At 60.3% G+C, this 461,373-nt stretch carries 420 protein-coding genes, 3 tRNA genes, 1 other RNA gene and 6 pseudogenes (2 of these 430 cut by a window edge); 193 read left to right on the top strand and 237 right to left on the bottom strand.

Annotation, left to right across the window (positions count from 1 at the left end):
- Positions 1-173: the 3' end of a VOC family protein gene (locus NF78_RS10660; protein WP_035986180.1), read on the top strand. 217 nt of this gene lie to the left of the window's left edge; only the last 173 of its 390 coding nucleotides appear in the window; its start codon lies off the left edge, out of view; the stop codon is at positions 171-173.
- An 89-nt stretch (positions 174-262) separates the two neighbouring features.
- Here the strand turns inward: NF78_RS10660 and NF78_RS10655 are convergent, their stop codons facing one another.
- Together NF78_RS10655 and NF78_RS31085 are read right to left on the bottom strand one after the other, a co-directional pair.
- Positions 263-580 carry a DUF3067 family protein gene (locus NF78_RS10655; protein ID WP_035986178.1) on the bottom strand — a complete coding sequence of 106 codons (318 nt, stop codon included), beginning with the start codon at positions 578-580 and terminating at the stop codon, positions 263-265.
- A gap of 38 nt (positions 581-618) precedes the next feature.
- The gene (locus NF78_RS31085) at positions 619-897 is read right to left on the bottom strand and encodes a hypothetical protein (RefSeq protein ID WP_156119725.1); all 279 of its coding nucleotides are present in this window, start codon (positions 895-897) and stop codon (positions 619-621) included.
- A gap of 141 nt (positions 898-1,038) precedes the next feature.
- Between NF78_RS31085 and petC the strand changes: the two genes are divergently transcribed.
- From petC to NF78_RS10635, 4 genes are all read left to right on the top strand, one after another.
- On the top strand, positions 1,039-1,581 hold the full coding sequence (petC, locus tag NF78_RS10650; protein ID WP_035986176.1) for a cytochrome b6-f complex iron-sulfur subunit: 543 nt from the start codon (positions 1,039-1,041) through the stop codon (positions 1,579-1,581).
- Positions 1,582-1,769: 188 nt separating this feature from the next.
- Positions 1,770-2,735 (top strand): cytochrome f, encoded by a 966-nt coding sequence (gene petA / locus NF78_RS10645; protein ID WP_035989369.1) that lies wholly within the window; start codon positions 1,770-1,772, stop codon positions 2,733-2,735.
- 267 nt (positions 2,736-3,002) lie between these two features.
- Positions 3,003-4,793 carry a translational GTPase TypA gene (gene typA / locus NF78_RS10640; protein ID WP_035986174.1) on the top strand — a complete coding sequence of 597 codons (1,791 nt, stop codon included), beginning with the start codon at positions 3,003-3,005 and terminating at the stop codon, positions 4,791-4,793.
- Between the two features lie 67 nt (positions 4,794-4,860).
- Positions 4,861-6,018, top strand: a complete 1,158-nt coding sequence (locus tag NF78_RS10635) for a DUF58 domain-containing protein (protein WP_035986172.1) — start codon at positions 4,861-4,863, stop codon at positions 6,016-6,018.
- A gap of 569 nt (positions 6,019-6,587) precedes the next feature.
- On the opposite strand, the gene gatB is transcribed toward NF78_RS10635, so the two are convergent.
- From gatB to NF78_RS10620, 3 genes are all read right to left on the bottom strand, one after another.
- A complete protein-coding gene (gene gatB / locus NF78_RS10630) occupies positions 6,588-8,090 on the bottom strand; it encodes an Asp-tRNA(Asn)/Glu-tRNA(Gln) amidotransferase subunit GatB (RefSeq protein WP_035986170.1) in 1,503 nt (500 codons plus the stop codon).
- 123 nt (positions 8,091-8,213) lie between these two features.
- Positions 8,214-9,098 carry a 4-hydroxybenzoate solanesyltransferase gene (locus tag NF78_RS10625; protein WP_035986168.1) on the bottom strand — a complete coding sequence of 295 codons (885 nt, stop codon included), beginning with the start codon at positions 9,096-9,098 and terminating at the stop codon, positions 8,214-8,216.
- Between the two features lie 87 nt (positions 9,099-9,185).
- A complete protein-coding gene (locus NF78_RS10620; RefSeq protein ID WP_035986166.1) occupies positions 9,186-10,166 on the bottom strand; it encodes an RsmB/NOP family class I SAM-dependent RNA methyltransferase in 981 nt (326 codons plus the stop codon).
- Positions 10,167-11,127: 961 nt separating this feature from the next.
- Here NF78_RS10620 and NF78_RS10615 point away from each other — a divergent pair.
- Entirely contained in the window at positions 11,128-12,108 is a 981-nt protein-coding gene (locus NF78_RS10615; protein WP_197064813.1) for a putative 2-dehydropantoate 2-reductase, read from the top strand.
- Positions 12,109-12,157: 49 nt separating this feature from the next.
- Here NF78_RS10615 and psb29 read toward each other — a convergent pair whose 3' ends face one another.
- From psb29 to NF78_RS10590, 5 genes are all read right to left on the bottom strand, one after another.
- Positions 12,158-12,922, bottom strand: a complete 765-nt coding sequence (psb29, locus tag NF78_RS10610) for a photosystem II biogenesis protein Psp29 (protein WP_035986160.1) — start codon at positions 12,920-12,922, stop codon at positions 12,158-12,160.
- A gap of 118 nt (positions 12,923-13,040) precedes the next feature.
- Positions 13,041-14,036 carry a glycosyltransferase gene (locus NF78_RS10605; protein ID WP_035986158.1) on the bottom strand — a complete coding sequence of 332 codons (996 nt, stop codon included), beginning with the start codon at positions 14,034-14,036 and terminating at the stop codon, positions 13,041-13,043.
- Between the two features lie 34 nt (positions 14,037-14,070).
- Positions 14,071-14,325 (bottom strand): DUF2442 domain-containing protein, encoded by a 255-nt coding sequence (locus tag NF78_RS10600; protein ID WP_035989367.1) that lies wholly within the window; start codon positions 14,323-14,325, stop codon positions 14,071-14,073.
- A gap of 12 nt (positions 14,326-14,337) precedes the next feature.
- On the bottom strand, positions 14,338-14,595 hold the full coding sequence (locus tag NF78_RS10595; protein WP_035986155.1) for a DUF4160 domain-containing protein: 258 nt from the start codon (positions 14,593-14,595) through the stop codon (positions 14,338-14,340).
- Positions 14,596-14,630: 35 nt separating this feature from the next.
- Positions 14,631-15,536 carry a LysR family transcriptional regulator gene (locus NF78_RS10590; RefSeq protein WP_035986153.1) on the bottom strand — a complete coding sequence of 302 codons (906 nt, stop codon included), beginning with the start codon at positions 15,534-15,536 and terminating at the stop codon, positions 14,631-14,633.
- A 398-nt stretch (positions 15,537-15,934) separates the two neighbouring features.
- Here NF78_RS10590 and NF78_RS10585 point away from each other — a divergent pair, with 398 nt between their 5' ends.
- Positions 15,935-16,243, top strand: coding sequence for a hypothetical protein (locus NF78_RS10585; protein WP_035986151.1), 309 nt, complete (start codon positions 15,935-15,937; stop codon positions 16,241-16,243).
- A gap of 392 nt (positions 16,244-16,635) precedes the next feature.
- Here NF78_RS10585 and NF78_RS10580 read toward each other — a convergent pair whose 3' ends face one another.
- Together NF78_RS10580 and NF78_RS10575 are read right to left on the bottom strand one after the other, a co-directional pair.
- Positions 16,636-18,129: a glycosyl hydrolase family 57 gene (locus NF78_RS10580; RefSeq protein WP_035986149.1), complete on the bottom strand. Its 1,494-nt coding sequence runs from the start codon at positions 18,127-18,129 to the stop codon at positions 16,636-16,638.
- A 274-nt stretch (positions 18,130-18,403) separates the two neighbouring features.
- Positions 18,404-19,435 (bottom strand): aldo/keto reductase, encoded by a 1,032-nt coding sequence (locus tag NF78_RS10575; RefSeq protein ID WP_035986147.1) that lies wholly within the window; start codon positions 19,433-19,435, stop codon positions 18,404-18,406.
- A gap of 149 nt (positions 19,436-19,584) precedes the next feature.
- On the opposite strand from NF78_RS10575, the gene NF78_RS10570 reads away from it, so the two are divergent.
- The 5 genes from NF78_RS10570 to NF78_RS10550 all read left to right on the top strand — a co-directional run bounded on the left by NF78_RS10570 (position 19,585) and on the right by NF78_RS10550 (position 25,136).
- Positions 19,585-20,391: a tryptophan-rich sensory protein gene (locus tag NF78_RS10570; protein ID WP_052050120.1), complete on the top strand. Its 807-nt coding sequence runs from the start codon at positions 19,585-19,587 to the stop codon at positions 20,389-20,391.
- Positions 20,392-20,487: 96 nt separating this feature from the next.
- Positions 20,488-22,077 carry a CPBP family intramembrane glutamic endopeptidase gene (locus NF78_RS10565; protein WP_035986145.1) on the top strand — a complete coding sequence of 530 codons (1,590 nt, stop codon included), beginning with the start codon at positions 20,488-20,490 and terminating at the stop codon, positions 22,075-22,077.
- Between the two features lie 69 nt (positions 22,078-22,146).
- Positions 22,147-22,743, top strand: coding sequence for a hypothetical protein (locus tag NF78_RS10560; RefSeq protein ID WP_035986143.1), 597 nt, complete (start codon positions 22,147-22,149; stop codon positions 22,741-22,743).
- Positions 22,744-22,782: 39 nt separating this feature from the next.
- Complete coding sequence (gene sbcD / locus NF78_RS10555) at positions 22,783-24,093, top strand: exonuclease subunit SbcD (protein WP_052050118.1); 1,311 nt, start codon at positions 22,783-22,785, stop codon at positions 24,091-24,093.
- 80 nt (positions 24,094-24,173) lie between these two features.
- Positions 24,174-25,136 carry a cation diffusion facilitator family transporter gene (locus tag NF78_RS10550; protein ID WP_035986140.1) on the top strand — a complete coding sequence of 321 codons (963 nt, stop codon included), beginning with the start codon at positions 24,174-24,176 and terminating at the stop codon, positions 25,134-25,136.
- A 77-nt stretch (positions 25,137-25,213) separates the two neighbouring features.
- Here the strand turns inward: NF78_RS10550 and NF78_RS10545 are convergent, their stop codons facing one another.
- The gene (locus tag NF78_RS10545) at positions 25,214-25,840 is read right to left on the bottom strand and encodes a chorismate lyase (protein ID WP_052050116.1); all 627 of its coding nucleotides are present in this window, start codon (positions 25,838-25,840) and stop codon (positions 25,214-25,216) included.
- Between the two features lie 193 nt (positions 25,841-26,033).
- Between NF78_RS10545 and NF78_RS10540 the strand changes: the two genes are divergently transcribed.
- Positions 26,034-26,432 carry a gamma-glutamylcyclotransferase gene (locus tag NF78_RS10540; RefSeq protein ID WP_035986138.1) on the top strand — a complete coding sequence of 133 codons (399 nt, stop codon included), beginning with the start codon at positions 26,034-26,036 and terminating at the stop codon, positions 26,430-26,432.
- A gap of 153 nt (positions 26,433-26,585) precedes the next feature.
- Here NF78_RS10540 and NF78_RS10535 read toward each other — a convergent pair whose 3' ends face one another.
- From NF78_RS10535 to NF78_RS10520, 4 genes are all read right to left on the bottom strand, one after another.
- Positions 26,586-28,004: a trypsin-like peptidase domain-containing protein gene (locus tag NF78_RS10535; RefSeq protein ID WP_052050114.1), complete on the bottom strand. Its 1,419-nt coding sequence runs from the start codon at positions 28,002-28,004 to the stop codon at positions 26,586-26,588.
- 104 nt (positions 28,005-28,108) lie between these two features.
- Positions 28,109-31,612 (bottom strand): PAS domain S-box protein, encoded by a 3,504-nt coding sequence (locus NF78_RS28155; protein ID WP_052050112.1) that lies wholly within the window; start codon positions 31,610-31,612, stop codon positions 28,109-28,111.
- Between the two features lie 259 nt (positions 31,613-31,871).
- Positions 31,872-33,458, bottom strand: a complete 1,587-nt coding sequence (locus tag NF78_RS10525) for an NAD(P)H-quinone oxidoreductase subunit 4 (protein WP_035986133.1) — start codon at positions 33,456-33,458, stop codon at positions 31,872-31,874.
- Positions 33,459-33,744: 286 nt separating this feature from the next.
- Positions 33,745-35,832: an NAD(P)H-quinone oxidoreductase subunit 5 gene (locus tag NF78_RS10520; protein ID WP_035986132.1), complete on the bottom strand. Its 2,088-nt coding sequence runs from the start codon at positions 35,830-35,832 to the stop codon at positions 33,745-33,747.
- 393 nt (positions 35,833-36,225) lie between these two features.
- On the opposite strand from NF78_RS10520, the gene NF78_RS10515 reads away from it, so the two are divergent.
- Positions 36,226-36,528 (top strand): hypothetical protein, encoded by a 303-nt coding sequence (locus tag NF78_RS10515; protein ID WP_035986130.1) that lies wholly within the window; start codon positions 36,226-36,228, stop codon positions 36,526-36,528.
- 113 nt (positions 36,529-36,641) lie between these two features.
- On the opposite strand, the gene NF78_RS10510 is transcribed toward NF78_RS10515, so the two are convergent.
- Positions 36,642-37,214, bottom strand: a complete 573-nt coding sequence (locus NF78_RS10510; protein ID WP_035986128.1) for a TIGR04376 family protein — start codon at positions 37,212-37,214, stop codon at positions 36,642-36,644.
- A gap of 522 nt (positions 37,215-37,736) precedes the next feature.
- Between NF78_RS10510 and NF78_RS32390 the strand changes: the two genes are divergently transcribed.
- Positions 37,737-38,336: a rhodanese-like domain-containing protein gene (locus NF78_RS32390; RefSeq protein ID WP_225885277.1), complete on the top strand. Its 600-nt coding sequence runs from the start codon at positions 37,737-37,739 to the stop codon at positions 38,334-38,336.
- Between the two features lie 323 nt (positions 38,337-38,659).
- Here the strand turns inward: NF78_RS32390 and psb35 are convergent, their stop codons facing one another.
- The 5 genes from psb35 to NF78_RS10480 form a co-directional block, all read right to left on the bottom strand.
- A complete protein-coding gene (gene psb35 / locus NF78_RS10500) occupies positions 38,660-38,857 on the bottom strand; it encodes a photosystem II assembly protein Psb35 (protein WP_035986125.1) in 198 nt (65 codons plus the stop codon).
- 123 nt (positions 38,858-38,980) lie between these two features.
- Positions 38,981-41,461, bottom strand: a complete 2,481-nt coding sequence (locus NF78_RS10495; protein ID WP_225885276.1) for a transglycosylase domain-containing protein — start codon at positions 41,459-41,461, stop codon at positions 38,981-38,983.
- Positions 41,462-41,546: 85 nt separating this feature from the next.
- Complete coding sequence (gene chlG, locus NF78_RS10490; protein ID WP_035986122.1) at positions 41,547-42,596, bottom strand: chlorophyll synthase ChlG; 1,050 nt, start codon at positions 42,594-42,596, stop codon at positions 41,547-41,549.
- A 243-nt stretch (positions 42,597-42,839) separates the two neighbouring features.
- Entirely contained in the window at positions 42,840-43,940 is a 1,101-nt protein-coding gene (locus tag NF78_RS10485; protein WP_035986120.1) for an ArsA family ATPase, read from the bottom strand.
- A gap of 356 nt (positions 43,941-44,296) precedes the next feature.
- Entirely contained in the window at positions 44,297-44,515 is a 219-nt protein-coding gene (locus NF78_RS10480) for a DUF2862 domain-containing protein (RefSeq protein ID WP_318655461.1), read from the bottom strand.
- A gap of 328 nt (positions 44,516-44,843) precedes the next feature.
- On the opposite strand from NF78_RS10480, the gene hisF reads away from it, so the two are divergent.
- From hisF to NF78_RS10470, 3 genes are all read left to right on the top strand, one after another.
- Positions 44,844-45,620 (top strand): imidazole glycerol phosphate synthase subunit HisF, encoded by a 777-nt coding sequence (hisF, locus tag NF78_RS10475; RefSeq protein WP_035986118.1) that lies wholly within the window; start codon positions 44,844-44,846, stop codon positions 45,618-45,620.
- 122 nt (positions 45,621-45,742) lie between these two features.
- Positions 45,743-45,886 carry a hypothetical protein gene (locus tag NF78_RS31080; protein WP_156119724.1) on the top strand — a complete coding sequence of 48 codons (144 nt, stop codon included), beginning with the start codon at positions 45,743-45,745 and terminating at the stop codon, positions 45,884-45,886.
- 74 nt (positions 45,887-45,960) lie between these two features.
- A complete protein-coding gene (locus NF78_RS10470) occupies positions 45,961-46,260 on the top strand; it encodes a hypothetical protein (protein WP_035986116.1) in 300 nt (99 codons plus the stop codon).
- A 141-nt stretch (positions 46,261-46,401) separates the two neighbouring features.
- On the opposite strand, the gene NF78_RS10465 is transcribed toward NF78_RS10470, so the two are convergent.
- Complete coding sequence (locus NF78_RS10465) at positions 46,402-47,145, bottom strand: peptidoglycan-binding domain-containing protein (RefSeq protein WP_197064812.1); 744 nt, start codon at positions 47,143-47,145, stop codon at positions 46,402-46,404.
- 147 nt (positions 47,146-47,292) lie between these two features.
- Here NF78_RS10465 and NF78_RS10460 point away from each other — a divergent pair, with 147 nt between their 5' ends.
- The 12 genes from NF78_RS10460 to NF78_RS10400 all read left to right on the top strand — a co-directional run bounded on the left by NF78_RS10460 (position 47,293) and on the right by NF78_RS10400 (position 59,797).
- Positions 47,293-48,126 carry a hypothetical protein gene (locus NF78_RS10460; RefSeq protein WP_156119723.1) on the top strand — a complete coding sequence of 278 codons (834 nt, stop codon included), beginning with the start codon at positions 47,293-47,295 and terminating at the stop codon, positions 48,124-48,126.
- A 189-nt stretch (positions 48,127-48,315) separates the two neighbouring features.
- Complete coding sequence (locus NF78_RS10455) at positions 48,316-50,841, top strand: HD family phosphohydrolase (protein WP_035986112.1); 2,526 nt, start codon at positions 48,316-48,318, stop codon at positions 50,839-50,841.
- 152 nt (positions 50,842-50,993) lie between these two features.
- Positions 50,994-51,923: a transposase gene (locus NF78_RS10450; protein WP_072016043.1), complete on the top strand. Its 930-nt coding sequence runs from the start codon at positions 50,994-50,996 to the stop codon at positions 51,921-51,923.
- A gap of 124 nt (positions 51,924-52,047) precedes the next feature.
- Positions 52,048-52,680, top strand: a complete 633-nt coding sequence (locus NF78_RS10445; protein WP_225885275.1) for a hypothetical protein — start codon at positions 52,048-52,050, stop codon at positions 52,678-52,680.
- 162 nt (positions 52,681-52,842) lie between these two features.
- On the top strand, positions 52,843-53,073 hold the full coding sequence (locus NF78_RS10440) for a hypothetical protein (RefSeq protein WP_035986110.1): 231 nt from the start codon (positions 52,843-52,845) through the stop codon (positions 53,071-53,073).
- A 568-nt stretch (positions 53,074-53,641) separates the two neighbouring features.
- Entirely contained in the window at positions 53,642-53,854 is a 213-nt protein-coding gene (locus tag NF78_RS10435) for a high light inducible protein (RefSeq protein ID WP_035986109.1), read from the top strand.
- A gap of 73 nt (positions 53,855-53,927) precedes the next feature.
- Positions 53,928-54,167 carry a hypothetical protein gene (locus tag NF78_RS10430; protein WP_035986107.1) on the top strand — a complete coding sequence of 80 codons (240 nt, stop codon included), beginning with the start codon at positions 53,928-53,930 and terminating at the stop codon, positions 54,165-54,167.
- A 307-nt stretch (positions 54,168-54,474) separates the two neighbouring features.
- Positions 54,475-56,106 carry an ABC transporter substrate-binding protein gene (locus NF78_RS10425; protein ID WP_035986105.1) on the top strand — a complete coding sequence of 544 codons (1,632 nt, stop codon included), beginning with the start codon at positions 54,475-54,477 and terminating at the stop codon, positions 56,104-56,106.
- Positions 56,097-57,092 carry an ABC transporter permease gene (locus tag NF78_RS10420; RefSeq protein ID WP_263970578.1) on the top strand — a complete coding sequence of 332 codons (996 nt, stop codon included), beginning with the start codon at positions 56,097-56,099 and terminating at the stop codon, positions 57,090-57,092. The genes NF78_RS10425 and NF78_RS10420 overlap by 10 nt, the downstream gene beginning before the upstream one ends.
- Positions 57,089-57,958: an ABC transporter permease gene (locus NF78_RS10415; RefSeq protein ID WP_035986103.1), complete on the top strand. Its 870-nt coding sequence runs from the start codon at positions 57,089-57,091 to the stop codon at positions 57,956-57,958. Before NF78_RS10420 ends, NF78_RS10415 begins: the two co-directional genes overlap by 4 nt.
- Before the next feature lie 230 nt (positions 57,959-58,188).
- Entirely contained in the window at positions 58,189-59,118 is a 930-nt protein-coding gene (locus tag NF78_RS10405; protein WP_035986099.1) for an ABC transporter ATP-binding protein, read from the top strand.
- The gene (locus NF78_RS10400; protein WP_081972576.1) at positions 59,105-59,797 is read left to right on the top strand and encodes an ABC transporter ATP-binding protein; all 693 of its coding nucleotides are present in this window, start codon (positions 59,105-59,107) and stop codon (positions 59,795-59,797) included. The genes NF78_RS10405 and NF78_RS10400 overlap by 14 nt, the downstream gene beginning before the upstream one ends.
- Positions 59,798-59,842: 45 nt before the next feature.
- Here the strand turns inward: NF78_RS10400 and NF78_RS10395 are convergent, their stop codons facing one another.
- Positions 59,843-60,628 (bottom strand): class II glutamine amidotransferase, encoded by a 786-nt coding sequence (locus NF78_RS10395; RefSeq protein WP_035986097.1) that lies wholly within the window; start codon positions 60,626-60,628, stop codon positions 59,843-59,845.
- Between the two features lie 332 nt (positions 60,629-60,960).
- On the opposite strand from NF78_RS10395, the gene NF78_RS10390 reads away from it, so the two are divergent.
- From NF78_RS10390 to NF78_RS10365, 5 genes are all read left to right on the top strand, one after another.
- Complete coding sequence (locus NF78_RS10390) at positions 60,961-61,467, top strand: hypothetical protein (protein WP_225885274.1); 507 nt, start codon at positions 60,961-60,963, stop codon at positions 61,465-61,467.
- 111 nt (positions 61,468-61,578) lie between these two features.
- Positions 61,579-62,838: a chromate efflux transporter gene (gene chrA / locus NF78_RS10385; RefSeq protein ID WP_081972575.1), complete on the top strand. Its 1,260-nt coding sequence runs from the start codon at positions 61,579-61,581 to the stop codon at positions 62,836-62,838.
- Positions 62,839-63,678: 840 nt separating this feature from the next.
- Positions 63,679-64,935, top strand: a complete 1,257-nt coding sequence (locus NF78_RS10375; protein WP_035986095.1) for an efflux RND transporter periplasmic adaptor subunit — start codon at positions 63,679-63,681, stop codon at positions 64,933-64,935.
- Positions 64,936-65,115: 180 nt separating this feature from the next.
- Entirely contained in the window at positions 65,116-68,382 is a 3,267-nt protein-coding gene (locus NF78_RS10370; protein ID WP_035986093.1) for an efflux RND transporter permease subunit, read from the top strand.
- Positions 68,383-68,592: 210 nt separating this feature from the next.
- Positions 68,593-69,186, top strand: a complete 594-nt coding sequence (locus tag NF78_RS10365) for a GUN4 domain-containing protein (RefSeq protein ID WP_035986090.1) — start codon at positions 68,593-68,595, stop codon at positions 69,184-69,186.
- Positions 69,187-69,350: 164 nt separating this feature from the next.
- Here NF78_RS10365 and NF78_RS10360 read toward each other — a convergent pair whose 3' ends face one another.
- From NF78_RS10360 to NF78_RS10340, 5 genes are all read right to left on the bottom strand, one after another.
- Positions 69,351-69,728, bottom strand: a complete 378-nt coding sequence (locus NF78_RS10360; protein WP_035986087.1) for a hypothetical protein — start codon at positions 69,726-69,728, stop codon at positions 69,351-69,353.
- A 171-nt stretch (positions 69,729-69,899) separates the two neighbouring features.
- Positions 69,900-70,817, bottom strand: coding sequence for an ABC transporter permease (locus tag NF78_RS10355; RefSeq protein ID WP_072016041.1), 918 nt, complete (start codon positions 70,815-70,817; stop codon positions 69,900-69,902).
- Between the two features lie 9 nt (positions 70,818-70,826).
- Positions 70,827-71,852, bottom strand: a complete 1,026-nt coding sequence (locus NF78_RS10350) for an ATP-binding cassette domain-containing protein (protein ID WP_035986085.1) — start codon at positions 71,850-71,852, stop codon at positions 70,827-70,829.
- Between the two features lie 130 nt (positions 71,853-71,982).
- Positions 71,983-72,963: a heme o synthase gene (locus NF78_RS10345; protein ID WP_035986082.1), complete on the bottom strand. Its 981-nt coding sequence runs from the start codon at positions 72,961-72,963 to the stop codon at positions 71,983-71,985.
- A 95-nt stretch (positions 72,964-73,058) separates the two neighbouring features.
- On the bottom strand, positions 73,059-74,081 hold the full coding sequence (locus NF78_RS10340; protein ID WP_072016040.1) for a COX15/CtaA family protein: 1,023 nt from the start codon (positions 74,079-74,081) through the stop codon (positions 73,059-73,061).
- A 564-nt stretch (positions 74,082-74,645) separates the two neighbouring features.
- Here NF78_RS10340 and NF78_RS10335 point away from each other — a divergent pair.
- From NF78_RS10335 to NF78_RS10325, 3 genes are all read left to right on the top strand, one after another.
- Positions 74,646-74,990, top strand: coding sequence for a hypothetical protein (locus NF78_RS10335; protein WP_035986079.1), 345 nt, complete (start codon positions 74,646-74,648; stop codon positions 74,988-74,990).
- Between the two features lie 223 nt (positions 74,991-75,213).
- Positions 75,214-75,597 (top strand): hypothetical protein, encoded by a 384-nt coding sequence (locus tag NF78_RS10330; RefSeq protein ID WP_035986076.1) that lies wholly within the window; start codon positions 75,214-75,216, stop codon positions 75,595-75,597.
- 74 nt (positions 75,598-75,671) lie between these two features.
- Complete coding sequence (locus tag NF78_RS10325; RefSeq protein ID WP_052050102.1) at positions 75,672-76,502, top strand: alpha/beta hydrolase; 831 nt, start codon at positions 75,672-75,674, stop codon at positions 76,500-76,502.
- A 124-nt stretch (positions 76,503-76,626) separates the two neighbouring features.
- On the opposite strand, the gene NF78_RS10320 is transcribed toward NF78_RS10325, so the two are convergent.
- The 16 genes and pseudogenes from NF78_RS10320 to NF78_RS10245 all read right to left on the bottom strand — a co-directional run bounded on the left by NF78_RS10320 (position 76,627) and on the right by NF78_RS10245 (position 89,328).
- Entirely contained in the window at positions 76,627-77,523 is an 897-nt protein-coding gene (locus NF78_RS10320) for an alpha/beta fold hydrolase (RefSeq protein ID WP_197064811.1), read from the bottom strand.
- A gap of 81 nt (positions 77,524-77,604) precedes the next feature.
- On the bottom strand, positions 77,605-78,060 hold the full coding sequence (locus NF78_RS10315) for an NUDIX hydrolase (protein ID WP_035986074.1): 456 nt from the start codon (positions 78,058-78,060) through the stop codon (positions 77,605-77,607).
- A 3-nt stretch (positions 78,061-78,063) separates the two neighbouring features.
- Positions 78,064-78,528 carry a thioredoxin-dependent thiol peroxidase gene (gene bcp, locus NF78_RS10310; RefSeq protein ID WP_035986072.1) on the bottom strand — a complete coding sequence of 155 codons (465 nt, stop codon included), beginning with the start codon at positions 78,526-78,528 and terminating at the stop codon, positions 78,064-78,066.
- Positions 78,529-78,630: 102 nt separating this feature from the next.
- Positions 78,631-79,410, bottom strand: coding sequence for an SDR family oxidoreductase (locus tag NF78_RS10305; protein ID WP_035986070.1), 780 nt, complete (start codon positions 79,408-79,410; stop codon positions 78,631-78,633).
- A 107-nt stretch (positions 79,411-79,517) separates the two neighbouring features.
- Positions 79,518-79,934, bottom strand: a complete 417-nt coding sequence (locus tag NF78_RS10300) for a hypothetical protein (RefSeq protein WP_035986068.1) — start codon at positions 79,932-79,934, stop codon at positions 79,518-79,520.
- A gap of 239 nt (positions 79,935-80,173) precedes the next feature.
- A pseudogene (locus NF78_RS10295) lies at positions 80,174-80,452 on the bottom strand (HisA/HisF-related TIM barrel protein); the annotation flags it as partial.
- A gap of 271 nt (positions 80,453-80,723) precedes the next feature.
- Positions 80,724-81,515 (bottom strand): hypothetical protein, encoded by a 792-nt coding sequence (locus tag NF78_RS10290; RefSeq protein WP_052050097.1) that lies wholly within the window; start codon positions 81,513-81,515, stop codon positions 80,724-80,726.
- A 303-nt stretch (positions 81,516-81,818) separates the two neighbouring features.
- Complete coding sequence (gene folP / locus NF78_RS10285) at positions 81,819-82,700, bottom strand: dihydropteroate synthase (RefSeq protein WP_035986066.1); 882 nt, start codon at positions 82,698-82,700, stop codon at positions 81,819-81,821.
- A 98-nt stretch (positions 82,701-82,798) separates the two neighbouring features.
- Positions 82,799-83,521, bottom strand: a complete 723-nt coding sequence (locus tag NF78_RS10280) for an amino acid ABC transporter ATP-binding protein (RefSeq protein WP_035986064.1) — start codon at positions 83,519-83,521, stop codon at positions 82,799-82,801.
- A complete protein-coding gene (locus tag NF78_RS10275) occupies positions 83,514-84,173 on the bottom strand; it encodes an amino acid ABC transporter permease (RefSeq protein ID WP_035986062.1) in 660 nt (219 codons plus the stop codon). Before NF78_RS10275 ends, NF78_RS10280 begins: the two co-directional genes overlap by 8 nt.
- Positions 84,174-84,182: 9 nt before the next feature.
- The gene (locus tag NF78_RS10270; protein WP_035986060.1) at positions 84,183-84,977 is read right to left on the bottom strand and encodes a transporter substrate-binding domain-containing protein; all 795 of its coding nucleotides are present in this window, start codon (positions 84,975-84,977) and stop codon (positions 84,183-84,185) included.
- Positions 84,978-85,303: 326 nt separating this feature from the next.
- On the bottom strand, positions 85,304-85,585 hold the full coding sequence (locus NF78_RS10265) for a DUF5340 domain-containing protein (protein WP_035986058.1): 282 nt from the start codon (positions 85,583-85,585) through the stop codon (positions 85,304-85,306).
- 58 nt (positions 85,586-85,643) lie between these two features.
- Positions 85,644-86,537 (bottom strand): indole-3-glycerol phosphate synthase TrpC, encoded by an 894-nt coding sequence (gene trpC / locus NF78_RS10260; protein WP_035986057.1) that lies wholly within the window; start codon positions 86,535-86,537, stop codon positions 85,644-85,646.
- Between the two features lie 120 nt (positions 86,538-86,657).
- The gene (lpdA, locus tag NF78_RS10255; protein ID WP_035989322.1) at positions 86,658-88,094 is read right to left on the bottom strand and encodes a dihydrolipoyl dehydrogenase; all 1,437 of its coding nucleotides are present in this window, start codon (positions 88,092-88,094) and stop codon (positions 86,658-86,660) included.
- Positions 88,095-88,428: 334 nt separating this feature from the next.
- On the bottom strand, positions 88,429-89,205 hold the full coding sequence (locus NF78_RS10250; RefSeq protein WP_035986055.1) for a TrmH family RNA methyltransferase: 777 nt from the start codon (positions 89,203-89,205) through the stop codon (positions 88,429-88,431).
- Between the two features lie 39 nt (positions 89,206-89,244).
- A tRNA-Leu gene (locus tag NF78_RS10245) sits at positions 89,245-89,328 on the bottom strand.
- A 192-nt stretch (positions 89,329-89,520) separates the two neighbouring features.
- On the opposite strand from NF78_RS10245, the gene murA reads away from it, so the two are divergent.
- Positions 89,521-90,888, top strand: a complete 1,368-nt coding sequence (murA, locus tag NF78_RS10240; protein WP_052050095.1) for a UDP-N-acetylglucosamine 1-carboxyvinyltransferase — start codon at positions 89,521-89,523, stop codon at positions 90,886-90,888.
- Positions 90,889-91,005: 117 nt separating this feature from the next.
- Here murA and NF78_RS10235 read toward each other — a convergent pair whose 3' ends face one another.
- The 4 genes from NF78_RS10235 to NF78_RS10220 form a co-directional block, all read right to left on the bottom strand.
- Entirely contained in the window at positions 91,006-92,103 is a 1,098-nt protein-coding gene (locus tag NF78_RS10235) for an NAD(P)H-dependent flavin oxidoreductase (protein ID WP_035986051.1), read from the bottom strand.
- A 132-nt stretch (positions 92,104-92,235) separates the two neighbouring features.
- Entirely contained in the window at positions 92,236-92,826 is a 591-nt protein-coding gene (locus NF78_RS10230; protein ID WP_035986048.1) for a 4Fe-4S single cluster domain-containing protein, read from the bottom strand.
- A gap of 64 nt (positions 92,827-92,890) precedes the next feature.
- Positions 92,891-94,288 carry an oxygen-independent coproporphyrinogen III oxidase gene (gene hemN, locus NF78_RS10225; RefSeq protein WP_035986044.1) on the bottom strand — a complete coding sequence of 466 codons (1,398 nt, stop codon included), beginning with the start codon at positions 94,286-94,288 and terminating at the stop codon, positions 92,891-92,893.
- Between the two features lie 159 nt (positions 94,289-94,447).
- On the bottom strand, positions 94,448-95,197 hold the full coding sequence (locus tag NF78_RS10220; RefSeq protein WP_035986042.1) for a heme oxygenase (biliverdin-producing): 750 nt from the start codon (positions 95,195-95,197) through the stop codon (positions 94,448-94,450).
- A 348-nt stretch (positions 95,198-95,545) separates the two neighbouring features.
- Here NF78_RS10220 and acsF point away from each other — a divergent pair, with 348 nt between their 5' ends.
- Positions 95,546-96,622 carry a magnesium-protoporphyrin IX monomethyl ester (oxidative) cyclase gene (gene acsF / locus NF78_RS10215; protein ID WP_035986040.1) on the top strand — a complete coding sequence of 359 codons (1,077 nt, stop codon included), beginning with the start codon at positions 95,546-95,548 and terminating at the stop codon, positions 96,620-96,622.
- A 296-nt stretch (positions 96,623-96,918) separates the two neighbouring features.
- On the opposite strand, the gene NF78_RS33240 is transcribed toward acsF, so the two are convergent.
- Positions 96,919-97,611, bottom strand: coding sequence for an acyltransferase (locus NF78_RS33240; RefSeq protein WP_035986038.1), 693 nt, complete (start codon positions 97,609-97,611; stop codon positions 96,919-96,921).
- A gap of 769 nt (positions 97,612-98,380) precedes the next feature.
- Complete coding sequence (locus NF78_RS10205) at positions 98,381-100,003, bottom strand: diguanylate cyclase domain-containing protein (RefSeq protein ID WP_052050093.1); 1,623 nt, start codon at positions 100,001-100,003, stop codon at positions 98,381-98,383.
- Between the two features lie 427 nt (positions 100,004-100,430).
- On the opposite strand from NF78_RS10205, the gene NF78_RS10200 reads away from it, so the two are divergent.
- From NF78_RS10200 to NF78_RS10170, 7 genes are all read left to right on the top strand, one after another.
- Complete coding sequence (locus NF78_RS10200) at positions 100,431-101,108, top strand: hypothetical protein (protein WP_052050088.1); 678 nt, start codon at positions 100,431-100,433, stop codon at positions 101,106-101,108.
- Between the two features lie 140 nt (positions 101,109-101,248).
- On the top strand, positions 101,249-101,968 hold the full coding sequence (locus NF78_RS10195) for a general stress protein (RefSeq protein ID WP_225885273.1): 720 nt from the start codon (positions 101,249-101,251) through the stop codon (positions 101,966-101,968).
- A 134-nt stretch (positions 101,969-102,102) separates the two neighbouring features.
- A complete protein-coding gene (locus tag NF78_RS10190; RefSeq protein WP_035986036.1) occupies positions 102,103-102,525 on the top strand; it encodes a hypothetical protein in 423 nt (140 codons plus the stop codon).
- 76 nt (positions 102,526-102,601) lie between these two features.
- Positions 102,602-103,117 (top strand): hypothetical protein, encoded by a 516-nt coding sequence (locus NF78_RS10185; protein ID WP_035986034.1) that lies wholly within the window; start codon positions 102,602-102,604, stop codon positions 103,115-103,117.
- A 325-nt stretch (positions 103,118-103,442) separates the two neighbouring features.
- Positions 103,443-103,937 (top strand): DUF411 domain-containing protein, encoded by a 495-nt coding sequence (locus NF78_RS10180; RefSeq protein WP_035986032.1) that lies wholly within the window; start codon positions 103,443-103,445, stop codon positions 103,935-103,937.
- An 11-nt stretch (positions 103,938-103,948) separates the two neighbouring features.
- Positions 103,949-104,557, top strand: coding sequence for an iron-regulated protein (locus NF78_RS10175; protein ID WP_035986029.1), 609 nt, complete (start codon positions 103,949-103,951; stop codon positions 104,555-104,557).
- A 285-nt stretch (positions 104,558-104,842) separates the two neighbouring features.
- Positions 104,843-105,088, top strand: a complete 246-nt coding sequence (locus tag NF78_RS10170; RefSeq protein WP_035986028.1) for a hypothetical protein — start codon at positions 104,843-104,845, stop codon at positions 105,086-105,088.
- 8 nt (positions 105,089-105,096) lie between these two features.
- Here NF78_RS10170 and NF78_RS10165 read toward each other — a convergent pair whose 3' ends face one another.
- A complete protein-coding gene (locus NF78_RS10165) occupies positions 105,097-106,704 on the bottom strand; it encodes an NAD(P)/FAD-dependent oxidoreductase (RefSeq protein WP_035986026.1) in 1,608 nt (535 codons plus the stop codon).
- A gap of 217 nt (positions 106,705-106,921) precedes the next feature.
- Here NF78_RS10165 and NF78_RS10160 point away from each other — a divergent pair, with 217 nt between their 5' ends.
- The 3 genes from NF78_RS10160 to NF78_RS31075 all read left to right on the top strand — a co-directional run bounded on the left by NF78_RS10160 (position 106,922) and on the right by NF78_RS31075 (position 109,978).
- A complete protein-coding gene (locus tag NF78_RS10160; RefSeq protein ID WP_052050086.1) occupies positions 106,922-107,425 on the top strand; it encodes a hypothetical protein in 504 nt (167 codons plus the stop codon).
- 100 nt (positions 107,426-107,525) lie between these two features.
- A complete protein-coding gene (locus NF78_RS10155) occupies positions 107,526-108,779 on the top strand; it encodes a cation:proton antiporter (RefSeq protein ID WP_035986024.1) in 1,254 nt (417 codons plus the stop codon).
- Between the two features lie 473 nt (positions 108,780-109,252).
- A complete protein-coding gene (locus NF78_RS31075) occupies positions 109,253-109,978 on the top strand; it encodes a hypothetical protein (RefSeq protein WP_156119722.1) in 726 nt (241 codons plus the stop codon).
- A 235-nt stretch (positions 109,979-110,213) separates the two neighbouring features.
- On the opposite strand, the gene NF78_RS10145 is transcribed toward NF78_RS31075, so the two are convergent.
- Positions 110,214-110,816: an ISAs1 family transposase gene (locus NF78_RS10145; RefSeq protein WP_052049833.1), complete on the bottom strand. Its 603-nt coding sequence runs from the start codon at positions 110,814-110,816 to the stop codon at positions 110,214-110,216.
- Between NF78_RS10145 and NF78_RS32950 the strand changes: the two genes are divergently transcribed.
- On the top strand, positions 110,805-111,488 hold the full coding sequence (locus NF78_RS32950) for a hypothetical protein (protein WP_035985201.1): 684 nt from the start codon (positions 110,805-110,807) through the stop codon (positions 111,486-111,488). The two genes, NF78_RS10145 and NF78_RS32950, sit on opposite strands and share 12 nt — an antisense overlap.
- Positions 111,489-111,657: 169 nt before the next feature.
- Here the strand turns inward: NF78_RS32950 and cobS are convergent, their stop codons facing one another.
- Positions 111,658-112,452: an adenosylcobinamide-GDP ribazoletransferase gene (cobS, locus tag NF78_RS10135; RefSeq protein WP_263970577.1), complete on the bottom strand. Its 795-nt coding sequence runs from the start codon at positions 112,450-112,452 to the stop codon at positions 111,658-111,660.
- 231 nt (positions 112,453-112,683) lie between these two features.
- On the opposite strand from cobS, the gene NF78_RS10130 reads away from it, so the two are divergent.
- The gene (locus NF78_RS10130) at positions 112,684-113,139 is read left to right on the top strand and encodes a hypothetical protein (protein WP_035986018.1); all 456 of its coding nucleotides are present in this window, start codon (positions 112,684-112,686) and stop codon (positions 113,137-113,139) included.
- A gap of 78 nt (positions 113,140-113,217) precedes the next feature.
- On the opposite strand, the gene NF78_RS10125 is transcribed toward NF78_RS10130, so the two are convergent.
- A complete protein-coding gene (locus NF78_RS10125; protein WP_081972572.1) occupies positions 113,218-114,969 on the bottom strand; it encodes an alpha-amylase family glycosyl hydrolase in 1,752 nt (583 codons plus the stop codon).
- Between the two features lie 658 nt (positions 114,970-115,627).
- On the opposite strand from NF78_RS10125, the gene hetL reads away from it, so the two are divergent.
- A complete protein-coding gene (gene hetL / locus NF78_RS10120) occupies positions 115,628-116,332 on the top strand; it encodes a heterocyst differentiation pentapeptide repeat protein HetL (RefSeq protein WP_035986017.1) in 705 nt (234 codons plus the stop codon).
- Positions 116,333-116,529: 197 nt separating this feature from the next.
- Positions 116,530-118,083: a mercuric reductase gene (locus tag NF78_RS10115; RefSeq protein ID WP_035986016.1), complete on the top strand. Its 1,554-nt coding sequence runs from the start codon at positions 116,530-116,532 to the stop codon at positions 118,081-118,083.
- Positions 118,084-118,096: 13 nt separating this feature from the next.
- On the opposite strand, the gene hpsE is transcribed toward NF78_RS10115, so the two are convergent.
- From hpsE to leuB, 3 genes are all read right to left on the bottom strand, one after another.
- On the bottom strand, positions 118,097-119,275 hold the full coding sequence (hpsE, locus tag NF78_RS10110; RefSeq protein ID WP_081972571.1) for a hormogonium polysaccharide biosynthesis glycosyltransferase HpsE: 1,179 nt from the start codon (positions 119,273-119,275) through the stop codon (positions 118,097-118,099).
- A gap of 228 nt (positions 119,276-119,503) precedes the next feature.
- Complete coding sequence (locus NF78_RS10105) at positions 119,504-119,779, bottom strand: hypothetical protein (protein ID WP_035986015.1); 276 nt, start codon at positions 119,777-119,779, stop codon at positions 119,504-119,506.
- Positions 119,780-119,860: 81 nt separating this feature from the next.
- Positions 119,861-120,943 (bottom strand): 3-isopropylmalate dehydrogenase, encoded by a 1,083-nt coding sequence (gene leuB, locus NF78_RS10100; RefSeq protein WP_035989307.1) that lies wholly within the window; start codon positions 120,941-120,943, stop codon positions 119,861-119,863.
- A gap of 150 nt (positions 120,944-121,093) precedes the next feature.
- Between leuB and NF78_RS10095 the strand changes: the two genes are divergently transcribed.
- On the top strand, positions 121,094-121,843 hold the full coding sequence (locus NF78_RS10095; RefSeq protein ID WP_318655460.1) for a YqiA/YcfP family alpha/beta fold hydrolase: 750 nt from the start codon (positions 121,094-121,096) through the stop codon (positions 121,841-121,843).
- 36 nt (positions 121,844-121,879) lie between these two features.
- Positions 121,880-122,860 carry an NAD-dependent epimerase/dehydratase family protein gene (locus tag NF78_RS10090; protein ID WP_035986013.1) on the top strand — a complete coding sequence of 327 codons (981 nt, stop codon included), beginning with the start codon at positions 121,880-121,882 and terminating at the stop codon, positions 122,858-122,860.
- A 95-nt stretch (positions 122,861-122,955) separates the two neighbouring features.
- Here the strand turns inward: NF78_RS10090 and NF78_RS10085 are convergent, their stop codons facing one another.
- Positions 122,956-123,204 (bottom strand): Txe/YoeB family addiction module toxin, encoded by a 249-nt coding sequence (locus tag NF78_RS10085; protein ID WP_263970576.1) that lies wholly within the window; start codon positions 123,202-123,204, stop codon positions 122,956-122,958.
- 11 nt (positions 123,205-123,215) lie between these two features.
- A pseudogene (locus NF78_RS10080) lies at positions 123,216-123,440 on the bottom strand (type II toxin-antitoxin system Phd/YefM family antitoxin); the annotation flags it as partial.
- A 274-nt stretch (positions 123,441-123,714) separates the two neighbouring features.
- Between NF78_RS10080 and NF78_RS10075 the strand changes: the two are divergent.
- Both NF78_RS10075 and NF78_RS10070 read left to right on the top strand, forming a co-directional pair.
- Positions 123,715-124,281 (top strand): DUF3038 domain-containing protein, encoded by a 567-nt coding sequence (locus NF78_RS10075; RefSeq protein ID WP_035986011.1) that lies wholly within the window; start codon positions 123,715-123,717, stop codon positions 124,279-124,281.
- 170 nt (positions 124,282-124,451) lie between these two features.
- On the top strand, positions 124,452-125,789 hold the full coding sequence (locus NF78_RS10070) for a DUF4335 domain-containing protein (RefSeq protein ID WP_035986010.1): 1,338 nt from the start codon (positions 124,452-124,454) through the stop codon (positions 125,787-125,789).
- A 186-nt stretch (positions 125,790-125,975) separates the two neighbouring features.
- Here NF78_RS10070 and NF78_RS10065 read toward each other — a convergent pair whose 3' ends face one another.
- The 3 genes from NF78_RS10065 to NF78_RS10055 form a co-directional block, all read right to left on the bottom strand.
- Positions 125,976-126,419: a ferredoxin gene (locus NF78_RS10065; protein WP_035986009.1), complete on the bottom strand. Its 444-nt coding sequence runs from the start codon at positions 126,417-126,419 to the stop codon at positions 125,976-125,978.
- Between the two features lie 95 nt (positions 126,420-126,514).
- Complete coding sequence (locus tag NF78_RS10060; protein ID WP_035986008.1) at positions 126,515-126,907, bottom strand: DUF1257 domain-containing protein; 393 nt, start codon at positions 126,905-126,907, stop codon at positions 126,515-126,517.
- A 44-nt stretch (positions 126,908-126,951) separates the two neighbouring features.
- Positions 126,952-127,167, bottom strand: coding sequence for a DUF2997 domain-containing protein (locus NF78_RS10055; RefSeq protein WP_035986007.1), 216 nt, complete (start codon positions 127,165-127,167; stop codon positions 126,952-126,954).
- A gap of 917 nt (positions 127,168-128,084) precedes the next feature.
- Between NF78_RS10055 and NF78_RS10050 the strand changes: the two genes are divergently transcribed.
- On the top strand, positions 128,085-128,570 hold the full coding sequence (locus tag NF78_RS10050) for a VOC family protein (RefSeq protein ID WP_035986006.1): 486 nt from the start codon (positions 128,085-128,087) through the stop codon (positions 128,568-128,570).
- 303 nt (positions 128,571-128,873) lie between these two features.
- Here the strand turns inward: NF78_RS10050 and NF78_RS33450 are convergent.
- Positions 128,874-128,984 (bottom strand): annotated as a pseudogene (locus NF78_RS33450) (photosystem II q(b) protein); the annotation flags it as partial.
- A gap of 87 nt (positions 128,985-129,071) precedes the next feature.
- Positions 129,072-129,638 carry a VOC family protein gene (locus NF78_RS10045; protein WP_072016038.1) on the bottom strand — a complete coding sequence of 189 codons (567 nt, stop codon included), beginning with the start codon at positions 129,636-129,638 and terminating at the stop codon, positions 129,072-129,074.
- Between NF78_RS10045 and NF78_RS10040 the strand changes: the two are divergent.
- Positions 129,576-129,980 (top strand): annotated as a pseudogene (locus tag NF78_RS10040) (AAA-like domain-containing protein); the annotation flags it as partial. The gene NF78_RS10045 and the pseudogene NF78_RS10040 overlap by 63 nt on opposite strands.
- A gap of 590 nt (positions 129,981-130,570) precedes the next feature.
- Here NF78_RS10040 and NF78_RS10035 read toward each other — a convergent pair.
- A complete protein-coding gene (locus tag NF78_RS10035) occupies positions 130,571-130,960 on the bottom strand; it encodes a c-type cytochrome (RefSeq protein ID WP_035986005.1) in 390 nt (129 codons plus the stop codon).
- A 258-nt stretch (positions 130,961-131,218) separates the two neighbouring features.
- On the opposite strand from NF78_RS10035, the gene NF78_RS10030 reads away from it, so the two are divergent.
- Together NF78_RS10030 and NF78_RS10025 are read left to right on the top strand one after the other, a co-directional pair.
- Positions 131,219-131,938: a hypothetical protein gene (locus NF78_RS10030; protein ID WP_035986004.1), complete on the top strand. Its 720-nt coding sequence runs from the start codon at positions 131,219-131,221 to the stop codon at positions 131,936-131,938.
- Positions 131,939-132,161: 223 nt separating this feature from the next.
- Positions 132,162-133,049 (top strand): bile acid:sodium symporter family protein, encoded by an 888-nt coding sequence (locus NF78_RS10025; RefSeq protein WP_035986003.1) that lies wholly within the window; start codon positions 132,162-132,164, stop codon positions 133,047-133,049.
- Positions 133,050-133,239: 190 nt separating this feature from the next.
- Here the strand turns inward: NF78_RS10025 and NF78_RS10020 are convergent, their stop codons facing one another.
- The gene (locus tag NF78_RS10020) at positions 133,240-133,608 is read right to left on the bottom strand and encodes a phage holin family protein (protein WP_197064809.1); all 369 of its coding nucleotides are present in this window, start codon (positions 133,606-133,608) and stop codon (positions 133,240-133,242) included.
- A gap of 248 nt (positions 133,609-133,856) precedes the next feature.
- A complete protein-coding gene (locus tag NF78_RS10015; protein ID WP_035986001.1) occupies positions 133,857-134,381 on the bottom strand; it encodes a hypothetical protein in 525 nt (174 codons plus the stop codon).
- A gap of 182 nt (positions 134,382-134,563) precedes the next feature.
- Here NF78_RS10015 and NF78_RS10010 point away from each other — a divergent pair, with 182 nt between their 5' ends.
- Positions 134,564-135,433, top strand: coding sequence for a DMT family transporter (locus NF78_RS10010; protein ID WP_035985999.1), 870 nt, complete (start codon positions 134,564-134,566; stop codon positions 135,431-135,433).
- On the opposite strand, the gene NF78_RS32945 is transcribed toward NF78_RS10010, so the two are convergent.
- Entirely contained in the window at positions 135,430-135,564 is a 135-nt protein-coding gene (locus NF78_RS32945; RefSeq protein WP_263970540.1) for a hypothetical protein, read from the bottom strand. The two genes, NF78_RS10010 and NF78_RS32945, sit on opposite strands and share 4 nt — an antisense overlap.
- A gap of 120 nt (positions 135,565-135,684) precedes the next feature.
- On the opposite strand from NF78_RS32945, the gene arsB reads away from it, so the two are divergent.
- On the top strand, positions 135,685-136,830 hold the full coding sequence (gene arsB / locus NF78_RS10005; RefSeq protein ID WP_035985998.1) for an ACR3 family arsenite efflux transporter: 1,146 nt from the start codon (positions 135,685-135,687) through the stop codon (positions 136,828-136,830).
- Here arsB and speA read toward each other — a convergent pair.
- The 3 genes from speA to NF78_RS09990 form a co-directional block, all read right to left on the bottom strand.
- Positions 136,827-138,824: a biosynthetic arginine decarboxylase gene (gene speA / locus NF78_RS10000; protein WP_035985996.1), complete on the bottom strand. Its 1,998-nt coding sequence runs from the start codon at positions 138,822-138,824 to the stop codon at positions 136,827-136,829. The genes arsB and speA overlap by 4 nt on opposite strands.
- A 241-nt stretch (positions 138,825-139,065) precedes the next feature.
- A complete protein-coding gene (locus tag NF78_RS09995; RefSeq protein ID WP_081972569.1) occupies positions 139,066-139,395 on the bottom strand; it encodes a type II toxin-antitoxin system PemK/MazF family toxin in 330 nt (109 codons plus the stop codon).
- Positions 139,395-139,637, bottom strand: a complete 243-nt coding sequence (locus NF78_RS09990) for an AbrB/MazE/SpoVT family DNA-binding domain-containing protein (protein WP_035985992.1) — start codon at positions 139,635-139,637, stop codon at positions 139,395-139,397. The genes NF78_RS09995 and NF78_RS09990 overlap by 1 nt, the downstream gene beginning before the upstream one ends.
- 253 nt (positions 139,638-139,890) lie before the next feature.
- Between NF78_RS09990 and NF78_RS09985 the strand changes: the two genes are divergently transcribed.
- Positions 139,891-140,772, top strand: a complete 882-nt coding sequence (locus NF78_RS09985; protein WP_035985990.1) for a hypothetical protein — start codon at positions 139,891-139,893, stop codon at positions 140,770-140,772.
- On the opposite strand, the gene NF78_RS32375 is transcribed toward NF78_RS09985, so the two are convergent.
- Positions 140,745-141,155 (bottom strand): ISAs1 family transposase, encoded by a 411-nt coding sequence (locus tag NF78_RS32375; RefSeq protein WP_263970628.1) that lies wholly within the window; start codon positions 141,153-141,155, stop codon positions 140,745-140,747. The genes NF78_RS09985 and NF78_RS32375 overlap by 28 nt on opposite strands.
- Before the next feature lie 17 nt (positions 141,156-141,172).
- Between NF78_RS32375 and NF78_RS09975 the strand changes: the two genes are divergently transcribed.
- Entirely contained in the window at positions 141,173-141,514 is a 342-nt protein-coding gene (locus tag NF78_RS09975) for a DMT family transporter (RefSeq protein ID WP_052049740.1), read from the top strand.
- Here the strand turns inward: NF78_RS09975 and NF78_RS32940 are convergent.
- A complete protein-coding gene (locus NF78_RS32940) occupies positions 141,511-141,645 on the bottom strand; it encodes a hypothetical protein (RefSeq protein ID WP_263970540.1) in 135 nt (44 codons plus the stop codon). The two genes, NF78_RS09975 and NF78_RS32940, sit on opposite strands and share 4 nt — an antisense overlap.
- 120 nt (positions 141,646-141,765) lie before the next feature.
- Here NF78_RS32940 and NF78_RS09970 point away from each other — a divergent pair, with 120 nt between their 5' ends.
- A complete protein-coding gene (locus tag NF78_RS09970; protein WP_035985989.1) occupies positions 141,766-142,086 on the top strand; it encodes an arsenic resistance protein in 321 nt (106 codons plus the stop codon).
- Between the two features lie 104 nt (positions 142,087-142,190).
- Positions 142,191-143,612 carry a GUN4 domain-containing protein gene (locus NF78_RS09965; RefSeq protein ID WP_052050071.1) on the top strand — a complete coding sequence of 474 codons (1,422 nt, stop codon included), beginning with the start codon at positions 142,191-142,193 and terminating at the stop codon, positions 143,610-143,612.
- A 186-nt stretch (positions 143,613-143,798) separates the two neighbouring features.
- Here NF78_RS09965 and NF78_RS09960 read toward each other — a convergent pair whose 3' ends face one another.
- Both NF78_RS09960 and NF78_RS09955 read right to left on the bottom strand, forming a co-directional pair.
- Positions 143,799-144,563, bottom strand: coding sequence for a transposase (locus NF78_RS09960; protein ID WP_035985987.1), 765 nt, complete (start codon positions 144,561-144,563; stop codon positions 143,799-143,801).
- A 413-nt stretch (positions 144,564-144,976) separates the two neighbouring features.
- The gene (locus NF78_RS09955; protein WP_225885272.1) at positions 144,977-145,363 is read right to left on the bottom strand and encodes an endonuclease domain-containing protein; all 387 of its coding nucleotides are present in this window, start codon (positions 145,361-145,363) and stop codon (positions 144,977-144,979) included.
- 205 nt (positions 145,364-145,568) lie between these two features.
- Here NF78_RS09955 and secA point away from each other — a divergent pair, with 205 nt between their 5' ends.
- From secA to NF78_RS09940, 5 genes are all read left to right on the top strand, one after another.
- On the top strand, positions 145,569-148,358 hold the full coding sequence (gene secA, locus NF78_RS09950) for a preprotein translocase subunit SecA (RefSeq protein ID WP_035985984.1): 2,790 nt from the start codon (positions 145,569-145,571) through the stop codon (positions 148,356-148,358).
- A 1,305-nt stretch (positions 148,359-149,663) separates the two neighbouring features.
- Positions 149,664-150,194 (top strand): hypothetical protein, encoded by a 531-nt coding sequence (locus NF78_RS31060; protein ID WP_156119720.1) that lies wholly within the window; start codon positions 149,664-149,666, stop codon positions 150,192-150,194.
- A gap of 107 nt (positions 150,195-150,301) precedes the next feature.
- Positions 150,302-150,766 carry a hypothetical protein gene (locus NF78_RS31055; protein ID WP_156119719.1) on the top strand — a complete coding sequence of 155 codons (465 nt, stop codon included), beginning with the start codon at positions 150,302-150,304 and terminating at the stop codon, positions 150,764-150,766.
- Positions 150,767-150,908: 142 nt separating this feature from the next.
- Complete coding sequence (locus NF78_RS09945) at positions 150,909-151,673, top strand: molecular chaperone (RefSeq protein WP_197064808.1); 765 nt, start codon at positions 150,909-150,911, stop codon at positions 151,671-151,673.
- Positions 151,674-151,961: 288 nt separating this feature from the next.
- Positions 151,962-154,514, top strand: coding sequence for a fimbria/pilus outer membrane usher protein (locus NF78_RS09940; protein WP_156119718.1), 2,553 nt, complete (start codon positions 151,962-151,964; stop codon positions 154,512-154,514).
- A gap of 179 nt (positions 154,515-154,693) precedes the next feature.
- Here the strand turns inward: NF78_RS09940 and NF78_RS09935 are convergent, their stop codons facing one another.
- A complete protein-coding gene (locus NF78_RS09935; RefSeq protein WP_035985983.1) occupies positions 154,694-155,548 on the bottom strand; it encodes a manganese catalase family protein in 855 nt (284 codons plus the stop codon).
- 160 nt (positions 155,549-155,708) lie between these two features.
- Here NF78_RS09935 and NF78_RS09930 point away from each other — a divergent pair, with 160 nt between their 5' ends.
- Positions 155,709-156,248 carry a DNA gyrase C-terminal beta-propeller domain-containing protein gene (locus NF78_RS09930; protein ID WP_035985982.1) on the top strand — a complete coding sequence of 180 codons (540 nt, stop codon included), beginning with the start codon at positions 155,709-155,711 and terminating at the stop codon, positions 156,246-156,248.
- Here the strand turns inward: NF78_RS09930 and NF78_RS33235 are convergent.
- Entirely contained in the window at positions 156,140-156,496 is a 357-nt protein-coding gene (locus NF78_RS33235) for a hypothetical protein (protein ID WP_035987242.1), read from the bottom strand. The two genes, NF78_RS09930 and NF78_RS33235, sit on opposite strands and share 109 nt — an antisense overlap.
- Before the next feature lie 97 nt (positions 156,497-156,593).
- On the opposite strand from NF78_RS33235, the gene NF78_RS09925 reads away from it, so the two are divergent.
- The 3 genes from NF78_RS09925 to rpe all read left to right on the top strand — a co-directional run bounded on the left by NF78_RS09925 (position 156,594) and on the right by rpe (position 159,876).
- Positions 156,594-157,568, top strand: coding sequence for an IS1634 family transposase (locus tag NF78_RS09925; RefSeq protein WP_052049762.1), 975 nt, complete (start codon positions 156,594-156,596; stop codon positions 157,566-157,568).
- Between the two features lie 298 nt (positions 157,569-157,866).
- Positions 157,867-159,048: an aldo/keto reductase gene (locus tag NF78_RS09920; RefSeq protein ID WP_035985981.1), complete on the top strand. Its 1,182-nt coding sequence runs from the start codon at positions 157,867-157,869 to the stop codon at positions 159,046-159,048.
- A gap of 117 nt (positions 159,049-159,165) precedes the next feature.
- Positions 159,166-159,876: a ribulose-phosphate 3-epimerase gene (gene rpe, locus NF78_RS09915; RefSeq protein WP_035985980.1), complete on the top strand. Its 711-nt coding sequence runs from the start codon at positions 159,166-159,168 to the stop codon at positions 159,874-159,876.
- A 132-nt stretch (positions 159,877-160,008) separates the two neighbouring features.
- Here rpe and guaA read toward each other — a convergent pair whose 3' ends face one another.
- The 3 genes from guaA to NF78_RS09900 form a co-directional block, all read right to left on the bottom strand.
- Positions 160,009-161,556, bottom strand: a complete 1,548-nt coding sequence (gene guaA, locus NF78_RS09910) for a glutamine-hydrolyzing GMP synthase (RefSeq protein WP_081972711.1) — start codon at positions 161,554-161,556, stop codon at positions 160,009-160,011.
- Positions 161,557-161,903: 347 nt separating this feature from the next.
- On the bottom strand, positions 161,904-163,031 hold the full coding sequence (gene cbiD / locus NF78_RS09905) for a cobalt-precorrin-5B (C(1))-methyltransferase CbiD (RefSeq protein ID WP_035985976.1): 1,128 nt from the start codon (positions 163,029-163,031) through the stop codon (positions 161,904-161,906).
- A gap of 19 nt (positions 163,032-163,050) precedes the next feature.
- A complete protein-coding gene (locus NF78_RS09900) occupies positions 163,051-164,043 on the bottom strand; it encodes a hypothetical protein (protein ID WP_035985975.1) in 993 nt (330 codons plus the stop codon).
- A 50-nt stretch (positions 164,044-164,093) separates the two neighbouring features.
- Between NF78_RS09900 and NF78_RS09895 the strand changes: the two genes are divergently transcribed.
- Both NF78_RS09895 and NF78_RS31050 read left to right on the top strand, forming a co-directional pair.
- Positions 164,094-164,657 carry a hypothetical protein gene (locus NF78_RS09895; protein ID WP_035985974.1) on the top strand — a complete coding sequence of 188 codons (564 nt, stop codon included), beginning with the start codon at positions 164,094-164,096 and terminating at the stop codon, positions 164,655-164,657.
- Between the two features lie 491 nt (positions 164,658-165,148).
- A complete protein-coding gene (locus tag NF78_RS31050; protein ID WP_156119717.1) occupies positions 165,149-167,110 on the top strand; it encodes an inverse autotransporter beta domain-containing protein in 1,962 nt (653 codons plus the stop codon).
- A 42-nt stretch (positions 167,111-167,152) separates the two neighbouring features.
- Here the strand turns inward: NF78_RS31050 and NF78_RS09890 are convergent, their stop codons facing one another.
- From NF78_RS09890 to NF78_RS09875, 4 genes are all read right to left on the bottom strand, one after another.
- On the bottom strand, positions 167,153-168,496 hold the full coding sequence (locus tag NF78_RS09890) for a TldD/PmbA family protein (RefSeq protein WP_035985973.1): 1,344 nt from the start codon (positions 168,494-168,496) through the stop codon (positions 167,153-167,155).
- A gap of 186 nt (positions 168,497-168,682) precedes the next feature.
- The gene (locus NF78_RS09885; protein ID WP_035985972.1) at positions 168,683-168,979 is read right to left on the bottom strand and encodes a BrnA antitoxin family protein; all 297 of its coding nucleotides are present in this window, start codon (positions 168,977-168,979) and stop codon (positions 168,683-168,685) included.
- A gap of 1 nt (position 168,980) precedes the next feature.
- Positions 168,981-169,220, bottom strand: a complete 240-nt coding sequence (locus NF78_RS09880) for a BrnT family toxin (protein ID WP_052050067.1) — start codon at positions 169,218-169,220, stop codon at positions 168,981-168,983.
- 28 nt (positions 169,221-169,248) lie between these two features.
- Positions 169,249-170,733, bottom strand: a complete 1,485-nt coding sequence (locus NF78_RS09875; RefSeq protein WP_035985971.1) for a TldD/PmbA family protein — start codon at positions 170,731-170,733, stop codon at positions 169,249-169,251.
- 567 nt (positions 170,734-171,300) lie between these two features.
- Here NF78_RS09875 and NF78_RS09870 point away from each other — a divergent pair.
- Positions 171,301-171,675: a response regulator gene (locus tag NF78_RS09870; protein WP_072016036.1), complete on the top strand. Its 375-nt coding sequence runs from the start codon at positions 171,301-171,303 to the stop codon at positions 171,673-171,675.
- Positions 171,676-171,748: 73 nt separating this feature from the next.
- On the opposite strand, the gene NF78_RS09865 is transcribed toward NF78_RS09870, so the two are convergent.
- Both NF78_RS09865 and NF78_RS09860 read right to left on the bottom strand, forming a co-directional pair.
- Positions 171,749-172,144, bottom strand: coding sequence for a DUF2294 domain-containing protein (locus tag NF78_RS09865; RefSeq protein WP_035985970.1), 396 nt, complete (start codon positions 172,142-172,144; stop codon positions 171,749-171,751).
- A gap of 242 nt (positions 172,145-172,386) precedes the next feature.
- Positions 172,387-173,103 (bottom strand): response regulator, encoded by a 717-nt coding sequence (locus tag NF78_RS09860; RefSeq protein WP_035985969.1) that lies wholly within the window; start codon positions 173,101-173,103, stop codon positions 172,387-172,389.
- A gap of 250 nt (positions 173,104-173,353) precedes the next feature.
- Between NF78_RS09860 and NF78_RS28150 the strand changes: the two genes are divergently transcribed.
- The 4 genes from NF78_RS28150 (at position 173,354) to NF78_RS09840 (ending at position 178,664) form a co-directional block, all read left to right on the top strand.
- A complete protein-coding gene (locus tag NF78_RS28150) occupies positions 173,354-175,501 on the top strand; it encodes a PAS domain-containing sensor histidine kinase (RefSeq protein ID WP_052050065.1) in 2,148 nt (715 codons plus the stop codon).
- A gap of 133 nt (positions 175,502-175,634) precedes the next feature.
- Entirely contained in the window at positions 175,635-176,231 is a 597-nt protein-coding gene (locus NF78_RS09850; RefSeq protein ID WP_035985968.1) for a CPBP family intramembrane glutamic endopeptidase, read from the top strand.
- A 286-nt stretch (positions 176,232-176,517) separates the two neighbouring features.
- Complete coding sequence (locus NF78_RS09845; RefSeq protein WP_035985967.1) at positions 176,518-178,212, top strand: SulP family inorganic anion transporter; 1,695 nt, start codon at positions 176,518-176,520, stop codon at positions 178,210-178,212.
- Between the two features lie 167 nt (positions 178,213-178,379).
- Positions 178,380-178,664: a hypothetical protein gene (locus NF78_RS09840; RefSeq protein ID WP_035985966.1), complete on the top strand. Its 285-nt coding sequence runs from the start codon at positions 178,380-178,382 to the stop codon at positions 178,662-178,664.
- A 14-nt stretch (positions 178,665-178,678) separates the two neighbouring features.
- Here NF78_RS09840 and NF78_RS09835 read toward each other — a convergent pair whose 3' ends face one another.
- Positions 178,679-179,626, bottom strand: a complete 948-nt coding sequence (locus tag NF78_RS09835) for a histone deacetylase (protein ID WP_081972568.1) — start codon at positions 179,624-179,626, stop codon at positions 178,679-178,681.
- A 247-nt stretch (positions 179,627-179,873) separates the two neighbouring features.
- Between NF78_RS09835 and gyrA the strand changes: the two genes are divergently transcribed.
- On the top strand, positions 179,874-182,489 hold the full coding sequence (gyrA, locus tag NF78_RS09830; protein ID WP_052050063.1) for a DNA gyrase subunit A: 2,616 nt from the start codon (positions 179,874-179,876) through the stop codon (positions 182,487-182,489).
- Positions 182,490-182,897: 408 nt separating this feature from the next.
- Here gyrA and NF78_RS09825 read toward each other — a convergent pair whose 3' ends face one another.
- Complete coding sequence (locus tag NF78_RS09825; RefSeq protein ID WP_052050061.1) at positions 182,898-183,788, bottom strand: hypothetical protein; 891 nt, start codon at positions 183,786-183,788, stop codon at positions 182,898-182,900.
- A gap of 79 nt (positions 183,789-183,867) precedes the next feature.
- Positions 183,868-184,953 (bottom strand): sirohydrochlorin chelatase, encoded by a 1,086-nt coding sequence (locus NF78_RS09820; RefSeq protein ID WP_035985965.1) that lies wholly within the window; start codon positions 184,951-184,953, stop codon positions 183,868-183,870.
- 282 nt (positions 184,954-185,235) lie between these two features.
- Here NF78_RS09820 and NF78_RS09815 point away from each other — a divergent pair, with 282 nt between their 5' ends.
- The 3 genes from NF78_RS09815 (at position 185,236) to hemL (ending at position 188,999) form a co-directional block, all read left to right on the top strand.
- Positions 185,236-186,069 (top strand): ion transporter, encoded by an 834-nt coding sequence (locus NF78_RS09815; protein ID WP_081972709.1) that lies wholly within the window; start codon positions 185,236-185,238, stop codon positions 186,067-186,069.
- A 225-nt stretch (positions 186,070-186,294) separates the two neighbouring features.
- Complete coding sequence (gene ftsE, locus NF78_RS31825) at positions 186,295-187,449, top strand: cell division ATP-binding protein FtsE (RefSeq protein ID WP_225885271.1); 1,155 nt, start codon at positions 186,295-186,297, stop codon at positions 187,447-187,449.
- 248 nt (positions 187,450-187,697) lie between these two features.
- A complete protein-coding gene (gene hemL / locus NF78_RS09800; protein WP_035985964.1) occupies positions 187,698-188,999 on the top strand; it encodes a glutamate-1-semialdehyde 2,1-aminomutase in 1,302 nt (433 codons plus the stop codon).
- A 324-nt stretch (positions 189,000-189,323) separates the two neighbouring features.
- Here hemL and NF78_RS09795 read toward each other — a convergent pair whose 3' ends face one another.
- The 11 genes and pseudogenes from NF78_RS09795 to NF78_RS09745 form a co-directional block, all read right to left on the bottom strand.
- Positions 189,324-189,869: a Uma2 family endonuclease gene (locus NF78_RS09795; protein WP_035985963.1), complete on the bottom strand. Its 546-nt coding sequence runs from the start codon at positions 189,867-189,869 to the stop codon at positions 189,324-189,326.
- A 157-nt stretch (positions 189,870-190,026) separates the two neighbouring features.
- Positions 190,027-190,512, bottom strand: coding sequence for an allophycocyanin subunit alpha-B (locus NF78_RS09790; RefSeq protein ID WP_035985962.1), 486 nt, complete (start codon positions 190,510-190,512; stop codon positions 190,027-190,029).
- A gap of 227 nt (positions 190,513-190,739) precedes the next feature.
- Entirely contained in the window at positions 190,740-191,705 is a 966-nt protein-coding gene (locus NF78_RS09785; RefSeq protein ID WP_035985961.1) for a DnaJ C-terminal domain-containing protein, read from the bottom strand.
- A 1,012-nt stretch (positions 191,706-192,717) separates the two neighbouring features.
- Positions 192,718-194,619 (bottom strand): annotated as a pseudogene (gene dnaK, locus NF78_RS09780) (molecular chaperone DnaK); the annotation flags it as partial.
- Positions 194,620-194,821: 202 nt separating this feature from the next.
- Complete coding sequence (locus NF78_RS09775) at positions 194,822-195,520, bottom strand: response regulator transcription factor (protein WP_035985955.1); 699 nt, start codon at positions 195,518-195,520, stop codon at positions 194,822-194,824.
- Positions 195,517-196,992, bottom strand: a complete 1,476-nt coding sequence (locus tag NF78_RS09770; protein ID WP_225885270.1) for an ATP-binding protein — start codon at positions 196,990-196,992, stop codon at positions 195,517-195,519. Before NF78_RS09770 ends, NF78_RS09775 begins: the two co-directional genes overlap by 4 nt.
- Before the next feature lie 244 nt (positions 196,993-197,236).
- Positions 197,237-198,328: a phosphotransferase family protein gene (locus tag NF78_RS09765; RefSeq protein WP_197064807.1), complete on the bottom strand. Its 1,092-nt coding sequence runs from the start codon at positions 198,326-198,328 to the stop codon at positions 197,237-197,239.
- Positions 198,329-198,338: 10 nt separating this feature from the next.
- Positions 198,339-200,174, bottom strand: a complete 1,836-nt coding sequence (locus tag NF78_RS09760; RefSeq protein ID WP_035985952.1) for an ABC transporter ATP-binding protein — start codon at positions 200,172-200,174, stop codon at positions 198,339-198,341.
- Positions 200,175-200,415: 241 nt separating this feature from the next.
- The gene (locus tag NF78_RS09755; RefSeq protein ID WP_035985951.1) at positions 200,416-201,609 is read right to left on the bottom strand and encodes a glycosyltransferase family 4 protein; all 1,194 of its coding nucleotides are present in this window, start codon (positions 201,607-201,609) and stop codon (positions 200,416-200,418) included.
- 3 nt (positions 201,610-201,612) lie between these two features.
- Positions 201,613-202,854, bottom strand: a complete 1,242-nt coding sequence (locus NF78_RS09750; RefSeq protein WP_035985950.1) for a glycosyltransferase — start codon at positions 202,852-202,854, stop codon at positions 201,613-201,615.
- 376 nt (positions 202,855-203,230) lie between these two features.
- On the bottom strand, positions 203,231-204,541 hold the full coding sequence (locus NF78_RS09745) for a glycosyltransferase family protein (RefSeq protein ID WP_156119716.1): 1,311 nt from the start codon (positions 204,539-204,541) through the stop codon (positions 203,231-203,233).
- A 382-nt stretch (positions 204,542-204,923) separates the two neighbouring features.
- Here NF78_RS09745 and NF78_RS09740 point away from each other — a divergent pair, with 382 nt between their 5' ends.
- Entirely contained in the window at positions 204,924-205,661 is a 738-nt protein-coding gene (locus tag NF78_RS09740; RefSeq protein ID WP_197064806.1) for an HAD family hydrolase, read from the top strand.
- A 63-nt stretch (positions 205,662-205,724) separates the two neighbouring features.
- Here the strand turns inward: NF78_RS09740 and mreD are convergent, their stop codons facing one another.
- From mreD to NF78_RS09725, 3 genes are read right to left on the bottom strand one after another with little or no spacing between them, the layout of a single operon-like run.
- Complete coding sequence (mreD, locus tag NF78_RS09735; RefSeq protein ID WP_072016035.1) at positions 205,725-206,297, bottom strand: rod shape-determining protein MreD; 573 nt, start codon at positions 206,295-206,297, stop codon at positions 205,725-205,727.
- On the bottom strand, positions 206,294-207,118 hold the full coding sequence (mreC, locus tag NF78_RS09730; RefSeq protein WP_052050054.1) for a rod shape-determining protein MreC: 825 nt from the start codon (positions 207,116-207,118) through the stop codon (positions 206,294-206,296). The genes mreD and mreC overlap by 4 nt, the downstream gene beginning before the upstream one ends.
- A 33-nt stretch (positions 207,119-207,151) precedes the next feature.
- Complete coding sequence (locus NF78_RS09725) at positions 207,152-208,186, bottom strand: rod shape-determining protein (RefSeq protein ID WP_072016034.1); 1,035 nt, start codon at positions 208,184-208,186, stop codon at positions 207,152-207,154.
- Between the two features lie 346 nt (positions 208,187-208,532).
- On the opposite strand from NF78_RS09725, the gene NF78_RS09720 reads away from it, so the two are divergent.
- Positions 208,533-208,892 (top strand): single-stranded DNA-binding protein, encoded by a 360-nt coding sequence (locus tag NF78_RS09720; protein ID WP_035985947.1) that lies wholly within the window; start codon positions 208,533-208,535, stop codon positions 208,890-208,892.
- Positions 208,893-208,948: 56 nt separating this feature from the next.
- On the opposite strand, the gene NF78_RS09715 is transcribed toward NF78_RS09720, so the two are convergent.
- Complete coding sequence (locus tag NF78_RS09715; RefSeq protein ID WP_035985946.1) at positions 208,949-209,800, bottom strand: LysR family transcriptional regulator; 852 nt, start codon at positions 209,798-209,800, stop codon at positions 208,949-208,951.
- Positions 209,801-209,999: 199 nt separating this feature from the next.
- Between NF78_RS09715 and NF78_RS09710 the strand changes: the two genes are divergently transcribed.
- The 4 genes from NF78_RS09710 (at position 210,000) to NF78_RS09695 (ending at position 216,377) form a co-directional block, all read left to right on the top strand.
- The gene (locus NF78_RS09710; protein WP_035985945.1) at positions 210,000-210,671 is read left to right on the top strand and encodes a DUF2461 domain-containing protein; all 672 of its coding nucleotides are present in this window, start codon (positions 210,000-210,002) and stop codon (positions 210,669-210,671) included.
- 169 nt (positions 210,672-210,840) lie between these two features.
- Positions 210,841-211,419 (top strand): YdeI/OmpD-associated family protein, encoded by a 579-nt coding sequence (locus tag NF78_RS09705; protein WP_035985944.1) that lies wholly within the window; start codon positions 210,841-210,843, stop codon positions 211,417-211,419.
- 191 nt (positions 211,420-211,610) lie between these two features.
- A complete protein-coding gene (locus tag NF78_RS09700; RefSeq protein ID WP_052050052.1) occupies positions 211,611-212,954 on the top strand; it encodes an efflux RND transporter periplasmic adaptor subunit in 1,344 nt (447 codons plus the stop codon).
- 291 nt (positions 212,955-213,245) lie between these two features.
- Positions 213,246-216,377, top strand: a complete 3,132-nt coding sequence (locus tag NF78_RS09695) for an efflux RND transporter permease subunit (RefSeq protein WP_052050051.1) — start codon at positions 213,246-213,248, stop codon at positions 216,375-216,377.
- Positions 216,378-216,454: 77 nt separating this feature from the next.
- Here NF78_RS09695 and NF78_RS09690 read toward each other — a convergent pair whose 3' ends face one another.
- Positions 216,455-216,769 (bottom strand): DUF4926 domain-containing protein, encoded by a 315-nt coding sequence (locus NF78_RS09690; protein ID WP_035985940.1) that lies wholly within the window; start codon positions 216,767-216,769, stop codon positions 216,455-216,457.
- Positions 216,766-217,114 (bottom strand): annotated as a pseudogene (locus NF78_RS33445) (DUF6883 domain-containing protein). The gene NF78_RS09690 and the pseudogene NF78_RS33445 overlap by 4 nt, the downstream one beginning before the upstream one ends.
- Before the next feature lie 11 nt (positions 217,115-217,125).
- On the opposite strand from NF78_RS33445, the gene NF78_RS32935 reads away from it, so the two are divergent.
- The gene (locus NF78_RS32935; protein ID WP_263970574.1) at positions 217,126-217,260 is read left to right on the top strand and encodes a hypothetical protein; all 135 of its coding nucleotides are present in this window, start codon (positions 217,126-217,128) and stop codon (positions 217,258-217,260) included.
- 97 nt (positions 217,261-217,357) lie between these two features.
- Here the strand turns inward: NF78_RS32935 and NF78_RS09685 are convergent, their stop codons facing one another.
- Together NF78_RS09685 and NF78_RS09680 are read right to left on the bottom strand one after the other, a co-directional pair.
- Positions 217,358-218,545, bottom strand: coding sequence for an FAD-dependent oxidoreductase (locus tag NF78_RS09685; RefSeq protein ID WP_035985938.1), 1,188 nt, complete (start codon positions 218,543-218,545; stop codon positions 217,358-217,360).
- A 237-nt stretch (positions 218,546-218,782) separates the two neighbouring features.
- Positions 218,783-220,243 (bottom strand): PLP-dependent aminotransferase family protein, encoded by a 1,461-nt coding sequence (locus NF78_RS09680; protein ID WP_035985937.1) that lies wholly within the window; start codon positions 220,241-220,243, stop codon positions 218,783-218,785.
- Between the two features lie 232 nt (positions 220,244-220,475).
- On the opposite strand from NF78_RS09680, the gene NF78_RS09675 reads away from it, so the two are divergent.
- The 3 genes from NF78_RS09675 to NF78_RS09665 all read left to right on the top strand — a co-directional run bounded on the left by NF78_RS09675 (position 220,476) and on the right by NF78_RS09665 (position 222,389).
- Entirely contained in the window at positions 220,476-220,970 is a 495-nt protein-coding gene (locus NF78_RS09675) for a GNAT family N-acetyltransferase (protein WP_035985935.1), read from the top strand.
- Positions 220,971-221,068: 98 nt separating this feature from the next.
- Complete coding sequence (locus tag NF78_RS09670; RefSeq protein WP_035985933.1) at positions 221,069-221,680, top strand: transglutaminase-like domain-containing protein; 612 nt, start codon at positions 221,069-221,071, stop codon at positions 221,678-221,680.
- A 55-nt stretch (positions 221,681-221,735) separates the two neighbouring features.
- Positions 221,736-222,389 (top strand): pyridoxamine 5'-phosphate oxidase family protein, encoded by a 654-nt coding sequence (locus NF78_RS09665; RefSeq protein WP_035985932.1) that lies wholly within the window; start codon positions 221,736-221,738, stop codon positions 222,387-222,389.
- A gap of 37 nt (positions 222,390-222,426) precedes the next feature.
- Here NF78_RS09665 and NF78_RS28145 read toward each other — a convergent pair whose 3' ends face one another.
- From NF78_RS28145 to psaA, 5 genes are all read right to left on the bottom strand, one after another.
- The gene (locus NF78_RS28145) at positions 222,427-222,903 is read right to left on the bottom strand and encodes a GNAT family N-acetyltransferase (protein WP_052050049.1); all 477 of its coding nucleotides are present in this window, start codon (positions 222,901-222,903) and stop codon (positions 222,427-222,429) included.
- A gap of 423 nt (positions 222,904-223,326) precedes the next feature.
- Positions 223,327-223,614, bottom strand: coding sequence for a membrane protein insertion efficiency factor YidD (gene yidD, locus NF78_RS33440; protein ID WP_225885346.1), 288 nt, complete (start codon positions 223,612-223,614; stop codon positions 223,327-223,329).
- A gap of 23 nt (positions 223,615-223,637) precedes the next feature.
- The gene (locus NF78_RS31045) at positions 223,638-224,375 is read right to left on the bottom strand and encodes a hypothetical protein (RefSeq protein ID WP_156119715.1); all 738 of its coding nucleotides are present in this window, start codon (positions 224,373-224,375) and stop codon (positions 223,638-223,640) included.
- Between the two features lie 485 nt (positions 224,376-224,860).
- A complete protein-coding gene (gene psaB / locus NF78_RS09655; RefSeq protein ID WP_035985931.1) occupies positions 224,861-227,062 on the bottom strand; it encodes a photosystem I core protein PsaB in 2,202 nt (733 codons plus the stop codon).
- A 161-nt stretch (positions 227,063-227,223) separates the two neighbouring features.
- Positions 227,224-229,488, bottom strand: coding sequence for a photosystem I core protein PsaA (psaA, locus tag NF78_RS09650; protein ID WP_035985929.1), 2,265 nt, complete (start codon positions 229,486-229,488; stop codon positions 227,224-227,226).
- A 574-nt stretch (positions 229,489-230,062) separates the two neighbouring features.
- Between psaA and NF78_RS09645 the strand changes: the two genes are divergently transcribed.
- From NF78_RS09645 to NF78_RS09635, 3 genes are all read left to right on the top strand, one after another.
- Entirely contained in the window at positions 230,063-230,506 is a 444-nt protein-coding gene (locus tag NF78_RS09645; RefSeq protein ID WP_035985928.1) for an NUDIX hydrolase, read from the top strand.
- 26 nt (positions 230,507-230,532) lie between these two features.
- Positions 230,533-231,291 (top strand): M48 family metallopeptidase, encoded by a 759-nt coding sequence (locus NF78_RS09640; RefSeq protein ID WP_035985927.1) that lies wholly within the window; start codon positions 230,533-230,535, stop codon positions 231,289-231,291.
- Between the two features lie 191 nt (positions 231,292-231,482).
- A complete protein-coding gene (locus NF78_RS09635) occupies positions 231,483-232,592 on the top strand; it encodes a tocopherol cyclase family protein (protein WP_035985926.1) in 1,110 nt (369 codons plus the stop codon).
- A gap of 11 nt (positions 232,593-232,603) precedes the next feature.
- Here NF78_RS09635 and NF78_RS09630 read toward each other — a convergent pair whose 3' ends face one another.
- The 3 genes from NF78_RS09630 to NF78_RS09620 form a co-directional block, all read right to left on the bottom strand.
- Complete coding sequence (locus NF78_RS09630; protein WP_035985925.1) at positions 232,604-233,269, bottom strand: SDR family oxidoreductase; 666 nt, start codon at positions 233,267-233,269, stop codon at positions 232,604-232,606.
- A gap of 72 nt (positions 233,270-233,341) precedes the next feature.
- Complete coding sequence (locus tag NF78_RS09625) at positions 233,342-233,869, bottom strand: hypothetical protein (protein ID WP_035985924.1); 528 nt, start codon at positions 233,867-233,869, stop codon at positions 233,342-233,344.
- 253 nt (positions 233,870-234,122) lie between these two features.
- The gene (locus NF78_RS09620; protein WP_052050047.1) at positions 234,123-235,607 is read right to left on the bottom strand and encodes a hypothetical protein; all 1,485 of its coding nucleotides are present in this window, start codon (positions 235,605-235,607) and stop codon (positions 234,123-234,125) included.
- A gap of 134 nt (positions 235,608-235,741) precedes the next feature.
- Between NF78_RS09620 and NF78_RS09615 the strand changes: the two genes are divergently transcribed.
- Positions 235,742-236,644, top strand: coding sequence for an alpha/beta fold hydrolase (locus NF78_RS09615; RefSeq protein WP_035985923.1), 903 nt, complete (start codon positions 235,742-235,744; stop codon positions 236,642-236,644).
- Between the two features lie 82 nt (positions 236,645-236,726).
- Here the strand turns inward: NF78_RS09615 and NF78_RS09610 are convergent, their stop codons facing one another.
- The 4 genes from NF78_RS09610 to petJ form a co-directional block, all read right to left on the bottom strand.
- Complete coding sequence (locus NF78_RS09610; RefSeq protein WP_052050045.1) at positions 236,727-237,152, bottom strand: hypothetical protein; 426 nt, start codon at positions 237,150-237,152, stop codon at positions 236,727-236,729.
- A gap of 123 nt (positions 237,153-237,275) precedes the next feature.
- A complete protein-coding gene (locus NF78_RS31810) occupies positions 237,276-237,815 on the bottom strand; it encodes a hypothetical protein (RefSeq protein ID WP_035985922.1) in 540 nt (179 codons plus the stop codon).
- A gap of 81 nt (positions 237,816-237,896) precedes the next feature.
- Entirely contained in the window at positions 237,897-238,682 is a 786-nt protein-coding gene (locus NF78_RS09600; RefSeq protein WP_052050043.1) for a tetratricopeptide repeat protein, read from the bottom strand.
- A gap of 99 nt (positions 238,683-238,781) precedes the next feature.
- The gene (gene petJ, locus NF78_RS09595; protein ID WP_035985921.1) at positions 238,782-239,114 is read right to left on the bottom strand and encodes a cytochrome c6 PetJ; all 333 of its coding nucleotides are present in this window, start codon (positions 239,112-239,114) and stop codon (positions 238,782-238,784) included.
- A 140-nt stretch (positions 239,115-239,254) separates the two neighbouring features.
- On the opposite strand from petJ, the gene NF78_RS09590 reads away from it, so the two are divergent.
- Together NF78_RS09590 and NF78_RS09585 are read left to right on the top strand one after the other, a co-directional pair.
- A complete protein-coding gene (locus NF78_RS09590) occupies positions 239,255-239,725 on the top strand; it encodes a BlaI/MecI/CopY family transcriptional regulator (RefSeq protein WP_318655459.1) in 471 nt (156 codons plus the stop codon).
- The gene (locus NF78_RS09585) at positions 239,725-240,615 is read left to right on the top strand and encodes a M56 family metallopeptidase (protein WP_035985919.1); all 891 of its coding nucleotides are present in this window, start codon (positions 239,725-239,727) and stop codon (positions 240,613-240,615) included. Before NF78_RS09590 ends, NF78_RS09585 begins: the two co-directional genes overlap by 1 nt.
- Before the next feature lie 24 nt (positions 240,616-240,639).
- On the opposite strand, the gene NF78_RS09580 is transcribed toward NF78_RS09585, so the two are convergent.
- The 7 genes from NF78_RS09580 to NF78_RS09550 all read right to left on the bottom strand — a co-directional run bounded on the left by NF78_RS09580 (position 240,640) and on the right by NF78_RS09550 (position 248,280).
- On the bottom strand, positions 240,640-241,209 hold the full coding sequence (locus tag NF78_RS09580; RefSeq protein WP_035985918.1) for a hypothetical protein: 570 nt from the start codon (positions 241,207-241,209) through the stop codon (positions 240,640-240,642).
- Between the two features lie 199 nt (positions 241,210-241,408).
- The gene (locus NF78_RS29300) at positions 241,409-241,693 is read right to left on the bottom strand and encodes a hypothetical protein (RefSeq protein ID WP_035985917.1); all 285 of its coding nucleotides are present in this window, start codon (positions 241,691-241,693) and stop codon (positions 241,409-241,411) included.
- A gap of 346 nt (positions 241,694-242,039) precedes the next feature.
- Positions 242,040-243,212: a molybdopterin-synthase adenylyltransferase MoeB gene (gene moeB / locus NF78_RS09570; RefSeq protein WP_035989251.1), complete on the bottom strand. Its 1,173-nt coding sequence runs from the start codon at positions 243,210-243,212 to the stop codon at positions 242,040-242,042.
- Positions 243,213-243,288: 76 nt separating this feature from the next.
- Positions 243,289-243,810, bottom strand: a complete 522-nt coding sequence (locus NF78_RS09565; protein WP_035985916.1) for a M67 family metallopeptidase — start codon at positions 243,808-243,810, stop codon at positions 243,289-243,291.
- A 29-nt stretch (positions 243,811-243,839) separates the two neighbouring features.
- Entirely contained in the window at positions 243,840-245,513 is a 1,674-nt protein-coding gene (locus tag NF78_RS09560; protein WP_081972566.1) for a TolC family protein, read from the bottom strand.
- A gap of 203 nt (positions 245,514-245,716) precedes the next feature.
- On the bottom strand, positions 245,717-247,126 hold the full coding sequence (locus NF78_RS09555) for a TIGR03279 family radical SAM protein (RefSeq protein ID WP_035985915.1): 1,410 nt from the start codon (positions 247,124-247,126) through the stop codon (positions 245,717-245,719).
- A 239-nt stretch (positions 247,127-247,365) separates the two neighbouring features.
- The gene (locus NF78_RS09550) at positions 247,366-248,280 is read right to left on the bottom strand and encodes an undecaprenyl-diphosphate phosphatase (protein ID WP_318655458.1); all 915 of its coding nucleotides are present in this window, start codon (positions 248,278-248,280) and stop codon (positions 247,366-247,368) included.
- Between the two features lie 383 nt (positions 248,281-248,663).
- Between NF78_RS09550 and NF78_RS09545 the strand changes: the two genes are divergently transcribed.
- The 7 genes from NF78_RS09545 to purF all read left to right on the top strand — a co-directional run bounded on the left by NF78_RS09545 (position 248,664) and on the right by purF (position 257,413).
- Positions 248,664-249,371 (top strand): DUF3120 domain-containing protein, encoded by a 708-nt coding sequence (locus tag NF78_RS09545; protein WP_225885269.1) that lies wholly within the window; start codon positions 248,664-248,666, stop codon positions 249,369-249,371.
- Positions 249,372-249,521: 150 nt separating this feature from the next.
- Positions 249,522-250,532: an adenylate/guanylate cyclase domain-containing protein gene (locus NF78_RS09540; protein WP_035985913.1), complete on the top strand. Its 1,011-nt coding sequence runs from the start codon at positions 249,522-249,524 to the stop codon at positions 250,530-250,532.
- A 178-nt stretch (positions 250,533-250,710) separates the two neighbouring features.
- Positions 250,711-251,049 carry a YciI family protein gene (locus NF78_RS09535; RefSeq protein ID WP_035985912.1) on the top strand — a complete coding sequence of 113 codons (339 nt, stop codon included), beginning with the start codon at positions 250,711-250,713 and terminating at the stop codon, positions 251,047-251,049.
- A gap of 11 nt (positions 251,050-251,060) precedes the next feature.
- Positions 251,061-251,678: a glutathione S-transferase family protein gene (locus NF78_RS09530; protein WP_035985911.1), complete on the top strand. Its 618-nt coding sequence runs from the start codon at positions 251,061-251,063 to the stop codon at positions 251,676-251,678.
- A 6-nt stretch (positions 251,679-251,684) separates the two neighbouring features.
- Positions 251,685-252,917 carry an RNA polymerase sigma factor gene (locus NF78_RS09525; RefSeq protein ID WP_035985910.1) on the top strand — a complete coding sequence of 411 codons (1,233 nt, stop codon included), beginning with the start codon at positions 251,685-251,687 and terminating at the stop codon, positions 252,915-252,917.
- Between the two features lie 150 nt (positions 252,918-253,067).
- Positions 253,068-255,464, top strand: a complete 2,397-nt coding sequence (gene purL / locus NF78_RS09520; RefSeq protein WP_035985909.1) for a phosphoribosylformylglycinamidine synthase subunit PurL — start codon at positions 253,068-253,070, stop codon at positions 255,462-255,464.
- A gap of 425 nt (positions 255,465-255,889) precedes the next feature.
- Positions 255,890-257,413 (top strand): amidophosphoribosyltransferase, encoded by a 1,524-nt coding sequence (gene purF, locus NF78_RS09515; RefSeq protein ID WP_035985908.1) that lies wholly within the window; start codon positions 255,890-255,892, stop codon positions 257,411-257,413.
- Positions 257,414-257,545: 132 nt separating this feature from the next.
- On the opposite strand, the gene NF78_RS09510 is transcribed toward purF, so the two are convergent.
- The 4 genes from NF78_RS09510 to NF78_RS09495 all read right to left on the bottom strand — a co-directional run bounded on the left by NF78_RS09510 (position 257,546) and on the right by NF78_RS09495 (position 261,024).
- Positions 257,546-257,980, bottom strand: coding sequence for a VOC family protein (locus NF78_RS09510; RefSeq protein ID WP_035985907.1), 435 nt, complete (start codon positions 257,978-257,980; stop codon positions 257,546-257,548).
- Positions 257,981-258,086: 106 nt separating this feature from the next.
- Positions 258,087-258,743 carry a hypothetical protein gene (locus tag NF78_RS09505; protein ID WP_225885268.1) on the bottom strand — a complete coding sequence of 219 codons (657 nt, stop codon included), beginning with the start codon at positions 258,741-258,743 and terminating at the stop codon, positions 258,087-258,089.
- 247 nt (positions 258,744-258,990) lie between these two features.
- Positions 258,991-259,437 (bottom strand): SRPBCC domain-containing protein, encoded by a 447-nt coding sequence (locus tag NF78_RS09500; protein WP_035985905.1) that lies wholly within the window; start codon positions 259,435-259,437, stop codon positions 258,991-258,993.
- A 360-nt stretch (positions 259,438-259,797) separates the two neighbouring features.
- Positions 259,798-261,024, bottom strand: a complete 1,227-nt coding sequence (locus NF78_RS09495) for an NAD(P)/FAD-dependent oxidoreductase (RefSeq protein WP_052050040.1) — start codon at positions 261,022-261,024, stop codon at positions 259,798-259,800.
- Positions 261,025-261,117: 93 nt separating this feature from the next.
- Here NF78_RS09495 and NF78_RS09490 point away from each other — a divergent pair, with 93 nt between their 5' ends.
- A complete protein-coding gene (locus NF78_RS09490; RefSeq protein ID WP_035985904.1) occupies positions 261,118-261,924 on the top strand; it encodes a 4'-phosphopantetheinyl transferase family protein in 807 nt (268 codons plus the stop codon).
- Here NF78_RS09490 and NF78_RS09485 read toward each other — a convergent pair.
- From NF78_RS09485 to NF78_RS09475, 3 genes are all read right to left on the bottom strand, one after another.
- A complete protein-coding gene (locus NF78_RS09485) occupies positions 261,921-262,697 on the bottom strand; it encodes a proteasome-type protease (RefSeq protein WP_035985903.1) in 777 nt (258 codons plus the stop codon). The two genes, NF78_RS09490 and NF78_RS09485, sit on opposite strands and share 4 nt — an antisense overlap.
- 161 nt (positions 262,698-262,858) lie before the next feature.
- Entirely contained in the window at positions 262,859-262,969 is a 111-nt protein-coding gene (psbM, locus tag NF78_RS09480; protein WP_017300174.1) for a photosystem II reaction center protein PsbM, read from the bottom strand.
- 322 nt (positions 262,970-263,291) lie between these two features.
- Entirely contained in the window at positions 263,292-263,630 is a 339-nt protein-coding gene (locus NF78_RS09475) for a 2Fe-2S iron-sulfur cluster-binding protein (protein WP_035985902.1), read from the bottom strand.
- 356 nt (positions 263,631-263,986) lie between these two features.
- Between NF78_RS09475 and psbB the strand changes: the two genes are divergently transcribed.
- From psbB to NF78_RS09455, 4 genes are all read left to right on the top strand, one after another.
- A complete protein-coding gene (psbB, locus tag NF78_RS09470) occupies positions 263,987-265,519 on the top strand; it encodes a photosystem II chlorophyll-binding protein CP47 (protein ID WP_035985900.1) in 1,533 nt (510 codons plus the stop codon).
- Between the two features lie 113 nt (positions 265,520-265,632).
- The gene (locus NF78_RS09465) at positions 265,633-265,731 is read left to right on the top strand and encodes a photosystem II reaction center protein T (protein WP_017300177.1); all 99 of its coding nucleotides are present in this window, start codon (positions 265,633-265,635) and stop codon (positions 265,729-265,731) included.
- Positions 265,732-265,939: 208 nt separating this feature from the next.
- A complete protein-coding gene (nrdR, locus tag NF78_RS09460) occupies positions 265,940-266,461 on the top strand; it encodes a transcriptional regulator NrdR (protein WP_035985898.1) in 522 nt (173 codons plus the stop codon).
- Positions 266,462-266,710: 249 nt separating this feature from the next.
- Positions 266,711-267,688, top strand: a complete 978-nt coding sequence (locus tag NF78_RS09455) for a 30S ribosomal protein S1 (RefSeq protein ID WP_035985897.1) — start codon at positions 266,711-266,713, stop codon at positions 267,686-267,688.
- 18 nt (positions 267,689-267,706) lie between these two features.
- Here NF78_RS09455 and NF78_RS09450 read toward each other — a convergent pair whose 3' ends face one another.
- Both NF78_RS09450 and glgX read right to left on the bottom strand, forming a co-directional pair.
- Positions 267,707-268,087, bottom strand: a complete 381-nt coding sequence (locus NF78_RS09450) for an MGMT family protein (protein ID WP_052050038.1) — start codon at positions 268,085-268,087, stop codon at positions 267,707-267,709.
- Positions 268,084-270,249, bottom strand: coding sequence for a glycogen debranching protein GlgX (gene glgX, locus NF78_RS09445; protein WP_052050035.1), 2,166 nt, complete (start codon positions 270,247-270,249; stop codon positions 268,084-268,086). Before glgX ends, NF78_RS09450 begins: the two co-directional genes overlap by 4 nt.
- 252 nt (positions 270,250-270,501) lie before the next feature.
- On the opposite strand from glgX, the gene aqpZ reads away from it, so the two are divergent.
- Positions 270,502-271,269, top strand: a complete 768-nt coding sequence (gene aqpZ / locus NF78_RS09440; RefSeq protein WP_035985896.1) for an aquaporin Z — start codon at positions 270,502-270,504, stop codon at positions 271,267-271,269.
- Positions 271,270-271,998: 729 nt separating this feature from the next.
- Here aqpZ and NF78_RS09435 read toward each other — a convergent pair.
- The gene (locus NF78_RS09435) at positions 271,999-272,394 is read right to left on the bottom strand and encodes a zinc-ribbon domain-containing protein (protein ID WP_225885267.1); all 396 of its coding nucleotides are present in this window, start codon (positions 272,392-272,394) and stop codon (positions 271,999-272,001) included.
- Between the two features lie 546 nt (positions 272,395-272,940).
- Here NF78_RS09435 and NF78_RS09430 point away from each other — a divergent pair.
- Positions 272,941-273,441 (top strand): NUDIX domain-containing protein, encoded by a 501-nt coding sequence (locus NF78_RS09430; RefSeq protein WP_052050033.1) that lies wholly within the window; start codon positions 272,941-272,943, stop codon positions 273,439-273,441.
- Between the two features lie 3 nt (positions 273,442-273,444).
- On the opposite strand, the gene NF78_RS09425 is transcribed toward NF78_RS09430, so the two are convergent.
- Positions 273,445-273,831 (bottom strand): hypothetical protein, encoded by a 387-nt coding sequence (locus NF78_RS09425; RefSeq protein ID WP_035985894.1) that lies wholly within the window; start codon positions 273,829-273,831, stop codon positions 273,445-273,447.
- A 179-nt stretch (positions 273,832-274,010) separates the two neighbouring features.
- Here NF78_RS09425 and hslO point away from each other — a divergent pair, with 179 nt between their 5' ends.
- Complete coding sequence (gene hslO, locus NF78_RS09420; RefSeq protein ID WP_035985893.1) at positions 274,011-274,922, top strand: Hsp33 family molecular chaperone HslO; 912 nt, start codon at positions 274,011-274,013, stop codon at positions 274,920-274,922.
- An 11-nt stretch (positions 274,923-274,933) separates the two neighbouring features.
- Here the strand turns inward: hslO and NF78_RS09415 are convergent, their stop codons facing one another.
- The 5 genes from NF78_RS09415 to rsfS form a co-directional block, all read right to left on the bottom strand.
- A complete protein-coding gene (locus tag NF78_RS09415; RefSeq protein ID WP_035985892.1) occupies positions 274,934-276,250 on the bottom strand; it encodes a four-carbon acid sugar kinase family protein in 1,317 nt (438 codons plus the stop codon).
- Positions 276,251-276,397: 147 nt separating this feature from the next.
- Positions 276,398-276,474, bottom strand: a tRNA-Met gene (locus NF78_RS09410).
- A gap of 115 nt (positions 276,475-276,589) precedes the next feature.
- Positions 276,590-277,579: an asparaginase gene (locus NF78_RS09405; RefSeq protein ID WP_318655457.1), complete on the bottom strand. Its 990-nt coding sequence runs from the start codon at positions 277,577-277,579 to the stop codon at positions 276,590-276,592.
- Positions 277,580-277,617: 38 nt separating this feature from the next.
- The gene (locus NF78_RS09400) at positions 277,618-278,109 is read right to left on the bottom strand and encodes a CGLD27 family protein (RefSeq protein ID WP_035985891.1); all 492 of its coding nucleotides are present in this window, start codon (positions 278,107-278,109) and stop codon (positions 277,618-277,620) included.
- Between the two features lie 153 nt (positions 278,110-278,262).
- On the bottom strand, positions 278,263-278,730 hold the full coding sequence (gene rsfS, locus NF78_RS09395) for a ribosome silencing factor (RefSeq protein ID WP_035985890.1): 468 nt from the start codon (positions 278,728-278,730) through the stop codon (positions 278,263-278,265).
- Between the two features lie 411 nt (positions 278,731-279,141).
- Between rsfS and NF78_RS09390 the strand changes: the two genes are divergently transcribed.
- Entirely contained in the window at positions 279,142-280,647 is a 1,506-nt protein-coding gene (locus NF78_RS09390) for a hypothetical protein (RefSeq protein ID WP_156119712.1), read from the top strand.
- A 420-nt stretch (positions 280,648-281,067) separates the two neighbouring features.
- On the opposite strand, the gene nrdJ is transcribed toward NF78_RS09390, so the two are convergent.
- Entirely contained in the window at positions 281,068-283,251 is a 2,184-nt protein-coding gene (nrdJ, locus tag NF78_RS09385; RefSeq protein WP_035985888.1) for a ribonucleoside-triphosphate reductase, adenosylcobalamin-dependent, read from the bottom strand.
- 394 nt (positions 283,252-283,645) lie between these two features.
- Here nrdJ and NF78_RS31030 point away from each other — a divergent pair, with 394 nt between their 5' ends.
- Entirely contained in the window at positions 283,646-283,798 is a 153-nt protein-coding gene (locus NF78_RS31030; protein WP_156119711.1) for a hypothetical protein, read from the top strand.
- A gap of 198 nt (positions 283,799-283,996) precedes the next feature.
- Here the strand turns inward: NF78_RS31030 and NF78_RS09380 are convergent, their stop codons facing one another.
- From NF78_RS09380 to NF78_RS09365, 4 genes are all read right to left on the bottom strand, one after another.
- A complete protein-coding gene (locus tag NF78_RS09380) occupies positions 283,997-285,607 on the bottom strand; it encodes a B12-binding domain-containing radical SAM protein (RefSeq protein WP_035985887.1) in 1,611 nt (536 codons plus the stop codon).
- Positions 285,608-285,830: 223 nt separating this feature from the next.
- The gene (locus NF78_RS09375; protein WP_035985886.1) at positions 285,831-287,294 is read right to left on the bottom strand and encodes a RecQ family ATP-dependent DNA helicase; all 1,464 of its coding nucleotides are present in this window, start codon (positions 287,292-287,294) and stop codon (positions 285,831-285,833) included.
- 154 nt (positions 287,295-287,448) lie between these two features.
- Positions 287,449-288,267: a hypothetical protein gene (locus tag NF78_RS28140; protein ID WP_156119710.1), complete on the bottom strand. Its 819-nt coding sequence runs from the start codon at positions 288,265-288,267 to the stop codon at positions 287,449-287,451.
- 448 nt (positions 288,268-288,715) lie between these two features.
- Complete coding sequence (locus tag NF78_RS09365; protein ID WP_035985885.1) at positions 288,716-289,663, bottom strand: serine hydrolase; 948 nt, start codon at positions 289,661-289,663, stop codon at positions 288,716-288,718.
- Positions 289,664-289,895: 232 nt separating this feature from the next.
- On the opposite strand from NF78_RS09365, the gene NF78_RS09360 reads away from it, so the two are divergent.
- The 8 genes from NF78_RS09360 (at position 289,896) to NF78_RS29295 (ending at position 298,955) form a co-directional block, all read left to right on the top strand.
- Positions 289,896-290,660, top strand: a complete 765-nt coding sequence (locus NF78_RS09360; protein ID WP_035985884.1) for a dienelactone hydrolase family protein — start codon at positions 289,896-289,898, stop codon at positions 290,658-290,660.
- A 295-nt stretch (positions 290,661-290,955) separates the two neighbouring features.
- A complete protein-coding gene (locus NF78_RS09355) occupies positions 290,956-293,496 on the top strand; it encodes a GAF domain-containing protein (protein ID WP_035985883.1) in 2,541 nt (846 codons plus the stop codon).
- A 186-nt stretch (positions 293,497-293,682) separates the two neighbouring features.
- Positions 293,683-294,627 (top strand): acetyl-CoA carboxylase, carboxyltransferase subunit beta, encoded by a 945-nt coding sequence (accD, locus tag NF78_RS09350; protein WP_035985882.1) that lies wholly within the window; start codon positions 293,683-293,685, stop codon positions 294,625-294,627.
- Between the two features lie 126 nt (positions 294,628-294,753).
- Positions 294,754-295,260 carry a photosystem II cytochrome c-550 gene (gene psbV / locus NF78_RS09345; protein ID WP_035985881.1) on the top strand — a complete coding sequence of 169 codons (507 nt, stop codon included), beginning with the start codon at positions 294,754-294,756 and terminating at the stop codon, positions 295,258-295,260.
- Between the two features lie 203 nt (positions 295,261-295,463).
- Positions 295,464-295,880: a plastocyanin gene (petE, locus tag NF78_RS09340; RefSeq protein WP_035985880.1), complete on the top strand. Its 417-nt coding sequence runs from the start codon at positions 295,464-295,466 to the stop codon at positions 295,878-295,880.
- A gap of 159 nt (positions 295,881-296,039) precedes the next feature.
- Entirely contained in the window at positions 296,040-296,816 is a 777-nt protein-coding gene (locus NF78_RS09335; RefSeq protein WP_035985879.1) for a class I SAM-dependent methyltransferase, read from the top strand.
- Between the two features lie 202 nt (positions 296,817-297,018).
- Positions 297,019-297,747 carry an aldo/keto reductase gene (locus NF78_RS09330; protein WP_263970633.1) on the top strand — a complete coding sequence of 243 codons (729 nt, stop codon included), beginning with the start codon at positions 297,019-297,021 and terminating at the stop codon, positions 297,745-297,747.
- A gap of 644 nt (positions 297,748-298,391) precedes the next feature.
- Positions 298,392-298,955, top strand: coding sequence for a Uma2 family endonuclease (locus NF78_RS29295; RefSeq protein WP_072016030.1), 564 nt, complete (start codon positions 298,392-298,394; stop codon positions 298,953-298,955).
- A gap of 157 nt (positions 298,956-299,112) precedes the next feature.
- Here NF78_RS29295 and arr read toward each other — a convergent pair whose 3' ends face one another.
- Complete coding sequence (gene arr, locus NF78_RS33230; protein WP_052050030.1) at positions 299,113-299,526, bottom strand: NAD(+)--rifampin ADP-ribosyltransferase; 414 nt, start codon at positions 299,524-299,526, stop codon at positions 299,113-299,115.
- Positions 299,527-299,661: 135 nt separating this feature from the next.
- Here arr and NF78_RS09320 point away from each other — a divergent pair, with 135 nt between their 5' ends.
- Together NF78_RS09320 and NF78_RS09315 are read left to right on the top strand one after the other, a co-directional pair.
- Positions 299,662-301,044: a hypothetical protein gene (locus NF78_RS09320; RefSeq protein ID WP_225885266.1), complete on the top strand. Its 1,383-nt coding sequence runs from the start codon at positions 299,662-299,664 to the stop codon at positions 301,042-301,044.
- Between the two features lie 234 nt (positions 301,045-301,278).
- Entirely contained in the window at positions 301,279-301,758 is a 480-nt protein-coding gene (locus tag NF78_RS09315; protein ID WP_035985877.1) for an OsmC family protein, read from the top strand.
- A gap of 12 nt (positions 301,759-301,770) precedes the next feature.
- On the opposite strand, the gene NF78_RS09310 is transcribed toward NF78_RS09315, so the two are convergent.
- Together NF78_RS09310 and NF78_RS09305 are read right to left on the bottom strand one after the other, a co-directional pair.
- Complete coding sequence (locus tag NF78_RS09310) at positions 301,771-302,778, bottom strand: alpha/beta fold hydrolase (RefSeq protein WP_035985876.1); 1,008 nt, start codon at positions 302,776-302,778, stop codon at positions 301,771-301,773.
- Positions 302,779-302,781: 3 nt separating this feature from the next.
- Positions 302,782-303,723: a fatty acid desaturase gene (locus NF78_RS09305; RefSeq protein WP_035985875.1), complete on the bottom strand. Its 942-nt coding sequence runs from the start codon at positions 303,721-303,723 to the stop codon at positions 302,782-302,784.
- 238 nt (positions 303,724-303,961) lie between these two features.
- Here NF78_RS09305 and NF78_RS09300 point away from each other — a divergent pair, with 238 nt between their 5' ends.
- Positions 303,962-304,681 carry a GntR family transcriptional regulator gene (locus tag NF78_RS09300; protein WP_035985874.1) on the top strand — a complete coding sequence of 240 codons (720 nt, stop codon included), beginning with the start codon at positions 303,962-303,964 and terminating at the stop codon, positions 304,679-304,681.
- Between the two features lie 40 nt (positions 304,682-304,721).
- Here the strand turns inward: NF78_RS09300 and NF78_RS09295 are convergent, their stop codons facing one another.
- The 4 genes from NF78_RS09295 to NF78_RS09280 form a co-directional block, all read right to left on the bottom strand.
- Entirely contained in the window at positions 304,722-305,513 is a 792-nt protein-coding gene (locus NF78_RS09295; RefSeq protein ID WP_035985873.1) for an ABC transporter permease, read from the bottom strand.
- A gap of 24 nt (positions 305,514-305,537) precedes the next feature.
- Positions 305,538-306,440 (bottom strand): ABC transporter permease, encoded by a 903-nt coding sequence (locus NF78_RS09290; RefSeq protein WP_035985872.1) that lies wholly within the window; start codon positions 306,438-306,440, stop codon positions 305,538-305,540.
- A 127-nt stretch (positions 306,441-306,567) separates the two neighbouring features.
- Positions 306,568-307,698, bottom strand: coding sequence for an extracellular solute-binding protein (locus tag NF78_RS09285; RefSeq protein WP_225885265.1), 1,131 nt, complete (start codon positions 307,696-307,698; stop codon positions 306,568-306,570).
- A 164-nt stretch (positions 307,699-307,862) separates the two neighbouring features.
- A complete protein-coding gene (locus NF78_RS09280; protein ID WP_035985871.1) occupies positions 307,863-308,990 on the bottom strand; it encodes an ABC transporter ATP-binding protein in 1,128 nt (375 codons plus the stop codon).
- Between NF78_RS09280 and NF78_RS31025 the strand changes: the two genes are divergently transcribed.
- Positions 308,989-309,834, top strand: a complete 846-nt coding sequence (locus tag NF78_RS31025; RefSeq protein ID WP_156119708.1) for a hypothetical protein — start codon at positions 308,989-308,991, stop codon at positions 309,832-309,834. The genes NF78_RS09280 and NF78_RS31025 overlap by 2 nt on opposite strands.
- A 140-nt stretch (positions 309,835-309,974) precedes the next feature.
- Here the strand turns inward: NF78_RS31025 and NF78_RS32930 are convergent, their stop codons facing one another.
- The 5 genes from NF78_RS32930 to pilM all read right to left on the bottom strand — a co-directional run bounded on the left by NF78_RS32930 (position 309,975) and on the right by pilM (position 315,063).
- Complete coding sequence (locus NF78_RS32930) at positions 309,975-310,475, bottom strand: type II secretion system protein GspD (protein WP_263970573.1); 501 nt, start codon at positions 310,473-310,475, stop codon at positions 309,975-309,977.
- A complete protein-coding gene (locus tag NF78_RS09270; protein ID WP_263970572.1) occupies positions 310,399-312,165 on the bottom strand; it encodes a type IV pilus secretin family protein in 1,767 nt (588 codons plus the stop codon). The genes NF78_RS32930 and NF78_RS09270 overlap by 77 nt, the downstream gene beginning before the upstream one ends.
- A 119-nt stretch (positions 312,166-312,284) precedes the next feature.
- Positions 312,285-313,184, bottom strand: coding sequence for a hypothetical protein (locus NF78_RS28135; RefSeq protein ID WP_052050026.1), 900 nt, complete (start codon positions 313,182-313,184; stop codon positions 312,285-312,287).
- Entirely contained in the window at positions 313,181-313,960 is a 780-nt protein-coding gene (locus NF78_RS09255) for a PilN domain-containing protein (protein ID WP_035985867.1), read from the bottom strand. Before NF78_RS09255 ends, NF78_RS28135 begins: the two co-directional genes overlap by 4 nt.
- A gap of 2 nt (positions 313,961-313,962) precedes the next feature.
- A complete protein-coding gene (pilM, locus tag NF78_RS09250; RefSeq protein ID WP_035985866.1) occupies positions 313,963-315,063 on the bottom strand; it encodes a type IV pilus assembly protein PilM in 1,101 nt (366 codons plus the stop codon).
- A 415-nt stretch (positions 315,064-315,478) separates the two neighbouring features.
- Between pilM and purT the strand changes: the two genes are divergently transcribed.
- A complete protein-coding gene (gene purT / locus NF78_RS09245) occupies positions 315,479-316,687 on the top strand; it encodes a formate-dependent phosphoribosylglycinamide formyltransferase (protein WP_052050024.1) in 1,209 nt (402 codons plus the stop codon).
- A 266-nt stretch (positions 316,688-316,953) separates the two neighbouring features.
- A complete protein-coding gene (locus tag NF78_RS09240) occupies positions 316,954-318,234 on the top strand; it encodes an ABC transporter substrate-binding protein (RefSeq protein ID WP_035985865.1) in 1,281 nt (426 codons plus the stop codon).
- Positions 318,235-318,447: 213 nt separating this feature from the next.
- On the opposite strand, the gene NF78_RS09235 is transcribed toward NF78_RS09240, so the two are convergent.
- The 3 genes from NF78_RS09235 to NF78_RS09225 form a co-directional block, all read right to left on the bottom strand.
- Positions 318,448-318,828 carry a hypothetical protein gene (locus NF78_RS09235; protein WP_035985864.1) on the bottom strand — a complete coding sequence of 127 codons (381 nt, stop codon included), beginning with the start codon at positions 318,826-318,828 and terminating at the stop codon, positions 318,448-318,450.
- A gap of 93 nt (positions 318,829-318,921) precedes the next feature.
- Entirely contained in the window at positions 318,922-320,625 is a 1,704-nt protein-coding gene (gene hpsL / locus NF78_RS09230) for a hormogonium polysaccharide biosynthesis protein HpsL (protein WP_225885264.1), read from the bottom strand.
- A gap of 267 nt (positions 320,626-320,892) precedes the next feature.
- Positions 320,893-321,939 (bottom strand): MBL fold metallo-hydrolase, encoded by a 1,047-nt coding sequence (locus NF78_RS09225; RefSeq protein WP_225885263.1) that lies wholly within the window; start codon positions 321,937-321,939, stop codon positions 320,893-320,895.
- Positions 321,940-322,087: 148 nt separating this feature from the next.
- Between NF78_RS09225 and NF78_RS09220 the strand changes: the two genes are divergently transcribed.
- The 4 genes from NF78_RS09220 to NF78_RS09205 all read left to right on the top strand — a co-directional run bounded on the left by NF78_RS09220 (position 322,088) and on the right by NF78_RS09205 (position 327,292).
- Complete coding sequence (locus NF78_RS09220) at positions 322,088-322,411, top strand: nucleotidyltransferase domain-containing protein (protein WP_035985861.1); 324 nt, start codon at positions 322,088-322,090, stop codon at positions 322,409-322,411.
- Positions 322,401-322,808: a HEPN domain-containing protein gene (locus tag NF78_RS09215; protein WP_052050022.1), complete on the top strand. Its 408-nt coding sequence runs from the start codon at positions 322,401-322,403 to the stop codon at positions 322,806-322,808. The genes NF78_RS09220 and NF78_RS09215 overlap by 11 nt, the downstream gene beginning before the upstream one ends.
- Before the next feature lie 7 nt (positions 322,809-322,815).
- Complete coding sequence (locus NF78_RS09210; RefSeq protein ID WP_035985860.1) at positions 322,816-324,189, top strand: sensor histidine kinase; 1,374 nt, start codon at positions 322,816-322,818, stop codon at positions 324,187-324,189.
- A gap of 439 nt (positions 324,190-324,628) precedes the next feature.
- A complete protein-coding gene (locus tag NF78_RS09205; RefSeq protein ID WP_035989212.1) occupies positions 324,629-327,292 on the top strand; it encodes a DUF3536 domain-containing protein in 2,664 nt (887 codons plus the stop codon).
- 301 nt (positions 327,293-327,593) lie between these two features.
- On the opposite strand, the gene gap is transcribed toward NF78_RS09205, so the two are convergent.
- Positions 327,594-328,646: a type I glyceraldehyde-3-phosphate dehydrogenase gene (gene gap, locus NF78_RS09195; protein ID WP_035985858.1), complete on the bottom strand. Its 1,053-nt coding sequence runs from the start codon at positions 328,644-328,646 to the stop codon at positions 327,594-327,596.
- Positions 328,647-329,239: 593 nt separating this feature from the next.
- Positions 329,240-329,773, bottom strand: a complete 534-nt coding sequence (locus NF78_RS09190; RefSeq protein ID WP_035985857.1) for an alpha/beta hydrolase — start codon at positions 329,771-329,773, stop codon at positions 329,240-329,242.
- Positions 329,774-330,686: 913 nt separating this feature from the next.
- On the opposite strand from NF78_RS09190, the gene NF78_RS09185 reads away from it, so the two are divergent.
- On the top strand, positions 330,687-330,881 hold the full coding sequence (locus tag NF78_RS09185) for a hypothetical protein (RefSeq protein ID WP_035985856.1): 195 nt from the start codon (positions 330,687-330,689) through the stop codon (positions 330,879-330,881).
- A gap of 389 nt (positions 330,882-331,270) precedes the next feature.
- On the top strand, positions 331,271-332,497 hold the full coding sequence (locus NF78_RS09180; protein ID WP_081972565.1) for a glycoside hydrolase family 10 protein: 1,227 nt from the start codon (positions 331,271-331,273) through the stop codon (positions 332,495-332,497).
- 285 nt (positions 332,498-332,782) lie between these two features.
- Here NF78_RS09180 and NF78_RS09175 read toward each other — a convergent pair whose 3' ends face one another.
- The 8 genes from NF78_RS09175 to NF78_RS09140 all read right to left on the bottom strand — a co-directional run bounded on the left by NF78_RS09175 (position 332,783) and on the right by NF78_RS09140 (position 340,863).
- Positions 332,783-333,730 carry an ABC transporter permease gene (locus NF78_RS09175; RefSeq protein WP_035985855.1) on the bottom strand — a complete coding sequence of 316 codons (948 nt, stop codon included), beginning with the start codon at positions 333,728-333,730 and terminating at the stop codon, positions 332,783-332,785.
- 120 nt (positions 333,731-333,850) lie between these two features.
- Positions 333,851-334,960: an ABC transporter permease gene (locus tag NF78_RS09170; protein ID WP_052050020.1), complete on the bottom strand. Its 1,110-nt coding sequence runs from the start codon at positions 334,958-334,960 to the stop codon at positions 333,851-333,853.
- A 9-nt stretch (positions 334,961-334,969) separates the two neighbouring features.
- Positions 334,970-336,157 carry a BMP family ABC transporter substrate-binding protein gene (locus NF78_RS09165; protein ID WP_035985854.1) on the bottom strand — a complete coding sequence of 396 codons (1,188 nt, stop codon included), beginning with the start codon at positions 336,155-336,157 and terminating at the stop codon, positions 334,970-334,972.
- A 268-nt stretch (positions 336,158-336,425) separates the two neighbouring features.
- Complete coding sequence (locus NF78_RS09160; RefSeq protein WP_035985853.1) at positions 336,426-337,592, bottom strand: sugar phosphate nucleotidyltransferase; 1,167 nt, start codon at positions 337,590-337,592, stop codon at positions 336,426-336,428.
- Between the two features lie 401 nt (positions 337,593-337,993).
- On the bottom strand, positions 337,994-338,860 hold the full coding sequence (locus tag NF78_RS09155) for a segregation/condensation protein A (RefSeq protein WP_035985852.1): 867 nt from the start codon (positions 338,858-338,860) through the stop codon (positions 337,994-337,996).
- 86 nt (positions 338,861-338,946) lie between these two features.
- Positions 338,947-339,201, bottom strand: coding sequence for a hypothetical protein (locus NF78_RS09150; RefSeq protein ID WP_035985851.1), 255 nt, complete (start codon positions 339,199-339,201; stop codon positions 338,947-338,949).
- Between the two features lie 308 nt (positions 339,202-339,509).
- Positions 339,510-339,857 (bottom strand): lipopolysaccharide assembly protein LapA domain-containing protein, encoded by a 348-nt coding sequence (locus NF78_RS09145; protein WP_035985850.1) that lies wholly within the window; start codon positions 339,855-339,857, stop codon positions 339,510-339,512.
- 178 nt (positions 339,858-340,035) lie between these two features.
- Complete coding sequence (locus NF78_RS09140) at positions 340,036-340,863, bottom strand: DUF3153 domain-containing protein (protein WP_035985849.1); 828 nt, start codon at positions 340,861-340,863, stop codon at positions 340,036-340,038.
- 93 nt (positions 340,864-340,956) lie between these two features.
- Here NF78_RS09140 and NF78_RS09135 point away from each other — a divergent pair, with 93 nt between their 5' ends.
- Positions 340,957-343,752, top strand: a complete 2,796-nt coding sequence (locus tag NF78_RS09135) for a cation-translocating P-type ATPase (protein WP_035985848.1) — start codon at positions 340,957-340,959, stop codon at positions 343,750-343,752.
- Between the two features lie 169 nt (positions 343,753-343,921).
- Positions 343,922-344,812: a nucleoside monophosphate kinase gene (locus NF78_RS29290; RefSeq protein ID WP_072016028.1), complete on the top strand. Its 891-nt coding sequence runs from the start codon at positions 343,922-343,924 to the stop codon at positions 344,810-344,812.
- A gap of 61 nt (positions 344,813-344,873) precedes the next feature.
- Here NF78_RS29290 and NF78_RS09120 read toward each other — a convergent pair whose 3' ends face one another.
- From NF78_RS09120 to NF78_RS09100, 5 genes are all read right to left on the bottom strand, one after another.
- Positions 344,874-346,262 carry an alkaline phosphatase family protein gene (locus NF78_RS09120; protein ID WP_035985847.1) on the bottom strand — a complete coding sequence of 463 codons (1,389 nt, stop codon included), beginning with the start codon at positions 346,260-346,262 and terminating at the stop codon, positions 344,874-344,876.
- A gap of 26 nt (positions 346,263-346,288) precedes the next feature.
- The gene (locus NF78_RS09115; protein ID WP_035985846.1) at positions 346,289-346,495 is read right to left on the bottom strand and encodes a hypothetical protein; all 207 of its coding nucleotides are present in this window, start codon (positions 346,493-346,495) and stop codon (positions 346,289-346,291) included.
- A 149-nt stretch (positions 346,496-346,644) separates the two neighbouring features.
- The gene (locus NF78_RS09110) at positions 346,645-346,950 is read right to left on the bottom strand and encodes an urease subunit beta (RefSeq protein ID WP_035985845.1); all 306 of its coding nucleotides are present in this window, start codon (positions 346,948-346,950) and stop codon (positions 346,645-346,647) included.
- Positions 346,947-348,005, bottom strand: coding sequence for a S41 family peptidase (locus tag NF78_RS09105; protein ID WP_035985844.1), 1,059 nt, complete (start codon positions 348,003-348,005; stop codon positions 346,947-346,949). The genes NF78_RS09110 and NF78_RS09105 overlap by 4 nt, the downstream gene beginning before the upstream one ends.
- A 9-nt stretch (positions 348,006-348,014) precedes the next feature.
- Positions 348,015-348,317 (bottom strand): urease subunit gamma, encoded by a 303-nt coding sequence (locus NF78_RS09100; protein ID WP_035985843.1) that lies wholly within the window; start codon positions 348,315-348,317, stop codon positions 348,015-348,017.
- Positions 348,318-348,549: 232 nt separating this feature from the next.
- On the opposite strand from NF78_RS09100, the gene pgl reads away from it, so the two are divergent.
- Together pgl and NF78_RS09090 are read left to right on the top strand one after the other, a co-directional pair.
- Positions 348,550-349,305, top strand: coding sequence for a 6-phosphogluconolactonase (pgl, locus tag NF78_RS09095; RefSeq protein ID WP_035985842.1), 756 nt, complete (start codon positions 348,550-348,552; stop codon positions 349,303-349,305).
- A gap of 184 nt (positions 349,306-349,489) precedes the next feature.
- The gene (locus tag NF78_RS09090; protein ID WP_035985841.1) at positions 349,490-349,936 is read left to right on the top strand and encodes an FHA domain-containing protein; all 447 of its coding nucleotides are present in this window, start codon (positions 349,490-349,492) and stop codon (positions 349,934-349,936) included.
- A 230-nt stretch (positions 349,937-350,166) separates the two neighbouring features.
- On the opposite strand, the gene metK is transcribed toward NF78_RS09090, so the two are convergent.
- The 4 genes from metK to remA form a co-directional block, all read right to left on the bottom strand.
- Complete coding sequence (gene metK / locus NF78_RS09085) at positions 350,167-351,321, bottom strand: methionine adenosyltransferase (protein ID WP_035985840.1); 1,155 nt, start codon at positions 351,319-351,321, stop codon at positions 350,167-350,169.
- 144 nt (positions 351,322-351,465) lie between these two features.
- Positions 351,466-351,912 carry a SufE family protein gene (locus NF78_RS09080; RefSeq protein ID WP_035985839.1) on the bottom strand — a complete coding sequence of 149 codons (447 nt, stop codon included), beginning with the start codon at positions 351,910-351,912 and terminating at the stop codon, positions 351,466-351,468.
- Positions 351,913-352,075: 163 nt separating this feature from the next.
- Complete coding sequence (locus NF78_RS09075) at positions 352,076-352,693, bottom strand: Uma2 family endonuclease (RefSeq protein WP_035985838.1); 618 nt, start codon at positions 352,691-352,693, stop codon at positions 352,076-352,078.
- 175 nt (positions 352,694-352,868) lie between these two features.
- On the bottom strand, positions 352,869-353,132 hold the full coding sequence (remA, locus tag NF78_RS09070; protein WP_017298145.1) for an extracellular matrix/biofilm regulator RemA: 264 nt from the start codon (positions 353,130-353,132) through the stop codon (positions 352,869-352,871).
- A gap of 334 nt (positions 353,133-353,466) precedes the next feature.
- On the opposite strand from remA, the gene NF78_RS09065 reads away from it, so the two are divergent.
- Positions 353,467-355,224 (top strand): NFACT family protein, encoded by a 1,758-nt coding sequence (locus NF78_RS09065; protein ID WP_035989196.1) that lies wholly within the window; start codon positions 353,467-353,469, stop codon positions 355,222-355,224.
- Between the two features lie 363 nt (positions 355,225-355,587).
- Here NF78_RS09065 and NF78_RS09060 read toward each other — a convergent pair whose 3' ends face one another.
- Positions 355,588-357,351 (bottom strand): CocE/NonD family hydrolase, encoded by a 1,764-nt coding sequence (locus NF78_RS09060; RefSeq protein ID WP_081972564.1) that lies wholly within the window; start codon positions 357,349-357,351, stop codon positions 355,588-355,590.
- 63 nt (positions 357,352-357,414) lie between these two features.
- Positions 357,415-357,924 carry a cupin domain-containing protein gene (locus tag NF78_RS09055; RefSeq protein ID WP_318655456.1) on the bottom strand — a complete coding sequence of 170 codons (510 nt, stop codon included), beginning with the start codon at positions 357,922-357,924 and terminating at the stop codon, positions 357,415-357,417.
- Between the two features lie 347 nt (positions 357,925-358,271).
- Here NF78_RS09055 and NF78_RS09050 point away from each other — a divergent pair, with 347 nt between their 5' ends.
- Positions 358,272-359,405, top strand: coding sequence for a SpoIIE family protein phosphatase (locus NF78_RS09050; protein ID WP_035985836.1), 1,134 nt, complete (start codon positions 358,272-358,274; stop codon positions 359,403-359,405).
- A 2-nt stretch (positions 359,406-359,407) separates the two neighbouring features.
- Here the strand turns inward: NF78_RS09050 and NF78_RS09045 are convergent, their stop codons facing one another.
- From NF78_RS09045 to NF78_RS09015, 7 genes are all read right to left on the bottom strand, one after another.
- Positions 359,408-359,734 carry an STAS domain-containing protein gene (locus tag NF78_RS09045; RefSeq protein WP_035985835.1) on the bottom strand — a complete coding sequence of 109 codons (327 nt, stop codon included), beginning with the start codon at positions 359,732-359,734 and terminating at the stop codon, positions 359,408-359,410.
- Between the two features lie 72 nt (positions 359,735-359,806).
- Positions 359,807-360,913 carry a glycerate kinase gene (locus NF78_RS09040; protein WP_225885262.1) on the bottom strand — a complete coding sequence of 369 codons (1,107 nt, stop codon included), beginning with the start codon at positions 360,911-360,913 and terminating at the stop codon, positions 359,807-359,809.
- Positions 360,914-360,918: 5 nt separating this feature from the next.
- A complete protein-coding gene (locus NF78_RS09035) occupies positions 360,919-362,625 on the bottom strand; it encodes a DUF3352 domain-containing protein (protein WP_035985834.1) in 1,707 nt (568 codons plus the stop codon).
- 260 nt (positions 362,626-362,885) lie between these two features.
- Complete coding sequence (locus NF78_RS09030; protein ID WP_197064804.1) at positions 362,886-363,275, bottom strand: hypothetical protein; 390 nt, start codon at positions 363,273-363,275, stop codon at positions 362,886-362,888.
- A 40-nt stretch (positions 363,276-363,315) separates the two neighbouring features.
- On the bottom strand, positions 363,316-363,981 hold the full coding sequence (gene arsH, locus NF78_RS09025; protein WP_035985833.1) for an arsenical resistance protein ArsH: 666 nt from the start codon (positions 363,979-363,981) through the stop codon (positions 363,316-363,318).
- A 49-nt stretch (positions 363,982-364,030) separates the two neighbouring features.
- On the bottom strand, positions 364,031-364,678 hold the full coding sequence (locus tag NF78_RS09020; RefSeq protein ID WP_035985832.1) for a pentapeptide repeat-containing protein: 648 nt from the start codon (positions 364,676-364,678) through the stop codon (positions 364,031-364,033).
- A gap of 50 nt (positions 364,679-364,728) precedes the next feature.
- Positions 364,729-366,117: a DICT sensory domain-containing protein gene (locus NF78_RS09015; protein ID WP_035985831.1), complete on the bottom strand. Its 1,389-nt coding sequence runs from the start codon at positions 366,115-366,117 to the stop codon at positions 364,729-364,731.
- 344 nt (positions 366,118-366,461) lie between these two features.
- On the opposite strand from NF78_RS09015, the gene NF78_RS09010 reads away from it, so the two are divergent.
- From NF78_RS09010 to NF78_RS08980, 7 genes are all read left to right on the top strand, one after another.
- The gene (locus NF78_RS09010) at positions 366,462-366,677 is read left to right on the top strand and encodes a hypothetical protein (protein WP_035985830.1); all 216 of its coding nucleotides are present in this window, start codon (positions 366,462-366,464) and stop codon (positions 366,675-366,677) included.
- An 18-nt stretch (positions 366,678-366,695) separates the two neighbouring features.
- A complete protein-coding gene (locus NF78_RS09005; protein WP_035985829.1) occupies positions 366,696-367,037 on the top strand; it encodes a cupin domain-containing protein in 342 nt (113 codons plus the stop codon).
- 592 nt (positions 367,038-367,629) lie between these two features.
- Positions 367,630-368,556, top strand: coding sequence for an ATP adenylyltransferase family protein (locus NF78_RS09000; RefSeq protein ID WP_035985828.1), 927 nt, complete (start codon positions 367,630-367,632; stop codon positions 368,554-368,556).
- A gap of 73 nt (positions 368,557-368,629) precedes the next feature.
- Positions 368,630-369,487: an SPFH domain-containing protein gene (locus NF78_RS08995; protein ID WP_035985827.1), complete on the top strand. Its 858-nt coding sequence runs from the start codon at positions 368,630-368,632 to the stop codon at positions 369,485-369,487.
- 95 nt (positions 369,488-369,582) lie between these two features.
- Positions 369,583-370,665, top strand: coding sequence for a 23S rRNA (adenine(2503)-C(2))-methyltransferase RlmN (gene rlmN / locus NF78_RS08990; protein WP_197064803.1), 1,083 nt, complete (start codon positions 369,583-369,585; stop codon positions 370,663-370,665).
- Positions 370,666-370,880: 215 nt separating this feature from the next.
- Entirely contained in the window at positions 370,881-371,633 is a 753-nt protein-coding gene (locus NF78_RS08985) for a lysophospholipid acyltransferase family protein (protein WP_052050017.1), read from the top strand.
- Positions 371,634-371,749: 116 nt separating this feature from the next.
- Entirely contained in the window at positions 371,750-372,598 is an 849-nt protein-coding gene (locus NF78_RS08980) for an alpha/beta fold hydrolase (RefSeq protein WP_035985825.1), read from the top strand.
- Here NF78_RS08980 and NF78_RS08975 read toward each other — a convergent pair.
- From NF78_RS08975 to ssrS, 4 genes are all read right to left on the bottom strand, one after another.
- The gene (locus NF78_RS08975; protein ID WP_035985824.1) at positions 372,581-373,417 is read right to left on the bottom strand and encodes a metallophosphoesterase; all 837 of its coding nucleotides are present in this window, start codon (positions 373,415-373,417) and stop codon (positions 372,581-372,583) included. The two genes, NF78_RS08980 and NF78_RS08975, sit on opposite strands and share 18 nt — an antisense overlap.
- Before the next feature lie 165 nt (positions 373,418-373,582).
- Complete coding sequence (locus NF78_RS08970) at positions 373,583-374,866, bottom strand: M16 family metallopeptidase (protein ID WP_035985823.1); 1,284 nt, start codon at positions 374,864-374,866, stop codon at positions 373,583-373,585.
- A 103-nt stretch (positions 374,867-374,969) separates the two neighbouring features.
- A complete protein-coding gene (locus tag NF78_RS08965; protein ID WP_035985822.1) occupies positions 374,970-376,223 on the bottom strand; it encodes a M16 family metallopeptidase in 1,254 nt (417 codons plus the stop codon).
- A 174-nt stretch (positions 376,224-376,397) separates the two neighbouring features.
- Positions 376,398-376,581, bottom strand: a non-coding RNA gene (ssrS, locus tag NF78_RS29285) — 6S RNA.
- A 149-nt stretch (positions 376,582-376,730) separates the two neighbouring features.
- Here ssrS and minC point away from each other — a divergent pair.
- The 4 genes from minC to NF78_RS08945 all read left to right on the top strand — a co-directional run bounded on the left by minC (position 376,731) and on the right by NF78_RS08945 (position 379,452).
- A complete protein-coding gene (minC, locus tag NF78_RS08960; RefSeq protein WP_035985821.1) occupies positions 376,731-377,666 on the top strand; it encodes a septum site-determining protein MinC in 936 nt (311 codons plus the stop codon).
- A gap of 86 nt (positions 377,667-377,752) precedes the next feature.
- A complete protein-coding gene (gene minD, locus NF78_RS08955) occupies positions 377,753-378,550 on the top strand; it encodes a septum site-determining protein MinD (protein WP_035985820.1) in 798 nt (265 codons plus the stop codon).
- Positions 378,551-378,605: 55 nt separating this feature from the next.
- Positions 378,606-379,067 (top strand): cell division topological specificity factor MinE, encoded by a 462-nt coding sequence (minE, locus tag NF78_RS08950; protein ID WP_035985819.1) that lies wholly within the window; start codon positions 378,606-378,608, stop codon positions 379,065-379,067.
- Positions 379,060-379,452, top strand: coding sequence for a (2Fe-2S) ferredoxin domain-containing protein (locus NF78_RS08945; protein ID WP_035985818.1), 393 nt, complete (start codon positions 379,060-379,062; stop codon positions 379,450-379,452). The genes minE and NF78_RS08945 overlap by 8 nt, the downstream gene beginning before the upstream one ends.
- Positions 379,453-379,465: 13 nt before the next feature.
- On the opposite strand, the gene NF78_RS08940 is transcribed toward NF78_RS08945, so the two are convergent.
- Both NF78_RS08940 and NF78_RS29280 read right to left on the bottom strand, forming a co-directional pair.
- The gene (locus NF78_RS08940; RefSeq protein WP_035985817.1) at positions 379,466-380,701 is read right to left on the bottom strand and encodes an ISAs1 family transposase; all 1,236 of its coding nucleotides are present in this window, start codon (positions 380,699-380,701) and stop codon (positions 379,466-379,468) included.
- 127 nt (positions 380,702-380,828) lie between these two features.
- Positions 380,829-382,886 carry an acyltransferase family protein gene (locus NF78_RS29280; RefSeq protein WP_081972563.1) on the bottom strand — a complete coding sequence of 686 codons (2,058 nt, stop codon included), beginning with the start codon at positions 382,884-382,886 and terminating at the stop codon, positions 380,829-380,831.
- A 358-nt stretch (positions 382,887-383,244) separates the two neighbouring features.
- Here NF78_RS29280 and argJ point away from each other — a divergent pair, with 358 nt between their 5' ends.
- Positions 383,245-384,486, top strand: a complete 1,242-nt coding sequence (argJ, locus tag NF78_RS08930) for a bifunctional ornithine acetyltransferase/N-acetylglutamate synthase (RefSeq protein ID WP_035985815.1) — start codon at positions 383,245-383,247, stop codon at positions 384,484-384,486.
- Between the two features lie 134 nt (positions 384,487-384,620).
- Positions 384,621-384,692, top strand: a tRNA-Gln gene (locus tag NF78_RS08925).
- Positions 384,693-384,718: 26 nt separating this feature from the next.
- Here NF78_RS08925 and NF78_RS08920 read toward each other — a convergent pair.
- Together NF78_RS08920 and NF78_RS08915 are read right to left on the bottom strand one after the other, a co-directional pair.
- Positions 384,719-384,958: a gas vesicle protein GvpG gene (locus NF78_RS08920; RefSeq protein ID WP_035985814.1), complete on the bottom strand. Its 240-nt coding sequence runs from the start codon at positions 384,956-384,958 to the stop codon at positions 384,719-384,721.
- A 10-nt stretch (positions 384,959-384,968) separates the two neighbouring features.
- Positions 384,969-385,703, bottom strand: coding sequence for a GvpL/GvpF family gas vesicle protein (locus tag NF78_RS08915; RefSeq protein WP_035985813.1), 735 nt, complete (start codon positions 385,701-385,703; stop codon positions 384,969-384,971).
- A gap of 269 nt (positions 385,704-385,972) precedes the next feature.
- On the opposite strand from NF78_RS08915, the gene NF78_RS08910 reads away from it, so the two are divergent.
- Positions 385,973-387,778: an ABC transporter substrate-binding protein gene (locus NF78_RS08910; protein WP_035985812.1), complete on the top strand. Its 1,806-nt coding sequence runs from the start codon at positions 385,973-385,975 to the stop codon at positions 387,776-387,778.
- A 36-nt stretch (positions 387,779-387,814) separates the two neighbouring features.
- Here NF78_RS08910 and NF78_RS08905 read toward each other — a convergent pair whose 3' ends face one another.
- On the bottom strand, positions 387,815-388,285 hold the full coding sequence (locus NF78_RS08905; RefSeq protein ID WP_035985811.1) for a tetratricopeptide repeat protein: 471 nt from the start codon (positions 388,283-388,285) through the stop codon (positions 387,815-387,817).
- 302 nt (positions 388,286-388,587) lie between these two features.
- Between NF78_RS08905 and gvpA the strand changes: the two genes are divergently transcribed.
- From gvpA to NF78_RS08875, 6 genes are all read left to right on the top strand, one after another.
- On the top strand, positions 388,588-388,806 hold the full coding sequence (gvpA, locus tag NF78_RS08900) for a gas vesicle structural protein GvpA (protein ID WP_017300094.1): 219 nt from the start codon (positions 388,588-388,590) through the stop codon (positions 388,804-388,806).
- 297 nt (positions 388,807-389,103) lie between these two features.
- On the top strand, positions 389,104-390,318 hold the full coding sequence (locus tag NF78_RS08895; RefSeq protein WP_156119707.1) for a hypothetical protein: 1,215 nt from the start codon (positions 389,104-389,106) through the stop codon (positions 390,316-390,318).
- Complete coding sequence (gene gvpN, locus NF78_RS08890; RefSeq protein WP_035985809.1) at positions 390,315-391,694, top strand: gas vesicle protein GvpN; 1,380 nt, start codon at positions 390,315-390,317, stop codon at positions 391,692-391,694. Before NF78_RS08895 ends, gvpN begins: the two co-directional genes overlap by 4 nt.
- Before the next feature lie 12 nt (positions 391,695-391,706).
- The gene (locus NF78_RS08885) at positions 391,707-392,060 is read left to right on the top strand and encodes a gas vesicle protein (RefSeq protein WP_035985808.1); all 354 of its coding nucleotides are present in this window, start codon (positions 391,707-391,709) and stop codon (positions 392,058-392,060) included.
- 116 nt (positions 392,061-392,176) lie between these two features.
- Positions 392,177-392,371: a hypothetical protein gene (locus NF78_RS08880; RefSeq protein ID WP_035985807.1), complete on the top strand. Its 195-nt coding sequence runs from the start codon at positions 392,177-392,179 to the stop codon at positions 392,369-392,371.
- An 88-nt stretch (positions 392,372-392,459) separates the two neighbouring features.
- Complete coding sequence (locus NF78_RS08875) at positions 392,460-392,930, top strand: gas vesicle protein K (protein ID WP_081972562.1); 471 nt, start codon at positions 392,460-392,462, stop codon at positions 392,928-392,930.
- A 49-nt stretch (positions 392,931-392,979) separates the two neighbouring features.
- Here the strand turns inward: NF78_RS08875 and NF78_RS08870 are convergent, their stop codons facing one another.
- Complete coding sequence (locus NF78_RS08870) at positions 392,980-395,124, bottom strand: serine/threonine-protein kinase (protein WP_035985806.1); 2,145 nt, start codon at positions 395,122-395,124, stop codon at positions 392,980-392,982.
- Positions 395,125-395,403: 279 nt separating this feature from the next.
- Here NF78_RS08870 and NF78_RS08865 point away from each other — a divergent pair, with 279 nt between their 5' ends.
- The gene (locus NF78_RS08865; protein WP_035985805.1) at positions 395,404-396,600 is read left to right on the top strand and encodes a Coenzyme F420 hydrogenase/dehydrogenase, beta subunit C-terminal domain; all 1,197 of its coding nucleotides are present in this window, start codon (positions 395,404-395,406) and stop codon (positions 396,598-396,600) included.
- Positions 396,601-396,720: 120 nt separating this feature from the next.
- Here NF78_RS08865 and ftsH read toward each other — a convergent pair whose 3' ends face one another.
- A complete protein-coding gene (gene ftsH / locus NF78_RS08860; RefSeq protein WP_052050012.1) occupies positions 396,721-398,487 on the bottom strand; it encodes an ATP-dependent zinc metalloprotease FtsH in 1,767 nt (588 codons plus the stop codon).
- A gap of 876 nt (positions 398,488-399,363) precedes the next feature.
- Here ftsH and hpsA point away from each other — a divergent pair.
- The 5 genes from hpsA to fabG all read left to right on the top strand — a co-directional run bounded on the left by hpsA (position 399,364) and on the right by fabG (position 407,495).
- Positions 399,364-404,232: a hormogonium polysaccharide biosynthesis protein HpsA gene (hpsA, locus tag NF78_RS08855; protein ID WP_225885261.1), complete on the top strand. Its 4,869-nt coding sequence runs from the start codon at positions 399,364-399,366 to the stop codon at positions 404,230-404,232.
- Between the two features lie 43 nt (positions 404,233-404,275).
- Positions 404,276-404,962 (top strand): prepilin-type N-terminal cleavage/methylation domain-containing protein, encoded by a 687-nt coding sequence (locus tag NF78_RS08850; RefSeq protein ID WP_035985803.1) that lies wholly within the window; start codon positions 404,276-404,278, stop codon positions 404,960-404,962.
- Between the two features lie 95 nt (positions 404,963-405,057).
- Entirely contained in the window at positions 405,058-405,972 is a 915-nt protein-coding gene (locus tag NF78_RS08845) for a PilW family protein (protein WP_035985802.1), read from the top strand.
- A gap of 53 nt (positions 405,973-406,025) precedes the next feature.
- A complete protein-coding gene (locus NF78_RS28130; RefSeq protein ID WP_052050011.1) occupies positions 406,026-406,604 on the top strand; it encodes a prepilin-type N-terminal cleavage/methylation domain-containing protein in 579 nt (192 codons plus the stop codon).
- A gap of 132 nt (positions 406,605-406,736) precedes the next feature.
- Complete coding sequence (fabG, locus tag NF78_RS08835; RefSeq protein WP_035985801.1) at positions 406,737-407,495, top strand: 3-oxoacyl-[acyl-carrier-protein] reductase; 759 nt, start codon at positions 406,737-406,739, stop codon at positions 407,493-407,495.
- 101 nt (positions 407,496-407,596) lie between these two features.
- Here fabG and NF78_RS08830 read toward each other — a convergent pair whose 3' ends face one another.
- On the bottom strand, positions 407,597-408,181 hold the full coding sequence (locus tag NF78_RS08830; protein WP_035985800.1) for a DUF3611 family protein: 585 nt from the start codon (positions 408,179-408,181) through the stop codon (positions 407,597-407,599).
- An 83-nt stretch (positions 408,182-408,264) separates the two neighbouring features.
- On the opposite strand from NF78_RS08830, the gene NF78_RS08825 reads away from it, so the two are divergent.
- Positions 408,265-409,689: a TldD/PmbA family protein gene (locus tag NF78_RS08825; protein WP_052050009.1), complete on the top strand. Its 1,425-nt coding sequence runs from the start codon at positions 408,265-408,267 to the stop codon at positions 409,687-409,689.
- Positions 409,682-410,185 (top strand): Uma2 family endonuclease, encoded by a 504-nt coding sequence (locus NF78_RS08820; RefSeq protein ID WP_035985799.1) that lies wholly within the window; start codon positions 409,682-409,684, stop codon positions 410,183-410,185. Before NF78_RS08825 ends, NF78_RS08820 begins: the two co-directional genes overlap by 8 nt.
- A gap of 10 nt (positions 410,186-410,195) precedes the next feature.
- Here NF78_RS08820 and pdxH read toward each other — a convergent pair whose 3' ends face one another.
- From pdxH to NF78_RS08790, 6 genes are all read right to left on the bottom strand, one after another.
- Positions 410,196-410,831 carry a pyridoxamine 5'-phosphate oxidase gene (gene pdxH / locus NF78_RS08815; protein WP_035985798.1) on the bottom strand — a complete coding sequence of 212 codons (636 nt, stop codon included), beginning with the start codon at positions 410,829-410,831 and terminating at the stop codon, positions 410,196-410,198.
- 84 nt (positions 410,832-410,915) lie between these two features.
- The gene (locus NF78_RS08810) at positions 410,916-411,836 is read right to left on the bottom strand and encodes a TIGR01777 family oxidoreductase (RefSeq protein WP_035989170.1); all 921 of its coding nucleotides are present in this window, start codon (positions 411,834-411,836) and stop codon (positions 410,916-410,918) included.
- A gap of 49 nt (positions 411,837-411,885) precedes the next feature.
- On the bottom strand, positions 411,886-412,275 hold the full coding sequence (gene psb28, locus NF78_RS08805; protein ID WP_035985797.1) for a photosystem II reaction center protein Psb28: 390 nt from the start codon (positions 412,273-412,275) through the stop codon (positions 411,886-411,888).
- Between the two features lie 13 nt (positions 412,276-412,288).
- A complete protein-coding gene (locus tag NF78_RS08800) occupies positions 412,289-412,972 on the bottom strand; it encodes a zinc metallopeptidase (RefSeq protein ID WP_035985796.1) in 684 nt (227 codons plus the stop codon).
- Between the two features lie 264 nt (positions 412,973-413,236).
- Entirely contained in the window at positions 413,237-414,016 is a 780-nt protein-coding gene (locus NF78_RS08795; RefSeq protein ID WP_035985795.1) for an RDD family protein, read from the bottom strand.
- Positions 414,017-414,329: 313 nt separating this feature from the next.
- A complete protein-coding gene (locus NF78_RS08790) occupies positions 414,330-415,307 on the bottom strand; it encodes a hypothetical protein (protein WP_035985794.1) in 978 nt (325 codons plus the stop codon).
- A gap of 106 nt (positions 415,308-415,413) precedes the next feature.
- On the opposite strand from NF78_RS08790, the gene NF78_RS08785 reads away from it, so the two are divergent.
- From NF78_RS08785 to NF78_RS08775, 3 genes are all read left to right on the top strand, one after another.
- Complete coding sequence (locus NF78_RS08785; RefSeq protein ID WP_035985793.1) at positions 415,414-416,430, top strand: stage II sporulation protein M; 1,017 nt, start codon at positions 415,414-415,416, stop codon at positions 416,428-416,430.
- A gap of 160 nt (positions 416,431-416,590) precedes the next feature.
- The gene (locus tag NF78_RS08780) at positions 416,591-418,849 is read left to right on the top strand and encodes a transglycosylase domain-containing protein (protein WP_035985792.1); all 2,259 of its coding nucleotides are present in this window, start codon (positions 416,591-416,593) and stop codon (positions 418,847-418,849) included.
- Between the two features lie 305 nt (positions 418,850-419,154).
- A complete protein-coding gene (locus tag NF78_RS08775) occupies positions 419,155-419,940 on the top strand; it encodes a DUF4058 family protein (protein WP_035985791.1) in 786 nt (261 codons plus the stop codon).
- 63 nt (positions 419,941-420,003) lie between these two features.
- Here the strand turns inward: NF78_RS08775 and NF78_RS08770 are convergent, their stop codons facing one another.
- From NF78_RS08770 to NF78_RS08755, 4 genes are all read right to left on the bottom strand, one after another.
- On the bottom strand, positions 420,004-420,348 hold the full coding sequence (locus NF78_RS08770; RefSeq protein ID WP_035985790.1) for a type II toxin-antitoxin system PemK/MazF family toxin: 345 nt from the start codon (positions 420,346-420,348) through the stop codon (positions 420,004-420,006).
- Positions 420,345-420,569 (bottom strand): DUF2281 domain-containing protein, encoded by a 225-nt coding sequence (locus tag NF78_RS08765; protein ID WP_035985789.1) that lies wholly within the window; start codon positions 420,567-420,569, stop codon positions 420,345-420,347. The genes NF78_RS08770 and NF78_RS08765 overlap by 4 nt, the downstream gene beginning before the upstream one ends.
- Before the next feature lie 55 nt (positions 420,570-420,624).
- Positions 420,625-423,549, bottom strand: a complete 2,925-nt coding sequence (gene polA, locus NF78_RS08760; RefSeq protein ID WP_052050634.1) for a DNA polymerase I — start codon at positions 423,547-423,549, stop codon at positions 420,625-420,627.
- 93 nt (positions 423,550-423,642) lie between these two features.
- Positions 423,643-424,269 carry a hypothetical protein gene (locus NF78_RS08755; RefSeq protein WP_035985787.1) on the bottom strand — a complete coding sequence of 209 codons (627 nt, stop codon included), beginning with the start codon at positions 424,267-424,269 and terminating at the stop codon, positions 423,643-423,645.
- A 150-nt stretch (positions 424,270-424,419) separates the two neighbouring features.
- Between NF78_RS08755 and NF78_RS31015 the strand changes: the two genes are divergently transcribed.
- Complete coding sequence (locus tag NF78_RS31015) at positions 424,420-424,590, top strand: chlorophyll a/b-binding protein (protein WP_035985786.1); 171 nt, start codon at positions 424,420-424,422, stop codon at positions 424,588-424,590.
- A gap of 381 nt (positions 424,591-424,971) precedes the next feature.
- Here NF78_RS31015 and NF78_RS08745 read toward each other — a convergent pair whose 3' ends face one another.
- From NF78_RS08745 to NF78_RS08735, 3 genes are all read right to left on the bottom strand, one after another.
- A complete protein-coding gene (locus tag NF78_RS08745; RefSeq protein WP_035985785.1) occupies positions 424,972-425,883 on the bottom strand; it encodes a hypothetical protein in 912 nt (303 codons plus the stop codon).
- 406 nt (positions 425,884-426,289) lie between these two features.
- On the bottom strand, positions 426,290-426,889 hold the full coding sequence (locus NF78_RS08740; protein ID WP_035985784.1) for a hypothetical protein: 600 nt from the start codon (positions 426,887-426,889) through the stop codon (positions 426,290-426,292).
- Between the two features lie 104 nt (positions 426,890-426,993).
- Positions 426,994-427,308: a YkvA family protein gene (locus NF78_RS08735; protein WP_035985783.1), complete on the bottom strand. Its 315-nt coding sequence runs from the start codon at positions 427,306-427,308 to the stop codon at positions 426,994-426,996.
- A gap of 213 nt (positions 427,309-427,521) precedes the next feature.
- Between NF78_RS08735 and upp the strand changes: the two genes are divergently transcribed.
- The 4 genes from upp (at position 427,522) to lysS (ending at position 430,812) form a co-directional block, all read left to right on the top strand.
- Complete coding sequence (gene upp, locus NF78_RS08730; RefSeq protein ID WP_035985782.1) at positions 427,522-428,175, top strand: uracil phosphoribosyltransferase; 654 nt, start codon at positions 427,522-427,524, stop codon at positions 428,173-428,175.
- 191 nt (positions 428,176-428,366) lie between these two features.
- Positions 428,367-428,693 carry a hypothetical protein gene (locus NF78_RS08725; RefSeq protein WP_035989167.1) on the top strand — a complete coding sequence of 109 codons (327 nt, stop codon included), beginning with the start codon at positions 428,367-428,369 and terminating at the stop codon, positions 428,691-428,693.
- Positions 428,694-428,812: 119 nt separating this feature from the next.
- Positions 428,813-429,097, top strand: coding sequence for a YggT family protein (locus NF78_RS08720; RefSeq protein WP_035985781.1), 285 nt, complete (start codon positions 428,813-428,815; stop codon positions 429,095-429,097).
- A 173-nt stretch (positions 429,098-429,270) separates the two neighbouring features.
- Positions 429,271-430,812 (top strand): lysine--tRNA ligase, encoded by a 1,542-nt coding sequence (gene lysS / locus NF78_RS08715; RefSeq protein ID WP_052050007.1) that lies wholly within the window; start codon positions 429,271-429,273, stop codon positions 430,810-430,812.
- 259 nt (positions 430,813-431,071) lie between these two features.
- On the opposite strand, the gene NF78_RS08710 is transcribed toward lysS, so the two are convergent.
- Both NF78_RS08710 and NF78_RS08705 read right to left on the bottom strand, forming a co-directional pair.
- Complete coding sequence (locus tag NF78_RS08710; RefSeq protein WP_035985780.1) at positions 431,072-431,737, bottom strand: helix-turn-helix domain-containing protein; 666 nt, start codon at positions 431,735-431,737, stop codon at positions 431,072-431,074.
- 23 nt (positions 431,738-431,760) lie between these two features.
- Positions 431,761-433,248 carry a hypothetical protein gene (locus tag NF78_RS08705; RefSeq protein WP_035985779.1) on the bottom strand — a complete coding sequence of 496 codons (1,488 nt, stop codon included), beginning with the start codon at positions 433,246-433,248 and terminating at the stop codon, positions 431,761-431,763.
- A gap of 216 nt (positions 433,249-433,464) precedes the next feature.
- On the opposite strand from NF78_RS08705, the gene NF78_RS08700 reads away from it, so the two are divergent.
- Together NF78_RS08700 and NF78_RS08695 are read left to right on the top strand one after the other, a co-directional pair.
- Positions 433,465-433,803, top strand: a complete 339-nt coding sequence (locus NF78_RS08700; RefSeq protein ID WP_035985778.1) for an NfeD family protein — start codon at positions 433,465-433,467, stop codon at positions 433,801-433,803.
- A gap of 185 nt (positions 433,804-433,988) precedes the next feature.
- Positions 433,989-434,237 carry a hypothetical protein gene (locus NF78_RS08695; RefSeq protein WP_035985777.1) on the top strand — a complete coding sequence of 83 codons (249 nt, stop codon included), beginning with the start codon at positions 433,989-433,991 and terminating at the stop codon, positions 434,235-434,237.
- Here NF78_RS08695 and NF78_RS08690 read toward each other — a convergent pair.
- Complete coding sequence (locus NF78_RS08690; protein WP_035985776.1) at positions 434,230-434,748, bottom strand: phycobiliprotein lyase; 519 nt, start codon at positions 434,746-434,748, stop codon at positions 434,230-434,232. The genes NF78_RS08695 and NF78_RS08690 overlap by 8 nt on opposite strands.
- 304 nt (positions 434,749-435,052) lie before the next feature.
- On the opposite strand from NF78_RS08690, the gene NF78_RS29275 reads away from it, so the two are divergent.
- From NF78_RS29275 to NF78_RS08670, 5 genes are all read left to right on the top strand, one after another.
- On the top strand, positions 435,053-435,343 hold the full coding sequence (locus NF78_RS29275) for a DUF433 domain-containing protein (protein WP_072016027.1): 291 nt from the start codon (positions 435,053-435,055) through the stop codon (positions 435,341-435,343).
- A complete protein-coding gene (locus NF78_RS08685) occupies positions 435,340-435,684 on the top strand; it encodes a DUF5615 family PIN-like protein (RefSeq protein ID WP_035985775.1) in 345 nt (114 codons plus the stop codon). Before NF78_RS29275 ends, NF78_RS08685 begins: the two co-directional genes overlap by 4 nt.
- A 261-nt stretch (positions 435,685-435,945) precedes the next feature.
- The gene (gene hemE, locus NF78_RS08680) at positions 435,946-437,007 is read left to right on the top strand and encodes a uroporphyrinogen decarboxylase (RefSeq protein ID WP_035985774.1); all 1,062 of its coding nucleotides are present in this window, start codon (positions 435,946-435,948) and stop codon (positions 437,005-437,007) included.
- Positions 437,008-437,115: 108 nt separating this feature from the next.
- On the top strand, positions 437,116-437,898 hold the full coding sequence (locus NF78_RS08675; protein WP_035985773.1) for a PD-(D/E)XK nuclease family protein: 783 nt from the start codon (positions 437,116-437,118) through the stop codon (positions 437,896-437,898).
- A 307-nt stretch (positions 437,899-438,205) separates the two neighbouring features.
- Positions 438,206-440,236, top strand: coding sequence for an elongation factor G (locus tag NF78_RS08670; protein ID WP_035989160.1), 2,031 nt, complete (start codon positions 438,206-438,208; stop codon positions 440,234-440,236).
- Between the two features lie 73 nt (positions 440,237-440,309).
- Here the strand turns inward: NF78_RS08670 and NF78_RS08665 are convergent, their stop codons facing one another.
- Complete coding sequence (locus NF78_RS08665; RefSeq protein ID WP_263970571.1) at positions 440,310-440,687, bottom strand: GFA family protein; 378 nt, start codon at positions 440,685-440,687, stop codon at positions 440,310-440,312.
- A gap of 525 nt (positions 440,688-441,212) precedes the next feature.
- Positions 441,213-441,974, bottom strand: a complete 762-nt coding sequence (locus NF78_RS08660) for a metallophosphoesterase (protein WP_035985771.1) — start codon at positions 441,972-441,974, stop codon at positions 441,213-441,215.
- 218 nt (positions 441,975-442,192) lie between these two features.
- Between NF78_RS08660 and NF78_RS31010 the strand changes: the two genes are divergently transcribed.
- Entirely contained in the window at positions 442,193-442,570 is a 378-nt protein-coding gene (locus NF78_RS31010; protein WP_156119705.1) for a hypothetical protein, read from the top strand.
- 195 nt (positions 442,571-442,765) lie between these two features.
- Here NF78_RS31010 and argC read toward each other — a convergent pair whose 3' ends face one another.
- Positions 442,766-443,830 carry an N-acetyl-gamma-glutamyl-phosphate reductase gene (gene argC, locus NF78_RS08650; protein ID WP_035985769.1) on the bottom strand — a complete coding sequence of 355 codons (1,065 nt, stop codon included), beginning with the start codon at positions 443,828-443,830 and terminating at the stop codon, positions 442,766-442,768.
- 341 nt (positions 443,831-444,171) lie between these two features.
- On the opposite strand from argC, the gene ribBA reads away from it, so the two are divergent.
- On the top strand, positions 444,172-445,920 hold the full coding sequence (gene ribBA / locus NF78_RS08645) for a bifunctional 3,4-dihydroxy-2-butanone-4-phosphate synthase/GTP cyclohydrolase II (protein ID WP_318655455.1): 1,749 nt from the start codon (positions 444,172-444,174) through the stop codon (positions 445,918-445,920).
- On the opposite strand, the gene NF78_RS08640 is transcribed toward ribBA, so the two are convergent.
- The 13 genes from NF78_RS08640 to purC form a co-directional block, all read right to left on the bottom strand.
- Positions 445,921-446,589, bottom strand: coding sequence for an ABC transporter permease (locus tag NF78_RS08640; protein ID WP_035985767.1), 669 nt, complete (start codon positions 446,587-446,589; stop codon positions 445,921-445,923).
- 69 nt (positions 446,590-446,658) lie between these two features.
- Positions 446,659-447,726 (bottom strand): ABC transporter ATP-binding protein, encoded by a 1,068-nt coding sequence (locus tag NF78_RS08635; protein ID WP_035985766.1) that lies wholly within the window; start codon positions 447,724-447,726, stop codon positions 446,659-446,661.
- Positions 447,727-447,943: 217 nt separating this feature from the next.
- Positions 447,944-448,837, bottom strand: coding sequence for a carbohydrate ABC transporter permease (locus NF78_RS08630; protein ID WP_035985765.1), 894 nt, complete (start codon positions 448,835-448,837; stop codon positions 447,944-447,946).
- 60 nt (positions 448,838-448,897) lie between these two features.
- Positions 448,898-449,803: a carbohydrate ABC transporter permease gene (locus NF78_RS08625; RefSeq protein ID WP_035985764.1), complete on the bottom strand. Its 906-nt coding sequence runs from the start codon at positions 449,801-449,803 to the stop codon at positions 448,898-448,900.
- A 57-nt stretch (positions 449,804-449,860) separates the two neighbouring features.
- Entirely contained in the window at positions 449,861-451,117 is a 1,257-nt protein-coding gene (locus NF78_RS08620) for an ABC transporter substrate-binding protein (RefSeq protein ID WP_156119704.1), read from the bottom strand.
- Between the two features lie 600 nt (positions 451,118-451,717).
- The gene (locus NF78_RS08615) at positions 451,718-452,398 is read right to left on the bottom strand and encodes an ExbD/TolR family protein (protein WP_035985762.1); all 681 of its coding nucleotides are present in this window, start codon (positions 452,396-452,398) and stop codon (positions 451,718-451,720) included.
- Positions 452,395-453,135, bottom strand: a complete 741-nt coding sequence (locus NF78_RS08610) for a MotA/TolQ/ExbB proton channel family protein (protein ID WP_081972557.1) — start codon at positions 453,133-453,135, stop codon at positions 452,395-452,397. The genes NF78_RS08615 and NF78_RS08610 overlap by 4 nt, the downstream gene beginning before the upstream one ends.
- A gap of 130 nt (positions 453,136-453,265) precedes the next feature.
- Positions 453,266-454,495, bottom strand: a complete 1,230-nt coding sequence (gene lpxB, locus NF78_RS08605) for a lipid-A-disaccharide synthase (RefSeq protein WP_225885260.1) — start codon at positions 454,493-454,495, stop codon at positions 453,266-453,268.
- Complete coding sequence (lpxA, locus tag NF78_RS08600; RefSeq protein WP_072016026.1) at positions 454,485-455,342, bottom strand: acyl-ACP--UDP-N-acetylglucosamine O-acyltransferase; 858 nt, start codon at positions 455,340-455,342, stop codon at positions 454,485-454,487. Before lpxA ends, lpxB begins: the two co-directional genes overlap by 11 nt.
- 18 nt (positions 455,343-455,360) lie before the next feature.
- Entirely contained in the window at positions 455,361-455,843 is a 483-nt protein-coding gene (gene fabZ / locus NF78_RS08595) for a 3-hydroxyacyl-ACP dehydratase FabZ (RefSeq protein ID WP_225885345.1), read from the bottom strand.
- A 105-nt stretch (positions 455,844-455,948) separates the two neighbouring features.
- Entirely contained in the window at positions 455,949-456,875 is a 927-nt protein-coding gene (gene lpxC / locus NF78_RS08590) for a UDP-3-O-acyl-N-acetylglucosamine deacetylase (RefSeq protein ID WP_081972556.1), read from the bottom strand.
- Positions 456,875-459,220, bottom strand: a complete 2,346-nt coding sequence (locus NF78_RS08585) for a BamA/TamA family outer membrane protein (RefSeq protein ID WP_035985759.1) — start codon at positions 459,218-459,220, stop codon at positions 456,875-456,877. The genes lpxC and NF78_RS08585 overlap by 1 nt, the downstream gene beginning before the upstream one ends.
- A 130-nt stretch (positions 459,221-459,350) precedes the next feature.
- Entirely contained in the window at positions 459,351-460,109 is a 759-nt protein-coding gene (gene purC / locus NF78_RS08580; protein ID WP_035985758.1) for a phosphoribosylaminoimidazolesuccinocarboxamide synthase, read from the bottom strand.
- A gap of 246 nt (positions 460,110-460,355) precedes the next feature.
- On the opposite strand from purC, the gene NF78_RS08575 reads away from it, so the two are divergent.
- Positions 460,356-461,373: the 5' portion of an LL-diaminopimelate aminotransferase gene (locus NF78_RS08575; RefSeq protein ID WP_035985757.1), read on the top strand. Its footprint extends 218 nt past the window's final position; the window shows 1,018 of its 1,236 coding nt (coding positions 1-1,018); its start codon is at positions 460,356-460,358; the stop codon falls past the right edge of the window.

Raw genomic sequence — 461,373 nt, 5'->3', positions numbered from 1 at the left:
CCCAGGGCCTACGACATCTGGCCCTGGAGGTCACGAATCTCGAAGCAGCGATTCAGCATCTCCACGGGCAGGGGGTAGCAACCGAAGCCATTCGGCTGGATCCTTTTACCGGACGGCGGTTTGTATTTTTCCAAGACCCTGACCAGCTTCCCATCGAGCTATACGAGCGCTGACCCCCAGTTTGCTAGCAGCAGTTTGACTGGGCTGTCCAACCCGAAACAACTTGACTGTGTACAGGGAGTTTTCCCACGGGGGCAATGGGCTAAAACTCGTCCGTCAGCCACTCCAGCGCCCGTTCCCCCAGGGGCAGGGGAATGCTGACGGCTTTGCCCAGACGGGGGCGATCGCGGGTTTGAGCAATCCACTGCTGCACATAGTCCACCTGCCCCCACTCGTGCAGGTACAGCAGCACCTGATTCAAGTGGGCCAGATACTCCTCCTCGCTGAGTGGAAACGACACCTGCTCCAGGTAGCGCCACATCACCTGGAGAAAAATCTTGCCCTGGGTACGCCGAAACTGAATATCAAAAGAGTAGCCCCACTTCTCGATCAGCAGCCCCTGCAACTCTTCCCCTGTCATCGCCTTACCCCTTCCCTGGCTACGCCTGATACATTTCTTTACGATACGTCCTGAAGGGCAAGCCCGGTTGATCCGTCCTCCCACTGGTCAAAATTAGGCAAAAAAACCGACATTTGGCCAAAAAAATGATTGAGTTGTCGCCACAATGGTTCATTGACGGTTTTGTGCCCTGAAATCCCCCTTTGATCCCGCTCTTTCTGGGGTTTGCGATCGGAAAAGCGCGATCGCAGTGGCCAATTTATCCCCTGCCAAGATTTTCTGAGAACAGCAAGGTGCAATAATACGATTGGTAAAGCTAAAGGCGTGGTCAGCGACATCGGGACTGCTCCAAATTGGTGCCCCGCTAAGGGTTTGTCTAGCGATGGCAGGGGTCAGTTTAGTCCGCTGCCGTTGATCTAGGCTCAGCTACCGCCGTTGATAGCTGTCATTCATTTGAAACAGGTATACCAGTCTGGATTATGACTCAAGTTTCTGGAACCTCCGATGTCCCTGATTTGGGGCGACGCCAATTTATGAACCTGCTGCTGCTGGGTGCTGCCTCTGGGGCCGTTGGCGGCATGCTCTATCCCGTGATCAAGTACTTTGTTCCCCCCTCCAGCGGTACCGGTGGAGGGGGGGTAACCGCCAAGAACGAACTGGGCAATGATGTGATTGCCAGCGAGTTTGTGGCGACTCACAAGCCCGGCGATCGCGTTCTGGTGCAGGGGCTCAAGGGCGACCCCACCTACCTGGTGGTGCAGGAAAGTGGCTCTTTGGAAAGCTATGGTATCAACTCCATTTGCACTCACCTGGGCTGCGTGGTGCCCTGGAATGCCAGCGAAAACAAGTTTATGTGCCCCTGCCACGGTTCCCAGTATGACGCCGCTGGCAAAGTGGTGCGCGGTCCAGCGCCGCTATCCCTGGCTCTGGCCCACGCCGACGTCACCGAAGACGACAAAGTAGCCCTGAGCAATTGGACTGAAACCGACTTCCGCACCGGCGAAAATCCCTGGTGGGCCTAGGGCGTGTTTTCAGTTGTGGCCAAAAGTCCGGTGTATCAAGCTTTGCCACGCCCGACCCAAATCACAGGCTAGGGGCTGTAACCCTTGACTTTTGAGCGTTTAGCAGCAAGCTGATGACAGCCCCTGGTTTTGGCCTGAGCTTCAGCAACCTGCAACCCCAAACTCCAGTTGACCTAAGTTCTGAACGCATGAATAAATTGACGTCATTGATCAACGGCTTGCGCCCCTTCGTCATCACCTGCACAGCCATTCTGACGGTGTTTGCAGGCTGGCTGGCGGTACCTCAAACCGCCGAGGCTTACCCCTTCTGGGCCCAAGAGAACTACGCCACCCCTCGGGAAGCCACCGGGCGCATTGTCTGTGCCAACTGTCACCTGGCCGCCAAGCCCACCAAGGTGGAAGTACCCCAGGCTGTACTGCCTGACTCTGTCTTTAAGCTCAAAGTCGAAATTCCCTACGACCTCGACACCCAGCAAGTTCTGGGCGACGGTAGCCGTGGCGGTCTGAACGTCGGTGCCGTGGTGGTGCTGCCCGAGGGCTTCAAAATTGCTCCCCCGGATCGCATTTCCGAGGAGCTTCAGGAGGAAGTCGGCAGTACCTACTTCATGCCCTACAGCGATACCCAGGAAAACATCGTGCTGGTCGGCCCGCTGCCCGGTGAGCAGTACCAGGAGATCGTTTTCCCGGTGCTGTCCCCCGACCCCAACCAGAACAAATCGGTCTCCTTCGGCAAATATCAGATTCACGTGGGTGGCAACCGGGGCCGGGGCCAGGTCTATCCCACCGGCCAGGCCAGCAACAACACCGTCTACAACGCCAGCGTGAACGGCACCGTCACCGATGTTGAGCCCCAGGCGGCCGGTGGCTATCTGGTCACCATCCAGTCTGAGGCTGGCGATGCCGTGACCGAAACCATCCCTGCTGGGCCCGAACTGCTGGTGGCCGCAGGGGATGTCGTCGAAGCCGGTAAGCCCCTGACCAGCAACCCCAACGTGGGCGGTTTTGGCCAGATGGATACCGAGATTGTCCTGCAAAGCCCCAACCGGATCAAAGGTTTAGTCGCTTTCCTGGCGGCGGTGATGCTGACCCAGATCATGCTGGTGCTGAAGAAGAAGCAGGTGGAGAAGGTGCAGGCCGCTGGTCTCACGATGTAACCTCTGCCTATGCCCCCAAGCAGCGTTTTGGGGGCACAATATTGCACAATATTCAGGTAAGGACGCCTACGGGCGTCCTTTTTTTGGGCCCCAAGCTGAGATTTCAGGGAAGGGATATTTACCTGCCCCAGTTTCGTCAAGGCCCTGTCTAGTGAGCTACAATTGTTAAGTCTTTTTGCATATTCGGAACTTGTCTTGAGCTTCCTAACGTTTGGCGCTCGGGGGTAGTTTCGTCGCCCGCTTACTGTCGCCTAGGTTTACCCAGTTATGACGCTTCCCATTCGCAACGTTGCAATTATTGCCCACGTTGACCACGGCAAAACTACTCTGGTCGATGCCCTGCTAAAGCAGTCTGGCATTTTTCGCGAAGGGGAAGATGTACCCGACTGCGTCATGGACTCCAACGACCTAGAGCGAGAGCGTGGCATTACCATTCTGTCGAAAAATACCGCCGTTCGCTACGGCGACACCCTGATCAACATCATTGACACCCCCGGCCACGCTGACTTTGGCGGTGAGGTGGAGCGGGTGTTGGGCATGGTGGACGGCTGCATTTTGATCGTCGACGCCAACGAAGGGCCCATGCCCCAGACCCGCTTTGTGCTGAAAAAGGCCCTGGAGAAGGGGCTGCGCCCGATTGTGGTGGTGAACAAAATCGATCGCCCCCAGGCTGAACCCCACGGGGCCGTAGACAAAGTGCTGGATCTCTTTATTGAGCTCGGGGCGGACGACGATCAGTGCGACTTCCCCTACCTATTTGCCTCGGGTCTGGCGGGCTACGCGAAAACCAAGCTCGAAGACGACGGCGTCGATATGAAGCCGATGTTTGAGTCCATTCTGGACCACGTACCGCCCCCGGTGGGCGATCCTGAAAAGCCTCTGCAAATTCAGGTGACCACCCTCGACTATTCGGAGTACCTGGGCCGCATTGTGATTGGCAAAATTCACAACGGCACCATCAATGCGGGCCAGCAGGCTGCCCTGATCAAGGAAGACGGCAGCATGGTGAAGTCCAAAATCTCCAAGCTGCTGGGCTTTGAGGGCCTGCGCCGGATCGAGATTGAGCAGGCCTCGGCGGGCAATATTGTGGCGGTAGCGGGATTTGCTGACGCCAACATCGGCGAGACCATCACCTGCCCCACCAATCCCCAGGCGCTGCCCCTGATCAAGGTGGACGAGCCCACCCTGCAGATGACCTTTGTGGTCAACGATTCGCCCTTTGCGGGCCAGGAGGGCAGTTTTGTCACCTCGCGGCAGCTGCGCGATCGCCTCATGCGCGAACTGGAGACTAACGTGGCGCTGCGGGTGGAGCCCACCGACTCCCCCGATCGCTTTTCAGTGTCGGGCCGGGGCGAGCTGCACCTGGGCATTTTGATTGAGACCATGCGTCGGGAAGGCTATGAGTTTCAGGTGTCCCAGCCCCAGGTGATCTACCGCGAAGTCAACGGCCAGCCCTGCGAGCCCTACGAGCTGCTGGTGCTCGACGTGCCCGAAGACGGTGTGGGTGGCTGCATGGAGCGCATCGGCCAGCGCCGTGGCGAACTACAGGACATGCGGGTGCTGGGGGACGGTCGTGCCACCCTGGAGTTTGTGATTCCGGCGCGGGGGCTGATCGGCTTCCGGGGCGAGTTCATGCGCCTGACCCGCGGGGAGGGGATCATGAACCACAGCTTCCTGGACTACCGGCCCCTGGGTGGCGATATTGAGGCCCGTCGCAACGGTGTCCTGATTGCCTTTGAGGAAGGGGTGGCCACCTTCTACGCCCTCAAGAACGCCGAGGATCGCGGCGTGTTTTTCATCAGCCCCGGCACCAAAGTGTACAAGGGCATGATTGTGGGTGAGCACAACCGCAACCAGGATCTCGACCTCAACATCTGCAAGACTAAGCAGCTGACCAACCACCGGGCCGCCAGTGGCGACGAACTGGTGCAGCTCCAAACTCCGGTGGATATGAGCCTGGAGCGCGCCCTGGAGTACATCGGCCCTGACGAACTGGTGGAAATTACCCCCGAGTCGATTCGTCTGCGCAAGATGTCTAAGAAGCTGGTCAAGCGCTAATCAGAGTAAGTTCTAGACCTCAGGGTGGCTGACGATCTGCCACCCTGTTTTTTTAGCAGGCAATTAGATGAAATTTGCGGCACGCTTCACCGACTGGCTTGAGCATCGCTGGGTTAACCCCGCCTACGTTGGCTGGATCCTGCTGGGACTGGCGCTATTCTTTTTTGCGGCGGCGACTAATACCCTGGCCGGCTGGCTCTACGTGATTAGCGGCGTGATGCTGGCCCTGCTGGTGATAGCAGCTCTGCTGCCCCCCCGCAACCTGAACGGGCTGGTGGTAACGCGATCGCCCATCCAGCCCGTTACCGCTGAGGTGCCCCTGGCCGTTGAACTTCAGGTTCGCAATCCCCAGCGCCAGACCAAAGGACTGTTTCAACTAATCGATCCTCTGCCTAAGGGGCTGGGGGCGGTTCAGGTGCAGGCGGTCAGCAGTCTCCTGCCCGGCCAAACCTACATCTGGCGCTATCAACTTCCCACCCGGCGGCGGGGCATTTACCAGTGGTCCAGGGCCGATCTGCGGACGGCGGCACCCCTGGGCCTGTTCTGGTGCCGGCGATCGATGGCAGCGCCTGCCACGGCGGTGGTTTACCCCCAGGTGTTGCCCCTGAAACGTTGTCCTTTGCTTGATACCGTTGGCCCCCGCCAGGGCCAGCACTGGCGCTACAACCCCCTCGCCCAGGCCGATACTCAGGGGGTGACGCGATCGCTGCGCCCCTACCGCTGGGGCGATCCCACCCGCCTGATTCACTGGCGCACCAGCGCTCGCTACGGCGAACTCCGAGTACGCGAACTGGAAACTATGACCGCCAGCCGCGAGGTGGTGATTGCCCTCGACACCACGGCCCGCTGGGACGAGCCCAGCTTTGAGCAGGCGGTAATTGCGGCGGCTTCGCTCTACAGCTATGCCCTCAAGCAGGGGTTTGCCGCCGCCCTGTGGCTCCCCCAGCCTGATTCATCGGGGCAGGATGCCCTACTCAGAGAGCAGCCTCGGGTCATGTATGCCCTGGCTGGGGTAGCGCTCAGACCCGCCCAGGGCGCGATCGCTCTACCGCAGAAATCCACGATCTGGCTGACCTCAGCTGGCACCGAGACCATTGCTCTGCCGCCGGGTAGCCGCCGAGTGGTGTGGGGCAACGGTCGAGGGGCGACCTCGGGAAGCGGGTCGGGTACCACAGTGATCGATCCCAGCGAACCGCTAGAACCGCAGCTCCAGGTCAACGTATAGCCCCTGGCTAAACTGCAAACTCGATACCGCCAGAATTGAAAGCGGCTCCAGAGCGGCGAAACCGTTCTCTAGAGCACTGGTTCAGTATGGTTGCGATCTCGTAGCTGCCAGTGCGGGGTCTATAGATCCCTACCGATTCCTTGGCAGCACAGAGGTTTAAACCGATGATCAATCGCTCCTTCCCGTCGGGGCCTGGGGCCAGTGACATGGCCCCAGTAGCACCTTGGGCTGATTAGCGCCGTTGTGGCTCGCATGCCCCGAGCCTCGCTGCAAACCAAATACTGTACCGACGCTCTAGTCACTGCTGCATCGCCAGATATGCTGAACAGGCTGGTGGGCCGTGCTTACCCTACGGTGCTTTGGGGACCCTTTGAGGAATCGAGGCTGTAGATTCAGAATCAATCTGGGTCGGCATTGATTTGAGTCGGCGGCCGACAAAAAGGCAAAAAAAAGGAGAGCCCAAAAAATAGCTCTCCCTACCATCAGGGTGCATCTAGTACCATATTAGCCTAGAAATTGCATGGGGGGTAAGACCCCTTATTGATTTTTTTCAATGACTTCAGGCATTGTCACGAGTTTAGCTTTTGACTGAGGAGCTGATTGCTCAACTTCGGATCCACTCGCCCGCCGCTACGCTTCATCAGCTGGCCTACAAAGAACCCCTGGAGCTTTTTCTTGCCGCCCCGGTAGGCCTCTAGCTCCTCTGGATGCGCCGCCAGCACCTCATCGATCATGGCCTCTATCTGAGCCGGATCAGAAATTTGGCTCAGCCCCCGGGCCTCGACCAGGGCCTTGGGAGAGCCGCCCTGGGTGAGCAGCTCGGGCAGCAGGTCTTTGCCGATTTTGTTGCTGATGGTGCCGGCCTCAATCAGCTGTACCAGCTCGGCCAAGCTGGCGGGCGTCAGGGGCAGTGCGTCAATGGAGAGTTTCTCGTTGTTGAGGTAGGCGGCGATGTCCTGGGTGATCCAGTTGGAGGTGAGCTTGGGGTCGGCCCCGGCGGACACTGTGGCCTCAAAGTACTCGGTGATGGCGCGCTCGTCGCTGAGCACGCGGGCATCGTACGGAGAGAGGCCAAACTCTGACTCGTAGCGGGTGCGCTTTTGGGCCGGTAGCTCAGGCAACTCCGCCAGCCAGCCCTCTTTTTGCTCCACCGACACCACAATTGGGGGCAGATCGGGTTCTGGGAAGTAGCGGTAGTCGCTGGAGCCTTCCTTAGAGCGCATGCTCTTGGTGCGCTGGCTACTCTCGTCCCACAGGCGGGTTTCTTGAGCGATTCTTTCACCGGCTTCGTTGGCTTTGATCTGTCGCTCAATTTCGTACTCGATCGCCTTTTGGATGGCGCTAAAGGAGTTCATGTTTTTGATCTCCACCTTGGTGCCGAACTCGGCCTGGCCCACGGGGCGCACGGAAATGTTCACGTCGCAGCGCAGAGAGCCCTCCTGCATGTTGCCGTCGCTAATGCCGAGGTAGCGCACAATGCGGCGCAGCTCCTGGGCATACTCGGCGGCCTCCTGTCCGCTGCGGATGTCGGGCTCGGAGACAATCTCGATCAGCGGCACCCCAGCCCGGTTGTAGTCGACCAGGGAATAGGTGGACCCGGCCAGGCGATCGCTGCCCGCATGCACCAGCTTGCCGGCGTCTTCTTCCATGTGCAGGCGAGTGATACCAATGCGCTTGCGGGTCGCTTCCTTGGTTTTCTTGTCGATCAGCTCAATCTCTAGCCAGCCGTGCTCGGCAATGGGCAGGTCGTACTGGGAAATTTGGTAGTTCTTGGGCAGATCAGGGTAGAAGTACTGCTTGCGATCGAACTTCGAGTAGGGAGCAATCTGGCAGTTGAGAGCCAGCCCCGCCTTGACGGCATACTCCAGCACCCGCTGATTGAGCACCGGCAACACCCCGGGCATGCCCACCACAATCGGGTCGATGTAGGTATTGGGGTCAGCCCCAAAGGCGGTAGAAGCCGGGGAGAAAATTTTGGTTTCGGTGCACAGCTGACAGTGCGTTTCCAGACCAATGATGGCTTCGTACTGGGTCTTGGTGGACTCTGTCTTGGCGGGGGCCGCAGTGGTCATAAACCGCTCCAACGGGGAATTGCATCAGTTCCCATTGTAGCGTTGCGGGGGAGTGGGGAGTGGGGAGTGGGGAGTGAGTGGGTGGGTAGGGGGTAGGAGGGTGGATGGGTGGATGGGTGGGGGTTACAGGAGGGAGCCGAGGATCATGCCGAGGATGAGCAGAAAGCCGAGCTGAACATTTTGCCGAAAGATTTGTCCGTAGAGCTGGAGGGGGGGCTTGTAGCGGCTGAGCAGGTAGGACTGGCGTGACCAGACCATCAGCGCGGCGGCTAGCCCCAGCCAGTAGGGGAAGGCCAGAAACAGCAGCAGGCCCAGCCAAATCATCAGCAGCCAGGTGCCCAGAAAGCAAAAGCCGATGAACTGAGGCGTGTAGTCGCCAAAGAAGAGAGCGGCTGAGTTGACGCCTAGGCGGCGATCGTCGTCGCGATCGGGGATGGCGTAGACGGTGTCAAATCCCAGGGTCCACAGCACGACGGCAAGCCACAAAATCCATACTGGCAAATCTAAATTGCTCGTTACGGTGGCCCAGGGGATCAGCACCGCAAATCCCCAGGCTAGCGAGAGCACCAGCTGCGGTACGGGAAACACCCGTTTGGCCAGGGGATAGAGCAGAATAAACGGCACCGCCAGCACACACAGCCAGAAGCCGAGGGAGTTGAGGTAGAGCGAGAGCCCGTAGGCACACAGCAGGGATACTAGCAGCACCCCAATCCCTACGGACACGGAGAGATCGCGGGCTGCCAGGGGGCGGGTGCGGGTACGGGCCACGTGGGGATCGATGTTGCGATCCCACAGGTCGTTGACGACGCAGCCAGCGGCGCTGGTGGCCAGGGTTCCCAGGACGATGACACCCACCAGCGGTAGCGGGGGGCGTCCCTGGGCCGCCAGCACCACTGACCAGAGGGCCGGCACCATCAGAATCAGCCGTCCCGTCGGTTTGTCCCAGCGCAGCAGGCGAATAATGGCGTTTAGGGGGGATGGGTGGGGACGGGTAGACGGATTGGCCATGGTCGCCGGGATCGCTTACGGGTGTACAGTCTTCAGCATAGCCGTCCCACGGCCAGACCCCCAAGCCGGCTCCCCCGCCGGGACTGATTAAGCGGGTGGCACAGGAGCGTGGATTTTCATACCCCTGGCAGTGAGAAACTCCAGATTGATGGGGTCTGAACGGGTGGATTCCGAGCCCTCTCCGCAGTTGCGCAGCAGAGCGGTAAATCCCCCTGCTCCCAGGCCCGACTGGGGCCACAGCCGATAGCAGGGAAATGGGGCTAACGACGACGCATGATCCCCAAGGGCCGGGACCGGTACAGCCTCAAACTGGGGAAATGTCCTCAGCAGCCAGGCGACTACCCGCTCATTTTCTTCTGGGGAAAAGGTGCAGGTCATGTAGGCCAGGTACCCTCCTGGCGCGACGGTTTGGGTAGCGTGGGCCAGAATGCGCCTTTGGCGACGGGCATTTTTTTTGATGCTGACGGGGTGAAAGCAGCCGGGGGCTGAGTCGCCTTTGGCCAAAAGCGATTGCCCACTACAGGGCGCATCGACCAGCACCACTGAGGCCGCCTGGGGAAGCTGCTCGGCAAAGATCTGGGGGTCGAGGTTAAAGACCAAAGCTTCGGTGGCCCCGCAGCGCTTGAGGTTAGCGATGAGGATTTTGACCCGCTTGCGGATCACCTCGTTGCACCAGAGATGCTTGGGGCCCAGGGCCTGTCGGGCTAGCAGACTTTTGCCCCCGGGGGCCGCACAGAGATCCAGCACGGCCTCCCCTGGGGTGGGGATGGCGCTAAAAACGGCAGCGGAGAACACGGACGCCATATCCAGGCAGTAGTATGCTCCAGATTGATGAAGGGGGTGCTGTCCGGGGCGCTGATTGGTTCTGAGACGGTCGACCCAGGCGGGCTGCCAGGGCAGGGCAGAGGCGATCGCAAAGGGAACCTGCTTCGGGCGCGGCTGCATCCAGACAATGGCCGTGGAAAAGAGCTGGGGGTGAACCAGCGCCTCTAGAAAAGCAGCGCGATCGCAGTCCTCAGCAAACAGCTGACGACTCAGTTTTAGCAGGAGATTAGACGGTTGGCCCATAGGGCAGGATTATGCCATAGCCCACGGGCGACAGGATCGCAGGGAGATTGGGGTCAACGGTGGAGTAGAGAAGCTTGAGCTGACAACCTTGGGCCAAACCCCGCTTACTCATCAAGCCATTCGAGTTCAAGCTATACCTAAAGGAAGATGTGAAATCAAAAAATTAATCAACCTATTTTATTCAACCATTTCAAGTATTCAAGAGCGGAGATTCTTTGACCTATTGCCAGGTAGAGAATGACAATATCCGATGGATTTCGAATCAGGCAAGGGGGATATTACCCGTGTTTTGCCTGATCCCCGCCGAGTTTACGTATGTTCAAATTTTACGACGGCCTCCTTTACAGAAATGTGTATCGGTCTAAAGTAAACATAAAGAAATCTTGAAGGTAATCTGTTTGCTGTATTCGCTGTAGTCGTTTGAAACCCAGCTATTCGAGCATTAATTTGAATGATCCCCATTTTTTCCAAGAGTGAAAATGTAGGGGTTATGTGCCGCTTTAGGACGCCACTATGAATTTAGCGCAGTGCCGGGTATCGTCTTGCAGCCGCTGCCGTTTTTATGCTCCTGAGGGCCGGCGAGGAGGCCAGTGTAGCCAGCTTGGCGTGCCGGTAGAAAGTCGCTGGTCTGCATGTTCTCTGGCTGTGCCTGTATTTTCAGCGTCGATGGTTGAGATGCAACCGCTCGATTTCTTGTCCCAACCCGTAGAGCTCACGTTCTCTGAGGTGCTCCGAGAGCCAGCCTGGCTAGAGGAGACGCTGGATGCTCCCTCCGTACTTGAGCCCGCCAAAACGTCTGCTTACCCGACCTCAGCCCCTGCCCCTGTGCATCGCTGAAAGCTATTATAGAAGTCTATAGAAGTCACAGGCGGGGTAGGACGGCTACGGCTAGGGTTTAGTGCTGGTCAGATCCTTCTAAATACCTCGGCTAGCAGGGTGAACAATTACCTGGTGTGCTGTTTTGAGCGGGCGGCGCTACGCCATTGTCGGCACAGGAGCCGTTGGCGGCTACTATGGGGCGTGTTTGCAGCGCGGTGGGGCTGAGGTCCATTTCCTATTGCGCGGCGACTGCGATTACGTCAATGAACACGGTCTGGTGATCGAGTCAGTGGCTGGAAATTTCGCCCTGCCCCAGGTGAATGCCCACCGCAGTACGGCCACAATGCCGCCGGTTGATGTGGTGATCGTCGCCCTTAAGACCACTCAAAACGCCCTGCTGCCAACCCTGCTGAAGCCCATTCTGGGGCCAGAAACGGCCATTTTAACCCTCCAAAACGGGTTTGGAATTGAAGATGACATCGCCGCCTGGGCAACGGCCTCGGCGCCTCACCCGATCCTGGGCGGGCTCTGCATTATTTGTGCCAATAAAGTAGGCCCTGGCACCGTTCGCCACCTTGACTACGGCAACCTGCTGCTGGGGCAATACTGCGCTGACCGTCAGCCCGCCGGCCATTCGCCCCTGCTGGAAGCCATTGAGCAGGACTTCCGGGCCGGACAGGTGGGGGTGGAGGTGGTGAGCGACCTGCGCCTGGCTCGGTGGCGCAAGCTGGTATGGAATATTCCGTTTAATGGCCTTTCGGTGGTGATGAATGCCACAACGGTAGAAATGATGGCCGACCCCAACATTCGCCGGCTGGCCGAACAGCTGATGGGTGAAGTGCTGGAGGCGGCGCGGCGGGATGGCGAGTCGCTTTCCCCTGGCCAGAGTCGGCACCTGCCCCCAGAACTGGTCGCTCATATGCTGACCCACACCGAGCGGATGGCTCCCTACCGCACCAGCATGAAAATTGACTTTGACGAAGGGCGACCCCTGGAGGTAGACGCCATCTATGGCAATACTGTGCGCGCCGCCCAGGCCGCCGGAGCGACAGTACCTAAAATTGAGATGCTTTACCACCAGCTCAAGGCGATCGATCGCCGTCGGAACCAGGAATGTGGCTAAGGTAGCCTACTCCGGCAGCCATGCCCTGTCGAGCCCATTGTACAAGCTGCTATTCGGCGGCCTCACCTGACTCAGCGCCTGATTCTGCGGCTTCGGGGGCGGTGGCCACCGACTCGTTAATGGTTTCGGCAGCGGCTTCGGCGGCTTTCTGGCGTTCTTCGCGCTTTTTGCGATCGGCTGCCAGCATATCTTTCATCACCTCCTGAGCCTGGGCAAACTTCTCCAAGTTGCTGCGGTAGAGTTCGACATCTTTTTGCAGCTTGTCGGTAGCAATATTGAGTTTGCTGGCCAGGTCTTTGAACAGAGCCTCAACGGTGTCTTTCTCCTTGAGGGCATCCTCGGCGGCGGCGGTTTCTACCAGGGTGTAGAGCCCGACGCCAAAGGGACGACTGTACTTAAACTTGTCTTTGGTGGCTACAGCTGCCAGGGTGCCGCGCAAACCGTCGCCGCCTTCAGAGAGGTGCTCAAACTGCCCCTTCAGGTCGTCAAGGGACATACCGCTGACCGCAGCTTTGAGGGCTTCGGCGTCGCCGCGATAGTGGTCAGGGGTGCTGTGGATGGAGCGGCACAGGGCGTTAAAGATGGAATCTTTGTCGCTCTCCGGCTGGTACCCCTGCATGAAGCGATCGAAGGTGGTGACAATGCCCAGAGCGTAGATGGGGTCGTAGGCAAAGTCGACATTGACCGAGAGCAAATGCATTTCTACCATCAGCTCGTCTACCACGCGCCGGTAGATGGAGTTAATGGGGCGGGTATGGTGGGTATAAAAGTCGCGCTTGGCGTCAGATACCGTGCGTACAGGAGCGTTATTCACAGCCTAAGGTTCAAATATTACAGTTCTTATATTGTCTCGCGTGACTGTGCCTTTGCCAACCTACCGGCCTAAAGGTGGGGATCGCAGCGCAGGGTGTGGGACGTGGGGTACTCCCCTTTTACCTGCCCAGCTTCTTGCGCACTTTATCGGCGGTGCGCTGCAACCAAAGGCGGGTCAGGCGAGGTTTGGTGAGATCGGGGATGTCGGCGCGGTGCTTGGCCCGGTAGTCGAAGAAGTGGTTGATCTCAGCCAGAATTCTTTCCAGCCGGGGCAGCAGGGCATCGGCGCGGTAGGGGGCGAGATCGGCGGTGGTCATGGCCAGGGGGGTAGGGGTTTGCAGGGCGGCGAGGATGCGATCGCAGTCGTACCCCACTGAGTGCACCCCAATTTTGTAGCAGTTAAAGCCTGGGTCCAGGTAGTCGGCCAGCGCTCCGTTGACGCTGGTAAACACCTGGCCGCCACAGGCCATGGCCTCCATGGGCGGCAGGCCAAATCCCTCGCTGACCCGACTCAGTGCCCAGTACTCCGCTGAGTCGTAGAGAAAAACTTTGCTGCGGTTAAACAAAATCGATAGATCGTCCACGAACCCCTCCAGCTTGACCAGATTGCAGTGGGGTTCTAAGGCCGGAACCAGCTGATTGAGCAGGTAATTCGACGACTTGCGCGTCTGCACCAGCACGTCGATGTCTCTGGGCTGTTGGCGGTTGGTGAATTCGGGCGAAATGTGGTTTGGTAGGTGAAAAATTAGCCCGTTGGGCCGCTTTTGGCCCCAGTAACCCATGGAGTTGCGGCTGACGGTAACAATCGGGATATCCCCCGGCAGGGTGAAGCCGTAGCCGCTGCTGTGGGCGTGGTACACCACCTGCTGCCCCCGCAGCCGCCTCACCAGGCGCGGGATGTGAAAACCCCAGCTGATCACAAAAATGCTGTTTCCTAAACCGGGTCGCTGGAGCAGATCGTCGAGAAAGAGGGTGCCAGGTTCTCGCTGGTCGTAGGTGACCACCTCGGCAGGGCAAATCTGCTGGGCCAGCTTCAGGGTCTTGAGTTCGGCAAATAGCCCGCCGCAGTGGAAACGCTTGCCAGTGCCAGGGACAAGAAAATAGAGGTGACGCATGGAGTTAGCGATAGAGTGGCTCATCTCACCAAAATCATGCTGCCTGAGGGATGTTTTGACCGAGATCGTACAAGAATTCTGGGGCAAAGTTTGCGCTGTTTGGCCATTGGATGGTGTTAGTTTCGGGGTTGAGAAAGACTTGCCTGAAGAAGTTAACGTCCTTAAGAGGTTCGAAGATCTCGCCGTATAGCTCTTGGGCAAGGTCAACCTCTTGAACAGTCTGATTGTTGAACACAAGCCTCAGCTTATAGGCCCCCAAATAATCAATACTCACAATATGAAGAAACATAGCAAAGCCCACCTACTGTAAAGGTTGAATTTCATTTAGAGCTTTTCTCTGTCTGGCAAGCTCCCAATTAGCCATAAGTTCTTCTTGGTGAAGATCGAGCCACTCCAGTACCATTCTCAAAGCACGTTTTGCCATTCTCCCCTCAACTGTACCAGTCTCAATTTCAACGATTATCTCCTGATCCTGGTAGCGGGATGTGAAAGTGTGGGGTTGGTGATCGTTATAGTTTATGAAAACAACGATCCCATAAAACCGACTGATTGTTGGCATTATGCCCAATCTTCAACAGTAGATGCTGACAATCTTTAAACAGCTCTGATGCGGCTAAACTCCCCGGTTTCGCGTAGGGCATCGAGGAAGGCGTAGAGGGCGGGGGTGTGCAGGGCATCTTTGAGAATGGTGGCTCCGATTGGGCGCGAGATCGGGAACGGCAGCGAGCAGATCTGCACCTCGGGGGGCACCGGCTGGGCAGCCAGGCGGGGCAGAATGGCGATGCCCAATCCCTGCTGCACCATCGCTACCATCGATGAATCGTGGCGAATGCAGTAGGCAATCTCGAGTGGCTGCGCCTGTGCCCCCAGCACGGTGCGAATGCGGAGGCCGCAGCTGCTGTGGCTGGAGCCGATGATGGGCTGCTGGCGCAGTTCTTCCAGGGTCAGGGTGCTGCTTTGGGGGCGATAGCCGGGGGGCAGCAGGGCCACATAGTCGTCGTCAAAGATGACCAGGCTTTCCACATCGTCGCCGTCGATGGTTTCGGCAACGCAGAGGTCTACTTCGCCTTTGACCAGGGCCTGCTTGAGCTGGTGCAGCTCGTCCATTTCGTGGACGCTGATGGCGATCGCGGGGTACCTGCGGTGCAACCGCGCGATCGCCCCCGGCAGCACATGGGTGGCCACGCTGCGAAAGGAGGCAATCCGCAGGGTGCCGCCCTGTACTCCCCGCGCCTGGTTGGCCTCGCTGCCGATGGTGTCGAGCAGGCCCAGCATGGCGCGGGCGTGGGTGGTAACGCGATCGCCCACCGGGGTCAGGCGCGCCCCGTGGCGACCGCGCTGCAAAAGGGTGATGCCCAGCTCCTCTTCCAGGGTGGCGATGGCGTGGCTCACGGTGGACTGGGTGACATCGAGCTGTAGGGCGGCTTCGCTGAAGTTGCCGCAGTCGGCGATCGCAACTAGGGCCCGCAGTTGAGAGAGCTTGACTTTGCTGAGGTTCATAGCGGCTGGAAACCCCTAAATGCTGATTCTAAGGCTAAGGGCTCAGGTAAAAGCCAGCCTATCGATTTTTTGCATAGAACCTATTCACGTTATGCTTTGTTACATTTTTGTCCCTTGCTTAGATTGGGTATATCGACGACGGCAGCGCAGCTACCGCTGCGCTCACAGCCTGGTTACCTACCCCCTGATTAGTGGAGGGCAAACAACCGTTTGCTCCTACGGGATTCCTGCTTTGATCTGGGGTGTTTGAACTCGGACCTGGTATAAGCCCCAGTTCTCAGTCCCAGCCCTGTAACGGTTACAGCTCGGTTTGGCCCCCAGCGGGTCACGGAGCCTGCTGCCTGAGCGTCGTCTGCTCCAGCTTTGGAGCCCCATTCTAATCCTAGGGAGGCAAAACCATGGACACTACCCGCAACCCCAACCGTGACCTGCAGCAACAGCGTCAGCGCCTAGAAGCCCTGGTGCAACCTACTTTAGGCTCCCGTCCCATTCATCGTCCCATTGCTCACGGCCTAGGGCAGGCCCTCAAACAGTTAGGAGATCGCGCTATGAGATTCTTTACCGGCCAAAACGAACTGCGCATTTGGCAGCGCACCCGCAATGGTCAGCCGCTCTGGTTTGCCCACGACCCGGTGACCAACCGCACCCGCTCGTTCTACTCCGAGCAGGATGTACGCACCTGGCTGGATCAGCGCTACTACGAGTAGCCATCGTTAAGCCAGTGCGCCTGGGCAATTGACCCAGCCTTAGAAAACGCATTATCACCTCACTCAAGGGCAGCAAGTCAGGCTTGTTGCCCTTTTTTTGTTGGTGTTACTTAATCCCAGGCGCGACCTGGGATTAGAGACTCGGTACGAGTCCTCTGCCGTAGAGGGGTTAAGGGCGCGCGAGCTTAGAATAGCGGCGGTAAGCCCAACGTGCTGCTGGGGCCATGTCGCTGGCCCCAGACCCCCGTCGACCAGGGACGTTCCGCCGCCCTGGACCCGACGGAAAGGAGTGATCGATCATCGGTTTAAACCACTGTTCTGCCAGGGAATGGGTAGGGCTCTGTAGACCCTGCGGTGGCAGAGGGAGATCCTAACCAAACTGCACCGATGTTCTAAGCAAAGTCGTGAGAAAGAATGGCCTGGCCGCGGCGGTAGAGTTCTTTGGCGTAGTCTGTCCAGGTGCCCTGGCCCCAGTAGCGAAAACAGCTGGTTTGCAGCAGCAGGTTGTGGATCAGGGCGTTGCGGTAGCGGTACTGGCGCTCCAGGGAGTCTCCCCGCTCGCTCTGGCGCTGCATGGTTTGGTGAAACTGAGCGGAGAGGCGCTCCATGGGGTCGAGCACGTTGTCGTAACCCACTACCCAGCTGCGATCGCCCGTCCAGGAGCCCCCCTCCATTGAGAAGCCCTGGTCCTCGGCGTGGATAGCGGCGATCGCCGCTGTCACCGCCTCGGGCCCGGTCGCGTCACCCATCGCCTGCCACAGGCGGCTCTGCCCCACCGCCTGGCAGGGGGGAAACGTCTCTGGGCCGCACCCCGCCGCCCCTAGCAGCTCCAGGTATTCGGTGCCGTTAAGGCCCACCACCCCCCGGCGACCGCCGCCGTTGTCGCGCATTTCGTACCACGATCGCATGAAGGCGCTGGGAAATTCGTTCATCATCACGCCGCCGTTTTCGCCGTCGCTGATCTGGCTGACCAAGGGCGGCACCGTGGTATGGCCCAGGTCAACGTGGCCCAGGGTCTTGGCCTCCCAGTAGGGCTGCATTTGACCCACCAGCTTGGTGTCAGAGCCCTGGGTTTTGACCAGCACCACGATCTCGACCACCTCGCCCTGGCTGTTGCGGGCCACCAGGCGGTGGGGCAGGTGGGGTTGCGAGAGGCCGTGCCCCTCCAGGCTTTCCACCGTGTGCTCCTGCACCAGCAGCCAGCGATAGCCGCAGTCTTTGAGTGTCTTTACAAAAGCGTAGAGCACGTCGGGGTGGTTGGGCAGGTGCATCTCCGGCGGCGAAAAGCCCCGCACTCGGGCCAGAGCCTCGGGGCCAAACAGGGCGGCAAAGTGGTGCTGCCAGGCGCGAATATGCAGCCTCAGGTCGGGCACCGGGGTGGAGGGTATCACGGCGTGACCCCAGCAGGTGCCCAGCCACTCCACGTAGGGCTGGTAGGCGGAGTCGCAGGCCAGACGGCGCAGCTTGGCCAGAATGTCCTGGCGGTCCATCTGCTGCAGCCCCCACAGCAGCGTGCCCGAGTAGTCGAGCATGACGCGGGGGTTGCAGCCCTGGCTGACCAGCTCGGGAATGAAGTCTCCCAGGCGGGCGTAGCAGTAGGCAAAGGTGCCAGCGTTGTGGTTGTCCCCGTCGTAGGGGTGCTCAAACATGTACTGAAGGTGGTTGATCAGCTCCCCGGTGGCCCCAGCCGGAATGGTGGGCTGGTGCATGTGCAGGGCGATCGCAAAGCCCGCCGAAATATCCGCCAAATTCAGATTGGTGTGGGGTAAAAATACCGGCTCACCGCCGGCCATCACGGCAGCAATATCGGCTTCGCGACCCGAGAGCGGCGGTAGCCCCTCTTCCAAGGCAGGCCAATCTACGGGGGAGAGCACAGCACCAGACATAAACAATCTCCAGGGATCGGCCTCGCCCGATTGCCGCCGGGGTTGCCTATGGTCATTATTTAGTTTGCACTGGCCAGAGCACTTCTACCACGGCAAGTAACATTTTGTGGCCTGCTTAACAGACCACTAGTGCTTAGTCAAAAAAATAATGACGAGAGGTGTGCCTTAGGGTTCACGGTTCACGGTAAGCGGTTTAAGGCGAGCCGTGAACCGTACACCGTGCACCCTGCACCGTTAGACCGTTGGAGCCTGTCACAATCAAGTTGGTCAAGTACTAGGCCCAGCGACGAAAGAAACTGGCCTCTTCCCAGTGGGCGGCGGTGCGCTGCTCCATATCGGCCAGGGCGGCGGCGGCCAGGGGCTGAAAGGACCTGGCCGCCGCCAGGTTTTCTTCCAGCTGGAGGAGGGTATCGGCGGCAACAATGCAGCTGTGTACCTGGGGCTGGGTGAGGGCGTAGCCCAGGGCTTCGGCCATACCCGTCAGGACCCCCGGCTTGAACAGACGACCGTAGGCGGGTACCTTCATGGCGATGATGCCGGTGTTGTGCTGCTGGGCGGCGGGCAGCACCTGGCGAATAAACGACGACGGGGTGTGAACATCGGCGGCGTTGATGGGGATGAGGGCGGTGTCGAAAGGGTAGCGGCCCAGGGCGTTGACAAAAATTTCGGGGTTGTTGTGGCCGGTGATGCCAATGGCGCCAATCAGACCCTGGGCTTTGGCTTCTTCGGCGGCCAGAATGGCACCCCGGCTTCGATCGAGTAGGGTATCGACATCCCAGGCGTGGGTAATGGCGTGAAACTGCCAGAGGTCGATATAGTCGGTGCGGAGCCGCTGGAGCGATTGTTCGAGCTGACGCCAGGCCTGGTCGCGATCGCGGTGACTGGTTTTGGTGGCAATCACCACCTCAGAGCGCACCGCTGGCAGCACCTGGCCCAGTCGCGCTTCGCTGGGGCCGTAGTTGGCGGCGGTATCAAAATAGCGAATGCCTCCGGCGTAGGCCGCCTCAATGATGGCCAGGGCTTCGGCTTCGGCCCCTGGCCGCGACAGAGGAGAGGCTGAGCCGCCCAACCCCAGCACCGGGAGGGTAAGCTCGGTGCGCCCCAGCACCCGCGTGGGCATGGCCAGGGCCGGGGTGGACTGCCAATCGGGACTGGCCACCAGGGCAGGGGCGGCCTGAAGCAGGGGTTGTGGCTGCGACGGCAGGATTGGGGACGATCGCACCCGTCGATAGATCAGGCTGCCCACCAGGCCCCCGACCATGGCGGTTGTAGTGAGTAAAAAGCGGCGGCGAGGCAGGCGCGGCATAGGTTGCGATCCCAAATAGAGAAATCTGCAAAATCCTGACCAGCGGTTCAATCTAACCACAGGTAGTCACCATTTGCCTCGGCTCAAGGGAGGATAAGATACGGTCTTCAGTTCAATTCCCTGTTTTTCCTGACATTGGTTTAGCGGCTATGGATACGCCTCAGCACCACTCGCCATCGGGCAAAGGGCTGGCCATCGCTACTGCGGTGGCGATTGTAGCGACTCTGGCTATCAACACCCTCTCCAACGCCTTTCCGCCTGGGGGGCAAAATATTGGCGAAATTGCCAACACTCAGCTGGTGGACGTGCTGATCATCCCCGCCAGCTATGCCTTCTCCATTTGGGGACTGATCTACCTGGGGCTGCTGGCCTACGGTCTGTACCAGTTCAACCGGGAACGGCGTAGCCAGCCCGACATTCAGCGGGTCAACCAGCTGCTGATTGTGGCCTGCATCGCTCAAGTCATCTGGATTTTTCTCTTTACCCTGGAGCAGTTCGGCTGGTCCATTCTGGCGATGCTGGGGATTTTGCTCCCCCTGATCGGCGCCTACCGAACGTTCAATATCGGTCGCGATCGCCCCTCTCGCCAGCGCCGCTGGATGGCGCACATTCCCTTCAGTATCTATCTGGCCTGGATTTCGGTAGCCACCATTGTCAACGTGGCGGCGGCCCTCTACGCGTCGCCCTGGGACGGCTGGGGCCTTACAGCGGTGACCTGGACGGTGGCGATGGTGGTGGTGGTAACCCTGCTGGGGGCGGTCGTTATCTACCGCCGCCAGGATGTGGCCTTTACCCTGGTGTTTGTCTGGGCCCTGGTGGCGATCGCGGTGCGCCAGAGCGAGACTCCCGCCGTGCTGTGGGCGGCGCTGATTGCCGCCGGGGTGCTGCTGATTGGGCTGGCCGTAGCCCGTTTTGCCCTGCCCCACCCACCCCGGCCAAAGCCCGATCCCAATTAATGGCAGCGGCGCTACCCCCTGCGTTCCCCCACGGGTAGACCCAGTGGAATAATGGGGAGGTAGCATTTTTCGCTGCTGACCTTTATTTGCCTTCCCATGACCCCTGAACCCGACACGACTGGCTCCTGGCTCTCGGTCAGACGCTTGATTTTAGTTATCCTGACCGCCCTGGTGGGGCTGGTGGTGGTGCAATCGCTGCTGAGCAGCTGGAGTGAGCCCCAGGTGGCCAACCAGCTCCAGCTCTACCAGACCGACCTGCTGCTGGAGGGCAGCGTCTGGCAGGGGGAGGGGTTGCCTGCCGACCAGTGGCCGATGCTGCGGGAGGGGCTGCTGGGCCAAGACCCGATCGCCAGTGCCCAGCAGCAGTACGAAGAGGTGCGGGCCCAGGCGGCGACGGGGCTGGCCGAGGGGCGATCGCTCAGGGCAGAAGCGGTGGACCAGAGCAGTAATTCCCTCGCCGAGGAAACCAACGCGGGCAAACCCCTGGCTCGCCGGCTGCAAACCGCCATCACCCAGCAGGAACAGCTGATCCAGCAGCTGGATATTCGCCTGGGCCTGATGGATGCCTACCAGGGGCAGCCGCAGGCCGCAGGCGATCGCTGGGCTCAGGTGCGCGACAGCGACACCGCCCCGGCCCTGGCGATGCGTACCGCCGACACGCTGATTCGCCTGTGGCAGGACAACGCGGTGGCCCCCGAGGACGAAGCTTTGCTACAGGACGCCCTGGACGGTTGGTTTGAGTACCGCGCCCTGGACCGGGTGTACGAGCTACAGGCCCAGACGGGGGACCCCGCTGGCGCAGACCGCCGCGCCCAGCTACTGGCCCGTGAGCAGCTGGCGGCCCGGAACCAGCTGCTCAGGCTGGCCCTGATTGGCACCATCCCCGCCCTGGGCACGGTAATTGGCGTTGGTCTGCTGATCTGGCTGGTGGCCCAGCGGGTGCTGCGGGGCCGTCAGTCGGTGCTGAGCCAAAATGGCGATCGCGGCTGGGAGATTCCCTGGACCGGGGAGACCATCTGGCAGGTGCTGATCGCCGGGTTTTTCTTTGTGGGCCAAATTTTGCTGCCGCTGGTGCTGGGGAGCCTGGGCCTGGGCGGTGCGGGACTCAGCAGCCGGGGCCGGGCCATTTTTTCGCTGGTGTACTACCTGCTGATGGCGGCGGGGTCGCTGGGGGTGCTGTGGTGGTCTATCCGCTCCTTCAAGCCCATGCCCAAGGACCTGTTTCGCCTCCGGCTCTCGGGGCCGGGGCTGCTGTGGGGCCTGGGCGGCTACTTTGTGGCCCTGCCGCTGATGTTTGGCGTCGCCCTGCTCAACCAAAAAATCTGGCAGGGGCAGGGGGGCAGCAACCCGCTGCTGCAAACCGTGCTGGAGGAACAGGACGGCGTGGCGCTGCTGGTGTTCTTTCTGACGGCGGCGATCGCCGCGCCCCTGTTTGAAGAAGTGTTGTTTCGCGGCTTTTTGCTGCCCTCGCTGACCCGCTACCTGTCGGCGGGCTGGGCGATCGCCCTGAGCGCCTTTATTTTTGCCGCCGCCCACCTGAGTCTCTCGGAGGTGCTGCCCCTGACGCTGCTGGGGGCCGTTTTGGGGTTTGTGTATACGCGATCGCGCAACCTGCTCTCCCCGATGGTGCTCCACAGCGCCTGGAACAGCGCCACCATGCTGGGTCTGTTTATTCTGGGCGGCTAGAGTCTGGACTGGCGGCGGTTGCCGTTGTAGAGAGGGATAGAACCTGTCCCCCTTACGGGAGTGTCTGCTATGCCCCGCCTCAGCAAAGCCAGCCCAAGGAATTGCCTGTACACTGCCAAAGCCCTGGCCCTGGGGCTAATGGCCACCGCTCTGCTGGGGTGTAGCCCCAGCCCCGCCCCCGAGTCGCCCGCTGAGGGGGCGGCTGGAGATGCGCCAGTGAGCGCCTCCGCACCGCTGGCCCAGCAGGGGCACCTGCGGGCCGACCAGGTGAGCCTGGGCCCCATCGCCATCACCATGGACGAAGCCGGGATTCGCCAAGCCCTGGGCGACCCCACCGCTGTAGTGGACGAAGAATCGGGCTGCTGCGGGCTGCTGCGCCGGCTGGAGTACCCCACCCTGACCGTCAGCCTGATCAAGGGCGACGGCACCTATGCCGACTCCATCTATGCCCTGCGCACCACCAGCCCCGATGTTTCCGCCGCTGGGGTAAGTGTGGGCGACTCGAGTCAGGCGGTGCTCAGCAGCTTTGGGCCGCCCGCTGAGGATGTCGCCGACGGGGAGCGGCGATCGCTGATCTACGTCGTCGAAATCGAGGCCGATCGCCTGGTGTTTGAGCTGGCTGGCGATACCGTCACCGCGATCGGCTACCACTCGCTGCTCAATTAAGCGATCGCGCCCCTGTCGGCTCGGCGCTATCATAGCCCCATGATTACCCTCCTCCACCTGTCCGACATCCACATGGGCAGCGGCTTTGCCCACGGTCGCCTCAACCCCGAAACCGGCCTCAACACCCGCCTGGAAGACTTCACCTGCGCCCTCACCCGCTGCATCGACCGGGCCCTGGCCGAGCCAGTGGATCTGGTGCTGTTTGGCGGTGACGCCTTTCCCGACGCCACGCCGCCGCCCCTAGTGCAGCAGGCCCTGGCGGGCCAGTTCTGTCGGCTGTCGGCGGCGGGCATTCCTGCGGTGCTGCTGGTGGGCAACCACGACCAGCACGCCCAGGGGCTGGGGGGAGCCAGTCTCTCCATTTACCGTACCCTGGGGGTGCCGGAGATGGTGGTGGGCGATCGCCTCGAAACCCACGCGATCGACACCCGCGGCGGCCCAGTGCAGGTGGTCACCCTGCCCTGGCTGACCAAATCGACCCTGCTCACCCGGCCCGAAACCGAGGGGCTATCCATGAGTCAGGTGAATGAGCTGCTGCTCGATCGCCTGCGGGTGGCCCTGGAGGGCGAAATTCGCCGCCTCGATCCAGAGATTCCCGCGATTTTGCTGGCCCACGCCATGGTTGACACCGCTAGCTACGGGGCCGAGCGCTTCCTGGCCACCGGGCGGGGGTTCACCATTCCCATGGCGATGCTGGCCCGCCCCTGCTTCGACTACATTGCCCTGGGCCACGTCCACCGCCACCAGGTGCTCTGCGAACAGCCCCTGATGATCTACCCCGGCAGCATTGAGCGGGTCGACTTTAGCGAAGAGAGCGAAGACAAGGGCTACCTGCTGGTGCGGGTGACTAAGGGCCAGGCCCAGGCGGAGTTCTGCCCTCTGCCCGTGCGCCCCTTTAAAACCATTGCGGTGGATCTGATCGGGACCGATCGGCCCCAGGCCCGCCTGGAGCAGGCCATTGCCAAAACCGATATTGCCGATGCGGTCGTCCGCTGCCTCTATACCCTGCAGGCCGATCAGGTAGAGCAAATCGACCAGACCGCCCTCGAAGCGGCCCTGGCTGAGGCCCACAGCTACAGTCTCCAGCCCGAAATTCAGTCCCGCGTCAGCCGCAGCCGCCTGCCCGAACTGGGCACCGACAGCAGCCTCGACCCCCTGGCTGCCCTGGAGGCCTACCTGGCCAACCGCCACGACCTCGGCGACCTGGCCGAGGGCATGCTGGCCGCCGCCGCTGCCCTGGTGGCCGACGACAGCGAGGTCGAGCTGCCCCTGGAGGCGGTTGACCTCTCGCCGGAGGACATCAACAGCCTGGCCCTGGAAGAGACCGCGCAACAATTGCGGCTGCTGTAACTGGCTGCAACTGATTGCGGTATCGTCCCTTGCAGTACCATTGAGCCCAGACCTTGAGCCCAGTGGAACCCTGACTGCCCATGAACGAGGGCGAGTACCAACGCCGGATTAGCTATCGCCTGCTGCTGACCACCCTCTGGGCCACCCTGCTGCTGCTGGCGGTGGAGGCGATTGGCGGCTGGGCCAACCAGTCGCTGACCCTGCTGGCCGAGTCGCTGCACACCCTGGTCGACGGCTTTAGCACCGTGCTCAGCCTGGTGGCGGTGACCTCGCCCCAGCGGCAGATGGGCCGCGAGGTGTGGGGGCACGGGCGGGCCGAAGTGGCCGGCACCCTCGTGCTGTGCGCCTTCCTGGGGTTTACCGGCGTCAGCCTGCTGCTGATTGCCCTGGGCCAGATCGGCCGCGCCCTGACCGGGGCCGCTGCCCCCTTCCCGGTGGCGATTGACCCCCATGTGCTGCGGTTTACGGCGGCTATGGTGATTCTCAACGTGGCCCTGGGTATCTACGCCAGCTACCAGGCCCGGGGCCTCAGCAGTCAGGCCCTCAAGCTCAACACCAAGCACTTTCTGGCCGATGCCTGGTTGAGCATTGTCATGGTGGGGGTGCTGCTGGGGATCTGGCAGAATCAGCGCTGGCTCGACCCGGCCTTTGCCCTGGTGCTGCTGCCCCTGGTGGCCCGCAGCCTGTGGCGCGTGCTGAACGAGCAACTGCCCATGCTGCTGCGCCCCACGGCGATCGCCCCCGAGGCCATTGCCCACCTGGCCACCCAGGTGGAAGGCGTCACCCGCTGCACCCGGATTCGATCGCGCGGGATGGTGGGTCGCCAGGTGTGGATCGAGATTCACCTGGTGCTGCACCCGGAGTTTGTGGAGGCGGCCGAGGCGATCGGTGAACAGATCGACGCCCTGCTGCGCCAGCGCTACGGCCCCCTGCGCACCCAGGTCTGGGTCGAACCCGCCCGCACTTACCAGGACGCATTTTCGGAGCCAGGGATGCCGAATTATTCACCTCCCCCGCTGGGGAATAGCGAGGATTGGTCCTAAGGGCACCGGTTCATTATGGGTGGGATCTCGAAGTTGCCAGCGCAGGGTCTACAGAACCCCATCGCTCACCTACCCACCTACCCTCCCACAATCGGCCCACTCTGCATCGGCCCCAGGTAGCGAGTCAGATAGGGGGAGAAAACCTCGTAAATCAGGGTCAGGGGCTTGCCCCGGTGCCAGAACAGGTAGTGACGGCCCCAAAACGGCCCCTCCTGTCCAAAGGCCTCTTCCAGAGCCTCGGAATCGCCGTAGTAGAGGCCTTGAATATCGCGGTATAGCTCCGTGCGGAGGCGGGCCAGACTGGCCCAGATTGGCAGCGACTTGTTTTGCAGGTACTCGTCCACATGGCTGGCCTCCCACCAGGAGGTGGCGTAGGCCAGGCGCTGACCCGAGGCGGTGCGCAGCCACACCTGCCGCCGCAGGCGGGGACCGGGCACCACCCGAATGATGTCCGGGGCACCGTCGAGGTCCATGCCCACGGGCGACATGTCGATCACATCCACTTCGGTGCGATCGCGGGTTAATAACTGCAGGTGGCGGGTGGGAGAGCCGTCGCCCAGCAGCAAAATTTGCCAGGCGGGGGCCAGCTGATCGTGGGGGAGCCCTTTCTGCACGGTGGGCTGCCCGGCCTGCCAGCGGGGACGGAGGGCGTGCCAGCCGCAGGGCACCGCTGGATCAATAAAGGGCTGTAGGGCAGAGGCCAAGGGTGTTACAAAAATTCACGTCATGTTTCTATGCTATCGCGACAGCATGACCCTTTCCAGCTGAATCTAAAAGATTGGCCTGGGCTACATTAGAACCTATCCGCAAACGCCCTGTAACCTTTGGACTGTGGCCTCAGAAACTTGGTTTTCGGATAAGTTCTTAATCAGGTCATCACCCAGAGGAGTGCGCCCTATGGCGGAGGGGATTAAGCTAGCGGTCAACGGCACCCTGATGCGGGGGCTAGAACTCAACGCCAACCTGCTGACGGTTGGGGCGGAGTTTCTCTACGAAGCCGCCACCACCCCCCACTACCGGCTGTGGTCAATTAATGACGTGCATCCGGCCATGGTGCGGGTGAGCCAGGGCGGGGTGGCGGTGGCCCTGGAGGTGTGGCAGGTGCCCCCGGCGGGGCTGGTGCAGGTGCTGCTGCAGGAACCGCCGGGGCTGAGCATTGGTAAGGTGACGTTGGCCACGGGGGAAACGGTGCTGGGGGTGCTGGGGGAACCCGTTTTGTGCGAGGGCCAGCGGGAGATTTCGGCGTTCGGCGGCTGGCGATCGTACTGCGGTGCCCTGGTTACCCCCGAACTGTAGGGCCTCATACTGAATCCTGGTTGAATACATCCGCTTTGTAGGGCACGCTACGTCCCTACGGGGTTCCTGGTTATGAATCGGGGTTGACTAAATCGGATTTCGGATCAGAGATCGGTTGGGATATTGCGGTTCTCATGCACGCAAAGTGCATCGCTAATCTACCGTCAGCAAGTAGCGGCCACGTCCGCCCCGGCGATAGCTGTTGACCAGCACCCGGTAGGTGCCATCGCGGGGGAGCCGGACGGCCAGTTCAGAGTTGGTGGTGTTGGGGTTGGCGTCGTCGTTTTCGCCAATGCGGTTGCGGGCGTCGTCAAACAAAATCAGGTAGGTGTCGAAGTCGGGGCTCTCCAGCCGAATCAGCACGCTCTGTCCGGCTCGGCCCTGGAAGGTGAACTCCTGGTAGTAGGAGCCGTCCTGCAGGGTGCGATCGCCTGGCCCGAGCACCCCCTGCTGCCGCAGCCCCACCCGGCTGGTGGTCGGCTGGCCCCCGCCCCCCTGGCTGAGGCGCAGCTGATAGCGCCCCGATTCCCCCTGGGAAACGGTGTTGGCCAAAATTAGGTACGACCCGGTGTAGGGCAGCTGCACCGAAATGCGGGCGTTGAGGTTGCCGCCGCTGTCGTCGTCCTGGATGGAAAAGTCGTCGCGATCGGGGGCCAGCAGGATCAGGTAGGAGTCGACCTCCTGGCTGCTCATGTCGATGGTGACGGTTTGGCCGGCCCGGCCCTCAAAGCGGTAGGGGTTGTAGAAGCTGCCGTCGGGCAGCACGTTGCTGCTGTCGTTGAGTTGGCCCTGCACCACCGCGCCTAGGGCGAGCGGGGCGGGCTCTCGGTTGGTGCGGTTGGTGGGCGGAGCGGCACTGGCCGTTCCCGAGCGCACCGAAGCTAGAAACGTCTGCACCGCATCGGTGGGAATGGCAAAGCCAATGCCCACGTTGCCGCCGCTGTTGCCGGTGGTAAAGATCGAGGTGTTGACGCCGATCAGCTGGCCACTGCTGTTGAGCAGCGGCCCACCGGAGTTGCCGGGGTTGATGGCGGCATCGGTCTGAATCACGTTGCGATCGCGGTCGATGCGGCTGACAATACCCACCGTGAGGGTGCCCTGGAGCCCAAAGGGGCTGCCAATGGCAAAGGCGCTCTGGCCTACCCGCACCGAGTTAACCGGCGCAATGGACACCGTGGGCAGCCCGGTGGGGTTGCCCCGCAGCCGCACCGCCGCCAGGTCGAGGCGATCCTGGCCGTAGCCGACCACATCGCCCTCAAAGCTGCGACCGTCGGACAGCCGCACGGTGACCACCCGATCGCGACCCACCACGTGGGCGTTGGTGAGAATCAGACCGCTGGCATCGACAATGCTGCCGCTGCCGCCGCCGCTGCGGGTGTTGATGGCTACCACCGCCGGGCTGACCTGCTCGTACACGCGAATGGTGGTGGCCTCATCGACTACTGACTGGGCCTGGGCTGGGGACAGTCCCAGATTGAATCCGCTGGGGGGAGCGATCGCGGCCATCCCCGCCAGCAGCGCCCCCACCATGGCCGAACCCGCCGTCAACCGCCCCAATACCGTTTGTGCCATATTGCTTCTCAATGCCCTATTTTTAATGCCCAGTTAACACGCACTAACCGAGTTGGCCTGGGTAGCGCCGGATACCTACTATTTACCCAGCTTGCCCCTAATCGTCAGGATATCTCCCCCACCTGTGCCCAGGCTGGGCCATTGGCCACTTTTGACGCAGGCACTGTTGCCACCACCACCCGGTCGCGGCCCCTGGCTTTGGCCTGGTAAAGCGCGGCGTCGGCAGATCGGACCACATCGGCCCCCTGGTTGCCGTGGGTAGGGAAACTGGCCACCCCAAAGGAGGCCGATAGCCCACTGAGGGCCATGCCCTCGTAACGGACCTGGAGGCCAGCGATCGCCTGACGAATTGCGTCGGCGCGCTCCACCGTGACCTCCAGGGAGGACTCGGGCAGCACCAGCGTCAGTTCTTCGCCGCCGTAGCGACAGGCAACGTCTGAGCCCCGCACGCTGTCGAGCAGAAGCCGACCCACCGCCTGCAGCACGCGATCGCCCGCCTCGTGGCCGTAGGTGTCGTTGACCCGCTTAAAGTTGTCAATATCGATCATGATCACTCCAATGCTGTGGTGGTGGCGCTGGGCGCGCTGAATTCCCTGGGTTAGCGCTGCTTCCAGGTAGCGGCGATTAAATAGCCCGGTCAGCGGGTCACGAATACTCTGCTGTTTCAGGGTTTCGCGCAGATGCAGATTGGCCAAAGCCAGGGCCAACTGCTCGGCCATAGTGCGGGCCAGCTGTCGGGCCGAGCCGGAAATCTCAGTGGCGCTGAGGTAAAACAGCCCCAGACTGTTGTCCTGGACCCGCAGGGGAATGCAAAGGGTGGTGTGGCGGGCAGTCTCGGCATGGCGGCAGCGCACCCCCAGGCAGTCAGAGCCCACCTGGTGGAGGCGGCCCCGCCGCAGCGCCCAGCAATCCTGGAGGTTAAAGTTGAGGGCCGAATCCATGGCCTCGCCCCAGGTGGCCACGCTCTCCAGGCGATCGCTCGTTTCATTCACCATAAACACCCCCCCGCTGCTGTCGGGGAACATCGGCAGCAGCAGCGTGCCCAGGGCGCTGTAGGCTTCGTCGGGGGTGGCGCAGGCCTGCAAAAATTCGCTCATTTCTCCCAGGCGGGCCATATCGCGGTTGCGCTGCTGCAACTCGGCTAGGTTAGTCTCTAGCTGCTGGTTTAGCCGTTGCAGCGCCTGCTCCGACTGCTTGACGGGGGTAATGTTGCGAAACGTGACTGCAAAGCCATCCCCCAGCCTGACGGCTACCGTTTCAAACCAGGTGTCGATGTCGTCGTGGCGGTAGTGAAACTGCTGCTGCCAGGGGTTGCCACTGGTGACCACCTCCACGTAGGCTTCAAACAGGCCATCGGTTTTATTGCCGGGCATTTCCGTCATGAGCCGCCGACCCACCAGATAGTCGGCGGTGCGGCCCACCAGCTCGCAGGCAGCGGGGTTGCTCAGCAACCACTCAAAATCCACAATGCTCCCCGCTGGATCGCGCACCGCCCGAAAGGCCATGATGCCGTCAAGGGAGCTATTCAACACGCTGCTAAGCTGCATCTCTGACGTTTGTAGCGCGGACTGCATCGTCACCATATTGGTGATATCCAGGTGACTGCCCACCATCCGGACCACTTTGCCAGCGGCATTTTTTTGGTAAATGGCCCGGGAGAGAACGTGGACAGTAGAGCCATTTTTGTGGTGAAACCGCTGCGTAACCGAGAACTCCATCACTCTGTCGCTGTTGTACTCGTCAACCAGGCGCAGGGCAGCGACGCGGTCCTCCGGAAAAATAACCGTTTCCCACATTGCAAAACTGTTTTCAAGCTCGTGGTCGGCGTAGCCCAGCATCGACTTCCAGCGGGGGGAGAAGTAGATATCCCCCGTTTCTAAGTTCCAGTCCCAGTAGCCTTCTGAGGAGGCCTGCAGCACCAGATCGAGCTGCTCTTTGGTGGTTTGTAGCTCCAGTTCGGCCTGTTTGCGATGGGTAATATCCCGGGCGGCACCGTAGATCAGGTGGCCCACAGGCATCGATCGCCACTCAATCCAGCGGTAGGATCCATCGCGGCAGCGGTAGCGATTGACGAAGTTCAGCACCTCCTGCTGATTGGCCAGCGTAGCCAGCACCCCCAGCGTAGCCTCGACATCCTCGGGGTGAACGTAGTCGATATAGCGGGTTCCCTCCAGCTCAGAGAGGGCATAGCCCAGGGTTTTTTCCCACTGACTGTTGAGGCGGAGAAAAAAGCCGCTGGTATTGCCAATGCAGAGCAAATCCAGGGAAACCGAGAAGAAACGGTCCAACTCCTGAACTTTGGCCTCTAGCTCTAGCTCCATCTGCTTGCGATCGCTGATGTCCCGCACAATCACCAGGCATTCCTGGTCACCGCAGGGAGCCAGCCGCACTTCCTCGTAGCAGAGCTGACCGCGCTTCTCAAACTGGTGCTCCCACACCTGCAGTTCCCCGGTGGTCAGGGCGCACCCAATGCGCTGGAGCTGGTGCTGAAGCAGATCGGGGGGCAAAACCTCTGACAGGTGGCGCTGCACTGGCAAAAAGGTTCCCACCACCGCATCGCTGGGCATCAAACAGCTCAGGCAGGTGCCGTCGCGCCCCACCCGCAGCAGCAGGTCAGGAATCGCCTTGAGAATAGCCCGGTTGGTCGCCTCACTCTGGCGCAGAATGATCTGCATCTGCTGCTGATAGATTTCAGCCTGCTGGCGTTCGGCTTCCAGCCGAGCCGCTTCGCTCACGTCCCGGTGGGTGCCAATCATCCGCAGGGGCTTGCCCTCGGTATCGCGCTCCACCACTTTGCCGCGAGCGAGAATCCACCTGTAGGTGCCGTCCTTGCAGCGCACCCGGTGCTCGTTCTGGTAAATCGGAGCCTCACCGCTAAAGTGCCGCTCCAGGTCGGTGTAGCACTGGGCCTTGTCGTCGGGGTGCACGCGGCTGTCCCACTCCTCCATCCTGGTGCCAATTTCGTGCTCCTCGTAGCCCAGCATGGCTTTCCACTGAAGCGAGAAAAATACCTCGTTGGTCTGGGCATTCCAGTCCCAAAGACCATCCCCCGACCCTTCGATGGCAAACTGCCAGCGGGCCTCGCTGTCCCGCAGGGCCGCTTCGGCCTGCTTGAGCTGGCTAATATCAATGCCAATGCCCCCTACCCAGGCCGTAGTGGCCCCGGTTGTATAGATGGGAAACTTGCGCACCAGGAGAGTGTGAACTCTACCGTCGGGCGTCAGCGCCTGCTCGGTGGTTTCTAGCACCGTCTGGTGATCAATCACCCACTGATTGTTTTGGCGGTAGGTCTGGGCCAGCGGCGGCGAAAAGAGGGTCTCCAGGGGCTGACCGATCACCTCCTGGGCCGAAAGCCCTAAACCGTTCAGCCAGGCATGATTGACATACTCAATGACGCCCTCGGCGCTGGTCATCCAGGCCACCATCGGCGCATGGGCCAAAAAGGCTTCGAATTGGCTGGCGGCCTCGGGCCAGGGGAAGGAAGCGGGCGGCTGCGATCGCCCCTTCTCAGCCTGCAACGTCGCAACCTCTCGGCGGAGATCAGCGTTTTCTGTCTCCAGTTGCTGAATTCGCTGCTGTAATGCCTCCAGTTTGGCCGCGCTGTCCATTGCCCTCGCTGTCTACTAAGCTCTATTCTCCCCACTGGGGGCTGCGACTTAAAGGATCCAATAAATCTTGATGTCTCTAAACAAAATCACATTCTTACTAAAGCAATTACTAAAGCAAGTGATGCTTCTGTGGTCAGCAGGCAGGCCGCATGGTGGCAAAGGGCGGTGCGCCATGTTCCCAACCCTCGATCTAGAAGCGCACAGAGCATGGCTGACTCTGTGCGCTCAGAAATAGGCATCGGCCGGGGCTAGCGGGGGGTTACTGGCCCACCGAGGGAGCTTTGAGCACGGGCAGGGCCGCGATCGGCACGGCTCCTTCGGTACTGGCGCTGCTGACAAATACCTGGCCCAGGCGCGCCGTCAGCTTCTGGGTGGTGCTGTCGTAGATCTGGGTCAGCATTTTGGGGTAGAAGCCAAAGCCAATGATCGGCACCAGCAGACAGGCGATGATAAACACCTCCCGAGGTTCGGCATCGACCAGCACCTCGTGCTCCACCAGCTCCTTGTTTTCGGGGCCGTAGAAGATTTCCCGCAGCATGGAGAGCAGGTAGATGGGGGTGAGGATGACCCCGATCGCCATGAAGATCACGGTAATCAGCCGGAAGGTGAAGCTGTAGGCATCGCTGGTGGCAAAGCCCACAAACACCATCAGCTCAGCCACAAAGCCGCTCATGCCCGGCAGCGCCAGCGATGCCAGGGAACAGGTGGTGAACATGGCGAAGATCTTGGGCATCTTTTTGCCCACGCCGCCCATCTCGTCGAGGATTAGGGTGTGGGTGCGATCGTAGGTGGCCCCCACCAGGAAAAACAGGCTGGCCCCAATCAAACCGTGGGAGACCATTTGCAGCACCGCACCGCTGAGGCCCAGGTTGGTAAACGAGGCAATGCCGATCAGCACAAAGCCCATGTGGGAGATGGACGAGTAAGCGATCTTGCGCTTCAGGTTGCGCTGGGCAAAGGAGGTCAGCGCCGCATAAATAATATTCACGCAGCCCAGAATCACCAGGATGGGGGCAAAGTAGGTGTGGGCGTCGGGCAGCATACCCAGGTTCATGCGAATCAGGGCATAGCCGCCCATCTTCAGCAGAATGCCCGCCAGCAGCATGTGCACCGGGGCCGTGGCCTCACCGTGGGCATCGGGCAGCCAGGTGTGCAGCGGAATAATCGGCAGCTTGACCGCGTAGGCTACCAGAAACGCCCCGTAGAGCAACAGCTGTAGCCGCAGCGGGTACACCTTCTCGGCCAGCAGCTGCATATCAAAGGTGATGGTGTCGCCGTAGAAGGCCATCGCCAGCGCCGCCACCAGAATGAACAGCGAGCCGCCCGCCGTGTAAAGAATGAACTTGGTCGCCGCGTAGAGCCGCTTTTTGCCGCCCCAAATCGACAGCAGCAGGTATACCGGAATCAGCTCCAGCTCCCAAAACAGGAAGAACAGCAGCATATCCTGCACGGCAAACACGCCGATCTGGCCGCTGTACATGGCCAGCAGCAAAAAGTAAAAGAACTTGGGTTTGAGGGTAACCGGCCAGGCGGCCAGGGTGGCCAGGGTGGTAATAAAGCCGGTTAGCAGTACCAGGGGCATCGACAGGCCATCGACAGCCAGGGACCACTTCAGGTCGAGCTGGGGCACCCAGGTGTAGCTTTCCACCAGTTGCAGACCCGGCTGGCTGAAGTCGTAGTTGAGGTAAAAGGCGGTGACAATCAGCACAAAGTCGATCAGGCCAACGGTCAGGGCGTACCAGCGCACCGTTTTACCGTTGTCGTCGGGCAAAAAGGGAATCGCCGCGCAGGCCACCAGCGGCAGCAGCGTAACGGTGGTTAACCAGGGAAAAGTCGCGAGGTCCATAGCGTCGTTATCTCGTCGCGTTCTGTTAAAGGGCTGGGTTAGCTTTCAAAAGGTCTTATGGGTATGACTCTAAAGGGGAGCAACTCAGAGCAAGGGAGAATGAAATAGTTTTTTATACGAAAGAAAGAAAAGCTTAAGTAAATTAAAGCCCCTTGGGTGGGGAGTGGATGGGTAGGAGGGTGGGCGGGAAGGAGGGTGGGCAGGTAGGAGGGTGAGGAGTGGATGGGTAGGAGGTTAGACAATCGTCAGGACCCATCCACCCATCCACCCATCCACCCATCCACCCCTAAGTGACTCCCGACAGCAGCACCAGTCCCAGCACCGCACCGAACACGATCAGCGCATAGAACTGGGCTCGGCCATTCTCCAGGTATTTCAGCCCTTCACCCGTCACCAGGGTGACAAAGCCCGCCAGGTTGACGATGCCATCGACGATGCGGATGTCGACTTCGAGCACCTGCTTGGCCAGCTTACGGCTGCCCTGGACAAACACCACTTCGTAGATGTCGTCGATGTACCACTTGTTCAGCGACAGGTTGTAGAGGAGGGGGATTCTGGCCGCGATCGCTTTCGGGTCAAGCGCCTTCGTGCGGTACATCAGCACCGAGATGATGATGCCGACGACGGCGATCGCCACCGAACTGCCCGCCATCAGCACAAACTCGCTCCAGTCGAAGGCCTCGGCGGCCTCCGCCACCTCCAGCACCTCCCCAGGGGGGTGGATAAAGGCCTCGAAGTAGTTGGCGAAGGGAGTGCCCACCAGGCCCACCAGCACCGAGGGCACTGCCAGGGCCATCAGCGGAAAGGTCATCGACAGGGGCGACTCGTGGGGTTCGTGGGCGTGGTGCCCATGATCGCCATCACCGTGATCATCAGAGTCCGCATCCAGGGTGAGTTCCTGGGGGTTCATCGCCCCCGGGCCCAGGGACATGCCCATTTTCTGGAATTGCGCCCGTTTCAGGTCGTGGCGAATGCCCTCGTCGTTGCCCCGGAAGCTGCCCTCAAAGGTGGAGAAGTACATGCGGAACATGTAGAAGGCGGTGATCCCCGCCGTCAGCCAGCCCACGGCCCACAGGGCGGGGTTGACCGCAAAGGTGGCCCCCAGGATCTCATCCTTGGACCAGAACCCGGCGAAAGGGGGGATGCCGCAAATGGCGAGGGTGCCAATCAGGAAGGTAATGGCGGTGACGGGCATGTACTTGCGCAGGCCGCCCATCAGGCGCATGTCCTGGGCCAGCACGGGGTCGTGGCCCACCACCGCCTCCATGCCGTGGATGACGGAGCCCGAGCCCAAAAACAGCATGGCCTTGAAGTAGGCGTGGGTCATCAGGTGGAACAGACCGGCGGAGTAAGCGCCAACCCCCATAGCCATAACCATGTAGCCCAATTGGGACATGGTGGAAAACGCCAGCCCCTTCTTGATGTCGTTTTGGGTGATGGCGATGGTGGCTCCCATGAAGGCGGTAAACGCCCCGGTGTAGGCAATTACCGTCATCACCGTGGGGATGTGCTCAAACACGGGGTACATGCGGGCCACCAGGAACACCCCCGCCGCCACCATCGTCGCAGCGTGAATCAGCGCGGAGATGGGGGTAGGGCCTTCCATGGCGTCGGGCAGCCACACGTGGAGCGGAAACTGGGCCGACTTGGCCACCGGGCCGAGGAATACCAGCACGGCAAACACGGCGGCAATACTGGGGGCCAGGCTACCGCCGTTGACCAGCTCGGTCAGGCGATCGCCCATAATGCCAAAGTCGAAGCTGCCGGTGGCCCAAAACAGACCCAGCATGCCCAGCAGCAGGCCAAAGTCGCCCACCCGGTTGGTCACAAACGCCTTCTGACAGGCATCGGCGGCGGGCTTGCGGTTGTACCAAAAGCCGATCAGCAGGTAGGAACACATTCCCACCAGCTCCCAAAACACGTAGACCTGGAGCAGGTTGGGGCTGATCACCAGGCCCAGCATGGAGGAGCTAAACAAACTGAGGTAGGCGTAGAAGCGTACATAGCCCGGATCGTGGGCCATGTAGCCGTCGGTGTAAATCATCACCAGAAAAGCGACGGTGGTCACCACCACCAGCATCAGCGCCGCCAGGTGGTCGATGGTGTAGCCCATCTCAAGGCGAAAGTCGCCCGCCGAAGCCCACTCAAACATGGCCTGGTAGGGGGCGTGCCCCTGCCACTGGCTCCAAAAAATTAAAAATGACAATACCATCGCCGCCCCAGTGAGGGAGACGATCAGCGCCGCCGACGGCTGCCTGAGCTTGGTGGTGGCATCGCCGTAGGAAATTAACCCCACACCGACGATGGTCGCCCCAATCAGCGGCAGCACTGGTATTAGCCAGGCGTATTGATAAAGCGTGTCTACAGAATCCATTTCGACTGCCTACTCCAAGAGCTTGAGTGAGTTGGCAAAAAACCGCTTACATTCTGACATATCGTTTACCAAGGAAAAGTCGGCTTGATAGCAAAGTTCGGCCGGAGCCAGGGCGATCGCCCCTTACTCATCCCTCTTTAGAACCAGCCAGGGCGGCAGGCCAAAACCTGTAAAGGCCTACCCTACGGTTATTTCAGCAGCCCTAACGACGCGCGGGTATTTTCTTAAGAAAGATGTCCGATTCTGGCGGCAAACCTTTGTGGATAGCAAAAGTCTGCCCTTAGGCCATAATTAACCTGCCCTTGGATCTACCGCAATCTGTATATATAGTCCACTAGCGGGTCGCGTCATGCTTGACTCGACCTACCCCAAAAGGACACCCGGTTGGCTGCTATGAAGCTCTGGCTAGTTTGCTTTTTAATTCTATTTTTTGGCGCCGAAACGGCCCAATGGCTGGGGCATTTGCCCTGGGTAGGCGGCCTCCAGCTCTCGCTGCCGCTGACGGTAATTGGTGGCGTTGGCCTGGCGATCGCCTCCAACTACCGCCGCTGGCCCAGCCTGGGCACCCTACCAGCCAAGCCAGAGCCCCCGCCAGCCCCCAACCCTCCAGTGCCACCTGCGAGCCCACGCCCCACGCCCCGTCGCAAGGCAGACACCATCTCCTTTGAGATCAAAAAGCCCCAGCCGAAGGGTTAGAAGTCCAGGGGTAGCCGTAAAAGGTATCAGGCGTCGAGAAATTGGCAACCACCCTTCACCCTTCACCCTTCACCCTTCACCCTCCACCCTTCACCCCTCCACCCATCCACTCCCTACCTCCCCATACTCCGCTTCATCGCCTCCAGTTCCTGCTCCATTTCCCACCGCTGAAACGACTCTTCTAATGGATCCATTGGATCGCGGCCAAACCCGTCAACGGTAGTCCTGGCCCAGCCAGTATCCCAACTGGTGCGCTGGGCGGTCCGCTGAGCCTGGGTTTCAGCAATTTTAGCCTTGAGTTCGCGGCGGCGATCGTGAATATCCTTCTGCAGACTGCGGGTCTGCTCAATCTGCTCTTTAACCCCCCTGAGTTGGCCCCAGTACTGGTTGCCCTGACGCAGCAAAGCCGCCTCCCGCTCCTGGGCCGCCTTCACCAGATCGACGCGGTTGGCGGCCTGGGCCTTGCCGATGCGATCGTGCCAGCGCTGAATCTCCTGGGCCGTGGCGAGGATACTGTCCTCAAGCTGCTTCTCGCGCCGTTTCAGGTCCCCCAGCAGGTGAATCGCGTCCTGTTCCTGGCCCCGCAGCTGGTCTTCCAAGCCCCACAGCTCCAGGTGGGGGTTAGCCTTGAGAAATTCGTCGAGCCGGGTTTCAAGAAATCGACTCAAATCTTCGAAGAGGCCCATGGTTCACTCCTGCGGCAACGCCTTTCTTTACAGAATAACGACCCTCCGACGGCCGGTCCATCGCCCTGGCTTACACTCCCGTTCTCAGCCTGTCGTTCTCTGGGTGAAGAGCCGATGTCGCAAGCCACCGTTAACCGCCAGGTGAGACTGTGCGATTAATACTTGAGTTAAGTTGCCAACTGTCTGGGTTGGCTGGGCGGTTAAGTCGTTCCGAGCCTGAGCGGGATCGTGATTCTGCCTCTATGCTGATCAACTTTGTAACCAACTTTGGTGCCAGACCAAACGTATTGTGAAATGCGCCTTGAGTAACCCTTTAGTACTTTAGATATAGGGCCAATGTCTCATTATGCCTGTCTTTGAATTCGGGAAAACCCTGTTTTTCATGGTTTTGCGATCGCCCGTTTCTCTCGCACAGCACAATCCTTACCTTTCTATCGATTCGAATTCTGTCTGCTGATGGATAGGGCTACTGGACAGCTTTGTTACGGTGATGCTGTTGATGCCCAAAGTAGAGGTATTTTGATGACTAACTTCCGTGATCAAAACGAAAGCATTTCTAACTACCCTGACCAGGGCGGTCAGGAAGGCTCCCCTCAAGACGTAAGGGCCGACAATCAAACTGAAGATTCCCAACGGGCTGCCAATGAGGCCGCTGGTATTGTGTCTGACTCAGTGGCGAACCAGGCTGAGCGAGCTTCTGACCAGATTTCTGACCAGGTAGAGTCCGCCAAATCTGCTGCAACCAAGCCGTTGCCCAAACCCCCGATGATGTCGGGCAGTGAGGCTACAGCTGAGGAGTTGCTCAAGCGACTGAACTGGGGCGAACCTGCCCTGACAATTATTGACGCCCGCAGCCGTCAGGCCTTTAACGCCGAGCGAATCACCGGCGCGATGTCTCGGGACCAGCTGCCTGAAGCCACGGATTCCAGCCTGGAATTTCAGCGCGACCTCTATGTCTACGGCGAAGGGGCTAACGAAGCTTCGGACGTCATTAGTCAGCTGCGGCAGGCCGGATACCAGAAAGTTGCCCACCTGCAGGGTGGCTTGGAGGCCTGGAAGGCGATTGGTGGACCGACCGAAGGGGTAGAGGCCTTTTCGTCCCCCGCTGGCGCTAAGGTTTGATTAGGCCTTGAGCGCGATCGCTCGGGCCGCAGGCGGCTTTAGAGATTGGGGGGCTCTTGGCTAGGCAAACGAGCCCCCAACCACTGCATAGGCCCTGGATTGTGAATACGACCACCCGGTTTTTCGGCCAAGGGGGCAATTCTGCCCTGATATTGACGGCACAAAAACCGGGTTTTTAGTTCGAGGCTACAAACTGTCATTGGCGCACTAGCGCTTCTAACAACCAATTTGGGTTAATCTTTTTCTACTAAATAACCCCCTTTAACTAACGGCTGTTGAAGGGGGTTTTTTGAGATTTCAAGAGCGTGTTTTGGAGAGGTTGTTTAGCCCTCTTTGCCTTCTTCTGGCTTCACGGTAGGAAGAAAGTCGGGCTTTTCTTTATCTTCCCAGCCGGCAGGGCGCTTGGAATTGTACCAGGCGATCGAGCCCAGGGTTACCGCGGCCAGAAAGCCAACCACGTAAACCAGCACAAGGGATGAAGAGGTGACCGCTTCACCGGATACCGCAAAATAAAGTGCCATAACTCAAGCATTCTCCAAAATCAGTTGTCTACAATCCTACGACGATAGACCAGTGCGGGGATCATCCCCAGGTCTGACCTCGGTTTTTTACATGCTATCAAGCTTGCGTCCCTATTCTCAATATCACTCTCCACCAGCGGCGGGGGGCGGCGCTTCTAGCGGCGGGGGCGGGGACACAATCGGTGGCGGCGCGGGGGCGGGGGCCGCCGGAGGCGGGGCCGGAGCAGGAGCCACAGGTGCCGGATTCGCAGGCCGTGGGGCCGGGGCTGGAGCAGGGGCTGGCTCGTTGGCTGGGGCCGGAGCTGGCTCCGATGGGGCGGCGCTATCCCTTGCACCGCTGCTACCGCTGCCGCTACTGCCGCTACCGCTACTGCCACTGCCGCTGCCACTACTGCCGCTGCCACTACTGCCGCTGCCGCTAGCCCCGGCAGAGTCCTGACTACGGCTAGACTCACTGCTGCTCTCAGAGCGAGCAGTCTGCCGACTTTCTCCGCCGGAGCCGGAAGCCGACTGCGAGGGTTGGGACGGAGCCGAGTCAGCGATCACTCGACCGGGCTTGACCGGACTGAGGGTGATGGTTCCCTCACGACCGCCCAGGCGCGGCAAACTGGGAAAATCTTCGGAGGGAATATCGTCGGTGAGCTTGGCCATAAAATTGCGCCACACCGCGGCCGCCATGCTGCTGGCCCCTCGGGTGGGTGTATTGTCATCGTTGCCCATCCAAACCCCAGTGGCCAGCTGCGGAATATAGCCGACAAACCAGAGATCGCGATACTCCTCGGAGGTACCCGTTTTGCCCGCCACGGGCCGACCCAGGTAGGCATTGCTGCCCGTGCCGCCTTCCACAACCCCGCGCAGCATCCAGGTCACAATCGCCGCTGAGTCGGCATCAATCGCCTGCACCGACTCGTTGGGGCGCTCATAGATTACCTCGCCATTGCTGTCTAGCACTCGCCGAATGCCGTGGGTGGGGCGGTATATCCCTTTGTTGGCCAGGGTGCCGTAGGCGCTGGTGAGCTCTAGCAGGTTAACCTCTGAGGTGCCCAGGGCCAGGGAGTAGGCCGGCAACAGCGGCGACCGAATGCCCATGCGTTCCGCCAGCTGGACGACGGGGTCAAAGCCGACATCGACCAGCAGCTTAACCGCCACGATGTTCACGGAGTTGCGCAGAGCTCGCAGCAGATCCATGCTGCCGCTGTAGGTTTCGCCGTAGTTCTTGGGCTCGTAGCCATCGACCACGTAGCGGGCGTCGACATAGTCTTTGTAGGGCGACATGCCTCCGGCGATCGCCGCCGCGTAGACAAAGGTTTTAAATGTTGAGCCGGGCTGTCTCTGGGCCTGAGTCACCCGGTTGAACTGGTTATCACGGTTAAAATCAGTTCCCCCTACCATGGCTTTGATTTCCCCATTGCGGGGGTCTACGGCGGTCAGGGCAATCTGCCCCACCCGCTGCCAATTGTTGTAGCGCTCAGCCGCCTCCGCCACGGTTTCTTCGGCCCGGCGCTGCCAGACGACATTGAGGGTGGTTTCAACCGTCAACCCCCCCGCCTCTAGCTGCTCGGAGGTGAGGAGCGTCTCAAGCTGTTTTTGAATGTAAATGGTGAAGTAGGGAAACTCGCTGTAGAGAAACTTGGGCTGGTTGGGCGTCACCTCTACGCTGGCCGCAAGCGCCTCTTCGGCCTCGGCCGGGGAGATAGCCTGAGTCGCTAGCATGCGGCGAATTACCCGATTTCGCTGGTTGCGGGCGGCTTCTGCGTTCACCGCCGGAGAGAACAGGCTGGGGGCAGGGGCCATACCGGCAATCATGGCCGACTCGGCCACGGTGAGCTGGTCGATGGTTTTGCCAAAGTAGATCCAGGCGGCATCGGCTACCCCGTAGGCCCCAGAACCCAGGTACACCAGGTTGAGGTAGCGCTCCATGATCTGCTGCTTGGCCAGATTGTTTTCCAGCCGCAGGGCCATCAGGGCCTCTTTGATCTTGCGCTGGTAGCTGCGCTCCTGATCCAAAAAGACGATGCGGGCGAGCTGCTGGGTAATGGTGCTGGCCCCCTCAACTGTGCCCCGACGCTGCAGGTTGGTTATGGCAGCCCGAGCAATGCCCCGATAGTCAATCCCGCTGTGCTCGTAGAAGCGCTGATCTTCAGACGCGATGAACGCGTCTACAAGATGGTCGGGAATGTCGCCGTAGGTAATGGTCTCTCGGGTGGCGGGGCCAAGCTTTTGGAGAATGACACCATCCGCTGAAATCATGGTGACGGTGCCGTCACGCTGGTAGGTCAGCGCAGTGGCGGAGTCAGGCAAATTGGCGTTGGTCGTCTCGATGATGCGATAGGCACGGGTGCCGCCCCCAGCAATACCGGCTCCGGCCAGCAGCACCAGCCAAAATACAGGCCGTAAAAAGAGCGGTCGGTAGCGACGGGGCGACGGCGGGGCTGGCTGGTCTGCCGCGATCGCCTCAGATTCAAGCGATCGCCGCGAAGCTGTCGTTTTAGAAAAATCTGTTGTGCTGCCTCCGCCGGTTTTGCGCCTCCCCGACGGGCGCCGAGCAGACCGGGATGACTTGCTTGCAGGAAACGACAGCCAGGTTAACCAAGATCGAGCCATAGCACCGTTGCCCTCACGTCCTCTGTGAACTGTATGGGGTTTCGTCCATTTCTTCAAGGGGATAGCCCTGATTTTGTGGATCCCCTTAGACTCCCGCATGCCCCAAAGCCAGCCCCGTCACCAGCATACCCAGCACCAAAAAAGGCTGGGCGCTGGCCTGGTACTTGACGTCGTTGCCCAGGGGGTCGCGCAAAAAGTACATGTCCTGAAAGGTGATCTGCGGAATGATCAGCAGGATCAGCAGCACGGCGTAGAGATTTTGGTGAATAGCCATCAGGTAGGCCGCGACACCCCCCTGAAAGATGTCGATCGCCAGTACGCAGATCCAGGCGGCTGTGGTGACGCCAAACATGACCGGCAGCGACTTGAGGCCCATCTGGCGATCGCCCTCGACGCTCTTAAAGTCGTTGACGACGGCAATGCCCAGGCCCGCCAGGCTGTAGAACAGGGTAAGTAGGACAATCTGCCAGCTCAGGTCGCCAAACAGGGCATGGCCAGCCCACCAGGGTAGCGCAATGTAGCTGGCCCCCAGGGCGTAGTTGCCCAGCCAGCCGTTTTGCTTGAGCTTGAGCGGTGGCGCCGAGTAGATGTAGGACACCAGTGACCCGCCCAGGGCCAGAGCAGTAATGGTGGGAAAGCTGTGCCCGGCCCAGCGATCGAGGGCGTAGGCAACCGCCACCCCGCCCCCCAGCAGCAGCAGAATTTGGGTCACCACCTGAGGAATGGAGATCGCTCCTGAGGGAATCGGGCGGTAGGGCTCGTTGATAGCGTCGATGTCGCGATCGTAGAAGTCGTTGAGCGTTTGGGTGTAGCCCGTCAGCAGTGGTCCCGAGAGCAGCATGCAGGCAGCGGCTATCAGCACGTGTTCCAGGCTCCAGCGGTAGTTGCCGGAGGAGGCCGCGCCACACACCACCCCCCAAATTAAGGGGATCCAGGTGATCGGTTTCATCAGCTGGAGGCGAATCTTCCAGATCGAGGTTTCGCCCGCCTTAGCCCCCTTCATGCCCAGCAGCTGGCGCGCCGCATTGCCCTGGGCTGCTGAAGCGGTTTCTGGCGTGATCTCTGGGGCCGTCTCCGCTCCAGGGGTGGGGTCTAAGGCGTCGTTGACCGGGGTAGAAGACGATGGGTCAGCCATGGTGGTGAAAAACTGCTACAGGTTGATAACAACTGAGGGCGATGGCGTAGCTTCCCCAAGGGGAATCGCAATCTCTCCCACGGTGCCATATTTTTTGACTCAGGATCAAACCCTGGACCAGGGTGAGAACCGTTTTGCTGGCAACCGATGACATGGTGGCCGTACGATGCTGGCTCGCACCGCACTGGGCTGAGGCTAGACAGACAGTCCAGGGCCTACCCAGGTTCCCAAACTACAGGTTCCCTAACTAAAGGAAATCACCAGGTGCTGCTCTTGAAACTTGGCCCCGGCCACGGCCTTGCCCTGGAGCGCCGCTGGCAGCAGCAGGTTGCGGCGCTGATCTCCGGCTTCAATGGTGACTTCCGGTCCGTACTGGGTGAGCTTGACCTGGGATTTGTCGAAGCTGGGCAGAAACAGCCGCACGGTTTTGGCTGCCACATCGACACTGACCGGTCGGGGGGCTGCCGCCGCCCACTGGGCCGGGTCTGGCAGGGCCGCGATCGCCCCCTCCCACCCCTGCTCGACCACCGAAGGCAGAGCCACCTGGGGCAGGGGCGCAAAGGCCGTCGCCCTATCGCCCTCCAGGCTGCCGCCATTGACCAGCACGCCGCCCACCGTCAGGCCAATTTGCTGAGCGCTGCCCCACAGGTAGCGGGCGGTCGCGATCGCCCCTGGGTCCGGTGTGGTGACCAAAAAGGCGGCGACCCGGCTGGGGTCGGTGACCGCCTGGCGGCCCGCTTCGAGCTGCGATCGCACCTGACCGGTGGGCTGGTCAAGCACATCCCCCGACCAGTCCACCGCCAGCACCGCCGCCGCCATCGGCTGGAGAAAGGGCGACAGCACCCGTCCCACGTCCGACTGCTGAAATACGCCCCGAAAGCGTCGCAGGTACCAGTCCAGGATTTCGGGCATACCCAGCATCCGCAGGGTAGCGGTGGCGTCGCGGCCGTCGTAGATGATCACGTCGTAGCGATCGCTGGCGTCGTACTGCCGCAGGGCGTTCAGGGCGAGGGCGCTGTCCATACCGGGCATCACGCCCAGTTCCTGGCCGTAGACCGCCTTCAGAAACGGGGTGCGCAGGTACTGGGCTTCCAGGGTTTTCACTTCGTCCCAGCTGTTCTCGAGCTGCGTTGCCGCCTGAAACTGCATGGCCCACAGGTTGGTCTCCAGCTCCGCTGGCTCCGCCCCAAGGCCTTGGCCCAGCAGCAGCGCCGGAGCCGGGGTTACGTCATGAATGATCAGCAGCACGCGCTGCCCGGCTCGCGCCCGCTGTTTGGCCGCTGCGATCGCAACGGTCGTGCTGCCGCTACCGCCCTTGCCTAGGTAGGTGAGAATGAGTGCCATAATATAGTCTGTGGGCCTACGTGTTCAGTTCAGTTGTATCTATCGTATCGACTCGACGGATTTCTCCAGGGCATTGACCAGCAAAATGCCGCCAAAAAGTGGCCCTGTCTTTAGCCTGAGCAACAGGGGAAAGCTCCCGTAGATAGCAACTTCAGACACGTTGAGTGATTCTGATCAAGGCATTTGGTGCCGGTGCGACACGCGCAGAGTCCTGCTTCAGGGGTATCCGCAGGCAGGACTCCATTAGATTCTAATAATCCAAAAACCGTTGACCATCCCCCCAGGGACAAAGGGGAACGCGAAGCCAGCCGCCCCAAAGAAATCTAGCGCTGGCTTCGCGTTCCCCCGGTTCCCGTTTATTGAACAGGCGATAACTCGTCCTCAAAGAACCAGGTGGTGTAGCGGTTGTCAAACTCCACCACGACACCCACGCCGCTGCCATCTACCATTTTGAACTGGCTGATAACCCCTTGCTTGCCTAGGTAACCCGCCACATCCTTCGAAACCCGATCGCGGAGACGGGATACCTTCACCTTCTGGCCAATCTCTAAACCCATGTCTACTAAGGGCTCCAACTGCATGTCCAACAATTAAACCAAAACACAGTGTATCAGCGTCTTGGTCCCTGTTGATCGACAAACTAACCTTCAAAATCCTCTATTCTTAAACCTGGGCCGAGGCCATTGACCGCTGAATGACATCAGTGCATGGGTAATGAATGATCTCCGCCGAGACGAGTGGTTTGAGGGAGGTTGCCGCTGGGGCCGACGGGAGTAGCAGGGGCACAGAACCGCTACCGAACGAGGAACCCAGTGCAGCTCCATCGCCAGCCTGGTCGATGACGGCGAGGCCAGGAGGGGTGGAGGTCCGATCGGTGGATACACAAAGCTAAGGAGAAGGTCAATGCTGGCAAAGCGAATTGTGCCCTGCCTGGATGTCAAAGCTGGGCGGGTGGTCAAGGGGGTCAACTTTGTCGATCTAAAAGACGCTGGCGATCCGGTGGAGTTGGCCCAGGCCTACAACCAGGCTGGAGCTGATGAGCTAGTGTTTCTCGACATCACCGCCACCCATGAGGACCGCGACATTATTTACGATGTCGTCTATCGCACCGCCGAGCAGGTGTTCATTCCGCTGACAGTGGGCGGCGGGGTAGGATCCTTAGAGACGATTAAAAAATTGTTACGGGCCGGAGCCGACAAGGTCAGCATCAACTCGGCGGCGGTAAAGCGACCCGAGCTGATTCGCGAGGCCAGCGATCGCTTTGGAGCCCAGTGCATTGTGGTCGCTATCGATGCCCGCCGCCGCGAAGATCCCACGCGTCCCGGCTGGGATGTCTATGTCCGGGGCGGACGCGAAAACACTGGCCTGGATGCCCTGACCTGGGCCGAAACCGTTGTCCACCAGGGGGCGGGCGAACTGCTGGTGACCAGTATGGATGCCGACGGCACCCAGGCGGGGTACGACCTGGATCTCACTCGTGCCATCGCTGAACGGGTGCCGGTGCCGGTGATTGCCTCCGGCGGGGCGGGCACCTGCGACCACATTCATCAGGCTCTGACCGAGGGCAAAGCGGAGGCGGCCCTGCTGGCCTCGCTACTGCACTACGGCCAGCTGACAGTCCAGCAGGTGAAGGAACATTTGCGCGATCGCCAGCTGCTGGTACGCATGCCCCAGGCCTAGGGGCTGTCATCAATTAGCTGCTAAACGTTTAAAAACCAAAAACTAAGGGTTACAGCCCCTGGCCTGCCTTTTGGGGCGGGCATTGAGAAGTTGCCCGACAACCTATTTCCTCCAGCAGACTTTTGCCCGACTCCAAAGGCCAGTGGCAGGGCCATGGCTTTTTAGGACAGGTGATGAATGGGGTACCGCTCCGGCCCTTCCGCAGCAAAACCGAAAACATTCTGAGGAACGATGCCGATTTTATGAATGCCTGTTACGATGTGTAACATATGGCTGACTGGGCGTTACGTCCCAAACTTTATTAATCCGCTGTTAACATCCTCACCTTAATCCTGATTTCATGCTGCTGCTGATCCTGACTATTGTTATTGCTCTGGTGGCCTGGGCACTCCGGTTGATGGAGCAGGCTGTCAAAGGTCAGGAATTCTCCTTGATGCTGGCGGGCTTTTTAGTGGCGTCTTCCGCCGCCGCTCTCATGGGGGTTTACTTTTTGATGGGCAACTACCTCCTCTACATGAACAATGCGGCTCAGCAGATTTCCGCTATAGAGCCGCTCGATATGCCCTACTCCATCTACGCCAGTGCCTCGGTACCCGATTCATCTAACCCCCTGGCTGACTGGCTGAGCCAGACTGACTGACAAAACGGCAACGAATGGCTGAAGATACTTCCATCAGCCCATATGACCTGCAAAACCAACGCTCCCACTTTTCCAGTGGGAGCGTTGGTCTCATAAAGGTTTACGGCAGGGCAAAAACAACAATGGTTTGACCACCACCCGTCAGTTCAGCACTCGCCAGGTGGCAGGACCTACAATGCCGTCGACCGTGAGATTGTTGGCTGACTGCACGCGCCGTACCGAGGCTTCGGTTTGACTGCCAAAAATGCCGTCGATCGCGCCATTGTAGAACCCTTTGCTCTGCAGTCGCTGCTGTAGCTGACGCACGGCATCCCCCTCCATGCCGGGCCGTAAAATAGGCAACGCCGTCGTACTGCCGCTAGCTGGGGGCGTGGTCGCTGCGGGGGGAGTCGTCGCAGGGGGAGTTGCCGCAGAGGGAGTCGCTGCCGCCGGAGTCGTACTGCTGCCATTGGTGGTGGCGGAGGTGGTGGGCGGGTTCGCTTCACTGGGGGGGGTAGGGAAGAGGCGGCTCCAGGTGGCGGGGCCGACAATGCCATCGGCGGTAATGCCCGCTGCCGTTTGGAAGCGACGGGTGGCGGCGACGGTATCTTCCTGATACACGCCACTCACCGGGCCTGGGTAGTAGCCCAGCAGCATCAGCATGGACTGCAGCTCCCGCACCGACTCACCTTGACTGCCCAGCTGGAGGGTAGGGCGCACAATCCGTCCCCCGCTGACCGTTGGAACGGCAGGTTGGCTGACCGGGGCTGCCTCGTTGGCGGGACCCTGGGCCTGGGCCGACAGGCCGACACTGCCAATTACCGCAATCGCCGCTGCCATTCCCCAAGCACCGGGAATCATCCGGCCTGGGGTAATCCATTTCGTGCAGGGGAAGGCGCAAAACATAGACTTGGCTCCAGAACTCCAGACCAGGGTAGCGCTAGGCAGTAGGCCCTTGACAGCAAGCATTATAGAATTGCTGCCCAGAAATCAACTACCGCCCCCCTGAAAATTTATGATGGGACACGAAATTCATGATGGGGCACGCCAACGGTGACCACAGGGACCGGACGGGAAACCACGGGGGATTGGGATATATGGCCGCGCCTGGGGGCTGGGTCCCTGCCAGATTGTCTGGAAGCGGGGCTGGAGGCCATCGTGATCAGCGATCGCTGGCTGGTCCAGCGACGGGGCCGATGCACCGGGGAAATCGGAGGTTGGCAGTCGGGGTTGCTCCAGGTTGCCCGTGCCTGCATCGAGGGCGATCCGCTTTTGCCCCAGGGGTGGAGCAATCATTTTCAAGCCCTGCCCGACACAGCCGCGGTGTTGATTAACGCCCTGCCCTACCTCTGGCTCCAGGCCGATACCCACGGCCACCACCGCAGCACTGTGGCGACCTGGGCCACCGACCTGGGGCGATCGCCAGCGACGGCCGCGGCCTGTGAGGCGCTGTTTGACCTGATCTGTCAGGCAATGCAGCGCGGTGGAGGCGGGGCTAGGGTGGGCCAATTCCCCGCTCTACCCCAGGTGGGGGCCTGCCTCGGAAACACCGGTCCTCTGGTCTCGGCTCTGGGGCTGGTGGCCCAGAGCCAGGGCGAGTTGGCGGTGGTGCTGCACCTGGCTCACCACCGCCGCTGGGCCGCTACTGAGGTGGCCCTGGCCGGGCTGCTGGTGGGGCTAAGCTGGGGCCGGGCTGGGGTGGGAGCATCTCTGCGGCAGCGCTGGCTGCTGGAACCCGCTGGGCCTGAAACCGAGCGGGCGGTGGGGCAGGGCTGGGATGCCGAGGGGGTGAGGGCAATCGCAGCGGCCCTGCACCGCCGATGGGCTGGCGGCGGCGATCGCAATTGTCTGGAGTCATTTTCCTTCCCTTTGGGGATTAGAGTTTAGAGCGGAGGGTACAGTCGTTGCGCAGAGTCGCCGCCTATAATAGCGTTTGAGAGGCTCCGGTTGGGCTGGCAGCCCCAGGCGCGGGGCGGGGGTTGGAAGCAGCTTAACGCTGCTCATTTCTGACCATTCTGGCGGTCAACCACGTTGGAGTTCCCTGGCCTCTGCCCACCCCTTTAGCTGTCTTAACCTATGAAGGCAATTCAGGAATTTGTGGCTGCGGTGGAGCGCTGGTGGACTGTCGAACAGCAGGCTACTAAGCTGGATGCCCCCCCATCCGAGGCGTTGCCATCGGCCCTCAAGCCCGTGTCCGCTCGAAATCGAGCGATCGCAGCTACTCCAGCCCAGCCCCGTCGGTTGATCACAGGTAAAGGAAGTCCTCAGCCCTGCCGACCCCTTCGACGGCGCAAGAATATTCGCCATCCTCGGCTGGCTTTTGTGGTGACCACCCTGAGCCTGACCGCCGTTTTGGGGCAGCGTTTTTACAATCAGCCCAGCCTCCAGGTGGGCAGCGTGGCTCCCAACACGATTGTTGCCCCGGAAAATGCGCGGGTTGAAGATAAAGAAACAACTGAAGAACGCCGTCGCGATGCCCGCAACGGTGCCCTGCGGGTTCTGCGCATAGAACCTGCCACCGACGAAGAAGTAATGCGATCGCTGGGCAATCTGATGGCCCAGGTGGGCGACATTAGGCGGCAGGCGGGCAGCGTACCGTTTGTCTCCACCGGCACGCTCTCCACCCAAGTACAGCTATTCCTGAGGCGATCCGACGATGCCACCTGGCTCAAACTGCGCAGCTTGATCGACCCTCTGGCCACCGACAATGGCCGCAACGAGCGCATCACCCTGGACGCCCTATTGCGTAACCAGACCATCACGCCCGATCAGCAGACTGCCCTGGGTGAGCTGTGGGCCTACGGACAGCGATCGAGCCAGCCCGAGCTGGCTAACCTCTTGAATTCAGTAGAGGAGTCCCGTCAGGGCTATCAGCAGGCCATGGCCAACTTCAACCTGCTCAAATCCCAGGCCGAAGGCGTTTTTGACTCGCCCCAGATTCTAGATCTGCCCCTGCAGGACTGGGCCAATGCCCAGGTCGAAATTCGCAAGGCGGCGGAGCGCATGCTGGCCCAGGGCATTTCTGCCGGGTTGCCCCCCGATGCCCTCGATCGTGCTGTCTATCTGCAGTTGAGGGATTCGCTGCCTCGCTCTATAGAGCCGTTCTCTCGGCAGCTGTTGCTGGCCACCCTGCGTCCCAACCTGGTCGAAGACAGCGATCGCACTCGCCTTCAGGCCGATATGGCTGCCGAAGCCGTCAAGCCCGTCTTTGTCGAAGTTCAGCAGGGGGAACTGATCGTTGCCGCTGGCGACACCATCACCCAGAGCCGCTTTGTGCTGCTAGACAGCTTTAACCTCAGTCAGCGCCGCTTCAACTACTGGGGTCTGGCCATGTTCGGTGGGCTGGTGGCAGGGGGCGTTGGCCTATTCCTGTTGGTTGAGCGCTGGGTGCCCCAGCGGCTGCGTCAGCAGGACTACCTGCTGCTAACGGCCATGGTCGTCGGAGCTGGAGTGATGAAAATGGTCGGGGTGGTCGCCTACGGGCTACCCGCCATCGGTCTGCTAGCCGGCAGCTTCTACGGTCCTGTGCTGGGCGGTAGCCTGGTGCTTTTGGTGGCCATTCTGCTGCCGGTCGGGGCCACGGTGAGCGGCATTTCGTTTGTGGCCGGGGCCTCAGGGGCGCTGGTGTGCAGCCTACTGGCCAGCCGCACGCGATCGCGCGAAGAACTAGCCCTGCTGGGCGGCGGCGTGGGCCTCACCCAGGGGGTCGTCTACCTGCTGCTCACCCTGGTTGTCAGCCCGGTCTCGCTGATTTCGGCCTGGTCAGGCATGCTGACCGGGGCCGCGCTCCAGGGTGTCTATGGCGTTATCTCCAGTATTGCAGCCCTAGGCCTGAGCCCTTACCTGGAGCACCTATTTGACCTGGTTACCCCGGTGCGGCTGGCCGAACTCTCCAACCCCAACCGCCCCATGCTAAAGCGGCTGGCCTCAGAGGCACCGGGCACCTTTCAGCACACTGTATTTGTCTCCAGTCTGGCGGAAGCCGCCGCCCGCGCCCTGGGCTGTAATGTTGAGTTGGTGCGGGCCGGTACGCTCTATCACGACATTGGCAAAATGCACGACCCCCAAGGGTTTATCGAAAATCAGATGGGCGGCCCCAACAAGCACGACACCCTGAACGACCCCTGGCTGAGCGCCACCATCATCAAAAAGCACGTCACTGAGGGCATTGTGATGGCCCGCAAGTGTCGTCTGCCCAGGGCCGTGCAGGCTTTCATCCCGGAGCACCAGGGCACCATGCTGATCAGCTACTTCTATCACCAGGCCCAGGAAGTAACCAAAGACGAACCCGCCATCGTCGTCAAGGAACAGGACTTTCGCTACGACGGCCCCATTCCTCAGTCACCGGAAACCGGCATTGTTATGCTGGCGGACTCCTGCGAGGCCGCCCTGCGATCGCTGACCGATGCCACCCCCGAGGAAGCCCTAGCTATGGTCAACCGAATTTTGCGCGCCCGCTGGAAAGATAACCAACTGGTGGAGTCGGGGCTGACCCGCGACCACATGACTTTAATTGCTGAGATCTTTGTCCAGGTATGGCAACAGTACAACCACAAGCGCATTGCTTATCCAAAGGCCGCCCTGGCCCCTCAAGCGAGCTAAAGGTTTTGGGCGTTGCTGAATTAGGGGATGAACCCTTAGTGGTGCAGAGAAGTCCTAAAAGGGTTGCTGTGTAAGGAGTCTCAAATGAGACGGGATGGATGGAGCGGGGCATTTCATGAGAGGCTTGAATTCCCCAACTCAAAGCCAACCTCATGGAAACACCCCTCTTGTATCGTCAACTGCAAGACCAATTGAGTCAATGGGTGCAGCCCAAAGACCAACGGCATCTGCAAGGGTTTGCTGAAATTGTGGCGGCGGTGTTACAGTCCGGCGAGGCCTGTCTGGGGCGATGGATCCCCTACTTATCGCATCGCGACTGTGGTGCCCGTGCCCACATGGAACGGCTGAGTTACTTTCTCCATAATCAGCAGATCACATCGGAACGGTACTACGAGCCGATACTTCGACAAGCACTGTCGGCTTTTGCCGGAGCGACCATTCTACTGACCCTGGACACCAGTATGCTGTGGGATCGCTTTTGTCTGATTGAGGTGTGCTTTGTCTGGGGTGGCCGCTCCTTTACCCTGGCTCAGGTAGTGCTGGAGCACGGCAGTGCCATGGTGGGCTTTGAGCAGTATAAGCCCGTGCTAGAGCGCGCTCAAACCGTCCTACCACCGGAGGTGCAGGTGACATTGCTGGCCGACCGAGGCTTTGTTCGCGAAGCGTCTCCGCAGGAGAAACATGGTGAGTTGATGCGCTGGTTGAACAAGCAGACGTGGGACTGGGCCATTCGGGTGAAGTCAGACCTGTTGGTCACTACTCCCGATGGCCGAACGCAAGCGGTAGAGGACTTCTTTCCACCCTCAGAACAGGCCTATCTGGTGGGGCTAGTGCACGTGTTAGGCGATATTGAGGCTCATCTAGCGACGGCCAATGTACCCGGTGCGCAAGGCACCTGGGCGGTGTTATCCAGCCAATCTGCCTCGTTGCAAACCTTTGCACTCTATGGCCAGCGCTTCGGGGGAATTGAGCATCACTTTAAGGACTACAAGTCAGCGGCCTTGGACATCCTTGCCTCTGGTTTGCGCGATGCTGACAGTCTGACCCAAAACACAGTGTATCAGCGTCTTGGTCCCTGTTGATCGACAAACTAACCTTCAAAATCCTCTATTCTTAAACCTGGGCCGAGGCCATTGACCGCTGAATGACCGAGGCTTTGTTCGCGAAGCGTCTCCGCAGGAGAAACATGGTGAGTTGATGCGCTGGTTGAACAAGCAGACGTGGGACTGGGCCATTCGGGTGAAGTCAGACCTGTTGGTCACTACTCCCGATGGCCGAACGCAAGCGGTAGAGGACTTCTTTCCACCCTCAGAACAGGCCTATCTGGTGGGGCTAGTGCACGTGTTAGGCGATATTGAGGCTCATCTAGCGACGGCCAATGTACCCGGTGCGCAAGGCACCTGGGCGGTGTTATCCAGCCAATCTGCCTCGTTGCAAACCTTTGCACTCTATGGCCAGCGCTTCGGGGGAATTGAGCATCACTTTAAGGACTACAAGTCAGCGGCCTTGGACATCCTTGCCTCTGGTTTGCGCGATGCTGACAGTCTGACCCGCCTGTTTATGCTGCTCGATTGTGCCTACCTGATTGCCCTGGTGGTGGGCATGATGCTGGTTAAGGCGGGCCAACGGACTCGGTTGGATTGGCATGGCGACCGAGGTTTGAGTTTTCTGCAACTGGGTCTGCGGGAACTGGCTCGGCTCTGCTACGAGCGACTGCCTTTGCCTATTCTCCAAGCATTGCCCAAGTGCAATCCACCGCCCGCCTGTGCCTCCCAGCGCAAACGAGACGCCTTGGACTGCCGCATTGAGTTCTCTAGGGTCGTTACGTTCTCATGCTGAGACTGCCATGAGTTTTCTGCACCACTAAGCCACAGCCCTTAGGGAATCACCTGTGGAAGAGCCATTACAGTGAGATAATTGGCGCAGTGACCAGTGCCACCCGCCTTGATTCTCAATGCAATCTACGCACACACCCTTGACCTCAACTCGGACACCTCCCCTATGACCATTGCTGAGCAGCTCATTCGCATGGCAGAAGACGAGCTGACGGAGTACAGCACCGATGCCCGCAAAATTGAAAAGCTGCGCCGCAAGTTTAGCTTTGCGGTGCCCTACCCCCAGCAAAAAGCGGTGCCTCCCAGCGCAAACGAGACGCCTTGGACTGCCGCATTGAGTTCTCTAGGGTCGTTACGTTCTCATGCTGAGACTGCCATGAGTTTTCTGCACCACTAAGAGCTCGGTATATCAAGCTTTGCCACGCCCGACCCAAAAGACAGGCTAGGGGCTGTAACCCTTAACTTTTAGGTGTTTGGCAGCTAATTGATGACAGCCCTTTAGTGTGACCGAACTGGTTGAGCGTGCTCAGAAGCGTTGGCTTTAAAGTCGAGGCTTTAAGCACCTCGTCACCACGTATGAAGGCTTCCTCTTGCTAAATGAATACTGGGCTAAGAGCAACCCCGACGTGACCCAGATGCAGGACTCCGCCTGGTTCCTAGCCTTACACCAGTTTGTAGGTTGGGTGGCGCGCTAGCAGAACCCAACCAGGCTGACTGCCGTTGGGTTACGCTCGCTTCACCCAATCTACGGGGCCCTAATTTTTAGCTTTGACGCTGCCCTAGACCTACACCAGATTTGACGCTATCTCTGGCGATCGCCAGCTAGCCTCTGCAAACCACCTCTCCCGGGGGTGTTCCGCTGTGCCCAGCGATAGGAAGCTGCAGGACTTTGGTCAAGTATTTGCAATATTTATTTATATTGAGTTACAATCAGTTACATAAAGCAGGGTAAGGAGGTTGGCCCTATGACATCTCGCGGATACACGATTGAAGAAGGCGGTCGCCTGAACGTCTATGCCCTAGAACCCAGGGTCTACGTGGACGACACCCAGCGGTTTGGTTTCAACACCTATGCCGAAAAGCTCAACGATCGTCTGGCCATGATCGGCTTTGTCTCCGCCCTGGCTTTTGAAGCGCTTACCGGCCAAGGCATCGTCACCTGGCTGACCCACCTCTAGGCGGTGTCATTTCACCCCTCGTGCCTACATTTTTTCAATTCCCCATTAGATAAGTACTTAAGGAGAGCAATCCATGACTACCGATTTCGACTTTTCTAGCAAAGAGCTGTTTGGCCCCGTGGTCTTTCGTCCCAGCTTCAACCAGGCCGAAGCCATCAACGCCAACCAGGCCTGGTCGCTGTTTTTCACCGCTGGTCAGGAAGACAAGAGGCTCGGCTTCAACGCCGAGGCGGGTCGCCTGTTCACCAACCTGCTGGTGGCCACGGCTGTCTCTGGCGTCATTGGTGCCGCCATTTTCACCAGCGTCGGCTAAACCGGCACCCCGCCTGGGCGTTAAGACTCAAGGCCCCGGCCTACCACTCAAGTTCCCTATTCACGAAAGCCTTGGCCGCCGCCAGGGCTTTTTTGCTATCCCGCACCCCCCTCGGCATGGTGTCCAGGATAGGTAATTTATCCCTCACCCCCGGATTGTTCTGGTCAAAGCGGTAGTGGTACTGTCCTACCCTGAAGTGCTGAAAAGGTGCTTACCTCCCAAGTCCACTCCAGGGTCTGTAGTTTCCTGTGGGCAACGCTCTACCGCTGAGCTGGGCTGGGAATTACTTGCTGAATGGTGGGCAATGATGAAACGAAGACTGAGGCTTTCTACCCTATCGCTCGGGGTCATCTTACTGGGGCAGGTTCTGACCGGGTGTGGTGGTGAAACCGAATCGGCCAATGGCTCTGGGGCGAGCCCCGCTCAGACTGGCTCCGCCGAGCAGATTGTGCTGACCATCGGCGGCGAAAGCGATGACGGCTACGACCCCACCCTGGGCTGGGGCCGTTATGGGTCGCCTCTCTTTCAAAGCACCCTGCTGCGGCGCGACGAAAACCTCAATATCGTCAACGACCTGGCTACCGACTACAGCGTCAGCGAGGATGGCCTGACCTGGACGGTGACGATTCGCGATGATGTGGTCTTTTCCGACGGGGAGCCGCTGACTGCGGCAGACGTGGCCTACACCTTTAATAGGGCCGCCGAGAGCGGTGGCCTGACCGATGTCACCGTGCTAGACGAGGCCGTTGCCATCGACGACACCACCGTTGAGCTGCGGCTCAGGCAGCCCCAGAGCACCTTTGTGAATCGGCTGATTACCCTGGGCATTGTGCCCGAGCATGCCCACGGCACCGACTACGCCCGCAACCCCATCGGCTCTGGCCCCTACCAGCTGGTGCAGTGGGATGAGGGACAGCAGCTGATTGTCGAGGCCAACCCCAACTACTACGGGGAAGCACCGGGCATTCGGCGACTGGTGTTTTTGTTTGTGGAAGAAGACGGGGCCTTTGCCGCCGCGCGTTCGGGCCAGTCCCAGGTGGCGAGCGTGCCCCAGTCGCTGGCGGTGCAGACCATCGAAGGCATGACCCTCTACGACGTCGCCAGCGTCGACAACCGGGGGCTGATGTTTCCCTACCAACCGGCCACGGGCCGCACCACCCCCAACGGCGACCCAATTGGTAATGACGTGACGGCCGATTTGGCGATTCGCCAGGCGGTAAACTTTGCCATCGATCGGCAGGCGCTGGTGGATGGCGTTTTGGAGGGTTACGGATCGCCCGCCTTCGGCCCGGTCAGCGGGCTGGCCTGGGAAGAGCCCGAGGCCGTGATTGAGGATGCCGACCCGGAACGCGCTGAGGAAATCTTGGCGGCGGGGGGCTGGGCCGACACCAACGGCGATGGGATTTTGGAGAAAGATGGGCTCAAGGCTGAGTTCACCGTGCTCTACCCCGCTGCCGACAGCACCCGGCAGGCCCTGGCCCTGTCGGTGGCGGAAATGCTCAGACCCATCGGCATTCAGGCCAATGTGGAGGGCAAGAGCTGGGATGAAATCACCCCGGCGATGCACAGCAATGTGGTGGTGTTTGGCTGGGGCAGCCACGACCAGACGGAAATGTACAACCTTTACCACAGCCAGGCGGCCCAGGGGGATTTCTACAACGCTGGCTACTACGCCAACTCGGCCATTGACACGGTCTTGGATCTGGCGATGGGGGCACCGTCGGAGGCGGAGGCGATCGCCTTCTGGCAGGCGGCCCAGTGGGACGGCGAGACGGGCTTTACCGCCCAGGGCGATGCCGCCTGGGCCTGGCTGGTCAACCTCGACCACACCTACTTTGTCAGCGATTGTTTGGATATTGGTCAACCCCAGGTCGAACCCCACGGCCACGGCTGGCCGATTACCGCCAACATTGCGGAGTGGAGGTGGACGTGCAACTGAGGCCCCTGCTCACCTTCGCGCTGCGCAAGTTGCTGCGGCTGGGGCTGCTGCTGTTGGCGGTGGCGGTGTTTACCTTTGTGCTGCTCAGCCTCTCGCCCATTGACCCGGTGCAGGCCTACATCGGTGCCGACATGATGCAGATCAGCCCCGAGCAGCGGCAGCTAATTGCCGAGCGCTGGGGGCTCGATCAGCCGATGATTGTGCGGTTTTGGGACTGGCTGGGGCAGCTGATGCAGGGCAACTGGGGCACCTCCCTGGTGTTTAACCAGCCGGTGGCTACTGTGATTGCCACGCGGTTTCAGGCGTCGCTGCAGATGCTGGCGATCGCCTGGCTGCTCTCAGGCCTGCTGGGTCTGGGTCTGGGGGTTTTAGCCGGGGCGCTGGCGGGCAGCTGGTGCGATCGGATCATTCGCCTCTATGCCTACACCCTGGCCTCAGCCCCCACCTTTTGGGTAGCGCTGCTGCTGCTGATCACCTTCTCGGTATCGCTGCGGGTGACGCCGATCTGCTGTGCCGCGCCCCCCGGCGTGCTGGCAGCAGACATAACCCTCTGGCAGCACCTGCACCACCTGCTGCTGCCCGCCATCACCCTCAGCATCATCGGCATCGCCAACATTGCCCTGCACACCCGGCAAAAGCTGATCGATGTTTTGAATAGCGACTACGTGCTGTTTGCCCGGGCCCAGGGGGAAAGTTTGGGGGGCGTGGTGCGTTACCACGGCCTGCGCAACATTATTCTGCCAGCGCTGACGCTGCAATTTGCCTCCCTCAGCGAGCTGTTTGGCGGCTCGGTGCTGGTGGAGCAGGTGTTTGCCTACCCAGGGCTGGGGGCGGCTACGGTGCAGGCGGCGCTGCGCAGCGATGTGCCGCTGCTGGTGGGGATTGTGTTTTTTAGCGCCCTGTTTGTCTACACCGGCAACACCCTGGCCGATCTGGCCTATCCCATCGTCGATCCCCGCATTCGGCTAGGAGGGTGGCAATCATGACTACTACGGCTCCGGCTTCAGCCCCGGTTCTCACCCCGATTCAGGGCCGAGGCAATCGGCGGCAGCAAACCCTCTGGGGCATTGCCCTCTGCGCCCTGTTTCTGCTGGCCGTGATTGTCAGCCCCTGGGCAATGGGCGACAGCGGCCTCAACCCAGTGCTGATTCAGCGCAACCAGCCCCCCTCCTTGGCTCACCCCTTCGGCACCGACTGGCTGGGGCGAGATATGCTCAGCCGATCGCTCCACGGCATGTCGCTGAGCCTGCGGGTGGGTCTGCTGGCGGCGGCGATCAGCTCTTTGATTGGCACCGGCCTGGGCCTGGCTGCGGGCACCCTGGGCGGCTGGGTCGATGCCGTGATCACCTGGATTGTCGATGTGTTCTTTAGCCTGCCCCACCTGGTGCTGCTGATTTTGATCGCCTTTGCGGTGGGCGGCGGCACCCAGGGCGTGATCATTGCCGTGGCCCTGACTCACTGGACCAGCCTGGCCCGGGTCATTCGCGCCGAGGTGTTGCAGGTGACCAGCTCCGACTATGTGCACCTGTCCCGCCGCTTCGGTCAATCCTCGCTGTGGATTGCCCGCCACCACATGGTGCCCCACGTAATTCCGCAGCTGCTGGTGGGGCTGATCTTGCTGTTTCCCCACGCGATTTTGCACGAGGCGGCGCTGTCGTTCATTGGCATTGGCCTCTCGCCCCACCTGCCCGCGATCGGCATTATCTTGGCCGAGTCGATGCGCCACCTCTCGACGGGGTACTGGTGGCTGGGGGTAATGCCGGGGCTGCTGCTGCTGCTCTCGGTGAAGGCCTTCGACTGGCTGGGAGAGAATGTGCGATCGCTGCTCGATCCGAAGACGAGTCAGGGGTAGAGGGGTGGATGGGTTGGCGGGTTGGCGGGTTGGTGGGCGAGATGTTTATACTTCAGCACTCTCCCACCCATCCACTCCCCACCCCCCCCACTCTCCCACCCATCCACTCCCCACTCCCCCACTCTCCCACCCATCCACTCCCCCACTCCCCCACCCCCCCACTCTCCCACCCATCCACTCTCCCACCCATCCACTCATCCACCCTCCCACTTCCCACCTCCCACTCCCCCATGCTCTCCATCGCCAACCTCGGCATCACCTTTACCCAGTACGACCAGGGGCTGCGCCGCAAGCAGCTGACGGTGATTAGTGACCTGGATTTGACCGTGCAGGCGGGGGAACTGGTGGCAGTGGTGGGATCGAGCGGGTCGGGCAAGAGCCTCTTGGCCCACGCTCTGCTGGGGATCTTGCCGGAAAATGCCCACCTGACGGGGACGATGCAGTTCCAGGGTGCGCCCCTGACCCCGGAGCGGTGTCGGGCGCTGCGGGGCCGGGCGATCGCGCTGATTCCCCAGTCGGTGGGCTACCTCGACCCGCTGATGACGGTGGGGCAGCAGGTGCAGCGGGTGGGTCGGCTGAGTGGGCTCTCGCCAGGGATGGCGCGGGCGGCGGTCGATCGCACCTTTGCCCGCTACGAGTTGCCCGCCACCACCCGGCAGCGCTACCCCTTTCAGCTGTCGGGGGGGATGGCGCGGCGGGTGCTGGTATCTACAGCCGTGGTCACCCAGGCCGACCTGGTGATTGCCGATGAACCCACGCCGGGGCTGCACCCCGACGTGGTGACCGAAACCCTCAACCACCTGCGGGAGCTGGCCCAGGGCGGGCGCGGGGTGATTTTGATTACCCACGATATTGAGGCGGCGCTCCAGGTGGCCGATCGGGTGGCGGTGTTCTACGCCGGCACCACCGCTGAAATTGCGGCGGCCAGGGACTTTGCCACCGGCAACCTGCGCCACCCCTACACCCAGGCGCTGTGGCGATCGCTGCCCCAGAACGAGTTTGTGCCGGTACCGGGGAACCAACCCAGCCCCGAGCGTTTGCCGCCGGGGTGTCTGTTTAGCGATCGCTGCCCCTGGGCCACCGCCGAGTGCGAGGCAGGGCGACCGGAGCTGCGGCGAGTGCGAGAAGGTTGGGTGAGGTGTATTCATGCTGAAGGGTGACGGGCTGTGGTTTCGCTACGGGGCGCAGCTGCCCTGGGTGGTGCAGGAGCGATCGCTGACGGTGGCCCCAGGCCAGGTGGTGGGGCTAATGGCGCCTTCGGGCTACGGCAAAACCACCCTGGGCAAGCTGCTGGCCGGGTATTTGACCCCCACCCGCGGCCAGATCAGCCTGGACGCGCAACCGTTGCCAGCTCAGGGCTACTGCCCGGTGCAGCTCGTGTTTCAAAACCCGGAGCTGGCGGTGAACCCCCGCTGGCGCATCGATCGCATTTTGCGCGAGGGGCACCCGCCCCAGCTGCACTACCTCGATGCCCTGGGCATTCACCCCGGCTGGCTGACCCGTTACCCCCACGAGCTGAGCGGGGGCGAGTTGCAGCGGGTGGCGATCGCCCGGGTGCTCAACCGCCAGACCCGCTACCTGATTGCCGACGAAATGACCGCCATGCTAGACGCCAACACCCAGGCCCTGATCTGGCAGGTGGTGCTGGAGTTTGCCCGCCAAAATCAGGTGGGGGTGATCGCCATCAGCCATGATCGCCCGCTGTTGGAGCGACTGTGCCAGGGGGCCCAGGGAGCACCGATGGAGGGCTCTGCCAGGTCCGGCTTCAGCCATCGCGTTCTGGACCTGGCTAGCGACCCCGACCGCCCCGCCAGTATCGGTATGGAAAGGGTGCTTTAACCGCTGACAGCGACGGGGTTCTGCCCGAGGTGGGGCTACCTCCGCTCAGTTACCCGTAGCATCAAACTTCATCGGTGCGCCGTCCTGAAACACCAGCAGTTCGCCAGGCTGGATGGGGGTCCAGGCTTCATTGTCGGTGAGTGAGGTGGTGGCGATCACCGCGACGCGATCGCTGGGGGTAGTCAGCTCCTGAAAATCCACGGTCAGGTCTTCGTCGATCAGGTGGGCGGCGGCAAAGGGAGCCTGCCGCACCACGTAGCACAGCTTGGTGGAGCAGTGGGCAAAAAAGTGCTCGCCGTCGGAGAGCAGGTAGTTAAAGATGCCGTGCTGGGCAATGTCGGCGGTGACCGCTTGCAGCACAGTGTAGAGGTCGGCAATGGGGGGCTTGCGATCGGGAAACCGCTGGCGAATGGTGTTGAGGATGAGGCAAAAGGCCCGCTCGCTGTCGGTTTGCCCCACCGGGCGATAGATGCCCTCAGGGTCGGCCTCCAGGGTGGGCACATCGCCGTTGTGGGCAAACACCCAGTAGCGGCCCCACAATTCGCGCTTGAAGGGGTGACAGTTTTCCAGGCCCACTGGCCCCACCGTGGCCTTGCGAATGTGGGCGATCACGTTCATGGATTTGATCGGGTACTGGCGCACCAGGGCTGCCACCGGGGAGGTGCTGGAGGGGCTGTCATCGAGAAAGACCCGGCAGCCCAGTCCTTCAAAAAACGCGATGCCCCAACCGTCCTTGTGGTCGTCGGTTTTGCCGCCCCGGGCGCAAAAGCCCTCAAAGGAAAAGCAAATATCCGTCGGCACATTGCAGTTCATCCCCAGGAGTTGACACATGGCAAGCTGACTCTCAACGGTATTGATAGGAGATGAAAGAGCTATCTAAGCCCTCAAAACCAGTCATAGCGAAGACCTGGTTCATCGAGTCGAGCACCCCGCCCGGTCTAACCATGGATTCTGATCAACCGATGGGTGCTCAGGTAGCCTAAATATTATTCTCTAATCATCTCCACGCAGGGCGACGGGTAAGGCGAAAGTTCATCGCCGCGATTACCGTTGCTATGCTAGCCCTAGGGTGTGTCATCAATTAGCTGCTGATGGCCTCAGAGCCAATGCGATAGTCCCTAAGACTTTTGCTGTCCCCCAAACTTGAAAGGCGATTGATTCCCGTGCCAGGTACTGACCTAAACGCCAAACCCCCCCGCCCTGAAGAGACCTCCGCTTTGTCAGCGGCACCGCCTAACCCTGGTCGCTCCTGGCTGCGTCGCCTGTGGGGTGGTGCTCTGGTCGTGGTCGGCTACCTGCTTTCCCCCCTCTGCTGGTGGAACGACCTGGTGATCAACCTGCCCCTGGCCCTGGGCTTTGGCTACTGCGTCAGCCGCCCCTTTCCTGATGCCCTGGTGCCCCTGACCGGGCTGGGCTACTGGCTCACCAACGTGGCCGGCTTTGTGTTGATGCAGCAGGGGGCCGTCACCGCGCTGCGAAACAAGGGAGAGAGGTCCCCGAGCCATTCCCTCCGCAACGGGTTGATCACCTCGACGGTCTACACAGTGGCCATCGTGGTGCTGGTGCAGTTCCACATCATTGAGATGCCTGACTTTCTCCAGGGCGACCTGCTGACCCACCTGGATTCGGTGCTGCCTACTCAAATCGCCCCCGACCCCCGCGAACCCTAATGCTGGGGATGGGGGCAGGGATTGGGGGGTGAGGAGTTTCTGAATGAAACGTTAACCTCCATAACCAACAATAAAACCTACCCCGTACCGTCCACCCCTTACCCCCCGTCCATGAGTCAGCCATCCCATCCAAAACCTGCCCCGACTTTAGATCCGTCCCCCAGCTATCCAACTCGCCTGCGGGAGCTGACGCAACTCTTTTTGAAGCTGGGCTTCATCGGCTTTGGCGGCCCCCAGGCTCACATCGCCATGATCCACGATGAAACAGTGACGCGGCGAGGCTGGTTCACCGAAGAGCAGTATCTAGAGGGGGTGGCGATCTGCGAAATGCTGCCGGGGCCAGCCTCCACCCAGACCGGGATCTACACGGGCTATCTGCGGGCGGGGCAGGTGGGGGCGCTGGTGGCGGGGCTGAGCTTCATTGCCCCAGCGTTTTTGATTATGCTGGGGCTGTCCTGGGCCTACTTTCGCTTTCAGGGGGTGCCCCAGGTGGAGGCGCTTTTCCTGGGGGTTTCACCCGTGGTAATTGCGATCATTGTGGGCTTTTGCTGGAAGCTGAGCAGGAAGGCGATTAAAGACTGGCCGGGGGTGGCGATCGCCCTAGTCACCCTGCTGCTCTCCTGGCTGGGGGGCATCAATGTGCTGCTGCTGTTTGTGGTGGCGGGCCTGGCGGGGCTGGTAATCTATCGCCCCAAAGCGCCGCCGGCCAGTGGCAACGGGGTTGTCCCTGGGCTGGCGCTGTTGGGAACATGGTTGCAGAGTGTGGCCACCCTGCCGACGGAACCGCTGGCGGTGTCGAGCTTTTGGGGCCTGGATCGGATTCAGGAATACTTCCTGCCCCTCACCACCTTCTTTCTGCAAACCGGGGCGTTTATCTTTGGCGGCGGTCTGGTGATCATTCCCCTGTTGGAAACCGCCGTGGTGGACGACTTTGGCTGGATGACCCGGAGCCAGTTCATCGACGGGGTGGCCCTGGGCGAACTCACCCCCGGCCCGGTGGTGATTACGGCGGCCTTCGTGGGCTACAAGGTGGCCGGGGCCCTGGGGGCGCTGGTGGCGACGGTGGCAATGTTTCTGCCGTCCTTTGGGTTCATTATGTTTGCCTCGCCCTGGCTGCGGCGGCTGCGGCAAAACCCTGGGGTGAAGCGCTTTTTGAAGGGGGTGCTGCCCGCTGTGCTGGGGGCGATCGCCGCTGCCGTCATCCCCCTGGCCCAGGCGGCCATTGGGCAGCCCACCCTGCCCCGGACGCTGTTTGCCGCTGCGATGGCGATCGCCGCCCTGGTGGCCCTGGTGCACTTTCGCCGCCCCACTTGGCAGTTGGTGCCGGTGGGGGCTCTGTTGGGCCTGTTGGCCGGCATGGTTTTGGCTTAGCGCGTGGCCGGGGCTGCGGGTAGGGGGAGGAGGGACTTCAACGTTTAAAGTTCGGCGTTGCTGAATTGAGTCATGAATCTGTAAACTTGACATCCTTGTCATCGCCCCCTAAATCTCCCAATTTTGGGGGATTTTGAGATTTCGACTCCCCCCAGAATTGGGGGGCGGGGGGCATATCATACCTGCATTCAGCAATGCCTAAAATTCAAACTCGGTTGGGGCTGAAGGCCAAATCCAAACGGTCCAGAAGTAGGGTTGTTGAGCAGGGTTGGGCGTTGATCTGGGGCTTGTTTGAAGCCCTAAGTCATGAGGTTTACAGGAAAAGACAAAGGGACTATTGTTTTTATATCGATCGTCCAACATAAAATTTTTTGGTGTCTGGGGTGTCGTTGCAAAGCTGCTCGGAGGTTAGGCCGCAGCGCCTGAGTGCCTATGCCCAAGATTGTCGATGTTGGGCATAGGCACACCCAGCACCGTATTTCACGAGCTTTGGAAAGAGAGTGAACAGCAGGTCGCCGGTTTGCTGGGGCTAGACGCCTCTGGACTGATTGGTTTCTTGAGCTGTGCCGTGGATGGAATTTTGCTACACCGCATCTACGAACCACAGAACTGCTCGTTTCGCGACCATGCCAGTTTGCATGCCAGTTTGCTGGTCGATAAGGTGAGGCTGTACCTGACCCATCGCAGTTCACTACGTTCCCTTAACCGTTAAGAGCTAAGATCGATCGCCCGGTGGGATAGGCTCTAGCACCCCCCTCGGGTCATAACGTTAAGATGCTCTGCATTACCATTAGGCCATGGCATCCAATGTCTAACCCCCTTTCAACTCTTAGCAATCCTATGCCGCCAGTCCCTGTTGGTCGAATGAGTCGGGTGTTGGGGGTTGCGCTGACCCTGTCGTTGGCGGTTGCCGCCTGTAGCCGTTCTCAGCCCTCTGGGGAGATGGGGCCCCAGGCGGTACCGGTACAGGTGCAGGAACTTCAGCCCGGTACCTTTGAGGAAAGCTCCGACTTCGTTGGCGCCCTCGAAGCCGAGCAGCGCGTTGAGCTCAAGCCCGAGGTGGCAGGCCGAGTGATCCAGGTGCTGGTGAGCTCGGGTGGTGCCGTGGCCCAGGGCCAGCCGGTGGTGCAGCTGAGCCCTGACCAGGCGCAGGCCGAGGTGTCGGCGGCCCAGGCCGGGGCCCAGGCCGCTCGGTTTGGCCGCGATGCCGCCCAGGCCCAGGTCGATGCCGCCCAGGCCCAGCTTGCCCGTGCCCAGGCCGATGTCGAGCTGGCAGCGGTAGAGTTTCGGCGTACCGAACAGTTGGTCGGGGCGGGAGCGCTGAGCCGCCGCGACCTGGACAATGCCCAGAACCAGCTCGATGTAGCCCAGGCCGCTCAGCGCCAGGCCCAGGACAATGTGCGGGCGGCCCAGGCCCAGCTGCAGCAGTCGCTGTCTACCTTTGACCAGGCCCAGGCCCAGGTCAACGTCAGCCGGGGAGACCTGGGGTTTAAGCAGGTGGTGGCGCCAGTTTCGGGGCGGCTGGGGGATGTGTCGCTCAGAGTGGGCGATTTTGTCGATGTGGGGCAAACCCTGGCCACCATTACCCAGAACAGCGAGCTATTTTTGCGCATTCAGGTGCCGACCACCCGGTCCGGCCAGCTGCGGCCCGGTATTCCCGTGGAGCTACTCAGCCCTGATACGGGCGAGCCCCTGGCCACGGGCAGCGTTAATTTTATTTCGCCGGAGGTGGATGGAGAGGGCCAGTCGATTCTGGTCAAGGCTCGCTTTCCCAATGAAGCGGGTAACTTGCGCGACGGGCAGTTTGTGCGGGCCAGGTTAATTTGGAGCGCTACCACAACGCTCTTGGTGCCCACGGTGGCGGTCACGCGCATTGCTGGGCAGAGCTTTGTCTTTGTCGCCACCGACCAACCCCAGGAGAATGGTCAAACCCTGCGGGTGGCCTCCCAGCGCCCGGTGCAGCTGGGGCAAATTCAGGGGAACAACTACCAGGTGATCGACGGCCTGGAGGCCGGAGACCAAGTCATTGTGACCAACATTCTCCAGCTCCAAGACGGTCGCCCGATCGCCCCGGCAGCCCAGGCGGCGGCCCCTTAGATTCCTCCTGGTTCAATCCTGAAGCGGCGTTGCTATGGTCAAATCGGCCATGAGTCAATACATTAATACTGGTTTGCATCTGCACGGTGGGATGGTCCGCCACTGAAAGGCAAGTTCAAACATTGCTGCTCGCGACGATCGCACCTCCCCTAAACCCTAAGCCCTCCGTTGGCCTCTGCTATGGCGCTGTTTTCTATTGCCGACACCTTCATTCGTCGCCCGGTGCTTACCACCGTGTGTACCCTGCTGATTGTGCTGGCGGGGGCGGTGGCCATTCCGCTGCTGCCGATTGAGCAACTGCCTGAAATTGCCCCCCTCCAGATTCAGGTGGTCTCCAACTACACCGGGGCCGATGCCGAAACCGTGGAGAGCAACGTCACCACGGTGCTGGAGCGGGAGATCAACGGCGTGGAGGGGATGGAATTTATCACCTCTAGCAGCACGAACACGGGCCAGAGCAGCATCAACGTGGTGTTTCAGCCGGGGCGCAGCAAGGATATTGCCCAGGTGGATGTGCAAAATCGGGTGGCTCGGGCCGAGCCTCAGCTGCCGCCGGAGGTGACCCAGCTGGGGGTGACAGTAAACGCCCAGTCGCCCAGCATTCTGCTGGTGTACCGCTTCTTTACCGATGACGATCGCTACGATGCCCTATTCCTGAGCAACTACGCTGACCTGTTCATTCTCGACGAGATGAAGCAGATCAACGGCGTCGGCAACGCCGAGGTGTTTGGGGCGGGGCGCTACGCCATGCGGCTCTGGCTGGACCCCTCCGCCCTGGCCATGCAGGCGCTGACACCCCAGGATGTGGTCGCGGCCCTGCAGGAGCAAAACATTCAGGTGGGGGGAGGCGCTGTGGGTGCTCCCCCCGTCAGCAGTAACCAGGCGTTTCAGTACACCGTGCGGCTGCCCGGTCGGCTGCAGGAGGTCGAGGAATTTGAAAATCTGGTCGTCAAGGTGGGCCAAAACGGCGACCTGGTGCGGCTGCGGGAGATTGGCCGGGCGGAGCTGGGGGCGCAGGACTACAGCTTTGATGCCAGGACTGGCGGCAGACTGGCGGCGGGGCTGCTGGTGTACCAGCTGCCGGGCAGCAATGCCCTGGAGGTGGCCCAGGCGGTGCGCGATCGCATGGCCGAGCTCCAGGGCAGTTTTCCACCGGGCTACCGGGCCGAGCTGGTGTTCGACACCACCGACTTTGTGCGGGTCTCGCTGCGGGAGGTGCTGACCACCCTGGCGATGGCGATCGTCCTGGTGCTGCTGATTTTGTTCCTGTTTTTGCAGGACTGGCGATCGACGGTGGTGCCCGCGATCGCGATTCCGGTGGCGCTGATTGGCGCGATGGCCTTTCTGCTGGCCTTTGGCTTTTCGATCAATACGCTGACGCTGTTTGGCTGCATTTTGGCCTCGGGCCTGGTGGTGGATGATGCGATTGTGATTGTCGAAGCCATTGCCGCCAAAATTGATCAGGGGATGCGGCCTCGCCTGGCCGCCCTCGATGCCATGCAGGAGCTATCGGGGGCGGTGGTCTCGACCTCGCTGGTGCTGATGGCGGTGTTTATTCCGGTGGCGTTTTTCCCCGGCAGCACCGGCAGAATTTACCAGCAGTTTGCCCTCACCATCGCCTTCACGGTGCTGGTTTCCACCTTCAATGCCCTCAGCTTTTCCCCCGCCATGTCGGCCCTGCTGCTGCGGCCCACGGTGCCAGGACAGCGGGGTGGCCCCCTGGCCGGTTTTTTTACCTGGTTTAACCGTCAGCTGGTGCGAATTGTTGAGCGCTACCGGGAGCTGGTGCGCATTCTCATTCGGCTGCGCTACGCCGTGCTGGCCTTGTTTGCGGTCGGGGTTTTGCTGATGGTGGGGATGCTGCGCATGGTGCCTACGGGCTTTGTACCCGAGGAGGACCAGGGCTATTTCCTGGGCATTGTCCAAGCTCCCGACGGGGTGTCGCTGGAGTACACCAAAGGGGTGATGGCCCAGGCGGACGCCCTTATTTCTCAGTTTCCTGAGGTGACCAGCACCTTCATGCTGTCGGGGTTTGGCTTTGACGGGCCGTCGCCGAACCGGGGGGTGTTTTTTGCCACCCTGGCCCCCTGGGAGGAGCGCCGCGCCCCGGAATCTACGGTGATGGGGCTGTTGCCCCAGGTGAATGGCGCCCTCGCCGGCATTCAAGAGGCCCTGGTGATCGCCTTCAACGCTCCACCGGTGCCGGGTTTTAGCCCCACTGGCGCCCTGGAAATGCAGCTCCAGGACCGCAGCGGCAACCGGATGAGCATTGACGAATTTTTGGCCAACGCCTACGAAATCATGGGGCTGGCCAACGAGTCCCCCGCGTCGATGGGGGTGTTTACGCAGTTCACCGCCAGTTCGCCCCAGGTACAGGTGGAGGTCAACCGCGATCGCCTCAAAGCCCTGGATGTGAATATCGACGATGCGCTCAGCACCGTGGGCACCTACCTGGGCTCGCGCTACGTCAACGACTTCACCAGCGGCGGGCGCAACTACCGGGTCTACGTGCAGGCCGAGGCCGACTTCCGCAACGAGCCGTCGGATATCAACGGCATTTACGTGCGATCGCGCCAGGGCACCATGATTCCCCTGGGGGAGGTGGTGACCCTCAGCGAAGTGGTGGGGCCCTCGACCATCAACCACTTCAACCTGCTGCGATCGATCAAGCTGGAGGGGATGCCTGCCCCTGGGGCCAGTTCGGGGCAGCTAATTGCGGCTATGAGCGACGCCCACGCCCAGGCGGCGCTGCCGGTGGTGGGGCAGGCCTGGCAGGGCACCGCCAGGGAGGAAATCGCCTCCGGGGGCCTGGCCACCATCATCTTTGGCCTGGGGGTGCTGGTGGTGTTTCTGGTGCTGGCCGCCCAGTACGAAAATTACGTCGATCCGATCATCATTCTGCTGACGGTGCCGCTGGCGGTGCTGGGGGCGCTGGTCTTTTTGTCCCTGCGAGGGCTGGACCTCAATATCTACGCCCAGGTGGGGCTGGTGATGCTGATTGGCCTGGCCAGCAAAAACGCCATTTTGATCGTGGAGTTTGCCAACCAGGCTCGCACCCAGGGTCTGGGCCTGGTACCCGCCGCGATCGCCGCCGCCGAGCAGCGCTTTCGACCGATTATCATGACGGCGATTTCGTCGCTGGTGGGCTTCTTCCCCCTGCTGGTGGCCACGGGGGCCGGTAGCGCCAGCCGCTGGTCGGTGGGCTATACGGTGTTTGGCGGGCTGCTGGTGGCCACGGTGCTGAGCCTGCTGGTGGTGCCGGTGCTCTACGTGGTGCTGAAGGGGCTAACCGAGCGGGTGCTGCCGGGAGCCCCGCCGGGACCGATGACGGCGGAGCGCAGCCTGGGGAACGGAAATCGCGCCGCACCTGATGCGGATGAGGCGATCGCGCCGCTGCGGTTCTCAGATCGAGCCGGGCCAGAGACCCAGGGGGAAACCCCGGCCTAGGCAGGCAGACAGGAAAACCGGGCCAGGTCTAGGCGCGGTCATCAATGAGCTGCTAAAGGCTACAAACCAAAGGTTACAGCCCCCAGGCTGTCCTATGGGGCGGGGGTGGCAAGGCTTGTTACACTGGGCTTGTGGCCACAATTGATCACACGCCCTAGAATTTTCAAGACTACAATTTGCGGTTCGCCGCACGACCAGTAAGGAGTCACCATGGACGGGGAAGGGGCGCAGGCCGAACTAATTGCCCGAATTGAGGCCCTCGAGGGCAGACTGGAAGGCTTTATTCAGCAGGGGCTGACCGAGCGGATTGCCCGCCTGGAGGATGCCCTCACCCTGGTCACCGATGTGGAGCGGTACCAGCCGCTGCAGCGGCTGCTCAAAACCGGCAAGCTGCGGGAGGCCGACGAAGAAACCGTGCGGGTGATTTTGCAGGAGGCGGGCACGCCCGATCGCGAAGATCTGCCCCCAGACGCCATTCGCCAGTTTCCGTGCAGCGTGCTGCGGGTTATTGATCGGCTGTGGACCACTTACACTGGCGGTCGGTTTGGGTTTAGCGTGCAGCTACAGCTCTACCAGGCGGTGGGCGGCACCCTGGAGAGCGCCCTGGCTCAGGATGCCGCCACCCTCAACCGCCTGGGAGAACGGGTGGGCTGGCGACAAAACGACCAGTGGAAGACCCTTGAGCAGGCCCGCCACGACCTGGACGACCCGGTAGGCTGCTACCCTGTCGTCTGGTGGGATTCTCCCTACGGGGCGAAAATGGTCAACTATTTTTTAATTCGGCTGTTCACCTGCGACCTCTAGGGCGTGTCATTCCGGCTAAAACCCTTGATGGTCAGAGCCTTGCCACGCCCGGCCCAAAAAATAAAATACTAGTATTCTGCGGCAGAAGTCAGCCAACTGCTCCTGACACCTGACACCCCCAATAAGGGGTGCTCTATTTCTGCTAGCTAATACCAGGCAGAGGTCTACTCCCCGGCTGCTGGGGCAACCATATCAGCAGGCTGGGTTTGGAGCTGCTGGCGCTGGATGGCCTCCTGCTGCAGGGTGCGGAAGTTGTCGGCTTCGGTGCCGATGCGGCCCCGGTGCTGACGACGGAAGTCGCTGACGCTGCGCTCGTTCATTAAGACGGCCCTGTGAATCAGGTCGAAGGGGCTGCCGCTTTCGCCAAAGAGACCGCCGCTGGCATCGGAGGAGCCAAAGCCCTCAGCTGCGTTGACGCGGGGGGCCTGGGTGGGGTCGGTTCCGGTCGTGGACTGGGCCAGAGCTGCCGGAGCCAGCGATAGCAGACCCAGGGCCGCGATCGCAGCGGCTACCGACTGAGATAAATACTTGGGGTAAGCCATAGGATTACTCCTCAACACCTTAACGACTTGACACGATAACGCAGGGAGGGTGAGCACAGCGAGTGATCTGCCCCACGACTGACATTGTAGCGACTAACCCGGCCGCTGCCGACCCCGCTGGCCCAGCTCACAAACTGGCTCTCAACTCAGGGCGATATGCTACCACCCTGCTCAGGCAATCCGGCGGCGCAGTAGCGGCTGAATGAGCGCCAGCGACAGACCACAGAATCCTACCAGCACCGCCAGGCAGGCCCCCAGGGATACCGCTGCAAAGGGGGTCTGAAGAACCGTGCTGCCCAACCCCCAGCTGGGGTGCAGGTACACGTAGCGAATTGGTTCGATCGCGTAGGTCAGCGGGTTGAGGCTGGCCACCACCTGAAGCCAGCCGGGCATAAACTCCAGGGGCACCAGCGCCGTGCTGGAAAACAGCAGCGGCAGGTTGGTGACAAAAATGACTCCAATCAGTTCAATGTGGCCGGGCAGGGCGAAGGTAAGGCCCAGGCTCAGGGCAGTAACGCCCAGCACCAGCGTCATCACAATAAACAGCACCAGCAGCAGCCCCGGCAGACTGGGCAACCCCGCCCCCAGCACCGCGCTGAGGCCTAAAATCGCCGCCGTCTGCACCAGGCTGAGGACGGCAATAAACAGCGCCGACGCCACCACAATGGAGTAGCGGGAGGCCAGCGGAGCGACCAGGAAGCGGTTCAAGAAGCCAAACTCGCGATCGAACATGACCGGAAGCCCGGCGTTGAGGGCACCGCCAAAGGCCGTAAACACAATGATGCCGGCCCCCAAAAACTGGCCGTAGTTGCGGCTTTCGCCAAACAGCCCGGCGGGCACATTCTGAAACAATGCCCCAAACAGAACCAGCCAGATCAGCGGCTGAATGACGCCCGCCACCAGGGTAGTGGGTCGCCGCTGCAGCTGAATAAACAGTCGGCGCGTCATCGCCAGGGTCTCCTGCCAGAAAGCTCCCGAGATCAGCCCCTGGGACTTGATCAACTCGGCTTTCCAGGCCTGGATCTCGGCATTGTCCAGGCTGGGGACAGCCTCTTGGGAGGCCGATGCGGTGGAAATCGTGGTGCTCATGGTGATGTGCTAGCCTCCCTTCATGGCCTGTTTCTTTTCTTTTTTGAGATCGCGCTGGCCGACAGCGGCCAGTTCGGCATCCATTAGCGTGCGGCCGGTGGCGGCCAGGTAGACATCGTCCAGGCTGGGGCGCGACTGGGCAATGCCAAAGACAGGCAGGCCAGCGGCCTTGAGCGCCTGCTGCACGCTCAGCAGCACATCCGGCTGGCGATCGACCACCAGGTTGAGCGAGTTGCCCTGGGCGGCGTTGACAATCACCTCGCGCACAAAGGGAAGCTCGGCCAGCATGGTGCTGGCGGCGTCGGCTTCCTCGTCAGAGGTAAATTCGCGAATGCGCAGGGTGATGCGATCGCCGCCAATCTTGTCCTTCAGGTCGCTGGGGGTACCGGCGGCAATTACCTGACCCCGGTCGATGATCGCCACGCGATCGGCCAGGGCGTCCACCTCTTCTAAGTAGTGACTGGTGATTAAAATCGTGGTGCCCGCCGCCCGCAGCTGCCGCAGAAACAACCACACCGCCGAGCGCGTCTCAATGTCCAGCCCCACGGTGGGCTCGTCGAGCACGAGCACGTCGGGCTGGTGCAGGAGGCCCAGGGCCAGATCGAGCCGCTTTCGCAGCCCGCCCGAGTAGGTGCCCGTTTTTTGGTCCGCCCAGTCCCCCAGTTCCAGCAGGGCGATCATCTGGTCGATGCGGCGGCCCGCGATCGCCTTGGGCATGTGACAGATATCGGCCTGGAGCTGCAGCAGCTCGCGCCCGGTCAGCACCTTGTCAAGGGCCACCTCCTGAGCAATGTAGCCCAGGTACTGACGCACCAGCCGAGGCTGCTCGACAACGGAAACCCCCATCACTTCCAGGCTGCCGCTGTCGGGGGTAGACAGGGTGCAGAGACAGCGGATGGTGGTGGTTTTGCCCGCGCCGTTTGGTCCCAGCAGACCAAAAATTTCCCCCGGCTCGATCGCCAGGGACACGTCGCGCACCGCCGCCACCGCCCCGTAGGACTTCTTCAGATTTTGAATCTTTACCGCCGCGGCCATAGTGTAGACCTGATCCCCAATTGGTTCCTACTCTGGTTATTCTACAGAACTCTTTTGGCCGGCGACAGAAATGGAGCGGCGACCAAGCGGGGGGGGAGGGGCCGCCGCTTGGCAGAGGGAAACGGATGGCCTAGAAGGGCAGCAGGCCAACCAGAGGTTCTAGCTGACTGGAGAGATGGGAAACCAGGGTGTGGGTCACCGGCCAGCTATCGACCACCATGCCTGCCGACAGCAGCATCATGTACAGGATGGAGTATTTGAAGAGCCCTTTGGCCAGTCCCCGATCGCTCGGTGCTTTCAGCAATGCCCAGGCCTTTTGGATGAACAGAAAGCCTAAACCAAGGGCGATCGCAGCGTACACCGCCCCTGTAGCTCCCAGGGGATAGGTCATCATCAGGGTCAGGGGCACCAGCACCAGGGTGTAGTACCAGATCTGCTGGGCCGTGGCCTCATCGCCTACCACAACGGGCATCATCGGCACATTGACCTTGGCGTAGTCGTCTTGAATTAGCATGGCCAGGCCCCAGAAGTGGGGCGGCGTCCAGATAAAGACAATAAAGAAGAACAGCCAGGCGGCCAGGGGCAGATCCCCCGTCACCGCCGCCCAGCCCACCAGCGGCGGAATCGCCCCCGCTGCGCCGCCGATGACAATATTTTGCGGCGAGGAGCGCTTCAGCCAGTGGGTATAGACCCCCACGTAGATAGCCAGCCCCGCCATGGCCAAAACGGCGCTGAGCAGGTTGGCAACCAGAGCCTGGAGCCCAAAGGCCAGGACGGCCAGGACGCCAGCAAACACCAGCGCATCGCGAATTTGGATGCGGCCCGAGGGCAGGGGGCGGTGGCGGGTGCGCTCCATGTCGTAGTCGATATCGCGATCGTAGACGCAGTTAATCGTCTGGGCCGAGGCCGCCGCCAGGGTACCGCTCAGCAGCGTGACCATCAGCAGCACCGGGTCTACCTCGCCCTGACCGGCCACCCACATAGCCGCCGCCGTTTCGATCAGCAGGAGGGGAATGATACGCGGCTTGGTCAGTTGTATGTAGCTCTGCACGACGGCCTTAAACGATTCGTGGTGTCGGCCGGGGGCATTCCATGTGGTGGTCTGATTCATGCAAAAAATCCTAAATGGTTCTTGAAAGACCGCGAATCCTAGGGGGCAAAAACAGTGGTCCGGTCCCAGGCAGGGGTGGGATGAGGGTTAGGGGACTAGACCTCCGCTGCGCCAGCGACCTCTGGGGTGGCCGTCACTGCGGCAGCGGGGCGATCGCTGGGGTCTGCTCCCAGGTGATGGGGGGACAAATTGCTGTGCGAATCGCGCCAGGCCAGGGCCGTAAAGCACACCAGCGTGCCCACCAGAGCCGCGCCGAGGGTGTGGTGAGCCACGGTCAGCGGCTCTACCTGCAGCCGCAGCCGAAAGGTGGCGATGCCCAGCACCAGTTGAAACACCAGCAGCATGCTGGCCAGGCTGCCCAGCCGTCGCAGCGGGTAGGTCAGCGCTGGTGTGCGCCACACCGTCCAGGTCAGGGTCACCACCGCAGCGGTGGCGGGCAATATTCCCAGCAGGTGGCTGTTCATCACCTGGCACAGTTCCCTCAGGCCCAGGCACTGGTGGGCGGCCCAGCGCGACCCCACCAGCCCTCCCAGCAGGCACTGGACGTAGACAATGGCGGTAGCGCCCAGCCCCAGCCAGGGCAGACGACCAACGGTACCGGTGCTGCGGTAGGGCAGCAGACAGGTGGCGATCACCAGCATGGCGCTAAAAAACAGAAGCGCGGTGCCCAGGTGGGCCGTCACAATGTCGAAGCGCAGCAGCTGGGTGACCGTGAGTCCGCCCAGCGCTCCCTGGAGGCCAATCAGGAGGAGAGCCCCCACCGCAGCCCAGGGCAGCCACCCCGGCACCTGTCGCCGGTACCAGGCGCACAGACCCACCAGCCAGAGAGTACTGAGACCAATCAGGGCTGCGTCGAGCCGATGAAACCACTCCAGAAAAACCTGGAGATTCATCTGCTGTTGGGGCACTAGCTGACCGTAGCACAGGGGCCAGTCGGGGCAGGCCAGCCCCGCGTTCATGACTCGGGTGGCGCTGCCCACCGCCATCAGGGCCAGAGTGGCAAAGGCGATCTTCCAGACCAGACGGCGAATGCGATCGACGGGGGTGGAAGCGGCGGCGGGCCAAAGCGATTCACGACCTGTAGCCTGGGAGGAAAAGAAGGGGAAGTTTGCGGCCATGCCATCTCCAGCATTCAGAAGGGTAGTTTGCGAGAGTGCCGTTTCAAGGCGTTGAGGGGTGGGAGTAGACCATCGAGGCTGGGTAGAGAACCGGATCTGCAACCAAAGCCGGACCTGTGCAGCCTGAACGGTTTTGCCACCAGTGTTGAGCCAGTGTTAAGACTGCGGCGGCCTCGGGGGAGTAAGTGCTCCCCTGGTGGATAACAGGGTAATCGGGACGTTCAGCGCCGACAATTGAACTCACTGACTATTACTGTAGGAAGGGAAAACCTTGAACTGGCAAAGCTTTAGGGTTTTCTTTGGGATTCAAACCTGGCGACCTGACGCTATACAAAAACGACGGGAGTGCCGTAGCCAGACACACAACTTAACCGATCGTTACGTTTGGCCACGCCGGGTTGCGAAAATGGCGGTTGGCCGGTGCGATCGCCCCCATACTGGCCCAGGGTCGCCCCAATGGCGTAGGCTGGCTAGCAGATGCAGTCGCCAGACCCAGCGATCGCTGCCCCCATTCTGCTTGTCCCTTAACTCAATCGCGCCCGATCGCGATCGGCCCGCCGACCTATGAGCAACCCCCTTACCCTCAACCTGCCCCAGGGATCCCTACAGTTTACCTTTTCTGCCGAGGCGGCCCTGGCGCTGAAAGCCGCCCTGGGCGAGCTGATGACCACCCTAAAAGCGGCCGCCGCCCAGGGTGGCGAACCGACCCGCCGTGTGCCCCAACCACCGATGGAGTACCGCCACACCGGGGAGGTCTTTCTAGAAGTTTTCTGCAATCCCAATATCTGGCCCAGCCCCTTTGCGGCCAAGGCGCTGGTCACCCTGCGCGACGATCGGATTCGAGTGACGACCGAGGCCGAGCTGTCGCAAATCTACGACGATGTTATGGCCTACCTGGAGACGGTGTAGGACTGCGATGGGGGCCGTAAACGAGCCGACGGCGGCAAGGGTTTCCCCTCTACCCGAGGGAGGATAGTAGCCTGAGATGCTGCCTTGCCCAGGGGGAAGACGATAGAATAGGAGCGCAAACCATGGCTGGCGCAGGGCAGCATGGTGCCTGAGGCTAGGGATTGCCATGTCCCAGGGTCGCCTGTCACTGCCTGGCTGTTGGAGTTTTTAAGGCTTATAAGCTATGTATCCTGACGATCTCTCTCAGACGTTGCAGAAAGGGTTTCGCGTTACCCTCGGAGCCACCGCATCCCTGATTGAAGCCATTCAAGACCCTGAAAGCTCCAATCAACGGTTTTCGACCCTGGGCGGCGATGTCAACCGCCTGACTGAGGAACTGGAGATCAAGGGTGAAACCACCGAGCGGGAGGCCCGGCTGTTTGTCGATTCGCTGTTGAGCCAGATGCCAAATCCCTTCACCAGCGCCGGCCCCGAGACATCAGGCCCGACCATCACCACGGTGGCCAGTCCTGTGGTCGATGCCTCGGTGCAGAGTGAGCTGGAGGCCCTCACCCAGGAATTAGCCCTCATTCGTCAGGAAATTGAGGCGCTCAAGGCCCACAGCTAGTGGGTACCAGAGCTGGTTTACCTGGAGGGTTTACCTGGAGGGTTAACCCGGAGGACGTGAAGTAGGACCGTAGCGTGGTAGACGCCGGAGCACAGCCAGAGTCCGCCATCGTTGACAGGGTAGCGCTGACGGTTGCAGCGCTGCCTGTCGAGGCTGCGCCAAAGGAGGCACCGGAAGGGATCCCCAAGGGGGCGATCGCCGAGGGGCTAGACCCCTTCGGCGGCATTGACGAGGACGCTGCCGAGGCGGAGCGCGAGATTTACTTCCTCAGCGGTTTGGGGGCCGACTGGCGGGTCTTTCACCGCCTACAGCTGCAGGGCTACCGTCCGGTGCACATTCGCTGGGAGCCGCCCCACCGGGGAGAGGCCATCGAGCACTACGCCCAGCGCCTGCTGGCCCAGGTCACCACAGAACACCCGATTCTGGTTGGCCTTTCCTTTGGCGGGCTGATGGCGGTGGAGATGGCTAAGCTGTGCAATCCGGCCCAGGTAATTTTGATCTCCAGTGCCGCCAATGGTGCCCAGGTGCCTACCTACTACAAGCTGTTTCGCTGGCTGCCGCTACAGCTGGTGGTGCCGTTTAAGCAATTGCTGTGGGCGGTCTACGGGGTGATGACCTGGCTGTTTGGTCTGGATGACCCAGAGGATCGCTCCCTGTTCAGGCAGGTCCTGGTGGATACCGACCCCTGCTTTCTTCGCTGGGCCATGCACCGGGTGGTGGGCTGGCGCAACCAGGTGGTGCCCCCCAACCTGGTCCAGATTCACGGCGATCGCGATCGCGTGTTTCCCCACGGTGCCCGCAATGCCGATGTTGTGGTGCCTGGCGGCGGCCACCTGATGGTGCTAAATCGGGCCGAAGAGCTGTCTCAGCTGCTGATGACCACCCTGGCAACGGACCCAGTGTAGCCCTAGGGTGGGTCCTCGGGTTCTGGGCCTGTGCTTTGCCGATGCAAGCTCATGGGCCTCCATGGGCCTTTGCAGCTTAGCAACTCAATGGATGACAGTCCCCGGCAGACTGGCCCAGACCAGCCTAAAACGCTGGCGGACGGGCCTGCCCTGGGGTGACGGAGCCGTTGTGGTTGACGGCGGCGTACATGGCTGTGCCCGCTGGCTTCAATGGCTGCGATCGCAACCACGGCTCCAGGGCCTCCGCGCAGGGGGCAACCTCCACTCCCAGGGGCGACTCAGCCGCGGGGAGCTGTCGGTGTTGAGCACTGGGCACCTGGTGCAGCCAAATCTGCCCCAGTCGCCGGGCTGTAGGGTCGGCGGTGACCGATTCCAGCACCAGGGTTGGCGGCTTCAGGTAGCCAAGCTCCTGGTTTAGCAGTTCTCCCCTAAGGGCGGCGGGGCGACGCTGAAAGAGCATCTGGCAGGCTGCCGGTGTCTGTCGCAGGCACTGGCGGCGCTGGCGCAGGGCTTTCACCCAGGCCGCCTGGCCCAGCCAGGGCAGCACCAGGGGCAGGGGTGACCAGGGGGCCACCAGCCAGCGATCGCGCCGCCAGCGGTGTTGCAAGTCGCGATCGCTGACCCCCTCGGGAGCCAGCACGGTCAGACTCTGCACCTGGTCCGGGTAGGTGAGGGCATAGCGGCCCGCCACCCAGGCCCCCAGGGAATGGGCCACCAGTCGGCAGCGCTGAACGCGCAGGGCGCTCAGTAGGCTGTGCAAACACTCAACCTGGGTGGCTACGGAATACGGAGTTTTGCCCTCCCGCCGCGATTCCCCGAAGCCCAGCAGGTCGGGGGCCAGGCAGTGGTAGCCAGGGGACAAGTGCCGCATCAGCGGTAGCCACTGGCTACTGTCCTGCCAGGAGCCGTGCAGAAAGACCACCGTTTCGGCCTGGGAGGTGCCGTCCTCGAGCCAAAAGACAATCCCCAGCGGCAGTTTCATGCGGCCAGTGCGGAGGGGTATTTCAGCGGGTAGCGGCATAGCAGTGGATCGGGTAGACAGCACCAGACTAGTCGGGAAGCCGGGCTTTAGCATTCCCAATGAGCGAGCTTTCCCCAAAGCTTAGGCTAAAACCGTTTCTCCCTTAAAGAAATCTTGCAAATGCTGGCGATGGTCGTGGGAGAGACGGTCCCACGGCAGGGTGTCGGCGGTAAAGCCCTGCACGTCTAAAATTTCGCGGGGGTCGGCGGGGGTCGGTCTGCCCGTCACCCGCACCGCCACCGTGATGCAGACCGAGTGAAAGCGAGGGTCGCGCCCCAGCTGGGAGTAGACCCCCACCAGCCGCTCCAGCCCCACGGTCTCCAGTCCGGCTTCTTCCCTCAGCTCGCGGGCGGCGGCGGTGATCACGTCTTCGCCCCAGTCGACAATGCCGCCGGGCAGGCTCCAGAGGCCGTTGTCGCGGCGGCGCACAAGCACAATGGTGCCATCGGCCATCAGCGGAATGACGCAGGTACCCAGGATGGGGCGACGCAAAATCAGCCCTATCAGGGTCCGCAAAACGTGGGCGAAGTAGGCCATAGGCTAGAGGGTTTCCAGGTCGGCCAGCACCGTATCGGCATGGGTTTCGGCTTTGACCTTGAGGTAGATTTTCTCCAGGTTGCCGTCCGGGCCGATGATGAAGGTGCTGCGGGTGATACCCATATATTCTTTGCCCATGAACTTTTTCAGGCCATAAACGCCGTAGCGACTGGCTACTTCGCCACCCTCGTCCACCAGCAGCGGAAATGGCAGACTAAATTTGTCGATAAATTTGCTGTGGGACTTGGCATCGTCGGTGCTCACCCCCAGCACCACAGCGTCTTTGCCCTGGTAGTCGGCGTAGCGATCGCGGAACCCGCAGGCCTCTTTTGTACAGCCGGGGGTGTTGTCGCGGGGGTAAAAGTAGAGCACTACACGCTGACCTTTGAGGTCGGCCAGGCTATAGGTCTTGCCCGTGGCATCGGGCAGGCTAAAGTCGGGGGCGGGATCGCCTACAGAAAGGGTCATAGTGGATGTTGCCAGTGGTGTTGTGAAATATGGTGTTGCGAAACATAAATTGTGCCACGGCCCGTTGTATAGCGCCAGTTCCGATGGGGCGCCACCGGAGTCCTACTCGGCCCGCCGATGCACGTGAAACACCGAGGACTGGTCAGTCGGCAGCAGCAGCAGGTCGCTGATGTTGACGTGGGCAGGCCGGGTGATGGCAAAGACAATTGCATCGGCCACATCGTCGCCGCTCAGCGGGGTCATGCCCTGGTAGACGCCCTGGGCGCGATCGCTGTCGCCGCCAAAGCGCACCAGGCTAAACTCGGTTTCCACCAGGCCGGGGTCAATGTTGGTGACCCGCACCGCTGTGCCCAGCAGGTCGAGCTTGAGCCCCTCGGAGAGCGCCCGGACCGCCGCCTTGGTGGCACAGTAGACGCTGCCACCGGGGTAGGTTTGCCGACCGGCGATCGATCCCACATTCACCACATGGCCTCGCCCCCGCGCCACCATCCCCGGCACCACCGCCCGGGTCACGTAGAGCAGGCCCTTGACGTTGGTATCGATCATGGTTCCCCAGTCGTCCAGGGGCGCTTCGTACTGCTTGTCCAGCCCCCGGCTGAGGCCCGCATTGTTGATCAAAATATCGATCGCGCCCCAGGCTTCCGGCAGGGTGGCGATCGCCTCGCGGACCGCCTCCGGCTGGCGCACGTCCAGCCCTATCGTGAGCACATCGGTACCGTGCTGCTGCTGAAGTTCGGTGGCCAGCATCTGTAGTGGCTCCAGCCGACGGGCCGCCAAAATCAGCCGCGCCCCAATGGCCGCCGTCTGCCGGGCGCAGGCGGCTCCAATACCACTGCTGGCACCTGTAATCAGCACAGTCTGGTTGGCAAGCGACGCGGGCATAGGGGGTACCCCTGTGAAAGGACAAGAAACCGGGTTTTTAGGCAATTGTCAGGTGCTTCAGGCATGGTCGAGCAGAAACCCGGCTTCTAGCCGCCCCTGCCCACCGACTAAAGCGTTTTCTCCGGCTCAGGATTTTTCACGCTTGCCTCTATTGCGTCGAGGGTTTGTAGTACCAGTCGTTTGGCCTGTAGCTCCCAGCCCCACTTCTGCACCTGAAAGGCCACGTAAAAGCCAATCCCTGTGGCGATCAGATCCAGCGGCTGCCGTCCCGAAATCCCCAGCAGCAGCCCCAGCCCACCGATGCCCCAAAAGGGCAGCGCTACCGTCTGGCGGTTGTCTTCGACCAGCTTCGCCAAAAAGTTATTGGGCATGCTCGCCGCCACGTCCTCCCGCACCGCTTTTTGCTGGGGGTAGGGCACCGCAAAGCTAAACTTGCGGCGCAGCTTTTCAATTTTGCGGGCATCGGTGCTGTACTCCGTCAGCTCGTCTTCTGCCATGCGAATGAGCTGCTCAGCAATGGTCATAGGGGAGGTGTCCGAGTTGAGGTCAAGGGTGTGTGCGTAGATTGCATTGAGAATCAAGGCGGGTGGCACTGGTCACTGCGCCAATTATCTCACTGTAATGGCTCTTCCACAGGTGATTCCCTAAGGGCTGTGGCTTAGTGGTGCAGAAAACTCATGGCAGTCTCAGCATGAGAACGTAACGACCCTAGAGAACTCAATGCGGCAGTCCAAGGCGTCTCGTTTGCGCTGGGAGGCACCCGTAACAATTTTTTAATCGTCTCTAAGGATCCTACCCCGCCGCCCACTGTCAGCGGAATGAACACCTGCTCGGCGGTGCGATAGACGACATCGTAAATAATGTCGCGGTCCTCATGGGTGGCGGTGATGTCGAGAAACACTAGCTCATCAGCTCCAGCCTGGTTGTAGGCCTGGGCCAACTCCACCGGATCGCCAGCGTCTTTTAGATCGACAAAGTTGACCCCCTTGACCACCCGCCCAGCTTTGACATCCAGGCAGGGCACAATTCGCTTTGCCAGCATTGACCTTCTCCTTAGCTTTGTGTATCCACCGATCGGACCTCCACCCCTCCTGGCCTCGCCGTCATCGACCAGGCTGGCGATGGAGCTGCACTGGGTTCCTCGTTCGGTAGCGGTTCTGTGCCCCTGCTACTCCCGTCGGCCCCAGCGGCAACCTCCCTCAAACCACTCGTCTCGGCGGAGATCATTCATTACCCATGCACTGATGTCATTCAGCGGTCAATGGCCTCGGCCCAGGTTTAAGAATAGAGGATTTTGAAGGTTAGTTTGTCGATCAACAGGGACCAAGACGCTGATACACTGTGTTTTGGGTCAGACTGTCAGCATCGCGCAAACCAGAGGCAAGGATGTCCAAGGCCGCTGACTTGTAGTCCTTAAAGTGATGCTCAATTCCCCCGAAGCGCTGGCCATAGAGTGCAAAGGTTTGCAACGAGGCAGATTGGCTGGATAACACCGCCCAGGTGCCTTGCGCACCGGGTACATTGGCCGTCGCTAGATGAGCCTCAATATCGCCTAACACGTGCACTAGCCCCACCAGATAGGCCTGTTCTGAGGGTGGAAAGAAGTCCTCTACCGCTTGCGTTCGGCCATCGGGAGTAGTGACCAACAGGTCTGACTTCACCCGAATGGCCCAGTCCCACGTCTGCTTGTTCAACCAGCGCATCAACTCACCATGTTTCTCCTGCGGAGACGCTTCGCGAACAAAGCCTCGGTCGACCAGCAATGTCACCTGCACCTCCGGTGGTAGGACGGTTTGAGCGCGCTCTAGCACGGGCTTATACTGCTCAAAGCCCACCATGGCACGGCCGTGCTCCAGCACTACCTGAGCCAGGGTAAAGGAGCGGCCACCCCAGACAAAGCACACCTCAATCAGACAAAAGCGATCCCACAGCATACTGGTGTCTAGGGTCAGGAGAATGGTCGCTCCGGCAAAAGCCGACAGTGCTTGTCGAAGTATCGGCTCGTAGTACCGTTCCGATGTGATCTGCTGATTATGGAGAAAGTAACTCAGCCGTTCCATGTGGGCACGGGCACCACAGTCGCGATGCGATAAGTAGGGATCCATCGCCCCAGACAGGCCTCGCCGGACTGTAACACCGCCGCCACAATTTCAGCAAACCCTTGCAGATGACGTTGGTCTTTGGGCTGCACCCATTGACTCAATTGGTCTTGCAGTTGACGATACAAGAGGGGTGTTTCCATGAGGTTGGCTTTGAGTTGGGGAATTCAAGCCTCTCATGAAATGCCCCGCTCCATCCATCCCGTCTCATTTGAGACTCCTTACACAGCAACCCTTTTAGGACTTCTCTGTACCACTAAGATACCGAGCTTTTAGCCACAATTGATGACATGCCCTAGCGTTTTTGAGCTACGCTTCTAGCCCTCGCCACACCGCATCGGCCACCCGGCACACGTCGTGCATCGCCGCTCCGTCGTGGACGCGCAGAATGTCGGCTCCACCCGCGATCGCCGCGCAGCAGGCGGCAGCCGTGCCCCACACTCGCTGCTGGGGGTCGGGCTGGTCTAAAATCCAGCCGATAAAGCTTTTGCGGGAGGGGCCGACCAGCAGCGGGGAGCCCAGGTCACGAAACCGATTCAGATTACGCAGCAGTTCCAGGTTTTGGGAATAGGTTTTGGCAAAGCCCAGGCCGGGGTCCACGGCGATTTTGCTGGGCTTAACCCCCACGGCGATCGCGTCTTCGATCTGGTGGTGCAAAAACTCGTAGACCTCAGCGATCAAGTCTTGATAGTCGGTGTGCTGCTGCATGGTAGCAGGGGTACCGCGCAGGTGCATGATCACGATCGGCACCCCCAGATCGGCCACGGTCGAGAGCATGGCTCTGTCGTAGGTCCCGGCAGAGATGTCGTTAATAATGTCGGCCCCAGCTTTGACCGCCGCCCGCGCTACCGCCGAGCGGGTGGTATCGACCGAAATAACGGCCTGGGCCAAAACCTCATCGTCGTCGGCCCGAATGGCGTTGATTACCGGAATCACCCGGCTGAGCTCTTCCTCGCGGGAGATCGACCCCGCCCCCGGTCGGGTGGACTGACCGCCAATATCGAGAATGTCGGTGCCGTGGTGCACCAGGTGGCGCGCCTGGGCCACCGCCTGCTCTACCGTGTCAAACTGGCCGCCGTCGCTAAAGCTGTCGGGGGTCACATTCAGCACCCCCATCAGGTAGGTACGACTGCCCCAGTTAAAGGCGCGATCGCGGATTTTCCAGGGCGCAGGGCCAGTCAGCACAGACATGGGATTACTCAGGTAGAACCTTTGCCTAGCTTAGACGAATTGGGGAAGTCTCAGGTTTTGGGTGTCGGGTTTCCGCCTGCCACCCGCCACCCAAAACCCTACAGCACCTTCTCCAAAAACTGCTGGGCGCGATCGCTCTTGGGGGTGCTAAAGAAGATATCCGGCGGTGCGTCTTCCACCAGATAGCCGCCGTCGAGAAACAGCACGCGATCGGCCACCTCGCGGGCAAAGCCCATTTCGTGGGTGACAATGCACATGGTAATGCCGGTGTCGGCCAGGCCCTTCATCACGTCCAGCACCTCTTTGACCATTTCGGGGTCGAGGGCGCTGGTGGGTTCATCAAACAGCATGATGTCGGGCTCCATGGCCAGGGCGCGGGCGATCGCCACCCGCTGCTTTTGTCCCCCCGACAGCCGCGAGGGGTACTGGTCGGCCTTTTCCGATAGCCCCACCTTAGTCAGCAAGTCCAGGGCAATTTTGCTGGCGTCCGCCTTGGAGAGGCCCCGCACCTTCATCGGCGCGTAGGTGAGGTTGCCCATCACCGTCTTGTGGGGAAACAGGTTGAAGTGCTGAAACACCATGCCCACGTTCTGGCGCACCTTGAGGATGTCGCACTTGGGCGAGGTGATGTCGATGTCGTCGATGAAAATATGCCCGGCGGTGGGCACCTCCAGCAGGTTGATGCAGCGCAGCAGCGTCGATTTCCCCGATCCCGAAGGGCCGATGATCGCCACCACTTCGCCCGTATCGACCTGGGTAGAAATGTCCTTCAGCACCTCCAGCGGCCCAAAGGATTTGACCAAATGCTCGATTCTAATCACTGCGGCGCATCCTCCGCTCAAGAACCTGGGCCGCCTGGGTCAGCCCCATAACCATGATGTAGTAGATCACCCCCACCACGAGCAGCGGCTCAAAGTACAGAAAGGTCTGCCCCGCCACCACCTGAGCCCGCCGCATCAGATCGAGGACGCCAATGGTAGACACCAGCGCCGAATCCTTCAGCAGCGCGATCGTCTCATTCACCAGGGCGGGCAGGATGTTTTTGAACGCCTGGGGCAGAATGATGTCGAGCATCATGGGCCGGTAGGCCACCCCCAGGGACATTGACGCCTCCCGCTGCCCCTTGTCCACCGCCATAATCCCCGCCCGAATGGTCTCGGAACTGTAGGCCGCCGAGTTGAGCGAGAAGGTGAGCACCCCCGCCTCAATCGGCGAGATGCGGTAGCCAATGATTTGCGGGGTGGCGAAGTACACCAGCGCCAGCTGCAAAATCAGCGGCGTGCCCCGAAAGATTGAGGTGTAGAACTCCGCAAACCACCGCAGCGGCTTGACATTGGAGATCTTGAGCAGGGACAGCAGGGTGCCCAGGGTAAACCCGAACAGTGCCGACAGGACAGTAAACCTGAGGGTGACGAGAATACCCTGCAAAATAAACGGCAGCGACGGCAGAATTTGGCCAAAGTCTAGGTTCATAGCCGGTGACTACTGAGCCCCGTCGCCAAACCACCTTACAATCAGCTCTTCCATCAGGCCGCTCGACTCCATTTCGGCCAGCACCCGGTTGAAGTCCTCCACCAGTTCGGAGCCTCTGGGAAAGGCGATCGCCGAACCCGCTGGCCCCTCTTCGGGAATCTCCACCGCTTCCAGGTTGGGGTTGTTGGCCAAAAAGCCCTCCGCCACCGTGTCCTCAATGATGGCGGCATCGATACGGCCCGAATTCAGCTCCTGAATGATCTCGTTGATCCGGTTTAGGGATTGCAGGGTCATGCCCGGAACGGTTTCGGCCAGATCCTGACCCAGACCCTCCTGAATCGAACCCAGCTGCACCCCGACGGTTTTGCCCTCCAGGTCTGCGGGCGAGGTAATGCCGCCGCCAGTCGGAAACACAATGGTCTGCCTGGCTTCGTAGTACACCTCCGAAAAATCGACGTTCTGCCGCCGCTCCTCGGTGGGGGTCATCCCCGCCATCACAAAGTCGGCCCGACCCGCCTGAAGCGCCGGAATCAGTCCGTTGAAGTCCATGTTGGTGATTTCCAACTCGTAGCCCAGTTCGGTGGCGATGTGGCGGGCAATATCGATGTCAAACCCAACGATTTCTTCGGTGCCGCCAGCGGTTTCAATAAATTCGTAGGGAGGGTAGTCGGCGGAGGTGGCCATGGTCAAGGTACCGCCCGCATCGCCACCGCCCGCCGTCTGATCGCCGCCACAGGCCGTGGTCAACCCTACCGTTGCCAGCGCCACTGCCACTGTGGAAGCTATAAACCAGCGTCGTTTCATGGACTTTCCTCAAGCAATAATTCGCGTCTACAGGGGAAGGGAATTTTCCCAAGAGACATACTCTAGAACATGGCGCTGACGTTTGACCAGCGCCACTCCTACCCCTGAATAGCTTGCAGAGAAAATTTTGCCTTAGGAGTAATCTGGGCTACCGTTTGCTAGGGGCTGTCATCAATTAGCTGCTAACCGCTCAAAAATCAGGGGCTACAGCCCCTAGCCTGTCGTTTGGGTCGGGCATGGCATGGCTTGATACACCGAACTTTGGGCCACAACTGATGACCCACCCTCAGGTTGTAGGGTCGCCCGCCCCCGGAGCGATACCCCGATCAGGAGGCGATGTCGGGGGTAATGTCTTCGGGTCGCAGGCGATCGCCCATCTGGTTGGTGGACCACTGGTACTCGATGTCAATCTGGACCTGCTTGCAGGTTTCCTCAAGCTGGCGCTGCTGCGACAGAGCCTTGCGCAGGGCAATGATCAGCTCCTGCACCTGCAGTCGAATCTGGGGATGTTGGTAGGCCACCGACATGGTCTGCTGCTCCAGCAGCCGCAGCAACAGCTCGTAATGAATGTGGGAGGGTAACGGGAGCGGTTTGCCTAAATTTGCCATGGGGTGCTTCGGGGTGCGCTCTGTCGATTAAATCAGAAGTGTGTAAAGACTTCAGTATCTAGGCGATGTTTTTTTCATAAAGGCGATCGATGGCCAGTCCAGGGTCGGGCTGCCGAATCAGCGACTCGCCAATCAGCACCGCCGTTGCCCCGGCCGCCGTCACCGCCTGCAGATCGCTCGGGGTGTGAATGCCGGATTCGCTGACGACTACGGCCCCGCTGGCGGTCAGCTTCTCCCGCCGCGCCGCGACTAGCTCGGCGGTGGTCTCCAACCGGGTAGTAAACGTTTCTAAATCGCGGTTGTTGATACCGATCAGCGCCAGCCCCGGCACCGCCAGCACCCGATCCAGCTCTTCGAGGGTGTGCACTTCGACCAGCACCGCCATGCCCAGGGCTTTGGCAATCTGTACAAAGTAGGTCAGATCCTGGTCGGTCAGAATGGCGGCGATCAGCAGCACCGCGTCGGCCCCTTTTAGCCGGGCCAGGTACATCTGGTAGGGGTAGATGATGAACTCTTTACACAGCAGGGGCAGGTCTACCGCCTGACGAATCTGGGCCAGGTACTCAAAATCGCCATGGAAAAAGGCTTTGTCGGTGAGCACCGAAAGGCAGCTAGCCCCATGGGCGGCATAGGTCTGCGCGATCGCCACCGGGTCAAAATCTTCGCGCATTACCCCCTGGCTGGGGGACGCTTTTTTGACCTCGGCAATCAGGGCTGGGGTGGTGCGGCCGTCGCGCAGGGCGGCTACAAAGTCGCGGGGCGGGGGCGCATCCAGCACCTGGCGCTGCAGGTCGGCCAGGGGCAGGCGTTCCCGCAGGGCGGCCACCTCGGACTCCTTGTGCCAGACGATTTTTTCCAAAATGTGCCTGGGCTCGGCGTCATCGGCTTTGATCTGGTATTGCAAATTTTTGACCGCGACAGCGGGGTTGGGAGGGCGGCGGCGAATCTTCATTATTTTGGAATTTGGATTGGCGGTTTTGGACCGTAGGGCGATGGGAAAAACCGATGGGTCACAGCGGCATTCCTCGCTTCTTGCCCTGGTGGAAGGTGGGCGTTGCCCACCCTACGAGAATCAGGCGGGAACGACCACGGCCCGTTTGAAGGCCTCGTCGAGCACCTCCGAGAGGGTGGGGTGGGTGTGGACGCAGAAGGACAGGTCGGTGACGGTCTGGCCACTGGCGATCGCGTTGGCCGCCTCCTGGATCAGGTCCGCCGCGTGCATGCCGATGATGTGGGCCCCGAGGATTTCGCCCGTGTCCTTGCGGTAGATCACCTTGGCCAGTCCGTCCGACTCGCCCTCGGCCAGGGCCTTGGAGTTGCCCTTAAAGTAGGTGCGCACGGTGTCGATGGCAAACCCCTCAGCCTCGGCCAGGGTCTTGGCGGCGGGTTCGGTCAGCCCCACAAAGCTGACCTCGGGGTGGGTAAAGGCCGCCGCCGGAATGCTCAGGTAGTTCACCTGGCGCGGCTCGCCGCAGATGGTTTCCACGGTGAGAATACCCTGGGCGGAGGCGGCGTGGGCCAGCATCATTTTGCCGGTGGCGTCGCCGATCGCCCACAGGTGGGGCACCGGCTCGCCGCCCCGCAGCACCTGCAGGTGGTCATCGACGGGAATAAAGCCCCGGCGATCGGTTTCTACGCCGACCTTCTCCAGGCCCAAGTCCTTAGTGGCGGGGATTCGTCCAGTGGCAACCAGGCAGGCATCCACCTCCAGGGTTTCGACCACCTCGCGGGTTTCGCGATCGGCCAGCTCGATCACCACCGGGCTGCCGGGGGTCACCTTCTGGGCGATCACTCCGGCGCGGGTTTCGATGTCGCGGGGGGCAATCAGCACCCGCTGGGCGATCTTGGCGATGTCGGGGTCGAAGGTGGGCATCAGCTGGTCCAGCGCTTCGATAATCGTGACCTCGCAGCCCAGGGCGGTGTACACATCCGAAAATTCCAGGCCGATGTAGCCGCTGCCGATGATGGCGATCCAGTCGGGCAGCCAGTCAAGCTTGAGCGCTTCGTCGCTGGTAAATACCGTTTTGCCGTCAGTCTCAATGCCGGGGGGCACAAACGGAACCGACCCCGGCGACAGAATGATGTCCTGGGCAGTGACCATCTTTTCGCCGTCGGGGGTGGCGATCGCCACTTTTTGCTCCCCCGCCAGCCTGGCCCAGCCCTTGATGATGTCCACCCCCAGCCGGGTGAGGCTGTTGGTCATGTCGCCCTGAATTTTGCTGACCAGGGTCTTGGCGTGGTCGGCGATCGCCTCGCGGTCGTAGGTGACACTGCCCACCGAAATGCCCAGGGACTTGAGGTGGTGCTCGTTACGCAGCTCTCGCACCCGGCCCGAGGCCGCCAGCAGCGCCTTAGAGGGAATACAGCCCCGGTTGACGCAGGTGCCTCCCATCACATCGGCCTCCACAATGGCCGTCTTCAGCCCCCGCTTGACGGCGTGGAGGGCGGCTCCGTGGCCCCCTACCCCAGCACCAATAATCAGCAAATCGTAATCAAATGCGTCGCTCACAGCAGGCTCCTGAACAGGTAATCCAAACGGGTGAATCAATTCGAGGCGGCGAAGGGGCAGCCAGCCCACACTCCTCCTACCGTAACCAGCCGACCCCACCTTTGAGCCGAACCTTGGTACCCTACGGCAGCTAGAGTTTCTTTTCATTTTTGACCACCGGGAGCAATCAGACAACTCCCAATCCCCAATCCACCCTCCCCTCCCAGGCACCAAACACCACAAATCAGCCCCTTCCCAACCCAATTCCCCCCTTCACCCATCTCCATCTACCCACCCACCCACCTACCCATCCACCCATCTACCCACCCACCCACCTACCCATCCACCCATCCACTCACCCCCGCCGCTGCCTCAGAGCCTCATAAAGCAACAGTGCCGCCGAAATGCCCACATTCAGCGACTCCACCTCCTCTGCCATGGGAATGCGTACCTGTACGGTCGCCCGGCGCTGCAGCGACTCCGACAGCCCGGCCCCCTCGTTGCCCAGCACAATCACGGTCGGTTGAGTAAAATCCACTGACCAGTAGTCCACCGCGGCGTGGGAACTGGTGGCCACGATCTGTATCCCGGCCTGGCTCCAGCCCTCCAGGGGGGTGTCCAGATCGTCCACCACCGCCAGGGGCAACCGAAACCACTGCCCCGCCGAGGCCCGCAGCACCCTGGGGTGGTCGGGGGCAACGCTGTCGGCGCTGAGCCACAGGCCACAGACTCCGGTGGCCACTGCCGTGCGAATGATGGTGCCCAGGTTGCCGGGGTCTTGGAGCGTTTCGATCGCCAACCCAATCCCCTGAATAGCGGGTTGTGGGGACCGGAGTACCTGAGGGGCGATCGCCACGACGCCGTCGGGGTGCTGGGTGGTCGCCATTGCCTCCAGCACCGCTTCAGATACCTGTTCGACCCGCTCGACCGACTGTAGAGCCAGGGCCAGATCGGGATGGGCCACCTCCCAGGCGGGGGTATAGCAGGCCACCTGCAGGGGATAGTTAGCCGCCAGGGCTTCCTGAATTAAGTGGGTGCCTTCGAGCAAAAACTGGGCCTGCGATCGCCGCGCCTTGGCCTGGTGCAGCTTGCGAACGGATTTCACCAGGGGATTTTGCAGGCTCGTGAGCATGGCTACATCCCCCGATGAACCGTTTGGCTTTAGATTAGATGCGGAACCCGGGACTTGAACCCGGATGTTATTGCTAACACTAGGACCTGAACCTAGCGCGTCTACCAATTCCGCCAGTTCCGCTGGCCGGGCGTTATGAGCGCCGCGATTTGTAATCATGCACTGATATGCGTCACGAGTCAAGAGTTTGAAAAAAGATTTCGTGATTCTGAATGAATCAGCTATCCTGATGTGGCCAAGTTTGGCAAATGGATCTGGATTGCTATGGCGGAATCGATGGTTTCGGGTAGAATCTAGACGAAAATTCGGGGAAAAGTGGAGTTATCAGTTGTGGAGGACACCGCCATCGTTACATCCATCGGTTTGCCCAACCCTGTGACCGCTGCCGAAGCGGATGGTGCTGTACTCAAAATCACTGGCGGTGCTTCCCTAGCGGGCCAGGTCACCATTAGCGGTGCCAAAAACTCGGCCCTGGTGGTGATGGCAGGTACGTTGCTCTGCTCGCAGCCCTGCCGCATTCGCAATATCCCCAACCTGATGGACATCGAGCGGATGGGCGAAGTGCTGACCGCCCTGGGGGTGACGCTCAAGCGCGAAGGCGATGCTCTCACCGTCGATGCCAGCACCATTGCCCACACTAAAGCGCCCTACGATGTGGTCAGTCGGCTGCGAGCCAGCTTTTTTGTGATTGGTCCCCTGCTTGCCCGCATGGGGGTGGCGCGGATTCCCCTGCCCGGCGGCTGCGCCATTGGCGCTCGCCCGGTGGAGCTGCACGTGCGCGGTCTGCAGGCGATGGGGGCCGATGTCCACATCGAGCACGGCACGGTGCACGCCTACGTTCCCGGCAGCGGCGGACGGCTGAGGGGAGCCAAAATTTACCTCGACTACCCCAGTGTGGGGGCCACTGAAACCCTGATGATGGCGGCCACCCTGGCCGATGGCGAAACCATTATCGAAAATGCCGCCCAGGAGCCGGAGGTCACCGACCTGGCCAACTTCTGCCGGGCTATGGGGGCGCGCATTCGCGGCGCAGGCACCAATACCATTACGATCAGCGGGGTGCCCAGCCTGCACAGCACCGACTACGGCATTATTCCAGACCGAATTGAGGCGGGCACGTTTCTGGTGGCCGGGGCGATTACCCGTTCCGAAATCAGCCTGTCGCCAGTTATTCCTGAACACCTGACCGCTGTGATTGCCAAGCTCCACGAAATGGGGGGCCAAGTTGTGATCGACGGGCCCAGTCGGGTGCGCTACGTGCCCTCCCACACCATTGTGCCGACCGATATTCAAACCGGGCCGTTTCCCGGCTTTCCCACCGACATGCAGGCTCAGTTTATGGCGCTGATGGCGGTGTGCGAAGGCAGCAGCCTGATTACCGAAACGGTGTTTGAAAACCGTCTGCGCCACGTGGCCGAACTCAACCGGATGGGGGCCGACATTCGCCTCAACGGCAACTGCGCCATTATTAAAGGGGTGCACCAGCTCTCCGGCGCACCGGTCCTGGCCACGGACCTGCGGGCCTCGGCGGCCCTGGTGCTGGCGGGCCTGGCGGCCAAGGGTGGCACTACGATTCAGGGCCTGCACCACCTCGATCGCGGCTACGACGACCTGGAGGGCAAGCTGCGCCTGCTGGGGGCCAACCTGTGCCGCTACACCGACGGCGCGGCGGTCACCGCTTAAAATACCGGCAAGCGTTGAATTCCTGGTTCATGCCTGTGTTCAGCAATGCCGCTTAAACAATGCCGGGCGGGGTCTTGTGTTCAAGACCCCGCCCGGCATTGTGTTGTGGCGCCAACCCTAGCCCGCGACCAACTCAGCCATCACCTCGGCCACGGGCTGGATTCGCGGGCTGCCCCCCACGCAGCTGCCCGCGAACACCAGGCCATTGTCCACATCACCCCGGCAGGCGCGATCGAGGGCACGCAGAATACAGTAGGTCTCGCGGCGATCGCGAAACTTGCACACCTGGAGGCAGTTGGCAAAGCACTGATCCTTGAGGCCAGGAGTGTCGCCCCTGTTAACGCGATCGACGAAGGCATTGCGCAGGGCGCGACCGGGTAAGCCAACCGGGCTAGGCACCAGCACAATGTCCTCGGGCCGGGCCTGGAGGTGAAACTCCTTGTAGCGCGGGTCGGCGTCGCACTCCTCGGTGGGGATGAACCGGGTGCCAATCTGCGTGCCGCTGGCCCCCAGGCTGAGGGCATGGGTCAGGGAGGCGCGATCGCAGATGCCGCCCGCCGCCACCACGGGGATGGGGCGTTCGAACCCGCTCAGGTATTGCACCAGGGCGGGAAGGACGGTCTCAGGGGCGATCGCCGGGTCGCCCAGGTCTTCGGCCTTGGCTCCCAGGTGCCCGCCCGCTGCCTGGGGGTTTTCGACCACAAAGGCGTCGGGCAGGCGATCGTACAGGCGCTGCCACTTTTTGCAGATCACCTGGGCGGCGCGAACGCTGGAGATAATGGGCACCAGCGCCACCTCGGGCCGATGGGCGGTGATTTCCGGCAGGTTCAGGGGCAGTCCCGCCCCCGAAAAGATCAGGTCGATGCCGTGATCGACGGCGGTGCGCACCAGCGATTCATAGTCCCGCGCGGCCACCATAATATTGACACCGAGCACGCCCTTCGGGCTGAGGGCACGGGCCTTTTGCAGTTCGTCGATCAGGGCCAACTGGTTGGCCCGAAAAAACTCAGTCTGGCGTTTTTTGGGATTTTTTTCGTCAATGTTGAAATGGGGAGACTGCATCCCCAGGCCAACCGCCGAGATGATGCCGATGCCGCCCGCGTTGGCTACCGCCGCCGCCAGGTTGGCACCGGATACGCGAATACCCATGCCGCCTTGAACAATCGGGTAGGGGACAGTGTACTGGCCAATGGTCAGAGAAGGGAGAGTTTGCATGGATAAATTTGGAAGAAGGGTTGACGTGTTGGGGCCCGTCATCATTTGTGGCTAAAAGCCCGGTATAGCCATCGCCAGAACCGTTAGGACATGACCCATGCCCCTGAAACGATGGCTAATTGATGACAGCCCCTAGGGCGTTAGGCCCAGCTGCCCGTAGTAGCCGGTGACAAGGCGGCTGCCATCCTTGAGAATGTGCACTTCCATTTGGTCGCTGGCCCAGTGAATGCGATCGCTCAGGGCCGGGTTAAAGACGCGCACCCGCTGGTTGCGGGAGGAGACGGGGGAACTGGGGTCGTGGACGGCCAGGGTTTCGACGTAGGGACCATCCACTAAAATGTCGAGCTGATCGAGCAGGTCCTGAGCTCCAGGCGGGGCCGCCGCCGACTGTAACTCCGCCAGGGTAAACCCTGAAAACGACATGGTGTTGAGTCCGGCGGCCCTGACCTGTTTGGCGACCCGCGCCAGGGCGGGGGCCTGCCAGAAAGGTTCGCCCCCCGAAAACGTCACGCCCTCGTTTTGGGGATCGGCCAAAATCTGCTCGACCACCTCTTCCACCGGCACGATTTGGTTGGGCGCAAAGGACCAGGAGGCCGGGTTAAAGCAGCCGGGACAGCCCCGCCGACAGCCCTGAACCCAGACCACAGCCCGGCAGCCGGGACCGTTGACCTCGGAGCGGTTGACGTAGCCCATTAGATTGAGGGGGGCGAGGATGGTGGCCATGGTGGTGGGGAGGTGAAGGAGTGAAGACGTGAGGCGGTGAAGAGGGGGGGGTTGAAGGACTGGCCTATACCGATTGGGAGAACTGATGGAGGGTGCGGTTTCGCAGGTAGGTGTCGAATACGGCGGCGATGTTGCGAATCAGCAGTCGCCCGGCGGGAAGTACCTCGATGTGGTTGGGGGTGAGCCGCACCAAGCCATCGGCTTCAAGGGTCTTGAGGTCTTCTCGCTCGCGAGCGAAGTAGTCGTCGAAGGTCTGATCAAAGCTGAGGTGATACTTTTCTTCGATCGCCGCCTTGGAGAGCTCAAACTGGCACATCAGCTCCATGATCACCGCCCGGCGCAGAATGTCGTCCTGGCTGAGCACCACAGCCCGCTCCAGGGGTAGGGTATCAGTGTCTACGGCTTTGTAGAAGTCGCGCAGGCCCTTGTGGTTTTGGGCGTAGACATCGTGCAGCATGGTGATCGAGGTCATGCCAAAGCCCAGCAGATCGGACTCGGGCTGGGTGGTGTAGCCCTGAAAGTTGCGGTGCAGCTGGCCCTGGGCCTGGGCGATCGCCAGTTCATCCCCCGCCTTGGCAAAGTGATCCATACCGATGAACTGGTAGCCACCGGCGGTGAGGCGATCGATCGCCATATGGAAGATCTCCAGCTTTTCGGCGGGGCCGGGCAGGGTAGTCGGGTTGATGTGCTTTTTCTGAACCGGCTTGAGCCAGGGCACGTAGGCAAAGTTGAAGACGGCAATGCGATCGGGATCGAGGCGCAGGGTTTTGGCGATCGTGTCGCGGAAGGTGGCCAGGGTTTGGTAGGGCAGCCCATAGATCAAATCCACATTCACGCTCTCAAAGCCCGCCTCCCGCAGCCAGCCCATCGCCTCAAACAGCATCGCCTCGGGCTGAATCCGGTTGACCGCCGCCTGCACCGTGAGGTCAAAGTCCTGCAGGCCAAAACTCACCCGCTTGAAGCCCAAATTCTTCAAGAAGAAAACATACTCGCGAGTCAGGTCGCGGGGGTTCACCTCGATGGAGATCTCAGCCCCGGGCTCAAACTCAAAGTGCTGGTGCAGCACGGTCCACAACCGCTCCACCTGGGCCTGGCTCAGGTAACTGGGGGTACCGCCGCCCCAGTGCAGCTGGTTCACCCGGCGGTTGGCCACCCGCTGTGCCACCTGGGCAATATTACGCTCCAGAGAGTCCAGGTAAGGATCGGCTACTTTTTTTTGCCGGGTGATCACCGTATTGCAGCCGCAAAAGTAGCAGGCCGACTCGCAGAAGGGAATGTGGCAGTACAGCGATAGGGGCGTTTGTTTGTAGTTACCCACGGCGATCGCCGCCTCAAAATCCCTGGGGCTAAAGGCCTCCTTCATCTCGGTGGCCGGAGGATAGCTGGTGTAGCGGGGCAGCGGCTGGTTGTACTTATGCAGCAGCGCTGGGTCAAACACGACGGGGTTGACAAGGGAGAGCATAGTGATAGGTGTTTGCAAAAGGTGGATGAATGTGGCTTTGTAGGGTGCATTAGCGGCTCTTTCTCTCTGGCAAACCACCCTGGGTCCAGGCTTTTGAGCCGCAATGCACCCCTGGGATGCTGGGAGGTGCATTGCTTCGCTAATGCACCCTACGAGGGCTTATTCCGTTGCCATCAGGGCCACCATGCCGTGGTGGTGGTGGGGTTCAGTGCTGCCGGGGCGATCCTGGCGGGTAATCAGGTCAAACACGTGGTCGCCCACCGCCGCCCGCACATCGGGTTCCAGCTCGTGAAACACGTCACGGTTGAGGGCAAAGGCCAAATTCGCCTCCTCCACCAGCTGCTGGATCAGCGCCTCATCCACCGGTAGGGCATTCAGCGCATCGCGGTACCTGAACTTGAAGTTGCGCTTGGCCTCCACCGTGGGCAGATCGTCAAACTCGTGCAGCCCGGTCCCCTGGTCGGGGGGCAAATTTAGCGCCGATCGCACGATGTGCCGCAGCCCCTGCCCGCCGGAAAGATCGCCCATGTAGCGCACATAGGCGTGGGCCACCAGCAGGGCCGGGTTGCTGGCCGACACTTCTAAAATGCGGTTGACGTAGCGCAGCCCCGCCGGAGTGGCTACGATGTCGTGCTGCCAGCGATCGCCGTAGTAGTAGGCCAGATCTGCCTCCAGCTTTGGAGTCCGCAGCAGTTCAGCAAAGATCATCGGCCCCACCACAGGGTGCTGCCCATGGCGGGCCATTTCGATCTCCAGCGCGTTGTAGAGAAAATAGAGGTCGGCGGTGAGCTTGCGGAACGGCTCCAGCTCCACCACCCCCTTAAGAAAGCACTTCATAAAGGCCGTGTTTTCAGACAGGGTGTGGGAAACCTGGGTGCCTTCGCGCAGCCGTTGAGCTAGGTCAGTCATAGGAAATTCTCACAGCGACAGGTAAAAATCTTTTGATCACTATACAGCTATTAAGCTTTTGTTTAATCGTGCTGGTTTAAGTTTTGTGTCTCTGCAATCTACTTGCCGAACGCTGGAGCGGAGACAGTGACCCAGGAAAGGCGACGAGGGCGATTTGGCGATCGCCCTCAGTAATAGCCTCATCCGTTAAGAAAAGTGTTTTTTGCCTGGGGCAAGCGATCCGCAGCATCCCCTCCAGTACTCAACCACTGCTCCCAGACCTTCTTTTGGGAGTCCCTTTAACGGGGCTTGACTATTGATAGCTACTTAGTGATAAAGTGCTTTTCAATCGTTTAACCCAAGAATGCTATGGTGACTGCTCCCCCTAGACCAGCCCCTCAGCCCGGTGACAGCTCGGTAAAAACCGCTATTGAAGAAAACCTGCTGTCGCCCCGGTTCTACACCACCGACTTTGACAAAGCCGCAGCGATGGATCTGTCCCTATCCGAAGAGGGGCTCCAGACCATGCTGGACGAAATGCGGGCCGACTACAACCGCCACCACTTCATCCGCGACGACTCCTTTAAGCAAAGCTGGGAACACATTCAGGGCGAGGAGCGCAAGGCGTTCATCGACTACCTGGAGCGATCCTGTGTTTCAGAGTTCTCCGGTTTCTTGCTGTTTAAAGAACTGTCGCGGCGGCTGAAGGGGCGGAGCCCAGTGTTGGCCGAAATCTTTAGCCTGATGGCCCGCGATGAAGCCCGTCACGCGGGTTTCCTGAACAAGTGCATGCAGGATTTCCACATTTCCCTCGACCTGGCCAAGCTGACCAAAAACCGCACCTACACCTTCTTCCCGATTGAGTGGATTGTCTACGCCGTCTACCTCTCCGAAAAAATCGGCTACTGGCGCTATATCCTCATTTACCGGCACCTGGAGCAGCATCCCGAGCACAGCTTTTATCCGCTGTTTAACTACTTCGAGAGCTGGTGCCAGGACGAAAACCGCCACGGCGATATTTTCAAGGCGCTGGTCAGGTCGCAGCCCGCCATGTGGCAAACCTGGCAGGGCCGCCTCTGGAGCCGCTTCTTTCTGCTTTCGGTGTTTGCTACCCACAGCCTCACCGTCCACGAACGGGCCAAATTTTACGAAATGCTGGGCCTCGATGCCACGGCCTTCGACATTGAAGTCGTGCGCAAAACCAACGATACCGCCGCCCGCGCCTTCCCAATCTATCTCAACGTTGACCACCCCGAATTCTTTCCTCGCCTGGAGCGCGCCGCCGATCGCAACCTCAAAATCAATCAGCTGATGGCCACCTCAGCACCTGCCTGGCTGAAGCAGCTGCGAAAAATTCCCCTGGTGCTGGGCATCGTCGGCGACCTGGTTCGTCTCTATTTCATTAAGCCCCTCGATGCCGAAGCGCTCCGCCATGCCATTCGGTAGGCTGACCAAATATAGCGATGGCCAACCCCAGCGCTGGTGAGAGTTCTCAATCATCGCATTGAGTTTGCTTATTCCTGATTTCTCCTGGCATCCCCATGTTTGCCCCCGATCCTCTTCCTCGGAAGAGAGTTGGGGGCTTTTTTTGGCATCTAGCCGTAGCCAGTTCGATAAAAACAGGCATACAGTCTTGGCCCCAGCTTGAGATGGCCATAAACCATCTCAAAAGATTCCCTATGAATCTTTGGCTTCTCCAGAACCTTTTCAGCACCGGATCACACCCAGGGCAACGTCCCCCACTAGCTGTCAGGAGTCGTTCTACGATTTTCTAGAACTTTGGCAGGAACGCCTACGGCGACCGAATACGGGGGAATATCTTTAGTGACGACCGCCCCAGCCCCAACCACGCTGCCGTAGCCGATCCTGACACCGTCTAAGACCTTAGCGCCAGACCCGATCCAACATTTGTCTTCGATCTCAATTCCCTGCGTGCTGTAACCCACGTGACCATGCTGATTGGCGTAAATACCGACCATAGAGGCGATCATACAGCCTTGGCCGATGGTGACATGGCCTGGCCCAGATATACAGCTATGGGGGCCAATATAGGTATCATCGCCAATAGTGATGGTGCAGTTGTCGCCCAGACGAATGCTGACGTCACGATCCAAAGAGACGTTTTTACCCAACATCAATCGACAGTTGGCAAAATCGCAGTTCAAAATTGAATACCTCAGTATTCTCACACCGTCACCAATCAGCATCCTGTGAATGCCAAGAATTTCGACCCAGGCCTGAATATAAATATTCTTTCCCCAAGTTTGCGAGAGAAGAGGATAGCCCAAACGCCGAATTACAGTTCCCAAAGGACGAGGTAGGGGTTCAAACAATGAGATGATTAACTTGCTCAAAGCATGATGCTTTTGAGGCGATGGGTCTAGTGGCTGCTGAGTTGCGGCGTCTAAAGCCTCGATCTTTTGGTTAGTGGTCATTGCAGAAACTCCTGAAAATTGCAGGCTACCCTGCTACAGACAGGGCAGTAACTCTTCTGATGTAGCGGTTCGATAGCGTTTTTGAAAGTCAAGCTGGGTTCACAGGCGTTACTGCCGGAGGTGAAACCTTGTCCAAAGTTGTCTGCTGCCGATGGCTATAGGCCCGATCGATGTCCCAAATTTCGGCTGCTCACAAAACCTTTCTACGCGGCCTGACTAAAGCTATTTCTCTGGTATCAGCTCTCTTGCAGTCTTTGTCTCTATCTGCTCTAATTCTCTCTAAGTAGGTCGTAGCAGAGGCGCTCAAAGGAGCCTGCAGGATCTGCTTAGATCACTCCGCAGCCAGGTGCTCAATGAGTACTTTTATGCTTGGCGAATAAAGAGAAAACGACTGGTGTCTCAGGATAGGGTATTTTACCTGTACTACCTTAAGAGCGAGGCAGAAACTCAACCAGAAAAGACAGGCTTTGTAAAGTTTGTAGCGTGAGGCATCAACTAGGGGGGAGTTACTCCACCCGGAATTCTAAAGGCCTTGGCAGCTAAGCAAAGTCGGCTTCGCTGAGCCAACTTAAAGTCTTTCTGCAAAAGTTGGTAAACAGCAGCGTAGAAGTATGATTGATTGGGCTTTAAAGGGAGCATACGCCAACTTCATACACGCTTCATGTTCTTAGCGAAACCTTGATTTTGTCAGCACAAAAGTAATAGAAAAAGGCTCGGTTTCGATGGCTACCAGTCTACTACTAAAGTCTTTTGGCGACAACCTAAGTGTTTAGCCCTCCCAGCACACGACGCGATCGCGGCCCTCCTGCTTGGCGCGGTAGAGAGCCTGGTCGGCGGCGGCAACCAGGGTTTGAATTGACAGATCGCGGCTGGGAACTTGGCAGGCGACCCCCAGACTCACGGTGACATAGACAGTTTCGGTGGCGGACTGGAAATTGACAATGTTGAGCGCGCGAATGCGGGCGCGAATGGCTTCGGCCAGGGTGGCGGCCCCGGTCAGGGTAGTGTGCGGCAAAACCACCGCAAATTCCTCGCCGCCGTAGCGGGCAACGATGTCAGATGGGCGATTGACCACGGCTTGACTGGTCTTGGCCACGGTGATGAGACAGTCATCACCGGAGGGGTGCCCGTGGCAATCGTTAAACTGCTTGAAGTGATCGACATCGAACATGATCAGCGCCAGGGGCGAATGACTGCGGCTCAGGCGTTTCCATTCGCGCTGAAGTACGGTATCGAAGTAGCGGCGGTTGGCAATTTGGGTCAACTGATCGCGGTGGCTCAGGTCGTTCAAACGTTGGTTGGCCCGCGCCAGAGCCTGATTAGTTTCGGCCAGTCGCTGGGCCTGATACTGTAACTGAGCCAGCAGATCAGCCTGCTGCACCGCGATCGCCAGCTGGTCGGCCACCTGTTCGAGGAGTTCGGCTTCGCCGGACTCCCACTGTCGGGGGCTGGCGCAGGTCTGCACAATTAAAAATCCCCACAAATTGCTGCCGCCCTGGGGCTGAGGTTGCAAAATGGGAGCCACGATCGCCGATTTAGCCTCCGTCAGCTCAATCCAGGGGCTGAGGCACAGTTCATTTAGATCGGCGGTCAGGCCAGCGATCGCTTTGGCCTGGCCCTGGCTGTAGTAGTGGTAACAGCGCTGCCGCAGCCCATCGGCCTGCCACTCCTGGGCGGTGGGGGTAACCGGGCAACTGGCCTGGGCCGTGGTCTGAATGATGGCCCCACTGTGGTCTGAGGTGAACTGGAAAATCAGGGTGCGATCGACCTGGAGGTAGCTCTGCACCTCAGCGGTAGCGGTGGCCAGAATGCTGGGCAGGTCCAGGGTTTGGCGAATTTTTTGGGTGATCTGCCAGAGGGTTTGCTCGCGCTCCGCCTTGCGCTGAAGGGCCAGTTCGGCGGCCTTGCGCTCGCTGAGATCCTGGATCAGCGCAAAGTATCCCTGCACCTGGCCGTCCACGTTGTGGTCGGGGACCAGGGTGCCCTGCACGTAGCGCTGACCCGCCACCGCGTAGGGAATCACCGCTTCGTAGACCACGGCTTCGCCCGCCAGGACGCGATCGATATAGGCCTTCACCTTCTGGTAAGCTTCAGGCCCAATCACCACCTCCAGGGGCTGACCATAGATCTCCTCAGGCTTGAGGCCAAACCAGTTTTGATAGGTGGTGTTGGCGTACTGGTAGCAGCGGTTGCGATCGACGTAGGAGACGCAGACGGGCAGCGAATCCATCAGCTGCTCCAGCAGATGCAGCTGAGCGTAAACCTGAATTTGTTTGTTGATGGTAGCCTCGTGCCGCCATGCCGTCGGAGGCAGGTTCAACTCGGCGGATTCTGGCGTAATCTCATTCCAAAACCGAGGGGGAGTGCGCTTACGTTTGGATGCCTCAGCCATTGGGTAATTGCATCTAAAACTAGAGGGTCAAGCCAACTTATCGACACGTTTGGATTCTTTCTGCTGGTTTGCTCCCTAGGAAAAGTCGGCAAGCTCTCGTTCTTCAGACAATTCCGAACCATCGAAAAATGAATTGAATATCTATCCTCACAAAAGCGACTCAAAATAATATCTGCCCCAAGGCCGAAAAGTATTGCGGCAAGTATTGCGGCCCTGGAAAACTCAGGCGGCCCAGTAGATCTTCGCCCTGCTGCACCGCGCCCAATCCAGGGCTAAACAACGGACTCCCCTTGGGTATGCCACCTTCGATAGCCGTTTTGGCCCACCGACCGGACGGGTTCCGGCCGCCGAGTGCCCCTCGACAGAGTGCAAAATTCCCTTTTTTCTTCACTATTAAAGCGATCGCACGGGAGCAGGAGCAGGGTGAATGGTTAGACGATCGCTTTTGGCAGTCATTTGGGTTGGCTTTTTGGGCTACGTGCTCTGGCTAGCGCCCCTCGATCGCCCATTTACCTGGACGTTTGCCCGCCACCTGGTGACGCTGCACTGGGGGGAGATCAATGCCTATCTGCTGGCTATTTTCTGGCTGATGGGGGTTTGGCCCATGATCTACGCCTGCCTGATGTTTGCCGATGGCCACATGCAGCCCGTTCCGGCCTGGCCTTTTTGGCTGGGCTCAAATTTTACCGGGGTGCTTTGCCTGCTGCCCTACCTGCTGGTGCGACCGCGCAACTGGGCTTTCGATGGCCAACAGGACAGGTGGCTGAGTTGGCTGGATCGGCGATCTACCGGCCTGGGGCTTTTAGGGACGGCGATCGCGCTGATAGCCTATGCTCTGGTGGCCGGGGATTGGCCCGACTTCTGGACGCAGTTTCACAACTACGCCTTTGTACATCTGATCACCCTCGACTTTTGCCTGATGGGGGTGGTCTTTCCCCTCACCTCACTGTTCGACGATGATATGCAGCGCCGGGGAATTGACCCCTCCCGTGGGGTTTGGGCGATCGCGCTGATCCCGCTGTTTGGCCCGCTGCTGTACCTGTGCTGGCGGCCCAGACTGCCCGGCCACACTCCTCCTTTCAATTGGGCTAGCTCCATCCAATGAGCGATGAAGCTACCTGCCATAGCTCGCTAGAACAACAGATAACGCAATGGTTGTCCTGCCTCAGGGCTACAGGGTTGAAATCTGTCTCTGCGGTTTTGCAACGGTTGCTGGCTTTGCACAAAAGGAGGAAGCAATCGAACATGGCTTCGAAACGCAGACGCGCAGTGGGAATTTTCCCCGATCGCCCCAGAACAGCCTCTGCTTTACAGGCACTCAGCGACTCAGGCTTTGACCTGGGTCATGTGTCGGTGATTGCCAAAGACTCGCAGCGGCAAACCGCGATCGCTGGGGTTAAGGTCAAAGATGAAGAGAGCAACCAGGCCGATACAGGCGGTGCCATGGGTGCCCTGACCGGCGGTGTGCTGGGCGGTGTGACTGGGCTGCTGGTTGGCCTGGGCACGCTGGTGATTCCGGGAATTGGCCCGGCGCTGCTGGCGGGAGAAGCCGCTACGGTCATGGCGACACTGGTGGGCGGCGCGGCCGGGGCCGCCGCTGGGGGTCTGGTGGGTGCCCTGATTGGCATGGGCATTCCTGAGCACCGGGCCAAGCGGTACCGCGATCGCGTGGCCCAGGGCGACTACCTGGTCATGCTCACCGATACCGAACCCGAAATTGCCCGTGCCGAGCGCACTCTCAAAGCGGCTGGTATCGAGGACTGGGGCGTGTATCAACCGCCCGAGGAAACCTCCGGAGCCAGGGCTGGCTCCCCCAATGCCACCTTCAATGGTGACCCCCTCAGCCCGCCCGCCCCCTACGCTGCTGATCCTGGCCTGGACCAGGGTGTGGCACCAGGCCGTGCCAACCCCTACAACCGGGTGGATCACCCCATGGATCAGGGCTACCCCCATCGCGAATCCTAGGGCGTGTCATCCGGTTGGGCTAAAGGCCTCTCAGATCAGAGGTGCCAAGCCCGCCCCACGCCTGCCCAATCAAACCGAAGAACAACTCCGGTCTGTTTACCCCTGAATGTTTGCCCCCGTTGAGGAATAATCCTGTGAATATTTTGAAATCTATTCGCCTTGGCGTCATTGCGCTGTGCCTGGGCGTGGTCTTGTTTACCACCAGCGCCTGCGGCACCGCCACCCAAACCCGAACCGGCCCCGGCCTCGCCCCCAGCGCCTACAGCCAGCTTGAGCGCGGCGATACCGCCAGCGGCGAGAACTATGGCCGCTGGGTGATGCAGACCGCCCGAGGGCTGATCAGCGATGCCTATGTGCGCGACAACGACAAGCTGGGCGTGGTGATTTCGCCGGAAGTAGCGCCCCGGGAAGTGAAGCCCCTGGCCCAGTCGCTGGTGCAGGGCTTTCACAAGAACTTCCCCAACCGCGACCTGAGTGTGCTGGTCTACGCCCCCGACAAGGAGCTGATTTTGACCGCCAACTACAACGACACAACCCGTCAGGTCCAGTACCAGTAGATGACACCCGATCCAACCATCGGCCCCTTTCAAAACCCCAACAAATTAGCAAAAAATAGCAAGAGTAGGACACGATATGAGCAGCAGTAAAGACTACAAACGCCAGATCATGAATGACCTGGCCGGTGGCAACACCGAGAGCATCGACAGCCGGTCGACCCAACCGGAGCGCGAGTACTCCAACTTCGACGATTTTGCCAAGCGCTCCTCCCGGGAGGAGCGGCGGGAACTGGGCCGTGGGTTCCACCCCGATCGCATTCCCCCCAGCCAAATGGAGCCCGAGCTCCGCAAGGCGATCGCCCAAATCAAGCCCCAGGAGCGCGACGACGTTGCCCGTGACCTGTTTAAGCATCTCAAGGGGCGCGGCCTGAGCGATCGCGATCTGGAGCGTCAGCTGGGCCTTTCGACCCACCACGCCAGCCGCATGAACGAAGACGACGTCACCAAACTGGCCTCCTTCACCTACCACAGCCACCCCGACATTTTCCAGGATGTGCTGGCCGACCAGCCCGGCATTCTGAAGTTCTTCAGCAACCCGCTGGTGGGGGCCGCCGTGGGCGCGATCGCCGCCAAGTGGCTGGGCAAGCGCTAGGGGCTAAAGCCGAGAGGGCTATCCGATAGGGGTGTAAATCATCCCGCGCCATAGAATCGCCCACCGGGCTGCTGGGATCGTACCTGGCGGCCCGGTTGGTGTCTCAGCGTCAGCAACGGCAACAAAGCATGAACCTGGTTTGGGGCATACGGCGTTGGCCCTGGCAAGCAACATTGAGTTTCTAATTCATACCTTTGTTCCTTGTCTCAGCAGGCGGGTTGCTCAATATGTGTAATCTCGATCGCTTGAGTCAGTCGCCCCCGGGCCAGAGGTATTCTGAAGAGAGGAACAGGGCATGTTGATGTCCTAAGGAGACAGGTGTTTCATGAACCGTCGAGGATTGCTCAATCAACTGCTGGGAGGCCTGCTGGTGGGGGCGATCGCACTGCTGGTGGCGTTCACCGCTCCAGCCACCGCCGCTGCTACCGATTCTCTTCACCCTGCTCTGCCTGCGCTAACCGTGTACCTCAGCCCCACCTGTCGCTGCTGCGGCCACTGGGTTGACCACATGAAAGCGGCCGGGTTTGAGGTACAGGATGTGGTCACCGAAGACATGGCTGCCCTCAAGACCCAGTACGGCGTGCCAGAGGCCGTAGCCTCCTGCCATACGGCAACTGTGGGGAATTATGTGATCGAGGGCCACGTGCCCGCCGCCGACGTGCAGCGCTTGCTCAGCGAGCAGCCCACCGTGCTCGGCATCGCCGCCCCAGGTATGCCCGTAGGCTCTCCGGGTATGGAAATGGGCGATCGCGTCGCCCCCTACACCGTGGTCGCGTTTACCCAGGCGGGCGAAACAGCGACCTTTGCCGAGCACCCCTAACCGCCCCTCCAATGGCCTACTACCGCTCTCAGCCCCAGGCATTTGCCGATGCCTACCTCCACAACCTGCGGGGGGCAATTCAGTCGTGCCGCTACTTTGCTACCAACAACCTCAACCGCGATTTTGTTGGCACCAAAGGGTTTTCGGTGGTGTTTACCCAGGCGGGCCGGGCCGAGGTCGATCGCCAGTTTCCCTACTTCAAGCCCTACCTCGATCGGGCGCTGCGGCCCGACTGCAACGCCTTTTACCTCAACCCGCTGCTGCTGAAGCAGGGTTCTCGGGTAGACCCCCACATCGATCGCTCCCTCAGGTCCTACTGCAAGACCATCGACCCGCCCGACCAGGTGAGCGTGCTCTACGTGCAGGTGCCCCCCGACCTGGCCAGCGGTGAGCTGGTGCTCCAGCGGGGGCGACAGCGGGTAGCGCAAATCCGGCCCCAGGCCGGGATGCTGCTGCACTTCCAGGGCGACCTGACCCACTCGGTAAACGCGATGGACAGCCCCGGCAGTCGCCTCAGCCTGGTGTGCGAACAGTACGCCCTCGATGCCGATGCCCTGTGGGATATTCCCGAATTTTTGATCGAGTCCCGAACCCTGTCGGCGGCTAAATCAAAAGTCTAATACCCGGCGGCATAAGTCAGCCAACTGTTCCTGAAACCTAAAACCCAGCACCTGAAAACCCTCAGCAATGGTTGCCCTATTTCTGACAACCCGCCCTGGGGCAGTGGATCGATTTCAGCAGCCATAGCGACGGTTAGCGCCAAAATCAGTAAGCTATACCAAATCCGAATCACACAACCCCGATGCGAAATCGATACCTCGTGAGGGCATTGCAGTGCAATGCCCCTACAAATCGGGGGGATACGGATAGGATTTGGTATAAGTCCATAGTGTTGAGCGGCGATTATGAGCTTGATTCAAGAAATATTTCTCGAAAGCGACTGGGATGAGGTGGAACAGGCCCAGGCCGCCTGCGACGAACGGGCTACCCGCCTGCGGGCGGAGGGGCACACCTGTACCTGCACCACTCTCTACCGCATCACCGATGGGCGGCGCGTCTTTTTGCTTGAGGCCCAGCACCCCGACATGGTAGAGCCAGATCGGCCCTCCCGGCGCAAGCCGCCCTCTCGACGGCCCACCCAGCGCAGCTAACCCGGACGCTATCGGTCCCCAACCAGGCTGAGGGCGACGGCCTCGGCCACCCGAATGCCGTCGATCCCGGCGGACAAAATGCCCCCGGCATAGCCCGCCCCTTCCCCTGCGGGGTACAGTCCGGCGGTGTTGAGGCTCTGAAACTGCTCGTTGCGCTTGATCCGAATGGGCGACGAGGTGCGGGTTTCGACCCCGGTGAGCACGGCGTCGGCCATGGCAAAGCCGTGGATCTGGCGATCGAAGGCGGGAATGGCTTCGCGGATGGCGGCGATCGCGTAGTCCGGCAAACTCTCGCCCAGGTCGCCCAGCCTCACCCCCGGTTTGTAGGAAGGCAGCACCTCCCCAAAGTGGGTTGAGGGACGCCCCGCCAGAAAATCCCCCACTAGCTGCCCTGGTGCCTCGTAGGTGCCGCCGCCCAGGGCAAAGGCCCCCTCCTCCAGCCTGCGCTGAAGCGCAATCCCAGCCAGCGGACCCTCCGGATAGTCGGCCTCTGGGGTAATGCCGACCACAATGGCACTGTTGGCGTTCGACTCGTCGCGGGCGTACTCGCTCATGCCGTTGGTGACCAGACGACCCGGTTCTGATGCCGCCGCCACCACTTTGCCGCCGGGGCACATGCAAAAACTGTAGACCGTGCGGCCGTTTTCGCAGTGGTGAACCAGCTTGTAGTCGGCGGACCCCAGCCGGGGGTGCCCAGCCCGATCGCCCAACCGGCAGCGATCGATCAGCGCCTGGGGATGCTCAATTCGAAACCCAATCGAAAAGGGCTTGGCCTCGATATACACCCTCCGGTGGTACAACATCTCAAAGGTGTCGCGGGCGCTGTGGCCCACCGCCAGCACCACATGGTCGCTGGCGATCCGATCGCCGTTTTCCAGCCGCACTCCGCACACCCGGCCCTGGTCGATCTCGAGATCGACCACGCGGGTTTGGAAGTGGATTTCGCCGCCCAGGGCTTCGATATGGGCCCGCATATTCTGCACAATTTTGACCAGGCGGTAGGTACCGATGTGGGGCTTGTTGATATAGAGAATTTCCGGGTTGGCTCCGGCGTTGACCAGCTCGGTCAGCACCTTGCGCCCGTAGTGGTGGGGGTCGCTGACCTGGCTGTAGAGCTTGCCGTCGGAGAAGGTGCCCGCCCCGCCTTCGCCAAACTGGGCATTGGATTCGGGGTTGAGGGTTTTCTTCAGCCAAAAGCCAAAGGTATCGACGCTGCGATCGCGCACCGCCTTGCCCCGCTCCAGAATAATTGGCCGAAACCCCATCTGCGCCAGCATCAGCCCCGCGAACATGCCGCACGGCCCCATGCCAATCACAACTGGGCGGTTCGTGAAGCCCGCCGGGGCTTCGGCCACCGGGTGGTAGGTCATATCCGGCGCAGGCACCACGTGGGGGTCTTTCCTAAACCGCTTCAGCAGCGCCTTTTCCTTGGGCGTCTCCACATCCACGATGTAAACCAGGGTGATGGTGTCCTTTTTGCGCGCGTCGTAGCTGCGCTTGACGATGGAAAAGCGGCTCAGGTCTGCCGCTTCCAGGTGCAGCTTTTTGAGCACAGCGGCCTCCAGGGCGTCGTCGGGATGGTCGAGGGGCAGTTTGATCTGGCTGAGGCGTAGCATACGGAATCGCTGAAAAAATCCCAGGGGCACAGAGATCGATCATGCCACATGGGCTCTGGTCCGGACTGCGCTTGTCGTCAGGAATGCTCCGTCAGTTCGCTGTAGAGGTGCATAGAGAACCCATTCAAGTCCAGCCCTGGGAGCCTGCCGAAAGTACCTTCCAGCCCTGGGCTGGGCTGATACTGTTTTGAGCTGTGCGTACAAAGGATAAATCACGATGAGATTAGCATTGGGCTGGGCGTTACTGGGCAGCTTGCCCCTGGGTCTTTGGGGCAGTTTGGGGTCAGCGGCCCTGGCCAATACCATTCAACTGAGCGTGCTGCCCCTGCTGGATGCACCGACAGCCAACTGCCCCACTCGGCTGATTGCCCACGAGACCGCGCTGCCCTATACCGAGGGCGGCTATGCCACCAACGGCATGATCAAACTGCGCGACATTGCCACCAATATTCAACTCTCCCAAACCGATCGCTTCAGCGCCACCTGGGTAGGCACGCTCAGGCCCGAGTACCGCAACTGTCAGGCCTCAGGGGCCATGCTCACGATAGACGGCGAAGATTTTGAAGGACATTCCTACATCCGAGTGCAGCTGGCCAATGGTCAGGTCAGAGCCATTTTGGATATGACCGGCATGGGCGACCCGAATGGATTCACCACGGTGATTACCTTTAGGGGGCTGCGCGAGGGCAATCCCCGCTGGACCTGGGGCGGCACCGACTAGCGCCATAACCAGGCCGGCAAAGATCTATCCCAGGTTGCACTAAGGCTTCAAACCCAGCTTCTAGAGTGGAGGGACAATTCATTTTCCGGCCTGGACGTCTGTGGATATTTACATTCTCGATCTGCTGGTCATTGGCCTGCTGCTGCTGGCCGTCACGTTCGGATCTGGATGGATTGAGCGATTGCCGCTCTCCTATGCGTTGATTTACCTGGTCGTGGGGCTAATTCTTAGCCCCTACGGCGTCAATCTGATTCGGGCCAGGCCGGATACAGAGCTGTTAGAGCGACTAACCGAAATGGTCGTTCTAATTTCCCTGTTTAGCTGTGGGCTGAAAATGAATCGCCCGGTGCAGGCCTGGGCCTGGAACTCTACCATTCGGCTGATTGGCTTTTTGATGCCGATCTCTATTTTTGCGATCGCGGCGATCGCCCACGTTTTCCTCCGGCTGGAGTGGGGAGAAGGCATTTTGCTGGGGGCTATTTTGGCTCCTACCGACCCAGTTCTGGCTTCGGAAGTGCAGCTCTACGACCCCCAGGACCGGGATGAACTGCGCTTTGGCCTCACCTCAGAAGGCGGCCTCAACGATGCCCTGGCCTTTCCCTTTGTCTACTTTGGGCTGCACTGGCTGGAGGATAGCCGCTGGCAGAACTGGTTTAGTCAGTGGGTCCTGGTCGATCTGATCTGGTCGATCGCGGCGGGGCTGCTGGTCGGTCTCGCGATCGCCAAGGGGGTTTGCCGGATTGAGCACTGGCTTGAAAGGGGCGAAGCCGTTGACGATTTGATGGAAGATTTTGTTGGGCTCAGCACCATTCTGCTGAGCTATTCGGTGGCTGAGCTGGTGCATGGCTACGGCTTTTTGGCCGTTTTTGTGGCAGGAGTCACCATGCACCAGCGCTGCGAGAGCGCCGAGCGATCCGCCTCCCGGCTGCGGTTTATGGAGCGGCTCGAAAAACTGGCAGAGGTGGGCACCATTTTGCTGCTGGGGTCGCTGCTGCGCCACGAGCCCATGCTGCGGTTTGCCCTCCCTACCCTGATCATCGCCGGGGCGCTGCTGTTTGTGATTCGTCCCCTGGGAGCGTGGGTCAGCACCATAGGCTCGCCTGTGCACCCCGCCACCCGCTGGCTTTTTGGCTGGTTTGGCATTCGCGGCGTGGGCTCGCTTTACTACTTGACCTACGCCCTGGGCCAGGGCCTGGAGGGGGAAACCGGCGAACTGATCGCCTGGTTAACGCTGACTACTGTGACCATTTCGGTGACGCTACACGGCATTAGCTCCACCCCCCTGATGGGATGGTACGAGAGCCACGTCGAGGGCCACAATCGACTGGAAAAAAGACTGCCCAACCCCGATTGATCCATTTCCTCTCCATTGGATACACCCCACAGCTGTCGTCCCGATCGCAGCGCGGCATTGCAGACCGTGGAGTGGACTGTGGCGAAAAATCAGGGCGCACCCCACTTTTGCAAGTGTCTACGTCATGCCCATGAAAGTGGGAATAGAAAAGTGAGATACGCCCTCGGTTTTTTTGTTGCAGAGGCAAAACATCGGTATTCAAATCGACGCTAAAAAGGTTCTTTTTTCGGCAAAAAAGGTCTGTTGATGGACTTGCTTTGCTTCTACTGCTACTGCTCTAAAAGCCGGTTTTTGTGGAGAAACTCTCTCAATCGTTCGATGTTGCCCCTGCCTTTGGTTCCCAGAATGAAAGGCACAAGCTACTCGTTAAACGCGATCGCTCTAACCGAAGTCAACTCTCAAGGAGAACGCTATGAAACGCTATTTTTTGTCAGGGATAGCCATTACAGCAGCTACCCTAGCGCTAGCCCCTGTTGCCCGGGCCCAAGAACCCGCCGCACCGGGACAAACCCCGGGACAAACTAATTTTCCTGGTCAAGTTCCAGGACAGATTGCCCCAGGGCAACTTCCCGGCCAAACTATACCGGGTCAACTTCCAGAACAGACCATACCGGGCCAGCTTCCCGGCCAGACTACGCCTGGTCAAAGTCAAACTACCCCTGGTCAAACTACACCGGGCCAGCTTCCTGGCCAGACTACACCGGGCCAGCTTCCCGGCCAGACCGCGCCAGGCCAACTTCCCGGTCAAACCACCCCCGGTCAGCGGCCGGGTCAGATCACACCGGGTCAAACCGCACCGGGTCAAACTCAGCCTGGTCAACTTCCCGGTCAAACTCAGCCTGGTCAAATCCCTGGTCAAACCACCCCCGGTCAGCGTCCGGGTCAGATCACGCCGGGGCAAACCGCACCCGGTCAACTTCCGGGTCAAACTCAGCCTGGGCAGCTTCCCGGTCAGACCACGCCGGGCCAAATCCCTAGCCAAACCACCCCAGGCCAAACCCCTGGTCAGACCACGCCCGGCCAAATCACCCCGGGTCAGCGTCCTGGTCAGCCCACACCGCCTGGTCAGGTTCCTGGACAGTTTCAGGGGCAGCCCGGCATGTCTCAGCCCCTCTCAGGCCAGCGTAGGGCTGCTGACATCCCTCAACCCATGCTTGGGCCTTTGCCCAGAACCGGCCAGGTTAGCTTGCAAAACATGAACGCCGATATTAGCGGCACTGGGGAAGTCAGCCTGATCGATCTGATTCTGTACAATCGCGCTCAACGGCAGTCCTAAACCGCTTGTTCACGCTGCCGCCTATCGCTACCGTCATTGCCGTGCTAGCACGGCAATGACGGCTAACTGGTATTCGCCGGCATCCTGCAGGCTGAGGACAGAACAGTAAGGCTCGTTTTTTCTAACAACCGGGTATAGCTCGTAGGGCAAACGCATACTCAGGAGGAGAGTAGCCGAATTAGGTAGTCATTATCCCATCCTGCTTGCAAGCGTTTAGCCTTGATACCCCCTTTGGCAAAAGCGTCCTGACGCAGCAGATTGAGGGCGATGTGACGGACGACGGCCAGATTAGCGGGGGCGTGGTCTTTACGAATTCGAGAGGCATCTTCGTGGAAGGCGACATCGAGCACCCAGTGGAGCTGGTTTTCAATACCCCAGTGGCTGCGCACCCCTTGGGCAAAGCGTTGGACATCGCCGTCAAAACTAACGAGATAGTAGCGCTGCTCAATGGTCGGGGGTTGACCGAGGATACGGCGTTCAGCCTCCACGAGGCCAACGCGTTTTAAGCCAACCCAGCGCTCAGCGTTGATGAGGTGCTCGACCCCATCGAGCAACCAGTGGCGGCGGATGTCGATGCGCCCGTGCCCAGGGGTGATGGTCTGATGAAACTCGTGGGAGATGTCCTTAAAGTCCTGCTGCCGCGCCCAGGTAAACACCTGCTCGACATCCTCGTGAATGTTGCCCTGATTGCCTTTAAGGCTCAAGATGTAGTCGCCACCGCCTTCGATAATCTGGTGAGCAATGGCGGTTTGAGTGCCCATGGCATCAATGGCCCCATTGTCCAGGCCATCCAGCCGGGGATAGAGCGAGAGCTAGCCTTTCAGCAGATGGCGATCGCCCAGGCCGAGGCCGGGGATCTAGCCGCTGCGGTAGCCCTGGCGCAGGCCAGCGGCAGCCGCCGCAATACCGCCCTGGTGGAAATTACCCGGTACCACCTGGCCAACCAGCAGCCCGACCAGGCCTGGGCGCTGGTGCAGGCTGAGCAGGTGCAGGGCATTTTTGCCGAGGTGGCCCTGGGCTATCTGGAGGCGGGGCAGCCCGACCAGGCCTGGCAGATTGTGCAGGCGAATGGTTTAGAGGGCTTTGATTCTGAGCTGGCTATCGCCCAAGCCAGGGCAGGGCAGGCCGACCAGGCGATCGCGGCCCAGCCCGTTGAGTGGCTGCGGCCCGCGATCGCGCGTGAATTTGCCCAGCAGCGGCAGCTCGACCTGGCCTTGCAGGTGGCCGAGTCCATCGGCGACCAAACCTACCGGGCCCAGGCCTTCATTGCGATCGCCCAGAGCTATGGCCCCCCAGCCGCTGCCCGGCGAGGGGGGGTGCGGGGGGCGATCGCTACCCTGACCGACGCGGCCCGAGGCTGGTTTGGCGACTCAAACCGCGAGACAGCCACCGCCGCCCTCGACCAGGCCCTGGAGCTGACCCAATCCCTCTAACCCGTTCTCCCATCCAAGACAAAAGCGAAAATGCTCGATTAACGGCGATAGGGGCTGGGCAGAACACATAACTCACTTCCTAGAAATGAGTCTTAATATTCTCATCTCGAGTATGCGTTTGCCCTAGTATAGCTCGGCGGTAGAGAGATACTCCCAAAAATCGGCGGAGCTAGAGCAGGGTAGCCAGGCAGAGGAAGAGGGTTTCGGTCCATTCCACCGTAGCGCCGTAGGTGTCGCCGGTATGGCCGCCCAGGCGGCGGTGCAGCCAGGCCCCTGTCCCCAGGGCCAGACCCAGACCACCGAGCAGGCTGATACCTACGGCCCCAAGCTGGTCAGGCTGACTCCAGCCCCAGCCAGCGTGCAGTACCAAGGCCAGGGCCAACCCCAACAGCCAATCCTGGGGCGATCGCAGGTGTTCCCGGTGCAGCGCCCCCTTGCCCTCGGCCCGCAGGTAAGGGTAGCGGGCGATCGCCACCACCTGTCCCCAACGGCCCCACACCAGCGCCGCCACCAGCACCCAGCCGCGTCCCGTCGTCAATTCGGCCAGGGCCAGGGTTTTAAGACCCAGAATGGCGATCGCTGCCATCACCCCAAAGGCTCCGCTGCGGCTATCCGCCATCACCGCCAGCCGTCGCTCGGGCGCCATCACCGCCAGACCATCGGCAGTATCCATCGCGCCATCCAGGTGCAGCCCGCCGGTCAGCCACACCCCCAGCCCAATCACCAGAGCGCTGCGGATGAGCGGCGGCATCCCCAGCTGCCCTAGGGTAAAATCTACGCCGACTAAACCCAGCCCCAGCCCCAGCCCCACCACCGGTGCCAGGGGCGCAATGCCCTCAAAGCGCGGCTGCCAGCCGGAGGGCAGCGGTAGTCGGGTGTAGAACAAAATAGCTCCGCCCAGGCGGGGAAACCAGCCGGGCCGAGGGGTAATCTCACCGGGACGCGCTGGGGGCAAGGGAGTCACGGATCCACCTCTGCGCTAGAAAAACATTCCGGCAAAATTACGGAGAAATCAGCATTCTGGCGGAATGCTTAATTTCTGGGCTTTTGGCAGTATTAAGACAGGACTTTTCCCCAGGCCCCCCTATCGCAGGGCAGATCATTCCCGGCGATATCGAGTATCGTGGATATAGACCTAGAGGAGCGATCGCCCCAGGCTTTGCTCCAACCGCCAACGTAGCGTGGTTAAACACCCATGAATCGCGAGCGTGCCAGCAATTTGAGCATTCCCGCTCCCTGTTTAATCGATAGCGGAGTCGTTGTCAACAAAACCGACATGCTCAGGCTACTGCAAGACCTGGGTCAGGTGCAGTACCGCCACCTGCAAGACGGCATACCGCTCTCCGAAGGCCAGGGGCTGGTCATGGAGGTGTTTGCTGACGGGCAGCAGGCCACACTCGTGGCTAATCATACACTCTATATCAACGTTTTCAGCTTTGATTGCCTGGAACTGGGCCAAACCGATGCCGACGGCAACTACTTTGACCTGGTGCAGGACAATCGGCGGCTGCGGCTGATACCGATGTCCGATCCCCTGCACGACCATATCACGCGATCGGTCAATACCGCTGCCCTTGAGGCCATGGTCGCCGACGCCCTCTCCGCCAGCTGGGACGCCTGCCTCGACGACGATCGCAATTTTCTAGACTAAGTCATTCACCGCAATCCGATTCCATATGAGTCAAGAGAGAGGAACGGCCTGAGCTAGCTCAGGCCGTTCCTTTTGGTGTTACAGCAGCGTGGGCATGCTCTCGTCGTGGGCGGCATTTGGTTTGTTGGTGATCCACACCGACTGATAGGGCTTCAGCATGTAGGCCATATCCAGGTCGGGGAACTTGTCGCCGCTGATCAAGTCGTACCAGTCGTCCGTGCTAACCAGGTTGAGATCGCTCAGGCGTAGCTCCTGGGGCTGATCGCTCAGGTTGTGCACCGAGAAGATACTCTGGTCGCGGGTCAGGCTTTGCCGCCAGAAGGCAAACAGGGCCTGGTTAAGCGGGTGCAGGGTGTACTGGGTGGCGTTGGGGTGAAAGGCAGTTTGCTGGCGGCGAATTTTGATCAGCCGCTTGAGTTCATTGAGTACCCTGGCATGGGGGGTAGTGGGGTCCGCCAGATTCTGCTCCAGGGTTTTGAGGTCCCACTTGTAGCGGTTGATGGTGCGGTTGTGGCCCGTCTCTTCTACCCCTTCGGTGTAGTTGTGGGTGGCCAGCAGGCTGTGAATGTAGAAGGCCGGGATCCCCTCCAGCGCCAGCATGATGGTCTGGGAGCAGAGAAAGCGCTCCACCTGCCACTGGTCTTCGCCCTTGGCGGTGCCCTTGAGGGCATCAAACAGGGAAATATTGATCTCGTAGGGCGACTCGGTGCCGTCCGGGCGGCTGCGCATGCTGATTCTGCCGCCGAAGTTGCGCATGGCAGTCAAGAGCTGCTCGTACTCATCCGCCGCCAGCAGCCCTTCGGCGGGGCGCATGCCAATGCCGTCGTGGGAGGCGGTGAAGTTGAAGTAGGCGCAGCCAATAGGGGCGGGCGGCATGCTCATCATCCAGGTCTTGAGGTGGTCGGAGCGTCCCTGCATGAGCGCATTCAGCAGCAGCGGCGGCAGGCTGAAGTTGTAGATCATGTGGGCTTCGTTGCGGTTGCCGAAGTAGCTGAGGTTTTCGCGGTTGGGCACGTTGGTTTCGGTAATCAGCGAAATGCCCGGATCGACCAGCTGCAGGATTTCGCGAAACAGGCGCACCATGGCGTGGGTTTCGGGCAGATGCATGCAGTTGGTGCCCTGCTTCTTCCACAAGAAGCCCACCGCGTCGAGGCGAATGTAGCGTGCCCCCGCCTCCACGTAGGCCAGAATAATCTTGACGTACTCGATCAGCACGTCGGGGTTCTCAAAGTTGACATCCACCTGGTCGGCGCTGAAGGTCGTCCAGACGTGCTTTTCGCCGTCGGCCGTCTCCACGGGGGTCAGCAGCGGCGAGCTGCGGGGCCGCACCACCTGGGACAGGTCTTCGCTGGGGTCGGCGGTGATGAAGTAGTTGCGGCCAGGTAGCTGGTTCTGCTTGAACTGCTCAAACCACTCGTGCTGGCTGGAGATATGGTTAATCACCAGGTCCGCCATCAGGTTGAAGTGGGTGGCAATGCGCTTGATATCGGCCCAGCTGCCCAGCTCGGGGTTGACCTGGAGGTAGTCGATGATGGCAAAGCCATCGTCGGAGCTGTAGGGAAAGAAGGGCAGAATGTGAACGCCCGTGATGGTGTCGTACAGGTGAGTTTCGAGAAATTTGGCCAGTACCGACAGGGGCGGGCGCTCGCCATCGCAGATGCTGTCGCCGTAGGTAATCAGCAGAACGTTGTTGTGGTTCCACTTCTTCAGGTCTTCGCGGCCCGAGGGACAGAGAGTATCTTTGATCAGGGCAAAGATTTCTGTGGTCAGCCGTTCGGCGGTTTCTGGAGGGTACACCCTCTCTAGCAAAGGCTTAATGTTATTGGTCACGCGACACAGGGGTGGGCTATCTACAGGACTGGCTGGTTTATTTATAGAGTAATTTTGAATAGGCGGCTGGGCCGGAACCTGCTGATGCAGACCCGACACCGATGGCTTAGTCCGTTTTTTAGCAACAGTCATATCAACCTACAGGTTTCAATAGGGGTTTACAGTAGTCTTGGCGTCAAAACGTAGCCGTCGCTAGAAGGCGCTAGCAGCGGAGGTTTTTGTTTGCCTCGGGTTGTGGGGACGATGGCAACCCAGCCCTCGAGCCGGGTTGATTCAGGATTTTTGTAGCCCGAGCCTTCAGCTGTCCAGCCGTTTTCTGGTTCACCCCGAGCCGTTGGTCAGCGAAGGTATCAGCTGAGCGATTCAGGGGTATGACTGGCCTGTGAGAGGCGTGGTTTGAGGAAGCGCAGGAATGGAGTGGTAGGCGCTGTGACCATAGCGAAAGCCGACGTAGTTGGCACCGGTAGACAGTGGCTGCGTCAGCGTTCCCTGCGATAGTTCTGATGGTGGCACAGGCCCGCGGCGAACATCAGCGCCAGCCCGGGAAGTTCATCGCTTTTTAGGTATTTCTGCAGTGTCTTCACAAAGGCTTAAGCACTGAGCTTCGTCGCCCTTTCCGTGCAGTACACTGCTGGGGTGTCTGTGCTGCGAGTAACCTATGGATGCGGCGGAATTGTTGGATCGCTACCGACGGGGCGATCGCGCCTTTGACCACCTGAAGCTGATCGAAATTGAGCTGCTGCAAGCCCACCTTAGCGGCGCTGACTTCAGCCACAGCGACCTGCGCCAAGCCCGCCTCGGTCGTACCCACTTCAGCCAGGGTCGCTTTGCTGCGGCCGACCTCAGCGAGGCGCTGCTGTGGGGAGCCGACTTTACCGAAACCCAGTGCAGCCAGGCCCAGCTGCGCGATGCGGACCTCAGCGGCGCAGTGTTTGTGCGCGCCGATCTGAGCCAGGCCAATTTGATCAAAGCCATTCTCTGCGGCGTCAACCTGCAGGGGGCCAATCTGTCTGGGGCGCTGCTGATCGAGGCCGATCTGCGCCCCAGCTCTGACCAGCAAACCAATGCGATCGCGGCCAACCTGGCCGGTGCCAACCTCAGCTACGCAGCCCTGGGCGGCATTCAGCTGGCCAAAGCCAATTTGACCGGGGCCAAACTCTGTCGCGCCCAGCTGGGTCAGGGCTATCGCCCCGATGCCCCCAAAACCGATCTGAGTGGGGCTGACCTTGGGGGGGCCGACCTCAGCTACGCCGACCTGACTGGGGCCATCCTTTGCGGGGCCAACCTGCGGGGGGCCGACCTGACCGGCGCCACCCTGGCCCAGGCCGACCTGACCGACGCCCTGCTGCCAGATGACCCATGACCACCGGCCGGGGTACCGTCGTACCCCTGGGGGTGCTGGTGAAGAGGACATGCCCTCTGTCTCAGGGCTCAGCCTGTACTCAGGTGGGGGCTTTAGAGTGAGGGGAAGGTGCGGGACTGCTGACCACCGCGGCTAGCCCGCCTGGCCGGGGGCAGCCTACCACCCACCGTTGTCGCCACTGTTACTTCCTCCCAGCCATGACCTCCCATTCCTTTGATCTCGAACCGGCGCTGCGCCCCCTCAACCGCCCCAATCAAACCCTGCAATCCCACGTGCATCCCCCCGACTGGGTCAATCCCACCCCGGCCCAGCGTTACGATCTGGTGGTGATTGGCGCTGGCACCGCTGGCCTGGTGGTAGCGGCGGGGGCGGCCGGGTTGGGTGTGGGTCTGCGAGTAGCCCTGGTGGAGAAAAGCTTGATGGGGGGCGACTGTTTGAACGTGGGCTGTGTCCCCTCCAAGTGCGTGATCCGCTCGTCGCGGGTGGTGGCCGATATGCGGGGAGCGGCGGCCTTTGGCATTCAGCCGCCGGAGTCCATTGCGATCGATTTTGCGGCGGTGATGGACCGCATGCGGCAAATTCGCGCCGACATCAGCCCCCATGACTCGGTAGAGCGCTTTAGCCAGCTCGGCATCGATGTATTCTTGGGCAAGGCCCGGTTTGTCGATGGCAATACCGTGGCGGTGGGCGACCATCGCCTGCCGTTTAAAAAAGCCGTGATCGCCACCGGTGCCCGTGCCCACCGCCCCTCGGTGCCCGGCCTGGCCGAGGCCGGTTTTTTAACCAACGAAACAGTGTTTTCGCTCACCGAGCGACCGCGCCGCCTGGCCGTCCTGGGCGGTGGCCCGATCGGCTGTGAGCTGGCCCAGGCCTTTCACCGTTTGGGTAGCGAAGTCACGCTGCTGCACCACCACGGCCACTTGCTCAATCGCGAAGATGCCGATGCCGCCGAAATTGTGCAGCAGCAGTTTCTCAAAGAGCAGATCAACCTGGTTCTGGATGCCCAGCTGGAGCGGGTAGAGGTGACCCCGGCGGGTAAGGTGCTGCACTATCGGCAGCAGGAGGCGGATTCCCAAACCGTGGTGGTCGACGAGATTTTGGTGGGGGCTGGCCGGGTGCCCAACGTCGAGGGCCTCAACCTGGAGGCGGTGGGGGTGGCCTGCGATCGCCGCCGGGGGGTGGTCGTCAACGACTACTTGCAAACCACCAACCCCCGCATCTTTGCTGCGGGCGACATCTGTATGGACTGGAAATTTACCCACGCCGCCGATGCCGCCGCCCGCATTGTAATTAAAAACGCCCTGTTTGCTCCCCTGGGCCTGGGCCGCAGCAAGCTCAGCAGTCTGGTCATGCCCTGGGTCACCTACACCGACCCCGAAGTTGCCCACGTGGGGCTCTACGCCCACGAAGCCCGACAGCAGGGCATCGAGACCGACACAATTGAAATTCCATTTTCAGACGTCGATCGCGCCCTGGTGGATGGAGAAAGCGAAGGCTTCCTGAAAATTCTCCACAAAAAAGGCTCCGACAAAATCCTGGGGGCCACCATCGTCGCCCGCCACGCGGGGGAAATGATTAGCGAGATTACGCTGGCCATGGTCACAGGCCAGGGGTTGAGCGCCATCAGCGGCGTAATTCACCCCTACCCCACCCAGGCTGAGGCGATCAAGAAAGCCGCCGACGCCTACCGCCGCAAGCTGCTGACCCCCCGCACCCAAACGTTGCTGAAGCTGCTGACCCGGCTGAATTGATCGATGAGGGTTGTCAGCCCGGCCCCTCCCCCACGACCAAAACGCCGGGCTGCGGTCGCTGCCGCCACAGGCGCTGGGCCATATATACCGGGCTAATCAGGCTGTAGGCATACAGGGTCAGCTCACAGGCGGTCACGGTGTCGGCGATCGCCCCGGCCCGGTACTGGATCAGGTGCCGCAAAATTTTGCGCAGGTCGTTCGCCATATAGACCAGGGTCATCAGCGGCCACAGCCAACGGGCCACGCTCAGCATGCGGGTGCGGTGACGGCTGAGGCCAATGCCGCGAAACAGCCGCAGCAGGTAGTCGCGCTCAAACCGACTGGCTGGAATCTCGTGCTGCACCCGCATGGCCGGGTTGTACCAGATCTCCCAGCCCTGGCGCTGCATGTAGAGCACCACTTCGAGGTCTTCCCCCGCCGCCCGAAAGCCAATGCTGTCGGCCAGCGATAGCTGCTTGGGCACGCAGGCCAGCCAGGCCTGCCGCCGCACCACCAGCCCCGCCCCTGGGGGCAGCACCTTCTGCTTCGGATTGTAGATCAGCGGTTCCGACCCACGCTCGGTGAGGGCCAGTATGGCCCCAATGCGATCGAAGTTGGGCGGCGGGGTAGTTTCAAACTGACCTCGAATGCGGCTGCCAAAGGCCCCCGCCTGGGGATGGGTTTGGCCAAACCGATGGGCGGCCACCACCCAGCCCAGGGCCGGGTGGTTGTCATCGTCTAGGAACCCGACCAGGGGGCTACGGGCGATATTGATGGCGTGCTGGCGGGCATAGGCGGCCCCCTGGCGCGGCTCAAAGGCGTAGCGCAGGGGAATGTCCTGGGGCCAGTGCTGCTGGTAGGCGCTGACCACCTGAGCCGTGCCGTCGGTACTGTTGTTGTCGACAACAATAATTTCCCAGGCTAGGTGCTCGGTGCCCAGCTGGGCCAGCAGACAGTCGAGCACCTTGGGCAACCGCTGCTCCCCGTTGTAGGTGCAGATGACCACCGTCAGATCGAGCACTTCCCGGGCTGGGGCAGCGGTCGAGAGCTTCAGCCGCAGCTGTCGCAGGAGTTTTTGGGTATAGCTGGGCAGCGGACGCTTAACCCCAGGTAGCCCCACCGGCGGTGCGACGACGGTCAGCGGTTCGGCAGCCGAAGGGGTTGTACTGGGGGAAGGAAACGCCGCCACTGGCGATGGAGAAGCCTCAGTCATGGGTGGTCCCATCCCTCGCACTACTGGGTTACGTTCCCTATTGTGCCCGCAGAATCTGGCCCGCTATCCTCCGGAAACGGAGGCGGTCGGCGGCTGAGTTGCCCCAGGGCGTGTCGTCAATTCTGGCCAAAAACCCTTAACTACCAGCGGTACCACGCCCAACTCAAAGAATAGGCTAGGGGCGGCAACCGCAGATTTTGGGGCATTGGAGGCTATTGATGACAGCCCCTAATGCAGCCCTGGCTCGATCTGGTTGATGGGGACAAAGCACTCGTTGGGCAACAGCACCGGGCGATCGCCAAAGATCAGCTTGCCCCGGTGGGTCTTGGTGCTGATGGCAATGCCGATGGGGCGCTGCACATCTTCAGGGTGCACTTCGTAATAGGTGCGGTAAATTTGCCGGGCCGACTTCAGCAGGGCCGGATTGAGCGCCGTGGGCAGGGCACCGGCATCGGGTAGCTGGGTTGACTGGCTGGGGGAAAGGGGTTGCTGTAGACCGTACACGGCTCACCTGTGCGCTTATAGACAGACTCTAATCGATCTTTCCAGGGGCGGCAAATTCTAGAAGGGCTTCTAGAAGGAACTTTACGCGAGGGCACGCAGCAGGGCTTCGCCCATGGCCTTGCAACCCACCTGGGTCATGTTTTCAGCCATGATATCGCCAGTTCGATAACCCTGATCTAAGACTTTTGTCACGGCTTGCTCAATGCGATCGGCGGCGGCGGGCAGATCGAGGCCGTAGCGCAGCATCATGGCAGCGCTCAGCACCTGGGCCAGGGGGTTGGCCTTGTCCTGTCCGGCGATGTCGGGGGCCGACCCGTGGACGGGTTCGTAGACCCCCGGCCCGCTGGCCCCCAGACTGGCCGAGGGCAGCATACCAATGCTGCCGGTCAGCATCGCCGCCGCATCGGAAAGAATGTCGCCAAACAGGTTGCCGGTGACGATAGTGTCAAACTGCTTGGGCCAGCGGATCAGCTGCATGGCGGCGTTGTCCACATACATGTGGGTGAGGGTGACGTCGGGGTAGTCGGCGGAGAGGGCGGTGATGCGATCGCGCCACAGCTGCGACACCTCCAGCACGTTGGCCTTATCCACCGAGCACAGCTGGCCCTTGCGCTTCTGGGCGGTTTCAAAGGCGACCCTGCCAATGCGATCGATCTCGCCGTCGGTGTAGGCCATGGTGTTGACCCCCCGCTTTTGCCCCGTCTCGGTTTCAAACACCCCCTTGGGGCTGCCGAAGTAGATGCCTCCGGTGAGCTCCCGCACCACCATAATATCTACGCCCTCCACCACCTCGCGCTTCAGCGACGAGGCATCGATCAGCTGGGGCAGAATGGTGGCCGGACGCAGGTTGGCAAATAGCTCCAGCCCGGCCCGCAGGCCCAGCAGACCGGTTTCAGGTCGCTGGTGGCGGGGCAGAGTATCCCACTTGTAGCCCCCGATCGCAGCCAGCAGCACCGCATCGCTGCCCTTGCATGTCTTCAGTGTATCCTCCGGCAGCGGCTCTCCGGTTTCATCGATCGCCGCCCCACCAATCAGCGCCTGCTCAAACTCAAAGGCCAGATCCATCCGGCTGCCCACAGTTTTGAGCACATCCACCGCCACCGCCATAATCTCAGGGCCAATACCGTCACCGGGCAGCAGCGTAATGCGATAGGTCGAAGTCATAGCGTCGGAAGAAATGTGATTTACCGTAGGGTGGGCACCGCCCACCAGTCCCTTGGCGTCAGGAATCCCTAGCACGCCGATTCAATATCATACCCCCAGGGGCCAACCCCTCCCCAACCATTTCCCAGGTAGCCCCATCCATACAATTCGTTGATTCCCATCCCCCCATTCCCCATCCACCCGCCTACCCGCCACCTGCCCACCCATTCACCCACCACCCATCCACCCGCCTACCCGCCAACCCGCCACCCGCCCATGCCCCACTACCTCTACCTCCACGGCTTCGCCTCCAGCCCCCGCTCCGCCAAAGCCCAGGCCATGAAAACCCGGTTTGCCGCCCTGGGAATTCCTCTGGTCATCCCCGACCTCAACCAGGGCGACTTTGCCCACCTCACCCTCAGCCGCCAGATTCAGCAGATCAGCGCCCTAATTTTGTCCCAACCCGAACCCACGGTGCTAATTGGCTCCAGCCTCGGGGGCCTCACCGCCGCCTGGGTGGCCCAGCAGGTCACGATTACCGAACGGATCGAAAAACTGGTGCTGCTGGCCCCTGCCTTTAACTTTCTGCAGCAGTGGCTGCCCCGCCTCGGCCCTGAAGCCCTTGAAGCCTGGCGCACCACAGGCACTCTCTCGGTCTACCACTACACCGAGCAGCGACAGATCCCGCTCCACTACCGCTTCATCACCGATGCCCAGGGCTACCGCGACGAGGACCTGCGAGCCAGCATCCCCACCCTGATTCTCCACGGCACCCGCGATGAAACCATATCCATAGAAGCCAGCCGCACCTATGCGGCCAAGCGCCCCTGGGCCAAACTGATCGAACTCCCCAGCGACCACGCCCTAACGGACGTGGAGCCAGAGATTTGGCAATATACTCAAGCGTTTCTAAACCTTTGAGCTTCACCAAATAATGGATTTTTTGAGAGGTGAGCGATGAACATCTTAATCCTAGGTGGCACGTCATTTACTGGGCCACACACAGTGCAGCACTTGGTTGAGGCCGGTCACCAAGTCACTGTTTTCCACAGAAGCCTTTCTAGTCGGCTTGCAGACGCTATTAACCAAATTCAAGGCGATAAGGCCGATCTGGCTGATTTTGCAGATCAGTTCCGCGCGGCCAAACCCGATGTCGTCATCAACATGATTTGTTTCACAGAAAGCGACGCGCACCTTTTTGTGAATACCTTTAGTGGCCTGGTTCCCCGTGCAGTGATTATTAGCAGCGCTGATGTGTATCGCGCCTACGGGCGGCTGCATCGCACTGAGCCTGGCTTCCCGGATCCCGTACCACTTACCGAAGACTCTCCCCTACGGGAAAAAATCTCTATCGATGGCGAAGGCTACAACAAAACTGCCGTCGAACGAATTGTGGCAAATACCTCTGATTTGGCCACGACGGTATTGCGTTACCCGGCTGTCTACGGCCCCAATGATGCCAAAAACCGCTTATACCCATTCCTCCGCCGTATGGATGATGGTCGTCCCACTATTTTGATCGAAGACGTGATGGCGAACTGGCGCTTTACCCACGGCTATGTCGAAGACGTCGCCTATGCAACGTTTCTAGCGGCAACCCAAGAGCAAGCTATAGGGCGTATTTACAACGTTGGGCAACAGGACATGCCGCCCTGGGGAGAGTGGATACGGCAAATTGGAGCAGCAGCGGGATGGACAGGTGAGGTGGTGCCGCTACCACGCCAAAAACTGCCTGCGTTTTTAAGGTGGGACGAAGATTTTGCCCAGGACTGGCTGATGGACACCACGCGCATTCGCCAGGAGCTGGGGTACTCAGAACGAGTGACATCCAGTGAAGCACTGCGACGTACGATTGATTGGGAGCGAGCTAATCCGCCTGGGAATATTGACCCCGCAGAGTTTGACTATGCCGCAGAGGACAGGGCACAGCCTGCGTGATCCCAACTTTGGCAGCAGGTCAAACCCTAGCCCCATGGCACGAGATTTGGCAGCATACTCAGGAATTTTTAGGCCTTTGAAGAGGCGATCGCAATTTACTCATAATGAGTCCACATCCGCAGAATTTTGACTGTGTGCTCGTCCTCAACCACTTCGTAAACTAGCCGATGCTGAATATTGTTGCGCCGCGAATAAGCTCCGGCCAAGTCTCCCACCAGTTTTTCGTAGGGCGGCGGGTTTTGAAACGGATCAGCTTGAAGCACATTGAGGAGGCCCTGGGCCTTTTGTTTAAGATTGCTAGCAGCCAGCTTTTTGACATCTTTTTGAGCTTGTTTTGTGAACACTAGCCGCCAACTCACCAGTCAAGCTCTCCATCGCAGGCGTCGGTAGGAGTAGCCAGCCCTGTTTTAATTGATTCCCGCATGCCGGGCACAGACAGTAAATGGAGCGTTTCTTGAATACTGGCCCAGTCTTCTTCAGACAGCAGCACAGCATTGCTGTCGGCCCCAGCGATCACAATTGGCTGGTGAGACTGGGTCACTTGATCGATGAGGTGCTGTAAGTTGCGGCTCTTCCGGGTTCAGGGTGATAAGCTCGGCTAATATTCAGGCGCAGCAAGGCTTTCAGCGAATGCAGGGAAAGTAAAATGTATCAGCCAGCACACTTTTAACCACAGATCCGGAAGAGCCTAAGTTGCTTTGCGCCTCTGTCAACGGCCACTGTGCCATCGGGTTTCTGCCTCACTGGGTTTCTTCTAGTTTAGCGATCGCAGCGTATCGGTAAACCCGTTTCAAGAACTGCAACCCCCGTGCCACAATTAGCCCAATCCCTTAGGTTAGTAACAGGGCAGCCCGGTGGAACCGTCTTCCCTCAGCGAGCACAATTCGGCCTATCCCGCGCCGACTCCGCGCCAGTTGCACAGCATCAAAGCCCAGCTCGACCTGGTGCTGCTGGCGCTAGAAGCCCTTACGGGCCTGGGGTCCGATGCCATGCTGGCGGCGGCTGAAACCCTGGGGGTATCGGACTTGCTGAGCGATCGCGTCAACCTGTGGCGCTTGCGGCAGGCCAGCCCCCTGCGCAAGGGCCAGGGCCGCAAAAAGCTCGACGTCGACGAAGCCCGCGCCCTGGTGCTGGTCAGTTGCCATCTGGCGATCGCCCACCGCGACACCATTCGCCAGGCCGTGGCGCGGTTAGAAAAGGCCCTCGCCCAGGGGCTGCCCCCCCACCGCACCGCCCAGCTCGGCGACTACCTCGACGCCTTCAGCAATGCCTACCAGGACCGCATGGAGGGCGACCAGACCGCCACCACCGACGAGATCAACAACCTGGGCCTAAAGCTGCTGGTGGATTTGCTGTTCTACAGTGGCTCCGGCGGCAGCCGCAAACTCTGGGTGGCACTGCTAGAGCGAGCGGGGACTTGACGAAAATTTTGGCTTTTGGCCTGGCGATTTAAAATTTGAGCCGCTGTAGGTGGGCACCGCCCACCATTTGAGAGCACCAGTCTACGAGGACATTCTCCAACCACCAACCCAGCAACGTTTAACCCCTGCTCTTTGCCTTGTGAACGGATACCCTCACCCGCCTGAAGTCCATGGCCCCAATCGCCACCGTCACCTCCTACGAATACGCCACGGGCAGCTGCACCCTACGGCTGGTGGGCGAGCTTTCGCCCCTGAGCCAGGTCACGGGTCGCCCGGTGCTGGGGCGATCGCGCTTTGCTCTGCAAATGTATGGTGAAGACGCCACCATTGCGCCTGAGGCCACGACTAACCAGGCCATCATCTTCGAGGTCAGCGGCCGGGAGCCGCAGTTTTCGGCTCTGACGGAGCTGGTGCAGACCTACGTGCAGCGCTATCTCAATGCTGATGCCCTGACTAGCGGAGGGGCTGTATCTCAGGGCAGCAACGCACTGCAATCGGTGGGCCTGACTCGACACCGACTCACGCTGGCCTCACCCCCAGAGCCGCCCCAAACGGTAGAACTCTCAACCCTACAGCTGGCCGACCTAGCCGATGCCCTGGAGCAGGCCGAGGGCAATCTGCAACTTATGCCTGACGTTCCCACTGTGGCCCGCCGCAGGCGGCCCAGGCTGCCGCTCTGGATCGGCTCTGTGGCGGCGGTGGGAATTGCGGCCCTGCTGGGCAACCAGTTTTTGACTACGGCCCCCGGCCCAGTGGTGCTGTCGCCCAGCGAATCGCAAATCTCGCGCGAATCGGTAGATCAACTGCCCAGCGCCCCTGAGCTGTCCCTGGAGGAGGCAAGTCCCGCCCCGGACACCCCTATGGCCGATACCGCCGAATCGGCTCCGACGACGGGCGAAGCGCTGCCGGCCCCCGTTACGACGGCCCCCACGGTGGCGGCTCCGCTGGAGAGCCCCGCTGATGCCACGCCTCCCCAGGTTTCGCCCCAGCCTTCCGCCACCCCAGCACCCGCTGGCGGCCAGTCGTCCACCCTTCCGGCTGCACCCGCCCCACCCCGGACGGCCAGAGCCGGGGCACCCCAGCCTCAACCTTCTGCGGCTGGCCCAGACACAGACACCGCCGCCGAGTCAGCCCCAATGCTGGCCAGCCCAGCACGGGAGGCGCCTCCCGGCGGCCCAGAAACCTTCGACGCCGAGCCGGGGATTGCCGCGGCCACAGCCCCCGACACCGCCCTAGACTGGATCACGGCGCTAACCGCGGCCCTTCAGCAGCAGTGGCGACCGCCCGCCAATCTGGCGGCCCCCCTGCGCTACCGCCTCACTCTGGCGGCAGACGGCACCATCGAGGCACTAGAACCCCTGAACAGCTTCTCTTCGGCCTACCAGGGCAACCCCACGCTACCCCAACCAGGTGATCTTATCGCCGGGGTTGCCCGCCGTGCCCCCACAACGGTAGAAGTGCAGTTTTTGCCGACGGGTGAAGTGGTAGTCGTGCCCCCAGGACGCTAGTATTGCCTGGCAGAAATATGGCCACCGTTGTGGGGGTGGCAGGTTTCGGGTGTCAGGTGCCAAGAATGGTGGGCTGACTTGTGCCTCAGGGTACTAGCCGATTGGTGAGCTCAGGCGTGGCAACGCTAATGGTCAGAAGGTTTTGACCAAATGTTTTGGCCAGAATTGATGATGGGTCCTGGCCTTCTAGGACGACTGCGATCGCTCGTTCTTGCGTCTGGCCTTACGCATATGGGACACCGCCATAGCCTTGTCTACAGGGAAGCCAGCCACCGGAATAACCTGATGCTTGCGATCGCGCTCTAGCTGCTTCAGCTCGGTGTAGTCCACCCAGTGAATGCAGTCGACCGGGCAGGTGTCAATCGCCTCCTGGATGATGTCCTCAGAATCGCCATCCTGACGGTAGACCCGGGACCTACCGTAGTCAGGCTCAATGTAAAAGGTATTGCGGGCCACGTGGGCGCAGTGCTTGCAGCCTATGCAGGTGATTTCATCTACATAGACGCCCTTCTGGCGCAGCTGGCCACCCAGTTCTGGCTCCAGTCCGGTGCGATCGCTGGCCTGACGCAAAGTTCCGCCCAGCTCTGGCTCAAAGCCGGTTGCATTGGGCTGCCCGTCAAAATGTGTCATTGTGCTATGCCATGGGTGCTTCAAGACGCCCGTACCACGGGCAAAAACGAAGAAAGGGGCCAAGCAGCCCCTCTCCAAGCCAAACGGTCAGCGCTTTAGCCGTTCCAGCGCTGAACCACCAGCCGCACAGAACCATCCTCACGCACCTGCTCCTCCGATACCTGGAAGCCCTGACGGGAGGTCTCGGACAGCACGGTGTTGTAGGCGTAGCGCTGGGTCACCTGGCGCAAAAAGCCCTCCACCGTCAACGGCTGCTGCCAATACTGGAGGTCAGCCACTAGCTCATAGTCACTGGTTTCGGGGTTGCGGCGAAAACCGATGTCATAGCCGTTTGACTGAGCAATCACCACATCAGCGGACTGAGTCTGGCCCTGGTAGCCCCGCACCTCGCAGGGGCCAGCCTTCCAATCGGCTCCCAGATCATCTAGAGCCAGCTTTAGAGAGTCCAGGTTGCGGATTTTAGTTTTGATTTGGCTAAAGTGTGACATTTTCTGCGCGTGGTATGAGGACTATAGAAATTGAAATTGAAAATCTACCATTGGCTGTAGGCTGTCTTGGCCGAAACAGTCTCGGCGGCCGATTGTTCATTCTGTTGGGCGAAGTACTCAGAGGTGGTTTGCTGGGTCAGAACAACACCCAGCTGAGATTCAATCGCCGCCGTAACCTCGGCGCAGGAAGCACCCACAATGCCGGTCACCGTTTCCTTAACTCGCCCATCGGGGTAAATAATGAACTCTAGCGTTTCCATAGGAGTGTGGGTCTCAACACCATTGATGCTGGCTTCAGGCGTGGCGGCTACAGGAGTCCCAGCACCCATAAGCTCAGGCTGGCAAAAGCCAAGTTAATTAACCTGATCCTAATTGAGCGAAGGGTCCGTAGTCTGCTACCTTTCATTACGAAAGTCAATGTGCTGCATTGATTCGGTGAGCGGTCGCATCTATTAGATGTAGTTTCGCGTAACTTTTAAGAAGCGTCAAGACAACTTTAGTTACAGATTGCATCACTTTTGGCCTTCTAAAAGCCATTGCAGCCCCTCTCTCAGGGATGGGATATTAAGAAAAATAAAGCCTAGTACAGTTGGCCTCGGGCGGCATACCCAATTGATACAATCTCAGCCCCCTTGCGACTCTTCCAGCCCCCTACCCTTGCCGCCCTATCGTTCTTCTAAGCCCTCAAGCAGCATTACGCCCTCAGGCAGCGTTACAGTCGGGTAATTGGATTTGAGCAACTAAACTTTTGCCTCCCATCCAAAGCCCCGCTCGCGTCGCTTTTGAGACTGCAACTCTTTGCATCATAGGTGAGCCTTGTCCACCCTCAACAGTCATATAAGTAAGCTTGGTTGCGCCAGCGAAACCCTTAATACCTCCATCTCTTAGGGTAGGTTGCTTGAAACAAGTGGGACCCATCCCTAGGGCAGAACCTGAGCCCTGTTGGTGTCTGCTACCGCCCCATTCCACCTGTAGGGTATTGGATTCTCGACGTTGTGCCAGTCAACCAGGTAAACTCCAGCACCTGTGAGCGGTTTCCTGCGCCAACCCAATTCAAGGCAGGTCTGCGATCGCCCCGCAAATATAAGTACCCATGATCTACTCACCGCATTACAGGTACAATTAAACCACTCAGCAGGGTGAGACAGCGCCTGCCCCATCTCCTGGGAGACATCACATGGTGAAGCCAGCCAAGACCACTATTTGCCTTTGGTACGATGGTGACGCCGAGGAGGCGGCGCAGTTTTACGCCCAAACCTTTCCTGACTCCTCCGTTGATGCGGTACATCGTGCCCCGGGAGACTATCCCTCCGGCCAGCAAGGAGATGTATTGACCGTCCAGTTTACCGTGCTGGGCATCCCGTGCCTTGGGCTCAACGGCGGGCCTACCTTCAAACACAGCGAAGCCTTCTCGTTTCAGGTCGCAACCGCTGACCAAGCCGAAACCGATCGCTACTGGAACGCGATCGTAGACAACGGCGGCCAAGAGAGCGCCTGCGGCTGGTGCAAAGACAAATGGGGACTGTCCTGGCAAATTACGCCCACAGTCCTAACCGACGCGATCGCCAACCCCGATCCCGCCTTAGCCAAGCGCGCCTTCGATGCCATGATGCAGATGCGAAAGATCGACATTGCTGCGATCGAGACGGCCTGTCGGGGTTAGGAAACCTGTTACCAACATGGAGACGCACCAGCTTTTATAGCGATGGCCATTGCGCTTAGGGCATTGGCCTCTTCCAAAGGCAAAAACTGGGGCGGCGCAATGGCGTATAGCCATCGATTTAGGGGCATTGGTCATGTCCTAACGGTTCTGTCGATGGCTATAACAGCCTTTTGGCGGGCAATGGTAGCTTCAAGTGCCACCGCTTTTAGGCAGGACTTGATGTAGCGATCGCAGATCATCCCGAATCCCAAAAAAGCGCCCCCGGTCGGGAGCGCTTTTTCTCAATCAATGGACTAGCAGAGACTAGCCGATGATTTCAGGAGCCTCAGCAGCGGCCAGGTCCAGCGGGAAGTTGTGAGCATTGCGCTCGTGCATCACTTCCATACCCAGGTTGGCGCGGTTGATCACGTCCGCCCTCGCTTGCGGGTTGGCTCAGACATGGCAGCGCTGACAGTAAACGGTTTTTAGCCAGACTTGACCACCCGCCCTGGCCCTTCGCGGCTAGACCAGGCTGCCCCGTTTTAGTTGTTCGCGCTCGATCGCCTCAAACAGGGCCTGAAAGTTGCGTTCGCCAAACCCCTGGGCCTGCACGGCTTCCTCCTGCACCTGCACCACCTGCCGCTGGATCAGCTCGAAGAACACCGTTGGAATGTTCAGCAGCGGCTGAGTAAAGGTTTGCAGCAGCCGCGCCTGGGGCCGATGCGGTTCCCAGTCAACCAGAATTTCCAGCTGGGCGATCGCCGCCTCGCGCTGACGCAGCCAGTCCCCCTCCATGTCGTCCTGGGTCGAATACCCCGGTCGCCGCCGCAGCGTTTCGTAGTAGCTGGGGGGCACCGCCAGAAACCGCACGCCCCCGGCCCGCAGCTGCCCCACCGTCTGCACAATGTCGGTGGTGTGCAGGGCCACATGCTGCACCCCGCCCCCCCGGTTGTGGTCCAAAAACTCCTGTACCTGGGAGTTGGCGGTGGCGGGCTCGTTGATGGGCAGCTGGGCCTTGCCCTGGGGGTGGGCCAGCACCTGGCTGCGCAGCCCGGAGTGGGGGGTGTCGACCTGCTGCGCTTCTGGCACGAGCGCTCCAAAGACAGCAGCCCCTGGCAGCGGCTGCGGCTGGTGCTGGTCTACGACACCGACAGCTACGTCGCCCTAAATCTCGACGTTTCCCCCTTCAACGTGGGCCACTCCGTCCGGCTGCCGCCCTTTACCCTGGCCCAGTTTCTAGAGCTGGGTCGCCGCTACGGGCTGCCCACCATCGACGCCCCCCGCCAGCGCTTCACCCTGGAGGCCCTCTACCGGCTGATCGCGGGCCACCCCTACCTGGCCAATCTGAGCTTCTACAGCCTGGCCCAGGGGGAACAAGCTGCCCCCGACCTGCTGAACAGCGCCACCACCCCGGCCAGCATTTTCCACAGCCACCTGCAGGAACTCTGGGCTCAACTGCGGAAAAATCCAGCGGTGTTGGCCGCCTGGCAACCAGCCCACGTACAGGCGGTTCTCGGTGCTGGTGACCCACTGGCAAAACTGCTCCCACAGGGAGGCGCTTTCGCGCCGCTGTAGAGTCGTGGTCATGATGTATTAGTCCTTGGTATTTATAGTTTCAAGGCCATGGGGCAAACCGTGTAGATTTGTGACCCATGTGAGTACACTATACCGTAGTTATGGAGTTTTGTAAACAAAAATTCCCGCAGGGGTTAATAATTCTCGCCTGCTGACGCTGGCTATCCTGGGTGCAACTAGGGCTAAACCCCTGGCCGTGCGGTCAATTCAGGGAAACTGAGAAATTGGGGTCGTGGGGCTGAAGCCTCGCGTTTGTGAGAGGCGATCGCCAGCGAAAGGCCTTAGGAGACCTGCAAATCTCATAAACTTTGTAACAATCGGTGGGTTTAAGGTCAGGTCAGGGGGCGATCGCCAGGGACTGTAATTGATTGCTATGAACGGCTTTAGGACCAATGCCCAGGCCCCTAGTCCCAGTCCAGGGTTGCAAAGCGTGCTCAGCTCGATTCTTAAAGGCGTTCCAGGTAATTCAGCAGATCGGCCATATCCTGCGGCTCCGGCTGAAACTGGGGCATGGGCGGGGTCTGACCACTGATCACCTGCCGGATCAGGGCCACCTTGGTTTTGTGGTCGGAGACGCCGACCAGCTTGGGTCCTACTTCTCCGGTCGCCTCAATACCGTGGCAGACGGCGCAGTTCATTTTAAAGATGGCCTCCCCCCGGTTGCCGTTGCCATCCAGCGACAACACCGTGTGGATATAGGGATCGGCTGCCTGGGAGTAGCGGACGGCAACGACGCTCAGGACGACCGCCACCACGAGCGCTACCGCAATCAGTGCAGCCTTCTTTAGCAGGCTGCTGAGGTCTTCAGTCTGCTCGTCTAAGGTCTCTGGTGCCAAGGTGATGAAATGTATCTTCAACTTAATGTTACGTACTTTGAAGAAGCTCCGCTCAGTTTGCCACAGAATCTTAAGGATTTGGTGGGGGCGAGCGATGGTTTGGTTCAGGAATTGTTCGGGCGAAATCGGTGCTTGAGACCTTGGGTCTGGGGTAGTACCGTTAGGGAGGTGTGACCCAGTGCAGATGTTGCTCTTTGGGTGCTGCTGCTGGGGGGATTTTTCGCCGTCCGGGCCTGCTTTTCTCACTACTAAATTGCCATGGCTTCTTCCTTTGAAAGTGCCCCGGAGTCTCCCGGCTCTCAGGATTCCCAAACTGACCATTTTTACTCCACCTTTGTGGTGGAGTACATCGTGCCCGAGGGGCGGGCGGCGGAAGCGGTTTTTCGGCGGTGGTATGGCCAACTGGTGAAGGCGGCCAGCCAGTTTGACGGCTACACCCGCAACGATCTCTGCCCCCCTCTAGACTGCGGCGACGGGGTGGTGAAGTGGTACTCCATTGTCCATTTCAGAACACCCGCCGAGTTGAATGCCTGGCTGAAGTCAAGCGATCGCGCTCAGCTTCTCCAGCAGGGGCAGGATGCCTTTTTGGCCTACCGCTACAAGTCGTTTACCACTGGCCTGGAGGGGTGGTTTTCCAACCATACCGGCGGGGCTGAGCAGCACAGCCTCGGCCCACCCCCCTGGAAACAGGTGCTGGCGGTGGTGCTGGGGCTCTACCCCACCATCATGCTCCAGGGCATGGTTTTCAGCGCCCTGGGCATTATGCAGTCGTGGCCCATGGCCACCTCTCTGGTAATCAACAACTTGATTACCTCGTCAATTTTGACCTGGGTAGTGATGCCCCGCATCAGCCAACTGCTCAGCTTTTGGCTGCATCCAGCCTACCGACTGACGGCTCTACAAACCAACCTGATCGGGGCGGGGCTGGTGGTTGCCGCCCTGGGCTTCATGGCCAGCCTGTTTACCTATTTGACCTAATGCTTAGTCAAAAAAATAATGACGGGAGGTGTGCCTTAGGGTTCACGGTTCACGGTAAGCGGTTTAAGGCGAGCCGTGTACCGTGAACCGTAGACCGACAACCCCGTTAACCCGTCCCATTTAACTTGACTGACTACTAGCCCAGCCACCGCCCTCTAGGAGCCGATTGATTTAAAGCGAGTTGCCCCAATACACTACTTGCAGCAAACCAGCGGGTACAGCAATGGAATCGAGCTTTTTGACGGCGGTATTTTTGCCCCTGGCCCTGTTTGCGGTCATGCTGGGCATGGGGCTGGGGCTGAAGGTTGAGGACTTTACGCGGGTGCTAGTGTATCCAAAGGCCGTAATCGTGGGGCTACTGGCACAGCTGGTGATGCTGCCTCTGTTGGGCTTTGGGCTGGCGTCAATGTTTCCGCTGAGCCCAGAGCTGGCGGTGGGGGTGATGATTTTGGCGGCCTGTCCCGGAGGGCCAACCTCAAACCTGATCACCTACCTGGCCCGGGGCAACGTTGCGCTTTCGATTACGCTGACCGCCCTCAGCAGTCTGATCACGGTCTTCACCATTCCCCTGGTGGTCAACCTGGCGATGGGAGCGTTTATGGGAGAGGCGGCGGGCCTGCGGCTGCCGTTCCTGGCCACGGTTATTCAAATTGCCGTGATCACAGTCATTCCGGTGGCCCTGGGCATGGCCCTGCACCACTATCGTCCCCTGCTTGCCGCTCGGGTGGAGCGCGGTGTGAAGTGGCTGTCTCTGGCACTGCTGGGGCTGATTATTGCAGGCCTGCTGGTGCAGCAGCGCGCGGTCGTCCTCGGCTTTTTTGCCCAGGTGGGCCTGGTGGGCCTGACGCTCAACCTGGCGGCAATGGCCCTGGGCTACGCTGTGGCCCTGGCCGCTCAGCTAGACCAGTCCAGCGCTACGGCGGTCACCGTGGAGGTGGGCATGCAAAACGGCACCCTGGCGATCGCGATCGCCAGCGCCCCCACCCTGCTCAACCAGCCAGACCTGGCCATTCCGGCGGCCATCTACAGCCTGATAATGTTTGCCACCGGGGGGGCGTTTGCCGCCTGGGCGATGCGGCGCGGCGATCGCGAGAAAACCCTAATCGGTTAGGGGTGCCAGGTTTGAGGTGTACGGTTTACGGCGATCGCAAACTGTACCTCTTAAACCCTGCACCCCAGCCGGTTCAATCAAGTCCTACCTCAGTTTGTAGGTTAAGTGGGGCGATACCAGCAATCAATAGGGCTTGCAATTCCTGGGGTAAACTCCACTGCACCAAACTATTTTTGGCTCTGATGCTGCCCTAGACCGCCATCAGGCCCACCGACTGCAGAATAAAGTTGAGAATAGAGCTGATAATCGCCAGGGCGATCGCGCCCAGAATGGCGCTCCAGATCCCGTAGCGGAGGCGGAAACCCTCGATCAGCCAGGCGGCCAGGCCAAACACGATGATGGCCCCAATCAGCGGAATCAGGCCCAGGCTGATGATGGCAAAGAAGCCGCGCACCGCACCGGGGAAGAAGCCCCAAAAGCCGTTGAATGCGCCAATGATGGCACCGCCCAGTAGCGCTTTGATCGGGCTGTCGATCTCAACTCCGATGGGGGGAATTTTGGAAATGATCAGCAGGCTGATAGCCAGAATAACAACGCTAATTAAAAATCCGATCAGCATGGTCGTTTCTCCTCACACAAATAGACGATGGGGTTAGAAAGCATCACAGATTGGGGAATTTACCCCACAATTCTGAGATTATCGGCCATAAGGTAGCATTAGCTACGGTTTTTTCTACTTTCTCAAGAAACTAGATTGGGGCCCTAAGCCAGGTTGGGCTGGCTTTCGCCGGGGCATCGGGGCAGGGTCAAAAGGGCGGAGGGCCAAGATCAGGTGGGCGTAGAGGGTAGCCCAGGACCTGAGCGGCACTACAGCCCCAGGGCTTCGTCCATTTTTCTGAGCATGTCGTTCTCTTTGTCGCTAATCCGGCTTGACCCAATTCCCATGATGCCGCCCTCGCGGTGGGCTTCAGCGACTTTGGTAGCCACCGACAGGAGCCACTGCTTGAATTCAGCGGCCTGCAACCCGGTTACCTTGGTGTCCAGAAGGGCGGCAACCTTTTGCAGGTGGGCGATCGCATAGTCCCGCCCCTCCTTGGAGGTTTTGAAGGTTTGAATCAGGCCCAGCAGCTCAAACTGCTTTTTGAGCATCAGTTGCTCACCGGCCAGGGGGTCGGCGGCATCCAGCTCGGCGATGCCAGCCAGCAGAGCGGGAGCCAAATCGCCGCCCACGTCGGTACGCTGGGCTTCCTCCGCCACAATCGCTATCCCCGACTTGACCTCCTGCAAGAACGAAACCGGATCTACGCGATCGGCCAGGCAGATGCCCATCACCGCCTGCATGGGGGCCTGAATCAGCGCTGACCACTCTTCGGCGGTAAAGTTTTCTCGCATACCGTTACTTACCCTAATCCCGCAGATATGCCTAAACCATATCGGCAAAATATATGAAAATGCTAAGGTTAACCAAGGCTGATGAACCGGCAGCGCCAGGGGCAAAGCCCGGCTATAACCCTGGTTTTTGGGCAACGGCGATCGCCCGGCTAGACTAGTTCAGAGTTTTAGGCTACTGGTCCATGGCTCGCCCTAGCACCGCCCTGTGGCAGGTTCACGCATCGGTTTTTTTGTTTGGGCTGTCGGGGCTGTTTGGCAAGTTTTTGGCCCTGCCCGCCACGGCGATCGTGCTGGGGCGCACCGGGTTTGCCACCCTGGCCCTGGGGTTGGTGCTGGCGGTGGGGCGGCAGGCGGTGAAGCTGCGATCGCTCCGAGACGGGCTGGGCATGGTGCTGCTGGGGGGGCTGCTGGCCTTCCACTGGGTCAGCTTTTTCCACAGCATTCAGCTGGCAACGGTGGCGATCGGGCTGCTCACCTTCTCCAGCTTTCCGGTGTTTGTCACGGTGCTGGAGCCGCTGCTGTTTAAAACCCCCTGGCGCTGGCGGGATGGGGCGATCGCGGCGCTGGTCGTCCTCGGCGTGGCCCTGGTGATTCCCGAATACCGGCTGGGGTCAGATACCACCCTGGGAGCGATCTGGGGACTGCTGTCGGGGCTGTCCTTTGCGCTGCTGCAGCTGCTCAACAAAGGCTACCGAAAGCGGTATGGGGCAGTGGCGATCGCCTTTTACCAGGACCTGTTTGCCTTCCTCTGCCTGCTGCTGGTCACCCCCCTGGCCAGCCTGGCCCTGACACCCCAGGACCTGGGCCTGCTGCTGGTGCTGGGGGTGCTGTGTACCGCCGTCGCCCACACATTATTTATTGAGAGTTTGGCGGTGCTGCGAGCCCAGACCGCTAGCGTGATCAGCGGCCTGGAGCCGGTCTACGGCATTGCCCTGGCGGCCCTGCTGCTGGGGGAAGTGCCCGTCCCCCGCACCCTGGTCGGCGGCGCGATTATTTTGGGCACCACCCTCTGGGCCAGCCTGCCCGACAAGAGCCTGGAGGCCCCGCCCTAGGTCTGGGCCGCAAAGTCGTGGATAAAGGTCCGCTGGGCGACTACGCCAAGGGCCCCGGCGTGGACGCTCTGCACCGTGGCGATCGCCGCCTCAGCGCTGTAGCCCAGCCGCACCAGACAGGCCGCCACCACCGTCCCCGTACAGTCGACTGACTTCTGCTGCAGAGTAATAACCGTTAGGACAGGATACTGCTCAATATATCAATTTTTATTGATGTATACTGGCCCTAGAATCATTAGCTTCAAACCTCTATGTCCACCAGACAGCCTGCCGCTGCCCCAGTCGCCGGGGGACAGCTCAACATTTTCGAGCGCTACCTCACCCTGTGGGTGCTGCTGTGCATTGCGGCTGGCATTGCCCTGGGGCGGCTGCTGCCCGGGGTGGCGATCGCCCTGGATGCCATGAGCATCTACCAGGTGTCGGTACCGATCGCCATCTGTCTCTTTTTCATGATGTACCCGATCATGGTGAAGATCGACTTTGCCCAGGCCAAGCGGGCGGCCCAAACCCCCCGGCCCGTGCTACTCACCCTGGCGGTGAACTGGCTGATCAAACCCTTCACTATGGTGCTGTTTGCCCAGGTCTTTCTGGGCGGGCTGTTTCGGCCCCTGCTGGCGGGCACCGAGATTCTGCGCGGCGGCGAGATTGCCCTGGCCGATTCGTACATTGCCGGGACCATTCTGCTGGGCATTGCCCCCTGCACCGCCATGGTGCTGATGTGGGGCTACCTGTCCTTCAGCAACCAGGGGCTGACCCTGGTGATGGTGGCAATCAACTCCCTGGCCATGCTATTTCTGTACGCCCCCCTGGGTCGGTGGCTGCTGGCGGCCAACAATCTGGTGGTGCCCTGGCAAACCATTGTGCTGTCGGTGCTGGTCTACGTAGGTCTGCCCCTGCTGGCGGGGGCGATCTCCCGCAGCTGGATCTTGCGCCACAGGGGCAGGGCCTGGTTTGATCAGGTGTTTCTCAAGTACCTCAGCCCGGTGGCGGTGGTGGCCCTACTGACCACCCTGGTGCTGCTGTTTGCCCTCAAGGGCGACCTGATCGTGCGCAATCCGCTGCACATCCTGCTGATTGCGGTGCCCCTGTTCCTGCAGACCAACTTTATTTTCTTGATCTCCTACCTGGCGGCGCAAAAGCTAGGGCTGGACTACGAAGATGCCGCCCCCGCCGCCCTGATTGGGGCCAGCAACCACTTTGAAGTGGCGATCGCCACCGCAGTCACCCTGTTTGGCCTCAACTCCGGGGCCGCCCTGGCCACCGTCGTCGGCGTGCTGATCGAGGTGCCGGTGATGCTGATGCTGGTGAAAGTTTGCCAGCGCACCGCCTTCTGGTTTCCCCGCCACCCCGAAAAAGCCACCCTGCCCGACCCCCGCTGCATTAAGCCCCTGGGCTAGGCCAGGTAGGTGTACTGGCTGAGGCTGCGCTCGTAGTGCTGAATCAGCAGCTGCGACTCCTGGAGGGTAATGCGGTTGTCCTGCAGGGCCCGCTCCGATCGCCTGCGAATGTTCTCGATCATGTCTTCGGCGTCGTACTGCACATAGCCCAGCACCTCGGTCATGGTGTCGCCCTTCACCACCTGTTCCACCTGGTAGCCCTTGGGGGTCATGTGGATGTGGACGGCGTTGGTGTCGCCAAACAGGTTGTGCAGGTTGCCCATGATTTCCTGGTAGGCCCCACCCAAAAACATGCCCAGGTAGTAGGGCTGCTCAGGCTTCAGGGCGTGGAGTTCCAGCACGTGCTTGACGTCCCGCAGGTCGATGAAGGTGGTGATTTTGCCGTCGCTGTCGCAGGTCAGGTCCGCCAGGGTGCCCCGACAGTTGGGCTCCTCGTTGAGCCGGTGGATGGGCAAAATCGGGAACAACTGCTCGATCGCCCAGGTGTCGGGCATGGACTGGAACACCGACAGGTTGATGTAGTAGATCGAGGCCATGCTCAGGTTTAGCTCCTCAATGTCCTCGGGCACGTAGTCAGCATCGCTGACCACCAACAGCGCCTTGCGGCAGCAGGCCCAGAACAGCCGCTCCGCCCGCGCCCGCGCCGACAGGCTGAGGTAGCCAAAGTTGAACAGGCTGATCGCCTCTTCTTTAAATTGCACTGCGTCGTTGTACAGCTCCTGCACGGTGTGGGCGGTGAGGTTCTGGTGGATCTCGTACAGCTCGCGCAAAATCACGTGGTCGTCGTCGCCGGGCACCTCCACTTCCTCGTGGGAGGGGGCATCGCTGCTGCCCAGCACATCGAACACCAGCACCGACTGGTGGGACACCAGCGCCCGCCCGCTCTCGCTGACCAGGGTGGGCACCGGGATGCCCTTGATCCGGCAGGCCTCCTGGACTTCGGCCACCACGTCGTTGGCGTAGTTCTGGGTGCTGTAGTTCTTCGAGGCGTAGAAGGTGGTTTTGGAGCCGTCGTAGTCCACCGCCAGACCGCCGCCCACATCCAGGTAGCGCATGCCCGCCCCCAGCTCCGCCAGTTCCACGTAGATGCGGCTGGCCTCCCGCAGGGCCTCTTTGACCACGCTGATGGCGGAGATCTGGGAGCCGATGTGGAAGTGGAGTAACTGGAGGCAGTCGAGCATGTCGGCCTCCCGCAGCCGGTCCACCACGGCTAGAATTTCGGGTACCGTCAGGCCAAACTTGGCCCGATCGCCCGCCGAAATCCCCCAGCGACCGCTACCCTTGGTGCTGAGCTTGGCCCGCACCCCGAGCACCGGGCGAATGCCCAGGCGCTGGCTGGCCTCGATCGCGATCGCCAGTTCGTTCATCTGCTCGATGACGATAATCGGCTGCTGGCCCAGCCGCTGCCCCAGCATGGCGGTCTCGATGTAGTCCCTGTCCTTGTAGCCGTTGCAGATCAGCAGGGCACCGGGGGTATCGAGGGTGGCCAGGGCAATCAGCAGCTCGGGCTTAGAGCCCGCCTCCAGGCCAAACTGGTAGGGGCGGCCAAAGCGCACCACATCTTCCAGCAGCTGCCGCTGCTGGTTGCACTTGACCGGAAACACCCCCCGGTAGACGCCGGAGTACTTGTAGCGGGCGATCGCCTTGGCAAAGCTGGCGTTGATGCGCTCGATACGGTCTTCGAGAATGTCGGAAAAGCGGATCAGCAGGGGCAGGTTAAGGTTGCGCTGCTTGATCGCCTCCACCAGGTCAAACAGGTCCAAAGAGCCGCCGCGATCGCCCCGGGGCGACACCGTAATATGGCCATCGGCATTGATGGAAAAGTAGGGCTCGCCCCAGCTGTGGATGCGGTAGAGTTCTTCGCTGTCTTCGATCGTCCAGGGCGCGGCCACGGTTTCGGCGGATTGCAGCATGGTCTCTAGGGTTGCCCGGCGCAGGCGGTGGGAGGACGGCGGAGAACTCTGGGACAGAGGCGGTTGCTGGGCCATATTCATAGGGGGGAAGGACTCCGCTGGGTAGATAGCGAGGGGCAACCGCTGGAGGGTCTACCGAGCGGTCTGGGGCAATGGGCGCGACCCAAATTGTAACAAAAGGGTCATCCTGAATACCGCCTCCGGTGGGCAAAGATAGCGCTGCCGAAGGGGCGATCGCCTGCCCTGAGCGAACTGAGGCTTGGGGCAGCAGGAGGCATCCGCAGCACAGTATCCTCAGGGATAAGTGATTCCCGCTCTCTGGTTAAAACAAGATGGGCTTGATTCGCCTCAGCACATCCTGGAGCAACAGGTTGGGGCAGTGGGCGATGAACTGAGCCTGTCTAGCTTTGAAGTCGAGCGATCGCAGTTGGTCAGCCATAATCACCCCGGTCACAGGGTTGCCCGTTGGGATGGGGATATAAAAGGGGTTCTGACGCTGGGTATTGCTGATGGGGCAAACAACGGCGAAGCCCAATTTGGCATTAAAGCGATCGTGGCTCACCACCAGCGCTGGGCGATTGCCTATTTGCTCATGCCCGGCTTGGGGATCAAACCTGAGCCAGATAAAGTCGCCACGCTGGGGAACGTACACTACCAAACCTCATGGCCCATGGGGCTACCCCAGTCCACCTCGGGTTCAGAGGGTTCAGTGACTTCGGCCAGAAGCTCGTCCAGACTTAATTCCGGCAAGGCTTGCAGGGGAGTGATAACCAGCTTGCCGTCTTCGACAGAGCACTCCACCGCATCGTTGAGCTTGAGATGCAGCGCTTCGTGAATGTATTTGGGAATTCGCAACGCCAGCGAATTGCCCCATTGACCAATCTGAGCTTTCATCGCCTGATCCCATAATGGGAGCCTTTGGATATCCAAAGTATATCATTGCCTGGGTTCGCCAGGAGTTCTGCCAACCCAGGCCCTACCCAGCCACCGCTGCGGCCTGGTATCGATGTTAAGTTTCGGCGATCGCGGGTACGTAGGCATCTTCGTAGCTCTCAATCATGATGTTTTTCTAGCATGGCCCTGCTCTTAAGTACCAAGGTTTTACGAGGGTGGGCACAATAGGAGGCAACCTGCCCTAGATATCCCAATGACGTCCCAATCCTCCCCCGATCCCAGCCCGGAGCGCCGCTATGTGCAAAAGGCTGTGGATGCTCTGATTCAGTGGCTTCCGCTGGGAGGCAGTGGCGGGGCCTTTATCCATTTCTTTCTCCAGCAAGAGTGGGTTATGACCGTACTCACTCTTCCAGTCATGGTAGTCACAGTGATTTGGGCCAGGTACACGGGCAACTTTACGGCCCGGTTAGGCGAAATCGCGGGCGATCGCGGTACCCAAGATGCCGATGCCCTGGCGGCCCTGCTAGACCGGCTCGATCGCACCATCCGCTGGCGTTTTTCTGGGGTAGAAGGCCAGTACCTCAAGGCCCAGGCCAGCGCCTGCCGCGCCTACGTCAGCCACAGCGAAGTGCCCCTACCCTCCGGCATTTTGAACCCCGACCTGGATGAAGTCTACGTACCGCTCAAGCTCAGCAGCGAATTTCTGCGCAACTTTGAGGGCCAAGCCCTGCCCACCCTGCCCGGCTTTGGCGACAAACCCGAAGACATCCTCCAGCAGATGCAGGAGCGCCCCACCCAGCAAATTTGGGACATCCTTGCCCTCAGCCCCAAAACACCCCAGTTTCGCCACTTGGTGATCAAAGCCTACGGCGGCTTTGGCAAAACCACCCTGCTGCGCCACCTCACCTATCTCTACGCCACCCGCCCCCGATTAGTGCGCCGTCGCTACAAAGCACCCGCCCTAATTCCAGTGCTGCTGTACCTGCGCACCTGGCGCGACATCATTGCTCAACCCGATGCCCCCACTCTGCCAGAGCTCATTACCCAGCACCACGCCAAAGCTCTGCTCAAGGGCAAAGCTCTGGATATGCTAGGGCAAACGCATACTCAGGAGGAGAGTAGCCGAATTAGGTAGTCATTATCCCATCCTGCTTGCAAGCGTTTAGCCTTGATACCCCCTTTGGCAAAAGCGTCCTGACGCAGCAGATTGAGGGCGATGTGACGGACGACGGCCAGATTAGCGGGGGCGTGGTCTTTACGAATTCGAGAGGCATCTTCGTGGAAGGCGACATCGAGCACCCAGTGGAGCTGGTTTTCAATACCCCAGTGGCTGCGCACCCCTTGGGCAAAGCGTTGGACATCGCCGTCAAAACTAACGAGATAGTAGCGCTGCTCAATGGTCGGGGGTTGACCGAGGATACGGCGTTCAGCCTCCACGAGGCCAACGCGTTTTAAGCCAACCCAGCGCTCAGCGTTGATGAGGTGCTCGACCCCATCGAGCAACCAGTGGCGGCGGATGAAAGCGGTATGGGGCAGTGGCGATCGCCTTTTACCAGGACCTGTTTGCCTTCCTCTGCCTGCTGCTGGTCACCCCCCTGGCCAGCCTGGCCCTGACACCCCAGGACCTGGGCCTGCTGCTGGTGCTGGGGGTGCTGTGTACCGCCGTCGCCCACACATTATTTATTGAGAGTTTGGCGGTGCTGCGAGCCCAGACCGCTAGCGTGATCAGCGGCCTGGAGCCGGTCTACGGCATTGCCCTGGCGGCCCTGCTGCTGGGGGAAGTGCCCGTCCCCCGCACCCTGGTCGGCGGCGCGATTATTTTGGGCACCACCCTCTGGGCCAGCCTGCCCGACAAGAGCCTGGAGGCCCCGCCCTAGGTCTGGGCCGCAAAGTCGTGGATAAAGGTCCGCTGGGCGACTACGCCAAGGGCCCCGGCGTGGACGCTCTGCACCGTGGCGATCGCCGCCTCAGCGCTGTAGCCCAGCCGCACCAGACAGGCCGCCACCACCGTCCCCGTACAGTCGACTGACTTCTGCTGCAGAGTAATAACCGTTAGGACAGGATACTGCTCAATATATCAATTTTTATTGATGTATACTGGCCCTAGAATCATTAGCTTCAAACCTCTATGTCCACCAGACAGCCTGCCGCTGCCCCAGTCGCCGGGGGACAGCTCAACATTTTCGAGCGCTACCTCACCCTGTGGGTGCTGCTGTGCATTGCGGCTGGCATTGCCCTGGGGCGGCTGCTGCCCGGGGTGGCGATCGCCCTGGATGCCATGAGCATCTACCAGGTGTCGGTACCGATCGCCATCTGTCTCTTTTTCATGATGTACCCGATCATGGTGAAGATCGACTTTGCCCAGGCCAAGCGGGCGGCCCAAACCCCCCGGCCCGTGCTACTCACCCTGGCGGTGAACTGGCTGATCAAACCCTTCACTAATGACTGAAAATGCTCGATTAACGGCGATAGGGGCTGGGCAGAACACATAACTCACTTCCTAGAAATGAGTCTTAATATTCTCATCTCGAGTATGCGTTTGCCCTACTGGATATGCCGATTTCCTGGGCCGAAAACCTGCTGCAAGCCGGACGCCTGCTGGTGATGCTCGACGGCTTTGACGAAGTGGCCGAAGCCCAGCGCCCTGCGGTCAGCCAGTGGATCACCGTTCAAATGCAAACCTATCCCCAGGCGGTGTTTTTGCTCACCTCGCGCCCCACCGCCTACGACACCGACTACCCCGCCGAAAAGGTGCAGACCCCCCTGGCCGTACAACCCTTTGACGACGACCAGCGCCGCCGTTTTGTGGAGCAGTGGTACCTGTGCCAGGAGCGGTTTCACCGGGGCAATCGCCTCACCCCCGACGTAAAAGAAGCGGCTAAGCAGCGGGCCGACAACCTGCTCAGCCAAATCGAGAATCGCAAAGAACTGGAGAGCATGGCCGAAAACCCGCTCATGCTCAACATGATCGCCATGTTTCACCGCAGCTACCCCAACGAGCAACTGCCCCAGCGCCAGGCCGAGCTATATCGCGGCATTTGCAAGCTGCAACTGGGCGATCGCCCCATGGCCAAACGAGTAGACCTGCCCCTGCCCGCCGAGGCCAGCCAGGCGGTGCTGCAAACGGTGGCCCTGGCCATGGTGCAGGCCGAACAGCAGGTGATCCCTGTGGATGATTTGCTCGATCTGATCCAGCAGGGTTTGGCCGAGCAGGACGAAACCGTCGCCCCCTGCCCGTTTCTTCAAACCATTGAGCGGGTAAGCGAACTGCTGGTGAAAAAAGACGACGGTTACGAATTTGCCCACCGCAGCTTTCAAGAATACCTGGCCGCCACCGCAATCAAAGACCAGGGCCAAGAAGCCCTGCTCTTGCAGCACTTTGAGGAAGAATATTGGAAAGGCACCATTTTGCTCTACGTGGCCCAGGTCAACCCCGCCAACTTGCTCAAGGCCGTCTATCGCCGCAGCCACACCGCCGCATCCCTGGCCTACGACTGCCTGCGCGTTACCCGCCGCCGCCTGGATGATGATCTGGTGGCGGATATTAAAATCCGCCGCTTTGGCCAGCTAGAGGAGTATTTGCAGCAGGGGCAGTGGAAAGGGGCTGACCTCGAAACCTGGAGCTTGATGCTGCAAACCTACGGCAAAGAGTGGGGGCAGCTTCTTTACCCCAGTGAGCTACTGAATTTTCCCTGTCCAGATTTGCTCCAGATAGATGGGCTGTGGGTGAAGTATAGCCAGGGGAAATGGGGCTTTAGTGTACAGAAGCGTATCTATGTAGAGTGCGGCGGCAAGCCGGACGGGCAGTATCCAGGTGATAAGATTTGGAAAGAATTTGGCGATCGCGTCGGCTGGCGCGCAGAAGGCAAGTGGATATACGACTATGACTCTCTCAACCTCGACCTTACTTTATCTCCCGAGGGAGAATTGGAGTTCCCTTGGGAGTTCCCTTACCGACCTTGTAGGGTTTTTTGATTTGCGGGTTCTCTTCTCTCGCATCGAGACTTGTGAACTGTAGCACGAGCCAGTTCTAGCGGGTTTTTAAAGTTTGTAAAGCACTGCTTTTTACACGATTTACCTACCTTTCAGCGATTCGTTACCTGGCACCACCGGGGGGGTTGCCCAGATCCCAGGGTTTTTCAAAAACCCTGGGATCTTTGTCTAAGGCGGCTCAAACCGCAAACGCACCACATCTGGATTCAAACAATTCGCCAGCACAAACTTCTCTGCCACTTTGCGAATTTCCGCCGCTGGGGCATTCCACTCATCCCACAGGCTTTTTTGCCCCGGCGTCTTTTTCTTCAGCTTGCTCCGCGCCTTAATTTGGGCCAAAAGCTTGCTACCCCAGTGGTTGCGCTTCTCTGGTTTCGGCTTCGGCTTGTAGCGCTTACAAAACCTTCGATACGCCGCCGCACACAGCTCCAGCGTTGCCCCCAGCGCCAAAAACGCCGGGTGCCACTGCGTCAGCCCATCGGAGGTCAAGCGGTCGTAGCTGCCGTAGTTGCTGTAGTCGTAGAAAAACCCCTGCTGCATCGCCGCCGCCTTGGGGTTGGCGTGGATGTAGCGCAGCGTATTCAGCGCCCGCCGATGGTCGGTGTTGGGGAACCCGGTGCTGTGGTACCGTTTTTCCCAAAAGTGCCCCGTCCGGTTCAACATACGATTGAAACACATGGCCGTATACCAGTTCAGCCAGTGCATGATCTTGGGCAAATCCTCCGGCTGCTGCGGCTCCAGCAAGTAATGCACATGATTGCTCATAATGCACAGGGCATAGAGCTTAAAGCCATATCTCCCCTTACATCGCTCAATGGCGTAAAGCAAGATTTCGCGGCATTCGTCACGAATCAGCTTAAACTCGCGATTGTTGCAGCGAATGGTGATGTGGTAGCAGTAACCTGGGCAGAGCTGACGCGGCAGGCGCGGCATGGAGATAACTTACCCTCCCCTTCCATGACCGAGGAAGGCAATCGGGTGGTTGGTGCTATGAGTATTGGTCTTTTTGGGGCCTCATCAAAAAGGTTTACCGGGTGCAGCGAGGGTTCGCCCCCTTTCCCAAGGGGGGCTTTATAAGCATGTTTACTGAGAGTAATTGGGGGGATCATAGTCCTTGCATCGATCCCCCAACCCCCTTGAAAAGGGGGGCCGTTGATTGACCTGTGGAGCGCAAGAATCTGCCCCCTTTCCCAAGGGGGCTTTATAAGCATGTTTACTGAGAGTAATTGGGGGGATCATAGTCCTTGCATCGATCCCCCCAACCCCCCTTGAAAAGGGGGGCCGTTGATTGACCTGTGGAGCGCAAGAATCTGCCCCCTTTCCCAAGGGGGGCTTTATAAGCATGTTTACCGAGAATAATCGGGGGGATCCTCCACCAACGCCATCAACACAGTACAAACCCCCTCAAACTCTTGCAAAACCTGCTCATTGGTAAAGCGAATTACCTGCAACCCATAGCCTTCTAAAATTCTCGTGCGCTCCGCATCTCGTACCTGCGCTTCTGACGAGGCATGGTACTCGCCATCGACCTCAATCACCAGGCGCAGGGACGCGCAGTAAAAATCCACGATAAAATTGTCGATGGGGCGCTGCCGCAGCACCCGGTAGGGAAAATGGCGCAGGCATTGCTTCCACAGCGTTTGCTCTGCTGGGGTCATATTGCGGCGCAGCGATCGCGCCCTTTCTTTCAAAACCGGGTTGTAGGGCAGATAGAGCACAGGGCAATAAACCACAGGATTGCAGTCTTAAACTGCCCGGTTCTATCACCCAGCAAACCCGCTCAGCAAGCCAAGTGATAGGATAGAAAAGCACTTTTTGGCGCTATTCAAGCTCACCTTTGAGCCGGCCCAGGTGTGGAGATCGCCCCTTGCCGAGCGATCGCCCGTTACGATTGACTTGAAGTGCAACCCCCTACGCTGACCTAGGCTGTCTGAATTCATGCTGAAGAACCTCCTCGGTGATCCCAACGCGCGCAAGCTCAAGAAGTACCGTCCCGACGTGGTCGAGATCAACCTGCTGGAGGACGAGATTCAGCAGCTTTCCGACGAAGCTCTGGCGGCCAAAACGGGCGAGTTTAAGCAGCGGATTGAAAAGGGCGAGTCCCTAGACGACCTGCTGCCCGAAGCCTTTGCGGTGGTGCGCGAGGCCTCGAAGCGGGTGCTGGGCATGCGCCACTTCGACGTCCAGCTGATCGGCGGCATGGTGCTCCACGACGGCCAGATCGCCGAGATGAAAACCGGGGAGGGCAAAACCCTGGTGGCCACCCTGCCCTCCTACCTGAATGCCCTGTCGGGCAAAGGTGCCCACGTGGTCACCGTCAACGACTACCTGGCTCGCCGCGACGCCGAGTGGATGGGGCAGATTCACCGCTTTCTGGGCCTCAGCGTGGGGCTGATTCAGCAGGGCATGTCGCCCACCGAGCGCCGCCACAACTACGGCTGCGATATCACCTACGGCACCAACAGCGAGTTTGGCTTCGACTACCTGCGCGACAACATGGCCACCGCGATCGAAGACGTGGTGCAGCGCCCCTTCAACTACTGCGTCATCGATGAAGTCGATTCCATTCTCATCGATGAGGCCCGCACGCCGCTGATTATTTCGGGGCAGGTGGAGCGCCCCAGCGAGAAGTACAACCGCGCCGACGAAGTCGCCCGGGAGCTAAACGCCGAAGAACACTACGAGGTGGATGAAAAGGCCCACAACGTCCTGCTCACTGACGAAGGCTTCATTCGGGCTGAAGAACTGCTGGGGGTGCAGGACCTGTTCGACCCCAAGGATCCCTGGGCCCACTACATCTTCAACGCGATCAAGGCCAAGGAGCTGTTTACCAAAGACGTCAAATACATCGTCCGCAACGACGAGATCATCATTGTGGACGAGTTCACCGGGCGGGTGATGCCCGGTCGCCGCTGGAGCGATGGTCTGCACCAGGCGATCGAGGCCAAAGAGCATGTGGAAATCCAGCCCGAAACCCAGACCCTGGCCAGCATTACCTACCAGAACTTCTTCCTGCTTTACCCCAAGCTGTCGGGCATGACCGGCACCGCTAAGACCGAAGAAGCCGAGTTCGAGCGCATCTACAAGCTCGAAGTTACCATCATTCCCACCAACCGCCCCGCCGCCCGCCGCGACCTGTCGGATGTGGTCTACAAAAACGAAGAGGCCAAGTGGAAGGCCGTGGCCGCAGAGTGCGCCGAGATGCACGAGGTCGGTCGCCCGGTTCTCGTAGGTACCACCAGCGTTGAAAAGTCGGAGGTGCTGTCGGCACTGCTGAGCGATCGCGGCGTGCCCCACAACCTGCTCAACGCCAAACCCGAGAATGTGGAGCGGGAGTCTGAGATTGTCGCCCAGGCCGGTCGCAGTGGCTCGGTTACCATCGCCACCAACATGGCGGGGCGTGGTACCGATATCATCCTCGGCGGTAACGCCGACTATATGGCTCGCCTCAAGGTGCGCGAGTACCTCATGCCCCGCATCGTCAAGCCCGAGGACGAAGACGAGTTTTCGGTCACCGCCGTACCGGGCACCAAGGGGCGCGCCCCGGCCCAGGGCTTTGGCGGCACCAAAAAGGTCAAAACCTGGAAGGCCTCGCCGGATATTTTTCCCATCGAGCTATCGGCGTCCACCCTAGACGAACTCAAGGCCACCGTTGACTTTGCGGTGACCACCTACGGCGAGCGCAGCCTGCCCGAACTCCAGGCCGAAGACAAGCTGGCCGTGGCCGCCGAAAAAGCCCCCACCGACGATCCGGTGATCCAGAAGCTGCGCGACGTGTACAACCACATTCGCCAGGAGTACGAGGCCTTCACCAGCGCCGAGCACGACAAGGTGATCGAGCGCGGGGGGCTGCACGTCATCGGCACCGAGCGCCACGAGTCGCGCCGCATTGACAACCAGCTGCGGGGCCGGGCCGGTCGCCAGGGCGACCCCGGCTCCACCAAGTTTTTCCTCAGCCTGCAGGACAACCTGCTGCGGATTTTTGGCGGCGATCGCGTCGCTGGGCTGATGAACGCCTTCCGCGTCGAAGAGGACATGCCGATCGAGTCGGGGATGCTGACGCGATCGCTGGAAGGAGCCCAAAAGAAAGTTGAAACCTACTACTACGATATCCGGAAACAGGTATTTGAGTACGACGAGGTGATGAACAACCAGCGTCGGGCCATCTACGCCGAGCGGCGCCGGGTGCTCGAAGGGGACCAGCTCAAGGAAATGGTGATCGGCTACGCCGAGCAGACCATGAACGACATCGTCGAAGCCTACGTCAACCCTGAGCTGCCCCCCGAAGAGTGGAAGCTGCCGGAAATGGTGGGCAAGGTGAAGGAGTTTGTCTACCTGCTGGCCGACCTCACCCCCGAGCAGCTCGAAGACCTCTCCGTGGGCGAAATCAAGACCTTCCTCCACGAACAGGCCCGCATTGCCTACGACATCAAAGAGGCCCAGGTCGATCAGATCAAGCCGGGGCTGATGCGTGAGGCCGAGCGCTTCTTCATCCTCCAGCAGATCGACAGCCTGTGGCGCGATCACCTGCAGCAGATGGACGCCCTGCGGGAAACCGTGGGCCTGCGCGGCTACGGCCAGAAAGACCCGCTGATCGAGTACAAGAGCGAGGGCTACGAGGTCTTCCTCGACATGATGACGGGCATTCGCCGCAACGTGGTTTACACCCTGTTCCAGTTCCAGCCCCAGCCCCAGCCCCAGGTGCGGACGTCCCAGGAAGTGGGCTAGGGCTGCCTTGCCTCCCAACGGTAAGGGAGTTATGGACTGCTAATCAGTGTAGCCTCGCTCAAAAATGTGGGCAGTATGTTGCCTTGACTGGGCATTCTTTCGTTGCTGAGAGCGGCTAACGTGGTGCGATCGCACCACGTTAGCCGCAGTCACATTGGGTAGGACACCCACAACGTTAAAACTTTTGGACGCGGCGTCGCTGAGCACAGGTACAGCGATGGCCATTTCGCTTAGGACATTCGCCCCTGCCACAGTTGAATACTGGGTGGAACAACGGCGTGTAGCCATTGCTTCGAGCGCATCGGTCATGTCCTAACGGTGTGCTCTACATGCTGGGCTGAGCCTATTATTCTTGCTGCCCAAGACTATCAAGATGTGATCTAGATGCCTCTGCAAACGGTGTAGGTGGTCACAACAGGGGCTATCGCGATCCTACATGAGTTGTGGAAACGCGTAGGGCAGGCGTCTCGCCTGCACGGGCAAGATGCCCGTCCTACCTCCATGAATCAATTCGGATTGCTATAGAGAGTTTACAGCTTGTGTTGGGCATTATGAATGCTGAACAGCCAGAGAACCCATTAACGCTCATCGGCAGCCTGGGTTTGAGCGTGGATTTGTTGTCACCTGACTAGAGGTTCGCGCAGCATAGACTCACTGTAGTTTGGCTCACCTACTGTTGTGGGTCAACATTTTGGGCGCTGAAACGAGCCCTGCAAAATTTTGGCAGAGAACTGAACTCTAACAGTTATTCCTGAGGTTAATTCCTGAGGATTTTTGCATTTATTTTTTTGTCTTTTGATTGGGCCAGGCTCTTGAGTTTTGGCCATTTTTTGGGGGTTTAAACTATTTGGTGAAATTGCGTAAACGTTATTTATTTTGCCGCTATTTCAGGAAGCGCGTAGGTGGAATCATCATGGATTTGTCTCGAATCAAGGCAAAACCTGGGTAAAACAAGCATAAATTAGCTTTTTTCAAAACAAAAAAATAGGTGTAAATAACGTAGGTTAAACAGGCTCAATCGCCTAAAGTAATGGACATGAGGGCAAGGCAGGCAAACCTGCGCGAAGGTGGGGAACACCCATCGACCACTCGAACTTAATGCGACTGGCACCTTCGCGATAAGTTTGCTGGCTCTCTTCTCTACTCCAACAAAAACCTGCCTTGCTACTGGCAAAAGGCAAGACATACTCCTTAATTACAAATAAGGATTGCTGTCTAGCTTAGCCCAGTAAGTAGGTGCAAGGGCATTACCCATGCCCAAAAAACAAACCACATCAGGCAAAGTGCCACTTCAGGAGACTCATCATGGTTGTTAAAACTTTTCGTAATACCCTAATCGCCTCCAGCGTTCTTTTCGGCGCATCTCTAATCGCTGGCTCCGCCGCCATGGCTGCTCCTGCTACCGATGACGGTACTGTAACAGCGACTGTCGCAGAAATTAACGCAATTAGTTTTGAGGGTGCGACGACCGCATTTGTAAGTGGGTCAGCGGTACCAGCTTTCGCTATGGGAACTTTGGATGTTCGTAACAATGCATCTGCAGGCTGGACTTTAGGTATGAGTTCTGCAAACGGCGGCAGATTGATTAATACCGCCACTCCTGCTCATGTTATTACCTATACGGCTCTTACCACAGGTGATATTGGTGCTTCAACAGCTACCGCAGTAACCCCTACTGTGGCAACCCCCTCGGGCCAACTGCACAATTCTGCCTTTGATGCTGCTGTATCAGCAGGAGTTACTGGTGTTAATGTCACGGCTAGCATCGCGGCTGGTCAATTCGTACCCGTTGGTTCCTATACCGATACCTTGACCTTCACCTTGACGTCTAAATAATTCTCTTTTGAGAATTCAGGTCAACCTGACGGTCAGATCAAATCACTAAGTTATGTGGAGATGCCCGAGGTCATCTCCACATAGCGAGCGTGTATGGAGGTCCAAAAATGCAAAATTACTCACTCTTCAGAGGCTTAATCTCTACCGCTTTAGGGTTGAGTGTGTTATGTCCGTCGGCGGCTTTGGCCTTGAGCAAGGTCACCTACACCGCCAGCGCCACCTTTACCCTCAACCCTAGTGCCGGCAACCCCAATCAAGACTTTGGTACTGTTCATATCCAGCCAGTTAGTGCTACAGGATGGGTGTTGCGGGTACGCTCTACTCAAGGTGGGGCACTTCGCCACAGCAGTCATCCATCTACAGTTTCCTACACCCTGTTTGTAAATGGCACCCAGGTAGGTAGCTTGGCTAGTGGTAGCGATACTGCAGTGTTGACCGGCTCAGTGCTTTCTTGTCCACCCCTTATCGGTTGTACCCTGGCTGTACGGGCAACCATATCAACAGACAACATTGCCCGAGTACCAGCGGGATCTTACTCGGATACGTTAGTTTTTACGCTTGCTGAGCAATAATTTTATCTTTTCAAAAGACTGATGGATTGCAAAGAAAGGGGGAACTATTACCCTAGCGGCTCACTACAAAGCCAGAGCAATTCATCGCATTGCTGCAATCCTTCAACACGTAATCTCCCTATAATCTTTCCAAAGAATAGTTATGAAAATTCTGGCCCGCGTCGGCTGTCTAGCCTCACTTCTGGTTGGGGCGGCGGCATTGGTGGCACCGCCCAGCTGGGCTGATGCTACCTATCAGCTTTCCCCCTCTACCCTCACCCTCGAACCCAGTGGCTCTCGCTCTACCGGCTCGTTTCAGGTCCGCAGCACAGGCAGCAAGCCCGTAGCGGTCGAAATTCGCGTCACCGAACGCCAGATGGATTTGCACGGCGCAGAAACTCGCCCCGACGCAGACGATGATTTTGTCATCTACCCGCCCCAAATTTTGCTGCAACCGGGCCAGGTTCAAACCGTGCGTGTTACCTGGCTAGGCGAGCCCAACCCAGAGCACGAGCTGCCCTACCGGCTAATTGCCGAGCAGCTCCCGATTGCTATTGACGAGCCCGAAGCTGCGGGCACAACCGCCGTGGTTAGCATTAACGCCCTCTATAACTTTGTGGCCTCTCTCTACGTTTCGCCCCGAGGGAGCAGCCCCAACATTGTGCTCGAAAGCGCCAGCCACCAAACCATCAACGGGCAAGACGCCCTGGTCCTGCGGTTTAGCAACCAGGGTACGGCCCATAAAGTAATGACTGGCTTGCACCTCACCCTCACCTCGCCAGGCGGGCAAACGATCACCCTCAACCCAGAACAACTGCGAGGGGTAAGCGACGAAAACATGCTGGCCCAACATCAGCGGCAGTTTACTCTGCCCTGGCCCGATGGATTTCCCGTGGGGCCAGTGAGCGCCGCGTTTGACCTGCAATAACCTCTCGTGCGCTGGTTGCAGCGTGCCCCCCTGGATGGCCCTGTGTTCAAGCCCTACCTTCTAGCCACCACGACGATCCTGCTAGTTAACTCATTACCGTTGCTACAGGCATCTGCACTGGCCACTACCGCTCTCACCTCACCCCAAATCAACCCAGCCCCCAGCCCCGCCGTGGCTGAAGATGAGCCCTCGGTAGCGGTATTAGCGCCAATAGCTTCAAGGCCAGTAGATGCAAGGCCAGAGTCTACCGCACCAGATTTAGCACTGGCTTTGGGCTTAGATGTCGCAGTGCCGAGTCTAGGTTCTGCCACCCCTGGGCCAGGGCCTCAACTCCTAGCTTTAGAGCCTGACTCAGCCTCCCAGCCCGAGCCTTCAGACTCCGAACCAGGTGCCGTTCCGCCCCCCGCTGCCGACGTTGCTCCCCCGGCAGCGGGTGGGTCTACCGAAGCATCGGCTGAAACCGAGGCTGAACTATTCGAGCGCATATTTGGTCGTCCCTCGGCCCAGAACCAGTCGCTCTCTGTGCCCTTTTTTATTAATGATCAATCCCAGGGGCAGGCTGTTGTCGTGATTGCCGAGGGACGTGCTAGCCAAGTACAGGCTGGCCCTATCCTCAACAAAACAGCGTCTACTTTACAGCCAGATTTGCAAAGCCAGTTAGCTGCGATCGTCGATAGCGAGGGCTACTTACCCTTAGATCAGCTGCAACAGTTGGGCATTGCGGTTGTTTTTGATCAAAGTCGGCTAGAGCTTTATTTGCAAATTCCGGCGGCGTTGCGGCGTACTAATGTGGTGGGGTCCTATGGTCTGCCCGCTGAGGCAGCCGATGCCCTGCCCGTTAGTCGCCTCAGCGGCTATCTCAACATTTTGGGTGGCGAAGATATTGTTTGGTCTGGCTCAAATGCTGGGCGACAGCCCCTGCGTCTGTCTTTAGACGGGGCGATCAATCTATCCGGCTGGGTGCTAGAGGGTCGAGCCGACCTACTCGAAGGGGGCGCACCTGGGTTTAGGCGAGGCGATGTGCGGCTGGTGCACGACGACCCGGCCAATGCCCTGCGCTATATGGCAGGAGACTTATCCATTCCGGTGAGCGATGCGTTTCAGACGCTGGTGCCCTTAGGCGGCATCTCGGTGTCTCGCAACTACAGCTTGCAGCCCTACCGCGTCACCCGCCCCACCGGAGAATTTACCTTCTTTTTAGAGCGCCCTTCGGGGGTAGAGATTTATATTAATGGCGTGCGGGTACAGCAGTTGCAGCTAGAGGCCGGGCCTCAAGATATTCGCAATCTGTCTCTCACCACCGGTACCAACGACATTCAGCTGATCATTACCGATGATCTGGGGCAGGTGCAGCGCCTCGACTTTTCCGCCGCCCTGGCCGGTAATTTGCTAGCCCCAGGATTGCAGCAGTTTTCTTACAATCTGGGGTTCCCTACCCGATCGCAGAGTGGGCAACGCCAGTACGATTGGGCCGAGCCTCAGCTGGCCCTCGCCCACCGCTTGGGCGTAAGCCCCACGGTGACCCTGGGGGCCTACGCCCAGATTACGCCCTCCTATCAAATGGTAGAAACTGATGGGATCTGGGCCTCGGAAATTGGCAACTGGGGTTGGGGTATTGCGGCCAGCCACAGGGGCGACTTTGGCACCGGCCTGGCCATGCGATTGCAGTATGAGCTACCCCCCATCCCCCAAGATTTGACCAATCGATCGCTGCGCCTTGCCGCAGAATACCGGAGCGATCGCTTCACTACCCTGGGTTCGCTCAGCCCCAGCCCTGACTGGCTGACCCTGTCAGGCTCCTACAGCCAACGCATTTTTGACGGCACTAGCTTAAATTTAGGCGGCAGCTACCGCTTGGGGCGAGATGTACCCGATAGCTACGCCGCTAACGTGGGGTTGTCTCGCTCGTTGGGCAACGGTCTGAGCGGCAGCCTCAATATTAACCACAGCCGGAATCAGCAGGGACAGACCGAAACCCGTGCGTTTTTGGGCTGGTCTTGGCTGATGACTCAGCCGCGCCAGTCGGTTTCGCTCAACACCACGGCTAGCAGTACCAACACAATGGGCAACCGTCTGTCATGGAGCCGCTCCGCCGATCGCCGCCTGCAAAGCCCAGGGCTATCGCTGGATGTGAACCGAAGCAGTGGTGGCTACGATCTCTCGGGACGGATCGCTTACACGGACTACCGCTTTGATTTGGGGCTCACCCAAGACATTTCCTGGGGCAACGGGGCAGGAGCCGTTAACAGAAACACCACCCGCTTAACCTTTGGTACCGCCCTGGTGTTTGCCGACGGCCACGTTGGCTGGTCGCGACCCATTACAAATAGTTTTGTGCTGGTGGTCCCCCGCGATCGCTGGCGAGGGCAGACCATTGGCGTAAATCCTAGCCAAGATGGCTACCGGGCTGTAGCCGATCGCCTAGGCCCAGCGGTACTACCAGACTTGCAGCCCTACTACATCTCGCGGGTGCGGCTCGATGCCCCAGAGGCCCCCATTGGGTATGACCTAGGAACCGATGATTATGTCGTCATGCCCAGCTACCGCAGCGGCACCGTGATCATGGCCGGTACCGAAGCCTCAGCCTTTGTCCGGGGCGTACTGGTCGATGAGGCCGGTGTTCCCCTGGGGTTGCAGGCGGGCGAGGTAGTCTCGCTGTCAAACGCTGACTGGGCGGCTCAACCCCTGTTTACCAACCGAACTGGTCGATTTGCCTTACTGGGGTTTACCCCAGGGGTCTATGAAATCAGAATTCGCGATCGCGCTCCGCTGCAATTTGAAATCGCCCCCGATCAAGACGGTCTGATTGATCTAGGTACATTGCAGATCGGTCTTCCGTAAACCCCATAACGCTAAACGCCCCAGGGTTTTGATACCCTGGGGCGCTTCTGGCGATCGGCTTATACCAAATCCTATCTGTCTATCCCAGTGCAGCCGGGCGCATGCTATGCGCCCCTACAGGTTGGCCGTTTGGGAATCGGGGTTATGTAACTCGGACTTGGCATCGCTCAGCTGGCTCACTACTGCTTGGGCGTAGAGTAGAGCTTGGGATTGGGGACCGGAGCTTCGCCCATCGGGCTCTGGGGTTCTGGATTTTCCAGATACTTAAATTCGCCCTTGCCGTCGGGGGTAGGCCCTTTAGCCCAGCGCCCCTCTTTGCTTTCGGTACCTTCCGACAGGTTCCAGAAGGTGTAGGAGGCGTCCTGCTTCTCCTGGGACTGAGGGAAGCGGCTAGGCACCGGCAGGCTTTCGAGCCCATCGGCCTTGAGCTCTTCAATCGCGGCCAGCCACTGGTTCTGGTGCATAGTATCGCGGGCAATCATGTAGCTCAGGGTGTCTTTGACGCCGGGGTCGGTGGCCATTTCGTACAGGCGCACGGCCTGCAGACGGCCCTGGGCTTCGGCCTGCACATTGGAGAAGAAGTCGGCCATCAGGTTGCCCGAGGCAACAATGTAGTTGCCGTTCCAGGGATAGCCCACGCTATCGGCGGGCAGGGCACCGCCGCCTGACATCACCGCGTGTTTGGGATTCATCGCGCCCATGATGATGTCTTCTGTTTTCATGCTCCCCATTACCCCTTCGACGATGGGGTCTTTAACCGCATCTTCTTGAACATCCGGGGGAGCTTTGTCGACCAGGTGAGCAATCAAGTTGGCCAGCATTTCAATGTGGCCAATTTCCTCAGTGCCAATGTCGAGCATCATGTCTTTGTATTTTGCCGGACCTCGGCAATTCCAGCCTTGAAATAGGTACTGCATCATCACAGACATTTCGCCAAAAGGCCCGCCAATCAGCTCTTGTAGCTGTTTGGCATAAACCGGATCGGGCTTTTCTGGTTTGGTGAAATATTGCAGGCGTTTCTTATGGTAAAACATGAAATTTTCCTAGTGATCAGGATGGCGAAGGACAGCCAAAACTCTGTCCTTTTGATCCGACATTCCGCAGGTTGACAAAAAGAATATTTGGCGGGGCTGAGGTAAGCTCAGGGCAAGCCATGGGATCGCGTCTTGGAGATAGAGAATCTAGATCACTCAAATGCAGCTGCGCCGCCTCACCGCCCTGGAGGCCGACAAGATCCAGAGAGAGCATGAGGAGCTGGTGGCCCAGATCGCCGACCTGCAAGACATCTTGGCCCGACGCGAGCGCATTCTCGACATCATCACCACCGAGCTGGGCGAGCTCAAGGCCCGGCACGACGACCCCCGTCGCACCGTGATCGAAATGGACGATGCGGAGCTCACCGACATTTCGCTGATCGCCAACGAGCAGGTGGTGATTCTGGTCACCGACCAGGGCTATATCAAACGCATGCCCGTGGCCACCTTTGAGGCCCAGAGCCGCGCCACTCGGGGCAAGGCCGGGGCCAAAATGAAGGAAGACGATGGCGTGCAGCACTTCATCACCTGCTACACCCACGACTACCTGCTGTTCTTCAGCGATCGCGGCGTCACCTACGCCCTGCGGGCCTACCAGATCGCCGAGGGCTCCCGCGCCTCGCGGGGGATGCCCAGCAGGTGGCCGCAGGCTTCGTGGAAAATCACGCCGCCAAACTTGTTGGCCATGATCACGGGGTAGGTGCCCGACTCCACGTAGTCGGCATAGAGCATTTTGCCCGCCGACTCGGCCACATCCGCCGAGGCCGAGCGAAAGTCCCAATTGCGCAGAAAGGCCGGGTCACTGGTGTCCCCTGCCCGCTGGCCAATGGATGAGTGGGGGCGATCGCCTGGGTTGAGCAGGTGCCGCAGGGCGGCGATCGCCCCGGCACAGGCAAACACCGGCAGGGTGTAGCCGGGACGCGGTGGTATGGATACGCCTTCTACCATCTATTTATCTAGCCCGATGCTATCTAAACTGATCCCAAACCGGCAGAGCTTTGACTGTTTCTACGGTCAGATCTAGCAGTGGCAGACGCCCGCTTTGATGGTGGCCGATGCGGCGTTCTACAGTGAACCCAACCTCCAGCAGGTGGGGAGTTTGCCCTGGTTGAGCCGAGTGCCACAAACCCTCAAAGCGGCTCAAACCCTGGTGGATAGCGCCCCCGATTCGCTGAGCGAGAGGCCCTGTGACCTCGACGGCTATCGGCTGTGGGAACAACGGCAGCGCTACGCTGGGGTGGAACAGCGCTGGATTCTGGTGGAAAGCCCGCACCGACGCGAGTCAGAGGATTGGCTCAAACCCCTCGAAAAGCAGGAAAAGGGGCTGCAACGGTCGTTGCGCCAACTCTGTAGCCAGGTGTTTGCCTGTAAGCCCGATGCCATGGATGCACTCCTGCGCTTTCAAGACTCCCTCACCGGCTACACCCTGACTCAGGTGGCGCTGGTCTCGGTCGCTGCTAAGCGTCCCCCCGGTCGGCCCAAGCGCTCTCAACCCTCAGACTCACCGACGTTAGGCTATCAATGGCAGGCGACCCTGGAACGCACCGCTGAGTATGAGGCCCAGTGCCAACAGCGCTATCGTCGCTTCATTCTGGCTACCAACGTCCTGGATGACGACACCTACCCGGCCCAGCGCCTGCTGCAAGAGTACAAAGCTCAGCAGCACGTTGAGCGCGGCTTTCGCTTTCTCAAAGACCCCCTCTTCTTCACCAGCAGTGTCTTTGTCAAAAAACCGCAGCGGGTTGAGGCCCTCGCCCTCGTCATGGCCTTGACGCTGCTGGTCTACAGTCTTGGCCAGCGCAAACTCAGAGCGCAGCTCGCCCAAGCCGATGACACGGTGCTCGACCAAAAGCAGCGCCCCACTCGCAATCCGACCTTTCGCTGGATTTTGCAGAAGTTTCAGGCCATTCACTTGGTCTCTATCGGCTCTTCTCAGCAGGTCAGCAACCTCTCAGAAGAACGCAACAAAATCGTTCGCCTTATGGGCTTCCCGGCCTGCCGGTACTATCTCCTAAATTAACTCCTGTCAACCTGCGGAATGTCGGTTTGATCGTCATGGTTGCGGGATAATACTTGTTTCCCCTCTCTCAAAGGGGGCATCAAAATGTAGGGCAAGTAAATCTGTCCCCATAGCTGTAGATCCCCTCCTGCTAAAGAGCCATTCGGCTCTCTTGCTTTAGCAGGGCCAGGGTTGACAGGGGGTTGCCTTGTCGCCGGGGTTGATATTTCTGAAACCCGCTCCCATTGCTCCGACAACCTTTACAACCGGCCACTCCTTGCTTACCTTGAGGGATAATCCTTCGACCGTTCAACCCCCAATGCAATATCGACGTTTTGGCCGCACCGAGCTGCAAATGCCCGTGTTTTCCTGCGGCGGTATGCGGTACCAGCACTCGTGGAAAGACGTGCCGCTGGCAGACATTCCTCAGAAAAACCAGGAAAACCTGGCGGCCACGATTCACCGCGCGTTAGATGTGGGCATCAACCACATCGAGACGGCGCGGGGCTACGGCACCTCGGAGATTCAGCTGGGGCAGATTTTGCCAGGGCTCGATCGCAGCCGCCTGATCGTACAAACCAAGGTTTCCCCAACCGCAGACCCCGCCGAGTTTCGCCAGCACCTCGCTCAATCCCTGGACAACCTCAGGCTGGAAACGGTAGACCTGCTCGGCATTCACGGCATCAACACGGCAGAACTGCTGGACTGGACCCTGCGCCCCGGCGGCTGTATGGCGGTGGCGCGGGAGTTTCAGCGCCAGGGAAGGGTGCGGTTCATTGGCTTTTCGACCCACGCGCCGACGGCGGTGATTCAGCAGGCGATCGCCTCCGATGCGTTCGACTACGTCAACCTGCACTGGTACTACATCAACCAAGACAACTGGCCTGCGATCGACCTGGCCCAGCGCCACGACCTGGGCGTATTTATCATCAGCCCGTCGGACAAAGGGGGGCACCTGTACAACCCGCCCGCCAAGCTGATGGAACTGTGCGACCCACTCAGCCCGCTGGTGTTTAACGACCTATTTTGCCTCAGCCACCCCCAGGTGCACACCCTCAGCGTTGGGGCGGCACGGCCCAGCGATTTTGACGAGCACCTCAACACCCTGCCCCTGCTGGACGAGGCTGAGCTGCATTTGAAGCCGGTGCGCGATCGCCTGCACCGCCACGCCCAGGCTGTACTGGGCGAAGACTGGCTGCGCACCTGGGCGATCGGCCTGCCCAGCCCTGAGCAAACCCCCGGCAACATCAACATTCCCGCCATTCTGCGGCTGCGGAACCTGCTGCTCGCCTTCGATATGGAAGACTACGGCAAGGCCCGCTACAACATGCTGGGCAACGCCGGCCACTGGTTCCCCGGCGAAAAGGCTGAGAACTTAGATCAAGTGGATCTCTCAGAATGCCTGCGTCGCAGCCCCCACGCCGACAAAATTCCGCACCTGCTGGCGGAGGCCCACAAAGCGCTGGCGGGGCAGGCGATGGCGCGGCTGTCGAATGCGTAGCGATCCCAGGGCTTCACCATATATTGATGGGGAATTGCTGCAATTCCTCAAGTTTTGTGAGAAGTAATTTTAAGACTTTGTTACGATGGTCACAAACGCACAGGAGAACCATCCACCATGCCGCATACTTCTTCCAACAAAAATTCTGTCGTGATCTCCCCGTCCATTTTGTCGGCAGACTTCAGCCGCCTGGGCGAAGAAATCAAGGCGGTCGATGAAGCTGGCGCTGACTGGATTCATGTGGACGTGATGGATGGCCGCTTTGTGCCCAACATTACCATCGGCCCCCTGATTGTCGATGCCGTTCGCCCCGTCACCCAAAAGCCCCTCGATGTACACCTGATGATTGTCGAGCCGGAGAAGTACGTGGCTGATTTTGCCAAAGCCGGCGCTGACATTATCACTGTGCACTGCGAGCACAATGCCTCGCCCCACCTGCACCGCACCCTGGGCCAGATCAAAGAGCTGGGCAAAGAGGCGGGCGTGGTGCTCAACCCCGGTACTCCGCTGTCGCTAATTGAGAACGTACTTGACCTCTGCGACCTGGTGCTGATCATGAGCGTCAACCCCGGCTTCGGCGGTCAGAGCTTCATTCCGACCATGGTGGATAAGGTGCGTGCCCTGCGCAACATGTGCGACGAGCGCGGCCTCAACCCCTGGATCGAGGTAGACGGCGGCCTCAAGGTCAACAACACCTGGCAGGTGCTGGAGGCTGGGGCCAACGCGATCGTGGCCGGTTCGGCGGTGTTTAATGCGCCTGACTATGCGGCGGCGATCGAGGGCATTCGCAACAGCAAGCGCCCTGCGCCTGAGCTGGCTGCTGTTTAGCCTCTGTGAGGCGAACAGCCTGAACAAAGAACAGCCTGAACAAAAAGGGGGAGGTGATTTGCGAATCACCTCCCCCTTTTATTTTATTTTGAGGACGGCTTGTGTCTTGAGCCAGCGTTCCGCAGCTAAGCTCTATTCCCACTCAATGGTGCCAGGTGGCTTGGAGGTAATGTCGTAGACCACCCTGTTGACGCCATCGACTTCGTTGACGATGCGGTTTGAGATCGTCTCTAGCAGGTCGTAGGGCACCCGCGACCAGTCGGCGGTCATGCCGTCTTCGCTGCTGACCAGGCGCAGCACGATGGGGTAGGCGTAGGTGCGCTGATCGCCCATCACGCCCACGCTGCGCACGGGCAGCAGCACCGCAAAGGCCTGCCAGAAGTCGTGGTACATACCCTGTTTGGCAATTTCGTCCCGCACTACAAAATCCGCATTGCGCAGAATTTCTAGCCGCTCCTCGGTGATTTCACCAATGATGCGAATGGCCAGGCCGGGGCCGGGGAAGGGCTGACGGCGGACAATCTCCTCGGGCAGGCCGATGGAGCGGCCCACCTTGCGCACTTCGTCTTTGAACAACTTGCGCAGGGGCTCCACCAGCTTGAACTGGAGGTCTTTGGGTAGGCCGCCGACGTTGTGGTGGCTCTTGATCTTCACCGCTACCCGCTCCCCAGTCTTGGGATCGACATTGGTGTCGGCGGACTCGATCACGTCGGGGTAGAGGGTGCCCTGGGCCAGGTAGTCGAAGGGGCCGAGGCGCTTGGACTCTTCCTCAAAGACGCGAATGAACTCGTGGCCGATGCGCTTGCGCTTTTCTTCGGGATCGGTGATGCCCTCGACCTTGGCCAGGAAGCGATCGCGGGCCTTGATATGAATCACCGGAATATGGAACTGCTCGGCAAACAGCTTCACCAGCCGCTCGGGCTCGTCCTTGCGCATAAAGCCCTGGTCGATGAACATACAGGTGAGCTGATCGCCGATCGCCTGGTGTAGCAAAAAGGCCAGGGTCGAGGAGTCTACGCCGCCGGAGAGGGCCAGCAGCACCCGCTTGTCGCCCACCCGCGCCCGCACCTCGCGAATGGCGTCTTCTACAAAGGCTTCGGTGGTCCAGGTGGGCTGGCACTCGCAGATGTGGTAGACAAAGTTGCGAATTAGGGCAATGCCTCCCTTGGAATGCACCACCTCAGGGTGAAACTGCACGCCGTAGAGCTTGCGCACGTGGTCAGCGACGGCGGCGCAGGGGGTGTTGTGGGTGTGGGCCAGCACCTCAAAGCCCTCGGGTAGGCGAGTCACCGAGTCGCCGTGGCTCATCCACATGGTGGTGGCCTCTTCCACGTTGGTGAGCAGGTCAGTGGGGTCGTCGATGAAGAGGTCGGCCTTGCCGTACTCGCCCCGCTCGGCCCGCTCCACCTGGCCGCCCAGCTGCTGAACCATCAGCTGCATGCCATAGCATACCCCCAGGACCGGAATCCCCAGCTCCCAGATGGCCGGGTCGCAGTGGGGGGCACCGTTGTCGTAGACCGAGTTGGGGCCGCCCGAAAGAATAATGCCCTTGGGGTTGAGCTGCTTGAGCTGCTCGGCGGTGGTGCGGTAAGAGAGCACCTCGGAGTACACCTCGGTCTCGCGGATGCGGCGGGCGATCAGCTCAGAGTACTGAGAGCCAAAGTCGAGGATGACGAGCATTTGGCGGTTGACCTCTGGCAGGGAATCTTCGCCAAGGTGGGCGGTGGGTTCGGTTTGAAGGGTCACGGGTTAAATCCTGAAGGTGATGGGCTCGGGGCATTAAACGCTAAACGAAAGAGCCTCAGCCTGGGGCCGAGGAGAGCAGGAAGAAGCCAGCGGTTCAGGGCGTTGGGATGGCCTTGATTGGTCGTTTGGCGGTCCTGGAGGAGGCTGATCAACGTCCAAATTCAGCCGTTCTGCAAGCGAGTAGCAATCGGTCGATGGAAAAACAGGGGTGTGGCCCTGGGGCAGCAGACGGAGGAGGTTGTATGCGGATGTTATGGACGTTTGATAAAAAGATATTCCTTCTAGTCTACCAAAACTTGATGGAACAGTACTTCAGCTAGTTGACTGCGGGCTACCACCTGGCGCTTGCGATCGAATACTATCGTCCCCACCGTCAGGGGCTGGGCCATGTGGGCGTGGACATAGGCGGCGGCCCGCTCGTCAATGCGATCGACCATATGCTGATAGACCCGATGGCTGAGGGATTCATCCGTTTGACGCAGAATCCCTAGCCCTGCCTCAACGGTTTTGGCCGCCAGAACGGACTGAATGACGGGCAACTCCGCCCCTACCGCCGCACAGCAGGCCGCCAGAATTTCCTGCCGTCCATCGGCGACGTGGTGGTGGGTGTGAAAAATGCCCCCGGCCAGCTTGACCAGCTTGCCGTGGTACCCCAGCAGGAGAACGCCAGCTAAGCCTAGCTGCCCCGCCTCGACCAGCATGGGCCCCAGCCAGTTGGCGGTTTTGACCCGGCGATCGCGATCGATCCCCAGCTTCACCGCCAGGTCCAGCCCGTTTTCGCCCAGGCAAAACACCAGGTGGCGGTACCGGCTGGCCTTGTCCCGCAAGATTTCGCGGGACTCGTCGAGCTGACCGGGGGCACTGAGGGGGGCCGAAATGCCCGAGGTGCCCAGCAGGGACAGCCCATCGACGACCCCAAAGGCCGCGTTGGAGGTGCGATCGCCCAGCGCGCGGCCCTGCGGCAAAATAATCGTCACCCGCAGGGTTTGGCCCTGGGGGACCAGCGGCCTCAGGTTGTGGACCATGACCTCCCTGGCGTAGCGGTAGATCGCTGGCGCACCCTCCTGGTCGATCTGGCGGCCAATGCCCTCGCCGCCGTCAATGTGGATAGGCTCTGGCTGGTCACCGCTGCCCCAGGCCACCACTGACCAGATCGGGGTGTGGCGGGTGAGGTCGAGGTTGTCGCCAGGGTCGCTGTGGGTGATCGCCAGCACGGAGCCATCGGGCAGCGGGGCCAGCTGAGCAATGGGAATGTCGGCGGGTTGGGGTGGGTTGAGCAGATCCAGGGTGACAGATTGGGGGCGATCGCCTGGGTTGAGCAGGTGCCGCAGGGCGGCGATCGCCCCGGCACAGGCAAACACCGGCAGGGTGTAGCCGGGACGCGGTGGTATGGATACGCCTTCTACCATCTATTTATCTAGCCCGATGCTATCTAAACTGATCCCAAACCGGCAGAGCTTTGACTGTTTCTACGGTCAGATCTACGTAGGTGACGGTTTCCGCCTCGCCCTCCACCGGATCTTCGCCAAAGTAGCCGCGATCGCCGTCGTGTTCGTGGGGGCCGCTGGCGATCGGCAGGTATCGCCCCGATCGCCGCGCTCGGTTAAAGGGCGACCCCCAGGCCCACCGCCAGCGCGACGGAAACAGCGCCGAGCCCACATTGTCGACCCAGTCCCCCTCGCCGTGGAGGTGGTAGACCTGCCCGGCCGCATCAAATCCCTCCTGCCCATCAAATACTCCGCCCACGGAGATCACCGTAATCGCCACCGGTAGCCACTGCTTCAGGTAGGGGGCTGCCCCCAGGGCCACCTGGGCACCGCCGCTGGTGCCCACCATTACGAGCTGAATGGGTGGATCGGCCTCCAGGTTGATGGCGGCGGCGGCGGTCATCCGCTCTGCGATCGCCGCCGCTGTGCCCCGGTTGTAGGCCTGGCCATAGCGGTTGTCGGCGGACAGCGCTATGCGCCACAGGTTGCGCGCCTGCAAGACCATGCGGGCGGGGTTGTCGCTAGTGCCAATGTCTTCGCTGACCTGCCAGAGCCAGCGAAAGAAGGGCTGCCCTCCTACATCGTCACTGGCGGCGGAGTAGGGAAACACATCCCGCACCACCACACAGTTTGGTACGGCGGCCTCCATCTCGTCTAAAAAGACCGCTTCGCCGTCGGCCAGGGCTGCGTCTGAGACATCGCCAACGCCGGTCAAAAAGACCAGGTAGCAGGGGGGGCCTGGGTCGCTGGTCACGGCGTCGTCGGCCAGGTCGGGTCGCTCGTCGGCCAGGCCGTTGCCATCCTGCAGCCACCAGGACAGGGTGCTAATCGGGGCGATCGTACCCCAGGCCAGAAAAAACAACCCCAGGGCCGTGAGCAGCTTGCTGGTGTCGCCTACCGCCCGCGCCGCCAGGTTAGACAAGAGAGTTTTCATGGTGGACCACCCCGGGGGTAGACTGGGCCAGGTAATCTAGATTACATCCCATGGCTCAGCGGCATTCTATCAGGTGGCTGCGGCAGGTTTTGCTCGACGCCCTCACCCTCAACCGAAATTTCTATGAGCACAGCCATCGCTACCCCGCCGCCAAACGCTATGCCCAGGGGATTGTGGCCCTGGCGGCAGTCTCCCACGGGCTGGGCAGCGGCCTGATCCTGCTGCTCTACCAGCCCTCGCTTCTGCAGCTTGGCCTTGGGGTACTGATCAACATTGCCAGCGTGGTCGCCGGGTATTACCTGTGGACCTACGCCATTTGGAAGCTCGACACCTACGTCAACCCGCCAGTGCCGCCCTACCGGGAACTGTTGATCCCAGTCGGGTTTGCCTACACGCCCCAAATTCTCAACCTGCTAACGGTGATCCCCCTGTTCGGCCGACCGATCACCCTGGCTCTGGCCGGGTGGACGCTGCTGGGGGCGATCGCCGCCGTGCGGGCCGGGCTCAATATCGACCTGTTTAGGGCGACCCTGCTGGCCGGGGTGGGCTTTACCCTGGTGCAGGTCGGCGTTGGACTGGTGCAGGAGGGCGTCCAGAACTGGGTTGTATCTTAACCAAGTTTAAGACGTTGTTGATTCCAGGTGTGAGGTCGTCCCTTGAACCTGAAGCTTTACCCTGCAATTTGCTTTTTACTCCTTTCTCTAAATCGACAGCCCGCTAAGCTAAACAGGGATGCCAGGGAAATCAATTTATTGTAAACATCTCTGTATCCATTAGAACGTTTTGAAACAGGATTTTCGGACAGCTAGTTGTACCAGTTTTTTCGATCTGATCTATTTAGTCAAATGTCTCATAAGTCAACACTCCGGACAGTTTTTGAGAGTCAACGGTAGCATACGGGTTTCAGCCCGCTTCCACAGTGGCTTAGTCAACGAGAAATCAAGGGTCTCAGAGATCGCTTGAAAAAGTGTCCGGACTATTGGTAAACGAGCAAGCACCGCGTTCGGCAAAAATGCCCAACACATTCCCGACCTTGTGATTCTGTAATCCTTTCTGGGAATTTTCATAACTAGTGCCATGTTTGCTTATCACAAAGGCCCCAGCCATGAAGATTTATCAAGTATTTGCCCTGGCTCTGTCAGTAAATCTAACGGTACCCCAGCTAGCCAAAGCGTTAGAAAGTCAATTGCCCGCTAGTGTTCCAGGCGTTGGACAAAAATTATCTCAAGTTGTAGATAGGGATTTAGAGAGTATTGCCGACGCTGAGCAGACTCTTACACCCAGCGTAGGACAAGCCCCCACGTCAGCTCTCGAAGCTCAAACCGTGGACACTCCCTCCATTGAGACCTTAGCCTCTCCCCCCACAATAAGGGGACGCTTTAACCTCGGGCATAATAGCTCAAGCGCTGGTGCCGATGGACTAACGCAATTTGGCGGGTTTGTACCCCTTTGGCAAGTTCCTGGTCACAATGTTGTTTTTCTAGAAGGCAGTCTCTTGCTGCAAAATAGCGGCAACCTGGGAGGCAATGCCGTGCTGGGCTATCGGCAACAACTGCCTGAGCAAAACCGCACGGTGGGAGGCTATGTTGCATTTGATAACCGCAACACCGGGCAAGCCTCCTTCAACCAACTGGGATTCGGGGTGGAAACGTTGGGCGAAACTTGGGATTTACGTCTTAATGCTTATCTACCGGTTGGCACCGCTCGTCAACTTATAGAGAGTCAAACTAGTACCTTAGGAGCGATGAGCGGGACGGCTAGATTTCAGGGTAATTCTCTATTTTTTGACACTGCTTTACAAAATCAGGTGACTAATACCTATCAGGCTGCCCTTGGAGGGATGGATATAGAAGTCGGGGGACGACTGCTACAGTTTGCCAATGGTGGTGATTTACGGGGATATATCAGTCCTTACTATCTCAGTGGCCCTGGAGTAAGCGGCACCTTTGGTATTAGAGGTCGACTCTCGGCGCAGCCAAGTCCAGGCCTAGAGCTAGGAATGGGCGTCCAGCACGACGAAGTCTTTGGTACTAACTTGCTAGGAAGCGTACGATTAAGTCTGCCGGGCGGGCCGGGCCGTAGCGCAGCATCTCCAGAAGAACAACAGGTTGCCCGTCTTGGTGCTCCCTTAGAAAGGTCATCCACCATCAAAGTGGACGTGCAAAATGAAGTGCTGGATAGTCAACTTATACAAGGAGAACCAATTCTGGCCCTCAACCCCGCTACAGGGCAACCATGGTTCTTCATTCATGTGGTCGGCGATGGCAATGGAGACGGCAGCATTGAAAGCCCCTTAGGTAACCTTTCTAATGCGGTTGCCGTCGCTCAGCCAGACGGTAATCACATTATTTATGTACGTGTAGGGAATGTGGCTTATCAGGGCAACTTGACTGTTCCTGACAATGTACGGCTGTGGTCAACTGGGCCTCAGCAACAGCTTGACATCGCAGGTTTGGGTTCAGTGAACTTACCAGAGTCTGGTGCTGGGGCGCTACCTGTGGTACTGGGGGAGTTAATCCCAGGCAATAGCTCTCAGGTCTTTGGATTTGTGGAGTTGATACCACTGGGTAATGTCACATTAAACGGGGCTATCCCAGCTTCTGATGCAAACTTAAGTAACCTGCAAGCACAACTCTCCAACAACGGTCAGCCTGTAAGTGCGTTAGAAACCTTTCTAGAGCTAGCGCCCGGCGAATTGAATGGCTTAGGGTTAGGCACAGTCACCCAAGGGTCAGCTCTAAAAATTCGCATAACGGCCCCTGTAGAAAGTACGGCAGCCTTTGGGTGGAACTTCTTAACGAGTGAAAGTACGCCTGAAGGATTTTACAACGACTTTTCCTTTGTTTCTGTTAGTGGCAATGCTCTGCAATCTCTAGCAGACACCAATTTTGGCACATTTACGCCTACCTCGGTTCCAGGCTTCAACGAAGAAACAGGGTCACAAACATTTTCCTTTGGAAGTAACTACCCCAATGGATTGACATTTAGCATTGGCGTTGTAGATGTTGGTGACACTAGTGTTCGGTCAGGGTTACTCCTTAATCAGACAAGCCCTGGATCTCCCTAAGTCGTCACCTATTTTACTGTCTTCCTAAGCAGAATCGAGTCGCTAACCCTCTCCCGTAATCGATAGGGCATCGACCCAGACGCGCGGGCACAAGCCGCCGGGGGTCACCTCCACCTCCGGTTCCACATGCACGATCGCCTTGAGCAGGTCGCAGAAGTCGCCCGCTACCGTAGCCGACTCCACGCTGGTGCGGGTTCCCCCATTCACCAGCCAGCCATCGAAGGGCAGCGAGAAGGAGCCTTGCAGCGCGTTCACCCCGGCGTGGAGCGCCTGCAGGTCGTCGATAAAAATCACGTTCTCGGCGTTCTCCAGGCTGAACTCGGCGCTGGCCTCGGCCCCCGGCAGTACGTGGTAGTAGCTGGGGCTGACCGACACCTTCGCGCCAATGCTGGCGTGGCCTGTAGGGCTGGTGCCCATGCGCTTGGCGGTACCGGCACTGTGCAAAAACTGGGTCAGCACGCCCTGCTCAATAATCGGCACCCGACGGGTGGGCGTGCCCTCGCCGTCAAAGGTTTCGGCGCTGACGTTTTCGGGGTGTAGCGCATCGTCGTACACCGACAGCAGGGGCGAGGCCACCACCTTGCCCAGGGAATCCGCCGTGGACAGGCTGCGGTTGTCCAGCACGCTCTGGGCGTTGTACATATTCGAGAACGCCCCCAGCAAGCTTAAAAACGCCTCGCCTGAGAACACGACCCGGTACTTGCCCGAGGCCACCTTGTTGTAGTCGAGGTGGCTGATGGTTTTCTCGGCGGCTTCTTTCAGGCAGCCCTCAATGTCGAGCAGAGGCAGGCCCCGATTCACCCGCATCGCCCCAGCAGAGCGGGGTTTGCGGCCCTCCTGCTCGGTTTTACTGTACAGGTACAGCGAGGCGTAGGAGCGGGCCTCGTGGCGCAGGGCTCCAGCGCTGTTGAGGTAAAAGCGATCGATGCTGCGCTGTGCCAGACCGTTGTAGGGCACGCTGGCGATTGCCGGATGCGCCCCCAGCAGCTGCTTCTCTACATCTACCAGGGTCGAAATCAAGTCGCCCACTGGGGCCGGGGGCACTGTCTCCACCTGCACGTCGGCAGTGGGGGCCACCGACTCAGGGCTAAAGTCGGGGATGTGGTCACTGACACCAAAGGCGCTGGCTTCCTGGGCGGTTTGCAGGGCCAGATCCATACCCAGGGGGTCGACATCGCTGGTGGAGGTCACCCCCACCTTGCCGTCCGGGTTCCACACCCGCACGATCACGCTGGAGCGATTCGAGGCCTTGACCTGCTTCGGGTCGCCCTTGTCAACCTGCACGCTGGTTTCGTCTACGGAAGACCCGTAGACGTCGTATTTGGAAATACCGAGTTTCTTGGCGCTAGATTCCGCGTAGGCGGCAATGTCTTGAATTGTAGGCATGGGGATGGATGATTAGGAGTGGAAGGGTGGAAGGGTGGATGGGCGAAGAAGTAAAAGGGTTAGGTGGTGGGTTGCTACAGGCGGCGAATCAACTTGTCGTACTCAGCATGGGTTGCCATCCAATTGTTCAAGATCGATGTCAACACCTGGACTGTCCTGGGCTGTCAATACTGAAACAAACGAGGTTTAAAGGGGACTAGTATTGGGACTGCTCCCGTCATGGTTTCTGCCTTCAATGTAATGGCGCAAGACGGAGTTAATTAGGGCTTTGTATTCACCGCCTTGAGCCTGAAACCACGACAACACCTCAGGCTCAATTTTGACGAGCTGACGCGCCTGGGCAGCAGGAACTCTCAGAGTAGCCTTCTCAAAAAACTCCTCTGTCAGGGGCGGAATATCGGAGTAATCAATTCCTTCATCATCTAGTGCCTCCAACGCTGCCCAGTTAGTACGCGAGATATTGCTCAAGTCTTTGCCGCTCATATCAATTTGCCCTTCGTGCTGAGATAATTCGAATCACGTCATTTTGCCGTTCTGTCCAAACCACAACAACTACACCGTTGCCAAGAAAGCCAATGCCGAACCAGCGATCTTCGCCATAATCAAACCGATCGTCTGGTTCAACTAGCATTGGCCCTTCAAACACGTCAGGGATGTCGGCAAAATCAATCTCGTGCTTGCGAATATTGTCTAAGTTCTTCGCCTCATCCCACTCGAACTGCATGAGAACCGATTGCCTACTCCTAACCTCCCTAACGACCGCCGACGGTGATTGAGTCCACCTTCAGGTGGGGCTGGCCGACAGTAACGTAGATGCTGCCGCTGATCGAGCCGCAGAAGCCCGCCGCCAGATCCAGGTCATTGGAGCACATGGAGATTTTGTCCATGATTTCGGTGGCTTCGCCAATTAGGGTGGCGCCCTTGAGCGGTTTGGTCACCTGGCCGTTTTCAATCAGGTAGGCTTCGGAGACGGCAAAGTTGAACTGACCGGTGGGACCAACGCTGCCGCCGCCCATCTGCTTGCAGTAGATGCCTTTTTCCACTGAGGCAAACAGCTCGTCCAGCGAGTAGTCGCCGGGGGCGATGTAGGTATTGCGCATGCGGCTGGCGGCGGCGTAGGTAAAGCTCTGGCGGCGCCCACTGCCCGTGCGGGGGTGGCCCGTGCGCATGGAACCAGCGCGATCGCTCAAAAAGTTTTTCAGCACGCCGTTCTCGATCAGCAGGGTGCGCTGGGCGGGCATCCCCTCGTCGTCCATATCGATAGTGCCGAAGGCGTCGGGGGAAATCCCCTCATCCCAGGCGGTGAGGTTTTCGTGGGCGATCTTCTGGCCCTTCTTGTCGATAAAGGGGGTGGTGCCCCGCTCGATCTGGGTGGTCTCCAGCAGGTGGCCGCAGGCTTCGTGGAAAATCACGCCGCCAAACTTGTTGGCCATGATCACGGGGTAGGTGCCCGACTCCACGTAGTCGGCATAGAGCATTTTGCCCGCCGACTCGGCCACATCCGCCGAGGCCGAGCGAAAGTCCCAATTGCGCAGAAAGGCCGGGTCACTGGTGTCCCCTGCCCGCTGGCCAATGGATGAGCGGTGCTCGCCGTCGGCGCACAGCAGGTTGTAGCCCACCGACTGGGTGAGGCGAATATCGCGGGCAAAGGTGCCGTCGCTGGCGGCCACCAGCACCTCCTGCCAGTCGCGGAAGTAGACGGCGCGGCGCGACTGCACGTGGCTGGCATCTTGGGCCAGGGCGGCATTGGCGGCCAGCAGCACGTCGCCCATTTCCTGCATCGAACTGCACTGGGCCAGCCAGTCGTCTTTGCCCTTGGCGGTGGCGTAGTCGCGCAACAGCTCCAGGTTGATTTCGGCCAGGTTGGCGTGGGGGCCGGGCAGGGACAGCCCCATGATCGCCAGCGCCTTGTCGAGGGCGGCCTTAAGCCCATTGAAAGTGAGGTCGTTGGTGCTGACGTAGCAGTCGGCCTTGCCCACAAACACCCGCACCCCGGCCCCGGTCACCAGGCGCGGCGAGAGGCTAGTGATGGCATCGTCTTCGGCCTGGCAGCTGATGTAGTTGTTGCGCTCTAGAAAAAACTCGACAAAGTCGGCCCCGGCAGAGCGGCCCAGGCCCAGCAGGCTAGATAGGGTGGCCTCCCAGGCGGCATCGAAGCGATCGCGGGGGGTAGAATAGTCGCGCTGGAGCAGGTCGTTGGTTTTGATCAAAGGAGTCGGTAAGGGTGCAACCGTCATGCCAAAGAATCCTTGTGGGGTGAGGGGAAATGCCAGTAGGACTTCCCCAGTCTAACAAACCCGGCCCAGGAAACCCGGCCCAGCAAACCGATGGGCATACGGTAAAACCCAACACAGCCACAATCGACCCTTGCCCCTGATACTTGTGGACAGATGAGCCAGGCTGGGTCAAAGGTGAATTTGTACGCCGCTGACTTACCTTTGGTTCTCTAACGGTATCTCTATCCCCCTAGAGAAATTAAAGAACGTTACTGTAATTCAGCCTCCACGGTCTATCTGAGAGGAGGCTGTGTTAGGATGTGTAAAACAAAAGATTAAGCAAAAATAAAGAAACCTTGCTTTTTCTTAGCTCTGCTCAACGTTGCTTGCCCCTTCCAGGCCACGGTCACAGTAGACCTGAACTTCGAAGCCAATCCTTTCACGTGCTCTTTAGACCACGGGCGGAGTGCCTACCAGCGGGCCACATATAGCGGTGGCTTGTACCCCGTGATCTCAACATGGAGGACTCTTCCTGTGGTTGTGCAAAATTCAGCCTCCTTTCCCTTAGCTGTTCGCCCCCAGGCTCCGATGGTGCTCGTAGTTGATGATGATGAGGACAGTCTCACGCTCATGGCCTACATTCTTGAGCAACTGTCCTGTGAAACCTGCTTCGTGGCCGATGGTCTTGCCGCTCTAATGGCCGCTCGCCAGCATCGCCCAAACTTGATTTTGTCGGATATTCACTTGCCCCAGGTGGATGGTTACGGCCTGATTCAACAACTCCGGGCCGATGCCCAGACCCAGGCCATTCCGGTGGTAGCGGTGACGGCCCTGGCCGGGCAGGAAAATCGCGATCGCATTCTCAGCGCTGGGTTCGATGGCTACATCAGTAAACCCTTTCTGATCCAACCCCTGGAGCATTTGATCAACCAGTTTATTGGTGTCCCCCAGGTAGCTGTTTAGCCCCGTCCCTTCTCACCTCGCCTGTACCTATAAAAAAGGCCGATCGTCACCAGGTGACGATCGGCCTTTCTCGTTACGCCTCCTTAGCCGCAGCGCGGACCTCCGGCGGTTCGGACAGAATAATTACTATACTGGTGCGCCCGGTGGTCAGGGTCGCATCGGTCAAAATATCGATCACCTGGCGATCGAGAATGGACTCCACCATTTCGATAATCTGGGGCCGGAGGGCCGTTGCCAGGTCACTCCTTACCTGTTCCGCCAGGTCCGTCTGTCCCTCGTCTAACAAGAGTTGCTCAGGTTTGGTGACCGAATCTTCGATGACAAATAGCAGCTTTTCTTCCAGAAGTTGGCAGGTAATTTTACCCGGGGTGTGATTGAGGTTTTCGCGGTACAACCGCTGGAACCGCTGAGTCAGCCTACGCTGAAGCTGACCCAGTGTCGGTAACAGAGCAGAGGGGGTGGTATCCATAGGGGTGCTTCGGAATTTGACAACCGAGCCTAAGTCTTCAAATCTTGAGAGTTATGAACGGTTGTGAAATTATTTAACCACGACTCCAGGGAACGCAGCGAACTAAAATTTGAGCAGCCCTAGGAGATGTTATCCATAGCCTTTAATTGCCCCCTCAGGTATTGCAGCCCCTAGCCTGCCTGTTGGGTCGGGCGTGGCAAGGCTGGATATACCGGGCTTTTGGCCAGAACTGACGACACACCCTAGGTCACCAGGCCCGAACGCAGCGCCCGCACGGCGGCCTTGGTGCGATCGTCCACCCCCAGCTTGTTGAGAATGCTGCGTACGTGGGTTTTGACCGTGCCCACGGTGATGTAGGAGCGCTCCGCAATCTCGGCGTTGCTGCACCCGCCGACAATCAGCTCGAGAATTTCTAGCTCGCGCTCCGTCAGCGGATACGATTCTAAGATTTGCTCAAACTCAGGCTCTACAGCCTCAATGGAGACGGTGCGGTTGGCGGCGGCCAGCGTCCCAGCGGGGGTTTTGCGCACCTGGCGCAGCACGACGCTGGCCACAGCGGGGTCAATCCAGGAGTTGCCCTCATTGGTCTCCCGCACGGCCACAATCAGGTCGTCGAGTTCGGTCTGCTTCATGCAGTAGGAGTCAGCCCCGGCCGCAAAGGCGGCCATTACGGCGGCTTCGCTGTCGTGCATGGTCAGCATCAGGACACGGGTGGGAGACTCGTCGAGGTCGCCCTGGGACTGGCGCAACCGCTCCACCAGTTCAATGCCGTCAATGTCGGGCAGGCCGATGTCGACAATGGCAATGTCTGGGTGCTCGGTTTCAAGCAAGCTGAGGCCGCGAGCCCCGTTGGCGGCTTCGCCGACTACGGTCATCCCAGGTACCCGCTGTAGAGCGGCCTTGAGGCCTAGGCGCGTGAGGTCGTGATCTTCAATGAGTACAATGCGAATATCTGTCATAGGTAGCCCCCTATGTGAGGCATTAAGAAAAGAGGCATTAAAAAAACCGGCGGGCCATCTATCGCCCGAAGTGAATTGATTATGCGTCAACCTACAGGGTCTAGCACGTATCCTCAGGCTGACCTAGCGTGCCTCCAGCCTCTATCTGAGGATAGACTCTACGCTACTTATGGTCATGATATGCCAAGAGGGTGGACAACGCGCTGACTCTCTTAGCGGTCAAATCCCTCCCTTTAGATAAGGTGGTGCCATGGTTGAATACTGGCAGTCTCTGCTGTCGGGGCCGTTTATTCCCCACGGGCACTGCTACCTGTGGCGGCCTGGTCTGGTGTGGCTCCATCTTTTGTCAGACGCCCTGGTGGCGCTGTCCTACTGGATGATTGCCGGGGCGCTGGTGTACTTCGTCCAGCGACGGCCCGACGTACCCTTCAAGCCCCTGTTCTGGCTATTTGCCATCTTCATTGGTGCCTGCGGCACCACTCACCTCTTTGAGGTGTGGACGCTGTGGTTCCCGACCTACTGGATATCTGGTGGGATGAAGGCGGTGACAGCGCTGGTGTCGCTCTACACGGCCCTGGAGCTTGTCCCCCGGGTGCCGATGGCCCTGGCGCTACCCAACCTGACCCAGCTGATGGACATGAACCAGGCGCTGCAGAGCGAGATTAGCGATCGCACGCAGGCCGAAACCAGCCTGCGGGCCGCCGAACAGGAGGTCAGGCAGCTCAACCAGACCCTGGAGGACCGGGTGCAGCGCCGCACCGCTCAGCTGGAGGAGGCCAAGCAGCAGATTGAGGCGTTGCTGGAGCAGGAACGGCGCGATCGCACCACCCTGCAGCAGGCCAAAGACGACCTGCAGGATACCGCCGAGCGCCTCAATCTGGCCCTCAGCGCCGCCCAGATGGGCACCTGGGACTGGCAGCTCGACAGCGGCACCCAGATCTGGTCGCCCCAGACCGAGCGGATTCTGGGGCTTGAACCGGGCACCATGCCTCATAGGGCTGAGGTCTGGGCGGAGCGGGTGCACTCCGATGACCTGCCCACCATAGAGGCGATACTCCAGGAGGCGATCGCCACCCAATCCGAGTTTGCGGGGCAGTACCGGCTGCGCTGGCCCAACGACACCTGGCATTGGGTCAGCGCCTACGGGCGGGTAGTAGATGTCAAAGACGGGCGCAGCCAGCGCATGGTCGGGGTAGTGCAGGACATCACCGCCGCCAAGCAGGCCGAGCTTGACCTGCGGGCCAGTGAACGGCGGTTTCGAGCGGTGTTTGAGCAGGCCGCCGTGGGGATGGCACGGCTCAACTGGCAGGGGGAGTGGATACAGGTCAACCAAAAGTTTTGCGATATTTTGGGCTACCAGCCCGAAGAAATTATTAATCGTTCCTTCCAGTCCATGACCTACGAGGGCGACAGGGTTAAGGACGAGTACTACTACCATCAGCTGCTCACCGAGCACACCCCCTGCCAGTTTGAAAAGCGCTACCTGCGCAAAGACGGTACCCCTCTGTGGACCCTGGTGACCGCCTCCGTCGAAAGTGATGACACCGATCGCCCCTCAGCGTTTATTGCCATCGTTGAAGACATTGAGGACCGCAAGGCCGCCCGCGAAGAGCTCATGCGCCGAGCCGATGAAATGGCCAACACCAACCTGGTCCTGGCCCACACCACCGCCATGCTGGAGCAGCGCAATGCCGAACTCGACCAGTTTGCCTACGTCGCCTCCCACGACCTCAAGGCTCCCCTGCGCGCCATCTCCAACCTGGCCGACTGGCTGGGCGAAGACCTGGGCACCCAGCTGCCCCCCGAAAACCGCCACCAGCTCCAGCTGCTGCGCAGCCGGGTAGAACGGATGGAATCGCTGATCAATGGGCTATTGGAATACTCGCGGGTGGGCCGCCGCCAGCGCAGCATCGTCGCGGTAGACCTCAATCAGCTCCTGAGCAATGTGGTCGATTCGCTGGCCCCGCCACGGTCATTTGTGGTAGATATTCCCGCGGCCCTGCCCACCATCTACAGCTACAAAACGGCCCTGGGCCAGGTGTTTGCCAACCTGATCAACAACGCTATCAAACACCACGATCGCGACCAGGGGAGCGTGCGTATCTCCTGGCAAGACCAGGGCCAGTGGATTGAGTTTGCCGTGGCTGACGATGGCCCCGGCATTGCCCCCCAGTACCACGACAAAATTTTCACCATTTTTCAGACCCTTAAGGCCCGCGACGACTTTGAAAGCACCGGGGTGGGCCTGGCAGTGGTCAAAAAAATTGTCGAAGCCGAAGGGGGCCGCGTCTGGCTGGCTTCCAGCGTCGGTGAGGGCACCACCTTCTACTTCACCTGGCCGTTCACCAAGCAGCCCCCCACCCCGGCCCCGCCGGACCTGGCCAGCCATGCGATCTAATCTTCGGCCTAAATTAGGGCGGTGGAGGTTAGGGCAGTGGAGGGCGATCTGTTGGGTTGGGCGGCAGACTCGCTAAGATAGCAATGCCCTCTGCCCTTGCCCCGTTGCCATTCCCTCCTTCACCGGTGCCCCTGTGACCCAGCCGCCCCCCAGCCCCGATCCCCAGATTGAGCCCCTGACCCGCATGCAGGTGCTGGCGGCGATGGGGGTCACAGCGGTGGTGCTACTGCTGATCTCGAAAGCATGGCTCTACTTTGAGCCTGCGGGGCTGCTCCCCCTGCGCCTGTCTCTCCAGGATGGCCTGATGGGACTGGGGCTGGGCCTGGGTATCACCCTGGCCAGTGGCCTTATCTACCGGCTGTGGCCGGCTTACCGCTACAGCGCAGATACTTACCTGACCATGGTGCTACAGCCTCTGCAGTGGCCCGACCTGATCTGGCTGGGCCTGTTGCCGGGCCTGAGCGAGGAACTGCTGTTTCGCGGCGTCATGCTGCCCGCCATCGGGCTCAACAGCCTGGGGATTGTGGTGTCGGCGGCCAGTTTTGGGGTGCTGCACCTGAGCAGCTTAAATCAGTGGACCTACGTGGTGTGGGCGACAGCCATTGGGCTGGTGCTGGCGATCGCGGCGGTGTTGACCGGCAACCTGCTGGTGCCCATCGTCGCCCACACGGTAACGAATCTGGCCTCTAGCGTGGTGTGGAAGCTGCGTCAGCAGAGCAAGCCGGCATGATCAGGGGTTGCGGTTGCATGGCTATACGCCATTGCGCCGCCCCAGTTTTTGCCTCTGGAAGAGGCCAATCTCCTAAGCGCAATGGCCATCGCTATACCACTAGCTGCAACCCGTTCCGGCCGTAGCCCAACCCTGCAACCCCTGAGCCCTGAATCGTCACCAGGGTTGGCAAACCTGAGTTCTAAACCTGGTCTAACAATTTCTGGACTACTGGAACAGACGGTCTAAACTACCCTCACGACTGTTCTCCCCAGAGAACGAATAGCACCTAGGGGCTTTGATCGCGATGGCAATACCGTTGATAAACACCATTGGCTTCCGCCACTGGCGAGGAGATGTTTTTGGCGGGGTGACGGCGGCCATTGTGGCGTTGCCCCTGGCGCTGGCCTTTGGGGTGGCCTCGGGAGCGGGGGCGATCGCGGGTCTGTACGGAGCCATCTTTACCGGCTTTTTCGCGGCGCTGTTTGGCGGCACTCCCACCCAGGTGTCTGGCCCCACTGGCCCCATGACGGTGGTGATCACCACCGTGATTGCCGCGCTGGTGGCCCGCTACCCCGACACTGGCCTGGCGATGGCCTTTACGGTGGTAATGCTGGGCGGCGTGCTGCAAATTCTGTTTGGGCTGATGCGCCTGGGGCAATACATCACCCTGCTGCCCTACACGGTGATCTCAGGCTTTATGTCGGGCATTGGGGTGATCATTGTGCTGCTGCAGCTGCCGCCGCTGCTGGGCCATGCCGCTACGGGGGGAGTGGTTGACACCCTGCAAGACCTGCCCGGCTTTGTGCGTCAGCCCAACTGGGTGGCCCTGGGGCTGGGGCTATTGACCCTGGTGATTGTGTTTGCCATCCCGCGCCGGTTGAACCGCATTCTGCCTGCGCCCCTGGTGGCCCTGGTGGGGGCTACGGTGGTGTCGGTGGTGGTGTTTGGCCAAGCCGATCTGCCGCGGATTGGAGACATTCCCTCGGGGCTGCCCACCCTGCGGCTGCCCACCTTTAGCCTGCGCGAACTAGACGACATGCTGCGCTACGGCATCATGCTGGCGGTCCTGGGGGCGATCGACTCGCTGCTGACCTCGCTGGTGGCCGACAGCATTTCCCAAACCCAGCACGACTCTGACAAAGAGCTGATTGGCCAGGGCATTGCCAACGTGATCTCAGGGTTGTTCGGCGGTTTACCGGGGGCCGGCGCGACCATGCGAACGGTGGTCAACGTGCAGGCCGGGGGACGGACGCCGCTGTCGGGGTTGATTCACGCGCTGGTGTTGCTGCTGGTGCTGCTGGGGGCGGGGCCGCTGACGGCGCAGATTCCGAACGCGGTGCTGGCGGGGATTTTGCTCAAGGTGGGCATTGACATTCTGGACTGGGGCTTTATCAAGCGTGCCCCCAAAATTTCCCTCAAGGGCACCGGCATTATGTATATGGTGCTGTTTTTGACGGTGTTTATTGACCTGATTACGGCGGTACTGGTGGGAGCCTTTGTGGCCAACATGCTGACGATCAAGCGGCTGAGCGATGTGCAGAGTTCCCGGATTAAAACCATTACCGAGGATACCGAAGACAGTAACCTGACCGCCGCTGAGCAAGCCATTCTCACCCGCTCTGAGGGAGATATTCTGCTGTTTCAGCTGGGAGGACCGATGAGCTTTGGGGCGGCCAAGAGCATTTCGCGCCGCCTGTCGTTTGTCAGGGATTACCAGGCGCTGGTGCTCGACCTGGGCGAAGTGCCGACCATTGGGGTGACGGCGGCGCTGGCGATCGAGTCGATTGTGCAGGATTCGATCAGGCGCGATCGCACCGTGTGGATTGTGGTCAAGCCCGGCCAGGTCAGGAGCCGCCTCAAGACCCTCGACCTGCAGCGCTTTGTGCAAAACCGCAAACGCACCGAAGGCAGCGCTCCGCCAGCGATTCATTTGATCGAAAATCGCCACCAGGCTCTGACCTCTGCTCTAGCCCTGATCCAGCCCAAGGTGGCGGTTTAGAGGGTAGGACATGGCTGAGCAGATTCAGCCTCTACCGCTGAGTGGCTATCGCCATCGCCAAAACATTGGGCATTTTGTAGCCTTGTAAGGCGATGCCTATACGCCATTGCGTGCTTCTACATCAAGTAAGGGATAATAGGTATCATGCCCAAGGCGTTCCACTGGCCATGACTACTACCAACGACCGATTAGATCGCATAGAAGCTACGCTTGAGAAGCTGGCAGAGGATCTGACTCAGATGCGCAGCGAGCAGGCTGAAATGCGCAGCGAGCAGGCTGAGATACGTAGGGCGCAAGCCCAAATGAGCAATGACCAGGATCGCGGTCGGAAGTGGGAAGATCGCACCTGGGATGTGGTGAAGTGGGTCGGCGGCATCTCTGCTGGGTTGTCGATCAGTGCCGCTGTCGCTCTAGTTGGGCTGATCGTTCGCCTGGGGCTCAACAATCAGTAGCGATAGGAGCGCCGCTAAACGCCTAAGCGAGCGGCAATCGTGGCCAGTACCGACTGACTCAGCGCCTCATAGTCGTAGCCGCCTTCGAGGCCGAAGAGGATTTTATCGGTAACGGTCAGGCATTGCTGGGTAAACAGGCCGTAGTCCTTGGGGTGCAGGTTGATGTTGGCCAGGGGGTCGGCGGCGTTGGCGTCGTACCCGGCGCTGACAATCAGCAGATCGGGACTGAAGGCCTTGAGAAAGGGAATCACCCGTTGCTCAAACTGCCCCTGGTAGTCGGCGCGGTTGCTGCCGGGAGCCATGGGCAGGTTCAGCACGTTGCCGTGAAAACCCGTTTCGCTGCTTTGGCCGGTGCCGGGGTAGGCGGGCGTTTGGTGCAGGGAGCAGTAGGCGATCGCAGCATTCCCCTCCACCAGAGCCTGGGTGCCGTTGCCGTGGTGCACATCCCAGTCGAGGATGGCGACGCGGTCGATGCCGGGTTGTTCGAGGGCGTAGTGGGCGGCGATCGCCGCGTTGGCGAATAAGCAAAAGCCCATGCCGCGATCGCGTACCGCGTGGTGCCCTGGGGGCCGGGCCAGCACGAAGACCGAATGCCCCGTTTCTAAAACATAATCAACCCCATCGAGCCAGGCGCTCACCGCTAGCCGCGCCACGGCGTAACTTTCCTCGGATACCACCGTATCGCCGTCAATGTGGCCGCCGCCGGTGTGGGCGATTTCCCGCAGGGCGGTGACGTAGCGGGGGTTGTGGAGCTGGGCAATCAGGGTGTCTACATCCGGTCGCTGCTTGAGTGGGGTGGGTTCGCGCCAGTCCAGGTGAGTGGCCCAGGGAGCCTGCTCCAGGGCCGCCACAATCGCCGTCAATCGCCCCGCATTTTCGGGATGAAAATGGCCCGTATCGTGGGTCAAAAATGCGGGCGAATAGATGACGGCAAAATCGGTCAGGTCAAGGGCGTGGTGCACAGCAAACTCAGGGGGTGTGAACTACTACAAATTAAGGATTCGTCTGGGGCAGTGAAAGGTAGCTAAATCAAGCTTCTCGCGCCCCTGGTTCTACCATAGCGCCCGCCGATTTGAACCGGGGAATTCGTGCTAAAATATAACTCACATGAGTCCGCAAAAAACATCGTGATCAAGCGCTATTCAGCACCGCTCGGTGCGAGGGTCTGACTAGCGCTTTGTTGTTCGCAAATTCGGAGTTTTTGAGCCTATGGCGACCCCAGAAGAGCGCATTGTCCCCACCGATCTGCGCGCCGAAATGCAAAGCTCCTACCTGGAATACGCCATGAGCGTCATTGTGGGTCGAGCGCTGCCAGATGCCAGGGACGGGCTCAAGCCGGTGCATCGCCGCATTCTCTACGCCATGCACGAGCTGGGGTTAGCCGCCGATCGCCCCTTCCGCAAGTGTGCCCGCGTGGTGGGGGAGGTGCTGGGTAAGTACCACCCCCACGGCGACACGGCGGTGTACGACGCCCTGGTGCGGATGGCCCAGGACTTTTCCATGCGATCGCCCCTGATCAACGGCCACGGCAACTTCGGCTCCATCGACAACGACCCCCCGGCGGCGATGCGATACACCGAGTGTCGCCTGCAATCGCTGACCAGCGACTCGCTGCTGCAAGACATCGAGTCTGAAACGGTCGATTTTGCCGACAACTTCGACGGCTCCCAGCAGGAGCCCGTAGTACTGCCCTCGCGGCTGCCCCAGCTCTTGCTCAACGGCTCCTCCGGCATTGCCGTAGGCATGGCCACCAACATTCCCCCCCACAACCCCGGCGAGCTGATCGACGGCGTGATCGCCCTGATCAACAACCCCGACATCACCACCGCCGAGCTGATGGAGATCATCCCCGGCCCCGACTTCCCCACCGGCGGGCAAATTTTGGGCCGCAACGGCATTCGCGACGCCTACCTGACCGGGCGCGGCTCGGTCACCATGCGCGGCGTCGCCACCATGGAGACCATCGAGCATCGGGGCCGCCCCGATCGCGAAGCCATCATCATCACCGAGCTGCCCTACCAGACCAACAAGGCGGGCATGATCGAGCGCATCGCCGAAATGGTGAACGAGCGCCGCCTGGAGGGCATTTCGGATATCCGCGACGAGAGCGATCGCGACGGCATGCGCATCGTCATCGAGCTAAAGCGCGACGCCTATCCCCGGGTGGTGCTCAACAACCTCTACAAACAGACGCCGCTGCAAAACAACTTCGGCGTCAACATGCTGGCCCTGGTCAACGGCGAACCACAGCTGCTCGGCCTCAAGCGCATGCTTGAGGTGTTTCTCGAGTTTCGCGAAGAGACCATTACCCGCCGCACCCAGTACGAGCTGCGCAAGGCCCAGGAGCGTGACCACATTCTCCAGGGCTACCTGATTGCCCTGGCCAACCTCGACGCCATCATCGCCCTGATTCGCGGAGCCGCCGACACCCCCGCCGCCAAGCAGGAGCTGATGGACACCTACGGCCTTTCCGAACTCCAGGCCGACGCCATTCTGCAAATGCAGCTGCGCCGCCTCACCGCCCTGGAGGCCGACAAGATCCAGAGAGAGCATGAGGAGCTGGTGGCCCAGATCGCCGACCTGCAAGACATCTTGGCCCGACGCGAGCGCATTCTCGACATCATCACCACCGAGCTGGGCGAGCTCAAGGCCCGGCACGACGACCCCCGTCGCACCGTGATCGAAATGGACGATGCGGAGCTCACCGACATTTCGCTGATCGCCAACGAGCAGGTGGTGATTCTGGTCACCGACCAGGGCTATATCAAACGCATGCCCGTGGCCACCTTTGAGGCCCAGAGCCGCGCCACTCGGGGCAAGGCCGGGGCCAAAATGAAGGAAGACGATGGCGTGCAGCACTTCATCACCTGCTACACCCACGACTACCTGCTGTTCTTCAGCGATCGCGGCGTCACCTACGCCCTGCGGGCCTACCAGATCGCCGAGGGCTCCCGCGCCTCGCGGGGGATGCCCCTCGTGCAGATGCTGCCCATCCCCAAGGAAGAGGCGATTACCTCGGTGCTGGCGGTGCGCGAGTTCACCGACGAGGAGTACCTGGTGATGCTGACCCAGGGCGGCTTCGTGAAGAAAACCGCCCTGTCGGCCTTCAGCAACATTCGCACCAACGGCCTGATCGCCATCTCCCTCGAAGAGGGCGACCAGCTCAAGTGGGTGCGCCTGGCCCGCAATACCGACAGCATTTTGATCGGCTCGCGGCGGGGCATGACCATTCACTTCAAAGCCAGTGATGAACAGCTCAGGCCCCTGGGGCGCCCCACTCGCGGGGTGCGGGCCATGGCCCTGCGCGACGGCGACGAGCTGATCAGCATGGACATTCTGCCCAGCCAGGTGGTGGAGGCGGTACAGGCCGCCGAAAATGATGACGATGACGATACCGTCACCAACGGCGAGGGCGGCCCCTGGGTGCTGGTGATCACAGCCTCGGGGCTGGGTAAGCGGGTGCCGGTGGCTAAGTTCCGTTTGCAAAACCGGGCCGGGATGGGGCTGCAATCGATCAAGTTCCGCAAGCGCGACGATGCCCTGGCGGCGCTGCTGGTGGTGGGCGAGGGCGACGAGCTGATGCTGGTGACTAACCGAGGCATCATCATTCGCCAGCGGGTTGGCGATATCTCGATTCAGTCGCGCCCGGCTACCGGGGTGCGGCTACAGCGTCTGGATGGGGAGGATGCGATCGCAGCCGTGGCCGTCGTACCCCCAGCCCTCCAGGTCGAAGGACTGGACGACGCCCCCGACGACAGAACCGTGGTGGATGTGATTGCGGTTGACCCCGAACTGGAAACCGACGGCTCGGCAGAGGAAGAGTAAACTTGCGGGGTTCTAAACGGCCGCCTCTCCTGGGGTAGGGGGAGGCGACTGAAAAGGGCAAAAACGGACGATCGGGCTGGCAGTTGGAAAAAATATAGGATCAGGCCAGCCCAGTGCCCATGCCACCGATCATCAAAGGCGGAACCGGCGTTGCTGATTGTCGGGATGATTTGCCCCCCTAGCCCCCAATGCGTGGGGGGACCGAACAGTCTCAAACGTCCCCCAGCAGTTGGGGGATTTTGAGACTGTGAAAGGACTTTTGCCGCTAAAGATTCATGCCTTGATTCAGCAACGCCCTCCAACCCACAGAATACGCACATTCAACTGCGATCGCAGGTTCCCTTTGTGGTTCGGCTGGCATTGCGTCGGTCATAGAAGTACCCTGATTTCAGGGTACTGGATGCGGCCTTAGGCCGCCTGTTCTGCCGCCTCAGCGGTAGTGGCGAGGGAAATAACTGGGGTGGCGGCGGATTGGGTGGTAAAGCTGTCCCACCGATTGAGATAGGCCGTGAGGTGATGGTCGCCCTGGGCAATGCGATCGCTCAGTAGCCCCCGCACCTGCGCTTCCTCGTCCAAATACTGAGCTTCGCTAAAGAACCCGGCGAATCGCCCCGTCCGCAGCCACACTAGGTAGGTACTCAGGGCGTCGTACTGGCTCTGAACCACGATCGATCGCAAATCTCCCTCGACCCACCAGTCCACCACGTCGTGGGGTTCCGGCCCCACCTGACCGGGAATACCCATCGCTGCCGCCAGTTCGTGCAGAGTCGGCGTCGCCAGGCCCCAACCGCTGAGAACACTTTTCAAATCAACGTGGGCGTCACCGTGACGGCTGAAGTAGTCGCTGCCCCAGCCTTTGTCGGCCCGACGGCAAAAGTCTGCGGCGGTGATGCCTGAGACGAGCCCGCGCTGAAGCAAAATCGGCAGGTCTGCGGTCTGCGAATTGAAGCCTACTAGCTGAGGATGCTGCTGACCGAGATACCCCAGGAACGTAGCAATCAGTTCGCCTTCATCCATCAGGCCATCGAGTTGCCTGGGCAGCGTGGTCAGCCGCAGGTTGATCTCGCCATTGGGTTGCTGCTCTCGAACCACCGCCGAAACCGCAACCACCCGGCACAGGGCCGTTTTGAGGTGGGGCCGAGGTTTTTCCGCCGTGGCCCCAGCCCTGGCCCACATTATCTCAAAGACCTTGGCATCCGACAGCGTGGCGGGCAGACCGTACACGCGCCGCCCCGAGACTGGGTCGGGCACCCACTCCAAGTCAAAGGCGCACACGTGCCGACCAACGGATTTGAACATAGCTGCTCCCTGGGTTACGCTAAAACCTCACCCAGGCCGTTGCCCAGGCGCTGTTTCTAGCATTCCCAACCCCTTTGGGCTAGGGAACTTGCCATGCCCGTTGGTGGTAGTCGTCAGGTTTTGGAAATAGATCGACAGGCTCGCCGTGATGGTGATGCCCATGTCCATGCCCGTGGTCATGATGATGCCCGTGGTCATGATGATGCCCGTGGTCGTGGGTATGTCCTTGATCGTGAGCATGGCCGTGGTCGTGGCTGTGCCCTTGCCCCTGGGGGCCACCCCCGGCAGCGAGACGGAATTTACACATTTCGCAGTTCATCGCCACCTGACCCAGGTGGGTTTCGATCTCGCGATCGCGCAAAATCTGCATCAGCTGCGGGTGGCAGCCCATCTCCGGCAGGTAGCTCACCAGCTGTTCGGGGTGGGCTGCCTGCTCCTGTTCACAGATGCCCATAATCTTTTTGATCAGCACTCCGGTGAAGAGAAAGTAGGGCAGCACAATGATGCGCTTGGGCTCGTACAGCCGGGCACGGCGAAAGCCCTCCTCCAGCCGGGGGTGGGTAATGCCGATAAAGCAAATTTCTACGGTTTTGTAGCGGCTGCCCTCCCACACAATGCGGGCCAGCTTGTAAACATCGCCATTGGCGTCGGGGTCGCTGGCCCCCCGGCCCACAAACAGCAGCACCGTGTCTTCGCGGGCAATGCCAGCGGGGTTAAACCGGGGGGTATCCAGTTCGGCCAGGCGCTCCTGCCACAGCTGAATGATGGCTGGGGTAATGCCAAAGTGGCGACCGTAGTGGAAGGTGACCTGGGGGTGGCGCTGGCGGGCGCGGTCTAGCTCATTGGTGACGTCGAACTTGTTGTGGCGGGCCGCAAACAGCAAAATAGGCAGCACCGAAATGTCGGTGTAGCCCTTCTCCACGCACAGGTCTACGCCGTCTTGGATGGTGGGCTCACTCAGCTCCAAAAAACAGGGGATGACCGGGCGAGAGGTGTCTAGAGCCTGGTAGGCGGCGGCAAACTCCAGCACGCGATCGCGCCCTTCCGCATCCCTGCTGCCGTGGCCCACCAGCAGCAGGGGTCGCTGGGCAGGCAGAGGGGGCCAAGTACCTGACAGGGTAGGAGAAAAATCGTGGAGAGTGGTGAAAATGGGTGCGATCGCCATGGGTGCTCAGATTGCCGCTGTGATACTAAATCTAACCCCTGGTTTGGCCAAAGGGTGGCATCCACAGCGCTATCATCGGCCCTAGGTCAATCCGGGAAACTCACGTTACCCTAGACCCATCTCTGACCTTAAACGCTAGGTTAGCCTTTGGATTACCTTAAAATCCAAACCAGGGCCAAAGACAAGGTCAGTAAAAATTTGCAGCCAGATAAAAATCGGTCTGCTTGGTCATCTTAGCCCAGTAATGGGCACAGAACCATCCTGGGGGTGGGCATTAACACAGTGGAAAAACCGATAGAGCTAAATCAGAAGGACTGGCGCGATGGCCAAAGGGGGCAGCTCCGCGATCGTCTGCGCAACGAATTAAACACCACTGACACCCTGGCGGGGCGGCTGATTAACGGCGCGATCGTACTGCTCATTTTTCTGTCCGCCGTCATTTTTGTTCTCAAAACCTACCCCATTTCACCGACCCTCGACAGCTGGTTAAACCGCCTCGACTGGCTGATTGTACTGGCCTTCACCCTTGAATACGGCCTCCGACTTTGGGTAGCCCCTCGCCCCTGGCACTATGCCTTCAGCCTCTACGGACTGATCGATTTCATCGCCATCCTGCCCTCCTGGATTGGTATTTTTGACATCCGATTTCTGCGCTTTTTCAGATCGCTACGCATTTTGCGGCTGGTGCATATCTTCAACAATCGGCTGTGGTTCGGCCAGGTGACTAGCGCCGACAGCCTGATCTTGATCCGCATTTTGTTGACCCTGGGCACGATTATTTTTATCTACTCCGGCCTGATTTTTCAGGTCGAAAGTTCCAGCCATCCGGAGACCTTTGGCACCTTCCTCGATGCGGTTTATTTTGCCGTCGTCACCATGACCACCGTCGGCTACGGCGACGTCACCCCAGTGTCAGAAGCTGGTCGGGGGCTCACCGTCATGATGATCCTTACCGGCATTGCCCTCATCCCCACCCAAATTAGCAGGCTAATTCGACAGCTGAGCAAAGTTTCTCGGTCCCAGCACCTTCCCTGCCCCGGCTGCGGCCTCACGCTGCACGACGGCGATGCTCAGTTTTGCAAACATTGCGGTACGCTTCTAGGACCAGAGCCCTAACCCCCCAGACCGCGCCAGCCGACCTCATCCAGTCGCCGTGTCCTAGGTAACAGAACGTGACGATTATTGAAAAAACAAATATGCCTTTTGCCAGCCAGGGTCTTTCCGGTACAATGGCCACCCAAAAGCCATGTCAGCCCCGTCCCTGGCGCTGGCTGCGCAGTTGATCCGTTTTGGCTAGGCTCATGCCCGAGCTAGCTCAACCCACCTCAGTTAGGACGCTCCATGACTTCTGTGCTCCATCGCCCCACTGACCATGCCAAGCTCTCCAGCCTGCCAGAGGAGGTCAGGGCTCGACTGCAGGACCGATTCAAGCTTGTGGTGCCGGCCCGCCCTAGCATCGGTTCCTCCCCCTCCCCGGAACTCGACGCGGCCCCTCCCAGCGACCCCAACGTGCAGCCCATTGTTTCGCTGACCAATGTTGAGAAGACCTACGGCAACGGCAGCAAAGCGCTTATGGGCGTCAACCTCAGCGTCAACCCCGGCGACTTTCTCTTTGTCACCGGCCCTTCGGGATCCGGCAAATCGACCCTGCTAAAGCTGCTCTACGGCTACGAGCGCCCCACCAGTGGCAGCATTCTGGTAGCCGACGAACCGATCTCAAACCTGCGCGGCAATCGCCTGGCCATGATGCGGCGGCGCATTGGCGTCGTGTTCCAGGACTACAAACTGATTCCCAAACGCACCGTAGCCGAGAACGTAGCCTTCGTACTCTGGGCCCAGGGGTTTAGCCGCAAAGAAATTCACCGTCGCCTCTGGCCTACGCTCAAAATGGTGGGTTTGCAGGGCAAGGCCCAGTGCTTCCCCGATGAGCTGTCCGGCGGCGAACAGCAGCGCGTGAGTATCGCTCGCGCCGTGGTCAACACCCCACCCCTACTGCTGGCCGACGAACCCACGGGCAACCTGGACGCCGACAACTCCCTGCAGGTGATCAAAATCCTGAAAAAGCTTAACTCCATTGGCATTACCGTCATCGTCACCACCCACGACGAGCATCTGGTGCGAATCTCCAACCTGGGGGAGGTGCTGGGTAAGTACCACCCCCACGGCGACACGGCGGTGTACGACGCCCTGCCTACGCTCAAAATGGTGGGTTTGCAGGGCAAGGCCCAGTGCTTCCCCGATGAGCTGTCCGGCGGCGAACAGCAGCGCGTGAGTATCGCTCGCGCCGTGGTCAACACCCCACCCCTACTGCTGGCCGACGAACCCACGGGCAACCTGGACGCCGACAACTCCCTGCAGGTGATCAAAATCCTGAAAAAGCTTAACTCCATTGGCATTACCGTCATCGTCACCACCCACGACGAGCATCTGGTGCGAATCTCCAACCACCCCGTAGTGCAGATCAAGAACGGTCGCCTCCACCACCTGCGCCGCTAACACTACATTCCTTAACATCTGGCAGTACGCCTTCTCCAATCAATAGGATAATGATCAGAGCTAACCTTCGGATGGCCAAATCCTAGGGCTATCATCAATTAGCTGCTAAACGCTCAAATCAAGGGTTATAGCCCCTAGCCTGTCTTTTGGGTCGGGCGTGGCAAGGCTTGATATACCGGGCTTTTGGCCACAGTTGATGACATAACTCTAGGCCATCGAATGCTTTTCGACTCTGAGAGGAACGTGCTTTGGTCAGTACAGCCCCGTTTAAAACAGCAAAATCACAGGAAATTTTTACCGCCGCTCAAAATCTGATGCCTGGTGGCGTCAGCTCTCCGGTACGAGCCTTCAAATCGGTGGGCGGACAGCCGATTGTGTTTGACCGGGTCAAGGGTGCCTACATCTGGGATGTAGACGGCAATCAGTACATCGACTACGTGGGCACCTGGGGGCCCGCCATCTGCGGCCATGCCCATCCCGAGGTGCTGGCAGCCCTGTCGGCAGCGCTCGAAAAGGGCACTAGCTTCGGCGCGCCCTGCTATCTCGAAAACGTGCTGGCCGAAATGGTAATTCAGGCCGTGCCCAGCATCGAGATGGTGCGCTTTGTTAACTCCGGCACCGAGGCCTGTATGGCGGTCCTGCGGCTGATGCGCGCCTACACCGGACGCGACAAAATCATCAAATTTTCCGGCTGCTACCACGGCCATGCCGACATGTTTCTGGTGCAGGCTGGCTCTGGCGTTGCCACCCTGGGCCTGCCCGACTCCCCCGGCGTCCCCAAAGCTGCCACCAGCGCCACCCTCACCGCCCCCTACAACGACCTCGAAGCGGTCAAAACCCTGTTCGCGCAGAACCCCGGCGAAATTGCTGGGGTGATTCTCGAACCCGTGGTCGGCAACTCTGGCTTTATTACCCCCGACGGCGGTTTCCTGGAGGGGCTGCGGGAAATCACCCGCGAAAATGACGCCCTGCTGGTGTTTGACGAAGTGATGACCGGCTTCCGCATTGCCTACGGCGGTGCCCAGGCCAAGTTCAATATCACCCCCGACCTCACCACTCTGGGTAAGGTGATCGGCGGTGGGCTACCCGTAGGAGCCTACGGCGGTCGCCGCGACATTATGGAAATGGTCGCCCCCGCTGGCCCGGTGTACCAGGCGGGTACCCTGTCGGGCAACCCCCTGGCCATGACGGCGGGCATCAAGACCCTGGAGCTACTCCAGCGCCCGGGCACCTACGATGAGCTGGAACGGTTGACGGCGAAACTCACCGATGGCCTGCTGCAGGCGGCCCGCGACACCGGCCATGAGGTTTGCGGTGGCCACATCAGCGCCATGTTTGGCATGTTCTTCCACCCCGGCCCCATCACCAAGTTTGAAGACGCCAAGGGGTCTGACCTGGAGAAGTTTAGCCGCTTCCACCGGGGCATGCTAGAGCGCGGGGTATATCTGGCCCCGTCACAGTACGAGGCCGGGTTCACCTCGTTGGCCCACACCGATGCGGATATCGACGCCACCATCGCCGCCGCCCGCGACGTATTAGCCTCGCTGTAGGTAGAGAAAGATTCGCTGTTGCCCAAAACCCCAGAGTTCTTGAAGAACTCTGGGGTTTGCTGTTGATACACAACTGATCACTCAATCAATTCAAGCTAAACGTCCGTTAGGTCACAGCCAGCATTAGGCGAGCGTTATGCCCATAGAAAAGTTGAGATATGAAGTTGATCGTCAATCGGGTAGTCACCACTATCGTTCCTACGCTCCGCGTGGGAATGCTCCCGCTGGCGCTTTGCGCCCCTGCCCCAGAGGACGCAGAGCGTCCGCGATGGCCGTGTCCACCCAGAGCGTGGGCACGAGACAAAACTTACCGAAACAACTCGGTTAGGGGGTGCTGAACTCGGGTAGTAAAGGTGAGGCCAGCGTGTCACCCACCAGAAGGGTGCCAACGATTTGAAGCTGGGCATTGCTGCGACGGTAGATTTCCAGCGTTTTGAGCTGCCAGTTCACAATCCAGTACTCCTGCACACCGTAGCGGGAGTAGAGCTTGAGCTTGACCTCCTTATCGCGCTGCTCGTTGAGGTCGCCGGGGGAGAGGATTTCAACCATCAGTTCTGGGGCGACGATCAGGTGCCCGGCATCGTCGAGGCCATTGGCCAAGCGCTCATAGCTAACCCACACCACATCGGGGATAACTGCGTCGGTCGGGGAGAATACGACGCCGGGAGCCTGAAAGGCTGCGCCTAAGCCCGTTTCCTCAGACCAGCGCTCCAAGCGCATGTGCAGCTTCCCAGCGGCACCTTGATGGCGAATGTGGGGGGCGCGGGTCACGTAGAGTTCTCCGTCGATGATTTCGTAGCGCTTCCAGCCGCCGTCGTCGGGCATGGCGGCGAGGTCGCGGATGGTCCAGGGCTGGGAGTTGGCAACCATGGCGGTACAGGGTGGGTGTGCCTCTAGTGTAGTGGGTCTGTCTGCAAGGGTGGTTGAGGGAGTGCGGATGGGAAAAGGGCGATCGCCCTGGAAATTCCCCCCTAAAGCAAAACCCCGGCTTCTTTGAAAAGCCGGGGTTTACAGTGCTGGCTAGAGCTTAGGACATCGCCTGGATAATGTAGTCGAAGTAGGGGGCCGTTTCGGCGGCGTCTTCGTCGGGCAGCAGGTTTAGCGACGCCTCTTTGAGGCAGCGGATGGCTTCGGCCATACCGGGCACGGGAACATCCAGAGCGTTGTACATTTCGCGGACGCCCACAATCCCGATGGCCTCAATGGGAGTCTGGTCACCGGCCAGTACACCATAGGTGACCAGCCGCAGGTACCAGCCATAGTCGCGAATGCAGAGGGAGCGCTGCTTTTGGCCGTAGGCGTTACCGCCGGGGGCGATGAAGTCGGGCCGCCGCCGCCACAGCTCTCTGCTGGCCTGGTCAACAATCTTTTTCTCGTTTTCAGACAGGGTGGCGGCAATGCGGGTGCGCTGCTCGCCAGTCTTCAAAAAGTCTTCAATGGCCTTGAGCTCGCCGGTGGTTGGATAGCGCAGCTCGTCGTCGGCATTCAAAATAACTTGGCTAACAACAGACATAGTTAAAAATGACGGGATGACCTTTTTCCATTGATAGTTTAGCGACTTGGGGGACGCCAGGGAAAGTCAACTTCTCATTTAGTTGGCAATAGGGAACGCGGCCTCAGAGAGCTGGCGGGGGCAGAAACTGCGTTAAAAGGTCTGTTTTGTAGGCATTTATAGCGTTTAATTCATGTTTTACCCCTGAGAAACCAGAGAGTTATTGTAACGTTTTTGAAACAATTGAGTCAGTTGAACAGGTCCGCACGGGGGCGAAAGCGCTCGGTTTGGCGCAGCTCTTCGTAGAGGGCTTTTTCGCGATCGCTCAGTCCAATCGGCACTACCACCTCCAGTTCCACAATTTGATCCCCTCGCCGTTCCTGCCCGGCCAGGTAGCCGCACCCCGGCAACTGAATGATCTGCCCCGTTTGGGCTCCCTGGGGTAGGGTAGTGCGCACAGGGCCGTCGAGGGTAGGAATGTCGATGGTGCTGCCCAGGGCGGCTTCGCTGGGCGTAATCGGGACTCGACAGTACACGTCGTTGCCCTGGAGGGTGTAGAACGGGTGCGGGTCCACCTGAATGCGCAGGTACAGATTGCCACCGCCAATGCCCTGACCGCGCAGGCGAATGCGCTGGCCCGTGATCATGCCGGCGGGCATATTGACCTCAAGCGATCGCCCGTCTTCCAGGCGAATGCGCTCACGCCCGCCTCGAAAGGCTTTTTCGAGGGGAATGGTGAGATCGGCCTCGGCGTCACGGCGACCTGTGGTAGCTGAGGCTTGGCGGGACGGGGGGTTATCGTCGGCATAGCCATTGTCGTGGACAGCCTGGTCCGCCCCCCGCCGGGGGCTGGGTCGACGATTGAGCAGCTGATCGACAAAGACATTGAAATCGGGAAACTCGCCAAAGCCAAAGTCTTCCAGGGAAATGCGGCCGCCGAAGATGTCGCCAACCACCGATTTGCCCTGGCCTTTCTTAAAGCCCTCCTGCTGCCAGTACTCGCTAAATTTTTCGTACTGGGCTCGCTTTTCGTCGTCGGAGAGGACGGTATAGGCTTCGCTCAGCAGCTTGAACTGGTCCTCTGCGGCCCGATCGCCGGGGTTGAGGTCGGGGTGGTACTGCCGCGCTAGCTTGCGGTAGGCCTGCTTGATGTCGCTAAAGGTTGCCTCTCTAGAAACCCCCAGAATCTCGTAGTAGTTCCGAAAGTTCTCCATCGAGTCGTCGGTAAGTGAGTGAGTAAGTCATGCGGGGGATAGGTCGACCAGGTCAGAGCCACTCGTCGCGATCGCTCCAATTGTCGTCATCGTAACGGGGGGCGGGGCGACGATCCACCGAGCGCTCTGGGCCGGAATTGCTGGGGCTCCCTCGCTCCGGAGCAGCGGCAGGGCGGGGACGACCTTCCGCAGCGGGCCGACTCGGCGGTGCCGACTGGCCCCAGGGGTCGTCATCCCAGCTGGTTGGGGGAGGATTCTGGGGCGTTCTGGCCGGGGGGGCTTCGCGCCCGTAGGGGTCGTAGCCCTGGTTTTCCTCTGGGTAACGGGGAGCGCTGTACTCTGACTCAGGAGGGGTTGAGCGATCGTAGCGATCGCCGTAGCTGCCGGCGCCAGATTCACCATTGCTGGGGCGACCTGGTTCAGAGGTTGGCGCTGGACCATAGCCTGACTGGTCGTAGCCTGGCTGACCATAGTCCTGACGGCCATAGTCCTGGCCGCCGTAGTCCTGACGGCCATAGTCCGACTGATCGTAGCGGGGCGATTCGCCTGGCGATCTGTAGTCCTGGCGATCGTAGTTTTGGCTCCCGTAGCCCTGTTGACCGTAGCCCTGTTGACCGTAGTCCTGCTGACCGTAGTCCTGTTGACCATAGCCCTGGCGGCCATAGTCTGAAGCGGGGGGCTGGGAACGACCGGGCTCGGGGGAGCGGCCCGCATCGTAGCCAGAGCTACCGTAGCCAGGGCTGCCGTAACCGCGATCGGCCCCACCCCTATCACCATAGCCATAGCCCTGACCGCCATAGCCCGGATCGGTGTAGCCCTGGCTGTTGTAGCCCTGACTGCCATACCCCTGGTTGTTGTAGCCCTGCCCGCTGTAGCCGGTGGTGCCGTAGGCACGGTTGTCGTAGGCGGGGCTGTCGTAGCGCTGTCCGCCCGCTCCACCTCGGTTGTCGTAGTCCCAGTCGTCGTCCCAGTTGCCCCAGGACGGCGACCCCTGGTAGCCATAGCTGGGCCGGGCATCCAGGTCGTCGTCAAAGGCAAAGGTTTTTTTCAGGGTGCTGCCGATCTGCCCCAAAATACCGCCTTCGGGAGCGTCATCGGCTTCGTACAGGTAGGCCTCGCGGTTGAGGTCGTACAGTTCGTCCTGAAGTTCGGCCTGGGCAATATCAATGCCGCGCTCGTCGCTCTGCTCCAGGTAGTCACGCAGTTCCTGCACCAGTCCCTCAATGCGGCGACGGCGATCGCGGGCAAACTGCATGCCAAAGTCGAGGGCTACCTCCCGCAGCAGCCGCTCCGCCTGGAAGGTGAGCGCCTCGGCCCGGTTGCGCTTCTCCACCCGCTCCCGCTGGAGGCGATCGGTCTCGGCAAATTCCTCCGCCTCACGGATCATGCGCTGCACTTCGCCCTCTTCCAGGTTGGATGCCCCCTGCACCGTCAGGCTCTGCTCGCGCCCGGTGGTTTTGTCCATTGCCGACACCTGCAAAATGCCGTTGGCGTCGATATCAAAGGACACCAGCACCTGGGGCACGCCGCGCGGCGCGGGGGGAATGCCCATCAGCTTGAAGCGGCCCAGGGACTTGTTGTCGGCCCCCATCTCGCGCTCCCCCTGGAGTACGTGGACTTCTACCGAGGTCTGGTTGTTCTCGGAGGTGGAGAAAATGTCGGAGCGCCGCACCGGAATCGTGGTGTTGCGGGGAATTACCTTCTTCATCACACCGCCGATGGTCTCCAGCCCCAGGGACAGGGAGGTGACATCCAGCAGCATGATGTCCTGCACCTCCTGGGTGATGATGCCCGCCTGCACCGCCGCACCCACGGCCACGGCTTCATCGGGATTCACCGCCTGGCTGGGTTCGAGGCCAATCAGCCCCCGCACCAGGTCCTGCACCATAGGCATGCGGCTGCCGCCCCCCACCAGCACCACCTCGTCGATGTCGTTGGGAGTCAGGCCCGCATCACTCAGGGCCTGCTTCAGCGGGGCGCGCAGGGCGCTGACCAGATCGCCGCAGAGGCCTTCAAACTGCGATCGGCTGAGGCGGGTCTCAATGTGTTTGGGGCCGTCGGGACTGGCGGTGATAAAGGGCAGGCTGATCTCGGTGCTGGCCACCCCCGACAGCTCGATCTTGGCCTTTTCTGCCGCCTCGGTTAGCCGCTGGAGAGCCTGGCGATCTTTGCGCAGATCAATCCCTTCGGTTTCGAGGAACTGGTCCGCCAGCCAGTCGACAATTTTGGTATCGAAGTTGGTGCCCCCCAGCTGGGTATCCCCCGAGGTCGATCGCACCTCAAACACGCCGTCGCCCACATCGAGAATGGACACGTCGAAGGTGCCGCCCCCCAGGTCGAACACCAGAATGGTTTCGTTTTGGGCCTGGTCCAGCCCGTAGGCCAGCGCCGCCGCCGTCGGCTCGTTGAGAATGCGCTTTACCTCCAGCCCAGCAATCCGTCCGGCATTGCGGGTGGCCTGACGCTGAGCATCGTTGAAGTAGGCGGGTACGGTGATCACCGCCCCGGTTACCGGCTGACCCAGGTAGCGGCTGGCCTCATCCGCCAGCTTGCGCAGCACGATGGCCGAAATTTCCTCGGGGGCAAAGTCTTTTTCGAGCCGCGGACAGCGAATTTTGACGTTGCCCAGGTCATCGCGGCGAATGGTGTAGGGCACCCGCTTGGAGGAAGGGTCCAGCTCAGCGTAGCGACGGCCCATGTAGCGCTTGACGCCGTAGAAGGTATTTTGGGGGTTGAGCACCGCCTGCCGACGGGCCATCTGGCCCACCAGGCGCTCGCCCTCTTTGCTAAAGGCCACCACCGAGGGCGTCGTGCGCATCCCCTCGGCGTTGGCAATTACCACCGGCTTGCCGCCCTCCATTACAGAGACCACTGAGTTGGTCGTGCCCAGGTCGATGCCAACTACTTTTCCCATTCGCTCTGGCGTCTCCTTATCTGTCTGTCTGCGTGCTCAATGAAGGTTAGCACCGGGAGGGCAACGCTTCTGCCAACCTACTTACATCTACTTTCTTAATGATAGTCTGTCACAGGCTGGCCTAGATTCTACCCTATGGGTTCTGCCCCAGGATGGCGGCCGCAAACCGGGTACCCTGGCCCCCCGCTGGCCTGGCAGCGATCTAGCTGGCGGTAGCGATGTCGATCGCTTCGGGCAGGACCATGCGATAGCCCATGCCGCGTACGGTTTCGATGCAGTGGCTGCCCAGTTTTTTGCGCAGGTAGCCCACGTACACATCGACAATGTTGGAGCCGGGGTCGTAGCCGTAGCCCCAGGCCAAGTCGAGCAGCTGTTCGCGGCTGAGCACCTGCCCGGCGTGGCGCATGAAGGTTTCGGTCAGAATAAACTCCCGGGCCGACAGCTCAACGCCCTGGCCCCCCACCTGCACCTGGCGACTGATTAGATCGAGCACAACCGCGCCTACGTTCAGGGTTGTTTTGGCCGGGTCGGGGACAGCTTGCACCGATCGCAGCCGGGCGCGAATCCGAGCCAGCAGTTCCTCAAACCGAAAGGGCTTGGTAACGTAGTCGTCGGCCCCAGCTTCCAGCCCGGTCACTTTGTCGTAGAGGTCATCGCGGGCGGTGAGCAGAATGATTGGCCTGGCAAAACCTTGACCTCGCAAGGCCTCTAGCACGGTCATTCCGTCGCGATCGGGCAGGCCCAGGTCGAGGATAACCAGATCAAACTCGCCCTCCAACGCCGCTGCAATTCCGCTTTCGCCAGTCTCGGTGTGGGTGGTGACAAAGCCGTGAGCCTTTAGACCTTTTTCTAAAAACGAGGCGATGCGTGGTTCGTCTTCGACGATGAGAATGCGACTCATGGCTGGAACTCCTGAAGCGGTTTGAGGGGTAGAACCAGGGTAAAGGTCGCCCCGCGCTCAGGCTGGCTGGTGAGCTGAATGGTGCCACCGTGGGCCTGCACTATGGCCTCCACGATCGCCAGCCCCAGGCCAGAGCCTTCGGAGCGCCGGTAGCGACTTCGGCCCCGCACAAAGCGCTGAAAAATGCGGTCCTGATCCGCCGGATCAATGCCTTCGCCGGTATCGCGCACCCAGAGGTGGACCTGGTTCTGGCGGCGCTCAGACCCAAGGGCAATGGTGTCACCCGGACGGGTGTGCTGGGTGGCGTTCTGTGCCAGATTTACAATCGCCTCGGTCAGGCGCTGGCGATCGCCCACCAGCGGCCCATTGGCCACCGCCTCCAGCTGCCACTGGCGATCGCCCAGGGCGGTAATTTTGGCGAATAGCTCTTCGGTGAATACCGTCAGGTCGATGGGCTCAGGAAACAGAAAGTCGGGCCGTTCCGCCTTGGCCAAGAGCATCAGCTCGTCGATGAAGCGGCTGATGCGATCCAGCTCGTCAATGACGATATCGAGGGTTTCCCGCTGCTCTTCGGGGGTGGTGCCCATGAGTTCTAGATGGCCGCGAATGATGGTGATCGGCGTGCGCAGTTCGTGACCGACGTCGTTGAGCAGCTGCCGCTGGCTGGTGAAGGTGGCCTCGATGCGATCGAGCATGTCGTTGAAGGTGCGGGTCAACTCCGCAATGTCTCCGGTGGCCCCGTCCAGGGGAATGCGCTCAGTCAGGTTGGCCTCAGTAATAGAGCGGGCGGTGTGACTCAGCAGCCGCAGGGGGGCCAGTACCTTACCCGCCGCAAACCAGGCCAGGGCCGAGGCGATCGCCAACACCACCAGCATTACCCGGGCAATGATCCACACCGCCTCGTCAATCTCGGCGCGATCGCGATCGATCAGGTGGGCCACCACAAACAGGCCATTGGTAGAGGCGGCGGGATTACCCATCGGGGCGATCGGCTCCGTCAGGTAGAGCACCGTACCCGCCAGGGTGTTTTGGCTGTCCTGGATGGGCTGGGTCAGGGTGCTCCACTGGGTCATCAGGGGACTGTCTGGGCGCAGGGGCAGGGGCAGCGCCAGGGAGCTGGCCTTGTAAAATTCGCCGTCCACCAGGGTCAGCAGGTACTCGTTATCCTGGGGCACATTGCGCGACAAAAACACATCGAAAATCGCCTCTATGTCGTCCCCAAAAAGCTCGCCAGTTTCTGGGTTGCGGCCACTGCGGAGCTGACGAAATTCCTCCACCTCCTGATAGAGGGACTGCTCCACCCGCTCCTCCAGTCGCGCCAGCAGCAACTGCCGCACCGTCAGCACCGAGGCCAACCCCGACAGCGCCATCAGTACCAGGTACCAGAGTAAAATGCGAGTCCTGGCCTCGGCCAACCGCCGCCGCCACCCCACCAGCCCCGCCGGGAACACCCCAAAAGACCGAGTTTTCAAGGCAGGATCAGTGATAAAAAGACAAACCGAGTACGATTTTAGACCGACTCCAGGGGGCGATCGCCTATTCCCCCGGGGAGATTTCCCCACCGCCCCGAACGTCTGACCCCGTGAGAGGGCAGCATCCGTAGGGTGGGTTAGGCGGCCCATCTACCCTGACGTTAACCATAGACCTATTGCTCCGCCGTAACCCACCATAGACTCGGTTGCTTATTTCATACCTGGGTTCACAACGCCTCTGTCCTTATCGCTTGGTCGAATCCTCCCGATTTAGCAGGGTCTCTAAACGCATCTCGCCCTGGGCCAGTAGGGCCTCGGTAAAGAGGCGACGGCGGTTAATGCGGTTGCTGATGTGGATGTGGCGCACCAGGGTCAGGGTGGTGTAGAGATCGATCTCGCGACCCAGGGCATCGGCAGAGCGAGCGTTGCCGTAGGCCTCACTATAGGCGGACTTTAAAGTGACTTCGCGATCGCCCATCGCCCCCGCATCCCCCAGTTCCCTCAGGCTTTGCTCGGTGATGTGGGCGATGAAGTTGCCAATGTCCACTGCGGGCGGCCCCTGGCAGCAGAGGTCGAGGTCCACTAGCCACAGGTGAGACCCATCGACCAGGATTTGGTCGGCGTAAAAGTCGCGGTGGATGAGGGTGTAGGGAGTGGTTGTGGGGTTGCAGGGTTGCGGGGTTGCGAGGTGGCGGGGATTGTCCATAGCGTGGACATTTGCTATTAGCCCGGCGACTTCAGCCCCGGGATCGGGGAATTGGGCGGCGAGGCGATCGCAGGCATCCAGCACCCAAGCAATCCGTGCGGCCCATTGGGGGTGTTGGGCGGCGACCAGAGGCAGGCGATCGCGCAAAATCTTCAGCTCATCCGCCAGGGTGTGGGTTTTGGCGGTGGGCAGGGGGGTCCGGTGCAGCTTGTAGGCCAGGGCAGCGACGCGGGGCATCAGGGCCACGCCATCAGGGCCGTTCAGCCGCTCGGTAAGGGGCACACCGGGTACCCGGCGCTGGAGGATCATGTGCCAGTCAGGCACCAGCCCCAGGGGTTCGGGGGTGGAGAAGCCGTCGGCGCTGGCGGCGTCCCAGCCATGGTGCCAGAGGGCTTGCTGGATCTGGTAGGTGGTGCGATCGGTGCCCTTGGCGCGAATTTTGCCCAGCAGGGTCAGGGGGCCAACCGCCGTTTCGGCCTGGTATTCCACCAGGGCGCGGCGACCGACCTTGTGGCGCACCAGGTTTGCCGTCGTAACCTGCTTGAGCGTGGGGATCGCGCCCTGGAGTTGCCTTTGGGCTTGCGTCCGGTCTAGGGCCTCTTCTAAAAATGGAATTTTGATATCAAGCACGCTCAATTCCCTACCTCGACACCATTGGCGACTCATCCCGCAGGGCCGACTGCATGGCAAACAGGGTGGCGTAGGGGCCATTGCGGGCCAGCAGTTCGCTGTGGGTGCCCTGCTCGATCGCCCGGCCCTGCTCCAGGTAGATCACCTGGTCGGCCTGGGTGGCCAGCGATAGATCGTGGGTGATTAAGAAGGTGGTGCGCCCCTGGGCCAGTCGGCGGAGGGCGGCGACGACGGCCTGCTCGTTGGCGTTGTCGAGACCGGTGGTGGGTTCGTCCAAAATCAAAATCGGGGTTTGGCGAATGGCGGCACGGGCGATCGCAATCCGCTGCCGCTGCCCGCCCGACAGGGTGGCCCCTCGCTCGCCCACCACCGTGTCGTAGCCCTGGGGCAGGGCGGTAATAAAGTCGTGGGCGTTGGCCAGGTGGGCGGCGGCTTCGATTTCGTCCTGGCTGACCCCGGCCACCCCGTAGGCAATGTTTTCGCGAATGGTGGCGGCAAACAGCAGGCTCTCTTGCAGCACCACGCTGAGCTGGGGGCGCAGGCTGTCGAGGGTGACGTCGCGAAGGTCGTGACCGTCGATCAGCACGCGGCCAGCCGTGGGGTCGTAGAGGCGCAGCAGCAGGCTCATCAGGGTCGATTTGCCGCTGCCGGAGGGGCCGACGACGGCCACCTGCTGCCCCGGCGGCACCGAGAGATTTAGCCCCTTCAGCACCGGGTGACCCGGTTCGTAGGCAAACCACAGATCCTCCAGGCGCACGGCCCCGGCGAAGATGGGGGCAGGGCGGGCGGTGGGGCGATCGCGCACCTCCGGCTCCGTCTGCATCACATTCAGAATCCGCTCCCCCGAGGCCGCCGCCTTGGCCAGCCGTCCGGTGTACTTGGCGAAGTTCTGCACGGGCTTAAAGGCGTTCTTCAGGTAGCTCAAAAACACCAGCACATCCCCCGGCGAAAGAGCATCGCGAATCACCAGCTGCGCCCCTGCCCACAACACCAGGGCCGTGCCCAGGGCGATCACCACATCCACCGTGCGCTCCAGGTGGGCGGCCAGGCGCTTGGTTTCCACCACCTCGCCCAGGCTGCGCTGGTTTTGCTCCGCAAACGTGTCGGCAAAGGCGTCCTCCAGCGACAGCGCCTGCACCAGCTTGATCGCCGCCAGCGACTCCGCCGCCGTGGCCGCCACCGCCCCCTCCCGCTGGCGCTGCTGGAGCGAGGCCCGGCGAATGCGCTGGCTGAACCGGGTCGCCGCCAGCCAAAACAAGGGGAATGTAACGGTGGACAGCAGCGCCAGCCGCCAATCCAGCCAGATCATCACCGCCACCATGCCCACCAGGGTCAGCAGGCTTGACACCAGGGGCAGCGCCGCGGTGATCAGCACCTCCTGCATGCGGCTGGCGTCGCCGCTGACCCGCACGATCAGGTCGCCGCTGCGGGCCTGGCTGTGGTAGCCCAGGGAAAGCCGCTGCAGGTGGCGGTAGAGCTGGTTGCGAATTTGGGTCATCACCCGGCTGCTGGCGATCGCCAGACTCACCGTATTCCAATAGGTCGCCACCGCCCGCAGCCCCGTCAGCGCCACCATCGCCACCACCGCCCCCGCCAGCAGCACCGCCGGATCCCACCCAGCCAGGGGAGCCAGCCGCACGGGGTTCTCCCCCCGCGTTGGCACCAGCACGTAGTCAAAAATCACCTTCATCGGCCAGGGCTCCAGCACCCGCAGACCCACATCCGCCAGCAGCGCCAGAGCAGACACCGCTAGCAACGGCCACTGGGGACGAATGATCGGCCAGAAGTAGTGGCCAAATTGCCACAGGCCAGGGACAGCTTGGGTGAGGGAGGCAGTGCGATCCATAGGGAGGGAGTAAGGGGGTAGGGGGTAGGAAGTGGTGAGAGATTAATCAATGGCACCCAGGCCAAGGCTGCCTACAGGCCCATTGGCAGTACAGAGGTTTAAACCGATGATCGATACCTCCTTTCCGTGAGGTGCAGGACGACGGAACGTCCTGCTCGACGGGGGTCCGGGGCCAGCGAAATGGCCCCGGCGTTAACTCTGGCTTCCCACCAGATCAGCGGTGCATTGCTTCGCTTTGGCGTCAGCCTCGCCCTAGCGATATGCGCCCTACAGGTTGGGGGTGGGTGGCGGAATGGGCCTGGGCGATCGCCAGAATCTGCCCCGCCACCCCATCCCAGGTGTGGTGAGCCAGAATGTGCTGCCGGGCGGCACGACCGAGAGCTTGGCGGCGATCGGGCGATCGCCACAGCCACTCCAGCGCCGCCGCCAGCGCCCCATCATCCCCCGGTGGGCACAGCACCCCCGTCACGTTGGGTACCACCAGGTGCCGCAGTTGGCCAATGTCGCTCACCACCACCGGCAACCCCGCCGCCATGTACTCCACCACCTTCAGCGGCGAAAAGTAGAAGTCGGTGCTGGCCGGGTAGGGGGCTACCGCCACATCCATCTGCGCCAGCAGAGTCGGGATCTGCTCCGGCGGCACCGCTCCCGTCAGCCGGGTCACCGCCTGAAGCTGCCGCCGCGACAGATCGGCCTCCAGGGCTTCTCGCTCTGGGCCGTCGCCCACGATCAGCAGCCGGGCGGTGGGCACCCGCCGATGGAGTTGGTCAAAGGCGTTGACCAGGTGGGTCAGACCGTGCCAGGGCTTCAGGGAACCGACAAACCCAACGGTGAAGGTGTTAGAGGCATTGACCAGGGTGGGGCGATTGCAAAACCGACGGGGGTTGACCCCGTTGGGAATCACCGTCACGCGATCGCCCGCGACCCACCGGCTGAGGTACTGCTTCACCTCCTCCGACACCGCCACGATCGCCCTCGCCGCCCCAAAGGCCCGTTTCGCCACCTGCGCCGCCCCATCGGCATACACCAGCCCCCGGTGCTGGGCCTGCTCCTCAATCAGGGGGGCATTCACCTCCAGCAGACCCGGAATGCCCTCGGCCTGGGCAAACTCCATGGCGCTGTAGCTCCACAGCGAGTAGCGCTCGTAGATCAGATCAAAGGGGGCCGCCAGCGCCAGCTCAGTCCGCAGGTCGGCGTTGATCGCCAGGGCGACCCGTTCTCGCTGGGCCAGGTCGCCCTTGGGCACCGGGGGCAGCGGATACCGAGGAATATCGACCAGATCCACGGGCGGATCGCCGCCCCAGCGCACGGCAAACAGCTCCACCGTGGCCCCCTGATTTCGCAGGGCGCGAATCACCTCCTGCACGTGGATCGAGCAGCCCTTGTGGCCAAAGACGGGAATGCCGGGGTCGGCACAGACGTAGGCAACGCGCATGGGTTACACCTCCTGAAGCTGGGGAATGGGCTGAAAGTGCGATCGCAGCTCGGCGGCATTGCGGGCAATGTCAAACTCGGCCTCAATCAGCGATCGCGCCCCCGCCGCCAGCCGCTCCCGCAGCTCCGCATGCTTCAACAACCGCTGGATTGCATCGGCCAGCCCCTCGCTGTCCCCCTGCCCCACCAGCAGCCCCGTCTCGCCGTCGCGCACCACCTCGGGAATGCCCGTCACATCGGTGGCCACGCAGGGGGTGCCCAGGGCCATCGCCTCCAGCAGGCAGGTGGGCAGCCCGTCGCGGTTGCCGTCGGCCCCAATCACATAGGGAGCCGCAAACACCGCCGCTTTCTCCATCAGGGCGAAGACTTCTTGCTGGGGGCGCGGGCCAAGGATTTCAACCCAGTCGTCCAGATGGAGGGATTGGATCTGCGATCGCAGCGCCCCCTCTAGCGGTCCGGTGCCCACAATCTGGCAGCTAAACGCCACCCCCCGCTGGCGCAGCCGGGCACAGGCGTCGATCAGGTGGGTGATGCCTTTCTTTTCCACCAGGCGACAGACCGAGAGAATGGTGGGCGATCGCCCCGCCGGAGAGCGAAACCGCAGCTCCGAGAGATCCATGCCGTTGTAGATCCGCCGCACCCGGCCCGCATCGGCCCCAAACTGCCGCCGCAGGTAGGCCAGGTTGTAGTCGCTCACCGTTACCACCGAGGCCGCATCCCGCAGCTTACGCCGCAGATCCTCCGGCTCCACCGACTCGTGAAAAATGTCCTTGGCGTGGGCGGTAAAGCTGTAGGGCACCCCGGCAAAGTGAGCCGCCAGCCGCGCCACGCTGGTGGCCACACTGCCAAAGTGGGCGTGCAGGTGGGTAATCCCCCGCTGCCGAATCTCCTGGGCCAGCCACGCCGCCTGGTACACCACGCTGGAGCGCTCATTGGCGGCGTAGTTGAGCTTCTCCCACAGGTCGGTGAACACCTTCGCCGCCTCCTTCAGCTCCGACCAGAAGTAGGTGGCCGAGTTGGGCGTCAGCGTGGCGATCGACGGATTGCTGCGCCCCTGGGCGGGTTTGCGCAGGTAGGTGACCGGGGCACGCACGCGGGAAATTTTGTCCTGAAAGTGGGTGTCCACCGGGGGCCGCAGGGCAAAGATGTGAACCTCGGTGCCTGCTGCCTCGTGGGCGAGGATCTCGTTGACGATGAAGGTCTCGGAGTAGCGGGGGTAGCGTTTGACGACGTAGGCGATGGGCATGGGGTAGGCGGGTAGGTGGATGGGTGGGCGGGTTGATGGGTGGGCGGGTAGGTGAGTAGGCGGGTGGATGGGTGGGCGGGTAGGTGAGTAGGCGGGTTGATGGGTGAGCGGGTTGATGGGTGGGCGGGTTGATGGGTGAAGTGAGTAGTAGGGTGCATTCGCGGCTCATCAATTTGCGCAATTCCCCCAGGTCTCTGTCTCGGAGCCGCAATGCACCATTCCACTGGGGTTTCGGTTCTGGAGGCACAATGCACCGCTTTGCCAGGAATTCGAGCCTTCAAAGCATCGTTGCAGTGGGTCAAGATCCCAGAGTTCTTAGCCTCTTGGCTACGGTTTTGGGATTGGCTGGGACAGGACCCTGGGATCTGTCCCAGCGTCAGCAGGCCTGAGAATCGGGCATCGCGCCCACCGCCAGCAGCTTTTGCAGTTCCACCACCAGGTTGTCGAGGCCGCTGAGGTTGATGGGCGGCGGACTGTCCGAGGCCACAGGCTGGTGCAGCCATTGGGTGATGCAATCAGGGCTGAGATCGGCGGGGTGCAGCACGTCGATGAGGCCGTGGCGGTGGAGGCGGTCGGCGCGAATCCACTGTTCCTGGCGGGGGCTAACGCGCGGCACCACCAGGGCATGCTTTTGGTAAGCCAGAATTTCGCAGGTGGTGTTGTAGCCACCCATCGCGACAACCCGGCTGGCCTGGGCGAGCAGCAGCGTGGGCTCGGCCAGGTGGTCAACCAGGCGCAGCCGGGGATTGTCCTGGGCCAGGGTGCGCAGCTGCCGCTGGGCCTCAGGGGGCATAAACGGGCCCATTAGCAAAACACCTGTGGTGGCGGCGGGAAAGATCGCTTGGGCAAAGGCGGTGGCCAGGGCCGCACCGTCCTGGCCACCGCCGACCTGACACAGAATCAGATCATCGGTGTCGGGCAGACCCAGCTGCTGTATCTGGCTGTGGGCGATCGCCGTTGAGGCCCGCACTCGGGGGTCCAGGTAGCCCAGAGGCCGCATTTTGGCGACAATGTCGGCGGGAAAGCCGTACTCCCGGCGCAGGTCGTAGATCGAGGGGTCACCGTAGATCCACACCGTGTCGTAGTAGCGGCGAATGGCCGCCATATTCTCGGCCCGGTGCCAGTCGCGGCGCACCGTAGCCGGGGTGTCCAGCACATCGCGCAGGCCCAAAACGCAGCGGGTGGGCAAATGCCGTCGAACGTAGTCCAGCGTGGCGTCGAGTTCACGTATGGCCCCCCGCGGCACGTTGTCTACTATCAGCAGGTCGGGACGAAAGTTTTTGACGGTGGCTAGAATCAGCTGCGATCGCAGCCTGACAATCTCCTTCAGCTCCAGGCTGAGCCGTCGGGCCTGGTACTGACCGTCGGCCCGCTTGGAGAGGGCGGGCAGGGTTAGCGTGTCAATACCGCTGGGTAAGGGCATCGCGTTGGCCTCACCCATACCGCTAATCAGCAGAATATCGGCCTCCAGATCGGCCCGACCCAGGGCCTGAGCAATCAGCAGGTTGCGCCGCTTGTGGCCCAGACCCATAGTGTCGTGGGAATACAACACAATGCGCGATCGCCGTCGTGGGACCGCAGAACCAGCGCTGCGATCGCGGCCTCGAGCAGGCGCTGCGATCGCCAGCCCAGCCAAATCAGGTGTCGGAGGAGCGATCAAATTCTGAGTGCGGTGCCTTACGCGCAAAATAGCCTCCTCGATCAAACCAAAAAGCCTCAAGTTAAGCCATAAAGAGCAGAAAGCTCGGAAAAAAGTTCCTAAAAGCCTTGAATTCTTTCTATTTCTAGCTTTTTGAGGTCTTTTAGCCTATTTCTCCATCTTTCAGTATGGACAGGCGTTCTAAACAACCCGTGAAAGTTCGATGAGAGCCTTCTCATCCAGTTGAATGCAAGCCATTAGAGTTGTGACCTGCACCCATCCGAGTTTGTGCAGTAGTCATTTTGAAGTTGGGTTGCTAAAGTAAATAAGCTTTGAGGTTTGTAAAGAAAGCATTAACAATGCTTATTAATTGAACTGTTCGGTGATATGTAACTGGGCCGGCTTGACCGGTAGGGAGATGCTGGAGCCTATGTCTGCAACAACCATTTTTTGCGATTTTGACGGTCCCATTGCCGACGTTTCTGAGCGCTACTACGCCACCTACCGCCAAGGGTTGGAGTGGGTGCAGGCCCAGGCTCAGCTCCAGGGCACCGAGGTTGCCATTCGCTACCTGTCAAAAGCTCAGTTTTGGACGTTTAAGCAGAACCGGGTACCCGATCGCCAGATTGCCCACTGGTCGGGCCTGGAGGCGGGACATATCGATGCCTTTCTGACCCAGGTGAGCTGCATTGTCAACCATGCCACCCTGCTCGATCGCGATCGGGTACAACCCCAGGCGCGGGCTGGGCTGGAGTTGCTGCGCCAGTGTGGCGTCCGGGTGGTGCTGGTCACCCTGCGCCCCCCCGACCAGGTGATGCAGTTTCTAAATCAGCACGATCTGCACTGGGCGATCAGCGATCTCTACGGCATGCCCAGGGTAGATGCCGCCTACACCAACCAGGCCAGTCACAAGGTCGAGCGGCTCCGGGCCGCGATCGCTACCCAGCGCCGCCAGGGCTACGACTTGCGCCACGCCTGGATGGTTGGCGACACCGAGGCCGACATCATGGCCGGTCAAACCCTCGGCATCGACACCGTTGCCGTCACCTGCGGCATCCGCAGCAGCAGCTACCTCCAGAGCTTCCGCCCCACCCACCTGCTGCCCGACCTCTGGACGGCCTGCCAAAAGCTTCAGCAGCGGACCATCCTAGCCCGCCAGCGAGGTTAGTCGACAGTTCTTTTGGGGCTGCGATTTGGTTCCTAGGCCATCAGAGACTCTGGATAACAGCTCCTAGGGTTCCGACGGGTACCGATCCCACCAGCGGTTGAGGGGATAGTACAGCGCTGGGGCCCACAGACTGCTCAGAATCGCCGAACTCAGGGCGATCCGCTGATGGTAGAGCCAGATCCCCCCCAGGGGCGGATAGAGCGAGTCAACCGACAGGAGTTGATCAAGGCTAATTTGCAGGGCCAGCACCGTTTCAGCAATCACCGCCATCGCAAAGACAATCAGCGCCACCGACACAATGTCTTCCTGCAGGTAGCGCTGCTTTTGCAGCCGCGCCGTCAGCACGCCCACCACAATCAGGCTCAGGGTATGGGTGGGGTGGGGCGAGGTCATCGCATCCTGCAGCAGGCCCAGCACCAGCCCGGCCACAGCCCCCTGCCACTGGGTGCGCTTGATGCTCCAGGCCACCACCCAGATCAACAGCCAGTGGGGAGCAACTCCCAGCAGTTCCATTCCTGGTATGCGACTGGGCAGCAACAGCAGACAGACCAGCACCGACGCTGTCGTCACTGCACTGTTGATAACCCAGGGCTGTTTCCACAGCGGCCGGGAGGAGACACGAACGACTGAGGTCATGGGCTGGCCTCGTCAGTATTGTCTGGAATAGTGCCATTTTCAGGCAGAGTGCCCGGCAGCACGGGAGCATCCACCACTTCCTGAGGTTCAAAGGGATACACAATGGCCCACTCCAAAATGGGCAGTGGCGACGATAGCTGAATGACCGCCTCGGGGGCCGGACTTTTGGTCAAATCGATCGACTCGATCCGCCCGATGGGAATGTCCCTGGGAAACAGGCGGCTGTAGGAGGAGGTGACAATGACATCGCCAGTGTTAACGTCGGGCAATTTCTCAAAAAACTCGATCACGACCCGGTTGTTGGACTGGCCCCGCACCACCCCCATAGCCCGACTGCGGCTGACCTTAGCCCCTACCCGACTGGTGGGATCGCTGATCAGCAGCACTCGCGAGGTATTGGGAGACACAGCAATGACGCGGCCAATCAGCCCGCCTGGCCCCGTCACCACATGCCCCACCGCAACGCCCTGGCGGCTGCCGCGGTTGAGCACTATTTGTTGCCACCAGTGGTCGGCCGACCGACCGATCACGGCGGCGCGGATTCCCTCGGAGACAGCAGCGGCTTCATAGTCCGCCATGGTTTGCAGAGAGCGGTTCTGGTTCTCCAGCTCCACAATCCGCTGCTGTAGCTCAAGAATGTAGCTGTTCTCAAACTGTTGTTCCCGGCTCAGTCCCGGCTGCAGGGGTCGGGTTAGCCAGTTGTAGGCTTCGTAGATCAAGGCACCATCACTGGCCCGCAAAAGCCAAGCTGAGGAAACGGCCAGAGTAACCATTCCCGCCTTGAGGGCATGACGTGTCCACCAGCGGCGTAGAGCAAACATAGGTTCTGGGTAGATGACGACGTTGGCGCAACCCTACAGGCTCGATCGCCCGCTGAATACCCGCCCCATCTGGCTAAAGTTTTCTAGTACCCGCCCGGTGCCCAGCACAACACAGCTCAGCGGGTCAGCCGCCACGTGCACCAAAATACCGGTCTCGTGGCTGATCAGGGTGTCTAGACCCTTGAGCAGAGCACCGCCCCCGGCCAGCATGATGCCGCGATCGATGATGTCGGCAGCCAGTTCAGGGGGCGTGCGCTCCAGGGTGCGCTTCACCGCCTCCACAATGACCGACAGGGGCTCGGCCATACTCTCACGAATTTCGGCACTCTTGACCGTCACGGTGCGGGGCAGGCCCGACAACAGGTGCAGACCCCGCACATCCATGGCAATTTCGTTGTCGTCGGGGCTCGGGTAGGCGGAGCCGATGGTGATTTTGATTTCTTCGGCGGTGCGTTCACCCACAACCAGGTTGTGCACTTTCTTCATATAGCTGGAGATGGCTTCGCTGAGTTCGTCGCCTGCCACTCGCACCGATTCGCTCAGCACCGTGCCCTGCAAGCTGAGTACAGCGACCTCGGTGGTGCCGCCGCCAATGTCAACGATCATGTTACCGGTGGGCTCGGCTACGGGGAGCCCAGCCCCAATCGCAGCGGCCACCGGCTCATCAATCAGGTAGACCGTGCGGGCACCAGCCTGCTGAGCGGCATCCATCACCGCGCGCCGCTCAACGCCGGTAACGCCGCTGGGAATGCCAATCACGATGCGGGGCGACACCAGCGTACGGCCTTCGTGCACCTGGCGAATGAAGTGTTTCAGCATCAGCTCGGCGGTGTCAAAGTCGGCGATTACACCGTCGCGCAGGGGACGCAGGGCCATCACGTTGCCGGGGGTACGACCGAGCATACGCTTGGCCTCTTCTCCCACCGCCAGGGGCTTCTTTTCAACCTGGTCGATAGCAACTACAGAGGGCTCTTGCAGGACCACTCCTTTGCCAGAAACATATACGAGGGTATTGGCCGTGCCCAGGTCAATACCCATGTCGCGAGAAAATCTGTCGAAGAGAGCCACAGGCAATCACGCCCCTAAACTAAGAAAAAACAGTGAACTAACCCTGAGCGCCACCCTGAGGACTAACGCTGATGTCGAAGTGGATTCTATTACGTTTCGTATCGATGCGTCCAGTCAGGAAATAAGTATCTGTGGGAAGAAAAATTGAGGACTAACAACCAATGGTGGCGCAGTGAGCCTTTGAAGGATTGAAACAGTTGCCCAAGGCCTAGATGTTAACGGCCTGATCATTGACGCTGGGGAAAACTCAGGAGTTCCCCAACAGGTTACCCAACTCCTGGATCGCGGCCTGACGGATGATCGGGGTTTCGCCTACAATGCGGGGACGTGCGTTGAGCAAGTGACGATGACAGTTAACGTAGTAACCCTGGTAGGCCGGGTCGGCGCTGACCCTGAGGTCAAGTACTTTGAATCGGGCACGGTGGTGTGTAACCTGACGCTGGCGGTGCGGCGGCGTTCGAGCCGCGACGACAAGCCCGACTGGTTCAACCTGGAGCTGTGGGGCAAAAATGCCGAAGTAGCGGCCAATTACGTGCGCAAGGGCAGCCTGATCGGCATCAGCGGAGCCCTCAAGCTTGACCACTGGCAGGATCGTTCCACTGGGGCCGCCCGCTCCAAGCCCGTGGTGCGAGTCGATCGCCTCGATCTGCTGGGCTCTCGCCGCGACAACGAGTCGGCAATGCCCTACGGCGACGACGAATTTTAGCCTTTGAGTAGGCTCTTCCCCCGCCGTTGGTTTATGCACGAGTTGGCCTGCAACCATTACAGGGTTAGCAGGCTTTCGATGCCAGGGCTTGTATGGGCCCAGACCAACTCGTAGTTGAACTCAATCAAGGGTTCCTGGCGCAAAATCGACACCCCCGGATAGCGCAGCCCCGGCACCACTGGCGCATGGCCCACGCCCACGCCCCCTGCCACCATGGCCAGGGCATCGGCCATGGTAGAAACATCAATAGCGATGGTGGGCTCAAAGCCCGCCTCGGCGGTGTAACGCTTGTAGTGGTCGTAGATGATCGGCTGGCGATCGCGATCGGGCAGAATCACCGGATAGCCCGCCAGGTCGGCCCAGGTGACGGGTTCTTTTTCCTCCAGGGGATGACCCGTTTGCACCATCACCGCCAGGGGCACCGTACACAGGTGGCGGTGGTGCAGGCCGATGGGAATCGCCACATCCCAGGCGATCGCCGCGTCGATATAGCCCTCCGCCAGAGCCGCGCCAATGTCGCGCTCGTCGATGCGCCGCAGCGCCACCCGCGTTTCGGGGTGGGCGCGTTTAAACTCTGCCATTAACTTTCCTACCGGCGGCTGCTCGGTACCGATCACCATACCCACGGTCAGTGAATTGATGCCGTCCACCGCTCCCGCCTGGGCGGCCCGCACCGCCATATCGGCGTAGGCCACCGCCTGCCGGGCCGATTCGAGAAAGCCCCGCCCGGCATTGGTCAGCGACACCTCGCGGGAGGTGCGGTGCAACAGCTTGACGCCAATATCGGCCTCCAACTCGCTCAGCAGGCGGCTCATGGCGGGCTGGGAAATGCCGCAACGCTGGGCGGCGCGGCCAAAGTGCAGCTCCTCCGCCAGGGCGATGAAAGCGTTCAGGGTTTTAAGGTGCATTGATACCGAAAACGATATGAATTAATCAAAAACTGATATTTGTTTTCCTATTAATACCATGTTACATATTGATTGGCTTCACTTTAATACAGTTTTTCATACCCTTGCTTAGCCGTCTTGTGTTGGCTCTGCTGCATCACCCCCGGCAATAACGCACCCCACCCATTGCTTCTAACCCTCCACCTTCCCACCCACACCCATGACCGACCTACACTTCACCCCCAAAACCTTTGACCTGCTCGAAGGGCTGGCGGCCAACAACGAAAAAGCCTGGTACGACGCCCACCGCGACGAGTTTGAGGCCTATGTGCGCCAGCCCTTTGCGATGATGCTGGAACTGGCCACCGACTGTTTGACCCATGCCCGTGTACCCCTGGCGGGTGGGCCAAAAACCATGTTTCGCCAGAACCGGGATGTGCGTTTTTCTAAGGACAAATCCCCCTACAGCACCCACGTCAGCGGTGTGCTGACGCCCTCCGGGACCAAGGCGGAAAAGGAAGGATTGGTCTACGTGCAGCTAGAAGCCTCTGGTGGATTGGTGGCCTGCGGCTACTACAAACTCAGCCCCGCTGCCCTCGGTCCCCTTCGCGACAAAATTGTCGATTCGCCCGAGGAATTTGCCCAGGTTTTGAAGGACTTGGAGGAAGCAGGATTGTCCCTTAGCAATGAGGACAAGCTGACCAAAATGCCGCGCGGCTACGATGCCTATGCTGAGCACGACTACGCCGACTATATCAAGCTCAAAAGTTTTGTCGCCATGGTGCACCTGGGGCGCGGCGCATGGCTCGATGGCGACATCGTGGACTGCATTGTGGACTACGCCAAAAACTGCGCCTCGCTGCTGGAGTTTGGCCGAATTAATGAGAGTTAATTAATCTCGGTTTAGGATAACGCTGTCCCCTCCTTTGGAGGAGTCGCGTAGGTTGGGTGGAACGCAGTGAAACCCAACAGGGGTAAGTTTTGTTGGGCTACGCTCCGCTGCACCTAATCTACAAACTGAAGACTAAAAGAATCACTAGGGTTTAAACGAGAGTTTTGCCATGATCAAGACTGAAAACTTTGCCCAGGTGGAGGTGTCCTCCGTTCAGCAGTTGCGGCAGTGGCTGGAGGAAAACCACACCCAAACCGACAGCATTTGGCTGGTGACCTACAAAAAGCACATGGGCGCGAAGTACGTCTCGGTGCAGGACATTCTGGACGAGGTGCTGTGTTTTGGCTGGGTGGACGGCATTCGTCGTCAGCTGGATGAGGACAGAACCATGCAGATGATCTCGCCGCGCCAGGCCCAGCACTGGGCCAAAAGCTACAAAGACAGAGCCGAAAAGCTGATTCAGGCGGGGAAAATGCACTCGGCGGGGCTGGAGGCGATCGCTGCCTCCAAACGCAATGGCCTGTGGAACTTGATGGACGATGTCGATGCCCTGATCCTGCCCGTTGACTTGGTAGAAGCGATGGAATCGCACCCCCCAGCTAAGGAAATCTTTGAGAATTCTGCCCCGTCCTACCGGCGCAATGTGCTGCGCTGGATCAAGCTAGCCAAAACGACAAAAACCCGCACCCAGCGAATTGAGAAAGCGGCAATTTTTGCTGCCCAAAATAAAAAGATTCCGCAGATGTAACACCGAATTCTATTTAGTTACACCCAGTAGAGGCATTGCACTGCAATGCCTCTACAAGATTCCTGCTTTTAATCAAGGTTTGTCAATGCAGTTTCCCCCGTAGGGTGGGCACCGCCCACCATCACCCCCAATTCCAAAATTCACTGTTTCAACAGCCTACACTCGCCCCATTTACCTAACCAATAGCCGCCATGTCTGACTGCTCCCTGCCCGATGAAACTCTCAATCCTGCTAGCCCACTACCGCCCAGACCCCAACGATCCCTCAACCGCCGCTGGCTGGGGGGATTAGGAGCCGCTGGTCTGCTGCTGGCGGTGGGCCTACCCCTGGTGCAGAGTCGCCTGGGGGCTCAAGACTCTCCGGCGGACACTAGCGACATCACCGTTTTGGCGGTGGAAACCCTGACGGTCGAACCCGCCAGCAGCTACGACGTGGCCCGCGCCTACACCGGAGAAATTGCCGCCCTGCGCAGCAGCGACCTGGGCTTTACCCGCAGCGGCGAGCTGGTGCAGGTGCTGGTGGCCGAGGGCGATCGCGTCTCCGCCGACCAGCCCCTAGCCCTGCTCGATACCCAGAGCCTGCTCACCCAGCGCCGCCAGCTCGAAGCCCAACTGGCCCAGGCTCAGGCCCATCTGCTGGAGCTACAGCGGGGGGCGAGGCAGGAGGCGATCGCCGCCGCCCAGGCCCAGGTGCGCGATGTGGACAACCAGCTGGCCTTACAACAGCAGCAGCGAGAACGGCGAGAATTTCTCTACCAGCGGGGGGCAATTTCTAAAGAACAGCTGGACGAATTTTCCTTTGGGGCCGAGGCCCTGACCGCCCGCCGCGACAGCGCCCAGAGCAGCCTGGACGAACTGCTCAACGGCACCCGCCCGGAGCAGGTGATGGCCCAGCAGGCGGTAGTGCAGCAGCTCCAGGCCAGCATCGCCAGCATTGATGTGGACCTGACCAAGAGCACCCTGCGGGCACCCTTTGCGGGCATTGTCTCAGCCCGTCAGGTGGACGAGGGCGTGGTGGTGGCAGCGGGGCAGGCGGTGGTGCGCCTGGTGGAAAGCGAGGCCCCCGAAGCCCGCATCGGCATGCCCACCCGCGTCGCCAGCCGCCTCCAGATCGGTGAGTCGGTGACGGTGCTGGGGGAGGCTGAACGCTTCCCCGCTACGGTCAAAGCGGTGCTGCCGGAGGTAAACCCCGACACCCGCACCCAGAACGTGGTCTTGCAGCTAGAGCCGGGGGCGATCGCCCGCGTCAGCCCCGGCCAAACCGTGCGCGTGGAGCTCAGCGAAACCATGCCCACCGATGGCTTTTGGCTCCCCATCGAAGCCCTGACCCAGGACATTCGCGGCCTGTGGAGCGCCTACGCGGTGGTGCCCGCCGAGGCCGGGACCTACCAGGTGCAGCCCCGAGCGGTCGAGATTTTGCACCAGGAGAGCGATCGCGTGCTCGTGCGCGGGGCGCTGCAAGGGGGCGAGCAGGTCGTCCTCAGCGGCGTCCACCGCCTGGTGCCGGGACAGCAGGTCAGGCCACTCGGGGATTAGATCCCAGGGTTCTTCTGGGCGATCCACCCAGGTTTCAGGTTCAACACCAGAACCCTAGGATCTGCTCCCGGCAGCAAGCATTCTCTCCGTCCAGATCCCAGGGTTCTTCTTGGTGATCTACCCAGGTTTTAGCTCTAGCCCCAGAACCCTGGGATCTGCTCCCGGCAGCAAGCAGTCCCTCCGTCCAGATCCCAGGGTTCTCCTAGACGATCTACCTGCGCTTCAGGTTCAGCCCCAGAACCCTGGGATCTAGCCCCCCTTCACCCATCCACCCATCCACCCCCCACCCCCATGGTCCGCCCCTTCTTCACCAACATCCGCCTGCTCATCCTCACCGTCATCCTCATCGTCGCGGGGGGGCTGTCGGCCTACCAATCGCTGCCGCGCCAGGAGGACCCGGAGCTGGTGTCGCGGGTCGCCGTGATCACCACCGCCTTCCCTGGGGCCAGTGCCGAGCGGGTGGAAGCGCTGGTGACGCGCGTGCTGGAGGAGGATCTGGCGGACATTGAGGCGATCGACGTGATCGAGTCAGACTCGCGGGTGGGGTTTTCGTCGGTGTCGGTGGAGCTGGTGGACTCGGTGACGGACACCGCTCCGGTGTGGTCGCGGGTGCGGGACGAGATGGCGGTGGCGGCGACGCGGTTTCCGGCGGGGACGAGCGCCCCGGATCTCTCGGAGGTGCCCGTCAAGGCCTATACAGTGGTGGCGGCGCTGACCTGGGACCTGCCGGGGGAGCCAAACTACGCTCTGCTGCGCCGCTACGCCGAGGAGTTGGGGGTGGCCCTGCGGGGCATCGACGGCACCGAGGAGGTCGATTTCTTTGGCCGTCCCGACGAGGAAATTTTGGTGGAGATCACCGCGCCGGAGCTGGTGGCGGTGGGGCTGTCGGTCCAGGAGCTGGCCGATCAGGTGGCGCTCAGCGATGCTAAGACCAGCGCCGGACAGCTGCGATCGCCCCAGCAGACCCTGGCCATCGAGGTAGACAGCGGCCTGGAGTCCACCGAGCAGATTCGCCAGCTCCCCATTCGCAACGGGGACGGCCAGTTCACCCGACTGGGGGATATTGCCCAGGTGCGCCGGGGGGTGCGCGAGCCGCTGACTAACCTGGCCCTGGTGGGGGGCAAACCTGCGGTGGTGGTGGGGGCGATGATGCAGTCGGGGCGGCGCATCGATCAGTGGGGGGCCAGTGCCCAGGCGGTGTTGGATGACTTTCGCCGCCGCCTGTCGGGGGGCATCGGTCTAGAGGTGATCTTTGATCAGACCGACTATGTGGAGACCCGCATCAGCACGCTGATGGTGAACCTGCTGCTGGGGGCGCTGCTGGTGGTGGGGGTGACGCTGCTGACCATGGGCTGGCGATCGGCGCTGGTGGTGGGCACGGCGCTGCCCTTCACGGTGTTTGCGGTGTTTGTGTGGATGACGGTGCTGGGGGTGCCGATTCACCAGATGTCGGTGACGGGGCTGATTATTGCCCTGGGTCTGCTGATCGACAATGCGATCGTGGTGGTGGATGAGATTCAGGCGGATATTGCCCAGGGGGCCGAGCCGCTCCACGCCGCCACCGCCACGGTGCACCGCCTCCAGGTGCCGCTGCTAGCCTCCACGGCGACCACGGTGCTGACCTTTTTGCCCATCTACCTGCTGCCGGGGGCGGCGGGCGAGTTTGTCGGCACCATTGCCCTGGGGGTGATCTTGGCGCTGATTTCGTCGTTGGCGATCTCGCTGACGCTGATTGCGGCCCTGGCGGCGCGGGTGCTGGGTCGTCCCGCCCGGCAGGGGGGTGTCTGGGGCTGGCTGAATCGGCCTGGGGCCTGGTGGTGTGAGGGATTGTCGCTGCCGGGGGCGGCGCGGCTTTACCGCTGGTCCATCGCCCGCATGACGGCCCGCCCACTGCTGGCGATCGCCCTCTCCCTCTCCCTGCCCCTGGTGGGCTTCATCGCAGCGGGCACCCTGACCAGCCAGTTCTTTCCCCAGATCGATCGCGACCAGTTCCAGATCGAGGTCGAGTTTGCCCCCCAGTCCGCCATTGGGCAGACCCGGGAGCAGGTGCTAGCGGCCCGTGACCTGATCCTGGCCCACGACAACCTGGCCGATGTCCACTGGTTTGTGGGCGAAAGCGCCCCTAGGGTCTACTACAACATCCAGGGGGCGCGGCAAAACCAGCCTTACTACGCCCAGGCGATCGTGCAGCTCAAGGCGGCAACGGCCATCGATCCGCTGGTGCGATCGCTGCAATCGGAGCTGAGCGACCAGTTCCCCAACGCGCGCGTGATCGCCCAGAAGTTCCAGCAGGGGCCGCCCTTCGATGCCCCGGTGGAGCTGCGGATCTACGGCCCTAACCTGGACGAGCTGCGCCGCCTGGGCTTGGAGGTGCGCGGCCTGATGACCACGATTCCCAACGTGGTGCAGGTGCGCGACAGCCTCAGCGAAAACCGGCCCCAGCTGGGCCTGGTGCTGGACAACGAGCAGGTGCGCCAGGCGGGGCTGACCAATGGGGCGATCGCCCAGCAGCTCGACGCCTACTCCGAAGGGGTAACCGGCGGCGCGATTTTAGAAGCCACCGAAAATCTGCCGGTGCGGGTGCGGCTGGGGGATGCTGACCGCGCCAGCCTCTCCGCCCTGTCCAACGTCGATTTGCAGTCGCCCCAGTCCGCCACCCCCCGCCCCGCCTCGGCCCTGGGGGAGTTTCAGCTGGTGCCCCAGCTGGCCCGCATTGCCCGCCGCCACGAGCAGCGGGTCAACACCGTGCAGGCCTTCATCGCCTCCGGCACCCTGCCCAGCATGGTGCTGGCCGATCTTCAGCAGCGGCTGGAAGCGGCCAACTTTGCGCTGCCCCCCGGCTACCGCTACGAGTTTGGCGGCGAGGCCGAACAGCAGGACACCGCCATGGGCAACCTGGCGCTGTTTTTGCCGATTTTGCTGCTGGGCATGGTGGCGGCGCTGGTGCTTTCCCTGGGGTCGTTTCGCCAGGCGGCGATGATGGGCGTGGTGGCGGTGGGCTCCATCGGCATGGCGCTGCTGTCGCTGAAGCTGTTTGGGGCGGTGCTGGGCTTTATGGCGATCGTCGGCACCATGGGCCTGATCGGCATTGCCCTCAACGACTCGATTGTGGTGCTCACCGCCCTCAACGAAGACCGGGCGGCCCACCAGGGCGACCCCCGCGCCGCCCAGCAGGTGGTGCTGCGGGCCACCCGCCACGTGCTCACCACCACCGCCACCACCATCGTCGGCTTTGTGCCCCTGCTGCTGGAGAATGACCCCTTCTGGCGACCCCTGGCGATCGCGATCGCAGGCGGCATCTCGGGAGCTACCTTGCTGGCGCTGTACTTTGTGCCCGCCGCCTTTTTGCTGAGCAAACGGGGGCAGCGGGCCGGAGGCACCCTGGCAGAAACCGAGGGGCGATCGCTGTCGGCGATTCACTGATGGGGCGATCGCCCAAGCTGGGCCATCTCTGGAGTCTGCTCAGCAAAGATGAGCAGGTGGCCAGTGCAGTTGCCCGATTAAGCTGGGGCTCTATGTAGAGAGCGAGCGAAGTTTAAGACTTGCTGCTGCCTATCCTCCGGTAGTTCCTGAAGTAAGGCGACAATTCGATCGGCCAAGGGAGTCCAGGCTTTGGTAGCGTGCTGCCAAACCACAGCAAACTGCTCAAGCTTCAGGGCTAGAAGAGCTACGGTCTCTCCATGGGAGTTAGCAAACTCCACTTCATAGGCACAATCATAGGTTTCGACGATGGTGCCCTGGTCACTCGCCTGACGCTCAGCGTCAGGCAAATCAACCAGAAGCTCGACAACGTCTAGTAACTCAGGTTGTGTCATAGCCGTCTCCGAACATGCAGGGTGACCAGCCGAGCGAGGTCTTCACCGGGTTTCACAATCCATCCCGTGCGTACCGTTTCCCGCTGGCCTGGCTCCAATCCTATGATGGATAAATCAACTTGAGACCGGCCGCCATGGTCGTCTTCGATGCCTCTGACGGCTTGGCGTCCAAAGCTGGGCTTCAATTTGCTCCAGGAGGGGTTGAAAGGCTGCTTTGGTAAAACCGAGGTGTTGGCGAAACATCAGGGCTTTGTCTGCGCCTTTCAAGCTCTCGGGGCCGAGAGCATAGTCTGTTAATTTGCGCGGGTCAATCCCCAGGCGACTGACAATATCCCTTAGCTTCACGGAGTTTTGCCGTGTCAGAGCTACATCGCCATCTGTGGACGATTGCGCAACAGCTTCCCAGCGACTTTGAACCCCATGGCGATCGCGATCGCCATACAGACTGGAGCCAGCCTGTTCCTGCGGCTACAAGTATTTCCTACCCTTAGATAGCAGGCTTGGGATAGATTGGGGAGTCTGCGCGAACCCGGCCAACCCTAGAGCCAATGGGGAGCATCTGCCAATAGCAAGTTTGCGAACAACAGTTTACTTGGCTTCATCCCAATAAACTTTGGGAATGTTTAGAAAGAAACTGTTTAGAAAGTAATCTTTCATTTTTTCCACGCTGCCAGCCTCTATTTCCTGCTCCATTTCCTTCGTCTCTTGATGGATTCGCCTGACGTTATCCTTGCGGTCGAATTCATAGTAATAGAAGGCATCTTCGTAGTCAGTGTGGTCTCGCAGCATTTTAGCCAAGTACAGCCCGTCCTCCAAACTCAATGTAGCCCCCATGCCTGAATACGGGTCGGTGGTCTGAAGGGCATCCCCAATTAAAGCCACTCTACCAAAGGAAAACTTAGGCAGGGTGCCAACATTGAAGACTTGCTGGGGAAGGAACGTGCTGCTGTTTAAAATTAGCGTATCAATCGGCTCTTTAAAGTCGGAAAATTTATCGGCTAACTGCTGCTTAAACACCTCGACCGGTTTTTCGTCAAAATGCTTCTTGGGCACTTTTCGCTCCTGGCTTTGGATAAAGACCCACGAGAATCGTTTTTTAGCTGTGGGGTGGTGTTTGGAGATGGTGATGTTAAAGTCTTCTTCAAAGTAGGAAGCAAGATAGTCTTGATCCATAAAGACCTCTGCCTCTCCCAAAGTACCTACTTCAGCCATGCCAAATACGGCCCATTTTCCGCTATACCTTAAAAACTCATAGGGAAACGTGATTGCTCTGGTCCTGGAATGAGTGCCGTCCGCACCGATCAGCAGGCTGCCGATCGCGGCAGTTCCATCCTCAAAGTAGGCAGTTACCGATTTATCATCCTGCTCAAGATTTTTCAGTCTTTTTGAAAAGTGAATAGGGATTCCTTTTCGCAGGGCTGCTTGATAGAGGACATCAATGAGGTGATGTCGCGCTACATAGATCAACCCTTCAGAAAAAAAGGAAGAATCCGGAACCAGTGAGCGAATGTCAAACAGCAATTCCCCTTGCTTATCCTTAAACTTATAGTTTTCCAAAGGATGGCTGTTTTCGTTTAGCTGTTGTCTCAGTTGTTCGCCCAGATCCAGTTCATTAATCACATGGAAACCGTTAGGATGCACTGCGTAACTGGCGCCCGCCTCAGAAAAAGCCGATGCCTGTTCATAGATTTCGCTTTTTATGCCAGCTTTCTCCAAAAATAGGGCCAGTGCCAATCCACCGCTGCCGCCACCAATAATTATGATGTTTTCTTTCATCCTGCTGCTCCTGTGAGGACGTTGCTGCCAAAAATCAGGACGCCCAAATTTCCCTTTTTAGACGCTTACATTATCTATCCTGAAATTTTGGCACCATCCATAATTTGACAGATATCTTTGATCAGGGAGATTGCCAAATTCGGGTCGGACGATCGCTAGAAAAGCTTCTCCCTCTACGTCTGATAGGCCGTACTCGTGCCTATCAGGGCGATCGCCCGATAGGGGCCAGAACTTAAATTAATCCCAGCGCACTTCGGTTGCCAGCAGGGCAATCCCGGTGGCGATCGCCTCTGCATCCAGTTCTGCGTAGCTAAAGATAAACTCGTGGCCGGGGCTCTTCCCCAGGTACTGTGGGGCAGCGGAGATCAGCCCCACGCCCGCCCGCTCCGTCCGCGCGATCAGCTCTACATCCGGTACCCTGGTCTGGAACCGCACCATCATATTCAGCCCAGCCCTGTCGCCCAGAATGGTAGCGCGATGGCCAAAGTGAGTCTGCAAGGCCATCACCAGGGCCTGCCGTCGCTGGTCGTAGAGCGATCGCATCCGCCGAACGTGGCGCTCCAAATGCCCCTCAGCAATAAACTCCGCCAGCACCGCCTGCTCCAGGCCGGGCACCTGGCGATCGGCCAGCCACTTCGCCCGGCTAAAAATCGGCACCAGGGCCGGGGGCAGCACCATATAGCCCATCCGCAGAGCCGGAAACAGCACCTTCGAGAAGGTGCCCAGGTAAATTACCGACTGCCCGCTGCCCAACCCCTGCAACGCTGGTATGGACCGCCCTCCATAGCGGTACTCGCTGTCGTAGTCGTCTTCGAGGATCAGGGCGCCCTGCTGCTGGGCCCAGGCCAGCAGTGCCAGCCGACGCGGCAGCGACAGCACCACCCCGGTGGGAAATTGGTGGGAAGGGGTGACATAGACCAGTCGAATCGGGCCAGTCGCCTCGGCCAGGGTATCCACATTCATTCCATCCCCATCTACCGGAACGGGGTGAAGGTGGGCTCCCTGGCTGGCAAAGATACGGCGGGCGCTGAGGTAGCCGGGTTCTTCCAGGGCCACGGTGTCGCCGGGGGAAACCAGCAGTTGGGTGGCCAGGTGCAGGGCCTGCTGGGTGCCGTTGGTGATCAAGATCTGGTCGGGGTGGCACTGCACGGCGCGGGCCTGGGCGAGGTAGGCGGCGATCGCCTCCCGCAGGGGCCTATGGCCCATTGGGTCGGTGGCGTAGTCGAGCCAGTCCGCCCGCCGACAGTGGCGCGACAGCAGCTGCCGCCAGATCCCCAGGGGCACCTGGTCGAGGGCAGGGCGACCATAGCGAAAGCTGATTGGGGTCTTGGGTTCTGGGCTTGGGCCAGCCGCGAAGTCCGCCAGGCGTTGCCCGTAGGCCGAGAGCACCAGAGATTGGGATGATGCCGGGGGAACAGGCTCGGTGCCGGGGGCGTGGAGCAGGGATTCGGGCAAGCGATCGCCCACGTAGGTACCAGAGCCGACCACCGTGTGCAGATAGCCCTCGCTGATCAACTGGTCATAGCTCTGGGTCACGGTGGCCCGAGACACCCCCAGGCTCTGGGCCAGGGCGCGGGTGGAAGGCAGGCGCTGGCGGGGAGCGAGTTGGCCCGTGAGAATTTTTTGGCGCAGGGCGCAGTAGATCTGCTGGTAGCAGGGCACCGGGCTGTGGGGGTCGAGCAGCAGGGTGAACACCATAGGGCCAAAGTGGACTGGTAGATTGGGTCAAAATTGGCTCTTGTGGGTTGCCAATCTGCTGCCTATGCTAGGCGAATAACGGCGATAGTCAAAGACCACCCAGAGGAGCGATCGCGCCAGGGTCACAAATCTGCCAGTAAGCTGTGGCGTAAAGCGGCCAACCATCCTGACACCTGACACCCCCAGCGAAAGGGGCCATATTTTCCCAGTCGATACTCGCTAGATGCCCCCCATGAAGACCCCCTCCACCGTCAACTTTCGAGCCGCTACCCCCCAGGAGGACGGGGTAATTGCCGAGCATTTTTACCGCATGTGGCGCGACCTGGGCATAGACGATGCGGCGATGTTGCCCCAGTGGCCCACCCTCTGCACCGAGTTCATCGCCCACGCCCGCCAACACCTGCACTACCGGGCTTTCGTGGCGGAGGTGGAAGGGGCCATTGTCGGCTCTGCCGGAGGACAGCGCTTCGCCGGGCTGTATCCGTGGATTATCGATTCCGCCCACCGCCAGTACGGCTACCTCTGGGGCGTCTATGTGGATCCTGACTATCGCCATCGGAGCATTGCCACCCGGCTGACCCAGCTCACCGTCGAGCATTTGCAGGGCATCGGCTGCACCAAAGTGGTGCTGAACGCCGCTCCCAGGGCCCGCCCGCTCTACCAGCGCCTAGGCTTTAGCGATAGCAACTTGATGGAACTCGATCTACGGGAAAAGGCAGAAGGATAAAGGCAGAAGGATGAATGAAAGGCTGATCAAGCAAGCGATTTATTTATCTGACATGTCCCAACCAATCTGCTTACAGCTCTAAATTCAACACAACTTCCATGACGCTTCCCCTGATTCCAGAATCCAACCATTTGAACGACTATCTCGCGCCCTCAGCGGTGATTGACTGGCAACACCCAACCATTCTGCCCTTGGCGAAATCCCTAACCCAGGGAATTGCCTCGGTTCCAGAGCAGGTCAGGGTGGCATACGAGTGGGTCAGGGATCGCATTTCCCACACCTACGACATTGGCGAGTCCCACGTCACCTGCACCGCCTCCGAAGTCCTGCACCAGGGCCACGGCTTCTGCTTTGCCAAGGCCCACCTGCTGGCGGCGCTCCTCCGCAGTTGCGGCATTCCCACCGGCTTTTGCTACCAGCGCCTGGTATTCGACGACGCTCAACCCGACCGATTTACCCTGCACGGTCTCAACGCCGTCTACCTAGCAGAGCACAACCGCTGGGTGCGCCTCGATGCCCGGGGCAATAAACCCGGTGTACAGGCTGAGTTTTGCACCAATCGCGAACAACTCGCCTTCCCCATCCGCCCCCACTGCGGCGAAGTGGACTATCCCACCCTCTACCCCCAACCCCATCCCAAAATCATCACCGCTTTGCAAACCCACCCCACCGCCCCATCCCTCATCGCCCACCTCCCCGCCACCCTCTAACACCACCCGTCACCTCTTCACCCCTTTACCCATCCACCCATCCACCCCCAAACCCATGCTCCCCAACCCCCGCACCCAAGTCAAACGCCTCCCCCAGCGCGCCAGCTACGATGCCCAGCAGGTCTACGACATCCTCGATGAAGCGCTGATCTGTCACCTGGGCTTTGCCGTTGAAGGGCAACCCTTTGTCATTCCCACCGCCTATGGCCGACTAGAAGACCAGCTCTACATCCACGGTTCCCCCGCCAGCCGCATGCTGCGCACCCTCGATCGCGGCGTGGACGTATGCCTGACGGTGACACTGCTGGATGGGTTGGTGCTGGCGCGATCGGCCTTTCACCACTCGATGAACTATCGCTCGGTGGTGCTGTTTGGCACCGCCACTCGGGTGGATGACCCGACCGAAAAGCTGATGGCACTCAAGGCATTTACCGACCATGTGGTGCCCGGGCGATGGGCAGAGGTGCGCCCCCCCAACCCCCAGGAGCTAGCCGGTACCCTGGTGCTGGGGCTGCCGATCGCTGAAGCCTCCGCCAAGGTACGCACTGGCCCACCCATTGATGCGCCAGAGGATTACGCGCTGCCGGTGTGGGCAGGGGAGATTCCGCTGCAACAGACAGCGGCGGCCCCAGTGGCGGATGAGCAGTGTTTGCCGCAGCTTGAGGTGCCAGACTATGCAGCGACCTATCGGCGGCATAGTCAACGGTAGTGCGCGAACATGGCCTACAGCATTCCGTACCGGCGGCTCAAAGATCCTTGTGCAGGTGGATGAAATGGGGTTGAAAACCGTGACGCTCCCACACCGCTCGGGATCGGGGGTCCCCGTAGGCGACGGCCAATTCCAAGCGCCGGATCCCGCACGCTTGGGCATACTGCTCCACCCGGTTCATCAGCACCCGGCTCAGCCCCTGCCCCCGGTATGAAGGAGCTACGTCCAAGTCAGCAACGTAGACGTATTGCCGCCGTACAAAGATCGGCTCCTCCTCCTGTACTAAGCAAGTGACATAACCAGCGAGTTCGTTGCCGACTTCCGCCACCCAACCGAACTTCTTACCTGAGCCAAACTCAGCACCAAGACGGTGGGCCAAGTCTTCGACATCTATTGCCGGAGTATAGATGGGCTCATACACCGCCACTTCCGCTGTGCATTGAAGCCAAAGTCGTGCGATGGCCGCTGCATCGCTCACCTTCACTGTGCGGATCGTAATCTCATCCTTCACCATTGATAAGTCAACAGTTGCACTTCGGATACAGTGTCTCTTAGGCTAATAAGGTACGGTAGCAGCAATAGGTACACCAATAAAATGGGGTTGAATATAACTAGGGGTTCTAGAAAGCATTTAAAGAAGGGCATCAAGAATGAAATTGAACTTTGCGAATACTGCTCTTGCTTGCTTTAGGCTTCTTTCCAAAAACTCAACACTTTCTGCAATCTCGAGGATGAGGGGTCTGCCCATGGCTACAAAAGCTTAGGCCACATCTCTCTATTATGCTTGCTTTCACTTTGAATTGGTACAACTCAGCTTAGATGAGCAGATTTTGAATTTTAAAGGGAAGCAGGAGATTATGCAACTTAAAAATATACAACAAGCCCTCTCAGTGTTTTTTCCTGGAGAGTCAAAGCAATTCAACTATTTATTTATTAATCAAACTTGCCGATAGTAAGGCACACCTCGATAAACATATCGGGTTTTCCCACTACGCTTTAGAACTTCTGAGGTTAAGTTTATGTCGTGATATGAATGACCTATTGCTTTGTGAGACGCAGGATTGCACCGCAAAAGTCTAAGAATGATGCTGGGCAAGGCAAACAATTGCCCTTTTTCCTGAATCATTCTCTCGGCATAACAAGAACAAGACTCAGCATATAAGCAACAACCATCTGGAATATTCAGTATCTGTTTTAGACTACTATACCTATATGCTTTAACCATAAACTTTAACATCTTATAAGAACCTATATCTTGGCTATAGCAAGAATCAACCAGACCAGTAGCCATCCACCACCTGTAAAAATGCTTAAAACAAGGTGAAGTGCCCATTGCTTGTAGCAACCACCTTCCTGACTTTTTGTGGTTTTTTCTTCTTTATTGGTATTTTCTACTGCTTGACCTGTAACCACATTGACTACTGTATGGGAATTAGAATTATTGCTAATGCCAGAGTTTGCTGGTTGTGGCTTGACTCCGAGAGTTTCATTACGAAGTGCAGAATACTCTTCAGCCGTTATTGCACCTTCTATCCTTAGTTGCTCAATTTCCTGGAGCTTCTCCTTTATACCTAAGCTTTTGCTTGAGTTACTTTCAACAGACGCAATTCCAAAGGATTGAAAATTAGTAAGATGGTCGTTTGAATCTTGGCGGGTCACTCTACTAATAGTATTTATTTGTGTTCCTTTCTCGCCCAACACAAAAGACTCACCCCAGTCCGGCGCATCTGAACCCATTTGCCTGCCATATACGTAGACCTTATCAATTCCAGATGGGTTGAGATTCAATAATCCTTTTTGAATAAAGGAGAAAGTCACTACTTTAGATGGTACCTGCTCTGATTCTAGAAGGATATACAGACCTGTAGATTTCAAATTGACCTTTGTTTGAATCCCCCTTGTATGAAGCTGACGGTGGATTAGTGCTTCAATAGCTTTAGGATTTCCCTGCTTAGCTAAAGTCAAGTTGGTAACTGTGCTGGTCATAGTTGATTTCTTCCAATATCAACAAATAAAAAGAGACGATTATTGCAAACCAGTGATGCCATATCCGAATCGCATAACCTCGATTCAAAACAGGAGGTTTGCGTAGGGGCAAACGGTGTTTGCCCAACTCAACCGGAGGTAGCCAAGCCAGATTCAGTATGAGCTAGAGTTGGAGCTTTGGCCCAAACTTCTAAGGGGGTTGTACCGAGGAGAGGGTATATGCATCGCCCTAGTCAAGCGCAAGGAGGCAAACACGTCATCACGCTGATAACCAAGCGATATAGTTTTCCTCTCTATCGTATAGAGTGCCCTCTTTGCAGATGGTGCGAACATAAATGGAGTTGATAAAGCTCCTTTGGAATGAGGAAACACTTGTTGAGTAAGAGACAGCCAATCTTGGGCTAATGCTTGTTTTTTTCAAACGCCTACAAAAAGCGCCCCGATGCACTGCATCGGGGCGCTTTACGTTAACTAACTAGTCCAACTTAGCCGAAGCGGCTGGAGGTCGAAGCTATCAGGAAGGCGGCGTAGGTGAGAATGTAACCCACGGTGAAGTGGGCCAGACCCACAACTCGACCCTGAATGATCGACATGGCAACGGGCTTGTCCTTCCAGCGAACCAGGTTAGCCAGGGGAGTGCGCTCGTGGGCCCAGACCAGAGTTTCGATCAGCTCTTGCCAGTAGCCCCGCCAGGAGATCAGGAACATGAAGCCAGTAGCCCAGACCAGGTGCCCAAAGAGGAACATCCAGGCCCAAACCGCGAGGTTATTCATGCCGTAGGGGTTGTAGCCGTTGATCAGCTGAGAGCTGTTGAGCCACAGGTAATCGCGGAGCCAGCCCATCAGGTAGTTGGAGGACTCGTTGAACTGGGCGACGTTGCCGCTCCAGATGCTCAGATGCTTCCAGTGCCAGTAGAAGGTAACCCAACCAATGGTGTTGAGCATCCAGAACATCGCCAGGTAGAAGGAATCCCACGCGGAGATGTCGCAGGTGCCGCCACGGCCAGGGCCGTCGCAGGGGAAGCTGTAGCCGAAGTCTTTTTTGTCGGGCATCAGCTTGGAGCCGCGAGCATCCAGGGCACCCTTGACCAGGATCAAGGTGGTGGTGTGCAGACCCAGGGCGATCGCGTGGTGAACCAGGAAATCGCCAGGACCAATGGTCAGAAACAGCGAGTTAGCGTTGCTGTTGATGGCCTCAAACCAGCCGGGCAGCCAGACGGCATTGGCGGTTTGGGTCACGCTGTCGGGGTTCGACAGCAGGGTATCGAAGCCATAGAGCACTTTACCCGAAGCGGCCTGCACCCACTGGGCAAACACGGGTTCGACCAGAATTTGCTTCTCGGGAGTGCCAAAGGCGACCACCACGTCGTTGTGGACGTACAGTCCCAGGGTGTGGAAGCCCAGGAACAGCGACACCCAGCTCAGGTGCGAGATAATCGCTTCCTTGTGCTGCAGAACGCGATCGAGGACGTTGTTTTTGTTGGCAACGGGGTCGTAGTCACGCACCAGGAAGATAGCGCCGTGGGCAAAGGCCCCCACCATGATGAAGCCAGCGATGTACTGGTGGTGGGTGTAGAGCGCCGCCTGGGTGGTGTAGTCCTTAGCCATGAAGGCATAGGGGGGCAGCGCGTACATGTGCTGCGCCACCAGGGAGGTGACCACGCCCAGGGAAGCCAGGGCCAGCGCCAGCTGGAAGTGGAGGGAGTTGTTCAGAGTGTCGTAAAGACCCTTGTGACCTTCACCGAGACCGCCAGCAGGGGGCTTGTGAGCATTCAGGATTTCCTTAATGCTGTGGCCAATCCCAAAGTTGGTGCGGTACATGTGCCCGGCGATGATGAAGATCACCGCGATCGCCAGGTGGTGGTGGGCCATATCCGTCAGCCAGAGGGACTCAGTCTGAGGATGGAAGCCACCCAGGAAGGTTAGAATCGCAGACCCAGACCCGGTCGCCGTACCGAAGATATGGCTAGAGGTGTCAGGGTTCTGGGCGTAGACCCCCCAATTACCCGTGAAGAAGGGCAGCAGACCCTCTGGGTGGGGCTTCATGGAGAGGAAGTTGTCCCAACCCACGTGGACACCGCGAGATTCGGGAATCGCCACGTGCACCAGGTGACCGGTCCAGGCCAGGGAGCTGACGCCGAACAGTCCAGCCAGGTGGTGGTTCAGGCGCGACTCAGCGTTCTTGAACCAGGACAGGCTGGGGCGGAACTTGGGCTGCAGGTGCAGCCAGCCGGCAAACAGGAAGATAGCCGACAGAATCAGCAGAAAGACCGCACCGCTGTACAGGTCGTTGTTGGTGCGCATACCGATGGTGTACCACCAGTGGTACACCCCGGAGAACGCCACGTTAACGGGGCTAGAAGACCCGGCCTGGGAGAAGGCATCTACCGCAGGCTGGCCAAAGTGAGGATCCCAGATCGCGTGGGCGATGGGCTTGATGTTGAGCGGATCTTTGATCCACTGCTCGAAGTTGCCTTGCCAGGCGACGTGGAACAGGTTGCCCGAAGTCCACAGAAAGATGATTGCCAGGTGGCCAAAGTGAGAGGCGAAGATCTTTTGGTAAAGATTCTCCTCCGTCATGCCGTCGTGGCTTTCAAAGTCGTGGGCGGTGGCAATCCCGTACCAGATCCGCCGTGTGGTCGGATCGGCAGCCAGGTCCTGGCTAAATTTAGGGAATTTAGTTGCCATGAATCAAAACGGATTTAGTACGACATTTGAGTCATGTGTGCGGTTGGTAGGGGCGGGGTCATCGGGACGAGGCAAGGTCCGTAGGGGCGCACCGCAGTGCGCCCTTACCAAACCCCGTACATGCCAGACACCCACCCCCAGGAGATTCCATGACGAGAAACCTAGCCCACCGCGATAATTCGAGCCAGGAAGAAGGCCCAGGTGGTGGCAATCCCCCCGAGGAGGTAGTGGGCCACACCCACAGCCCGACCCTGAGTGATGCTCAGCGCCCGAGGCTGGATGGCCGGAGCCACCTTCAGCTTGCTGTGCGCCCAGACGATGGACTCAATCAGCTCCTGCCAGTAGCCGCGACCACTGAACAGAAACATCAGACTGAAGGCCCAGACAAAGTGAGCGCCCAGGAACATCAGGCCGTAGGCCGACAGCGCCGACCCGTAGGAGCCAATCACCTGCGAGGCCTGCGCCCACAGGAAGTCGCGCAACCAGCCGTTGATGGTGATGGCACTGGCCGCAAAGTTGCCGCCCGTGATGTGGCTCACCGTGCCATCGGGGCTCACCGTCCCCCAGATGTCCGACTGCATCTTCCAGCTGAAGTGGAAAATCACAATCGATAGGGAGTTGTACATCCAGAACAGGCCGAGGAACACGTGGTCCCAACCCGATACCTGGCAGGTGCCGCCCCGACCGGGACCGTCGCAGGGGAACCGGAAGCCCAGTTCACCTTTGTCGGGAATCAGGCGAGAGCTGCGGGCGAACAGCACGCCCTTGAGCAGAATCAAGGCCGTCACGTGGATGGTGAAGGCATGGATGTGGTGCACCATGAAGTCGGCGGTGCCGAGGGCCATGGGCATCATCGCCACTTTGCCTGCGACAGCTACCCCAGCCCCACCGAAGACAGGGCTAACGCTAGCCAGCGCGTTGGGGGCGGTATTGCCTGCGGCGGCAGCGTGGAACCCTTGCACCCACTGGGCAAAGATCGGCTGCAGCTGAATGGCGGTATCCGAGAACATGTCCTGGGGACGGCCCAGGGCGCGCATGGTGTCGTTGTGGATGTACAGACCAAAGCTGTGGAAGCCGAGGAAAATACACACCCAGTTCAGATGCGAGATGATCGCATCGCGGGAGCGCAGCATCCGGTCGAGGGCGTTGTTTTGGTTCACCGCCGGGTCGTAGTCACGCACCATGAAGATGGCCGCGTGGGCACCAGCTCCCACAATCAGGAAGCCGCCAATCCACATGTGGTGGGTGAACAGCGACAGCTGGGTGGGATAATCCGTCGCGATGTACGGATAGGGCGGCATGGCGTACATGTGGTGCGCCACGATGATGGTCAAGGAACCGAGGATGGCCAGGTTGACGGCCAGCTGGGCGTGCCAGGAAGTGGTCAGGTTCTCGTACAGACCGTCGTGACCGCGCCCGCCGAAGAGTAGAGGATCGCCTTTGTGGCCCTCTAGAATCTCCTTCATGCTGTGGCCGATGCCCCAGTTGGTGCGGTACATGTGGCCCGCCACAATGAAGAGCACTGCCAGCGCCAGGTGGTGGTGGGCCGTATCCGACAGCCACAGGCCACCGGTCACAGGGTTCAAACCACCCTTGAAGGTGAGGAAGTCAGCGTATACGTTCCAGTTGAGGGTGAAGAAGGGTTTCAGCCCCTCCGCAAAGCTGGGGTACAGATCCGCCATCAAAGCTTTGTTAAGGATGAATTCGTGGGGCAGGGGAATGTCCTGCGGGGCCACGCCAGCATCCAGCATTTTGTTGACGGGGAGCGCCACGTGGATTTGGTGACCCGCCCAGCTCAGGCAGCCCAGACCGAGCAGGCCTGCCAGGTGGTGGTTCATCATCGATTCCACGTTCTGGAACCACTCCAGCTTGGGAGCGCGCTTGTGGTAGTGGAACCAGCCCGCAAACAGCATCAGAGCCGCCATTACCAGCGCCCCAATAGCGGTGCAGTAGAGCTGGAAGCCGTTGGTGAAGCCCGCAGCACGCCAGTACTGAAAGAGACCAGATGTAATTTGAATACCGTGGAAACCACCACCCACGTCGGCATTCAGGATCTCTTGACCGAAGATCGGCCAGACCACCTGAGCGCTGGGCTTGATGCCCGTGGGGTTGGTCATCCAGGCTTCGAAGTTTGAAAACTTAGCGCCATGGAAGTACATGCCGCTGAGCCAAATAAAGATGACGGCTAAGTGACCGAAGTGAGCGCTAAAGATTTTGCGCGAAATGTCTTCTAAATCACTGGTATGACTATCAAAATCGTGAGCGTCGGCGTGAAGGTTCCAAATCCAGGTGGTGGTTTTGGGCCCTTTAGCCAAAGTCCGGTCGAAGTGACCTGGCTTGCCCCACCTCTCAAAAGAAGTAGGTACCGGATCCTTATCAACGATGACTTTGGCTTTCGCCTCCCGCTCCCGCGGGGTAGTTGTCATGGAGACTCTCCTCTCTCTAGACAAAAGCAAATCGAGAATCAATCACCTTGGCTAGAACTGTACCTAAGGGCGCGATCGCCCACAGGTACAACCGATACTTAGGCGGTGATTACTCTTGAGCATTATAGTCTCGCGATTTGACCCTTTTTGACGGAGGTTAACAATAATTCAATCTGCGGAAGCCCTTGATCTACAGGGCTTCCAGAAATACTCTGATCGCAAAATTGATCTCTGAATTGGTGTTCTATTAACGAAACTCAATAAACGGCGGGGACTTTTTCTCTAAATTGGCGATCGCAAGCTCTTTTTGTTAATTAATGTTAATTGTTGGGGATCGATGCTTGATTTTTAGCGGGTTACAGACGCCTCGTCGTTCCCGAAATGGCGGCGTTTGACGCTGTAGCTGTGGAGGTAACCCCTCAAGCAGCATTGACGATGGCCGGTACGATTGACGCTTACCCCGGCTCCACTGCCGTCCATTCTTCCCGACCCAGACCGGCGGGGCGAGGATCGGGGCGGTAGGCGTGGTGGGCCTCACTTAGCCCAGAAAAACTACGGATAACCAGCTTGCCCTATGACCCCTAAGCCTGAGGTGGCGATCGCAATTCTCTATCAGGGCGATCGCTTTTTGCTCCAACTGCGCGACGACCTGGAGTCCATTGCCTGGCCGGGGCACTGGGCCTTCTTTGGCGGCCACATCGAACCCGATGAGGATCCCGATACGGCGGTCTACCGCGAACTGCTGGAGGAGATTGGCTATGCCGCCCCACGGCTGGAGCGGTTTACGCGATCGGAATCTGAGACCGTGGTGCGCCACGTGTACCACGGGCCGCTGGTGATGCCGGTAGAGCGCCTGGTGCTGACAGAGGGCCTGGACTTGGCGCTGTGGAGCGTGGAGGATATTCATCGGGGTCGACGCTACTCGGCACGCGCCCAGGAAGAGCGCCCGATTGGGCCACCGCACCAGCAACTTTTGCTCTCTTTTCTGGAGCACCGTAGGATAGAACAGGCTATCTAACCAAGCGTGCCGTCTGCTGCTGTCCTATGGCTGAATCCTCCGAACAGCTCCAGCTTTTTCCCGCTGACCCGGGGGCGCTGCCCGACTACCGAATTCGAGAGAGCGTTCGCGCCCGCCATGTCTCCATCAAGCTACACCTCGATGGTCAGATCGAGGTCGTCGTTCCCAGCGGCTTTGACCACAGCCAGGTGCCGGAACTGCTGCACCGCCGCCGGGACTGGCTGTGGCGATCGCGCCAGCGGCTGGCTCACCAAACCGCCACCCTGGCCGAAGCCCACTTTGAGGACAAACCAGGGCAAATTGAGCTGCGATCGCGCCACCAGACCTGGCAGGTTCACTACCAGCCCTTCCCCTCGCGCACCCTGGCCATGACCCAGAGCGCACCCCAAACCCTGCTGCTGCGCGGCCCGGTCGAAGATAGCGCCGCCTGCAGCGAACTGCTGCGCCAGTGGCTGAGCCGCAAAGCCCGAGCCGAGTTTGCCCCCTGGTTGCGCGAGCTAAGTTTTGTGGTCAACCTGCCCTTTAGCCGGGTTTCCATCCGGGGCCAAAAGACCCGTTGGGCCAGCTGTTCCTCCAACAAAAATATCAGCCTCAATTACAAGCTGCTGTTTTTGCCGCCGGAGTTGGTGCACTACGTCTTTGTCCACGAGCTGTGCCACACGGTGCATATGAACCATTCCGCCGCGTTTTGGAAACTGGTAGAGGAAAAGCAGCCCAATCACCAGCAGTACCGCGATGAAATTCGCAACGGCTGGCAGTACGTGCCCCGCTGGGTAGAAGACTGAGAAGTTTTTAAGGAAATAGGCTGTTTCAGGGAGCAGAATCCCTAGGCTGACCAAGGTGGTCGGCTAGAAGCCAAATCTGCTGCTGGGGCCATTTCGCTGGCCCTAGCCTCCCGTCGAGAAGGGCGTTCCGCCACCCTTCACCTCCCCTATCTCACCTACCCATCCACCCGCACACCCATCCACTCCCCACCATGTCCCTTCACTCTCTCCAGACTCCCCACAGCGGCTACCACTGGGACGGTCAAACCAACCGATTCTTTGAGGGCTGGTACTTCCGCGTCACGCTGCCGGAAACTGGCCAGACCTTTGCCTTCATGTACTCCATTGAGGACCTCGCAGGCGGGCGTCCCCACAGCGGCGGCACGGCCCAAATTTTGGGCCCCGACGACGGCTACTTTTGCCGCACCTTCCCCGATCCATCGCTGTTTTGGGCCTGGCCGGAGGGGCTGGGGTTGGGGCACTGGCGCACGCTCAAGGCTGCGGCTACTGGCCGCACCCCTGGATACCCAGCCCAACCGGCCCCCCGCCTGCTTTCCGCCTCAGAATTTGAGGCCTACGTGACCGAGGGCTACCAGGTCACGGCCACCTGGCACCAGGGGCAGCTCGAGGATCCGGTGGCCGGACGGGTGGCCTGGCAGTACCACACCGCCCCCGTCTATGGCTGGGGGCGCCCCGACCAGCCTCAGCAGTCTACTGCCGGATTTCTCTCTAGCCTGCCCATTTTTGAGCCGGGCTGGCAAATTCTAATGGCCCACGGCCACTCGACCGGGTGGATCGAGTGGCAGGGGAAACGGTACGAGTTCACCAATGCTCCGGCCTACAGCGAGAAGAACTGGGGCCGGGCATTTCCCAAAAAGTGGTTTTGGCTAAACTGCAATGCCTTTGACGGGATGGCCGACTTTGCCCTGACCGCCGGGGGGGGACGCCGTCAGGTGCTGGGCTGGATGGAGTCGGTAGCCATGGTGGGGGTTCACCACCGCGGCCAGTTTTATGAGTTCGTTCCCTGGAATGCGCGAGTCACCTGGCACATCGACCCGTGGGGCTACTGGCACATGCGCGGCGAGCGCCCAGACTACGTGGTGGAGGTCATCGGCACCACCCCCCTACCGGGCATCTTGCTGCGGGCTCCCACCCACCAGGGCATGGTCTACTGCTGCCGCGATACCGCCCTGGGTCAGGTCAGCGTCCGGTTGTGGCGGCGGCGGGGAGACAAGCTGGAGCCGATCGCGGCGGCGAGCAGCACCCAGGCGGGGCTGGAAGTGGGCGGCCGCCCCTGGAATCAGCCCTGGATCAAGTCGTGAGGCCAGTCCCTTTACCAGGGCAACCCTTCGCCGTTGGAATGCCAGAAGGTGCCGGTGTTTTCTAAATTGAGCGCATCGATGCGGGCCAGCAGTCCCTCCACCGACTCGGCGGGAGTAATGCCGCTGTTGGTAAAGCCTGTCATGCGGGTTTGCACCAGCCCTGGATGCAAGATGGCCACGGCAATGCCCCTGGGTTTAAGGTCGTGGGCCAAAGACTTGCCCGCCATCGACAGCGCCACCTTCGACATGCGGTAGCCGTAGGAACCGCCGGAGGTGTTGTCGGCGATCGAGCCCATGCGGCTGGTCATCAGGCCGACCTTTGCACCCGGGGACAGGTTGGGCAACAACGCCTGGGTAACCCGCAGCGGGCCGATCGCGTTGACCTCAAACTGCTGCCGAATGCTGTCGAAGTCCAGATCTTCCAGAGTGACGCGGTGCAGAATCCCCGCATTGTTGATCAAAACATCGATTGCCATCCCACTTAGCCGCTGGGCCAGGTCGCTCACCGAGGCAGCATCGGTGATGTTTACCCCGGTTTCGACCTGGATGCCCAGCTTTTTTAGCTCGCTGGAGGGCTGACGGCAGACCGCGATCGCGCAATCGCCCCGCCGCTGGATCTGCCGACAGTATTCGTAACCAATGCCGCGGTTGGCTCCGGTAATCAGGTAGGTACCCATAGCGTCAGTTTAGAGGGTCAGTTTAGGGACAAGCCTCTCTAAGATAGGCCCTCTGAGGGTTTCGACGGGAGTCTAGTTGGCTGTCCCTTCCGCTGGGGCAGGTTGAGCCTGGTTGGTGGCGGGCTCAGGTTGGGCGGGGGCGGGAGCCGGGGTATTCAGTTCGACATTTACCTCCGGCGTTTGCACGGGAGCCGGGGACGGGATCACTTCCTGGGTCCGCTCAATTGTGCGCTCAATAATCGTAGTCTCGTTGGTAGCTGGTTCGGGGCTGGTCGCTTCAGGGGTAGGGGTGACGGCTCCTGGGTTCGTCTCTTCGCTGTAGACGTAGATGAGACCGCCAATCACAGCCGCCAAAGCCGCCAGGGCCAGGCCCAAAATCAAGCCAGCAGACACACCGTTATCGGATCGCAGGCGGGCATTTTCTTCATAGATTCTGGCTTCTGTGGCCCGTCGCCGCTCTTGCTCTAGCTGCTCCGCCGACTTGCCCCGCACGTAACCATTGCGGTAGGCAACTTCATCGTTGGTCACGGGTCGAGTGTTAATGGATGATTCAAAGTCGCGACTGCGGATATCGTCGGTTTTTCGATTGCGAGTAGACATCGTTATTATCCTCCCAAAGTTGGGCCAAGGTCGGGCCAAGGTTGAGCGCGTTGGAGAGTTATTAGGGCAAAATGGCCCGCTCTCATCCGTACTGCTCAGTTTTGCTAACCATAGCAGCGCCGGATAGCGCTATCTCTCTATCCCCGTGGAGAAGTACAGGGAGGAGATAGCACTTCGGCGCGTCCGTCTTTGGGAGGGGATCGAGGAACCTGAGTCTATTCATCCACGGTTGTAGCCCGGTGGCGATCGCCCCCTACTGGCCCTGGGTGACGTTGTAGATCTGGTAGCGCTCTTCGATCAGGCGATCGACATCTTCGGCGGCCAACCGTTTGACGTAGTTGAGCTTAAACTCCTCCAGAAAATTCACCACCAGGGCTTCCAGTTCTTCAATGTTTTCGTTCTCCCTGAGCTGGAGTTTAAAGGTCTCCGCCAGCTTGTCAATCAGCGCCTGGGTTTTCTCGCCCCCGGTCTCATTTTCAAGCGATCCCCTAACCATGCCGTAGACATTGGCTGAAAGCTGGGCCACCACCAGTTGGGCCACCTGGTCGGGCAATCCGCCAATCCCGGGAAGCTGCCGAAACCCCTGGTAGCCGGGGGCGCGATCAAAGGCCTGGGTGACGGTGTGCTTGAGCAGGTCATCGAGTTCGGGTTTGACCTGGGGCAGCACGTTGTAGACCGTCAGGGCCGCCAATCGCTGGGCCAGCACTTCAAGGTCATTCATGCCGCTGACATCGATGTAGCGACGGCTCTCCGCGGGCTCCAGCAGCCGCTGGGTGAGGCTGCCGTCGCGCACCAGGGCCTGCATCTGGTCGATGATCCGCAGCACCACAATTTCGGTAATTTCCACCGCCACCTGACTGATCACAAACCGGCTGATGCTATTTTGAACCGGGTCCAGGTCGATCAGGTTGGACTGGTTGATGCGAATGGTGACCGGGATCAGCCGCGATAGGGCCAGCCAGGGCAGGCGCAGGGCGCTGAAGGGCACAATTAGCAGCAGGTCGTACCAGCGCCAGAGCACCGCATCGCGCCAGGTGAAGTTTTTGTAGCGGCGATCGAGGTAGATGCTGCGGGCCAATAGCTCCAGGGCAAACAGCAGGTTAAACCAGATATCGATGCGCCAGAACTGATCGACAAAGCCGCCGTGAACCGCAGTATGGCGAAAGAAATTGGTGTTGATCAATGGGCGGATTTCGCGGTTGAAAAAGGCAATTTCTGCCGGAAAGCCCGCCGCGCTGAGGTGGCCCACGCTCCAGAACTCGACAAAAGAGTCGGTAGCCGAGTCGTTGTCCATGCGCTCGCGCAGACTGTTCTTAATCCGCTCCAGGTTGCCCGAGCGATTGGCCAGTTGAAAGGGATTCTCGCTGATCATGGCCGCACTCTGCTGCTGCAAGTCGGCCAAAATTGCCTGGGCTGCTGGCGACGTCAACCCGGTCTCTGACACCTGGCGCTCCAGGTCGTCGACCGTAGCCAGGTAGTTGGCCGTAAACCGGTGGGGCTCAATACCTTTGAAGCTCTCGCCGTACCAGGTGGTGATTCCAGGTAAAAATCGCAGGTATAGATCCCGCAGGGGAATGTAGCTGAGATCGCCAATCACCAGAGCCAGGTTCAGCAGGGCTGCGATCGCCATCAGCCGCTCAAACCACAGCGATTTCACGCGGCGGGCATCGTACTTAGAAAATTCGCGGCCGTTGGCCGACCGGCGCGACGATCGACGAGGGCGAGATAGGGCAGCCATAGGCGGGGGCTTAAGAAGATTCCACTGCAACAATGCCTGGTATTCGGCGTTTTGTCATCCTTACCAGGCCTACCCTGCCCAGATTCGCTACCATTTTAGTTAATGTATGTTTACGAAACCGTCACCCAAGCTCTATGGCCACTGCTGCTACCGCTCAAGCGACTCGCCCTACCCCGGAAGGCACCTACTGGTACTGGCGCGACCAGGCCATCCACCACGTCGTCGCGGGGGAATCGCGGGATGACCGCCCCCCCCTGCTGCTGGTTCACGGCTTTGGGGCCTCCACTGACCACTGGCGCAAAAACATTCAGGGCCTCCAGGCTGACTTCCAGGTATGGGCGATCGATCTGCTGGGCTTTGGGCGATCGGCCAAGCCCGACTGGCACTACAGCGGCGACCTGTGGCAGGCCCAGCTCCACGAGTTCATCACCGAGGTGATCGGTCGTCCGGTGGTGCTGGCGGGCAACTCCCTCGGCGGCTACGCCTCCCTGTGCGTGGCTGCCAACCACCCCGAGTCCGCCGCCGGGCTGGTGCTGCTCAACAGCGCCGGGCCCTTCTCCACCCCGGCCCAAACCCCACCGCCGCCCCCCAACCCGATCGCAAAAGCAATCCAATCCCTGATGCTGCAACCGCTGCCCAGTTGGCTGCTGTTTCAGTACGTGCGCCAGCCCGCCATCATCCGCCGCACCCTCCGGCAGGTCTACCTGGACAAAACCGCCATTACCGACCAGCTGGTGGAAGACATTCGCCGCCCCGCCCTCGACCCCGGTGCCCCCAGGGTATTTGCCTCGGTGTTCAAGTCCCGCCAGGGCGAAAAGGTGGACGAACTTCTGAAAAAGCTCTCCTGTCCTTTATTGATGCTCTGGGGCGAGGGCGACCCCTGGATGAACTGTCGGGACAAAGGGGCCCAGTTTCGCCAGCACTACCCAGACTTGACCGAGCACTACCTCCAGGCGGGCCACTGCCCCCACGATGAGGTGCCCGACCAGGTCAACAGCCTGCTGCGTGATTGGGTGCTGACAAACCTGACTCAATAGCGGCAGGGCGTTGCATTGCTACGCCCCTACCAGATATCGGTTTTGAACCGGAGTTTGGTGAGTCGGACTTGCTCTTAGGTGTTTAGCCAAGAGAGTCCCGATAGTCGTTGAGCAACGCTAGCACTTGGGTCAGCTTGCGCTGGTTTTCCGCCGATGGGTCAGCCAGGTAGCTCAGGAGTGCAAGATCTCGTTCAACTTCGACTGCAGCTCGGCGAGACGCCTGTTCTTCTGCCGCAAGTCTTTGTTGCTCTTCCTCAAGTCGGCGTTGTGCTTCTTCAGCCAGGCGGTTTGCTTCTCGGTTTCGACCGTCCCACTCAATGCAGAAATTACTAATCGCAGCCACGAGGGCCGCCACAGTGAGTCGGTTGCTCCAGGTTCTGGGGTTGGCGATGAGGCCGAGAAGGGTGAAGTCTTGCTCATTGTAGAACCGCAGAAAGGCAATGCTGATCAGGAGTACCGTCACCGTGGTGGCCGGAATCAGCGATAGGAAGTTGAGCCACGGAGTCATTCAGGTCTAGGTCTAGCTTAGCGGATAGGAGCGGCGCACTGCTCTTCTCTATAAAGAATGCCCCGATGGTAATTACTCCACCAGGGCATCGACAGTCTAGGGTCTTGGCCTCAAGTAACCCGGCTAGGGTACCTCGACCACGGCGGTAGACTTAATATTTTGACCATTGTGGGTAAGCGCAGCGTGGTCGTTGGCATTGAGGCTGACGGTCAACTCGTGCCGCCCGCTGGGGAGGCTGGGCAGGTGTAGCCAGGGGCCGTAGACCCGCGAGTGGTATTCCCCATTGATGTAGAGGTGGCCATGGCCCGCGCCTGGCTGGTTGGCCTGGTTGACCGCTTCGGGGGCAAAGCGAAAGTTGGTGGTCTGGATTTCTACGTTCCACCCCCGCACCGGGTCGGGATGCACCATTAGCGTCACCGTTGGCACGGGCTGACCCGCCGGAATTTCCAGAGTGCTGTGGCCGTGGTGGCCGTGGGGGGAGTGTCCCTGCCCTTCGCTGTGGCCGTGGCCTTCGCTCTGATCATGGGCGGCTTGGCCGTGGCCAGGGTCGGCGGGGGTGGGGGAAGGGGCACCACCTAGAACCAGGGCCAGGGTGAGTAGAGCCAGGGCGGGTTTGGCCACCGCCGTTTGAATCGTTGCCGTGGAAACAGTTGAACGTTGCATGGTGTATCGGTCAGGTCAGTAAATAAACAGCTTGGTGAAAAAAACAGCTAGGCCCAGGTGGGTTGAGCCTAGCCCCAGGGCCTAGCCCAGCTGGGTGCTGGGGGTTTGCCACTCATGGAGCAGGGTGAGGATGTAGTGGTGCAGGTGGGGGTGTCCCTGGGCCTGGGCGCAGGCGGCGGCCTGACGCAGATCGGCCAGGCTGCCGGTGCGATCGCCCAGGGACTGCCGCATTACTCCCCGCTTCAGGTAGGTGCGGGCGTGGTCGGGCTCCAGGGCCAGCACCTGATTCAGATCGGCCAGGGCCTCGTTGAGGCGGCCCAGTTGGTGGCAGGCGCAGCCGTGGTTGTACAGCGCCCGCGTATCGTGGCCATTGATGGCCAGGGCCTGGTCAAAGTCGCCCAGGGCCGCCTGGGGCTGGGCGGCCATCAGCTTCGCCAGACCTCGATCGTCGTAGATGTCGCCCAGGGCGTCGGGATCGGAGGCCAGGGCAGCCGCCTGGTCAAAATCGGCGATCGCCCTTTGGAAATCGTGCAGGGCCACCCGCACGAGTCCCCGGTTGTAGAAGGCCCGGTAGTCCTTGGGATGGGCCGCCAAGACCTGGGTGTTGTCCACCAGCGCCTGGGCATACTGGCCTGTGCGATAGAGGGCTAAGCCCCGGTTGAGGCGGTAGTCGGCAGCGGCGGCATCGAGCTGGAGAGCCTGGGAGCAGAGGGCGATCGCCTCCTCGTAGCGCTCCTGCTGCACAGCTATGAAACAGCGATCGCCGGGGGCGATGGGCGCAGACAGTGCCTCTGCCTGGGCCAATCCTGGCCAGCCCAGGCTGAGCAGCAGCCCCAAACAGCCCGCTATCAGTCGGGAAATACCCATAAGTTCGACCTCTGGCCATCAGCCCTAACGACAAAAAACCCCGCTTGCAGAGGTGTTTACGGCAAGCAGGGCGGGGGCACTGGAGATAAAAAACTGACCCTACCAACCCTGCTCAGCCTGGCTGAGCACGTAGGCGGCGACATCGGCAATGTCCTCGTCGCTCAGCCGCCCCTTGAAGGCAGGCATGGCATTTTTGCCGTTGGTCACCTGGGTGGTAATCGCCTCGATCGAGGCCATGTCATATTTCTCTAGGTCGGCCTGTTTCAGAGTTTTGGCCCCATTTACCACGTTGCCGCCGCCAATGTGGCAGGCCGCGCAGTTGTTGCCAAAAATTTGGCCGCCGTGGGCCAGATCAGCCGCCTGGGCCGCCGGTGCCATCCAGAGGGCGACGCCAATCAGCACCGCCGCCAGGGTGAAAGCAAGTTTTCTCATTACCGTTCACAGTCCAAAATCCTCTCTGGCAAAATTCTCCGGGTAAGGGCCATTTCGATCAAAAGACAGTCCGTCAACTATTGCGAACTGTAACGCGATCGCCTGGGCAGACCTCTCCCCATCCCCTAAACTGGGGCTTATTGCCCAGTCCTGCTCCCTTCGCCAGCGCCGCTATGGCTCCCCTGCCCCGTCACCGACCCCATCAGCTCTCCCTCGGCCCGCTGGAGACCGAAATTCTGGCCATCATCTGGGCCAGGGGCGGGGCCACGGTCAAAGCTATTCACGACCACATTCTGGCCGACCCCGATCGCGACCTCACCCAGGCATCGATCACCACGGTGCTCCAGCGGCTGGCCAAAAAGGGCTGGCTGCGGCGGGAAACCATTCGCCAGGAGAAGACCCGTCGCCTCTACCGCTGGCAGCCCACGGTGACCCAACAGGAGGCCCAGGCGCTGACCGCCCACCAGCAACTCCAGAGTTTTTTGGCGGTGGGCAGCCCCGACATTGTGGCCGCCTTTGCCGACAGCCTCGACGTGGCCGAGCTAGAGCAACTGGATGCGATCGCCGATCGGCTGCGCGCCCTGCGTGAAGCCAGGCAGGAGGAAACCTGATGCACAGCAGCCTGATAGTGCTGACGATTTTACTGGCGGTGGTATGGCGGTGGCTGGGGGAAAGTTCGGCTGGGCGATCGCCCGATGCCCCCTGGCAGGATCGCTGGGAGTCTACCCTGAGGGCCTTTTGCCTGCCGCCGCTGACCGTGTTGCTGGTGGCCAGTGCGGTGCTCTCCATGGGCCACCACGGCACCATGCTGGGCTGGTCGGTCAGCCCGGTGGGGTGCTGGGTCAGCCTGGGGGTGCTGTGCTGGTTTAGCGGCGTTCTGGTCTACTCCCTGGGGCGCGCCCTGGTGGCCCACGGACGCCTGCGCCGTTACCCCACCATTGCCCTGCCCCAGGGCGGGGTTGCCCGCTGCGTGCCAGGGGCGGTGCCCATGGCCGCCCAGGTGGGGCTGTGGCGATCGTCCCTGCTCGTCAGCCAGGGCTGGCTCGACCACCTCACTCCCGCTGAGCAGCGGGCTATGCTCGCCCACGAACAGGCCCACGCCGACTTTCACGACCCGCTGTGGTTTTTTGGGCTGGGGCTGCTACGGCGCTTTGGCTGCTGGCTCCCCCACACCACAGCCCTGTGGGACGATCTGCTGCTGCTGCGGGAAATGCGGGCCGACCAACAGGCGGCAACCACCAGCGACCCCCTGGTATTGGCCGAGCTGCTGGTGAAACTGGCCCGCCAGATCACCCTGGCGCTACAGCCTCCAGCCCTGGGGACGGGCATCGACTGCTTTGCCGCGTTTAATGAATCCCTGTCGGTTAGTCGGCTAGAGCAACGGGTCAATGCGCTGCTCACCCCAGCCCCTGAAGCTGATCCCCAGGCTCCAGGGTTCAGGCATCTGGCCTGGCTGGCGGCGGCGGTGCTGCCCCTGGCCACCACCTGGCTCCACACCTAGCCCGTCATCCCTTCCGTTGCCAGTTTAGAAGTTGAGCTGGGCCTGGAGCGCCGGGATGTCTTCCCTGAGAAACACGACCATCCGACCCAGGTAGGCGGTGCCAGCGCGATCGTAGGCAATCTCCTGCCAGTAGGCGAAGCGATCGCCCTCGCGCACTTCCCCCCGCAGCACCACATTTTGCCCGGGCACTGGCCTAGCGCCTCGGGCCGGGTAGCGGGTCAGCACCGCTGCCTGGCGGTAGTCGTTGAAAATTTCCTGGCCGTAGATCGCCCGCAGGGATTCATCGAGGCGATCGCCCGTAATGGGGTTGGCATGGTCAACGATGCTAAACCGCTCGGTGCGGATCAGGCGGCGATCGACTTCGGAGTTGACACCACTGACGGGGAACACCGAGGCCTGAAAGGTAAACCGCTGTCCAGGGGCAACCAGACGGTTAATCGCCAGGCGTTCCCTGGGGGAGGGCCGCAGGGTGGGGTTGTTGCGAATCCAGGTTTCAGTCAGGGTCACAGTTTGCCCAGGGACGGCCCAGGCCGGAGAGCTGGCTAGGGCTAAGGCAATCAACACCCCACCAAAACTGCGACAACACCATTTCATCGGCACTACCTCCTAGGAACCCGTGTTCGATGATAGCAACTGTAGCGATCGGCGACTCACATAGGTTCACTTCACTGGGCCACTTCTTTGGGAATCACTGCCCGTGAGCCCTACGCTAAGGTGTCGCGGTACTCTCTCAGCAAGACCATGACCTGAGCGAGGCGGCTGCGGTTTTCGGGGGAGGGATCGAGCAAATAGCTCAAGAACGCAAGATTTCGTTCAATTTCGACTGTAGCTCGGCGAGCCGCCTGTTCTTCTCCCGCAGCTCTTCGAGCTCTTTCTCGTCGCTCTTCCTCAACTCTTCGCTGCTCTTCCTCAACTCTTCGCTGCTCTTCCTCAACTCTTCGCTGCTCTTCCTCCGCTCTTCGTTGTACTTCCTCAGCTCGGCGTTGCTCTTCCTCAGCTCTTCGTTGTACCTCCTCAGCTCGGCGTTGTGCTTCTTCAGCCAGGCGGTCTGTTTCTCGATTTCGACGGTCCCACTCAATGCCGAAATTAGCCACCGCAGCCGCGAGGGCCGCCACAGTGAGTCGGTTGCTCCAGATTCTGGGGTTGGCGATGAGGCCGAGGAAGGTGAAGTCTTGCTCATTGTAAAACCGCAGAAAGGCAATGCTGATCAGCAGCAGGGTGACTGTTGTCGCTGGGATTAACGATAAAAAGTTGAGCCACGGAGTCATACGTGGATGTCTTTAGCTTAGCGGATCGATGGGAAGGAACATTCTCTACACAAAACAGAATGCCCCAATGGAAAGAACTCCATCGAGGCACTTTGCTGTTGACAAAGGATTAAAGGCCCAGCCGAGGCTGGCGGTGGGCGGTGCCCACCCTACGGATTAATACTCGGGCACAGAAGCATCCACTTCCTTGCTCCAGGCGGTGATGCCGCCTTTAACGTTGGTGCCCTCGATACCGTGCTGCTTGAGAATGCCCAGGGCCTTAGCCGATCGCCCGCCCATTTTGCAGTGCACAATCAGCCGGTGGCCATTGACCAGGCTTTTCACTTTGTCGACGCCGTCACCGTTTTCAATGTCGGGCAGGGGCACCAGCACCGAACCGGGAATGCGGGCGATCTCATACTCGTTGGGGTTGCGCACGTCGAGCAGCAGCACGTTGTCGTCGCCGCCATCGAGCACTTGCTTGAGTTCGGTCACGCTCATTTCGGCCAGACCGGCTTTCTCTTTTTCCTCTTCCATACGCGCCTGGGGAATCCCGCAAAACTCTTCGTAGTCGATCAGCTTGTCGATCACCGGACGTACCGGGTTGGGGCGCAGTTTCAGCTCTCGGAAGGTCATGTCCAGGGCGTTGTAGAGCAGCAGGCGACCACTGAGGGTCTTGCCCGCGCCCAAAATTACCTTGATGGTCTCATTGGCCTGAATCACGCCGATGATGCCTGGCAGCACGCCCAGCACACCGCCTTCGGCGCAGGAGGGAACTAGCCCCGGCGGCGGCGGTTCGGGGTAGAGGTCGCGGTAGTTGGGGCCTTCCTGGTAGTTAAACACCGTCGCTTGCCCCTCAAAGCGGAAGATGGAGCCGTAGACGTTGGGCTTACCCAGCAGTACGCAGGCATCGTTGACCAGATAGCGGGTGGGGAAGTTGTCGGTGCCGTCTACCACAACGTCGTAGGGTTCAAAGATGCCTAGAGCATTCTCGGCGCTGAGGCGAGTTTCGTAGAGGTCTACCTGGCAGTGGGGGTTGATCTCCAAAATGCGGCTCTTGGCGGACTCAATTTTGGGCTTGCCCACCCAGGACTCGCTGTGGATGACCTGGCGGTGCAGGTTGGACTGATCGACTACATCAAAATCGACGATGCCGATGCGGCCAATGCCCGCGGCAGCTAAGTACAGCAGCAGCGGCGAACCCAGCCCCCCGGTGCCCACACAGAGCACGCTGGCGGCCTTGAGTTTTTTCTGCCCATCAAGGCCCACCTCCGGCAGAATGATGTGGCGGGAGTAGCGCTCGTACTCCTCTTTGGTGAGCTGAATATCGTCCAGGTTTGGGTTGAGCATGGCCTCGGCGGAGAAACTGTGGCGGTTAAACACAAAAAACGGCCTGGGGCACGACCGTTTTTCACATCATTTCAGCTTAGGACAAGAATGGGGCTTTGTTTGCAGATGGTTCAATCATTTTCACAGCCTCGGGCTGAAACTGGCTGTGTTCGTCAAGTCGCCAGCTGTTTAGAGCGGCAACCCGACCCTGCACCACCGAGACTATGACGTAGGAATAGACGGGCCAGGCCAGGGCGCGATCGCACTCCGAAGGCACCGCCGGGTGGTCAGGATGGGAGTGATAGATGCCGATAATCTCCAACCCCTGCTGCCGCGCCTGCCGCTGCACCGCCAGCAGATCGGCGGGGTCGATCCAGTAGCGATCGCGCTGGCTGTGGGCCTGCCCTTCAGCTTCGCCATCAGTGTAATCCTGCCGTGAACTATCCCAGGCGTTGGCCACCGGCACGACGGCGGTCACCGTGCGATCGGTTTCATCAGTAGGGTCTTCGGCGGCCAGCACCCGGTGACCGACCAGTAGCCCGCAGGCTTCGCGGGGGTAGCCAGCGACAACGGCCTGGGCGATCGCCCGCCAGTGTTCCGGGTCAAGCTGAAGGGCCATAGTTCGTCAGCGCTAATGGATGAGCGCCCCTAGAACCCAACACCAGGGTTAGCAGGGCTATCCAGGTTACTAATCGCGCGCTCCAGGCGGGCCAGGGCGCGGTTGTAGTTGAGCACGGCGGTGACCAGATTGCCCTCGGCCTCCGCCAGTTCCCGGGTGGCAGTCAACACGTCGAGTTGGGTACCCACACCGGCATTGAATCGCAGGTTGGCCAGCTCCAGCGCCTCCTCCGCCTGAGCGACGGCCACCGTCGCCGTGTCGATATTGGCCTGGTTCGCCACCAGCGTGTAGTAGGCCTCTTCCACCTGCACGCGAATGTCGTTGCGGGCGCTTTCAAACTCCGATTCGTCGACCTGAATGTCAAGTTCGTTTTGGGCCGCCCTGGCTCGGGCGCCGCCGCCGTCAAACAGCCGCCAGCTCAGCTGTGCGCCTAGGGAAAACCCGTCATTCAGTCCGGAAGCCGCCCCTACCGACGAGCCCAGCACGCTCTGGACCCCATACTGACCGAAGACCCCCAGGCGTGGCCGCAGAGCAGCCAGGCTGATCTGACGCTGGGCATCGTTGAACTCTCGCTCCACCAAAAATTGCTCTAGCTCAGCCCGATTTTGAAACGCCAGCACAATGCTCTCCTCCAGAGAGAGCGGCCAGGCGCCGACAATATTGACGGCCAGGGTGGTGAGGTCGATTGAAGCAGGCACATTGAGCCGTCGGGCCAGCTGCCGCTGGGCAATCTGCCGCTGGCTGGTGGCCTGGGTCAGGGTTTGGCGAGCGTTGGCCACCTGCACCTCGGCCCGCAACACATCGAAGCGGGTACCCACCCCGACCTCCTCGCGCAGCTGGCTATCGCCCAGGTTGCGCTCAGCCTCAACCAAAAACGCCTGATTGATGCGAATTTGCTCGATAGCCTCCTGCACCGCGTAGTAATCGTTAATGGTGTTGAGCCGCAAATCCTCGCGGGTTTGCTCCACCTGCAGCTCAAACAGCCGTACCTGTCGCTCGGCGGCGGCAATCCGGGCCGATCGCTCCCCCGAGATACCCAGATCGTAGTCAGTTCTGAGGCTGGCCGAGCCGGTCGTAGTGGTGACGTCGCCCCCGGTCTGTCCGGGGCCACCTCCAGCAGACTGGTTCGTGGTTTGCAGACCGCCACTGAGATCGACGGTGGGATACAGTAGCGCCTGTTCAGCCCGCAGGCCCGCTTGACTCCGCTCCAGCTGCAGTAGTGCGATGCGCAGTTGCTCACTGTTGCGGTAAGCCAGTTCAATGGCGGTTTCCAACGACAGGGGCTGAGTTCCCAGGATCTCCACCTCCTCGGGGCGAGTCGGAACCAGCAGCGGGTTGGGGGCAGGGGTCAGGTAGGGGGGCGGGGTTTCAAAACCCTGGTCAGTCGGTCGGTCCGACTGGGGCAATGGCAGACCAGGGCGCCTCGCCGCCGGTCGGCCACCGCCACCACCATCGACCTCCAGGGGCACGGCCTCCTCACCAGGCTCTAGCCCCTCCCCCCCTGGCAGCACCGCAGGAGCATCCAGCGAGCTCGGATCTGGACTTCCTGACGTTTCGGCCTCAACCTGGGCGATCGCCGCTCCATCCTCTGTTTCGGTCGGGGTTTCCGGGGCGGCCAACCCCACAGCGCACCAGCCAGATAGCGTCATGCCCAGGCCCAGGGGTACCAGACAGCGTCGATAGGAGTAAAGCATAGGCACCATGGACTATCCGTAGCGAAAATGAACCACCAACCGGGAAAATCAATTTTTCTGCCTCAGCTTTTTAGCATATCGGCATCGGGAACACTTGAGTCCCCCGCAGCCAATTCCGCCCTTAGAGAGAGCCACATTTAGGCCCCAGGGTAGAAGGGTCGACCGCAAAATTTTCTCGACCATAGCTTAGCAAACTAAACGGTTTAGTACAATCACGAGGGGGCCCAATAGCCTGCGGCGGGCTGTAAATCAGTGAATTGGTGAGCGGGCAGATCTCCGCAACAGGCCCTGACCAGAGCATCGGTGTCATCCACGGGCAGCACCGGACAGTTTAGCTGCTGGCTGAGGGTGGCGACGCTTGTGTCGTCCAAAAACAGCGTGTCGCCAGGGTCGCCCGAGTCGCTGGGTTTGAGCATCACGGTGGGCAGCAGCAGGGCATCCCCCAGGGAGCGCTGCCGCAACCCCAGCAGCAGATCGTGGCCGGTGAGCAATCCGGTGACGGTCATCTCGCGGCCCCAGTAGTCGCTGGCCAGGGCCGCCAGGTGCACGGTCAGGCCCTGTACCTGGTTGAGGCGATCGACAATCGGCTGAAAGGCGTGCTCAACCGCATTGCCCACGACCCAGGTGAGGGTGCGGGGCGGGCTCACGGCCTCGGGCAAAAAGTCGGCAGCCGACTGCTCAAAGGCCTTGAGAAACTGGCGAATTGACCCCACCCCGTTACCCAGTTGGGGATAGTCTTCGTAGTGGCTCTCGGCGGGCACCGATCGCTGGGCGATCAGGAACCACTCGTCGGCCAGCCAGGCAAAATTGGTACCGAACTGCTGCCGCCACTCGCTCTGTAGCGCCTGCACCTGGTCGATGACCTGCCGGGCTTGGGCCTGGGTGACGGGGGTCAACTCGTCGTCCTGGGGGCGAAATCGGGTAAGGCCAACGGGCACTACCGCGGCCGAAATCACCGCCGGGGTGTCTCCCTGGTGGAATTTGGCCAGATCCCGCAGGGTGGTGTCCAGGTGAACGCCGTCGTTAATGCCGGGGCAAACCACTACCTGGGCGTGAATTTGCAGCCGCTGGTCCTGAAACCAGGTGAGCTGATCGAGAATTTGGCCCGCCCTGGGGTTTTTCAGCAGGCGCGATCGCACCGCTGCCTCCGTCGCATGCACCGACACATACAGGGGCGACAGCCGCAGCTGCGCAATCCGGTCCCACTCCTGGGGCAGCAGGTTCGTGAGGGTAAGATAGCTGCCGTAGAGAAAGCTGAGCCGGTAGTCGTCGTCCTTGAGGTAGAGGGTGCCCCGTTTGCCGGTGGGCTGCTGATCGATAAAGCAGAAGGGGCAGGCGTTGTTACACTGCATCAGCCCGTCGAACAGGGCGGTTTCAAACTCCAGGCCCAGGTCCTCGTCGATCTCTTTTTCTATTTCAATCCGGTGGGTTCTGCCCCGGCCATCGAGCACCTCCAGGGCCAGTTCCTCATCGGCGCAGAGAAAGCGGTAGTCGATCAGGTCGCGGGGTTTCTGGCCATTGATGGCCACCAGGGCATCCCCCGGTTCAAAGCCTATCTCTTCAGCGATGGAGTCGGGCAGCACGGCGGTGATGCGGGCGGGACGAATGGCCTGGGTGCCCATGGAAGTAACGGTTGGAAATCTGCTTCTCTATATTAGGAGGTGTCGGAGGATTGGGTATCGGGGTTCGGGTATCGGGAGGATACCAATTGTAGGGGCGCAGCATGGTACGCCCTACCAGTTCCTGATTGTGAATCAGGGCTTACTAAATCAGATTTCGGATTAGGTGCAGGGTAGAAAGAGGTTAGTGCCACCAATCAGGGACCAGAGGCCCTGCGCCCAGTCCCCATGCCCTCTGGTCCCTACAGGCTGGGCGTGTGCCCCATGGCGATCGCCGTCAGAATCGCCACCCCAAAGGCCAGGCGGTACCACACAAATACCCAGGTGGTGTGCCGCTTCAAAAAGCCCAGCAGCCAAACGATCGAGACATAGGAGGAGATCACCGTGGCAATCAGGCCGACGATCAGGGGCACCGCGCCCACCGAAGCCGTATCGGCGTCAAAAAAGTCTTTGACCTCCACCAGACCCGCCAGCACAATGGCCGGAATTCCCATCAAAAATGAGAACCGGGCGGCGGTGGCCCGCTCTAGCCCCATAAACAGGCCGGCGGTCAGGGTGGACCCCGCCCGCGACACCCCCGGAATAATCGCCAGGGCCTGACCAAAGCCCATCATGATGCCGTCGTAGAACTTGAGCGACTCAAAGGTGCGGACGCGGCGGCCAAACACCTCCGCTACCCCCAGCAGCCCGGCCATAAGAATGGAGACCATGGCAATGGTGGCGCTGCCCCGCAAAAAAGAGTTGTCAAAATCGGGAATAAAGACTTTGACAAAGACGCCCCCCACAATCAGCGGCAGGGTGCCCACCAAAATGCCCATCCCCAGCCGAAAATCTGGAGCATCAAAGTTGCGATCGCCCACGGCTTTGACCATACCCGTAGTGACCTGCACCAGATCATCCCAGAAGTACCAGAGGATGGCGGCAATACTGCCGAGCTGAATCACCGCCGTAAACGCCACCCCAGGGTCGCCCCAGCCCAGCATCACCGGCACGATTTTGACGTGGGCCGTGCTGCTAATCGGCAGGAATTCAGTAAACCCCTGCACCACGCCAATTACGATGGCCTGCCAGACCGACATATCGGTCAACAGCGCCGTCTCACCGCCGCCGCCGGTCTGGGCGAGGCAGGGGAAAAGGCTGGCAAAACTCATAGTCATAGGTGAAACCACTAACAGTGCATTACATCGAAACCCTGGCGGTGATAGGGTTCAGGCGCTGGGTCGGGCACCAGGTCAGGTGCCAATTTGACTCGGATCTACCTCTGAGGAAACCCTGGGGAACCCCTCACGACGTAGAAAGCTTTACAAATAAACACATATACTGACAGTAGGCCAGGTTCAGCGGAACGGCTGACCTCGTGTGTCATTGTACGAGACCCCAAACTTGCCCAAGCCGAGAATCTAAATTCTTTGTGTGGGCTTAATACTGGGGGTCAGTGCCTTCAACAGAGGCTGACCTGCGGCTTTTGCCAGGGCAGTCCCGTGCATCCCCCTGGGGGGCATGTTATGTTAACGATAGTTAACCCGCTTTCAGGATTCCATTGAGTCTTTCCTACTCCAACAACGCTTCCCCCTCCTGGCTGGCCTCAGCGATCGACTGGCTGGCCGCCTCTCGTCTGCAAATTCGGGTGTTTGCAGTCTCTCTGGCGCTCGTCATCTTACCCGTGTTTGTGCAGGCTCCCCTGGTGCGCTATTTCCCCTGGGTCAGTCTGGCGATGACGCCGCTGTGGCTGGGCTTAGGAGCCTGGATGATGCAGCGCTCTCGGTTGCACCTCTGGGGCGACCTGATCGTTGGCTTCGGGTGGATCTGGCTGACGGGGTCGATCTACTGGGGGTGGTTCCGCTGGGATCCGCTGGTGCATTTGCCGATTGAAGCGTTAGGGTTGCCCATTGCGGTTGTCTGTTTGCAGTGGGGCTGGGGTCGCGTTGGCAGCTATTTCTTCTTGGGCTCTCTCTTGGGCACCGCCGTCACCGATCTCTACATCAACTGGATGCATTTGTTCCCCACCTGGCAACAGCTGATGCTGTCAGACCCCGATGTAGCTCCTCTGGTGCTGCGCGCAGCCAGCGTGACCCTGGAGTCGGATGTGGCCGCCTGTCGGGCGCTCGTGCTGGTGCTATTTTTGCTGGTGGCGACGGCGATCGCGCTGACCACCTCCCGCCAGTTAGCCTGGTGGGCCTTTGGCGGAGCCGTGTTTAGTACGCTGATCGTCGATGGGCTGTTTTTTTTGACGGCAGCCCTGGCCTAGCTTGCATGACAGGGTTTGCATATCTGGCATAATGGATTCAGCTCAGGGAAACCTTGGGGTGGTCTGCTCCGATCGCGACCTTAAATTAAAGGGTTTTCTAGTTCGCGATCGCGCCCAACTGATTTCAGCCCGCGCCCTTATCCTACTGTCGTGACTTCCTTCTCTGGTCCCTACCTTGCGCTAAAAACCGGCTCCGGCGATCGCCAGCTCTCTTTGGTAGGCGGCAACTATTGGACCGTTGGCCGGGGCGACGACAACAACTTTGTGCTACCCGATCGCTGGATCTCCCGCAACCATGCCATGCTCCAGGGCACTGACAACGGCATGTTTTACCTGATCGATCTGGGCAGCCGCAACGGCACCTTTGTGAACGGACGGCGGGTCAGCGTTCCTGTCATTCTGCACGACGGCGACCTGCTCACCTTTGGCCAAACCGAGCTGCGGTTCTGCTCGCCCGTCGCAACCGTCGCCGTCACAAGTCGGGGCGATGCTCGCGGCAGCGACACCACCGCCACCGCCATGCTCCACGTGCGCCAGCTGATCTCAGTGATGGTCGTCGACATTCGTGACTTCACCGTCATGACCCGCCAAACCGACGAAAAAATTCATTCCGAGGCGATCGGCACCTGGTTTCGCCGAGCCGGGGAAATTATTGGTCAGTACGGCTCCTGGGTTGATAAATACATTGGCGATGCGGTGATGGCCGTTTGGATTCACGGTCCCGAGGGGGCCGATGAGGCCACGGTGCTACAAATTTTGCAGGCCGTCAGCACCCTGGCGGCCATGACCGAACAGCTCCACCAGCAGTTTCCGCTGCCTTTTCCACTCCGGATTGGGGCTGGCATCAACACGGGCTACGCCATGGTGGGCAACACCGGCAGCGGCGATCGCCCCGATTACACCGCCCTGGGCGATACCGTCAACGCCGCCTTTCGGCTGGAGTCATCCACCAAGCATCTGGGACTCGATCTCGCCCTGGGCGAAACCACCTACGAGTACATTCAAAAAATCTGCGGCCCCGAAGCTGGAGCTGACACCGCCGATATGGCACCCCCTCCCTTTAAGCGCTTCACTGTGGAAATGAAGGGCTACGAAGAGCCCTTCACCCTGCGGGCCGGCACCTTTTCCGACCTCGACCAGTTTTTGGCTGAAACGCTCTAGCTACCCTGTCCTTGGCATCATCAGACTTTGGGCCGGGGCTGCGGGCTCGGATCACCTTTTCGGCCTCAAGGAGTTGGCCAAGTTTTTCCAGCGATGTCGAAATGCCTTGGCTCCATTCGTCGTAGTTACATAGGGCTATTCACGCCCTCTAACATCGACCTATTGATGGAGTTGACCGATGCAGTACGCCATTTTGGTTTACGAAACCGAGCATGACTTAGCCCACCGCGAACAGCAGATGCCCGCCTACAGCGCCTACTCTCAGGCTCTAGCGGATGCCGGAGTTATGGTCGGAGGCGCGGCGCTGCACCCCAGCCACACCGCCACTACCCTGCAGCTGAAGGACGGCCAGCGGCAGGTGCAGGATGGCCCCTTTGCTGACACTAAAGAGCAGCTGGGGGGCTTTTTTTTGATTGAGGTGCCCGATCTCGACACCGCACTGGACTGGGCGGCTCGCTGCCCCGCTGCCAGCAACTGTGCCGTTGAAGTGCGCCCTCTGCTTTCGAATCCCGCCTAGGAGACGACCCCATGAAACTTTACTACTTTCCCCCTTCGCCCAATACCCGCAAAGTCCACGCAGTGGCCATTCATTTGAACCTTCCCCTCGACCTGCGGTTGGTCGATTTGCAAAAGGGGGAACAGCGCACCCCTGAATTTATGGTCCTCAACCCCACTGGGCGGACGCCGGTCCTCCAGGATGGCGACTTTATTCTGTGGGAGTCGACGGCGATTATGCAGTATCTGGCCAGCCAGCTACCCACACCCCTGTGGCCCAACAACGCACGGAGTCGGGCCGACATTATGCGGTGGCAGAGCTGGCAACTCGCCCACTGGTACGGCAGCTGTCAGCCGTTGCAGTTTGAGAACTTCGTGAAGCCCCTGCTGCAGTTGGGTGAACCCGACCCCCAAGTGGTGAAGGAGGCGACCGATCGCTTTCGCCAGGAGGCCCAGGTGCTTGAGGACCACCTGGCTGAGCGCGCCTTCTTAGTCGGCGACACGCTCACCCTGGCCGATTTTTCAGTCGCCAGTGACCTCACCTACGCCGGGCCGGGGCAGTTTCCGTTGGCAGACTATCCCCATCTCCAGGCCTGGTACGAGCGCATTGAGGCGCTACCCGCCTGGCAGCAAACCAAGCCACGGAGTTAACCCCCCATGGATGCACGTCGAGCGGCAGAACTGGCGGCCCGCAACGCCTATGGTCGACTGGTCGCCTACCTGGCGGCTCAGACCCGGGATGTGGCGGCGGCTGAGGATGCCCTCGGCGATGCGTTTCTCACCGCCCTCAACACCTGGCCAGCGCAGGGGGTACCGGCCCGTCCCGAGGCCTGGCTGCTGGTGACCGCCCGCCGTAAACTGATCGACACTGCCCGGCGCGGACAAACCCAGGCGCGGGTGCTCCAAACTCTTCAGGCCAATACCCCAACCGCAGCGCTAGGGCCGGCGGTGGACGAGATTGTGTTTCCCGACGATCGCCTGAAGCTGCTCTTTGCCTGTGCCCATCCAGCGATCGCCCCCAGCCTCCACACGGCGCTGATGCTGCAAACGATTTTGGGCCTCAACGCTCAGCAGATCGCCTCGGCGTTTCTGGTATCGCCCACCACCATGGGGCAGCGGCTGGTGCGAGCCAAGACCAAACTTCGTGATGCGGGCATTGCCTTCACCATTCCGGAGGAAAAGGAGCTACCGGCCCGGCTTCAGGCGGTACTAGAGGCCATCTATGCCCTTTACACTCTGGGCTGGGAAGACGTGGCCGGCCGCGACCCCCGCCATCAGGGGCTGACCCAGGAGGCGATCTGGCTGGCTCGCCTGTGTGTGCAGCTGATGCCCCAGGAGCCGGAGGCGAAGGGGCTGATGGCTCTGATGCTGTTTTGTGAAGCGCGCACCAGGGCCCGTCGGACCACCGAGGGAACCTACGTTCCCCTGTCGGATCAGAGGGTTGAGCTGTGGTCGCAAAGCCTGCTGCGGGAGGCGGAGCAGCTGCTGGGGCAGGCGGCGGTGGCCCAGCGCCTGGGACGCTTTCAGCTAGAGGCGGCGATTCAATCGGCCCACATGCAGCGGGTCAGGGGGCAAGCGACCGACTGGGAGGCGATCGCCCTACTCTACGAAGGGCTGCTGCAACTGGCACCGACGCTGGGAGCCAGGGTCAGCCAGGCGGCGGCGATCGCGGCAGCCCGTGGCCCTGCCGTCGGTCTGCTAGCCCTGGAAAAGCTCCCCCTCAGTGAGGTCAAGCACTACCAGCCCTACTGGGCCCTCAAGGCCCATTTGCTGCACCAGCTGGGTCAGCCTGTAGCCGCCAGGGAGGCCTACCAGCAGGCGATCGGCCTCTGCGAAGATGCAGCGATTCGGGAATTTCTGCTGGGGCGATCGCGCCTGCTCCAGACCTGACACCCTTAGCCATCAAGACAGTCCTCGGTAGAGCCTCCACTCACCACTCAAACCTCCCCCACGCCCCTCCCCTCCCCCCCCTCCCCCCCCCCTCCAGCTACAAAAGACAACTTAGGGATAAGATCGGGAAGCAACTTCCCCCCCAACCCCATGACTGCCTACTCCACCGCCCCCTTCAGCCCCGCCGAGATCGCCGCCGAGGGCATTCGCCCCGAAGAATACGACGACATTGTGCAGCGCCTGGGCCGCCACCCCAACCGGGCGGAGCTGGGCATGTTCGGGGTGATGTGGTCTGAGCACTGCTGCTACAAAAACTCGCGTCCGCTGCTGAAGCAGTTTCCCACCGAGGGGCCGCGCGTGCTGGTGGGGCCGGGGGAAAATGCTGGCGTTATCGATGCGGGGGACGGACTGCGGGTGGCCTTCAAAATTGAGTCCCACAACCACCCCTCGGCGGTGGAGCCGTTTCAGGGGGCCGCCACGGGCGTTGGCGGCATTCTGCGCGACATTTTTACCATGGGGGCTCGCCCGATCGCCGTGCTCAACTCCCTGCGGTTTGGCGACCTGACCGACAGCCGCACCCGCCGCCTCTGCCAGGGGGTGGTGTCGGGCATTGCCCACTACGGCAACTGCTTTGGTGTGCCCACCGTGGGGGGGGAGGTCTATTTTGATGCCGCCTACAACGGCAACCCCCTGGTCAACGCCATGGCGATCGGCATCCTGGAGACCGACGAGATTGTGAAGTCGGGGGCGGCGGGCATCGGCAACCCAGTGGTCTATGTCGGCTCCACCACCGGGCGCGACGGCATGGGCGGAGCCAGCTTCGCCAGTGCCGAGCTGACCGACGAATCCGAGGCCGATCGCCCTGCCGTGCAGGTGGGCAACCCGTTTTTAGAAAAATCCCTGGTGGAAGCCTGCCTGGAGGCGTTTAAGACCGGGGCGATCATCGCCGCCCAGGACATGGGGGCGGCGGGTCTCACCTGCTCCACCGCCGAGATGGCCGCCAAGGGTGGGGTCGGCATCGAGCTGGATCTCGATCTGATTCCGGTGCGGGAAACCGGCATGGTGCCCTACGAGTACCTGCTCTCCGAGTCCCAGGAGCGGATGCTGTTTGTGGTCGCCAAAGGCCGTGAAGCCGAGGTAATCGAGATTTTTGAGCGCTGGGGGCTGCACGCCGTGGTGGCGGGCACCGTCATCCCGGACGCCATCGTGCGAATTTTGTTCAAAGGCGACACCGCCGCCGAAATTCCGGCCCTGGCCCTGGCCGAAAACACGCCGATCTACCACCGCGACCTGCTGAGCGAACCGCCCGAGTACGCCCAAAAAGCCTGGGCCTGGAGCGAAGCCAGCCTTCCCCCCTGCACCGCCACAGGCCTGACGCGGCCCGATGCAGGGAGTACCCCCTGGACGGAGGTGCTCCACCAGCTGCTGGGGCAGCCGACGATCGCCTCCAAAGCCTGGGTCTACCACCAGTACGACCACCAGGTGCAGAACAACACTGTGCAGTACCCCGGCCACGGCGATGCTGCAGTGATTCGTCTGCGACCCCTGGAAGGGGTGCCGGGCTACCAGCCGGGGGCAGTTACCCGAGGGCTGGCCGCCACCGTCGACTGCAACGCCCGCCACGTCTACCTCAGCCCCTACGAAGGCGCCAGGGCCGCCGTGGCCGAAGCCGCCCGCAACCTCAGCTGCGTGGGCGCACTGCCCCTGGCGGTGACCGACAACCTCAACTTTGGCAGCCCCGAAAAACCGATCGGCTACTGGCAGCTGGCCGAGGCCTGTCGGGGGCTGGCGGAAGCCTGCCACGAGTTTGGCACCCCGGTGACGGGCGGTAACGTGTCCCTTTACAACGAAACCGTAGATAGCCAGGGCAACCCCCAACCCATCTACCCCACCCCCGTCGTGGGCATGGTCGGCCTGATTGACGACTTGAACCATACCTGCGGTCAGGGCTGGCAGCAGGACGGAGACCTGATCTATCTCCTCGGTGTGCCCGTCGAGCAAACCCTGACCGCTGCCGTCGATGGCAAACCCCTGGTCACCCTGGGCGGCTCTGAGTATCTGGCCGCTATCCACGGGGCAATCGTGGGGCACCCTCCGGCCATCGACATCGAGCTAGAAAAGCGGGTGCAGGCGGCCTGTCGCCACGGCATTGCCCAGGGCTGGGTGCGATCGGCCCACGACTGTGCCGAGGGTGGGTTGGCCGTGGCTCTAGCGGAGTCCGCCATTGGCGGGCAGCGGGGGGGGCTGATTCATCTGACCCTGGAGGCAAATCAGACCGACCAGCGTTGGGATCGGCTGCTGTTCGGCGAAGGTGGGGCCAGAATTGTGGTTTCGATCCGCCCTGAGCACCAGACGGTGTGGGAAGCCTACCTGGGCGATCGCCTGACGGATACCTGGCAGCGACTGGGCACAGTCCAGGGCGACTCCCTGACCCTGACCAGTCAAGACGGCCATACCCTACTCAGCGACACCGTGAGCGCCCTGGGCCACATCTGGAGCACCGCCCTGGAGCAGCGGCTAGCGGCGAACGTAGAAGCCATCCTATAGGGGGCATTGCTTAGGTGTCACCGAATTGAGCAAGGCCGTTACTGAGTTGCGGCATGGGTAGGGGGAACGGTCGTTTGCCCTGGGAGCGGCGCTGTTTTGATTCATCCCTGCGCTCAGTCACCCCAAGCAGGGCCTAGTACGGCCTGGCCCTGGCCCCAGCGTTCCTGGGGGGCCGATTTCTAGATTTTCACCTGCCTGCACTCTTGTCACCTATCCCCCTTGAGGGGAAAGGACAGTGCTATGATCGGTCATATATTAAGGAACTATTAAACAGGGTGGGGAAGTTCGGTAGTTTCTAATACCACTCTGAAAGCCCCCGCCCTATGATGAAGCTGGGCTCGCATTGAAGGCAAAATGCGGCAGCCAAATGTGTTGAGACGTTCTGCTCCTTTGCCATTGCGTTCCTAAAGCCACCCCGCACCACCATGACGTTCCCTTCCGAATCCCTCCTCGACGAGTCTTTTCAGTCCCGCCAGGGGGCTGCGTCCTACCTGGATCATCCCGACAAGCCCGAAGAAGCCTGCGGTATCTTTGGCCTCTACGCCCCTGACGAAGAAGTGGCGAGGCTGGCCTACTTTGGACTGTTTGCCCTCCAGCACCGGGGCCAGGAATCGGCCGGGATTGCCACGTTTGACGCGTCCGGTACCCACTGCTACAAGCACATGGGCCTGGTGTCCCAGGTGTTTGACGACCATATTCTTAAAGACCTGACAGGGCATATTGCGGTTGGGCACACCCGCTACTCCACCACGGGGTCTAGCCATGTGTGCAATGCTCAGCCCGCCGTCATCCCCACTCGCCTGGGAAACCTGGCCCTGGCTCACAACGGTAACCTGGTCAATGCGGCCGACCTGCGGGAAGAACTGCTGCAGCGAAACCACGACCTGGTCACCACCACCGACTCGGAGATGATTGCCTTTGCCCTGGCCGAGGCGGTCAACGACGGGGCCGACTGGGTGGCGGCGGCCAAAACAGCGTTTAACCGCTGCTACGGAGCGTTTAGCCTGGTGATTGGCACCCCCCAGGGCATTTTGGGTGCCCGCGACCAGCAGGGCATTCGCCCCCTGGTGCTGGGCGTGCTCGGCCACGACATTCCTGAGGTGGGCCAGCCCGCCCACTACGTGCTGGCCTCAGAGACCTGTGCCCTCGACATCATCGGGGCCACCTACGTGCGCGACATTGAACCGGGAGAACTGGTGTGGATTACCCCTGAAGGGCTGGTCTCTCACCAGTGGGCAGCGGCCACCCAGCGCAAGCTCTGCGTGTTTGAAATGATCTACTTCTCGCGGCCCGACAGCATTGTCAACGGCGAGAGTCTCTACAGCTACCGCCGCCGCCTGGGCCACCAGCTGGCCAAAGAATCCCCCGCCGATGTCGATTTGATTATGGCGGTGCCCGACTCTGGGGTACCCGCGGCGATCGGCTTCTCCCAGCAATCCCAAATTCCCTACGCCGAGGGGCTGATCAAAAACCGCTACGTGGGCCGCACCTTTATTCAGCCCACCCAGTCCATGCGGGAGGTGGGCATTCGCATGAAGCTCAACCCGCTCAGGGACGTCCTGGAGGGCAAACGGGTGCTGATCGTGGATGACTCGATTGTACGAGGTACCACCAGCCGCAAGATTGTGCAGGCCCTGCGCGATGCCGGGGCGATCGAGGTGCACATGCGGATTTCGTCGCCGCCCGTCACCCACCCCTGCTTTTACGGTATCGATACCGATAACCAGGATCAGCTGATTGCCGCCACAAAATCCCTGGAGGAGATTGCCCAGCAAATCGATGTCAATTCCCTGGCCTATCTGAGCTGGGAAGGAATGCTGGAAACGACCTACCAAGACCCGGATAGCTTCTGCTCGGCGTGTTTTACAGGGAATTATCCGGTAGAAATTCCCGAGCCCTTCAAGCGGGCCAAGCTCAAGTTTGAGCTCAAAGAACCCGTGGCCACCTAGGGGCGATTCACTCAATCAGCGTTTAATCCTGTGTCTAGCCATACCGATGGTCAGACACAGGCCTGGTCGGACCCACAGCCAAACCCGATCGCCTGTGGCTGCCCCCCCAGGGGCAGAACTGACCCGAGCCAACTACGGCTGCTCGCCGTTGCCGTACAGTTCTTGAATTAGGGCCATATCCCAGTAGGAGGCCTCGATTTTGTGGCCGTCTAGATCGCGCACGAAGCAGCCGTAGTAGGGTTCGCCGTAGTCGGGGCGGGGACCAGGGGGGCCGTCGGGTTGGGCACCAGCCGCGATCGCAGCCTCGTAAAAAGCGTGCACGGAGTCTTTGGTGGGGGCAACAAACCCGACATGGGTACCGTTGCCCACCGTAGCGGGCTTACCATCGAAGGGGGTCTGTACCCAAAACTCGGGATAGACCTTGCCGTAGGCGACAGCCCCCGGATGCTGCATAATTCGCTGACAGCCGAGGCTGGGCAGCACGCGATCGTAGAAGGCCAGGGCGCGATCGAAGTCGTTTGTGCCCACGGAAACATGGGAAAGGATGCTGGGATTTTCATCGCTCATCGTCTTTCACCCGCAGGGTTGACAGCACCAGCATAATAGTTCAAGCGAACTATTTGGGCAAGCCCGTCAACCCACTGCTTTCTCTCCCAGGGGTTGCTCATGGTCGTTAGAGAGCCCCCAACACCGCCCCCAGCACCGCCCCTGTAACCGGGTTGACGACGACAATGTGGTTGCCCAGCATGACCAGAGCCGAATTTTTCGGCTGTCTGATCAGAGCGGCGACCATTTGGGGAATTCGCAGCCTGCGGACCAGGTTGGTGGGCAACCAGCGCCTGCGGCTGACCTGCGGCTGAACCCCCACCAGGGTGTCCAGATGGGTCAAAACTTCGGCAGGCAGGTTGGCTATAACTTCGGTGCGGGGCGTTTCTTCGGCGGTTGCGATGATGGTGGCGATCGCCTCAATTTGCTCCTGGGAGAGGTTTTCCAGCACCTGAGTGGGCACAAGAGCTACCTCTGTTGCCGGATCGGCCACGGTCACCAGGTCGGCCAGGTCCTCTGCGGAAAGAGGCAGCGCCTCCGCCACAGCCTCGGGGGTGTCCAGGCTTTCTACCGCCTGTTCGATGGAAGTCTGATCTAGCTGGGCCTGGTCAACTAAGCCTGCCTCAGCTTGAGCCTGCTCAACGGGAAGCTCGTCAACCTGTACCAGGCCGGGAGCGTCGTCGATGACCTCCGCCAGAACAGAGGATGCCTGGGCCACAGTGCACAGGCTGCCAGCAGCCACCAAACCTAAACCGACGCCGAGCGTCCGTCGCCAAAGAATCATGAACGTTCTCCAAACAATAGAGTTAGGTGGGCGAGGCCGTGCCACCGCTAGCCGATCAGGGCCTGACTGCTAGCTGTAGATAGGGGCTGTGCAGTCAGTTCCCCAGGGTTGAGGTGCGCTAGAGCCAACCAGTGGTAGCGGGCCTGTTCCTTACCCATCTATTAGACCAATCCCAACCGTTCGGATGGCCGGATTGGGGTTCAGTTTTCTAACTGGTCAGCTATCCAGCTACCAACAGTCGCTGGACTTACTGCCCCATACCCGCCTCAGCCCGCGCTTTGAGCGCCTGGTTCATCGCCTCAAAGCCCGTCCGCACGTCGGTGTCTAAACTCTTGGCCAGCAGCGGCACCAGCAGCCCCGAAAATGTCTCGCCGTGGATGAACCGCACCCGGTTGTCGCCCAGCGGCTCGATCTGAAATCGGTGTTCACCGTCAAACAGGCCAGGAATTAGAAGGCGTCCCAGCCAGCGAAATTCTTTCTCAGGCTCCGCGACGAGCACGGTGGGTTTGAAGGTCATACCCTGCCCTCCCGGGGGCTGAATCTGAGCCTCCAGCCGACTGCCCTGCACCGCCGCACCGCTGATCGAGCGAATAAACGGATTCCACTGCCCGTAGGCCGAAAAGTCGGTCAAGATCTGCCAAACCGTCTGAGGCGAGGCCTCAATGTCGATGGACGTGGTGAGTTCTTTAGTCATAGCAGTGCGTTTGGTAAGAGAGAAAGGGGCAGCCCAAACCAACCTGGCCTTACCCGTGCGTCAGGCGTTATATGGCGAATTTCTCTTGTAAAAAGTACATCGTGAGGATTCCCCCCGGCCCGCCTAATCGAGTGGGATACAGAGTGCAACTTAGACGGCTAAGGACTGGGGGGAGCTAGACCTCAGCCATTGTGTACTCCGCTCTATTGAGAACCCTAAAACCGCTCTAGGAGCTCCCGCCGGTTTTCAAACCCAACCCCGCCGAGGGCTGATTCTAGCCCAACTGCTTCGACTAGAATGCCGTGCAAACTACAGCCACAGAATAGCTAAGCTCCTCCGGTATAGCGAAGATGACACGCCCTAAGCCTTCAACCCCAGCCAGTGCTTGAGCACTCGCCAGCGGTGGGCCGCAGTGGGCAGCCGCAGCCAGTAGGCCCAGCGGCGCGAAAAGCCGCCCAGCCGCCCGGTAATGCACAGCCCAAAGCCACAGACCACTGCTTCCCCCTGCCCCAGGGTGAGCATGTCGCCCAGATGGTTGTAGACAAAGGGCTTGAGGGGGCGATGGGCGATCAGCGCCAGGATGTTGTGGGCCACAGCGGGGCCAGCCTGGTAGGCGGCCTGGGCGGTGGCGGGGGCGCGGTCTCGGCCAGGGGCAGGCATGGCCGCCATATCGCCCAGCACAAAGACATTGCTGTGGTCGGGCAGCTGCAGGGTAGACAACACCTGGCACTGGCCCATAAGGGTGGGTTTGGGAGCGTCGTTCCCCGGCCACGATCGCGGCACCGTGCCGACCGTCCAGAGCATCAAATCGGCCTGGGCATGGCGGGTTTTGCCCTCGTAGCCAAAGGTCACCCCGTTGGCCTCCACCGCTTCAATGGCGGCGTTGAGGTAGACCTCTACCCCCCGTTTGGCCAGGGCGCGCGCCGCCGCCCGCTGAAGGCGGCTGGGGTACGATCGCAGAATTTCTCCCCGTCGATCGACCAGGGTGACCTGGCCCCGCGCCCCGAGGCGATCGCTCAGTTTGCAGGCCAGCTCAACCCCACTGGCCCCAGCCCCAGCCACCACCACCCGCACCTGGGACAAGGAGTCGAGGTCCCCGAGTCGCCGCTCCAGCTGTTCGGCGTCGTGCAGGGTGGTAAACGGCAGGGTATGGGTCTGGCTGCTGGGGAGGCTGGGTGGTCGCAGCTGGCTGCCCATGGCCACCACCAGGTAGTCGTAGGTGAGGGGGGGGCCGTGGCGCAGGGTGACGATTTGCTGACCCAAGTCAATGCGCTCAACCCAGTCCTGGCACAGGTGGATGGCGGTGTGCTTGAGGAGATCGCGATAAGCGGGGGCGATTTCCCAGGGGGCCAGCTCCTGGGTGAGCAATTCGTAGAGCAGCGGCGTGAAGCTGAAGCGATCGCGCGGCTCCACCAGGGTAATGCGCACCGGAGTCCCTTTGCCCAACCGCCGATGCAGAGCCAGGGCACAGTACAGTCCGCCAAACCCGCCGCCCACAATGCAGACCTGCACCGGCCGGGGAACGGCCGGGGAGGGGCGAAAGGCAGCCGGATCTGCCGGACCAGCGGTAGGGGGCGTCGGTGGCATAGCGGAGTTATAGCAGGGGGCTGTGTCCAGAGTGCCCAGCTTGCTGCACAATAGCGCTAGATTCAGTCCCTGCGATCGCCCCCTCCACTGCCCATGCCAGCCCCAGGCCAGGTGCCACAGCCATCCCCTCGCTCCTCAACCGTGGACCTCTGGCTAATCGCTACCGAGCAGGTTGAGCGATCGGAACTGGAAAGCCTGAGAACGGTCCTGTCAGCCGAGGAACAGGCCCGCCTTGAGGACCTTAGGTTAGCCGGGGCCCAGCGCCAATTTATCCTGAGCCGGGGCTGCCTGCGCCACCTGCTCAGTCGCTACACTAAACAACCGCCCCAGGCTCTCACCTTTGCCTACGGGCCTCGCGGCAAGCCAGCCCTCTGTCCCCATCACCCAGGCGTAACGCCCGTGTTCAATCTCTCCCACAGCGGCACCCGCCTGCTGCTGGGGGTCACTGTGGCCCCTAACATTGGGGCGATTGGGGTCGATATTGAGAGGCTGCGCTCCGTACGGCACCTGCCACAGCTGTGCCGCCGCTACCTCACGACCACCGAGGCCGCCACCGTGCTCAGGCTAGAGCATCCCCAGGCCGACCATCGGTTTTTGCGCTACTGGACCGGCAAAGAAGCCTGGCTCAAAGCCCAGGGTTTGGGCATTGCCGACTCCCTACAGGCGATCGCCCTGGAGATAGCGGAGGGAGAGATTTCTGCGGCGCTAACGGCGATAGAGGTTGCGGCCCCTGCCCCCCTAACGCCAGCGATGAAGCTTTACCAGGGACCGCCAGAGGCCCACTACACAGCGGCGATCGCTGTGCAGATTCAAGGCTCCAGCGCCCCTGTCTTGCACCTGAAGCAGACAACCCCTGCTGCGATTGCCTTGGGGTTGCCCAACCCCCAGCCTACGGCCTAACCATTGCCCAAATCGGCAATCCCCAGGGGGGAGGGGAGGTCGCCCTGGTTCCAGGAAATGTCGGGCATTGTGACCGAGGCCTCCCGCAGGGCGACTTCCCAGTGCTTACGCATTTTGATCAGGTAGGGGTCCCCCGCCTGAAACTGGGCTCGGTGGCGCACCTCAAAGCTGCCAGCCTGATACATCACCAGGTGAATGGGCGGTCCCACCGACAGGTTGGAGCGCATGGTCGAGTCAATCGAGAGCAGCGCACACTTGGCCACCGCATCGAGGGGCACGTCAAACCCCAGGGTACGATCTAAAATTGGCTTGCCGTACTTGGTTTCGCCAATCTGCAAAAACGGCGTTTCTGGGGTGGCCTGGATACAGTTGCCCTGGCTGTAGACCAGGAACAGCTCCGGCGCATCTCCCTGCACCTGTCCCCCCAGCAAAAAGCTGCACTGAAAGTCAATCTGGTCCTTTTCTAACCAGGGGCGATCGGTCTCCTGCAGGGCGCGAATCTGTTCCCCCAGGTAGCGGGCCACGTCGTAAAGGGTGGGCAGACTGTGCAGATTGGGTTTGCGATCGCGCTTGATGTCCTGGGCCAACTGGTGCACCACCGCCTGGGTAATCGACAGATTGCCGGAGGTGCAGAGCAAAATGACGCGATCGCCCGGCTTTGAAAACTCAAACAGCTTCCGGTACGACGAGATATAGTCCACACCGGCATTGGTGCGCGAGTCGGCGGCCAGCACCAGACCCTCCTTCACCAGAATGCCTAAACAGTAGGTCATAGGCTCGATAAAACGTGCGATCGCCGCAGGGGAGGCGGTTGAAGGTGATCAAAACATTGACAAAAAAGCGCCGGTTAAACCAGCGCCTCAAGACTACACCTAGACCCCACAGGGTGGCGACTGACTCCAGATGGCTCAGCCACTACCCCAACCAAGACAGGCTACGAACCCGTTTGTTTGCTGGAGGTCTGAATGTACAGAATCAGCAAGAAAACCGTCGGCACCAGCACAAAGAGAATGCTGGCCACAAAACCCAGTTTATTAACTTCCATGCTTGTCTCTACTCTCAACCCAACAACGTCGCTTCAGAGCCTTTACGTCAGCAGCACCATCAACCTAACCCAGCGGTCGAGGTCGGGCTGATCGCCACCTCACGTCGGCAAAGACTCCCATAAATTTAGAATATCACTCTCCCCGGTGAGAATGCCCGCCACGCACGAGTACTCGATGGCATTAGTCAGCCCATCAGTCCAGAAACCCGACACCTGAGCCCTAGCCCCTGAAATCTAGCCCCTGAAACCCAACACATCAACCCAGGCAGTTCCACACCTGCCCAGCGACACTAGCGTGGAGTCTCAGCGCCCCTATCCCGCTTCAGGCGCTCTTGGTCGCCTTGGCCGAGGCCTTCGACTTACGGCTGGGCTTGGTGACCACCGAAACGGGACCTTGCACCGTAGTCTGGCAGGCCAGGCGACAGCTGGCAGGCCACTTTTTCAGCTTGCGCTCCTCCACCTGGGTCCGGGGCGAAAGATTCTCGCCCCCCTCCACAACATCCACAACGCAGGTGCCGCACTGGCCATAGCCGCCGCAGTTCATCAGCTTGCCGCCAAACGTATAGAGGTCGATGCGGTTTTCTAGCGCCTTGAAACGCAGGTTGGACCCGTCGGCAACAATGATCTCCGCCTCTTCGTTAACAAACTTAACATTAGCCATCAGGGAAATCTCCTTTATGTTCTGCGTCGACAATGGCGGTAGATCAAGCCTTTAGCCGCTAGACCGAGTTGATTATCTACTGCGCCCCCTCGCGATCGCCACCGCTCAGGGCTCGGGCAGCTTGCGAGGGCAATTCGGACTAGTTACACTTCGTTAAGTAATTTCATTGTTACATCTCATCTGTACCAAATGATTCAGCATCCAACAACGGTGTGGCCCGCAAAGCAATACCCGGATGATGGCGTCAATTGGGGCGGTTCTGGGAGCCCGATTCTGATAGGCTAATCAGTATCTGGCAATGCTTAAGATCAATTCCACAAAACATCACTGTTTTACCTAGAGGAGGAGAGTAGTCAATGGGACTACCCTGGTACCGGGTACATACGGTCGTCATTAACGATCCCGGGCGACTGATTGCTGTACACCTAATGCACACGGCCCTGGTAGCTGGCTGGGCCGGCTCCATGGCGCTATTCGAACTGGCCACCTTTGACCCCAGCGACCCCGTGCTCAACCCCATGTGGCGGCAGGGCATGTTTGTGCTGCCCTTTATGGCTCGCCTGGGCGTGACCGAGTCCTGGGGCGGCTGGAGCGTAACCGGCTCAACCGCTGTCAACCCCGGCTTCTGGTCCTTTGAGGGCGTGGCTGCGGCCCACATTGTGCTGTCGGGTCTGCTGTTTCTGGCCGCCTGCTGGCACTGGGTCTACTGGGATCTAGACCTGTTCCGCGATCCTCGCACCGGCGAACCGGCGCTGGATCTGCCCAAAATGTTTGGCATTCACCTGTTTCTGTCGGGTCTACTCTGCTTCGGGTTTGGCGCGTTTCACCTGACCGGTCTCTGGGGACCTGGCATGTGGGTGTCCGACCCCTACGGCCTGACGGGCCATGTTCAGGGGGTCGCGCCTGAATGGGGAGCGGCTGGCTTTAACCCCTTCAACCCTGGCGGTATTGTGGCTCACCACATCGCGGCCGGTATTGTGGGCATTATTGCCGGTCTGTTCCACCTGACGGTGCGTCCGCCCCAGCGCCTCTACAAAGCGCTGCGCATGGGTAACATCGAGACCGTTCTCTCTAGCAGTATTGCGGCGGTGTTCTTTGCGGCCTTTGTGGTGGCCGGTACCATGTGGTACGGCAGTGCCGCTACCCCCATCGAGCTGTTTGGCCCCACCCGCTACCAGTGGGATGGCGACTACTTCAAGCAGGAAATTCAGCGGCGGGTACAGGCCGACGTCAACGCCGGGTATAGCCTGGCTGAGGCCTACGGCGCCATTCCCGAAAAACTGGCCTTCTACGACTACGTGGGCAACAGCCCGGCCAAGGGCGGTCTGTTCCGGGTTGGTCCGATGGTTCAGGGCGACGGCATTGCTGAGGGTTGGCTGGGCCATCCTGTTTTCAAGGACAAGGAAGGTCGCGAACTCTTTGTGCGTCGCCTGCCCAACTTCTTTGAGACCTTCCCCGTGGTGCTGGTCGACAAAGACGGTATTGTCCGAGCTGACATTCCCTTCCGCCGGGCTGAATCTAAGTACAGCTTTGAGCAGACTGGCGTAAGCGTCACCTTCTACGGTGGCGATCTGGCCGGCCAGACCATTACCGAACCGGCGCTGGTCAAGCGCTACGCCCGTAAGGCTCAACTCGGTGAGCCCTTCGAGTTCGACCGCGAGACCCTGGGCTCTGACGGGGTCTTCCGCACCAGCACTCGCGGCTGGTTCACCTACGGCCACGCGGTATTTGCGCTGCTGTTCTTCTTTGGCCACATCTGGCACGGGTCTCGCACCCTGTTCCGCGATGTGTTTGCAGGTATCGACCCCGATCTGTCTCCCGAGCAGGTGGAGTGGGGCTTCTTTGCCAAGGTGGGGGATACCTCTACCCGTAAAGAAGAAACGGTTTAGTTTCGCCTGATTAAAGCTGCCCGGTGGTTGAGTCTACACTTTCGCCACCGGGCAGTTGCCTTAAAATCCCTGTAAACTAAAGATAGTTCGGTCGACTAGGAGCCTTTTCAACCATGGAAGCTGTCGCTTACATCTTCATTTTTGCCTGCATCATTGGCACCCTGTTTTTTGCGATCGCCTTTCGCGAACCCCCCCGTATTCCCAAGGACTAGTCCTGCCGAAATGGTCACTGAGCCGCTAAGAGTTGCCGGGTTTGCGTAACTTAAGCGATACTTTTGGGCTATTTCGATTGTTTTCTCACAATTTAATTAATATAGAGGCAAGTCTTTCCTGTACATGAAAGGCTTGTCTTTATTTTTTCCCGACTACCCTCCCGTGGTGCGTAGCTGGGTTCCCTGTTCTCCCGTTGGGAGTGTGTCTATGCATTGTCCGTTTTGTCAGCACCTCAACAACCGAGTATTAGAGTCGCGGTCGGCGGAGGCGGGGCGCAGCATTCGCAGACGGCGAGAATGTCTGCGCTGCGAACGGCGATTTACCACCTACGAACGGATCGAGTACGTGCCGGTTACTGTGATCAAGCGCAGCGAGGACCGGGAACTGTTTGAGCGCTCCAAGGTGCTGCGCGGCATCGTACGGGCCTGTGAAAAAACGCCGGTTTCCTCCCTGGCCATGGAGGCAATTGTTGACGATATTGAAGCCGAACTTCAGCAGCGCGCCACCCGAGAAGTCACCAGCGTCGAAATTGGCGAAATGGTGCTGGCCAAACTACAGACAGTCAATGAAGTCGCCTTTGTGCGGTTCGCCTCGGTGTACCGCCAGTTTCAGGGCATTCGTGATTTCGCCGAAACCCTAAGTGAGCTTCAGGATGATCAGGGCGATCGCCCTCAGAAGGAGAGCGAAAACAGCCATCCATCTACCTACGTCGTCTCTACATCTCTATAGGGTCGCCTCTTCAGGGCGCTCTAAATCTCTGGTTACAGCCCTTTGGCGCAACCAACTCGATCAATCCTGACGGTGAGCTATCAACAACACCGTCTCTTCGGCTATAATTTTAATCCTGTGGGTTTATCGGGCTGTCTACGCCTGCACGCTGCTGCGTGGGGGTAGGGCTGTCACATATCTGAGTTGATTGTTTTGTACGTCTACACGGAAACCGCAGTAATACGGAGAAATCATTAGGACAACACTAGCATGCTCAATCAGGACGTAAAGGACGCTGACATCGGGTTTACACACGAAGACTTTGCCGCACTACTGGACCAGTACGACTATCACTTCAACCCAGGCGATACCGTCTCTGGCACCGTGTTTAGTCTTGAGCCCAGGGGTGCCCTGATTGATATTGGTGCTAAAACCGCTGCCTACCTGCCCATTCAGGAGATGTCAATCAACCGGGTTGACCACCCCGAGGATGTGCTGCGCTCCAACGAAACTCGCGAGTTTTTCATTCTCACCGACGAGAACGAGGACGGGCAGCTGACCCTCTCCATCCGCCGGATTGAGTACATGCGGGCCTGGGAACGGGTGCGCCAGCTCCAGCAGGAAGATGCCACCGTGCGCTCGGGCGTGTTTGCCACCAACCGTGGCGGTGCCCTGGTTCGGATTGAAGGGCTGCGTGGGTTTATTCCTGGCTCCCACATCAGCACCCGCAAGCCTAAGGAAGACCTGGTCGGCGAAGACTTGCCCCTGAAGTTCCTGGAGGTGGACGAAGAGCGCAACCGCCTGGTGCTCAGCCACCGTCGGGCGCTGGTGGAGCGCAAGATGAACGGCCTGCAGGTGGGCGAAGTCGTGCTGGGGGCTGTGCGTGGCCTGAAGCCCTACGGTGCCTTTATCGACATCGGCGGCGTTAGCGGTCTGCTGCACATCTCCGAAATCTCCCACGATCACATTGACACGCCCCACAGCGTACTCAACGTCAACGACGAAATCAAGGTCATGATCATCGACCTCGATGCCGAGCGGGGACGGATTTCCCTCTCGACCAAGCAGCTGGAGCCCGAGCCCGGCGATATGGTGAAAAACCCGGATCTGGTCTACGACAAAGCCGAAGAAATGGCTGCCAAGTATCGCGAAGCCATGCGCCGTCAGGCCGCAGAGCAGGCGGGTGAGCTGATCGATGACTCCGAAGAGGCCTACGTGGAGGAAGAAGTGGCCGTAGCGGTCGACTAGTAGCGGCCCACCACCGGGCTACTGGTCCAAACGTTCTCTATCAAAACGTTCTCTAAATGCTGCCAGCGCCTGCTCGATCACGGTATCGGGCGGGCGCCATTTGTATAGGCTGAGATCGACTCGACCCCGATGGTCAAACTCCACTCCTTCGTCCTCTAGCATTGCCCGCTGAATGTAGTCGGTGCCATTCCGCAGGGGGGACTCGGATACTTCTCCCCTGGCGTTGATCACGCGCTGCCAGGGCACATCTGGAATCGACATGTCCACCCGGTAGAGGGCATAGCCCACCAGGCGAGGTTTACCCACCAGCCCCGCCAGTTCCGCCACCTGCCCGTAGGTGGCCACTTTGCCCCGGGGAATTTGGCGCACCACAGCATAGATCCGGTCGTAGGTCGTCATCGTTGAGCCCCGGCGGGCTGGACTCGGGGGCTGCACAGCACGACCAGCGAGAAGTCGGCAACGGCGATCGCGCTGCCCGGTTTATAAATCCGCTTTTCTTGAATAAAGCCTTTGGGGTCGCTGGTGTTGAGCACCATGGACCAGCGCTCTTTTTTCACCTCAGCGGGAATTTGAAACGCCTGGGCCTCCGCCTGGGCGTTAAAGAACAGCAAAAAGCTGTCGTCTACAAGCCGCTGACCAGCGGTTTGGACGGTCATGAGTTCTTCGCCGTTGAGGTAGACCGCGATCGCCTTGGCCGAACCGTCGTGCCACTGATCGATGCTAATCTCGCTGCCATCGGGGTTGTACCAGCCAATATCGTGGACGCCAGAACCGTGGATAGCGCGACCCTGAAACCAGTGGCGCCGGGCAAAGGCGGGGTGCTCCCGCCGCAGTCTAATCAGCTGACAGACAAAATCCAGCTGATCCTGCTGCATGGGGGTCAGCGACCAATCAAACCAGGACAGTCGGCTGTCCTGGCAGTAGGTGTTGTTGTTGCCCTGCTGGGTGCGGCCAATTTCGTCCCCGCCCAGAATCATTGGAACTCCCTGGGACAAAAACAGCGTCGCCAGCAGGTTGCGCTGCTGGCGACGCCGCAGGGCCAGAATGTCGGGGTCGTCGGTATCTCCCTCAGCCCCGCAGTTCCAGGAGCGGTTGTAGCTCTCGCCATCGCGGTTGTTCTCGTGGTTGGCCAGGTTGTGTTTTTCGTTATAGCTGACCAGATCCCGCAGGGTGAAGCCGTCGTGACAGGTAATGAAATTGATGCTGGCGTGGGGGCGCTTGCCATTGGCCTGGTACAGGTCTGAGCTGCCGGTGATGCGAAAGGCAAACTCTCCCAGGCGACAGTCGTGGTCCCGCCAGAAGTCGCGCATGGAGTCGCGGTACTTGCCGTTCCACTCCGACCACAGCAGCGGAAAATTCCCCACCTGGTAGCCACCCTCGCCCAAATCCCAGGGTTCGGCGATCAGCTTGATGGTCGACAACACCGGGTCCTGGTGGATGATATCGAAGAAGGCGGCCAGGCTATCCACCTCGTAGAGTTCCCGGGCCAGGGCCGAAGCCAGGTCAAAGCGAAAGCCGTCGACGTGCATCTCCAGTACCCAGTAGCGCAGGCTGTCCATAATCAGCTTGAGAATCTGGGGATGGCGCACGTTCAGGGAGTTGCCGCAGCCGGTGAAGTCCATGTAGTAGCGGGGAGCGTCCTCCACCAGGCGGTAGTAGACGGCATTGTCGATGCCCCGTAGGCTCAGGGTTGGCCCCAGGTGGCTACCCTCCCCGGTGTGGTTGTAGACCACATCTAAGATCACCTCGATGCCGGCCTGGTGCAGGGCCTTCACCATCTGCTTAAATTCGTTCACCTGGCCCCCGGCCTGCCCGGCCCTGCTATAGCCGCCGTAGGGGGCAAAGTAGTTGAGCGAGTCGTATCCCCAGTAGTTGCGCAACCCCGTGTTGGCCAGGTGGCCAGGGTAGGCGTGGAAATGGTGCACAGGCAGCAGCTCGACGGCGGTAATGCCCAGCCGGGTGAGGTGGTCGATAGTGGCGGGGTGGGCCAGCCCGGCATAGGTGCCCCGCAGCGGTTCCGGCACCTCGGGGTGGAGCCGGGTGAGGCCCTTCACGTGGGTTTCGTAGATGATGGTGCGGTGCCAGGGGGTGTCGAGGGGGCGATCGCCCTCCCAGTCAAAGCTAGGATCGACCACAACGGCCTTAGGCATGAAGGGGGCACTGTCGACCTCAGAAAACGACAGGTCCAGATGCTCCAGATCGTCGGTGGCCTCGATGTCATAGCCAAAGATGGCTGGATCAAACTGAACGTCGCCGTCTAAGGCCCGGGCGTAGGGATCGATCAGCAGTTTGTGGGGGTTGAACCGCTGCCCTGCCCCCGGATCGTGGGGGCCATAGACCCGGAAGCCATAGCGCTGCCCGGGCTTAACCTCGTTCAAGTAGCCGTGCCAGACATAGTTGTCAACCTCAGTCAGCGGCAGGCGGGTTTCGCGATCGCCATCGTCAAACAGACAGAGTTCAACCGCCGTTGCATTCTCTGAAAACAAGGCAAAGTTTGTGCCCGTGCCATCCCAGGTAGCGCCTAGGGGATGGGGACGACCCGGCCAGACTTGCATTCCCATGGTGAGCGTGGCTTCCTAATAACTTCAGGCGGAAGTGTAGCGATCGGGCGCTGGACCTTCGCGGTGCCTTTCCTAGGTTACCAGGACTGGGTTGATCCACGAAGCGCCTGGCCAGCCGCCGAGGCCAACGAGCTTATCAAACTTTTATAGTCTTGAGATAGGATTGCCAAACCTAATCAATCGTCGGTCTTCGGTCTGTATCGAGTCACACGAAATTGTCTGTAAAAACCTGTCAAGTAGGAGTGGTTGGCAATGCCTATTACAAAGCGTTGTTTGGCTGAGTTTTTGGGAACGTTATGGCTCGTGCTGGGCGGCTGCGGCAGCGCCGTTCTGGCGGGTATTTTTCTTGACGGCAGCGGTGCCTTCAATTTGGGCATCGGCTTTTTGGGGGTGTCCCTGGCCTTTGGCCTCACGGTATTGACCATGGCCTACGCCATTGGCCATATCTCCGGTTGTCACCTCAACCCCGCAGTGTCCTTTGGGCTGTGGGCCGCGGGGCGCTTTCCCAGCGGTGAACTGCTGCCCTACATTGTGGCTCAGGTGCTGGGGGGAATCCTGGGAGCAGGCATTATTTACCTGATTGCCACGGGGCAGCCGGGTTTTGCCATCGACCCCTCGGCAGGCAACCCCCTGGCTACCAACGGCTTTGGGGCCCACTCGCCAGGCGGGTTTAGCCTGTTGGCCTGCTTTGTCTGCGAAGTGGTGATGACCTTCTTCTTCCTGATGATCATCCTGGGGGCCACCGACTTTCGCGCTCCGGTGGGCTTGGCCCCGGTGGCCATTGGCCTGGGCCTGACGCTGATTCACCTGATTAGCATTCCAGTCACCAACACTTCGGTCAACCCCGCCCGCAGCACTGGTCCGGCGCTGTTTGTCGGAGGACCACTGGTAGGTCAGCTATGGCTCTTTTGGGTGGCCCCTATCCTGGGTGCCCTGCTAGCCGGTTGGGTCTATGCCACCTTCTTCGCCGACAACAGCGAAAAGACCCTGCGTACCGATCAACCCAACCCAGCAGCTTAGGACAACTTAGGCGTTGCTGAATGCAGGTATGATTTGCCCCCCAGCCCCCCAATTCTGGGGGGAGTCGAAATCTCAAAGTCCCCCAGAATTGGGGGATTTAGGGGGCGATGAAAGGATGTCAAGTTTAGAGATTCATTACTCAATCCGGCAACGCCACAACTCATAACCCCGACCGAGGCACCTGTTTGAGTATCAGCTATGGCTCTTTTGGGTGGCCCCTATCCTGGGTGCCCTGCTAGCCGGTTGGGTCTATGCCACCTTCTTCGCCGACAACAGCGAAAAGACCCTGCGTACCGATCAACCCAACCCAGCAGCTTAGGACAACTTAGGCGTTGCTGAATGCAGGTATGATTTGCCCCCCCCAGCCCCCCAATTCTGGGGGGAGTCGAAATCTCAAAGTCCCCCAGAAATTGGGGGATTTAGGGGCGATGAAAGGATGTCAAGTTTAGAGATTCATTACTCAATCCGGCAACGCCACAACTCATAACCCCGACCGAGGCACCTGTTTGAGTAGTCCTCGGTCGGGGTTGACCAGCAAAGCCTAGGGGCTGTCATTGATGAGCTGCCAAACGCCTAAAAATTAAGGGTTACAGCCCCTTGCCTGGCGTTTTGGATCGGGCGTGACAAAGCTTGATATACCGAGCTTTCGGCCCCAATTGATGACACGCCTTAAAACCGGGATGCAGACCTCCCGGTTTTTGATTGGTTATCCAAAATTGACGCCACGGTTTAGTGAAGCCGATGGCCGCAGCTGCCGCAGAAGCGATCGCTGGGGTTCACGGCGGTACCACACTGGGTACAAAATTTTTGACCCTCGGGGGTACTGGCAGGGGCGGCCATCGACCCCGGGGCCTTAGCCTCACCCATGCTCAGGGTCATGTCGCCCATGCGCATGGTCATGGGATTGGAGGACATCTGCATGTCGCCCAGGGTCATGTTGCCCATAGTTAATGGGGGCATCGGTGCCATCGGTGTCATGGGGGGCATGGCCCATGACTCGGCCGTCGTAGACTCCAGAGGAACAGCCTGGTGAGCCGTCCAGGCAGAGGGGTCGGCGGCCCCAACCTGCATACCCTGAATTTGCCAGATGAAGACCCCCTGCGCCGTCACACAGCGAATCAGCACGCCATTTCCCACTCTGGCGGCCTGCGGGATTTCGGTCCAGGCCCCAGTAGACACCTGAGTCGTTGACTGTTGCTGCTGTCCTGGTCCCCCGCTGACTAGAGAAATCGCAGTTGTGGATCCAGGGTTGTCAAGATATATCTTTTGGCCGGGGCCAAGGTCATATTGATAGGGCATAGTTAGCCTTGACAAACACTGTTCGTCACGTCAAATAGATGTCCTGGGCTGTCTCTCCAGCACAGGGTCTAAAGGTATGCTAGGCCAAAACTCGTTCCCTTTGGGTATCTTCAGCCTCTATTTGGCTCAGGCTATGGGGCTTATTCAGGGTGACGCGGGCTCAGTTTTGGTCAAGTCAGACCATAGCAGGGCAATCTAAGCCAAAACCAGCCCAAAGGCTTTGGGTCGGCCAGCTACAATCTGAAAGTCAGTGAGTTCCTGTTCGAGTGCTGGTACCAGTTGAGGTGTCAGGACGGCAACACGCCTAACCCTCTGCAGACGGGCCAGGGACTAGGGCGTTGGCAAAGCCTCCCCCAAAAGGGAATCGCTGCTATGACTAAGAAAAGTGCCGGGCTACTCATGTATCGCACCCAAAATCACCGCCTGGAGGTTTTGCTGGTGCATTCGGGCGGTCCCTACTGGACAAATCGCCGCTGGCAGGCTTGGACGATTCCCAAGGGTGAAATTGACCCTGGGGAAGATACCTTTGAGGCTGCCAAGCGCGAGTTTTTTGAGGAGACGGGGCAGATGCCTACGGGGGTGTTTTGGCCCCTGCACCCCGTCCGTCAGGCCGGAGGTAAGTTGGTGTTTGCCTGGGCCTTTGAGGGCAACTTTAACCCCGCTACCCTGCACAGCAACACCTTTATGCTGGAGTGGCCACCCCGTTCAGGCGTGCTGAAGGAATTTCCCGAGGTGGATCAGGCCGCCTGGTTCGAGCTCGACGAGGCCAGAAAACGCATTATTAAAGCCCAGGGTCAGTTTCTAGATGAGTTGGTGCAGCTGCTGGGGCAGGTGCCGCCGGAACCTTTAACCCCCAGGCAGCGGGTAGAGTAGGTCTCAGGGATTGGGTTGCTGCAAAAATTGCCGCAGGCGGGCGATCGCCAGGCTCTGACCCAGGTTGAGGGGCAGCGCCGAAACCCCCTCCAGACGCGACTGCACCCAGCGATCGCCCCAGTACCACTCGTGAAAACCATCAATGCCCCCGGACAGCACCATGTGCAGGCAGTGGTCATTCACCAGCTTGACCTCGTGGTGAATCTCAACCGGGCCAAGATAGCTGTTAAAACTCAACCCGCTGTGCAGTGCGCTGGGCAACCCCTGGCTAAAGCGCTGGGGCCAGAGCCAGCGACTAAAGCAGCTGGGCTGCACCAAGCTGGCCTGAATTTGGCCCTGGGTGGCCTCAACTTCGACCCGAAGGCGGCTGTGCTGAAATGTGCCTAGCATAGGGAGTTGACATGCCCGCAAACAACACCTCCCAGTATGCCAAAAGAAACTCGGTCAGATGGGAGCTACGACGGGCAATTGCCCCCCGCCCCAGGGGACGGTTACCCCTTCTCAAACCCACCCCCCCAAACCTTCTACAATAATTACTAAGCAATATGAAGGAATGACTGGGGCAGCGCATGGTAGATCAATTGATTCGAGCAACCGCCGCCGACGGTGGCATTCGGGTGGTTGGCGTCATCACCACAACCTTGACTGAGGTGGCCCGACAGCGCCACAACCTGTCCTACGTCGCCACGGCGGCCCTGGGGCGCACCCTGTCGGCGGGGCTGCTGCTGGCCTCCAGCATGAAGCAACCCCAGGGGCGGGTCAACATTCGGGTACGGGGCAATGGGCCCCTGGGCGGCATCCTGGTGGATGCGGGTATGGACGGCACCGCCCGGGGCTACGTGGATAACCCTGCCATTGAGCTGCCCCCCAACCCCCAGGGCAAGCTGGACGTGGGTGGGGCCGTGGGCCGGGAGGGCTATGTCTACGTGGTGCGCGACATGGGCTACGGCTATCCCTACTCCAGCACCGTTGAGCTGGTTTCCGGCGAAATCGGCGACGACCTCACCCACTACCTGGTCAACTCCGAGCAGACCCCCTCGGCCCTGGTGCTGGGGGTGTTTGTGGGGGCCAACGGCGTAGAGGCCGCCGGGGGACTGCTGCTGCAAATCTTGCCCCGCGCCGCCGAAGACACCGAGATGGTGGCACTGATCGAAAGTCGCCTGGCGGGCCTGACCGGCTTTACCCCCCTGCTGCGGGCCAACAAAACCCTGCCCCAGATCTTTACCGACCTGGTGGGCGACCTGGGTCTGGAGATCTTGCCCGAAACCCAGATGGTGCAGTTTAAGTGCCCCTGTTCCTTCGATCGCATGCTGGGGGCCCTCAAAATGCTGGGTGAAGCCGAACTCCAGGACATGATCGAAAAAGACAATGGGGCCGAGGCTACCTGCCACTTCTGCAACGAGGTCTACCACACCAGCAGCGACCAGCTGGCTCAGCTGATCGAAGACCTGCGGGAGGAACGCCAAGAAGCTGGCCGGTAGGAAAAAGCCTGTTAGCCGTTGAGTCGCCGGTAGGCCAGCGCCAGCGCATCCCCATCGCCTACATTGCCAGGAAACAACACCACGGGCAAATCTGGGAACTGGGGATGGTCGGCGGGGGTGCGCACCGCCGAAACGCCGGGTAGAATCTGCCCCAGCAGGCGGGCGGTGCGCAGGGCCAGTCCGGTACTGAGGGTGTCGTTGGAGGTGATGCCGCCCTTGCTGATGAGAAAGCCAATGTCGGCGGGCAGTCCCTTGATTACGTCCATCAACAGAGTTGAGACCTCAACCCCAAAGTCTAGGCGGGCCTGCACCGTATCGAAGGTAAGTTCGTCGCGGCTGGTGTAGACCACGGGCACCTGGCCTTTGCTGTGGGCCGTTTCCACCTGGGCCAAGATGTGGGCGAGCAGATCGCTGTGGGCGGTTGGGCCCCCATCGCGCAACTGGGCCACATCGACTTCGATGCCCGTCACCCCCGGCTCCTGCAGCAGTTTCTCCAGCTGCTGGGTGGTCTTTTTGACGTGGGAGCCGACGATGATCGCCCCGGGCACGCCGCCGCGCACGTAGGTTCTCATGTGGTCGGCGTCGATGGGCTGGGGGGGCAGAGCCGCCAGGGCGGTGAGGATGCTGGCAGCACTACGAAATAGAAATTTCTTGCCCTGGGCGGCGGCGGCCAGCAGGTCCTGAGCAAACTGGTTGAGGTCGGCCTGGGTTTCGCCATCAACGGCGCAGCAGACGTTGTGTTCCAGAGCCATCAACCGGTCCAGGGAGCCGCTGCGCAGATCCGTCAGCACAAAGCGCTCCACGGTAGCGGCGGGGATGCGGCCCTTAGTTTTTTCCGCCACGTAGTCGGGCAGGTAGCTGGTGCTGTAGCCAAATACCGAGTCTTTGGCAAATTCGGTCTCATGGACCGGGGTGGGGGTGCCCTCAACGGTCAAGTAGTGGGTGCTGTCGCGGGTGATGCGGCCCCCCTCGAAGAAGGCGGGCACCAGAAAGTGGGCGTCGAAGGGGCCGAGTTCGTCTGCGATCGCGTCGGTTTCCACCGGGTAGTGGCCCCGCAGGGTGGAATCGGAGCGGCTGACCACCAGAAAGTCCTCGATGCCCTCCAGGGCGATCGCCTGCTTCAGGTTCTGGCAAACCTCCCGAGTGACCGCTTCCGCCGCCACCGGGGTCAAAGCGCGGGTATTGGTCAGCACAAAGAAAATTGGCGCACTGTCCCGCAGTCCTTCCCGCAGGGTCTCCACATCCCACTGCATCAGCAACAGGCAGCTGTGTACCGTCTGGGAACCGGTGGGGTCGTCGTCGAGAACAATGATTTTGGGCTGAGCCATGGAGCAGAAACGTGCGGTAAACCAACCCCACTATCGCCCACGGAGGGGACGTTGGCCAAGCCAGGCCAGCGATCGCCCAGCCCAGCCCCAACCCATCTTTAGACAAAAAGTAAGGGCTCCTGAAATCTCAGAAGCCCTTACTTAGTTTGGTGGCGGGGCATGGATTTGAACCATGGACCTTCGGGTTATGAGCCCGACGAGCTACCAGACTGCTCTACCCCGCGTCGGCTTATTCACTATAGCGCTAAATGTTCTTAAATAACAATCTGATTTTCGCTCAAGCAATTTTTTGCTCAAAATATCCTGTGGGCCGCCCAAAACGTAACCATCCAACCACTGTTAGTACATCATTGGCAGATCGCCAACTACATCAAGGCGCTTGTAGTTGCCAATTTCCATGTAGGTTTCCGCCAGGGTATCGGCGACCGAAGGCGATATCCAGCCCAGCTGACGGAGGGTGAAAATGGCCGTGGCGTACTTGGCCCGCTTGGCTCCGTCAATCACCTTAATGGCCAGCCCCAAGCCCTCGCCGACTCGACCAATGCACTGAATCCCTTCGGCTCCTGATTTGCTCACCAGAGCGCCGTTGGTCAGCTCCATCAAAATGGTGTCGAAGGCGTCGGGGCCACCCACCATGTCGGGGTGGCTGGTCATCGCCCGCACAATCCGCTCCATATCCAGGTTGCTGCCCGAGGAGAGCATGGCAAACAGAGTGGCCATCTGGCTCAGCTGCATGAAGTAGGTGGGGGCACCACAGTCGTCGTGGGCGCAGATAAATTCATCAGAGGGCATGCCCAGCAGTTCCGAAATGCGGGCCACAATTAGCTTTTGTACCGGGTGATTCCGATCGAGGTAGCTCTCCAGGGGCCAGTTGCGCTGCTGAGAAACCGCCAGCATACCGGCGTGCTTGCCCGAGCAGTTGTGCTCCAGGGGGCTTTTTTTGCCCGCTGGGGTGGGGCAGCGCAGGGCGGTGGTGTCGAGGTCCGCCTGCCAGAGGATATGAAAAACCTGACGCACCTGCTCGATGGTGCCCTGGTGGGAGCCACACATAATGGCCAGGTCGCGATCGCCCAGGCTGTAGCGTTCCAGCGCCCCGGCCGCGGTCACCGCCAGGGCCTGAAAGGGCTTGAGCGCCGAGCGAATGAAGGTACCCAACTCACCGTTGCCGGCGACCGACAGGGTGCGGCCCCGGTTGTCGCACACGGCCACGTGGGCGATGTGGTTGGACTCGACGATGCCTTCCCGCAGCAGCTGTATCTCTAGCTCTTTAGTTTGGTGTCGATTAACCCGACTGCTGGTCATAATTAGGGGCTCTGCGGTGGTGAACAAGGGGGTGAGCGGTTAGTCGTCGATAGCCGCCGTGGGCGCTAATGCAACCTGGGCCAGACTATCAGGCCCAGGGCCAACATCAGCGCCATCACCCCCAGGGTGCGGCGAATGCGCTGAAGTACAGGCTGTACCTGGTAGTCTACAATCAGGCGATCGCGGTTTGAAACCTCCTCCGGCTTAACCCAGAGCTGGCCGTCGTACCAGCCCGACTCTTCGTAGGGCACCGTGGTCTGCCGCAGCCTTCCTCCCACATGAGCCCAGCCAACGTAGAGCTGTAGCAGGGCCAGCATAGGCAGTACCAGGGCTCCCATGGCCGCACTGAGGCCAAAGGGCAGGGGATGCTTGATGGGTACAAAACTGGCGGCGGCCATCGGCCCAGCCACCGCCCAACCGACGATCCAAAGTACAACCAGGGGCTTGAGGTAGCCGGTTAAATTGCGGCTACCCCAGCCATAAAACCAGGAATCTCGCACATCCTGGTATTCGTTGATGGGCTGCTGCTCAGCCGGTACCGGACATCGTTGAGGCATGGCCACCGACAATACGCAAATCTAGCTCTAGACTAAACGAATTGCCCACCATTAGGAATCTCTGCACAGCAATTCGTTCGCTCCCAGGGGTTAACCCCTCGCTCAACCGGGGTCTGACCTCATCGCCGACCGTCGACCTCAGGTCCAGCTTGCTTAGCCCTGGCCACCGGCGAAATGGGGTCCGGAAGGCTGGTAAACGATTTGGTTGGCGTGGCCCCAAAAGGCTTCTAGATCGTAGTAGTCACGGGCCTCGGGCATAAAGATGTGGGCAATGACTTCGCCGTAGTCCATCACGATCCAGTTGCCCTCGCCCTGGCCTTCAACCCGTAGGGGACGCCGATTGTAGTCGGTTTCGAGAGCCGCCTCAATAGAGCGGGTGATAGCGCGCACCTGTACCGCCGAAAAGCCGGTCGCCACCACAAAATAGTCGGCCAGATACGACACATCTCCCACCTGCAAAATCGTGATGTTGCCCGCTTTGCGCTCGTCAGCGGCAGCGGCAATGGTGTAGGCCAGTTGGAGGGCACCGTCCTCATCCGGGTTGGGCTGGGAAGCAGGGGTGTTGCTCTCTGGCGCAACGGCCTTGTGCAGGGCAGGCTGACGGTGGGGAGAATAGGTCATACGCAACGGAGAAATAGGGCAGAGGAACGACGGAATCCTGGTCAGTGAACCGATCGGTGTGCCCACTGGCGAGACCGGTAAAGTTAGCTTCATTGTAGAGGATGCGCCCAAGGGACCGCAGGGCTGACGCCGACCAAGGACATAATCTGTCATCGAAACGGCTGGCGGGGAATCGGAGGGACTGACATCAAGGAGGCTGTCACCCAGAATGAATAACACGCCCTCAAAGTCGCTCTCGGCCCCTGTGCCGGACCAGGCGGCGGGGAAAGTTTAGAGATCCCAAACCAGATGCAGCGTATATCATTGATCGTCACTATTTAGCAGCTGCTAAAGCGGGGGAGGCGCCGTTTTTGGCCTCTCAAGCGTGAATGATCTGCGGCTCGGCTTTTAATGTCTACAGGGGAAAACACGATGCCTCAACTCACGCAAGGTCTTATTGTTGCTGCTTTAATTGGCCTACTTCTGGCGGTCATTGTGGGCTACTACCTGCGCCAGGGCCAGGTGAATGAGCTGAGTGAGGCGTTGCAGCAGAGCCAGCAGCGGCAGGACGAGCTAGCCCAGGAGCACGAGCAGCGACTGCGCGATGCCACCCGCCAGCTGCAAAACGACTACGAAGCCCAGCTGGCGGAACGCATGGAGCGCTACCAGACTCAGTACGATGAGCAGCGCAGCCAGCTAGAGGCCGAGTTTCAGGCCCGCCAGGCTCTGTCGGGCAACGCCTCTGGCGAATCGGACAGCAGCATTGAGCAACGCATTCGCAAACAGTACGAAACCCGTCTCAAAGAGGCCGCCACCAAAATCCAGCAGGCCTACGAGCAGCACCTCCAAGAGAAACTGGTCGAAGCGCGATCGCAGGCCCAGCAAGAGTACGAGCAGCGCCTGGCAGAGGCGATCGCCCACTACCAGGATGAGACCCAGGCTCGCCTGGCCGCAGACAGTGGCGCTATCCCGTTGGGCAACCTGGTGCCGGAGCCCACCCCTGAAGCCCGTGCCGGGGCTGGCGATCTGGCTGAGGTAGAGGCTCGGCTCCAGGCGGAGTATGACCAGCGCCTGGCCGAGCGCGTTGCCCAGTACCAGGATGAGATGGAGCAGCGACTGGCCCAGATGCAGGCCACCTACGACGCTCAGCTGCAACTGGCCCGGGGCGCGGGTTCCCCCGCAGCGAGCGAGCCCTCCGCCGAGGAGCTGGAGCTGAACCTGCGGCGCGAGATAGAGACCAGCCTGCGCGAGGAATACGAGCAAAAGCTGGCCGAAAAGATTGAGCACTACCAGGACGAACTGACCCAGCGGACCCAGGAGCTAGAGCAGAGCTATGAGGCCCGGCTGCAGCTGCTGCAAGCCTCGCCCGAGGCTGCCGCTGGTTCAGTCAGTGACCCCGGTGAGTTTGACCTCGACACGGCGATCGCCGCCGCCAGCCTGGTCACCAGCGAGGATGCAGGTCTAGATCTAGAGCTTGAGGCTGCGATCGAACCCGCTGCGCCATTCCCTGAGGTGGCTCCAGAATTTTCCCCAGAGATAGCATCAGGGCTGACATCAGACGTCAGCTTCGACTCTGGTCTGGACAGGGATCTGGAGAATACTGAAGCGCTAAACCTGGAGTCCATCCCCGCCCCCGACAGCTCCCCAACCGACCCATTTGGCTTAGAGCCTGATCCCCTCCCCCCCCAGGAAGACCCATTTGGCACAGACCCCGCCTTTGACCTGGACAATACCGCCCCGCCCGCAACATCCGATGACATCGGTTTTGACAACCTTCTGGATAGCAATATCGAAGCTACCGAGGACGATCCGTTTGGGCTGGAGTCCAGTTTCGACACCGACAGTCTGGATTTAGACGCTCTGCTCAACAGCCCTGAGCCCGACAGTGCTGACGATGATAGGCTCCGAGGCCTTGACGACCTTAGCGATTTAAGTTGAAGCCCTTTATCAACTAGGGCGTGTCATCAATTGTGGCTAAAAGCCCGGTATATCAAGCTTTGCCACGCCTGACCCAAACGACAGGCTAGGGGCTGTAACCCTAAATTTTCGGCTGTTTGGCAGCTAATTGATGATAGCCCCTGGCACCCTGCGGCATAAGTTAGCCAACTGTTCCTGAAACCTGAAACCCAGCACCTGAAACCCTCAGCAAGGGTTGCCCTATTTCTGACCACCCGTACTAGCGGCTTCATCAACTGGCTGCTGTGACAAGCAATGCACACCCTACGAAGGTTAAAATCTGCCGCCAAGATCACTGTCCCAGGCGTAGTCATCGCGGTGTGACAGAAAAGGGGCTCTAGCCTTAGCCAGAGCCCCTTGGATATGCCTCTATTCCTTGTTCTGTTGCCTCGTCAGCCCAGCTTAGTCAGGCTTCTTCTCTGGCAGCATGCACTTGTCAGAATCGCAGCCCGCCGGGCCAGCCTCGATCACCTCACCCGCGTCGTAGCGCGACAGAGCCGCGTGGAAGTTGTCGGTGCCGCGCCGCGCGACCACCTGCTGCTTTTGGGCCTCGAAGGTAGCCTTGTCGATGGGCTCAAAGGGTAAGCGGGGGAAGGTTTGCAGGTCGTCAAACCGGGCCAGCAGGGCGGCGGAGATGTAGCCCTCGTCGTTCTGAATGGCCTGATAGATGCGATCGGCCAGATCCTCTAGCTCGGGTTCCCGGAACTCGATGGTGGCGGAGGTGTTGTGGGTGGTGTAGTGGGCCTGCACCTGCATGTAGAAGTCGAACTGGGCCGCCGCCGAGAATTTCTCGATCGCGATCGCATCCGCCCCTGGCAAATTCGCCCACAGCACTTCTACGGGAATTTCCACCAGCCACTCGGTGCAGCGGGGGTCAAAGGGGTCGTTCAGCAGGTTGCCTTGCTCGTCCTTGTCTGACTGGGAGGGCACCACCGCGTAGCCGTAGTCAATGCAGGCCATGGCCACCGGGTCGTTTTTGCGGAAGGTGATGCGGCGAATGAAGCGCTGGGCCTTGGGCGGGTGCCAGCCGGGGCTAGCGCCCGTCAGCAGCGACTTGGTGCCGGCGGGCTGCACGGTGGTGCAGCGGTTGGGCCGCACCAGGCCGTGAGCATCGCAGTAGCGCCACACCTCCTGGTGGACGATGTCCTTCCAGCGGGTGAGGAACTCTTTTTCCCTGGCTTTGAACTCGAGGCCCTGCATGGTATCGGGGCGGCCCGCCTCCCACCAGCGCAGCCACTCCACCCCAAAGGCGATCACAAAGAAGTCAAACAGCCCCGTGAAGGAGACCCCCACAATGGGATCCTCCAGGCGCGACTTCTGGTAGCGGGGCTCCTGGAACTGATGGTTGAGCAGCACCGCCACGGAGAGCGCCGCCGCCCTGAAGGCGTCCTCCTGCTCTTGCAGGTTCTCAGGATCGAGCTGGTTGAGGTGGACTTCCGCCAGGTTGCAGTGAAAGTTGGAGCCGAGGATTTCGCCGCAGGGGTTGAGACCGTAGCGGTCATCGGCTCCAGCTCGCTTTTTCGCCTCCCCAGCCCACTGGATCGCCCCCTCGCCGGAGTAGAACTGCTTGCGGACAGAATCTACGCAGTCTTGCCGGCTGGGCTTGGTGTGGAAGACGCGGGTGTGGTTGGCCATCCGCAGCACGTCGCGCTCGGGGTCAATGCGCCAGTTGCCCTCGCTGTCCTGCTGCCAGAGGTTGTCCTTGGCGCTGGCGGCCAGTTCGTCGGCGCTGTCGAACTGGCGCATGCCCGCACTACGGCGAATGTTGCCAGCCACCACGCAGGCGGCGGCTTCGTCGATCAGCAGGCAGCACTCGACGGAGTTGAGCTGGCGACCCAGAGCTTTGTTGAGGATGTTGGCGCAGCGATCGTAGAGCAGCGACAGGCGAATGGGGTTGGCCACGCCGCCAAAGCCCTTGAGCTTTTCTCCGGCGGGGCGCACGTCGCGCAGGTCGATAGTGACGTTCACTTCGCCGCTAAACCGCTGGTCGGTGGATAGCTCCAGCAGGGTTTCGTAGGACTTGACCCAGCCCTGGCGACTGTCACCGACGCGGATGGTGATCTGGTTGCCCTCAACGGTGACGTCGGTTTTTTCCTGCCGCTCAGCCACCGGAGTCTCGCCAATGTCGCCTGCCATGGTAACGGTGATGCGGTTGCGGATGGCGGGAATCTGGCTGATGTACTTGGGTTCTAGAATCGCCCCGGTGCCGCAGCCCATCATCGCCAAGTCCATCATCAGGCCGAAGGCGCGCCAGTCCACCACGTTGGTGCTGGTGCAGTTGTAGGCTCCAGAGAAATTCTCCGGCTGTTTGCTCCAGGCGGTGCCGCCCACCCACAGCCAGCGACCGGAGGGCAGGGCCTTCACCTGGCGCTGCATGCGGCCCAGCAGCTCGACCTCGTCGGCGGTGAGGTTGCCGAGTTCGACCAGGCCTGCCAGGGTGCGATCGCACACCTGATCCCAGGTCTCCCGCTGTCCCTCCACCACCTCGCCCCGGCGGCTGTAGGTGCGGTAAAACACGGGAAACGCCGCTGGAGCTGCCTCAGGGAATGGCCCCTGCTGCCGGGTACGGGGAAGTTCTTGAACCATGGGATCAGCCTTTTGCTAGCAAGAGAGGACGTAGGTTGAGTGCGTTACCAAACAGCGCATTGTCAAACACTGCAATTCAAATCGTTGCGTTATCGCCCAGCCTGGGCACCAGGAAACCGCATGAATCGGCAAAATCCTAGCCCAGCTTCAGCGGATCGCCCCAATGGTCGATTATCATAACGGATTATTTTCAGATCTAGCGTCTGAAAAACTTTTTTTTGTCAGATTTAGCGCTACATCTGGGAGAGCGATCGCCCCCACATCTTATCGCCCCACCCCCGATCCGTCCCCAGAAGCTCAAGATGTGTTGCGGATTGCCCTAGGGCGGCGATGGCTCTGGCATTATCAATTTAGGATCCAATCCAAGTTGTTTTGAATAGCGGCGAGGCCCCCCATGGAAGAAAAAGTCTGCTGGGAGCAGTTTAAGCACCGCTACGAAGGCCCCGACGGCCAGCTCAAAGCCTGGGCCGACTACCAGCGGGCCTACCGACAGTGGCGACACTCCTGCCTGCTAGAGGCCGCGCTGGGGGAAAGGGGCGATCGCTAAATCCGTTATCCACTCCCCAGGCATTGGCTTACATGCTGGCTAGTCCAAATGCCGATAGACCCGCCTTTGGCGCAGTCCTAAACGGCAGCGAGTTTTTATTCCTCAAGCTGGTGCCAGGTTTTGTGCAAGCAAAAAGATGGCCGAGGCACCTGAAGTCCTCGACCATCTTGTCATGGTTTGCCAGGTCACAAGCTAAACCTAGCTCACGGATACCGCCACGGATTCGGCGGCGGTGGCCTGATCGGTGGCCTTTTTCGCCTCCAGGTAGGCCGCCAGCTGCGCTTCAATGTTCTGCCGCACGATCTGGCGGAAGTCGAGGAAGTGCTCGGCCTGGGCGCACACCGACACGTAGTTGGCCGCCACGGCCGGGTAGCGCCACAGCATGACGGCCAGGTTGCTCCAGAAGCGCAGGCGAGTTTTACGCAAAAGGCCCTGGCGCCACACCACAATCAGGAAGGCGCGAATGGTCACCCAGTTAATATCGGGAGCCCCCGCTGAGGTGGTGCGGTTTTTGTAGTTGCGCTTCTGGGCCTCCCCCAGCATGAGAAAGTGGCGGAAGGTGCGGTTGAGCACCGTCAGCGGGTCGTAGAGATCCCAGAACACCTGAATGTATTCTTCGGTGATTTCTTCGATGGGCCGGGTGGGCACAAAGTTCATCAGGGTGGTCTGGTTGATGTCGGCGCTCTTGCCCAGCAGGCGGCCCTCTTTCTCGAGGCGGTGCCAGAGGGCGGTGTCGGGCAGGGCTTGCAGCATACTCACCAGGGCGGTGGGAATGGCGGTCTGCTCGACAAATTCGTAGATTCGCCGACCGGCCCCAGTCTTTTCGCCGTCGAAGCCGACGATCAGCCCCGCCATCACCCGCAGTCCCGCCTGGGCGATAGAAATCACCGACTCCGAGAGGGGATCGCGCGTATTCTGGAATTTTTTGGTCAAGGTCAGGCTGTCGTCGTCGGGAGTCTCAATGCCCAAAAAGACGGTGCCGAAGTTGCAGTCCACCATCATCTGCATCAGTTCTGGATCCTGGGCCAGGTCTACTGATGCCTCAGTGGCAAAGGAGAAGGGATAGCCGTGCTCCTCCATCCAGGGTTTCATCGCCTTGAGCAACAGCTTGACGTTGCGCTTGTTGCCGATGAAGTTGTCATCGACCATGAAGATGCTGCGCCGCCAACCCAGGTCGTAGAGGGACTGGAGTTCGGCCAATAGCTGTTCGGGGGACTTGGTGCGGGGCTTGCGGCCGTAGAGCACGATGATGTCGCAAAACTCGCACTGAAACGGGCAGCCGCGGGAAAACTGCACCGACATTTCGGCGTAGGCGTCCATCTCCAGCAGGTCGTAGCGAGGGATGGGAGTGCTGGTGACATCGGGCTTTTCGCCGCCGGAGCGGAAGGTGCCGCCCTGGTCACCCCGTTCCACCGCCTCCACAAACATGGGCAGGGTGATTTCCCCTTCGTCGAGAATCAAGAAATCGGCCCCGGCCTCCTCTGACTCCTGGGGCATAGAGGTGGGGTAGGGGCCGCCCACCGCCACCAGCTTGCCGTAGCGCTTGGCGGTGCGCACGGCGTCAAAAAAGTCGGTGCGGTGAACGATCATCGCCGAGATCACCACAATGTCTGCCCAGCGCCATTCGTCTTCGCGCACCTCGCGCACGTTGCGGTCTACCAGCTTGTAGTTCCAGCTCTGGGGCAAGATAGCCGCTACGGTCACCAGCCCCAGGGGGGGGAGCTGCGCCTTGAGACCGACCAGTTCCAGAGTTTTGTCAAACGACCAAAAGCTTTTCGGAAACCGTGGATAGATCAGGAGAATATTCATAGAGACCGTATGGGTATCCTCGCCATGCTAAGGGAGTTGACTGAAATAATCAAACGCAAAACTTAAAAATCCGATACCTCAGGTCGGCCAAACCATAGAAAAGTGGGCTGAGTAAACGGCTGAAATTTCAATTTTGCCGATGAAAAATGCACCCCAAAGACAGAAACATGGCCCTCAAACAGGGGGCTGAGGGTCCGGGAGTTAAGACGTTGAGAAGCGGCTCTTAGTTCGCCCGGCGGGGGCGATCGCGCTGGCAGTTATCGCAGTGCCCGCAGGAACCCAGCCGCTGCGCCTCCGTGCGAAACCCAAAGGCCACCAGTAGCCCCTGCCAGCGGCACTGGCGGCTGTGCAAAAACTGGTGCATCTGCTGGCTGGCAGACACCTGCAGCCTCGAGGGCGATCGCCCCTGGGGCGTGAGCTGGTAGTGAAAGGGACTGACCCACTCTAGCTGCCCCACGCTGTGCAGCCACGACAGCGAAATGGCCCCGTGGTCAAACCGCTGGCTAATCTCCCGCACATCGCCATGGGGCGGAATCTGGCTGACCAGCCGCTGGGCCTTTTGCTGCAGCGCCTGGGTCTGAGCCTCAAAAAATTTGGCCCGCTGGCGATCGCCCGGCTCCAGCCAGCCCGTGGGCTCGCTCACCAGGGTCAGGGCCTCGGCGGGGTTGCCGTCACGCCCCGCCCGCCCCACCTCCTGCACGTACTCGGTAATGGTGCAGGGGGCCTGGTAGTGCACCACCCAGCGGGTATTCGATTTGGAAATGCCCATGCCGAAGGCACTGGTCGCCACCACGAACTGGAGCCGGTCGGCCATCCAGTCGGCTTCGATCTGGCGGCGATCGCGGCTGCTCAACCCGGCGTGGTAGGGGGCCACCCGGTAGCGATCGGCCAACTGCAGGGCCAGCGCCTCGCTGTCCCTGCGGGTGCGCACATAGACCAGCCCGGCTTGGCCGGCATGCTGCTGCAAATATCGCCCCAGGGTGCCTTTGCGCTGCCCCTCGCTCACCACCGCCCTGACCCGCAGGTTCAGATTAGCGCGGTGGGGGGTGAGCCGCACCACCTGGGGCGACTGGAGCTGCAAAACCTGCTTCAGAATGCTCTGGGCCGAGGGGTCTGCGGTGGCGGTGAAGGCGGCAATCGGCAGCGTGGTTCCGGGTGGGCGACAGGCCAGCAGCGCCGTCCGTACCGCCCCCAATCGGCGATAGGCCGGACGAAAGGTTTCGCCCCACTGGACCAGACAGTGGGCCTCATCCAGGATCAGGCCGTTGAGGCACAGGCTGGGTTGACACAGACGCTCCCAGACCGGCGGACTGAGCAGGGTTTCGGGCGACAGGTAGAGCAGTCGCAGGGCCTGTTGCTCCAGCGCCTGGAGAATTTTGCGCCGCTGGGGCGGCAGCAGTTGGCTGTGCAGCGTAGCCGCAGGCAGGGCTTTGTCGTGGAGGTCCTGAACCTGGTTTTCCATCAGCGCCACCAGGGGCGACACTACCAGCGTCAGGCCCGACTGCAACAGCGCTGGCAGCTGAAAGCAGATGGATTTGCCCCCACCTGTCGGCAGCACCACCAGCAGATCTCGACGCTCCAATAGCGCCCTGACGATCGCGTCCTGAGGCGGACGAAAATCGCTATAGCCCCAAATATGCTGAAAGGCCTGGAGCACTTCACCCCAGGCCACTGTTGTTTCTGCCATCGCAGCACCCTCAACCTGAGCCCTCAGAGTGCCCAGACAAAAGCCCAGGATAGAAAAAAGCAGGGGAGCCGCGATCGCTCACGACTCCCCGGCTGGATTAGGGGCTCAGTGGGGCTTTAGCCCACCTCGGCCCCTGGTGCTTCCCGTTCAGGCCTTAGTCAAAGAAGAAGGGGAAGTTGTAGCCCACGCCAAGGGAAATGCCCAGGGCAAAGCCGCTGGTCAGCCGGAAGTTGGCGACCCCGTTGAGGGTGAAGTTGGGGGAGATGGGCACGTCGGCCCCGGCATTGACCAACAGCCCGATGTCACCACTGGTGGGAATTTCGACCCCAGCCCCTACGTAGGGCTGAGCGAGAACTCCGCCGTAGGTACCGGGGTTGAAGTTGTAGGTAATGGGAATGGTGAAGCCCCAGCGATCGTTGGTAGCGGTCGCTCCAGCCCGCACCGAGAAGCGAGGACCGAGGGAAATTTTGCTGATGATGTTGAAGCCAAAGCTGGACAGAGCGCTATCGCCCCGGTTGCCCACACCAATGTTGCCACCTACCCCTACGTAAGCAGGGCTAACCGCCACCGCCCCAGGCGCAGTCACCTGAGCCAGGTCAATGGAATTGGTAGCTTCAGGAGCCGCCTCAATGGTGGCAGCCATCAGCGCCGACTCGATATCAGCGGTGTCAAACAGACCGTTGCTAGAGAACGTATTGGCTTCGGGCAGGGCCAGCAGGCTCGCTTCGCTGGCCGTCGCCTGGGCGACTCCGATCGCATCAATTTCCTCAGCCTCGGCCGTTTCCACAGGCTCAGCGGCCTCTACGGGGTTGCCTGCCGCCGACTCAATCGCAGCGGGCAAAACTTCGACCTCGGCCAAAACGCTGTCGGTCAGTTCTAGATTGCTCAACTCGGTTTGGGCCAGGGCAGGGCTTGCCATTCCAGCGGCGGCGGCCAGACCAAGCACCAGAGAAACTTGCTTGAGATACGCCATAATTTCGTTCACTCCTCAAATTTTTAACAGTTGGTCACGTTGGCTAAATGCCAGCGATCGCTACATTCGAAACAACCAATCTCACAATCGGCTTACCGGAGCCAAAGCAGGAAAAATCAAAACTGAACTTTTCCGCAGACTACGGGCCTTCACACCACATTTATCTTTGAAATTGGCTGAATTGTACCATCTTCAACCGAGTGGCAAGGCTATGTTGACAACATTTTGCACCTACCTAAGATAGATGCGACTCTACTCAAAGACAGATCAAAACGGGGATCAATGGTCATACTCAAAATTTAGCCAGAGATTTTGCCGCAAACGCCTCAAGATCTGCCGTCCACGCTGATCAACGGCTTGATCCTGTCAGCGTTTTCAGGCCCGACTCCAGCAGCCCGTCAGGGGCTGTAGCCTGTGTGAAACAGCGAAAGCCATCGATGCCCACCGCTCAAGCCAGCGGGGCCGCACTGACCATGGCCTGCCCAATCAGGTCGGCTAGGCGCGGCAGCAGATCGCGGTTCTGACTCTGCTGGTGGCCTTTGGTAAAGGCCACCAGCAGACCGGGTGCCCCCGTGGGCAGCTCAAAGTAAATCGCATCGTGGCGCACCTGACTGGTGTAGCCGGCCTTCGAGTACAGCCTGGTGCCGGGCGGCAACCCCGCCCCCAAAAAGCCGGTCACCTGGTCTTCTTCGCCGGGGGCTGGAAGGCCCGAGGGCACGGTTCGCTGCATCAAGGTCAGCATGGACTGCGATCGCGCTGCCGAGACCGCCACCCCCCCGGCAATGCTGTGGATCAGTCGCGCCACAGCGTTGGTGGTGAGTCGATTGCGATTGTCGTAGTGCTCCCCCACAAAAACCCGTTCCCGTCCGTAGGGACCATCGCCCCAGGGTTTCTGGTTGAGGTTGACCCCGCTCAACTCAGGCCACTGAAGCGACTGAAAAAACCGATTGACGATGTTGCGCTGGTGGCACCAGGTCTCGAAGGGACCAGGGGGCAGCTCCGGGCCGCTGGTGGTGCCGCTGAGCACATCGACCACCAGGGAGGTGGCGTCGTTGCTGGAGTCCACAATCATGTCCCGCAGCGCCCGATCCAGCTCGGCAGACGGCGGGATCATGCCCTGCTCCAGCCATTCGTGGGCCGCCACCAGGTAAAACAGCTTCACCACGCTGGCCGGATAGATCAGCTCCACGCCCCGGTAGCTAGCTCCGCGCGGCGGACGCTGCCAAAAGTCGGTGGCGCTCAGGGCACCGCCGGTATTGGTGATGTAGGGCGGGTCGTACCACAGCCAAGTGACCGCCAGTTGCGTCGGGGTGAGGGCAAACTCAACCCGCACCTGATCGAGCACCTGATCCAGGGTTGCCTGCAGGGCGGTATCGGGGATAAAAAAGGGTGTCATAGCCAGCGCTTGTGTCTTAGGTAACCGCTTGTCGATTCAATCATCCTGCACTATCAGTACGGCATTGCTGTAGCAATTGAGGTGTGAGGGTTCAGGCCTCTGGTTCTGGGTTTCACAGTAACCGCGAACCCAAAACCGCGAACCCAAAACCACGAACCTAGAACCGTGAACCTGATACCGCAAACCCAAAACCTGATACCTAATCCCCCTGGCGAACCCTGGAGGTAACCCTGTGCAAATTCAGCGCCGTGACGTGGGTCTGACCGTAGACGACAGCCTAATGCGCCTCTACATGGCCAAACCGACGGTACCCGGTCAGTATCCCGGCATTTTGTTCTATTCCGACATTTACCAGCTGGGTGGCCCCATGGTGCGCCTGGCCGATCGCCTGGCGGGCTACGGCTATGTCGTCGTCGCCCCAGAGATCTTTCACCGCCTGGAACCCCCCGGCACCGTGATTGAACCCAACGACGTGGGTCGCCTACGGGGCAACGATGCCGCCCGACGCACCGAAGTTGCCCACCACGACGCCGATGCCGCAGCCGTCCTCGACTGGCTACACAACGATGCCACCGTCGCCCCCGGCCAAATTGCCACCCTGGGTTTTTGCATTGGAGGTCATCTGGCCTGTCGTGCGGCTCTCAACCCTGGGGTAAAAGCAGCGGTGTGTTGCTATCCGACGGGCATTCACAGCGGCAAGCTAGGGCGAGACAAAGCCGACACCCTGGAGCGGTTGGGCGACATCTCGGCTCGGCTGCTATTTATTTTTGGCGACCAGGATCCCCACGTGCCTGCCGAAGGGCGCGACACCCTGCTCAAGACCCTGGCCACCGCCGGCATTGAGCCTAAGACGCTGATCTATTCGGCCAACCATACCTTCATGCGCGACGATGGCTACCGCTACGATCCGGCCGCCAGCGACGCCGCCTGGGGAGAAATCATTGCTTTTCTGGAGGCCGAGTTTGGCTCAGCTGGGCTGAGCGAAGCGCATTCCTAGGGAAGGGCTGGGTATGCTATGGCATAGCCAGGGGCTGAGCATTCTGTGCAAATCGCAACGTTCTGTCCTAAGCCCTGGAGGATACGGTTAGAGTAGTTAGGGGGATTGGCGCTGAGTCGGTTCCTTCGTAACCTTTAACAACGTCATGACGCAGGGGGAAGTGTGGCTTCCAGCTGCAGATCCTGTACCCGCCGACACGGGAAAGGCTCCCCCCTGTGCGATCTTCAACTCAACCCAGGCGGCTGACTGCGCCCACTGCTTGTACTCCCATCTGCCACGCTTGAGTAGGGATCCTATGGCATCTCAGATCGACCGCAGCATGATCACCGCGCTGTCTCTGGTCAACCAGCACAGTTCCCTCACCAACCGGGTGCGCGACCTGCCGACGCCCCAGTTCATCAATCTGCTGGACCAGATCACGGCAGAGTTCGAGCATTTTTTGCGCGCCATCGACATGATCAACAACGAGTCGTTGGAGATCATGCTGGAGCAAATTCTGGAGGCCTTTACCCTCAAGATTGGCCAGATCCTCCAGGCCGAGCGCACCACTATTTTTATGGTGGATCACGAAAAGCAGGAGCTGTGGTCGAAAATTGCCCAGGGGGATGGGGAGCGATCGCTCGAAATTCGGGTCCCCATGGGCAAGGGGATCTCGGGCTATGTGGCCACCAACCTGACGCCCCTGAACATTCCCGACGCCTACGCCGACGATCGCTTCGACAGCACCTACGACCAGAAGCACGGCTATCGCACCCGCAGCATTCTCTGCATGCCGGTGCTGAGCAAAAAAAGCAACAGCATTGTGGCGGTGGTGCAGCTGCTCAACAAGCTCAACCACACCCCCTTCGACGATCAGGACGAGCGCCACTTTAAGGAGTTTGCCGAATCGCTGGGGGTGATTCTGGAGAGCTGCAACTCTTTTTATGTGGCCGCCCGCAACCAGAAGGGTGTAGCAGCCCTGCTAAAGGCAATCTCCTCCCTGGAGCAGAGCTTAGATCTGGAGAAAACCCTGCAATCGGTGATGGAAGAGGCCCGCCAGCTGATGCAGGCCGATCGCAGCACCCTGTGGCTGATCGATGAAGAGAGCGGCGACCTGTGGTCCAAGGTGAAGTCGGGGGACGGCAAATCGCTGGTGGAGCTGCGCAGCCCCATCACCAGCGGCATTGTCGGCCATGTGGCCACCACGGGCGAGGTGCTGAACATTCCCGATGCCTACCAGGATCCCCGCTTTAACCCCGACGCCGACAAGCGCACCGGCTACACCACCCGCACCATCCTCTGTATGCCCGTGTTCGACTCAGGCGGCAAGCTGATCGCCGTCACCCAGCTGATCAACAAGACCCAGGGCACCTTTACCAGCTCCGATGAGGCCTTCATGCGGGCCTTCAACATTCAGGCGGGGGTAGCGCTGGAGAATGCCAAGCTGTTTGAGAGCGTGCTGGTCGAGAAACAGTACCAGAAAGACATGCTGCAGAGCCTCTCCGATGCGGTGATTTCCACCGATATGGAGGGGCGGATTGTCACCATCAACGACGCCGCCCTGGAGCTGCTCGGCTGCCCCGAGGAGCGCGACCACGGCCGCACCATCCGCGATCGCTGGCAGTCGGCCCTGCTACACCGCCCCGTTTGGGACGCGATCCCAATCGAGAGCCTGCGCTTTCGCCTCGAAGACAGCCTCCAGCACGGCGCCCGCCACTACGTCCCCGAGCAGAGCCTGCGGGTGGCCGTAGCCCCCGGCCCCGGCACCGGCCTCGACCCCGTCTCTGAGTTGGCCCTGAGCGATCCCGCCGCCCCCGAAATCTACCGACCCTGGGGCGATCCCACCGCCCCGCCCGTGCCCGCCAACCTGGTGCAGCGCATCGAGCGCAGCATCAACCTCACCGTCAACCCCCTCAACAACCCCGAGGGCGGCGTGCTGGGGGGCCTGCTGGTGCTGGAAGACATCAGCCAGGAAAAGCGAATGAAGAGCACCCTCTACCGCTATATGACCCCCGGCGTGGCCGAGCAGGTGATGGCCCTGGGCGACGATCTGCTGATGAAGGGGGAGCGCAAAGACGTCACCGTGCTGTTTTCCGACATTCGCGGCTACACCACCCTGACCGAGGACCTGGAAGCCGACAAAGTGGTGGAAATGCTCAACGCCTACTTTGAAACCATGGTGGAGTCGGTGTTTAACTTCGAGGGCACCCTCGACAAGTTCATTGGCGACGCCCTGATGGCGGTATTTGGAGCGCCGCTGCCCCTCAGCAACCACGCCTGGGCCGCGGTGCAGAGCGCCCTCGACATGCGGCGGCGGCTGGCCCAGTTCAACGCCGAGCGGGGCGCCCTGGGCCAGCCCGAAATCCGCATCGGCATCGGCATTAGCTCGGGCGAGGTGGTGTCGGGCAACATTGGCTCCCAGCGCAAAATGGAGTACACCGTGATTGGCGACGGGGTCAACCTCAGCTCCCGCCTGGAGGGCGTCACCAAAGAATACGGCTGCGATATCGTCCTCAGCGAGTACACCTACGCCCTCTGCGCCGACAAAATTTGGGTGCGCGAGCTCGACCGCACCCAGGTCAAGGGCAAACAGCAGGCCGTCGGCCTCTACGAGCTGATCGACAAGCGCGACGTTCCCCTCAGCCCCGGCACCGAAGCCTTCTTAGACCTCTACGCCAGGGCCCGCAGCGCCTATACCAGCCTGCGCTTTGACGAGGCCCTGCGTCTGTTCGAGCAGGCCCAGCAGATGCGCCCCGACGACAAAGCCGTCGCCGTACACCTGAATCGGGCGCGGCAGTATCAGCAGCAACCGCCGCCCCAGGACTGGAATGGGGTCTACGTCATGACCACCAAATGATTGTGCCGCCCTGCCCCCTCACCGTGGACAGCCATGGGCGATTATGATGAATGCCGTCCGGGGATACTGCCTGCCCCCCGGCTCAGCCCATCTATCGCAGCGGTCGCAAACCCGCTAGGATGGGAGTTGTGTTCAGATTGGACACTTTTGGCAGTTGTTTCATCGCCGTTGAGCTAACCCACACGCATGTCTCTGTTTGACTGGTTTGCCAATCGCCGTAAGTCAGGCCCCATCAGCGAAGACCGCCAGGAGCGGGAAATTGCCGACGGCCTGTGGACCAAGTGTGAGCACTGCGACGTTCTCACCTACACCAAAGATCTGCGGGCCAACCAGTGGGTCTGCGGCGAGTGCGGCCACCACCACCGCATCTTCAGCGATGAGCGCATTCGACAGCTTATCGACGCCAACACCTGGCAGGCGCTGGACACCCACATTCAGCCTGAAGATCCCCTGAAATTCAAAGACCGCAAGGGCTACGGCGATCGCCTGCGCGACACCCAGACCAAGACCAAGCTCACCGACGCGGTACAGACCGGCCTGGGCGAGCTGGACGGCCTGCCCGTTGCCCTCGGCGTGATGGACTTTCGCTTCATGGGCGGTAGCATGGGCTCGGTGGTGGGCGAAAAGCTCACCCGCCTGATCGAGCGCGGCACCGCCACGAATCGTCCCGTAATCATCGTCTGCGCCTCCGGCGGAGCCCGCATGCAGGAGGGCATGCTCAGCCTGATGCAGATGGCTAAAATCTCTGGAGCCTTGCAGCAGCACCAGGCCGCCAAACTACTCTATATGCCGGTGCTCACCCACCCCACCACGGGCGGCGTTACCGCCAGTTTTGCCATGCTGGGCGACATCATTGTGGCGGAACCCAAAGCCACTATTGGCTTTGCCGGGCGCCGGGTAGTCGAGCAAACCCTGCGGGAAAAACTGCCCGACGATTTTCAGACCGCCGAGTACCTGCGCGACCACGGCTTTGTCGATTTAATTGTGCCGCGCACCCAGCTCAAAGCGACCCTCGCTCAGCTGATTCGTCTGCACCAGCCCGTGGCCGCCTCCGTCTCTCCCGACGGCCACGCCCCCTGGAGCAATGGCCTAGAAACCGTAGCCCCAACCCACATCGGGGTCGATTTATAACGGCGAAACCTTGGGAATGGCCCCCTTCGGTGGCATGATAGACATTACGAGAAGATTTGATGGTAAAACCCCATTAAATTCGCTGTGTTGATTTCATACCCAAGCCCTATACATTCGAGGAGAACCATGTTGAAGAGATGCATTTGGCTAGTTGCGGTCGCACTCTTCTTTGTCAGCCACCTGGTCATGGGAGACGCTGTCGCGGCTGAGCTAGATGAGGCCACCCGTACCGTGCTGCTCAACCCCGAAGGAGATACCCTGGTGCTATCTCTGGAGCAGGTCACCCGTGGCCGTCGCCAGTTTAACTACGCCTGTGGCACCTGCCACGTGGGGGGGATCACCAAAACCAACCCCACCGTTGGTCTCGATCCCGACTCTCTAGCCGGTGCCCTGCCCCCCCGCGACAACATTGATGCGCTGGTGGACTACCTGAAAGAACCGACCACCTACGATGGTCTAACCGACATTTCTCAGGTCCACCCCAGCAAAAAGAGCGCCGATATCTTCCCCAAAATGCGTAGTTTAACTGAGGAAGATCTGGTGGCCATCTCGGGTCATATTTTGCTTCAGCCCAAGGTCATTGGCGACATGTGGGGAGCTGGTAAGACTCGCTTCTCTGCTCCTCAGGTCTAGGGAAGGTTGGATGGCTTGGGGGCTGAGCCTGGGCTGGATGAGCTACATCTGAACCAGCGGCTGTTTCGGTCAATCCTGTACCCACAGCGGCAATTACGCCATGGCAAAAGCCCCAAGTTACCGCCCAAAGCAGGTAATATGCCTTAGGAAGGCTGTTTAGGCAGCCCTTGATTGAACTGGAGATACGAGCTTTAGAGGTAGTTATGCAACGTGTATTTCGCGCCGCCCAGCGTCTGGGCCTGGTTATTCTGTCTGCTCTGCTAGTTGTGGGTACCCTCACCCTGGCTTCTGCCCCCGCTGCAGCCACCAACTACGACGTTAAAATGGGGTCTGATGCTGGTCTGCTGGTGTTTGAACCCAGCACCATTACCGTCAAGCCCGGCGATACGGTGACCTGGGTTAACAACAAAATGGCCCCCCACAATGTCGTGTTTGATGCGGCAAACACCCCCGGCGACAAGTCCCTGGCCGACAGCATTTCCCACACTCAGCTGACCTTCGCCCCCGGCGAAAACTACTCCACCACCTTTACCAGCGATATGCCCGCTGGTACCTACACCTACTACTGCGCTCCCCACCGTGGGGCCGGTATGGTGGCTAAGGTCATTCTGGAGAACTAGATCGGGAGGCTTTGGGGTTTTTGTACCCTCTGGCTCAGCAGTATCTGTGAAAAAGGGCGTCCTAAGGGGCGCCCTTTTTGCTGCGCCCAGACGAAAAAAGCCTGGCTGCCCCTGGGTAAAATCGCTAGGATGTCGGCGTGGCGTTTGTGGCGAGTTGACATGGCTAGCCAGTCTTTACCCCTTCACACCCTTGATCCCCTGGGGCGGTTCTCTGACCGGGCCCAGGACTATGCCCGCTATCGGTCCAGTTACCCCAGGGCGGCGATCGCCGCCATTCTCTTCGGCCTGAGTGAGCCTGCCCAACTGGTGGTAGCCGACATTGGTGCTGGCACGGGCATCTCCAGCCGCCTGCTGGGGGATCTGGGGGCCAGGGTGATTGCCCTGGAGCCCAACGCCGAGATGCGGGCGGCTGCCGCCCCCCATGCCCAGGTGACCGTTCAGTCGGGTACCGCCGAGCAGACCGGGCTGGGCGATCGCAGCGTGGATGTGGTCACCTGCTGCCAGTCGTTCCACTGGTTCAATGCACCCCCGGCGGTGGCAGAGTTTAGCCGCATTTTGCGCCCCGGCGGGCGGCTGGCCCTGCTGTGGAACGACTGGAACCTCGACGACCCCGGCACCGCCGCCTACCGCCAGATCATCCAGGCCGCTGCCACCCGCGCCATTCGCCACCACGACCACACCAACTCTCTCCACGTGGTCGAGGAGCACCCTGGGTTTGCCCCCGTGCGTCACCACAGCTTCGACTACGCCCAAAGCCTGACCCGGCCAGAGGTGGTGGGGCGAACGCTCAGCTCCTCCTACATGCCAAAGCAGGGGGAGGCCTACGAGCAGTTTTTAGAGGCGATCGCCGCCTGGCACCAAATCTGGGCCGCCCCGGACGGCCCCGCCACCCTCCGCTACGTCACCAATCTCTATTTAGCTGAAACGGTGACATGAGGAACGCCAGGCCCCTGGGTTCTGTCAGAACCCAGGGGCCTGCTCCTACAGACTGGTTTCCAGCAGCACGTGGAGTAACGGCTCCAGGCAGGTGAGCCAGTTTTTGACCTCGGCCAGGGGCCAGGCGGGGGAGTAGTCGGTGAAGCTGTACTGACTGGGCATGGGATCAGGTTAGCGACGTTGGGCTAAAAACTGTTTGGGGGTGACGCCCTCGGCCTCCACCAGCAGGGTCTGCATCATTTGCCTGCAGGTGGAAATCCTGGGCCTGGTGCCGCCGCTGAAAGGTCTGGTGCTGGAGCAAGGGGCGATCGGGCAAGGTGCGCTACGTGGCCCTGTCCGATGCCCCAGCCTGGTCGTGGCCCAGGCCCAAACCCTGGCCACGGCCCGCCACTGGGAGACGATCAGCGCGGTGCAGCTGGAATATTCTCTGGTGGAGCGCAATATTGAGTTTGAGTACACCGCTATGGCCCAGGCCCTGGGGACGGGGATCATAGTCTGGTCGCCCCTGGCTAGCGGGCTGCTGTCGGGCAAGTACCGGCCCTCGGAGCAGGGGGGCGTAGGCGAGGGCCGCTTGAGCACCCTGGCCAACAGCGGCAACCCGGCCTTCAACAAATTTACCAAGCAGAATTGGGCGATCTTGGCGGAACTGGAGGCCGTAGCCGGGGAACTGGGCCGCTCCATGGCCCAGGTGGCGCTCAACTGGGTGGCCAACCGCCCCGCCATCGCCTCGGTGATTATCGGGGCCACCAAGCTGCACCAGCTCGAAGACAACCTGGGTGCCCTGGACCTTGAGATCCCCGCCGAGTTGCTCCAGCGCCTGGATGCGGTCAGTCGCCCCGAGGCCCGCTTTCCCTACACCTTCTTTGAACCAACCCTCCAGGGCATGATCCACTGCAACGCTACGGTGGGGGATAAGCACGGTGGGGGATAAGCCCGCCTCTTACCGTCGATCACTGCGCGGGTAGAGGGGGCTGGCGCTGGGGTAACGGGCGGCGAATCTTGACGAGACAGGATAGCCTGTCAAATTAAATGTGACGGGTTACCAGGGTTTGCGGCTCACGGTTTCAGGAGATATCCAGGGAAGGTTTCACTCACCAGCCGATCGCAGAAAGATATCCAAACGGAAAGAAGTCGCGAATGAATGAACAAACGAACATAGGACTTCTCGGCCTTGAGGCTGAAACACTTGAGGCAATTTGCTTCCCTCCTTTGGTCAAGCAGGCTTGGCGGAGGTGAAATAGGCAAATGCTGAATAACCCCTGGCTCCGGGGTATTATCCAGCACTTTCGCTGGATAACACCCCCAAAACCTATACTTAACCCTCAAATCTGCTGGATAACATCCAAAAGCTAAGACATTAGCTATCAGAAATGATGTTTAATTCCTAAAGATCCAGGTATTATCCCGTGGATCTGCTGGATAATACCCGGAAATGGAGGGCTTATCTAGCTGATCTGACACTTAAGTTATAGTTAGCTTGCTTAGTCTATCGGTTGAGGCAGAGCAGTCAACCTCATTGCATTTCCGAGTAAACTAGAGATTAGTTTCTGATCTGTCTGATGGGGGTAAACCCAAATGGTACAAACACCATCTAAAACACTGACCTTAGCGGAGTTTTTGCAATTACCAGAAACGAAACCTGCGAGTGAATACATTGATGGTCAAATTATTCAGAAACCGATGCCTCAAGGGAAACATAGTGCTATCCAGGGGGAACTCGTACCTGCTATAAATGGGGTAGTTAAGTCCAAGTGTATTGCTCGTGCATTTCCTGAGCTACGCAGTACCTTTGGTGGTCGCTCAACGGTTCCGGATGTTGCAGTGTTTCTTTGGAACCGAATTCCCCGTGATGAGAATGGAGAGGTTGCCAACACGTTCTCTGCTGCGCCAGATTGGACAATTGAAATTCTGTCTCCTGACCAAAGCCAAACAAAAGTAACTAAGAATATCCTTCACTGTCTACGACATGGAACCCAAATGGGTTGGTTAATCGATCCAGATGAACAAACCGTGTTTGTCTATCGTCCCAAGCAAGAACCTGAAGTGTTGGATGAGCCAGATGAAGTTGTTCCTGTACCATCGTTTGCAAGTGAGTTACAGCTTACAATCAAAGATTTGTTTGCTTGGTTGTTGGAGTAAAACTTGAGTAGTTGCCAGCCAGCTAACACTGCGTTGGTGCGGACGGAACAGAGGTTATCGGTAGGTGTTCGAGGCTATCTGCCGCCGCACAACTTCACCGTTATCCACCGGATCTGACACTGAATACATAGTTAGCCTAACGAGGCGATCGCGGGAATTAGTCTTCAATAATTGCCAGTCCCTGTCGCTCCAGCTCAGCCAGATGATCTCGCATGGCTTGCAGCACGTCCGGTGGATGGCCTGCCCAGTCTTTGACCTCGCTAACTACACGCAGTGGGACTCGACTTCTGTAAGATTTGGTCGGATTGCCAGGGAAACGCTTATTTGTCAGGTTGGGGTCGTCTTCGAAAGGGCCTGTGGGCTCGACAACGTAGATTCGACCTGGCTCCTTACCTTTGGCCAACTCCGCACCCCAGATAGCGGCATCCAGGGTAACCGTGAAGTAGATGTTGTTTGATACTCGACCGTCCTCGAAGTTGGAGCCATAGCCGGGGAAAAGCTCGTCCCCTGGACTTAGGCCTAGTTCCAACTTATTTTGTGTCAGCTTTCTTGGGCAACGGCCTTCTGCCATTCAACGATGAGGCAATCAGCAGATTGCGCACCCAGTTATTGTGATAGCGGAAACCGTTGAGTTGTTCAAAGGGGCATAAGCAGCCATCCATCGCTGTCCGAGTTTTGCGACAAAATGGATGAAAGTTCCAGAGTAATGCCATGGCTCGACTGGATTGCTCGGCGGAGCCCCATTTCCCGTGGAAATTTTGCATGGCATATAAGGTGCCATGTAGACCAGGATGGGGCGGTAGACGGCTACGTCTACCGGGGCGCAACAGCCGATGGCATGTGGGGGCAATACTTTGCAGCCACCGCCTCCCCTGAGAAGCCCGTTCGACCCCAGCAGCGGCAGGATTATTTCTATCCCAGCCGAACCGGACAGCCTCTGGTAAAGGTGACGCGGGTAGATCGGGGCAACGGCGCGAAGTTTTTTGTGCAGTACCACTGGAACGGGCAGCAGTGGATCAAGGGGTTAACCCCTGAGATTAGAGCCCAGGTGCCGATTTACCGCTACCGGGATGTCCAGAATGCGATCGCTATGGGTCAACCCATCTGGATGGTGGAGGGAGAAGGCTGCGCGGATGCCTTGTGGGGAATTGGCATTCCCGCGACCACTACTTTGGGGGGCTCGAAGAAGTACCGCAGCTATGGCGATTACGCTGAGGATTTGCAAGCGGCCCAGTTGGTGCTGTGCCCAGATCGCGACCAGGTTGGAGTTGCCCATATGGGAGAAGTTGCCCAGGACTTTCCCTCGGCCCAGTGGTGCTACCCCTACCCTGACAGTCTGCGCTGGCAAAACCTGCCGAAGCATGGCGGGCTGGATGTGGTGGATTGGATTCACGATGGGGCCACAGCTGAGCAGATCAGAGCGGCGGTGCAAGACCGGCGGCAGATGGTCAGCGCTACCCAAGGCCCCGAGCGATTGTCGGTGCAGGCCTTGCAAGACCAGATTCGCACCTACCTTGGCACTAGCCCCACCGAACTGGCCCTCGCTGCGCAGGTAGTGCAATGGCACCAGGAGACGGGGCTATCGGCCAGGGATATTGGTAACCTGGTCACTCTGGTGCAGGCGGAGCTGGAGCAAACCGAGGAACGGGATGATCGCCGGGCTGAGATTCACCAGCTGCTGAAAATTGGCGACTACCAGCTGTGTCTGGGGGAGTATCTTCACGCTGATCTGGCGGAACCCTTGGAGCAGATCGCTGACTGGATTGGGGCGACGCCAGCGGCGATGCTGGTGACGCTGCTGCCGGTGGCGGCGTCATTGCTGCGGGTGGGTACAGAGCTGGAAATTGATACTGGGATGGGGTTCTCAGTGCCGCCGATAGTGTTCACGGGACTGGTGGCCCCCTCAGGCAGCAAGAAGAGCCCAATTCAGCGGCAGATTTTGGGGCCGCTCTCACTGCTCCAGGCGGAGTTTATCGCCTGCGGTTCCACGCTTCCGTCGTTGCTTGGCCATCGGGTTGGCCTCCTGAGCGCTTTCCCTCTATTTTACTCGACACAAACTCGGGGGGAACTAGACTTAGGCTTGCCCTAGTCCCATGGTAGAAAGGCCCCTGAACATGATCGCAGTGCTCGAACGTGACCGGAACATGAGTGCTGTCGTCATCCATCAGGAGTCTCCCATCTTGCCGCAGGCTCGGATTCTAGCGCAGTAACTAAGGTGTCGGATGCAGTCTAACAAGCGCAGCAGCCTGATAAATTGGCCCTGTTAGGTAGACTCGGCTGGTAAACCCATAGAACAATAAGCACTGTACTGGCGAGGACTGACATGGCTAAAGCAAAGTCCCATCTCTATCGAGTTGAGATTCACTGGACCGGCAACAATGGCCAAGGCACCCACAGCTACAGCACCTACGATCGCGCCCACACCATCAGCGCTGCCGACAAACCCCCTATTGTGGCCTCGGCTGACCCGTCCTTTCGCGGCGACAAAACCAAATACAACCCAGAAGAACTGCTGGTGGCCTCGCTTTCGAGCTGCCACATGCTCTGGTACCTGCACCTGTGCGCCGAGGCCAGGGTTGTGGTTACGGGCTATGTGGACTACCCCATCGGCACCATGATTGAAACCGAGGACGGCAGCGGACGGTTTGCCAAGGTTCTGCTGCGTCCCGTTGTCACCCTGGTGCCGCAGAGCAATACCGAGCTAGCCACCCAACTCCACGAACAGGTCCATCAGAAGTGCTTCATTGCGAATTCGGTCAATTTTCCGGTGCATTGTGAGCCCACGATTCAGCTCGAACCTTAATGCCTGAGCCACTCACTGGCTTAATAGGTCTGCGATCGCCTCTTTGATAAACGCCTCATCCTCGGGGTTTTGGTAGGGGTTCCCGGCCCGGTGGCCCCAGATCGACGGAATCGGTCGGTACTCCGAGTTGGGGATCAGGGCCGCTTCGGCCTCGCAGTCTTCCGGGGTGAAGTAGAGGTCGGTGGTGGCGGGCATGACCAGGGTTTGGGCCGTGATTGAGCCCATGGCTTTGGTGTAGTCGCCGCCGTAGACAGGGTTATCGCCCAGGTCGCAGCGCAGCCAGGTGTCGATCATGGCCAGCAGGTTGTGGGGGTCGCGCTGGCGGTAGCCCGCCTCCCAGCCGCGCAGAATGTAGTCTTCGAGGGAGTCGTAGCCCCAGGCCAGGTAGGGTTTGGCCCGGTAGTAGGCCTGGGACGCCGCCCAGCTGGCGTAGATCTGGGCAAAGGTGTGAAAGCCGCGATCGGGGGTGCCTTCAAAGCGATCGCCATTCCAGGCTGGGTCGCTGGTGAGGGCGGCCCGCAGGCTGTAGAGAAAAATTTTGTTGTGGTCGGTGGTCTTGGCAGTGCCGCAGAGGGCGGCCAGCCGCTGCACGCGATCGGGGTAGAGGGCGGCCCAGTGGTAGCCCTGCTGCGCCCCCATCGACCAGCCGTAGACCAGGGCCAGCCGCTCGATGCCGAGGGCCTGGGTGATCAGGGCGTGCTGGGCGCGCACGTTGTCGTAGTGGGTGAAGTAGACGCCGGGACGCCCCACCGCTGGGGTATTGCTGGGCGAAGTGGAAAGCCCATTCCCAAACATGTTCACCATCACGACGCACCAGCGGCTGGGGTCGAGGATGCCGTCGAGGCGCACTAGCCAGTCAACATCGGTGTGCTGGGCCCCGTAGGAGGTGGGGTAGAGAATGGCGTTGGTGCCATCCGGCTTTAGGTCGCCATAGACCTGGTAAACCACCCTCGCCTCGGGCAGCACCGCTCCACACTGGAGCGGAAAGTCCCGGAGCGTAAACTGCTCTGCTGTACCCATACGCTAACCCTGGCTAAATTTCGCCACAATGCCGCGATTTACCCGCAGGTAGCCCACCTCGACCCGCTCAAAGTAGGACTTGAGCTGCTCGTGGGCAGCCGGCAGCGCCTGAAAGGGAATTGACGGGTAGAGGTGATGTTCGGCGTGGTAGGGCATGTTCCACATCAGCCAGCGCAGGGGCCAGAGGGTGAGGGTGGTGCGGGTGTTGATCAGGGGGTTTTCGTCGTTGGGACAGCCGGTGTGCTCGGCCAGCAGCACAAACCGCAGCAGGGGTTGACCCACCGCCAGGGGCAGCAACCAGTGGGTGAACAAGAACCACGGATGACCCAGCAGGGCAGACACCGCCATAACCCCGACGTAGGTCAAAAGCTGTAGCCTCACCGAGCGAATCACCTCAGCCTGGCCGCTTTCGGCGATGTAGTAGCAGCCATCCAGATTGCCCAGGGCGACCCGACCATGGCAGCGCAATTTGCCGCTCCACCAGGGGATGCCGCTGAGCTGCCAGAGGTAGTCGGCCAGACCGGTGGGCTTGGGGTCGTCTAGCTCCGGGTCTTTGCCTGGAATTTGCGTGTAGCGGTGGTGCCACTTGTGGTACCGCCGATAAAACGTGCTGTTGTAGAACGACAGCAGACCCGCCAGCCAGGCGGCGGCATCATTGAGCCTGGGGTTGGCAAAGGCGGTGCGGTGGCAGCTCTCGTGCATGGCGCAGAACATCAGCGCCAGCCCCGCCCCACAGGCGACTAACCCGGGCAGCGCCAGCCCCAGAGGAGCATTGCCCCACAGGAAGCCGCCCAGGACAATTACCCCCAGGTGGCCCAGGAACCGCAGGGCTCCGGCCCGGTTCGATCGCTGGTTGAGAGTGGCTAACGCCGCTGCCGACAGCACCTGGCGCGGCTGACTGGGGGTCGGAGTATGAGGGACAGCAGGGGTAGTATTCGTAAGCATGGTTAACGTTCTGGTAGAAAATGCCTTGGCAAGGTCACATAATGAAAAAGTGGAAATCAGCCCGATAGGCACAGGCCCCAGGCGATTGCATCACTATTCCCACAACGACCTGCTGACCACCGCGGCCAGCCCAACAACCCGTCCAACTTGTTATAACAAGTGAGCTTAGCATACTTTACCTGGAGCAACCAACGCTGTAGCTAAGTCCTTCTGCGGCTTGATGATGGTTTTCTGACCTATGTCTACCCCCCTACACATCAGCATTTCGGAAAAGCTGCGCCACCAGATTGAGTCGGGGGAGTACCTGTCGGGCGATCGCCTGCCCAGCGAGCATCAGCTGATGGAAACCTTTGGGGTCAGCCGGATCACCGCCCGTCAGGCGGTGGCCAATCTGGTCAGCCAGGGGCTGGCGATCGCCTATCGGGGCAAGGGCGTCTTTGTCACGCCCCAGAAGAAAGTCACCTATTCCCTCTCCAGCCCGCTGGTGTTTCTGGAGCAGGACATGGCTCGCCAGGACATCAGCTTTAGCTTTGAGAACCTGCTGCTGGAGCCCGTCGCCGCCCCCAGGGATGCGGCCCTGGCCCTGGGCCTCGCCAAGGCCGCGCCGGTTTATTTTCAGAAAAAGCTCTTTCGTATGGATGGGGCCGCCGGGGCGGTGGATGTGACCTATCTGATCGCCGAGTTGGGCGAACGCTTTGCCCCCCTGCTAGCGCAGCAGATGACCTTTCCCACCCTGGCTCAGCACGGCATTCCCATTGAGCGCCTGGATGCGGTGATTGAATGTACCCACGCCGACTACGACCTCAGCGGCTATCTGGAGGTACCCCTGGGCCACGCCCTGATGGTCTATCGCTACACGGCCTACAGCTGCGAGCAACAGCCGGTGCTGCACGGGTCCACCATCTCGCGGGCCGATCGATTTTGCTACTCCCTCAGCACCCGCGCCCAGGCCAGTTGACTGGTGTCGCCAGGGATCAACCGATCGCCAGTGACCAGCGCTACTGCTCCTGGCGAGACAGGCGATCGCCCCAGTAGCGTATGTACTCGGCCAGTCCCGCCAGCAGGGCTGAACCCAAAATCAGCACCACGCTGAGGGCATTGATATCGGGCTTGACCCCGGTGCGAACGCGGCTAAAAATTTCGATCGGGAGCGGGTTGGCGCCGCCCCCGGCGGTGAAGCTGGAGATCAGCAGGTCGTCCATACTGAGCACAAAGGCCAGCAGGCACCCCGCCAAAATGCCCGGCGCCAACTGGGGAATGAGCACCTTAATCAACGCCTGGGTGGGGGTGGCGCCAAGGTCGAGGGCGGCTTCCTCCAGATTGGGGTCGAGGCGCTGGAGACGACTGGACACCACCACCGCAATGTAGGCCAGGCAAAACACCATGTGGGCGGCAATGATGGTGGCCAGGCTGAGGGGAATCGCCATCGAGGCCAAAAAGACCAGGGTGGCAACCGCGATCGCAATATCCGGCACAATCAGCGGCAGGTAGGACACCCCCCGATAGATCCCCTTGCCCCGAAAGCGGTAGCGGGCCAGACCAATGGCCATCAGCGTACCCAGCACCGCCGAGATCGCCACCGCCACGATCGCAATGGTGAGGCTGTCCTGGAGCGCCGACAGCAGCCGGCGATCGCTGAACAGGGCCCGGTACCAGCGCAGGCTGAACCCCTCCCAACTGGCGCTGTAGCGCGAGTCGTTGAAGCTGTACACCCCCAGCACAAGGATGGGAAAGTACATGAAAGCGTACATCAGGGCGGTGAAGAGGCTGGGCCAGGTGAGGCGGGGCATGGGGTGGGTAGGTGGAATGGGCGGTTAGGTTTCGGAGACGGTGCTTCTGTCGCCATAGCGCAGCAGCAGGGCGATCGCCAGGCTGACGGCCAAAATCAGCACCATGCTGAGGGCCGAACCAAACCCCCAGGCCCGAGTGGGGCCCAGAAACTGGTTGTAGATCAGGCGGGAAATATTCATCGATGACGCCCCGCCCAGCAGGGTGGGCACCACAAAGTCCCCCAGGGTGCTGATAAACACCAGCAGGCACCCGGCGGCAATGCCGGGCAGGGTTTGGGGCACCGTGACTTTCCAAAAGCTCTGGGATGGCGTTGCGCCCAGGTCGGCGGCAGCCTCCAGCAGGCGAACGTCGAGTTTTTCCAGGGAGGCGTAGAGAATTAGCACCATGTAGGGCAAAAAGCCGTAGGTGAGGCCGATGAACACCGCCGTAGGGGTGTTGAGCCAGTTTTGGGCCGGTAGCCCCACGCCGGTGAATAGGGTATTGAGGACACCGCTGGGGCGCAAAATCGCCGTCCAGGCGTAGGCCCGCAGCAGCGAGGAGGTCCACAGGGGCAAAATAAAGGCCACCAGCAGCAGGTTGCGCCAGCGCCGGGGCGACATCAGCGCCAGCCAGTAGGCCACCGGAAACCCCATCAGCAGGCACAGCACCGTCGCTCCCACCGCAAAGGCCAGCGATCGCCCAATCACCCGCAGGTACACCGGCTGCAAAATCTGCAGGTAGTTACCCAGCCCGTAGCCACCGCTGGGCTGGCCCAGGCGCAGCCCCGGCACCAGGCTAACCTCAAGAATGAGTAGCGTCGGCAGCAACAGCAGCAGCAGCAGCCACACCCCCGCAGGCCCCAGCAGCACCAGAGGCCCCAGCCACCGCCGGGGAGCAAAGCGAACGGTCCAGGGGGTAGAGGGAGCGGAGGTGGGGGAGGGGGCCATGGGGGTTAGGTGGAAGGGGGAGGGCGTGGAAGGGGGAGGGGAAGGGAGTACGGGTTGTTCTACGGCTTCGTTTGTCCATCGATTTCAACCGCCCATCCACTCACCGCCCCATCCACCCATCTACCCCTTAAGCGCTGGTGACCTCGGTCCAAAACTGGTCAAACAAATCCGTACTGGCGGTATCTACGGCCACAATGCCTTCACTCCGGTCCAGCACCGAATCGGGCGGGTAGAGGTCTTCGTTGGCCTGAATGTCGGCGGGAAGGCGGTCAAAGGCGGCCTGGTTGGCGGTGGCAAAGAAGAGACGCTCTACGGCGGCGCTGGCCACCTCGGGGTCCAGCATGAAGTTGATCCACTGGTAAGCGGCATCGACATTGGGGGCGGTGGCGGGAATGGCCAGGGTGTCGGTCCACAGGGATGCGCCGCTGGCGGGGATGACGTACTCCATGCGATCGTCTTCGAGGGTGAGGGCGATCGCATCGCTGGAGTAGGCCATCGACACGCTCAAGTCACCCCCCAGCAGTTCGTTCTCAAAGCCAGTGGTTTTAAAGGCGGCGATGTGGGGTCTGAGTTCGAGCAGCCGGTTGTAGGCCGCTTCAATTTCCTGGGGGTTGTTGGAATTGTAGGAATAGCCGAGGGATTTTAGGGTGGCCCCCAGGGTCTCGCGCATGTCGTCGAGCATGGTAATCCGACGGGATAGAGCGTCCTGGTTGTCCCACAGAAAGGTCCAGTCATCGGGTGTGCCGGGGGTTACTTCGCTGTTGTAGAGCAGACCTGTAGTGCCCCAGCAAAAGGGCACGCTGTGAGCGTTGTTGGGGTCATAGGCTGGGTTTTGCCACTGGGGCTTGAGGTTTTCCAGGCCACTCAGGCGACTCTGGTCTAACTCGGTGAGCAGCCCCAGGTCGATCATCTCTGACACCATGTAGTCCGAGGGGTAGATGATGCTGTAGGCATCGCCACCGCCCGCCTGCAACCGGGTCAGCATGATTTCGTTGGAGTCAAAAATATCGACCACGACCGGAATACCGGTGAGTTCGGTGAAGGCGGCAGCCAGATTGTCGTCGGTGTAGTTGGCCCAGGTGTAAATTCGCAGCGTGCCATCCCCGCCGCCGCCACCCGTGGGGGGACCGGCCAGGTTCTGGCGACAGTTCGTGGCGGCAAGGCCCGCCATGACCGCCGCCGACCCCTGCAAAAATCGCCGCCGACTGACAGCTGGGCGGCGTGGGTAGGGGGAAGTCAGGGGTCGCTTTACAGACACGGTATTCTCCAGGGGGCTAGTCGGTTGGGCAACAAAGACAGAAGGATAGGGTGCAAGCTCAGGCTTTCGTTCCCCAGTATAGGAGCACAGGTTCCAGGGGATGTATCTGGAGGGACAACCGGCGCTGAGGGCAGCCATCCTGTGGATAGGTCACCTGGCCTTCCTCAGGCGGCATCCAGCACCAGGCAATCATCGGCGGCCCAGTGGACGTAGACGGGGGTATCGACGGCGATCGCCCCGGTGGGTCGGTTGGGCTGCCGCACCGTGAGAGCTTCGCCGGAGCTGAGGCGAACGACGCAGTGCAGGTGGGTGCCCAGGTACATCAGGTGGCTGACCTGCCCCTGATAGCAGTTGCCCCCGCTGCCGGGGGCGCTGAGGCTGAGGCTGATTTTTTCGGGCCGCACGCTGACCACGACATCCTGAGCGGTGGGGCCAGGGGACTGAACGGCCTGGGCCAGAACCCGCAGCCCGCTCTCGGTGGTGACCTGTACCTGGGCGGGGTGGGCCTGGTCCACGCGCCCGGGCAGAAGGTTGGTATCGCCAATGAAGTCGGCCACAAAGGGGGTACGGGGCCGGTCATAGATTTCGCTGGGGGTACCGATCTGCTCAATCTGGCCGTTGTTCATCACGGCGATGCGGTCGGAGAGCGACAGCGCCTCTTCCTGGTCGTGGGTGACCATGATGAAGGTGATGCCCAGCTGGCGGTGCAGGTTGGACAGCTCCACCTGCATCTGCTTCCGCAGCTTTTGGTCGAGGGCCCCGAGGGGCTCGTCCAAAAGCATCACGGCGGGACGGTTGACCAGGGCCCGGGCCAGGGCCACCCGCTGCTGTTGCCCGCCAGAGAGCTGGGCGGGATAGCGATTGGCCATGGCCTCCATCCGCACCAGGCGCAGCGCCTCGGCCACGCGATCGCGCACCTGGGCCGCCCCCAACCGTCGAATCTTGAGGCCAAAAGCAATATTGTCCTTGACGCTCATGTGGTCAAACAGCGCGTAGCTCTGGAATACCGTGTTGACCGGGCGGCGGTGGGCGGGCACCGTACTGACGTTGGTGCCCTGTATAAGCACGTCTCCGGCGGTGGGGGTTTCAAACCCGGCGATGAGCCGGAGGGTGGTCGTTTTGCCACAGCCGGAGGGACCTAAAATGCTGAAAAACTCGCCCTGACGCACCGTCAGGTCGAGCTGACGAACGGCTAAGTCTGCCCCAAACTGCTTGAGGACCCGGCGTAGCTCGACGTCGGGCTGAGTGCCTGTTTTTGCCGTCGTTGTTGCAGACTGAACCGTTTGAGCCATGCCCCTATCTCCCTGGGTTCACCCCAACTTTAGCGATCGCACCTGGTGTGTATCAAGTCTCTGTGATTACAACACTAAACCTGGTTACACCTCTGCCCCCAGAGCAGTCCTGCCTATACTTTACCCACCCCAGCGATCGCCGATGCATTCTGCCGCCAAAAAACTGTCTTCCGCCGGGGCAGTCGACCTGTTGCCCCGGTTTAGAGGCACCTCCAGGCCAACGACAGCCTGGGCTGACGGGTATTGCCACGCCTGCAAAACGCTAGTATGGCAGCAGGCCCTGCTGTGGAGTTTAGACATGATCGATTTGGCCGCAAAACTGGCTCAGCTGCTGTTGCGGTGTCGCCCAGGGCGGCTGGGATGGGGGCTGGTAATGGGAGCTGGGATTGCGATCGCCGGGTGTCGCCCAACCGTGCTGCCCCCGACCGACTCGGTCGCCCCAACCCCGCCCACCGCCACCGCTCCCACTCCGGCTCCCACCGCCCCAACGACAACCCCAGGCACAGCGCCCGCCACTGCCACCCTTCCCGATGCCCTCATCCATGAGTGGCAGCCCCTCAGCAACGTCCTGCTGGCATTTGGCACCATGGCCATCACCCCCAACCAGGTGGAGTGGAGTAGCGGTCAGCGCAGCCCCTATACCCTGGTGAGCACCGAGGGGGGCTACCTGCTCAGGCTGGAGTCCAGCCCCAGCTTTTACGACACCCAAAACCAGTACATTCGGCTGATGCCCAAAGCCAATGCCACGGGGGCCGCAACATCTTTAGAAATCGCGTTTTTCCCCAGCGAGGCCCAGCTCCAGCGGGACGAATACGTCATGTACGGCTCCTATTTCGCTGAATAGGATTGCCGAGTAGGCGCTGCTGGGCCAATTGCAGGTACGTAGCAAACAGGGTAGAGGTGCGCTTTATCACCCCTACCCTGCCGATTGAACCGTTTACAACCTGAAGCGCCTGGCTGGCTGGTTTAGAGCATCAGCATCACCTAACGACTTCGATTCTCCAGCACTTCCTGCACCTGCTCACTGGGGGTGTACTGGTACCCAAACACCGACTGATCAGAGTCATCCAAAATCTGGGGAGTCAGCAGGATAATCAGTTCCTGACGGTTGCTGTCCGTCGAGGTACTGCGGAATAGCGCCCCCAGAATCGGAATATCGCCCAGAATCGGAATCTTGTTGACGGTAGAGCGTTCTGACTCCTGGATAATACCGGAGAGCAGCAGGGTCTGCGAATCGCGCACCCGTACCTGGCCAGAACTCAGCTGCCGCCGCGACAGGAGGACAATGTTGCCCTGACCGGTGTCAAACACCTGGGTAGGCGCCGCAATACTGGGCGCTACGGACAGGGAGACAAAGCCGTTATCGTCAATGCGATCGACGTTGATCTGCAGCACCAGACCCGCCAGCTCAATTTCTGTCTGGGTGGTCACCACCGGGGGACCTGTATCGGGGATGGTGACGGTCTGGGTGACGTCGGTAACCACGTCCTGGGTGAGCTGAACGGTAAGCCGTCTGCCCCTCCTGCACAATCAGCGTCGGGTCGGTGATAATCTTGCCGTTGCCGTTCTGCACCGTAGCCAGGATCTGAAGCAGGAAGTTACCGGCGACGTTGGCATTGGTTCCGCCACCCTGAATGCTGCGCGGCCCAATCGGCGTAGCCGTGGGCGTGCCCCCTGGGAAGACCTGGGTAGGAATGCCAGCTCCCAGGTTGAGAATGCCCAGGCCACCCGTGCTGCCGATGCCAAAGTTGCCGGTCTGGAAGGAGAAGCTGGTGCCAAAGGCCTCCAGCGCATTGAGGTCGATGTCAATCACCCGGAGGTTGATGGCCACCTGCCGTCGTCTCAGGTCGATGCGGGTCAGCTGCTCGGTGGCGATGGCAATCAGGTCGGCTCGGCCAACCAGCGTGACAGAGTTGGTTCGTTCATCGGCCACCACCTGCAGACCGCGCAGAATACCCTGACTGTCTACATAATCCACCCGGTTGACTTCAATTTGCTCCACCGTTGAGGTCTGAGTCTCAGTAATGGGAGGAGACCCTTCGCCAACCGTTACCGCATTGACGTTGGTGACCAGCCGCTCACGGCTGACGGCACTCTCAGCCCCCAGCGCCACCAGGAAATTGGTAGCTACCGTAGCATCGACCTGGTTAAGCCTGAGGGTGCGAGCGACGACATTCTGGGCGGAGACGGGCAGCTGTGGCCCCACATAGATACTGCGCCCAACCCGGTTGGCCTGGAGGCCCGTCACCCGCAGCACGTGGTTAAACACATCCTGGACGGACTCGTTTTCAATGTCGAGGCTCACAGGCGGACCGTCAGGACTGCCGGCGGCATCCGGTGCTCCGGGGGTAGTCGCGCCGGCGGGGGTAAAGACCAGGTTGAGCCCAGCCGCCCGAGCTAGCAGGGACAGAACTTCGCGAGCCGGAGCATCCCGCAGCAGCAGCCTGGGAATCCGCTCGTTACTACCCAGGTTGATCGTGCTAAACGCAGGGGCTCCCTCAGCGACGGAAATATCTCCCACCGGCGGGGCTACGGCCCGGGGCAGGAACGGAGGAACCTGCTGGCGCTGGGGCCGGGGCACTGGGGTGCCGTCAATGGTGACTTCGGGGTTAGGCACCAGCACATCGGGACTGGCTGGGACCGGCACCTCTGGAGCGGGAGTCGCCTGGGCAACGGTAGAGGGCGGCGTGGCCTGGGCGACTGCAGGAGGAGTGGCAGGGGCCGGCACCGTCTCCAGCTCGGTGGGCACTGGGGTAGGGGCCTGGGCCCTACCGTCGTTGCGAACCGACAGCACTACGCGATCGCGGTTGGAGGCGACCTGGCCGACCGGGGCCTGACCATCGCCGTCAATGGTCACCCGCACGCTGTTGGCATCGAGGGGAACCACCGACACCTGAGCAATGCCAGGGGCGGGGTTGGCCTGGCTAAAGGTGCTGCCGTTGGGCAAGTTGAGCTGAGCGCGGGTAATGTCGGCGACCAGGCTATTGCCCTGGTTGACGGTAAAGACATTGCTGCTATCGCCGCCCTGGGTTTCAAACACCAGCTCAAGGCCGGTGGAAGTGGGGTTGAGGCGGACATTGGTAATGCTGGTCACTGAAGCCAGGCCAGGCTGGGCAGCCAGGGCAACCAGGGCACTGCTCAGCAAAAACGGTTGCAGGTTCATCAGGCGGTTCACGGTTCACTCCTCCATCACAGGTGCGGCTGGGCCGCGCGGGGTTTGACTGGGCTAGGTAGGTTAGTTGGTAGATTGGGGGCCACGGGGTGGCGCTGGACGCTAAGCTCCAAAAGGCTGAGTTAACCCCCTTCAGGAGGGACTGCACCTTCTTCGCCCTCGGCGGGGACTTCCGGTGGGGGCTCCGGCGGCACGCTGGGATCGCCGATGGGCACCAGCACTTCCAGGGTGAAGTCGGTCAGCAACAGGCGACTAACCCCCAAAAGCTGCTCCTCTGAAGCCCCATCAGGTGGCGGCGCAATGCTCTGCTGCACGTCCCGGATGATGATCAGCGGCTCCAGGCGCTCGATATTGCGCATGATGCTGAGGGTCTGGGGGAACAGGGCCTGCATTGACACATCGACGGTGTAGCGTTCCAGCCTGCCGTTGAGCTCGGCGGGGCCATCGGCCAGCAGCACCGAAGGGCTGGGGTTAAACCGCAGTAGCTCGGAGGTGTAGAGCTGCCGTTGCAGCTGTGGTTCACCGGCAAACTCTGTCCTCACCCGCTGTAGTTGTTCGCGGTTGAGGCCCAGTGCCGCCAGCTGGGCATTGTCGAGGCGGGCGGGGTCGGCCCGCAGCACATCGGCGATCGCCGCGTTGCTGTTCTGAATTTGCTGGTTGATGTCGAGCAGCAGCGTATCAATGGTCTGGGCATCGCCCAGGAGGCTGTAAATGCCCGCCCGCTGCTCGAGGGCGGAGTTGAGCTGAGCCTGGAGAGCCGCGCGGTCCTGCAGACTGGCCCGCTGCTGGTCAACCTGGGCCTGCTTCTGGGCCACTTCGGCCTCCAGAGCCGTTCTCTGCTCCTGCACGGGCTGCACCACAAAGTTGTAGAGGGCAAAGGCTCCCAGCAGACCCAGTATGCCCAGACCAATGGCCTGAACCTTGGGTGTCAGCTCGATGCCAAAGGCCGTCGGGTAGGTGGGTCCTACCTGCTCTAGGCCCTGGTTATCCTCACCGGGAAGGAAGTCTCCTGTGGCGGTCATTCGATCACTCCTTGTTCTCTCAGGGCCCGAAGACGGGTTACTAAACCGACCGTACCCTGGCGCTCTAGCTCATCGATCAGCTGAGAGGCCGGAGTATTGGTGATGTTGGCACCGATGGTGTAGTCGATCAAAAAGTCGGGGTCGTCCACCGCAGCCCCAGGACAGCGCCCCTGGGTTTGGGGGTCGAGCAGGGTAGGCTGCTGCTGGGCCTGGGTAATCGCTACGGTCTGGGACTGTAGCAGGGGCGATCGCTGCAGCACCAGGGCAAAGTCGTTGATGGCGTCGTAGGCGCAGGACACTCCCCCAATCGAAATGCCCCCGGCAGCGGGTGGCACCACATTGGGATCGACCTCCAGGGAGGTGCCGGCGGTCTGACTGAGGCTGACGATTTGCACCCTGGCCGGAGTTCGGGTGCGAATGTCCTGGAGCAGCGCCGACCAGGGCACGATGTCATTGAACACGGTCACGAAAGCATTGTTTTCGGCCCGCACCAGGTCAATCTGCTGCTGAATGCCGCTAATTTCCTGGAGCTGGCTTTGCAGTGCAGCGCTTTCGGCATCGAGCTCAGCACTGCGGGCCTGGAGCTGATTGACCTGCCCCCGGGTGACGGCCCAGAAGCCGCCCACCAGCGCCAGGGGAACCAGCGCCGCCGCCAGGCCAATGTAGAGGGGTCGGCGATCGCCGACCACCGTTGCTCGGCCCGCTCTGGCTCGAGGCTTGGCTTCAAAGACCCGAACTTCGCGGTCCTTGAGGAAATTGATATCCAGACCGTACATAGCTATACCTCCCGCAGGCCAAGGCCAATCACCGTCGCCAACCCAGCCCGCTGACTTTCGGGAATGTCTTCAGCGACATCCAGCGCCAGCGCCGAAATGGGGTCAATCTGGCTGGCGGGCAGGCTCAGCCGCTGGGCCAGAAACTCATCGAGTTGGCCAATCGAAGCCCCTGGCCCCGCCAGCAACAGCTGGGCCACCTCCATGTCCTCCCCCTGGTTCAGGTAAAAGTCGATGGAGCGGCGCAATTCGTCCGAAAGCTCGCCCAGTACCCGCAGCATAGCGGTCGTGCCGGGGTTGGTGTTGCCCATCTGGGGCGCACCCACGGTGTCCATGGTTTGAATCGGCACCGTCATACCCTGGAGCAACTCGGTGTTGCGCGAGGGGGGCAGGTTCATGGCGCGGCTGAGGGCGCTTTGGATCTGAAACGTGCCGATGGGGACGGTGCGCGAAAAATGCGGCACCCCATCGACCACGATTGAGATCTCAGTATTTTCAAACTCGATATCCACCACCGCAGCAGCTTCCTGGGGGGTGAACTGCCGCAGCTGCTCCCGAATGGTGCGAATCAGCGCAAAGCTGGAGGTTTCCAGCACGTTGAGCACCAGCCCCGCCTGCTGAAACACTTCTATATAGGGGTCGGTCAGGTCTTTGCGCACCGCCACCAGCAGCACCTGCACCTTCTCGATGCCGTCTTCGTCCACAAAGTAGCCCAGCTTCTGGTAGTCCACATCGGCCTCTTCGCGGGGGAAAGGCAGGTAGAGACTGGCCTCCTGATTGAGCACCATTTCCCGCAGCTCCTCATCGTCGAGCTCGGCGGGCACCGGAATCACGCGGGTAATTGCCCGCCCCGGAATGGCAGTGGTGGCCTGCTTGACCTTGAGCTTGCTTTCCGCCAGCACCGTTTGAATGGCGTCGGCCATAGCGGCTGTGTCTAGAATTTGCCCCTCTTCGTAGATTCCTTCGGCCAGTTCAACCGAAGCCAGTGCATCTAACTTAAGCGAGGTTCCCTGCTTTTTCAGCCGGGCCAAATTGACTTTCTCGGGGGTCAACTCAATTCCAACCCCCCGAGGTTTGCGACTAAAAATAGCTTTGAGACTATCCACGGCAGTATCCGAAAAACAGGTGGGTAACCAGAAAACCTGCCTGGCTTGACGACAACCAAGCAGACCCAAACGGCCCATTTATAACCCTGCCAAAGACCCGCTTTGGGCAATGGTTGAAGGGATCTAAGTGGCGCAGCAGCTATCCCTGGGGAAAAGTGCTAACGAATGGTACACAATTTAATTCAGTTTTTCCACTTTTCTTTTTTACGCGCTAGTTTCCTCGCTGGGAAGGCAGACAAGGCGCTCTCGGTTTAACTCGCACCCATTGGTTTCACCACTGCTCCTGATGGAATACCAGGTCAATCTATAGCTGGTATCACCAGCGATATTACACACAATTTTGAAAAGTGAGCACTTAATATTGAGAAAATATTGCTTTGTGCTGACCCGTTCTCTATCTCTGGAGTAATTGACGATGACTGCTCCCCTGCTGCCCCTGGGCACCCCTCTGAAGGTCGATGCCCAAACCCTGCTACTGCTGGGGTCGGGCGAACTGGGCCGGGAGGTGGCCCTGGAGGCCGTGCGACTGGGGTTGGAGGTGGTGGCCGTCGATCGCTACGACCAGGCTCCGGCCATGGCAGTGGCCCATCGCCGCCACGTAATCGACATGCTGGATGGCGCGGCCCTGCGGCAGGTGGTAGAGCAGGAGCAGCCGGGGCTGATTGTGCCGGAGGTGGAAGCGATCGCCACCGATACCCTAGTTGCCCTCGAAGCCGAAGGCTGGCGGGTCATCCCCACCGCGCGGGCCACCCAGCTAACGATGAACCGCGAGGGCATTCGACGGCTGGCGGCGGAAGAGCTGGGCCTCAAGACCTCGCCCTTTCGCTTCGCCAGTACCGAGGCGGAGTATTGGGCGGCGATCGCGGCCATCGGCCTGCCCTGCGTAGTGAAGCCGATCATGAGTTCCTCGGGCAAGGGCCAGAGCACCGTGCGCCAGGAATCTGAGGTGCTGGCTGCCTGGACCTACGCCAGGGAGGCGGGCCGGGGCAAGGGCGATCGCGTCATTGTCGAGGGCTTTGTGCCCTTTGACACCGAGATTACCCTGCTGACCGTGCGGGCGGCGGATGGCACCCACTTCTGCCCCCCCATCGGCCACCGCCAGGAGGCGGGGGACTACCGCGAGTCGTGGCAGCCCTGTGCCCTCCACCCCGATACCCTGGCCGCCTGCCAGGCGATGGCCAGAGCGGTCACCGATGCCCTGGGGGGCTGGGGGCTGTTTGGCGTGGAACTGTTCATCGCTGGGCCCCCCGACCAGCCCCAGACCGTCTACTTTAGCGAGGTCAGCCCCCGCCCCCACGACACCGGCATGGTAACCATGGTGAGCCAGCACCAGTCAGAGTTTGAGCTGCATGTGCGGGCGATCGCGGGCCTGCCCATCGGTGAGATTTCCCTGGTGCAGCCGGGGGCCTCGGCGGTGATTTTAGCCCCTGGCCAGAGCGACAACCCCCGCTACTCGGGCCTGGACGAGGCGCTGAAGGTGCCGACCAGCAAGGTGCGGCTGTTTGGTAAACCCGTCGCCCACCCCAACCGCCGCATGGGCGTGGCTCTGGCCCTGGGCGATACAGTGGAGGAGGCCAAAGCGCGGGCGATCGCCTGTTCCAGCGCCGTGCAGGTCATGCTGTAGCCGCACACTTGTTCACTGGATTGGTGCTGTCGCCCCACCAATCTTGTCCACTTTAAGAGAAAATGAACAACCGTATTGCAGCCATCGATCTAGTTGGGCCCCCTCGACTGGCGGATTTCTCTGGTCGGGGCATTGCACCGCAATGCCCCGATGTCGAACCTGCCCTGACCGAATAGATGTTTGCAAAACATTAGCTCGTCAGCGCCTTGGGCGTGTGGCTGAGTAAGGTTGACTGTGTTGCGGTAGCCCCTATCCCTGGACATGCCATGAGACTACGCTCCTACGCCCGATTTAGTTTGTTTGCCCTATTGGGTTTGATGATGAGCTGGTTGGTGGCCTGCGGAAGCGGGCAGCCCACGGCCAACACCCCGACCGATGGCAGCCAGGAGGTTGAATTCTGGACGATGCAGCTCCAGCCCGACTTTACCGACTACTTCAACGGACTGATTGCCGAATACGAAGCCCAAAACCCTGGCACCACCGTGCGCTGGGTGGATGTGCCCTGGGCCGACATGCAGAGCAAAATTCTCACCGCCGTCACCGCTGGTACCGCCCCCGACGTGGTCAACCTCAACCCCGACTTTGCCGCCCAGCTGGCCAGCCGCAACGCCTGGCTACCCCTGGATGACAAGGTGCCCGCCGAGGCCAGGCAGGTCTACCTGCCCAACATCTGGGAGGCCAACACCCTCAACGGTCAGAGTTTTGGCATTCCCTGGTACCTGACTACCAACGTCACCCTGCACAACCAGGACCTGCTGGCCGCCGCTGGGGTCGAGCCGCCCACCACCTACGCCGAGCTGGCCGAGGTGGCCCGCCAGGTAAAAGACGCCACCGGCAAGTACGCCTACTTCACCACCTTTGTGCCCGAAGACTCCGCCGACGTGCTGCAGTCCTTTGTGCAGATGGGGGTCGAGCTGGTAGACGACCAGGGCCAGGCCGCCTTCGACACCGACGCCGGTCGCGCCGTCTTTCAGTACTGGAGTGACCTCTACCAGCAACAGCTGCTGCCCCAGGAGGTGCTGACCCAGGGCCACCGCCGCGCCATTGATCTCTACCAGGCGGGCGAAGTGGCACTGCTTTCCACGGGGGCAGAATTCTTTCCCACCATTGAGGCCAACGCCCCCAGCATTGCCGGTGTCACCGGCAGCGGCCCCCAGATTACCGGCGACACCGGCAAGACCAACGTGGCGGTGATGAATCTGGTGATTCCAGCCAGTACCGACGTGCCTGACGCAGCGATCGACTTTGCCCTCTACGTCACCAACGACGCCAACCAGCTGGCCTTCGCCAAGGCGGCCAACGTGTTGCCCTCGACCGCCGGGGCGCTGGAGGATAGCTACTTTGCCGCTGCGGGCACCAAAGGGGTAGAACAGGCGCGATCGGTCAGCGCCGAACAGATGAACCAGGCTGAGGTGCTGATTCCAGCGATGGATGGGGTGAAGGAATTGCAGGCAATTATTTACGACAATCTGCAAGCGGCAATGCTGGGCCAAAAAACGGTCGAACAAGCCGTCAGCGATGCGGCAGCCTCCTGGAACGCTCGGTAGTCAAATGCTCTTTGCGTCTTGAACGCACCCAATCCAACTGTAGGGTGCATCCCCTAGCGATGCACCACTAGCAGCGATGCACCATTAGGGGAACTCAAGCAATGGCAGACTCTCGGCTAAACGTCTCGCGACCGGGAATGGTGGATTACGGCGGGCGCAATTTGAGTGCTGGATACGAGGGTGATAGGCCACCTAATGCACCCTACGAATTCATTAAGACTTCAAGAGCTGGTCGAGAATGGTGCGGGCGGGCTGGGCACGCTCCAGGGCGCTCTGGTAGTCGTTATAGAGCTTGAGGATTTTTGACAGGCCGCCGATGCCGCCGCGCAGTTCTTCCAGTTCGTCGCCCGAGAGCAGTTCGCCGTCGAGCAGGCGCAGAATCAAAGGCTTGATATCGCCCACATCCTGACGGGCTTTTTGTAGCTTTTCGACGGTGCTAAGCAGGGTTTTGAGGTCTTTGAACAGATCGTCGATCTGATCGGCATCTACCGATTCGAGATCGTCGGACGCAAGCACATCCTCTGTCGCCGCTGCTTCTGCTGCCGTTACTTCTGCTTCCGCCACTGCCGTTGCCCCATTTTTGACCTGAGCCATAGCTTTGTCTCCCAAGCAACCATCAACGAAGTGAAGTATAGCGCACAAAGTTCAAGCGTACTATTCGTGCAGGTTAAGCCATTTGCCCAGCGGCTACTCAAACACGATTGTCTCTTGCTTTTGCAGCTGCTTTTTCTCGCGGGGGGTGAGCTTGCGGCGACGACTGGCCTCGTCTAGACGCTGCTGCAAGCGCTCTTTTTGGTCGATTTCGGGCAGTTTGAGCACAATGCCCGCCGCCAGCCAGTAGTACACATTCACCGGATCCACATCCAGCGGGTAGTAGTAGGGAAACAGGCTGATAAACAGCACAAACACCCACATGGATGCGCCGTAGCCCCGCAGGTTGGGGTCTTTGATGGAGCGGTAGGCCTGGAAGGTAGCCACCGTCAGCATCAGGTACACCGCCAGAGTGGCCAGCAGCCCCAGGGGACCAATTTCGTAGAGCAGCTTGGGGTGGTAGGTCTCGACCAGTTCGGTTTTGCCAAAGATGCGGGCGGCATTGGTGGCGCGGCCCACCCCCCGGCCCAAGATCCCCTCCTGCTGTTTCTGTGCCCAGGCAAACTGCTGCACAATAAACTCGTGGGGCGGCGAGGCGCTCCAGCGGCTCTCGAAGCTGGCCCACCGTTCTTGCACCACCACCGGGTTTTGGGCCATAAACACGCTGAGAATGACGGCCAGACCGATGCCCACCGGCAAAAAACGCTTCAGGTTGGCCACCTGCCCCGTGAGCACCAGCAGGCCCACAATGGTGGCAGGCACCAGGGCCAGGGCGATGCGCTGGCCCGACACCACCGCCATCACCCCCACCGCCGCCAGCGAGGCCAACCCTACAATGCGCCAGAGGGGGCTGCGATCGCTAAACGCCGTGCCAAAGGCAAAAAATCCGCTGGAGATCAAAAACCAGCCCCACTGCCAGGGGGCATTAAACGTGCCCGGCAGGCGAATTTGGCCCTGTTCGGGGGTGTACAGCAGCGATCCGCCCACAAAGCAGCGGGCCTGTAGCGACGCTTTAAACAATTCTTCGCCCTCTCCCACGGTGCCCTGACAAATGCCTGTCCGCAGCATCAGGTACTGGATCAGCCCCAGGCCGCAGCAGACCAGAATCAGCACCACCTGGAGGCGGAGCAGAAAATATACGTCCTCGCGATCGCGCAGCAGGTAGTAAATGCACGGAATAATCAGCACGTAGCCGATCAGTACCTTCAGCCCCAGCACGCCGATTAAAATTGGTGTCTCGCTACCGTCGGTAGCCAACTGCTGCCCGCCGTTGACCACCAGCAGCGTCAGCCCGCTCAACCCCAGCAGCGCCAGCAGCGGCAGTTTGATCAGCGGCGGCAGAATCAGCGGCTGCCGGGTGCGGCGGCAGAATTGGATCACCCCAATCAGGGCCGGAATGTAAATCGCGTCTTTGGCCAGCTGCAAAATGCCGCTGCCCCCCAGGGCATAGACCACGGTGCCGCCAAAGGGCACGTAGATGATCAGCCCGTAGATGGCCTGGCGCGGGTATTTGAAGGAGAGGAAAAGGCAGGCGATCGCCACCACCGCCGCCAGCCCCAGCTTGGGCTCGCCCAAGAGCGCCAGCAGCACCCCCACCAGTCCAGCGACGAACAGCGTGCCCGACAGGTATTGGATCAGGGCTTTGCGGGCCTTCTGGGCCTGGCGCTTTTTGGCCCGCTCCTCTTTGCGGCTGAGGGGAGGCGCTTGCTCTGCCGTATCCCCTTTACCTTTGCCTCGCCGCCGGGGCCGAGTCGCTTTTGTTGAAGTTGGGGAGGTATGGGTCACGGCAAGGGAAACCACGGGGGTACTTTCACTGCCAGCTTAACCCTTTGTAGGTGGGCCAGCTCACCCCCCGCAGCACCATGGCAGGGCTGGGGGAAAGCGGCGAAGGTGGGCGCGTTGTTACCATGGGCGCTGCAAACAAGCATGCCTGGAGCAGGAATGCCTCAAGCATAGCGCGATCGCCTTTGGGGCTAGACGAGGTTTCAGGTTTCAGGTCTCAGCCCGTGAACCGTACACCTTAAACCTTGAACCCCGATCCCCCATTACCTTCCACCTGGCAAACTCCTAAGCCCCGAACCCAAAATCCCAGACGATTGGCTCCCAGCCGTAGGCGTCGCCCTGGGCGCGCACGTGACCGAGGCCGGGGAAGGGCATGTGGGGCACCAGCAGCTTGCGGCGATCGCCCACGACCATTTCCAGCAGCTGTTTCCGGGCGGCCACACCGGCGGTGGGGTCGGTGTCAAACACCACTTCCCAGTCGGGGTTCTCCAGGTTGAGGGGGTCGCTAAAGAAAACGTCCCCCGTGGCCAGCAGGCTGTCGTCGCCGGAGGTGATCAGGTAAGAAGACTGGCCGGGGGTGTGGCCCACCGATGCCACCGAGACCACGCCGGGGATGATCTCGTCGCCCAGGGCAAAGCGAGTGGTGCGACTGGCGATCGCCCCCAGCCAGGTCTGCGCCACGGATACCAGGGTTGCCTGGGTATCCGCATCGGTGAGGGTGTTGGGCATCTCCACCGTCGGTGCCGTCCAGAAGTCCCACTCCGGCTGCGAGATGTAGTAGCGGGCGTTGGCAAACACCGGGTTGCCGCTGCCGTCGAGAATGCCGCCGATGTGGTCGGGGTGGGCGTGGGTGATGATCACGGTGTCGATGGTATCGGGGGCAATGCTCGCCGCCTCTAAGTTATTGGCCAGATAGCCCACGGTGGGGCCAAAGGTGTCCCCTGCCCCACTGTCGATCAGCACCCGGTGCTCGTCGGTTTCCAGGTACAGCACGTTCAGGTGGGCGAGCACATTGTCGGTGGGCAAAAAGTTGTCCTCAAGGGCGGCGGCAGCGGCATCGGGATCGGCATTGGGCACAAAGAAGCCCACCGGGAAGGTCAGCGTGCCGTCGCTGACCACCGTGGCCCTGTAGTCGCCTACGGTGAAGCGGTAGGCCGTGGCATTGGTAGGGGTGGCTCGTTCCACAGCGGGTTCGCTCTGGGCCAAGACCGTCGAGGGCTGACCGCCCGCCCAAAGGCAAAAGCCGAGGGCTGCCGTGGCCACTAGGGCCATGCCCCATCGCTTGAGGTTCCACTGCTTCGAACGCTTTACAGCAGCTAAAAAATTGGGCACAGATCGTCTCCTCAATACAATCTCGGGGTTCTATCGGGGAGGTTCCCCCATATCCTCACCTATGGTAGGGCAGGAGGTTTGTGGCTGCATGACGCTGGATTAGGATAGAAATAGTGGTCGCCCCCACTCTCCCAGGGCCAGGTAACCTATGCCACCGCTCACCGCCGCTCTGCTCGATTCCATCACCCAGCGTTTGGTAGCTGCCCTTCAGCCAGAGCAGATCATTTTGTTTGGCTCCTATGCCTACGGCGAACCCAACGAAGACAGCGATATCGACCTGCTGGTGATCGTCTCGCAGTCCGATGAGCCTGGCTACCGCCGAGCCCGGGTTGCCTACAAGGCGCTGCGGGGCATCGGCATCCCGACCGACGTCTTAGTCATGACACGAGAAGAGGTGCAGCGTAAGCTCAATGTGCGAAGTTCCTTTATTCGGCGCGCTGTGAACGAAGGCAGGCTGCTGTATGAATGGTAGTGACGTGAATGATGACGAACTCCATGAAGTTCAACAGTGGCTTGCTAAAAGCAGGCAAGATCTACAGGCTGCGCACGTTTTAATAGAAAACTCAGAACCGCTTTTCGCCATCTCTGTTTATCACTGTCAGCAATCCGCAGAAAAAGCGCTAAAAGGCTACCTGACTTATCAAGGTGCAATGTTTCAGAAAACGCATAACTTGATAGTTTTAGTGAATCTTTGTATTCCTTTTGATGCTGATTTCCATAGCCTTCAGTTGATTGCCGCGACGCTGACACCCTACGGCTCAGAGTTTCGCTATCCGGGAGATTTATCAGAACCCAGTCGGAGCGACACTGAGCAGGCTATTGATATGGCTGTATCAGTACTCGATTTTGTCATCCAGAGATTGCCTTAGGGATCTTATGTTTCAGGCGACACGGCGGCGACTGGCGCTCTGGTATACGGCGGTGACGGCGGTGCTGCTGCTGCTGTTTGCCAGCGGCTTTTACCTTTACGTGCGTACCACCCTGGTCGAGCGGGTGGATGACACGCTCAACCATGTAGTGGAAATTGTGGAGCGATCGCTCGTGATCGAACCTGACGCCGCTGGGGATCACATCTTTACCACCCCTAAGGCCAGCAGTTCGCCGCTACGGGTGAATGTCGAGGCCAGCTTTCGCGACAATGCCCGCGCCGTCGAAGACGACCACATTGACCTGGAGTGGTTTGGCCCCGATGGGCAACTGCTGTGGTCTACCTTTACCGACCTCCAGCCCGTGCCCCTGCATGTGAACCCCGCTGGCGAAACGGTGCAGGTCGGTCTAGACACGTTCTTTCGCCAGATTACCGAGCGGGTGCAGGCCAACGGCCAGGTGCTGGGCTACCTGCGGGTCAGCCACCCCTGGTTTGAGGTGACCAAGCCCAGCCGGCGCTTGATCGTGGATCTGGCCCTGGGTACCAGCCTGATGGTGGGGGCGGTGGCGGCGATCGGCTGGCTGCTGTCGGGGATCGCGATCGCCCCCGTGCGCGACTCCTACCAGCAGCTGAAGCAGTTCACCGCCGATGCCTCCCACGAACTGCGCAACCCGATCGCCGTGATCCAGACCAATGCCCAGGTGGCCCTGTCGGATCCCGACCCGGATGTGGCCATCCAGCAGAAGCAGTTTGAGGTAATTGAGCGGCTGACCCGGCGGCTGGGGCGACTGGTGGATGATCTGCTGTTTCTGGCCCGTCAGGAGAGCGGCCTGATCGCCTTTGCCCCAGCTTCCCTCAGCCTGGAGGGGCTGCTGGAGGAGGTGGTGGAAGAGCAGCAGGTGATGGCCGCCGAGCGCCAGCTTGCCCTGCGGGTGGAGGTCGCGTCCGAAGATCAGGGGAAGCATCGTTCAGGCAATCCCCAAAATCTGGCGGCACCGCCCACCGCCAGCTCCACGATTCTGGGCGATCCCGGCCAGCTCACGCGACTATTTACCAACCTGATCAGCAATGCGGTGCAGTACACCCCCGCCGGGGGCAGCGTGACGGTACAGGTCAAACCCACTAAGTACCAGGGCCATCCAGGCGTGCAGGTCACCGTCAGCGATACTGGCATCGGCATGGACGAGGAAGCGCTGACCCACGCCTTCGATCGCTTCTTCCGAGCCGATCCCTCCCGTTTGCGCCACGGCGAACAGGGCACCGGGCTGGGGCTGGCGATCGCCAGGGTGATTGTCGATGCCCATCGGGGCCACATTCACCTGGAAAGTCAGCGGGGTGAGGGGACGACGGTGACGGTGGTGCTGCCGCAGGGGAGTGGGTGAGGTGTGGATGGGTGAAGGGGTGAAGGGGTGAAGGGGTGAAGGGGTGAAGGGGTGAAGGGGTGAAGGGGGGCAAGTGGGGAGCGGATTCCCGTCCGGTGGGTTGAGGGTGAAAGCTGTTGCGAAAGGTCAACGGAGATTAAGCACTCCCGACTGTTTCTCAAAAGAGAGTTAAAATTACCAGAGACATCTGCACCTGGTGGAAGGTACTCAGATCGCTGCGATTGCCCCCAATTCTCCGTGCTGCCCCAGCTGTACCCCCAAGCTCAGGTGATCCCCAGGGCATTCCTGTCACCGGTTGTGAACCTACTCACCTTGCCGAACTGCCCCCAGGGCAATGATCCCCGGCCCTAAGTTTTTTGCAAACCCGATCCCCGTTGGCGGCGCAGCTGAGGCTGGCCCCTGGTTTGATGTTCGATTCCTCACTCATTTTCCTTTTCCTATGGCTGATTCACTCCAGCATTCGGCGTTGCAGGCTCCCTCTGCGGCTCATCCGTCCCCCCATGGCCCCCACGATGGGCTGATCCCCGCTGTCAGCACGGGGGTCTTTGTCTGTGTTCACGGCCACTTCTACCAGCCACCGCGCGAAAATCCCTACCTGGACGCGATCGAGAAGCAGCCCAGCGCCGCCCCTTACCACAACTGGAACGAGCGCATCCACCACGAGTGCTATCGGCCCAACGCCTTTGCCCGCATCCTCAACGATCGCGGCGAAGTCGTCCGCATTGTCAATACTTTTGAATACATCAGCTTCAACATTGGCCCCACCCTGCTGAGCTGGATGGAGCGCTACGACCTGGAAACCTACCAGCGCATTCTCGACGCCGATCGCAACAGCTGTGAGCGCTTGAATGGCCACGGCAATGCGATCGCCCAGGTCTACAACCACATCATTCTGCCCCTGGCCAACCCGCGCGACAAAGTCACCCAGGTGCGCTGGGGCATTGAGGACTTTCGCCGCCGCTTTGGTCGCCAGCCAGAGGGCATTTGGCTGGCCGAAACCGCGATCGACTACCCCACCCTGGATGTGCTCCACGCCGAGGGGATCAAGTTCACGATTTTGGCTCCGTCGCAGGTGCAGCGCTGCCGCCCGTTGGTCAGCTACAACGGCGAACGCGACAGCTGGCAGGAAGTGGGCGGTGGCCAGATCGACCCCAGCCGGCCCTACCGCTGCTTTCTCAAACACGCCGACGGCAGCCCCGACCCCAGCCGCTACGTAGACATCTTCTTCTACGACGGCCCGATCTCCCGCGATATGGGCTTTAACGATGTGCTGAGTTCGTCGCAGCACTTTGTCGGACGCATCGGCCAGGCCGTCCACGGGGATCACCGCCCCTTCCAGCTGATTTCGGTCGCCACCGACGGCGAAACCTTTGGCCACCACCGGGGCGGGGCTGAAAAAGCGCTGGCCTATGCCGTTACCGACGAATTCCCGCGCCAGGGCTGGACGGTGACCAACTACGCCCACTACCTGGCCACCCACCCGCCCACCTGGGAAGCTGAACTCAAACCTGTCACCGCCTGGAGCTGCTCCCACGGTGTCGATCGCTGGCAGGATGACTGTGGCTGCGGCGGCGGTGGGGTCTGGAACCAGCAGTGGCGGCGGCCCCTGCGCGACAGCCTCAACTGGCTGCGCGACCAGCTGGCCACTGTATACGAGGAGCACGGGGCGGCCCTGCTGCGCGATCCCTGGGCAGCGCGTGATGCTTATGTGGGGGTGATGGGCGATCGCAGCCCCGAGAGCCTCAACGCCTTCTTCAAGGCCCACCAGACCCGCAAACTTTCGGCCATTGAGCGGGTCACCGCCCTGCAACTGCTGGAGATGCAGCGCCACGCCCTGTTTATGTACACCAGCTGCGGCTGGTTTTTCGAAGAACTCTCGCGCCCCGAGGGCACTCAAATTTTGCGCTATGCCGCCCGAGCCATTGAGCTAGCCGGGGAGGTGGCGGGGATCGCCCTGGAGCCGGAATTTGTCAAACGGCTGCTGCATGCCCCCAGCAACATTGACGAGTTTGCCACCGGGGCAGGCGTCTACGAGGCCCTGGTCAAACCCTCCCGCATTTCCCTGGAGCAGGTGGTGGCCCACTACGCCATCGGGTCGCTCTTTACCGACTACCACCGCGAGCAGACCGTCTACTGCTACAGCGTCCAGCAGCAGGACTACCGCCGCCAGCGCATGGGGCCCATTTCCCTGGCGGTGGGGCAGGTCGAAATCACCTCCACCATCACCCGCGAGAAGCTGAGCTTGGCCTTTGCGGTAGTGCACCTGGGCGGCTGGGACTTCCACTGCGGTATTAAGGTCATGCGATCGCGCCTTGCCTATACCCAGGCCAAAGCAACGGTGTTTGAGAGCCTGGGCCAGGCCAGCGCCGCCCAGGTCATCCTCGCCATCAACAGCGCCTTTGGTCCCCACACCTACGGCCTGCAAGACCTGTTTGCCGAAGAGCGCCACCGCATGATGGGTCTGCTCTCTAAAGACACCCTGCTGCGCCTCGACCAGCTCTATACCCAGGTCTACCGCGACAACTACGGTGTGCTGCGGGCCTTCCATCGTGACGGGCTGCCCGTACCCAAGGAGCTACAGGTGGCGGCAGATATCGCCCTCAGCCACCGGGCCATGGAGGTGCTGCAAGCCCTGGAGCGCGAGACCAGCGATCCCACCGTCAGTCCCCTGCGCCAGGGGGGCGACTACTTGAATGAACTGGAGGCGATCGCCACCGAGGCCAGCACTTGCAATGCTTCGCTGTCGCTGACGGCGGCCAAGCCCATGCTGGAGCGCCTGATCGGGCGATCGGTGTGGCAAATTCTCAACCAGGCCCCGACCGAATCCCTCGCCGCCGATGTGGACTGGCTGGGTCGTCTGGTCAACCTGGGCCAGCAGCTCTCCCTGGGCCTCTCCCTGGAGCGCTCCCAGGAGCTGTATTACCAGCACCTCAACCGCCAGGTGTTTGCCCTGCTCAAACAGGCGGCGGTCTCCAAGACGGCCCTCGGCCCCGACAGCCGCGCCCAGGTCAACGACATCCTCCGCCTCGGCGAATACCTGTCGATGGATGTGGGGGCAGTGCTGAAGGCACTGGACCATCTCGATCCCGGTCGGCCTGCGTAGGTAGGCTGACCATGCCATCCCCCCGTCCCCTAAACTATAGTGATGGCCCTTGCGCTTAGGACATGGGCCTCTTCCAACGGCAAAAACTGGGACGGCGCAACGGCGTATAGCCATCGCTTCAGGGGCATGGGTCAGGCCCTAACGGTTCTGGCGATGGCTATAGAAATAACTCAGTTGCAGCACCTGGTTATTCGATCGCATCTCGATGCAATTGAACGTCGCCATTCCGACTAGCGAAGGCGATCGCGTACATGATCCCTGGGTTTTTGAAAACCCAGGGATCTGGAGTTACAGCATTTCCCTAAACCGTCGCGGGAATCTTTACACCGGAGAGAATGCCTTCTTTTTGAGCCATATAGAGCATCAGATCGACCACGCGCATGGAGTAGCCCCACTCGTTGTCGTACCAGGCGACAACTTTAAAAAAGTTGTCGTTGAGGGCAATGCCCGCTCCGGCATCGAAGGTACTGGAGTGGGGATCGGTGATGAAGTCGCTGGAGACTACATCGTCTTCGGTGTAGCCCAGGATTCCTTTCATCGGGCCGTTGGCAGCGGTTTTGATTGCGGCACAGATCGCCTCGTAGCTGGTGGGCTGCTCGGTTCTAAAGGTGAGGTCAACCACCGATACGTTGGGAGTGGGTACGCGAAAGGCCATACCGGTCAGTTTGCCCTTCAGCTCCGGCAGTACCAGAGTCACGGCCTTCGCGGCTCCGGTGGAGGCGGGGATGATATTTTGACCCGCGCCACGACCGCCGCGAAAGTCCTTTTTGGAGGGACCGTCGACGGTGGGCTGGGTGGCGGTGGCGGCATGAACGGTAGTCATTAGGCCCTCAGCCAAGCCGAAGTTTTCGTGGATGACCTTGGCCACGGGGGCGAGGCAGTTGGTGGTGCAGCTGGCGTTCGACACAACGATGTCGTTAGCGGAGTCAAACGTTTCGTGGTTAACGCCCACAACCATAGTGTGCACTCGCTCAGGGTCTTTGGTAGGTGCCGAGAGAATCACTCGCTTGGCTCCGGCGGCGATATGCTGGTGCGCCGTGTCAAAGGTGGTAAACAGGCCCGTGGACTCAACCACGTAGTCGGCTCCAAGCTCGCCCCAGGGCAGATCGGCTGGGTTGCGCTCGGCCATACAGGGAATTTTTTTACCGTCTACAACAATGCCATCGGCCACAGCTTCGACGGTGCCCTCAAACCGACCGTGGGTAGAGTCGTACTTGAGCAGGTAGGCGAGGTTTTCCGGGGGCACCAGATCATTGATGCCGACAAATTCAATGTTGGGATTTTTGATGCCGCCGCGCAGCACCAGGCGACCAATACGGCCAAAGCCGTTGATGCCGACTTTTAGAGTTGCCATAGTCAGATGTCCTTGGGTATGGGGCTTTCGTAGGATTAGTTGTCAGTGAGTAAGCAGTAATCCTGCCTGAAAGGGGCCACGTTGACACCTGATGGGGTTTACGACCCAGGCCCCCTCGTACCGATTACCAATCCTCACAGCAAAATGCTATGGGCAAAATATTGGAATCAAGCGGGATCTACGCTTTTATTTCAAGGTTGAGTGGCTGCCGGAGCCATTAAAATACTGAGTTGGATAGGTGACGTATAAAACAGCAGCTGCCATACCTAGACAGGAGGGTAAGCGTTGTCTCAACGGTTACAGTTTTCGCCCCTGGTTCCAGTTGACCGTAGGAGGGAGTGTTGTGTTTACTGGCCTTGATCTGGTTGTAATTTTGCTGGTATTTTTTGCGTTTTTTTACGCGACGAGCATTCCCAGCAAAGATTCAAATTTTAAGCTAGAGCCGCTAACGCTGCTCGTGGTGACGATTGTGGTGGGGATGGTAGCAGTTTCTTTAATGAATCGATGACCCTGTTGCCCCTACCCGGTGAGGTCTACCGAAAAACAAACAAAGACTGTGGTGCGATCGCGCTATGCGATCGCACCACAACTACCTAGAAAATCCAGGAGAACAAGACAGACAGCGGCCGCAGAAAGCTAGCCAGGCGATTGTAAGCCGCCTGGATATTGTCGCCTTCTAAAACGACTTCTTCGGTGGGGTAATTTTGCAGTAGCTCTAGCAGGGTGATTTGCCCATCGTCGCTGGCCGAAAGCACCAGGGCGGCCCGCAGAGCCTGCCGGTTAGCGGTACCCGCGCCAGTGTGGATAGACTGCCCCAGGTAGTCGAGCACCCACTCGCCCGGACGGCTGTTGAGGGCGCGATCGAGGACGACCGGATCGGCAGCCAGTGGGCGCGTCAGCACCGATCGCAGCTCATTGGGATCTTGCCCCGCCTGGTTGAGCAAGCCCCCCAGCACCCCGGTCGACTCACCGGTATTGGCCAGCATTTCGAGCAGGGAAACGGGTACGGTACGGCTAAAGCCCCGATAGTTGAGCCTTACCCGCTGGGCTGCCAGAGCGGGATTGGCGGTCAGGGTGCCCAGCCCCAAACTAGCCAGGGCGATCGCTGCTAATATCTGTTTTTTCATCACTAACCTCCTAGCGCCCCAATTCTGGCTCAGCCCACGGACGGACAATCTCCGAGAATATTGCGGCCTTTGTAAATTTTGTCTTTAGTCAGTATAACTAGAGCCATTAGGATTTGAGGGCAATTTATATCTTTTAGACCCCTATTTTTCAGGAGCAGTTGATTGCTCTCTAGCGAAGAGTACTTACGCAGACCCAAAAGCTTTGAAGCGGGCAAATTGACCGTTTAAGTCATCGGGGCGAAGAATACAAATAGTCTGAGAATAAAATTTTCAAGTTGTCCTTTAACCACAGGTTTTGCAATGTTGAGCAAAGGAGGTGTGACAGATTAAATACAGGACCAGCCCCAGGGTAAATCAGGAAATACCAATCTATACAGGAGAATCTTCAATATATAAAATGATGGGTTGAAGCACGACCTGGCCCATCCCATGCAGGGTGCTAGCGACCTGCTAACTCGACCAAACTCACATTCAGCAGTGGAGGTGTTTCGATGGGAACCCTTACAGGCCTCCGTTAGAGTTGGATTTGGGAGAGGAGGGCCTATCTCAATTCATTTCTGGTTTGTCAACTGTTCCTCGGCTGAGGATTCAGTCTGTTTAGAGCTAAATCGGTCTGTTGGGTGAGCCCCAGGGCGTGTCGTGGCATCAACTCTGGCCAAAAGCCTTTTACCCTCTGCGTTGTCACGTCCGGCCACCAAACGGATTAGGGGCTGTGGTCGTTGATTCTTGGGCTATCAGCGGCCAATGGATGACAGCCCCTGGCGATCGCCCCCGTGATTTAAACCACCTCCAACCCTGGGGCGGATCACCACCAGGTAAGACAATAATCATGTCCGGCTCAACACCACATCACGGTTCTCTTTTGGGCGTTAGGCGATATTAACTGTAGCCGCCTATTGTTCAGGTTGTCGTCATGTCTCAATCCACGAACCCGTCCCTCAAAGCCATCGTTGACCAAATTTTTGATCAGCGTCGCATCAGTCGTCAGGTGCAGCGAGAGTTGATGGAGATCTTGCTCAGCCAGCCCACCCTCAGCAACCAGGACCACGCCACGGCCCAGCGGGTGTTTGAGGCAATTCGCCAGGGACGACTGCGAGTCATTGACTAGAGAACTCTAGACCACACGAATCGGCCCAACCGCTATCTCTGGCCGGGGCGAAAGCAAAGACCTGTAACCCTCGTGCCCCCGGGGTGACAGGTAACCGAACCGCAGTCTGTCAATCAGCTATCTTCAACGCGACTATCACGTGCTCTATGGGTGCGATCCGACGCGATCGCGGCCATTGCCAGCAGACTTAGAGACGCCAGACGCACAACGCAAACTCACTACGTCTGGCGTCATCCCCCCTGTTATTATCGATTGTGCAACTTTTGAAGTTGATCAATCGTCCGGATTTTGGGCATAGAGATATGTCTTGAATAACAGGGCGAGATCAAGGCGATCGCGTCCAAAGCCAAAGCCGATAGAATAGCCGACAGCCAATCGCCCTTTCCCCTATGACTTCTCAGCTCAACCAAAAACTAAAGCACCGGATTCTGTTGTTCTGGACCACGCTGCTGGCGGTGGTGATGCTAGGGGGGCCTGCGATCGCATTTCTGCCGCCATCGGTGGTGCCTTGGGAGGCAGAGCCGGGGCAGTTTGCGCCCATTCCCCAGAGCTTTCAGAAAATTCGGGGGGTGTGGCTGACCACCAACGATATGAATATGCTGCGAGATTCGGCTCGGGTGCAGAGCGCCATGGCCGAGTTGTCTCAGCTCAACTTCAACACGGTCTATCCCGTGGTCTGGAATTCGGGCTATGCCCTCTATCCCAGCGCGATCGCCCAGCGAGCCGGAATCCCCTACATTCACCGCGGTGCCGCCGGGCAGGACATTCTGGCGGACGTGATTAACCAGGCCCATCGCCAGGGCTTGTTGGCCATTCCGTGGTTTGAGTTTGGCTTTATGGCCCCACCGTCATCGGAGTTGGCTACGGCTCACCCGGACTGGTTGACCCAGCGCCAGAACGGCAGCCAGACCTCGGGCAGTGCGGCGGGGGAAGTGGTGTGGCTCAACCCGTTTAAGCCGGAGGTGCAGCAGTTTATCACCAGCCTGGTGGCCGAAATTGCCGCCCGCTACGACATTGACGGCATTCAGTTCGATGACCACACGGCCCTGCCCAGCGACTTTGGCTATGACCCCTACACCCGGGCGCTCTACCAGCAGGAGACTGGCCAGTCGGTGCCAAGCAACCCGCGAGATTCGGCCTGGATGCGCTGGCGGGCGGACAAGATTACGGACTTTGTGGCGCAGCTCAACCAGACGGTGAAGCAGTATCGCCCCCAGGCCATCTTTTCGGTGTCGCCCAATCCCTACGACACGGCCTACAACTCGTTTTTGCAGGACTGGGTAAACTGGATCGACCGGGGCCTGGTGGATGAATTGCTGGTGCAGGTCTACCGCTGGGACATGAACAGCTTTACGGATCAAATTCTGCGGCCCGAAATTCAGAGGGCCCAAACTCAAATCCCGGTGGGCATTGGCATTCTGACTGGGTTACGCAACCGCCCCATGCCGATGGCGATGATTCAATCTCAGGTGATGCGATCGACGGCCCAGGGGTTGGGGGTGGCCTTTTTCTACTACGAAAGTCTCTGGTACGATGCGCCAGAGCCTGTGGCCGAGCGCCAGGCCCGCTTCCGGGATTTGTTTAGCGTTCCAGCGTCCCGGTTTAGCCTGCGATAAGCATCGGCTGACTGAACAGGGCGCTTTTCGCTTGGGTGAGGGGCTCTAAAATTGAGCCCTAGGGTGTGTCATCAAGGGTGGCCCAAAGGCGGGTATATCAAGTCTTGCCACGCCCGACCTAAACGATAGGCTAGTGCAGCGTCAAAGCTAAAAATTAGGTTTGACAGCCTAGGTTCATCCCCTGGGTGATGCACAGATTTGTTAAGCAGCAGCCGTCACTGCCCATGGGCCGAGCGGCTAATTCTCCGCTAGCGGTGGGCTGTACGAAGGATTTTATAACCCTGTTTAACTGTCCTTGCCCAAAGCGCCTGGTGCACCCGACAAAGTCCGCTGTGGCGAACAGGTGATGATCATAATCACCAGAGTCAAAATGTAGGGGGCGGCATTGAACAGGTAGCGGTAGGAGTCGATGCCCACCGACTGAAACGCTGGTCCCATGGCCTGGGCACCGCCAAACAGCAGCGATGCCCACAGGCACTGCCAGGGCTGCCAGCGGGCAAAAATAACCAGCGCCACGGCCATCAGGCCCTGGCCGCTGGAGATGCGCTCGGTCCACACGCCGGGGAAAAACAGCGATAGGCTGGCGCCGCCAATGCCTGCTAAACAGCTGCCCCCCGCGATCGCTGCCATCCGCACCCAAAAAATGGAAATACCCATGGCCAGGGCCGCTTCGGGACTATCGCCCACCGCCCGCACGTACAATCCCCACCGGGTGGACTTGAAGAACCAGCTCATCAAGGGCACGATCGCCACCCCCAGCACAAACAGCGGGCTGATCTGCAGTGCGGACTGCACCTGGGGCAGACTGCTCCAGCTACCCGCCGCCAGCGTGGGCAACTGGGGAGCCTGGGGCTGAATGAAGGGCTTGCCCAGGAAAAAAGCCAGGCCGCTGCCAAAAATAATCATGGCAATGCCCACCGCCACATCGTTGACGCGGGGCTGCTGGGACAGCCAGCCGTGAATGGCCCCCAGCCCCAGTCCGGCCAGCCCTGCCGCCAGCACCCCCAGCCAGGGGGCCAGGGTTGGCCCCACCAGGCCCGAGCTGAGGAAGGAAACGGCGTAGGCGCTCATGGCCCCCATCAGCAGCGTACCTTCCAGGCCAAGATTGATTTTGCCGCTTTTTTCGGTCAGGCATTCCCCCAAACTGACCAGTAAAAATGGCACGCTGCCCCGCAGAGTGCCCGCCAAAATACCCAGGGGTACCCCCCACCAGCCCAGTGCTCCTGCCGCCATCCTGTCTCCTTATCTAGTTACTCCAAGGCCCAAGAGCCTATCCCAAACCTTTGGTTCCACGCTGCTGGGCACTGCCCACCCTTAGGGGACTCTCACCTACCCATCCACCCATCCACCCATCTACCCTGCCACAACCGCCCCCTCAGGCTGAGCCTCCCGCTCCTGGAATACGGCGAAGCGTCCGTAGAGGGACTCGCTGTAGAGCACGCAGAGAAAGACGATGCCCTGGAACACCAGCACCGTAGCATCGGGCAGGTTGTGGGCGCGCTGCAAAATGCCCCCCGCCGCCAGAATACCCCCCAGCAGCACCGACACCAGTACCGTGGCCAGGGGGTTGTGGCGGGCCACAAAGGCCACTAAAATCCCGGCGTAGCCGTAGTTGGACACGATCGACTCGTTCAGCCGCTTTTGCACGGCGGCGACCTCAACCATGCCGGCCAACCCGGCGCAGGACCCGGCCAAGAAACACACCGCCAGGGTGAGCTTGCCCACGGGCAGGCCGGCGATGCGGGCGGCTCGCACGTTGCCCCCGGCGGTGCGGGCGGCAAAGCCAAAGGTGGTGCGCTGAATCAGAAGGTAGGCCAGCACCGAGGCCGCCAGACCGTAGACCAGCCCCCAGTGAATGCGGGTGTCGGGCAGCGTGCCCAGCCAGGCGGCGGGGGCAATTTCAAAGCTGGAGGGCTTGCTGACAAAGGCCGGATCACGCATGGGTCCCTGCACCAGGTGGTTCAGGAGGGCGATCGCAATGTAGTTGAGCAGCAGGCTACTGATGGTCTCGTTGACCCCACGGTAATGGCGCAGGGCCCCCGCCGCCATAATCCACAGGCCGCCTGCCCCCAGGCTGCCCAGGGCCATCGCCAGCAGCACCAGGCCACCGGGCAGCGCCGCACCCAGCCCCAGCCCCACCACCACCGCCGCCAAACCACCCACCACCAGCGCCCCTTCGTTACCGATGATCACCAGGCCCAGACGGGCGGGCAGGGCCGTACACAGGGCCGTCAGCATCAGCGGCGAAGCCCGGATCAACGTATTTTGCCAGGCGCTCCAGCTGCCAAAGGCGGCCCGATAGATCGAGCCGTACACCGCCAGGGGGTTGGCCCCCGCCAGGGCGCAAAACACGCCAAAAATGACCAGGGCCGTCAGCACTGCCCCCACGGGCAGTACCACCGGCTCCAGCGATGTCCGCAGGGAGCGCCGCGTGAAGCGCCGCCAGGTTGCCGTCAACTGCATCGCTGTTCCCTAGCTAATGGAGCCAATCACACCCTCAACAAAATAGTCCATTTTTTCTAGCTCCAGGTTGTCGGTTTTAAGTTCCTTGCCTGCGGGCAGAATTTCGGCCCCGGCGTTGGTCTTCAGCGGCCCTTCATAGATCACCAGCTCACCCGACTCAATGGCTGCTAAAGCGGCGTCTCCGGCGGCTTTGGCCTCATCGGTGACCGCCGGCCCGTAGGGCGACAGCTTACAGAAGTTGTCGGCCAGCCCACCCCGCAGAATGTGAGGAATGTCCCCGGACATCAGGGTTTTGCCCTCGACAAAGTCCTGGCCCAGGGCGGTGTAAATGCTCGACCAATCCCATTCGGCTCCGGTCAGGTAGCCCTGGGGAGCGAGGGAACTCTGGTCGGCGTGGTAGCCGGAGGTCATCACGCCGCGCCGCTCGGCGGTTTCAATCACCACCTTGGGGCTGTCCACGTGACAGGTGATCACCTCAATGCCCTGATCGGCCATGCTGTTGGTGGCCTCGGCCTCTTTCACGGGCACCGACCAGTCGCCGGTAAAGATCACCTGGGTAGTGGCGTCGGGGTTGACCGATCGCGCTCCCAGGGTAAAGCTATTGACGTTGCGCAGCAGCTGGGGAATGGGCTTGGCCGCCACAAAGCCGAGTCGACCCGCCGGGCTCATGTGGGCGGCTACCACCCCAGCCACGTACTGGGCTTCGTCGATATAGCCAAAGTAGCTGCCGACATTGTTGGGGTGTACCCCTTCCTGGTACATCCCTCCGGCGTGGAAGAACTGGACCTCGGGAAATTCTGCGGCCAGGGCCAGAATGTGGGGGTCAAAGTAGCCAAAGGAGGTGGGAAACAGCACCCTGGCCCCATCAATTTCGATCATGCTGCGCATGGTCTCGGCTACGGCGGTGGTCTCGGGCACGCTGGCCTCCTCGACCAGGCGAATGCCGGGCACGTTGGCGGCCATGGCGGCAGCGCCTTCGGCGTGGGCCTGGTTGTAGCCAAAGTCATCCTTGGGGCCGACGTAGATAAAGCCTACGACCAGGTCGTCCGCGGCACCACCCCCAGCCGCTCCTCCCGTGCCGGGCGACTGGGCACAGCTGGTGCCTAACTTGGCGGTAAGCCCAAAGGCGGATGTAGCCAGTAGCCCCCGCATGACCTGCCGCCGCGATAGGTGAAAAGGACGGTTGCGATCGCTCATTGTGTACAACTCTCTTTAACTACAGGGGCAAGACAAGACCAGTGTGACACGCAGGTCGCTGTCACCCGGGCGCCTGCGCAGGTCAATGCGTGGGCAGGCAGCTAACTCTACGCTACTTTCTAAGAATTGAGAAAAGCCCCTGAAGTAGTTGTATCAAAAACAACCGTTTGCTGTGTTCTCCGCAACTATCTATGGATAGAGATTTCTTGGAGTAAGACCCTAGAGCAAAATCGCTCCAGGGCCATTTGTAGGGGTTGGGTATACGGCGTTAGATGTGCTGCTCCAGCAGTTCCGCGATCGCCCGATGCTCCACCGGCGGCACCAGGGGAAACTCCTGGCGAGTGTCGGTAATCAGCCAGTCGAGGGCGGCGGCCTTCATGTCGATGGAGGCACCGGTCTTGTCGACGCAGTAGCGGCCAAACACCAGCTTGTCCACCAGGCGAACCCCAGGGCCAATGCGCGAATACTCGAAAATCACGCTCTTATCGACGATCGCACCGCTGCAGATCGAGCAGTTGTTGCCGATGGCGCTGGGGCCAATGATGGTGGCCCCGTCTTCGATGTGGGTCATGCCGCCGATGTAGACCGGCCCTTCGATGTTGACCTTGTCCCAGTTGGCCTTGACGTTGAGCCCCACGTAGACGCCGGGGCGAATCTCTTCGCCGGGAATATCCACCAGGTTCACTACGCCGGTCAGCACGTCCTGAATGGCTCGCCAGTAGTCGGGCACCTTGCCGATGTCGACCCACTCAAACTCCATGGGAATGCCGTAGAAGGGGGCGTTGTTGGCCACCAGCTTGGGCAGCAGATCGCCGCCAATGTCAAAGGACACCCCCGAGGGAATGTAGTCGAACACCTCTGGCTCAAAGATATAAATGCCGGTGTTGATCTCGGTGCTGAGCGCCTCTTCCACCGCCGGTTTTTCCTGGAAGGACTTGACCCGTCCTTCGCCGTCGGTGACCACTACCCCGTAGCTGGGCACCTGCTTGAGGGGTACGGTTTTGGTGATGATGGTGGCGATTGATCCTTTTTCCCGGTGGCGGCGCACGGCCTCGGTGAGGTCAAGGTCGATCAGGGCGTCGCCGCAGAGCACCACAAAGGTGTCGTCAAAGAAGGGGGAAAAATCCTGAATTTTGCGCATTCCCCCTGCGGAGCCGATGGCTTCCCCCACTAGCTCGCCGTTCTCTTCGATCCGACCTTCAAAGGAGTAGGCCAGCTCAACCCCAAAGCGCTGCCCATCGCGGAAGTAGCCCTCGATTTCGTTGGCCAGGTGGCTCACGTTTACCATGATCTGGTCGAAGCCGTGCTGACGCAGCAGTTCGAGCAAAAACTCCATCACCGGCTTCTGCATGATCGGAATCATGGGCTTGGGAATGGTGTAGGTAATGGGCCGAACGCGGGTGCCTTTACCGGCAGCCAAGATCATGGCTTTCATACAAATAGGATCCTTAATATGTATTGAGGTTATAGATCGACTGCGGAGCAGCTTGGGGATTGGGAGGGTTCAACTGGCTGAGCTAAAGAACAACCCCGCCGCCAGCTCAAACGGGTCAACGTCAGCTGAGAGGGGTCTTTAACCCTTGCACCTGGTCATGCTAACAGGGCCCCAGTCGGAGCACCGGTAACCTGAACCGCCTTCAAGGAGTTATTACACTTTCTTTAAAATAGCCCGACCGCTCTCGAAACGGTAGCGATCGCAACGTTGCTGAGTTGAGACATGAATTTGGGTAGGGGAAAACAGCCGTTTGCCCCTACGAGAGGCATTGGATTGTGGGTTCATCCCTAGGTTCAGCAACGCCACGGTAGCGATCGCAACGTCCCCTCAACCCAGCAGCTCTAATCGGGCAGAATAAACGCGGGCAGTTCGGTGTCCGCGTCGCTCAGGGGGGCGCGGTTCAGGTTTCTGACCCGTAAATCGGCGTAGAAGCTGTCCTGGGCCAGCTCCACCTTCGACTGGGCCGACAGAAACAGCAGGCCCCAAAACACCCCTACCTTTTCGTGCACTGCTTCGGCCTGGGGGGTGTCAAAGGCGTGGTTGTCCTCCAGGTCGGCGGGTTTAAAGGTGGGCCACTGCTGCAGCAACAGCTCAAAGTCGATCCACAGCAGGTCCTCGTCCAGGCTGTCCCAATACTGGTCGAGAAAGGCTTCGAGGGCGGCGGCAATTTCGGAGAGGTTTTCCTGGTGGGCCAGCTGGGCGATGGCACGGACCGCCTGGCGCTGGGGCTGAGGCCGGGCCCGCCTGGTCCGCAGGCGGGGGGTGTGGTCGGCCATCACCGTGGCCATGGTTTCCAGCTGCTGAATCAGCTCCTGCAGCGTTACTTGCCGCCGCTGGGGGGTGGGGGCCACGGCGCGGCGGTGCAGGTGGCGCTCCAGGTTGCGGGGCAGCGGCACCTGCTCCGGGATCTCCTCCTCCCATACCTCTTCGGGGTTGGCTTCGGCCTCGGCCTCGGCTTCAGCCCGCACCATGGTGTCGGCCTTGAGCAGCACCAGCATGGAGGCGTAGAGAAACCCCTGGCCCGACTCGGACAGGTTGGCCTCGTAGGGGGTGCGACCCTGGCTGGCCAGGGTTTCCGCCTGGGCCTTGAGCAGCGACAAAAAGCGATCGATCACGTCGATCACCTTGACGTCCCAGGGGTCGATTTCGCCCTGATCGGCCAGGTCGATGAGAAATGCGATCGCGGTTTGAGCCAGGGATGACGACATAGATCAGGCGGTGCAGAAAGCTTGGAGATCGTTAGACAGCCCCCGCTGTCTGAGTCGCCATGGTGCGGCTATCGGCCCATGATAGCTCAAAGGCCCGTTTTCCCCAGCGCATCCAGCACCGCATTGATCAGCGCTTGTCCCCAGAGCATCCCCATCAACCCACACCCAATGATCACGAAACTGACGCTGGCGATCTGAACTGGATCGGGGCCTAGTGGAGAGCCGTAGGTCAGGGGCAGCGCAACTAGCAAAGCACCCAGGGCGGCACCCCCGGCAAACCGCGAACCCCACCGGAGCAGCGATCGCTGAGTAGTCTTAGTAGAATCACTATCGTCGAGCATGAGAATCCCTTCTCCAGATCAACATCCAGCTATACCAAATCCGAATTGCGTAACCTCGATTTGAAACAGGCGGATTGCGTAGGGGCAAACGGTGTTTGCCCAGCCCAATCGGGGTTAGAGTGTTCCAGCTAAAACTTATCCAGGGTTTAGTGGCAACAGGCCTAACGGGCCGAATTGGCGACCTCAAAGGGGACGTTTATTTAGATGGAATATTCTTAGCCAGATCGGATTCAGTATCAGTTCAGGCAGATCATAACAAACGAGAGCGACGTCGATCTGGCCCGCACCTCCAGCCCCCCTGGCCGTCATCAAGCAACCGCTTCCCCATCTTCGACTTTGGCGGCGGGCAGCAGCAGGCTCTGTTCTTCCAGCTTGACCTGGTAGCGCTGGACGTCCTCTTCGAGCTGTTGGATCCGCAGCTCGCGCTGCTGCACCTGCTTGCCAAAGGACATATAGCCCTGCACCTGGGCCCAGACGCTGAACACCCAGGCAAATACCGCCCCAATCCCCATCGCCATGATCAGCTCGACGCAGAGGGGCGCTTCGATATCCATACCCGGCGCCAGGTGAATGATCACGGGCTCGGTGTTTTCAATGCCGAATAGCACCAGGGCTAGGGCAATCACAAAAATAACGACGAAATTTATCTGCCGCATGGCGCTGGTCTCCGATCGCTAGGACAAAATCGCTAGGTCTATTTAACCAGGCTGGGTTTTATTTTGGGAAAAGGTTTTTGGGAACGGCTTTAGGTTTTAGGTTTCAGGTTTCAGGTTTCAGGTTTCAGGTTTTAGGCCCGACACCCAACACCCGACACCCAACACCCGCTGCCCCAACCTAAACCCTTCTCGCGATTCGGTAGCGGAGGCCGTAGCCAGCCAGCACCAGGGCCGCGATGCCGAGGCTGCCGATGCCGATCGCATTGGGTAGCCAGAAGGTGGTATCGATGACGGTAATCTGGCCGGGTTCCAGCGGCCAGGTGGCTCCGGTGACGTCCTGGCTCAGGGGCGGGGTGGCGGTGGGGGCAATCTGGGCCAGGCCCCAGGGCACCTGGAGGCGAAAGCGCAGCTCGGCCCAGGAAGCATTGTCGCGGGTGGCGGGCAGGTCGCCCAGGTCGAGGGTGTAGGTGAGGTGGGTGCGGCTGGCGAGGCCCCAGTTGGTTTGCTCCAGGTTCAGCTCGAAGGGCACAGGCCCCCAGCCGGGCAGCTGAATATAGGTGGACCCTTCGGGGAGACGGGGCGGCTGGCTGCCCTGGGGAACCGTGGGGTAGGCCCCAGCGCTGGGGGGCGCAGCGCTGGCCATAGCGGGGGCGGCGGCAAATAGCTGCTGAAAGCGATCGCTCAGGTCGGCGGCGGTACCAAAGGGCACGGTGAGGGTGATGGTCTGGGGGCTCTGGCTGAGCCGACCTCCAAGGGGGCGCGATCGCGCTTTTAGCTCCTCCAGCCAGGGCTCCAGGGTGGGCTGGGCGAGGGCGGCAGCGCGATCGCCCAAATCGATAGTCTGCACCAGCTGGCCGTGGGTGTGGTGATCAAAGCGCAGGGTGAGGTCGTAGCGGAGGCAGCCGCTCAGCAGCAGGGGCAGCAGCAGCAGGGGCAGCCGTCGCCAGATCCTGCTCCAGCGGGGGCAAAGGGCGTCAGCCCCGATTCTCAGGCGTTTGTAAAGCATGGCGTTACGTTGTCACATCACTGTCTTTAGCCAGTTCCTTAGCCCTGATCAACGCTATACCATGTAGAACGTTAGATCCAACGGTAGCGTTGTATGACCGACCATTCCTCTACCCTCGCCTGGCATACGGTTGGCATCGACGCAGCCCTGGGCCAGCTTGACAGCCACCCCGACACTGGCCTTAGTGCCGAGGCGGTGGTGGAGCGCCGCCGCCAGTACGGCCCCAACGAGCTGGAGGAAACCGGCGGTCGCCCCGCCTGGCGGATTTTGCTCGACCAGTTTTCCAACATTATGCTGCTGATGCTGATCGCGGTAGCGGTGGTGTCAGCGGTGCTGTCGTTTCGGGAGCAGGAGTTTCCCAAGGATGCGATCGCGATTTTTGCGATCGTCATTCTCAATGGCGTGCTGGGCTACCTGCAGGAGAGCCGGGCCGAAAAAGCCCTGGCCGCCCTGAAGCAAATGGCGTCCCCCACGGTGCGGGTGCAGCGCGACGGCCGGTTGCAGGAGGTGCCCTCCCAGGACCTGGTGCCCGGCGACATTGTGCTGCTGGAGGCGGGGGATCAGGTTTCGGCCGACGGCCGCCTGCTGGAGGCGGTAAACCTGCAGCTGCGCGAGTCGGCCCTGACCGGGGAAGCCCAGGGCGTCAACAAGCAGGCTGGGCTCACCCTGGCCGCCGAAACCGCCCTGGCCGAGCGCAAAAACCTGGTCTTTCAGGGCACAGAAGTGCTGCAGGGCCGGGGCCGGGTGCTGATTACCCGCACCGGTATGGCCACCGAGCTGGGCCGCATTGCCGCCATGCTGCAGGGGGTGGAGAACGAACCGACGCCGCTGCAGCAGCGCATGACCCAGCTGGGCAATGTGCTGGTTACCGGGTCGCTGACATTGGTGGCGATTGTGGTGGGGGGAGGAGTGATCTTTGGCGGCTGGCAGGCCTTTGAACGGCTGCTGGAGGTGGCCCTGAGTATGGCGGTGGCGGTGGTGCCCGAGGGTTTGCCGGCGGTGATTACCGTGACGCTGGCGATCGGCACCCAGCGCATGGTGCAACGCCAGGCCCTGATTCGCCGCCTGCCCGCCGTGGAAACCCTGGGCTCGGTCACCACCATTTGCTCTGACAAAACCGGCACCTTGACCCAAAACAAAATGGTGGTGCAGCGGGTGCACACCCTGGCCCAACAGCTGCAGGTAACGGGTGATGGCTATGCCCCCGAGGGCGATTTTCTGGCCGAGGGCCAGTCCCTTGACCCCCGCCACAGCGCCGATGTGGGGCTGCTGCTGGTGGATGGCCTGCTGTGCAACGACGCCGTGCTGCAAAAGGAGGCGGGGGACTGGGCGGTTATGGGCGACCCCACCGAGGGGGCACTGGTGGTGATGGCCGCCAAAAGTGGTCTCGACCGCCACCGTCTGGGCCATGCCCTGCGGCGGCAGGCGGAATTTCCGTTTTCCTCAGAGCGCAAGCGCATGAGCGTGGTGCTCAGCGGTGTGGAGGCGCTGGAGACGGACCTCACCCTGCCTGGGGAGGTAGCTCGTTCTCCCTATTTGATGCTGGCCAAGGGGTCGCCGGAAATGCTGCTAGACTGCTGCACCCGCTATTTGAAAGGGGCAGACCCGGTGGAATTGGGGGAGCAGACGCGATCGCAGATTTTATCCGACAATGCCGCTATGGCCGCCGAGGGCCTGCGAGTGCTGGGCTTTGCCTACCGACCCCTGGGCGAGGTGCCCGTCGAAGGTGAGGCCGACGAGGCCGAGCAAGATCTGGTGTGGCTGGGTCTGGTCGGCATGATCGACGCCCTGCGTCCGGAGGTGCGGGTGGCGGTGCAGCGCTGCCGCAGCGCTGGCATTCGCCCAATGATGATTACCGGCGACCACCAGCTCACCGCGATGGCGATCGCCCAGGACCTGGGCATTGCCGACGGCGGTGCCCAATCCCTCAGTGGAGCCGATCTGGAGAAAATGTCCCAGGCGGAGCTAGAGGCGGCGGTGAGGGAGGTCAGTATCTACGCCCGGGTGTCGCCTGAGCACAAGCTGCGCATTGTCAAAGCCCTGCAAACAAATCACCAGATCGTGGCCATGACCGGCGACGGCGTCAACGACGCCCCGGCCCTCAAGCAGGCCGAAATTGGTATTGCCATGGGCATCACCGGCACCGACGTCAGCAAAGAGGCCAGTGACATGGTGCTGCTGGACGACAACTTTGCCACCATCGTCGCCGCTACCGAAGAAGGTCGGGTGGTCTACACCAACATTCGTCGCTTTGTGAAGTACATCCTGGGCTCCAACATCGGTGAGCTGCTCACCATTGCCCTGTCGCCGCTGATTCTGCCGATTCTGGATGTGCCCCTGACACCGCTGCAAATTCTGTGGATGAACCTGGTTACCGATGGGTTCCCGGCCCTGGCCCTGGCGGTGGAACCCGCCGAACCTGACGTCATGAAGCACCCGCCCCACGATCCCCAGGAGGGAATTTTTGCCCGGGGGCTGGGGGCCTACATGCTGCGGATTGGGGTAGTGTTTGCAATTATTTCGGTGACCATGATGGTGTGGGCCTACAACTGGTCGCTACAGGACGGTAACCCCGAGCGCTGGAAGACCATGGTGTTTACCACTCTCTGCCTGGCCCAGATGGGCCACGCGATCGCCGTCCGCTCCAGCACCCGCCTGACGATGGAAATGTCGCCCTGGTCAAACCCGTTTGTGCTGGCGGCCGTGGTGTTTACCTGCGTGCTTCAGCTAATGCTGATCTACGTCGAGCCGCTGCGAAATTTCTTTGGCACCCAGCTGCTCAGCCCTACTGAACTGCTGATCTGCTTCGGCTTTAGCACCCTGCTATTTGTCTGGGTAGAGCTGGAAAAAATCTTTCGCCGCTTCAGGGGCACTGTCGTGAGAGATTAGCCCCGGCCGCATCCCCTGGGCAAGGCTGTGAATCTAAAAAGAATCCTCACAAAACCAGCCGTAGCACAGGCCGTTGCCAGATACTGCTTAGCTATTGGCACCATGCGCTGTAGCCCATATCTGCGGACCTTTGCGACGCCGTTAGACAGCACGTTAGAGGGGGTTAGTCATGACCGTTAAGCAAGTTGTGGTGTTGGGGCTGCCTGGGGTAGGGGTGAGGGACCAGGCCATCGAACTGGCAAGACGATGGGCCGTTCCCCACGTCTCGATGGGCGATCTGCTGCGGGAGGCGATCGCCAAAGCCTCAGACATCGGCCTGGCGGTCCGCCCCTACGTCGAGGCCGGGGATCTGGTGCCCGATGCCCTGGCGATGAAGCTGCTGCGGAGGCGGCTTGAGCAGCCCGACGCGATGCTAAACGGCTGGGTCCTAGAGGGGTTTCCGCGCACGGTGGCCCAGGCCGAAGCCTTAGATCAGTGGCTGGGGGCAGTGGGCCTGCCTGCGGCCACCGTCGTACATCTCCAGGCGATGACGGGGCTGCTGCTGAATCGGCTCTGGACCGAGCGGGAGCCAGAGGAGACCATGCCGGCGATTCGCTGCCGCCTGGAGCGCCACGAGGCAGCGATCGCGCCGTTGCTGGACTACTATCGGCAGCACAGCCAGCTCACCACCCTCAACGGCAGCCGCTCCTTTGCCGAGATCGCCAGCGAGTTGGCTCAGCTGGACCAGGCCGAGACCGGGGCCGTGGGGCTGATTCGAGACGAGGCCGAACTCGACGCTCTGTTGGCCCAAACACCGCTGCTGGTGGTCGATTGCATGGCCTCCTGGTGTAGCTCCTGCAAGCAGGTCGCGCCGCTGATCGATCGCCTGGCGGCGGACTACGGCGATCGCGTCAGCATCATGAAAATAGACTTTGACGCCAACCAGCAAATCTCCAAACGGTTTAGCCTCCAGGGTATTCCCTCGGTCATGTTCTTCAGAGATGGCGACCTACGGCAGACGCTGACCGGAGTCAAGCCCTACCAGGCCTACAGCACCGCTCTGACGCACTTTTTGGAGTAGTGCAACGGTGCGGTTGCACCCTACAATTTTGGCTGCCCTGAGGGCAAGGACCATCGCCAGGTTAGAGGATCAGCACCTTACCCCGCAGCCCCGCTGGCGCGTCAATCCCATAGCGGTGGAGCAGGGTCGGCACCAGGTCGTAGAGCTGCGCCCCCTCCAGCACCTGCCCGCCCCTGGGGGCGGTGGGGTCGTGAAAAATCATCAGGCCCAGGGGGGCGTGGTTGGCGTCGTCAGGGCCGGTGTCGTTTTCCACTGTGTAGAGGCCGCCCGTGCCCACACTGCCCACCGATCGCCAGGCCAGATCATCAAAGTAGACGATCAAATCTGGGGCGCGGCCCCGCACTTTTTGGTAAATGTCCTGGGGCTTAAACACCTTCACCGGCAGCGGATTGCCGATTGGATCGCTCAGCTGGGAGAGCTTGCCCGCCAGCTCGTCCCGCAGCGCCTCGTAGTCGGCCATCGCCACGGTGCCCTGGGGCTCGCGCCCCTTGACGTTGAGAAAAATGCGGGCGTAGTAGCCACCGGCCCCCCAGACCTGGGTTTGGCTCCAGTCCACCTCAACCTTGTCCAGGGGCAAAACCTCGGTGGGGGCCGCCTTTAGCGTCAGGTAGCCGTTGGCGCTCAGCCACTCGTTGATGCAGATACCGCCCATCAGCGGCTGCGCCCCGTGGTCAGACACCACCAGCACCGCGGTGTCTGGGTCACAGACCGCCAGCAGCTCCCCCACCCGCTGGTCTACATGCCCGTAGTAGTCGTGGATGGCGTTGGCGAAGGGCGACCCGGCCTCGTACTGGGGATGGCGCGGGTCCATCGGTTTCCAGAAGGCGTGGTGGATGCGATCGACCCCCATGTCCACCAGCATGCAGAAGTCGGGGCGATCGCGGGCGATCAGCTTTTCGGCCAGGGTGAAGCGCTGGTCGCAGAGGGCGTAGAGATTCTCCAGAATGCGCTCCTTTTCGTCGGAGCGAAAGTTGGGCACATCCAGCATGAAGTCGGGCAGCCAGCCCCTGATCTGCTCGCCCAGCTCGGGCGGGTGGGTGAAGGGCACCTCGGGGCTGGGGGTGAGAAAGCAGGACACCAGCGAGCCATTGACCGGGTAGGGCGGCGAAGTACCTGGCACGCTGAGGGCCACCACCGTCCACCCGGCCTCGCCCAACATATCCCACAGGCGCGGAAATTTGACCGCTCGCCCGTCGGAAATGGCCATGGAGTGGTAGTCGCGATCGCGCCGATTGCGAAACCCGTAGATGCCCAGCTCGCCGGGGTCGCGCCCGGTCATCATGCAGCTCCAGGCGGGTACCGTGATGGCGGGAATGCTGCTCTCCAGCCTGCCGTAGCTGCCTAACGCCATCAGCCGCGACAGGTTAGGCAAATCTCGCTGCCACTGGTCAAATACCAGCTCGGGGGCCATACAGTCGAGGCCAATGATCAGCAGACGAGGGGTGGGCATGGGTAGGGGCAATACCGTAGACGCTCTTACTGGCCACGCCCTGGCTTACAGTCAGCAAACCCGAGAGCTTCTGTATCTAGAAAGCTAGCGATCGCCATCTCTACGACAGCCTCGACGGGATACTCAATCTCGGTGGCGCGTTCGATCAGGGCCGCTCTAATTCGCTCAGGCAGGCGCTCTAAAATTGCTGTGGCATCGCTGGCGGAGAGTTGCTCCTGAAGTTTAGCTTGCATAGCACTACCTTTCGGCTGGGATCTGAACGTTGTAAGGCGGCTCAGTCGCTCTTAAAATCATGGCTTCTAGCTCCAACTTCGTCTAAAATTCTTCGAGCTTGCGCTTGAACTTCAGAATCATCTATTGCCATAGGGCTATCAAACTTAGCCTACAGTGCCCCTTCGATCTGGGCGTTGAACCCGTACACCCGGCGCTCCCCGGCCAGGGGCACCAGGGTGACATCGCGCTCGTCCCCCGGCTCAAACCGCACGGCGGTACCCGCGGGGATATCGAGCCGCATACCCCGCGCCGAGGCGCGATCGAAGTGGAGGGCCGCGTTCACTTCAAAAAAGTGAAAGTGGGAGCCCACCTGGATAGGGCGATCGCCCGTATTGGCCACCGACAACGTCACGGTCTCTTTGCCGGCATTGAGTTCAATCTCGCCCTCGGCGGGCAGCAGTTCTCCGGGAATCATTTGGGGCCTCCTAGGTTGGCAATTAGGTCTTGGCGGGCGCGCTGGAGCGATCGCTCCACTCGGGGTAGGGTCTCCTCCAGTTCGCGGCGGGCTGCCCCTTCGGCCCCGGCCTCCAGCAGGTGGTTGAGGGCCATCAGGTGGGCCGTATCGAGGGCAGTTTCCATCGGCACCTTCACATTGGGAATCACCCCTGTGCCATCCCAGTTGCGGCCAGTGGTGGGGTTGATCGCCTGGCCGGTGGGCATGAACACCCAAAAGTGGTCGTGCAGCCGAAAGCCTCGGCCTGGATTTGCGCCGCCGCGAGTGGTTTCGCCGACCACTGCTGCCCGCTTCAGGGCCTGCAAATTGTAGGCAAACTCCTCCGCCGCCGAAAACGTCTCAGGACTGGTCAGCACGAACACGGGCTTGTCCAGGTAGCGCCGCCCTGGTACGTAGGGCACTGTCCACCACTGGTGGGTTTCATCGGTTTCGCTCCAGTACAGGTCGTTGAGGTGAACGGGCGGGTGGGCCGGAAACAGGTAGCTGCACAGCAGCGCCACGGTGGCCGGAGAGCCCCCCTGGTTGTGGCGCAGGTCAAAGATCAGCGCGTCGGTGTGGGTCACCAGGGTCATCGCTGCCGCCAGGCTGTCTCCGGCCAACTCCGGCGGCTCAAAGCTAAACAGCTGAATGTAGCCCACGTTGCCCGCCAGCCGCTCCACCCGGTTGAGGTCGAAGTTGCGGCGGCGGCTGGCCTGGTACTGGCGCTCCAGGTCCTGCGGGTCAGGGGCGGCATCGGGGTCGATGTGGGGCAGCGGTACGGGGCTAAAGTGCAGACGCAGGTTGCGATCGCCGCTCAGTTCCTGGAGCTGGACCGTCAGCGTATCGGCCAGCTGCTGCGCACCGGCAATCTCTGCATAGCCGCCGGTTTCCAGGCGCTGCTCAATGTCTGCCTGAATTTTCTCCGCCACTGCCGGGAAAACGTAGGCATTTAGCTGGTCCACCAGCGCGCTCAGCACGGCCTCGCGATCGGCGGCGGTCAAACCCATATTGGGCGGCGGGGGAGCGGCAGCAGTCATGGGCTTGTCCTAGCGAATCGGGTCGTGAACGGTGACTAGCTTGGTGCCGTCGGGAAAGGTGGCCTCCACCTGCACGTCGTGGATCATCTCGGCCACCCCGTCCATCACATCGGCCCGGCTGAGCAGGGTGGTGCCGTAGCTCATCAGCTCGGCCACGGTGCGCCCGTCCCGCGCCCCCTCTAGAATGGCTGCCGAGATGTAGGCTACCGCCTCGGGGTGGTTGAGCTTGAGGCCCCGGTCCTTGCGGCGTTCCGCCACCAGCGCAGCAGTAAAAATGAGCAGCTTGTCTTTTTCCTGGGGAGTTAGTTGCATGGGGCGAAGGTAAGAATGACAGGGCACCAGCGGAGGGAATGGGGCTAACCGTAAGCTTTCAAGGTTTTGAGCGGCTTGTCAACCAGAGATTGAACCACAGGGCCCGCCGCTTTGAAAGTAAAGCTTAAGCCACTGCCGTAAAAAGCAGAACTGAGCTAGTCTGCTCTATGAAAAGCCCTGGGCGAAGGCCTTGCAAAAAGCTCCCTTGGGGTCGCTATCGGTAACGCTGCCTATGCCTGCTCCCCTGCTGGAAATTCTGCCCGACAAGCCTGCTCTGGTGCAGCGGGCGCTCACCCTGGTGGTCGAAACCATCCACAGCGCTGTGGCCGACCACAACTACTGCGCCCTGGCCCTGGCTGGCGGCAGCACTCCCAAGCCCCTTTACGCCGCGCTGGCCGAGCAAGACTTGCCCTGGGAGAAGATCTACATTTTTTGGGGCGACGAGCGCTATGTGCCCATTGACCACCCCGATAGCAATGCCGGGATGGCCAAGGCCGCCTGGCTCGATCGCGTCCCCATTCCCCCCGACCACATTCTGGTGACGCCCACCCTGGAGGGCGACCCCGCCGCCTCGGCCAGCCTGTACGAAGCAATGGTGAAATCGGTGTTTGGTGGTTTGCAGGGCACCTCCCCCGATCAGGTGCCTGCGTTCGACCTGATTTTGCTGGGCATGGGAGACGATGGGCATACCGCCTCGCTGTTTCCCCACACCGAGGCGCTGGGGGTGAGTGACCATTTGATTGCCGTGGGCAACAAAGGCGACGATCCCCGGATTACCTTTACCGCCCCGCTGATTAACCAGAGCCGCCAGGTTTTATTTCTGGTGGCTGGGGCCGACAAGCAAGCCGCTCTGGCCCAGGTGTTTGCCGCTGAGGGCGACGACCACGCCTACCCCTCGCGTCTGGTGCGCCCCCAGGGCGAACTGCGCTGGCTGCTCGATCGCCAGGCTGTAGGGGACCTGGATTTGGCTGCTGCTCCGACCTCCTGAGCACAGCCAGGAAGGACTGAACAGGGGCATCACTCCCCCTCTGAATTGCCCTCAACCTGGACTATTATCTAGGCAGTAGATTCCCCTATCCGGCAGCGGCGGCAGCCGGGTCTAACCGTAGGTCGGGGTCTGCCAACCTCTTCTAATGATTGAAACCTACAGGGATCGTTTTTGATTGAGTAATGTGATTACCCTTTCGCTACTGCACCCCCTCCACAAAACCCCGGTCCAAAGCTGGTCCTTTGATCGGGAGCCTGTGATTTGCATCGGCCGCTCCACCGACAACAATGTAGTCCTCTACAGTGCCGTTGTCTCGCGCCACCACGTCGAAATTCACCGTACCGATAAGGGTTGGGCGGTGAAGAGCATTGGCACCAACGGCACTTACCTGGAGGGGCGCCGCATTACCGAAGTGCCGGTAGAAGATGGCATCATCATCCGGCTGGCGCGATCGGGCCCGAACATTCAAATTCACATCTCAGAAGAAAAGCGCGATCCTCTCCAGGAACTGCTGATGAACCGGCGGCGGCTCGACGAAGCCAAGGAGGCCATTTCCGGCATCGGCAGCCTGCCCCCCGAGGGCAACGAGGAACTGGCCCACCAGACTACGGTGATTAATCCAGAGGAGTGAAGCCCCCAGCGGTGCTGAGCCAAACTCAGACCTGCAGGGTTCATGACGGCTAAACTCAACCAGGCACATTGCGATCGCCGTCAAACGCCATACCCCACCGATACAGAGGGTGTAGCCAAGCTGGATTGAGAGGCAATCTACCCCTGGGACCGTGGAGCAATAGGCTAGCCAGGATCGTTACAGCAGTAAGGTTGACTGCCGCTGAAACGATCCTGAGCTGGTGGCTAGCGTTAGAGCGCTGCCTTTAGCAAGTCGGCCTTATCGGTTTTTTCCCAGGTAAAGTCGGGCAGCTCGCGGCCAAAGTGGCCGTAGGCCGCGGTCTGTTGGTAAATGGGGCGGCGCAGGTTGAGCATGTCGATCAGCCCCTGGGGCCGCAGATCAAAGTGCTGGCTGACCAGATCGGCGATCGCGCCATCGGCAATTTTACCCGTGCCGAAGGTGTTGATCGAGATGGAGGTCGGCCGCGCCACCCCAATGGCGTAGGACACCTGAATCTCGCAGCGATCGGCCAGGCCCGCCGCCACAATGTTTTTGGCCACGTAGCGCCCGGCGTAGGCGGCTGAACGGTCCACCTTGGTTGGATCTTTGCCCGAGAAGGCACCGCCGCCGTGGCGGGCCATACCGCCGTAGGTGTCAACGATGATTTTGCGTCCGGTCAGGCCGCAGTCACCCACGGGGCCACCAATAATAAACTGCCCGGTGGGGTTGATGTGGTACTGGGTGTCGGCGTGGAGCCACTCGTTGGGCAGCACCGGCTTAATGATTTCCTCCATCACCGCTTCGCGGATGTCGGCCTGGGAAATGTCGGGGCTGTGCTGGGTGGAGAGCACCACGGCTTCGACCGCCACCGGCTTCAGGTTTTCGTAGCGCAGCGTGATCTGGCTCTTGGCGTCGGGGCGCAGCCAGGGCAGTACCTTGTGCTTACGCAGGTGGGCCTGCCGCTCCACCAGCCGGTGGGAGTAGTAGATGGGGGCAGGCATGAGGGTGTCGGTTTCGCTGGTGGCATAGCCAAACATCAGCCCCTGGTCACCCGCGCCCAGGTCCTTGTCGACGGCGACATCGACACCGATGGCAATATCCGAGGACTGCTTGCCAATGGCGTTGAGGACCGCACAGGAGGCGCCGTCAAAGCCAACGTCTGAGCTGTCGTAGCCGATGCCCAAAATAACGTTGCGAACGATGTCCTCTAAATCAACGTAGGTGTTGGTGCGTACCTCGCCCGCGATCACGGCCATCCCTGTTTTGACCAGGGTCTCAACCGCGACTCGGGCGTTGAGGTCTTCTTTGAGAATGGCGTCTAAAACGGCGTCAGAGATCTGGTCGGCCATTTTGTCGGGATGGCCCTCGGATACCGACTCAGAGGTAAAAATGCTGTACTCGCTCATGGAATAGGCCCAACCAGTAGCAATAGAATCAGGGCGAGGTCAGCCGGGGCTGTTCGCATTCCAAAGTTTATCAAAGTTTAGTCAGGTGCTCCCTTCGTCGGGGGAGAAGGACGAAGGGAGCACCTGGGACTGTCCCAGCGCTAATCAGCTGAGCAACGCACCCGGTGCGGCTCCACCGGCCAGGGCCTGGGCCTTTTGCTGCATGGTCTTAAAGATGTTGTAGAACCCGTTGGCCCGCGACGGCGTCAGGCTGACATCGAGCTGGGTGTCTTTAATAAAGTCGGGGCTGAGGGCGACGATGTCCTCGGGTTGGAGGCCATTGAGCGCCTTGATCAGCAGCGCCACCAGGCCTTTGGTAATTTGTGCATCGGAATCGGCCTGGTAAATGACCTTGCCATCAACCAGTTCAGCCGTCACGTACACCTGGGACACGCAGCCCGGCACCTTGTTTTCAGGAGTTTTGTGCTCGTCGGGCAGCGGATCGAGCTTTTTGGCAAACCACAGCAGCTGCTCGTAGCGACGCTTGGGGTCAGCCGCCTTCTGAAAGCGGGCCACAATTTTCTCAATAGATTCGGGGCGATCGGCAGGCATGGAGCGGCTAGGGGTAACGACCTGCTAGTAGTCTACCAAGCAAAAGAAAGCGATAGGGCGAGACTAGGGTCAGGCAGGGAGGCAGCGTTCTCCAACTCGCGCTCCAACTACAAAGGAGGTGAAATATCGAGGTTTTGCCATACTGGTGGGCACTTCTGCTCCCTCAGCGGCCCTGACCAAATACCTGATCTACAGTTAGCGACAACTCCGGAAACGTGGGAGAAACGATGGGTTGGCTGCCTCGAAACTGCTGTAGCTCAAATTCCCCATCCACCAGGTGGCAAAGGGTAAAGGTGGGTTGCTTCGGCGAACCAATATAGCGCCGTCCGCCCAGCCCCAGGTAATCCACAATCCAATATTCTTGAATGCCAAAGGTTTCATAGTCGGCCAGCTTGAGCAGATAGTCGTCTCGCCAGTTGGTGGACACGACTTCCACCACCAGTTTGAGCGACTGGCTTCTAGTAATCACTGACTCTCGCTCCCATCGGGGTTCATCGGCGATTGCAGGTTCTACCAAAACGACAATATCTGGCTCGTAGCCCGTGTCATTTGAGAGCTTAATCACACATTCCTTGGGAATGAAATAGGGCCAGTTAGCGCGGCGAATGGCAGCACCGAGTTCAAAGGCCAGGTCGCCTGCCAGCTTAGAGTGCTTTCCCTTGGGTTTGGGCATCTCAACTACTGCACCCCGCCGCAGTTCATAGCGATACTCCGAATTTTCTGGATACCACTCCACAAATTCGTCAAAGGTTATGGGGGCTTTGTCCAGTACGGCAATCATGGCGATCGCGTTTTCCTAACGCTGTTATCCCTTTTACCCTACTCCACCGACTCTGGGGGCCGTGATCAATTAGCCTTTGAAGGCCCAAGAACCAGCGGTTACAGCCCCTGACCTGTTATCTATGGGTGTGGCACCGCCCATGGTAAGGGGGGCTTAGCCAGAATTAATGCACGCCCTACGCCTTGCCGTCGCTATCTTTGCCGCTGACAAAGCGGTGGGCAACGGTTTCGGGCTGAATGGCCGACAAAATGGTGTGGCCCGAGTCGGTGATGATGACGGCGCGGGTGCGACGACCGTAGGTGGCATCGACCAGCTGACCACGCTCGCGGGCGTCGGAGATAATGCGCTTGATGGGAGCAGACTCGGGGCTAACGATGGCAATCACCCGATTGGCCGATACGATGTTGCCAAAGCCAATATTGATCAGCTTGATGTCCATAATAGAGAAGGAACGATGACGGGAGATTCTGCTGCTGCTGTCGGGCTATTTCCGATCGGCCAGACAACTCAAGGCTTTTTTGGCACAGGGCTCTGTAATTGAGCAATTGAGCCCAGATCAGGCTTATTGCCATACTAACGAATCCAATTGGGGCTGCGGGTGAATTTCAGGCAAAAAATCAGTTTTTTGGCGTTTTCGTTCCCCTGGCTACATCTTTTGCCCTTAAGCATCCCCCGTTCGGAGGTTCTTAGCCGCTTATCTCGTTCGCTCGATAGGTCCATAGGCATAGATGAGGGTGCCTGGGGTCAGTCCGTTTCGCCTGGAGGAGGCTACTGTGCAGCCCGTTGACTTTACGACTTTGATGGCCCTGTGCCACAGCCTCCAGGCCGACTGGATTCCTGCCCGCTGCGAGACGGTAGTGCAGCTCGACACCACCACCCTGGCCCTGGGCCTGCGCACCCTCGATCGCCGGGGCTGGCTGACGATTTCGTGGCACCCGCAAGCGGCGCGGCTGCACCTGGGTGATGCGCCCCCTCGGGGACAGGACACGTTCACCTTCAGCCAGCAGCTCAAGCACCAGCTCAACCAGCTGGCCCTGGTGGCGATCGCCCCCGTGGCTCCCTGGGAGCGCGCCCTCGACCTGCAGTTTGGCCCCCGCCCCGGCGATCCGCCCCAGTGGCACCTGTACGTCGAAATCATGGGCAAGTACAGCAACGTGATTTTGACCAATGCCCAGAACCAGATTGTCACCGCCGCCCACCAGGTGAGCGACCAGCAGTCGCGGGTGCGGCCGATTCAAACCGGTGACCCCTACGTGCGGCCGCCAGCCATCCTCAATACCCTACCCAGCCTGAACGAAGCCCAGACCTCCTGGCAGGAGCGGGTGACGCTGGTGCCCACCACGCTGAAAAAAATGCTGATGCAGAGCTATGGGGGGCTGAGTTCTGCCCTGGTGCGATCGCTGCTGGCCGCCGCCCACTGCACCCCCGATCAACCCGCCGACAGCCTCACCCAGGCCGATTGGGATCGCCTGTTTGAGGTGTGGCAGCGCTGGTTGCTCTGCCTGGAGAAGAGGGAATTTTTCCCCGGCTGGGCCGATGGCGGCTACACGGTCCTCGACTGGGAGGGCATTGCCCCCGTTGCCGATGTCCATGCCCTGCTGAATCAGTACTACCGCCGCGAGCTAAACCTGCAGCAGTTCGATCGCGTTCAAAACCAGATTCGCCAGAAGCTCAGGGGCGTGCTGGACAAGCTGCGGCAAAAGGCCAGCACCTTTGAGCAGCGCCTCGACCAGTCGGCCCAGGCCGACCAGTACCGCCAGCAGGCCGACCTGCTGATGGCCTACAGCCACCAGTGGCAGCCGGGGGTCACCCAGCTGACGGTGGCTGACTTCGAGACGGGGGAACCCACCACCCTGGCCATTGACCCCGACAAAACCGCGATTCAGCAGGCCCAGCGCCTCTACAAGCAGCACCAAAAGCTGCGGCGGGCCAAGGACGCTGTGCGGCCCCTGCTGGCGGAGGTGCAGGCCGAACTGGCCTACCTGGAGCAGGTCGAGGCCGCCCTGAACCAGACGGCCACCTACACCGAACCGGCCGACCTGGAGGCGCTGATCGACATCCGCAACGAGCTGGTGCAGCAGGGCTACATGGCCTCCCCCGACTACCGCCCCAGCGAGCGCAAGGCCAGCGAGGAGGGGTTCCGCCAGCTCCAGACCCCCGACGGTCTGCCCGTGCTGGTGGGGCGCAACAACCGCCAAAACGATCTGCTGATTTCCACCGTGGCCACCGACTACGACCTCTGGTTTCACACCCAGGAGATACCGGGCAGCCACGTGCTGCTGCGGCTGGAGGCGGGACAGGTGGCCAGCGATCGCGATCTGCACTACGTGGCCGACCTGGCTGCCTACTTCAGTCGCGCCCGCCAGGCGGACCAGGTGCCCGTGGTTTACACCCAGCCCAGGCACGTCTACAAGCCCAAGGGAGCGCGCCCCGGCATGGTGATTTATAAACACGAGACCGTGATCTGGGGCCAGCCCCGCCGCGTTGAGCCGTCAGGGGCGGTCAATTCTGTGGAGTTGGCTCAGGCATAGGAGTTAGCCGCCGCGGGGGGTGAACCCTACCCCCCGCAAGAAACTTCGGGCTGGATGAAACGCCAGCAAACGCTCAGGCATTCGCAAATTTACTGAGTACATTTGCTCATCAGCTCAGGTTATCAAATCAACACACAACTAGCAGAGATTGTGTTAATGAAAATCTGTACTTGTTGTTACAATAAGAGACGGAGGAGATGAGAGCCCTCCAAACGGAAAAATTGACCAAGGTCTGGCGCTGGAACAGAGTGCCCGGTTTTTGGTGGTTTCTTCCAAATTGAGAGAACAACGTTAGATATTTAGTATCACCTGAGTCGGCTTCCCTGGGGGGCCGATTTTTTTTATTCTTTACGTTTTAACCCGTTACGTCTTGCCCTCTGTGGCCCCAGCGATCGCGCTCCCGGACTCCTCCGGCAGGCTCACGCAGGACGGATACTGGACCCCGTGGGCCACAGCGAGGGTAATGATGCGGTACTCAATCTGGGGGCAGTTCCCAGGGCTGGCCCCGGTGCCGCTGTTGACGGCGTAGGCCGGAAAGCAGGCCGCCGCAATGCTGAGGCGCAGGCGGTGGCCGGGGGGCAGGCGGCAGGCGGTGGGCTGGAGCGCCAGGGTGACCTGCTGGTAGGTCTGGCCGGGGTCGTGGCCATCGACCCGGCAGTGCCCCTGGCTGAGGTTGATCGCACGGCCATCGGCATGCACCTCAGCCAGCACCAGGCTGAGGTCAAAGCTGGGCGCGTCGGCCCGGCAGTAGAGGGTCGCCGTGGGCGTGCCAATCAGCGTCAGGCCCTCGTTCAGGGGCGCGGTGGTATAGGTGAGCACGTCGGTGCGGCTATCCAGGGGGGCGCGATCGAAGGGGCCTGGGGGCAGGCCGCAGTGCCCGCCCAGGGAGGGGACGGGCCGCCAGGGATCGTGTACAATCACGTCTTCAGAGATGGCCTCTGGCCGCGGGGAAAGCGGCTGGGGACTGAGGCTGCCGTCGTCGAGTCGCAGGCCAGCCAGGCCAGTGCTGGCCAGGTAGAGCGGCCGGCCTGGGGCGGTGGGCCAGCACTCGCGCCCCTGCCACCGATTGGTCCCCATCACAAATAGCTGCACGGGGGGCTCTGAACTAGCCTCCGCCGTCGCGCCGGGCCGATGCCGCAGAACGCGATCGAACCAGCGGATTTGCAGGCGATCGATGGGGCTATCGGCCTCGGGTCCAAAGTCGAGGCTGCCCACCCGCCGCCCCCAGGGCAGGTGCCCCCAGGGCCCAATCCACAGAGCCTGGGGACTCTTGCCCTGGGCAATCATCTGTTGGTACAGGCGCAGGTCGCCGCGCAGATAGGGATCGTACCAGCCGCCGATGTGCAGCATGGGCAGGTCTACCTCGCTCAGGTCGGGCTGCAGCGCCTGCCAGTAGGCATCGGGTCGGGGGTGGTCGAGCCACTGGTGAAAAAACGAGTCGGGGGCGTAGGTCTTGAGCACCTGGGGACGGGCGGGTACGGCATCCCCCAGCGGCGGGGCTTGGGCGGCCTGGCGCAGGGCCTGGTAGGCGACGGCATCTTGCCTGATGCGGGCGGTTTCGGCGGCGATCTGGAGCGCCCAGCCCAGGCCAATTTGCAGGGGTAGGGCACCGTTTTCGTAGGCCCAGTCGGCGTAGAGGTCGTAGCCCACCATGGCCGGGGCGATCGCCCGCAGGGCCGGGGGTTTCTGGGCGGCGGCGTACAGCTGGGTCATGCCCTGGTACGAAAAGCCGTACATGCCCACCGCGCCACTGCTCTGGGGCAGGGCGGCGGCCCACTGTACAGTGGCGTAGCCGTCGGGGCCTTCGTGGCGAAACAGGTCAAACTCACCGCCCGAGGTGCCCCGCCCCCGCACATCCTGAATCACCACAATATAGCCGTGGCTGGCGTACCAGGTGGGGTGAGCATAGACGACTGTCGAGGCGATCGCCCGGCCGTAGGGCTGTCGCATCAGCAGCACCGGAAACGGCCCTTCCCCCAGCGGATAGTACACGTCGGCATCGAGGCCAACGCTGGGGATCTTCTCCCCCCGGCTGTGCCCCCTTCCTTGAATAGTCGCAGGCAGATCCAGCGTTAGCGTCTGTTTAGGCGCAACGGGGTAGGGACCGGAATCAGGAGGCGTGAGCAAAGCGCGTGGGGCGAAGGGTAAGGGTTGATCGGGGGGGATGGCCCTGGGGCCGTGAAATAATGACTAAAGAACGGTGGGATGGCGGCTGTCGTGCCGACCCAACACGGCCAGATCCTCGTCGTCTAGCTCGACCGGGGTGCCGCTGCGAATCAACTCGGCAAAGTCCTCGTTGGGCACCATAATGCACAGAGCATAGAGCCGACAGGGGCCAGTGTTTTCGATCACGTGGACGCCGTTGGGGGGTACCAAAACGCTGTCTCCCGCCTTAATGGCAACGGTTTTGCCGTCACAGGTGGCGCGGCCCTCGCCCTTGAGCACAAAAAACATTTCGACGGCAACCTGGTGGCGGTTGGGGGGCGTCTTGCCGCCCACATCGAAAATTTCGACGCAGTAGGTCAGCGACATATCGGCAATGGTGGGGTCAAACACCAGGGCCAAGCGATTGGAGTCGCCGGGGCTAATGCGGTAAGCCTGATAGTCTTTTGGCGATTTGTAAACCGGCACCACGCAGCTCGTGGGCAACGGGCAAGCCACGGTATCCATCCCAGGGGCGTCCATAGCCAGAGTGTCCATGAAGGTCGACCTAACGGTTCGGGCTTGACTATGCTTACAGACTCCCACGCTTGCCACAGTAGCTCACTGCACCTTTCATAAAACGTTGTCTGCTCGGTCTGGTCGACCGACGGGGCATGCTGAGGAGGTAGCCGGTAGTGGGTCGTCAGGGGCTGGAGGTCAGGTTGGGGCAGCTCAGTTGCGTAGGATCTTCATGAAGCGCCTTGACAGGGTGGTTTAGGGTTACGCTAAACCTGTGTATGCCGACCGTTAGCGCTAGCATGGGCAACACCGCCCTCGCGCCCGCATCTACCCTCTGCTTGCCATCGCCCACGGTTATACGATTCACCTTCGGTCCAACGCGCAGCATGATCGACATCCTCATCATTGAGCACGATGCCGCCACGGAGCAGTTTTTGGTCAGTGCTCTCAAGCAGCAGGGCTACAGCGTGACCACGGCCCGCAGCGGGGCCGAGGGGCTGGCCCTGGCCGAGAAGTTGCTGCCAGGGGTAATTATCTGTGACTGGAATATTCCGGGGGACATCGGTGGCCTCGCCATCTGTCAGACCCTCAAGCACCACCCGATCCTCTCGATCACGTCGCTACTGCTGCTGACCGCCCGCTACAGCACCGCCGATCGCGTCAAGGGGCTGGAGATGGGGGCCGACGACCTGCTCTCCAAGCCGGTGGACATCAATGAGCTAAATGCGCGGGTGCGGGCGGGTCTGCGCATCTACCAGCTAACCCAGGACCTGCGTCAGCAAAAGCAGCGGATGGAGGCCGAAATGGCCGAGGCCGAGGGCTACGTGCGATCGCTTTTACCCGGCGACCAGACGGGCCGGGTGCCGATTCAGTCCCGGTTTCTGCCCTCGCAACAGCTCGGCGGCGACTGCTACGACTACTATTGGCTCGACCCCGACTACTTGGTCATCTACCTGCTGGATGTGTCGGGGCACGGGCTGGGCTCAGCGCTGCTGTCAACGTCGGTGCTGAATGTGCTGCGATCGCAGTCGCTGCCCGACGTGAGCTTCTACCGCCCCGAAAAGGTGCTGCGAGCCCTCAACGAAACCTTTCAGATGAGCGACCAGAACCAGAAGTATTTCACCATCTGGTACGGGGTGCTCAACTGCGCCAACCGTCAGCTGCTCTACGCCAGCGCGGGTCACCCCCCGGCGGTGCTGGTGTCCATCGATGCCAATCAGCAGGTCACCACCACCCGCCTGCGCACCCCCGGTATGCCCGTGGGGATGTTGCCCGACGCCAAGTACCAGTGGCAGCGCTGTCACCTGCCGCCCAACAGCAGCCTCTACCTGTTTAGCGACGGGCTCTACGAAGTGCTGCAACGCAACGACAAATACATCGGCCTCGACGCCTTTGTCGATCTGCTGGCTTTGGCCAAGCGGGAAAAAAGCGTCGATCACATTCTTGATGCGGTGATCAAACGCCAGGCCGGGGATGTGGCCAGCGACGACATGTCGCTGATGATGGTGAGTCTGGACTGAGGTTAGGAAACCTTGAGCTTAGTGGTTTCGAAAGCCTGGCGGTCCTCGTAAATCTCAAAGACCCGGTCCATGCTGGTCAACTCAAACAGCATGCGAACCTGATCGTTGATGGAACAAATGCACAGACTGCGGTTCATGCCTCGGATTTTTTTGAGCAGCACGACCAAGGTGCCCAGGCCAGAGCTGTCGATAAAGGTAATATCTTTGAGGTCAACCAGGATAATGTCAGCGCCGTTTTGTAGCATGTCCTCTACGGACTGCCGAAACTCCTCGGCTTTGGTGCTGTCTAAAATGCCAATCGGCTGAATAACTTGAACGTTAAGGCTCATAATAAAAGCTATATTCGGGCTAAAAAAATCCTAAATCAAAAAAAATGGCGCTGGCTATTTTAAGGTCTGAGCTTAAATCATAGCTAATGCTGGGGAATAGATCGCCCTGGGGATGCGATCGCGGTCAATTTCTACCACCAGGTCAACGTGTTCGCCATCCCGCTTGAGGGAATCAATAAACAGCTCTGGGTGCAGCGCTCGCCAGAAGTAGTCGACAAATTCATCGATGATGGCATCGCTCATGCCGTCCTTGCCCAGGGCCTTCATCTGGTGCTCGGCGGCTTTGCGCCACTGTTTGCTCAGGCGATAGTCGGCGGGGCAGAGCACCATCAGGCGATCCAGGCAGTCCCACAGGGGCAGGTAGGTAGCCAGTTGGGCGTTCATATCGCGGGCAAACTGGCGATCGGCCTCGGTGAGAATCGGCGCTGGAGCCCGGTCAAACCCGCTGGGATCGATGGGTCGCGCTCCCAAAAACCAGCCCTCAAACAGCAGAATATCCACATCTCGCACCCACTCAGGATCGCTGCGATCGCCCTGGCCACCGTGCAGCGACTTGTCGAACCGGGGCAGGGCCACCGCCTCCCCCGCCGCCGCCGTGCGAATGTGGGCCAGCGTGGTCAGCCCCAGGTCGATGTCGTGGGTACCCGGCGGTCCCCGCCACCGCAGCCGGGGGTCGGCCTGAACCAGCTGCTGGCGATCGCGGTAGGTCTTGTAGAGGTCGTCGATGGAGAGGCCCACGGCCCGATAGCCCATGCCCTCCAGCAGGTGCTGCAAAATCAGAGTGAGGGTGGTTTTGCCGGTGCCCTGGACGCCCAGAACGCCCTGAATTAGGGGCCGGTTGAGTTCGTCGCGGGCCTGCTTGAGGGTAAGGGCCAGGGGCAGCCACAGCTGCCAGTACAGCGGTAGGCATTGCTCCAGAGGGGCTGGCGGCAGGGGCAAGTCCCCGTGGCGGGGAGCCAGCGCCTGCAGCCAGTCCAGGCGCTCTTGCAGCTGGCCAGGGCCGTTGGCCGGGGTAATGCCCCAGGCCGCCGCCCGCTCAGGGTTGGCCAACTCCCAGGCCAGCAGCTGCTGGAGTTGCGCCTGGTCGAGGGGGTGGCCTCCCAGGTGCATGGTGAGCAGGGGCCAGGGGGCAAACTCGCCAGGCCCAACCTCCGTGCCTCTGTCTGTCAGGTCTGCCATAGCCGTCACTGATTGCTGAGCTGAACCACAATGCTGCCGGTCTGCATCGAATCGGTGCGATCGCCGCTGACCAGCGTAACTTGGCGTAGATGCTTGAGGGCGGGCTCTGCCGCAGCGCCCCACAGCCGCCACCGGGGTACGGCCTGGGCCAGTCCCGCCTGTACCTGGGCCCAGTCGATATGGACATAGCCATTGCTGGGTCCAGGCAGCTGGGCCACCTGCGGCCACCAGGCCGGGTGCTGTCGGGCGCTGTCGTTCGGGTGCAGAACGGTATCCAGGGTGGCGGCAGAGGCCGCCAGCACCTCGTACTGGTCCACCTGGGCGTGGAGCCCGGCCACCTCCGCCACCACCTGTAGGGGGCGAGCCCCCCGGTTGGGCAGGGCCAGGCGAGTCCAGGCGATCGCTGGGGTTCCCCGCACATCTAGCGATCCTACCCCCAGTCCCTGCTGTCGCGCCAGATCGTTGAGCGCCTCCAGGGTGTTGTTGAGGCTGTCGCTTTGAGGGGCGACCACCAGCCAGTCGGGGGACCCGGCGTCCAGGCGCTGCAGGCCCAGGCCGTAGGCCCGATCGATACCGGTCTGCAGCAATTCGGCTACCCCCGATCCCAGGGCGCTGTCAAAAACGTGGCTCAGGGGGGCGCTCCCATTGCCCGTTGGGTCGATCAGGGCCAGCAGCGGCTTCAGGTGCCGGCCCAGGGCAGCCAGGTCAGTGCCGCCCGCCGTGACCGCCAGGGCCTCAGGCAGGTAGGGGGCGATCGCGTCCCAGCCGCCCACCGTGGCTGGCTGGGGATGGAGCCGATGCCCCTGGGCCGCCAGCAGGGCGGTGTGGCCCACCAGCCCCTGGTGGGTCAGCTGCCACGACATCAGCCCCCAGCCCACCTCGTCATCGGCGGTTTCCAGCTGGGTCAGGCTCAGGTCGGCCTCCTGCTCGGGGTGCAGCCAGTGGTGGATGGCGGGCCAGTTGAGGGCCAGCAGGCCGATTCGGGCCTGGGGCAGCGATCGCAGGGCCAATTTGTAGCGGCGATCGGTCTGGAGGTTGAGATCGTTGGACTGGGCCGCAGTCAGGGCCTGGCGCAGTACGTCGGGATGGTTGGCCGCCAGCAGGTAGCGGTTGGCCACCAGGGCGGTGGCCAGCTGAGCCGTATCGGTGTCCGGTAACCGCGACGCGGCCCGGCGGGCGTAGATCAGCCGGTTGCCCGAAAAGTCTTCAAAGGTGAGGGCATCGCCTGCGATCGCGCGGTTTTGCCAGTACAGCTCCAGAGCTGCCTGGGCCGCCGCGCTGTCGTTGCAGACCAGCGCCACCAGGTAGCCAGGGGTGGTGCCGTTGCTGGGGTCCTGGTCGAGGTCGGGGCTGACCAGGGCGGCAGTCACCTCTTCCCCCAGCCAGGGCTGAATGTCGCGGCTGTAGCTCAGGCCAGTGTTGGCCAGCAGCGCCTGCTCAATCAACTGCTGGTCGCGGCGGGTCTCCTGGCGCAGGCGGGGGGCGGCCAGGTACTCCCACAAGTCGGCGAGGCGATCGGGGCGCACCAGCACCGAGGCCACCACCGAGGCCTGCTTGGGCACAAACTGAAGCGCCTGGGGCTGGGCCTGGCCACCGCGCTCAATCAGGTATAGCGGCGTGTTGAGGGTGAGGCGGCCCAGCAGGCCCAGACCCAGCACCAGCACCAGCCCAGCGGCAATGGCGAGGGGACGAATAAAGGATTGAAACTTCATTGACCTCACGCTTAAACCCCAAAACACCCAGCGGCGCGATCGCCCGCGCCTTCCAATTCTTCCTAGTGTATGGCCCTGGGCGACCCCCAACGCCGCGCAGACCAGCGAGCTGTCTAGAAATTAAACAATGTAAATGTTTTCGTGGTTCTGCGGTCGCCAAAGCCGCTTTTTACCGCCTTAACCGCCCTGGAAGGTACCGCCCTGGCCGAGATGCTAGAGTGAGCAGCGCTCCGGCCAGGCCCAGCCTCTGGGCCGACCCGCTACTCCCAGTCCACGGGCTGAATGCGCTCGATGTAGTCCAGGTCGGCCAGGGACCGGAGAATGGCGGCGTGGTTGGCCTGGTGGGTGTTGCCGATCGCCAGCACCTCGTGCTCGCCGCAGCCGATCCGGCCCCGGCTGTGGGGAAACAGCTGCACCGAGGGATCGATGGCGCGGACGGCTTGGGCGTAGGCATCGCCTGTGGGAATGCAGAACTCGTAGTCGAGCGATCGCAGGCCCTCGGGCGGGCCGTAGAGGCCGTTCTCGTCGAGGCTGCTGAGGTCAACCGCCAGCTTTTCGGTGGGGCCAGGGCTGGCTGTGGCCGGGGCGAGTTGAGCGACCCCGGCCAGCAGGGCCGTCCCTACCGACAGGGCAAGGGGTGGGATTCGCAAGGGTGGTTTCAGGCTGTAGGGCATCGGTTGGACCTTCGGCTCAGGCAGATGGGGCAGCGTCAGTGCCGGTGGCCTGGCTGACTATTTTGTTGGCCTGTTTGGCGGTTTCGGCCTGGCGCTCGCTGTAGCGATCGGTGAGGTAATCCACCTGGTCGCGCAGCAGCAGGGTGAATTTATAGAGTTCCTCCATCACGTCAATGATGCGATCGCGGTAGGCCGAGGCCTTCATCGTGCCGTCCTCGTTGAACTCCTGGTAGGCCTTAGGGACCGACGACTGGTTTGGAATCGTAAACATCCGCATCCAGCGCCCCAGCACCCGCAGGGCATTGACCGCATTGTACGACTGCGACCCGCCGCACACCTGCATCACCGCCGGGGTTTTACCCTGGGTCGGTCGCACAGCACCCAGACTCAGCGGTATCCAATCGATCTGGTGTTTCATCAGGCCGCTAAGGGTGCCGTGCATCTCAGGGCTACACCACACCTGGCCCTCGGACCAACTGACCAAGTCGCGCAGCTCCTGCACCTTGGGATGGCTGTCGGGCACGCTGCCGTGGAGCGGCAACCCGTGGGGATGAAAAAAGCGCACCTCGGCCCCAAAATTCTCGATGATGCGGGCGGCTTCCTCGGCCAGCAGGCGGCTGTAGGAGCGATCGCGCAGCGAGCCGTAGAGAAACAAAATTCTGGGTGGATGGTCAAAGCTCATAGGATTTTCCCAGGGGTAACTGGTCCTACCGCATCACGCTAGTCTCACGCTATTTGTCCAGGTGGGTGCCAATCAGGCAGGCCCCCGTCAGGGTGACTCCATCGAGCTGCGTACCGCTCAAATTGGCGCAGAGCAGGTTGGCTCCGCCCAGGGAGGCCCCGGACAGATTGGCCTGGCGCAGGTCGGCCTCCTCCAGGTTGGCGTTGTCCAGCCGTGCCCCCTGCAGATCGGCCTGGGACAGGTCGGCCCCCTTCAGGTTGGTGTCGCTCAGGTTGGCCCCGCGCAGGTCGGCTCCGCGCAGGTCTACCCCCTGCAGGTTGACCCCCATCAGGTTACAGCCACTCAGAAAGGCCCCGCCCAGGCTCACGCCCCCCAGGCGCGCCCCCATCAGATTAGCTCCGCGCAGGTTGGCGCCCCGCAGGTCGGCCCCGGTGAGGTCGCACTGCATCAGGTTGGCCCCCCACAGGTTGGCCCGCAGGTCGGCCCCTACCAGGCTGGCCCCCATCAGGTTGGCTCCCTCCAGGTGGGCCTTGGCCAGCCCGGCCCGGCTCAGGTCGGCCCCGACCAGGTTGGCCCCAGCCAGGTGAATGCCTGCTAAATCAGCGCCTGACAGGTCTTCGTCTTCTAGATTGGCCCCGGCCAGGTGACGGAGCTGGCCCGATCGCAGGGCGGCAATATCTACGGAGTCGCTGGGCACAGGGGTTACGGTGGCGATGGGAACGATTGACGGGGGAAGGATTAACGGAGCTATTGAGGCAGCAGTGCGGAGGAGGATCCAAATCCCGTGGCCTGGTCGGCAATGTCAGGGTCTAGCAGCCCCGCTCCCAGAGTAATTTTAGCGGGTATCGTGGGCAAGCTCATGCCCTGCTGCAAGCCCATCACCATCAGCCCCAGGATCTCCACCAGTTTTGGATCCCACTGTTCGCCAGCCTCCCCCTGGCAGGTGGCCAAGGCGTTCCCCAGCACCGCCATACCGTCCGTAACGGGGGTTGGGCCAGAGCGGGCCGCCGCCACTCGCCGCTGGAACTCGGCCACCAGGGCAAGCATGCGCGACTCTAGCGGTACCGCATCCCCGGCCAGCCCCGCCGGGTAGCCGCTCCCGTCCCACCGCTCGCCCTGGTGGGCAATGATGGTGGCCACCGCCCGCAGGCGAGGCATCAACCGCAGCGCCTGCACCTCTGGAATCAGCGGACAGCTGGGGCCATCGTTAGGCAGGTTGGCCAGGTCGGGGGCGGGGGCAATGCGGTGCAGCATCCCGGCCAGGCGCAGCCGCTGGAGCTGCCAGGCGGGCAGGTCGAGCAGCTGGCCCATCATTTCTAAAAGAGAGACCACCTCGCTGGCGGCCAGGGGATTGAGCGGATCGCTGAGGTCAACCAGCTGGGCCATCCGCAAAAAAGCCTGGAGTTCGTTGGACACCAGGTTTTGCTCCAGGTCCTCCACCAGGCTAAAGGTCAGGTTGCCCCTGAGGTCGTTGCGACGACCCTGCAGGTAGTGCACCACCTGGGTCACGGTGTGGCTGAGCGAGGTCGGTTCGTCTCGCAGGGCGGGGTTTTGCTGCCTCAGGGCCGACAGGTGATCGCTCAGCTGGGCCTGGAGGGCAGGGTTGTAATGGCCGACGTGGGCGATCGCCAGCTCCACGGTGCGGCTGACCAGCGCCGAGTCAAAGGTCCAAAGTCCGTAGAACTTGCGCTCCAGGTCGTGCTCGGGTACCCCAGATTTGCCGTAGTCCGCCGCCGATAGCTCCTGACACAGCACCATAGCGGTGTAGTCGGGGGAGAGAATCATCAGGTGCCACTCTTCGGCCACCGGGTCGTCGGAGGCTAAATCCACCAGGGCCACGGTTTCGCGCTGGCTGGTGGGGTGGTCGTGAAAGCCCGCCTCCGGGGCCGCCATGATCACGATCTGCCGGGCTTTGTCTGCGATCGCGCCATAGCGATCGGCCTCTTCTAAGTACCACTTGCCCCGCTGAAAAGCGGTAATCACCAGGGGAGCCGAACCTGAGGTCAAAATGCAGTCTTCGAGGGCGTGGCAGAGGGCGACCAGCGTATTTTTGTAGTACACCCCGTAGTTGAGCGGCGTGGTGTCTGACTCAGCTCGTCCGTCCACCAGCTGCTTTAGTATCGACCCCTCCAGCATTGCCATCCCCTAATGTGTGTAAGCCAAATTCAAACCAAATCCAAGTCCAGCCTTGGAGTTTTGCCCGTGGAAGACAACCGACCCCGAGCTGGACCTAGGCTCGGCCCACGTATTTGTGGATGATAACGCAGCCTGGGGTGAGCAGGGCTTAGCCGCTGGGTTCGCTGAGCTATTCCGCTGACAGGTTCCCGATAGATGGTCAACAGATGGTCAACAGATGGCCAACAGATGGCCAACCCAAGCCGGCCATTATCAAGGCCGCCAGTATGTAGAGCCGTAAAGGAAACGGGTGAGGCGATTTCCTGGCCCCCTACAATGAAGGCAGACGTTACTGGCTTGGATCTATGTCTGTAGAAACCGTTGGCAGCCCTCCCCCCGAGGCCAATCAGGTGCGATCGGTGCTGGAGCAACAGCTGCCGGAGATCATCGCTAGCTTTAATCAAGTGCTGCGCGACCAGTATGGCGTGACGGGCGTCAGCGTGGGAGGGTTTACGGTCGTGCCCGAAAGCGCAGTCGCATCTAAGGTTACCTGCGACCAAGACGGCTGCTCCATTAACTAGGGCGATCGCCAAACCCCCATGCCCTCCTCCCTAGAGCCTGGCCATCTGTTTCAGCTACCCGAGTCGTTGCCCGATGGAGAGGCGTTGACCAGCCTGATAGAAACCACCAATCTGCGGGTTGAGCGCATTGTTTCAATCGGGCATACAACACCCCCCGGCGATTGGTACGACCAGGGCTGGACCGAGTGGGTCGTGTTGCTCCAGGGGCGCGCCACCCTCACCTACGAGGATGGCGCGGTTCTGTCGATGGGGCCGGGCGACTACGTCTTGATCCCGGCCCATGTGCGCCATCGGGTTGATTACACCAGCACCGATCCCCCCTGCATTTGGCTGGCCATTCACTACACCGACGCCGGATGACTGTGGACTACAAATTAAGGCCGATGGGCCCAGGTCAAAAAGCAGTTTTGCCAGTGTTAAAGATCGTTTCACCGTTGCAGCTTCGTAAACGACCAGGGTTATATTGAATGTGGAGCCGATGAGGCTCCCCTGGCAGATCAAACAGCCAATTGTCCACACACAAGAAGGAGTGAAAGCGCTGTTAATTCTACATCTGTCTCGTCTAAACAGCAGCACCCAAAACCCTGTTCAATCCTTCCTTAAGTAGGTAAATGGGAGATAATGAGGCTTGTACCTTTAAGCTCAGTAGAGTTTAAACGGCTTCCTCAAACTCCGTAAAGGCTCGACGCAATGGAGGAAGTTCTTTGGCTGGGAATTGGGTGTTGTTGCGTTTAAAGGTCTTTGCTCTCTTTATTAGGTCATCTTGATTAGTTGGCAGCCCTGATTAAAGAACGGATGGGCGCAGGGTAATCCCTGCCAAACACATTCTTGCTAAACACATTTATTACCTGTATTGCCTGCTAATTTGGGAAGCTAATCCTGCGGTTTGCCTCTGTTTTTGGGAACAGGGGTTTGCTAGAGTCGGTGGAGTGACGTTTCCGCTTGTGTCTCTATGGCCCATTCCGCCGAGGCCGGATTAGCCCCCGGTGATCTCTGGAGCAAAATTCAGCGGCAGACCGACCACGCCCTGGCCTGTGGTGCCCTACAGCCCATCGACACCCGCTACGAGTTTGTCGAGCAGGGGGGGATGCGGTTTTTGGTAAGAATTTTGGCCAACCTGGTCCGCAAAGAAAAGGCCGATCGGGCGCAGCAAGCCCAGCAGCAGGCCGGTAAGCCAGCCAATCCGTTTTTGCCCTACGACCCGGACCTGTTTGTGGCCAACCTGTCGGACACCCACCTGTGCCTGCTCAACAAGTACAACGTGGTTGACCACCATGTGTTGATTGTCACCCGCGCCTTTGAAGATCAAGATACCTGGCTGACGGAGGCCGACTTTGAGGCCCTGGCCCTCGGTATGGCCGAGATTGACGGCCTGGCGTTTTACAACGGCGGTCGGCGGGCGGGGGCCAGTCAGCGCCACAAGCACCTGCAGCTGGTGCCGCCGCCCCTCTGTCCCGATCGCAGCCCCCTGCCCCTGGCCACCGTCATCGCCGCCCTGGGAGACATGACCGCCGCTCTGGGCCCGCTGCGATCGCCCGTGCTGCCCTTTCACCACGCCATTTTGCCGCTGGCAGAGCGGCCTTCCCCCAGCGGTAAAACGCTGCTGGCGACCTACCGGGCGCTGCTCGCCCACCTGGGCGCCGCCTGGGACCAGTCGCCCACTCGCTTTCCCTACAACCTGCTGGTCACCCGCGAGTGGATGATTGCGGTGGCCCGCCAGTCTGACCACTACCAGTCGATTCCGGTCAACTCCCTGGGGTTTGCCGGGTCGCTGCTGGTCAAGAACCTGGATCAGCTCGATCTGCTCAAGGCCCTGGGGCCGATGACGGTACTGGAGCGGGTGGCCCGTGGGGAAACGGAGCGGGCGGGTGGGGTTTAGCTCACTTTGGGCAGAAGTCGATACACTTGGAGGTAGAACAGGTTTACTTAACGTTTAGTCCTGAGGCCTAGCCGTGCCGTCGATCATTGGAATTTTGGCGCTGATCATCATTGGTTACACCGTAGGTTCGGTACGCATTATTAACCAGGGCACCGAAGCTCTGGTGGAACGGCTGGGGCGTTACCATCGCAAGCTCAAGCCGGGGATGAATTTCATCGTGCCGGTGCTCGACTACATTGTGCTGCGCGACAGCGTGCGCGAACAGATTCTCGATGTGGCCAAGCAGGGGGCTATCACCAGCGACAACGTGTTTCTAGAGGTGGATGCGGTGGTGTACTGGCGCATCCTGGAGCTGGAGCTGACCTACTACGCGATCGAAAACGTGGAGCAGGGCATTGAAGAACTGGTGATCACCACCCTGCGATCCGAGATCGGCAAGATGAAGTTTGAAGAAACCTTCTCCTCCCGCGATGAGCTCAACCGGGCACTGCTCTCGCAGCTGGATGAGGCCACCGAACCCTGGGGGGTGAAGGTGACTCGAGTAGAGGTGCAGGAAATTGTGCCGCCGGAGGAGGTGCGACGGTCGATGCAGCTGCAGCAGGCAGCGGAGCTAAAACGGCGAGCTACGGTGCTGGAAGCCCAAGGGGAACAGGAGGCCGCTATTAAGCGCGCCCAGGCCACCGTGGAGTCGATTCAGATGCTCTCAAACGCCCTCCAGCAGCGCAGCGATACTGGCGAAATTCTTAACTACCTGTTGGCCCAGCGCTACGTGGAAGCCAACCAGAAGCTGGGAGAGAGTGAAAACTCCAAGGTGCTGTTTATGGACCCGAAAATGCTGACGGAGGGGCTGGTTGACCTGATGCGAACCAATACCGTTACACCTCCCAAGAGCGATGGCTCCGGCGACTTTCCCAGCCGCCGTCGCGTCTAGGGGCAGTCAGACCCTGGCTGCTCTGCCCCAGCGGCGGCAGATCGAAGCCGTGGGTAAAAGCCACTAGAATAGAAGATAGTGCCCCTACTGCTGCTATGGCCGTTACTTCCCTGTCTACATCTGCCCCAGGCTCCGAGGCGGCTCTGCCCGAGGAGTCGCGATCGCCCCACAGACCGCTGCTGGGCCAATCGCTGGCGGAACTGACCGAGTGGGTGCAGGCCCAGGGGCAGCCCGCCTATCGCGGCAAGCAGCTCTACCAGTGGCTGTACCAGCAGGGGGCGCGATCGCTCCAGGATATCACCGTCTTCCCCAAAGCCTGGCGCCAGGCCATGGCCCAGGTGGATCTGGGCCGCTCCACCCTGCACCATCGCGTGGTGGCCAGCGATGGCACGGTGAAATATTTGCTGAAGCTGGCCGATGGCCAGATTATTGAAGCCGTGGGCATTCCCTCGGCCAAGCGGCTGACGGTGTGCGTGTCGTCCCAGGTGGGCTGCCCCATGGCCTGCGACTTCTGCGCCACGGGCAAAGGCGGCTTTGTGCGCAACCTGGCCACCCACGAAATCGTCGACCAGGTGCTGACGGTACAGGAAGACTTTGGCCAGCGGGTCAGCCACATTGTCTTTATGGGCATGGGCGAACCGCTGCTCAATACCGCTAACGTGGTGGCCGCCATTCGCTGCCTCAACCGCGACGTGGGCATTGGCCAGCGGGCCATCACCCTGTCTACGGTGGGGGTGCCGGGCCGGATTCGCGCCCTGGCGGCCGAGCAGCTCCAGGTCACCCTGGCAGTCAGTCTGCACGCCTCCAACCAGACCCAGCGGCTCCAGCTCATTCCCAGCGCCGGGGCCTACCCCCTGGAGACGCTGCTCGATGAGTGCCGCGAGTACGTGCAGATCACCGGGCGGCGGGTGACCTTTGAGTATATTCTGCTGGCCGGGCTCAACGACCAGCCGGCCAACGCCGCCGAACTGGCTCAGCATCTGCGTGGCTTCCAGAGTCACGTCAACCTGATCCCCTACAACCCCATCAGCGAGGTTGATTACCAGCGTCCCAGCGAGGCCAGCATTCGTACGTTTGTGGCTGAGCTAGAGGCGCGCCGCATTGCCGTGACGGTGCGCTACTCTCGGGGACTGGAGGAAAACGCCGCCTGTGGACAGCTGCGTGCCTCCCATCGCTGAGGTGTTTTCCCCGGCCTGGCTCCAACCTTGATCCCGTAGGTGTGGCCACGCCTGAACCCGGCCCCCGACCAGCGGTCTATCGGTGGGGAGATCTCGCTGCCGGAGGTGGGTTTGCCCGCCTCTGAGGGCCTGAGATTTTGTTACGTTGTACAAAGTAAGGTTTCGCTGCCCGCTGTTCTGGGCGGCGGAGTCGTTCTTCTTTCCCGTAGGTTCGAATGGCCCTAGCTCCTGTACCGCCGCTGACATCGCTAAGCGCTAATCCGTTGGATATGTCTAACTGGCTGCTGGCCCTGTCACAGGTGAAAATGTCGGTCCACGGGCGCGATCGCCTGCCGCCCCATCAGCCCCTGGTGGTGGTCAGCAACCACCGCAGCATTATGGATGCGCCGCTGCTGATGAGCGCCATGGGTCGCCCAGTGCGCTTTGCCTGCCACCACTACATGAGTCAGGTGCCGGGCTTGCGCAACGTGGTCAGTGCCCTGGGCTGTCTGCCCCTGGATGCCCCTGGCAAGGGCCAGACCGCCTTTTTTCGGCGCGCCATGACTGCCCTGGGCAACGGCGAGGCTTTGGGTATTTTCCCAGAGGGGGCCGCCCCCATGGTCAACAAGACCACCCCCGACAACCTGAACAGTTTCCATCGGGGGTTTGCCCACCTGGCCCTGCGGGCCCCCGTGGAGGAACTGGTGATAGTGCCTGTGGCGATCGCGGCCCATCGGGAAACCACCAATTCGGTGGTCCCCCTGCGCTGGCTGAGTATCTTTGATGCCTCTGAGCCGCTGTTTCAGCAGCCGGGGTGGCACCCGGCGGTGTTTTACCAGGAGGTCGACCTCCTGATTGGCCGGCCCGTGCGGGTGGACGGACGGCTGCGATCGCGCTACCGCACCAAAGGCACCAGCAGTTTGGCCACAGAGCTGACCCAGTGCTGCGAAGATGAAGTAGCCAGGCTGCTCAAGCAGGGCCACTACTGATGGGTGGGTGTGACGGACCTGAGACTAACGCCAGGCCCCCTGCGGCTGGACAACTGCGATCGGGTTTGGACCCGACGGCAAATCCAGCGTCTGCTCGGTGTTTCCATTGATCAGCTATGACTGGACCTATTCCCCTCAAGCTTTACACTCCGACCGGCCAGCACCCCGACCGTCCCCTGTTTATCTACCTACCGGGCATGGACGGCAGCGGCGAACTCTTTGCCCTGCAAAGCGCTGGCCTCAAATCCCACTTTAATATTCGCTGCCTGGTTATCCCCGGCGACGACCTGTCCTCCTGGGAGCGCCTGGCTCACCAGGCCGTGCAGCTGATTCGTCAGGAGGCTGGCACCGCCCCGATCTACCTCTGCGGGGAGTCCTTTGGGGCCTGTCTGGCGCTGCGAATTGTGGCCATGGCCCCTGACCTGGTCAGTCACCTGATTTTGATCAACTCGGCTTCGTCGTTCCATCGCTTTCCCTGGCTGCACTGGGTGGCCACCCTGACCCCCTGGGTGGCCGCACCCCTGTACCAGAGCTCTAACCTGTTCAGCCTGCCGATGCTGGCTAACCTCAGCCGCATTGGCGAGGCCAACCGGCAGGCCCTGATCCGCGCCATGGCGGCGGTGACCCAGAGCAGTGCGGCCTGGCGAATGGCGCTGCTGTCGCAGTTTCGCCTGGAGCCACTGCAGCTGTACCGGGTGACGGCCCCCACGCTGCTGGTAGCTTCCCTGGGCGATCGCCTGCTGCCCTCCCTAGAAGAAGCCCAGCGTTTGGCGGCGCTCTTGCCCAACCCCCGCATCTACCCCCTGCCCCACAGTGGCCACGCCAGCCTGCTGGAAGATGGTGTCAACCTGGGGGCCATTCTGCGGGCGGTCAATTTTTTGCCCGGGCAGGTCCGCAACAGCGACCAACTGCCCTCAAGCGATCGCCCTGCCCCCCTCCCCACCCACTCACCCACCCCTCACTAACTCCACCACCGTCACCTCCGGCGGACACCCCAGCCGCCCCGGTGCGTAGGTACCCAAGCCTCGGTTGATGTACAGCTGATTTGCTCCCACTCTGTGCAGCCCTGACACCCATTCCCAGTGGTGCACGGTTTTTAAACGCTTGCGCTTGCGGTGGGGTACAAAGGGTAGCTTCGACAGCGGCGATAGCTGCAGCGCCTGGACGATGGCTGCGGCTGGCCCAATGCCGGGCAGCACAATTTGGCCACCGTGGGTGTGGCCCGAGAGCTGCAAATCGACCCGCCAGCGGGCTAAGACTTCCGCGCTGTCAGGGTTGTGGGAGAGCACGAGTCGGGGCTGAGACGAAGGCAGAGCCTTGAACAATTGATGGCCTGCACAAAACTCGCGCGACCAGAAATCGGCCAGCCCCACCACCGGTAGATCGTCGCCCAGGGGGTAAGCAATGTCGTTCCACAGGGTGCAAATGCCGGCCTGCTGGAGCGATCGCAGAATTGTACGGCGACCGCCCAGGCTGCGGTTGTCGTGGTTGCCCAGCACCGCCACGGTGCCGTAGCGGCTCTGGAGCTGGCCGAGGTAGGAGGCCAGGGTAAAAATCGGGGCGGGGTCATGGGTGACGTAGTCGCCAGTGAGGGCAATCAGGTCGGGTCGCAGGCTGTTGACGCGATCGATCGCCTGCTGCAACAGACCCGGCGAGAGGCGCTGCCCGTCAAAGTGAAAATCGGACAGCTGCACAATGCGGCACCCCTCCAGCCGCTGAGGCAGGTCACGAATGGGGACCGTTACCGTTTCCACGGTGAGCGTGCCAGTCAACAGGGGGCGCATAGGGAATAAAAACGCATCCTCCGCACGCTAGCCCGTTTAACCGGCGATTGCCAATGGTTTGAGCAATTCTTCAGCCCAGGTAATCAAAACTGCCTGGGCGATGACTATTGCCGTTTGGGTGCCGTTTGGGTGCCGTTTGGGTGCCGCTGGGGCAGGCTCTCGAAGTCAAGCCTGGGCGGCGGCGACCGGGGCGACAAACTCCTCTGGTCCCAGCAGGGAGATGTAGGGGGTATGGAAGAACTCCTGGGCCACGGTTTCGGCGTCGAGCACCGTCACAGCCGCCACCATGTCCTGAAACTGCTGGTCGTACTCCACCCCCAGGCCCAAAATTTCGTACCAACCCAACAGTTGGGCGATCTGGGCGTTGGTCTGCTTACCCAAGGCGTACTGGCCCAGCTGTTTGTTTTTGGCCGACTGCAGTTCCTCGTCGGAGAGGACGGTGGTGCACAGCCGCTCAACCTCAAACCGCAGCCCCTCCAGGGCGGTGGCGGTGTTTTCGGGGGCGGTGCCAATATAGGCGACAAACTGCGACTGCCCCAGCCGAGTGGGGTAAAACGCCGACACATCGTAGGCCAGGCCGCGTTTTTCGCGCAGCTCCACGAACAGGCGGCTGGAAAGACCGTTGCCCAGGTAGGTGTTGATCAGCTTCAGGACGGGATAGGCGGGGTGCTTAACCGAGGCCGCCGGATAGCCCACCATCACAATCGCCTGGTTGGTGGCCTGGGTGACTACGGAGCAGGTGGGGGCTGCGGTCACGGCGGGCAGGGTGAGGGTCGGGCGCTGTGTGGCCGGGGCTTTCCAGTCGCCCAGGGTCTGCTCCACCTGGGCCAGGGCGGTTTCGGGGGCAATCCGGCCCACGATGGTAACCACCACGTTGTCGGGGCGCATGTGCCGGCGGTGAAAGTCCACCAGGTCCTGCTGGGTAATGGCGCTTACGGTGGCCTCGGTGCCAATGCCGGGCAGGGCGTAGGGGTGTTCGCCATACATGGCTTGGCGCAGCTGGTTGAAGGCGACGGTGAAGGGCTGCTCCTGCATGGAGCGAATTTGCTGTAGGGTGAGCTTGCGCTCCAGGTCAATTTCGTCGAGGGGGAAGCTGGGCTGGCGCAGCACGGTGGCAGCCAGGGCAAAAATCTGGGCAAAGTCAGTGGAGACGGTTTTCAGGCTGATGACGCTATAGTCGGCGGCGGCATCGGTGCCCAGGCTGGCCCCGACCGACTCAACGGTTTCGGCGATCGCCATCGAGGAGAGCGTTTCGGTTCCCTTGGTCAGCAAGCCCATTAAAAAGCTCACCAATCCGGCCTGGTGAGGAGCTTCAACGATACTGCCAGCGCGGATGAACAGGCGAGCGGAGACAATGTCGGCAACCGGGTTTTCTAGAACCAGAACGGTTAAGCCATTGGCTAGAACGGTGCGGTGCAGGCGAGGCGCTTGAAGAAGAGAGGCTGTCACAGGGCAAGAACTAGGCTGGGTAGAGAACAAATACGGAGGGGCAGGCCAGTCCCACTATAGACCGCCCGGGCTGTAGTCTGCCCAGCCGAGGGGGCCGGACCCCCTAGGCGGGGTGGAGTACGGTAGAGACATAGCGCAGCGGCGTGAGGTACTGGTTGGCCAGCGATCGCAGCCGATCGCTCGTATAGCCCTGCAGGGTGGGCACGTAGGTGAGACAGCGATCGGCGGCGGCAATGGTGCCGTAGTAGCCGTACAGCCCGGCCAGCTGCCCCGGAGCCTCGGTGGAAAAGGCGTAGTCGTTGCACAGCAGCCGCTGGGCTCGGGTCAGCTCGGCATCGCTAATGGGTTTGGCGGCCAGTTCGCTGAGGCGATCGCACACGATCGCCTCCACCCGGTCCACCGCGTCGCCCTCCAGCCAGGCCTGAATGGTAAACAGGCTGCACTCCCGCTGTAGCGAGAACCCGGCCCCAATGTCCTGCACCAGCTGGCGGTCCTCCCGTAGTTCGCGCACCAGCCGCGACGAACGGCCCTCGGCCAAAATCGCCGCCAGCAAGTCCAGCCCGTAGGCGGTTTCGAGCTGGCCAATGCCGGGGGCCAGCCAGGCCATGGTCAGCCGCGACTGCTCCAGGCGGGGCAGATGCAAAATTTCTCGCCGCACGCCGGGCAGGGAGGGCACCGGGGAATTTGCCGCCGCCGGGCAGGGGGGTGGGGTGGCAAAGCCGCGAAAGGCGTGCTTGACCATGGCGATCGTGGGCTCCAGGGCAATGCCGCCGGTAATCACCACCGTCATGTTGTCGGGCTGGTAGTGGGCCTGGTGAAAGCAGCGCATTTCCTCGGGCGATCGCTGCTGCAAAATCTCGGCGGTGCCCAGCACGGGGCGACCGTAGGGGTGGTCCTGGTAGACCAGTTCCGACATCGCCTGGTAGCCCAGCCAGTCGGGGTCATCCTGGGCCTGACGAATTTCTTCGAGCACCACCTGGCGCTCGCGGCAAAACTCATCGGCGGGGATAGTCGCGTGCAGCAGCAGATCGGCCAGGTAGGGCAGCGTCTGGGGCAGCATGTCGGCGGCAATGGTGATGTAGAAGTGGGCGTAGTCGTGGCTGGTGGCCGCGTTGGTCATGCCCCCCTGGGTTTCGATCGCGTAGTCAAATACCCCCGGCGGCAGCTGGTCGGTGCCCTTAAAAATCATGTGCTCCAGAAAGTGGGCCATGCCCGCCCACTCCGCCGGTTCGTTCACCGCCCCGGCCCTCACCCACACATCGGCGACCACGACGGGGGTGGCGGCAATCTCCTGGTGGATCAGGGTGAGCCCGTTGTCCAAACGAATTACACTGGCGGGAAAATCAACCGAATTCAACGGCGCAGGACCTACAAAAAATACTCAGCAGTACCGCAGTCGGGCTGGTCAGCGATTGCCATCTCCCGATCGCAGGTTTAGCTATGTTGTCAATACTAGCGCTCCTGTAGGCTAAATCACATTTCCAAAAACAATTCCCCCATCCGATTGGACAGGGGAACCGCAAAAAATAGGGGTCTCACCGCAGCGCCGTCTTGCCTCAGTTTCCGACCTGGGAAAACCAGGGGGGTGCCTTGGCATTTGGCTTAAAGTTTCCGAGTACAAGCTCGGTCTACTGCCGCCGATGCAGCTTGGCTCCCGTTCGGAACAAACATAGATCGACAAACATTGTTGGCAGTCACCAACGCCGTAGTGAGACTTCACTCACTATAACCAACAGGCCGGGGTAAACCGCAAGGGGGAAGCCGACCTTCCTTGAGCGGAGATCTGACCCTGTCATCCCTGCCGCAGTGATCTAATATGGCAGCACCGAGCTTGCCCCGGTCGTTTCATCCTCTGCTGGCACCTATGGCTCCCGACGATTCCGCTGCTGCCGTTACCGATTCCGCCCTCCCCCCCGGCACAGATCCCCCCACCGCTGCCGCTGGGGAAGCGGCTGCGCCCGAGCTGTCTCCTGCCGCCGAGGCGGCTACCCCCGCCCCTGAGCCACCTCAGCCGGTCCCCCCGGTTGACCCCCGGACCCAGCTGCGGCTGCGCAGCGAGGGCGACTACCTGGTGCTGCTGATGCCCAATGGACCCCAGGCTGAAACGGAAGGGGGTGCCCTGGGCTGGGGAGAGCTGTTGCAGCATTTTAAGCAGCGGCTCAGTGGCGGCGAACCCTTTTGGCAACCGAACACGGTGGTGCACCTGGCCGCCCGCGATCGCCTGCTCGACGCCCGCCAGCTCCAGGCCCTGGACGACGTGCTCACCGCGGCCCAGCTCAGCCTCAAGCGGGTGGTCACCAGCCGTCGCCAGACCGCCATGGCCGCCGTCACGGTGGGCTACTCGGTCGATCAGCTGGAGGCCGAAGATACCCTGGTGCAGTCGCCTCCGGTGCCGGGCAAACCCCTGGCCGAGCCCCTGTACCTGCAAACCACGGTGCGATCGGGGGTGGAAATTCGCCATCCCGGCACCATCATTGTGCTGGGCGATGCCAACCCCGGCAGCTCGCTGGTGGCCGATGGCGACATTCTCGTGTGGGGACGGCTGCGGGGTATCGCCCATGCCGGATTTGGGGGCGATCGCGATCGCTACATCATGGCCCTCCAGATGCAGCCCACCCAGCTGCGCCTAGCCGACCTGGTGGCCCGTGCCCCCGACCACCCCAGCGCCGACTACCTGCCCGAGGTGGCCTACGTCGGCAACAACGCCATTCGCATTGCTCAGGCCCAGGCCTTTGCCCGCCAGCACTTCGACGCCACCCTGGGGCAGGGGGCGCAGCTCACCGACGCCTTTAAAAGCTAATTCGCGGTCCTCAGCCGGCACCCATAGCGTATTATTAACGGTTGTTTTCGTTGGGTTAATTGGTTCTTTAAGGATTGGGTTCGGCCATGACTCGCATCATCGTAATGACCTCGGGCAAAGGGGGCGTTGGCAAGAGCACCTGCACCGCCAACCTGGGTATGGCCCTGGCCCAGCGCAACCAGCGGGTCGCCGTCGTCGATGCCGACTTTGGTCTGCGCAACCTCGACCTGCTGCTGGGCCTGGAGAATCGCATTGTCTACACCGCCCTGGACGTGCTGGCGGGCGACTGCACCGTGGAAAAAGCGCTGGTCAAGGACAAGCGCCAGCCCACCCTGGGCCTGCTGGCCGCCGCCCAGAACCGCAACAAGGAAGCTATCACCCCGGTCCAGATGAAAGAGCTGGTGGCGGGTCTGGCCCCCAGCCACGACTTTATTTTGATTGACTGCCCGGCGGGGATCGAAATGGGGTTTCAAAATGCGATCGCTCCGGCCAAGGAGGCGATCGTCGTCACCACCCCCGAAATTTCTGCCGTGCGCGATGCCGACCGGGTGATCGGCCTGCTGGAGGCCAACGATGTCAAGTTCACCAAGCTGTTGATCAACCGGATCAAGCCCAAAATGGTGCAGGAAGACCAGATGATGTCGGTGCGCGACGTACTCGACATTCTGGCGGTGCCCCTGCTGGGCGTTGTGCCCGACGACGAACGGGTGATTGTGTCGTCCAACCGGGGTGAACCCCTGGTGCTCGAAAAGCAGCTCTCGCTGGCCGGGGTGGCCTTCAACAACATCGCTCGCCGTCTGCTGGGGGAAGAGGTGCCCCTGATCGACCTCAATGCTACCCACGACGACTTATTTAGCCGCCTACGCCGCTTTTTCCGCGGTTGACGTTTCCCCAGCGATCCCGGTGTTTGATGTTTTTTCTATTTAGCCGCCAGTGCCGATGCTAAGCGAACTTCTCGATAAGCTGTTTAACCGCAGCCGCACCATTACCCCCCGGGCCGAGGTAAAGCAGCGGCTGCAGTTTGTGCTGGCTCACGATCGCGCCGACCTCACCCCCGAAATGGTCGAAAAGATGCGGCGAGAAATTCTCGAAGTGGTCTCCCGCTACGTCGAACTCGACCAGGAACACCTGGAATTTACCCTCGAAAGCGACCAGCGGATGACGGCGCTGATCGCCAACTTGCCCATCCGCCGGGTACGCCCCGAGCCGCCCCCCAGCGAACCGGTAGAGCCTGCCGCCGCTTCCGAAGCGCCTCCGGCTCCCACCGCTACCCCCGCCCCCACCCCCCCGGCGGGCGAGTCCTCCGCACCGGAGCCACCCACAGTGGCCGACTCGACCGCCACGACGGATCCCCTGGCAATAACCGACCCAACCCAACCTGCCGCTACCAGCGATGAGTAACCCCCCCGACCCCTGTGCTTCTCTGGCTGCCTGTGTAGAAGCTCTGGCGCTCAACACCGTGCAGCGCCACGTGCTGATCTGTGCCGACCAGACCAAGCCCAAGTGCTGCGACAAAGCCGAGAGCATCGTCGCTTGGGACTACCTGAAGAATCGACTGAAGGATCTGGGCCTGGATCGGCCCACGGCAGAGCGCCCCACCTCCGTCTTTCGTACCAAAGCTAACTGCCTGAGGGTGTGTCACAAAGGCCCAATTTTGCTGGTCTACCCCGACGGCGTCTGGTACCACAGCGCTACCCCAGTAGTGATCGAGCGCATCATCCAGGAGCACCTGATCGGCGGCCAGGTGGTTGAAGAGTTTGCTTTCCTTCAGCACCCTTTGGGTTAGGGCAAACGCATACTCAGGAGGAGAGTAGCCGAATTAGGTAGTCATTATCCCATCCTGCTTGCAAGCGTTTAGCCTTGATACCCCCTTTGGCAAAAGTGTCCTGACGCAGCAGATTGAGGGCGATGTGACGGACGACGGCCAGATTAGCGGGGGCGTGGTCTTTACGAATTCGAGAGGCATCTTCGTGGAAGGCGACATCGAGCACCCAGTGGAGCTGGTTTTCAATACCCCAGTGGCTGCGCACCCCTTGGGCAAAGCGTTGGACATCGCCGTCAAAACTAACGAGATAGTAGCGCTGCTCAATGGTCGGGGGTTGACCGAGGATACGGCGTTCAGCCTCCACGAGGCCAACGCGTTTTAAGCCAACCCAGCGCTCAGCGTTGATGAGGTGCTCGACCCCATCGAGCAACCAGTGGCGGCGGATGTCGATGCGCCCGTGCCCAGGGGTGATGGTCTGATGAAACTCGTGGGAGATGTCCTTAAAGTCCTGCTGCCGCGCCCAGGTAAACACCTGCTCGACATCCTCGTGAATGTTGCCCTGATTGCCTTTAAGGCTCAAGATGTAGTCGCCACCGCCTTCGATAATCTGGTGAGCAATGGCGGTTTGAGTGCCCATGGCATCAATGGTGACTAGGCATCCCTGGAGGTCCAGAACCTTCAGAAGCTCTGGAATCGCAGTGATCTCGTTGGATTTCTCATCCACCTTGACCTGGGCTAGTACCAACCGCTGCTCATTGGCCCAAGCACTCACCATATGGATGGCTCCCTTGCCGCCCCCTCGGTCATAGGAGTGGCGCAATGTCTTGCCGTCAATGGCTATCTGTTCGCTTGAGCCGAGGTGGGCGACGGCCTTGACCCACGCGACAAAGCAACTCTGAAAGGCGGCGGAGTCTAAGGCTGCAAACAATCGGGCGATGGTGTCGTGGGAGGGAATTCCGTGGGGTAGGCTCAGAAAACCGCGCAGCCAAGCTTCTTTGGCACTGGCGGCGGAGTCTAAGGCTGCAAACAATCGGGCGATGGTGTCGTGGGAGGGAATTCCGTGGGGTAGGCTCAGAAAACCGCGCAGCCAAGCTTCTTTGGCACGGCCATAGGCCGCAATATCTACCCAGCTATCGGCTCCACAGATCACCGCACAAAGCGTGAGCCCGATGATATCGAGCAATCGATGCTCAACCAAGTGGCTACAGCGAGGGTCGTCTAATGACTGAAAATGCTCGATTAACGGCGATAGGGGCTGGGCAGAACACATAACTCACTTCCTAGAAATGAGTCTTAATATTCTCATCTCGAGTATGCGTTTGCCCTACCCTTTGGGTAAGGATCCTAGACAAGGGAAACATAAAATGCTTGACGAGCCGCCTCTTTGATCTTTGTCTTTATGAAGATGTCAAAATTTGGCGGATTATAGGTGCAGACAAACGAGCCGCTTCAACTGATGGATGGGAATATTCGTCTCTGTAAAGCAATTCACCATTGGAAGCGCTGTAAGTACAGCGATCGCCCGGACAAAAAACATCAAATAGATCTACAACTCGAATTTTCCCCTCTTGCTCCAAAACTTTAAGGGTTTTATCCAACTCAATTCTTCTAGCTAAAGATTCTCGCCTGTTGGGTAGCTTGCAGGAGTCCTTAAAAGGTTGAAACCATTGTTTGACTGCCGCTGAGGGCTTGCAGTAAGCCTCACGAGCGAAGGGGTTGCCGTGCAATACAGCTAATTTCAAACCTCTGGCGGCAAGACTATCTGAAAAACTATTTAGCCCAGTACTAAATTGATCAAGCGCTATCTCAGATTCAGCCGTTCTATCCTTGGGAGAGAGCCAGGCTAAGTCGTTGATAAGAAAGACCCAGTCACCTGGTCTTAAATCTTCAACAATAGAGGGAACTATCGTATCCCAATAGTAGTTGCTTGCCTCAGCATAACCACCAACATTAGGAACTTCCTTGACCGGGGAAGCATCCCAGGACGAGGTTATTGTGACAGCATACTTGTCTGAGGCAACCAGGTCGTCGAAGCCCTGGGTGAAGGCAGCTGAGAAAGAATTCCCAAAAACTGCTACTCTCTTCTTTCCTTCAGAAAAGCTTCCTAGAGTACATTCCTCAATCAAAATCATCTTTTTTGCCCTGGCCTGAGAATTTTCGGAGAGGATACACGCTTCTCCCTGCCAAGAAGTTTCAGATGCCGACAGATGATAGGGGTCCATCAGTGACAAAACACCTCCTGCACTCACAGATGGATTATTCCCCATGTAGATGGAAAAGGCAGGGTTTTTGATTAATAAAAAGAAAAAGACGGAAATGATTGATGATGACATCAACCAGTAAGCAATAGATCTATGATGTCCCTTTGGCCATTTAGATACTCTCAGAGGACTTTCAATGTAACGAAAAGATGCAGTTGCCGCAATCACTGTCAGCCCGATCTGAATTGGAATTGACCACCAATGGATACCAATTGTTAGGCGACTAATGCACAGAATTCCCCAATGCCATAAATATAACGAGTAGGATATGACACCAATATATGCGATTTTGGAGTTGGATAGGATGCGACAGAGCCCAGACTTTTGGTTGAGGCAAATGATGAGTACTGTAGTGAGCCCAGCAACTAGTACGGTTGAGAATGCAGCTAAGGTGATAGGTAGGCAGAATGCAAACACTATCATCAGGATGCTTATCAGTGTTAATTTTTTTGCCGCTCTGTGGGAGGAAAAGTCTTTCTTGCTCGCAAGAAAAAATAAAAGAACGCCCAAGCCAATTTCCCAAAAGCGAGTTGTGATGAGAAAATAGCTTGCCGAACGGTTAATTGGGTAAAAATAGAGAAAAGAAATTAGCGAGAGTGAAGATAGAAAGCCAACTACTGATACTAAAATCTTTTGAGCCTCAATGCGCTGATATTTTACACCAGACATATAAACCAATAATGGAAACAGGAGGTAGAATTGAGTTTCTACCCCTAATGACCATGTGTGTGTAAAAATATTCAGCTCAGCAGGAGCGGAAAAGTAATCAGTAGACTGATTGAATAAGGTTAGATTGGCTACGCCGAACAATGCTGATATGCCCGTCCATAATGATGTCGCAGGGCTTTCATCAAACATGCAAGCCAAAACGCCAGCTATTAACGAAAAGGCAATTAGAGAAGGGATTAATCTTTTTATTCGTTTGGAATAGAAGATGAGTAAGAAGTCTTGGGAGTTTTCACTTTTTGATTTGGTGATCAGTGAATTGGTGGTAACAAATCCAGAAATGACGAAAAAGATGTCTACTCCTAGAAATCCACTGGGCAAAAACTCTTTGTTGAAGTGATTGATGATGACGGCAACGATCGCGATCGCTCTAAGTCCATCTATTTCAGGTCTGTAGGACGACTGCAAAAATTGATGTTCGAGGTGGTTTGCCTCTGAAGGATTGTTTTTGGGGCTATTAAAAGTCATCTGGCAGTACTATAAATGCTCTGTTGCTCGCAGTTAAATGCTCTGTTGCTCGCAGTCCCTGGAGAGAGTAGCTCGCGAACTGGTGTCAATAGAGTTCCCACAACTTCTTCTTATTGCTCACCTCACGTAATCCTTGCATGCTCTTAATTGGTGCAGCTTTTAAGTAGAGAAAGGAAGGTGCTCAATAGTTGCCTTTGCCATAGTCCGGATATCAAGCATCAGTATGGGTAGTTCTTGTAACTAAACTTTGTTTTAGATCCGTCCGAGCAGGCAGCATACTGGTCATTCTGCTAACTAGCGCCTACTCTTCACCCTCTTCTGCTATATAATCCCCGGCAGCACCTATGGAATAACGACAATGGCTGAGTGGCGGGTGATTGAGAGGGGCATTACGGCCCCTAAGGGGTTTCAGGCGGCGGGCATTGCGGCAGGGCTCAAACCCTCGGGCGCACCGGATTTGGCGTTGATTTACTCGGACTGTGAGGCGATCGCCGCCGGCGTCTTCACCACCAGCCACGTGCGGGCCGCCTGCGTGGACTACTGCCGTCAGCGCCTCGACGCGCGCCCCAGCGCCCGCGCCATTCTGGTCAATGCGGGTCAGGCCAACGCCTGCACCGGCAACCAGGGGTGGGTTGACACCCTCGAAAGCGCCACCGCTCTCGGTACTGCCCTCAATCTGCCCCCGGAGGCCGTGCTGATTGCCTCCACCGGGGTCATCGGGCAGCGGATCAAAATGGATCAGCTCAAGGCGGGCATTCCCCGACTGGTGACCAGCCTCTCCTCGGAGGGCTCTGAGGCCGCCGCTGGAGCGATCATCACCACCGACCTGGTGCCCAAAGCGGTGGCCATGGAAACCACCATCCACGATCGCCCCGTGCGCATCGGCGGCATCGCCAAGGGCTCCGGCATGATTCACCCCAACATGGCCACCATGCTGGCCTTCGTCACCTGCGACGCTACTGTGTCGCCCACCCTTTGGCAGGACATGCTGCGCCGAGCCGCCGATCGCAGCTTTAACCAGATCACCGTGGATGGCGACACCAGCACCAACGACACCCTGATTGCCCTGGCCAACGGCGAGTCGCGCACCCCCGCCATCACCGATGAGGGGGCCGAGGCCGACCAGCTGGAGGCCATGCTTACCGCCGTTTGTCAGTACCTGGCCAAGGCGGTGGCTCGCGATGGGGAAGGGGCTACCTGTCTGATTGAAGTGACTGTCACCGGGGCGGCCAACACCGCCGCTGCCAACCAGGTCGCCCGCACAATCGCCGGGTCATCCCTGGTCAAGTCGGCCATCTTTGGCCACGACCCCAACTGGGGCCGCATTGCCGCCGCCGCTGGGCGGGCCGGGGTCACCTTTGACCAGAGCGATCTGCGGGTGCAGTTAGGTGACTTTCTGCTGATGGAGCACGGGCAACCCCTGGACTTCGATCGCCCCGCCGCCAGCACCTACCTGAGGACGGCCACCGAAGGCGAATATCTGAAGACCGACACCGTAGCCATCCACGTCTCTGTGGGCGACGGACCGGGCAAAGGACAGGCCTGGGGCTGCGACCTCAGCTACGACTACGTCAAGATCAACGCCGAGTACACCACCTGAGCCAAGGGCTGGTGCCGCTGCCCGGCATTCAAAAGGCAACCGGGCAAAGCGCAGGCGGAGAATCCAGGCCGAGTTTTTTTAGCGATCTTGACAGCAGAAGGGCTCGGCCTGCTATAGTATCAAAGCGACAACGATGGGGTGTCGCCAAGCGGTAAGGCACCGGGTTTTGGTCCCGGCATTCCTAGGTTCGAATCCTAGCACCCCAGTTTTTTCAAAAATTCCCCTTAGAGGGTTACTCGTCCTCGGCATCCTCAAGCTCCTGGATGGCGAGCAGGAGATCTTCTTCCTGGGCCTCAAAGTCGGGTTCAGAGATGTCGCCCATGTCAAAGGCGAGCTGGAGGGCTAGCAGCTGTTTTTGCAGGCTTTCCAGGTCGTTAGTGGCGATGTCGGCCTGTTCCAGCATTTTGTCGGCAATCCAGCTCACCCCTTCGATGGGGCCAAGCACAGGGGCAAAGAGAAGCTTGAGCAGCATTGGCAGACAGCTAGTTGAGCTGGGCGAAGTTGTAGGGGGCGGTAAAGTTGTTGTAGCGGATTCGCAGGCGATCGCCAAAAGTCTCGTCGATGGCTTCCACCGCCTGACTAAACTCAGCCTCACTCTCCCACGGAATCAGGTAGGCGGCATTGTAGATCATCACATCGGTCTGGGGTGCATTTTCGAGCACGTCCTTGGCTAGCGGGGCGAGGGCCTGGCGAAACTGGTCCACGATGCCCTGCTTGCGCGCCTCCATCGCCGCTTCGATTTGCTGGCCAATGAAGATCACCTGCTCCATCCCCAGCTGGGTGCCTTCGAGCTGATCCCGCTGGGCGCTGAGCTCAGCGTTTTCCGTCATCATCATCTCCAGTTCGCTGGAGGGCTCCCACTGTACCTTAATGCTCACCTCGCGGCAGCCGTCGAGCCGCGCAAACAGCTGGGTCAAATCCTCGGCGTAGGGAGCCACCAGGTCGTCCTGCACCTGCTCCCAGCTGTCGACAATGAGGCCGAACTGGAGCGGCAGCAGAGTACGGTGCCCCTGTTCCATCGCTGCTTCCAGCACCTTTTCGTGGCCCAGCAGGTTCTTGCGGCTGGACAGGTAGCGCTTTTGGCAGGCGATCGAATAAAGAAAGGTAAAGTTGCCCAGCGCCTGGGCCTGCACCGCCTGCTCGTCAAGGCCGGTTAGGGGGAGCTCAGCGGGGCCGGGGGCGGGGAAAATACCGTACAGATAGTAGCGTTCAGCCATGGGTCGTCTCTGGGGGGTGTCTCTGGGGGTCGTCTCTGGGGGGAATAGACCTAGGGTGCCCTAAACCGTCAGCGTCTTCGACAGGGCTGCGATCGCCCCAAAGGGATTGGCCTAACCCAGATGGTTCATAAACCCTTGAGCAGCGCAAGAACGGTGCGGGCACCGGCAGCTGCAGGCCCGACCCAGCGCCCCCGACATCCTGTCAATCGCCGTGGGTTAATCGCTATAGTGTTTTTGGCATTGTCTTGGCGAATAGGAGACTAGCAACTGTGGCCACTGCACCTGAGGCAACCAACCGCTGGCTGAGAACAGGCACCTGGGCCCGCCGGGGAAAGCAGATCATGGCCCTGGTGCTGGTGCTGGTGGTTGGGCTGGTCAGCGCTGGCTGCGACCCCACCCGCTTTGCCCGGGCCAGTGCCGACGTGCCCCGCCTGGTGCTGAGTACCCTCAGCGACCCCAAAACCTTTAACCCCATCCTCAGCCAGGAATCGCCCAACATCTTTGGCTTTACCTTTGAAGGCCTGACCACCACCGACGGCGTTACCGGGGACGTGGTGCCTGCGCTGGCCGAAAGCTGGGAAATCTCCGAGGACGGCAGACAGCTGGTGTTTACCCTGCGCGAGGGGCTGCGCTGGTCCGATGGCGAACCCTTGACCGTGGACGATGTGGTGTTTACCTACGACACCCTGTTCAACCCCGCCATCCCCACCAACAGTCGCGACGGGTTTCGCATTGGCACCCAGGGTCTGCTGCCGGAGGTCAGCCGGGTGGACGATCGCCGGGTGCAGTTCTCCCTGCCGGAACCCTTCGCCCCCATGCTGCGCAATACCTCGCTGGAGATTATTCCGGCCCACATTCTCCAGAGCGCAGTCGAAAATCCCGATGCCCAGGGCAACCCAATTTTTCTCTCCACCTGGGGTACCGACACGCCGCCCCGCCAGATCGTTGGCAATGGTCCCTTTCGCCTGGCCCAGTACGTGCCTGGTGAACGGGTGATTTTTGAGCGCAACCCCTACTACTGGCAGCAGGACGAGCAGGGCAACCCGCAGCCCTACCTGGAGCAGGTGGTCTGGCAGATCGTCGGCTCGACCGACACCTCCTTCTTCCAGTTTCGATCCGGCGGGCTCGATATGGACAGTGTGCAGCCCGACTTTTTCTCTCTGCTGAAGCGGGAGGAGGAACGGGGCGATTTCACGGTCTACAACGGTGGCCCCGGCATGGGCACCAACTTCTTTGCCTTTAACCTCAACCGGGCCAGCCGCAATGGCAGACCTCTCGTCAACCCGGTGCGATCGGCCTGGTTTAACAACGTTGCCTTTCGTCAGGCGATCTCCTACGGTATCGATCGCGAGACCATGGTCAACAACATTTTCCAGGGGCTGGGACAACCCCAAACCTCGCCGATCTCGGTGCCTAGCCCCTTCTTCGCGCCACCAGAAATGGGCATTCGCACCTACGATTACAACCCGGAGCGGGCCAGGGAACTGCTGCTGGGCGCTGGGTTTGAATACAACAGCGCTGGTCAATTGCTAGACGCAGAGGGCAATCGGGTGCGGTTTACCCTGATCACCAACGCCGGCAACCGAATCCGTGAGTCAATTGGCTCCCAAATTAGAAACGACCTGTCCCAGCTGGGCATTCAGGTAGACTTTCAGCCCCTGGCCTTCAATGCCCTGGTCGATCGCCTCACCGACAGCCTGGAGTGGGAAGCTATGGTGTTGGGCCTAACTGGCGGCACCGAACCCAATGGTGGGGCCAATGTTTGGCTGCTGGATGGGGCGCTTCACGCCTTTAACCAGAACGCTGGTCCTGGCCAGGATCCCCTGGAGGGCTGGGAGGCCGCCGACTGGGAGCGCCGTATCGCCGACCTCTACATTGAAGCGGCCCAGGAAATTGACGAAGATCGGCGCTTTGAGCTGTACAAAGAAACCCAGCAGCTGACCCAGGAATACCTGCCCTTTACCTATTTAATTAACAACCTGTCGCTTACCGCCGTGCGCAACCGGGTCCAGAACGTGCAGTATACGGCCCTGGGCGGTGCCCTGTGGAATATCCATGAGTTGACCGTTGAATAGGCAACTGGCAACCTCTGCCCACCCTGTTTTCGCTGATTAGCTCAGCTGTGCCGTGCACTCCAACAGCAGCCGCTGGTTAATCAGCGCGTAGGGTTGCACCACCAAAGCCCGTCTAAACGCCTGAATGGCGTCTTCATACTGCTCCAGGGCGGCATGGCACAGCCCCAGGCCGTGAAGTGCGCCAAAGTGGTAGGGCACCAGCTCCAAAACGCGCTGGCAGTCTGCCCTAGCCTCCCGATAGCGGTGCTGCACAAAGAAGAGCACTGCCCGTCGATTCCAGGCTTCGGCGAAGTCGGGCAGCTCAGCCACCAGGGCCGACAGCAGGGCCTCTGCTGCATCGAGCTCGCCCTGATCTACCAACGCCTGGGCCGTTTGCAGTCGTTGATTGCCCTCGGCTCCCTTCTGGTAAAACCAACTCTGCCACAGGGCGGCGGTGGCCAGTTCCCGCTGATACTCGTCCTCTTGCCTCAGGCTTTGTAGCAGTATCTCCAGGGTTGAGTCGTCCATGTGTGCTTTCGCCTGACCATAGGATTAGCTTCCATTATCGGGCATTGGCCAGAGTTGGTGGGCCTGCGGGGTTGGGGTGTGGCCGCTCAGGGTGAAAGCGCGGTTAGGTAACAATAGGTGAACTGATTTTTTTAAAGTTGTGAGTGGCTCTAAGCAGATGGGCAGACTACAAATGTGCAAGGAATAAGCCCTGAGCGCTGAGGCTGTTTCTACCGCTTCTTTGCAGTAGCAGCTAGGCCCATCTGAGGGAGAACACCTTGCAATTTCATCGAACACATTAACTGTTTAGGGGTTTCAAAACCATGGCTGTTGAAAAAGTAAACTCTTCCTCTAGCTTGGCCGAAGTTGTTGACCGCATTCTGGACAAAGGCATCGTTGTGGATGCTTGGGTTCGTGTGTCTCTGGTTGGTATTGAGCTGCTGGCCATCGAGGCTCGCGTTGTGATTGCTTCCGTTGACACCTACCTCAAGTATGCCGAAGCCGTTGGCCTGACCGCTCAAGCTGCTGTACCCGCTGCCTAACAGCGCACGACCGCTCTCAATAACCCAATGGGGCAGTGAAACATTGAGTTCGACCCAGGTTTATCTGCCCCATAGGTTAGGGCTCACCAACATTTTCCAGCTCTGACTATAACGGCAAATTGGCCGTTGGCAAGTTTACAAATAGCGCTTCAAAATTCCACCGAGACCCTGCCAAAAACCAGCTCTTTAAGGTCCAGTGACTATTCTGTTCTTGGCGCTTTTTTCTCTCCTTGCCACCTTGAAAAATACCCAAAGTTATTTACCACATTTCATTTTCGCTAAAGGGAGAGCAGTCCTGTGACAGCACTTTATGACCAGTGGCAAGCCGCACGACAACTGCGCCAGAGTGAGGTGGTCAATCGGCGCTATCAGGTCTTTACTGACCTGGAACGCTGGCAGGCTGACCGGCTGACCCATGCTGTGCAGCTGCGCCAGGACCTCGAGCAGCTGATGAGCGATCTGCGGACCAATACGGCTCTGTGGCTGGCCGACACCACCGCCGATCGCGAGGCTCAGGTTTTGCCTCGCCAGCAGGCCCGTCAGGCCTACGTTCAGGCCCTCCAGGCCGACACCATCGAGCTGCTGACCAGCTACCAGGCTGCCCGAGAAATGAGCGCCGCCGAACTGCGCCAAAAGCTTGAGCACGATTGCCAGGTGCTTCAAAACACTGTCAATGACCTGCGCTTAGAGATTGCCCAGGAGCTGCGCCAGGTGCAGCAGCAGGTAGCGGCCATTCAGGCTAAAACAGCTGTCGATCTGGCTGGTTATCGCCAGGAGCAGGCGATGGTGCGGGCCGAGCTACTGCCCCAGCTCACCGCCTACGTCGAAGAGTTGCAGGTGCAGGTGCAGACCACCCTCAAGGATCTGACCGCTGTGCGCCAGCAGGCCGCCGTGATCAACCAGACCCAGCGTCAGTGCGATCGCCAGGCTTTGACCCTATCTGTCGACGCCATGTTTGACGAGCTGGCCGACTTTCGCCGTCAGCTCCAGGCCCAGCGAGCCCAGCTATCCCACATCGTCTGGGGCCAGGCTGCTCCTCAACCCGCTGAGGCTCCTGCCCCTCGACCCATCGCTACCCGACCCGCGGCCATCGCTCCCCCGGCCCGGGCGGTAGCGCCTGCCAAGCCCGCCCCCACGGTGGTCCCCAAAGTGGCCCCCAAAGCGGCTGTAATACCTTCCCCCGCTCCGGCCAAGGCGGCCCAGGCCCCGGCCCGGCCCCCAGCCCCTGCGGCACCGGTCGCTCCCTCGGCGCCAGTGGCCACGGTGACAGCCCCAGCCGCACCTCCCTCGACGGTGGCCGTCGCTCCTGTCCCCGCTGCCGAGTCTCCGTCAATCGAAGAGGTGGTTTACAACTACCTGCACCTGTCCCAGGGGGCTCGCCTCAGCGAAATTGAGACGGAGCTGGGCATCAACCGTTTTCAGGCGGTAGATGCGCTGCGATCGCTGATTCAAAAAGACCTCGTGGTTAAGCAAGACCGTACCTATCTCGTCCAAGAGGAAGCCGTTCTGTGAACACTGTTCTACAAGCCCGCCCCCGCAACTTTGTCTCCACCCCCACCCTGGAGCGCACCACTCTTCGAGCCCTGCGGTACCTGCAATCGGGGTACTCCATTCACCTCAAGGGTCCGGCCGGTACCGGCAAAACCACCCTGGCCCTGCACCTGGCCGATCTGCTGGCCCGCCCAATCATGCTGCTGTTTGGCGACGACGAGTTCAAAACCTCTGACCTGATCGGCAACCAGGCGGGCTACACCCGCAAAAAGGTGGTAGACAACTATATCCACAGCGTCGTGAAGGTGGAGGACGAGCTGCGCCAGAACTGGATCGACTCGCGCCTGACGCTGGCCTGCCGTGAAGGCTTCACCATGGTGTACGACGAGTTCAACCGATCGCGCCCCGAGGTCAACAACGTGCTGCTGTCGGCCCTGGAGGAAAAACTCCTGGTACTGCCCCCCAGCAACAACCGGGCCGAGTACATCCGCGTCAGCCCGCACTTCCGCGCCATCCTCACCTCCAACCCCGAAGAGTACTGCGGTGTTCACGGTACCCAGGACGCGCTGCAGGACCGCCTGATCACCATCAATATGCCCGAGCCCGATGAACTGGCTCAGCAGCAGATCCTGGTGCAAAAGGTGGGCATTGACAGCTCTGCCGCGCTGCAAATTGTGCAGCTGGTCAAGGCCTTCCAGTCGACGGCCGCGCCCGATATGGTTTCCAGCCTGCGCCCCAGCCTGATGATTGCCACCATTTGCCACGACCACGGCATTCTGCCCCTGGCCGAAAATGCCGACTTCCGCGACGTGTGCAGCGATATTTTGCTGGCCCGCTCCAAAGAGCCCGCCCCCGATGCCACCCGCCACCTCTGGAATCTGTTCAACCGCTTTGTGGTGTCCCAGGCTGAGCTGGTCAACGATCTCACCCTGAAACCTGAGGTTCAGCCCCAGGCTCGCCTCCACGGCGAAGACGAAGACGACACTCCTCCGGCCCTCGCGGACTTGAGTGCCGAAGCACTGATCGATTTTGTTGAGGACCCTGCGACCGTTGAGGAAACCGTCTCAGCAGATCAGGAGCTAGAAACCCTGCACTCTGCCCCAGCAGCCGTCGCAATCGCCCCTCAGGCCCCGGCTGACCCGCCGATTGCGCCCGCAGAGGCTGCCGCCGAATCAGGATCTACCCCTGCCGACGCCGCTCCTGACGCTGACCTTGAAACCCGCATTTTTGACTATCTCGATGCCACAGGTACGGCATCCCTCGCTACCATCGAGGCAGCCCTGGGGCTAAACCGCTTTCAGGTGGTCAACGCCCTCAAGTCCATGCTGGATCAAGCCCTGATCGAGAAACGCGAGGTCGATGGGCAGCTCACGGGCTATCAGCTGAGTTCTAACTGAAGGTAATCTGTCGTGACTATCAACGCCCCCGCCAGTCGTCCCCAAACCGGTCGTAGCACGATTACCACCGCTACCCAGGGGTCTTCTCTGGTGGACGTGATCGAACGGGTGCTCGACAAAGGGATTGTGATCGCTGGCGATATTTCAGTCTCCGTTGGATCGACGGAGTTGCTGAGCATTCGCATTCGCCTGATCATTTCTTCGGTCGATAAGGCCCGTGAAATTGGCATTAATTGGTGGGAAAGCGACCCCTACCTCAGCAGCCGCACCAGCGAGCTGCTGGAGGCCAATCAGCAACTCCAGGCTCGCCTGGAAAGTTTGGAAGCCGAGCTGAAGGCGCTGCGATCCGCTGAACCGTCGACCTGAACCTGTCCATCGGATGAGCGACTTTCAGCCATCTTGGGCTCTGGCCGTTTGCGGCCGTAGCCTGGTGGCTCAAGTCAATCAGACCTATCGTCCATCCGTTACCCTGCTGCCTCGCCATGCTTACTCTGCGCACCCTGAGACAAATCCCCACCAGCCGCACCATTGCGAGCTTTCGTTCGGTGCCCAGCCGCAGTCGGCCCACCGGGGCGCACCTCACCGATGCAGGACGCATGGGCTACCACCGCACCCGCATCCAGTCCGAAGACGCCCGCCGTCAGTGGTTGCAGCACCAGTGGCAGGGGCGCGCCTAGAAGCGCCCCCGCCTGGTTTTTGGGGTCGGGCGTAGCACCACGGTAAACGGTTTTGGCCAGAATTGGTGACACGCCCTAGACTGTGGCTATGACCTCCGAGAACGTCGATTCTGAACTGTTACCCAGCCTGGCGCTTCAGCCCCCCGCAAAAACCGACGCGGGGCTGGCCCCGCTGCTGCTCACCGTCATTGAGCTGGTGCGGCAACTGATGGAGGCCCAGGTGATTCGGCGGATGGAGTCGGGCGACCTCAGCGACGAGGAGCTTGAACGGGCCGCAGACAGTCTGCGAAAGCTCGAACAGCAGGTCGTCGATATGTGCGAGATCTTTGACGTAGACCCCGCCGATCTGAATATCGATCTGGGGGAAATCGGTACGTTGCTGCCCAGGGAGGGCCAATACTATCCGGGCGAAAAAAACCAGAGTCCGACTATTCTAGAGCTGCTCGATCGCCTGCTGGATACCGGAGTCGTGGTTGAAGGCGACGCTGAACTGGGTATGGCCCAGCTCAATTTGATACACGCCAAACTGCGGCTGGTGCTGACCTCTAAACCCATTTAGGCCGGGGAGTGAGTTCTTGTTGACGACCGACTGATTCACCCCAGCGCGGCTACCCCTGCCACTGCCACAGCTTGATGGTTTTGTCGGCGCTGGCGCTGGCAATGACGCCACCACTGCACTGAATGGCCACCTGATGTACAGGGTTGATGTGAGCGGGTAGTGTGGCTTCCAGGGTGCCGGTTTGACTCTGCCAGAGGCGCAGCGTGCCGTCGCTGCTGCCGCTAACTAGCCGTTGCCCATTGGGGAAAAAGGCAACGGTGTTCACCTCCTGGGTATGTCCCTGCAGGGTGTGGCGCAGGTCGCCCGTGGATAGATCCCAGAGGCGCACGGTGCGGTCTTTGCTAGCGCTGGCCATCAGGCGACCGTCGGGACTGACGGCCACCTGATTAACGGTATTGGTATGGCCCGCAAAAACTCTGGTTGCTTGAGCTGTCTGGGCATCCCAGAGGCGCACGGTGTTGTCGAGGCCGCCGCTGACTAAGCGCTGGTCACCGCTGACCAGAGCCACGGTTTTGAGCATACCGGCTGAGCCGGGTAGGGTCTTGGTCAGGCTGCCCTGGCTGGGGTTCCACAGTTTGAGGGTGCCGTCTTCGCTGGCGCTGGCCAGGCAGTTGGTGCTGCCCAACGCGATCGCCGTGACATCGCGCAGGTGCCCTTTCAGCGTATGCCGCAGGGTGCCGCTGCCCACGTCCCAGATTTTCACCGTGGCGTCGTCCCCACAGCTCACCATGAGCTGACCGCGCTGGTCAATGGCCACATCGTTGACCCCGCGCGCGTGGCCCCTGAGCGAGTGCAGCAAATCTCCTGATTGCCAGTTCCAGATCCGCAGAGAGTCGTCAAGGCTGCCGCTGACCAGCAGCGGCTGTTGGGGGGCAAAGGCCACAGCGGTCACCCATGACTGGTGACCGACCAGTGTTTGAATTAGCTGCCAGCCGCCGCCCAACACTGTCGCAGAGCCATGGTCTAGCTTAGATGACCCCGAGGGTTGGGGGGATCCTGAGGGTTTAGGCGGTCCTGAGGGTTGGGGGGATCTTGAGCCAGGGGGATGGGCATGGGGATACCCGGTACCGCGAACGTTAGGCGGTGGAGGCTGGGGGCCGGAGGCAGGTTGGCCAGAGGCGGGGCCAGAGACAGGACCGGAGAGGGGTCCAGCCATTTCGGCGGCGGTGGGTAGGGACGTAATCGGTACCGCTACACCAGCCCTTTGCCCCGGCCCGCTCAGGGGTGGGCGATCGAGCCCGGTAAACAGGCTCGGGCTGGCCTGGCTAGACACCCATCCAGGAACTGCCCCCTCCAGTTTGGGCAGCCGCTGCAGGTCATCCAGCACGTCCTGGGCGCTCTGGTAACGCTCGCTGACCAGATCCTTGGTCATGCAGTTGAGCACGGCGGCCAGGCCGGGATGAATGGTGCGCCCCTGTTTCTGGAGATACTCCTGCCAGAGCCAGCGACCCTCCTGGGGGCTGTAGAGATCCTCGGGTTTGCGGCCGGTCAGCAGGTGGAGACAGCTGGCCCCAAGACTGTAGAGATCGCTGGAGGGGTAAGCCTGTCCGCTGCGCAGCTGCTCGATGGGGGCATAGCCTTCGGTGCCGATCCGGGTGCCGGGCTCGTAACGGATGGCTTCGCTAAACTGCTTGGCCACCCCAAAGTCGATCAGCACCGGCTTCTGGTCGGCCTTGCGGCGAATGATATTGGAGGGGGTGATGTCGCGGTGGATAACGCCGTGCTGGTGGATAAAGTGCAGCACCGGCAGCAGGTCCTCCAGCAGCTGACGCAGGCTGCCCTCGCTGTAGGCGGCCTGGGCGGCAATCTCCTGGTACAGGGTGCGGCCCTGGATCATTTGCTGTACCAGGTAGAGGTATTTATTTTGCTCGAAGTAGGCCAGCAAGGTGGGAATTTGCGGGTGTTCCCCCAACTCGTGGAGCCGCACGGCCTCCTGCTCAAATAGCTGGACGGCTTTTAAGAAGGACTTGGTGCCCTGGGTCTGGGGCGCAAACTGCTTGATCACGCAGCGGCTGTTGAGGCGATCGGTGTCGAGGGCAAAGTAGGTGCGCCCAAAGCCGCCGCGCCCAATCAGCTTGAGCGGTCGGTAGCGACCCCGCAGACGCCGCTCCAGGGGAGTGCCACAGGTGGGACAAACGGCGGCCTGGGTAGCGTGATTGGGCTGGGTACAGTGGGGATTGAGGCAGCAGATCATCACAGCGGGAACCCGGGGGACGCAGGGGCATAGCTTTTGCTTATGCCTACTTCCATTTAACCTGCAATCGGTCGGAGAGGGGGGATTTTGCTGCTGGGTTGGTGCCGTGGGGCAGCCAATTGACTTGCGATCGCTCTAGTCCGGTTCTGGTCGCGAGGTCAACGCTATATTTCGTAACAATTGGGGCGATCGCGCCAATCCGCCCAAACCCTTGCGGTATGGTAAATAAACCTCATTACTTGATAAACCCTCGTCGTTGAGCAATTTGCTGCCGCCCCTATGACCCTGGCCCAGCCTCCCCACAACAAAGCCAAAGCCCTGCGTCCGGGGGCCACCCGCCCCGCTAAGGAACTCTGCAGCGAGTGCGGCTTCTGCGATACCTACTACATCCACTACGTCAAAGAGGCCTGCGCCTTTCTCAACCAGCAGTTCCCCACCCTGGAGCAGCAGAGCCACGGCCGCAGTCGCGATCTGGAGACCGAAGACGAGGTCTACTTTGGCGTCCACCAGGACATGATGGCTGCCCGCAAGCAGCAGCCCATCGAGGGGGCTCAGTGGACGGGCATTGTCAGCACGATCGCGATCGAGATGCTGACCCGGGGCCTGGTCGAAGGCGTGGTGTGCGTGCAGAATACCGAGAGCGATCGCTTTCAGCCCCAGCCGATCATTGCCACCACCCCCGAAGAGATTCTGGCGGCGCGGGTCAACAAGCCCACCCTATCGCCCAACCTGTCGGTGCTGGAGCAGGTGGAGCAGTCGGGGATGAAACGGCTGCTGGTGATCGGAGTGGGCTGTCAGATTCAGGCGCTGCGGGCGATTGAAAAGCAGCTCGGTCTGGAGCAGCTCTACGTGCTGGGCACCCCCTGCGTGGACAACGTCAGCCGGGCGGGTCTGCAAAAATTTCTGGAAACCACCAGCCGATCGCCCGATACCGTCGTGCACTACGAGTTTATGCAGGATTTTCGGGTCCACTTCAAGCACGAAGACGGCTCCACCGAAACCGTGCCCTTCTTTGGCCTCAAGACCAACCAGCTCAAGGATGTGTTTGCCCCCTCCTGCATGAGCTGCTTCGACTACGTGAACGGGCTGGCCGACCTGGTGGTGGGCTACATGGGGGCTCCCTTTGGCTGGCAGTGGATCGTAGTCCGCAACGATCGCGGCCAGGCCATGCTGGACCTGGTGATGGATCAGCTCGACACCCAGCCGGTGATGTCGGTGGGCGATCGCAAGGCCGCCGTACAGCAGAGCATTCCCGCCTACGACAAGGCGGTGACCCTGCCCATGTGGGCCGCCAAGCTGATGGGCGTGGTGATCGAGCGCATCGGTCCCAAGGGGCTGGAGTACGCCCGCTTTTCCATCGACTCCCACTTCACCCGCAACTACCTCTACGTCAAGCGCAACTATCCGCAGAAGCTGGCCGCCCACGTGCCGGAATTCGCCAAACGCATCGTCAGTCAGTACAAACTGCCCGATTAGCACGCATAAGATCCCAGGGTTCTTTGGTGGAGAGACCAGCAACTCTGGCTACCCATCAAAGAACCCTAGGATCCGCGCTAAAGCGTACCCTACTCCCACGGAAAGGATGGCAGAGGCGTGCTACACCACGCTATATCCCTCTGCTAGCCAACGCTCCATTCCCGCCGGAGCCTGGGCCTGGGCCAGCACCACCCGGAGCTGATCGCCGTCCAGCACCTCAGTCTCCAGCAAAGTCTGGGTGGCCGACTCCAGCAGGCCCTGGTTGAGCCGCAGAATGTCGATCGCCATCGAGCGAGCCCCATCCAGCAACTGCTTCACCTGGCGATCGATTTCGGTCGCCACTTCGGGGCTGGTCACCCGCCTGTCGCTGCCCCCATCCAAAAACTGAGCATTAGCTTTGGCAAAGGCCACTGGCCCCAGGCTGGCGCTCATGCCGTACTCGGTCACTGCCTTCTCGGCCAGGTCGGTCGCTTTCTGGATGTCGTCGCTGGCCCCGGTCGAAACCTTGCCAAAGACAATTTCCTCAGCGGCGCGCCCGGCCAGCAGCGTGGCCAGCTGCCCCCGCAGTTCGTCTTCAAGCATCAGGTAGCGGTCATTCTCCGGCATTTGCAGGGTGTAGCCCAGCGCCCCCAGTCCGCGCGGCACAATCGAAATTTTGGTCACCCGGTTGCCGCCGGGCATCAGCGCCCCCACCAGGGCATGGCCCACTTCGTGGTAGGCCACCGTCTGCCGTTCGGTCGCCGTCAGCACTCGAGAGCGCTTCTCCAGTCCGGCAATCACCCGCTCAATGGCTTCGCCAAAGTCGGCCATCAGCACCGCCTTGCGGTGGTTGCGGGCCGCCATCAGCGCCGCTTCGTTGACCAGGTTGGCCAGGTCGGCCCCGGCAAAGCCAGCGGTTTGGGCCGCAATGTCCGCCAGGTTGACGTCCTCCCCCAGCGCCACGCCGCGACCGTGCACCTGCAAAATCTCCAGCCTGCCGCTCCTGTCGGGGCGATCGACCAGCACCTGGCGATCGAAGCGGCCGGGGCGGCGCAGGGCCGGGTCCAGGGTTTCAGGCCGGTTGGTGGCGGCAATCACAATCACGCCGTCATTGCCGTCAAAGCCGTCCATTTCGGTCAGCAACTGGTTCAGGGTTTGCTCCCGCTCGTCGTTGCCGCCGTTGGGGTTGCCGCCGCGGGTCTTGCCCACGGCGTCTAGCTCATCAATAAACACAATACAGGGAGCCTGACGCTTGGCTTTCGCAAACAGGTCGCGCACCCGCGAGGCCCCGACGCCCACAAACATCTCCACAAACTCCGACCCGGCCATGCTCAAGAATGGGACGCCCGCTTCGCCAGCGATCGCCTTCGCCAGCAGGGTCTTACCCGTGCCAGGAGGCCCCACCAGCAGCACCCCCTTGGGAATTTTGGCCCCCAGCTGGCGGTACCTGTCGCCGTTGGCCAAAAAGTCCACGACCTCTTGCAGCTCCTGCTTGGCCTCGTCCACCCCGGCCACATCGGCAAAGGTGACGCCAGTTTTGCTCTTGCCGTAGCTGCGGGCCTTGCTTTTGCCCATGCCCACGGTGGTGCCCACCCCACCCGCACGGCTAAACTTTGCCGCCAGGGCCAGCGCCCCCACTAGCATCCCTGAGGAGATGATTAACCCGGCGATGCCCGCTGGGGGGAGCGGTTCGGGGGCCAGAGTAACCCGCACCCCCTGACGCTTAAGCTGACTCATAACTTCATCGGTCGAGCCCACCGGCTGGGTTGTGTAGCGGCGGGAGCCAAATTCGGGCTTGAGGGTGTAGTCGATGCGGTCGCGCCCCATCGTCACCCGTTGCACCTGAGCAGTCTTGACCTGCTCCAGAAAGGTGCTGTAGGTCGATTGCACTGGGGTTTCTGTTTTCATTGGGGCAGGTCCTGTAGGGTAAGGGGAACCAACTGGGGGAGGCACTGGAAAAAGCTTCCGGCCAACCGCTCACTTCCTTGATTCTGCGTCAGGTACCCTTTCCCTCCCAGAGGGGGAAACGCCCCAAGTTAGCCGTAGTTACCGAAGCCCACAGGCCGCTCGATACGGTGATTACGCCCTGTTTGAGGGGATGGCCGTAACGACTTCAGATCCATCGCGCCAGTCTCATTCCTAAAAATTTTGCCGGAGTAGGAATCCCATACGCCCCAGGGTGTCAGTGCCGTAGCCCCCGAAAAGAGCTGGGATCTGGAGCCCACCCTGGGCCAGAAGTTGAGTGATTTAAGAAGCGGACTGGAAGCCTACGCCTGTGCTCTGGCCGATAGGGCTGAGATAGATCGCTAAAACCCTACGTATGCAGCTCAATTCAGCATAAAAAAGTTACCTAAAATCGATTAAGTATCGAGAAAATACTCAGTACATAGTGTGAAGTTCTCAATAAGATAGAAGCCTCAGGGGAAGATTTTGAGGTCAGTTCATCTATTTGAGGCCCTTTGGGGTAGGGTTACAACGGTAACGGGCGATCGCGGCGGTTCGCCAAGTGACTTTACAGTCCTGATCGCTCCGTTACAATAGCTGGGTATTTTAGTAGGTAAATGCCTGTCACTTCTGTAGAAGTCCCCTGGCGTTTACTGGCCTTCCCGCAGGCCAATGGAGCACACTCGATTTTCCTCATCTATAACATCCCCTCCCAGCGGGGCGGTTAGCTATGTCCAGGGTTTCCCAGCGTCACTGCTGCTGTAGGGCCAACGCCCCCTGACCAGGCCTTACCGCTGCTACATTCTTGGTTTTGTCGTTTGGCATATCGGTTTTAAAAACATGAGTCGTCATCTACTGCGAAAGGCGTTGCGGCTTCCTCAAGCTGCAATCAAGCGATTGGTTACTGGGGTGCTACAACTCGTGCTGCTGGCAAACCGACCGGCCCGCTTGGCCAGGTCGGGTTTTGTGTTGCCAACTACCGTGTTGCTGGTGCTAATGGTGGTGCTCACCGCCACCGCCCTCACCTATCGCTCCTTTACCCGCAGCGATATGGCCATCTCCCAGCGGGAGCAGCAGGTGATTTCTAACGCCGCAACCCCTGCGGTAGACCGAGCCAAGGCCAAAATCGAATTCTTGTTTCAGACCGACAACCGCTTTCCCAGCGGAGTGCCCGCCAGTGACATTCTGGCTGACCTGATGCTGGTCACCAGTACCTACCCTGGCTATACCGGCCGCGTTGCCGCTCTGCCCGGTGCCAACGATCCCTACACCCTGCCCGATGAAACCCGGGTCGATATCAACGGCGACACAATCTTAGACAACGCCTGGTCGTTTAATACCGACATCAACGGCGATGGCGTTGTCGGTAGTAATGAAATCGTTGTCTACTCCATCCTGGTCGATGACCAAGGGCCCCTGTCGGCAACCACGGTACGCGTCGATGGCCCGGTTAACCAGGCTAAAGCCGATGCTCTGGTCACCCGCACCGGGCCCCTGGCCACAACCGAAGCCAGCCCAGCCTGTGCGGGCGCTCTGGCAGAAGGTGGCTGGCAGGTGGTACAGCAGGGCAACAACTCTACCCTGCAAAAGAACTTCCAGGTCAACGCCTTTGTTGCCAACCTCAACGATGCTAACCGCACCTTTGAAACCCTGGAGTTTCAGCAGTCTCGCACTGCAGCCCGGGCCAACAAGTGGGGGGCATGGTTCCGCTACGACCTCGATGTATCCCCCGGTCCAGAATTTAACTGGAACGGAGCCATGCACACCGACGGCAGCTTCTTTACCTTTGCGGGTAGCGGCACTGGGGCAGGTAATGGCTATCGCTCTCACATGGTGAGTTCCCACAACTCCTGCCTTTACAGCCGGGAAGCCTCCGAAATTTCCCTGTCTGAGGTAGACCTCAACGGCGATGGTCGAGGCGACCCCCGTGCCGTCGTCAATGGCCAGCCAGAATTCCAGGGGCAGGCCGTGCGGGGCACCATGCGGTTCGACAACACCACGAACAACCAACCGTCTATCATTCACGTATGGGATGGGGCAGGACGCCCCGCCATCGTCAACCGCACCCTCGACAACAACACCGACTCCGTTAGAACCAGTGCCGCTAACAACAACGTCCGCCCTTCCGATGTGGCGATGAACCCGCTGGCGCTATTCACTCGCGATACTGCTGAGCACATCAACCCTGGTGCTTGGGAACGGGACCCTGTGTGGAGCACAGCGGCCAATGGCTTTAGCAGCGACAATATTCGACGCATCATCAACGACCAGGTTGCCCGTCCCTTCGTAGACGACTTTTATCGGGCCGACAACCGCTGGGGACCCAAGTCTCGCTACGACAGCCGCGATCTCTCCCTCGACATTACCAACGCCGCTGCCGGAACGGTAGTTGGTGACCGGATCACCGGCGTCGGTCGTCTGACCGATCCATCTAATGGTTTAGACGGCTATTGGGAGCGCCAGTCAATTGAAACTGGTATGCGTCTAATAATGGGCGAACGTCTGGAGTTGGGTAACGCTAATGGTTGGAACTCTAACCCGGCGGGCATTGGGCCGGCAGGGGATCCGTTGTATCCAGCGCTCACTCGCCCAACCGGTACTGATACTCGCTGGGGCGGAGATCATGAGTATTTGCAGCGCAGATCTCTACGGGACAACCTTGCCGCCGTCCAGGGTATGGCTGTATACCACTATCAAATCAACAATGGTCAGTTCCCCGCCGCCTGTGTAGCTGCCACGGCCCACCCCGGAACTCCCCAAACCATTGTCAACAGCCGAACCTATATCAACTACCCGAACACTGGCAGTCTCAAGACTGACTTTTTGACCGGCAACGGCACCAACGGCTGGGAATTTCAGCTACGCAGCACCTTCGACACTGAGGCAGAGTTTATCACTGAGCTGGACAGTAGCCGCCACCTGGGCCGTGCCCTGCGTAACCTGGCCTACTTTGCAGGAGACCCTAGAGGCGGTGCACCCTCTTTCGCGGCGGTGCAGGATGGCAATATCCACCCCCACCCCCACCTCGGCATGTGGGGCGACTTTTCCCCACTGCGCCGCATTTTTACTGAGTACCTTGATGCCAGCCCGGCAGTACCTTACGATCAGTTAAGCCCGGCGGATAAAGCTACACTGCACAGTGCTGCCTGCACCGTCAGCATGCTGGCTTACAACGTCATGGCTGACTATTTGGAAGCTCGGGCTCTCGCTAACACTGATCTCAACATTAACTTTCAAAACATTGGCTCTGGTCTAAGAAACGCCGTCCGCGACATCAGCACCTATGTAACCACCAATGGGGCTACAAACCCTCAGCTAGGCGGTGGCAATCGAGTGTCTGATTACTTCACTACTAGGGGCAAGGCTGTACCCTGGGTTGATCCAACCATCAGCAACGCTCCCTGTACGGGTGGAGTAACCGATGCCGCAGGATATCAAGAAGCCTGCGACTTTGGTCAGTACTTTGCTCAGTACAATCTTGATGACTGGATTGAGCTACTGCGGATGGGAACCAATGCCACGGCAGCTCAGATCACCCAAATTACAACGTTTGTCCAACAAATTAACTTCCTGACCAGCACTATTCGCGATCGTGAACTGGGCTTTAGGGAAGGTCTACCAACCACCAGCCTTGGTCCTGCCACTGCTCCCGCGAACAACATCGTTTGGAACTCGGGTAGCCAACTGACAGAAGTGATTTCACTGCCGGGTGCTAGTGGAAGAAATGTCAGGTTTCAATTGCGTTGCAACCCTAACCTCTTTGGTGGCACCCTAGCCCGTGGGAACGGTGGTAAAGATGACGTTGGTGTTTTTGGATACCTGGCCTGTAGCGCCACAAACGTTATGCCGGTGCGATACCCGGCCCTCTACTACTTGTTCCCCGTCGCTGACCACGACTTTGACGGCGACGGGTGTACCCAGCAGCCCGATGGCCAGACCATTGTTGGTCGCGCCTGCGAACCCACCCAGCCTGGCGAGGAGTACATCACCAACGCCTACGTGCGCAGTGTCAATCTTCCGGCCACCAACCCGCCTATCTTCCGTCGCTTAGGTACCGACCCGGTGGTGGGCATGAACAACTTGGCAGGTACCCCCCGCTCCGACACGGCGACAAGTTGGAGAACTCCAGCAGCGGCGTCTACTGCAGCTGTGCTGGACGTAGCAAATCATAACGATCAAACCCATGCCTTTGTCATCAATGGCCCTACCGGTCGTATTCAGGTGCCTTTCCTAGAAAAAGGTATTTACAACGGGCGAGAGCAGCTCAACACCCGCGTGCTCGATATTGATATTGAAGCCTTAACCAGGCGTAGAGTAGGCACTGGCGACTTCTGGCTCTCCGCCAACCCAGACAACCGGGGCGAGGGTGTGGTCTTTGCCTTTAGGGAAGACGCCGTTCGGGAAGATGAGGTGGTACGGCCCAGAAATGCTACGGCGACCGTTAATGCGGCCTTTTGCCAGGCACTCAATACCGCTACCCCACGTCGGTTTAATATCGAAACCCAGGCTAACTGTAGAATGCAGGCTGGGCCTGGGGGAGCTCCTCAAGATCCGCCCCTAACAGCCCAGGGTATTAGCCTCAAGCCGGTAGACTTCTATCCCGATCCTGCCCGCCGGGCCCATGGGTTTAGGCTACGCACCGCTAGCGGCGATCCAGCAGACTTCAGCGGCCCCGCCACCATTGGTGGTGCCCCCGGCCCCCGCCGGGTGGGGATGACCTTTGTCACCGACAACAGTGTCTACATCCAGGGCGACTTTAACCCCCACAGCACTACAGGCCGAGTGACCAACATCATTGAAGAGTTTACTCAGACTCTCTTCAACGAAAACCTGGCTACTGCGTTTGGTCTACCGTTCTATAACAGACGCACCACGCTCAACACCGGCACCTTTGCCACTTTGAACTCCGATCACTGGCGTCCAGTTGAGATTCTGGCTGATGCTGTTACCATCCTCTCAAACAGCTTTAGGGATGGAGCACTTGAGGATGCCTTTAGGCGAGTCAGACCTAATAATGCTGGTGGGGCTAACTCCTCCTACATGATTGCCAACCGTCCAACGCTTACAGCCGATCAACCGAACTGGGTGCGCGAGAGTGCGGCTGCTGGTTCTCCCGTATGGGTGGATCGCAATGGCACCTACTACCGCAACAACATGGGTACCGCCCCGGCCATTCGGCCTTTCTATGATGTGTACAACGCTGATGCTACTTGGACTGGGTTTGGTACCGCTACTGGCGAGAGGCAGCGAAATCTGCAAACGGCTACACAGACATTCGTCAATGCGACTGTTGTCAGTGGATTGGTACCCCAGCGCCCGCAGCAGGGCTACGGCGGTCTGCACAATTTCCCCCGCTTCCTCGAAGACTGGAATAATGTGCAGTTACACGTGGCCGGGTCGTTGATTCAGCTCAACTTCTCGACCAATGCTACCGGCCCCTTTGAGCACGATGCTTGGGAACCCAATACTAATCCGACCGCAGATGAGGAACTGGGCTATTACAGACCGCCTCTTCGCCGCTGGGGCTATGACGTTGGCCTGCTGTATTTACCCCCAGCCCCAGCCGCCCGTCGTTTCGTTAGCATTGGTACCCCCCGCAGTGAGTACTACCGTGAGCTGCCCGCCGACGACCCGTACATTGTCAACCTGCGCTGCGCCAGAAATGCTGCTGGTACTAGGCTGATGCCCGATCTCTGTACAAGAGCCTAGCTAATAACTGCCCTTGCCCTGCTATATCAGGAGACCACACATCGTGATCAACAACAGACTCAAGCGCTATCTCTACCGGGTTGGGGGCTACTCCCCAGCCCAGGGGCAGCAAGGGCTGACCCTGATTGAATGTCTGGTAGCCATTATTATCGTGGGTCTAATTGGTAGCGCCATTGCTCCCGCCCTGGTCATTTCGGTGGCCACTCGGGTGCAAAGCCAGAAGGCCGAGCAGGCATTGGAAGTGGCCCAGTCTGAAATCGATCGGGTGCGGCTGCTGGTCGAGCGCTCTACTGCTAATACCGGCAACCTGCCTCCCTCCACCACAATTACAGGCACTAACCCAGATCGGAGGGTGGCAGAGGTGGCAGGGCCAAACTTTGGTGCACCAGTAGCGGCGCCAACGACTGCATTTCAAACCCGTGAAGTTAACCTCAACGGCAACCGGTTTGCGGTGCAGTCTTACCGTACCCCTGGTCGTTTTGTGGGCAGTGTGCCGGTTACCTTTGCCATGGGTGTGCGAGTGTACGACTACGATGCGGTGCTGACCGGCACCGGTAGCCTGGACAAGGACCCGGCCGCCCTACGCATGGTCAATGGCGTGGGGCAGCGGGGACGGCGTCCGCTTGTGGCTCTGTACACAACAGTGACTTCGGGTGAGAGCGGCAATTCTCTCTGTCAATACATTCAGCATCTCAATGCCGCAGCGTCGGTACCCAGCGGCTGTAACTAACTGTGCGATCTACAACCATCTCTTGAGGGTGACACCCCATGGCTAAACAGGCCCTTACAAAACTTACGCTCACGTGGTTGCTTCGGGCCAGATCAATGGGTCGGCGCGGCTTTACGCTGATAGAGCTGCTGGTGGCGATCGCCGTTGGGTCGCTGATTGTGGGCACGATGCTCTTTCTGGTGGTTGAGCTACTCCGGATCAACCGTAGAGAGGAAATTCTCACCCAGACCCAGCAGGACATGCGCCGCGCCATCGACTACATCACCCGCGATGCTGGCGAAGCTGTCTTTATCTACTCCACCCCGGCTGAGGTTGTTGGCCAGTTAAATGACTTTCCACGGGCTGGCGAAGTACCGGTGCTGGCCTTTTGGCGGCTAGACCCCCTCGACCCCACTAATGCAAACGTTCGTACCTTTTTTAACACCGCGTGTTCAGCGACCTTCACCGGAGCAAGGCTCAACGAGTGCAATACTCTACGCCTGCGCCAGGGCTACTACACGCTGGTGGTCTACGCCCAGCAGCAAAACACTGGCAACGACATTTGGGGCGGTCGCTCCAGAATTATCCGTTACGAGCTGCCTAAGTATACCGCCGGTGGGTTGGCTAACCTGAACATTACACCGGGCTATGCCGAACCCACCGGCACCACAAATAACTTTGCCAACTGGACGAGTGCGGGCAACACTCCCCGTAACATCTCGGTGCTCACCGACTTTGTCGATAACACCGACGCTAACCAGGCGACTACTGGCCTCTGTCCGGATGGGTACCTGCAAACTCCAGCCAATGCCAATAACTTTTATGCCTGTGTCCTGGAAGGAACGACTCGGGCTAATCCCAACGATGCGGCCTTAACTACTGGCAGCAACCAGACGCTGATTGTATTTTTGAGGGGCAATGCCGATACCCAAAACTCAGCCCTGGGCTCGTTCTCCCAGGCAGGGGCGTTGCCCACCCTGCGGTCTGAGGTGCTAATTCGAGGTGTATTGGACAAGCAGCCAGGGCTGTAGCGGCGCTGTTGTAGGGTGAGTTCACGTTGAGTTGTTGTATTTTGGGGCCTGCCATGAAACGCCTGCGCACATCGGCTAAACAATCTGAATCAGGCTTTACCCTGATTGAACTGCTGGTGGTGGTGGTAATTGCGGCGGTGCTGGCGGCGATCGCGGCACCGAGTTGGTTTGCATTTTCCAGTCGTCAGCGGGCGATCGCAGTGCGAAGCGACGTCATTCAGGCAATGAGAAATGCCCAGCAGGACGCCATTCAGCTGCGGCAGGCCCGCCGGGTAGAAGTGGTGACCACCGCCGCCAACCCCACCCTGAGAATTGGATCTGTAGATTTCACAGATCCAGCTAACCCTGTATTTAACGGTAGAAATCAAGAACTGGGTGGCGATGCCAACCGCACCGGGCAAATTACGCTGAGAGCCTTTAGCGTCGCGGCTAACGGTACGCAGACCCCCGTGAACAATATCGCCTTTGACTATCGGGGTTTGCCTTTGGAGCGCAACAATCTGCCCTTTGTCATTGTCATTGACGGTGGGGCGGGCACCATTCAGCAGTGTGTGATTGTGGCCAACCTGCTGGGCAGTCTCAAAACCGCCAACAATACCGAGTGCAACAATCCCCGGGTTGGTCTGAACTGACGCTTCCTAAACATTCGTTCGCGATTGCTTGGGTCAATCTATCGCCGTTGCTCTGGCCTGCTGCCCTACTCCCGCTCCGCCCCCATTTCGTGATAAAAACAATGGGCACGTTTTGCTGAGCGAGGTGACTCCATGAGCGCATCATCCCCATCCCTGGAAGGCCAGGTTGCTATTGTGACGGGGGCCTCGCGGGGCATTGGTCGGGCCGTGGCGATCGCCCTGGCGGCGGCCGGGGCTCAGGTGGTGGTCAACTATGCCCGCTCCAGCACCGCCGCCGATCAGGTGGTGACTGACATTGCCGCCGCAGGGGGTAGCGCCCTGGCGCTTCAGGCCGATGTTTCCCAGGCCGACCAGGTGGATGCGCTGATTGCGGGCACCCTGGAGAAGTTTGGCCGGGTCGATATTTTGGTCAACAATGCGGGCATTACCCGCGACACCCTGCTGCTGCGGATGAAGCCCGAAGACTGGCAGGCCGTGATCGATTTGAACCTGACCGGAGTCTTTTTGTGTACCCGCGCTGTGGCCAAGATCATGCTGAAGCAGCGATCGGGCCGAATTATTAATATTGCTTCGGTGGCGGGACAGATGGGCAACCCCGGTCAGGCCAACTACAGCGCCGCCAAGGCCGGGGTGATTGGCTTTACCAAGACCGTCGCCAAGGAATTGGCCAGCCGTGGGGTAACGGCCAATGCGGTCGCCCCCGGCTTTATCGAAACCGACATGACGGGGGATCTGCCCAACACAGAGGACATTCTCAAGTTCATTCCCCTGGGCCGGTTTGGCCAGCCCGAAGACATTGCGGGCATGGTGAAATTTCTTGCCGTCGACCCGGCGGCGGCCTACATCACTGGCCAGGTGTTCAATGTCGACGGCGGTATGGTGATGGCTTAGGAGCAGATGTTCTCGTTCCCACCCCACTACCCACCCTCCGCTTCCAAAGGCAAAAACTGGGGCGGCGCAATGGCGTATAGCCATCGCTTCAGGGGCACCAGCTAGGCTCGATTTACGGTTCTCAATAACCACAGGGTGGCGGCCAGGGACACAAAATGGGCCAGCAGGGTGTTGGTATTGGCCTGCACCACAAAAATGTCGAAGGCCTCGACAAACTGGTTGATGTTGCCGGGTATAAATACTGTACTTCCCTGGGGCTGGGCCAGGGCCTTGCCCAGCAGGGAGCCAATCAGCGCCTGACTGCCAAACAGGGTGATCAACATGCCGACCATGCTAATGCCAGTACCCAACCGCAGCGCCTGGAGGGCATCTTTTGGACTGGGCCGCTTGGTGGTGTCGCGGCTGCGCAGGCGTCTCCCCAGACGGACATAGCGAAAGGCCCAAAAAATGTTGAAGTAAACGGCTACCAACCCCAGGGCGGCAAACAACAGCCCCACGCCCGTGCCGGGGTTACCTCCCCCAGCCCCCGATCGCGCGGTTAGATTGATGCTGGCAAACAGTAGCACCAGGCTAGAGATGGCTGCCAGCACCACCTGGGTCCAAAAGCTAATCCAGCCCACCAGGCGAAAGGAGCCCGATATGCGCCGTACGGCGGGCGGGAGGGTGTAGTCGAAGTCAGTAGTCATACCTGTGATTCTAGCCTGTGATCTCGACCTCAGCGCAGGGGCTTCTGAATGATACATTTGGGGAAAGTGGCGGGGGCAGGGGTATGGCAGACGCGATTGACCAGGCCGTTATTGATCAGGCAAAGGCCCGAGTGCAGGAACTCTGCGATCGCTGGGGGCCGCGGGTAGACTACCTGGCAATTCGGTTGGAGCAGTCTGAGGGCACCGACATCTTTTTGCGGGGCGGCAGGGCGGAAACCCTGAGCGAGGCGATCGCGATCGGAGGCCACGTGCGGGCCTGCTATCGGGGGGGCTGGGGCTTTGCCAGTTTTAACGACCTGGAGAGCCTGGTCGCCTGTGTGGAGTCGGCCGTCGGTGCGGCCCGCCTGGTGGGCCACGACGAAACCCTGCTGGCCCCGATCGAACCAGTCCAAGTGGTCCGTCGTCTGCCCCTGGCGGGCACCGATCCCCGCTCCATTCCCCTGGCCCGCAAAAAAACACTCTGCAGCCACTACGCCGATTTACTCCAGAGCCTGGACAGCCGGATTACAACCACATCGGTACGCTACACAGACGTGGCCCAGCGGGTGCTGTTGGTCACCTCTGAAGGGACTCTGATCGACCAGGCCTGGTCAGACATGGAAATGCGGTTTGCTGCCACCGCCCGCGACGGCGATACGGTACAAACCGGGCGAGAAACTACGGGTTCGCGCAAAGCCTACGAGGATTTGGAACATCTGGATGCCCAGGTGATGGAGGCGGCCCGGCGGGCGGTGGCCGCCCTGGAGTTGCCCCCGGTACGCGGGGGTGCCTACGATGTGGTGATTGACCCCGTGCTGACCGGCCTGTTTGTCCATGAGGCCTTTGGTCATCTGTCGGAGGCCGACATGGCCTACGAAAACCCTGACCTGCTGGAGTCGATGAGCATGGGCCGTCGCTTTGGCCCCGACAACCTGCAAATTTTCGATGGGGCGGCTCCCGAAGGTCACCGGGGCAGCTACTTCTACGATGACGAAGGCACTCCGGCCACCACCACCCAACTCATTCAGGATGGGATGCTGGTGGGGCGGCTGCACTCTCGCGAAACGGCGGGAAAACTGGGGGAGCAGCCCACCGGCAACGCCCGCTGCCTCAACTACCACTATTCGCCCCTGGTGCGCATGACCAACACCTGGATCGAGCGCGGCAGCACCCCCGTCAATGACCTGTTTGCCGACATCAAAGAAGGGGTCTACGCCCGCAATTGGCTGGAGGGCATGACCAACGGCGAAATGTTCACCTTTACGGCGGGTGAGGCCTGGATGATTCGCAATGGGCAACTGGCTGAGCCGGTGCGGGATGTCACGCTGTCTGGCAATGTGTTTCGCACTCTGGCGGATATTGAGGCGATCGGCGACGATTTTTACTGGGATGAGTCGGGGGGCTGCGGCAAGGGCGGCCAAAATGGACTGCCCGTAGGCTGCGGCGGGCCTAGCCTCCGAATTCGCAACGTCGTGGTGGGGGGCGAAGCTGAAGACTGGTATGAGTGATGGTTCGGTTAACCAGGGCCGCATTTTGCGCAATCTGATGCGGTTGATGGATGCCACCTGCGGCCACAGCCTCTACGAGGTGCTGCCCCGAGGGGTGCAGGTGTGGCTGCCTGAGCAGGGGTTGGGGGTGTATCCCGACCTGCTGGTGGTGGCAGGGGAGCCGCTGCTGCACGACGGGCAGGACAATCGGGTGCTCAACCCCTGCGTGATGTTTGAGATTTTGAGCGAGCCGACCCCCGGCTATAGTCCCGATGCGGCCACTTTGCCCGAGCGGGGCGGGATGTTTAACCTCTGTCGTACGATTCCCTACCTGCAGGCCTACCTGTTTGTACACCAGACCGAGGCTCGGGTGGAGCAGTTTTACCGGGCTGAGGAGCACCTGTGGGGGATGACGACTCAATCGGGGCTGGATTCGGTGGTGGAGTTGGCCATTACCGATGTCCGGCTGCCAATGATGGACATCTACGCACGGGTCGATTTTAGTCTGGTGGTTTAGTAAAGGGGCGTTAAGGAGATAGACGGGCGATCGCCCACTGGGTCTCTTTTCGGCTGTACAAAAAGCGATCGTGCAGGCGGCTGGGTCGCCCCTGCCAAAACTCAAAGCTGATGGGCCTGACTCGGTAGCCGCCCCAGAAGTCGGGCAGGGGCACCTCCTGATGGAGAAACTTTTCCTTCATTTTTTCAAACTGCATCTCCAGCAGCTGCCGCGAGGAGATAATGCTGCTCTGCTGCGATACCCAGGCCCCCAGCTGGCTGCTGCGAGGGCGCGACGAAAAGTACCGGAGCGACTCTGCGGCCGAAATTTTGCTGGCCGTGCCTGCGATCGCCAGCTGCCGCTCCAGCGGGTACCAGGGAAACAGCATGGAAACCTGGGCATTGGTCGCGATGTGCTGAGCTTTGCGGCTGCCGTAGTTGGTGAAAAATACAAAGCCGTCGCGATCGAAATACTTGAGTAATACCGTGCGCTGGTAGGGCGCGCCTTCCGCCGACACGGTGGACAGCACCAGCGCGTTGGGCTCCAGCAGATCGGCGTCACGAGCCTGCTGAAACCACCGCTCAAACTGGACAAAGGGGTCGGGGTCGAGATCGGTAATGTCTAGCCCCCGCTGGGTATAGTCGCGGCGCAGTTCACCAACATCCATGGCGTGATTGAGGTTTTGGATTTCGGGTTTCGGGTTTCGGGTTTTGGGCTTCGGGTTTTGGGTTTCGGGTTTCGGGCTTCGGGCTTAGACAATGTCGTCCAGGGCGTCTTTGACCAGGGCGTATTGATAGCTAAAGCCGCTGGCTTCGGTGCGTTTGGGTAGCACCTGCTGACCTTCCAGAACCACCTGGGCTCCATCGCCCAAAATGGCCTCCAGCACGAAGTCGGGCACCGGCAGCCAGGAGGGGCGGTTGAGCACCTTGCCCAGGGTTTTGCAAAATTCGCCCATGCGTACGGGGTTGGGGGCGGTCGCGTTGTACACGCCCTCCATCTGGGGATCTTGCAGCGCCTGCACAATCAGGTTGACAACATCGTCGCGGTGAATCCAGGAAAACCACTGCTGACCGCTGCCAATGGGTCCGCCGGCAAACATGCGAAAGGGGGTGAGCATTTTGGCCACCGCGCCGCCCATGCCCAGCACGATCCCAAGGCGCAAGATCACCAGGCGGGTGCCGTAGTCTTTGACCGGCTGAGCCGCCCCTTCCCAGGACTGACACACCTGGGAGAGAAAGTCGTTGTCGATGGGGGTGCTGGTCTCGTCAAAGGTGGCGGTTTCGCTGGTGCCGTAGTAGCCAATGGCGGAGGCGTTGACCCACACCGCAGGTTTGGGATCGGCCTTGGCCAGGGCTTCAACCAGCTTTTCGGTACCCACCTTGCGGCTGTCCATGATGGCCTGTTTGTGCTCGTCGCTCCAGCGCTCCGAGATCGGGGCTCCGGCCAGGTTGACTACCCCATCGCAGCCGGAGAGCACGCCTGTTTGCCAGTCGCCTGACTCCTGCGGGCTGTAGCCCACAACCTCGACCTGAGGAAAGTTGGCAGCAGGAAATACCTGCCGACCATGGTCAACGCTGCGGGTGAGCACGACAATGCTGTGCCCGTCGGCCTGGAGCCGCTCTACCAGGCGACTACCGACGAAGCCCGTGGCTCCAGTAATTGCAATTTTCATGGGCTCCTGATTCTGGGTAAACACGCCCCTGCTTTAGCGGTGGCTTGGTCTAGGATAAACCATCTGCCTGGGGCGATTCACCATAGGCCATCCCGTTGGCCTGGGCATAGCGCTGCATGAAGCGCATCAGGCGATCCCAGTGATCGTCGCGGTCGACAACCAGCTTGCACTCTACCCGCTGCAGGTCGTCGCCCTCGGGACCGCCAAAGATAAATTTGATGCCGTCAGGCTCAATGGCGATCGCCCCTTCTTCATCCACCAGCTTGAGCGCCTTGGCAAACTGGCTGCGAAAGCTCTGAAACCGCTCGATCGCGCGCAGTTGATTGAAGGTCAGCAGCACAATGCGCTCGCCAGTCCTGCCGTCGCGCCTGAGGCTGATATTGTCGATGGTTTCGGCAATACCCTCGTAGAACTCGACAGTTGGCGGCTGGGCGGTCATGGCGGCACAGGTACTAGCGGCGACGGTTAATTAATACTATGTAGTACAGCAGGTTGAGAAATGCCGTGAAGGCGGTGGCTACGTAGGTAAGGGCTGCTGCACTTAGCACGGCTCGGGCCCCTTTATTCTCTTCGCCCTGAAGAATGCCTAACTCATCCACCAGCCGCAGGGCCCGGTGCGAGGCATCGAACTCGACCGGCAGCGTGACCACGTGGAACAGCAGCACCGAGGCGAAGAAAATCACCCCCAGCCAGGCCAAATTCAAAAAATTGAAGATCAGCCCCGCCATGATCAGCATCGGGCCGAGCCGAGAGCCGAGATTTACCGCCGGCACCAGGGCGGCCCTCAGGTTCATAAATTTGTAGCCCTCTACATCTTGCAGCACGTGGCCACACTCGTGGGCCGCCACCGCCGCCGCCGCCAGCGACCCAGAGCCGTAAATGCCCTGGGAGAGGCGTACCGCTTTGGCCCTAGGATCGTAGTGGTCGGTCAACTCGCCCGCCACCGGCTCGACTTTGACATTGCGCACGCCCTTTTTGGACAGAATGGTTTGGGCCACTTGAGCCCCGGTCATGCCCATGGTGGACTGGACTTGTGCGTACTTGCGATAGGTGCCCTTGACCTTGCTCTGTGCCCAGAAGGTCAGTACAGCCGTAGGAATGGCAACCAGCAGGATGTAAATGGGGTCGAAAAACATGGCCTGAGCCGGGATAAAGGATGAAGCGTCAAACTATGCAGCGAATGATAGCAGGCTGTTTATAAGGATCCTCTAAGTTTTACGGGTTCCTAAGGATTGGAGGGCGGGGGGTAGGGGTTAGTAGGGTGGATGGGGTAGGGCAATAAATGAATGCAAAAATGTGAATTCAAAATTTTGCACTTTTGACTTTGCCTTTTGAGTTTTGTTCACGCACCCCCACCCACCCACTTACCCACCCCCTTCACCCCCCACTCCCAAAAACCCTCACTTACCCTGCTGGTAGGCAGAGTAGATCGCCTCTAAAAACGTGTCGGTGGTCATTTCGGTGGGTAGGGTCTCGAGGGCCAGCTGAGCTTTGAACCGGCGAGCGAGCTGGTCGCTGACCAGGGTTTTGGCCTTGGGGCTCATGGCCCGCCGCCGCTGCAAAAACTCGCGCACGGTGGCAAAATCGTCGGGGGAGAGGCGACTCATATCGACCAGCGCCATCAAGTCCTGGCCGATCGCCTGGGATCGCTCTGGTACTTGAATTTCGCTGCTGGTGACAGGGTCGGTCTGCACCACCAGGGTCCCCGCCAGCCAGTCGCCCAGCCGTTTCTCGCTCTTGCTGAGCAAGATGCAGAAAAAGCCGATGAACAAAATATCGTCGATGGGGCGCAGCAGCGATCGCAGGGTGGCCTGGGGCAGGCGCTCGGGCTGGCCATCGTCGCGAATGACCCTAATTTTGGCGTAGCGCTTGCCGGGGGTCTGGCCGTACCACCAGGTTTCAAGCAGCACGAAGTAGCCAATGTAGAAAAAGAACGCCAGCAGGGCTGCGATCGCCGTCACCCACAGCTGCACCGTCTCACTGGGCACCGTGAACACCGTATCCATCGCCAGCAGCCGCACCAGCAAAAAGCTGTAGACCAGGGTTAACACCGTCAGCCCCGCGCCCAGACACAGGTAGTCGAGGGTCAGCGCCACCGCCCGGCTGCCCACCCCAGCCAGCACAAACTCCAGCTCAACGCTCTCGGGGGTGCGAATGGTGACGGTGTTGAAGAGGGGCATTGGAAGGGGAGGTGAGTGGGTGTGTGGGTGAGTAGGCGAGATGGTGGGAGAGTAGGGTTTGCCTGGGGGTAGGACGAGCGAAGGAAGTTCAAAATGAAAAATTCAAAGTTAAAAAGGCGTTGCTGAAGGCGTTGCTGATTGTCGGGATGATTTGCCCCCCTAGCCCCCCAATGCTGGGGGGAACCGAACAGTCTCAAGGTCCCCCAGCATTGGGGGATTTAGGGGGCAGTGAAAGGACTTTTGCCGCTAAAAATTCATGCCTTGATTCAGCAACGCCGTTAAAAATTTTGAATTTTGCATTCATTTCATTTTCTCATTCATGGATGCCTGGCTCATCGGCCCGTAGGGCCAAGTCAAGGCCTTCGCGGCGGCTGCGCAGGTCGTAGTAGAGCACGCCTTTGACCGCCTGCCACAGGGGCAGCACCACCATACTACTCACCAGGCTGAGCACCAGACTGAGGGCGAAGGTAATGGCGTAGACGATGCCGTCGACGGGCAGCAACTCCAGCAAAATGCTGGGGATGTAGTTGGTGACCGAAAGCAGCGGCAGCTGAATGAGAAACGTGGCCAGAAATATCACCTGAATGCGCAAAATGGCCGTCTGGGTTAGCTCCCAACTGCGGCTCATGCTGCTGCTGGCATCCTGCTGCGGCTCGATCGCCAGCACCACTTCGGCGATAAACAGGCGCGAAGCGACCCAGATCAGCGCAACCAGCAAAATTCCCAGCCCCAGCAGCACCCCCAGCAAAATGCCCATCACGCCACCGACGGCCTGGTTGATCAGCGCCGACAGAATGCCTGCGGTTAAGAACCCAACGCCACCGCCCGCAATTAGTGCCAGCAGCGACCCCACCAGGTAGGCGGCTATGTAGGCCAGCATCAGCAGGAAGCCCAGGAGCAAAAACTGCCCCAGCTTAGGTGCCACCTGACGCTGCGCCTCCAGGGAGGTTTCGGGCTGGTTGATCAAATCCCGAAAGCACAGGCGACCCACCACGCTGGAGAGGGCGTAGTACTTGGCGGAGCCGTACAACAGCGGAACGAACCCCACCAGCAGACCTACCAGACCGCCCAAAACGGCGCCAATGTCGCCGCCGATCGCCGCGCCGATGCCTGCCAGAAGGGCGATCGCCAGCCCCAGGCCGATGATGCCAGCCACCAGCCACAGCGTCGCCAGGACCGCCAGCCGAAAGAATGTCTTAAAGCGATCTTTGTATAGCCGCAGGGCTGCGCTCACCACATCGCCGGGGTTGAGGGGGCCGAGCTGGTTACCCTGCTGTGCGGATGGGTTCATCAGCGCCGCCTCCTGGTAGAGATAAAACGAGCTGTAATACGGTGTGCGTTCATTTGAGGTTAGCCTACACTGCTCTTTAACATGCCCGTTTTTACCCCTTTGCTTCATGAATGTTCAGCGTTGGATGGCCCGACGAGAAGTCAGCTGGCGGCAGCTTGAGGCGTTACTGACCCAGGCCGAAAAAAAGGGGCTCAGGTCCCTCTCAGCGGATCAGGTGCGGCAAATGGCCAGCCTCTACCGTTCTGTGTCCGCCGATCTGGCGCGGGCAAAGGGTAATGGGGTGGGCCAGGCGGTGATCAAAGACCTGCAGCGGCTCACCAGCCGCAGCTACAGCCAGATTTACCAGGGCTCGCGCCGGCAGGAGTGGCAGGCGCTGTGGGAGTTTTGCCGCTACGGGTTTCCGGCGGTGGTGCAGCGGAGCTGGGTCTATATCGCAATTTCAACGGCTCTGTTTGCAACGGGCGGGCTGCTGGGCTGGTGGCTGGCCTGGCAAGACCCGGCCTTCCTCACCCTGGTACTGGGGCAAGACTTTGTCGAAGAAGTAAAAACCAGCCAGGAACTCTGGACCGTCTCCATCCTGGGCATTGAACCCGTGGCCTCCAGCGGCATTATGATCAACAACATTGGGGTGGCGCTCAGGGCGCTGGTGGGGGGCGTGACCATGTTTCTACCCCAGGGGCCGCTGATTACGCCGCCGGGGGCCTTCACGGTTTTTCTGCTGGTGGTCAATGGGGTGATGATCGGCTGCGTGGGGGTGCTGGTGGCCCAGGCCAACCTGGCCTACGACCTCTGGGCCTTTGTCTTTCCCCACGGGGCGCTGGAGCTACCGGCCATTTTTATGGCGGGCGGGGCGGGGTTGCTGCTGGCCCGGGGCATTTTGCTGCCCGGTGCCTACCGCCGCATCGATGCCCTCAAGCTCTACGGGCTCCAGGCGGCACAGCTGCTCTACGGCATTGTTCCCATGCTGGTGATTGCGGGGCTGATCGAAGGGTTTTTCTCCCCCCAGACCTGGATTCCCAATGGGTTGAAGTACGCGGTGGGAACAGCCCTTTTTGTGGCGCTGGTGCAGTACTGTCGCATTCAGCGGCCCCAGGCGGGTGACGCGACCACCCCAGGCGGTTAAAAATTGAATTTTGCCGATCGGTTACAGAGACGGTCGCTGGACAATTGTGTAGCTATTGCCCTGGGTAACCATCCCTAAAAGTGGCCTATCTGCCAGAGCGATTGCAAAGCTTATGACTACAATAAGGCTGTATTGTCGGTTGGGCCTACTGCCACTTGCCATGTCGCCCCCAAACCCCCCCCAGCCTCGTACCCTGCTCAAAACCGTTACCCAGGCCTTTCATGCTGTGCAAGCCAAGGTCGACTTTGGCAAGCTGGCGGTCAAGCCCGGTGCCCGTGCGGCCGAACTAGAGGTCACGGTCAACGGTAAGCCCACCACCTACCCCCTGCTGGGGGAACACTACATCATGGGGCGCAGCAGTTCCCAGTGCGACATCGTGGCTCCCAGCCCCATTGTCAGCCAGGTGCACGCCACCCTCACCCGCGACACCAATCGCCCCAGCCAGCCCTTCGTGATGAAGGACCGCAACTCTACCAACGGCATCTACCGGGGCAAAAAGCGGCTCACCCAGGCGGTGATGAACCACGGCGATGTCTACACCCTTGGCCCCCCGGAACTTCAAGACGCCGTTACCCTCCGGTTTAACGAACCGCCCCCCTGGTACGTCAAAACGGCCCGCTACACCCTCTACGGGTTCACGGGGCTGTCCCTGGCGGTGGGGGCCTGGATTGTCGGGGTGGAGTGGCCCAAGATTCCCATGCGCCCCCTGCCCGACTCGGTGCAGGGCCCTGTAGTGGTGTTTGGCGAAGAAAATGGCGCTTCGGTACCCCTGCGGGAGCAGCTGAACCTGTCCCACCGGGAGCTGCGCCGCATGGGCGACTTCTCCCCCTACCTGCCCCAGGCGCTGATCGCCTCCGAAGACACTCGCTACCACTGGCACCTGGGGGTCGATCCCCTGGGCATTTTGCGGGCCGTGTGGGTGAATTTTCAGGGGGGAGCTATTCGCCAGGGGGGCAGCACCATTACCCAGCAGCTGGCCCGCAGCGTCTATCGCGAGTATGTGGGCACCGAAGACTCCGCCGGACGCAAAATTCGCGAGGCGATTACGGCGCTCAAGCTGGAGACGTTCTACAGCAAAAACTATCTGCTGCTCACCTACATGAACCGGGTGTACTTGGGCGACAGTCTCTACGGCTTTGAGGATGCGGCGCAGTTTTACTTCAACAAACCTGCTCGCGACCTCACCCTGTCGGAGGCGGCGACCCTGGTGGGCATTCTGCCCGGTCCCAACGCCTTCAACCCGGTGCAGAACTACGATGCTGCTGTGTTCTACCGCGATCGCGTGCTCGATCGCATGGTGAGCCTGGGCATGGTCAGCCAGGAGGAGGCGCGGCGGGCGCGGCGATCGCGGATTGAAATCAGCCCCGACGCCACCCGGCAGCTCCAGAGCACCCGCGCTCCCTACTTCTACAGCTACGTGTTTCAAGAGCTGGACGCGGTGCTGGGCACCTCCCTGGCCCGCGAGGGCAACTTTTTCGTGCAGACCAGCATTGACCTCAACCTGCAGGCCGCCGCCGAGAGCGCCCTGAGCCAGGACATTGCCACCCAGGGAGCGGCTCTGGCCTATTCCCAGGGGGCCGTAGTCACCCTGGACAGCTCCAGCGGTGCTATTCGGGCCCTGGTGGGCGGCGTAGACTTTGGCCAAAGCCAGTTCAACCGGGCCTCCCAGGCGCTGCGCCAGCCGGGCTCGACGTTTAAGCTGTTTGCCTTTGGGGCGGCCCTGGAGCAGGGCATTCCCCCCGGTCGCTCCTACGCCTGTTCGCCAATGACCTGGAACGGGCAGCGGTTTGCCGGCTGTCGCTCGGGGTCGGCTCCCCTCGATATGTATGCCGGGATGGCCCGCTCCGAAAACGTGGTGGCCCTGCGGATTGCCCAGGAGGCGGGCCTGCGCAACGTCATCAATATAGCCCAGCGGCTGGGGATCGAGTCCAGGCTGGTGGCCTCCCCTGGCCTGACCCTGGGCGAAAGCGAGGTCACCCCGCTGGAAATCACCGGCTCCTTTGCCGCTGTCGCCAACAATGGCGTGTGGAACCGCCCCCACGGCATTGAGCGAGTGCTGGACAGCAGCGACTGTGGCGATCCCAACGACATCAACACCTGCCGCGTGATCTACGAATTTGGCCAGGCTGGCGATGCCGATCGCCAGGCGATCGACCCCGCGATCGCCCGCACTTTGACCGGGCTGTTGCAGGGCGTGGTACAGGGCGGCACCGGACGCAGCGCCTTTTTGGGCCTGGGAGAGGCGGGCAAAACCGGCACCACCGACGACAACCGCGACCTCTGGTTTATCGGCTTTGTGCCGGGGCGCAACCTGACCACGGGCGTCTGGCTGGGCAACGATGACAACACCCCAACCCGGGGCAGCAGTGGCCAGGCGGCGGCGGTGTGGGGCAACTACATGCGCCAGGTGGTGCGGTAGGCCAGTGGTTTGTCAGCAGGCACAGAGACGCCTTGGCTCTTTGTCTATCCTGTTTTCACCTACCTGAGCCCCAATTATGTCTACCAAATCCACCATGGCCTATGGGCCAACGGTTCACTCGCTGCGCCAAAGCCAGCGGTATGGCTGGCCCCCTAAAACAATCTATTGACTCAAAACATCTAGGGGAGGGGATGGCTCCTTCTAGTTAGCCATTCCCCTTTTCTTTTAGGCCCAAATGAGAGCCCGCGATAACGTTTAGCCTCTGTATCGCTTAGGATCTGGGAAGCGTCATCCATGGTTGAACCATGCCTTCTCCCTTTCCTGGTATGGATCCTTACCTTGAAGGGTATCTGTGGCCCGATGTCCAAAGCGCCCTGGTGAGCAAAATTCGCCAAAAGCTCGCCCCGCTGCTGCGCCCCAGGTATATCGCTCGCTTAGAGGTTTACCTGGCAGAAGATCCCTTCCCGGAAGGGGAAATCGGCATCTTATACCCCGATGTCGAAGTGCTAGAAGCCCCAGGTCAACCACAAATTCGCCAAACTAACGGCACCGATACAGCCGTTATTACCCCGCCGAGCTTGACCCTGCCGTTCCCTGAAACCGTTGAAGTTCGTCTAACCACGGTTGAAATTCGAGACGTCGCTAAAAATCGGCTGGTGACCAGTCTTGAAATTCTGTCTCCAGTCAACAAGCGAGAACCAGGATTAACGGCCTATCGCCAAAAGCGAAGACGGCTCTATGCCGCCAACGTTCACCTCTTAGAAATAGATTTGCTGCGTCGAGGAACGCGCCCCTTTGCCCAAAGCAGGTTGCCCTCGGTGCCCTACTGCATCGCCCTAACTCGGGCCGGTGCAAAAAAGACTGAAATTTGGCCCGTACCGCTGACTTCGCCGCTGCCAGTGGTGCCCATTCCGCTACAGCCGCCGGATGAGGATGTGCCGCTAGATTTACAGACTGCCCTGAGCGAAATTTACGACGAAGCCGCCTACGATCTTTCAGTGAACTATGACGAACTGCCTCCCCCGCCTGCTTTCTCAAAAGAGGAGGAAAGCTGGATCGCGGCCCAGCTTGAGCCGCGATCGCAGGTTTGATTTTGTAAAGCTAACGAGTGGGGCAACTAACTACATGCGCCAGGTAATGCAGTAAGAATCTACTTATCCCAAAATCCAGCTGACGAACCTTTGCTTCAGTCTGACCAAACGGTCGTCTGCAATTTTTCCTGTGGTACCTAGAAAAATTGCCTGATTAACAACGGCAAGACGTGAAACGCGGATAACGCTCGCTTGTTTTAGGCCACTGCTACCAAAGTCACCATCGCTTTCGAGGATAATTTCATCAATGTCAGGTACCTGCTGAACTAGCTGGGACGAAATCATGCAGATTAGCCAGTCTTCATATTGGGTAGGACACTGGCGAAGCACAAGAGCAGGTCGTAGTTTTCCAGGTCTTTGGTCAGTTGTAGGAAATGGAAAAAGAATAATTTGCCCTTCCTCAATCATGAGAAAGTTTCCTTTAAATCTGCTGCGCTGTAGTCAACAGGATCATTCTCTAGACCTTGCATAGCAGCATGGAGGGAAAAAGTCTCCCAGTCCTGTAGGTCTTTGCGCCGTCTCTGTTCTTGGCTGCGAGCTTCTAGGTACTCAACAAAATTGAGTACTTCTGCTTGCTCTTTTTCAGAAAGAGCCGCTAGGTGGTGCAGGATTTCTTCAGCAAGAGTCATAGCGCCAGGTTGAACATCTCTCTAATAGTATGTTTAGTAATCAACTGTTTGGCTGCTACTTCGCCTCCATCCAGTTGGGGCCAGCGTGGGCCTCGACTTTGAGGGGCACCTTCAGCTCCACTGCCGATTCCATGGTGGCAATAATTTTGGGCTGTAGCTCGTCCCACTCGGCGGGGGGCACCTCAAACACCAGTTCGTCATGCACCTGCAAAAGTAAGTTGGCCTGGTAGTCTTTCAAAAGGTCGTGCAGGCGAATCATGGCGATTTTGATGATGTCGGCGCTGCTACCCTGGATGGGGGCATTGGCGGCGGCCCGCAGCGAACCTGCGTCATAGCCACCGGGGCGAATGGTGTCTAGATCAATAGAAGCCGGGTCGCTGCCGCGCAGCGATCGCAGCTTGCCATCGGTAAAGTTAAAGTACCGCCGCCTGCCGCAGATGGTCTGCACGTAGCCCTGGGCGATCGCCTCGCGCTGCATCTGCTGCAGGTACTCAAACACCTTGGGGTAGCGATCGTAGTAGCGATCGATAAAGGTCTTGGCGTCGGCGCGGTTGACCCCGGCCTCGCGAGCAAAGCGCGAGGCCCCCATGCCGTAGATAATGCCAAAGTTGATCACCTTGCCCGCCCGCCGCTCCTCAGCGGTAATCTCGTCTTTCTCAAACAGCAGCTTTGCCGTCAGAGCGTGGACATCATCCCCCGTGCTGTAGGCTTCCACCAGCACCGGCTCGCCGCTGAGGTGGGCGAGAATACGCAGCTCAATCTGCGAGTAGTCGGCAGCCACCAGCTGCCAGCCCGGCTCTGGAATGAACGCTGCCCGAATCTGGCGGCTAAAGGCGGTGCGAATGGGGATATTTTGCAGGTTGGGGTTCGACGACGACAGCCGCCCCGTGGCCGTCACCGCCTGGTTAAAGTCGGTGTGAACCCGGTGGGTTTCCGGGCGAATCAGCGTGGGCAGCGCATCCACGTAGGTCGATTTCAGCTTGGATAATGTGCGGTGCTCGACCACCAGATCGACCACGGCGTGGTCGCCCTGGAGTTTTTCGAGGGTGGCGGCATCGGTGGAGTAGCCGCCCGACTTGTTTTTGCGTGACTTGCGCTTGTCGAGGCCCAGCTTTTCAAACAACAGCTCGCTGAGCTGCTTGGGCGACCCCAGGTTGAAGGTTTCCCCAGCGTGGTCGTAGGCCTCTTGCTCAATGCGGGCCAGGTCGGTTTCGAGCTGCTTGGAGAACGTGGCCAGGTAGTCGGGGTCCACCCGAATGCCGGTGCACTCCATCTCGGCCAGCACTGGCTCCAGGGGAATTTCGACGTCGGTGAACAGGGTTTTAAGATCGCTCACCTGGTCCAGCTCAGCCTGGAGTTTGGGCACCAGCAGGTAGGTGGTGTGCACGTCGGCTCCGCAGTAGTTGGCGACAGCTGCAATCGCCATATCGGCAATTGTCTTTCCCTTGGGCACCAGGTCCTCATAGCTCTGGGCCACCAGATTGAGGTAGCGCAGGCTGAGGTCGGTGAGGTTGTGGCTGGCCTCGGGGTTGAGCACGTAGCTGGCCAGCATGGTGTCGAAGACGACCCCCGCCAGATGAACGCCCTGGTGGCGCAGCACCAGGCGATCGTACTTGGCATTTTGCAGCGCCTTGGGGAATTCGTCACTCTCCAGGATTGGGCGCAGGTTATCGAGCACCAGGTCCAGCGGAAGATTCTGGCCTTCGGTATGACCGACCGGAATATAGGCCATTTGATCTCGCCCAGTGCCCCAACAGCAGCCGATGCCGACCAGGACGGCGTCTCGTGGTTCGAGCGACGTAGTCTCGGTATCCCAGGCGACGGGGGTAGCGGGGTTCTTCTGCTCCGAAAGAAGGTCGAGTAGCTCGTAGAGTTGAGCTTCGGTGGCAATGATTTGGGGTTGAATGGCCACCTCATCGACCCCCTGGGCCTGGTCGGTTTCCTCCGCTGTAAAGAAGGCCACATCGGCCCCGCCCGTGTCTTGAAAGCGAGGTTTGGTTGATTCGGTATTCCCGGTGCCCTGGTCCAGCGCCTGGGCGGCCTTGGCGGCGGTTTCCTCGGCTGCTGCCCCGCCAAAGGCAACTTGCAGCTTGCCCAGCCGGTTGACAAAGTTCTGGAACTCCAGCTTTTTCAGTGCCGGAATCACCACATCGGGGTCGAAGCCCTCCAGCTTGCAGGTGGCCAGGTCAATCGACAAATCTCCAGCGGGAATATCGGTAACAATCTTGGCCATGTAGCGCGAGTGGTAGGCCGACTCTTTGCCCTCGACCAGTTTTTTCTGAGTGGCGCCCTTGATGTTGTCGATGTCGGCGTAGATGGCATCGAGGTCGCCGTACTCCGCCAGCAGCTTGGCGGCGGTCTTGGCCCCAATGCCCTTCACACCCGGAATGTTGTCTGACGAGTCGCCGCACAGCGCTTTGTAGTCCACCACCTGGTGGGGATAAATATCGAGCTTGGCTTTGACGTCTTCGATTTTGAATTCCTGGGCCAGGCCGTTTTTGGGTCCCTTGGCAAAGGCGCTGCCCAGGTGCAGCACGGTGATGCACTCCTCGGGGTCAATCAGCTGAAACAGGTCCTGATCGCCGCTGAGAATTTTGACGCAAAACCCTTCGGCCAGGGCTTTGGTGGCCAGGGTGCCGATCACATCGTCCGCCTCAAAGCCGGGGGCAACGTAGATATTGAGGCCAAAGTCGGTCAGCAGTTCTTTGAGATTCCGTACATCTTCGCTAAAGCCCTCGGGGGCCTCGGGGCGGCCGTCTTTGTAGGTGCTGTCTGCCGTGTGGCGAAAGGTGGGCTGGTCGAGGTCAAAGGCGACGGCGGCGTACTGGGGCTTCTCCACCTCCATCATGTCTAGCAGCGACTTGAGGAAGCCGTAGCAGACGCTGGTGGGAATGCCGGTGGAGGTGCGTAGGCCGCCGTCGGCATTTTTGGCGAAGGCGAAGTACGAGCGAAAGGCCAGGGAATGGCCGTCTACCAGCATCAGGGTGGGCTTGTCGGCCTGGGGGGAGGGTGCTGCCACGGCGGGTTCCAGTCGTCAGAGGATGAGTTCCTATTGTAAGGGGTGGGACGGGTCTTAACCTCCCAGAGCACTGACTAGGACACGGAGCAGCTCGTCTAGATCGGCGGGTACGCGGTAGAGATCGAGGTCTTGGGTGACCTGGCGCGACTGGCGATCGAACTGCCCAAACTGCCAGATATTGCCTGTCGAAATGGCCCCCTGCAAAATGGGTTGATCGGACTCAATCCATTGATCTAAAGCAATTAGCTCTATGGCCAACTGCACAAAGCCTCGCTCCAAATCTTCGTTTTTGGCTTCAATCACCAGAAATGTGGTGCCCTGTGTCGTGTCACTTTGTAGCAGGTAATCGAGCGATCCCTTGAGTTGATTGCTCACCGCCACGGGATATTCCACATTGAGGGTGGCCTCGGTGTAGTGCAGCACATCAGTTAGCACTGGAGCAATGAGAAATTCTCGCCGGGCCATTTCGCTGGTGAGGCTGAGTCGGGGCAGGCTTTCTTCGATGCGGGTTTTGAGATCGTTGAGGCGGTTGAGTGGGCCTGGGTAGCGGGGCAGGTGCAGAGCCTGGCGCTGAAGCGACACGCCAAAGTAGGCCAAAATGTCCTGCGGCGCAAAGTTGAGCTTGAAGTAGTCTGCAAACGTGTACGACTGCTCGGGCTGGATGATGGCAGCTCTAGGCATATCTCAGACCGGTTAGGAATGACAGGTTGGGGGGGCGTAACCTCAGTGTACCGCTCTGCCGAGAGGGCGATCGCTCTAGCTGTCCCCTCAGATATCACAACCGGCAACCCATAGGGTAGGCTAAGAAAGCAAACGACATACCCCATCGTCATGGCCAAGCTAGAACCCACCGTCACCCCCACCATTGAGCGTTCCAAGGCTGGTTTTAACGACTATGCCGAGCGGCTCAACGGGCGTGCCGCCATGCTCGGATTTGTGGCGCTAGTGCTGTTTGAGCTGGCGACGGGCCAGGCGATCGTCACCTGGCTGGGGCTGCGCTAGGTAAGCCATTGCTCTGGATTGGGAACAATATTTTATAACTAAGGCAGACTCCCCCGGTCTTGGCTGTAAATGTTTCCCTCGGCACCCCTTACAAAGAAGGGGCTCTTCAGGGGCAAAATCACCGTCATTAAGACCTGCTCATCTACTGCTACATCTAGGAGACCGACCCATTAAGGCACTGTTTAGGAAATCACCGTGGATTGCCACGGCGCTCACCGTAGGCGCTGTGGATGGCCTCATGGGAGCGACCGAAGACAAGATTTCGCTGGCGGTGTTTGGGTTGCTGCTGGCCGGTGGCGCTGTCACCTTGAGCTGGGGGCAGATTCAGCGCCACGCCACGACCAGCAAAATGCCGGCTATGCTGAATCCGCCGGGTCAAGTTTACATGCCCATGTCCACGGGCCGAAAGGATCTGCAGGCCAGCACAGGGGACGAGTCTACCCCCTGAAGCGGACATTTGGTTTGACTGCATGAGCGACAGTTGGCGTTGAGCATGTGCTCCAGACTGCGCTGTCGGTAGAGGCTAACGTTTTGGCGAATGTAGCCTTCCACTTCCAGTTCTGAGAGATCGTCGGCAATCAAAATGGTCTGGGGGGTGGTCAGCGCCTGGCGGCTGAGGTTGATTTGGGCCAGGTTGTCACAAAAGCCGGACTGGGGGGAATGCACTACCACCGGCAGCTTTTGGGGCTGGCTGCGAAACCCTTCGGGACGCTGCTGAGCATAGTGGTCTTTAAATTGTAGGGTGCAGGTGCCGTCGGCGTAGCTGCGGCTGCGGATGTGGCGCTGAAAGGGAACGGTGAGAAACCCCTCCGGCGTCAGGCTGTACCACCAGGACTTGTGCCAGCCCTGGGAGGGCAAGTTGAGAATGTGCTGAATGTCGTCGGGGGCAAAGCCCGATCGCGCCAGTAGGGTTTCGGCCTCGGTGAGCGACACATTCTGGGCCAGGGTGGCGAGGTCGGAGTGGCAGGGGGTGATCGCCTGGTACTGACGATGGCTGTTGAGGTCGGGCGGCGGCGGCGCGTCGGGGTAGGACCCGGCCAGGACGCAGTTGATGTGCTCGAAGGTGATCACTGCATCCATACGCCCCTGGCCGGGCAGGGGTACTCCCACCTCTACGCTGACGACGCCAATTTCGTGGGGATGGGCGATCGCGGGCAGGCTGTCGGTCAGCAGCGATCGCAAAAAGCCGTCGTCGGCGACCGCCAGCGCCAGTTGTGGGTCGACTGGCGCTGGCCGACTGATCGGCTGCCGCTGAGGTGGCTGAGACGACGGGGCGAGAGGAGAGCTAACCATAGGTAAACACTCGCCAAAGGGTGAGGGGATGCGATCGTCCCTGGACTGAGCCTGAAGGCTGGGCCCAGGGCTGAGGTGACTGCTTGCAATGGGTTTTGGGCGATTGGGAGGGGCCAGAGTTAGCCACCCAACCCTTAGTCTCATTGTTCTACCAAGCCCATTGGCGGATCGTTAACCCATAGCCAGGAAACGTTGCACAGGTTCGCAGAGCGCAATGTTTATGCTGCGGGTTTGTTACCGTGCTAAGGCTGGGGGCGGGGCAACAGCAGCAAAAAAGCGCCGCGATCGCAGCGCTTTAGGATTGGGTTATTTTGGGGGTTGGGCGTAGCACCGCTATTGGTCACCCGCTATTGGTCACCCGCTCTGAGATTCACGCCCTAATCGCTCAAACCCTAAACGTGGGCACCTAAACGTGGGCATCAGTGTCGTCCAGTACCTCGATCACCTCGATGTGGACGGGCGCAGCGGGTTCAGCTGCCTGCTTCACCTTGCTATAGGCCAGGGCGACCAGGGAGCGCACCCCGCGCACCAGCGGCCGAAAGGTGCCGTAGCGATCGCCGTACTCGGTGGCCATTTCGGCATCGAAGCGATCGAGGTGGGATTGCAGGCTAGAGAGGAACTGCTGAGCCCAGTCCACCTTGCGATCGTTGGCCAGGTAGCGCAAGTCGGCAAAGATTTGCGCCCAGGTGGGGGCTGCCTTGGTCGCCGCTTCGGGTTGAGGCGTTTCAGGGGAAGCCGCTTCGGCCTGAACGGCCTCAGCTACGGCGTCGGCCACGGCTTCAGCGGTGGCGGCATCGGCCGCTTCGTTGGCCTTTAGCTGCTCGATCATTTCGGCCAGAGTTCTGCGACCCTGGGTTTCAATTTCGCCAGATCCTTCTCTCAGCTCAGCCAATGTTTCGATCGCAGCAGCTTTGACAATTTCACGAATTCGCTCCAGGCGTTGACCGCCCTCTTTTTGGGCTTTTTCCCACTCGGTTTTAACGCGGTCTTGAACGGTATTAGTCATGGGGGCTTCTCCTAATTTGAAAATGATTTTTGGGGGAATTTGAACAATGTGTTCACAAGTTTTTTAAGGGGGCAGGCCGTATTTCTGCCCCTCTGGTATGAGTCCTACATCACCACAACAGAATCGACGTCGATCGCGGTTTCGTCGCTGTCTACGGCCTGGGCAACGCTAATTTCTTCGTCCACCTGGCGCAGGTTGCGCTTGCGATCGAGCAGGATTTGGGTGATTTCGGTGATTGCGATCGTGGCGATCAGGCCATCGTCAAGCCACCCAATGACAGGAAACACATCGGGGGAAATATCAATGGGGCTGACCAGGTAAACCAGAGTGCCCAGTAACACAATCCACCGATATTTTGAGTTCCGCAGCAGCTTGCGGTACCAGTTCATAAACGGCTTACCAAAAAATCGCTTTGCCATTGCTATCTCCTTTCGCCAACACACTTATCTTGACAGACCTGAAGCGTCGGCACAGGTGTGGCTTACCCCTTGAAAAGCGGTGATTCTACACCGAATCAACCGTATCCGGAGACCCGTAGAGGGGAGGGTTGGGTGGGGCGGAGGGCGAGGAGAATCGCGCCGCTGGGGGCTTCCGGGGTATGATGTGGCAGATTTTTTGGTGGTAGCCGGGTTATGTCATCCTTCCAACTGCGTATCTATGTTCCGCCGCATCCCCTGGTAAAGCACTGGCTGGGGGTAGCCCGCGATGCCGAAACCCCAGGCCCACTGTTTCGTTCGGCGATGGAAGAACTGGGGCGCTGGCTCAGCTACGAAGCCATTCGCGACTGGCTGCCCACAATGGATACCACGGTGCAGACGCCCCTGGGGCCGGCTCCGGCCACCTTTATCAACCCCGAGGTACCGACGATGATCGTGCCGATTTTGCGGGCGGGGCTGGCGCTGATGCCGGGGATTCAGGCACTGCTGCCCCTGGCCTCGGTGTATCACGTGGGCTTTGTGCGCAATGAGGAGACCCTGGAGGCCAGCTGCTACCTCAACAAACTGCCCGACCAGCTCGACCCGGCGACGCGGGTGATCATTAGCGAACCAATGCTGGCCACCGGCGGCACCATTATGGCGATGATGGATGAGCTGACCCAGCGGGGCATTGATCCGGCGGTGGTGCGGATCATTTCGATTGTGGCGGCCCCTCCGGCCCTGCAAAAGCTGGCGGCAGCCTACCCCACGGTGACCATCTACACCGCTATGATCGATGAAACGGTGAACGAGTACGGGTTTATTGTGCCGGGTCTAGGGGATGCGGGCGATCGCACCTTTGGCACCTAGCTCTTCTCCTGTGGGCCGGTATACCTTGCCCCAAGGACTTGCCAAACCCGGGCCAGAGTGTCACGAATCCATCACATAGTAGGCGTCAGGGCGGGGCCTACAGCCAGGCCTGGGCTTGGTCACAATCTGGGCTTTGGCACAATAGAGTATGCTAAGCAACGGTTCTTTGGGTTAGTGTGGACAGCGATTTTATGAGTCAGCAAGACAACTTTGTCGGCGGATTTTTGCTCGGCACCGTGGTGGGTGGGGCACTGGGGGGCATTGTTGGTGCCCTGGCCGCCTCGCGGATTCAGTCGGGGGGCAATAGGGCCAAGCCCACCCTGCCCAAGGACAACAGCACCCTGGCCTTTGGTGAGTTTGACGACACCGAAGAGGACAGCATTGAAGCTGCCCGCCTGGGCCTGGAGGCCAAAATTGCCCAGCTCAACGAAGCCATCGACGATGTCAGGCAGCAGCTGGGCGGCATTAACGGTCATTCGGAACGCCCCTGGGAAAGCCCGTCGCGCATTGACTCCTGATCGCCTGCTCAGCAAATCTACCGATCTGGCGCCGATCTGGGCGAAGCAAACCGTTACACTAACTGACAGACCGAGACGTTCCGTGTATTGTTGGTAACGACTACTGCCGAGGTTCTCAAATGGACATATTGGTACAAACCCTCACAACTTTCCTGTCGATTTATACGATCCTGCTGATTGTCCGCATCCTGCTGAGCTGGTTTCCAAACGTGGACTGGTTTAGCCCTCCCTTCTCGGTACTTAGCCAGCTGACCGACCCCTACCTCAACCTGTTCCGGTCGATTATTCCTCCCCTGGGCGGCATTGATCTGTCCCCCATCCTGGCCTTTCTGCTGCTGTCGTTTGTGCGCCAGGGGCTAGTGGCGATCGCCGCCGCCACCGCCTCCTCCTACGCTTACTTCTAAGCGATCGTCCCATGGTTTTTAGCCCAAGGGCTCAGCTCCTTACTTCTCGGAGCTGAGCCCTTGGGCTATTGCTGTTTAGAGAATGCTGATAAAGCGTCAAACTGCGCGGCGGTGCGGCGGCCACAGTTCCCTATAATGGGGGTTTGTGACCTTACGCCATTACCTGCCTAGCTATGTCGTCTGACTCTAACCGCCCTGGCCAAAGCGCCTCCAGCCTTGAAGACATTCGTGCGGCGCGGCTGCAAAAGGTCGAGGAACTAAAGCAGCTGGGCCAAAACCCGTTTGCCTATCGCTGGGATGTCACCGCCAGTACCGCCGATCTCCAGGCCAAGTACGCCGGTCTAGAGGCCGGAGAAGAGGTGGATGTCGATGTCTCCCTGGCCGGGAGGATTCTGGCCCGGCGAGTGTTTGGCAAGCTGGCTTTTTTTAGCCTCCAGGATGAAAGCGGCACCATTCAGCTCTACCTCGAAAAGGCCACCATTGGGGCCCACATGGGGGCAACGGATGAAAATGCCTTTGAGCATCTAAAGCAGCTCACCGACGTCGGCGATATTCTCGGCGTGCGCGGCACGATCAAGCGCACCGAAAAGGGTGAACTCTCGGTCAAGGTTCAGGAATACAGTCTGCTGACCAAGGCCCTGCTGCCCCTGCCCGACAAGTGGCACGGCCTCACCGATGTGGCCAAGCGCTACCGCCAGCGCTACGTCGATCTGATCGTCAACCCCACCGTGCGCGACACCTTTCGCAAGCGGGCGCTAATCACCACCGGTATTCGCCGCTACCTGGAGGACAGAGGCTTTTTAGAAATTGAAACTCCAGTGCTGCAAAGCGAGGCCGGGGGGGCGGAGGCGCGTCCCTTCGTCACTTACCACAACACCCTGGAGATGGATCTCTACCTGCGCATTGCCACCGAGTTGCACCTGAAGCGGCTGGTGGTGGGTGGCTTTGAGCGGGTGTTTGAGATTGGCCGCATTTTTCGCAATGAGGGGGTGTCAACCCGCCACAACCCAGAGTTTACCAGCGTAGAGTTTTACCAGGCCTACGCCGACTACCATGAGCTGATGGCCCTCACCGAGGATCTGGTAGCCACCCTGGCTAAGGATATTTTGGGCACCCTCAAAATCACCTATCAGGGGGTCGATATTGACCTCACTCCCCCCTGGCGGCGAGTCTCTATGCACGACCTGGTGCTAGAGCACACGGGGCTCGATTTCCACCAGTTTGCCACCCTGGAGGAGGCTAAGGCCGCGGTCAAAGACCTGGGCTTGCCGGGGCTCGACAGCTGCGACTCGGTGGGCAAGCTGCTGAACGAAGTGTTTGAGGAAAAAATCGAGGCCACGCTGATTCAGCCCACCTTCCTGATTGATCACCCCGTAGAGATTTCGCCGCTCTCAAAGCCCCACCGCAGCAAGCCTGGGGTGGTCGAACGCTTTGAGCTGTTCATCGCCGGGCGAGAAACCGCCAACGGTTTCTCGGAGTTGACCGACCCGATTGACCAGCGCCACCGCTTTGAGCTGCAGGCGGCACGCAAGGCGGCGGGCGACCTGGAGGCCACCGGAGTGGACGAAGACTTTTTGACGGCCCTGGAGCACGGCATGCCGCCCACCTGTGGCGAGGGCATCGGCATCGATCGCCTGGTCATGCTGCTCACCGATAGCCCCAGCATTCGCGATGTGATCGCCTTTCCCCTGCTGAAGCCTGAGCGGGAGGAGTAGGGGCGTGGCTGGGTAGGAAAACAAACAACTCCCGACCCTAGGGCCGGGAGTTGTTCAGGTATAAAGGGTTCAGCTAGAAAGTGGGGTTCTGTATAGCAGGTGGACTGGGTTTGCCCGGTTATGACTCACCCACGCATAAGATTCCCACACGGTGGCCCAAATTCCGTAGAAAATCGGAAGAAATTTTTAAACTTCATGGAGGCTTCAAAGGGGCGGTAAAGACTGCCTCGGGCAGGCACCAGCGGCGGCCAACGGCCGTCTAAGTCTGGATTGGGCTCACCCGGGCGCGGTACAGCAGGCGATCGCCCTGGCGGTAGCCCACGTGACTGACCCGCACCGGCTGCCCCGGCGATGGGTTGCCGGCCCTGGGCTGGTGCAGCTGGGGGTCAAAGGGCACCTCCGCGCCGACGGAGCCAATCGGGCTTACCCCCCACTGCTGCACCAGGGCTTCTACGGGGCGCACCAGCGGCACCAGCTTTTGGGCCGGCAAGTCGGGCTTCTGCTGGGCGGCGTGGACGGCGGTAGGCCACTGGGTCAGCCAGGGTTCTAGCTGGGCGATCGCCTGCTGCTGCACCTGCTGGCGCACCGTTTCGGCCTGATTGGCGAGCTGGGTCTGGAGGCGATCGCACTCCTGGCGCAGGGCTTTGATTTGGCTCACCTCCTCCCGCCCATCGCTGGCTGGGCCTGCCGAGGAGGCGCTGAAGTTCGCCACCAGCGTCTCCAGGGGCACCCCCAGGGTCTGGCTGAGACGCTGTAGGGCGGCAACCTGCAGCCGACCGACCTGGCCGCGGCGTAGGGCATCAATGGCCGAGCGGGGGACGCCGCTGGTACGGCTGAGGGCCCGGTAACTGCTCAGTCCGGCCTGGACCATCAGCGATCGCAGGGCCGAGCTGTGGTCCACCGAATCGTGATCTGGTTTGGCCATAACCCTGTCCAGGACGAATGCGGTTAAAACTGCAAATTCAGATCTTCGAGCGGGCGGGTTTGGAGATCGCTCAGGGGTGCGTTCGGGGAGGACTCGCGATCGCGCAGGCTTTCCCCCAGCGGATCGCGGCTGCGGACCGGGGCCGCAGGCTGGGATGCCGGTGCGCCTTCCCTACCGCCGGGGACCGCACCGCTGCCCTGGTTGATCACCACCGGCTGGTTGGGCCGGGGGTTGAAGGTTTCAAAGGTGACGGCCCGCACCAGGGGAGGATTCTGGCCATCGGTTACCCGCAGGGTGACGGTGGTGGTGCCCGCCGGACTCAGGGGCATCGACAGCGCCCCCTGCAGGCCGACGGTGCCGGGGGACGGCAACAGCTCGACTTTCGCCGTGGAGCCGCCCTCTACTCGCCAGGCCACCTGAAACCCCGGAATGGGCTGCCCTGGCTCGACCGGAACCAGGTATTTGGGCTGGGCCTCGTTGCCGTTGATGGTGAACGCGGCAATGCGTACCGGACGCGGTTCGATGTTGACCACCTCACTCTGCCTGGCGGCGGGCAGCTCGCGATCGCTCAGGTTGACGGGTACCGGGGTAAGCTCAAACTGGTACTGGCCCACCTCCAGCATGCCAGTGGGGACCCCCTGGCAAATCAGCCGGTCCTGGATCTGGCAGAAGGGCTGCAGCGCGTCGGGTAGCGCCACCTGGGTCGGGTTCTGGGGGTCGCGCAGGCTAAAGCGGCGGCCCCCCAGGGTAGTCCCGTCGGGGCGCTTGACCACCAGCAGCAGATCCTGCAGGCTCTGGGGGTTGGTGACAATCCAGCTGACCTGAATGCCCGCCTCGGTAACCGGAGGGGCCATATCGGCGGTGGCAGCCGAAATTTGGGTGCCCGCCTCAGAGTAGATCACCTGGTCGGGAGCGAGTTCTACCACCGTTGGCTGGGGTAGATCGGCCACGGTTACCAGGCTGCTTTCCGCCCGCACCGGGGGCAGGTTGAGGGCAATATTGGGCAGCAGGGTGAGTTCAAAGCGGTACTGGCCGGGCCTACGCAGCTCCAGGGGCACCTCGCGGCAGGTCAGCAGTCGTCGGGTCTGGTCGCAGTAGGGCAGCAGGTTGGTGGGCAGCCCCTGGGATAGATCGAAGGTTTCAGGCCCGTAGGTCAGGGTACCGTCGGGGGCATACCCGCGCAGCACAAGGGTTTCGACCTGGCGGGGGTAGCTCACCTGCCAGCTCAGCTGGGGGATTTCCGCCTGGGCGGTCGCGTACTGGCTCTGGGACGGCGACAGATCGAGGATGTGGGGATGGGGCGGTGTACGCCCAAACCACCACAGCAAAGCCCCCAGCCCGCCCAGGGCACCGATGCCAGCGGCGATCGCCAGCCGCCGCTGCCAGCGCGGCCGGGGTAGGGGCGCTGGGGCCGGCGCTAGCGTGATGGCCGCTGCCGTCGCCGCCGTCTCCACTGACTCATCGACCTGAAGCTCAGGCTCTTGCCACTGTTCGATCTGAGAACCTGCCATTGCCAATCACTATCCTCACATGTCGCAACAGTGCCACAGCTGTCGCAATTGGTTCATCATAAATGGTGACGATTGCTGGTGGCATTTTACTGCCTGACCGACGACCGTTGGGGAGACCTCAGGGCATGAGCCATCGATCATGATCCATAGATCATCCCCGGTTTCTTGCCCATACTGTTTTAGCCCATACTGTTTTAGCACTGAGGTGCGATCGCCATGACAAGCTTCTCACCAGCCCAACCCGAACCCGATGATTTTCCCCTAGAGCCCGGCCCCGTCGAGCACGTGCCCTGGGGGCAAGACGACGATCAGGTTCAGGTGTTTGAAGGCACCTGGTCTGACTACACCGCTGAAGTAGCCGACGTGCTGCGACCCGGCTCGCGCTACCAGGTCAAGTACGAGGCCACCTACTGGACCGCTATTCCGGTCGAGCCGGGGGTCGATTTCCAGCCCGGCGACCTGGTGGCGGTGCTGGGCCGCAAAGGCAACGAGCTGATGATCAGACCCATGCCTAGTCCGCAGCCCAGTCATCCCGATCAGCTGCCCACGCCATAACAAACCTGCACAGGTGAAGCCGCTGACAGGGGAATAACGCTGATGAGCAAACCGCCATCACCCTATCGAATCGGGACGTCTTAAACCAGCAAATCAGAGTCAGTACCCCAAGTCCTCCGCTTACAACCGGGGGATTTTTCTTTGGGTTTTGAGCAATAATTGCAGGTAGATAAGGAGAGCACTCCATGTTCGCCAGTACAGACCGCCTCGATCGCATCGAAGCCCTGGTAGAGCGCAACAGCGAAGCCATCCAGCACAACAGCGAAGCCATCCAGCACAACAGCGAAGCCATTCAGAAGCTGACTGAAGAGACCAAGGAGCTGAGCATTCGCTTTGCGGCCTATCAGCAGGCGTCGCAGTGGGTGGTGAACCTGGCCTTCGGTCTGCTGGCAACCGCGACCATCACCACGATTGTGACCGCGGTCATCAGGTAGCGGGTTTGCTCACCCCCATCCGAATTTCGGAGCAAAACGACGCTATTTGCTCTGTGTCTCCCACTTTGACCACGCTGGTGCGCATCCGCAGGTTGGGGTTGATAAACCACAGGCGTTCTTCCACCTGGCCGGTCTCGGTGGGGGTTGTAATGGTCAGAACCTCGTCCTCGATCCGGTAGCGCCCCTGGCGGGCCGACGACCCGGTTGCCTGGACCAGGACGCCCTCCCCTGCATCGGTAGGGGTGAGAACGATCATCAGAGCCGTGCCCTGAGTTTTTTGGGTCTGCCCGTCGATCTGGCTGTCCTGGTGAACCCGCAGACCACAGGCGACTTGGCTGAGGTCGTGGCCCAGGGATGCACAGGTTTCGGCCAGGTCGCCATCGGAAGCAGGCAAAAAATCTATTTGCAGATTTGATTGCCCCGCTTGAGAACTCTGCCCCGCCAGATCGTGGGTGGTGCGCTGGGAGAACCACTTGCCCGCCAGGGTTTCAAAAAAGTTCACAATGTCCATGGAGAAATTTCGGTGTTTTGCCAACGTGTCACAGTCTCTAATTCTACGGCGAAGCGCACGTTTTTCTGGGGCAGATGCTCGATGAGACCTGTCCATTCGTCGATGACTCAGCGGCTCAGTCACTCAGTGATCCACTGGACTGTCTCATAGGACAAAGGGACAGTCTTACAATAGGTGGATAGCCTGAGATACCTGCTTAGAAGGTATCTCAGAGCCTATGCGCTTGCCCGTAGCCCATAAGACTAGAGACGACAGTCCTGTCAGATCCAGAAAATTTCCTGTCCACACATAGCTTGGTAAATCTATGGCGGCTACCGTAACCCGCTATGTAACCCGTAACCCCAATATTCTCAGCGGCGAACCAATTATCGCTTCTACACGTATCCCGGTGCGGGCTATTGTGGGTCTTTGGCGATTGGGTACGCCTCCTGAGGAGATTCCAACTCAGTACCCTCAGATGACATTGGCCCAAGTGTTTGATGCTCTAGGGTTTTACTTAGATAATCAGGATGAGGTGAACGGTTACATTGAACGCAATCATATCCCTGAACAATTGGTACATCCCGCAGTACGACAGGCTCTGAAAATGGAATGAGTCTATTTGCGCCCCTCTACACCGACGAGGATATCGCTGGTCTGGTTGCGACATTGCTTAAAAGTCGAGGGTTTGATGTGCGAACTACGCTTGAAGCTGGGATGTCAGGCTGTTTGGACGATGAACAGCTGGCCTATGCCGCAGCCGAACATCGCTGCATCTTGACCCACAATCGAGTTGACTATGAGCGGCTACATCTGCGCTATTTGCAGGCAGGACAATCCCATTCAGGAATGGTGGTGACGCCTCAAAATAATCCTTATGAAGTAGCCAAGCGGGTAAGTATCATCCTAAATGCGCTCTCCGTTGATGAAGTCTCTAACCAACTGTTATATGTCTAGCCCTCGGATGACCTCTGGTGGCAGGGGTTTCCTAAGGAGCCCGATCCAATGTCGTCGGTAGTATCTGCAGACGTCTGGGGGAGGGCCACAATTGTGTACAAATGTTGCGGAATGAAAAGTGCTGAACCCCTTTTTCCGTAAGAATTAGAGAGCATCACAGAGTGATAAGCTAACGGTTACGCTTTAAGTTCGCTTTTGAGCGGGCGCTTTATACAACGCTGTTCTTGTAAACGCTGTTTTTGTAAATTGGTGACGCCTTCTATGACCGCAGTGAACCAGGTACCTTTGTTGCTCCGCGCCGCCCGCCACGAGGTGCTCGAGCGTCCCCCGGTATGGATGATGCGCCAGGCAGGGCGCTACATGAAGGTGTACCGCGATCTGCGCGATAAGTATCCCTCCTTTCGCGATCGCTCGGAAAATGCCGACCTGGCGATCGAGATCTCCCTCCAGCCCTGGCGGGCCTTTCGCCCCGACGGGGTGATCATGTTCTCGGATATTCTGACGCCGCTGCCGGGCATGGGCATTCCCTTCGACATCGTTGAGAGCAAGGGGCCGATCATCGACCCGCCCATTCGCACCCAGGCGCAGATCGACGCGGTGCACGAGCTGGATCCTGAAACGGCGCTGCCCTACATTCGCACCATTCTGCAGACCCTGCGTAGCGAAGTGGGCAACGATGCGGCGGTGCTGGGCTTTGTGGGTTCCCCCTGGACCCTGGCGGCCTACGCGGTGGAGGGCAAAACCTCCAAGAGCTACACCAATATCAAGGGCATGGCGTTCAGCGAACCCGCCATGCTGCACACTCTGCTGGGCAAGCTGGCCGACAACATTGCCCAGTACGTGCGCTACCAGATTGACTGCGGCGCGCAGGTGGTGCAGTTGTTTGACTCCTGGGCCGGGCAGCTCAGCCCCATGGACTACCGCACCTTTGCGCTGCCCTATCAGCAGCGGGTGGTGCAGCAGGTAAAGCAGACCCACCCTGACACCCCGCTGATTCTCTACATCAGCGGCAGTGCCGGGATCTTTGACCTGATGGGCGAGTCGGGGGTCGATATCGTCAGCGTGGACTGGACGGTGGACATGGCGGAGGCCCGCCGCCGCCTGGGCCCCAGCATTGGCGTGCAGGGCAACATTGACCCGGCGATTTTGTTTGGCTCCCAGGCGCTGATCCGCGATCGCATTCTCGACACCATTCAGAAAGCGGGCAATCGGGGCCACATTCTCAACCTGGGCCACGGCATTCTCCCCGGCACTCCTGAGGAAAACGCCGCCTACTTCTTCGAGACGGCCAAGAACGTCGACAAGCTGCTGGCGACGGTTTAGGTAGCACCCTGAGGGACTGGTTGAGGATGGGTGCAGGGTTTAAGGTTTAAGGTGCAAGGCCGGAAACAACACCTTGAACCCTGCACCTTCTACCTTGTACCCCTTCCCATGCTTACCCTCACCCAGAGCCACCTGCGCCAGCTAGAGACCTGTCCCCGCCGCTTTCAGTACGGCTATCTGGAGCAGGTGCCGGTACCCACCGACCCGGAGATGCTGGAGCGGCAGCGGTGGGGCACTCAGTTTCACCTGGTGATGCAGCAGCGGGAACTGGGCCTGCCCATTGAGGGCTTTCTCAGAGAAGACGCGGTTTTGGATGCGGCGGTACAGGGGTTACTGGCTGCGGCACCGGAGCTGTTTGCGCCCCAGGGCGATCGCTTTCGCCAGAGCGAGCACCGCCGCACCCTGGCCTTCAACGGCTACCTCCTGGCCGCCGTCTACGATCTGCTGGTGCTGGAGCCAGGCCGGGGCCAGATCATTGACTGGAAAACCTATCAGCGTCCTTCCACGCAGGCACAGCTAGCAAAGGCATGGCAGACCCGTCTATACCTCTATCTCCTGGTTGAAACCAGTGAGCTGACCCCGGACCAGGTCTCGATGACCTACTGGTTTGTCGCCCCTCCCGGTGCAGAAGCTCGCTCTGAGCCACCCAGCAGCAGCATCATTTCCTACAGCGCGGCCCAGCATCAGCGCACCGAGGCCGATCTGCGGCGACTGACCGATCGCCTCACGGATCTATTGGCCCCTGGCGGCGATCTGCCCCAGGCGGACCCAGACCGGGGCCACTGTGATCGGTGCTCCTACACGGTGCGCTGCCAGCGGGGGAGCGATCGCTTTGGTACAGAGGCGGTGGTGCTGCCTGCGATCGCTGACATTGCCGAAGTGCCTCTTTAGGCTAGCAACGCCAGATCTGCTGTCCAGGACGTTTGATCCTGAATTTGCCTTAGTTAACCCCTGGTTGGGGCTGGGCAAACACCGTTTGCCCCTACTGTTGCGCCCCTCTTTACATACCGATAAAACCCACGACAAGCTTTACCACAAAACTTCAACAGGTGAACTTTCTAGAACCTGGTTAAGCAAGGGTTTAGGGTCGAGTTAATCTGAGGTTAGACACAGCTGAGTCGCTTCACATCAAGCTCGTCGAGCCTGCATTTGGTAGGCCTTTCTCTACATGCCATCGCTACATGGCAAGGAGTTTATGATGACCCAAAACGTCCTTTCAAACCGGCGCAATGTGGCGCTGGTAGGTGCTTACTCCAGCGGTAAGACGACCCTCTTAGAAAGCATGCTCTCGGTCACGGGAGCCATTACCCGCAAGGGCAGCGTCGATGAGGGCAATACCCTCGGCGATAGCTCCCCGGAGGCCCGCGCCCGCGCCATGACCGTTGAACTAAATGCCGCCAGTACTGAGTACGGCGGCATTTGTTTTACGTTCGTTGACTGCCCCGGCTCGGTAGAGCTTCAGCAGGAAACCAACCATGCCCTGATGGGAGTCGATGCGGCGATCGTGGTTTGCGAAGCCGACCCCAACAAGGTCCTCACCCTCTCGCCCCTGTTGCAATTTCTCGACACCTGGGAAATTCCGCACCTGATCTGGATCAACAAGCTCGATCGCGCCAACGGCACCTTTGCCGAGGTACTAGCCGCCCTGCGCCAGGTGTCCTCGCGCCCGGTAATTCCGCAGCAGTACCCGATTCGCCAAAACCACGACCTGGTGGGCTTTATCGACCTGGTGACTGAGCAAGCTTTTCACTACCATCCCGGTGCCCCCGCCGACCCTGTGCCGCTGCCCCCTTCGCTTCAGGCAGAGGAACAGGCCGCCCGCGCCGAAATGCTCGAAACCCTGGCCGACTACGACGATCACTTGCTCGAAGAACTGCTGGAGGACATTACTCCCCCCGAAGACGAAATTGTTCGCGACCTGAAAATGGAGCTGGGGGCCGACCTGATTGTGCCCGTGTTTATTGGCGTGGCCCTGGCCGACTACGGCGTGCGGCCCCTGCTCGACGCGCTGGTGAAAGAAGCGCCCGAACCGAGCGTGACCTGCGATCGCCGTGGCATTACCTGCGACGATGCCACCCTGGCCCAGGTGCTCAAGACCTACTACACGCCCCAGGGCGGCAAGCTGTCGCTGGTGCGGGTGTGGTGCGGTGAGTTGAAAGATGGCGATAGCCTGAATGGGGACCGCATGGGCGGCCTCTACGACCTGATGGGCACCCAGCAAAACAGCCTCAGCCGGGCCGAAGCGGGCCGGATTGTGGCCGTCGCTCGTCTGGAGGGTGCCCAGACGGGCGACACCCTCACGCCCCAAGGCACCCCCGACACCCTGCTGCCCAAAGCCCCGGCAATCGATCCGGTCTACGCCCTGGCCATTACCCCCGCCAAGCGCAGCGACGAAGTCAAGCTCAGCGCCGCCCTCACCAAGCTGCTGGAAGAAGACCCCTCGCTCTTCTGGGAGCAGCACGGCGACACCCACGAGGTGATTCTCTGGGGCCAGGGCGATGTACACCTGAAGCTGGCGATCGATCGCCTCAGCCGCAAGTACAACCTGCCTATGGCCACCCACCTGCCCCAGGTGCCCTACAAAGAGACTATTCGCCAGGCCAAGGAGTCGGTGCACGGGCGCTATAAGCACCAGAGCGGTGGCCACGGCCAGTTTGGCGATGTGTACCTCTCCATTCAGCCGCTGCCGCGCGGCGATGGCTTTGCCTTTAGCGACACCATCGTAGGCGGCGTGGTGCCCAAGCAGTACATCCCCAGCGTCGAAACCGGCGTGCGCGAGTACCTCGACCACGGGCCGCTGGGTTTCCCGGTGGTGGATGTGGCGGTGACGCTCACCAATGGCTCGTACCACAACGTCGATAGCTCCGACAATGCCTTTAAGCAGGCGGCCCGCCTCGCCATGCAGGAGGGACTGGCCGCCTGCACCCCTACCCTACTCGAACCCATTGCCCAGGTCGAAATTTCGGTGCCCAGCCTCTACACCTCCAACGTGTTGAAGCTGATCACGGGTCGGCGTGGCCAGATTTTGGGCTACGAGGGCAAGGCTGACTGGCCCGGCTGGGATGTGGTGACGGGGCACCTGCCCCAGGCCGAAATGCAAACCATGATTTTGGAACTCCGGTCGCTGACCATGGGCGTGGGCTTCTTTAAATGGACCTACGATCACCTCGACCCGGTGCCCGAGAAGCTGACGGAGCGGATATTGGCCAGTACGGGGGGCGATCGCTAACCTGATCCGCTAAATGTTGCCTCCCTTAACAGACCCCAGAGTTTTTGAAAAAACTCTGGGGTCTAACTGTCAGTTAATCAGGTTGTTCGGCAAACTCCGCGAGCAGCGCCGGAAAATTCTCTGGCTGCGGAAATTTTTCAAAGCTGTGGACGGCAGAGGTCGTTGCCCACGGCAGCTTTTCGTCGGTGTAGGTCTCGATGAATGGGCTGAAAGATTGCGCGTCTTCCATCATCGTCGATCGCACGTTGACGAAGTCATCCATGCCCTCGGGGCGCGTGAATAGCCAGCTCATGCAGTGGGCACAGAAATAGTGACGGGTTGCCCCGTGCAGCCCGCCGATGACGGTCTCCCCCTGGGTTACCCTGAACTCGCTGCTGGGATACAGCGTGCTCAAGCTAAAGGCGCTGGCGGTCATGCGCTGGCACCCGGTGCAGTGGCACGCCATAGTCATCAGCGATTCTGCCCTGACTTCAAACTGAACCTGCCCACATCTACAATGGCCTGTTTTGAGAGGCTTACTGTCTGTCATCACTGACTCCCTAGTGCTTCGCTCACCAACGGAATTCTTTGTCCTAACAGTTTGCTTGAGCGACGGCAAACAACCTTAAACTCAACACCAAAATCCTTTAAAGGTCTGCTCCAGGGGAATGCTAATCTAAGAAACTCGTATGATTTATTGGTCGTTTAGCTGCCCCTGGCAATATACCGCTTTTTGTAATTCTGTATAAATCGCTATTAGAGCTATCACCATCCAGGCCAGTGCCTTGGGGTGATGCAGAGACCGGCGATGGCTATGTTGACGCAGCGTTGAGCAAGCTCTCTGCCATTGATGCGCGTCAGCTCAGAGGAGGTGATCTACAGCGGTTTGTTCGCAGGCTGGGCTTTGTTTCAGACGAGACCTGGGCGGAAATTGCCACCGCAATCAAAACCGTCATTGAAGGCGACTTGCCCGAGCGCTTCAGTATAGGTGGTTCCCCTAAAATGCGGCGCGGGTGGCCACATGGCGGGGGCGCTTTTTGATCAACGTAGGGTCGAGGTAGGTGATCGCCTCGGCGCACGATCGCACCCGTTCGATCGGTTCAAACACATTCACCTGGTAGACGATCTGGTTATCCCAGTCGAGCGCCGTGAGCCAGCCGCTGCGGGGATGGTAGACGCCGGTGTCAATATCGAGCCAGCCGCGCCCAGCGACAATTTGACCGGGGTCTACGCCGGGGAATGTGAACGTAATGGTGTGCCCGGTGATGATCAGCTTGTCGGAGAAAAAGGGCGTCAGGCTGCTGTGGAAAGTTTCGCGAATCCAGCACATTTCGTAGCTGCTCTGCTCGGCGATGGGCAGCATGGGGTTGACCCCGGCGTGCACCAGCCACAGGTCACCCAAGTCGATATAGAGGGGAAGCTGCCGCAGCCACTCCAGGTGGTCTTCCAGGGTAGAAGCGGCGCCATGGTAGCTGGTAAGAGTGGCCTGGCCGCCGCTAAAGATCCAACCCTGAAGAGTGGGGGGATTGATTTTGCCGTCGATGAAGGTGTCGAGGATGAGCTGCTCGTGGTTGCCCCGCACGCAGTTGGTGGCGTGGCGGCGAATGAAATCGACCACATCGGCACTCTTGGGGCCGCGATCGATCAAATCACCGACGCAGTAAATCTCGTCGTCGGACTCAGGCGCGATCGCATCCCACAGCCGCTGTAGGCCGTCGTAGTGACCGTGTATATCGCCAATAAAAAGTCTTCGGGGCATGGGGCAGGGACTCCGTTGCTTTCATTATGCCTTAACCCCAAACTCAACTATCAAGTTTCCGCAATGCTTACGTGGATAAAGAGCCTTTAAAGCGGTACGCTGTGACCCAAACGCAGCTTGATTTTGGCCGCAAAAGAAAAGCCTCAGATTGGCGGTGCGATCGCGTTTATTCTGATTATTCTCAGGCATAATGAAGGCCAGCTTAGAGCACCTACCCTATGAGCCTTTCGCCTTCTCGTCGTCCGCCGCCGATCTCGTCCCCCCCACGCAAACCTGTTCGGCGTCAGCGACGGACCACCCCTCTCCGGCGTCTGGCCCGTCACACCCCCACCTTTGAGGTCAGTGCCCGCTTGGGGATGAACTTATTTTTGACCCTGGTGGCGGCGGTCTCCCTGGGGCGACTGGTACCTCACCTGCAAGCACAGGTGGAGCAGCTCGAAGTGGCCAGAGCCAGCTTGGCCGAGGCAGAAGCCGCTAACACCCGCCTGCGGTCTGACTTTGACCGCTACTTTGACCCCGCCCAGGCCGGGCGCATTATTCAGGAACAAACGGGCTACCGCAGCCGCTCGGAGCGCCAGATTGTTTGGACAGATTGAGGGGATTGGGTGGGTGCGTGACCTGATAACAGGCACAGGTCTAAGGGGCTAAGTAGCTGAGTCCAATTAATTGTAAGAAGGGGGTTTGCGGTTTACGGTACACGGTGCGAGCCCTGCACCTTAGACCTTGCACCGTATACCCACTTCCACCTCAACCAGCATCTCCTGCTTAAGCGCACCCACCTACAGGCTCCGCTACGGATAAAACGTCGTGGTAGGCAGCCCCAGCCCTTCTTCCAGCCCCATCATCAGGTTGAAGCACTGCACCGCCTGGGAGGCCTGACCCTTCATCAGGTTGTCGATCGCGGACATGACAATCACTCGCCCGGTGCGGGGGTCGGTTTCGAGCCCAATGTAGCAGCGGTTGGTGCCCCAGGCCCACTTGGTTTGGGGGTAGGTGCCGTTGGGCAGCACCGTCACCCAGGGGGAAGCGCGGTAGAAGGCGCTGTAGATGGTGAGCAGATCGTCGCGCACCAGGCCGGGGTCGCGCAGGGTGGCATAGATCGTGGCCAGAATCCCCCGCACCATGGGAATCAGGTGGGGGGTAAACTGCACCATAACCTCGTGGCGGGCCAGATGAGTGCAAATCTGCTCAATTTCGGGGGTGTGGCGGTGGCGAGCAACGCCGTAGGCCCCGAGGGAGTTGCTCGCCTCGGCTAGCAGCATGCCGGTTTTGGCTACTCGTCCGCCGCCGGAGGTACCCGACTTGGCGTCGATGATCAGGGTTTCGGGCTGGGCCAGCCCCTGCTTGAGCAGGGGCGCAATGCCCAACAGGCTGGCGGTGGGGTAGCAGCCGGGGCAGCCCACCAGGCGGGCATCGCGAATGCGATCGCGGAATAGTTCCGGTAGCCCATAGACGGCTTCGGCGGCGGTGACCTGATCGCTGCGCTCGCCGCCGTACCAAGCCTGGTAGGTGTTCAAATTTTCAAACCGGTAGTCGGCGGACAGATCGAGCACCTTGCAGCCCCGCTCCAGCAGGGTGGGGGCCATGGTATAGGCCAATCCGTTGGGCAGCGAGAGGAAGACGGCCTGACAGCGCTGGGCGATCGCGTCCAAATCGACCGCCTCCACCGTCAAATTGACCGACTCGGCCAGGTGAGGGTAGATCTCGGTGTAGGGCTGCCCGGCGCTGCTGTCGCCGCCCAGATATACCAGTTCTACCTCAGGGTGCTGGCTCAGCAGGCGCACCAACTGCACCCCTCCATAGCCCGATGCCCCCACAATACCGACCTGAATTTTTCCTGCTGCTGACTCACTCATGGTTCTAGGGCGGGCATTTTGCCGGGTAAAAGAGGGTGTGGCCCATCAACCGGGGGATAGTCAACCGCGACCGCCTCCCTTGGATAAGCACTGTAATAGTAAACCAGTAATTCCAGTTCAACATGGTTGTTTAGAATGCTGGGACCGGGACTGGCGATCGCCCCAAGGGCATCCGAATCTGACCCGCATTCGGTCGTCACCCCGGGAAGCAGAAGCGGTAAAGCCAGGGGCTGTTTTTGGGTCGGGCGTGGCAAGGTTATGACCAGCGGGGTTTCAGCGGGAATTGATCACACGCCCTAAAATTTTAAGAGTGAACGTACGTTATAAAGGCCAGCCCCACCGTGCTTGACTCAACCTCGGAGATGCCCGAAGCCGCCAGCCAATCCACCTCCGAATTTCAGTTTGATTCGATTGAGTTGGCCCTCCACGACCTGGCCGCCGGGAAATCGATTGTCGTTGTTGACGACGAGAACCGCGAGAACGAGGGCGATGTGATCTGCGCCGCCCAGTTTGCCACCCCCGACATCATCAACTTCATGGCGGTGGAAGCGCGGGGGCTGATCTGCCTGGCCATGACCGGAGAACGGCTCGACCAGCTCGACCTGCCGCTGATGGTCAGCCCCAGCGCCTTTGAAGACGAAAACGAGCAGACCGCCTTCACCGTCAGCATCGATGCCGCCCTCAGCTGGGGCGTCACCACCGGCATTTCCGCCGACGATCGCGCCCGCACCATTCAAGTCGCCATCAACCCCAACGCCCGTCCCCAGGATCTGCGCCGTCCCGGCCACATTTTTCCGCTGCGGGCCAAAGACGGCGGCGTGCTGAAGCGGGCGGGCCACACCGAGGCGGGGGTCGATCTGGCCCGGCTGGCCGGGCTGTACCCCGCTGGCGTAATCTGCGAAATTCAAAATCCCGATGGCTCGATGGCGCGGCTGCCCGAGCTGGTGGACTACGCTAAAACCTTTGGCCTCAAGCTGATCAGCATCGCTGATTTGATCAGCTACCGCTTGCAGCACGAGCGCTTTGTGCAGCGCGAGGCTGTCGCCACCATGCCCACCCAGTTTGGTGAGTTTGCCATTTACGCTTACCGCAACCTGCTGGATGGTTCTGAGCACGTGGCCATGGTCAAAGGCGACCCCGCCACCTTCGCCGACCAGCCGGTGATGGTGCGGGTTCACTCCGAATGCCTCACGGGCGACGCCTTTGGCTCTTTGCGCTGCGACTGCCGCATGCAGCTCCAGGCGGCGCTCAAAATGATCGATGCTGCCGGGCGGGGCGTGGTAGTCTACCTGCGCCAGGAGGGGCGCGGCATTGGCCTGGTGAACAAGCTCAAGGCCTACTCGCTCCAGGATATGGGCCTCGATACGGTGGAGGCCAACGAAAAGCTGGGCCTGCCCGTGGACCAGCGCAACTACGGTGTCGGGGCGCAAATCCTCAACGACATCGGCGTCAAGCAGTTTTGTCTGATCACCAACAACCCCCGCAAAATTGCGGGTATCAAAGGCTATGGCCTGGAGATGGTGAACCGGGTGCCGCTGATTATCGAGGCGACCCCCTACAACTCGGGCTATCTGGCCACCAAGGCCCAAAAGCTGGGCCACCTGCTGATGCACACCTACCTGGCCACAGTGGCGATTCACTGGCGCAGCACGGGGCTGACGGTCCAGGACCGCTACCAAAAGCTAGAGCAGCTACGTGGCCTGGCCCAGTCGCTGGGGCTGATGCTGCAAGAGGAGGCCCGCCCGGTGGCTGCGGCTCTATTCAGCCAGCCCGATGTGATTGTCAATTTGGGCCTGGAGGGGGTAACGGATGCGGGGGCCGACGCCTGGTACCGCGACTGTAATGAGCCGAAAATGCAGGCGATCGCCACCCTGCTCGACAAACTCGCCGCCTGGGCCGACATCGACCAGCTGGCGTTTCTGATCTCCGGCGGCAGCGATCCCTTCAGCGGCTTGCAGGTCAAACTCGATCGCCAGGTGTTCCAGCGCGACGGGGCACCCACCGCCGAAACCGTCAAACCCTCCGACCTCTGCGGCAGCCTGGAAAGCCAGCGCATCTACGTCTTCTCCAGCCACGTCCCAGCGGATTAGCTAGCCTCTATTTGTGTAACTGCCTTCCCCGCCTGGAGCCTGGGCGGCTCGCTGCACCGCGCTCAGCCCCACCTCCGCCAGCAGCGCCAGCAGCGCTACGGGTACCGCCCCTACCAGCAAAATTGCCGGGTCGTAGGCGGCAAAGCCCAGCACAATAAAGGCTCCCAGCCCGCCTGCGCCGACGAAGGCCGCCAGGGTCGCGCTGGCGATCACCTCCACCGTAGCGGTTTTGATGCCTGCAATGATCACCGGCAGCGCCAGGGGAATTTCGACAGTTTTAAGAATATCGCTGGGGGGCATACCCATGCCGATTGCCGCCTCGCGAATGGCGGGGCTGATATTGCGAAACGCCACGTCGGTACTGATTAAGATAGGCGGCATTACCAGCAGGGTAAGGGCCAGTACCGCCGAGGAAAAGTTCAGCCCCAGCACCGGCACCGCCAGAAACAGCACCGCCAGGCTAGGGATTACCCGCAGCGCGTTGAAGCCGTTCAGCATGACGGTGGAGACAGCGCGCGATCGCGCACTCCACAGCCCCAATGGCAGCCCCACCAGTAGCCCAATCGCCAGGGGCACCGCCACCAGCAGCAGGTGCTGTTGCACGGCGGTGAGGAGGCGATCGCTGTTGTCCAGCGCATACTGGTAGGCGTTTTGCAGCGTCGGCAGCATAGCAGAAATACTAAGTTGGGCTCATAACGGTGCAGGTTTGTTACACCTCAAATTCTAAGCCCATGCTTCCTAAACCGTAAGCCGCTGTTCGGTTTCGCCGTCGAACCAGTGAATGGTGTCTGGCGGCAGGGCCAGGGTCAAATTTTCCTGGCTCCAGGTGGCATCGGCGGGGAGAATGGCGCGCAGGGTAAGATTTGGGTCGCCCTGTACTCGGAGGCTGACCAGGTCGTGCATGCCCAGGTTTTCTACCAAAAACACGCTGCCTGTAACCGTGAGGGCATCCCCTTCGCGGGGCAGTCGCAGGTGCTCGGGGCGAATGCCCAGGATCACCGAGGCAGACGACACCCCACGCGGCAGCGGTACCCGAAACTTGCCCAAAGCCACATCGTTACCCGTGCGGCTGAGGGGAATCAGGTTCATCTGGGGGCTGCCGATGAAGCTGGCCACAAACCGATTGGCCGGGGTTTTGTAGATTTCGTGGGGGTGGCCCAGCTGCTGCAGGTAGCCGTTGTTCAGCACCGCCACCTTGGTGGAGAGGGTCATGGCCTCGGTCTGGTCGTGGGTGACGTAGACAATGGGCGATTTTTGGTCGGCAAAGATCTGCTTCAGGTCGGCCCGCACCTGCTCCCGCAGCAGGGCGTCTAGGTTGCTGAGCGGCTCGTCGAGCAAAAATACATCGGGGTCGCGCACCAGAGCCCGGGCCAGGGCCACCCGCTGGCGCTGTCCCCCCGACAGCTTGGCCGGTTTGCGACTGAGCAGGGGGTCGAGGCCCAGCAGCCCAGACACCTCCTGCACCCGCTTTTGAATGTCGCCCGAGGGCAGGTGGCGCAGCTTGAGCCCCGAGGCAATGTTTTCGCCCACGGTCATGTGGGGGTAGAGGGCGTAGCTCTGGAACACCATGGCGATGTTGCGATCGCCCGGCGGCAGCGGGCTGACATCGCGATCGCCGATCACCACCCGGCCTTCGGTGGGCTGGTCCAGCCCCGCAATCAGCCGCAAAATCGTCGATTTACCACAGCCCGACGGCCCCACCAGGGTCAAAAATTCCTGGTCTTCTACCGCCAGGTTGAGCCGTTTTACCGGCACAATGTCGCGGCTGTAGGCTTTGGTGATGTCTTGCAGTTCGAGTTTGGCCATGATCGTAGTTGAGTGGATGGGTGGGAGAGTGGGCGGGAAGGGAGTGGGCGAGTGGGGGGGTGGATGGGCGGGGAGTGGGTGAGTGGGCGGGTGGATGAGTGGGGAGTGGATGGGTGGGGAGTGGATGAGTAGGGAGTGGATGAGTGGGGAGTGAATGGGTGAAGCTATAGATTTTTAGCGCTCATCCACCCATCCACCCATCCACCCATCCACCCACCTACCCCTTCACCGACCCTGAAGTGAGGCCCTGCACGATGCGGCGCTGGAAGAACAGCACCAGCAGCACCAGGGGCAGGGTGCCGACCACCGTAGCGGCGGCCAGGGGGCCGTAGGGCACTTCAAACAGGGTGGTGCCGCCGAGCTGGGCTGCGGCTACGGGAATGGTTTTCATCTCTTCGCGGGTCATGAAGGTGAGGGCAAACAGGTACTCATTCCACGCAAAAATGAAGGCCAGAATGCCGGTGGTGACCAGGGCGGGCAGGGTCATGGGCAGCACAATGCGCCCCAGCATTTGCAGGGTGTTGTAGCCGTCCACCCGGGCCGAGTCTTCCAGATCTTTGGGCAACTGCTGAAAGAAGCTGCGCATCACCAAAATCGTCAGCGGCAGGTTGATGGCGGTGTAGGGAATGATCAGCGCCAGGTAGTTGTTGGCCAGCCCAAAGGCCCGCACCACCTCCAGCAGGCCCAAAAACAGCAAAATGTAGGGGAATAGCGTCACAATCAGCACCACCGCCAGGATCGCCTGCTCCCCAGGAATTCGCAGCCGGGCCAGGGCGTAGGCCGCAGGCGACCCCAGCGCCAGACACAGCAGCGTGGAAATCACCGCCACCAGGGCGCTGTTGAACATGTAGATGTGGAACTGGTTGAGCCGAAACAGATCCACGTAGTGGGTCAGGGTCAGCTGGTCGAGTCGGGGCAGGTAGACCACCGGGGTTTGGGTGATGGCGGCGTTGGTCTTAATCGAGGTCAGCACCTGCCAGATCACCGGCAGCAGGCTGAAAATCACCGTAAAGGCGATCGCCAGCCACAGCAGCAGGCGCATCCAGCGAAAGGCGCGATCGCGATCGCGGGATTCGGGCGCGGTAGTAGTGGTGGTGGGAAGGGTGGTCATGGGATGGGTGGATGGGTAGGGGGTGGATGGGTAGGGGTAGGGCCTAGTTATTCGCTTTAGTTATTCAGTCCTAGCCCGCAGGCGCGAGAGGTACAGCCAGGTCAGCCCTACCACCGCCACCAGCACCACAAAGGTCACGGTCACCAGGGCCGCGCCGTAGCCAAAGTCCAGGTAGCGCATCACCGCCGCGTAGATATAGATCGACACCATTTCCGTCGCCCCGCCGGGGCCGCCGCCGGTCATCACCGCAATCAGGTCGAAGATGCCAAAGGACTGGGCAAAGCGAAACAGCATGGCAATCACAATCTGCGGCGCAATCAGCGGCAGCGTGATTTGCCGGAAGCTTTGCCAGGGGCTGGCCCCATCCAGGGCGTGGGCTTCGTAGAGGTCCTGGGAAATCGACTGCAACCCCGCCAGCAGCAGAATCGCCACAAAGGAGGTGGTCTTCCACACATCGGCGGCAATTACCGCCACCATGGCCCAGAAGGGTTCCCCCAACCAGTTCACCGGGCTGTTGATCAGATTCAGCCGCAGCAGCAGGTCATTCCACACGCCAAACTCGGTGTTAAAAATCCAGCGCCAGGCCAGGGCAATCAGGGCGGTGGGCAGGGCCCAGGGCAAAATTGCCACCGTGCGCACCAGCCCCCGGCCCCGAAAGGCCCGATCCAACGTCAGGGCAATGGCCAGGCCCAGCAGCAGCTCAAACAGCAGGGTAAACACGGTAAACACCGCCGTGTTGCGCATACTCTGCCAAAAGCGGCCATCCTGCACCATCAGCGCGTAGTTGTCCAGGCCGCTGAATACCGGTTGCAGATTGGTGCTGAGGTTTTCGGTAAAAAAACTCAGCCAAAACGCCCGCAAAATCGGAAAGGCATAGACAAACAGCAGCAGCAGCAGCGCCGGGGCCAGCAGGAGCCAGCCCGTTCGTTGTTCCCGCTGGCGAATGTAGTCTTTGGTGGTAGTCATCGGTGTCTCCTGAGCCCCCAGTGTGGGCCCTGCCCCTGGGGATGGTCGCATGTCTCGCTAGGCTTCAGTGCCCAGTACCCGGCGGCTTTCCCCCGCCGCCGCCCGCATTGCAGCCTCCGGCGTCATCTGGTTGGAGATGGTGGCGCTGAGGTAGCGTTGCAGAATGTCAGAGAGCTGGGCGTACTGCCCCACCGGGGGCCGGGGAATGGTGGTTTCGGCCACCTCCAGCAGCTGCTCGTAGTGGGGCAACTCCGCCAGCACGTCGGGGTCGGTAAACAGGGCCCGACGGCTGGGCACGTAGGTAAATTCGGTGATGAAGTCTTTCATCGGGCCGGGGCTGGTGAAAAATTCCACCACCCGCCAGGCTTCCTCGGGGTGGGGCGTCGTGGCGGAGATGCCAAAGCCCCAGCCACCAAGGGTAGCGGCGGGCTGCTGGCCCTCGGCATGGACCATGGGCTTGATGCCCACATTGCCCGCCACCGCCGACCCCTCCCGGTTGACCTCGGCCCAGGCATAGGGCCAGTTGCGCATAAATGCGGTATTGCCGTTCTCAAACTGGCGCAGGGCGTCCTCTTCGATGTAGTTGGTCACCCCCGGCGGCGAGACCCGCTCGCTGATCAGCGAGCGCATAAATTCCGCCGCCTGAATCCCCGCCGGCTGGTCCAGCCCCACCTCCAGGGTCTCCGGGTCAATCCAGAATCCGCCGAAGCCCGCCACCAGCTCCACATAGTTGGTGACGATGCCCTCGTACTGCAACCCCTGCCAGACAAAGCCCCAGTCCACATCGGTTTCGCTCTGGATCGCCGCCGAGGCGGCCAGCAGGTCGTCAAAGGTTTCCGGCGGTTCCATGCCCACCTGATCTAACAGGTCAGTGCGGTAGTAGAGCATGCCCATGTCCGATCGGAAGGGCATCCGGTACAGGCCGTCTTGGTAGACCCCGGCGGCCACATCGGCGGGGAGAAATTCCTCCAGTTCCGCCTCGCTGACGCGATCGGAGAGGTCGATCAGCCACCCGGCGGCGGCAAATTTGGGAATCCACACGACGTCAGAAAACAGGATGTCGTAGGGGGAATCGCCCAGCAAAAAGGAGGTGGTATAGAGATTTTCTACTGCGTCGGCGGCGTTGGGGCCACGCACCATTTCAATGCGGATGTCGGGGTTTTCGGCCATGAATTGCTCCGCCAACCCCTGCATCTGGTCGGCCTCCACGGCCCGCAGCAAAAAGGAAATCGTGACGGGCTGCTGGGCCCGCACGTAGGCCCCAAATAGCAGGGCCCCAACCGTAACGGCCAGGGCTAAAAGAACGAGACCCAACCGACGCCGGCCGAGGTTTAAAAATCTCAAAAAAGATCTGTTAAGCAAAGCAAAGCCTGGAATTCTAACGCTCCCAGGCTTGCCGCGTAACCAGTGCCAGATAAACAGCGATGGCCATTGCGCTTAGGACAGAAGCCCCGGCCCTGACGGTAAGTGGAACATCGCAATGGCGTAAAGCCACTTTTCCAGGGATATGGGACGTGTCCTAACGGTTCTGGCGATGGCTATAGCAGTGGACTGTATAGCAGTCTATGCGAACTCTGAACCCTAGGGCTCAGCACCGGCTAACCCAGGTTTGTCCATCAAACTGGAAAGCGGGGACAGCTGGTATCTATCTTAGGGGTGACATTTTTTCTATTCCTGAACGGCTTCAGTCAGTCCATCATTCCTGATCCCTGGAACCTCAAACCTGATCCTCCGGCAAAGGTAGTTCTACGCCTACCAGGCTGCACTAGTGCAGCGTCAACGCTAAACATTAGCGTTCTCGTAGATTGGGTGAAATGGAGTGTAACCCAACGGCAGTCAGCCTGGCTGGGTTCTGCTAGCGCGCCACCCAACCTACAAACTTAGGTTTGACAGAGTACTGGCCTGCGGTGGTCTTCAGTTTGAGGGCTGCGGTTGGATCGGGGCAGGGGCAGGCTGAAGGGGCGAAGTGGGTTCATTTGGGAACAGCGGTGAACCGGGCGCAAAGGGATCGCCACCGGGCTGGCCAAAGCCAGGGGGCAACGATTGACCGCCTGGGCCATCCTGGGGAAACCCGTTGGGAAAATCGTCGGGGAAGTCATTGGGAAACCCCTCTGGAAACAGGGTGGGATCGTCCAGGCCGGGCTGGGTTTCCCCAGGCCCCAGGCTGGTGTCGCTGGGCAGGGTGGCCAGGGCCACGCGATCGCCCCCCACTGCCCGCAGCCGGTCGAGCACGGCTACCACATCCTCGTAGCGGGCCCCGCGGGAGGCATAGAGCACAATTAGCCCGCCGGGGTTGACCTGGTTGAACTGCAGCAGCACATCGGTGAGCAAATCGAGGCTGACGGGCTGCTGGTCGAGGTAGACCTGGCCCAGGTCATCGACGCTGACGTAGAGGCGATCGCCTCCCTGCCCAATCTGGCCAGGCAGCGGTTGCCCCGTTTGAGCGGTGGGCAGGTCGAGGTCGATGGCCTGCTGGCGAGTCAGGCCCACTGCCGCCAGAATGAAAAACGTCAATATGCAGAAAATAACGTCGATCAGCGGGATAATTTCCAGCCGGACGTCCTCGGAGGGCGTGTCGAGCAGGTCTACTTTCATGGCGAGGGAATCTCCGTCGAGGGCACACCGTCAACCGTAGCCGAATTGGTTCCCGCTGGGGCCACGGGGCCAACCGGAGGCAGGGGTTCCGGCACCGGAGACAGGCCGTGGCGCTGGGCCCAACTCTGGCGGTAGAGCAGTTCTAGCTCACTGCCCGCCTGACGAAACATCTTGGCCTGCCCAAAAATAAACCCCTGAAACAGGCGATAAAAGGCCAGGGCCGTAATGGCGATTACTAGGCCAGCGGCGGTGCTGATCAGGGCTTCGCTGATGCCCAGGGAGGTGCCGGCGGTGGCGTCGCCGCTGCCCAGATCGCTGATCTGAATCGACCCCAGGGAGTTGATCAGCCCCAGCACCGTACCCAGCAGCCCCAGCAGCGGGGCCAGGGCGATAACCGCTTCTAAAATCTTGTCGCCTCGTCCCATGATCGCCAGCTCTTCGTTGGCGGCGGTCTCCAGGGCCAGGCGAAACACCTCGGGGTCGGGGGATTGCAGCTTGAGCGGAGCGGACAGGAAGCGACCCATGGGGAGGAGACTGGAGCGCTGGGCAATTTCGCCAGCGGCGGGCCAGTCGCGGCGGGCGGCCTCCAGCACTCGGCCCGAGACTTCGCGCTCGCGGGTCAGAATGCGCGACCAAAACCAGATCCGCTCCAGAATGGTGCCCACGGCCAAAATTGACAGTAGCAGCAGCGGCCACATGGCGATGCCGCCACGGGCAAAGAGCTCAGTTATATTCACTAGGGTCCTCCTATCTCGACAGGTCATGCTGTTCACTGAGACAGCGCCCTTGGGCAGCGCCGTTAAACAGAATGACCTATCTCCGGCAAAGCATCATAATTGTAGTGACTTTAGGAACGCTTCAACAGTTTCAGGCCAATTCTAACGCCTGGGGTTCGGCCAGCGCGTCCAGAATCAGGTCGGCGGTGCGCTGGCAGGCTCCGGGCGGCCCCAGTTCTTCCCGCATTTTGGCATAGCCCGATCGCATGGTCTGGCGGGCGGTTTCGTCCTGTAGCAGGGTGAGGGCGGCGGCGGCGATCGCCTCGGGGGTAGCCTGCCACTGCAAAAATTCGGGCACCACCGCCTGGTTCACCACCAGGTTGACGGGCGACACGTAGGGCACGTCAAACTTGAGCAGGTAGTGGGCAATGCGGGCGCTGAGGGGGTGAATTCGGTAGGCCACCACCTGGGGCACATCCATCAGGGCAATTTCCAGATTGGCGGTGCCCGATTTGGTAATTGCCACATCGGCGGCGGCGATCGCCGCCTGACTGCCGTCGGTAACCACCCTTCCCCGTAGCCCGTAGTCAGCCAACCCCTGCTCAAAGCTGGTCTGGAGCGACGGAATCGACACCGGCAGCAAAAAGGTGACCTCGGGGCACTGAGCCTGAATGATCTGCGCCGCCTGGAGCAGCACCGGCATCAGGTACTTGACCTCCTGGCGCCGGGAGGCGGGCAGCAGCGTCACCACCGGAGCCCCCGGCGGCAGCCCCAGCTGCTGGCGAGCGGCGGCCTGGTCGGCGGGGGCGGGGTAGCGATCGACCAGGGGATGGCCCACCCAGGTGGTCTCAGCTCCAAAGCCCTGATAGTAGTCGGCCTCGGCTTTGAAAATGGCCAGCATGCGATCGCTACAGCGCACCAGCCGCTGGGTGTCTTTTGCAGAAAAGGCCCATACCCACTGCTGGGGAGCAATGTAGTAGACCACCGGCACCTGGGGGTGATGGGTTTTGAGGTAGTCGCCCATCACCAGATTGGGGTTCATGTAGTCGATCAAAACGGCGATGTCGGGCGGGCTGGCATCGAGGGCCTGTTTGGCCAGCCGCTGCAGCCGCAGGGTGGGCAGCAGGTAGGGCAGGGCCTCAAAAATGCCCACCGAGCCAATGCCGGTGGTTTCCCCCACCAGGGTCGCCCCTGCCTGGGCCATGCGCGGCCCCCCCAGGGCGGTAATGTCGAGGGCCAAATTGCGATCGCGGGCGCGATCGCGCAACGCCTCGATCAGCAGGGCTCCCTGCAAATCCCCAGACACCTCGCCCGTGCTAATAAAAATCTTCTGCCGCCTGGGACTTGCCATGGCCGATTGGGCTTCCAGATTAGTCGTCATCGCTGTGCTTGCTTACGCGCCGACCGGGGGTCAAGCCACGGCGATCGGGCTTCAGCGCCGCCCGCAAAAACTGGCTAAAGTGATTGACCAGGTCGTTGCCCTCGTGGTGGTGCAGCTTTTCGACCGCGTCAGTGACCGACTCACCGGAGCGGTACACCAGGCGGTAGGCCTGCTTCAGCTCGCGATAGATCTGGGCATCGGCGGTCAGCCCCGCCCGCTGTAACCCCACCTGGTTCAACCCCCGCACCTGGGCCGGGTTGCCGTTGATCAGGGTGTAGGGGGGAACATCGCGATCGATGCGGCTGAGCCCGCCAATCATCGCCAGCCGACCGACGTGCACAAACTGGTGCACCCCCACCAAACCGCTGATCCGCGCCCCTGCCTCCACGTACACATGGCCTGCCAACGCCACCGAGTTGGCGATAATCACGTTGTCCTCCACCACGCAGTTGTGGGCCACGTGGGAATAGGCCATCAGCAGGTTATTACTGCCCAAGAGCGTCACAGCCCCCGCATCGGTGGCGCGGTTGATGGTGACGTACTCCCGAATCAGGTTGTTGTCGCCGATGATCACCCGGCTCATGGAGCCATCGTACTTGAGGTCCTGGGACTCCAGACCAATGGCTGCCCCAGGAAAAATGCGGTTCTGCGCTCCAATCGTAGTGTCGCCGTCGATCACCACATGGGCACCAATTTCGGTGCCGGCCCCGACCGTCACCTGCTCACCGATGACGGCGTAGGGGCCAACCTTCACCGTGGGGTGCAGCTGAGCACCGCTATGAACCACTGCCGTAGGATGAATCAGGGTAGTCAACGGCCCGCCTCCAGAACCCAGGGTTTGCAACATAGACACATTATTTACCTACTACCCTTGGGAAGCCGCTGGAGAATCCACCACCGAGAACATCAGTTCCCCCTCGCAGACTAGCTGCCCATCGACCTCAGCGCGACCGTACATTTTGCCAAACCGCAGCCGCTTGATGGCCAGCAGCTCCACCGTCATTACCAGCTGATCGCCAGGCACCACCGGGCGGCGAAACCGCACCTTGTCGATGCCAGCAAACACACACAGCCCCTCCACCCCCGGCACCTGCATCAGCACAATGCCGCCAACCTGGGCCATGGCTTCCACAATCAGCACCCCAGGCATAATCGGACGACCAGGGAAATGGCCCTGGAAGTGGGGCTCGTTAAAGGTGACATTTTTAAGGCCCACCGCCTGCTTGCCCGGCACGTAGTCGACAATGCGATCGACCAGGGCGAAGGGATAGCGGTGGGGCAGCAGCGCATGGACTTCCTCGGCGCTGTAGCAGGTTTTAACAGGGCTGGCCGCAGCCGCCGTTTCGATCGAATCTAGGGTGGTGGTCACAGGGCTCGATACAGTTACGTCAATCACAGTGGGAGAGTCAGAACAATAGGTAGAGTAGACCGTTGGCCTAGCTTGATTTTGCCACTAGAGGGTACCCTCGCCATAGACCAGGTGCGGGACCAGCGCCGCCGCCAGCTCACCATGCAGGCGATGACTGGCCTTGTAGGCGACAATATGGGCCATCGGCAGCCCTCCCAGCAGGCTTAAATCTCCGATCAAGTCGAGCATTTTGTGGCGAGCGGGCTCATTGTCAAACCGCAGCGGTGGATTGAGCCAACCCTGCTCACCGCACACCAGGGCATTGTCCAGGCTACCGCCCTGAATCAGACCGCTGGCCCGCAGCTGGTCGACCTGGTGCGCCAGGCCAAAGGTGCGGGCCGGGGCAACCGTGGTGGCGAACCCTTCAGGACCGAAGGGTTCGCCACCGTAGGCCCAGCTAAACCACTGGTTGCCAATGGCTGCAACCTCGAAGTCAATGCCATAGGTAAACCGCAGCGCCGGAGCTGGAAAAGCCGCCACAAACGCATCGCCGTGGGTGACCGTCACCGGCTGGCTGAGCTGGGCTACCGCCCGGGGTTGAGCCTGTAACTGCCGACCGGCCTGCTCTAGGGCCTCTACCCAGCCCAGGGCCGAGCCATCCAGCAGCGGCACCTCCGGCCCCGTGATTTCAACTCGAACGTTGTCGATGCCGAGGCCAACTAGGGCAGCCAGCAAATGCTCAACGGTGCGCACCGAAGCCTCTCCCTGGCGGAGTTCGGTGGAGAGCAGCGTGGGGTTCACCGACTCCAGGCTAACGGGCACCACCGGGTGACCGGGCTGGTCAGTCCGAACAAAGTAGCGGCCCTGTCCGGCCTGGGCCGGATGCAGCGTGACCACTGTCGTAGCGCCCGAGTGCAGGCCCACACCTCGGCGCTCAACCGCGCGTGCCAGGGTGGCTTGAGCTGGGGTGTAGCCCCAATCCTCAGTGGAGGTAGCCCTCAGGTCGGGTTGAACGGTACCAGGTTGAGCCATTAGAAACGCTCCCCAAAGCCGAAGTGAATGCGCCCTTGACCGCGATCGTTAAAGCCGTAGTCGATCCGCAGGGGGCCAAGGGGGGTAGACAGCCGTACCCCAGCTCCGTAGCCGATGCCACTGCCGGGTTTGCCCCGCGATGGGCCGGGGGCACCAGGCACAGCATTGCCGCTGCCCAGATCGGTACCCATATCCAAAAACAGCGCCCCACCCAGGAAAGAGAACAGTGGGAACCGATACTCGGCCGTGAACTGGGCGTAGCTGCGACCACTGCCCACCTCGCCTTCATCATAGCCGCGGATGGAGTTGGTGCCGCCGAGGGCAAAGGCTTCGTAGGGGGGCACATCGCCCACAATGGTGCCCGCCTGAACGTTGAGGGCCAGGGCCTGGGGGCCCTCGGCAAAGTTCAGCAGGCTGAGGGGAATGTAGTAGCTGTAGCTGCCCCGCAGGCGGTTCATGAAGATGCTGCCCCGGCCCAGGGGCACCGACTGCTCGGTATTGAGGCGCAAAATGCTGCCGCTGGTGGGGTTAAAGGCGTCGTTGCGGCGATCGAGGGTGGCGCTGATGGGGAAGGTCCACAGGTCGTCTACCCCAGTACCACTGGCGGTCAGCGGGTTGCCCGCCGCATCCACAGCGTTGACTGTGCCGCCGCCATCGCGGGATGACACGTTTTGAATTAGAGTGCCTACGGCCACGGTCAACCCATCCCCCAGGGGACGGCTAAAGGTAATGCCGGTCCCCAGACGGCGAATGCGAACCTGGTCGCCATTCGCCAAGTTGATCTCATTGGGGCCACCGTCAAAGTTGAGGTTGTTGGCCGCGCGGGCAAAGGCCGTGGCGGTGTAGGAGGTGCGGAAGGGATCGCCCGCAATCCAGGGATCGGTAAAGGACAGGTCGAACAGCACATCGCGGGTGCTGAGCTGGGCCTCGGCACTGAACTTCTGGTTGTTACCACCGAAGTTGTCCTGACGGAAGCTGACCGTACCGAACAGGTCACCGGTAAAGTTGAAGCCCAGACCAGCCGCGATCGATCCGGTGTTGCGCTCAGCCACGTTGACAATCAGTCTGACCTGGCGGGGGTCATTTGCGGCGGGCTCAAGCCCCGGCACCACGTCATCAAAGATGCCCAGCCCAAACACCCGCTGAAAATCTTGCTCAATCTGGGCCTGATTAAACACCTCGCCGGGCTGAGTATTAAATTCTCGGGTGATGATGAATGGCCGGGTGCGTCCCTGGATCGGGTTGCCCTCGTCATCAACGGTCTGGCCCAGGTCGTTGATGTAGCGGACTTCGATACTCTCAATCACCCCTTCGGCTACCTCCAGGGTGACTACCCCCTGGGGCGACACCTGGGGAGCGGCGATCACCTGGGCCAGCACAAATCCCTGGTTCTGATACCACTGGTTGAGCTCCAGGATGCCTTCCTGGAAGTCGATCAAATTGATGATTTGACCCCTTTGGTCGGCAAAGATGTCGTCAACGACGGCTTGGGGCAACACCTGATTTCCCTGTACCCGGACATCAGTGAGCACCGGGTTGGGCTGCACCAGAAACGTCACCCGCACCCCCAGGTCGGTGTCTTCGGGGCGAGCGTCGACATCGGCAAAGAAGCCGGTGGCAAAGATATCGTTGATGTCCTGCTGGAGTTGGGTCCGGGTGGTGGTGCGTCCGGCCTGGGTATCAATGACGCTGAAGACCAGATTCTCCAGGGCGGGGTCGAGGGTTCCTTGAATAGCCTGGACCTGCACCTCGGCGACCAACACCCGCGGCTCTTCGGCCTGTTGTTGAGCGGGGGCCGCTGGTGCGGCTTCAGCTGGCTCCTCCGTCGCTTCGGAATCGGGCGCGGGGGGAGCGGTTTGCCCCTGCTGGTTGGGGGCGGGCTGCGGCTGACTGCGGCGCTGCACGGCTCCATCTAAAATGCGCTGCGCTTCTTCGGGGGAGATTTCGCGCGGAGTACTGGGGGTCTGGGCCAGCTGGGCGCTCGGAAAATCGGCGATCGCGGCAGCATCGGCGGCAGATTCGCGTTCGGGAACCCCTGCCTCAGCCGAGCGATAGTCGTCAATCACCTCCTGAAGCGCCTCTGCCACCGGGCTGGCCCCTAGGTTGGGCTGGGGGACGCCAATATCGAGGGTGGCGGCGGACGCTGCCGCAGCGTCTGGCCCAGCGGCGGCTGGGACAACCAGGGCTGCAGCGCTGGAGCTAGGGGCCTCGGCGGCCTGACTCAGCTCAGCGGAAGACCCTTGGAGTTCTGGGGCGGCTGGCTCTGCCTGGACGGGAGCTGCGACCAGCCCCACAAGCCCAGAGGTGGCCAAAGCTATCAACAAATACTTAGGAGATACCCGCATCTAAAACACACCTGCTAAACACGTCCACACACCAATCAAGGGCCCATCTCCCCGACAAAGAACCAGGAAAAATTGCCCTGGGGCGGGCCGTTGCCCCCGCAATCGGACAAATTCTACCGCATTGATGGGGCTAATTCCTGGTTGATTGTGCCGCCACTTTCTCTAGCACCCGTTGATAGGCGGCTTCAACCTGGCCTAAATCCTGTCGAAAGCGATCCTTGTCAAGCACTCGCTGGGCTGCGTCGTCGGTGGACTGATCCCACAGGCGACAGGTGTCGGGGCTAATTTCGTCCCCCAGCAGGATCTGCCCCTGGCCGTCCAGGCCGAACTCCAGCTTGAAATCGACCAGGGTGATCGCACAGCCCTGGAAAAAATCGGTCAATACTTGATTGATGCTGAGGGCAAGACGGCGCAGGGTGGCAATCTGTTCCTCGCTGGCGATCCCCATGGCGCGGATGCGATCGCCGGTCAGCAGCGGGTCGCCCAGGGCGTCGTCCTTGTAGTAGAACTCCACCAGGGTTGGCTCCAGACGCTGGCCCAGGGGCAGGTTGGTCTGCTTGCACAGGCTGCCTGCGGCCAGATTGCGCACCACCACCTCCAGGGGAATGATGGTGAGGGCTTTGACCCGCATGGTGCGATTGCCCGTGGTTTCCAGCCAGTGGGTGGCAATGCCCGCTGCCTCCAGTTGCTTGAACAAATAGGTGGAAATGGCGCAGTTGATCGGCCCCTTGTCGACAATTTGGCCCCGCTTTTGGGCGTTAAAAGCGGTGGCATCGTCTTTAAAATAGGTGACGAGCACCGCCGGGTCGTCGGTGGCATAGATAATTTTGGCCTTGCCTTCGTAGCGTTTTTCGCCGAAGGGGGCGCTGGGGGAAGGGCCAGAATCCATGATCGGTGCCAGAAGTAGAGACACCCCATAGTAGCGCTGGACGCTGCTCCCATAACGCGCTCACCGTGACACCCCAATCCAGTGGCCCAGGGCAAGGGCTCAACCCGGCCTTGCTAGCTTAGTACCCCGACCCGCACCGACCCTCTATGTTTAGCTTGTAGACTACTAGGGCAGCAATGGTTTCCCGTAGCGCTGTACCCTTGCTGTAACCTTAATTGAGTAACCGAAACCACCGCGCAACGCTCCATGGCCACCATCAACGACAACTATCTCAAGCTCAAGGCGGGCTACCTGTTCCCTGAAATCGCCCGTCGGGTTGCCGCCTTTGCCGAGGCCCACCCCGACGCGCCGATCATCAAGCTGGGCATTGGCGATGTCACCGAGCCTCTGCCCGAGGCCTGCCGCACCGCCATGGTCAAGGCGGTGGAGGACATGGGCGATCGCGACCAGTTCAAAGGCTACGGCCCCGAGCAGGGCTACCTGTGGCTGCGGGAAAAAGTGGCCCAGCACGACTTTCAAAGTCGCGGCTGCGACATCGACGCCAGCGAGATCTTCATCTCCGACGGCTCTAAGTGCGACTGCGGCAACATTCTCGACATCTTTGGCAGCAACAACTCTATCGCCGTCACCGACCCGGTCTACCCCGTCTATGTCGATACCAACGTGATGGCGGGCCACACCGGCCCCGCCAATGAAGCGGGGGAGTACGGCGGCCTCACCTACCTGCCCATCAGCGCCGAAAACGCCTTCACTGCCAGCATTCCCAACCAAAAAGTAGACCTGATCTACCTCTGCTTCCCCAACAACCCCACTGGGGCGGTAGCCACCAAAGAACACCTGCAGGCCTGGGTCAACTACGCCCGCGCCCACGGCTCGATCATTTTGTTCGATGCCGCCTACGAGGCCTTCATCACCGATCCCACCATTCCCCACTCGATTTATGAAATTGAGGGAGCGCGGGACTGCGCGATCGAGTTTCGCTCGTTCTCCAAAAATGCGGGCTTTACCGGCACCCGCTGCGCCCTGACGGTGGTGCCCAAGTCCCTGATGGGCAAGGCCGCCGACGGCAGCGATGTCGCCCTCCACGGGCTGTGGAACCGTCGCCAGTCCACCAAGTTCAACGGCGTCTCCTACATTGTGCAGCGCGGAGCCGAGGCGGTCTACTCTCCCGAGGGGCAGGCCCAGATTCGCGCCCTGATCGACTTTTATATGGAGAACGCCCGCATCATCCGTGAGCAGCTCACCGCCGCAGGCATTGCCGTCT

The organism is Leptolyngbya sp. KIOST-1, from assembly GCF_000763385.1.
Lineage (GTDB): Bacteria > Cyanobacteriota > Cyanobacteriia > Phormidesmidales > Phormidesmidaceae > Nodosilinea.
The sequence above is the reverse complement of the archived record's forward strand: the minus strand, read 5'-3'. Positions and strand labels throughout refer to the sequence as shown.

Coding starts and splice junctions, on each gene's coding strand:
- NF78_RS10050 (WP_035986006.1), top strand. CDS start 128,085: ATGGTGAAGCCAGCCAAGACCACTATTTGCCTTTGGTACGATGGTGAC.
- NF78_RS28135 (WP_052050026.1), bottom strand. CDS start 313,184: ATGACCGCCACAGGAGACTTCCTTCCCGGTGAGGATAACCAGGGCCTA.
- NF78_RS09920 (WP_035985981.1), top strand. CDS start 157,867: ATGCAATATCGACGTTTTGGCCGCACCGAGCTGCAAATGCCCGTGTTT.
- NF78_RS10520 (WP_035986132.1), bottom strand. CDS start 35,832: ATGGATTCTGTAGACACGCTTTATCAATACGCCTGGCTAATACCAGTG.
- rsfS (WP_035985890.1), bottom strand. CDS start 278,730: ATGACCTATTCTCCCCACCGTCAGCCTGCCCTGCACAAGGCCGTTGCG.
- NF78_RS10440 (WP_035986110.1), top strand. CDS start 52,843: ATGACCATTGCTGAGCAGCTCATTCGCATGGCAGAAGACGAGCTGACG.
- NF78_RS31045 (WP_156119715.1), bottom strand. CDS start 224,375: ATGACCAGCACAGTTACCAACTTGACTTTAGCTAAGCAGGGAAATCCT.
- NF78_RS09670 (WP_035985933.1), top strand. CDS start 221,069: ATGACGCTTCCCCTGATTCCAGAATCCAACCATTTGAACGACTATCTC.
- argC (WP_035985769.1), bottom strand. CDS start 443,830: ATGAGTGAGTCAGCAGCAGGAAAAATTCAGGTCGGTATTGTGGGGGCA.
- NF78_RS10090 (WP_035986013.1), top strand. CDS start 121,880: ATGAACATCTTAATCCTAGGTGGCACGTCATTTACTGGGCCACACACA.
- NF78_RS32390 (WP_225885277.1), top strand. CDS start 37,737: ATGACTAACTTCCGTGATCAAAACGAAAGCATTTCTAACTACCCTGAC.
- NF78_RS10585 (WP_035986151.1), top strand. CDS start 15,935: ATGGACACTACCCGCAACCCCAACCGTGACCTGCAGCAACAGCGTCAG.
- NF78_RS09235 (WP_035985864.1), bottom strand. CDS start 318,828: ATGGCTCAGGTCAAAAATGGGGCAACGGCAGTGGCGGAAGCAGAAGTA.
- nrdJ (WP_035985888.1), bottom strand. CDS start 283,251: ATGGTTCAAGAACTTCCCCGTACCCGGCAGCAGGGGCCATTCCCTGAG.
- NF78_RS08685 (WP_035985775.1), top strand. CDS start 435,340: ATGAGTCTATTTGCGCCCCTCTACACCGACGAGGATATCGCTGGTCTG.
- NF78_RS08825 (WP_052050009.1), top strand. CDS start 408,265: ATGGCAGACGCGATTGACCAGGCCGTTATTGATCAGGCAAAGGCCCGA.
- NF78_RS10605 (WP_035986158.1), bottom strand. CDS start 14,036: ATGCGTCACCTCTATTTTCTTGTCCCTGGCACTGGCAAGCGTTTCCAC.
- NF78_RS09705 (WP_035985944.1), top strand. CDS start 210,841: ATGATCAAGACTGAAAACTTTGCCCAGGTGGAGGTGTCCTCCGTTCAG.
- NF78_RS09945 (WP_197064808.1), top strand. CDS start 150,909: ATGAAAATTCTGGCCCGCGTCGGCTGTCTAGCCTCACTTCTGGTTGGG.
- NF78_RS09050 (WP_035985836.1), top strand. CDS start 358,272: ATGATCGACATCCTCATCATTGAGCACGATGCCGCCACGGAGCAGTTT.
- NF78_RS10365 (WP_035986090.1), top strand. CDS start 68,593: ATGGACGGGGAAGGGGCGCAGGCCGAACTAATTGCCCGAATTGAGGCC.
- NF78_RS10425 (WP_035986105.1), top strand. CDS start 54,475: ATGAAACGAAGACTGAGGCTTTCTACCCTATCGCTCGGGGTCATCTTA.
- NF78_RS09430 (WP_052050033.1), top strand. CDS start 272,941: ATGACTAAGAAAAGTGCCGGGCTACTCATGTATCGCACCCAAAATCAC.
- NF78_RS08780 (WP_035985792.1), top strand. CDS start 416,591: ATGTCGCCCCCAAACCCCCCCCAGCCTCGTACCCTGCTCAAAACCGTT.
- arr (WP_052050030.1), bottom strand. CDS start 299,526: ATGGCAGAAGGCCGTTGCCCAAGAAAGCTGACACAAAATAAGTTGGAA.
- NF78_RS09760 (WP_035985952.1), bottom strand. CDS start 200,174: ATGGATCGCACTGCCTCCCTCACCCAAGCTGTCCCTGGCCTGTGGCAA.
- NF78_RS31015 (WP_035985786.1), top strand. CDS start 424,420: ATGGCCAAGCTAGAACCCACCGTCACCCCCACCATTGAGCGTTCCAAG.
- NF78_RS09110 (WP_035985845.1), bottom strand. CDS start 346,950: ATGATTCCCGGAGAACTGCTGCCCGCCGAGGGCGAGATTGAACTCAAT.
- NF78_RS09685 (WP_035985938.1), bottom strand. CDS start 218,545: ATGAAAGAAAACATCATAATTATTGGTGGCGGCAGCGGTGGATTGGCA.
- NF78_RS09220 (WP_035985861.1), top strand. CDS start 322,088: ATGCCACCGCTCACCGCCGCTCTGCTCGATTCCATCACCCAGCGTTTG.
- NF78_RS09930 (WP_035985982.1), top strand. CDS start 155,709: ATGCAGCTGCGCCGCCTCACCGCCCTGGAGGCCGACAAGATCCAGAGA.
- NF78_RS09610 (WP_052050045.1), bottom strand. CDS start 237,152: ATGACTCCGTGGCTCAACTTCCTATCGCTGATTCCGGCCACCACGGTG.
- NF78_RS10250 (WP_035986055.1), bottom strand. CDS start 89,205: ATGCTCACGAGCCTGCAAAATCCCCTGGTGAAATCCGTTCGCAAGCTG.
- NF78_RS08700 (WP_035985778.1), top strand. CDS start 433,465: ATGACAAGCTTCTCACCAGCCCAACCCGAACCCGATGATTTTCCCCTA.
- NF78_RS09355 (WP_035985883.1), top strand. CDS start 290,956: ATGGCATCTCAGATCGACCGCAGCATGATCACCGCGCTGTCTCTGGTC.
- NF78_RS09645 (WP_035985928.1), top strand. CDS start 230,063: ATGACCCCTAAGCCTGAGGTGGCGATCGCAATTCTCTATCAGGGCGAT.
- NF78_RS10180 (WP_035986032.1), top strand. CDS start 103,443: ATGAACCGTCGAGGATTGCTCAATCAACTGCTGGGAGGCCTGCTGGTG.
- NF78_RS08770 (WP_035985790.1), bottom strand. CDS start 420,348: ATGATTGAGGAAGGGCAAATTATTCTTTTTCCATTTCCTACAACTGAC.
- NF78_RS09160 (WP_035985853.1), bottom strand. CDS start 337,592: ATGAAAGCCATGATCTTGGCTGCCGGTAAAGGCACCCGCGTTCGGCCC.
- NF78_RS09615 (WP_035985923.1), top strand. CDS start 235,742: ATGGCCACTGCTGCTACCGCTCAAGCGACTCGCCCTACCCCGGAAGGC.
- NF78_RS33235 (WP_035987242.1), bottom strand. CDS start 156,496: ATGGTAGAAGGCGTATCCATACCACCGCGTCCCGGCTACACCCTGCCG.
- NF78_RS09465 (WP_017300177.1), top strand. CDS start 265,633: ATGGAAGCTGTCGCTTACATCTTCATTTTTGCCTGCATCATTGGCACC.
- NF78_RS10600 (WP_035989367.1), bottom strand. CDS start 14,325: ATGTTTCTTCATATTGTGAGTATTGATTATTTGGGGGCCTATAAGCTG.
- NF78_RS10070 (WP_035986010.1), top strand. CDS start 124,452: ATGGCCCCAATCGCCACCGTCACCTCCTACGAATACGCCACGGGCAGC.
- NF78_RS09150 (WP_035985851.1), bottom strand. CDS start 339,201: ATGCTCGACGATAGTGATTCTACTAAGACTACTCAGCGATCGCTGCTC.
- purF (WP_035985908.1), top strand. CDS start 255,890: ATGACGTTCCCTTCCGAATCCCTCCTCGACGAGTCTTTTCAGTCCCGC.
- NF78_RS09055 (WP_318655456.1), bottom strand. CDS start 357,924: ATGGACACTCTGGCTATGGACGCCCCTGGGATGGATACCGTGGCTTGC.
- NF78_RS10575 (WP_035986147.1), bottom strand. CDS start 19,435: ATGCCGCGCCTGCCTCGCCGCCGCTTTTTACTCACTACAACCGCCATG.
- NF78_RS10065 (WP_035986009.1), bottom strand. CDS start 126,419: ATGACACATTTTGACGGGCAGCCCAATGCAACCGGCTTTGAGCCAGAG.
- NF78_RS09155 (WP_035985852.1), bottom strand. CDS start 338,860: ATGTCGTCATCCCTGGCTCAAACCGCGATCGCATTTCTCATCGACCTG.
- gap (WP_035985858.1), bottom strand. CDS start 328,646: ATGGCAACTCTAAAAGTCGGCATCAACGGCTTTGGCCGTATTGGTCGC.
- NF78_RS09525 (WP_035985910.1), top strand. CDS start 251,685: ATGGATGCACGTCGAGCGGCAGAACTGGCGGCCCGCAACGCCTATGGT.
- NF78_RS09505 (WP_225885268.1), bottom strand. CDS start 258,743: ATGATTCTTTGGCGACGGACGCTCGGCGTCGGTTTAGGTTTGGTGGCT.
- NF78_RS08690 (WP_035985776.1), bottom strand. CDS start 434,748: ATGGACATTGTGAACTTTTTTGAAACCCTGGCGGGCAAGTGGTTCTCC.
- mreD (WP_072016035.1), bottom strand. CDS start 206,297: ATGACCTCAGTCGTTCGTGTCTCCTCCCGGCCGCTGTGGAAACAGCCC.
- NF78_RS09785 (WP_035985961.1), bottom strand. CDS start 191,705: ATGGAGAACTTTCGGAACTACTACGAGATTCTGGGGGTTTCTAGAGAG.
- NF78_RS28130 (WP_052050011.1), top strand. CDS start 406,026: ATGAAACGCCTGCGCACATCGGCTAAACAATCTGAATCAGGCTTTACC.
- NF78_RS09320 (WP_225885266.1), top strand. CDS start 299,662: ATGCCATGGCTCGACTGGATTGCTCGGCGGAGCCCCATTTCCCGTGGA.
- hisF (WP_035986118.1), top strand. CDS start 44,844: ATGCTGGCAAAGCGAATTGTGCCCTGCCTGGATGTCAAAGCTGGGCGG.
- NF78_RS08795 (WP_035985795.1), bottom strand. CDS start 414,016: ATGCCCCTCTTCAACACCGTCACCATTCGCACCCCCGAGAGCGTTGAG.
- NF78_RS09495 (WP_052050040.1), bottom strand. CDS start 261,024: ATGCCACCGACGCCCCCTACCGCTGGTCCGGCAGATCCGGCTGCCTTT.
- NF78_RS10430 (WP_035986107.1), top strand. CDS start 53,928: ATGACTACCGATTTCGACTTTTCTAGCAAAGAGCTGTTTGGCCCCGTG.
- NF78_RS08585 (WP_035985759.1), bottom strand. CDS start 459,220: ATGCGGGTATCTCCTAAGTATTTGTTGATAGCTTTGGCCACCTCTGGG.
- NF78_RS08845 (WP_035985802.1), top strand. CDS start 405,058: ATGGGTCGGCGCGGCTTTACGCTGATAGAGCTGCTGGTGGCGATCGCC.
- NF78_RS10055 (WP_035986007.1), bottom strand. CDS start 127,167: ATGGAAACGCTAGAGTTCATTATTTACCCCGATGGGCGAGTTAAGGAA.
- NF78_RS31025 (WP_156119708.1), top strand. CDS start 308,989: ATGCCCCTATCTCCCTGGGTTCACCCCAACTTTAGCGATCGCACCTGG.
- NF78_RS08915 (WP_035985813.1), bottom strand. CDS start 385,703: ATGGCTGAACGCTACTATCTGTACGGTATTTTCCCCGCCCCCGGCCCC.
- NF78_RS09585 (WP_035985919.1), top strand. CDS start 239,725: ATGCACAGCAGCCTGATAGTGCTGACGATTTTACTGGCGGTGGTATGG.
- NF78_RS10300 (WP_035986068.1), bottom strand. CDS start 79,934: ATGACCATTGCTGAGCAGCTCATTCGCATGGCAGAAGACGAGCTGACG.
- NF78_RS09935 (WP_035985983.1), bottom strand. CDS start 155,548: ATGTTTTACCATAAGAAACGCCTGCAATATTTCACCAAACCAGAAAAG.
- speA (WP_035985996.1), bottom strand. CDS start 138,824: ATGAATATGGCCCAGCAACCGCCTCTGTCCCAGAGTTCTCCGCCGTCC.
- NF78_RS09135 (WP_035985848.1), top strand. CDS start 340,957: ATGACCGACCATTCCTCTACCCTCGCCTGGCATACGGTTGGCATCGAC.
- NF78_RS10020 (WP_197064809.1), bottom strand. CDS start 133,608: ATGCTGATCGGATTTTTAATTAGCGTTGTTATTCTGGCTATCAGCCTG.
- NF78_RS10450 (WP_072016043.1), top strand. CDS start 50,994: ATGGAAACACCCCTCTTGTATCGTCAACTGCAAGACCAATTGAGTCAA.
- NF78_RS09895 (WP_035985974.1), top strand. CDS start 164,094: ATGGCTCAGCGGCATTCTATCAGGTGGCTGCGGCAGGTTTTGCTCGAC.
- NF78_RS10465 (WP_197064812.1), bottom strand. CDS start 47,145: ATGTTTTGCGCCTTCCCCTGCACGAAATGGATTACCCCAGGCCGGATG.
- NF78_RS10145 (WP_052049833.1), bottom strand. CDS start 110,816: ATGGGCACTCAAACCGCCATTGCTCACCAGATTATCGAAGGCGGTGGC.
- NF78_RS09535 (WP_035985912.1), top strand. CDS start 250,711: ATGCAGTACGCCATTTTGGTTTACGAAACCGAGCATGACTTAGCCCAC.
- NF78_RS09045 (WP_035985835.1), bottom strand. CDS start 359,734: ATGAGCCTTAACGTTCAAGTTATTCAGCCGATTGGCATTTTAGACAGC.
- NF78_RS10540 (WP_035986138.1), top strand. CDS start 26,034: ATGGCGGAGGGGATTAAGCTAGCGGTCAACGGCACCCTGATGCGGGGG.
- lysS (WP_052050007.1), top strand. CDS start 429,271: ATGTCGTCTGACTCTAACCGCCCTGGCCAAAGCGCCTCCAGCCTTGAA.
- NF78_RS33240 (WP_035986038.1), bottom strand. CDS start 97,611: ATGACCACTAACCAAAAGATCGAGGCTTTAGACGCCGCAACTCAGCAG.
- NF78_RS10550 (WP_035986140.1), top strand. CDS start 24,174: ATGAACGAGGGCGAGTACCAACGCCGGATTAGCTATCGCCTGCTGCTG.
- NF78_RS09295 (WP_035985873.1), bottom strand. CDS start 305,513: ATGCCCCGCCTCACCTGGCCCAGCCTCTTCACCGCCCTGATGTACGCT.
- NF78_RS09500 (WP_035985905.1), bottom strand. CDS start 259,437: ATGACTAAAGAACTCACCACGTCCATCGACATTGAGGCCTCGCCTCAG.
- minD (WP_035985820.1), top strand. CDS start 377,753: ATGACTCGCATCATCGTAATGACCTCGGGCAAAGGGGGCGTTGGCAAG.
- NF78_RS08940 (WP_035985817.1), bottom strand. CDS start 380,701: ATGTGTTCTGCCCAGCCCCTATCGCCGTTAATCGAGCATTTTCAGTCA.
- psaB (WP_035985931.1), bottom strand. CDS start 227,062: ATGGCAACTAAATTCCCTAAATTTAGCCAGGACCTGGCTGCCGATCCG.
- rpe (WP_035985980.1), top strand. CDS start 159,166: ATGCCGCATACTTCTTCCAACAAAAATTCTGTCGTGATCTCCCCGTCC.
- NF78_RS08905 (WP_035985811.1), bottom strand. CDS start 388,285: ATGGACGACTCAACCCTGGAGATACTGCTACAAAGCCTGAGGCAAGAG.
- lpxA (WP_072016026.1), bottom strand. CDS start 455,342: ATGTTGCAAACCCTGGGTTCTGGAGGCGGGCCGTTGACTACCCTGATT.
- chrA (WP_081972575.1), top strand. CDS start 61,579: ATGAGTCAGCCATCCCATCCAAAACCTGCCCCGACTTTAGATCCGTCC.
- NF78_RS08830 (WP_035985800.1), bottom strand. CDS start 408,181: ATGACTACTGACTTCGACTACACCCTCCCGCCCGCCGTACGGCGCATA.
- NF78_RS08665 (WP_263970571.1), bottom strand. CDS start 440,687: ATGACTATGGCGTGCCACTGCACCGGGTGCCAGCGCATGACCGCCAGC.
- NF78_RS09100 (WP_035985843.1), bottom strand. CDS start 348,317: ATGCAACTAACTCCCCAGGAAAAAGACAAGCTGCTCATTTTTACTGCT.
- NF78_RS09035 (WP_035985834.1), bottom strand. CDS start 362,625: ATGAAGTTTCAATCCTTTATTCGTCCCCTCGCCATTGCCGCTGGGCTG.
- NF78_RS09565 (WP_035985916.1), bottom strand. CDS start 243,810: ATGGCCCTTCAGCTTGACCCGGAACACTGGCGGGCGATCGCCCAGGCC.
- NF78_RS09825 (WP_052050061.1), bottom strand. CDS start 183,788: ATGTTCAAATCCGTTGGTCGGCACGTGTGCGCCTTTGACTTGGAGTGG.
- NF78_RS09625 (WP_035985924.1), bottom strand. CDS start 233,869: ATGTCTACTCGCAATCGAAAAACCGACGATATCCGCAGTCGCGACTTT.
- NF78_RS09750 (WP_035985950.1), bottom strand. CDS start 202,854: ATGCCCATCGCCTACGTCGTCAAACGCTACCCCCGCTACTCCGAGACC.
- NF78_RS09640 (WP_035985927.1), top strand. CDS start 230,533: ATGGCTGAATCCTCCGAACAGCTCCAGCTTTTTCCCGCTGACCCGGGG.
- NF78_RS09775 (WP_035985955.1), bottom strand. CDS start 195,520: ATGAGTCGCATTCTCATCGTCGAAGACGAACCACGCATCGCCTCGTTT.
- pdxH (WP_035985798.1), bottom strand. CDS start 410,831: ATGGATGTTGGTGAACTGCGCCGCGACTATACCCAGCGGGGGCTAGAC.
- NF78_RS10200 (WP_052050088.1), top strand. CDS start 100,431: ATGGTTAGACGATCGCTTTTGGCAGTCATTTGGGTTGGCTTTTTGGGC.
- NF78_RS10470 (WP_035986116.1), top strand. CDS start 45,961: ATGCTGCTGCTGATCCTGACTATTGTTATTGCTCTGGTGGCCTGGGCA.
- minE (WP_035985819.1), top strand. CDS start 378,606: ATGCTAAGCGAACTTCTCGATAAGCTGTTTAACCGCAGCCGCACCATT.
- NF78_RS10560 (WP_035986143.1), top strand. CDS start 22,147: ATGCCCCGCCTCAGCAAAGCCAGCCCAAGGAATTGCCTGTACACTGCC.
- NF78_RS09080 (WP_035985839.1), bottom strand. CDS start 351,912: ATGCCTGCCGATCGCCCCGAATCTATTGAGAAAATTGTGGCCCGCTTT.
- NF78_RS09875 (WP_035985971.1), bottom strand. CDS start 170,733: ATGACGGTTGCACCCTTACCGACTCCTTTGATCAAAACCAACGACCTG.
- aqpZ (WP_035985896.1), top strand. CDS start 270,502: ATGCCTATTACAAAGCGTTGTTTGGCTGAGTTTTTGGGAACGTTATGG.
- psaA (WP_035985929.1), bottom strand. CDS start 229,488: ATGACAACTACCCCGCGGGAGCGGGAGGCGAAAGCCAAAGTCATCGTT.
- NF78_RS09715 (WP_035985946.1), bottom strand. CDS start 209,800: ATGCACCTTAAAACCCTGAACGCTTTCATCGCCCTGGCGGAGGAGCTG.
- NF78_RS09870 (WP_072016036.1), top strand. CDS start 171,301: ATGGTGCTCGTAGTTGATGATGATGAGGACAGTCTCACGCTCATGGCC.
- NF78_RS10010 (WP_035985999.1), top strand. CDS start 134,564: ATGGCTCGCCCTAGCACCGCCCTGTGGCAGGTTCACGCATCGGTTTTT.
- hpsE (WP_081972571.1), bottom strand. CDS start 119,275: ATGACTGAGGCTTCTCCATCGCCAGTGGCGGCGTTTCCTTCCCCCAGT.
- gvpA (WP_017300094.1), top strand. CDS start 388,588: ATGGCTGTTGAAAAAGTAAACTCTTCCTCTAGCTTGGCCGAAGTTGTT.
- NF78_RS10565 (WP_035986145.1), top strand. CDS start 20,488: ATGACCCCTGAACCCGACACGACTGGCTCCTGGCTCTCGGTCAGACGC.
- NF78_RS10535 (WP_052050114.1), bottom strand. CDS start 28,004: ATGGCACAAACGGTATTGGGGCGGTTGACGGCGGGTTCGGCCATGGTG.
- NF78_RS10345 (WP_035986082.1), bottom strand. CDS start 72,963: ATGAATCAGACCACCACATGGAATGCCCCCGGCCGACACCACGAATCG.
- NF78_RS09890 (WP_035985973.1), bottom strand. CDS start 168,496: ATGCCTACAATTCAAGACATTGCCGCCTACGCGGAATCTAGCGCCAAG.
- NF78_RS31060 (WP_156119720.1), top strand. CDS start 149,664: ATGGTTGTTAAAACTTTTCGTAATACCCTAATCGCCTCCAGCGTTCTT.
- NF78_RS10515 (WP_035986130.1), top strand. CDS start 36,226: ATGAAGCTCTGGCTAGTTTGCTTTTTAATTCTATTTTTTGGCGCCGAA.
- NF78_RS10495 (WP_225885276.1), bottom strand. CDS start 41,461: ATGGCTCGATCTTGGTTAACCTGGCTGTCGTTTCCTGCAAGCAAGTCA.
- NF78_RS09560 (WP_081972566.1), bottom strand. CDS start 245,513: ATGGTGCCTATGCTTTACTCCTATCGACGCTGTCTGGTACCCCTGGGC.
- NF78_RS09215 (WP_052050022.1), top strand. CDS start 322,401: ATGAATGGTAGTGACGTGAATGATGACGAACTCCATGAAGTTCAACAG.
- NF78_RS10360 (WP_035986087.1), bottom strand. CDS start 69,728: ATGGCTTACCCCAAGTATTTATCTCAGTCGGTAGCCGCTGCGATCGCG.
- NF78_RS09145 (WP_035985850.1), bottom strand. CDS start 339,857: ATGCGGCAGATAAATTTCGTCGTTATTTTTGTGATTGCCCTAGCCCTG.
- NF78_RS09865 (WP_035985970.1), bottom strand. CDS start 172,144: ATGGATACCACCCCCTCTGCTCTGTTACCGACACTGGGTCAGCTTCAG.
- petA (WP_035989369.1), top strand. CDS start 1,770: ATGAATAAATTGACGTCATTGATCAACGGCTTGCGCCCCTTCGTCATC.
- NF78_RS09280 (WP_035985871.1), bottom strand. CDS start 308,990: ATGGCTCAAACGGTTCAGTCTGCAACAACGACGGCAAAAACAGGCACT.
- NF78_RS09490 (WP_035985904.1), top strand. CDS start 261,118: ATGCCAGCCCCAGGCCAGGTGCCACAGCCATCCCCTCGCTCCTCAACC.
- purT (WP_052050024.1), top strand. CDS start 315,479: ATGACTGCTCCCCTGCTGCCCCTGGGCACCCCTCTGAAGGTCGATGCC.
- psbV (WP_035985881.1), top strand. CDS start 294,754: ATGTTGAAGAGATGCATTTGGCTAGTTGCGGTCGCACTCTTCTTTGTC.
- NF78_RS08945 (WP_035985818.1), top strand. CDS start 379,060: ATGAGTAACCCCCCCGACCCCTGTGCTTCTCTGGCTGCCTGTGTAGAA.
- NF78_RS09880 (WP_052050067.1), bottom strand. CDS start 169,220: ATGCAGTTCGAGTGGGATGAGGCGAAGAACTTAGACAATATTCGCAAG.
- pgl (WP_035985842.1), top strand. CDS start 348,550: ATGCCTGCTCCCCTGCTGGAAATTCTGCCCGACAAGCCTGCTCTGGTG.
- NF78_RS28150 (WP_052050065.1), top strand. CDS start 173,354: ATGGTTGAATACTGGCAGTCTCTGCTGTCGGGGCCGTTTATTCCCCAC.
- gyrA (WP_052050063.1), top strand. CDS start 179,874: ATGGCGACCCCAGAAGAGCGCATTGTCCCCACCGATCTGCGCGCCGAA.
- NF78_RS31810 (WP_035985922.1), bottom strand. CDS start 237,815: ATGCAACGTTCAACTGTTTCCACGGCAACGATTCAAACGGCGGTGGCC.
- NF78_RS09530 (WP_035985911.1), top strand. CDS start 251,061: ATGAAACTTTACTACTTTCCCCCTTCGCCCAATACCCGCAAAGTCCAC.
- NF78_RS09425 (WP_035985894.1), bottom strand. CDS start 273,831: ATGCTAGGCACATTTCAGCACAGCCGCCTTCGGGTCGAAGTTGAGGCC.
- NF78_RS09140 (WP_035985849.1), bottom strand. CDS start 340,863: ATGCTTTACAAACGCCTGAGAATCGGGGCTGACGCCCTTTGCCCCCGC.
- metK (WP_035985840.1), bottom strand. CDS start 351,321: ATGAGCGAGTACAGCATTTTTACCTCTGAGTCGGTATCCGAGGGCCAT.
- NF78_RS09550 (WP_318655458.1), bottom strand. CDS start 248,280: ATGACTATGAGTTTTGCCAGCCTTTTCCCCTGCCTCGCCCAGACCGGC.
- NF78_RS09600 (WP_052050043.1), bottom strand. CDS start 238,682: ATGGGTATTTCCCGACTGATAGCGGGCTGTTTGGGGCTGCTGCTCAGC.
- NF78_RS10230 (WP_035986048.1), bottom strand. CDS start 92,826: ATGGCCACCATCCTCGCCCCCCTCAATCTAATGGGCTACGTCAACCGC.
- NF78_RS08820 (WP_035985799.1), top strand. CDS start 409,682: ATGAGTGATGGTTCGGTTAACCAGGGCCGCATTTTGCGCAATCTGATG.
- NF78_RS10290 (WP_052050097.1), bottom strand. CDS start 81,515: ATGGATCCCTACTTATCGCATCGCGACTGTGGTGCCCGTGCCCACATG.
- NF78_RS09820 (WP_035985965.1), bottom strand. CDS start 184,953: ATGGCGATCGCACCCATTTTCACCACTCTCCACGATTTTTCTCCTACC.
- minC (WP_035985821.1), top strand. CDS start 376,731: ATGGCTCCCGACGATTCCGCTGCTGCCGTTACCGATTCCGCCCTCCCC.
- NF78_RS10320 (WP_197064811.1), bottom strand. CDS start 77,523: ATGCCGCTACCCGCTGAAATACCCCTCCGCACTGGCCGCATGAAACTG.
- polA (WP_052050634.1), bottom strand. CDS start 423,549: ATGCTGGTAGACGGCCATTCCCTGGCCTTTCGCTCGTACTTCGCCTTC.
- yidD (WP_225885346.1), bottom strand. CDS start 223,614: ATGGTTAAAGCATATAGGTATAGTAGTCTAAAACAGATACTGAATATT.
- NF78_RS10185 (WP_035986034.1), top strand. CDS start 102,602: ATGAGCAGCAGTAAAGACTACAAACGCCAGATCATGAATGACCTGGCC.
- NF78_RS29290 (WP_072016028.1), top strand. CDS start 343,922: ATGACCGTTAAGCAAGTTGTGGTGTTGGGGCTGCCTGGGGTAGGGGTG.
- sbcD (WP_052050118.1), top strand. CDS start 22,783: ATGATTACCCTCCTCCACCTGTCCGACATCCACATGGGCAGCGGCTTT.
- NF78_RS10355 (WP_072016041.1), bottom strand. CDS start 70,817: ATGAGCACCACGATTTCCACCGCATCGGCCTCCCAAGAGGCTGTCCCC.
- remA (WP_017298145.1), bottom strand. CDS start 353,132: ATGGACATCAAGCTGATCAATATTGGCTTTGGCAACATCGTATCGGCC.
- petC (WP_035986176.1), top strand. CDS start 1,039: ATGACTCAAGTTTCTGGAACCTCCGATGTCCCTGATTTGGGGCGACGC.
- NF78_RS09380 (WP_035985887.1), bottom strand. CDS start 285,607: ATGAATATTCTCCTGATCTATCCACGGTTTCCGAAAAGCTTTTGGTCG.
- NF78_RS10570 (WP_052050120.1), top strand. CDS start 19,585: ATGGATACGCCTCAGCACCACTCGCCATCGGGCAAAGGGCTGGCCATC.
- NF78_RS09965 (WP_052050071.1), top strand. CDS start 142,191: ATGCCGATTTCCTGGGCCGAAAACCTGCTGCAAGCCGGACGCCTGCTG.
- NF78_RS10275 (WP_035986062.1), bottom strand. CDS start 84,173: ATGAACCTAGACTTTGGCCAAATTCTGCCGTCGCTGCCGTTTATTTTG.
- rlmN (WP_197064803.1), top strand. CDS start 369,583: ATGGCCGTTACTTCCCTGTCTACATCTGCCCCAGGCTCCGAGGCGGCT.
- NF78_RS10115 (WP_035986016.1), top strand. CDS start 116,530: ATGACCTCCCATTCCTTTGATCTCGAACCGGCGCTGCGCCCCCTCAAC.
- NF78_RS10160 (WP_052050086.1), top strand. CDS start 106,922: ATGAGATTAGCATTGGGCTGGGCGTTACTGGGCAGCTTGCCCCTGGGT.
- ftsH (WP_052050012.1), bottom strand. CDS start 398,487: ATGAAAACAGAAACCCCAGTGCAATCGACCTACAGCACCTTTCTGGAG.
- hpsA (WP_225885261.1), top strand. CDS start 399,364: ATGAGTCGTCATCTACTGCGAAAGGCGTTGCGGCTTCCTCAAGCTGCA.
- accD (WP_035985882.1), top strand. CDS start 293,683: ATGTCTCTGTTTGACTGGTTTGCCAATCGCCGTAAGTCAGGCCCCATC.
- moeB (WP_035989251.1), bottom strand. CDS start 243,212: ATGCTCAACCCAAACCTGGACGATATTCAGCTCACCAAAGAGGAGTAC.
- NF78_RS08640 (WP_035985767.1), bottom strand. CDS start 446,589: ATGCTGCCGACGCTGCAAAACGCCTACCAGTATGCGCTGGACAACAGC.
- NF78_RS10395 (WP_035986097.1), bottom strand. CDS start 60,628: ATGTGTCAACTCCTGGGGATGAACTGCAATGTGCCGACGGATATTTGC.
- psbM (WP_017300174.1), bottom strand. CDS start 262,969: ATGGAAGTTAATAAACTGGGTTTTGTGGCCAGCATTCTCTTTGTGCTG.
- NF78_RS09475 (WP_035985902.1), bottom strand. CDS start 263,630: ATGGCTAATGTTAAGTTTGTTAACGAAGAGGCGGAGATCATTGTTGCC.
- NF78_RS08880 (WP_035985807.1), top strand. CDS start 392,177: ATGCTTACTCTGCGCACCCTGAGACAAATCCCCACCAGCCGCACCATT.
- NF78_RS10060 (WP_035986008.1), bottom strand. CDS start 126,907: ATGTCACACTTTAGCCAAATCAAAACTAAAATCCGCAACCTGGACTCT.
- NF78_RS09210 (WP_035985860.1), top strand. CDS start 322,816: ATGTTTCAGGCGACACGGCGGCGACTGGCGCTCTGGTATACGGCGGTG.
- NF78_RS10655 (WP_035986178.1), bottom strand. CDS start 580: ATGACAGGGGAAGAGTTGCAGGGGCTGCTGATCGAGAAGTGGGGCTAC.
- guaA (WP_081972711.1), bottom strand. CDS start 161,556: ATGCTCGTCATCCTCGACTTTGGCTCTCAGTACTCTGAGCTGATCGCC.
- NF78_RS09040 (WP_225885262.1), bottom strand. CDS start 360,913: ATGGCAGACCTGACAGACAGAGGCACGGAGGTTGGGCCTGGCGAGTTT.
- NF78_RS09120 (WP_035985847.1), bottom strand. CDS start 346,262: ATGCCCACCCCTCGTCTGCTGATCATTGGCCTCGACTGTATGGCCCCC.
- fabG (WP_035985801.1), top strand. CDS start 406,737: ATGAGCGCATCATCCCCATCCCTGGAAGGCCAGGTTGCTATTGTGACG.
- NF78_RS10305 (WP_035986070.1), bottom strand. CDS start 79,410: ATGCCCGCGTCGCTTGCCAACCAGACTGTGCTGATTACAGGTGCCAGC.
- NF78_RS09105 (WP_035985844.1), bottom strand. CDS start 348,005: ATGACTGCTGCCGCTCCCCCGCCGCCCAATATGGGTTTGACCGCCGCC.
- NF78_RS08870 (WP_035985806.1), bottom strand. CDS start 395,124: ATGATCTGCTGCCTCAATCCCCACTGTACCCAGCCCAATCACGCTACC.
- NF78_RS09675 (WP_035985935.1), top strand. CDS start 220,476: ATGAAGACCCCCTCCACCGTCAACTTTCGAGCCGCTACCCCCCAGGAG.
- NF78_RS10315 (WP_035986074.1), bottom strand. CDS start 78,060: ATGGCCTACTTCGCCCACGTTTTGCGGACCCTGATAGGGCTGATTTTG.
- NF78_RS09925 (WP_052049762.1), top strand. CDS start 156,594: ATGGTGGCCGATGCGGCGTTCTACAGTGAACCCAACCTCCAGCAGGTG.
- NF78_RS10525 (WP_035986133.1), bottom strand. CDS start 33,458: ATGGACCTCGCGACTTTTCCCTGGTTAACCACCGTTACGCTGCTGCCG.
- NF78_RS09015 (WP_035985831.1), bottom strand. CDS start 366,117: ATGCTGGAGGGGTCGATACTAAAGCAGCTGGTGGACGGACGAGCTGAG.
- NF78_RS09300 (WP_035985874.1), top strand. CDS start 303,962: ATGTCTACCCCCCTACACATCAGCATTTCGGAAAAGCTGCGCCACCAG.
- NF78_RS08810 (WP_035989170.1), bottom strand. CDS start 411,836: ATGAAAATTGCAATTACTGGAGCCACGGGCTTCGTCGGTAGTCGCCTG.
- NF78_RS08975 (WP_035985824.1), bottom strand. CDS start 373,417: ATGCGCCCCCTGTTGACTGGCACGCTCACCGTGGAAACGGTAACGGTC.
- nrdR (WP_035985898.1), top strand. CDS start 265,940: ATGCATTGTCCGTTTTGTCAGCACCTCAACAACCGAGTATTAGAGTCG.
- NF78_RS10235 (WP_035986051.1), bottom strand. CDS start 92,103: ATGCAAACTCTCCCTTCTCTGACCATTGGCCAGTACACTGTCCCCTAC.
- NF78_RS10405 (WP_035986099.1), top strand. CDS start 58,189: ATGCTCTCCATCGCCAACCTCGGCATCACCTTTACCCAGTACGACCAG.
- NF78_RS09860 (WP_035985969.1), bottom strand. CDS start 173,103: ATGACAGATATTCGCATTGTACTCATTGAAGATCACGACCTCACGCGC.
- NF78_RS09970 (WP_035985989.1), top strand. CDS start 141,766: ATGTCCACCAGACAGCCTGCCGCTGCCCCAGTCGCCGGGGGACAGCTC.
- NF78_RS08875 (WP_081972562.1), top strand. CDS start 392,460: ATGACCTCCGAGAACGTCGATTCTGAACTGTTACCCAGCCTGGCGCTT.
- NF78_RS09885 (WP_035985972.1), bottom strand. CDS start 168,979: ATGAGCGGCAAAGACTTGAGCAATATCTCGCGTACTAACTGGGCAGCG.
- NF78_RS08800 (WP_035985796.1), bottom strand. CDS start 412,972: ATGTTTTTCGACCCCATTTACATCCTGCTGGTTGCCATTCCTACGGCT.
- cbiD (WP_035985976.1), bottom strand. CDS start 163,031: ATGGTAGAAGGCGTATCCATACCACCGCGTCCCGGCTACACCCTGCCG.
- NF78_RS08705 (WP_035985779.1), bottom strand. CDS start 433,248: ATGGCAGGTTCTCAGATCGAACAGTGGCAAGAGCCTGAGCTTCAGGTC.
- NF78_RS31030 (WP_156119711.1), top strand. CDS start 283,646: ATGGAAGAAAAAGTCTGCTGGGAGCAGTTTAAGCACCGCTACGAAGGC.
- NF78_RS09315 (WP_035985877.1), top strand. CDS start 301,279: ATGGCTAAAGCAAAGTCCCATCTCTATCGAGTTGAGATTCACTGGACC.
- NF78_RS08695 (WP_035985777.1), top strand. CDS start 433,989: ATGTTCGCCAGTACAGACCGCCTCGATCGCATCGAAGCCCTGGTAGAG.
- NF78_RS09075 (WP_035985838.1), bottom strand. CDS start 352,693: ATGATTGCCGTACTGGACAAAGCCCCCATAACCTTTGACGAATTTGTG.
- NF78_RS10510 (WP_035986128.1), bottom strand. CDS start 37,214: ATGGGCCTCTTCGAAGATTTGAGTCGATTTCTTGAAACCCGGCTCGAC.
- lpxC (WP_081972556.1), bottom strand. CDS start 456,875: ATGGCTCAACCTGGTACCGTTCAACCCGACCTGAGGGCTACCTCCACT.
- NF78_RS08720 (WP_035985781.1), top strand. CDS start 428,813: ATGGACATATTGGTACAAACCCTCACAACTTTCCTGTCGATTTATACG.
- NF78_RS10030 (WP_035986004.1), top strand. CDS start 131,219: ATGGCTTCTTCCTTTGAAAGTGCCCCGGAGTCTCCCGGCTCTCAGGAT.
- NF78_RS08675 (WP_035985773.1), top strand. CDS start 437,116: ATGCTTACCCTCACCCAGAGCCACCTGCGCCAGCTAGAGACCTGTCCC.
- NF78_RS09620 (WP_052050047.1), bottom strand. CDS start 235,607: ATGGCTGCCCTATCTCGCCCTCGTCGATCGTCGCGCCGGTCGGCCAAC.
- folP (WP_035986066.1), bottom strand. CDS start 82,700: ATGTCTGTGCTGACTGGCCCTGCGCCCTGGAAAATCCGCGATCGCGCC.
- NF78_RS08615 (WP_035985762.1), bottom strand. CDS start 452,398: ATGAAAGTAGACCTGCTCGACACGCCCTCCGAGGACGTCCGGCTGGAA.
- NF78_RS10175 (WP_035986029.1), top strand. CDS start 103,949: ATGGCCTACTACCGCTCTCAGCCCCAGGCATTTGCCGATGCCTACCTC.
- NF78_RS10435 (WP_035986109.1), top strand. CDS start 53,642: ATGACATCTCGCGGATACACGATTGAAGAAGGCGGTCGCCTGAACGTC.
- NF78_RS10620 (WP_035986166.1), bottom strand. CDS start 10,166: ATGGGCCAACCGTCTAATCTCCTGCTAAAACTGAGTCGTCAGCTGTTT.
- NF78_RS09580 (WP_035985918.1), bottom strand. CDS start 241,209: ATGAAATGGTGTTGTCGCAGTTTTGGTGGGGTGTTGATTGCCTTAGCC.
- NF78_RS08920 (WP_035985814.1), bottom strand. CDS start 384,958: ATGCTGCTCAAGCTTCTCTTTGCCCCTGTGCTTGGCCCCATCGAAGGG.
- NF78_RS10165 (WP_035986026.1), bottom strand. CDS start 106,704: ATGCTACGCCTCAGCCAGATCAAACTGCCCCTCGACCATCCCGACGAC.
- NF78_RS09795 (WP_035985963.1), bottom strand. CDS start 189,869: ATGGTTGCCAACTCCCAGCCCTGGACCATCCGCGACCTCGCCGCCATG.
- NF78_RS10015 (WP_035986001.1), bottom strand. CDS start 134,381: ATGCGAGAAAACTTTACCGCCGAAGAGTGGTCAGCGCTGATTCAGGCC.
- NF78_RS09205 (WP_035989212.1), top strand. CDS start 324,629: ATGGCTGATTCACTCCAGCATTCGGCGTTGCAGGCTCCCTCTGCGGCT.
- NF78_RS09455 (WP_035985897.1), top strand. CDS start 266,711: ATGCTCAATCAGGACGTAAAGGACGCTGACATCGGGTTTACACACGAA.
- NF78_RS28140 (WP_156119710.1), bottom strand. CDS start 288,267: ATGGCGTATCTCAAGCAAGTTTCTCTGGTGCTTGGTCTGGCCGCCGCC.
- petJ (WP_035985921.1), bottom strand. CDS start 239,114: ATGAGAAAACTTGCTTTCACCCTGGCGGCGGTGCTGATTGGCGTCGCC.
- NF78_RS10635 (WP_035986172.1), top strand. CDS start 4,861: ATGAAATTTGCGGCACGCTTCACCGACTGGCTTGAGCATCGCTGGGTT.
- NF78_RS09960 (WP_035985987.1), bottom strand. CDS start 144,563: ATGCCGCGCCTGCCGCGTCAGCTCTGCCCAGGTTACTGCTACCACATC.
- secA (WP_035985984.1), top strand. CDS start 145,569: ATGCTGAAGAACCTCCTCGGTGATCCCAACGCGCGCAAGCTCAAGAAG.
- NF78_RS08785 (WP_035985793.1), top strand. CDS start 415,414: ATGAATGTTCAGCGTTGGATGGCCCGACGAGAAGTCAGCTGGCGGCAG.
- NF78_RS10265 (WP_035986058.1), bottom strand. CDS start 85,585: ATGGCAAATTTAGGCAAACCGCTCCCGTTACCCTCCCACATTCATTAC.
- typA (WP_035986174.1), top strand. CDS start 3,003: ATGACGCTTCCCATTCGCAACGTTGCAATTATTGCCCACGTTGACCAC.
- NF78_RS10335 (WP_035986079.1), top strand. CDS start 74,646: ATGAGCAACCCCCTTACCCTCAACCTGCCCCAGGGATCCCTACAGTTT.
- NF78_RS10370 (WP_035986093.1), top strand. CDS start 65,116: ATGGCGCTGTTTTCTATTGCCGACACCTTCATTCGTCGCCCGGTGCTT.
- mreC (WP_052050054.1), bottom strand. CDS start 207,118: ATGTTTGCTCTACGCCGCTGGTGGACACGTCATGCCCTCAAGGCGGGA.
- NF78_RS09010 (WP_035985830.1), top strand. CDS start 366,462: ATGTCTGTAGAAACCGTTGGCAGCCCTCCCCCCGAGGCCAATCAGGTG.
- trpC (WP_035986057.1), bottom strand. CDS start 86,537: ATGAAGATTCGCCGCCGCCCTCCCAACCCCGCTGTCGCGGTCAAAAAT.
- NF78_RS09310 (WP_035985876.1), bottom strand. CDS start 302,778: ATGGGTACAGCAGAGCAGTTTACGCTCCGGGACTTTCCGCTCCAGTGT.
- argJ (WP_035985815.1), top strand. CDS start 383,245: ATGGCTGAGTGGCGGGTGATTGAGAGGGGCATTACGGCCCCTAAGGGG.
- NF78_RS08985 (WP_052050017.1), top strand. CDS start 370,881: ATGGCCCTAGCTCCTGTACCGCCGCTGACATCGCTAAGCGCTAATCCG.
- NF78_RS10580 (WP_035986149.1), bottom strand. CDS start 18,129: ATGTCTGGTGCTGTGCTCTCCCCCGTAGATTGGCCTGCCTTGGAAGAG.
- NF78_RS09690 (WP_035985940.1), bottom strand. CDS start 216,769: ATGACACAACCTGAGTTACTAGACGTTGTCGAGCTTCTGGTTGATTTG.
- NF78_RS10625 (WP_035986168.1), bottom strand. CDS start 9,098: ATGGCCAATCCGTCTACCCGTCCCCACCCATCCCCCCTAAACGCCATT.
- NF78_RS10375 (WP_035986095.1), top strand. CDS start 63,679: ATGCCGCCAGTCCCTGTTGGTCGAATGAGTCGGGTGTTGGGGGTTGCG.
- NF78_RS08630 (WP_035985765.1), bottom strand. CDS start 448,837: ATGACCACCCTTCCCACCACCACTACTACCGCGCCCGAATCCCGCGAT.
- NF78_RS09485 (WP_035985903.1), bottom strand. CDS start 262,697: ATGACCTACTGTTTAGGCATTCTGGTGAAGGAGGGTCTGGTGCTGGCC.
- psb28 (WP_035985797.1), bottom strand. CDS start 412,275: ATGACCGCCCAGCCGCCAACTGTCGAGTTCTACGAGGGTATTGCCGAA.
- NF78_RS28155 (WP_052050112.1), bottom strand. CDS start 31,612: ATGGACAGCGCGGCCAAACTGGAGGCATTACAGCAGCGAATTCAGCAA.
- purC (WP_035985758.1), bottom strand. CDS start 460,109: ATGGATTCTGGCCCTTCCCCCAGCGCCCCCTTCGGCGAAAAACGCTAC.
- acsF (WP_035986040.1), top strand. CDS start 95,546: ATGGTGACTGCTCCCCCTAGACCAGCCCCTCAGCCCGGTGACAGCTCG.
- NF78_RS09390 (WP_156119712.1), top strand. CDS start 279,142: ATGCCTCAACTCACGCAAGGTCTTATTGTTGCTGCTTTAATTGGCCTA.
- NF78_RS09335 (WP_035985879.1), top strand. CDS start 296,040: ATGGCTAGCCAGTCTTTACCCCTTCACACCCTTGATCCCCTGGGGCGG.
- NF78_RS09790 (WP_035985962.1), bottom strand. CDS start 190,512: ATGTCTGTTGTTAGCCAAGTTATTTTGAATGCCGACGACGAGCTGCGC.
- NF78_RS09005 (WP_035985829.1), top strand. CDS start 366,696: ATGCCCTCCTCCCTAGAGCCTGGCCATCTGTTTCAGCTACCCGAGTCG.
- NF78_RS10590 (WP_035986153.1), bottom strand. CDS start 15,536: ATGAACCTCAGCAAAGTCAAGCTCTCTCAACTGCGGGCCCTAGTTGCG.
- NF78_RS08635 (WP_035985766.1), bottom strand. CDS start 447,726: ATGGCCAAACTCGAACTGCAAGACATCACCAAAGCCTACAGCCGCGAC.
- NF78_RS08865 (WP_035985805.1), top strand. CDS start 395,404: ATGACCCTGGCCCAGCCTCCCCACAACAAAGCCAAAGCCCTGCGTCCG.
- NF78_RS09400 (WP_035985891.1), bottom strand. CDS start 278,109: ATGCCTCAACGATGTCCGGTACCGGCTGAGCAGCAGCCCATCAACGAA.
- NF78_RS29275 (WP_072016027.1), top strand. CDS start 435,053: ATGGCGGCTACCGTAACCCGCTATGTAACCCGTAACCCCAATATTCTC.
- NF78_RS10330 (WP_035986076.1), top strand. CDS start 75,214: ATGTATCCTGACGATCTCTCTCAGACGTTGCAGAAAGGGTTTCGCGTT.
- NF78_RS09165 (WP_035985854.1), bottom strand. CDS start 336,157: ATGAGCGATCGCAACCGTCCTTTTCACCTATCGCGGCGGCAGGTCATG.
- NF78_RS08745 (WP_035985785.1), bottom strand. CDS start 425,883: ATGGTTAGCTCTCCTCTCGCCCCGTCGTCTCAGCCACCTCAGCGGCAG.
- NF78_RS09510 (WP_035985907.1), bottom strand. CDS start 257,980: ATGAGCGATGAAAATCCCAGCATCCTTTCCCATGTTTCCGTGGGCACA.
- NF78_RS10455 (WP_035986112.1), top strand. CDS start 48,316: ATGAAGGCAATTCAGGAATTTGTGGCTGCGGTGGAGCGCTGGTGGACT.
- NF78_RS08710 (WP_035985780.1), bottom strand. CDS start 431,737: ATGGCCAAACCAGATCACGATTCGGTGGACCACAGCTCGGCCCTGCGA.
- NF78_RS09755 (WP_035985951.1), bottom strand. CDS start 201,609: ATGCGCGTTGCCTACGTCTGTGCCGACCCCGGCATTCCCGTCTTTGGC.
- NF78_RS08775 (WP_035985791.1), top strand. CDS start 419,155: ATGCCTTCTCCCTTTCCTGGTATGGATCCTTACCTTGAAGGGTATCTG.
- NF78_RS09700 (WP_052050052.1), top strand. CDS start 211,611: ATGTCTGACTGCTCCCTGCCCGATGAAACTCTCAATCCTGCTAGCCCA.
- NF78_RS10205 (WP_052050093.1), bottom strand. CDS start 100,003: ATGGCTGAGGCATCCAAACGTAAGCGCACTCCCCCTCGGTTTTGGAAT.
- NF78_RS09290 (WP_035985872.1), bottom strand. CDS start 306,440: ATGGCCCCCTCCCCCACCTCCGCTCCCTCTACCCCCTGGACCGTTCGC.
- NF78_RS09375 (WP_035985886.1), bottom strand. CDS start 287,294: ATGGCAGAAACAACAGTGGCCTGGGGTGAAGTGCTCCAGGCCTTTCAG.
- glgX (WP_052050035.1), bottom strand. CDS start 270,249: ATGGGAATGCAAGTCTGGCCGGGTCGTCCCCATCCCCTAGGCGCTACC.
- ftsE (WP_225885271.1), top strand. CDS start 186,295: ATGACTTCTGTGCTCCATCGCCCCACTGACCATGCCAAGCTCTCCAGC.
- hemE (WP_035985774.1), top strand. CDS start 435,946: ATGACCGCAGTGAACCAGGTACCTTTGTTGCTCCGCGCCGCCCGCCAC.
- NF78_RS09695 (WP_052050051.1), top strand. CDS start 213,246: ATGGTCCGCCCCTTCTTCACCAACATCCGCCTGCTCATCCTCACCGTC.
- NF78_RS09450 (WP_052050038.1), bottom strand. CDS start 268,087: ATGACGACCTACGACCGGATCTATGCTGTGGTGCGCCAAATTCCCCGG.
- arsH (WP_035985833.1), bottom strand. CDS start 363,981: ATGAGCTTTGACCATCCACCCAGAATTTTGTTTCTCTACGGCTCGCTG.
- NF78_RS09555 (WP_035985915.1), bottom strand. CDS start 247,126: ATGGGCACCCAGGCCATTCGTCCCGCCCGCATCACCGCCGTGCTGCCC.
- NF78_RS09180 (WP_081972565.1), top strand. CDS start 331,271: ATGACTTCTCAGCTCAACCAAAAACTAAAGCACCGGATTCTGTTGTTC.
- NF78_RS09175 (WP_035985855.1), bottom strand. CDS start 333,730: ATGGCGGCAGGAGCACTGGGCTGGTGGGGGGTACCCCTGGGTATTTTG.
- NF78_RS31010 (WP_156119705.1), top strand. CDS start 442,193: ATGAGCCTTTCGCCTTCTCGTCGTCCGCCGCCGATCTCGTCCCCCCCA.
- NF78_RS09710 (WP_035985945.1), top strand. CDS start 210,000: ATGACCGACCTACACTTCACCCCCAAAACCTTTGACCTGCTCGAAGGG.
- bcp (WP_035986072.1), bottom strand. CDS start 78,528: ATGACCCTTTCTGTAGGCGATCCCGCCCCCGACTTTAGCCTGCCCGAT.
- psbB (WP_035985900.1), top strand. CDS start 263,987: ATGGGACTACCCTGGTACCGGGTACATACGGTCGTCATTAACGATCCC.
- NF78_RS29280 (WP_081972563.1), bottom strand. CDS start 382,886: ATGACTTTTAATAGCCCCAAAAACAATCCTTCAGAGGCAAACCACCTC.
- NF78_RS10170 (WP_035986028.1), top strand. CDS start 104,843: ATGAGCTTGATTCAAGAAATATTTCTCGAAAGCGACTGGGATGAGGTG.
- NF78_RS10195 (WP_225885273.1), top strand. CDS start 101,249: ATGGCTTCGAAACGCAGACGCGCAGTGGGAATTTTCCCCGATCGCCCC.
- NF78_RS08670 (WP_035989160.1), top strand. CDS start 438,206: ATGACCCAAAACGTCCTTTCAAACCGGCGCAATGTGGCGCTGGTAGGT.
- leuB (WP_035989307.1), bottom strand. CDS start 120,943: ATGACTTCGACCTATCGCATTACGCTGCTGCCCGGTGACGGTATTGGC.
- NF78_RS10350 (WP_035986085.1), bottom strand. CDS start 71,852: ATGGCCGCGGCGGTAAAGATTCAAAATCTGAAGAAGTCCTACGGGGCG.
- NF78_RS10485 (WP_035986120.1), bottom strand. CDS start 43,940: ATGGCACTCATTCTCACCTACCTAGGCAAGGGCGGTAGCGGCAGCACG.
- NF78_RS10340 (WP_072016040.1), bottom strand. CDS start 74,081: ATGGCCGCAAACTTCCCCTTCTTTTCCTCCCAGGCTACAGGTCGTGAA.
- NF78_RS09635 (WP_035985926.1), top strand. CDS start 231,483: ATGTCCCTTCACTCTCTCCAGACTCCCCACAGCGGCTACCACTGGGAC.
- NF78_RS09240 (WP_035985865.1), top strand. CDS start 316,954: ATGAGACTACGCTCCTACGCCCGATTTAGTTTGTTTGCCCTATTGGGT.
- NF78_RS08755 (WP_035985787.1), bottom strand. CDS start 424,269: ATGCCTAGAGCTGCCATCATCCAGCCCGAGCAGTCGTACACGTTTGCA.
- gatB (WP_035986170.1), bottom strand. CDS start 8,090: ATGACCACTGCGGCCCCCGCCAAGACAGAGTCCACCAAGACCCAGTAC.
- NF78_RS09665 (WP_035985932.1), top strand. CDS start 221,736: ATGCTCCCCAACCCCCGCACCCAAGTCAAACGCCTCCCCCAGCGCGCC.
- NF78_RS09840 (WP_035985966.1), top strand. CDS start 178,380: ATGACTACTACCAACGACCGATTAGATCGCATAGAAGCTACGCTTGAG.
- NF78_RS08725 (WP_035989167.1), top strand. CDS start 428,367: ATGAGTCAGCAAGACAACTTTGTCGGCGGATTTTTGCTCGGCACCGTG.
- NF78_RS08660 (WP_035985771.1), bottom strand. CDS start 441,974: ATGCCCCGAAGACTTTTTATTGGCGATATACACGGTCACTACGACGGC.
- NF78_RS08790 (WP_035985794.1), bottom strand. CDS start 415,307: ATGAACCCATCCGCACAGCAGGGTAACCAGCTCGGCCCCCTCAACCCC.
- NF78_RS09680 (WP_035985937.1), bottom strand. CDS start 220,243: ATGGTGTTCACCCTGCTGCTCGACCCCCACAGCCCGGTGCCCTGCTAC.
- NF78_RS09630 (WP_035985925.1), bottom strand. CDS start 233,269: ATGGGTACCTACCTGATTACCGGAGCCAACCGCGGCATTGGTTACGAA.
- NF78_RS10220 (WP_035986042.1), bottom strand. CDS start 95,197: ATGACTGACCTAGCTCAACGGCTGCGCGAAGGCACCCAGGTTTCCCAC.
- arsB (WP_035985998.1), top strand. CDS start 135,685: ATGTCCACCAGACAGCCTGCCGCTGCCCCAGTCGCCGGGGGACAGCTC.
- NF78_RS09185 (WP_035985856.1), top strand. CDS start 330,687: ATGTCTCAATCCACGAACCCGTCCCTCAAAGCCATCGTTGACCAAATT.
- NF78_RS08765 (WP_035985789.1), bottom strand. CDS start 420,569: ATGACTCTTGCTGAAGAAATCCTGCACCACCTAGCGGCTCTTTCTGAA.
- hemN (WP_035986044.1), bottom strand. CDS start 94,288: ATGCTCTCCCTTGTCAACCCCGTCGTGTTTGACCCAGCGCTGCTGCAT.
- NF78_RS09365 (WP_035985885.1), bottom strand. CDS start 289,663: ATGACACCCTTTTTTATCCCCGATACCGCCCTGCAGGCAACCCTGGAT.
- NF78_RS31055 (WP_156119719.1), top strand. CDS start 150,302: ATGCAAAATTACTCACTCTTCAGAGGCTTAATCTCTACCGCTTTAGGG.
- hetL (WP_035986017.1), top strand. CDS start 115,628: ATGGATGCGGCGGAATTGTTGGATCGCTACCGACGGGGCGATCGCGCC.
- lpxB (WP_225885260.1), bottom strand. CDS start 454,495: ATGACGACTAATCTGGAAGCCCAATCGGCCATGGCAAGTCCCAGGCGG.
- NF78_RS10415 (WP_035986103.1), top strand. CDS start 57,089: ATGACTACTACGGCTCCGGCTTCAGCCCCGGTTCTCACCCCGATTCAG.
- NF78_RS09415 (WP_035985892.1), bottom strand. CDS start 276,250: ATGGCTCAGCCCAAAATCATTGTTCTCGACGACGACCCCACCGGTTCC.
- NF78_RS09000 (WP_035985828.1), top strand. CDS start 367,630: ATGGCCCATTCCGCCGAGGCCGGATTAGCCCCCGGTGATCTCTGGAGC.
- NF78_RS09900 (WP_035985975.1), bottom strand. CDS start 164,043: ATGAAAACTCTCTTGTCTAACCTGGCGGCGCGGGCGGTAGGCGACACC.
- NF78_RS08625 (WP_035985764.1), bottom strand. CDS start 449,803: ATGACTACCACCAAAGACTACATTCGCCAGCGGGAACAACGAACGGGC.
- NF78_RS09985 (WP_035985990.1), top strand. CDS start 139,891: ATGACGTCCCAATCCTCCCCCGATCCCAGCCCGGAGCGCCGCTATGTG.
- upp (WP_035985782.1), top strand. CDS start 427,522: ATGTCATCCTTCCAACTGCGTATCTATGTTCCGCCGCATCCCCTGGTA.
- NF78_RS10595 (WP_035986155.1), bottom strand. CDS start 14,595: ATGCCAACAATCAGTCGGTTTTATGGGATCGTTGTTTTCATAAACTAT.
- NF78_RS09255 (WP_035985867.1), bottom strand. CDS start 313,960: ATGTACGGTCTGGATATCAATTTCCTCAAGGACCGCGAAGTTCGGGTC.
- NF78_RS08980 (WP_035985825.1), top strand. CDS start 371,750: ATGACTGGACCTATTCCCCTCAAGCTTTACACTCCGACCGGCCAGCAC.
- NF78_RS09305 (WP_035985875.1), bottom strand. CDS start 303,723: ATGCTTACGAATACTACCCCTGCTGTCCCTCATACTCCGACCCCCAGT.
- NF78_RS09190 (WP_035985857.1), bottom strand. CDS start 329,773: ATGAAAAAACAGATATTAGCAGCGATCGCCCTGGCTAGTTTGGGGCTG.
- chlG (WP_035986122.1), bottom strand. CDS start 42,596: ATGGCTGACCCATCGTCTTCTACCCCGGTCAACGACGCCTTAGACCCC.
- NF78_RS09170 (WP_052050020.1), bottom strand. CDS start 334,960: ATGCAGTTGACGGCAACCTGGCGGCGCTTCACGCGGCGCTCCCTGCGG.
- NF78_RS10025 (WP_035986003.1), top strand. CDS start 132,162: ATGGAATCGAGCTTTTTGACGGCGGTATTTTTGCCCCTGGCCCTGTTT.
- NF78_RS09720 (WP_035985947.1), top strand. CDS start 208,533: ATGACAGTTAACGTAGTAACCCTGGTAGGCCGGGTCGGCGCTGACCCT.
- NF78_RS09115 (WP_035985846.1), bottom strand. CDS start 346,495: ATGCAAGCTAAACTTCAGGAGCAACTCTCCGCCAGCGATGCCACAGCA.
- NF78_RS09990 (WP_035985992.1), bottom strand. CDS start 139,637: ATGAAAGCTCAGATTGGTCAATGGGGCAATTCGCTGGCGTTGCGAATT.
- NF78_RS10270 (WP_035986060.1), bottom strand. CDS start 84,977: ATGAAACGACGCTGGTTTATAGCTTCCACAGTGGCAGTGGCGCTGGCA.
- NF78_RS08740 (WP_035985784.1), bottom strand. CDS start 426,889: ATGACTAATACCGTTCAAGACCGCGTTAAAACCGAGTGGGAAAAAGCC.
- NF78_RS29295 (WP_072016030.1), top strand. CDS start 298,392: ATGGTACAAACACCATCTAAAACACTGACCTTAGCGGAGTTTTTGCAA.
- NF78_RS10400 (WP_081972576.1), top strand. CDS start 59,105: ATGCTGAAGGGTGACGGGCTGTGGTTTCGCTACGGGGCGCAGCTGCCC.
- petE (WP_035985880.1), top strand. CDS start 295,464: ATGCAACGTGTATTTCGCGCCGCCCAGCGTCTGGGCCTGGTTATTCTG.
- NF78_RS08735 (WP_035985783.1), bottom strand. CDS start 427,308: ATGGCAAAGCGATTTTTTGGTAAGCCGTTTATGAACTGGTACCGCAAG.
- NF78_RS31050 (WP_156119717.1), top strand. CDS start 165,149: ATGAAGATTTATCAAGTATTTGCCCTGGCTCTGTCAGTAAATCTAACG.
- NF78_RS28145 (WP_052050049.1), bottom strand. CDS start 222,903: ATGGTGAAGGATGAGATTACGATCCGCACAGTGAAGGTGAGCGATGCA.
- hslO (WP_035985893.1), top strand. CDS start 274,011: ATGGTAGATCAATTGATTCGAGCAACCGCCGCCGACGGTGGCATTCGG.
- NF78_RS31085 (WP_156119725.1), bottom strand. CDS start 897: ATGTCGCTGACCACGCCTTTAGCTTTACCAATCGTATTATTGCACCTT.
- NF78_RS10130 (WP_035986018.1), top strand. CDS start 112,684: ATGAATCGCGAGCGTGCCAGCAATTTGAGCATTCCCGCTCCCTGTTTA.
- NF78_RS09740 (WP_197064806.1), top strand. CDS start 204,924: ATGTCTGCAACAACCATTTTTTGCGATTTTGACGGTCCCATTGCCGAC.
- psb35 (WP_035986125.1), bottom strand. CDS start 38,857: ATGGCACTTTATTTTGCGGTATCCGGTGAAGCGGTCACCTCTTCATCC.
- NF78_RS09845 (WP_035985967.1), top strand. CDS start 176,518: ATGGCAATACCGTTGATAAACACCATTGGCTTCCGCCACTGGCGAGGA.
- purL (WP_035985909.1), top strand. CDS start 253,068: ATGACTGCCTACTCCACCGCCCCCTTCAGCCCCGCCGAGATCGCCGCC.